We start from the raw sequence: 461,373 nt of genomic DNA on the forward strand, positions 1-461,373 counted from the left end.
CAACAGCTTTATCCAGGGCCAAGAGGCTCAGCGCGCGGTAGCCGCTGTCCTGGCCGGGTTGCAACCCATCGAACAGTTTGCTGAACCGTTGCTCAAGGCCGCGCTGGCGGGTCGCGGCTGGGACCAGGTGAACCCCAGAGCCTACGGGATCAAGCATGTTCGTCTGTTAAGTAACCTGACGCTGTTCTTTGCCCGTCAGCAAGTCAAGCTGGTAGACACGCTGATCAGGTTAACCTTGCCCGATATCCTGCACCCCGAGTCACTGGAACTCGATCTGGTGGCCAGCACCACCGATCACAGCTTGTTGCAAGCGGCGTTGCAGAACTTTGAAGTTTCAGAAACCCGCAGTGACGGCTTTGATCCGGGAAGTTGTATCTATGAAGTTGTTGCCCGAAAACAGGTTGAACACGCGACCCTGAAGCCGCAACACCTTGCACTTATATGCCGCGACTTGAATCTGGGCATGCAGTACCAGAGGCATTTGGCTGATGTGTTTGAACCGGTCGATGGCAACTTGGCACCGGAGAATATCAATTCCAGGGCTTCCAAATTAAATCGGTTGTTCAGCCGGAACATACGCTTCGAAGTCTTGTCGGCCCTGCACATGGCGTATATGAAGAGGGAGGTCATTACGGCGCATTACGCTTTTATGCTCAATCTGTTGTCGGCCCCCGGGAATCGGTTGGCGGGCATGCAGCCTGGCCATAGCACGTTGCAGATCATGGGCTTTGAAGTGCCGGGGGTGATGGTCTTTTGGCCCGAGCAACAACCCGTGCAGCAAGTACAGGCGTGCGTACTTTATCTGCCGAACAGTCCTGATCGGGCTTTTCACGCATTTGAATCTTTTGAAATGCTCAAGGCGACATTGCGCGAGTGGTTGAAGGGCCAGGTGTTTGCTCGTTACTTCTTTGAAATGGTGCCGCTGCGTCACCGCGCCGAGTTCATGCGGCGTACGGACGTGAAGCATGTGACCTGGGATTCGCTGCTGCTGCGCCGCCCGCCCATTATCAATGAACCGGCCCTGATGTCCGAGAGCGTGCATCTGCCCCAGACGGAAGACCCCTGTGTCGTGGCCTGGCGTTTGCAGCTGGCGAAAATCAAGGACGATGCCAGATTGCTGGTCGTGCCCACTGAAGACGAAGATTCCAAGACCCGCCTGGAACGCCAGGCGACCTTTTTGAATACCGGGCTCAGCCTGCTGACATTGGCGCTGGGTTTTGTGCCTGTTCTGGGTGAGATTTTGCTGGTGACCAGTGTGATTCAGCTGGGTGTCGATGTGTATGAAGGGATCAAGGCCTGGCAACGCAATGACCGCGTCGCGGCCCTGGAGCACTTGTTCGATATCGCACAAAACGTTGCCCTGGCGACCGGTTCTGCCGGGGCTGCATCCACATTGCGTCCTTTGTCCGTTGTGGATGCGCTGGTGCCTGTGCGCACGGTCACAGGCCAGATGCGTTTGTGGCGCCCGGATCTTGAGCCCTATGTGTTCAAGGACGTCTCGTTGACCGGAGTCGTCCCCGATGCGCAAGGGCTGTACAGCGTGGGCGACAGGCAATTTATCCAGCTTGAAGGTCGTGTGTTCCGGGTGATGCCGGTTGCCGGCGCGCGGCAGGGCTTTATCCAGCATCCCACGGACGCCGGGGCCTATACGCCCCGGCTCGAACATAACGGTTGCGGGGCATGGGTGCATGAGCTGGAGACCCCCATGCAATGGTCGCGTGCGCAGTTGTTCAGCCGCCTCGGTCCTGAGGTGAAAGGGGTGTCACAGGCAACGGCCGAGCTGATTTTGAAGGTGACCAATACCGGTGAGGGGCTGCTGCGCAAGCTGTACATGGATCACCTGCCGCCACCGGCCCTGTTGGCGGACAGCATCAAGCGCGTACGGTTAAGTGAAATGATCGAGAGTTTTATCGAGCAGATGAAACAGGGCATCAATCGCTCCGTAGACAATGCGTCGTTGCAACTGCAACTGCTGACCCGATTGCCGGGCTGGCCTGCGGATCGAGTATTGTGTCTGGTCGACAGGGAGGGGGTGGTGCTGGAGGAATATGGCCCTGATCGGGTGGAAACCCATCCGCGACTGCAAATTGCTGAAACCCAGGTCAGGAACGGCGATCTGTTGAAAGTGACCCTGGAATCCCTGTCATCCCGTCAAATCGACAGATTGCTGGGGCAGCCGGTCAGGGGGCTGGAGGCGCAGGTTCAAGCCCTTTCGCGCATGCTGGGTGAGCTTGCCCAGGTGAGCAAAACCGAGCTGCTCTTGCGGCTGTACAGCCTTGGCGAGGTTGTGCCAAGGCTGGCGCACAGGCTTAGAAGGCAGTTTCCCGGCTTGCCGGTGCCCGTGCTGGAGGAGTTGATCAGCCATTTGTCCCTTGAAGAAGTTGATGCCCTCGGCAGTGGCGAACGTCTGCAGCTGCATGTTCTGGAGGAGGCGCGCCGTTACGCCCAGGTTGTGCGCTTGAATCGTTCAATAGAGGGGCTCTACTTTGAAGCCCTGCGCAACGCCGACAGCAACTCGCTGGCCTTGTTGGCCCTGGCGGATTTTCCGGGCTGGCCCGCGTATTTGCGCCTTGTGATTCGTGACAAGCGTACCGGGGAAGTGCTGCACTCCGTGGGCAATGCCCCGGCCACGAAAACCCGGGAGTTTTTCAAGGGTGATGGCGAGTACGAAGTTCCTGGAACTGTTGAGAGAAGGGCTTATCGCAGTGCCGATCTGTTGAACTGTGTGGCTTATGCGCTGACGCCTTCGGAGCGCAACGCACTGGGCCTTCCCGTGGTCGATGCCGGGGCAGTGCTTGGTCGCAAGATTGCCGACGCGGCGGCACGCAATCGGCCGCGCAGTGCCCAGTTGCTGGGTATGCAACCCATTAAGCCCTGGTTCAGATCCCCGTTGCGCCTGGCTGATGGCCGTGTGGGATACACCCTGGGCGGGCGCTCGGGACGCCTGCTGGAAGAGCAAAGCCCCAGACAGCTCAAGGACCTAGCCAGAGAGCTGTTCCCGACCATGAGTGAGGCACAGGTGGGGCAGTTTTTGTACCGATTGAGGCTTGGTCCGCAATTGGCTGCCCAAGCCCTGACCCAGCTCAAAGCGCAGTTGCAGACACTGCGCAACGATCTTGACCATTGGGTGGGCAGCACGGTGTGGAGCCAGCCGACGGCGGGGCCGCGGGTGCAGGTATCGGCCCAGGTCAAGCGCGGGATCAGCCAGACCCTGATTCGCACCTGGCGCAGGCTGGGCGAGAGTGTGCATCTGGAAGGGCACAGCGGGTATGTCCTGGATCTCAATGCATGGCCGGTTGATTGCCTGCCGGATCTGTCGGCGGATTTCAGCCATGTCAGCTCACTGCGCTTGCACAACTCGCCAAACGGTCAATTCCCCGGCAGGTTTCTGGAGCAGTTCCCTCATCTGCGAATTGTGTCCCTGGTCAACAGCCAGCTTGCCGAACTGCCTGCGGCGCTTTCAAGGATGCCTGAACTGCTCGAACTGAATCTGCGTGGCAATCAGATTGTGTTGAACGAGAGCGCAGCCACCCTGCTGTCGGGGCTGACCAGGCTCAAATCCCTGGATCTGGTGGGCAACCCCCTGGGCAGGCGCATCTCTGTTCAGCGCATGGTGGATCTTGAACAACTCAAGTTGCGCTATACCGGCTTGCAAACCTGGCCTGAGGGCGTGCTGTCACTCAGGCGCCTGCAAACCCTTGATCTGCGTGACAACAGCATCAGTCGCATACCGCCAGAGGTGCTGACTGCCGGCAGGGCTGCGGTTAATCGAGTCACGTTCCTGCATGACAACCCGTTGAGTGCGGACTCTTTGCGCCGCCTGGAAAATTACCGGCGCGAGCACGGCATCACTTTTGGGATCAGGCCACGGCGTCAACATGTCGAACCCGCACGCGGGATTTTTCATTGGGCGCCAGAGCCTACGGTCGAACAACTGGGCGTCTGGAGTGATCTGAGAGGCATGGGTCGCTCGACTGATTTTTTCCGCGTTCTGGAGGACCTCAGTGCGTCATCCCAGTATTTGCGCGGGCGTGAAAATTTAACGATGCGCGTATGGGGCATGCTTGACGGGATGCACGGCAACAGTGAGTTGCGAGAACAGTTATTTGAAGTGTCGGCCAATCCGAATACCTGTGCCGATGGCATTCCGATGATCTTTGCGGACCTGGAACTTCGACACCAGATCATGACGGCTCAAGGCGCAGCCAATGCCGAAGAAAAACTCCTGCGACTGAGTTATGGACTGTTTCGCATCGAGTTGCTGGACACCCATGTGCAAGGGGTCATTGAATCGCGAATTGCCCAGGTCCATACCGATCAGCGAAATTACGTCCAGCAGTTGCAGCGCCTGGTTGATGCTGCGGGTACGGTTGACCTGGATCAGCCCTTGGCGGACATGACCGCGCAGGAGCAGCAAGGTATTGCTTATCGGCTGGCAACGCCGCAAGCCATGCAATTGGCGCAGAGGCTCAGCCCTGTTGACTTGCAGCTACGGCTCGAACGGGTCGAACCGTTGGAAGTACAGATGTTTTATCAGGTCAGGTTAGCCGAGGAGCTTGGTTTGCCCGCACGGCCCAGGAGCATGATCTTTGAACGGTTGGCCAACGTAACCCCGGAGGAACTTGAGGCTGCAAAATACTATGTGTTGAGTGAGGACACCTTCACCAAGCGGACTGCCTTTATTGAAAAACAGGCGTTCTGGGAAGCGTTTCTGGAGAAGAAGTACCCTGCGGTCTTTCAGTCCGCGGATTCTCCGTTGCATGAGCGCATGCAGTCGCTATATGTCGGGCGCGAGAGCATGTCCAGTCAGGACTATGTTGAGCAAACAGGGGAGGTAGGGGAAAGTCGTCGCCAAGCGAGAGAGGTCATCATCAGCCGATTGACCCGGGAAGAAATAGCAGAACATCCGTTTATGCAGGTTTAGCCTGCCGCGGCGCCTGAATAAACCTTGAAGATAGTCAGGCCTTGGGTGAACCCAAGGCCTGCCACGCACTTAACGACGACGGAACAGCGGCATCGGCTCGTCGCTCGACGACTGGTAGGTCACCGAAAAATCCTTCAAGCCTTCCAGTGCTTCGTACGGGTCTTTATCGGCGCGAATGGCGAACGCGTCGAAACCGCAGCGGTGCAGATAGAACAACTGGTCGCGCAGTACATCGCCAATGGCGCGCAATTCGCCTTTGTAACCATAACGGTCACGCAGCAAGCGGGCATTGGAGTAGCTGCGACCATCGGTGAAGGCCGGGAAGTTCAGGGCAATGACCTGAAAATGCACCACGTCTTCGCCCAGTTCCTCGGCTTCTTCATCGCTGTCCAGCCACACACCCAGACCGCCATCACGGGCCTTGAGTGCATGGCCGTGCTCGCGCCACATCACCAGCGGGACGATGAGATCGTCGCAGTTGGAGATTTCGTCAAAGGTGGTTTCCTTGGGCAGCAAGTGCCAGGTTTCATCGATGACCTGATTGTTCTTAATGATTCGCTGCATAGACGCGCTCCTTGAAAGGGTCAATGCCGATACGTTGATAGGTGTCGATGAAGCGCTCGTCTTCGGTACGTTTTTCAACATAGACGTCGATCAGCTTTTCAATCACATCCGGCATGGCGTCTTGTGCGAACGAAGGGCCGAGGATTTTGCCCAGACTTGCGTCACGGCTGGCGCTGCCACCCAGGGACACCTGATAGAACTCGGCGCCTTTCTTGTCGACACCCAGAATCCCGATGTGACCGACGTGGTGGTGACCACAGGCGTTCATGCAACCGGAGATGTTCAGGTCCAGCTCGCCGATGTCGAACAGGTAGTCCAGGTCTTCGAAACGACGCTGGATCGCTTCGGCGATCGGGATCGACTTGGCGTTGGCCAGGGAGCAGAAATCGCCGCCCGGGCAGCAGATCATGTCGGTCAGCAAGCCAATGTTTGGCGTGGCAAAGCCGTTTTCGCGCAACTCGCCCCACATGGTGAACAACTGGTTCTCTTCCACATCGGCAAGAATGATGTTCTGTTCGTGGGAGGTGCGCAGCTGGCCAAAGCTGAAGCGGTCGGCCATGTCGGCAATGGCGTCCCACTGTTTGTCGGTCACATCGCCCGGTGCGACGCCGGTAGGCTTCAACGACAGGGTGACAGCGACATAACCCGGCTTTTTATGGGCCAGGGTATTGCGGGTACGCCAACGGGCGAAGCCCGGGTGCTGCTTGTCGAGTTCGGCCAGCTCAGCGCCGAAGTCAGGCAGGGCTTTGTAGTCCGGGTCCACGAAGTGCTTGGCGATACGCTGCACTTCAGCTTCGGTCAGGGTATTCGAGCCACCGCGCAGGTGAACCATTTCGGCTTCAACGCGCTCTGCAAACACTTCAGGCGTCAGGGCCTTGACCAGAATCTTGATCCGCGCCTTGTACTTGTTGTCACGACGGCCATAGCGGTTGTAAACCCGCAGGATGGCTTCGAGGTAGCTCAGCAGGTCTTGCCACGGCAAGAACTCGTTGATGAATGCGCCGATGACCGGCGTACGGCCCAGGCCGCCACCCACGAGTACGCGAAAGCCCAGATCGCCGGCTTCGTTGAATACGGGCTCAAGACCAATGTCATGGACTTCGATTGCAGCACGGTCGGATGTCGAGCCGTTGATTGCAATTTTGAATTTGCGTGGCAGGTAGGCGAATTCCGGGTGGAAAGTCGTCCACTGACGCACGATTTCGCACCAAGGGCGCGAATCGATCAGTTCATCGGCAGCGACACCGGCGAACTGGTCGGTGGTGACGTTGCGCAGGCAGTTGCCGCTGGTCTGAATGGCGTGCATCTGCACGGTTGTCAGCTCTTCCAGAATGTCCGGAATGTCTTCCAGCGCGGGCCAGTTGAACTGCACGTTCTGGCGGGTACTGATGTGGGCATAGCCCTTGTCATAGTCGCGAGCGATTTTGGCCATCATTCGCGCCTGGCGCGAAGTCAGTTGACCATAAGGCACCGCAACTCGCAGCATCGGGGCAAAACGTTGAACATAAAGGCCATTTTGCAGGCGCAGGGGGCGGAACTCTTCTTCGCTCAGCTCACCTGCCAGATAGCGTCGGGTCTGATCCCGGAACTGCTTTACGCGGTCCTCGATGATCCGCTGATCGTACTCGTCATATACGTACATATAGGTCCTGTTCTCAGGCTGCTAACAGCTTATCTGCGCGCACGGCCGCGCACTCCCCACGGAGCGGGGCACGATACCAGTTTGTAGTTATGCGCAAAAGTGATGTTTAAGCATATGCAAAGAACCAAAACGACTATAAGAGGTTGATTCTCAATCCCTTACTTGTGGTCGGGGCATTGCTGGACTTAACTGAGCAGAAGTCTTCAAGCAATCACCCATAAAACCGAAAAGAGGCGATGCGATGAGTACTCCCGTGAAAGCGCGCAAAAACGACAGCAAGGTTGATGCGTGGGCTATTTTTTTTCTGATCATTCTGGTGGTTGCCACGGCGGTGTTTTGGGTGAGTCATCAGTAGCCGCCCTGTAGTCGCTGACGAGCCGTGCGAGGCTGCGATCGGCGTGATACGGCCCCCCGACGCAGCCGTCGTAAATCAGCTTCCACGGTTAATCAGGTAAACCGCGTGTATCGGCTTTGCGACCGCTTCGCGATCGATCGCAGCCTCGTTCCACTCGTCAGCGACTACACGCGGGATGGGTGGCGAAATCTGTAGTCGCTGACGAGCCGTGCGAGGCTGCGTCCGGCGTGATGCGGCCCCCCGCGCAGCCGTCGTAAATCAGCTTCCACGGTTAGTCAGGTAAACCGCGTGTATCGGCTTTGCGACCGCTTCGCGATCGATCGCAGCCTCGTTCCACTCGTCAGCGACTACACGCGGGATGGGTGATGAGATCCGGGTTCGTTATACCCCCGCCAGATGCAGCACCAGCTTGACGATCCCGAACAGGATCAAGGCAAACACCGCGGTAAATAACAGGCCCAACAGCAAAAAATGGGCGGGTTTGCCGTGGGTGAAATCCCGGGCCCGGTTTTTTCCGCTCTGTACGCCAAACGCAGCGGCCATCACGCTGTGCAGCATTTGCCAGAAGGTCGGTGGCTTGTTGTCCGCAGGATCGTCCATTTGCCTCTCCTCTGTTGTTCGCACCCGCTCGATACAGCGTAGCCAAGACCTGGGTCTGGGAACGGGTATTTCCCGGTGCGCTAACGGACTACCACCCGCCGCTTTGGAACTTTCGTAGTAGTGAGGCTCATTCAAACGAGTCTCTGGAAGTTCCCACTATGGACAATCTATACATACGCAATGGGCTGGGGCCGCACGCGGCTTTTATCAAACGCCAGCTGCCGGGCTGGATCAAACACAGCCATGTGGCCGATATCAAGCGTCTTGAACCGGGTTTGTGGAAGGGCCAGGTGTCTGCGGTCGAGCCACCGCCGTGGTTCACGAATGCACCGTCCTGGTTGCGCCAGGCGCTGATGGTCAGTCAGGCCCGCAGCCAACAGGCCTATGTCGAATTGGCCAAAACCCTCAAGGACCTGCAAGGCATCACCCAGTTTGCCGAGCCCAGGCTCAAGGAGGCGCTGCACAGTCACAGTGCCTCCAGCCAGGGCATGGATATCAACAGGAACCGGCTGTTTTATCTGCGACGCAATCAGCCGGTGCAACATCAAAGCCTGTTGCAAGCCGCGTTGATGAACTTTGAAGGCAATGAGGCGTTCTCCCTGGTGGTCAAAGGGCAGGTCAGTGCACTGGCCCCGGCAGGGGCTTTGCCCCTGGGCATGACGAATGCGGCGCAACCCCCGGACATCTATGCCACGGTCGCCGACGGGTTACTGCACGGTACCGGGCCTGTGGTCAGCCTGTTTGAGGAGACGCTGGACAACCTCAAGCCCGTGCCTGGCTTCAGCTACCGGGAAAAACTGGACATGTCCCCCCAGGTGTTCTCGCAGATTTGCCGGGCCCTGGATCTGGGGCAGCAGTATCAGGCGCATCTGGGCGCGGTGTTTGAGGCCCCTGGCCGGGCACCTTTGGTGCGGCGCCAGATGATCCGCGCACAAAAAGAGCTGCTGGCTGTGCGCTTGCATACCGCTTTGATGCAAAAGCAGGTGTCAGCAACGGCCTATGACATGTTGCGCGGCGTGCTCGAAGACGACCCGCAGCCCAGGCTAAATGGCAAGCCGGTGGTCTTCAGTCAATTGCAGTTGTATGGATTGACCGTGGCCGAGGTGTTGCTGATCGGCCCCTGGCGTTCAACCCTGCCGGTGACCGAGTGGCAGGACAGCGGCTTTGGGTTCCAGGTACCGGTGATGAAAAAACCCGATATGGAACCCCTGGTGGTCTATATCCCCGGTGATCCGGTGGCGCCACTCAAGCAATACCCGTCCCTGGAAGCCTTCCAGTATGAGCTGGGCCTGAACCTGCGCACACCGCAGTATCAGCGGTTGTTTGCCAACCTGATGCCCCAGGGCGAGGCCCAGGCATTTCTCTCGCGGCTCACCCACCAGCTGTACAAGAGCGCGCCTGACCCCAAGGGCATTGAGCCTGCGGTCTATGTGGATGAAGTCGACCTCAGGCTCGGCCAGGTCTACCTGGATACGCCCCCCGGCCAGTTGTTCAACGGGCTGTACAGCCTGCACCTGGAACGGTTGAAAGCCAATGCGCGCAAGCTCGCGGTGCCAACCGCCGATGCCGACAGCAAGCTGCTGCAAGAGCGTCTGGATTACTGGCTGGGCCTGGGGATGGATGCAGTGAATGTGGCCGCGTTTTTTATCCCCGGCGCAGGCGAGGTGATGATGGCGGTCATGGCGTTGCAAATGGGCGCGCAGATCTATCACGGCTTCGAAGCCTGGACGGTTGGCGATGTTGACGGTGCCTGGGCGAGCCTGCAGGCGGTGGCCATCAACGTGGCGCTGGCCGCGACCATGAGCGGCGGCGGTTATGCGTTCGGCAAGGTGGCAGACGGTAGTCTGGCGAAGTGGGCCGATCATCTCACGCAAATCGTCCTGCCCGGCGGTGAGGCCAGGCTGTGGAATCCCGACCTGGTGCCTTATCAATGTGATCCGCTGTTTCAGCCACACGTCAGGCCCAATGCGTTGGGCCAGTATCGGGTCGATGGCAAGACCTATGTGCAGATCGACCGGTGCTTCTATGAGCAGGTGTTCGACCCGGCGCTCAATGCCTGGCGAATCAAGCACCCGGCGGACAACGCGGCCTATCAACCGTTGCTCGAACATAACCATGGCGGTGCCTGGCGGCACCACCATGAGCGGCCCTTGCAGTGGTCGCGCGAAACTTTGCTGCGTCGGCTGGGGCACGAGACTGACAGGTTTGATGACCGGACCCTGGGCCAGATTGGCGATGTATGCGGCATCAGTGACGATGCGCTGCGCAAGATCCATGTCGATGGCCTGCCTGTCCCGGCCATGTTGATGGACACCCTGGAGCAGTTTGCCGGCGGGGCCGAAATGGGCGGCCCGGGCAAGCAGCACAATCCGGATGTCGACTGGTTGCGCCGTCGCTATCCCATGCTTTCCGAGCGGGTGGCCCAGGAACTGCTGGAACAGACCGGGTATCGCGAGTTGGCCCGTATGGGCGAGACCCGTCAGGTGCCACCGGCAATGGACGATCTGGCGCGCACCCTGGCCCAGCAAAGCCGTCTTAACCGGGCATTGGCGGGCCTGTACTTACCGGCTCAGGCGACACGGGACACGGCCCGGCTGGCCCTGTATTGCCGGGAGCATTTGCCGGCCATGCCACTAGAGGGGCAGGGCGGCGACCTGCAACGTGCACTGGGGGACTATGGGGTCGCGCACCGCAGTGAAATGGCCCGCTGCCTGAAACTGCACGTCCCAAGGTCCAGGCCCCGGCTGCAAACAATCAACGGCCAGACAGGCTATCCATTGTCGGGCCGGGCTCATGCGGGCGAGGTGGCCGAATCCCTGATCACCCGCATGCGCGATGTCTACCCGAACATGACCGACGAGGAGGTCATCAGCTACGTTGGCAACCGCTTGAGCGAAGGCCAGTCAGACCAGCAGATATTTCACTTCCTGATGACTCGGCAGCGCGAGCTGGATGGGTTGCGCCAGGTGCTGCGGCAATGGACGGACGCTGCCCGTGAACCGTTCCATCAGACCATGCGCCAACATGCCAGCGACCGGCTTGTGACCTGTTGGCGGGAGGGGCTGTACCGCAACGGTGAGCCCTCGTCTTATCTGAATCTGGAGTTTGATCTGGACTGGATCGGTGACTTGCCTGCACTGCCAGCCGATTTTTCCCATGTCAGGACGTTGAAGCTGGATGCTGACTTGCTCATGAGTGAAGCCGACATGGGCTTTGTGCGGCGCTTTACCGGCCAGCAGCGCCTTGAAGTGAGTGTCGAGCATGCCGAGTTGCTGGGGGTGGCCGAAGGTCTGGCGCTGTTGCCCCAGATCAAGGATCTGGCCCTGAGCGCCCGCTGGCAGGGTTTTTCTCGCACATTTATGGAGCAACTGCGGGTTGTGACGCACATAGAGCGTCTGTCATTGACGGGGGCGCTAGAGAGCCTGGACCTCAGTGGCTGGCCCCGGTTAAGGGCATTGCGGGTACAGGGCAACCTGGGGCAGTGGCCCGGCGGAGTGTTCGAGCTTGAGCATCTCGAAACCCTCGATTTGTCTGAAACCTCGATCAAAACATTGCCAGAGCAGTTATTGACGGGGTATTCGCGGCTGTGGCGAGGCATGCAACTGAACTGGTCGAATATCGAGCCCGTGTCTGTCATGCAGGCCTACGAGTACCTGCGCGACAACCCGGCGCATTTGCGCGATGTAGCACAGTGGATAACGGACTACTGCCGGGGCAGCATCAAGCAATTCGTACCCCATGATTTGCATTTTCGCGACACGGTCCTGGCTCAATACTCCGGCAGGGATCAGGCGTTGCCCGAGTTGCTGGTGCGCGTCAATGGGCTGCATGCAGAGCACCATGCCCTGGTTGCGGCGCTGGATGTGTGGGTCAACAAGCAACCCATGAGCGCGGATATGTTTTTTCGCAGGCAGGCGGCCGACAGGCTTCGGCATTGCTGGAGCCAGGGGGTTGCTTCGCGTCTGGAGGTGGAGGACGCCAGGCCCGGTCCTTCATGGCGACGCAGTTCAAAGGGCGGCTTTCTGGATATCTCGGGAGGCGGGGTGCATGACTTGCCACAACTGCCTGCCAACGGGTTTGGCCATGTGTACTTCCTGGACATGAGCAACCTGAGTGTGCCACTGGATGAGCTGGACCGGTTTCTGGGCCCATTCGCCCATGTCAAAATCCTGAACCTGAGCCGTAACAGCCTGACATCATTGCCAGCAGCCCTGGGGGGGCTCAGGCAGCTCACTGAGCTCAACCTGGCCTTTAACGAGTTGACCCTCAACCCGTCGATGCAGGGGCGCCTGAATCGCTTGACCGAGTTGCAAAAACTGAGCTTGCAGGGCAATCGCGTGACGGCTTTGGATGTCAGTGCAATGACTCGCCTGGAGTCACTTGACCTCAGCGATTCGGGAATCAAGGCGTGGCCATCCGGAGCGCTGCAACTGCCGCTGTTGCGCCAGTTGAATCTGAGCCGCAGTGCCATTGTCGACATTCCTCAAGCAGCATTGCAGGGGCACGATCAACTAATGCTCGGCACCTACCTGCGCGGCTGCCGGTTGACACCGGCAAGCTGTGCCGAGTTGCTGGCGTATATTCGCCGTAGCGGGCGCCAGGGGGCGGGGGACATCAGCCCCCTGTTGCTGGCCTCAGGCCAGACGGGTGGTACGCCTGAGTTTTTCCCCGATGACGTATCCGACAACCCGGACTTGCTGTTACCGGCTGCACCAGTGCTCGATCCCGATCAGCCGCTGGTCGAACCCGCCGCCTTGTTGCTCAGAATCCACCCTGACCTGGGGCTGGGTGATGCCATCGAACTCATCGAACAATGGCGCACCCAAGGGCTGGATGCGCTGGACATCAATGCCCGGTTGGTACAGTGGAACAACCAGTACGACGGGCTGATCCAGCGCCTCAACAGCTGGATTGATACACCCAGTCATCGAGAGGGCGGGCGTTGGGTCAGTGCGGTAGACCGCAGGCGTGCGGCCGACCGGGTTCTGGATGCCTGGCGCCATGTGCGGGGGGCGCCTGCCGCGGATGAATCGGGCAACAGCCAGAGCCTGGATTTCTCGGATCTGTGCCTGGGTGATATTGCGCCGTTGCACGCGTCCCTGGAGCATGTCACGACATTGAACCTCAGTGGCGTCAGGCTCAGCGCACAAGGCAGCGACGGGTTTATCAGTGAATTCACGGCCCTGAATACCTTGCGACTTAACAACAACAGGTTGACCCGATTGCCCGAAGTACTGGGTTCGCTGGACAACCTGACCCGCCTTGAGGCTTCGCACAACCTGCTCGAAGGCGGCGATCAACTGCAGCAGCAACTGCAATCGATGGCCCGCCTGCAATGGCTGGATCTGAGTTACAACCGACTAGAAAGCTTCGATCTTGACGGCCTGGGCGAACTGCAAACCCTCGATTTACGCGGCAACAACCTGACTCGCTGGCCTGCGCGCGTGCTCACCAGCCCGGCCTTGAGAAGCCTGGACCTGAGCAACAACCAGATCGACTCTATTCCGCCGGAGCTGTTTGAGGGGGATAACGATGTGCTGATGGCCAACACCGATCTGTCCGATAACCTGATGTCCAGTGCCAGCTTCAGCACGCTGAGGGACTATATGGAGTTGTCGGGCAACAGCCTTGGTTTTACTCGCGAGGAAATCGAACTGGCCCTGGAGGATACGGATACAGCGGCCAGTAGCTCCGATGAGTCGGATGAGGATCTGGTACATCCGGGCTCGGAGCCAGAGAATCAGCAAAAGGAGCGCTGGTTCGACGGTGTTGCCGATGTTTCGCCAAAACATGCCATCTGGGAAAACGTGCGGGCCCGGGATGGCAGCGAAGGTCTGTTCCACTTGCTGTCGCAGTTGAAGTACACCCGCGACTTCATTCAGGACAAGGCCGACCTTGCGCGGCGGGTCTGGGATGTCTTGCAGGCGGCCGATGCGGATCCGGCGCTGTGCAGTGACTTGTTTATCATCGCCCACTCTCCCATGACCTGCGGCGATGGGCGCATCCTGCTGTTCAGCGATCTGGAAGTAAAAGTCCATGAGTTCAATGCACTGCGCTCAGTGGTTGCCGGTGAAGAGGGAACCGTGCTGCTGCGCCTGGCGCGAAGCCTGTTCCGTCTGGGGCAAGTGGAAGACATCGCCGCAGCGGCCATCAGCCTGCATCCTGACCTGGATCCTGCCGAAGTTCGCCTGGCCTATCGCATCAGTTTGGCCAGGCGTCTGGACCTGCCCAGGCAGCCCAAGGACATGCTGTTCAGAAACGCGGCGCGGGTGAGCGCGCAGGATATCGAAAACGCATATGCCAAGGTGCTTGCCGCACAAGCCAGCCCGGCTTTTATGGAACGGCTGATTGCTCAGGAATATTGGGTCAACTACCTGCAGCGCAAGTACGTGGCCGACTTTTCGGCACTGGAACATCGTTTTGAACTGGAGGCTGAAGCCTTGCAGGATCTGCACCCGGAACTGGGTGAAGCCTACAGCCAGGAAATAGAAGCCATGGGGCAGAGGAAGAAAGTCGAGCGCCGGGCGTTACTGACACGCTTGTCACAGCGCGAGCGCGACGAGATCGAGCGGGTTTGATGCAACCCTGGCAGGAGCGGCTTGCGCCAGCTCCTGCCCGTTTTACTCAGTTGTCATAGCCCAGGTTGGGTGCCAGCCAGCGCTCGGTCACGCTCAGGTCCTGACCCTTGCGTGCCGTGTAGCTGGCGATCTGGTCCTTGTCGACCTTGCCCACGGCAAAGTACTGCGCTTGCGGGTGAGCGAAGTACCAGCCACTGACCGCTGCCGCCGGGAACATGGCGTAGTGTTCGGTGAGGAACACGCCGCTTTTGCCTGCGCGCATTTCTTCGGCTTCGGGGTCGAGCAACTGGAACAAGGTGCCTTTTTCGGTGTGATCCGGGCACGCGGGGTAGCCGGGGGCAGGGCGAATACCGCTGTATTGCTCCTTGATCAGCTCTTCATTACCCAGCTTTTCATCCTTGGCATAGCCCCAGTAGTTTGTCCGCACCTGCTGGTGCAGCCACTCGGCGCAGGCTTCGGCCAGACGGTCGGCCAGGGCCTTGACCATGATCGAGTTGTAATCGTCGCCCGCGTCCTGGTAAGCCTTGGCCACCTCTTCGGCGCCGATCCCGGCGGTGGTGATAAAGCCGCCCACGTAGTCGGTCACGCCGCTGTCTTTGGGTGCGACGAAGTCGGCCAGGGAGAAGTTCGGCTTGCCGTCGGTCTTGATGATCTGCTGGCGCAGGTGGTGGAGTTTGGCCAATGGCTGGCCATCGTCGCCGTACAGCTCCAGGTCGTCATCGTTGACCTGATTGGCCGGCCAGAAACCGAACACCGCACGGGCGCTGATCAGCTTTTCGTCGATCAGCTTGGCGAGCATTTCCTGGGCGTCGGCATACAGTGCCGTTGCCGCTTCGCCGACCACTTCGTCGGTCAGAATGCGCGGGAACTTGCCCGCCAGGTCCCAGGAGATGAAGAACGGCGTCCAGTCGATGTACTCGGCCAAGACCTTGAGGTCGATGTTGTCCAGCACCTTGGCACCGGTAAAGGTTGGCTTGACCGGCTGGTAGCCGGCCCAGTCGAACTGCGGTTTCTTGGCGATGGCGGCGGGGTAGCTCAAGCGCTCGGTGCGGGCACTGCGGTTGGCGGTGCGCTCGCGGACTTCAACGTACTCAAGGCGGGTTTTCTCAACGAATGCAGGCTTCAGCTCCTTGGACAGCAACTGCGTGGCCACGCCCACGGCGCGGGAGGCGTCGGTGACGTAGATCACGGCATCGTTCTGGTACTTGGGTTCGATCTTGACCGCAGTGTGTGCCTTGGACGTCGTGGCGCCGCCGATCATCAGGGGCAGATGGAAGTTCTGGCGCTGCATTTCACGGGCAACATGCACCATCTCGTCCAGTGACGGCGTAATCAGTCCGGAAAGACCGATGATGTCGCACTTCTGCTCCTTGGCCACCTGGAGGATTCTCTCCGCGGGCACCATCACGCCAAGGTCAACGATGTCGTAGCCGTTGCAACCCAGCACCACGCCGACGATGTTCTTGCCGATATCGTGTACGTCGCCTTTGACCGTGGCCATCAGGATCTTGCCTTTGGCTTCTGGTTTGTCGCCTTTTTCGAGTTCGATAAACGGGATCAGGTGAGCAACCGCCTGTTTCATCACGCGGGCAGATTTGACCACCTGCGGGAGAAACATTTTTCCTGCGCCAAACAAGTCGCCGACGATGTTCATGCCCGACATCAACGGGCCTTCGATCACTTCGATCGGGCGCTTGAAGGACAGGCGCGACTCTTCAGTGTCTTCAACGATATGGGTGGTGATGCCCTTGACCAGTGCGTGCTCCAGACGCTTGTTCACGTCCCAGCTGCGCCACTCTTCGGTTTCGGCTTCCTTGACGCTGCCATCGCCCTTGTACTTGTCGGCAATGGCCAGCAGGTTGTCGGTGGCATCGGGGGTGCGGTTGAGCACCACGTCTTCTACCGCGTCGCGCAGTTCGGTCGGGATCTGGTCGTAGATCTCCAGTTGGCCGGCGTTGACGATACCCATGGTCAGACCATTGCGGATCGCGTACAGCAAAAACACTGAGTGGATCGCTTCACGTACCGGGTTGTTGCCACGGAACGAGAACGACACGTTGGACACGCCGCCTGACGTCAGTGCATACGGCAGCTCGTCGCGGATATAGGCGCAAGCGTTGATGAAGTCCACCGCGTAGTTGTTGTGTTCTTCAATGCCGGTGGCCACGGCGAAGATATTCGGGTCGAAGATGATGTCTTCCGGCGGGAAGCCCACTTCATTGACCAAAATGTCGTAGGAGCGTTTGCAGATTTCCTTTTTACGGGCTTCGGTGTCGGCCTGGCCCGCTTCGTCGAAGGCCATCACCACCACGGCGGCGCCATAGCGCTTGCACAGTTTGGCGTGATGTTTGAACTGCTCGACGCCTTCTTTCATGCTGATCGAGTTGACGATGCCCTTGCCCTGGATGCACTTGAGGCCCGCCTCGATCACTTCCCACTTGGAAGAATCGATCATGATCGGTACGCGAGAGATATCCGGCTCGCCAGCGATCAGGTTGAGGAAGGTCACCATGGCCTTCTTCGAATCCAGCATGCCCTCGTCCATGTTGATGTCGATGATCTGCGCACCGGCCTCAACCTGTTGCAGCGCCACTTCCAGGGCTTCGGTGTAGTTGTCTTCGCGGATCAGGCGGGCGAAGCGGGCGGAACCTGTGATGTTGGTACGTTCACCGACGTTGACGAACAACGAGCTGCGGTCGATGGTGAACGGCTCCAGCCCGGAGAGGCGGCAGGCCTTTGGAATGTCCGGAATCTGGCGCGGGGCGTAACCGGCAACGGCATTGGCGATGGCCTGGATATGGCCCGGCGTGGTGCCGCAGCAACCGCCGACAATGTTCAGGAAGCCGCTTTGAGCGAACTCTTCAATGACCTTGGCTGTTTCGCTTGGCAGTTCGTCGTACTCGCCGAACTCGTTGGGCAGGCCCGCGTTCGGGTGAGCCGAGACGTAGGTGCTGGCCTTGTTCGACAGCTCTTCGAGATAAGGACGCAACTCGCTGGCGCCCAGGGCGCAGTTCAAACCGACCGAGATCGGTTTGGCATGGCTCACGGAGTTCCAGAACGCTTCGGTGGTCTGGCCTGACAGGGTACGGCCAGAGGCGTCGGTGATGGTGCCGGAAATCATGATCGGCAACTCGATGCCCAGCTCTTCGAACACGCCCTGTACGGCGAAAATCGCGGCTTTGGCATTGAGCGTGTCGAAAATGGTCTCGATCAGGATCAGGTCGCAGCCGCCTTCGATCAGGCCTCTGGTGGCCTCGGTGTAGTTCTCCACCAGTTCATCGAAGGTGACGTTGCGATAACCCGGATTGTTGACATCCGGCGACAGCGAGCAGGTACGGCTGGTAGGGCCGAGCACGCCTGCAACAAATCGTGGTTTGTCCGGGGTCTCCAGGGTCTTGGCGTCGGCCACCTTGCGCGCAAGGCGTGCGCCTTCTACGTTTAGTTCGTAGGCCAGCGCCTGCATGCCGTAGTCGGCCTGTGAAACCTGGGTGGCGTTGAACGTGTTGGTTTCGAGAATGTCGGCACCAGCGTCCAGATACGCCTTTTCAATGGCTCCGATCACATCGGGGCGGCTGAGGATCAAAAGGTCATTGTTGCCTTTGACGTCGCTCGGCCAGTCGGCGAAGCGTGTGCCACGATAGTCGTGTTCCTCTAGGCGGTAGCTTTGGATCATAGTGCCCATGCCGCCATCGAGAATCAGAATGCGCTCTTTGAGGGCTTGCTGAAGTGCTTGGAGACGAGCGCTGCGGTCAGACATAGGACTACCTGTTAGAGCCATGCAAAAGATGTGAAATCATAACAAACCTGCGTGGGATTTGAGCGCTCGCTGATTTACATGAATTTCATTCATGTTGCGACAGGGCGGCGACAGGTAGAATCGCGACATATTTTTGATATCAGGACACTGGCACATGTTTTTTCGCCTACTCGCCAGCGCCGTGACGCTGGTGGCGTGCAGTACAGCGTTGGCACAGGCCCCGTTGGTTAGTCCGGTCATTTCCTACACCAGGGATATTCAGCCGATCCTCACCGAAAAGTGCGTTGCCTGCCACGCTTGCAACGACGCAGCCTGCCAGTTGAACCTGGGAAGCGCGGAGGGTGCGACCCGCGGTGCCAGCAAGGTGCCGGTCTATAAAGGAGATCGTGTCGATGCCGTTGCCCCGACGCGGATTTTCTTCGATGCCGATGGCCCGCAGGAGTGGAGGCTTAAAGGGTTCTACCCGGTAGTCGACGCCCAGGGCGCGCAGGCGTCCTTGATGGCGCGCATGCTGGAGCTGGGCCACAGCACCCCGCTGACCCCAAATGCCAAATTGCCCGAGGAAATCGTCCTGGGCATCAACCGCGAAAACGTCTGTCCGGCGCCGGGGGAGTTCGACGCTTACGCCCAGCGCCATCCAAAAGAAGGCATGCCGCTGGCCGTGACCGGGTTGACGAACACGCAATACCACACCGTACAAACCTGGCTGGCCCAGGGCGCGAAGGTTGACCAGCACGCAATCAAGCCGACTGCGGTCGAAGCGGCACAGATCAGCGAATGGGAAGAGTTGCTCAACCGCCCGGGTTCAACCGAAGCCCTGGTGGCGCGCTGGTTGTACGAGCATCTGTTTCTGGCCCATACCTACTTCGACAACGGCGTGCCGGGGCATTTCTTCCAGTGGGTGCGTTCGCGGACCCCAAGCGGTCAGCCGGTTGACCTGATTGCTACGCGCCGCCCGAACGACGATCCGGGCACCAGTTTTTACTACCGGTTGATGCCCGTTCAGGGTGTGATCGTGCACAAAACCCACATCACTTACCCGATGGGGGCGCAGAAACTTGCACGGGTCAAACAGCTGTTCTACAGCGGTGACTGGCATGCCACCAGCTTGCCGGGCTACGGGCCTCGAGGCCGGGCCAATCCGTTCGAAGTCTTCGAAGCGATTCCGGCGGTGGCGCGTTACCAGTTCATGCTCGACAACGCCGAGTATTTCGTACGCACCTTTATTCGTGGGCCGGTGTGCCGTGGGCAGATTGCGACTGACGTGATTCGCGACAACTTCTGGACTGTGTTCCAGGAGCCTGCCCATGACCGCTATGTCACCGACGCCGCCTATCGTGGCGAAGCGACGCCGTTGCTGGCAATGCCCGGCCAGATCGACGACGTTGGCAGTGTTATTTCGTTGTGGCACCGCTATCGCAACAAGCGCAATGACTATGAGAAGTTGCGCCAGCAAGCCTATGCCGACATGCCGCCACCGAGCTGGTCGACCCTGTGGGCAGGCAACGACAACGCCTTGTTGACCGTTTTCCGTCACTTCGACAGCGCCAGTGTCAGCAAGGGCCTGATCGGCGAAATCCCGCAAACCCTGTGGCTGTTCGACTACCCGTTGCTGGAGCGCACCTACTACCAGTTGGCGGTTAACTTCGATGTGTTCGGCAACGTTTCCCATCAGGCCCAGACACGCTTGTACTTTGACTTGATCCGCAACGGCGCCGAGGTCAACTTCCTGCGCTTGATGCCGGCCGACGCCCGTTCGGGCATCTTGAGCAACTGGTATCAGAACAGCGGCAAGCTGAAGATGTGGATGGACTACCAGAAGATCGACACCGGCACGCCGAGCGGCATGAAGCTCGATCCGGCCGACCCCAAGCGTGACTTTGCGCTCAAGCTGATTGAGCGCGCCGGCACCCTGAATGCACGGCCCGACCCGATCAACCGTTGCAGCGGCGCGTACTGTTCACGCCCCGACATTCCGCAAGAGTTCAAATACGCCGAGCAGGCACTGAGCCGTCTGACCTCGCGCCCTGCGGCGGGGCTGTCGGTCATCAGTCAATTGCCAGAAGCCAGCATGTTGCGGATCGAGGGAAGTGACGGCAAGCGCGAGATGTACAGCATGCTGCGCAATCGCGCGCACACCAACGTGGCCTTCATGCTGGGCGAGGAATACCGGCTGGAGCCTGGGCTGGACACCCTGACCATCTACCCCGGGGTGCTCAGCAGCTACCCGAACTTCATGTTCAATATCCCTTCGGGGCAGGTTGAGGCCTTTGTTGAAGCGATGGAGCAATGCAAGGATCAAGAGACCTTTGACACCATTGTCGAGCGCTGGGGGATTCGCCGTAGCCATCCACAGTTCTGGCAGTACTTTCACGATATTGGCCAGTACATCAGCGAAACCGACCCGGTAGAGGCCGGTGTGCTGGATATGAACCGCTACGAAAACCTGTAATCAGCCACTAGAATTTGATACATGGGGTGTGGCTTTCCTGACAAAAACACTAGGACTTTGTCAGGCGCGCCGATTGGCGTAAACTGCATCCCATGTCTGCGAGGAGATTCCATGAGCGCCATAACGATTACCGACGCTGCCCACGATTACCTGGCTGATCTGCTGTCAAAGCAGAACACCCCGGGTATCGGCATCCGCGTCTTTATCACCCAACCCGGTACCCAGTACGCCGAAACCTGCATTGCTTACTGCAAGCCGGCTGAAGTCAAATCTGAAGATACCGCCATCGGCCTTAAAAGCTTCACGGCCTGGATCGATTCGTTCAGCGAACCCTTCCTTGACGATGCCGTGGTGGACTACGCCACCGATCGCATGGGTGGTCAGCTGACCATCAAGGCGCCAAACGCCAAAGTGCCGATGGTCAATGCCGACAGCCCGATCAACGAGCGCATCAACTACTACCTGCAAACCGAGATCAATCCCGGTTTGGCCAGCCACGGCGGTCAGGTCAGCCTGATTGAAGTGGTTGAAGACGGTATCGCGGTGCTCAAGTTCGGTGGCGGTTGCCAGGGCTGCGGCCAGGCGGACGTGACGTTGCGTGAAGGCATCGAGCGCACCCTGCTTGAGCGTGTGCCGGAGCTCAAGGGCGTACGTGACGTGACCGACCACTCGCAGAAAGAAAACGCCTACTACTAATAGGGCGTTCGCTGCGAAGCTGAAGAAAAAACGGTGCCCCGTGAGCACCGTTTTTTTATGGCTGCGCGATAGCCCTGCACGGTTCGGATTGTGCGGGCGCAGCAGAACCTAATGGGATCTACCTGACAGACCACGCCGTCCGTATCGCGAGCAAGCCCGCTCCCACAGGGGGGAGAGCGTTCAAGGCCGATACAAATGCGCATGCCCCGCACGGTACAGCGACGAGTCCCCAAAACGGTCACTGGCCAGCACCCGGCCCACCAGGATCAGCGCCGTACGCCTGAATCCCTTGGCCTGGACCTTGACCGCGATGTCTGCAAGCGTCCCTTGCACCCAGTCCTGGTCGGGCCAGCTGGCGCGATGAATCACTGCAATCGGGCAATCACTGCCGTAGTGCGGGATCAGTTCGGCAACGATGTTTTCAAGGTTCTTGACCCCCAGATGAATGGCCATGGTCGCCTTGTGCTGCGCCAGGCTGGCCAGTTCTTCTCCGGCTGGCATAACGGTTTTTTCGGCGTAACGGGTCAGAATCACGGTTTGCGAAATATCGGGCAACGTCAGTTCGGCCCCCAGAATGGCCGCACAGGCCGCGGTAGCAGTCACTCCCGGAATGATCTCAAAGTCAATGCCCAGCTCACGCAAGCAGCGGATCTGTTCGCCAATGGCCCCGTACAAGCTGGGGTCGCCGGAATGTACGCGGGCCACGTCCTGGCCTTTGGCGTCGGCGGCACTGATCAGGGTGATGATCTGCTCAAGGTGCAGTTGCGCACTGTTGATCACCTGCTCAGCCTGATGGCCTTGCAGCACGGCCTCGGGGACCAGCGAGCCTGCGTAAATGATCACCGGGCAACTGCGAATCAGGCGCTGGCCCTTGACGGTAATCAGCTCAGGATCGCCGGGTCCGGCGCCGATGAAATAAACAGTCATGGCAGTCTCTTGAAGGGGTTGAGATAGAGCTGTTCTTGAACAACGCTCATAGTGAGGCGGGGGATTATCGCGGGTTTTGCTCGAAACAGGCCAACGCAAAGGTTGCGCCGGGTGATTTTTGTCGCGTAATCAGCAAGGTGGCGGGTGCCCCCGCGAGTCGCTCGGCCAGGGCCAGCGCAGCACTTTCGGCAATCCCGAAACAACCGGTTTTCTCGAACACAAGGTTCGAGCGATGGCTCAGCTGGGGGGCGTACGGGGCAAGCTGTTGCGCACTGAAGACCTCAAGCTCCAGTTCCAGTCGAGCTGCCAGTTGCAGCAGCCCGGGTTCCTGGCGCTTGAGATCGAGACTGGCCAGGGCACGGACCGCATTCAGCGGGATCCCGGCCCGGGCCAGAGAGCGTTCGATCAGACTCAACAGCTCTGCAGCGGTGCAACCTTGGCGACAGCCCAGGCCAATCACCAGGATTGGCACTGTGCCGGTTGCCGTCATGCCGAGTACTGGCCTTCAGACTTGCGGCGAAACAGCCAGGCGCTGATCACGCCGAGGGCCAGCCAAAAGGCGAAGTTGGTCAGTTGCGAGGCAATCTTGAACTGCGACTCCAGCTCGGCCGGGGCCAGGCTTGAATGCACCAGTGGCTGGGGTGCGCCAAAAATATGCGGAACCACCAGAATCGCCACGCCCAGCACTTTCAGCGCCCAGTGCTTGCCAAATACCATCAGCGCGATTGCTACCGCGGTCGAAGCTGCGGTGCTGACCCACCAGATTTGACGCTGCAGCAAATCTGCCGCTGCAGTGCCCGGCAACTCGGGTGGCAGGCCCAGGGTCGGGGCCAGGCAGAACACCGCATAACCGGCAAGGCCCCAGAGCAGGCCCTGGGAAGTGCGCGTCGGGGCACGCAAGGTGTAAAGGCCGGCCAGCATCAAGGCAAAACCCACAGCAACCACCAGATTGCCGCCAGTGGTAGACAGCACGCGCTGCCAGCCATCTTCCGGCTCCCAGGCCTCGGCGTCGTGCTCATGGGCTGGCATGGCCATGTCGGCATGCTCGTGTACTTCTGTGGCGGCAGGTTTTTCGTAGGTTTCGGCCTGCAAAATCAGCGGCGACACCCACAGGCTTTGCAGCAGGGTCAGCAGCAGGGCGGCCAGCAAGCCGGTGAAGCCTGCGGTTTGGGCGATACGCTTAATCATGGCAGGCAGTCTCAATGGCACGGGAAGGCGGAGCTGTGACGGGTGTCATGGGCCGCATTGTGAACCGCATCGATATGGGAGAACCCGGCGAAGTAGACGAGAAAAGCCCCCAGTACCGCAGCACCGACAGCCGCCACAATGCGTTGGCTTTGGGTGGCAGTGGTCGCGGCGGAATGGGTACGGCTGGTGCTGATAGACATGGCGCTTGCCTCAGGTCGGACGACGGGCAGCAAAGCGCAAGAAAACCCCGCGAACGAAGCCCGCAGGGTTTAACAGCGCCCGCCCACCGCGGGTTTGTTATTCAAAATAACCAGGCCGGTCTCCGGGCTTGCGAGGGGCTCAAGGGTTGAGCCTGCAAACATCTCCTTCCCATGCACTCGGCACAGTGGATTTGATGTTTCTCTCGCTTACCGTTGCGGGGGCAGCGCCGGACTTGCCAGGACTAACGCCTGACGCACCGGTTTCCCGTTTCACCCTGTGAAGGGCACCTGATACAAGATGTGTAGGAAACCACAGCCCAGGAGAGTCGTCAATTTAAAGGGGGGGTGTAGTCGCTGCCGCAGGCTGCGATAAGGGCCGCAGGACCTTCAAAAAGCGGGGCCGCTACGCAGCCCTCGCAGCCTGCGGCAGCGACTACACGTCAGGCGGTCAGCAGGCTTTTGACTTTGTCGCGCAACTGATCAATGGAGAAAGGTTTGCCAATCACCGCCATGCCTTCTGCGACCTCAAGGGTTTCGGCATAGCCGCTGGCAAACAGGATGGGCATTTTTTCGCGCAATTGGCGGGCCTTGGCTGCCAGCTCCCGGCCGTCCATGCCCGGCAACCCGACGTCGGTCATCAGCAGGTCAATGGGCTGGGCCGCATTCTCCAGCAGTTCCATGGCCTGCTCGCTGCCGTCGGCTTCAAGCACGCTGAAGTCCAGTTCTTGGAGCACGTCTACGATCAGCATCCGAACAATGGCGTCGTCTTCGACCACCAGGATGGTGGAGGGTGTTGCGGACATAATCATGATCTCGATAAAAAATGTAAGCGTGGGTCTCGCTGCAGCAAGGATAGCCTTGCCCAGCATCTGAATGTGCCTCTTTGTACGAAAATGTTCTTTGTCGGGTAAGAAAATAGAACTATTGCTCGGTAATCCGGCAAACTCCAGTTTTTTAAGACTGCCCACAGGCCTGAAAATGAACTCACCTGTATCAATTGATGAGCGAAGCTTTCGCAAGCTTCTGAGTCGCAACGTTGGCTTGCCCCTGGCTGTCGGCGTGCTCAGTGCCGCGTTATTCGTGATCATGGTCAGCTATTTGTTATCAGTGATCAGGTGGGTGGAGCACAGCGACCGGGTTATCAGTAATACCAACGACGCCGTGCGGCTGACGGTGGATCTTGAAAGCGGCATGCGCGGGTTCCTGATTACGGGCGATGAGCATTTTCTGGACCCCTATGCCGTTGCCAAGCCGCAAATTGCGCTCCAGTTGAAGGGGTTGCAGGAGCTGGTCAGCGACAACCCGCAGCAGGTCGACCGGCTGAAACGCCTTGAGGCGTTGCAAAATGAGTGGAATGCCTACGCCCAGTCGATGGTCGATCTGCGCCGTCAGGACGGCGATTACCGTGCGGCCATACAGGCGGGGCGGGGCAAGCGCCTGGCGGATGAAATCCGCAAGGAATATGACGACTTCATTCAGATGGAACAGCAGCTACGGGTGGCTCGCAGCGAAGAGGTGAGTCGCACTACGATCATCAGTATTGGCCTGTATCTGATTTTCGTGCTGGGTTTGAGCGGCTTTTTGGCCTATATCGGTCGTCGCGATTTGCTTGAACTTTCAAAGAGTTACAACAATGCCTTCGAGTCGCAGATCAATACTGCCCAGCGCCTGGAACAACAGGCCTGGCTGCGCAACGGTCAGACCGAGCTGGCGGAGCAGGTGCTGGGGCGCCTGACGCTCAACATGTTGGGCCACAACATCCTGCAGTTCTGTGCCCAGTACCTGGGATCCGTAGTGGCGGCCGTCTATGTGCGTGAAGATCACGGCGACCTCAAGCGTGTGGCCAGTTACGGATTTTCCCGCGAGCAAGAGGCGCAGGGCCAACTGATTCGCAACGGCGAAGGGATTGTCGGGCAGGCAGTCAAGCAGGATCAGTTGATTCGCCTGGACAACGTACCCGCCGACTATTTCTCCAAGGTCAGCTCCGGGCTGGGCGAAGGCAGCCCTCGCAGTGTGCTGGTGGTGCCCACCAGTGATGATGATCGCGTCAACGGGGTCATCGAGCTGGGCTTCCTCAGGCCCCTGAGTGAGCGAGACATAGAGCTGTTCGAATTGATCGCCGACAACATCGGCATGTCGATTGAAGCGGCGCGCTATCGCCAGCGCCTGCAAGAGGTGCTGGCCGAAACCCAGCAGCTCAATGAGCAACTGCAGGTGCAGCAGGAGGAACTCAAGACCGCCAACGAGGAACTCGAAGAGCAGTCGCGCATTCTCAAAGAGTCCCAGACCAGCCTCGAAACCCAGCAGGCCGAGCTGGAGCAGACCAACGAAGAGTTGGCCGGCCAGCGGGATGCAATGGACCGCAAGAACACCGAACTCAACCAGGCCCAGGTGCAACTTGAAGAGCGGGCTGAAGAGCTGCAACGCTCCAGCAAGTACAAGTCCGAATTCCTGGCCAACATGTCCCACGAGCTGCGCACGCCGCTGAACAGCTCCTTGATTCTGGCCAAGCTGCTGTCCGAAAACCCGCAGCAGAACCTCAGCGCAGAACAGGTCAAGTTTGCCGAGTCTATTTACTCGGCGGGCAATGACCTGCTTAACCTGATCAACGACATCCTGGACATTTCCAAGGTAGAAGCCGGCAAGCTGGAAGTGCGCCCTGAGCACACCAGCGTGGCACGGGTGGTCGAAGGGTTGCGCAACATGTTCCAGCCGCTGGCGGGCGACAAGTCCCTGGGCTTTGAGGTCCAGTTGCAGCCCGGCACGCCGCCCATGATCTACACCGACAGCCAGCGTCTGGAGCAGATCCTCAAGAATTTGCTGTCCAACGCGGTCAAGTTCACGGAGCAAGGCCAGGTCAGCCTGACGGTATCCTGTCAGCCGGGCGAAGGGATTGCCTTTACCGTGAGCGATTCCGGTATCGGCATTTCCGAGGAGCAACAAGACTCCATTTTCGAAGCCTTCCGCCAGGCCGACGGCACCACCAACCGCCGCTACGGCGGCACAGGGCTGGGCCTTTCGATCTCCCGTGATCTGGCGACATTGCTGGGCGGTTCGATCGATGTCAGCAGCGAGCCGGGCAAGGGCAGTATCTTTACCCTGATCCTGCCACAGCAGTTTGTGGAGCACGGCGAAGAACCCGTGCAACTGCCTGTCGGCCCCGCGCCACGGGTTGCAGTGCGGGTACCTGAGCCCCGGCCGCTGCTTGCCGTTGAGTCTGCGGCGGTGATTGAGCGCTTCATGGATGACCGCGACCAGGCGCCATTTACCACGCGCTGTATTTTGGTGATTGAGGATGAACCCAACTTTGCACAGATCCTCTTCGATCTTGCACATGAATTGGGCTATCGCTGCCTGGTTGCCCATGGTGCGGACGAAGGTTTCAGTCTGGCGGTGCAGTTCATTCCCGATGCAATCCTGCTGGACATCCGCTTGCCGGACCACCCGGGGCTCACGGTGTTGCAGCGCCTGAAGGCTATGGCGTCGACGCGGCATATACCGGTTCACGTCATTTCCGCCGAAGACCGGGTTGAAGCCGCGATGCACATGGGGGCGGTGGGCTACGCCTTGAAACCGACGACCCGTGAAGAGCTGAGAAATGTGTTCGCCCGCCTGGAGGCCAAGCTGACGCAGAAGGTCAAGCGTGTGCTGCTGGTCGAGGATGATGACTTGCAGCGCGACAGCATTGCCCGCCTGATCGGCGACGATGACATCGAGATCACCGCGGTCGGCTATGCCCAGGAGGCGCTCGACCTGCTGCGCACCACTGTTTACGACTGCATGATCATCGACCTCAAGTTGCCCGACATGCTGGGCAATGACCTGCTCAAGCGCATGTCGACCGAAGATATCTGCTCGTTCCCGCCGGTGATCGTCTACACCGGGCGCAATCTGACCCGGGATGAAGAAGCCGAGCTGCGCAAGTATTCGCGCTCCATCATCATCAAGGGCGCCCGCTCACCCGAGCGGTTGCTCGATGAAGTGACATTATTTCTGCACAAAGTCGAATCTCAGTTGTCCCATGATCGGCAGACGATGCTCAAGACCGCTCGCAGCCGCGACAAGGTGTTCGAGGGCCGCAAGATTTTGCTGGTGGATGACGATGTACGGAACATCTTTGCTTTGACCAGTGCGCTGGAACAGAAGGGCGCCATTGTGGTCATCGGTCGCAATGGACGCGAAGCCATCGAGCGCCTGGACGAAGTGGAAGATATCGACCTGGTGTTGATGGACGTGATGATGCCCGAGATGGATGGCTACGAAGCAACCGTCGAAATCCGCAAAAACCCGCGCTGGCGCAAGCTGCCGATCATTGCGGTCACGGCCAAGGCAATGAAGGACGATCAGGAGCGCTGCCTGCAGGCAGGTTCCAATGACTACCTGGCCAAACCGATTGATCTGGATCGACTGTTTTCGTTGATCCGGGTCTGGCTACCGAAAATGGAACGACTCTAAGTGCAACGAAACACTGACATCGAGTTAAGGCTGCTGATCGAAGCGATCTATCTCAAATACAGTTATGACTTTCGCGATTACTCCGGCGCCTCGATCAAGCGCCGGGTCAATCATGCATTGCGTCAGTTTGACTGCAGCACCATTTCGGCCCTGCAGGAGCGCATCCTCCATGACCCGACGGCCTTTATGCAGTTGCTGCAGTTCCTGACCATTCCAGTGAGCGAGATGTTTCGCGATCCGGAGCATTTTCTGGCCATTCGCCAGGAGGTGGTGCCGATCCTCAAGACCTACCCGTCGCTCAAGATCTGGATTGCGGGGTGCAGCACCGGCGAGGAGGTGTATTCAATGGCCATCCTGTTGCGTGAAGAAGGCCTGCTGGATCGCACCATCATCTATGCGACCGACATCAATCCGCGCTCTCTGGAAAAGGCCAAGCAGGGAATTTTCTCCCTGGACAATATCCGGACCTATACCCACAACTACCAAAAGGCCGGTGGTCAGCGTTCGTTTGCCGATTACTACACCGCCGCCTATGACTACGCGATTTTTGACAAGACGCTGCGCGAGAACGTGACCTTCGCCGATCACAGCCTGGCGACGGATAGCGTGTTCTCAGAAACCAATTTAATTTCATGTCGTAACGTATTGATTTATTTCAATAAGAATCTTCAAAACAGAGCCTTTGGTCTGTTCGAGGAGTCGTTGTGTCACCGCGGATTTCTGATGCTTGGGAGCAAGGAGACCCTGGATTTCTCGGACTACAGCAAACAGTTTTCCCCCGTGCTCAAGCAAGAACGGATCTACCGCAAGCTATGAAAAACCATGACCGTTACCTGACCGATCCCAGACCTGTCGAGGCGGTGGTGATCGGTGCGTCTGCGGGCGGGGTTGAAGCGTTGCTGACTATTTTTTCCGAGCTCAAGCCTGGCTTCCGGCTGCCGATTATCGTGGTGCTGCACTTGCCCGAAGAGCGGCGCAGCCAGTTGGCCGAGGTGTTTGCCCGGCGCTTGCCATTGGCGGTCAGGGAGGTTCAGGACAAACAGCCGATTGTGCCGGGCACCCTGTACTTTGCTGGCCCCGGGTATCACGTTTCGATTGAGCAGGATCACAGTTTTTCCTTGAGCCAGGAGGAGCCGGTGCATTACTCGCGACCTGCCATTGACTACCTGTTCGAATCCGCGGCCGATGTGTATCAACAGCGTCTGGCTGCCATTTTACTGACGGGCGCCAATCGGGATGGTGCCCAGGGGCTGAGCGTGGTCCAGCAGTCGGGCGGCCTGACCATTGTCCAGGACCCTGACGAGGCACAGGTTGCGACCATGCCCCGTGCGGCACTGGACCTTTTTCAAACGGACTGCATCCTTCCTTTGCGCGGCATCGGCCGTCTGCTTGTCGAGCTGGAACATAGCCAATGCTACTAAACGAAATTCAAGCCAAGCTGCTGATCGTCGATGACCTGCCGGAAAACCTGCTGGCGCTCGAAGCACTGATCAAGCGCGAAGATCGCATCGTGTACAAGGCCTTGTCTGCGGATGAGGCGCTGTCGTTGCTGTTGCAGCATGAGTTTGCGATGGCCATTCTTGACGTGCAAATGCCCGGCATGAACGGTTTTGAGCTGGCCGAGTTGATGCGCGGCACGGCCAAGACCAAAAACATCCCCATCGTGTTTGTCAGTGCCGCAGGGCGCGAGATGAACTATGCCTTCAAGGGCTATGAAAGCGGTGCGGTGGACTTTCTGCACAAACCGCTGGATATCCACGCGGTCAAAAGCAAGGTCAATGTCTTCGTCGAGCTTTATCGCCAGAGCAAGGCCATGAAGCAGCAGGTCGAGGCCCTGGAGCAGAGCCGTCGCGAGCAGGAGACTTTGCTTGCGCAGTTGCAACTGACCCAGGTCGAGCTTGAGCGCGCGGTGCGCATGCGTGACGACTTTATGTCGATCGTCTCCCATGAAGTGCGCACGCCGCTCAACGGGCTGATCCTGGAAACCCAGTTGCGCAAGATGCACCTGGCCCGCGATAACGCGGCGGCGTTCACCCTGGAAAAGATGCACGCCATGGTCGATCGTGATGAGCGTCAGATCCAGAGCCTGATCCGCCTGATCGAAGACATGCTCGACGTGTCGCGTATCCGCACCGGCAAGCTGTCGATCAGGCCTGCCGAGTTTGATTTGGCCCGTACAGTCGGGCAATTGCTGGAGAATTTCGCGGCCCAGATCAGCGCTGCGCAATCGAGTGTCAGCTTCACTGCACAAAAGCCCGTAGTGGGGCAGTGGGACGAGTTCAGAATTGAGCAAGTGATTTCCAATCTGCTGACCAATGCCTTGCGTTACGGTGCTAAAAAGCCCATTGATGTGTCTGTGTATATGGACGGTGATCAAGCTGTCGTGGATGTGCGCGATCAGGGCATCGGCATCAGCCAGGAAAACCAGCAGCGGGTGTTCCAGCAATTTGAGCGGGTTTCAGCCAGTCAGGTGGCTGCCGGGCTTGGCCTGGGGTTGTTTATCTCGGAACAGATCGTCGCGGCACACAGCGGCACCATCAGCGTGCAGAGCGAACTGGGTGAGGGCGCCTTGTTCAGGGTTTGCCTGCCGCTTGCACAAAAGACTTAAACTCGGCGCAACCTATGACCGCGCTCGGGGTCATACTGGCAGCGACGGCATGAATTAAGGTTTCCCATGAGTGAAGATGCGCAAGATGTTGTTTTGATTGTCGAAGATGACCCCTCGATCCTGATGGTCCTCAGCGCCTACCTGTCCGGCGAAGGCTACCGGGTATTGCAGGCCGAAAACGGCGAACAGGCGTTCGAGATTCTGGCGAGCAAGCCCCATCTGGACCTTATGGTGACCGACTTCCGCCTGCCGGGCGGAATATCCGGGGTGCAGATTGCCGAGCCAGCGTTGAAGCTGCGGCCTGACCTGAAAGTTATTTTTATCAGCGGCTACCCTGCCGAGATCCGTGATACGGGCAGCCCGATCACCCTGACGGCGCCGATCCTGGCCAAGCCGTTCGACCTCGATACCCTGCAAGAGCAGATCCAGAAACTATTGGCCTGAATGCCCGCTCTCACAGGGGATATGAATCACAAACCCTGCTGCAACGACGGGTCATCAGGGTTCATCTGCTCAAGCTGCGCCAGCAGCACCTGCACATTCTGCAATTGCCCGGCTTCTTTCCAGTAGCCGATCAACAATACCCGCGCCTTGCGATTGGCCGGTTGGCGTTGCAGCAGCTCTTCGAGCTGACGTTGCGCGGCTTCAAGCTGGTCCAGGTCATGGAGGGCGGTCGCCAGCTTGTACCGGTAATCACTGTTGTCCGGTTCCAGCTCAACGGCCTTTGCCAGGCCCAGCAGGGCGTATTCCGTCTGGCCATGGTTTAGCAGCCAGATCCCCAGGGCATGTTGCAGGTACGCGGAATCGGGATGGGCTTCAAGCTGCCTGGCCAGCATCTGTCGCGCCTGCTCGTCCTTGCCGCGTTTTTCCAGCAGCTCGATCTGCGCGACGACTGCCTTGAGGTTGTCCGGGTCCAGGCGGGTGACTTGCTCCAGTGCGGCCTGGGCTTCGTCCAGTTGACCTTCGTGCAAATACAGACGGGCGAGTTGGCCCTGTGCCTGCGGGTCGTCGGGCCTGGTTTTGAGGTCGCGCTCGAATTCGTCGATCACTTGCTGCAACGGGCCGAAGTACAGCCCCTGTTCGTCCGGCGACAGGCCGAGCAGGGCATTGGCGGCGGCAAAGCGCACGCTCTGTTCGGTGTCATCCAGCAGCGGGCCCAGCAGCAACGTGCGCTGGGCGTTGGGCACCAGGCCGACAATACTCTGGATCGCGGCTATGCGTACCACGGGCGAGGGGTTATGCAAGTCAGCGTCTGCCAGTTTCAGTGCCAGCGGGCTTGGGTAATTGGGCAGCTCGGCATGCAGGCTGGCGCGCCGGGTATCTGACAAGTCCTTGCGGGCCAGTTGCTGATAGAGCACGCGGGCGGCGCCGGGCTTGCCGTTTTGGGCCATGTCCAGGGCGATGGAGAATCGTTGACTGACGGATTGCGTGGGAACGGCAGGATCAGGGCGCATCGAATACCAAAGACCGGCGGCGATGAGCGCTGACAGAAAGCTGATTGCGAGGTAGCGGCGAGGCTGGGTCATCCAATATCCAGAAGCATGCGTGCGTATGGGGTGCAAGAGTGGGTGAGTCGGGAGCTGGAGTCAAACGCAGCCTTCGACAGCTGCTACGGGCAAAAAAAAGCCCCGCGACCGAATGAGCGCGGGGCTAAAAATTGGTTGGTTGCGGCCAACCAAAGGAGCTCTTGAATCAGTGTGCGCTGGCGACGGTCTCGGCTTGCCAGCCACCACCCAGTGCTTTGTAAATCGCTACTACGCCGCGATACAGCTCAACCTCGGCCTGGGCCTGGCTGTCTTCTGCGGCCAGTCGCTCCCGTTGGGCGTCGAGCAGCACCAGAAAGTCCACCGTGCCTTCGCGATAGCGAATAGCAGCCAGATCCGCTGCGATCCGGCTGGATTCGCTTTGACGAATCAACGAGACCAGACGTTGCTGGCGCTTGCCGTAATCGCTGAATGCGTTTTCGGACTCTTCCAGCGCCAACAGCACCTGCTGCTCGTAACTGGCCAGTGCGCCATCAGCCTCTGCACCGGCACCGCGCAGACGCGCACGCACGCTGCCCAGGTCAAACGCCGGCCAGGTAATGCGCGGGCCCAGCGCCCAGGCATTGGCTGCAGCCGAGCCTATTTGCGAGCCGCGTCCGGCGGTAAAACCGAGAAAACCACTCAGGCTGACCCGAGGGAACAAATCGGCCTTGGCCACCCCGATCCGGGCAGTGGCGGCTGCCAGCTTGCGCTCGGCACTCAGGATGTCGGGCCGGCGCTGCAGCAAATCGCCGGGGTTTCCGATGTTCAGTGCCTTGGCAATGGCCGGCAACTGCGCCGGGCTCAAGTCAACGCTGAGCTGCTCAGGGCGCTGGCCCAGCAGAGTGGCGATGCGATTGCGCTCACGCACCTGCTCGGCCTGCAGTTGCGGCACGCTGGCCTCAACCGCGGCCAGGCGGGCGTCGGCACGCATGACGTCCAGTTGATCGCCAACACCTGCGTCACGCATGCTTTCGGTAATGGCCTTGGAGTCTTGCTGGTTCTTCAAGTTGGCCAGGGCAATCCGCTCACGCAGTTGGGCGCCGCGCAATTCACCGTAGGCATCCACCAGTTCGGCAATCATGGTCACTTGCAGCTGGTACAGATCCGCTGCAGCCACTTGCTCGTCGGCATCGCTGGCCTCCAGTTCACGCTGGATACGACCAAACAGGTCGACTTCCCAGGCCATGTCCAGGCCCAGGTCATAGCGTTCACTGTTGACCCGCTTTTCGGTCTGGCCCGGAATCTGGCCCTTGCCGAAATCGCTGCTGGCACGGCTGGTGATGGTCGGCATGATGTCATTGCTGACGTCATCGCGAATCGCCCGGGCTGCACGCAGGCGGGCAAAGGCCACGCGCAACTCGCGGTTGCCGGCCAGTGACTGAGTCACCAGCTGGTTGAGGGTCGGGTCGTCGAACTGCTGCCACCAGATCCCTTCAAAGTGCGCCCGGTCAAAGCCCTTCAGGTTATCGGCACTGATATGGGCAGGCTCTGTGGCCGGGGTCTTGTAGTCCGGGCCTACGGCGCAAGCGCTCAAGGCCAGCACCAACAGACTCGGCAGAAAAACTTTCACGCTCATTGTTGCGACTCCAGCTTGAGGTGCTTGGCCGCTTTGCGCGCTTCACTGCGCTCCACATAACGGCGGATCAAGACATAGAACACAGGCGTCAGCAGCAGGCCGAAGAAGGTCACCCCGAGCATCCCGGAGAACACCGCAACACCCATGGCGTGGCGCATTTCTGCACCTGCACCGCTGGACAGCACCAGAGGCACCACGCCCATGATGAAAGCGAAAGAGGTCATCAGGATCGGCCGCAGACGCAGGCGGCAGGCTTCAAGTACCGCATCCAGCGGGCTCATGCCTTCTTCCTGTTTGTCCTTGGCAAACTCCACAATCAAGATCGCGTTCTTGCACGCCAACCCCACCAGGACGATCAATCCGATCTGGGTGAAGATGTTGTTGTCACCCCCCGACAGAATCACACCGGTAATGGCTGACAGCAGGGTCATCGGCACAATCAGGATCACCGCCAGTGGCAGGCTCCAGCTTTCGTATTGGGCGGCCAGTACCAGGAACGCCAGCAGAACACAGAGCGGGAACACGAACAGCGCGGTATTGCCTGAAAGGATTTGCTGATACGTCAGCTCCGTCCACTCGAAGGTCATGCCGTTGGGCAGCTCTTCCTTCAGCAGTTTTTCCATCGCCGCTTCTGCCTGGCCCGAGCTGTAGCCCGGTGCTGCGCCGCCGTTGATTTCTGCGGTGACAAAGCCGTTGTAGTGCATCACGCGATCGGGCCCGGCGGTGTCGCTGACCTTGATAAAGGTCGCCAGCGGGATCATTTCGCCCTTGTTGTTACGCACTTTCAGCTGGCCGATCTGCTCGGGCTCCAGGCGGAACTGCTGTTCGGCTTGCACGTTGACCTGATAAGTACGACCGAAGCGGTTGAAATCGTTGGCATACAGCGAACCCAGATAGATTTGCAGGGTGTCGAAGATGTCGCTGATGGCCACGCCGTGGGTCTTGGCTTTTTCACGGTCGATGGCTGCATCGACTTGCGGTACGTTGACCTGATAGCTGGTGAACAACCCGGCCAGTTCCGGCACGCTGCGGCTCTTGGTGATCACGTTCTGCACTTCTTTGTACAGCTCGTCATAGCCCAGACCTGCGCGGTCCTCGACCTGCAGGCGGAAACCGCCAATGGTGCCCAGCCCCTGTACCGGAGGCGGCGGGAAGATGGCGATGTAGGCTTCCTGGATGTCGGCAAACTCTGCGTTCAACGTGGCGGCAATGGCAGCGGCAGACTGGCTCGGGTCTTTGCGTTGATCAAAGTCCTTGAGCGCAACAAACACGATGCCGCTGTTCGGGCTGTTGGTGAAGCCGTTGATCGACAGGCCAGGGAAGGCGATCGAGTTGGCAACGCCAGGCTGCTTGAGGGCCAGCTCCGACATGCGCTTGATCACTTCTTCACTGCGATCCAGGCTTGCAGCGTCCGGCAGTTGCGCGAAGGCCACCAGGTATTGCTTGTCTTGCGGCGGTACAAAGCCGGTTGGCGTGTGGGCAAAACCTGCCCAGGTCAGCGCCATCAGGCCTGCATACACCAGCATGGCGATACCGCTGCCACGAATGATCCGGCGCACCGTGCCCACATAGCCGTTACTGGCCTTGACGAAGAAGCGGTTGAACGGACCAAACAGCCAGCTGCCGAACAGGCGATCCAGTACGCGGGTAAAGCGGTCTTTGGGCGCGTGATGACCTTTGAGCAATACCGCGGCCAGTGCCGGGGACAGCGTCAGCGAGTTAAAGGCCGAGATGACTGTGGAAATGGCAATGGTCAGGGCGAACTGCTTATAGAACTGGCCGGTCAGGCCCGAGATAAATGCAGCCGGAATAAACACCGCGCACAGCACCAGGGCAGTGGCGATGATCGGCCCGGTCACTTCGCGCATGGCCCGCTTGGTAGCGTCCACGGGGTTGAGCCCCAGCTCGATATTTCGCTCGACGTTTTCCACCACCACAATCGCATCGTCCACCACGATCCCGATGGCCAGTACCAGACCGAACAGCGACAACGCGTTGAGCGAAAAGCCAAACATGTGCATCACTGCGAACGTACCGATCAGCGATACAGGCACAGCGACCAGCGGGATAATCGAGGCGCGCCAGGTTTGCAGAAACAGGATAACAACCAGTACAACCAGAATCAGTGCTTCAAACAGGGTATGGACCACCGCCTCAATCGAACCACGAACGAAGATCGTCGGGTCGTAGACAATGTCGAAGTCCATGCCTTCGGGGAAGCCCTTCTTCAGCTCGGCCATCTTGGCGCGAACGTCATTGGAGATCTGGATCGCATTGGAGCCGGGACGTTGGAAGATCGGGATCGCCACCGCCGGCTGGTTGTTCAGCAGCGAGCGCAGCGCGTACTGGCTGGAGCCCAGTTCGACCCTGGCAATGTCTTTGAGGCGAGTGATCTGGCCATCATCGCCTGCGCGGATGATGATGTTTTCGAACTCTTCTTCAGTGACCAGGCGGCCCTGGGTGTTGACCGACAGCTGGAAGCTGGACGCATTGGGGGCAGGCGGAGCACCCAGGGCACCGGCGGCGACCTGACGGTTCTGTTCGCGGATGGCCGTCACCACATCGGTGGCGGTCAGGTTGCGCGACGCGGTTTTGTTGGGGTCAAGCCATACGCGCAGCGAGTAGTCACCCATACCGAACATCTGCACATCGCCGATACCGTTGAGCCGCGCCAGTTCATCCTTGATGTTGAGGATGGCGTAGTTGGACAGGTACAGCATGTCGTAACGCTGGTCCGGTGAGGTCAAGTGCACAACCATGGTCAGGTCGGGCGATGCCTTGTCCACCGTAATACCGATGCGTGTCACTTCCTCGGGCAGCTTGGGCTGGGTGCGGGTCACCCGGTTTTGCACCTGCACCTGGGCGTTGTCCAGGTCAGTGCCCAGGGCAAAGGTGATGGTCAGGGTGATCTTGCCGTCAGCGGTGGACTGCGAAGACATGTACAACATGTTTTCAACACCGGTGATGGCCTGCTCCAGTGGCGCCGCGACGGTTTCGCCGATCACTTTGGGGTTGGCACCGGGGAAGTTGGCGCGCACGACAACGGTAGGCGGGACCACTTCCGGGTATTCACTGATCGGCAACTGGAACAGCGAAATGCCGCCCGCAATCAAAATCAGCAAGGAAAGTACAGCGGCGAAAATCGGCCGCTGAATGAAGAACTGGGAAAAATTCATCGGAGTTATCGTCCCTTAACCGCGAGGAGTCGCGACACTGGCCAACTTCGGCGCGCCAGGGGCGGGCTTGATTTGAGGCAGGTTGCTGGCTTCCAGGGCTTGTCGTTGTTGTGCCAGTGCGGCGAGGGTCTGCTCGTTGGCCATCGGGATCACTTCAGGGGCTACCGGCGAACCGGGGCGCACTTTCTGCAAGCCCTTGACGATGATCGTGTCGTCCTTGCTCAGGCCGCTGCGAACAATACGCAGGCCTTCGATTTTCGGACCCAGATCCACGGCGCGGTAGACCGACTTGTTGTCGGCACCCATCACCAGCACGAATTTTTTGCCCAGGTCGGTACCGACCGCTTCTTCATTGATCAGCACGGCGGAGTAGGTACCGCTGCCCACCAGCTTGAGCCGTGCATACAGCCCTGGCGTGAAGTTGCCGTCGGCGTTGTCGAACACCGCGCGACCACGGATGGTGCCCGTCTGCGGATTGACCTGGTTGTCGACGAAGTTCATCTGGCCCAGGTGCGGGTTGCCGTCTTCGTTGGACAGGCCGAGATAGACCGGGGTGCTCTGGCCGCGTTGACCCTGACGGGCAAGCTGGTTGTATTTGAGGAACACGCGCTCGTCGGCATCGAAGTAGGCGTACACCTTGTCGGTAGACACCACGCTGGTCAGTGGCGTGACATCAGCGGTGACGATGTTGCCCGCGGTGATTTCGGCACGGCTGACGCGGCCACTGATTGGGGAGGTTACGCGGGTAAAGCTCAGGTTGAGCTTTGCCAGGTCCAGTTGCGCCTGGATGGCAGCGACACCGGCACGTGCAGCCTGGGCTGCGGTGCTGCGTGAGTCGGCCAGTTCAGCGGAGATCGCATTGCTCTGGCGCAGGCGCTCACCGCGCTGGGCTTCGTTTTCGGTGCGGGTGGCGTTGGCGCGGGCTTGTTGCACTTCGGCTTCAAGGCGGCGGACTTCAGCCTGGAAGGGGCGAGGGTCAATCTGGAACAGCAGGTCGCCCTTTTTCACCAGGGCGCCCTCGTTAAAGGCGACCTGATCAATCTGGCCCGACACGCGTGGACGTATTTCGACTGTTTCCGGAGCTTCAAGGCGACCGGTGAACTCGTCCCATTCATTGACCGGCTGTTCAAGCACCTTGGCCACACTGACTTTTGCAGCGGGAGCAGGAGCAGTCGCGTCCGGGGTTTTGCCGCATGCACTCATCACCACGATGGCCAAAGCCGCGAGAGGGAAGCGCAAATGTTTAAGTGACTGTTCCATGAGGGGGAGTCCGCCAATCTATTGAGATGGGCGGATAATGCTGGCGCGCGTGCCGGGGAACGAATCGAACCCAGCGAAGATCAATATCATCCGGAATGATACAAAGCGTAACCAAGCCCTCTAGCCTGCGCTTTTTGTTAGGGGGCTATCAATTAAATTTTGCTTAATGTTGTTGCGAGGAGTTGCAGCTACCAATCTGTAGTCGCTGACGAGCCGTGCGAGGCTGCGTCCTGCTGCGCAGCAGTCGTAAAGTCGGCTTCCACGGTTAGTCAGGCATACCGCGTGTACCGGTTTTGCGACCGCTTCGCGCTCGAACGCAGCCTCGTTCTACTCGTCAGCGACTACAACGGGTAGGTTGCGAACTGTAGTCGCTGACGAGCCGTGTGAGGCTGCGTCTGGCTGCGCAGCAGTCGTAAGGTCGGCTTCCACGGTTAGTCAGGCATACCGCATGTACCGGTTTTGCGACCGCTTCGCGATCGATCGCAGCCTCGTTCTACTCGTCAGCGACTACAACGGGTAGGTTGCGAACTGTAGTCGCTGACGAGCCGTGCGAGGCTGCGTCCGGCGGCGTAGCCGTCGTAAGATCAGCTTCCACGGTTCATCAGGCAAACCGCGTGTCCCGGTTTTACGACCGCTTCGCGCTCGAACGTAGCCTCGCACGGTTCGTCAACGCCCACAAAAAGTCGGGCAGGGTCTAAATCCGGGACTAACGAAGCCAAACCCTAGAAATTGATCGAAGCACTCAGTCTTGCCGTCAGCGGCGCCCCCTGGAACACATAGTTGTCGCCCATGTATTCCCCTACATCCCGCCAGTAGCGCTTGTCGAACAGGTTATCGACCGTCAGGCGAAAGACGGTGTCGTAACCGTCGATACGGGTGCTGTAGCGGCTGCCGATATTGAAAATAGCGTAAGCATCAGCCTGGGTCTGACCCAATTGACTGGCGTATTTCTTGCCGCTGTATTGAACGCCGCCGAGCAGTGCCAGGCCATCGATCCAGGGCAGGGCGTAGTCACCATGAAGGCTGGCACGCAGGGTAGGGACGTTGATGGTTTGATGGCCCTCATAGTCCGGTGTGCCGCTGCCCGTGACCCGTGACCGGATCACCGCCACACTCGCACCCACCTGCAGGCGTTCGCTGGCCCAGCCGTTGGCTGCCAGCTCCAGCCCGGTGTTCTTTTGTTGCCCCTGTTGCACGAAGATGAATGAGCCGTCGCTCTGGGGCTCGGAGTACTGGTATGCCTGACGGATCTGAAACAGCGTGGCGCTCAGGCTGATGCGCTGCCAGTCATACTTGATCCCGGCTTCGATCTGCCGCGATACGGTGGGGGGGCAGGATTTGATATCGATTCGTTGCAAACCACGGCGCTTCCGCGCCCAGGGACAGGCCCTTGCTGTAGCGCGTATACAGCGTCATGTTTTGCACCGGTTTGTAGATCAGCGCGGCCTGGGGCAGGAACTCATAGCGTTGGGTGTGTCGGGTGGTGTCGCCATTGCTGTCGAAAGTCCTTTCGTCCAGACGCACTTCGCGCCCGCCGATCATGGTCTGCCACTGCTCGTTAAAGCTGATCAGGTCATTGAAAAACACTCCGTACTGGCGGCTGTCCAGACGGCGATAGCTGTCGTTGACGGGACCCTGGTAGCGCGCAAATTGCTCGGGTTCGGTATCAATGTTGCCGGTGCCGATCATCTCGTTGATCAGCTCGCGCTGATCGACCACGCGTCGAAAGGCACTGGTGCCCACTGTCAGCTCGTGGCCGATGCTGGCGGTATCAAACTTGCCGCTAAGTGCTGCCTGAACTTCATCGTTGCGCCGGGTATCGTCGGGGCTTCGGAAGTCGTAGATGTCGTAATTGCCTTCAGGGCTGAAGTAGTTGGGTACTGGCGCGCTGGAGCAACTGGCGGAGCCATAGCAGCCCCAGGCAAACGAACTGTAATCGTCAATCACCACCTTGCTGCGTGATGCGCTGAGGCTACCCTTCCAGTTGTCACTGAAGCGGTACTCAAAGTTGCCGTTGATATTGAGTGAATCAATGGTCACCGGCTTGGAGCCGCTCTGGTGTGCCAGCAGTTTTTTCGGTGAGGCGTGGTGTGGCAGCTCGGTGCCGCCGAGCAATTGATAGCCCGGAACCGAACGCTGCTCCTTGTTTTGATACTCCACGTCCAGTTGCAGCAGGGCATCGGGGCTGATGTTCCAGTCGAATGCCACGGATGCAAAATCACGCTGGCCATTGGCGTGTTCGACCCAGGAGTGAATATCTTCGTGGGCGACGTTGGCGCGCAGGCCGAACTGCTGTTCGCTACCGAACCAGCCACCCACGTCGGCGGCCAGATAACCGCTGCCACGGTCGTCGGTCGAGACAGTGACCGAACGCACATCGGCTGCGCGCTTGGTCACGTAATTGACCACACCGCCGGGCTCCGAAACCCCGCTTTGCAAGCCCGAAAGCCCTTTGAGCAACTCCACCTGCTGCTTGTTTTCCAGCCCGACATTTTGTTCGCCGGTGATGGTGCGGCCATTGATCTTGTAGCTGTTGGCCGAATTGAGCGAGAAACCGCGCACCACGAAATTTTCGTAATAGCCGACCGGGGCATAGCTCTCGCCCACTGAGGCATCATTTTTCAGCACATCACTGAGCAGGCGGGCTTGTTGATCTTCAATCAACGCATCGGTAAACACCGAGATCGCTGCGGGGGTATCGAGCAATGGCGCCGCCTCAAAACCACCCACCCAGGCGTTGTCTGCCTGGTAAGCCCCGTTATCCTCGGCGGTGACGGCAGTGGCAGGCAGTTCGGTTCGGGCTGCGTGTGCCGCAGGCATGGCGCTGCCCAGCAGCACGCCTAGGCTGAGCAAACCGAACCGGAACCGCGGATCGGCCCCAGTCTGGTTGAACGTGCGGTAAAGCCTTTTCATGCACAACTCCTGAACGATGGACAGGCGTGTCAGCGATGCCTGTCTAACAAACGCGCCATCATACAGATCCGCTGAGAAACGCACCTTTGTGATGCATTTGCCAGGCTCGTAGTGTGCAGCCAAGTCTTTATTGTTGACATAATTTGTGTTATAATTAGATAGACACTTATTGCTTGCGCGAGTTGAATGAGCGCCCCCTCGGCAAATTTTGCGTCTTCTACCATGAAAACATGTAATAAAGTGCAGTCACCCGCTGGTGCATTGGCAAGCTTTTTATTGTGTGGGTTTCTGCTCTTTCTGACAGTGTTTTTTGCCCCCCATGCTCAAGCATTGACGGCTGAAATCACTGCTGTTTTCAACCCCGATCCGGGCAACCCTCAGGTCAACCAGTTCAAAAACACCACGCCTAATTCCGGTATTTGCGCCAGCTACCCCAGCATATGTATTCCCAGAGGTTACTTCAGCATCGGTTTACGTAATCTCGAGGCACGTTCGCAGAGACCGATTCTGGCTAACCATGCCAATGTCAGAGACGGTGCGATGTTCAAGGTCCCGGCCGAACCGAGATCCGTTCAAGTGACCAACTCCCGTGGGCAGGTGGCGCAGGTGCAGTTTTCCATTTCGGCCCTGGGTGGAACCAACTGGACCCGTGACGTCAGGCTGATGACAGGCATACCGACAAACAGTGCAACTACCGCTCAGAGCCATCTTTGGGGCGGGTTCCAGTGGGGCTGGAGTTCGCCAGCGGCTTGCCCGCGGGGGCCTGCGATGGGACCTTCTTATACGGGCGCCAATTTCTTTTGGTTTACCCCTCAGCCCGTACCCTGTGGCGTTTCTCCGGCGTATGAGATCGACAGTCTGATAATGTCCAATATCAGCGTGTCGTACCTGATGACCTCTCCTGATCCCCTGCGAATGGAAACAGGCACTTATCGCGGCTCGATCACCTATTCGGTGGGGCCGGGCGGGGACTTCGATTTTGGCGACAATCTGCTCCCTACCGACAACAGTGTCACCCTCAATTTCACCCTGGACGTTCAACACACCCTCAGGTTTCAGTTTCCGGCCAACAGCAGTCGTATTGAACTGATCCCTGGCGGCGGCTGGCAGCAATGGTTGAACCAGGGGCGTCGGCCGCAAAGGCTCTGGGCTGATCAGGGTTTCAACATCTCGTCGTCCACCCCGTTCAGCATGGCACTGCAATGCGAATACCTGGTGGGCACCCTGTGCGGGATACGAAACCCAACGGGTCATACGGTGGCGGTTGAAACTCGGCTGACACTGCCAAATGGCTTGCGCGACGCCTCGGATCAACCGGTGAACCGCCAACTGCTAAGCACAACGCCTGCCGTCTATTCCCCCAGTTTCTACGTGGATAACGGTCAAGCGAAACTGCACTTTGAAGTGGCCCAGGATCAGATGCAAAGCATGCTCAATGATCATTCGGGCAGCACGTACAGAGGCACCATCACGGTTATCTCGGACAGTGAAATCAATTATTGATTCGCTGCGCCAGGCCCTGATCATCAAACCCGCCATCCGGCCCGTTCGTGGGGGTGTGACGTTTTTGTTGTGCAGGCCATTTAAGTAAACGCAATGTTTAGTCGCTTTATAGATAGACGCCCTTTAACCCGAGTCAAAGTCTGCCCATGCGCCTATCTGCCAAAAAAAAGCTCACAGTACCTATACTTGCAAGATGGCTACTTTGTAGTTGTCTTGCTCTTCTGACAGGGTTTTCAGCGCCTCAAACCCAGGCGTTGACAACCAATATCACGGCTGTTTTCAACCCTGATCCGGCCAATCCGCAAGTCAACCAGTTTAAAAACACCACGCCCAATTCTGGTATTTGCGCCACGTATCCCGGCACATGCATTCCACGGGGGTATTTCAGCATCGGTTTTGGTGGGTTCCAGGCGATATCGCAGACGCCGATTCTGGCCAACCACGCCAATGTTCGGGACGGTGCGATGTTCAAGGTCCCTGCCGAACCGAGGCCCGTGCAAGTGGTTAGCGCGTCGGGGCAGGTGGCCGAGGTGTTTTTTTCCATTTCGGCCCTGAGCGCAACCATCCGAACCCGTGACGCCAGGCTGATTGTCGGTATGCCAACAGCAGAACATAATTACGCTCACAGCTTGCTTTGGGGCGGGCGACCGTGGGGATGGAACTCACCAGTGGCATGCCCAAGGGGAGCGGGGATGTATGCGGGTACCACATTCTCCAATTTCTTCTGGTTTACCCCGCAGCCTGTGTCTTGCGGCTTTCCTCCTGCGTATGAGATTGACTGGCTGAAGTTTGACAATATCAGTGTGTCTTACCTGATGACTGCCCCGGATCCATTGAGAATGGAGACGGGTACTTATAGCGGCTCCATCACTTATACGGCCGGCCCGGGCGAGGACTTCGACTTTGGCGACAACCTTCTTCCCACCGATAATAGTGTCACCTTCAATTTCAGCCTCGAGGTTCAACATACCCTCAGGTTCCAGTTCCCGGCCAACAGTCTTCGGGTCGTGCTCAACCCCGCCGGCGGCTGGCAGCAATGGTTGAACCAGGGGCGTCGGCCGCAAAGGCTCTTTGCTGATCAGGGTTTCAGTCTCTCGTCGTCCACCCCGTTCAGCATGACGCTGCAATGTGAATACCTGATGGGCACTCAGTGCGGGATACGAAATCCTGCGGGCCATCTGGTGGCGGTGGAAACTCGATTGACACTGCCCAACGGCTTGCGCGATGCCTCGGATAGCCCAGTGGAACGCCAACAGTTGAGCACGACGCCTGCGGTGTACTCGCCCAGTTTTTACGTGGATAACGGCCAGGCAAAACTACACTTTGAAATCCCGCGGGATCCGATGCAAAGCATGCTGGATGCTCATTCGGGCAGTACGTACCGGGGCACGATTACCGTTGTTTCAGACAGCGAAATCGATTTTTAGTGAGGCAATCGTGGAGCAGGCGCAGAGGGGGCTCGCAATGGCATCAGCCCCCTTGCGAACTGACGCCAACCTTGATTTAGACGCGCTACATGGGTTATAGCTAAAAGGGTATCCAATCGCATTACAGGAAATTTCAACGCCCTTATGGATGGAATCACACGTATCAATCGCCGGTTCGGCTCACACTTCGCATCCCTGATTGCGAGTTGTGGGCCTCACGTCAAATGCTGCAATCATGCAGTCACAGGGTTTGTTTCCCGCCTTCTTGCACACACCGCATTACCTCTGCTCAGGCCCTGCTTTGCGGGCAGCTGCGCCAACTGGCGCCATTGTTACGTCCCTCCACCTGATTATTGCTGACCACTCGCCGTTCCGGTGCGCTCACGCCCCGCTTTCAATGGTGCGTCCTGCTGCCCGGCATTTGTATTTGAAACCACTTTTTGATTCGAAGCGTTTCAGCGAGCGAAGCCAAAAGTCTCGCCTTACAAGGAGCTGTGCTCATGATTTATTTTCAGGGTAAACGAATTTTCAGTGCCATCTTCGATATGGACGGCACCATGTTTGACACCGAGCGCTTGCGCTTTAAAACACTCAAACAGGCAGCCATCGAGATTCACGGCACGCCGCTCAGTGAAGAAACACTGATGGGGTCACTGGGCTTGAGCGCCAAAAAAGCCGAGGCGCTGGCCAAGGCCAATCACGGCCAAGACTTCCCGTATGCGCAAGTCCGCCAGCGTGCCGATGAGCTTGAACTGGCCCATGTGCGCAATCAGGGTGTGCCGATCAAGGACGGCCTGCTGGAAGTGCTGGAGCGTTTGCGCAAGTACGGTCTGACCATGGCCGTGGCCACGTCGAGTCGCCGGGCCATCGCCGAGGAATACCTGATCAATGCCAACGTGCTCAAGTATTTCGACGTCACGGTGTGTGGCGATGAAGTCAGTCAGGGCAAACCCCACCCCGAGATATTCCTCAAGGCGGCCAGTGCCCTGAATTGCCTGCCACAGCATTGCCTGATGCTGGAGGATTCGGAGAACGGCCTGCTGTCGGCGATACGTGCCGACGGGCAACCGATCCTGATCGAAGACATCAAGCCTCCGGCACCCGAGGTCAAGGCCGGAGCACTCATGGCGTACCAGACCATGCACGGTTTTCTGGGTGATCTGAATGAGTGCATGCCCGACCTGGGCACCCCGGCGCTGACCGAGAGCTTCCCGCCGACACTCAACCAGTTCAGTGCCGGGATTCATGGTTTTGGCGCGATGGGAGGTGGCTACCTGACGCAAATCTTCTCCCATTGGGATGGCTACACGCGCCCCTGCGAGATCATCGCCGCCACCCGCTCACGGATGCTGCGCGAGACCATCCAGGCGTTTGGCCGCTTCAGCGTGCGCTATACCGCCACGTCCTTCGACCAGACCATCGACAACCTCAACATGATCGACATGGACGACGCCGAAGCGGTGATCCGTATGTACGACGTGGCGGAAATTGTCGGGCTGAGCCTTCCGGAAACGGCGATCCGCAAGCAGGCGGGGGTGATTGCCAAGGGCCTTATCCGTCGCTACGAACGACGGGGCCGGGAGCTGACGATCCTGATCGTGCTGAACAAGGTCGGCGGAGCGGACTTTGTGCGCCGGCATGTGCAGGCGCAACTGGAGCTGCTGGTTTCCCCCCAGCTGTGCCAACAGATTCTGGACAACACCCATTTCGTCGAGACAGTGGTCAGTCGCATCGTCTCCAAACTGTCCAACGAAGCCCTGGTGCGCCAGTTGCGGATCAAGTCGAAGATATTCCAGAACAGCTTGAGTGACGAGGTCGATACCCCGAAGGCCGAAACCCGCACACCGGTGCCCGAATATGAGCGCCTGATCAGTCGCTTTCGACCTTTTGCCCAGTCCAGTAACGCCCTGAGCCAGTTGCACCTGATCCTGTTCAACAGCGAGCCGGACATGCCCCTGTATGCGCAGCGGTGCAGCAACCTGCTTGAGCGATTGCGCCAGGTGAAGACGGTGGACGACATCACCCAGACCCAGGTGATCAAGAACCTGCTGTGGAATGGTCCCCACGCGATCATTGCCTGGTACGCCAGCCTGCTCGGGTATTCCTGGTTGGGGCAGGGCATGGGCGATCCCCGTGTGAGTGCGTTGGCCCGGCGCTTGATCGGCGAGGCTGTCGGCCCGGCCCTGGTGGCCGAAAACCCCCATATGGCGGACGCCGTGGCCGGCTTTTCGGCTACCTTTCTGGAGCGTTGCAACACCTCCTTCAAGGATCCCTGCGCCCGTGTAGGGCGTGACCCGCTGCGTAAACTGCAACGCAACGAGCGGATTTTTCGCAGTATCGACCTGGCCAAAAAACACGGGATCGACAGCAGCGCCCTGGAACTGGGCACCGCGTTGGCGCTGCATTACGCGTTGCGTACAACCGACAGCAAGGATCAGGAATGCCAGCTGATGCGCACGCTGTACCGGGACGGCGGCAGCATTGAGGCGGTACTGACCTATGCGGGGAGCTACAACGGCCAGCCATATCCGGGGCTGGACCCGATAAAGGATGCTGCGCTGATCGAGTCTGTCTGCGCTCATTTTCATGGCCCTGTCTGTGCTGAATTCGTCATGTCAGTGGCTTGATTCGATCAAGCCGCAGGGCCTGCAATGGGCCAGTCTGTAAGGTCTGTTCAAGGAGCTGATCATGATCCGACTGACCCTGGCCCAGGCTTACGAGCTGGCCGAATCGATCTTGTTGCATAACGGTTTCAATCCGGCCCATGCCCGCGCGGTGAGTGAAACGGTGCTGGCCGGGGAGCGTGATGGTTGCGCCTCTCACGGCTTGTACCGGGTGCTGGGCTGTATCAATTCGCTGCGCGCGGGCAAGGTCTCGGCCGACGCCGTGCCGCGCGTGATCGATCAGGCGCCTTCGATTGTGCGGGTGGATGCGGGGGGCGGTTTTTCCCAGTTGGCCTTCCAGGCGGGTCTGCCGTTACTGCAGGACAAAACCCGGGCTAACGGTATTGCGGCGTTGGCGATCAATCGGTGTGTGCATTTTTCGGCACTGTGGGTAGAGATCGAACAATTGACGGCGGCCGGTCTGGTGGCATTGGCCTGCAACCCGAGCCATGCCTGGGTTGCGCCTGCCGGCGGCAGCCAGCCGGTCTTTGGCACCAACCCGATTGCGTTTGGCTGGCCACGGGCGGGCCGTGATCCTTTTGTCTTTGACTTTGCCACCAGTGCGATTGCCCGTGGCGACATCGAGTTGCATCGCCGGGCAGGCAAGTCGATACCTGAAGGCTGGGGCGTTGACGCTGAGGGGCGGCCGAGCACCGACGCCAATGTCGTGCTGGATACGGGCGCGATGCTGACGTTCGGCGGGCACAAGGGGTCTGCGCTGGCTGCGATGGTGGAATTGATTGCCGGGCCCTTGATCGGAGATTTGACCAGTGCCGAATCCTTGGCTTACGACGCGGGCAGCAAGTCGTCGCCATACCATGGCGAGTTGATTATCGCGTTCGATCCGCAGCGCTTTCTGGGGGCTGCAGCCGAGCAGCATCTGGCACGGGCAGAAGTGTTGTTTGAGAGTATCGAAGGGCAGGGCGCCCGTTTACCGTCGCAACGCCGTTACGATGCGCGGGCGCGAAGCCAGGTGGAAGGGGTGCAGATCCCGCAGGCGTTGTACAACGATCTGCGGGCATTGTTGAATTGAGGACATTGTGCGGGCGGTGAAACCCTCTCGATCGCAGCGACTACAGCACGGAGTTGGTGACGAATCTGTAGCCGCTGACGAGCCGTGCGAGGCTGCGATCGGCGGCGAAGCCGTCGTAAAATCGGTTCCCACGGTTAGTCAGGCATACCCCGTGCGCCGGTTTACGACCGCTACACCGCCGATCGCAGCCTCGTTCTACTCGACAGCGACTACGGAACGCCTCACCGGCTACAAGCCGACATCGGGCAACTGCGGACGGTTGGCCAGGGCCTTGGCCATGATCCGCTCGACAAATTCACGGTCTTCCCGGGGCAGGGCCAGGCGCGGTGGGCGGGTCAGGGCGCTGCCGCGACCGGCAATGGCCTCACACAACTTGATGCACTGCACCAGGTCGGCGCGGGCGTCCAGGTGCAAAATCGGCATCAACCACTCATAGATCGGCATGGCTTCAGCAAAACGCCCGGCCTTGGCCAGGCGGAAGATGGTTTCGCCTTCTTTGGGGAATACGTTGGACATCCCCGATACCCAACCCTCGGCACCCACGGCGATGCTTTCGAGCACCACGTCGTCCAGACCTGCAAACAGCACAAAACGGTCGCCGACTTCATTGCGAATGTCGATAAAGCGCCGGGTGTCGCCCGAGGAGTCCTTGAAGCACACCACGTTGTCGCAATCAGCGAGGGAAATCAGGATTTCAGGGGTGACGTCATTTTTGTAGATCGGCGGGTTGTTGTAGACCATAAGCGGAACGTCGGCGTTTTTGGCCACGTAACGATAATGTTCGGCCGTTTCAAAAGGCTTTGAGCCGTAGACCAGCGCGGGCATCAACATCACCCCGTCGACCCCGACCTTGCGCACGGCATTGGCCACCTTGGCGGCTTGCACGCTGGTGAACTCGGCCACGCCACAGATCACCGGTACACGACCGCGAGAGGCATCCACCGCGACCTCGGTCACGGCGATTTTTTCTTCGGCGGTCAGCGAGGTGTTTTCCCCCACCGATCCGCACAACACCAGGCCCGAGACGCCGTCGCGAATAACGTTGGAAATCACCTGGTGGGTCTTGTCCAGGTTGATGGTGAAGTCATCGTTGAATTGAGTGGTCACCGCAGGGAAGACGCCACTCCAGTTGATGCGCTTGCTCATTGTTTGTTGCCTCCGGTTACATTGATGGTATTTCGTATACGATTAAATTCAAAAAAAGGCCTTCGTATCAGCGCTGTGGGGGGGGTTACGCACCCGGCCAGGTGTCCGACAGGCGATAGCCCTGTGGCCACGGGTCGCTTGGGTCCAGCAGTAACTGATGGGTGCCGGTGATCCAGGCCCGGCCAGAGATGCACGGGTAGATCGCGGTGCGTCCGGCGACTTCGGTCATGGAGTCGATGCGGCAATGGAACTCGGAACCGATGATCGAGCGCCCGATAAAGCGATCACCCACCTTGAGCACGCCCTTGGCCTGCAATACCGCCATGCGCGCCGAGCAGCCGGTGCCGCAGGGCGAACGATCGATCTTGCCCGGACGGATCACCACTGCGTTGGCACCACTGGCAATCCCGTTCTGGTACTCCATGGGGGCTGCAATCTGGCAAAAGGAGATATGCGACCAGTCGGGGTTCAGCGGGTGGACAAAGCCCAGTTGCTCGTTGGCCGCACGGGTGATTTTCAAGCCGATTTCAACGATGTCTTTCGCTTCGTCCGGGCTGATCGAAAACCCCAGTTCCCGGGCATCGGCGAGTACGAAACTGTCGCCGCCATAGGCGGTGTCGACCTTGAGCGAGCCAAGGCCTTCAACTTCGATCCAGGCATCCAGACGGTCCGCGAATGACGGTACGTTCTTGATCTCGACCCGTTGCACCTTGCCGTCCCGGCAATCGGCCACGGCTTCGATCAGTCCGCCCGGGGCTTCGAGCACCAGTCGGGTTTGCGGTTCGGTCATCGGCAAAATGCCGCTGTCGAGCAACACCGTGGAGACGCATATCGAGTTGGAGCCCGACATCGGCGGCGTGTCGGCCGGCTCCATGATGATCCAGGCCATTTGTGCCCGTGGATCCTTGGCCGGAACCAGCAGGTTGACGTGGCGGAACACGCCGCCACGAGGTTCGTTGAGGACGAAGTTGCGCAGGGTTTCGTCCTGGGCAATCCACCGCGACTGTTCCCACACGGTGGCACCCGGCGGCGGGGCCACGCCACCTACAATCACGTCGCCAACCTCTCCCTCGGCGTGACAACTGACCACATGAACGATTTTCGATGACCGCATGGCTTGCTCCTGTTGTGTTGAGGTGGGCCTTGTCGCGAGCATGCCCGCGCCCACAGTGACTGGGGGTTATTTGACCGACTTGAGGAAGGCCGCCGTTTCCGCGTGCACCGGGTTGCCGATGACTTGATCGGGTGAGCCGATTTCGTGCACCAGGCCGTTGCGAAAGAACGCCACACGGTCGGATACATCCCGCGCAAAACGGATTTCATGGGTCACCAGGACCATGGTCATGCCGTCTTCGGCGAGCATGCGCATGGTGTCCAGCACTTCGCCGACCAGTTGCGGGTCGAGGGCCGAGGTGGCTTCGTCAAACAGCATGTAGTCCGGCGACATGGCCAGGGCACGGGCAATGGCCATGCGCTGTTGCTGACCGCCGGACAGCTTGCCGGGGAAGGCCTTGAGCTTGTCGCCAAGGCCCACATGGGTCAGTTGCTGCACCGCCAGGGCCTCGGCTTCGGCCTTGCTTTTGCCGAGCACCTTGCGCGGTGCAAGCATCACGTTTTCGAGCACGGTGAGGTGCGGGAAGGCGTTCCATTGCTGGAACACGATGCCGATTTTCTGCCGCAGGTGGTTGAGGTTAGTGGCGCGGTCATGGACTTCGATGCCGTCGACGCGGATGTGGCCCTTCTGGATCGGTTCCAGACCGTTGATGCACATCAGCAGGGTCGACTTGCCGGAGCCGGAACCGCCGATAATCGAAACCACTTCGCCCTTGTTCACGGTCAGGCTCACGCCCTTGACCACTTCAAGGTCGCCGAAGGATTTGTGTACGTTGACGATCTCAATCATTTTCTTGCCACCTTTTTTCCAGGCGAGCGCCAAGGCGGGCAACCACCAGGCTCATGACGTAATAGATAAGGCCTGCGATGCACAGCACCAGCATCGGTTCCTGGATGCGGGTGACGACGATTTGCGAGGCACGCAACAGTTCAACAATGCCGATCCACATCACCAGGGCGGTGTCTTTCATCACACTGAGCACCAGGTTGAGCCAGCCGGGAAAGGCCACCCGCATGGCGATGGGCAGCACGATATAGCGCAGGTCCTGCAAGTAGCTCAGGCCCAGGGAGCGGCTGGCCCGGCGTGTGGTAAATGGCACGGCGAGCACGCCGCTGCGCACGATCTCGGTAAAGTACGCGGCAGCGTAGACACCAAGCACGATGCAGCCGACGGTGAAGGCGCTGATGTTCAGGCCGACAATGCTCTTGAGCGAGTTGAACAGCACAAACTGGATCAGCAACGGTACGCTGCGAAACACGTCCAGCACCCAGGCCAGCGGCAGGCTGGCCCGCGGCAGCAAGGCGCGCATCAGGCCGAACAGCAGTCCTGCAACAGTGCCCAGCAAAATCGCCCAGGTGGTCAGTTGCAGGGTGACCCAGGCCCCGTCCAGCAAAAACAAAAAGTCGTTCCAGGTAAAACTGGTTGAAAACATGGGTCAGTCCTCAGTAACGAAACAGTCGCCAGGCCAACAGCCGGGCTACTGCAACGATTGCTTTGGCAATCAGGTAATACAGCACCGCGGCCATGGCGAAGTATTCGAAGGTGCGGAACGTTTTGACGTTGTAGTCCTGGGTCACGCCGGTGAGGTCATTGTTCAGGCCCACGATCACGCCCAGGGACGTCATCAGTACGGCCCAGACCATCTGGTTGGTCAGCGGGTAGAACACAATGCGCAGCAGCTGCGGGACGACGATCATGCGGTAGGTCTGGAATGCACTCATGCCCAGGGAGCGGGCAGCACGGACCTGGGTTTCGGGCACGGCTTTGAGGCCGCCACGGAAGTTTTCGGCCAGGTAGCCGGCGTTGTTGAACGTGATCCCGGCCAGCAGGGCCACCCATGAACTGACATGCAGGCCCATGGAGCCCAGGCCGAAGTACAAAATATAGATTTGAAACAGCGACGGGGTGTTGCGGGCAATGGATACCCAGGTATTGCCGATGCCGCGCAACCACGGGTTCCTGGTTTCGCGCATCACGGTCAGCGCCAGGGCGATCACCACGCCGAAGAACATCGACAGTGCAGCGGTCTCAAAGGTGACCAGGGCACCTGCGAGCATGTCCGGCAAGGCGCGCATTGCCGATCGCCATTGGAAGGTGTAGTCAAACATGGGCGTAGTTCTCCAGTGAGGCAGCGGTTTGCAGCCACAGCGGCAAGCGACCGCTGGCCGTGGCACTGCACGCCGCATCCACACACTCGGCGAGGCTGGCGAAGTGAACCTTGCGCCCCACAAGGCCGGGTGCGTAGTGGGCGTATTTGCCCGAATTGGTCATCAGGTTCCTGGCGGACGGCGGGATCACCGGCTCACCCAGCATGCACCAGCAGGTATCAGTGACCAGCGTGACGCCGAAGGCTTCGAGTACGGCGATATGCCCGGCTTCGCGTGCCTGCTCCAGTACGGCACGGCCACAGGTGATCGCCAGTACCACATCAGGGTGGCGATGCCGGCCCTGGCACAGGCGCGCCAAATGAGCGAACTCGGTCAGGGAAAAGTGCGGGTTGCCCAGGGAGACCACATCCACTCTGGAATCACGGGCACTGTTGAGTTCCTGCCAGCTGAGCAGCAGGTCCTGCACATTGATCGTGATCACCGCCAGTGCTTGATCCAGGACCTGTGCCGGATTCAACGCTTCAGGTGTTACCCCGGCAATATGAAACAAAGGCGCCGCGCTGGTGGTGGCAAAGGCCGCACCGAATGCCTTGAGATCGTCCCGGTCCGGGTGATGGTGTTCCAGCCCCGACACCAACGGGATACGGCTCCCGGCCAGGGCACCGATGTGATAACCGAGCAGGGGATAGAAAGAGTCGTCGAGGTCAGCCAGTTGCGGCACCTGAACGTGTAAACGGGCTTTGCGCTGACTCTCCAGATGGCAGCCAATCAACGGCGCACGGCCGGTGAGGGCAATGCAGATATCCAGATAATCGGGGTATTTGAGTGTGCGTGCGCCGAGCACGCTGTTGGCGTACACCACCGCGTTGGACTCGGCCCAGACGATCTGCTCGCCCTCCTTGGGCGCGCTGTCCAGCAGATAAGGCGCGCAGGTGAAACTCAGCTGCGCACCCATGGCCATATAGGCATCGCCCAGAGCACTGGCCGGTACGCCGAGTACAGGGTCGATACCCAGTTCACGCCAGCGGCGCTGGTCTACGGAAATCGAATTGAGGGTAGTGGGCACCCGGACCCGGGCGCCCCATTCAACCAGTTGTTGGGCAAAGCGCAGGCTGGCAGGCCCGGTATAGATGCAGCCGTCGATATGCGCCTGGGTGATGTCGATCAGTTGTGCGGCCCCTTGCAATTGCGCCATGCGCAAAACGATTTGCATCGCGACCTGGGCGGCCTTGCCGTAGCTGCCATCGAGCAGTGCCCGATCGTGCTCGGTCAGCTCGATTTCGGTGCCTGGGTCTGCAGTGGGTGTATCGCTGAACGATGTTGTTGCGGTGTAGTCAGGCGCTGTATCAAACAGGCTCAGGTGTGTGCCGTTGACACTGGCGAACGCCTTGCGCTGCAAGCCGGCAAAGGCTTCGCTGCCGATGCAGAGCACCGGCAGGGAGCGTTCGAACAGGGTCTGGGCGACCAGCACGCCAAGGGTCAGAATCTCATCGGCCTCAGCCAGCACCAGGGCTGCGGGGGCATGACCATTGCTGATCAGCTCCATCAGCACGCTGCTACCGGTGCAGGAGCCGCGCCCGCTGGGAATCGCCAGCACCCGGCCCGCCAGGCATTCGCCACTGAGCGGGTGGTGACGGTCGATCACCTCACCGCTGAACGGGTCGACGCCGCCCCAGAAACTCAGGCCGACATCGGCGTAGAGCAGTGGGCCGACCGCTGCGCCATCAACCAGGCTGCGACCGCAGAGCGAAGTAATCCCGGACATGCTGAATACCTCAGTAGTAAACGTGAGGTACGGTCAGATCAGCCGGTGGAATCTCGGTGCCGACCCACTTGACCCACAGATCCTTGTAGCGACCGGTGCGTACTTGCTGGTTGACGAACAGGTTCAGGTAATTGAGCAGGCCGTACTCGCTGCGCTTGGCGCCCAGGGACACGTAATCAACCACGTAAGGTGCGTTGCCGGCGACTTTCAGGTTTTTGTACTTGCCAGATTTAATGGTCGCCGCGGCCACGGTGTTGGTGACGACGGTGGCTTCGATATGGCCCTGGGCAACGGCCAGCAGGGTGTCGTTTTGCGACTGATAGGCACGGAACGATCCGCTGCCCCAGCTCTTCACGTCTTTTTCCAGGGCGATGGCTTCATAGGTGCCGCTGGTATTGCCCACGGCCTTGCCCTTGAGATCGTCGAAGTTGTTGATGCCGGTATCGTCGCGGGTCAGCACCACCATCTGGAAGGCGAAGTAAGGGATGCTCAGGCCAACGGTTTTTGCACGTTCCAGGGTGTCCGAGGTAGAGGCCACGATCACGTCGGCACGGCCGGAGACCAGCGCCGGGATACGGTCAGGGAAGGGGGTTTCAACGATTTCGGCATCGACTCCGAGCACTTTCGCCAGATCGTTGCAGTAGTCCACATCGAAGCCTACCGGCTTGTTGGATGCATCACGCGAGCCCATCGGTGGGAAGTCCAGGGTGACGGCGCAGCGCAGTTTGCCCGATCCAATGATGTCGTCGAGCTTGTCGGCCTGGGCCGTGGCGATAAAGGAACTACTTAGAACAGCGCTGAGGGCTACGGCAAGTACGGGGTTTTTCATGGAAGCCTCGGAGTCGTTGAAGTGCTGTTGAATATCGATGTGAGGATTTCGTATACGATATTTGTTTAGCAAATCGTGTGCCGATTTTTCCTACAGGCACGTAAATAGTGCGCAGGCGGTGATTTCGGGTTTGCGAGGCGCTGATGGCTTGAGCCGTTGGGGTGCTGTGGGGTGGGGCGGTGTTACAGAAGGGAGCATGGCTGCAGGCAATGCCCCGAAAGGAAACATTTGTGGGGGGCAGGCGGCCAGGGTTTGCGACTACCAAGCAGCCGAGCGCACCCCGTCAGGGTGTGCCCAGGTTGTTGACGTAAAAGCCGCTCAAGCGAAACTCGCTGGGGGACAGGGAGAACGCACGGCGGAACAGCTTGGAAAAATAATTGGGGTCGCCGATCCCCACGGACAATGACACTGCCTTGATCGACAGGTCGGTCATTTCAAGAAGGTGCGCCGCGCGTTTCATGCGTTCGTGCAATACATACTCTGCCGGGGACATGCCGGTCGTACGGGTGAACACCCGGGAGAAATGGGCGCGGCTCAAGCCAGCAAGGCGGGCGAGACTGGCTACGTCCAGTTCGTCCGTGGCGGTGGGGTGGGCGTGTTTGTCCGGCCCCGTTTTCAGGCAGACATGCACATGATTCTGGATAGTCGCGACCACACCTGAGCCACGGGTAGGCAGGGTGCAGTCCTGAACGCTCAAATCATCATGGAGCAGCATCAGGGCGTCATAGGCCAGGGCAGATGCCCGGCCTGCGGTGAGTTCCGGGGTGTGGACCAAGGTATCAATGGTGGTGGCCAGGGCTTCAATGGTCTGGTTGCTCAGTTGTAGCACCGGCCCGCGCTCTGCCAGCAGTGCCCGTTGCAGGCGCAGCGCCTCCTTGCCGTACATGGCAATCCAGAAGAACTCCCAGCTGTTGCCTTCCTCCAGCCAGTAGCAATGGTCGTGGGGCACCAGCAGCAACATGGTGTCCCCGGCATGGAGGCGGTGGTGGCGGCCTTCGAAGCGCAAATTGCCTTCGCCCGCGAGGGTGTGCTGCAAGATCACAAACGGGGTGTCCCCACGCCTGCGCCCGTCCCAGCAATAGGAGGTGTCCTGCGCCCGGTCGTAACCGGCGTTGGTGGGCATGGTGTGCAGTTGATGCCTGCCGCGGGGCAGTGAAATGACCGTGGTTGACGGCCCTCTTGCCATCATCTCGCTGAGCACAGATTTACCCGTCATCGCATAAAACTCGTCTATTCAGGGGGTGGGTCGCCTCCTACCATAGGAATCAAGCGGTTCCCAGGCAGCCTCTACAGGCATGGACTGCGGTGATGCTCTGATATTTTTTTACCTGTGTCCACTGCGAATAGAACAAGGATAAGCAGATGACTTTCAAGACCACGAAGATTGCCCTGATAGGTGCCGGCTCCACGGTATTCATGAAAAACGTGCTGGGCGATCTGTTGCACGTCGAGCTGTTGCGCAATGCGCATTTTGCGTTGATGGATATCGATCTGCATCGCCTGGAAACCTCGAAGATGGTGGCGGGCAAGATCGCCGAGACCCTGGGTGTGTCACCCGTGTTCGAGGTGACGACCGATCGCCGTCGAGCACTGGAAGGGGCCGATTATGTGGTCACGATGATTCAGGTCGCAGGCTACAAACCGGGTACCGTGACCGATTTCGAGATCCCCAGGCGCTTCGGCCTGCGCCAGACCATCGGCGACACCCTAGGCATCGGCGGCATCATGCGTGGCTTGCGTACCGCCCCGGTACTGGTGGACATCGCCAGGGACATGGGCGAACTCTGCCCCGGTGCCCTGATGCTGCAATACGTCAACCCGATGGCCATTAACTGCATGGCGCTCAATCGCTTCGTTCCCCAGGTGCGTACGGTGGGGCTGTGCCATTCCGTGCAGGGCACGGCAAAGGAGCTATCCCTGGACATCGGTGTACCGATCGAAGAAATCCGCTATCGCTGCGCCGGCATCAATCACATGTCGTTCTATACCTCGTTCGAGCGCCTGTTGGCCGATGGCAGCGTCGAAGATCTTTACCCGCGTATCCGCGCCGTGCTTGATGAAGGAAAGGTCCCGGACTGGAACCGGGTGCGCTATGAGGTGTTCAAGCACTTCGGCCATTTTGCGACCGAGTCTTCCGAGCATCTGGCCGAGTACGTGCCGTGGTTTATCAAGCGCCATCGCCCGGACCTGATCGAGCAGTTCAATATCCCGCTTGATGAATACCTGCGCCGCTGCGAGGAGCAGATCAGCGAGTGGGGCGTGCAGGAGCAGGCGCTGATCAACGGTGAAGGGCTCAAGGTGTGCCGCAGCCACGAATACGCTTCAAAAATCATCGAGGCCGAACTCACGGGTATTCCGACCGTGATCAACGGCAACGTGATGAACGCCGGATTGATCAGCAATCTGCCTGATAATGCCTGCGTAGAGGTGCCCTGTGTGGTTGACCACAACGGTATTCAACCTACCCGTGTAGGTCATCTGCCGGTAGGTCTTGCCGCGTTGATGCAAACCAATATCAATGTTCAGCTCCTGACCGTGGAAGCCCTGGCCAGCGGTCGTCGTGAGCATGTCAAACAAGCCGTGATGCTTGATCCCCACGCGGCGGCAGAACTGAGCCTCGACGAAATCGCGACCATGGTTGACGATTTGATCGAGGCCCACGAAGGCTGGTTGCCGCACTTGGGTTAAGCGCAGGAAACCTGCTGTCTTGGCCTGAAATTCTACCCGAAGTACCCGTCAAACGGCCTTGACGGGCGGCCAGTTCCTGCGCGATCAACAGATCCGCCGGGGCTGGCGCTCACGCTCGCGCAAGTGAGCACTCTCGGCACGTTTGTCCATAAAAACAATGAGTCCAGGGTGGACCTATGAACGTGACGCTCGGAACTGCAATTGGCGGGGTTCTGCCGTTTTTCAAATACGGCATGATCTTCTTTTTCTACTACTTCATCACGGGCGGTACGGCGCCTTTTCTTGCGGTGTGGCTGGGAGATGTCGGCACATTGGATGCTGGCGCCATCGGCTTGATGTTCGGCTCCCAGGCGGTCTTTGCAATGCTGTTCCAGCCGCTCTTTGGTGTGCTGAGTGATCGTCTGGATCATCGCAAGCACCTGCTGTGTGTGGTCATCGGCCTGCTGATTTTGCTGGCACCCTTCATGAACTGGGTCTTTGCGCCGCTGCTGCGTACCCACCTGATGCTGGCGGCACTGGTGGGCGGCGTGTACCTGGGGATTACCTTCGCCGCTGGCGGCGGGGCGTTGGAGGTGTACATCGAAAAAGCCTGCCGGGCCAACCGTATCCCCTATGGTCGGGTGCGAATGTTCGGTGCCATTGGTTTCGGTTTCTCGGCGGCGATTTCCGGGATGCTGATCAGCACCAGTCCCGAATCCATTTTCTGGCTGGGCTCGCTCTGTGCGGTGCTGATGGCCGTGCTCGTCTACCGGATCAAGCCGTGCCTGGGTGTTGTGCCGACAGGGGATGGCGCCGAGAAAACGCCACCGGTTTCCTATGCCGCCATCGGGAGCCTGTTGCTGGATCGGCGTTTCTGGTTTCTGGTGCTCTACGTCGTCGGAGTCGCATGCCTGTACGACATTTTCGACCAGCAGTTTGTGAACTACTTCCGTGGTTTCTTCGAATCGCCGCAGCAGGGCATGCAAGTGTTCGGGTTTGTCACCACGCTGACGGAGTGCATGGTTGCATTGGGCATGTTCCTGATCCCTGGCGTGCTGAACCGTATCGGTGGCAAAAATGCCCTGATCATTGCGGGGCTGGTGATGTGGCTGCGCATTACCGGTTCGGGGCTCGCAACCACGCCGTATGAAATGGTGGCGTTGAAGATGCTCCATGCCCTGGAAGTGCCACTGGTGTTTATCGGTATGTTCAAGTACATCGAGGATGTCTTCGGTACACGCTTGTCGGCAACGATTTACATGGTGGGGTTTGTGTTTGCCAAGGGGGTAGGGGCGACGTTCATTTCACCGCTGGCAGGGCACATGTACGAAGTCTTCGGCTTCCGGCATACCTATATCGTGCTGGGCAGCTCGGCCTTGTTGTTCACCATCATTTCAATGTTCAGCCTCGACAGTGGCAAACACAGGAAGCCTGTCCGGCTCGACTTGCGCAAGTCGCGCTCGGCGGTGGTCAAGCCTCAGGTCATGAGGCAGCCGGTGGTTGCAAAGTAAGGCTCAAGTCCTGCAGCCGGGTGCGCAGCCTGTTCTAGTGCTGTTCAAGCCCGCTCCCACAGAGGCTGAAAACGTTTAAGTGAACAACATTGGGGGGCTGCGGCCGGGGTCCAGATGATTTCTATGCCACCGCCAAAAATCCTCCACCAAATGGGAGCAGATGTACTTGGCGCTTTTTTACCTCGGAAAAAATTTCCCGCACGCGAGAACTCAGAGTTCTGGTGTGCGGGGAGAATTCATTCTTTGAAGCCGGGTAGACCATTGGCTGCTCGCCATTCCTTAATTGTCCGGGTAATCCCTTCGGCAGAATCATCAGCTCCTTCTTCTGGGTAGTAAATCAGGTCAGTACCGTCAGGATGCCCTGTGAGCTGTCTGAACTTGTCAAGAAACTCCCCCAATTTTTCATCGGATGCACCATTATCGTTTGCTTCAAATAGCTCATCCAAAAACTCGATGAACTGCGCTTCGGTATAATCAGAAATTGTCTTGTTCATGGGGGCACTTACCTGTGATTCTCAATATGGTTTTTTGGAGTATTGACTCGTAAGTTGTCCACGTCATAAACAGGCCCTCCGTCCGTGATGCGCTCGACATGGTGCAGTTCGAAAGTATTTCTCTTTCCGACGGTATCCCGTTCCCGAGCATTTGGTACGTAACCTTCACGCATACGATTGCGGTTACGCTTTACAAACTGCGCACTCAATTCTGGATCATTCGCAACTTCCTCCCAAAATGCCGCCCGGAATTTGTCGAAGCTAGAGAACTTGCGACCTCGGAGTCTATCGGCAATGCATGTTGGAATCGGTGCGCCTGGTCCGGTGTCCGCCCCAGCTAGCCAGATTCCTGATACGTCCTGCCCGCTGCCTGTCACCACACCAGGAACATGGCGCACACTTAATGACAGGTATATTGGCGCGATTTGCGGCTGACTCGGAAACCAGATAATCGCGTCCTGATAATCCGGTGGGTACTCGGGGTTAATCAGGATCTGGTCAGCTTTCTCGCCCGGTGGATACACCCACACGGCAGGCTTCAGCGTGACCCCTTTGAGCGCCGGTATCCCCAGCACGGCGTTGGGGTCTGCGGCCGGGGTCCAGATGATTTCTATGCCACCGCCGAAATCCGCCACCAGTTGCTCGCCACGTGGCTCAGCTTTGATCACCGGGACGTTCTGCCATTGCGATTGGCCCCCGGTGTAAAACCCGTACAGGTCGACCGAGCCGTCGGGCAGGTGTTTAACCGTTACCCGTGCCCGCGTATTGCCCTGGGTCAACTCGGCATATTGCGCGGACGAATAGAACGCACTGTCGGGCGAGGTCGTGTTCGGCATCAGCGCCGCCACAACGATTGACAGGTTGGCGGGCACCACCGCCGCAAGGGTTCCGCCCAGGCGACTGGCCAGGGCCGTAGCACTGGCGGAACCGCCAATCCACTCCAGGGCTGTGGCGCCTGCCGTCATCGCGCTGCCCGAGCCGAGCACCGCGTAAGTTCCGTACTGTTTCAGCGACTCCACCGGTATAAAACCTTGGTGGTTCGTGACGCCATCGGGCAGTGCGCAGGACTTCGCAAAAACGTAGCCCGCCTGCTTGCCCTCTACCTTTCTCTGGGCCGCTTCCCAGCGTTCATCGGCGTCCCGGTCGTTCTTTTCGTTCGCGGCCACCGCTCTGGCCCAAGCCGCCTGCGCCGCCTCGGCTTTTTCTTGGCTGTCGTCAAACGCTGGAATGGGTAGCGAGTCCGGAGTGTCTTTAAATCCGGGTTTGTTTTGGTACATGAACGCTCCATGTCATCAGAAAGAATCCTGGGGCAACGCCAGGCATTATTCCTTCAGGCAAAATAGGGTGAGTATTTGCGTTCCATCCTTGGGCCAACTAGGGGTGACAAAATCTCCGGTCTGATGGACGGCTCGTCAGTCGCAACGAATCCGAGTAAAAAATAGCGTTGATTGCGGGCTCAGTGGCTTTGCGGCAAATGCTCGAACAGGGTTTTGCACACCCCGGCGATATGTTCATCCAGCAGCCCGACGGCCCGCTCCACATCACCGGCGCGGCAAGCATCGAGTATCTCCCGGTGTTCGTGATCTGCGCGGTGCTTGCCTGCCGACAAACTCATCTGGATACGCAGGTAGCGTTCAAGTTTGTCGTTGACCGAGCGGATCAGGCTGATCATGAAGGGCCGCTGCGCCGGCTCGTAGAGGCAGGCGTGAAGTTCCCAGTTGAGCTCGGCCCAGCGACCCACGTCATCCTCGCCGACAAACTCCTTACAGATGCGTTCGGCGCGGGCGAAGGTGTCCGCGGTCATGTTGGGGATGGCCAGGCGCAGCAATTTGTCTTCGAGCAGCATGCGCACTTCAAACATCTGGGCCAGCTCGGCCTCGGAAATCCGCGTGACCATGGCCCCGCGATTACGCTGGAACATCACCAGGCCTTCAGCCTCCAGACGCTTGAGGGCTTCGCGTACAGGAATCTTGCTGACATTGAACTGGCGGGCGATTTCGTCCTGGCGAATCGGCTCATCCTCGGCAAAGTGCCCGGCGACGATGGCATCGCGCAGATGCAGGGTGATGATTTCCGAGGTGGACGGTGAGTTGCCCAGGTCGGGAGCATTGAATTTTGGGTGGGCCACGGTCGTCATCGTTCACTGGTAAAAAAGATATGGTATACGAAAGTCGAAAGGTATTCCTTGTGCCGATGGTCGGTTGGGCTTCTTTGATTAAGGTCTCAGCGGACAAACGCCAGCACGCTGGCTGGCGACCCGGAGCCCGCCTGCAGGCGAAGCACGCCGATAACCAGCGTAATGCCGGTTGGCGGTAACTGGTCAAGATTGTTCAGGCACTCCAGAATTATGCCGTTGCGCGCCAGTACTAGCCGGTTGCAGGCAAAGGATGTTTCCTGGCCGGGATCTACACCGTGGGTGTCGATCCCTATCCCGGCGATGGCGCGTTGCTCAAGCAAAAAACGGCTGGCATCGGCACCGACGCCAGGAAAGTGCAGGCCTTGCTCATCGCCATTGAAAAATCGCACGGGTTGCGACCAGCGCGATTGCCAGCCGGTATGAAACAGCACCACCGAGCCGGCTTCGATGAGGCCGTTGTCGACTTCCCACTGCTCAATGTCCTGAATACTGATGACATGGTCCGGGTTGTCACGGGCCGGGGCCTGAACATCAATGACCACGGCCGGGCGCACAAGGGCCTCGGGTCGATAGCCGTCGATGCCCATTGCCTGGGGAAAAAAACTGCTCGGGGCGTTCATGTGGGTTGCGCTGTGCTCGCCCATGCTGAAGCTGCGCAGGTAATAACCGTGTTCCTGCAGTGAGGCCTGGGGAGTAAAGGTGATGGGTGGATCATCGGGCCAGACGGGGATATGGGTAGTAATCAGGTGGCTGAGGTCGACAATTCGATCGAACTGGATGTTTGGCATGGCTGATTTGCTCCTCGGTGAGGTCATGCATGGTGCCAAAGATTATTTGATCAAACAAAGCGCAATTCAGATCTGATAGGGACTCCGTTTTTTGTGTCGAAAGGCATTACCCGTCGTGTTCAAACCTGAGTACGGCATCCAGCCCGCCGTCGGGTCGATTGTGCAGTTCCAGTGTTCCACCGTGGGCCGCCGCGACGGTCTGGGCGATGCTCAGCCCCAGGCCATAGCCACCGGTGCTGCTGTTGCGCGATGACTCAAGGCGATAGAACGGCTCCATAACCTGGGTCAGCTGTTCGAGCGCAATCCCCGGGCCGCTGTCCCTGACCGTGATGGTCAGGCTGGCGGGCTGCTCGTCGACGATCACGTGCACGTCGCGGGCATACCGCACGGCATTTTCCAGCAGGTTCTGGACGCAGCGTTTCAGGCTGCGGGCATAACCCGAGAGCGGTCGGGTAGCCCGGCCGGTGAGGGCGATGTGTTCACCCACATTCTGCAGGTCGGCCTGAAGGCTTTGCAGCAATGCGTTGATATCGATGCTCTGGCGGGGCTCGTTGATTTCACCGCTGCTGACGAAGTCCAGGGTGGTGGACACCAGCCCCTCCATATCGGTCAGGTCTTTGCGAAAACGCTCCTTGAGCGGCTCGTTGTCGAGCATCTCGGTGCGCAGTCGCAGGCGCGTGATGGGCGAGCGCAAGTCGTGGGACACCGCCGCCAGAAAACGCGTGCGCTCGGCCAGACTGGCCAGCAGGCGTTGTTGCATCAGGTTGAACGCCTGGGCTGCACGTTGCACTTCCACCGGCCCCTTGATGGGCAGCGGCTGGCGCCGGATGTCCTGGCCCAGCGCCTGGGCAGCCTGTGCCAGTTGATTGAGCGGGCGAACGGCCAGGCGCACCGCCAGCAAGACAATGATGGCCACTACGATGATCCGCACCAGATAGATGCGCAGAAAGTAATCGATCATCACATCCGCCGGCGCCAGGCTGGTCCAGCCCTGATCCTCGCGGGCTTGTACATGCAGCCAGCGGCCATCGGCCAGGCGCAGTTCAAGGGTAAATTGACCGGCGGCGGGGCTTGAACCGAACAGCGTATCGATCCCGGCCTTGTGCCCCTGATTGTCGAGCAGGGTCAGGTTGAGCAGGTTCAAGGGTGTTTGCGTTGCCGTCTTTTCATCGATCAGGCTGCGCAGCAACGACTCGGTTGCCCGATCCTGGGCCGTGAGCGGCGTACGTTCGGCACTGGGGGCATTACGCAGTTCAAGGTTGAAGGCGGGGGTGCTCAAGCTTTGCAGCAAAAGCCCGGTGCGCCGGGGATCGGTCATTGCCACGCGGACAATATCGGCCAGGCGACTGGCGATCAGGCGCGTGGGGATTTCCAGTACCTGGCTGTGGCGCACGTCATACCAGATGCTGCTGGTCAGCACTTGGGCTGCCAGCATGCCGCTGACCAGAATCACCACCAGCCGCCCATAGAGGGTGCGGGGCAACAGGGTCATGACTCGCTCGTCACGCAGGCCGAGGTGAGCATATAGCCCTCATTGCGCACGGTTTTGATCAGGCCGGGCGCCAATTGCTGGCGCAAACGGCTGACGCAGACATCAATGGATCGGTCGAAGGGCGTGCTGTCCTTGTCGAACACATGGTTGAGCAAAAAGTCCCGGCTCAACGGACGGTTGGGGTGCTGCAACAGCAAGCGCAGCACGCGGTAGTCGGAGTTTCCCAGGCTGATCACCAGACCGTCGGCGGACAGCACTTGCCGGGCGCGGGTGTCGAGCCGCCACTCATCAAAGCGCACATAAGTGGCCTCATCGACCCGGGCACGCTGCGGAAAACTCTGCGCCCGGCGCAACACCACTTTGATGCGCACCAGCAACTCCCGGGGGTCGAAGGGCTTGGGCAGATAGTCATCCGCGCCGATCTCCAGGCCCACGATACGGTCTATGAGGCTGGCGCGTGCGGTCAGCATGATCACCGGAATATTGGAGCTGCCGCGCAGCGTGCGGCACAGGCTCAGGCCGTCTTCGCCGGGCAGCATCAGATCGAGCACGATCAGGTCGATAACGCTCAATTCCAGGCGGCGGCGCATTTCCTTGCCATCGCAGGCGGTGGACGCCTGATAACCCGCGTCGCGCAGATAGTCGGCCAGCAACTGGCGGATGTCGGGGTCGTCATCGACGATTAACACATGATCTTGCTTGGACATGGGCAGTACAGACGCCTTGAGTCAGATGAACATTGAGCCGGGGAGGGGCGCACAAATAGCCGATTCCACAGCGCGCAGCCGGGCTAAATGTAATGGAATGTTGTGGGTGCTGTTTTCATGCACTGGCAATACAAAGTCAGGCGATCCGCTGCAATGACGCTCTTTAGAATGGCGAATCTAAATGCGAGTCATTGTAATTAAGGAAGACCCGATGCCATCGTCACCCGATGCAGCAGTAGTTCGCAATACCCCTTGTGCATTGAACGGTACGCTTGCCCCCGTGTTCAGCCTGCTGGCCCTCGGCGTATTGAGCCCGGCGAGCCAGGCGGCGCAGTCCTCGACAGAGGTGCTGACCCTGCCCGCATCGAACGTGGAGGGCACTTATGACTCGCCGTTCAAGGTCGATGAAGTGTCATCGCGCAAGGTCATGACGCCGCTGCTGGATGCCCCGCAGAGCATCACCATCGTGCCCCAGCAGGTGCTCAAGGAGCAGAACGCCCAGAGCTTGCAGGACATCTTGCGCAATGTGCCGGGCATCACCTTCATGTCCGGAGAGGGCAATCTCGGCTGGGGTGATCTGTTTTCCATCCGCGGGTTTTCTTCCGAGCAGAGCCTGACCGTCGATGGTGTGCGCGATGCGGGCATGTCCAGCCGCAACGACACCTTCAACCTGCAACAGGCCGAGGTGTTCAAGGGCACCGGCGCCATCGAGTCGGGTATTTCGGCAGTGGGCGGCAGCGTCAATCTGGTGAGCAAGGAAGCCCATATGGGGGATGCCAATCGGGTGTCTGCCGGTGTCGGGACCGATGGCTATCGACGCCTGACCGCTGATATCAACCATGAGTTGAATGACACCAGCGCGGTGCGCATCAACCTGATGAAGCACCAAAGCCAGGTGGCTGAACGCGATGAGGTCGACTACGACCGCTGGGGCGTTGCCACCTCGCTGGCCCTGGGGCTGTCGACGCCAACCCGGGGCTTTGTCGATTTTTTCTACCAGAAGGATGACAACACCCCGGACGGCGGCCTGCCGATCTTGCGCGGCACAGATGGCAAGCGCATGCCCGGGGTCAAACGCAGCAACTGGTACGGCGACTCCAGTCTGTACACCCAGCAAACCGAGACCACTTCGTTGACCGGGCGCCTGGAACACGACTTCGACAACGGGACGTTGCTGACCAACCAGGTGCGCTGGCAGCGCACCGACAACTTTTCGGTGCTGTCACCGGCGCGTTTTACCGCCGCAGGCGCCGACGGCGCGAAAACCTGTACCGCCAACCGTTGCGCAACCCTGGGTTATGTCGGCGTGGGGCCGGTGTCGACGGTCAACGGGGTCAATGTCTACACCGACTACACCAACACCGGCAGCACCGCCAACGGGATACTGCGGGGCAGTGATTTCGGCTTGTCCAAACGCTACACCATCCTCGATAACCAGACCGACCTGAGCTTTGAATTCGACACCGGCGCCATCAGCCACAAGGCCGTGGCCGGGCTCGATGTCTACCATGAAACCTACGGTGGCCTTGAGCGCAACGCCAAGGTGCCGGCGCCGAACATGACGTTCGACATGGCTGACCCACAGCATGACTTTGCGGCGGTCTACACCACCAAGGGCGTCGGCGAGCCGCGTTCGAGCATCGACAACGCCGGGCTGTTTTTTGGTGACACCCTGACCCTGAATCAGTGGTGGCAGGTCATGGGGTCCCTGCGCTATGACCACTGGAGTGCCGAAACGACCCAGCGTGGCCAGGACGATGTCCAGGACACCTCGGGTGCCTGGAGCGGTCGCGCCGGGGTGGTATTCAAACCACAACCCAACGGCACGATTTACGCGTCGTACAGTGAGTCGACCCAGCCTTCGGCGCTGGGGGCCTCGACCAACAACCAGATCTACGGTGCTGCCAGTACCCGTCGTTATACCCCGGCCAAGTCCAGGACTTACGAGCTTGGCACCAAGTGGGACCTGCTGGACAAAGGCATGAGCGTGACCGCGGCGGTGTTCCGCACCGAGCTGGTCAACTCCTGGGAATACGCCGAGGGTGAAGCATCGCCGGTGCGTGCCTTGCCTGCCAAGCGGGTCGATGGCGTGGAGCTGGGCCTGCAAGGCACCTTGACCGATCGCTGGACGGCCTACAGCGGTTTCTCGGCCCTCAAAAGCGAACAGACCAAGGGTGTCAACAAAGGCGCAGAGGCCAAGAACGTGCCCGACCTGACGGCCAACCTGTGGACCACCTACGCCTTTACTGATGACCTGAGCTTGAGCTATGGCGCCAACTACGTGGGTCGTCGTCGCTACACCGACAACAAATACGTGGGTGGCCTGAATAACAACAGCAGCTATGCCGACGGTCCTTCAGGGGTGCTTGCGATCTATACCCAGGACAAGGAAAAGGCCCCCGGCTACTGGGTGCACTACCTGGCAGCGCAGTACAGGTTCAATCGCCAGACCACGGTCAACCTCAATGTCGACAACCTGTTCAACACCTTCTACTTCAGCCGCGTCGGCGCCTCGCTGGATGGCTTCCAGCTGTATGGCGTGCCGGGAGCCGGACGCACGCTGACGGCGAGTATCGATTATGACTTCTGATTCCGGGTTGTTGCGGAGCGAGAGATGCTGATCGAGATCGCCGACCTGTTCAGCCCGCAGGAAGTGACCGAGATGCGCCGCGTGCTGCTCGATCAGCCGTGGGTCGATGGCAAGCAGACCGCCGGAGTGCGCTCGGCGCGGGGCAAGTTCAACCGCCAACTGGCCGAAGACAACGAGGTCGGCCTGCTGCTGGGCCAGCGCATTCTGCAGCGGCTGTCCGATAACGCGTTGTTCATGTCTGGCGCGTTGCCCAAGCGCATCTACCCGCCCTTGTTCAACCGCTACAGCGCAGGCGAGTCGTTCGGTTTTCATATCGACAACGCCATTCGCGGCATCAAGGGCGTTCGTGAGCGGGTGCGCACGGACGTGTCCGCGACCCTGTTTCTGGCCGATCCCCACAGTTATGACGGCGGCGAACTGGTGATCCGCGACACCTTTGGCGAGCGCAGCGTCAAGTTGCCCGCCGGGCATCTGGTGCTGTACCCGGGCAGCAGCGTGCACAAGGTCAACCCGGTGACCCGGGGCGAGCGTGTTGCGAGTTTTTTCTGGATCGAAAGCCTGGTGCGCGAAGACAGCCAGCGCAGCCTGTTGCTGGACATGGACGTGGCCATTCAACGCTTGACCACCCAACAGGCGGATGACGAATCACTGCTGCAACTGAGCGGCGTGTATCACAACCTCTTGCGGCGCTGGAGCGACGTTTGAGCCTTTTATTCAGCGGGAGATTTGCCGTGTCGAGAGTGTTTTTGCGTCAGGCCTTTGTACGCCTTGGGGCCATGCTTGTGCTGGTGGCGTTGGGGACTTCGTCCGCCAGTGCCAAAGAGGTCACTGATGCCTTGGGGCGGGTGGTCAAGGTGCCGGACCAGGTGCAGCGGGTGGTGCTGGGGGAAGGGCGGCTGATTTCGGCCTTCGCGCTGCTCGACCGCGATCAGCCGTTCAAACGTATCGTTGGCTGGCAGAACGACCTGCGCAAGCTTGACCCCAACACCTACGCGGCTTACGTGGCGAAGTTCCCCGAGGTCAAGGACATCCCGTTGATCGGCCAGGCCTCCGAGCAGAGTGTCAGTGCCGAGCAGATCCTGGCGCTCAAGCCGGATCTGGCGGTGTTCAGTATTTCCGGGCATGGCCCCACCGATCACAGCCCGGTGGCCGATGTGCTGGAAAAAGCCGGGATTGCGGTGTTGTTCGTCGATTTCCGGGTCAACCCGATGCAAGGCACCGAGGACAGCATGACAGCACTGGGCCAGGCGTTGGGGCGCGAAGCCCGGGCCAGTGCCTTTCTTGATTTCTACCGCCAGCACATCGAACGAATCACCCAGACCCTGGGCGCGATCGATGACAGCCAGCGCCCAAAGGTGTTTCTGGAACTGCTGGGCGGGGTCTGGGCCAATCCTGGGCATACCACCGGCAAGGGCGGCATGGGCGAGCTGATCCGCCTGGTGGGCGGGCGCAATATTGCCGAGGGCGTGGTGCCCGGGGCGCTGGGAGACATCAGTGTTGAATACGCGCTCAAGGCCGATCCCGATGTGTACATCCTCTCGGGCAATCAAAAGCCCGGTGTGATGCTGGGCGCGGGCATCGATGAACAGACGGCCCGGGCGTCCCTCAAGCACGTGCTTAAGCGTGCGGAGTTTGTCGAGCTGCGGGCGGTGCGCGAGGGTAATGTCCATGGCCTGTGGCACGACTTTTACAATTCTCCGTACAACATTCTCGCCATTGAGGCGATGGCCAGGTGGATTCACCCCGAAAGGTTTGCCGACCTTGATCCACAGCTGACGCTGGCTGAAATCAACCGACAGTTCCTCGATACGCCGCTGGCGGGCCAGTACTGGATCAGTGAGCAGAAATGACCTCAATCGCCAACCCGGCAGTGATTGCTGCCAGCCAGGGTTATCGGCGTCTGCTGGCGCGACGGTGTTGCCTGTTGCTGGTGATGGGCTGCGCGCTGGTGGGCGCCGTGCTGCTGGACATGTCCACCGGCTCGTCAGGCATGGGGCTGGGGGACTTGATCCAGGGGCTGCTGCACCCGCAAACCCTGGACGTGACTGACCGCGTGATCATCTGGAATGTGCGTCTGCCCTATGCGCTGATGGCCGTTATGGTCGGCGCAGCCCTGGCCCTGGCCGGTGCGGAAATGCAGGCGATCCTCAATAACCCGCTGGCCAGTCCGTTCACCCTGGGCGTGTCGTCGGCCGCTGCGCTGGGGGCTTCGCTGGTGATCGTGTTTCCAGTGAGCAGCGCCTTGTTGAGTCGCGACTCCCTGGTGGCCCTGTCGGCTTTTGTGTTTGCCTGCGGCTCGATGTTCCTGCTGCACGGCATGTCGCGGCTGCGCGGGGCAGGGGTCGAGACCCTGGTGCTGTTCGGTATTGCGCTGGTGTTCAGTTGCAACGCACTGGTTGCCCTGTTGCAGTTGCTGGCCACTGAAGACGTCCTGCAGCAACTGGTGTTCTGGAGCCTGGGCAGCGTGGCCCGGGCCAATTGGGACAAGCTGGGGATTCTGGCCCTGGTGGTGGCGCTGACTGCGCCGTTTTCCCTGCACGCGGCTTCACGCATGACGTTGCTGCGCATGGGCGAGGAGCGGGCGCAGAGCTTTGGCGTGGATGTGCGGCGGCTGCGGTTTTTCTCGTTGCTGCGCATCAGCCTGTTGGCCGCCACGGCGGTGGCGTTTGTCGGCACCATTGGTTTTATCGGCCTGGTGGGGCCGCATATTGCGCGGATCCTGATCGGTGAGGACCAGCGCTTTCTGTTCCCGGCCAGTGCGCTGGTGGGCGCGTTGTTGCTGTCGCTGTCCTCGGTGGTCAGCAAAATCATCATGCCGGGCGTCATCGTGCCGGTGGGCATCGTCACCGCGCTGGTGGGGGTGCCGATTTTTGTGGCGCTGGTCTACAAGCGGGGCAGGCAGTTATGAGTGAACAGGGGTTGTTGATCCGTCACGGGCACGTGAAGTACGGGCGCCGGGTGGTGATTGGCGATGTCTCGTTGCCAGAGCTGCGTCCCGGCACGCTGACCGCCCTGATCGGGCCCAACGGTGCCGGCAAATCAACCTTGTTGCGTGGGCTGGCGGGGCTTGAGCCCATGACCGGTTCTGTCAGTCTGCAAGGTCGGCCACTGGCGCCGATGTCCGTGGCCCAGCGCGCCCGTCTCATCACCTACATGCCCCAGCACTTGCCACCCGGACTGGGGTTGAGTGTGACCGAAAGCGTCATGGCGGCGTTGCGGGTGGGGGCAGGCGGCGGCGATTACCTGTTGCAAGCCTATGAGGCCTTGCAGCGCATCGGCATCCAGCACTTGGCCGATAACCTGCTCAACGCATTGTCCGGTGGTCAGCGGCAACTGGTCAGCCTGGCACAACTGATTGCCCGCAGGCCCCGTGTGATGCTGCTGGATGAGCCCACCAGTGCGCTGGACCTGAGCTATCAACTGCGGGTAATGGAATGCGTGCGGGCGATGGTGCGACAGCACGGGCTGATTGCCGTGATCGTCATGCACGACATCAGCCTGGCGGCCCGTTACGCAGACCGGATTGCGGTATTGCGCGAGGGCGCGCTGATCGGTTTCGGCCCCCCGGAGCAGGTGCTGACCCCGCAACTTTTCGCCGAGGTTTATGGGGTTAATGCTCGCGTTGAACGCTGTTCGCAGCAGACCATCCAGATTCTGGTGGATGGTGCGGTGGAGGTGATTCAGGTCGGGCATCAGGGGTAGGGGCTGAATTCAACGCAAATCAATCTGGTAAGGCCAATTCAATTATTATGAAAACTGGTCTTGCCAATTTTTTTGGCTGCGTGTAATTTTCGAGGCGTGATCATCCAAGCGGCACTCAAGCCTGCACACAATAAGAGGAGATCCAGATGCCCTGTCTTTTCCCCTCCGTTGCTGCAGCCCCCCCCTGTTTGTCACCCCTCTATCACCTCGCCTGTACCCGTAGCCCCCGGGCTAACGACGGAGAATAAAAAATGCTGACTGTGATCTGTAACGAGCCGCGCTCGCTCACCGCCATCGAAAGTCCGATTCCCGAGCGCAAGCCCGGCGAAACCCTGATCAGGGTCAAACGCGTGGGCGTGTGTGGCACTGACCTGCACATTTACACCGGCAACCAGCCGTTCCTTGAGTACCCTCGGGTCATGGGCCACGAGTTTTCCGGCATCGTCGAAACCAGTGAAGAGGGCAGCGGTCTGGTCGCTGGGGACGTGGTCTACGTGATGCCCTATATCTCGTGTGGCACGTGCATCGCCTGCCGTCAGGGCAAGACCAACTGCTGCACCCGGATTCAGGTGCTCGGCGTGCATTGCGACGGCGCCTTTACCCAATACCTGAGCGTGGCCCATCAATTCATTCACAAGGCCGAGGGCGTGTCGCTGGACCAGGCGGCAATGATCGAGTTCCTGTCCATCGGCGCCCATGCGGTGCGCCGCTCGAACATCCAGGCCGGGCAGCGCACGCTGATCGTCGGAACCGGACCGATCGGCATGGCGGCGGCGATCTTTGCAGGGCTGCGCGGGGCCATCGTCACCGTGCTCGATACCCGTGACGACCGCCTGGATTTTTGCCGTAAGCACCTCAATGTTCACGCCGCAGTGAAAATTGGCGAGGGTGACAAAGAGGCGCTTGCCGACCTCACCGAAGGCGATTTCTATGACGTGGTGTTCGACGCCACCGGCAACGCCCGGGCCATGGAGCGCGGCTTTGAATTTATCGCCCACGGCGGCACCTATGTGATGATTTCCGTGGTGCGTGACTCGATCACCTTCTCCGATCCCGAGTTCCACAAGCGCGAAGCCACCCTGATGGGCAGCCGCAATGCCACTGTCGAAGACTTCCGCTACGTCGAGCAATGCCTGCGCGATGGCCTGATCCCGGACCAGGCGCTCAATACCCACCGTATCCCGCTCAGCGAAGTCGTGAACCAATTCACTACGCTGCTGGATCCGCAGCAAGGCGTGGTCAAAGCCATTATCGAGTGCTGAGGGGGTGGTGATGAGCGATAGCCAATTTCCGCCGATCCTGCAGTTCGGTACCAGCCGGTTTCTTCAGGCTCACGTCGACTTGTTCGTGTCCCAAGCCCTGGAGCGTGGCGCAGCCCTGGGCCGCATCGCCGTGGTACAGAGCACCGACAGCCCTGCCAGCACTGCGCGCACCGCAGCACTGGCCAGCGGTACACCGTACCGGGTGCTGATCCAGGGCATCGAAAACGGTCAGGTGGTGGAGCAGAACCTGTGGGCCTCGGCCATCAGCCGCGCGGTGCATGCCACCGAGCAATGGCCGGTGCTGCGCAAGGGCTTTGTGGAGCAGGTCAAAGTCGTGGTGTCCAATACCGGGGACCGGGGTTATCAACTGGATTTGCGGGATACGCCGGCGTTGCTCGACGCGGATGCCCCGGCACCGGTCAGCTTCCCGGCCAAGCTGTTGGTGTTGTTGCATGACCGTTGGTTGAACAACCCGCAGTCCACCTTGTCGCTGTTCCCCTGTGAACTGGTTGCGCGTAACGGCGACGTGCTGCGCGATCTGCTGGTAACGCTGGCCCGCCGTTGGGCGCTGGGCGATGCATTCGAGGCCTACCTGATCCACACCTGCCGCTGGGCGAACTCCCTGGTCGACCGCATTGTTTCCCAGGCCCTTGAGCCGGTGGGCGCGGTGGCTGAGCCCTATGCCCTGTGGGCCATCGAGCGCCAGGAGGGGCTGACCCTGCCGTGCAGCCATGAGGCCATTGTCCTGACCGATGACCTGGACGATTTCGAGCGCCTCAAGCTGTTTACCCTGAACCTGGGCCACAGCTATCTGGCCGAGCGCTGGTTGAGCGATGGCCGACCGGCCACCGAGACGGTCTACCAGGCCATGCAGAGCCCAGCCTTGCGCGCCGACCTGGAAGCCCTGTGGGCCAGCGAGGTGTTGCCGGTGTTCGCTGCCCTCGGCCAGTTCGACGTGGCGCAGCGTTACGTCGACAGCGTGCGTGAACGCTTTGGCAACCCGTTCCTGCAACACCGTCTCGCTGATATTGCGGTTAACCATAAAGACAAGAAGACACGCCGTTTGCTGCCCCTGATCGAGCTGGCTGAACAGCTTGCTCCCGGTCTTGAGCAGCCGATGTTGCGGGCCGTCCTGCTCAGCCAGCACTGAGTGGCGCGCCATAACCGTTGAGGATCCACCATGAACCTTGCAAGCACATCCTTACTGGTACTGACTGGGGGCGATGACGTCGCGGTCGCACGCGGCGATATCGCCCAAGGCCAGGTATTGCATGCCGACGGCCTGGCCATCATCGCCCGGACCGACATTCCCTCGGGCCACAAGATCGCCCTGCGCGGTGTGGTTTGCGGGCAGCCGATTCGCAAATACGGTCAAATCATCGGGCAGGCCACCGTGGACGTGAAGCCCGGTGACTACGTCCATGTACACAACCTTGAAATGCCCTCGGGCAGTTCCACCAACACCCTGGCCAACGTCTACCAGCCCACTGTTTTCAACGACAACGACGTCAGTTTTGACGGCTATCTCCGTGCCGATGGCCGTGTGGGTACGCGCAATTACATCGGGGTCATTTCCAGCGTCAATTGTTCGGCCACCGTGTGCAAGCAGATTGCTGCGGCGTTCGATGCCGCCCACCTGCGCGATTACCCCAATGTCGACGGCGTGGTTGCAATCACCCACGGCAGCGGCTGTGGCATGGGGGCCAAGGGCGACGGGATCGAGATCCTCAAGCGCACCCTTCGCGGCTATGCAGACCATGTGAATTTTGCCGGTGTACTGGTGATCGGCCTGGGGTGTGAAGTCAACCAATTGGCCCCGCTGATGGAGCAACTGGCCGATCGGCCGGCAGCGCTCAAGGCCAGCCTGGTGATCCAGGAGGCGGGCGGCACCCGCGAAACGGTGCAGCGGGGGATCGAGCTGGTACAGGCAATGCTGGCGCCCGTAAACAGCCAGCAGCGCAGCCGTGTATCGGCCCGGCACCTCACCGTGGGCCTGCAGTGCGGCGGTTCGGACGGGTATTCGGGGATCACCGCCAACCCGGCCCTGGGGGCGGCGGTGGACCTGGTGGTGCGCCACGGGGGGACGGCGATTTTGTCGGAAACCCCCGAAATTTATGGTGCCGAGCACTTGCTGACCGCCCGTGCCGCTACACCGCAGATCGCAGAAAAATTGATGAGCCGGATTCATTGGTGGGAAGACTACGTGCGTCATCACGACGGAGACATGAACAACAACCCGTCACCGGGCAACAAGGCCGGTGGCATCACCACCATCCTTGAAAAGTCCCTGGGCGCAGTGGCCAAGGCGGGCGCCACCGGCCTGATGGGGGTTTACGAGTATGGCGAGACGATCGAACAGACAGGCCTGGTGTTCATGGACACCCCTGGCTACGACCCGGTGTCCGCCACCGGTCAGGTGGCGGGCGGGGCGAACCTGATCTGCTTCACAACCGGGCGCGGTTCGACCTACGGCTGCAAACCGACGCCGTCCCTGAAAATCGCCACCAATACCCGACTGTTCGAGCGCATGGCGCTGGACATGGATTTCAATGCCGGTGCGATCGTCGAGGGTGCAGAGTCAGTGGCCGAAGCCGGTGAGCGGCTCTTCCAGTTGATGCTCGCAACCGCGTCGGGTCGCCCCACCTGCAGCGAAGAAAACGGCATGGGCGACAACGAATTCCTGCCTTGGCAAATCGGTGCGGTGATGTGACATGAGCGACTCAACAGAAACGATCGACATTGTGACCTGCGGTGAGGCGATGGGCCTGTTCAGCGCCATGACCGACGGTAGCCTGCATGAGGCCGAACAGTATGTGCGTGCCGCCGCAGGCGCCGAGCTGAATGTGGCCACGGGCCTGGCACGCCTTGGTTTTCGGGTCGGCTATATCAGCCGCCTGGGGGATGACACCCTCGGCCACTGGCTGCGCGAGGTCATGGCGCGTGACGGTATTGACCACCGGCACACCGTGCAGGACAGCGAACACGCCACGGGCCTGATGTTCAAGTCGCGCCGTTCGGACGGCGGCGACCCCGACATCGAGTACTACCGCAAAGGTTCGGCGGCCAGTCACTTGAGCCTGGCCGATTATCCGGCCGGGTACTGCCGTGGCGCCAGGCATCTGCATATCACGGGCATCAGCCCGGCACTGGGCGACAGCGTGTGCGAGCTGATTGTGCACATGGCCCGTGACATGCGTGCCGCAGGCTGCAGCGTGTCATTCGACCCCAACCTGCGGCCACGGCTCTGGGCGTCCCAAGCCCACATGGTGGCTTGCCTGAATGATCTGGCCGGGCTGGCCGACTGGGTATTCCCCGGTCTTGCCGAAGGCCGCTTGCTCAGCGGCCTCGAACAGCCCGCCGACATTGCCCGGTACTTCCTGGACAGAGGCTGCTCCCTGGTGGTCATCAAGCTCGGTGCCGAGGGCGCCTATTACGCCAGCGCCACTGAAAACGGCTACAGCCCCGGCTACCCGGTGAGCAACGTCGTGGACACCGTGGGCGCGGGCGACGGTTTTGCCGTGGGCGTCATCAGCGCCTTGCTCGAAGGCTCAAGCGTTGCAGGAGCCGTGGCCAGGGGCAACCTGATCGGCGCCCGGGTACTGGGCTTCCCGGGGGACAGCGATGGATTACCGACACACGCAGAACTGGCGAGGTTTGCCGAACACACGTGATACGCAGAGTGAAGATGCCTGAGTGCATCCTGGATAACACCTACTCCAACAATAAGAAGAGGTACGTTCCATGAGTTATCAAGCGTTGTATGACTCGCCCGCGCTGGCGAGCGGCGTCAAGAAAGCAGCGATCCGGCTGTTGCCGTTTCTCGCCCTGATGTACGCCCTGGCGTTTATTGACCGCGCCAACGTCGGTTTTGCCAAGATCGCCTATCAAGCCGACACCGGTATCGGTGACGCCGCATTTGCCTTGGGTGCGGGGATATTTTTTATCGGTTATGCGCTGTTTGAAGTGCCCAGCAACCTGATCCTGCAGCGAGTGGGCGCACGGGTGTGGATGGCACGGATCATGGTCACCTGGGGGCTGGTCTCGGCGTCGATGATGTTCGCCACCAGCGAGACATCCTTCTACGTCATCCGCTTTTTGCTGGGGGTGTCCGAGGCGGGCTTCATGCCCGGGATCATCCTGTACCTGACGTACTGGTTTCCGGCCAAGCAACGTTCTCGCGCCATTGGCCTGTTCTACTTTGGCGTACCGGTGGCGATGCTGATCGGCAGCCCGTTGTCGGGGTTCATCCTCGATACCAGCAACCCCTTTGGCCTGACCAACTGGCAGTGGATGTTTGTGGTCGAAGGCCTGGCGGCCTCGGTGGTCGGGGTGATTGCGTTCTTTTATCTGGCGAGCCGTCCAAGCGAAGCCAAATGGCTGACCGCTGAAGAAAAACACGCCATGAACACCGTCATTGAAGGCGAAGAAAAGGCCAAGGGCTACGTCAGCCACGGCTCGATCTTTGGTGTACTCAAAGACAAGCGTGTACTGATGTTTATCGCCATTTACTTTTGCGTACAGATCGGTAATGCACCGCTGGCGTTCTACTTGCCGGCCAAACTGGCCTCGACCCTGGGTGGTCAGGTCAACACCTCGGTCGGCCTGCTGCTGATGATCCCCTGGCTCTGCACCATCGTCGCCATGCGTATCGCCACGGTGTATGCCGACAAACACAACAACCATCGCCTGGTCGCATCCTCCATGCTTGCCGTTGGCACGCTTGCCTTTGCATCGCTGTCGGTGATCAACACGCCAGTGCTGACCCTGTTGGCGTTCTGTATCGCCATACCGGGTCTGGTGGCCAGTCAGCCCGTGTTCTGGAGCCTACCGACCCGTCATTTGGGCGGCACCAGCGCGGCTACCGGGATCGCCTTCATCATCTCGATCGGCAACCTGGGCGGCTTTGTCTCGCCGCAGATCAAGGCCTACGCCGATACAGTGACCGGCAACAGCAGCACCGGCTTTCAGGTCGTGGCAGCGCTGTGCTTTGTCAGTGTGTTGTTGCTGCTGATGCTCAAACGCACACCGTCGACGGCGACCACTGCTTACGTGCCGCCTGCCGACCTGACGTCTAGTCGCCCGTAACCCCGCCTGTACCCTCAAGGCCGGCCTGCACCCGCAGCTCGGCCTTGACCACTTCCATCGCCGCCGTGGGCACCCGTCCTTTGCGGCTGATCAGCCCGAAGGGCATCAAGCGCGCCGCCACCGTGATCGGCAGCGGTGCCAGCACCCCCAGTTCGCTGTAGTACTCCACCAGTGACAGCGGCATCAAGGCGAGCATGTCGGTTTGCTGGAGCAGTGAGACCGTGAGCATGGTCGAGGCGGTTTCAAGTGGGCTGGCAGGAGCCTGCACCTGGGATTGGCGAAAAATCTGCTGATAGATTTCCCGCAGCGGCGCGGGTTGCGATTGCACGATCCAGGGGTAGCGGGCCAGGGTTTCCAGGGTGACGTCGCTGTTGTGCTGCTGCGGATGGCCGGTGCGAGCGACGATCTGAATCACCTCTTCATCGAACGCTTCGAAGTTCAGGTCTTCGGTTGGCCAGCCATCGGTGATTCGGGCGATGACCAGGTCCAGCTGATCAAGACTCAAGGCCTGGAGCAGCACGTCACTGGTGTCGATGACCACGGTGATGTTCAGCTTGGGATGGCGTTGGGTCAATTGTGCCAGGGTGCGTGGCAGCAGGCCGCCCACCAGTGACCCCATTGAACCGATGCGCAAGGTCCCGAGATTGCCCGATTGCAGGGCCGTCATTTCTTCGTGCAGGCCGCTCATGTCAGCGAATACCAGCTGCGCATAACGAATGGCCGCTTCCCCCAGCGTGTTCGCGACCAGGCCCTTGTGGGTGCGGATAAACAACGCTTCGCCCACCAGGCTCTCAAGCTCGTGCAGCGCCTTGGTCACTGCAGGCTGGGTCAGCGCCATGATGTTCGCGGTCTTGCGCAGCGAGCCTTCTTCAGACAGGACAAACAGCAGTTGCAGGTGGCGCATGCGCAGGCGACTGCGAAACTGTTCAAGCGGCTTGATCATGGGGCGATTACCTGGAGTGATCGGTGTAGTCGAAACATTCAATTTCGCAGAGGGGTCGTGCAGGACAGACTGCGGGTGCGGCACGAAAATAACATGAATAAGCCTGCATCCACCGCAGACGGCGGGGCAAGCTTCAACTTCAGGATAACCCCATGTCTACCCTTATTACCCAGGTCGCTGTCCGCGATATTCGCTTTCCTACTTCCAGAAGCATGGACGGCTCGGATGCGATGAATTCGACGTCGGACTACTCAGCCACCTATGTCACCTTGCACACCGATTCGGGCGACGGGCTGGAAGGGCACGGTCTGACATTCACCATCGGGCGCGGTAACGATTTGTGCGTTGCCGCGGTCAAGGAACTGGCCAAGCTGTTTGTCACCGGTCGTACCCTGGAAAGCATCACCGGCAACTTCGGGGCCTACTGGCATGAAATCGTTGCCGGCGACTGCCAGCTGCGCTGGGTCGGCCCGGAAAAAGGGGTGGTGCACCTGGCCACCGCGGCCATCATCAACGCGCTGTGGGACCTGTGGGCCAAGAAAGAGGGCAAGCCGGTCTGGAAACTGCTTGCCGACATGAGCCCCGAAGAGCTGGTGCGCTGCGTCGACTTCACCTTTATTACCGATGCCCTGACGCCACAGGAAGCCATAGCGATGTTGCGTCGTGCGGCACCGGGCAAGGCCGAGCGCGAACAGCAGATGCTGCGCGAAGGCTACCCCGGCTATACCACCGCTGCCGGCTGGCTGGGTTATTCCGAAGAAAAAATGCGCCGCCTGGCCCGTGAGGCGGTGGACGCAGGCTGGACCCATCTCAAGCAGAAGGTGGGTGCCGATATCGAGCAAGACATGCGCCGCGCCCAGATCCTGCGTGAGGAACTGGGTTGGGATCGCAAACTGATGATGGACGCCAACCAGACCTGGGACGTGGACGAGGCGGTCAGCAACATGCGGCGTCTGGCCGAGTTCGATCCCTGGTGGATTGAAGAACCCACCAGCCCGGACGACGTGCTCGGTCACGCGGCGATTCGCCAGCGCATCCACCCGATCGGCGTGGCCACCGGTGAGCATGCGCACAACCGGGTCATGTTCAAGCAGTTCTTCCAGGCCGGTGCCCTGGACTTCTGCCAGCTCGACCCGGCGCGCCTGGGTGGCCTGAACGAAGTGCTGGCAGTGGTGTTGATGGCCGCCAAGTTCGGTGTGCCCGTGTGTCCCCATGGCGGGGGTGTCGGCTTGTGCCAGTACTCGCAAAACATTGTGCTGTTCGATTACATCGCGGTCTCGGCTTCGCTGGAGAAACGCGTGCTGGAATACGTGGATCACCTGCACGAAAACTTCCTCGAACCGATCGTGATACGCCGCGGACGCTACATGCCGCCCCAACAGCCGGGATACAGCGTGACGATGAAACAATCGTCCCTGGAGCACTTTGAGTACCCCAATGGCCCGGAGTGGCAAGACCAGCATCAGGGCTGATCTGCCAGATGAAGTGTCCAGGGCTGCCACCGAGGTTTCTCCAGTCCACCTCGGCCTCTGTGGTAGCCTTTGGCATCATTTCTCGGACTCAGACTCGATGGTCTCCTCCTATCCTGCTCCAGAGCGCAAGCTCTACCAGAAAATCGCCGACCGGCTTCGTGAATACATCGTTCAGGGCGACTTCAAGGTCGGCTCGCGTTTGCCTCCTGAACGCGACTTGACGCAGTTGCTGGGGGTGTCACGGCCTTCGTTGAGGGAGGCGCTGATTGCCCTGGAAATAGAAGGCAGTATCGAAATCAAGATGGGCTCCGGGGTCTATGTTGCCGCGCGCGTGCCCGAGGGCGGCGCACGCACGGTGACCCTGGGTGAGAGCCCCACCGAACTGATGCAGGCGCGGGTACTGATCGAAGGCGAGGCCGTGGTGCTGGCCTGCATGCACGGGAAGAAAAGCGATTACCGCTACCTCAAGGACTGCATCGACGCCATGCGTGCGAGCATCAAGGCCAATCGGCCACCCCTGGATGACGACCGCAAGTTTCACCATCGCCTGGCGAAAATGACCGGCAATTCCGCGCTGGTGCGGATCATTACGTCGTTGTTCGACGAGCGCCACAGCCCGATTTCATCGCACCTTAGCGAACACTCCGAAAACCCCGGGACCTGGGATGCCGCCGTGATCGAGCACGAATTGATCCTGCACGCCCTCGAGAGCAAGGACGTGATCGCTGCGCAGACAGCCATCCGCCAGCATTTGCTGCGCTCAGAAGCCCGTTGGCTGGGGGCGCTGGAGGCGGAGTGATATCTGCTCCTCGTGCAGGGGGCGCCATAATGGAGCGTATTGCCCCGGGTGCACCGGCGTGAGGCATCAGTTGTCGCGTTCCACCCTTGCAAGGCTTGGTCGTGAGGGCGGTTTCGAGTTGGCCTGGTAGTTGCTATCAATTTGACATCATTTATGTCATTGAGAGTGTATTGAATGCCGCTATCCAGCAGTTCCATGACGCTGTCCTCTCGAGAGAAACACTGGCTACCCTGGTTCGGCAAAACCGGAAAAATCATGATGGGCTGGTCGTGCTGGCTTAATCGCGCGGCTTACCCTGTGATTGAACAGACATTCGAAGCCATCGCTGAGACCCGTGTGCAGTTGCTGCAAAACTGGACTCGCGAGCAATGGGAGCACCTGGCTGAACTGGCAGAAAGCCTGGCCGGTGGCTTCGCCCAACTCGATAGCACTTCGCTGACGGACAAGCTCGCTCAGGCAGAAGACTTTTCAGAATTATTTGTGCTTGATACCCGCGCCAATGTCCTGGCCTCGACCTGGAATCGGCGCGCGAGCACCAGTCTGGAACATGCACGGGCATTGGCAGAAGGCTTGAAGGCGCCGTTTCTGCAGGGGCCTTACTGCGACCCGCTGACCTTGCAGATCGGCCCGTCTTCTTCACGCTTTCACGATGAAGTGACATTGATGTTCTATCAGCCGATCAAGGTCGGCGCCACCGTGCTGGGGTGCCTGTGCGGTCGCGTACCCAACGATGTGCTGGGTGATCTGATCCAGCGCGAGGCCGGGCACATCTTTGCCGAGTCCGGTGACAACTACCTGTTCATGGCCCAGTCCCGTTTTGACCCGGCCATTGCGCCAGGGACCGCCTTGTCCCGATCGCGCTTCGAGGACGGTACATTCACCCATGGAGAAAACCTCAAAAGCGGGGTGCAAACGCCCTGGAGAACCGTCCAGATACAGCGCCATACCGAGCTGGAACTGCGCTTCACCGACCCTGCCACACAGCAACTGCACGCGGGCGTTCGCGAGACCATCCGTACGGGTTCCAACCTGTTCGTGACCTATCCCGGTTATTCGGACTACCGGCACATTCCGGTGGTGGGCAAGGGCGTCACGTTTCAGTTACCGGGTTCACCGGATCGCTGGGGAATGATGTGCGAGGCCGACCTGGAGGAAGTCTATCGTCGGCGCTCCCTCAGTTATGGTCTGATGAAGCCTTACCTTGCGACCATGGCAGGCCTGTTTGCCTGCAACTACGTGGTCCGGCATTACAGTGGCCTGGGCCAGGACATGATTGATGCCGCCGAAATTCTGAGCATGGTGTGTGCGGCAGTGCTGTTCAGCCGGTGGGGGCCAAAAAGACTGGCTGCCAGGCTGAACGTGATGACGGGCGTGATCATGACCATCGCCGAGGGTGAGGGCAACCTGCGCCAGCGACTGGACACCACGAAAATGGCCAATGACGAAACCGGGGACATGGGGCGCTGGATCAACAGCTTCATCGACCATCTGGACTCGGTGGTCGGCCAGGTGGTGAAAGCCAGCAGCACGGTCGGCAGCACCAACCGGATGATGCTGGGGCGTAGCCAGCAAGCCAGTGTAACGTCTGCCGAGGTCGGCGAAGCGGTTCATCGCATGATGATTATCGTCGAAGACCAATTGGGCGAGATCCAGCAGGCCTCGGCCAGTGCCGAGCACATGAAGCAGGCAATGGATGAAGTTGTCGCCCGTGCCCGCGAACAGTTTCTTGCCGTACAGGAAGGCACGCAGTCCATCAGGGATGTGGTTGAGCGTTCATCTTCGAGCGTGCAGTTGCTCGACAGCAAGATGACTCAGATTGGCAACATCACCGGTCTGATCAGCGCCATCACCCACCAGACCAATCTGCTGGCGCTCAATGCTGCCATTGAAGCTGCGCGTGCGGGGGAGCATGGGCGGGGATTTGCGGTGGTTGCCGATGAAGTGCGAAGCCTGGCCTCACGCACATCGCGCGCGGCTGAAGACATCAGGCACATGGTCGAAGGTTTGCAGAGCGAAACGCAAAGAGCGGTCAGCTTCATGGAGGAGGGCGTCAAGGACGTCGATAACAGCTTGCGCCTGGCCGAAGATGCGTCCTCGGAAAACGTACACCTGCACCAGGCGGTTGAAAGCATGTTTGCGATCATCCAGCAACTCAACATGCGCAGTCTCGACTATGGCAGGACGATCAAGCAGGTCGACCATAGTTCCACGCAAATGCGCCAGACTGTTGTGATGCTGCAAAACAGTGCTGAAACCGTGCGGCTCAATGCCAATAAACTGCAAAAACTGGTGGGGCAGTTTGAAGTGAGTCGAGTGCTGGTGAAGGCTTGATAATTGGGGGCGGAGGGTCAATCAGGCACACCGCGTGTACCGGTTTTGCGACCGCTGCGCGCTCGATCGCAGCCTCGTTCTACTCGTCAGCGACTACACGCGGAACACCCGGGATGGGTGCCGAAACCTGTAGTCGCTGACGAGCCGTGCGAGGCTGCGTCCGGAGGTTGTCCAAACCGTTTCGGAAAAACCCGTTGCGTAATTCCTGATAGCGACCCTGGCCGTATTTTTCCTTGACCTCATCAGCGCTTAAGATGCCGCCGATGCTGTCGCTCCAACCGCAGGTGTCCCGAGTAATGGCCGCGAGTACGCGGCCCATGTCGGAGTAGAGGCAATGCCCTGCAGTCAGTTTGGCGGTGTGTTGAGCCTTCAGACTATCGGGAAGGTTCAGGCGCTCGCTTTTTTCGTTGGCGTTGAACAGCATGACGCTGACGTTGGCGGCGCCATTAAGGTCGGTCAGACGCAGTAATTGACCGCGTTTGAGGACGAAGGAAGTGTGGCCGCCACCGGGCAGGAACTCGTAGGCAATAGCAGGATGGTCGCTCATGGAATACTCCTCAAGGTTGATAGGGAAACGCTTGGCATAACGGCGGAGGTAGCCGGTTGAGGCACGCTACGTTTGGCGTTCAGCGGCAAGTCGTAGGTGATGCGAGCCCCATAGGCGTTGGGGGCATGGGGATCGACGCGCACTTTGTCGAACACCATCAAGCGAGTGCCGAGGCTGAAGCCTTCGCTGAGGTCATGCGTCACCATGAACACGGTCAGGCGGGTTTCCCGCCACAATTCCAGCAGCAGCGCATGCATGTCCTTGCGAATACCTGGATCGAGTGCGCCGAATGGCTCATCAAGCAGCAGCACGCGAGGTTTCATGATGAGTGCTTGCGCGATGGCGAGCCGCTGTTGCATCCCGCCTGACAACTGGGACGGATACTTGTCCAGGGCATGGCCAAGCCCAACCTTTGAAAGCAACTGCGCAGCTTGCTCCCGTACCAGCCGTTTGCGCTGGCCGAAGAGGCGTCCCAATAGCGGTGCCTGGGGCAGCTCCAGGCCAAGCGCGACGTTGTCCAGAACGCTTAAGTGGGGGAAGACCGAGTAGCGTTGGAAGACAACGCCGCGGCTTGGATCTGGCTCGGCTGTCAAAGGCTTGCCATCCAGCAGGATCTCGCCTTTGCTGGCTTTCTCCTGGCCTAGAAGTAACCGTAGGAAAGTCGACTTACCGCATCCCGAAGTGCCAACCATGGTGCAAAACTCGCCTTCCGCAATACTGAGGTTCAACCCCTCGAGCACCACGTGGTCGTCATACTGCTGCCAGACGTTGTTGACTTGTATGAAGCTCATGCGCGGGCTCCCTCATACCAGGGGAATGCACGGCGGGTAAGTGTCTTGAGGCCCCAGTCCATCAGCCACGCCAGAAGGGTGATCCACACCACGTAGGGCAGGATGACGTCCATTGCCAAGTAACGACGCACCAGGAAAATCCGATACCCCAAGCCGTTTTCCGAGGCGATGGCTTCGGCCGCAATGAGGAACAGCCACGCCGAGCCCAGTACCAATCTCAGGGAAATGAGCAGGCGGGGCAGCAGTTGTGGGAGGACAACTCGCAAGATGAGCGTCCAGGTTGAAGCACCCAGGGTCTGGGCCTTGATCAGTAATTCAACGGGGATTTCCCGAGCTCGCTGTTCAAGATCACGTGCCAGGATTGGCGTGATGCCAATCACGATCAGCATGACCTTGGAGAGCTCTCCAAGACCAAAGACGACAAACAGGATGGGCAGGATCGCCAGCGGAGGAATCATCGACAGCACCACCAGCAGCGGCGATAACGTTGCGCCGAACATCGGCAGGGAGCCCGAGGCGATACCCAGGCACAGGCTCACCAGCGCGCTGACGCCCAGGCCAACGGCCAAGCGCTGCAGAGTAGATGCAGTGTCCTGCCACAGCAGGTATCCACCGCTACGTTTGTCTTCGGTAAACGCCATGCGTTTTACGGCATCTGTCATTTGCACCGCACTAGGCAGCAACTTGTCGTTGGGGTTTTCTGCCATGCGTTGCGCGGAACCAAGAAAGTAGGCACCGAGCAACAGTACAAACGGCAAAAGCACAAGCAGCAGCCGAGTAGGGCGATCAGGGTGACGGTTAATCAACTGCATGACGCGGCCTCCTGGTTACAGCTTGCCTTCAGCGGCCAGCTGTACGTAGCTGGGATCAAAGCGCAGTTTGATATTGCTCTTGTCCCCACGAACGACGTCCTGGGGGAAGCTCATTCCGACAGCGTTGCTGTCCTTGGCACCCTCGCCCAGCAGACCGTGTTCAAAGGAAAAGCTGGCGACCTTGGACATGGATTTAGGCAGCTCAGGACTGTTCACAAACTCAAGCGTTTGCTGTGGCGTGTAGAACAGTTGAGTCGTTGCCAGTTGCGCTTTAAAGCCTGCGAGGTTTGTGCCCGAGGCTTGAGCCATATGTTCAAGTGCAGCGTCGCTGGAAGCGCCTTGGCTATTCATCAGCCCCATAACCTCGAACCAGGCGCCGATCAGAACCTTGCCCAAGGCCGGGTTGTCCTTGAGCGTTTGGGTGTTGACCACCATCATGTCGAGGATCTCACCCGGGATCTTGCTGGAGTCGAAGACCTCGGTAACGCCTGGATTGGCCTTGATGTCCGCCAGCATGGGGTTCCACGTGGTGACGGCTTTGACGTCGGCGGTGTTGAAGGCCGCTGAGATGTCGGCGTCGGAGGTGTTGATTACCTTAAGGTTCTTCTCACGAAGATTGGCGGTCTCGAGTGCGCGGGCAAGCAGATAGTGGGAGACGGACAGTTCGACCAGATTGACGTCCATGCCCTTGAGGTCTGCAACGGTCTTACCGGTACCTTTGACGACGATGCCATCGTTGCCGTTGGAGAAATCGCTGACCAATAGCGCGGTACTGTCCACGCCGCCTGCAGCGGGGATGGTCAGGGCGTCCATATTAGTCATCGTACAGCCGTCGAACTGGCCGGCTGTGTACTGGTTGATCGACTCCACATAGTCGTTCAACTGAGTAACCTTCACGTGGATGCCGTACTTCTTGGCCCACTTGTCGACTACGCCCTGTGCTTGAGCGTATTCCCAAGGCATCCAGCCTGCATAGATCGTCCAGCACACGTTGAAGTCGGTCTTCGCAACTGCGTGGGAGGTTGTGCTCGTCATTAAGGCGATGCCTGCGGCAAAGCAGGCGTAGAGGAGAGGATTTCTCATGATGGGACTCCAGTTGAGGGTGGACGGGCAAGGAGCAGCGCGACACCTGTGCAAATAGGTGGTCTGTCTCCCGGGCTTTTATCCCGCCGTGTAACCTCAACCAGAGGTCGTCAGCTCTCGGTCCAGGCGTTCACCTTGCGGCGAACCGGAACCCTAGCCAACCATTGTCAAATTGTGGTGCGCTCAGCATTAGCTGCTCCCGCACAACTACGACTAAGCGAAACTCATGCCAACAGTTTGGCTAATCGTCAAACTCGGCTGGACCTGAATATTTGCGAGGGTTCACGACTGGAATCATTGAGCTTGGAGGGTTGCGTCACCGGCGTGGTTGCACTGTTTGAAGGCGCGTTGCTCCGCTGTGGGGCAGGTGATAAAAAAGGGGGGGCAGTCCAGGCATTCCAGAGCGGTTCCAGAGAGCTCTGTCAAAGACTCTCCGGATCCCCGAAAAACATCTGTATCCGTGACCGCAACCAGCGCTCCCCTGGGTCGTTGTCCTGGGCGCCGCGCCAGGCCATGTGCAGTTCAAAGCTTTGCACGTCCAGTGGCGGGTCTTCGGCCCGCACGCCGCCGGCTGCCGTGAGGGCTTCGGCGGTGTAGTCGGGGACGGTGGCGATGATGTCGGTGCCCGCCAGCAGGGTGCTCAGGCCATTGAACTGCGGAACGGCCAGGACCACGTGGCGCTTGCGGCCCATTTTTTCCAGTTCGGTATCGATAAATCCGCTCAAGTCTCCGGCGAATGACACCAGGGCATGGGGCCGCTCACAGAAGTCGTCCAGGCTCAGTGCACCGGGCATGGTGTCGGCCCGAAGCAGTTTGGGGCGGCTGCGTCGCAATACCTTGCGCTTGGCGTTGGCCGGCAGGTCGCTGGTGTAGCTGACACCCACTGATATTTCGCCAGAGGCCAGCAGGGGCGGCATCAGGATGTAGTTGACGCGCCGTACCACCAAGACGATGCCCGGTGCTTCTGCGCGCAAACGCTTGAGCAACAGGGGCAACAGGGCAAACTCGACATCGTCCGACAAGCCGATGCGAAACACCGAGGTGCTGGTTGCCGGGTTGAACTCTGAAGCTCTGCTCACTGCGGTGGAAATCGAGTCCAGGGCCGGCGACAGCAAGGCGAAGATCTCGATCGCCCGGGCGGTGGGCTCCATGCTGCGACCGGTACGCACGAACAGCGGGTCATCGAACAAGTTGCGCAGGCGTGAAAGGGCCGCGCTGATGGCCGGCTGGCCCAGAAAAAGTTTCTCGGCTGCGCGGGTCACACTGCGTTCATGCATCAAGGTTTCAAAGACGATCAGCAAATTCAGATCGACGCGACGCAAGTCGTTACGGTTCATGAGGCAGGCTTCGCAGGGGTTCAACAGGTAGTGAAGTAACGGATCTTACTGGCAAAATTGTTTTTTCGTCACTCCGTAGATTTTGTTCCTGGCTGATGGGCGGGTGTTTTTTTGGGGATTTACGGCGGTTTTGCTGGGCTTGCAGGGCTTGTATCCATTTTGAATCTGTCTGCGGATCAATGTCAGGCATGTCGACTATTAATGCTGTCTGTTAGTCTTGCGCACAAAGCCCGGATAAAGTCCCGTGGTATTAGCGATTAATTAGGCGAGGTTTGTAATGTCGCGCACGATCCGTTTTCACAAGTTTGGCCCGGCCGAGGTGCTCAAGTGCGAAGAGCACGACGTCGCCGCGCCTGCGCCTGGCGAAGTGCAGGTCCGTGTCCAGGCGATTGGCATCAGTTGGTATGACGTGCTGTGGCGGCAAAACCTGGCCCCTAGCCACGCCCGTTTGCCTGCGGGTATCGGTCATGAAATGGCGGGCATCGTCACCGCCGTCGGCGACGGTGTGGATGATCTGGCGATCGGTGACAAGGTTGCCAGCTTCCCGGGCCAGAGTGCCAACGACTATCCAACGTATGGCGAGCTGATTCTGATGCCGCGCTCAACGCTGACCCGTTACCCGGACGTGTTGTCTGCGGTTGAAGCCAGCGTGCATTACACACCGTTGTTGATTGCCTACTTTGCCTATGTGGACCTGGCGCAGGTCAAACCGGGGCAAACCGTGTTGATTACCGATGCCAGCCACTGTGCGGGGCCATCGTTTGTGCAGTTGGGCAAAGCCCTGGGCCTGAAGGTCATTGCCGCGACCAAGGATGCCGCAGAACGCGAGTGCCTGCTGAGCCTGGGCGCCGACAAGGTGATTGTCACCGAAGAGCAGGACCTGCTGATGCAGGTCAACAAGATCACGGACAACAAAGGCGTGGACGTGGTGCTCGATGGCCTTGGCGGCCCGCAAATGTCCGTGCTGGGCGACGTTCTGGCGCCCCGTGGCAGCCTGGTGCTGTACGGCCTGCAAGGCGGCAATCAAACGGGGTTCCCGGGCTGCGCGTGCTTTCAGAAGAACATCAAGTTTTTTGTGCATTGCATCGGCAACTTCACCGGCAAGCCGGAACTGGGCATTGCCCAGGACGAGGAGGCCATGAAGCGCGCCCTGCGGGACATCAACCAGTTGACCGCTGACGGGGTCCTGACTCCTCTGGAGATCAAGGTGTTCCCTTTTGAACACTTTGTTGAAGCCCATCGCTACATGGACGATTGCCCGTGCCGCGGACGAGTCGCACTGCAGCTCACGACTGACTGATGCCGCGCGGGTAACCGCGTACAAAAACGCCCCTGGACATCACGTCCCGAGGCGTTTTTTTTCGCCCGTAGAAACCTTTCTAGCCTTGTCTCCGGCAATGGCGTGGGCGAGATAACGCCCTCAAATCTATCCATTAGCATGGTAAATATTACGTTATGTATTCGTTCGAGCTGGGTTCTGTAGGGCCATTCCTGTGCGTACGTACGCCCGGTCTGTGATGGCCTGAAGAGTTGAGGTAAGTGTGGGCGCGTCAAATCGAGCTGCCGATAATGCGTGTCTCGATCTGGAGGAATAACCCATGGATAACTTTCATGAGCAAGCCATGAGCTCTGTCTATCAACAAGTGCTTCACCGACTCCTTGGTTTTTTCAGCCGCTCCGAGCGCATCGCGTTGCAACTGTTGATTCAACGTTTGTTAGTGGCGGCAGGGGGCGTGGAGCGCATTGGGCGTTACCGGGTAATGGTTGTTCATGAGGGGGGCAAGGAGTGCGCCTACACACTGGCTTTTTTGCGCGCCGCGCAGCTCAGTATTGCGGGGCGCTCGCCAGACACTTTCATGTTGCGCATTGCGGTACTGCGCCAGCCGAGGATGACGGTCAATGTGATGGAGCGCATTCAGGCCCAATGCAGCGAGTTGTTTATGTATGACGACAGCCGCGTGGAGTTGCTGTTGGTGGATGAACAGGGCGCTACCAGACTGCATAAGCAGGCTGCGTTTGAGAGCCAGCCCTCGGACATGAATCGAACACAGGTATTGATGTCGGGCCATCTGACCCAGGGCAATACCCGGGCGACATTTTTTTATGCCGACCTGTTGGGCCGGGCCAGGCTGTATCGGCGAGCCTGCGATTGGGGGGGCAGGGTGGATGCGTTGATCGACCGGCGCCCGCCCACCCACCTTGGGCAATACGTGACGTGGATTCAGCAGGTTGCACAGCTGCAGGGGCATGCCCCTTATGGCCAGCATCGCCAGGCTTTCGACAGCGCTGTCAAACTGTGCTGCAAGCTGGATGACGACTACAGGCAGTTATTGCGCCTGCCAGCGGCGCCCTGCAATGACTCCTGTGCTGGCGAAGTGCCCGGTGACATAAATGTGATCAATGTCTTTGATTGCCTGTGTCAGGAAATGGACGTTTTACACTCCCCGGTGCTGATGTTTGTGGAGGGGCCCTGGCGTGTAAAAACCCTGGATATCGAGGAGCCTCAAGCGGCTGTGGTTTTGGTGGCTGCCCATGTGCACGGCTTGCGGGGGGCTTACCGGCAGGGTGTGGATTACAGTGTTGGAGCAGATGCTTACTTGCGCCGCGCGTCGATAGAAAACAGGTGCAATGACCGATTCAAGGGCCAATTGATAAAGCAGTTGGAGGCGGTGTTCGATACGCCGGAGAAACTGGATCAGTTACATGGTGCCGCCACTCAGTACCTGAGCGAACTGCACGGTGTCAGTGAAGAGCAGTTGGGGTGCCTGATGTGTTCGCCCTTTGTGAATCAGGCCCGCGGCCTTGAACACTTCCTGCAAAATTACTACCCCGAGAAAAAGCATCTCATCCACGAATTTCGTCAGGTATTGAGGGACAAGAACACGCTGTCACAGGCTGATGTCACCTGGCTTGAATCCATAAGCGGGCTTCCCCTTACGTCTTTGCAGGCGCTGTATCACATGCAAGAAATCGACTTCAGGGACTGCGATTCCCTGATTTCCCTCTTGTGGGCCCATGACCCCGGCAATAAGCCCGGGCATACAGTCCCTGCGGATTAAGAGGCCGTTTCACTCCAGGTTCAACGGCTCGCCAGCCTCTCTGACGAGCCCCGTCTTGCACACCACTCATCCAATAGGATTTGCCAGAGTACTGGGCAAACTGATATCTGTACGCATATCCAGTACCTAAAGCCAGTGGTCCGTTGCGCCCGTGATTTCCAATCCCCTCGAAGATCCGTTTTATTACCTGAAGAACTTCCAGCATGTGCTCGACTGGATCGCCGCCCGTTATGACGATCTGTTAAGTGTCGAGGAGCAGCGGTTTATCGCAGGTTTTGCCTTGCTGCCCGGCCCCTCCCAGGCGTTGTGGGTACGCATGGTGATGCGCAAGGGGGCTCACTTCAGGGCCAGCAAGCTCAACTATCCGGAAATCGGCGAAGTTTCACTGGCAGCAGTACCCCTGGTGGCGGGGGGATGGCTGGACGATCAGGCGCCTCTGGCCCTGGTCGAGGTGTTTGACGTGTTGCAAAAGCCGGAAATCCTGGCGCGCTTCAGTGCACATATTGCCCGGCCCAAGGCCAGGAAATCAGAGTGGCTGGATGAGTTGTCTGCAGATTTCCCCCAGCAACAGAGCCTGGCCCAGTGGCATCCGGCCCTGGCCGACCCCCTTTACACCCTGAACCACAGGGCGCTGTGCGATCGTTTGCGGCTGATGTTTTTCGGCAATCTCAGCCAGGGCTGGCCAGATCTGGTATTGGCTGACCTGGGGCTGTTCACCTACGAAAAAGTCGATTTCAGCCATGAGTCACGGGCGCTGCGTTGCCGCGCCGATATTGAGGGCTATCTACACCTGTATGCCTGTCGCGAACGATTTGAAGTCAGTGGTGATGTGGACGAGGTGCTGCAACCGGTACTCGACTATCGAGTGGATAACCGCTGGCTGCAGCGACGGCGCGGGCGTTTGCTGTTTCAGATCGGTCAGCATCTGGAGCGCACGGAAGACTTGAACCGGGCGCTGCAGGTTTACCAGCAAAGCCAGCACCCCGAAGCGCGACAGCGCGGCATTCGCGTGCTTGAGCGTCAGGGGCTCTATGAGCAGGCGCTGAGCCTGGCAGACGTCGCACTGCAGGCCCCCCTGACCGACGCGGAACACCAACATCTGCTGCGCATTATCCCGCGCTTGCGGCGCAAGCTCGGGTTGGCGGCGCTTGCGGTTGTCAGGCCCAAAGCCCCCGACCGGCTTGATCTGACCCTGCCACGGGACGACGCCACGTGCGTTGAACTCAGTGTTGTTGCGCATCTGCAGACCCCTGAGGCTCCCGTGCATTACGTTGAAAACACCTTGATCAACGGGCTGTTCGGTTTGCTGTGCTGGCCGGCGATTTTTGCGCCCCTGCCGGGCGCGTTTTTTCACCCGTATCAGAGTGGCCCGGCGGATTTGCTGGAGGATGACTTCTACCAGCAGCGGGCTGACCTCTTTGAGGATTGCCTCGCGCAACTGGATGACGGGCGTTACCTGGCCACCATCCGTGCCGCCTACACGACCAAGTTCGGGATACAGACGTCCTTTATCGCCTGGAATTACCTGAGCCAGGCCCTGCTCGAAGACGCCTTGCGGTGCTTGCCCCCCGCGCATTTGAAGCTGTGGTTTCGGCGTCTGTTGCTGGATATCAAAGCCAACCGCACCGGCATGCCTGACTTGATCCAGTTTTTTGTGGCGCAAAATACCTACCGCATGATCGAGGTCAAAGGCCCCGGTGATCGCCTGCAGGATAACCAGCTGCGCTGGCTGGCCTTTTGCGAGGAGCACGGGATGCCGGTGACCGTGTGCTACGTGCAATGGCAGGAGCCCCAGGGGTGAGCTATCGCGTTGCAGTGCGTGCCCTGTGCGAGTTCACGGCCAAGGTCGGCGATCTGGACTTGCGCTTCACGCCCTCACCCACGGCGCAACAGGGGATTGCCGGCCACCGTACGGTGGCTTCGCGGCGCAGTGCGTTGTATCAGCCGGAGTTGAGTCTTGAGGGGCAGTACGGGGCGTTGACCGTACGTGGCCGGGCTGACGGCTATGACCCCGTGGCCAATGTGCTGGAAGAGGTGAAAACCCATCGCGGCGATTTTTCCGCCATAGCGGCCAATCACCGCCAACTGCACTGGGCACAAGCCCGCGTCTACGGCTGGTTGTTGTGCCAAAGCCTGCAGTTGGCGCAGGTCAATCTGGCGCTGGTGTACTTCGACATTGTCAGCGAAAAGGAAACACGTCTTCAGGAGTGTTGGTCAGCAACCGATCTGCAGCAATTTTTCGAGCAGCAGTGCGGGTTGTTCCTGGCCTGGGCCGAGCAGGAAATGGCCCATCGAGAGGCCCGGGACAAGGGTGCCCGCAACCTGGCCTTTCCCCATGAGCAGTTTCGCACCGGGCAACGGGCATTGGCCGAGGCGGTGTACAAGACCGCCAGTACCGGGCGCTGCCTGATGGCCCAGGCGCCGACCGGGATTGGCAAAACCATAGGCACCCTGTTTCCGCTGCTCAAGGCCATGCCTGGCCAGCAACTCGACAAACTGTTGTTTTTGACCGCCAAGACTCCGGGGCGCAAGCTGGCCCTCGATGCGGCGCAAGTGCTCTATCCAAAGGGGCAGAATGTACCGTTGCGGGTACTGGAACTGGTCGCACGGGACAAGGCCTGCGAATACCCCGAGAACGCCTGCAATGGCGATTCCTGCCCTCTGGCCAGGGGGTTTTATGATCGCTTGCCCGCTGCTCGCCTGGAGGCGGTCGCCCAGTCCACCCTCGACCAGCAGACCTTGCGAAGCGTCGCGCTGACCCACGAGGTATGCCCTTACTACTTGAGCCAGGAAATGGCCCGCTGGGCTGATGTGGTCGTTGCGGACTACAACTATTACTTCGATTTCAGTGCATTGCTTTATGGCCTGGCCCAGGCAAATCAGTGGCGGGTCGCGACGCTGGTAGACGAAGCCCACAATCTGGTGGAGCGCGCGCGGCAGATGTACAGCGCAAGTCTGGACCAGCAGACCTTGAACAGCGTGCGTCACTCGGCCCCGGCCGCCCTCGATAAACCCTTCAAGCGCCTGAACCGGGAATGGAATGCGCTGCACAAGGAACAGGCGGGGGCCTATCAGGTGTACCCCAAACTTCCGGAAAAATGGCTGGCCGCCTTGTCGGCCTGTATCACCGCCATCGGCGACTACCTGAACGATCATCCGCAAGGGTTGAGCGGCAACCTGCAGGGCTTTTACTTTGAAGCCCTGCAGTTCAATCGGGTGGCCGAACTGTTCGACGGGCACTTTCTGTTCGATGTCAGCCTGCATGCAGACGGCAAGCGGCGAGTGTCGCAGCTCAACCTGCGCAACATCGTGCCCGCAGGTTTTATCGGACCGCGCCTGGCGAGTGCACAGAGCAATGTGCTGTTTTCGGCGACCCTGAGCCCGCAGGCCTATTACGCCAACCTGCTGGGATTGGCGGCTGACACGGTGTGGATGGATGTCGAATCGCCGTTCCAGGCAGAGCAACTGAACGTGCATGTTGTCAGCCAGATATCGACCCGGTTTGTTCATCGCCAGGCTTCGCTGGAACCGATTGTGGAACTGATCGCCCGCCAGTTCGAGCAGCGCCCGGGCAACTACCTGGCGTTTTTCAGCAGCTTCGACTATCTGCAGCAGGTTGCCCAATTGCTCGCAGAGCGCCATCCCCACGTTACCCAGTGGTCCCAGGGGCGGCGCATGGATGAAGCGGCGCGCCAGGGGTTCCTCGATCAGTTCACCCTGTCGGGTCAGGGGGTGGGTTTTGCCGTGCTGGGTGGAGCCTTTGGCGAGGGTATCGATTTGCCCGGCGCCCGGTTGATCGGCGCTTTTGTTGCGACCCTGGGGCTGGCACAGTTCAATCCCGTCAATGAACAGATCAAGCAGCGGATGGCGGCGCTGTTTGGCGCCGGTTATGACTACACCTACCTGTACCCCGGCGTGCAGAAAGTGGTGCAGGCTGCCGGGCGGGTAATCCGTACCCAGAGCGATCAGGGCACGCTGTTTCTGATTGATGACCGTTTTGCCGAGCCCAAGGTGCAGCAGCTTTTGCCACGCTGGTGGCAATTGGGTTGATGGCCTGACGTTATGGCAAACTGCCGGGGTTGTGGCGCATGAAGCGCCTTACTTGACCCCGGAGTTCCCCCTTATGAGCATCAAACGTTTCGGTACCGGCGCTGTAGGCGCAGGCGGCCAGCCTTTGCCTTTCGCCCGCGCTGTAGAGGCTGATGGCTGGCTGCACGTGTCCGGCCAGGTTGCCATGGAAAACGGTGAAATCATTAACGGCGGGATTGTCGAGCAGACCCACAAAACCATGCAGAACCTGGTCGCCATCCTCGAAGAGGCCGGTTATGGCCTCGAAGATGTGGTCCGCGCGGGCGTATGGCTGCAGGACCCACGGGATTTCTGGAGTTTCAACAAGGTGTTCGCTTCGTACTTCAAAAGCGAACATGCACCGGCACGTGCCTGTGTGCAGGCCATGATGATGGTCGATTGCAAGGTCGAGATCGATTGCATCGCCTATAAAGCCAAGCGCTGAAACTTGAGGAGTTGAGTGTGTCGAATACGTCGAACAATCAGCCGATTCTCAAAGGCGCAGCCCGCCCCGGCGATCACCTGGTTCATGACGTGAGCCTGCCCGCACTGGTGATTCACCGTGACGCGCTGGAGCACAACATTCGCTGGATGCAGGACTTTGTCACCCGCAGCGGCGCGGTGTTGGCACCCCACGGCAAAACCAGCATGGCCCCGGCGCTGTTTCGTCGCCAGCTGGAGCAGGGCGCCTGGGGGTTGACCCTGGCCACTGCGGTACAAACCTGTGCGGCTTATGCCGGGGGTGTACGTCGAGTACTGATGGCCAACCAGTTGGTGGGCCGGGCCAATATGGCGTTGATTGCCGACTTGCAGGCCGACCCGGCATTCGAATTTCACTGCATGGTCGACCATCCGGACAACGTGGCGGCCCTGGGCGCTTACTTTGCCGAACGTGGGCAGCGCTTGAACGTGATGATTGAATACGGCGTGGCAGGCGGGCGTTGTGGTTGCCGCACCGAACAGCAAGTCATGGAACTGGCGGCGGCGATCAAGCTACAGCCATCGTTGGCCCTGACCGGCATCGAAGGCTATGAAGGGGTCATTCATGGAGAACAGGCCGTCAGCGGGATTCGCGAATTTGCGGCTTCACTGGTGCGTCTGGCCCTGCGACTGCACGCCGACGGTGCATTTGCCCTGGAACAACCGATCATTACCGCCTCGGGCTCGGCCTGGTATGACCTGATTGCTGAAGGCTTCGAGGCCGAGGCGGCTGGCGGGCGTTTTCTCAGTGTGCTGCGCCCGGGCAGTTACGTGGTTCACGACCACGGCATCTACAAAGACGCTCAGTGCTGCGTACTGGATCGACGTCAGGACTTGCACGAAGGCTTGCGCCCGGCGCTGGAAGTCTGGGCTCACGTGCAATCGCTGCCCGAACCGGGGTTTGCGGTGATTGCACTGGGCAAGCGCGACGTGGCGTTTGATGCGGGCTTGCCGCTGCCGTTAAAGCGTTATCGCGAAGGTGTGACACCGGCGGTGGGCGATGATGTCAGCGGGTGCAAGGTCACGGCGGTGATGGACCAGCATGCCTTTATGACCGTTGCCGAGGGGTCGCAGTTGCGCGTTGGCGACATCATCAGCTTTGGCACCTCCCATCCTTGCCTGACCTTTGACAAGTGGCGCACGGGTTGTGTGGTCGATGAGCAGTTCAATGTGCTTGAGCGCTTTGCCATAGAGTTTTAAGCCGTGGGAGCGGGCTTGCTCGCGATGGCATCGCCCCGGTCTTGCCGTCAGACCGCGTCGCCAGCATCGCAGGCAAGCCAGCTCCCAAACGATATATTCAGTCGCGGTAGAACACTTGCACAAGGTGGTAGCCGAACTTGCTTTTGATCGGGCCGTGTACCACCCGCAGCGGCTTCTTGAAGATGATCTGGTCGATAACGCCCACCATCTGCCCAGGCCGCACTTCACCCAGATCGCCGCCACGTTTGCCCGACGGACAGGTCGAGAATTTTTTAGCCAGCACATCGAAGGCTTCGCCCTTGGCGATGCGTTGCTTGAGCGATTCGGCTTCTTCGGCGGTCTTCACCAGGATATGGCGGGCTTGAGCTTTCATGGGATCTTTACCTTGGAACAGTAGGGCATAGTGCGCGGGCGCGGATTATGCCTGAGTTTTTGCTTCGGGGCTGTGGTAGCGCGGCAGGTACAGGCACACCCGGGTGCCGCAACCGCTCTGGCTGCTGATGCTGACATGCCCGCCAGACTGCTGGGCAAACCCGTAAATCATGGACAACCCCAGCCCCGTGCCCTGGCCCACGGGCTTGGTGGTGAAAAAGGGGTCAAAGGCCTTGGCAAGGGTTTGCGGGGTCATGCCCGTGCCGTCGTCACTCACCTCAAGCATCACGTAATCCCCTGAGCTGACCGCTTCCAGGGTGCTGAGATCGCTGGCGTCAAGATAGTGGTTGGCTGTTTTGATCACCAGGGTTCCACCTTCGGGCATCGCATCCCGGGCGTTGATCATCAGATTGAGCAGGGCGCTTTCAAGCTGGCCGGTGTCGGTGTTGATCGGCCATATGTTCGGCCCCAGTTCCAGGATCAGATCGATGTGCGCGCCAGTAGCGTTACTGAACAGCGCCTGCAGCGAACTCACCAGCTGATTGGGGTCCAGGGGCTTGCGGTCAAGAGACTGACGGCGCGAAAACGTCAGCAGGCGATTGGTCAGTGCGGCTGCCCGTTGTGCGGAAGACACAGCGGCATCGGCAAAACGCTCTACTTCGTCGATACGGCCAGCCGCGATATAGCGTTTCATTAAATCAAGGCTGGCAATAATCCCGGTCAGCATATTGTTGAAGTCGTGGGCGATACCGCCGGTCAACTGGCCCACGGCTTCCATTTTTTGCCCATGGCGCAGGGCCTCCTCGGCGCGAGCGCGTTCCTGTATCTCGCGCTGCAATTGCAGGTTAGCCTCGGCCAGCGCCCGGGTACGTTCGGCCACGCGTTCCTCAAGGGTCTCGTTAAGCTCCAGCAATGCCTGTTCGGTGGCACTGGCCTGCAAGCGTTGGTAGCGCCTTGAACTCTTGGTTGCCATGGTAAGTCCTGGAGTAAATCACTCAATAAGTCTATTGGATGCCGGATAGCGGCTCAATGCTATCGGCGTTGCTGCAAGCCGCGTCCCTGACACTGCGACTAAGGTCCAATGAGGCTCAGGCTAAGCCTTTCGTACAATTGCGCCCCTTTTTTTCGATTGAATGTGCCCACGTGATAGTCCGTGTGCCTTCGATCGCTTTCATCCTGCCTTGATTGGCTGCTGGAGCTTGTAGATGGTTGTTCCTTTAACAGTGTTGGCGCAGGGCCGGGTATCACGCTTGGGTGCGCTGGCAGTGTGTGCCGGTTTTGCCGCACAGTCACAAGCCGGCGGTTTCATCGAAGACAGCAGCGCCAAACTGGAAGCGCGCACGGTGTATTTCAATCGTGACTTTCGCGATGGCAGCAGCTCAAATCCCCAGGGCGCTTCCAAGCGTGATGAAACGGCTCAAGGTTTTATCCTCAACCTGCAATCGGGTTATACCGAAGGCACCGTCGGTTTTGGCCTCGATGTGCTGGGCATGCTGGGTCTGAAACTGGACTCCAGTCCTGCCGACAGCAACAGCGGCCTGCTACCTTCGACCGGCAATGATCCGCGTCGTTCCAAGGATCAATACGCCAAGTTCGGGCTGACGGCCAAGATGCGCGTGTCACAGACCGTACTCAAGTATGGTGCGCTGCTGCCTGACCTGCCGCTGCTCAAGTACAACGATGGCCGACTGCTGCCCACCCAGTTCAACGGTGCCATGCTGGTCTCCCAGGAAATCAGGGACCTCAAGTTCACGGCCTCGCGCCTTGATCGCTATACCGCCCGTGATTCCACCGATTCTCAGGACTTGCGCCTGAACTGCAAGAACAAGCGTTATGCCTGCAATGTCACCGCCGATCACTTCACTCTGTACGGGTTGGACTACAAGGTTAACGATCGCCTGACCGCGCAATATCACTACGCTGAGCTGCAAGACATCTACCGCCAGCAATTTGTCGGTGTGCTCGCCAGTCAGCCGGTGGGTGCGGGCGTACTCTCAGCCGATGTGCGCTTGCTCAAGAGTGATGACGCGGGTTCTGCCAAGGCCTCGACCATCGATAACCGCGCCCTGGGCGCCATGCTCGGTTACTCGGTGGGCGGGCATAAGGTCAGTGCAGGCTGGCAGCGCATGAACGGCGACACGTCGATGCCGTATCTGGATGGCAGCAACCCGTACCTGGTCAACTACTTGCAGGTCAACGATTTTGCCAATGCCCAGGAGCGCTCCTGGCAGTTGCGTTATGACTATGACTTCAAGGCCATCGGCATTGACGGTTTGTCGTTCCTGACGCGCTATGTGAATGGCGACCACATCAAAGTGGTTGGCAGCACCGAAGAAGGCAAGGAGTGGGAGCGTGACAGCGAGCTGAAATACATCGTGCAGAGCGGTACGTTCAAGGACGTCAGCCTGCGCTTGCGTAATGCGACCTACCGGACCAACTACGCCCAGTTCGCCCGTGACGTGGATGAAACCCGCCTGATCGTCAGCTATAACCTGTCGATCTGGTGACGCGTGGGTGTCATGGATCTTTGCAGGAGCGGGCAAGCCCCGCTCCCACAGGTAGTGCGGGGCTATCAATCAGACCAGCTGCGCGCGATACGGTAAATCCGGACCGGTTTTGCTGCAGGTGAGGGCGGCGGCGCGGCTGGCGAAGTCGAGCAGGGTGTCGAGTTGGGTGGCACTCAACTGCTGCAAACCCTCGATGGAGTCCAGCCCATGCTCGGTCAACCAGGCGATCACTGCCGCCTGAAAGGTATCGCCCGCGCCTACGGTGTCCGCAACGTCTACGCGGGTGGCCGCCGCCGTGCGCAGGCCATGCTCGCGGCTCCAGACACTGGCGCCCTGGCTGCCACGGGTCAAAAACACCAGTTGGCAGCGATGGCTCAACCATGACCGGGCTATCTCTTGCGGGTCTTGCCCCGGATACAGCAGTTCCAGGTCTTCATCACTGACTTTGATCACATCGGCATAGGGGATCAGTTCATTGATGCGCTGACGCCATACTTCAATATCCGGTTCAGGGTTGAGGCGCACATTCGGGTCGAGGCTGATCAGCCGCCGCCCGCTTTCGCGTTTGACCAGTGCCAGCAAGGTATCGGCAACCGGTTGCACCACCAATGAAAAAGACCCGACATGCAGCCCGCGTACTTCAGGGCCCAGCTGGGGCAAATGACGGGTGTGCAACTGCCGGTCGGCGCAGCCTTCGCCGCGAAAGCTGTAGGCAGGGGAGCCGTTGGCATCCAGCGCGACCATGGCCAGGGTGGTAGGGGCGTCCATCCTGATCAGGAACTGATCACTGACGCCTTCGTCCAGCAGGACTTGCTTCAAGCGCTGGCCCAGATAGTCCGTCGACAATCCGGCAAACAGTGCGGTGTCGATGCCCAGGCGACGCAGGCCCACGGCCACGTTGAACGGCGAACCCCCGGCAATGGCCTTGAACTCGACTTTGTTCGCTTGTGCGCAGCTTTGCGCTTGCGCGAAAAAATCAAACAGTGCTTCTCCGCATATCACATACATAACGTTTACTCGGTTAAGGCCGCGACCTGTTGTCGGTAGCGTAGATAGAAGTGTGCACAGGCCTGACGGGAGCCTGCGTGCTCGCGATTCAGGCTGCGCGGTCTGCCAGTTGCTCCAGCGTCCCGCTCACCCCGACCTCGCGCAAGCTGTTCAGGCACCACTCAAATGCAGCCACAAACTCGGCTGACTGCGCGATGGCGGTTCCAAAAATCTCCTCCACCCCCAACAGCCGCTGCACGATCAAGGCATCCTCGGCCACCAAAGCCTGACAGAACGCTGCTCGCGGATCGGCAATGTCATAGGTTTGCCCGTTCTCGTCTACGCCCTTGAGGTACATCGCCCAGGCCGCCACCACCAGCGCCGCACGCTTCAACTCGGCTCCCTCGCTGATCAGGCGATTGAGGGTTGGAAGGGAGAATTTGGGAAACTTCGACGAGCCGTCAGAGCACACGCGCTCCAGCTGGTCGGCCATGGCCTGGTTGGAAAAACGCTGGATCAGGGTGTCTTTGTAAACCGCAAGGTCGATGCCTGGCACCGGTGCCAGTTGCGGCGTCACGTCCAGGTCCATATAGGCGCGTACATAGGCCACGAACAAAGGGTCGTTCATGGTCTCGTGGACAAAGCGGTAGCCCTTGAGAAACCCCAGGTAGCTCAACGCCAGATGACTGCCATTGAGCAGTTTGATTTTCATCTCTTCATAGGGCGTGACGTCATCCGTGAGCTGCACACCCACGGTTTCCCATGCCGGGCGGCCATCGGCGAACGTGTCCTCCAGCACCCATTGGGTAAACGGTTCGCACACGACCGGCCAGGCATCTTCGATCCCCAACTGATCGTGCAGTTGCAGGCGATGGGCGTCGCTGGTCATGGGCGTGATGCGGTCCACCATTGCATTGGGAAAGCTGACATGGGCGGCGATCCAGTCGTGCAGATCCTTATTGCTCAGCGCTGCGTAGGCCAGCAGCGCCTTGCGTGCAACGGCGCCGTTGTGGGGCAGGTTATCGCAGGACATCACGGTAAATGCCCGGGTGCCGTTGGCCCTGCGTTGGGCGAGGGCGGCACAGAGCAGGCCAAATACCGTTCTTGGCGCCTCGGGATGGGCCAGGTCGTGCTGGATGGGCGCCAGCGCAGCCATGAACTCGCCGCTGCTGTCGTCAATGCAATAACCGCCTTCGGTGATGGTCAGTGACACGATGCGAATCGCCGGGCTGGCGAGTTTGTCGATCAGCGCCTGAATGCCGTCTTCAGCCAGCAGCATGTCACTGAGGGAGCCAATGATCCGGCTCTGGGTATCGTCGCCATCCCCCAGTTCGAAGAGGGTATAGAGGTAGTCCTGACTGGCCAGGGCGTCGCGCACCTTGCGGTCCTCGGCCCGCAGGCCAATGCCGCAGATGCTCCAGTCAAGATTGTGGCCCTGACGCATCAGTGCATCGGTGTAATACGCCTGATGGGCGCGATGAAAGCCGCCCACCCCGATATGTGCAATGCCCTGTTGTGCAGGGCTTGCAAGGTAGGCGGGCTTGGCCACTTTGTCGGTGAGCGTGTCGAGGTTCAGGCGATTGAGTTTCATGGTGCGCTCTCAAAAAAGATCGTCGGCGTCAGGCCGCTTGCCGCCGGGGTGTATCGAGCGCTTCAATAAAAGCAACTGCCAGTGCTTGACCCCGCGACTGCGCGGATTACAGCCCTCAATCACCGTCGTGACAAATCACTGGCAACACTCAAACCGATACTATTTTGCACTGCGCAGGCGTTCACTCTGTCCAGGCTGGTTTTGCTCGGTCAAACGCTGCACTGCCAGACGCCGGTAGTGTGATGGAGTCATGCCTTTGAGCTGCTGAAACCGGCGGTTGAAGTTGGAAATGTTGTTGAACCCGGATTCAAAGCACACGTCGGTGACGGGCTTTTCGCCATCGGCGAGCAATTCGCAGGACTTGCTGATACGCAAGCGATTGACGAACTCGATGAAGCAGCGCCCGGTGGCCTGCTTGAACACCCGGGAAAAGTAGGTGGGCTTCATGCCCATGTACTCGGCGACTTCTTCGAGGGAAAGTTCACGGGCGTAGTGGCTGAAGATGTAGTCCACAGCCCGATTGGTACGGTCGATGGTCTGCTCGTCGGCCGGTTGCCCGTTGGTTGCGCCGGACAACAGCTGATAGTCATCACACTCGGCCAACAGCTCCAGCAGGATCAGAAAGTGCCCCAGACGGGTAAGGCCCGTGGTGCTGGCGATGCTCTGCATCAGGTCCATGGACTTGCGGATTGTAGATGTGCAGCGAAACTCGATGCCGTAGTGGGCGCGTTCCAGCATCGGGGTCAGGGTTTTAAGCTCGGTAAAGATCGATGCTGCGTTTTCGAGCAGCTCATCGGTGAAGTTCACCAGCATGTCGCGGGTGGCCACCGCTTCCCCCGCAGCCATTTGGCTGATCCAGTTATGGGGCAGGTTGGGGCCGGTGAGGAACAATGATTCAGGGTGAAAGTTGCCAATATAGTCGCCGACAAACACCTTGCCGCTGCTGGCCACAATCAGGTGCAGCTCGTATTCCTTGTGAAAATGCCAGCGTACCAGGGGGCTGGGGAAACCATGCTGGCGATAAATGATCGACAGGCCATTGTGGTCGTCCATCAATTCATACGACGGGTCTTTAGGTCTGGCGAGTCGAGTCATGGGGCTGGCTGCTCAATGTTCTTGTTGAGCGGATGATGACGTCTTCTCATACTTCCTGCCAGCAACAGACCCTGGAGCAAGGATCAAACGCAATGAAGACACTGTTATTGATAGGCATGGGCGCCGGTGATCCGGAGCACATCACCGTGCAGGCAATCAATGGGTTAAACCGGGTCGACGTGTTCTTTGTTCTGGACAAGGGCCAGGCCACTGACGATCTGGTGCGCCTGCGTCTGGAAATATGCGAGCGCTACATTCGCGAGCCGCGTTACCGGGTGGTTCAGGTCAGCGACCCGAAACGCGACAGTGCAACGACTTCTTACACCCAAGGCGTTGAGCAGTGGCACGAGCAACGGGCGTTGCTGTTTGCGCGGCTGATTGACAACGAACTGGCCGACGGCGAATGCGGGGCGTTTTTGCTCTGGGGCGAGCCGGGTCTGTATGACAGCACCTTGCGCATCCTGGATCGGGTGCGGGCCAACGGTTGCACCGATTTTGACTACCAGGTGATTCCCGGCATCAGCAGCGTGCAGGCGCTGGCAGCCCGCCATCGCATTCCCCTGAATGAGATCGGCCAGCCAATTCGGATCACGACGGGCAGGCGGTTGACGGCTCAAGACCTGGACAACGTGGTGGTCATGCTGGATGCCCACTGCGCCTTCGAGGCGTTTGTCGATGAAAACGTCGATATCTATTGGGGGGCTTATTTAGGAACGGCGGACGAGATCCTGATTGCCGGAAAGCTGAGCGAGGTGTGCGAGCAGATCAAGGAAGCCCGTAGCGCGGCCAGGGCGCGCATGGGCTGGGTGATGGACACGTATTTGTTGCGCAGGCGGGCTGATTGAGCGTTTAGGGTGTTGATAGCAGATATATCCAATGCCTATACGTTTTTAGGAAAAGTCCTACACAGGTGTTCTGACGCAAGTCGTTACTGTTCGGTGCTTGCCTCCCGACCAACGCCAGGACTTCTCCATGAAGAAAAAACTTCGCGCCTTATTGTTTAATCGACAACTGCCAGGGCTTTCACTGTTGATGTTTCTGGCGTTGCTGATGTCCGGCGCGGCCACGGCCACTGTCCGCTATCCCTATTCAAATGGCACTTTTGCGGTCGACCCGGCGACCCTCGAAATCACGTTGCTGCGTGCGGGCAAGCCTGGGCGGGTGCTAAGCGGTCCCGGTTTCAGCCCGGACAGCCTGGTCAGTGAGCAGACTGCAGAAGGCTGGAACGTCACCGACGGGGAGCAGGGGTTCAGCATCCGCATCAATGTAGTCAAGGACGCGTTGCGCGTTTCGATCCAGGCACGCCAGCCAGTCAGCTTGCGTTGGCCACGCCTGCAAAGCGATATCCAGGGGTATGCCATTCCTTTTGGCGAGGGCAGTTACATTCCAGCCAATGACCCGAAATGGCTCGAGTGGCTGCTCAAGCGATACACCGGCGAGCCGCTGGTCGGTGCGTTGAGCATGCCGTTCTTCACTCAGTTGCATCAGGACCTGTCAGTCACCTGGAGGGTCGAAACCCCGTTCGATACCCAGTTTGACGTCAAGCAGGTCAATCAGGTCCCGATTCCACAGCTGGTGCATACCTTCAACCGGCTGGCGCCTGACGCGCCGTTTGTGGTCAGCATCGCGGCGGGCCCGGCCGACCCGCTGTACGGTGCCGGCTTGTACCGCCAATGGCTCAAGGATAGCGGCCAGTTCCGCGCATTGACCGATAAGATCAGGGAGGTGCCGCAAACGGCCCGGTTGGGCGGCGCTCCACATATTTATGTGTGGGACGCCGGGCCGTTGAAGGTAACGGACATCCTGAACTGGTCGAGATTTGTCACGGCCTTCAACAAAGCACGGGGCACACCGGGGCATTTGGCGGCCAGGCTGTGGGCGGGGTTCGATCAACCCACCCGGGCAATGTTTGATTTGGCTTTGTCGAGCACCTTGTCACGGACCTCCGAGATTTCAGCGTACAACCAGTTGACGCTGGTGCGGGCACTCAACCAGGGGCTTCGTCAGATCGTCACGGTGCCCCCGCAGGAACCTTTGGCTGGCGGGCATGATCCGGCCGCCGAAGTGCAGTGGGGAAAGGTGGTCAAAGCTCAATTGACCAGAGCCTTTGGAGACTATTTGGCCCCGCCTGAGCGCTGGGGCGGCGGATTGTCGCTGGATACGGTCAACGCCCTCGAAAAGGCTGGCCTGAAACACGCATGGCTGGGGGCCAAAGATTGGCTGGATGCCTTCTGGCACCCGCAGGCCGTGGCCAAGGCCAAGGCGGCTGGATATCTGGTCGCGGTGTATGACAACTATGCTGACGCCCATCCACTTTCAGAACCGCAAACCTGGGCGGCCGCACAAATGGGTGACGAAATGGCCGGTGCCGGGTTGCGCGACGTCAACGGCAAGGTTCACGAGGGGTTCAACGGTATCGGGGTGTTTGCCAATGCCGGCGCGGCGCAAGGCTATGCCCGCGAACGGATCAAGGCCGTGACAGATGCCGCCGGGCTCAACAGCTATTTTCTGGATGTGGACGCCGCAGGCACGACACCGGCCGACTACACACCTGGCCGTGAAATCAGCGAGCAGGAGCATGCCCGGGTGATCAGTCAACGCCTGGATTACCCTTCGAGAACACTGGGGCTGGTGACCGGCAGCGAAGGCGGAGTGTCCACGTTTGCTCCCAATATTGCCTACAGTCACGGCATTGCCACGCAACCCTTCGACTGGACTGATCCGGACATGAGCCGCAATGAGGCGTCGCCTTTCTTTGTGGGCCAATACTGGCCACCGGAAACGCCAACGCTTTTTTTCCAGACCGTGCCGCTCAAGCCGCAGCTGGCACTGTTGGTGCGTTCTTACCGCTATCGCTTGCCGCTGTACCAGCGGGTCTTGCACGACAGTCTGGTGAGTACCCATCACTGGGCGTACCCCTCGTTGAAGTTTTCCAACGAGCAACAGAACACCGCGCTTCTGCAACTGCTGTACATGACCCCGCCGATGTATCACCTCAACGCGGCAGTGCTTAAGCGCGACATGCCCTTTATCGGCGCCTACAACGCGGTGTTTGCTCCCCTGCACCAGCGCCTCTTTACCCAGGCATTGGTGGGCTTCGAGGTGCTGGCCGATGATCGCAGCCTGCAGCGCACCGTGTTCGAGGATGGCACCCGGATCACGGTGAACTTCAATCCCGATAAACCCCTGACCGAGGGCGCCATGACGTTCCCGCCTGTATCGGCAACCGTACAGATCCCGGGCATGGCGGCTTATGTCATCGATATGGCCGATCTCTTCAAAACAACGCGGCCACTTGAGCATTGATCAGAGCGGGCGATTCTTGGCCTCGATCCACTGCGACATGTATTGGGTACTTTTGTGCTGGTGATGACGCAGCATGGCGCCGGTGAAGTTGTTGCGCCGGTGCTGCTCAAGCTCCGCACGGCACGCCTGGATACGCTCGACCAGTGCCGGGCCGTGGACGCCTTGCAGGTAGCGCGCTTCAAGCAGCGCCTGGCCATTGCGCTGGGCCTGCTGCCAGGCTTCGGGATTTTGGTACAGCTCGACCGCTGCCGCCGCAATCCCGTGGGCACTGCGCTCGATGGCACCGGCCCACGGCAGGTCGCCGTGCATGCCTTCGGCGCCCACCGGGGTGGTCACGTTGGGGGTGCCGCAGAGCATGGCATCGGCAATCTTGCCTTTGATGCCTGCGCCAAAACGCAGGGGAGCCATGCAAATACGCGCATTGCTCATCACTTCAAGGGCATCTTCAGCCCAGTTGAGGACATGAAAACCCTGTGCCGGGTTATGCAGTGCGGTGGCCTTGGGCGGCGTGTAGGCGCCGTACACATGCAGTTGTGCAGTGGGCAGTTGCTGACGGATCAAGGGCCAGATATGGGTCTTCATCCACAGCACGGCATCCCAGTTCGGGGCGTGGCGAAAATTGCCGACGCTCAGAAAATGCTGACGCTGTTCATAGGGCACGAACGCCTCAGGCACGCTGTCGACCATCAGCGGGCACCAATGCAGCAGGGCCTTGGGCACGTGGAACTGCTCGACCAGCAGATCGATCTCGTATTCTGAAATCATCAGGTTCAGGTCACTGCGATAAATCGCGGCGATCTCCCGTTGTGCCAGGTCGGCGTCGGCCATCTGTTCAAAGGTTTCGCGCCGGGCCGGGGCGAACAGGCTGCTGAAATCGTCCTGCTCGGTGTCGTGCTTGAGACGTGCCTTGAGTTGCTGCTGACGGGCGTCGCGCAGGCTTTGCAGGTCGGAGGTTTCCAGTACGCGCAAGGCTTGCGGGCAATGCTTCTCGACGCGCCAGCCGAATTGCTCTTCCATCATGAAGCGGTCAAACAGCACGATATCCGGTGCCAGTTCGGTGATGAAGGCATCGAAGCTGCTGTTATTGAGCTCGATGGTGACTTCGTCAATACCCAGGGCAGCGAGGTCGGCCTTGTGTTCGCCAATCCCGGCCGGGCTGCTGAAGGTGATCTGCCAGCCTTGCTGCAGAAAACTTTCGATGATTTGCATCATGTGCCCGCCTGCCGCCGAAGAGCGCGGTTCGGGCCACACGTAACCAATGATCAGGACGCGGGTCGGGCAGGTGGCAGGCATGGGCAGATCCTTGAAGCAGGGCGGCTGAAAAAAGGCGGCAATTAGAACACAAGTGCGGCGTAAATCCTCTGTGGGCGCTGGCTTGCCTGGTCACAAAAAAACTGGCCGTATCAATGCAGTCGCCTCCCCGGACGCACCTGTGCATTGACCTGTTACAAAGCACTGCGTAGCCTTGCGTGTTCGAGGTTCTTCGCAGCGCGAAGCTAAGAAGGGAACGCGGTATGCCGCGGCTGCCCCCGCAACTGTAAACGGTCATTGATCTTGCAAAGCCACTGCCCAGCAGGCGGGAAGGCGCAAGGTAGGTATCAGCCGTAAGCCAGGAGACCTGCCTCGTGACAGATTCTTACTTCAACCGGGCGGGGTGATCCGGTGGCGAAGACTGACCGCGCACTGCCTGCGGTCGTCGTCCCGTATGCCCGCCGCTTTGCTATAGGGCATCCGATGAAAACACTGGCCAAAACCCCCGTCACCATCGTTACCGGCTTTCTCGGCTCGGGCAAAACCACGTTGCTGCGCCATATGCTCGACAACGCACAGGGCCGTCGCATTGCCGTGATCGTCAATGAATTCGGCGAGCTGGGTATCGACGGCGAAATTCTCAAGCAGTGCACCATCGGCTGCACTGAAGAAGAAGCCAACGGTCGCGTCTATGAATTGGCCAACGGCTGCCTGTGCTGCACCGTGCAGGAAGAGTTCTTCCCGGTCATGCGTGAACTGGTGGCTCGTCGTGGCGATATCGACCATATCCTGATCGAAACCTCCGGCCTGGCCCTGCCAAAACCGTTGGTGCAAGCTTTCCAGTGGCCAGAAATCCGCAGCGCCTGCACCGTGGATGCGGTGATTACCGTGGTCGACAGCCCGGCCGTGGCCGCTGGCACCTTTGCCGCGTTCCCGGACCAGGTTGATGCCCAGCGCAAGCTTGATCCGAACCTGGACCATGAGTCGCCGCTACACGAGCTGTTCGCTGACCAACTGGCCAGTGCCGACCTGGTGATCCTCAACAAGGCCGACCTGATCAGCCCTGAAGACCTGGCAAAAGTGCGCGCCGAAGTGGCTGAAGAGCTGCCGCCAGCGGTTAAGATCATCGAAGCCAGCAGCGGCCGCTTGCCGTTGGACGTGTTGCTGGGTCTGGGCGCAGGGTCTGAAGATCATATCGATGGCCGCCACAGCCACCATGACCATCACCACGACGGCGATGATGACCACGACGATCACGACCACGACGCTTTCGACTCGATTTCCATCGAGCTGCCAGAAGGCGAGGAGCGTGTGCTGATGGAAGCGCTGACCCAGTTGGTGGTCAAGCACGGCATTCTGCGGGTCAAGGGGTTTGCGGCGATCCCGGGCAAGCCGATGCGCCTGCTGATTCAGGGCGTGGGTACGCGCTTTGACAAGCACTTCGACCGCGCCTGGGGTCGTGACGAAGCGCGCACCACCAAGCTGGTGCTGATCGGTCAGGACCTTGATGCTGCACTGCTCGAATCCACCCTGCGTACAGCGTTGAGCGTATAAGCCATGCATTTGCTCAGGACCCAGCCCGGTGGCTTTGTATCGGATGACAATATTGCCGACTTGGGGCAGACCCCCGCCGAGCTGGTGATCCTGTGCAGTGGTGATTCAAGCCTGGCACTGCTTGCCGAAGCGGCACAGCAGTTGCCTGAAGATTATCCAAGCCTGCGTCTGGCCAATCCGATGCAGGTGCAAAACCATGGCTCGGTCGACTTGTATGTCGATCAGGTGCTGCAACACGCCAAGGTGATTTTGCTGTCGCTGCACGGCGGCATCGGCTATTGGCGCTACGGCATCGAGCGCCTGGTGCAGCTGGCGGAGCGTGGTGTCACCCTGATTCTGGTACCCGGCGACGACCGTCCCGACCCGGAACTCAGCGCGTTGAGCACCGTCCCGGCCGAGCAGGGCGAGCGTCTGTGGCACTTTTTGCGCCAGGGCGGGCGGCATAACGCCCAACAGCTCTATCGTTGCCTGGCCAGTCAATGGCTGGGCCGCGATTATGAATGGGATGAGCCGCAAACCCTGCCGCGCACCGCGATTTATCATCCGGTGCACGCCAATGCCCAACTCAAGGACTGGCAGGCCCAATGGCTCGTCGGGCAACCGGTCGCGGCGCTGTTGTTCTATCGTTCGCACTTGCAGGCCGCCAATACCGCGTTTGTCGATGTGTTTTGCCAGCGCCTTCAGGCCGCCGGGCTCAACCCTTTGCCGATTGCCGTGGCCAGCCTCAAGGAACCGGGCTGCCTGACCGTGGTACAGGACCTGCTGGACGACGTTGAGGCCGGGGTGATCCTCAACACCACCGGCTTTGCCCAGTCGAGCCCGGAAGCCCCGCATTTGCGCCCGTTTCGCCGCAATATTCCGGTGATCCAGGCCATTTGTGCCCAGGACAACGAGCCCGGCTGGCAAGCCAGCGAGCAAGGCCTCGGGCCACGGGACCTGGCGATGCATATCGCGTTGCCCGAACTGGATGGGCGAATCATCAGCCGTGCGATCAGCTTCAAGGATCTGGCATGGCGCAGCGAACGCAGCCAGTCGGATGTGGTGTGTTATCGTGCCCATCCCGAACGTATGGATTTTGTCGCAGAACTGGCGCGGCGATGGGTTGAGCTGAGCCGTGTGGCGAACCCGCAAAAACGGATTGCGCTGATTCTGGCCAACTATCCGACCCGCGATGGCCGGATCGGCAACGGTGTGGGGCTGGATACCCCGGCGGCCGCGTTGAATATTCTGCGTGCCTTGCAGGCCTGGGGGTATCCCGTGGACTGCGAGCTGCCCGAGACCGGTACCGCGTTGATCCAGGCTCTGCTGGGGGGCGTCAGCAATGATCTGGACAGCCTCGATCTGCGTCCCTGCCTGCAAAGCCTGGCGCTGGATGAGTACCTGGGGATGTTCAATAGGTTGCCCGAGATCAATCGCCAGGCGGTGATTGCACGTTGGGGCGAGCCGCAAAACGATCCGATGTTTCGCAGTGGGCGGTTGATGATTGCCGGTCTGCGCTTTGGCCTGACCTTTGTCGGGATCCAGCCGGCGCGGGGTTATCAGGTCGATGCCAGTGCGGTGTATCACGATCCGGATCTGGTTCCGCCACACGCCTACCTGGCGTTCTACTTCTGGCTGCGCAACACCTATGGTGCCCACGCCGTGGTGCATGTGGGCAAGCACGGCAATCTGGAATGGCTGCCGGGCAAGGGCGTCGGACTGTCCGAAAACTGCTGGCCGGACGCAATTCTGGGGCCGATGCCCAACGTATATCCCTTTATCGTCAATGACCCGGGCGAAGGCGCCCAGGCCAAGCGGCGCACCCAGGCGGTGATCATCGATCATCTGATGCCGCCGCTGACCCGTGCTGAAACCTACGGGCCGCTGCGCGATCTGGAGTTGCTGGCCGACGAATATTACGAAGCGCAGTTGCTCGACCCCCGACGCGCCCGTGAGTTGCAACGGGACATTCTCGCCCTGGTGCGTGAAACCCGTATCGACCGTGAGCTGCAACTGGACGAGAAGCTGGACAGCGATGCCGACGCTGCGATCTGGCTGCCACGGCTGGACACCTATCTGTGCGACCTCAAGGAGTCGCAAATCCGTGATGGCTTGCATATTTTTGGTGAGTCGCCTGCCGGACGCTTGCGGATCGACACCTTGCTGGCGTTGTTGCGCATCCCTCGCGGCGATGGTCGTGGCGCGCAATCGAGCATTCTGCGGGCGCTGGCCAAAGCCTTTGAGCTGGGCTTCGACCCGCTGGACTGCGCGTTGGCCGAGCCCTGGACGGCGCGCCAACCTGCGGTGCTGCAGGCCGTCACTGCTGAGCGCTGGCGCACGGCGGGGGACACCCGCGAGCGTCTGGAGTTATATGCGGCGCAACTGATCGAACAGGCTTTGGAGGGCACGCTGCAATTGCCCGACACCGCGCAATGGGCCGAGGTCAGGGGGATTTTCGACGCGCTGCTTGATGTCGTCGCGCCGCGTCTGGATGCCTGCGGCCCGGCCGAGATGCAGGGCCTGCTCGATGCCCTTGGAGGGCGTTTTGTGCCGGCGGGGCCCAGTGGCGCACCGAGTCGTGGACGCCTGGATGTGCTGCCCACTGGTCGCAACTTTTTTTCAGTGGATGTGCGCAACCTGCCAACCACCACCGCCTGGCGTATCGGCTTTCAGTCGGCCACCCTGATTCTTGAGCGTCATTTGCAGGATCACGGCGACCACCTGCGCCAACTGGGCTTGTCGGTGTGGGGCACGGCGACCATGCGAACGGGCGGCGATGATATCGCCCAGGCCATGGCGCTGATGGGTGTGCGCCCGGTATGGGCCACAGGCAGCCAGCGGGTGGATGACTTTGAAATCCTGCCGGTCAGCCTGCTGGACCGTCCACGGGTGGACGTGACCCTGCGGGTTTCGGGCTTCTTCCGGGATGCGTTTGCCAATCTGATTCGCCTGTTCGATGCCGCCGTGCAGGCCGTGGCGGCACTGGATGAGCCGGATGATCTGAACCCGCTGGCAGCCAAGGTGCGCAGTGAGCGTGAGCAGCTGGAGCGCGATGGACTCTCACCCGAACTGGCAGCGCGCCAGGCGGGCTGGCGAGTGTTTGGCGCCAAGCCCGGCGCCTATGGCGCCGGGGTGCAGAACGCAATTGACGGTCGTTTGTGGCAAAGCCGTGATGACCTGGCCCAGGTGTACCTCAACTGGGGCGGTTATGCCTATGGCGTGGCCGATGAAGGCACGGCGGCCCGCGGCCAGTTTGCCCAGCGTCTGGGGCAGATGCAGGCCGTGGTACAAAACCAGGACAATCGCGAACACGACCTGCTGGATTCCAATGATTACTACCAGTTCCAGGGCGGCATGCTGGCCGCTGTGGAGACGTTGCGCGGGGAGGCTGCAGCCAGCTATCACGGCGATCACAGCCAGCCGGACTTGCCGAAGATTCGCACCCTGAAGGAAGAGCTGAACCGGGTGATCCGTTCGCGGGCAGCCAATCCGAAATGGATCGACGGGGTCAAGCGCCACGGTTATAAAGGCGCGTTCGAAATGGCCGCGACCCTGGACAACCTGTTTGCGTTCGATGCCACCACGCATTTGATCGACGACCATCAATACGCCTTGCTGGCGGATGCCTACCTGCTGGACCCTGATACCCGCGAGTTTGTTCGCGAGCACAACCCGCACGCTTTGCGTGACATGACCGAGCGCTTGCTGGAGGCTCAGCAGCGCGGCCTCTGGAGTGAGCCCGGGGAATATCAGGCGGCGCTGGAAAATCTGCTGCTGGATATAGAAGAAGAGTGAAGGGCTTTTTGAAGTCGATCAACATTCTACGATTTGGAACCCGAAAACATGACTGACACCCCGCATTTCCCGTTATCGGCGGTGGTCGGCGCGGACTCGTTGAAGCTTGCGCTGTGCCTCACGGCCATCGACCCCAGGATTGGCGGCGTGCTGATCGAAGGTCCCCGTGGCATGGCCAAATCTACCCTGGCCCGTGGGCTGGCTGATCTGCTCGCCAGCGGCCAGTTCGTGACCCTGCCACTGGGTGCCACTGAAGAGCGTCTGGTCGGCACCCTCGATCTGGACGCCGCACTCGGGCAAGGCAAGGCGCAGTTTTCACCGGGTGTGTTGGCCAAGGCCGATGGCGGCGTGCTGTATGTCGACGAAGTGAATTTGCTTGCAGACCATTTGGTGGATGTACTGCTGGATGTGGCCGCAAGCGGTACCAATGTGGTCGAGCGCGATGGCATCTCCCATCGGCATGCTGCGCGTTTTGTCCTGATTGGCACCATGAACCCGGAAGAGGGGGAGTTGCGTCCTCAACTGCTTGACCGCTTTGGGCTGAACGTGGTCATGAGCGGTCTGCCGCAACCGGCCGAACGGGCACACATTATCCGTCGGCGCCTGGCCTTTGACGCTGATCCCCAGGGGTTTTGCGCACAGTGGGCAGAGGCGCAGACGGTCCTGCGCCAACGCTGCGAGCATGCACGGGGATTGCTGGCCAGCATCGCCCTGGACGATCAATCGCTCGCGGTGATTGCCGAGCGCTGTTTTGCAGCGGCGGTCGACGGTATGCGTGCCGATCTGGTGTGGCTGCGTGCTGCACGGGCCCATGCCGCCTGGCGTGGCGCCACGGCAATCAGCCTTGAAGACATCGATGCGGTGGCTGAGTTTGCCTTGCGTCATCGGCGGCGGGAGCAGACGGGCCAGGCACCGACACCGGAGCAGCCGCACTCACAGCCTCAATCCAGCACGCCTTCATCCGGTTCCGGCCAGGGCCAGTGGGGCGAGTTGCCAGCACAGACCCAGGCGATGGGTGCGCGCCGTGAAGTGCCGAGCTGGCCAAAAAAGCCTTAGGCATTCGTCCCCGATCCGATGTGGGGGCGGATGCCAGACCCCAGGCGGGTCACCTCGCTACGGGCAAACTGGGCGCAAGCCTCAGTGCCGGCAGCGGGATGGTCGATTGGGTGCAAACCTTGCTCCGTGGCCGTCCACGTCTGCGCGCAGATCTGCGCCATAAAACCCGCAAAAGCGCCGCCCGGGAACTGTGGTTGGTGGTGGTGGATGCATCGGCTTCAACCCGGCGGCATCAGGCCCTGAGTGATGCCAAGGGGCTGCTCGCCCAGTTGTTCGAGGATGCGTATCGCCAGCGTGCCCGGGTGGCCGTGATGACGGCCAGCGGCAATTCGCCTGAGTGGCAGGTCACGGGGGTAAAGGCTTCGGCGGCGCTCAATGAGTGGCTGGCACAGTTGGGCGCCGGTGGTGGTACACCGTTGCTTCAGGCCCTGCAGGAAGTCGCGAAGTGGCTTGATCGGCGGCGCAAGCAGTTGCCGCAGGAGCAGCAGCGATTTTTGCTAGTGACCGATGGCCGTTTGAAAGAGTGGTCGGCGTTGCCCGACATCAGCTGCCCGGGGCTGTTGATCGATATCGAACGGGGGCCGATTCGTCTCGGTCGCGCGCCTCAATTGGCGGCGGAGTTGAAGGCAGAATACGTGCACATTGATGGTTAGAGGCCAACTACCCCTGCGGGAGCAAGTTTGCTCCCGCAAGGAGGGGCAATCTGGCAGCCTTATGCAGGCATTACCCAGGGTTGCAGGGTGTAGCCTTCGCTGCTGATCTCGGCGCGGGCTTGAGCCAGCAGGCTTTCGAGTTGGGCGGCGTCTGCGCAGGCGCTGCGCGGGATCTGTTTGCGGCCGATACGGGTGTTGGTGCGGTCAATGACCGTCAGGCTCAACTCGCCGTGACCATCTTGTGCAGCCCAGGCGACGCATTGAAACGGTTCAAAGGCGTGGCCGGCAATCAAAAGTGCTTCGTTGAAACGGAGCGGGGCGTTCATAGGGTTTTCTCTCAAGTATGCCCATCAAATGATTAACCGTCGGCTGGGCTTACCGTTCGGTTGCTTACTTGTACTGATGACCTCAGACCGGCATCAGGTCACACACTTTTCCTACTTTTTTAAAAGTTTTTTTACCCGACTGATCCAAATCAATTTTTTGCGCTCGCAAACACCCTTTTGATTATCCAATTGAGTGCACACCGCTCAATTGGCTATTAGGGATATAAAGAAAAGATCCTGAAAGCTCCCACAGCCTTGCTAACGTTACGCTTGGATGGAACAAAGGACTGTTTTTATTGATTTTTTAATTTTTTGGCGCCAAGGAACAGTCATGCTCACGATGTCATCCCCCCGACGTCTGCTGGTCGTTGATCCCTGTGAAGATTGCCATGAAATACTCCCTGGTTTGCGAACCATAGGCTGGTCGGTTGACAGTTGCACGCTGGCAAGTGTTATTGACCGTTCGTGTGATGTTGGCCTGTTCCGGCTTCAGCCGTCCCACCTCGAGCGTCCTGAAGCGGTTAAAGACATGATCAGTCGCAGCGGCACCGAGTGGATTGCGGTGCTGACCCCCGACGTCCTTAAACTGAGGAATGTGGGGGACTTTGTCTGTGAATGGTTTTTTGACTTTCACACCTTGCCCTTCGATGTCTCGCGGGTTCAGGTCACGCTTGGCCGGGCCTTTGGCATGGCCTGCTTGCGGGGTCAGGCCTCACCGCTCACTTTGCCACAGGAGGATGAGCTGCTCGGAGACAGCCGATCCATGCGCGATCTGCGCAAAATCCTGAGCAAGTTTGCCCCCACCCAGTCCCCGATCTTGATTCGGGGTGAAAGCGGCACCGGCAAAGAGCTGGTCGCGCGCACCCTGCATCGGCAATCCCAGCGCAATGGCAAACCTTTTGTCGCGATCAACTGCGGATCCATTCCCGATCATTTGATCCAGTCGGAACTCTTCGGTCATGAGAAAGGCGCGTTCACGGGCGCTCATCAGCGCAAGATCGGACGGATAGAGGCGGCCAATGGCGGTACGCTTTTTCTGGATGAAATCGGCGATCTGCCGATGGAGCTGCAAGCCAATCTGTTGCGTTTCTTGCAGGAAAAACACATTGAGAGGGTCGGTGGCAGTCAGCCGATCCCGGTTGACGTGCGCGTCCTTGCGGCCACTCACGTCGATCTGGAGGCCGCCATTGTGAGGGGGCGCTTTCGGGAAGACTTGTACTACCGGTTGAATGTATTGCAGGTGATCACGGCGCCACTGCGTGAACGTCATGGCGATCTGGCCATGTTGGCGAGTCACTTTGCCCGTTACTACAGCCTGGAGACGGGCCGTCGGCCGCGCAGTTTCAGTGATGATGCATTGATTGCCATGGGCAATCACGGCTGGCCCGGCAATGTGCGCGAGCTTGCCAACCGTGTACGCCGTGGATTGGTTCTGGCTGAAGGTCGCCAGATCGAGGCCCATGACCTGGGGCTGGACTCCAGTCCGCTGTTTGTCGGTGAGATGAGCACACTTGAAGAGTACAAGGACCGCGCGGAACGCCAGGCCCTGTGCGAGGTGTTACACCGCCATAGCGATAACCTGAGTGTGGCCGCCAGGGTGTTGGGGGTGTCGCGACCTACGTTTTACCGGTTGTTGCATAAGCATAATATCCGCTGAAAAACAGAAGGCCCGCCGCGCTTGAACGCGGCGGGCCTTTTTGTGCGGCTTAGAAGTAGTACGGAAATTTCAGGCTGAAGGTGAAGTCCGGTGCATCGTCAGTCAGGCCAATCGACAGGTTTGGCACGATGGTCAGGTTGTTGGTGGCGGCAACCGTCATGCCGACGTTGAAGTAGCCTGCGTTGGCATCACTGGTGGTGACTGTTTGCCAGTCCCCGCCATCCTGCTTGAGTTTGCTCTTTTTCTGAATCAGGTCAGACACCGAGAACGACATACTCATCTTCTCGTTGAGGGCGAACGCCACACCCGCGCCAATCTGGAAGCTGTCACCCAGTTTGACCTTGCCAGGCTGCTTCAGATTTTGCGTTGAGCTGATGTCGTCAAAGGACTCTTCAAGGTTGTGGGTGTAGGAGAGGGTACCGAACAGTACGGCCGGGTCGAAGGTCTTGACCAGGGAGATGGCAGGGCTGATGGACCACACACCATTACCGGTCGGCAGGTCTTCAGGGGTGAATACGTTGGTGTTGTCAGGCGACTGAACCAGCTTGATCCCGAACGGATCCTTACCCGTAGGGGCCTTGACCCGCACGCTGAACACCGCATCCGGGGTGTTTACCGACTCATCGAGGAACTTGTAGGCGACACCGAAGTTGACGTCACCAATGGTCGGGTCACGCGTGACGGTTTGCTCGGAAGTCGCCTGGGCATCACCGCCGTTGGCACCGCCGGACTGGTAAGTCGATTCACGGTAGACCACCGGTACGTTGACGTCGAACTGCCAGCGGTTATCCAGGTTGTAGCGGCCGGTCAGATCCAGCGTCCAGTTGTCGGCCTTGATCCGGTCCAGGTTCAGGTTGCCCAGAAAGATCGAGTCCAGGGCCAGGAAGCCGTTTAGGATCAGCTGGCGGGTGTCATAACGGGAATAGGTAACGCCTGTTTCGAAACTGAACTTGCCACCGCCGAAGAAGCCGCTGGCTTCGTCGTAAAGGTTGACCACACTCTGGGCCGGTGCGGAGTCATCCTTCAAGGCGGTCCCGTAGGAACTGCCGCCTGCAGCAACGGCTGCGCCAGTGGTACTGGCGCCTGCAACTGTCTGGTTGCCTTTCATGTCGGCCGGGGATTTGGCCAGGCGACGTGGAGCAGGTGTTGCAGGCTGGTCTTCAACTTGACGAACACGTTGCTCAAGCACAGCCAGGGCTTTTTGCTGCTGATCGTAACGTTGGCGTAGCTCCAGTAATTCTTGTTTTAGTAGCTCTACGTCCGAACCAGGTGCTGCATACAGCAGTGCTGATGGGAAAATAGTGCTCATGCATACAACTGCGCGAAAGGTAAACGATCGGTGCATGAAATAAGCCGTCCAGATAAGCCAAGTCGTAGGGCCTGAGCGTAGTTCAATATCCCATATTGCGTAGTCCTTTTAGCTGACTAAGATTGCAATCGAGTGCACCGGGACTTGGCATGTTATTGCGCAACACCACATTCAGTTGGGTCATGTTATTAACCATGTTGCCGCCTCCCAACAGTGTTGTGCTCTGCAACACGCCCCCTTGGGCTATTTGTTGCAGTGAATTGCCTTGATTGTTGTTAGCCTGAATCGCTAGTTGGATGCCTCCGTTTACGGCAGACACCGTCAAGTTACCGGCGCCGCCTGTTTGGGTAATAGGGTTGTTGGCGGTCAGCAACACGCCTTGCTGATTAACCGCAGGTGCCTGATTGGCCTCGGTCACATTGATATCGACATTGTTGTAAGCGCTGTTGTAATCCCCCGCAGCCCGCACGCTCTGGGTGACGCCCTGGCCCGTGGTCAAGCCCACGCCACCGGTCACCGAGCCGGTACCGGGTGATCCGGTGGGGCCATTACCGGCAGAACTGTAAGTGGAGACATAGAACTTGGGCTCAATGGTGTTTTGCACATACATGGTGGTGCTGGCACCCACTACGCCGCCATTACTGCTGGTCCAGGTACTGTTCATTACAATGCCGAAACTGATGATTCGTCCGGGCATGACATAACGTCCACGCAACTCGGACATTTCATTGTCTTTCAATTCGACCGGTTTAAAGGTCGATGCGGCCTGGGCGGGCAGACTGGCCGCCAGGCAGGCGGCAATCAGCCAGATTGGAGTTTTCATGTGCTGCTCCAGGAGCGCGCAGCTCCGTAGTCATGCTTGGCGCACCTAAAAAAAGTCGCTTTGAATAAAACCAAAGTCCATGAGCTCTGCATCTTTTACCGGACTGAAACCGTCCAGCTGGTTTTTTGCTGTCAGCGGAGCAGGGGGCGACAGTAGGGCGTTGGTTTTGTCGTAACCGGGGCCGATGATGGCAAACACGATGCCATTCCAGCCTTTGATAAAATCTTCATGGGAATAACGTTTGTGGCCAAGTACAGGGTCGCCGATGTAAACCCAGTCTTTCTGGGTGCGTTGCAGGACGACAAAATGCTTGTAGCCACGGATCTCCAGCAGTACCACCACGGGGATGTTCACACTCTCCAGGCTTTGCGCAGGAATTCTGTAACCCCGGGCGCGCATGCCGATACTTTCAACGTAGCGCTTCATGTCGAGCATTGAAAAACCTTGAACGCGCACCAGGTCCTGATCTGCGTTCTTCAGCATCCCTTTGATGATCTGGTCTTCGTCGACGTCCAGCCAGTAGGCCTGGCGCAATACGGTGGCCAGTGCTGCCGCGCCGCAACTGAAGTCGGTCTTTTGTTCGACGATGTCCTTGAAGCGCCGCTCACGAATGCTCTGTACCTGTTTGAAAACCAGATTGCCGCCAGGCATGGCGGCGACGGACATTTGTGCGGCTTGGGTCATCCCGGTGATTCCGGTCAAGCCAAGCATGAGGGCGAGGGCGACAATACGCATGATTGATACGCCTTGTATGAAGAGAAAGGGTCTCGTAAACGAGACCCTCCTTTACCGTCGCTATTACATGCAGACTTTGCAACCTGCAGCGATGGACAGCGAGTTGCTTTGTTGGTTGCCCACACCGGCCGCGATGTTGGCACCACCATTACCCGACATGCCATTGAACGAATGGTCCATGGTGGCGTTGTTGATGACCGGGGTTTTGTTGTGGCTCCAGCTTGGGCCCCAGGTATTCACATTGCTCAGGTAAGACGCGCCAGCCTCGTTGATAACCGAGAGGTTATTGGAGGTTTGGGTAGCGGCTGCGCCTGCGGAAGCAATGCGGCCATTGGATACGGCGATGGCCAGGTTGTTTTTCTGTTGGTTGAAGTCGCCCGCAGCCACGTTTATACCCACGTTGCCTGAACTGCCATTGCCGGAGCTTTTGAGCATGGCGTTGTTTTGGGTGCCGTAGTTATGATCGTTGTTGTGACTGTTGGTCTGGGTTGCACTGGTCAGGGACGCAGCAGTACCAAAGACAAACGTTTCGTCAGCGGTTGCGATCGCAACGGCGTTGTCTTGTTGGTTGCCCGAGCCAGCGGCGGCGTTGACGCCCATGTTGCCTTCAGCACCTTTGACCGAGTCTTTGACGGTTGCGGTGTTTTTGATCGCTTTGTTGGTCACTTTGTTGTGATTGCTGTTTTGCACGTCAATCACAAGCGCTGCAGCCGCTGCATTAGGGTCCAGTGTGTAGGACGGTGGATTCGATGGAGGTGGTGGTGGGCCATCGTTGTGACCGGCTTGTGCAGCTACTGACAGGAGTGCGGCCATGGCGAAAGCCAGAGGTTTCAGAGCGCTTGAAGGTTTCATGGTGATTCTCCGTGCTTCATTAGTGTGTTAAGTGTTGGCACTTTCTAATTGCACTGCGTTGTTATCGGGTCAGTCAGCAACCCGTATATTCAGGGTGTTAGCCATGCGGTTCCCCACCCCTGCACTCTGGTTCAACTGCACCACCCCTCGGCTGCCGGTGAAGGCCTGATCGCTGGTAACGACCTGGCGACTGCCGTTGGCGGGGGGTGCGGTTCCCGAGTTTGGTACCAGCGCCACGTTCTGTTGTGACAGGGCGCTGTCGTCCATACCTTGCGGCTGGGCACTGATGCCGACTCGCACGGTATTGACCATCTGGTTGTTGGCTCCGGCGGACTGGTTGATACCGATCACACCGCTGCCATTACTGAAAGAGTTGCCGCCAATGACTGCCTTGGCATTAAGCGAAGGGTCGGCCGGGGTATTGATTTTCTGGGTAACGGACGTTGAGGCTTTGGCCTCGGTACCGATGGCAATGGCGCGGATGTTGACTTGTTGCTGCTGGTCGCCCGCCGCCTGGTTGATCGTGACGTTGCCGTGGTAATTGGCACCCGAGTTATTGATCTCGGCGTTGTTGTCAGAGGCCGCCAGCACACTTGAACTGGCAAGCAGGGCGGCAATCACCACAGGCAGGCTGTAGGCAGTCATGTTATTTCCCCTGGCTCAGTACAGAGAGCGGACGCATGCCCTGGCTGATGCTGTTGCCGATGGTGTCGGAAATGGTGCCACCGCTCCCACCGCCATGGCCGTTGGTCATGCCTGGCAGCCCGTTGCTGGTATTGAGCCCTGGCAGACTGTTGCCATTGGGCATCATGGTGTGCCTGATCGAGGTACCGGTGCTGACACCGGCAAAATCGCCATCATTGAGTTCGCGAGTACCGCCCATCACTTGCGCCAGAGGGCTGGCATTTGCGGTAACAGGGTCGGGATCGGGATGCATGGCGGGGGTGCCCACCGGCTGGGGTTGTACAGTACGTACAAGCACTATCTCGCCACTACCTGCGGCCTGTACTGCGCTGCACACGCCCATCAAGGCGCTCAGGCTGCAAGCCATCAGCAGGTAACGGTTACCACGATATAAGTGCCCCATGACTGTGCTCCCTTTTCGACGCTGGCCCTAGCCAGCGTGATAAGGAAAGAGCATGAGCTGTGCCGCTTTTGAATTAACGTTGTAAAACAATAGCTGGCAGCGTGATGGCAATTCCGGTTGGGCCGAAGTGTAACGAGCGTGAGATAACAAGGAGCCGGTCAGCGCCTTTATCTGTTGGGCAGGCGCTATTTTTAGAGGCCGACAGGGCCTGTTTCATGCGCGTTACACTATTCGTGTTTATGGCGCAGGCCAGTGTTTTAGCGGTGTTGCGGGGTGGCGCATGTAACAGCAGCGGACATATTAAAAGTGCTGAATCCATTAAGTTGCTCGTTAATGAATTGCACTTTTTATTGGGCTATAACTTACTGACTAATACTTATTGAATAAGTTTCCTGAGCGCTCATTAATTTATTGACCGCCTCACAGGCGTGTTGTTGTCGAGCCTGCCAATCGCCAGTGATGACTTGCAGGGGTTGGTGATGGTCTGTCAGCCATTGATGGCTGGCCCTGAAAAACGCCTGGCGTTCAACCAGTGAGGGTTGGCAACGTTGGCCGTCAGCGGTCCATTCCACATCGTCAGGGGACAACAGCAGATGCAGGTCGTAATCGCGCTTTAGCAATTCGGTTTCCAGCCAGTCCGGACAGTCGCCGAACAGCGTCTGGCTCCACAGGATGTTACTCAGCAAATGAGTATCCAGAATCAGCAGTTCGGGCAGTTTGGCACGTGCTTGGTCTTCCCATTCGAGCTGGCCGCGAGCGATCTGTGGAATATCCGCCAGGCAGGTGTCGCGAGGGTTTTGCTCGATAAAGTAGCGAACATATTCGCCCACCAGAATGCCGCCAAAACGCTCTTGGAGCAGCGCTGCCAGCCAACTTTTTCCGCTCGATTCAGGCCCTGCCAGTACGACCACCTTCATGTGCGTAGCGCCGGGTCGCGGCGCCAGTCACGCCAGCCTTGAATGGCAATGACGGTAAACAGCGCGTAAAGGCCGGCCGTGAGGTACAGATCCTGCCAGGCGAAAAAGCCGATATAGAGCACGTCGATCACACACCACAGCGCCCAGCATTGAAGGCGTTTTTGCGCCATCCACACTTGTGCGACCAGGCTGAAAGCGGTCAACGTGGCGTCAGGCCATGGGAAGCTGGAGTCCGTCCAATGGGCCATTGCAGCACCCAAAGCAACACTGCCTATGACGCCCATGGCGAGGCCGAAGAGCACGTGCAAGGCACTGAGTCGAGAAACAACGCGACCTTCATGTTGCGAGCCTGCACGGGTCCACTGCCACCAGCCATAGACTTGCAGCACGGCAAAAAACACCTGCAGGAGCATGCCTGAGTACAGTTTGATCTCGAAAAAAATCCAGCTGTACAGCAGCACCATCACCAGGCCAATGGGCCAGCACCAGGGGTTTTGTTTGACTGTTAACCAGACGGCGATGACGCCGAGTGCGGCGGCAAACAGTTCAAGCCCTGACATTGGGATTCCTTGGAAGAAAGTGAAGGGCGGGAATTGTACCTATTTGTGGGGGTTGTAGCTGCTAATAGGTGGGAGCGGGCTTGCTCGCGATGGCATCACTGGGTTCAACCTGACAGGCCGCAGCGTTTGCATCGCAGGCAAGCCAAGTCCCACAGGTATTGCGCCGACCCTGTGGCAGCGAGCAAAACGGCCTGTCGCGATCAACGCAAATGCAGCAGCACGTAATCATTCTTGTCGAATCGCCCACTCAGTGCCGGTGCAATGCTGCCCGGCTCGCTGCCCTGTAAAGCCTCATAGTCCTTTCTGTCCATCACGATCCAGGCCGGTGCGCGCAATGCTGTCAGCTCTGCAGGTGACTGGGTGAAAAGCGGCAGCAGATCCCGGTCCACGTTGACCATGAATTTGATCGCCTTGGCGTCTTTGCCCATGCCGTGCAGCACCACGGGTGCCGGGGCCTGATCGATCAGTTGCAGGGCTTTGAGGGTAAAGGTGCGCGTGTCATACAGAGTGCGCTCTGCCGGTTCAAAGACGGTGATATAGCTGCTCCACAGCGCCAGCACGGCACACGCCGCCAACCCTTGAGTACGCCACCGGGCTTTGAACAACAGGCCCAGGGCCAGAACCTGGAGAACCGCCAGGATGACGAAGGTAGCGGTCAAGGGCGGCAACTGCTCGCCAAAACGCTTGCCTGCAACGATCAGGCCGATGATCAGCAAGCCCGGCAGGAGCAAGAACAGCCCTTGAATAAAGCAACGTAAAACGCCAAACATCCGACCGCTCATGACTTGAAACGGATAAGCCGCAATGATCGCGGCCATAGGCAACATGGGCAGGAGGTAGCGGGCTTTTTTCGCTTGAGGAATCGACAGGCCGATCATGACCACCAGCGCGGCCGCCACACAGTATTTGACCAGTTGCAGCGACGGTCCCGACTGTTTTCGCCCGGCAATCAGGATTGCCACCAGCACCACCACGGCCAGCGGGTAAGCCAGGGCGTAGTTGCCCACGGAACTTGTGAAGTAATACAGCACGCTGCTTGCGCCTTCGGTGCCGTCCATGCGCCCGGTGACTTGCATGCGGATCACTTCGTGGACAAACGCCTCGCCACCACTGAGCCAGGCCAGCATCAGCAATGTGCCAATGCACGCGACCAACAACACCAGCGCTTGTAGCCCAACGCTGATCAGGCGTCGCCATTGGCCGCCAAGCAGGTAGTAACTGCACAGGATACCGGTGGGAATCACCAGGCCGATCGGGCCGCGAATGGCAAAGCCCAGCACCAGTAGAGCCAGTAGCCAGACATGTCGTCGTGGCGCCCCGAAGTTGTCGTGGGCGTAAGCCAGATAGAACGCGCTGAAACTGACGGCTGCCAGCATCTGGTCCAGGGAAACGGCCCGGGTTTCGGTCACGAAGGTCATGCTCAGCAACAACAGGGCCACGCTGACCAACGCCCAAAGTGTGGATCGCGGTGCAACCAGGCGATACATCAACGTCACCAGGGTTGCGCTGGCGATGGCTGTGGGCAGCCACGCCGTCAGGCTGGTCACTTTGCCAAAAGGCAGCGACAGCAACCAGGTGAACACGGTCGAGGTTGCGCTGTAGTCGGCGTAGGGCTGGCCATAGGTCGTCGGGAAAAAGCCGGGACCGTTGCGCAGCATTTCGTTGGCAAACATGACAAAGCGCGAATCAAAACCGATCGCCGCCTCTTGATGGTTGCCCAGAATAAACAGCACTAATGCGAGCGCGCCCAGTATCAGGGATTGCCTGCGTTGGGTGAGCAGGGCTGTGGGGGTGAAATCGGCAGGCATGTCGAGTCTCCTTGACTCCTCGGAGCACGCAAAAAAAACGCCGCCATTGTTACCAATGGCGGCGTGATCACATCATCAAATGGCTGTTGAACCGTGGGAAACCGGCAAGTTGCACGATTCACCCCGTCCCATCGGGAAGTACTGCAAGCCGGTCTTGGCCAGACGCTCGCCGTCGTACAGGTTGCGCCCGTCAAAAATCACCGGGGTGTTCAGGCGCTGCTTGATCAGCTCAAAATCCGGAGCCTTGAATTGTTGCCACTCGGTACACACGATCAGCGCGTCGGCGCCGCTGAGGGTGGACTCCGGCGTACCCATCAGGCTCAGGCGTTCTTCATTGGCGTAAAGACGCTGGGTTTCCTGCATGGCTTCGGGATCGAAGGCCCGTACATTGGCTCCGGCTGCCCACAAGGCTTCCATCAATACCCGGCTTGGCGCGTCGCGCATGTCGTCGGTGTTGGGTTTGAACGCAAGACCCCACAGGGCAAATGTCTTGCCTTTGAGATCGCCCTTGAAGAACGCATTGATGCGATCGAACAGCTTGTGCTTCTGGCGTTCGTTGATGGCTTCAACCGCTTGCAACAGATCGCTTGAGCAATTGACCTGCTGGGCACTGTGGATCAGCGCGCGCATGTCCTTGGGGAAGCACGAACCGCCGTAGCCGCAGCCCGGATAGATAAAGTGGTAGCCGATACGGGTATCGGCACCGATGCCCAGGCGCACGGCTTCGATGTCGGCGCCCAGGTGCTCGGCCAGTTCTGCAATCTGGTTGATGAAGCTGATCTTGGTCGCAAGCATGCAGTTGGCGGCGTACTTGGTCAGTTCAGCGCTGCGCAGGTCCATGAAAATGATGCGGTCATGGTTGCGGTTGAACGGCGCGTAGAGGTCACGCATGACCTCGCGGACTTCTTCGCGGGCGCAGCCAATGATGATGCGATCCGGGCGGCGGCAATCGGTGACGGCCGAGCCCTCCTTGAGGAACTCCGGGTTGGACACCACGTCAAATTGCAATGTGCGCCCGGACAGGCCCAGGGCCTTGTTGATATGGGCGGTCAGTGCGTCACCGGTGCCGACGGGTACGGTGGATTTTTCGACCAGGATCAGCGGTTCTTCACGGTGGCGGGCAACCGCATCACCGACTGAAAACACCTGGCCCAGGTCAGCCGAACCGTCTTCGCTCGGGGGAGTGCCCACGGCGATAAACAGTACCTGACCGTGCTCAACGGCGAGTTTTTCATCGCTGGTAAAGCGCAGGCGTTTGCTTTCAATATTTTCACGCACCAGGCTCGAAAGCCCGGGTTCGAAAATGCTGACGTGACCTTGCTGCAGCAGCTCGACCTTTTTCTGGTCAATGTCCATGCAGATCACGTCGTGGCCGACTTCAGCCAGGACCGTCGCCTGCACCAGGCCTACATAGCCACTACCAAATACACTGATTTTCATGCGCAGTTCCTGGTACGTCGAGAGTTGATCGTAAGCACCCCAAGGATGACCAGTGTCACACCCAGGGTTTTTGACAAAGTGAAGTGTTCATCGAAAATCGGCAGGCTTGCAGCGAGCAGGTACACCAAGGCGTAACTGACGCTCAACAGCGAATACGCGCGACCCAGCGGCAAGTCGCGCAGGGCCAGCAGCCAGCAGAGCATCGACAGCGCATACGCCATGATCGCGGCAAACACCACCGCCAACGCCGGGAGCGATACATCGCCCTGACTGATTGCATCCACCCATTGAGCCGGCTGCGGCAAGCGGGTCATGCTCCAGCGCATGCCCAATTGGGCAGTGCTGACCAGCAATACGCTGCCCGAGGCAAAGGCAAATCCACGGCGCAGGTTCATGCTTGTTGTCCCAGCAAAATGACACCGGCAATCACCAGCCCCACCCCCAGCCAATGACGCCGGTCGATGGATTCTTTAAACAGGTAGCGGGCCACCAGGGTGATCAGCACAAAGTTCAGGCTGAGCATCGGGTAAGCAATCCCGACCTCAAGCCGTTGCAACACCAGCAACCACACCAGCAAACCCAGGCCAAGGCACAGCAAGGCCAGCCACAGCCAGGGGGAGCGCAGTTTTTGCGTCACCCCGGATTCAATCCCGCGCCAGCCTTCGACCGCATACTTCTGGGCGATCTGGCCGGCGCAGGTCAACAGGCACGCCAGTAGCAGCAGTGCCAGGGTCATGGAGCGATCTGCGGGAAAATCAGAATGACCATGTTGCCTTCCTGATAGCGCTTGGCATCTTTGGGCAAGTGGTCCATTTCATGGCTTTCATCGCTGTCCTTGACCCGCATGACTACGCCCACCGGGCCTTGGCGACGGGCGTCAGCCATCCACTGGCCAATGTCGGCCAGGCCGATGCTCTTGCCTTTGGCATCGTCATAGGTCAGGCCGTATTTGACTTCGCCCTGGGTGTTGTAGAGCGTCACGTCCGGGCGACGAAGGCGCCATGCCAAGGCAGATGCCGCACCCAGGTCGTTGCTGAGCAAGGACTTGGCCTGGGACAACTCGTCCATGTGTTCAAGGACGAACTGGTCGGGCATTTTGTTGTGAATCACGCTGGTCGGCATGGCCGCAGGCAGCGCGAGAACCAGAACACCCATTGCAACGGCAGGGGCGGCCCACATTTTCAAAGGTTTGGACAGCGTGAGCAGGCCGGTAACGATCCAGGTCAGCAGCACGAGCACCAACAACGCCATGTGCTGCGGTTCATTGTCATAAAACGGCTTTTTGATCTGGAAATAGATCAGGGCCAGCAATGCCACGCCGCCCACCACCAGATTGAGCAGGCCGTTCAAGCGGATGGCACCGGTTTTGGCCTGCTCGACACGGGCAATCAGCGCGTGGCCCAGCAGCAGGGCCAGCGGCAACATGCACGGCATGATGTAAGTCGGCAGCTTGCCTTTGCTCAGGCTGAACAGGGCCAGCGGCAACAGCAGCCACATCAGCAGGAACACCACGCTGGCATGACGCTTGTTCTGCCAGGCATCCTTGAAGGTTGCAGGCAGCAGGGCTACCCAGGGCAGGCTGGAGACCACCATCAGCGGCAGATAGAACCACCATGGACGACCGTGCTGGGCATCTTCACCGGCAAAGCGGCGAATGTGCTCGTGCCAGAAGAAAAAATTCCAGTAATCGGGCTCCTGGGCGTGAACCGCAAGGATCCACGGCAGTGAAACCAAGGCTGCGACCAGCATGGCCACCAGGCCATATTTGATCAGTTCCAGAAAACGCTTTTGCCAGACCATGTAGGGCAGGGCGATCAGCACCGGCAGCAGCAGGGCCAAAAAGCCTTTGGTCATGAAGCCCATGCCACAGGCAAAGCCCAGCACGGCCCAGCTGATCAGACGATCACGGGTAGAGCTGCTGTCGACGGCAAACCACAAGGCCACCAGGCTCAGGTTGACCCAAAGCGTGAACTGCGGATCGAGGTTTGAATAACCCGCCTGGCCTGCGATCAAGCCAAACGTCATGTACACCAGGGCGCAGGCGAAGCTCTTGCGCGGGTCGTTCCACAGGCGGCGAGCCACGGCATAGGCCAGGAACACGCTCAGGCCGGTGGCGATGGCCGAGGCAATGCGCACGCCAAACAGGTTCTCGCCAAAAATGGCCTGGCCGATAGCGATCATCCAGTAGCCGGCAATCGGCTTCTCGAAGTAGCGCAAATCCATGAAGTGGGGAGTGATCCAGTTACCGTCGATCAGAATTTGCTGGCCGATTTGTGCGTAGCGCGTTTCATCGGGAATCCACAGGCCGTGGGTGCCCAGTGGTAACAGGTAAAACGCAATAAAGGCCAGGACCAGCAGGGGTATCGTCCAGCGCTGGGTCATGGCTTCTGTACTCCCAGCCAGCCTTCACGGCCTTCAAGCACGCCGCGGCTGAGTTGCCCGGCAGGCAGGCTGTCAATGTCGTTCGGAAGCAAGTCCCGCAGGGGCTGGAAATGAATATCGCGGGCACGAGCCTGCGCCAGCAATTGACGGAAGTCGTTTGCCATAAGAATCCCTTCTACTTCAGCATGGATGGTGTATGCATTCAGCTTTTGCGGGCTGAAGCGATCAAGAATGTATGAGTTGAAGTCGGCGGCACTCAGGTGCGGCCCGACCACTTCATCGAACGTCGGTAAATCCACAGGAATTTGCGGCGCGCCCAGTCTGCCGTCAGCCAATCGTGGCCGAAACAGACTGTGCCCGCGGCAATCACTGTTGTAGCGAAAACCAAAGGTTTCCTTGGCCTGGACTACGCGTTCATCGGCACGCCACCCTGCGGCTGCCGAACACTCGACGGCCTGTCCGGTGATGTCGCTCAGGGTCTCGACACCACGGCGGATCTGCTCGATCAGTTGTGCCTGGCTCCAGCGCGCGGTGTTGGCTTGCCAGCCGTGGTGATCCCAGGCGTGCAGGCCGACCTCATGGCCAGCGGCCAGGGTCTGGCGCATCAAGTGCCCCAGATCCTTGCCGATAGGTTTGCCTGGCCAGGCGGTGCCGGCCAGCAAAATATCCCAGCCATACAGGCTGGCAGCCTTGGAGCGCATCATTTTCCAGAAAAACTGGGGCTTGATCAGCCGCCATAAATGGCGGCCCATGTTGTCCGGCCCCACGCTGAAAAAAAACGTGGCCTTGATCTGGGCTTCATCGAGCAGTTCGAGTAACTGTGGAACCCCCTCACGGGTTCCACGGTACGTGTCGACATCGATACGCAGTCCAGCTTGCATCAGCGTTTTTCCGCGATTTCTACCATGGCTTCACGCAGGAAGAAGTCCAGGGTCTTGCCAATGGTTTCACTAAGTTCGGTGGTCGGCGTCCAGTCGATAAGACGACGGGCGTTTTCAACACTTGGCTTGCGATGGCTGACGTCCTGGTAGCCAGTGCCGTAGAAAGACTGGCTTTCAACGTCGCGGAAACCTGCAAACGGAGGGAAGTTGGCACGCAATGGGTGGGCTTCGAACTGACGCAGCAACTCTTCGCCCAGCTGACGAATGCTGGCTTCGTTGTCCGGGTTGCCGATGTTGATGATCTGGCCGTCGCACTTGCCATCTTTGTTGTCGATGATGCGGGCCAGGGCCTCGATACCGTCGGCAACGTCAGTGAAACAGCGTTTTTGTTCGCCGCCGTCCACCAGGCGGATCGGGGTACCTTCCACCAGGTGCAGGATCAGCTGGGTGATGGCGCGCGAGCTGCCAACACGTGCCGAGTCCAGACGGTCAAGGCGCGGGCCCATCCAGTTGAACGGACGGAACAGGGTGAACTTCAGGCCTTTGGTGCCGTAGGCCCAGATCACGCGGTCCAGCAACTGCTTGGAAACCGAGTAGATCCAGCGCTGCTTGTTGATCGGGCCAACAATCAGGTTGGAGGTGTCTTCGTCGAAGTTCTTGTCCTGGCACATGCCATACACTTCGGACGTGGACGGGAAGATCACGCGCTTGTTGTACTTGACGCAGTAGCGCACCAGCTTGAGGTTTTCCTCGAAGTCCAGTTCGAATACGCGCAACGGGTTGCGGGTGTATTCGATTGGCGTGGCGATGGCCACCAGCGGCAGGACCACGTCGCACTTCTTGATGTGGTATTCGATCCACTCGGTGTGGATGCTGATGTCGCCTTCCACGAAGTGGAAGTTAGGGTGGCTGCGCAGGCGGTCGATGGCGTCGGAGCCAATGTCCAGGCCATACACTTCATAACGATCGTCTTGCAGCAGACGCTCGGACAGGTGGTTACCGATAAAGCCGTTAACCCCCAGGATCAGGACGCGGGTGCGGCGTGCCGGGCGACCCGACTCAGCACCACGTAGGCGCGAACCTTCGACCAGGCCCAGTTCACGGGCCAGTTGCGGGCCGCTCAGGTACAGGCCGTTGTCGTTGCGCTGACCGGCAGTGATGACCAGCGAGTTCTGGCCGCAGGCAATGCGCAGCGGTTCGCAGCTGATGACCTGGCCAGGTGCATGGCCCTGGTTGCCGGCTACCACTTCGGCGCCCCAGACAATCAGTTTGTGCTCGCCCACGGCGCAGAAGGCGCCCGGGTAAGGCTGGGTAACGGCACGCACCAGGTTGAACAGTTCTTCAGCCGGGCGAGTCCATTGCAGCAAGCCGTCAGCCGGGGTGCGGCGACCAAAATAAGTGGCTTTGGATTCGTCTTGCGGAGTTTCGGTGAGCTTGCCCTGTGGCAGCAGCGGCAAGGCCTCGGCCAGCAGTTGGGCGGCGGTTTCACGCAGCTTGGCGTGCAGGCTCAGTGCGGTATCCGAACGCTCGATGCTGATGCGTTGCTGGGCCAGGATATCGCCTGCATCAGCACGCTTGACCATGCGGTGCAGGGTAACGCCGGTTTCGGTTTCGCCGTTGACCAGCACCCAGTTGGCCGGTGCGCGACCACGGTAGCGCGGCAGCAACGAGCCATGCAGGTTGAAAGCACCTTTGCTGACGCTGGCCAGCAGTTCTTCGCCCAGCAGGTGGCGATAGTAGAAGGAGAAGATGTAATCGGCGTTCAGCTTGCGGATGCGCTCGATCCACAGTGGGTGGTTGGCGTCTTCCGGCGCGTGAACCGGGATGCCTTTGCGGGCACACAGTTGGGCAACCGAGCCGTAAAAGTTATTTTCCTTGGGGTCGTCAGCATGGGTAAACACAGCAGCAATTTCGTAACCTGCATTGAGCAAGGCTTCAATGCCTGTGCAGCCAATATCGTGATAGGCGAAAACAACGGCTTTCAAACTCATGATTGGACCTGTGTCGAAGTAGAAGAAGTCGGGTTGCAAGTTGAAACTGAAGAAGTTGCCGGCTCGGCGCGAACGATTTTTTCAATGAAAAACCGTGGTCGAGCCCTAACATCGCTGTACATGCGGCCTAGGTATTCACCCAATAGGCCCATGCCGATAAATTGTCCGCCGGTGAATACAAACAGCACCGCGAACAGCACGAAAGTACCGTGGCCAGCCCAGGATGCGCCGAAGATCAGACGCAGCATGACCAGGGCGATGGCGAACAGGACGCCCAGTACCGCCATGCTGAAGCCGATAATGCTCAGCAGGCGCAAAGGTGTAGTGGTCATGCAGGTGATCAGGTCGAACATCAGGTTGATCAGGCGCATCGGACTGTACTTGGAGTCGCCGTGTTCGCGCTCGGCGTGCTCGACCAGCACTTCGGTGGTATGGCGGGCGAAGCTGTTGGCCAGAATGGGAATAAAGGTGCTGCGTTCGCAGCAAGCCAGCATCGCGTCGACGATGGAGCGGCGATAGGCGCGCAGCATGCAGCCGTAATCGCTCATGGCAACCCCGGTGGAGCGTTGCACGGCGAGGTTGATCACACGTGAAGGCCAGCGGCGCCAGGCGGAGTCCTGACGGTTGTTGCGCACAGTGCCGACCACGTCGTAACCCAGTGCTGCCTGCGCGACCAGGCGGGGGATTTCTTCCGGCGGGTTTTGCAGGTCGGCGTCGAGGGTGATCACCACATCGCCTTTGGAATGCTCAAAGCCGGCCATGATGGCGGCATGTTGCCCGTAGTTGCGGTTGAGGATAACGGCAACGACTGGGCTGCCTTCACGCTCGGCAGCGTCTTGCAGGATTTGCGCCGAATTGTCCCGACTGCCGTCATCGACCAGGACGATTTCGTAGGCCTGTGTCAACTGCGCGCAGGCTGCTTCAGTACGGCGCAACAGCTCGGGCAGGCTCTCTTCTTCGTTGTAGACCGGGATGACGATCGACACACACTGGATTGGGTAGGGTTTCAAAATATTCGTTCCAGTCAGTTTCAATGGCACAAGACGACATGTCTAAGTCGGCCTCACTCAGGCGCACTTCAAAAACTGGCGCCCACTACGAGTAAAGCTCAATACTGGTAAAGGTAAAGTTGTTGAACTACGTTATCTACATGATTTCGCTTACAAACTATCGGATCTTTTCTGTTCTAGGAAGTGCATACGTTAAACGCACAATTGTGAAAAACCTATGAAAGTTAGATCAACAGGGCATGTTTTGAATCACTAGACAGGTGCTATTCAGGAATGGCGTTACACGCTTGAAGCCTCCATTTTTAGCGCGTAGTTACGTTTTTTGCGTGCAGTGGTTTATATCAGCAATTGTACGAAATTGAACAGCGCCCACTTGCAGTAACGATTCTGCCCCTCGTTTAAACCCATAAACGTCTGAGCGCCAACCTGCAGGCGTGTGACGTGCGTCACACCGGTTGGCGCTCAATAATGGCCTTTTAGTTCAGGCCCAGTTTGCCCCGCAGGCTCGACAAGTCTTCGGCCAGTGTACTGACAGGCCCCACCAGCGCTTTGCGATCGTTGTCCTTGACCTTGTCGTAGGTTTCGAAACCACCGTCGGCGGTTTTGTACTTGGCCAGAATGGTGTTTACCGTAGCGAAGTTTTTATCGACTTTGGCGGCAAACGCTTTGTCGTTCTGCGCGATTTGTGCACGGAACAAGTCGACTATCTTTTTCGCGCCGTCCACGTTGCCCTGGAAGTCATACAGGTCGGTGTGGCTGTAGCGATCTTCCTCGCCGGAAATCTTGGTGGCGGCCACTTCTTCCATCAGGGCCGCTGCGCCGCCAACGACCTTCTCCGGCGGGAAGGTCAACCCCGCCACACGGCTTTGCAGGTCTTTTACGTCCTTGTTAAGGCCATCAGCCAATTGGTCGAGGCCCTGGGTGCTGTTTTCGGAGAACAGGCTGTACTCGATGCGATGGAAGCCTGTGAAATCAGGCGCTTTAACGCCTTTTTCGTGATCGTCTACCCGGGAATCGATCGAAGCGTCGAGGTCGCTGAATAACTCGGCAATCGGTTCAATGGACTCGTAATACACGCGGGTCGGTGCATAGAGTTTTTTGGCCGTGGCCAGGTCCCCCTTTTTGACCGCATCGGTGAATGCTTGTGTGTTGCTGGCCAGTTCATCCAGTTGCTCGGTGACGTAAATCTTGTAGTCCGAAACAGGTTGAACCAAATCCAGCGGCGCGGTTGCGGCCAGTGCCGAGAGCGGGGTATGGAGCAACCCCAGGGCCAGGAGCAGTGCGAGCGGCGTCATCTTCATGGGACTTTTTCCGATTGGTTGAGGTTCAGGTGCGGGCAGACGGTGTGGCGGCATCGAGCAGCGAGCGGCCAATGAAATCCTGATCGTCGCGCACGCCCGGCAGGGTAAAGAAATAGCCGCCGCCAACAGGCTTGAGGTATTCCTCCAGGGGCTCACCGTTCAGGCGGGTTTGCACGGCAATAAAGCCCTGCTCCAGGTCGCGCTGGTAGCAGATAAAGAGCAGGCCCATGTCGAGCTGGCCGTTCTTGTTGACGCCATTGGAATAGTTGAATGGCCGGCGCAGGATCAGGCTGTTGCGCGTTTGCGCGGTGCGCGGGTTGGCCAGGCGGATATGGGCGTCCATCCGGGTGACTTTGCCATGCGGGTCCTGGCTGTAATCAGGGACGTCGCTTTCGCGGGTGCCGTCCAGAGGGGCGCCACTGGCCTTGCTGCGACCAAAGATGCTTTCCTGTTCTTGCAGAGGGGTTCGGTCCCAGCGCTCGACGAAGTTGCGGATGATGCGCACCGCCTGATAGCTGCCGTTGACCGCCCATCGGGGTTCGTCGCTGCCGGGCTGGACCCAGACAATCCGGTTCATGGTCGTGTTGTCGTTGGAGTCGGGGTTGGCCGAACCGTCGCGAAAGCCTAGGAAGTTGCGCGCACTTTGAGCCGGTACACCGGGCCTGGCGGGCGCTTGGGGTGGAACGGTGCCTTCTTGCTTCCAGCGCACCAGAAGCAGGTCGGGGAGGTTTTTCACGATGTCACGCAGGGCGTGAATATTGGTGTCGGCCGTATTGGCGCAAAACTGCAGGCTCAAGTCGCCGTGGCACTGCCCGGGCTCCAATGCATCGTTGGGAAAACCTTGCATGCGGCTCAAGCGCTTGGGCTTGACCTGGCTCAGGCCGAAACGCTCATCAAACAGGGACTCGCCAACCGATACGGTGACGGTCAAGTTGTCCGGGGTCACAACGGGGCCAAGAATGCCGGAGTCCACAGGTGGCAGCTTGGGGTCGACCTGGGGTACGGCGCCGCCCTTCATCAGGAAGGCAATGCGCTCATTCAGGGTGCGGAACAGGCGCTCAAGATCTTGCCGGTCAGTGGCCAGCACATCGAAGGCGACCAGCATGCCAGCAGCCGGGCGGGGAGTGACGATGCCATTTTGATGCTGGCCCTGGAACCCGTGATGATCCAGGGTTCTGTCGCTGCTGGGGGCCTGAGTGACCTGTGCATCAGCCGCGTGGCCCGCAGCCAGGGCCGGACAGCTGAGGGCGCCACCGGCCAGGGCGGCACCGGCGACCCCCATGCCCATTAGGATGCGTCGGCGCTGCTGGTTAAAAGAGCTTGAGGTGTGTTCTGAATCGCTCATGTGCGTCTCGTCTGCAATGACAGGCCGCTAAGGCCAAGGGCGGGATTGATTCCATCGAGTGCGTCGGCCAGAACCTTGGCCTTTTTGCTGATCTGTTGGCGTTGTTCGGCACTGACTGTGTCGTAGCTGCGGTAGCCCCGGGGTGTGCTGAGGCCACTGAGCTGTGCTTCAAGCGAAGCGCTGGCAATGTCGATGCGGTGCTGCAGATCGGCATTTTTTTTGGTCAGTAGCGGACGCAGCAGGTCAACCACCTTGCGTGCAGCTTCAAGGTTGGCGGCAAAACCGTTGAGGTCGATGTGGCTGTAGCGTTCTTCCTCGCCGCTGTTGGCGCGGGTGTCCGCCAGAGTGTGGAGGGTGCGCGCAGCAATGCTGGCCAACTGTTCGGGCGGCAGTGATTGGGCCAATAACTGTTGCTTGAGTTGCACGGCATCGGTTTGCAGTTGTTGGGCTATCGGCGTGAGGCCCTGGGTGCTGCGCTGATCGAACAGGCCGTATTCCAGGCGATGGAAGCCGGTGAAACCCGGGTCTTGCTCGCGTTTTTCGAAATAGTCGGCGCGGGCATTGATGGCGTTATCCAGTTCTGCCAGCCGCTGGGCTGCCGGGGCCAGGCGCTGATAAGCCTCGCGGGCGGGTATGTACAAAGCTTGCGCCTGCTCGAGATCACCGGCCGCAATGGCCAGGGACAGCGCGTCGACGGCCTTGATCATCGCGCTGCCCTGGCGGCTCAGGTAAACCCGGAACTCCGACAGGGGGCCAATAAAGGCCACCATTGAAGGTTGCGCATTGGCGCTGGCCTCGGACGCGGCGGTGGGCGTCACGTGCAGTGAGCCGCGGGGATTGCTGAGCAGGCCGCAGGTGATGGCGTAATCCCCCGGAGCCAGGGTCGCGTTAATCGCCTGGCTGAGGCCTGGGGCAATATTCTCACGCTCCTCGACGACCAGTACGCCGTCGAGGATCTCCCATTCAACCGCCCGCTCTGAGGCGTTGACAATACGAAAGCTATTAAAGCCAGCCGGTACGGTCAGCGCATTGGGTTCGCAACTGTGGGGGTGAATGGTGACCGTGACTTCGTTGTTGTGAACGCTGCGCTTGGCTGCAGCCAGTTGCGAGGCGTAGTAGAACAATCCGCCAGCCGCGATCATCACGATCACCGAGCCGGCCACCGCCCAGCGCAGTGCGCGAGGCGGTGTACCGCTTGCAGGGGTAGGCATGCTTGACCTTATGGGTGTGTTGCGGAGGAGGTGTGTGCAGCGTTTGCAGGCGCAGGCGGGCGAAAGAACATCGCTAGCGTCACTGCCAGATAAATCACATAGGCGGCCAATACGCTGACGGTTGGCGCATCCTGATAGCCGAGCATGCCCGCCAGCACCGAGCCAAGGGGGCCATCCATCGGCAGGCGAGTGCTGATATCGAACACGACGCCCTGCAGGTAATTCCATAGCCCCGGCTTCATGTAGTGCTTGCACCGAGTTGGCCAGGATGCCCGCCGCAACCACCAGAATAAACAGGCCGGTCCAGCGGAAGAACAGGCCCAGGTTCAGACGCATGCTGCCGCTGTAAATGGCAAAACCGATACCGATGGCCAGGACCAGGCCAAGCAGGGCGCCCAGCGGTGCGGCAGGGCCTTCGCTTTGCTGGAATACGGCGAGCAGAAAAAACACGGTTTCAAGCCCTTCGCGGGCGACGGCAAAGAACACCATGGCGATTAGTGCGGTGACTTGATGTTTTGAGCCGGCCAGCGCCTGATCAAGTGACGTGTGCAGGGAGTGCTTGATGGAGCGCGCCACTTTGCGCATCCAGAACACCATCGAACTGAGAATGCCGACCGCAATCAGGCCTACGATGCCTTCGAACAACTCCTGTTGCTTCTGCGGGAATTCGGCACTCATGAGCTCCAGGCCACCACCCACCAGCAGCGACAGTGCCACTGCCAGGAAGACGCCGATCCACACGGCGGGCATCCACTGCCCGCGGCCTGTTTGCTTGAGATAACTGGCAATGATGCCGACGATAAGCGCGGCCTCAATCCCTTCGCGCAACATGATCAGAAATGGAACCAGCATGGGAAAAGCCCGCGTCACTAATTAGTTAGGGAGCTAATTTGTAACATGCTGATACGTATTACCAAACAAGAATCGATTGCATTTGCTGAACGTTGGCTGAACGGAAAGCTGCATCGGGGCAATGGACTCAATGCATTGCTTCAAACAAATCCGGTCGCCTGTATCGCGAGCAAGCCCGCTCCCACAAGGAGCGCAAAGCTGTGGGAGCGGGCTTGCTCGCGATGGTATCGATGCGGTGATTCAGCAGAGCTGGCTCATCAGCATCATCATGGCTTTTTCGCCTCGTCGACTTTTGGTTCTGATTGCACGATATGCGCTTTCATGGTTTCAAGTGCCGTCTCGGCGGTCATTGCTCTGAGTGTCAGAGCGGCTGTGACTTCTTGTGACTGGCTATGCGCCTGCTTCAAGCCTTCGCTTTCCTGGGTAGCCACCCGCAAGCGCTCCTGGAGCAGGGTGCATTCGTTTTGCAGCTGGCTCAGTTGGCCAGTCAATTGCCCGTTGAGGTTGCTCAACTTGTGCTGCTGGTCATTGGCCTGGTTCAGTTCTTTGTTCAGGGCGCGGCTCTCGCTCAATACACGCTCGTTGTCACGATGCAGTTGGGTGATTTCATCCTGACGTACCAGCGCGCTCTGTTGGGCCTGGCGCAGTTCCATTTGTACCTGCTGCAATTGTCCCTCATGGCGACGCTGATCCTGCTCCCGTTGTTCCTTGACGGCGCTGCGGTAGTGCTCAAGGGCATCGCGGGCGTGCAGGTGCTTTTCTTCCAGTGAGCGGATTTGTTCGTCACGGTCCGTGAGGCGCAGCTCAAAGTCACTGCACGCCTGATTCAGGGCGGCGTTGCGGGTTTGTTCGGTTTGCAGCATGGAGCGGATGGCTTCGAGGTTGGCGCTTTCCTGGCTCAGTGCCGTGCCTTGTATCTCAAGGCGTTGCTCAAGCTGTGCCTGAGCGTCTTGCGCCTCGCTCAGTTGCTCGCGCAACTCGATTTTCAGCTGTTCGTAATGAGCCTGGGCGCGGTCGATCGGCTCTTGCGCCTGCTCCTGCAGGCGCTGGGCGAGGCGGGCTACCAGCTCGGTCAGTTCGTCACCGATCTGTTCCTGAGGTGCGCCGCGACGTGAGTCGACCTCGTCCAGCTCTTTTAGATAGCGATGGATCGTGGTTTTCGATCCGGTATTACCCATCTCGATACGTACAGCATCAATGCTCGGGTGTTCGCCGCGGGCCAGGATCGCCGTGCGTGCAATTTGGACTACCGCTTTGTTTACGCCGCCACGGGCCATGGCTTTCTCCTACGATTTTGTACTGTGGTATGTATCATGTAATTACATACTATATTAACGATTAAATTTTGTCTTTATTTACGATTTAAGACGCGGGATATACTGGTATTATCCCGTGCTAGAGCCTTTAAACAGCGTTTTGGGCTCGTTTTCTGTACGCCAATCAAGAGAACTGCCCATGAGCGAGCTGGATCGCTACTTAAACGCCGCGACCCGCGACAACACCCGCCGTAGCTATCGGGCTGCCATCGAGCATTTCGAAGTGACCTGGGGCGGTTTCCTTCCGGCCACCAGCGACAGCGTGGCGCGCTATCTGGTGGCCCACGCCGGACAGCTGTCTATCAACACCTTGAAACTGCGTCTGTCGGCGATTGCGCAATGGCACAACAGTCAGGGGTTTGCCGATCCGACCAAGGCCCCGGTCGTGCGCAAGGTGTTCAAGGGCATCCGTGCATTGCATCCGGCACAGGAGAAGCAGGCCGAACCGCTGCAGTTGCAGCATCTGGAGCAGGTGGTCGACTGGCTCGAAGGCGAAGCGCAGGCAGCGCAAGCCAGCGCGGATCAGCCAGGGCTGTTGCGGGCCAGGCGTGATGCCGCCCTGATTCTGCTGGGGTTCTGGCGCGGGTTTCGCAGCGATGAGCTATGCCGTTTGCAGGTCGAGCACGTACAGGCGGTCCCGGGCGCTGGCATTACGCTGTATCTGCCCCGCAGCAAGAGTGACCGCGACAACCTGGGTAAAACGTTCCAGACCCCGGCACTACAGCGACTGTGTCCTGTGCGGGCCTATATCGAGTGGCTCAATACGGCAGCGCTGGTGCGTGGCCCGGTGTTCCGCGGGATCGACCGCTGGGGCAACCTGGGCGAGGAGGGGCTGCACGCCAACAGCGTGATCCCGCTTCTGCGCCAGGCGCTGGAGCGAGCCGGCATTGCTGCCGAGCAATACACCAGTCACTCGTTGCGTCGCGGTTTTGCAACATGGGCCCATCAAAGTGGTTGGGATTTGAAGTCGCTGATGAATTACGTCGGCTGGAAGGACGTCAAGTCAGCCATGCGCTATGTTGAAGCGAGCGCGTTTACCGGGATGAGCCTCACCGCTGAAAAGCCTGTTGGCAACTGATTGAGGTCAACTTGAAAGCCGGCCCGATGGCCCATAGTTGAATAGGGACTTGGGGTATTAGCTTTCTTCTATCTATAGCGTCACTTGATAGCTAAAACCAATCGGCAGCATCAGCTTTGCTAATGAGCCAGATGCGAAATGTGTTGTTAGGATTCACCTCATCAACTTTTCAACCCTGACGGAGAGTCAACGATGCCTATCATCAACAGCCAAGTAAAACCGTTCAAAGCAACTGCCTACAAAAACGGCAGCTTCGTGGAAGTGTCGGACGCTGACCTGAAAGGCAAGTGGTCTGTCGTGTTCTTCTACCCAGCCGACTTCACCTTCGTTTGCCCAACCGAACTGGAAGACCTGGCTGACAACTACGAAGAGTTCAAGAAACTCGGCGTGGAAATCTACAGCGTGTCGACTGACACCCACTTTGCCCATGCTGCCTGGCACAACACTTCGCCAGCCATCGGCAAAATCCAGTACACCATGATCGGCGATCCTACGCTGACCATCTCCCGCAACTTCGACGTGCTGATCGAAGAAGCTGGCCTGGCTGACCGCGGTACTTTCGTGATCAACCCGGAAGGTCAGATCAAGATCGTTGAGCTGAACGACGGCGGCGTTGGTCGTGATGCCTCCGAGCTGCTGCGCAAAATCAAGGCTGCTCAGTACGTCGCAGCTCACCCAGGTGAAGTTTGCCCGGCCAAATGGAAAGAAGGTGAGTCCACCTTGGCTCCATCCCTTGACCTGGTCGGCAAGATCTAAGTCTGTGAAGCACCCAAGGGCGGTGAACCGCACCTAAGTAGTCAGCAGCATCGCCCTCAAAACGCCCGGGCGACATTCGCTCGGGCGTTTTTTTTTACAGAATCAATATTCAAAGGAGATCGCCCGTATGTTGGACGCCAATCTAAAAGCACAGTTGAAGTCATACCTGGAGCGGGTCACACAGCCGATCGAGATTGTCGCTTCTCTCGACGACGGTGCGAAATCCCGTGAAATGCACGACCTGTTAAAAGAAATCGCCAGTCTTTCCAGCATGATCACCCTGCTGGACAACGGTAACGATGCGCGCAAGCCTTCGTTCTCGCTGAACCGCCCCGGCGGCGATATCAGCCTGCGTTTTGCAGGTATCCCGATGGGCCACGAATTTACTTCGCTGGTGCTGGCCTTGCTGCAAGTAGGCGGCCACCCATCGAAAGCCAGTAGCGACGTGATTGAACAGATTCGCTCCCTTAAAGGCGAGTTCAACTTCGAAACCTATTTCTCGCTGTCTTGCCAGAACTGCCCTGACGTTGTGCAGGCTCTGAACTTGATGGCAGTGCTCAACCCGAACATTCGCCACGTGGCGATCGACGGCGCCTTGTTCCAGGACGAAGTCACCGAACGTCAGGTGATGGCGGTGCCAAGCGTTTACCTGAACGGAGTGAACTTCGGTCAGGGTCGCATGGGCCTGGAAGAGATTCTCGGCAAACTGGACACCAGTGCCGTTGAGCGTCAGGCCGAAAAAATCAGCGCCAAAGAAGCCTTTGACGTGCTGGTGATCGGCGGTGGTCCGGCCGGTGCTGCTGCAGCGATCTATGCTGCGCGTAAAGGCATACGTACCGGTGTTGCGGCCGAGCGCTTTGGGGGGCAGGTGCTGGACACCATGGCCATCGAGAACTTTATCTCGGTTCAGGAAACTGAAGGACCAAAACTTGCCACTGCACTTGAGGAACACGTCAAGCAATACGACGTCGACATCATGAACCTGCAGCGTGCAGACAAATTGATCGCCGGCAAGGCGGGCGAGTTGCACGAAGTGAAATTTGCCAGCGGTGCATCGCTAAAAGCCAAGACCGTGATTCTGGCCACCGGTGCCCGCTGGCGTGAAATGAACGTGCCGGGTGAGCAGCAATACCGCAGTCGAGGTGTTGCTTACTGCCCGCACTGTGATGGCCCGTTGTTCAAGGGCAAGCGTGTTGCAGTCATCGGCGGCGGTAACTCGGGCGTCGAAGCAGCCATCGACCTGGCAGGCATCGTTGCTCATGTGACCCTGCTTGAGTTCGATACCACATTGCGCGCCGATGCGGTATTGCAGCGCAAGTTGCACAGCCTGCCCAACGTAAAGGTCATCACCAATGCCCAGACCACCGAGGTAACGGGTGACGGGCAGAAAGTGAACGGTCTGCTTTACAAGGATCGTCAGTCGGGTGAAGTGCATGCCGTGGAACTTGAAGGCATCTTTGTGCAAATTGGTTTGTTGCCTAACACCGATTGGCTCAAAGGTACTGTAGAGCTTTCGCCCCGTGGTGAGATCGTGGTCGATGCTCGTGGTGAAACGTCCATCCCCGGTATTTTCGCAGCCGGTGACGTGACCACCGTACCGTACAAGCAGATCGTGATCGCGGTAGGCGAGGGCGCCAAGGCTTCCCTGAGTGCGTTCGATCACTTGATCCGCTCTTCTGCGCCGCAATAAGCGGCCTGAAACAAAAAACCCATGAGCGATCATGGGTTTTTTTTTGAGTCCGATATTTACATCGGTTGTGGCTGGATGATCTCGACCCAGTAACCGTCCGGATCTTTAACGAATGCCAGGGATTTCATGCGGCCATCGTTCAGACGTTTCTGAAAGTCCACGCCCAAGTCTTCAAAGCGCTCACAGGCGGCGCGGATATCCGGCACCGAAATACAGATATGGCCGAAACCGCGCGGATCGGTGTTGCCATTGTGGTAGACGACGCTGTCGTCGGTTTCCGAGCCGTGGTTGTGGGTCAGTTCCAGGATGCCGGGAATGGACTTCATCCACAGCGTACGCGCAGCGTCGTCCGCGGGGATCTGTGCCTTGTCGACCAGCGCCAGAAAATACAGGCTGAATTCGGCTTCAGGAAAGTCACGCTTTTCAACCAGTGAAAAACCCAGTACGCGGGTATAAAAATCGAGGGACTTCTCGATGTTTTTGACGCGCAGCATGGTGTGGTTGAACACGAAGTTATGGGTAGCGCTATCTGGTTGGCCAGTGACGCCAGGGATGTTGTTCAGGTCTTGCAGGCTCATGAACCCTCCGAAAATGATGCATAGGTGATCGGTCGCTACGATGAGCGTGATGAGGGAATGATACGGAAAGTGAAGTCTTGCGCCAAACCTGTTTTAGGGGAAAAGGGCTGTCTGTACGAGGGGTTGGGGGTAGTGGGAGGCAAATTCCAGGCAAAAAGAAGCCCGCCGAAGCGGGCATGGGGCGCTAGTCCTTTAGCAGCCTCTATCCTGTGACCCGCCATGTGAAAAATTTGTGAAGCATCTTCCCCTCCCGTCCTTTTCGGTCCTGTGGGTCGCAAAATACGACTTTTCCTACACCGCAATTGACTCGGGCTGTTTTTTACTCGGGGCGTTCGGTAAAACACATGCGTGTACTTGAGCGGATCGCTGGCAGGAGCCCGCCAAGAAGCGACGTTGAAGTTTTAATGATGGACTAAAAATAACGTAACTCTGCGACGCACGATAATGTGAGTCCTTCATCATAAAGTTGAGCCCTTTATAATGAAGGAGGGGCTCAGAACGATTAACTCAGGTACAAAAAAGCCCTGCCGGGGCAGGGCGTGATTTGCAGGTGGGCTTTACGCACGAAGCCAGGTATCTACCGTTGCTGCACCATACTCTTCTTTCCAGGCTTTCAAGCCACGATGGTTGCCGCCTTTGGTTTCGATAAGTTCGCCGGTATGGGGGTTTTGGTACACCTTGAGCACTCGGGCCTTGCGCTGTTTAGGGGCTGATGCGCCCTTTGAAGCAGAAGGGTTTGGGTCAAGGATGGCGATGATGTCCCGAAGGTTTTTGCCATAGGTTTTCATCAAGCCTTGAAGCTTTTCTTCGAACTCGATTTCCTTTTTAAGTCCGGCATCATTTTTCAAGGCTTCCAATTGGGCCAGCTGTTCTTGTAGCGCTTTTTCAGCAGCGCGAAACTCAGCAAGTCTAGACAAAGTCATTACTCCATTCGTAGGTTCGGTGCGATGAAACCGAAGCGAATTAATGATGTTTGGAATGCACAAGATTTGCAGGACGAACCCTCGAGGATTTGATCCCGGGGAACGCATCCACTGATGCAGACAATTAAAAGTTCGTATTCGGACAAAAAAAATTGTAGTTGCTAATTCCTACGCTGCCAAGTGCTATAAGCGTGCTGTTTGAAAAAGTTTCAAACAGCACGCTTATTTATTAAGTGGGGGTTAAGCGTGCCTGTAAAGCCTCGATGAACTCGGCCGGCGGCATGGGGCGCGCAAACAGGTAGCCTTGTAAAAAATCAACGCCTTGAGCGGCCAGGTACTCGCTTTGTTCTTCTGTTTCAATGCCTTCTGCGACAATCCCCAAGTCCAGCTTCGCACTCAACTCAATGATGCTGTCAAGAATATGTCTGGACAGGGCATCTACCCCAATCAAGGCGACAAAGCTCTGGTCAATCTTCAAGTAATCAACGTTGAACTCGCGCAAATAACTCAGGCTTGAATGGCCGGTGCCAAAGTCATCAATGGCAATCATGACGCCCAGGGTGTGCAATTGACTGAACAGCTGATGGGTAGTGGGGGTGGGGACGATTAACTCGCGCTCGGTGAGTTCCAGGACAAGGTTGATGTGCCCCGGCGGGAAAGCATCCAGAAAGCGTCGGCAGTCTTCAACCAGCTCAAGGTTCTGGCAATGGTGGGCTGAAATGTTGAAGGCTATATGGAAACCGGGCTCCATGTGGCTGGAGTGGGGGGCAAGCAGCTGTGATGTTTGCTCCATCAGCGAGCGCGTCATCGGCACAATCAAGCCCGAGTGTTCTGCAAAAGGGATAAACAGGTCCGGACGAACCAGCCCCTCTTTAGGATGTTGCCAGCGCATCAATACTTCGGCACCGGCCCATTGTTTGGTATCACCCCGTACGACGGGTTGGAAGTAAGGAATGAACTCGGCCGCCTCCAGGCCACGGCACATTTCACTGGAGGGTGAAGACGAGCGTTTTTGAAGCCTGTTAACCGTCAAGGCTGAAACAGCGCCCAGAAAGATCAATAAACCCAAAAAACCAGGGTATTCAACAATCACATGTCGCCAGACTTCGCCCTTGTTAAAGCCGGCGATAACGCCATAGGGATACTCGGATGAAGGCACTGAAGTTTGCGCCACAGGCAAATGGGGAGGCGGTGTATTACGTACCTGGCCATAGCGATCGATCCAGGCGTTACCCACGACAATTAATAAATTGGTCTTATGATTGATCAGTCCCAGTACGTTGACCAGGTGAAAGCCGTACAGGCTGATCAATACCCCACGCTTGTCCTTGTTTTGGCGGTAAACCAGTACAGGATCATTGGGCGTAACCATGGTGCCGGGCATCAGCCATAGAACGCCGCCTGCATAGTTGGCAGGGTTCACCGCTTCCTTGTAATTGCCAAACAAGGACGTGCAGTAGATCTGGTTGTCCCACACCAGATTGACGGAGCGTACAAAAGGGCGGCGCGTCACCTGTTCGCGCAGGGCCAGTTCAACCTGAGGGCAATCCTGGCCCGCCAACGGCAATACGACATCGGCGGCAAGCATTGCATTTTCCAGCATCAAATCAAATTGACGTACTGCTTCCTGGGCGGTTTGAGTGGCCTCAAGTTTCAGTGAGCGGTTGGCCTGCCAAACTATAATCAAGACACCCAGCACAACAGGTAACAGTCCGCTGAGCACAGTCAACGCGTAACGGTCAGTCCATTTACGGCTCATTTTTGAGGTGAGTGGCATTCAAAATCCTGCTAACACAGAGGTGGGGCTTGGGTGCACGCGACAGAACAGTAAGAAAAGCGTAGCAGTGCATGCGGGCAATTTTACAATGGGTAGGACAAATAAGATTACGCCATGTAGAATCGGCTTACGCATACAAGAATAACGACTTCTGAAAGCAGAAGCCCTACCGCGTAAGAGATGGATCGAAATGAAGCGATTCGGGTTCCAGTTGATCTACGGTGATTTCCTTGCGCGCAGTGTGCGCGGGATCTCCTGCGCGCCGCCAGCCAGCCTCAGCATTCTTAGCATATAACCCCTGTTAATTCTAAAAATGACCATGATGAGGCGCCTAAAATGGCTGATCTATACGAAAACCCAATGGGCCTGATGGGCTTTGAGTTCATCGAATTCGCGTCCCCTGTACCCAATACCCTTGAACCTGTGTTTGAAATCATGGGTTTCACCAAGGTGGCGACCCACCGTTCCAAAGATGTGCACCTGTATCGCCAGGGCGATATCAACCTGATCCTCAACAACGAGCCCAATAGTGTCGCGTCCTACTTCGCGGCCGAGCACGGTCCGTCGGTATGCGGGATGGCCTTTCGGGTGCGCAATGCACAGCAAGCCTATACCCGTGCACTTGAATTGGGGGCTCAGCCAGTACATATCCCTACCGGCCCGATGGAACTGAACCTGCCTGCAATCAAAGGCATTGGTGGCGCTCCGCTGTACCTGATCGACCGCTATGGCGAAGGCAACTCGATTTACGACATCGACTTTGTGTTCATCGAAGGCGTAGACCGTCATCCGGTCGGCGCGGGCCTGAAGATCATCGATCACCTGACCCATAACGTGTACCGCGGCCGCATGGCTTATTGGGCCAACTTCTACGAGAAGCTGTTCAACTTCCGCGAAATCCGTTATTTCGACATCAAGGGCGAATACACCGGACTGACCTCCAAGGCCATGACCGCGCCAGATGGCATGATTCGCATCCCGTTGAACGAAGAGTCGTCCAAAGGTGCGGGTCAGATCGAAGAGTTCCTGATGCAGTTCAACGGTGAGGGCATTCAGCACGTTGCCTTCCTCAGTGATGACCTGATCAAGACCTGGGACGCACTGAAGAAAATTGGCATGCGCTTCATGACCGCACCGCCAGAGACCTACTACGAAATGCTTGAAGGCCGCCTGCCGAACCACGGTGAACCGGTTGAAGAGCTTCAATCGCGGGGCATCTTGCTGGACGGTTCTTCGGAGTCGGGTGACAAGCGCCTGCTGCTGCAGATCTTCTCTGAAACCCTGATGGGGCCGGTGTTCTTCGAGTTCATCCAGCGCAAGGGCGATGACGGCTTTGGCGAAGGCAACTTCAAGGCACTGTTTGAGTCCATCGAACGCGACCAGGTGCGTCGTGGTGTGCTGACTGCAGACTGATACGCCTCATGCCCGCTTCCACATGGCGCGTTCCTGTGGGAGCCGGGCTTGCCCGCGATAGCATCGCCTGCAAGCCTGCTGCCGCCATTCCCTCCCTAGAACAACCCCGCCGCAATATTGATCGTAAATCCAAGCACTGCTGTGTTGAACAAAAAGCCCAGTAATGAGTGAGCCAATACCGCTTTGCGCATTTCGCGGGTGGCGATGCTCACGTCGGCTGTCTGCACCGCAACGTTGAGGGTGAACGAGAAATACAGAAAATCCCAGTAGTCCGGGTCCAGCAATCCCTCCGGGAAGCGCAGTGCCGGCTCCGGCCCTTCGTTGTTATAGAACAGTCGCGCGTAATGCAGGCTGAAAATGACTCCGATCATCAACCACGAACCCACCACCGTCAGCCCGGTAAAACCGTAATGAATCAGGCGATCGGTGTCGCTGGCAATGGTGCCCGACAACTCAAGGGTGACGGCCGCCAGGCTGGCGATTGCAGCAATGCACACGGTAAAGAGCACCATGCTGGCATTTTCATCTTCGACTTCAGCCGTGCTTTTGACGTCACAGGCCCTGGAGTGGATCACCAGCCATAACGTAAAGGCCAGATACAGCCATACAGCGCTGTTCCAGCCCAGCAGGAATTTGGTGGTCACGGTAGCGGCAGGAGCAAAAATGCCAACGGCCAGCCCGACCAGAGTGGCGGCGGTCAAGCGGGGGTGAGTGCGTGCAAGGTGCGACATAAACTATCCCTGTTATTGAGTTTACAAGCACCTTAGCACGCACGGCCGGGGGTTAACCCTGGCGAGGTTTGCTTCTTGCCAGCTTCATCACCACCACGAAGAACACCGGTACAAACACCACGGCCAGAGTTGCGACGATCATGCCGCCGATCACCCCTGTGCCGATGGCCTGCTGACTCGCGGAACTGGCGCCGGTGGCGAGTGCCAATGGCACCACCCCAAGGATGAACGCCAGTGACGTCATCACAATCGGGCGCAGCCGCAAGCGGGCTGCTTGCACGGTAGCGTCCACCAGGTCATGCCCCTCGTCGTACAGGGTCTTGGCAAACTCGATGATCAAAATGGCGTTCTTTGCCGACAGCCCGATAATGGTGATCAGGCCCACTTTGAAGAACACGTCGTTGGGCATTCCGCGCAACGTGACCGCCAGCACCGCACCCAGCACGCCCAATGGCACGACCAGCAGAACAGCGGTCGGGATCGACCAGCTTTCGTACAGTGCAGCCAGGCACAGGAAAACGATCAGCAGCGACAAGGCCAGCAGGATCGGTGCTTGAGCCCCGGACACCTGTTCTTGCAACGATAACCCTGTCCACTCCAGGCCCAGGCCTGCCGGAAGCTGGCTGACCAGGCGCTCAATTTCAGCCATCGCCTCGCCGGTGCTGTGCCCTGGGGCCGATTCGCCGGAAATGCTGATCGCCGGGTAACCGTTATAGCGCGTCAGCTGGGACGGGCCCTGTATCCAGCGGGCTTCGACAAAGGCCGAAAGCGGCACCATCTTGCCCTGGTCGTTACGCACATTCATTTTCAGCAGGTCTTCGACCTGGCTGCGCTGATCACCTTCAGCCTGAACCACTACCCGTTGCATGCGGCCCTGATTCGGGAAGTCGTTGACATAGGCCGAGCCCACCGCCGTTGACAACACGGCGCCGATGTCGGCAAAGGAAATGCCCAGCGCATTGGCGCGTTTACGATCGACCTCAAGCTGCACCTGCGGGCTTTCTGCCAGTGCTTCTTCACGCACATTGGCCAGCACAGGGCTTTTGGCTGCCAGTTCCAGCAACTCGCTGCGGGCTTGCATCAGTCTGTCATAGCCAACACCGCCACGGTCTTGCAAGCGGAACTCAAAACCGCTGGAGGTCCCCAGGCCACTGACCGGAGGTGGAAGGATGGCAAAGGCCACCGCGTCCTTGAGCTCGCTGAAAGCGCCGTTCGCCCGGTCAGCGATTGCGGATGCAGAGTCCTGGGCGCCACGTACCGACCAGTCCTTGAGGGTGGTAAAGGCCAGCGCTGCGTTCTGGCCGCTACCCGAGAAGCTGAAACCCAGGATCATCGTGGTGTTACCCACCCCGGGCTCGCTGGCGTTGTGTGCCTCAATCTGCTCGGCCACCTTGATCGTGCGGCTCTGGCTGGCGCCTGGCGGCAGTTGAATGTCAGTGATGGTGTAGCCCTGGTCCTCGACAGGCAAGAAGGAGGAGGGCAGGCGTGCAAAGCACACCACCAGAATCACCAGCAAGGCACCGTAGACCAGCAGGTAGCGTGTGCTGCGCTTGATCAGATGCACCACCCAGTGTTCGTAACCTTGTGACAGGCGCTCGAACTTCCTGTTGAACCAGCCAAAGAAACCGCCCTTGGCGTGATGCTCTCCCTTGGCGATCGGCTTGAGCAAGGTTGCACACAGGGCCGGGGTCAGGGACAGGGCCAAAAATGCCGAGAACAGAATCGAAGTCGCCATCGACAGCGAGAACTGCTGGTAAATCACCCCGACAGATCCAGGCATGAACGCCATTGGAATAAACACGGCCACCAGCACCAGGGTGATGCCCACAATCGCGCCGCTGATCTGGGTCATCGCCTTGCGGGTCGCTTCTCGCGGCGAAAGCCCTTCGCTGACCATGATCCGCTCGACGTTCTCGACCACCACAATGGCATCGTCCACCAGAATCCCGATGGCCAGCACCATGCCGAACATGGTCAGCACGTTGATTGAAAAGCCCAGCGCCAGCATCGTGGCGAACGTTCCCATCAGTGCCACCGGCACCACCAGGGTCGGGATCAGTGTGTAGCGAATGTTCTGCAGGAACAGGTACATCACGGCAAATACCAGCACCATAGCCTCGACCAGGGTGTAGATAACCTTGGTGATCGAGACTTTGACAAACGGCGTGGTGTCATACGGGATGGTGTATTCCACACCGGCCGGGAAGTAGCGGCTCAGATCATCCATCTTGGCGCGAATCAGGTTGCCCGTATTCAGGGCGTTGGCCTCCGGTGCCAGTTTCACGCTGAAAGCGCTGGCTGACTTGCCGTTCAGCCGGGTGCCGTACTGGTACTCCTGGCTGCCGATTTCGACCCGGGCCACATCGCTGATGCGTACCGTGGAGCCGTCCGGGTTGGCACGCAGCACAATATCGCCAAACTCTTGCGGGGTTGATAGCTGGCCCTTGACCAGTACTGTTGCGGTGATTTCCTGGGTGGAGCGCCCCGGCAGATCGCCGATGCTGCCCGCGGAAACCTGTGCATTTTGACTGGCAATCGCCTGGTTGACGTCGGCCGGGGTCAGGTTGAAGCCGATCAGTTTTTGCGGATCGATCCAGATGCGCATGGCACGTTCGGCACCATACAGCTGGGCCTTGCCGACGCCGTCGATGCGCTTGACTTCGTTCATCACGTTGCGCGCAAGGTAATCGCTGAGGGCGACCTCATCCAGCGCGCTGGTGCTGTCGGCGGTCAGTGTCACCAGCATCAGGAAGCCCGAGGAGATTTTCTCGACCTGCAGGCCTTGCTGGATAACCGCCTGGGGCAGGCGCGACTCCACCGCTTTAAGACGGTTCTGTACATCGACCTGCGCCATCTCCGGATCGGTGCCGGGTTTGAATGTGGCGGTGATGCTGGCACTGCCCAGGCTGCTCTGGGATTCGAAATACAGCAAGCCATCGGTGCCGTTGAGCTCCTGCTCAATCAGGCTGACGACGCTTTCGTCCAGGGTTTGGGCCGAGGCGCCGGGGTAAATGGCGTAAACCTCGACTTGGGGCGGCGCCACGTCGGGATATTTGGCTACTGGCAACTGCGGGATGGCCAAAGCCCCCGCCAGCAGAATGAACAACGCAACGACCCAGGCAAAGACCGGGCGGTCGATAAAAAACTGCGGCATGCTCACCGATCCGTGGAGTGTGCGAGAGGGAGTGTGGGGTCATCGATTTGTACCTGCTCACCCGGGCGGGCGTGCTGCAGGCCTTCAGTGACGATGCGGTCACCGGCCTTCAGGCCGGAGGTCACGGCCCAGCGATCATTTTGCGCACTGCCCAGTTGAACCGCCTGCAGGTGCACGCGGTTATCGGCATCGACCAGCAGCACCTGGGCGATCCCTGCGCTGTCACGCATGATTGCCCGCTGCGGCACGCTGATGCCTTCCTTTTTGAACGCCTGCTCCAGTCGAACCCGCACAAAACTGCCTGGCAAAAGATCGTAGTCAGGGTTCGGGAACTCGCTGCGCAGAATGATTTGTCCGGTGCTCGGGTCAACCGTCACATCGGTGAACAGCAGTTTGCCCGGCAACGGATAAAGGCTGCCGTTGTCCCGAATCAATGTGGCCTTTGCCTGTTGCTTGCCGACTTGCTGCAGCTCCCCGGCGCGGAATGCTTCGCGCAGGTTGTCCAGATCGCGGGTGGACTGCGTCAGGTCGACATGAATCGGATTGAGTTGCTGGATACGGGCCAGCGGCGTGACTTCACCCTGGCCGACCAGAGCACCTTCAGTGACCAGTGCACGGCCAATGCGCCCCGAGATGGGTGCTGTAACGGTGGCATAACCCAGGTTCAGCCTGGCGCGCTGAAGCGCAGCCTGATTGGCGGCCACATCGGCATTGGCCTGCTGTGCCGCAGCGCGCGCATTGTCATGGTCCTGACGGCTGATCGCGTTGATTGCTATCAGCTCGCCATAGCGCTGGTCCTGCAGTTTTGCCTGCAAGGCAACAGCCTGGGACTTGCTCAAGGCGGCCTGCGCGCTGTCCAGGTCAGCCTTGAAAGGCGCCGGATCAATCAGAAACAGGACATCACCCTGTTTCACCTCGGTGCCTTCGGTGAACACGCGCTTGAGCACGACACCGGCAACCCGGGCACTGACTTGCGCCACGCGGGGAGCAACCACCCGGCCGCTCAGCTCGTTGCTGACGGACAAGGGCGCGGTGGCGATGACTTCGGTGCGTACCTTGGTCATGGGAGGTTTGGTCTCAGCGACCGGGCTTTTATCGCAGGCGCTGAGGGTCAGGGCCAGCGCCGTAAGGAATAGCGGGGCGAAGAGCTTTTTCAACGATCGTGCCTTCTTAAATAAGCGGGATGTTTCTGTAGGCATGCTAAGCGCAGCACGCAAGAGGCGTTGTGAAGCAATGTAGGGGGTATGTGAAAAAGTGTGAAGGTTCTGCTCCTATCCTTGTAAGGTTGTATATCCTTCGGGTTTTCCCCGGTTGTAAGCATTGATTATGCCCACTATTTTGCTGGTCGAAGACGACGCCGCGCTGTCGGAGCTGATTGCCAGCTACCTGGAGCGCAATGGCTATCAGGTCAGCGTGATTGCCCGCGGCGATCAAGTGTGTGACAGAGCAAGAAGCAACCCTCCGGATCTGGTCATTCTTGACCTGATGTTACCTGGGCTCGATGGTCTGCAAGTCTGTCGCTTGCTGCGAACCGAGTCTGCCAGTCTGCCGATCCTGATGTTGACAGCCCGCGACGATAGTCATGATCAGGTGCTGGGGCTAGAGATGGGTGCAGATGATTATGTGACAAAACCTTGCGAGCCCCGTGTATTGCTGGCCCGTGTGCGCACGCTTTTGCGTCGCAGCAGCCTGACCGAGCCTCAAATGGCCATTGACCGCATCACCATTGGCAATCTGTGCATCGACTTGTCAGAGCGCACCGTCAATTGGCGCGGACAGATCATCGAGTTGTCCAGTGGTGAGTACAACCTGCTGGTGGTGCTGGCGCGGCATGCCGGCGAAGTGCTGAGCCGTGATCAGATCCTGCAGCGTCTGCGGGGCATCGAGTTCAACGGCACGGACCGTTCGGTGGATGTGGCGATCTCCAAGTTGCGGCGCAAGTTCGATGACTGCGCCGGTGAAGCGCGCAAGATCAAGACCGTGTGGGGCAAGGGCTACCTGTTCAGCCGCTCGGAATGGGAATGCTGAACCCATGTTGAAGATTCTGATACGCCTGTACCTCGTGACCATCGTGACGTTCGCCCTGGCCAGTTACCTGGTGCCCGGGGTGATCGTGTCGCTGTTTCATGATCGCTTCATGAACTACAACGTCGATATGTCGCGGGGCATGCAGACCCTGCTGGTCAAACAGTTCCATCATCTGCCCCCAGAGCAATGGCCAGCCCTTGCCCGCGAACTTGACGCGCAGTTTGAGCCGATGAAGGTCAATCTGCTGCCCATTACGGATGCCAAGTTCAGCGCCCAGGAGCAACGCCAATTGCAGCAAGGCAAGGGTGTGTTGCGCATCGGCGATTGGGGCTGGCGCACGCTGGTGGTTTCTCCGCTGGACGAACAACTGGCGATTGAATGGGTGATGCCTCCGGACCCCTTCGACATGAGTGTGTTGTATTGGAGTATCAACGTCCTGATTGGCGCGGCATTGCTGGGCGGCCTGCTGTTGTGGCTGCGCCCGCACTGGCGTGATCTGGAGCGCCTCAAACTCACGGCGGAGCGTATCGGTCAGGGGCAACTGAGCGAGCGTACGCAGATATCCCAACGCTCGAACATTCATGGCCTGGCCACCGTATTCGATGCAATGGCCCAGGATGTCGAGCACCTGCTCAATCAGCAGCGCGACTTGTTGAACGCGGTGTCCCATGAATTGCGCACGCCCTTGACCCGCCTGGACTTTGGCCTGGCGCTGGTGCTGTGCGACGACTTGCCGGATGGCAGTCGCGAGCGCTTGCAAGTGTTGGTGGGGCATATCCGCGAACTGGATGAGCTGGTACTGGAACTGCTGTCTTTCAGCCGCCTGCAAAACCCGGCATTGGTTCCAGAGAGGGTGGAGGTGTCGCTCGATGAGTTTATCGACAGCATCCTTGGCAGCTTCGATGAAGAGCTGGAGGCCCCTGATATTGTGCTGGACGTGCTGTTGCAAGGCGCCCAGGAACGCTTCGCCCTTGATCCGCGCCTGACTGCGCGAGCCCTGCAAAACCTGCTGCGCAATGCCATGCGTTACTGCGACAGGCGAATTCAGGTGGGCGTGAATGTCTCCTCCCAGGGCTGTGAACTGTGGGTGGATGACGATGGCATCGGAATTCCCGAGCAAGAACGGGAAAGGATCTTTGAGCCGTTCTATCGCCTGGATCGCAGCCGGGACCGGGCTACCGGCGGCTTTGGCCTGGGACTGGCGATCAGTCGGCGTGCCCTGCAAGCCCAGGGCGGCACGCTGAGCGTGGAGCAATCGCCTATGGGCGGTGCTCGCTTCAAGCTCTGGTTACCGGCTTGAAGCGAGGTGTTGCGGCTTAGATGGAGCGGCGCTGGCGGCTCACGTGCTTCAAGCCTTCAATAATCAAGACGACCACCGCGAGCCAGATCGGACCATAGGTCAGCCATTGACCGTCTTCCAGGCTGTCGCCCAGCAACAGGGCCACGGCGACCAGCAGCACAGGCTCGACGTAACTGAGCAGGCCAAACAGGCTGAACGGCAGCAAGCGACTGGCCAGGATGTACGAGAACCCTGCGGCCGCACTGATGATGCCCATGAGCGGTACCAGCAGATAAAGCGCCTGGCGCTGTTCGCCAAGGTCGACATGGGGGCCGGCCAGCACAAACCAGAGGGCTGCCGGGACCATCAACAGCATGTCCAGCCACAGGCCGCCCAGGTTGTCGATGCCGATCTTTTTGCGCAATACGAAGTACATCGGGTAACCGATGGCCACGACCAGTGTCGTCCAGGAAAACCCGCCCGTGCGATACAACTCATTGGCCACGCCGATCACGGCCAGGGCCGTGGCTATTTTCTGCAGGTGGGACAAGTGCTCGCCGTAGACGATGCGCCCGGTGAGGATCATCGTCAGTGGCAACAGGAAGTAGCCCAGCGACACATCCAGGCCATGCCCGTTGAGCGGCCCCCACATGAACATCCACAGCTGCAGGCCAACCAGGAAGCTGGTCAGCAGTACACAAGGAATCAGTAGAGGTTTGTCGCGTAAACGATTGAAAATTATAGGAACCCATTTCCAATCGCCGGAGAGGCATATAAACAGGGTCATGAAGGGAAGCGAGATCAGTATTCGCCAGCCGAAGATTTCCTGGCCATCAAGGGGCCAAAGAACGGAAGTGAAGTAGTACAAGACGCCGAACAGGCAGGAAGCCAAAATCGATAGAACAATACCTTTAGACACAACAACCTCAATGGATCTACAACGTTACTCGTTTGAGTGGGCACGTAGCTTGAGGCTGTTGGTTGTCGGTGGCAAATGTCTTTTAAACCAATTACTTGGGAGTCATTCTTGTTGAGGCGGTTCAACTTGTAAAACACCAAGCAAATACTGGGCCAAAGTCGTTTTAAACGAGCGTTCGTGTTGTTGAAAAAACTGATTAACGGTAGCTTGCTATCAAGTGCTGTGGGGGCGGGCTTGCTCGCGAAAGCATCGCCCCGGTGGTTTTGGCAGGCCGAGTCGCCTGAGCAGAGAGCCAGCCCACCCCCTCGCATTCAACCCGTTTACATGGATCGGCGTTGACGCACCAGGTGCTTGAACCCTTCGAACATCAACACCCCCACGGCCAACCAGATCGGCAGATAGGTCATCCATTGGCCCGCAGTAATGCTTTCGCCCAGCAGCAATGCAACCAGCACCAGCAACACGGGCTCGACATAGCTGAGTAAACCGAAGAGGCTGAACGCCAGCATCCGGCTGGCCAGGATGTAACTGATCAGCGCCAGGGCACTGATGCCCCCCAGGATTGGAATGAGCGCGTACAGGGCAGGGCGATGGCTGGCCACCTCAAACCCTTGCTCACCACTTTGTACAAACCACCACGCCACAGGTATCAGCAGCAGCATATCAGCCCACAGGCCGCCGAGGTTGTCGGTGCCTGCACGCTTGCGCAGCACGAAGTACAAGGGGTAACCAATGGCCACCACCAGAGTGGTCCAGGAGAACCCGCCCACGCGGTACACCTCGTTGGCGACCCCGAGGGTTGCCAGTGCCGCGGCGATTTTCTGCAGATGGGACAGTTGTTCGCCATACACCAGGCGACCGGTCAGAAGCATGGTCAGCGGCAGCAGGAAATAACCCAGCGATACGTCAAGGCTGTGGCCATTGAGCGGCGCCCACAGAAACAGCCAGAGCTGAACGCCCACCAGTGCACTGGACGCGACGAGCACGGCGAAGAACTTCGGTTGCTGACGCAGCCGCGAGAAAATCACCGGCACCAGCCGCCAGTCACCGGAAAAGCACATGAACAGCGTCATGCAGGGCAGGGTCAGGAGCATCCGCCAGCCGAAGATTTCAGCTCCGCTCAAGGGCCAGAGCAGGGATGTGAAGTAATACATGACACCGAACAGGCTCGATGCCAGAACAGACAGAACAATACCTTTGGACACAACAGCCTCGTTGAAACACACATTTTGATTATTAGAAGTGCGTAGCTTGAGGCTCTGTGAGCTGTAGGGCAAATCCTTGATTATGAATGTCTGTGGGAGCGGGCTTGCTCGCGAAGCAGGCAACCCGGTTTCAGAGTCAAACCGCAGCGCTACCATCGCGGGCAAGCCCGGCTCCCACAGGCTGTGTTTGATTATGGGGTTTTAATGCCCCGGGTCATGCGCAGTGCCAGCAGGCTGCCGCCCACAATCACCGCGGCCAGGAAGTACAGGGCCGCGTCCGTGGAACCGGTGGCGTCTTTTACGAAGCCCACCAGGTACGGGCTAAGGAAACCGGCCATTTGCCCCATCGAGTTGATCAGTGCCAGGCCACCAGCGGCTGCACCCGCGCTGAGCATCGCAGTAGGTACTGGCCAGAACATCGGCAAGCCGGTCAGTGCGCCCATGGTCGCAACGGTCAGGCCCAGAATCGCAATGGCCGGGTGCGCGGCAAAATTCACCGCGATCACCAGACCCACCGCGCCCATCAGCATCGGTACCACCAGATGCCAGCGGCGCTCCTTGTGCAAGTCCGCCGAGCGGCCCACCAGCAGCATGAACACTGCCGCCAGCAGATAAGGAATCGCGCTGATCCAGCCGATCACCAGGGTATCGCTGAAGCCCAGGCTCTTGATGATCGACGGCAACCAGAAGTTGATGGCGTACACGCCGCTCTGGATGCAGAAGTAAATCAGGCCGAAAGCCCAGATGGCCGGGTTTTTGAACACTGCCGACAGCGAGTCGGTGGCCGATGAAGCGGGTTTGCTGGCGGCATCCAGGCGATGGTCCGCTTCCAGTACCGCTCGTTCATGGGCACCCAGCCATTTGGCGTTGGCAAAGCTGTCACTGAGCAAGAAAATGGCCAGGGCGCCCAGCACGACGGTGGGAATGCCTTGCAGCAGGAACATCCACTGCCATCCGGCAAGGCCGCCCTGGCCTGCAGCGAAGTGGCTGAGAATCCAGCCGGAGAATGGCCCGCCAATCAGGCCCGATACAGGGATGGCACACATGAACAGGGCCATGATCCGGCCCCGGCGAAAGCTGGGAAACCACTGCGAGAGGTACAGCACCACACCCGGAAAGAAGCCCGCTTCAGCGGCACCGGTCAGCAGGCGCAGGGTGTAGAACCCGGTAGGTGTGGTGACAAACATCAGGCAGGTCGACAGGGTCCCCCAACTGATCATCATCACGGCGATCCAGCGCCGGGGACCGAATCTGGTCAAGGCCAGGTTGCTGGGTACGCCGCACAGCACGTAGCCAATGAAGAAAATACCGGCACCCAGGCCATACACGGTTTCGCTGAACTTGAGTGCGTCGAGCATCTGCAGTTTGGCAAAGCCAACGTTTACCCGGTCCAGGTAATTGAACAGATAGCAGATAAAAATGAAGGGGATCAAACGCAGGGTGATGCGCTTGTAGATGGCGTTTTTATCGTCATCGCTGATCGGCGATGCGGGGGCGCTCTGTGACATCTTATGTCTCTCTTTATTATGTTTTTTCACGATCCAGGGGTAACGTTGACCGCAGCTTGAGTCTCGGTCACCACAACGCCGCTGTCTTTGTGCTGTCGCACAGCATTTTGCCGAGTCGCCTGTGCCCGTGAACAAATGTATCCAAGGATTGTCACCCTATGTTTGAACTGGACCATGATTTGGCGCAGGACATCGTGGATCGCGCGATGGCCATCTTGCCGTACAACGTAAACGTGATGGACAGCCAGGGCCTGATCCTGGGCAGTGGCGAGCCTGAGCGTATCAATACCCGGCACGAAGGGGCGCAATTGGTGCTGGCCAATGGACGGGTGGTGGAAATCGATGCCCAGGCCGCCAAATGCCTGAAAGGCGTGCAGCCGGGTATTAACTTGCCATTGTTGCTCGATCAACGACTGATCGGTGTGCTGGGCCTGACGGGCGAGCCCGAGTTGCTGCGTACCTACGCCGAGCTGGTCCGCATGACCGCCGAGATGCTGGTGGGCCAGCGTTACCAGCAGGCGGAACAACAATGGCGGCGCCAACGCTGTGACGATCTGGTGGCTTTGCTGCTCAGTGAGGGGGGCGACTCGCCGCGACTGATCGACGAGGCCCAGCAGTTGGGCCTCAAGCCCCAGCTGGCACGGATTCCGTATTTGTTTGAGCTGGGCAAGGGGCAGAGTGCAGAGGCCTTGAGTGTATGGCTGCAGTCACGCTACCCGGACAGCTGGTGCGTCAGCCCGGCCACGGGCTCGCTGCTGTGGTGCCGGCCGGCAACGACTGCGCTGGATGACATGCGGCTGCTGGAGAAGCTCGACGGCCAGGGCTGGAAGGTGTTGCGGATTGCCGCAGGCGGGCAGGCTGATGCACTCAAGGGGTTGCGCCGCTGTTATCGACGGGTGGGTGATCTGCTGGCCTATGGTCGCGATGTACTGCCGCAGACCCGCCTGCTGACGCTCAATCGCTACCGGTTGCCGGTGATGCTGTGGCGTCATCGCAATGACGATGCGCTGGAAGAATTGCTCGGGCCATTGCACAAAGTGGTGGCCAAAGACGCCAACGGCCAACTGATTGCCACGTTGCGCAGCTGGTGTGATCACGATGGCCAGAGTCAGGCATGTGCCGATGCCCTGGGGATTCATCGCAACAGCCTGCGCTATCGCATGGAGCGTATCGCCGAACTGAGCGGCGTGGACCCGCTGAGCCTCAATGGCATGCTGGCCCTGTACCTGGGAGTCCAGCTGCTGGCACAGACGTGATTGTGGGAGCGGGCTTGCTCGCGAGAGCGCCTGCAACACGGTTCCTTGTCCAAATGAACAACAAACCCCTTGAATGCTTGTGCGCCCGACTGGCGTGTTTTGGGCCGGTTGCTGGCAGCATGGAGGGTATAAGAACTGGAGATACGCCCCATGAAAATCGTGATTGCCCCCGACTCGTTCAAAGACAGCCTGAGCGCCGAAAAAGTCGCCGACGCGATTGCAGCCGGTCTGGCTGACGTATTGCCCCACGCGCATCTGGTCAAGTGCCCGATGGCCGATGGCGGCGAAGGCACAGTCGAGGCGATTGTCGCCGCAGGCAATGGCCAGTTGCGCAGCAATCATGTGCAAGGTCCGCTGGGCGCACCGGTCGAGGCCCATTGGGGCTGGCTGCCTGACAGCCACACGGCAATCATCGAGATGGCCGAAGCCAGCGGTTTGCAACTGCTCAAACCGGAACAGCGCAATGCCTGCATCACCAGCACCTTCGGCACCGGCGAACTGATCAAGGCCGCGCTGGATGCCGGCGCACGGCGGGTCATCCTGGCCATTGGGGGCAGTGCTACCAATGATGCCGGAGCCGGTGCATTGCAGGCTCTGGGCCTGGGCTTGTTCGACGCCCAGGGCAACAGTCTGCCGCGCGGCGGCCTGGCGCTGGCCCATGTGGCGCGTATCGAGCTGGCAGGCCTGGACCCGCGTCTGGCCGAGGTACGCTTTGAAATTGCCGCTGACGTCAACAACCCGCTGTGTGGCGAGCACGGTGCTTCGGCAATCTTCGGCCCGCAAAAGGGCGCATCTGCCGAACACGTGCAGTTGCTGGATCAGGCGCTGGGGCATTTTGCCGATCACTGTGCAAAGGTTTTGCCCAAGGATGTGCGTCAGGAACCAGGCTCGGGTGCAGCCGGTGGGCTGGGGTTTGCTGCCAAGGCGTTCCTCGGCGCGCAGTTTCGTGCAGGGGTTGAAGTGGTTGCCGAGCTGGTGGGGCTGGCCGAGGCTGTAAAGGGGGCAGACCTGGTGATTACCGGTGAAGGCCGTTTCGATGCCCAGACCCTGCGTGGCAAAACCCCCTTTGGCGTGGCGAGCATCGCCCGCGCTGAAGGTGTCCCGGTGGTGGTATTGGCAGGTACGTTGGGCGAGGGGTATCAGGCGTTGTACGAGCACGGCATCAACGCGGCATTTGCAATTGTCAGCGGCCCGATGACCCTGCAGGACGCCTGCACCCGGGCGGCGCCATTGCTCACCGACCGGGCTCGGGATATTGCGCGGTTGTTGAGTCTTGCCAAATTTTCATGACACATGAAGCGTGATGGAGCGACGGTGCGTCGATTCGGCTTGCCTGCGATTCGGATAACGCGCACTGCCTGTAAAACCAGGGCGATCTCATCGCGAGCAAGCCCGCTCCCACATTGAGGTTTCATTGCAAACTTTGGTGTAAGCTTTGCGGCTCTTCGCATTCGACCCTTAGCGAGCCCTATGCCGTCGCTCTTCAAACGCTCTTTGCTGCCTAAACTGCGCAGCTTTCCGTTATCTGCCGATGCTTTCAGTATCCTGCCAAGCGCAGCGGATTTTCGTCGCTGTCTGTTGGAGCAGATTGCAGGCGCACGCCACCGCATCACGCTGGTGGCCTTGTACCTGCAACAGGATGAGGCCGGGCAGGAAATCATGGACGCCTTGCATGCCGCCAAAGCGGCGCGTCCCGAACTCGAAATCGCGGTTGTCGTCGACTGGCTGCGTGCCCAGCGCGGGCTGATCGGTGCAGGCAAGCAGCCCGGCAATGCGGCCTGGTATCAGGCGCAAACCGCATCCCACGCCACCCATGTGCCGATTTATGGTGTGCCGGTCCAGACCCGCGAGCTGTTCGGCGTGCTGCACCTCAAGGGCTTCATCGTTGACGACTGTGTGATCTACAGCGGCGCCAGTCTGAATAACGTGTACCTGCACAAACTCGACAAGTACCGCTTTGACCGTTACCACGTGCTGCACAACAAGCCGTTGGCCGACACCATGCAGCGCTTTGTCCAGCAGGACCTGATCGAGACCAGGGCGGTCCATCGCCTGGACCTGCCAACACTGCCGACAACCCGCAGTTTGCGCAGCGCCATCGGTGATTTGCGCAGCCATCTGAAAAAAGCCAGCTACGACACCAGCGCCGGTACTGTCGGCCACTTTGGTCTCTCGGTCAGCCCGTTGCTGGGCGTGGGCAAGAACAACCCGCTGAGCCGGGTGATTTGTGAACTGATTGCCTGCAGTCAGCAGCAACTGACCATTTGTACGCCGTATTTCAACCTGCCGCTGCCTGTGACCCGTGAAATCAATCGGGCCCTGGAGCGTGGGGTGCGGATTGATATCGTGGTGGGAGACAAGACGGCCAACGACTTCTACATCCCGCCCAGCGAACCTTTCCGGGTTATCGCGGCGTTGCCGTATCTGTATGAGTTGAGCCTGCGCCGGTTTGCCAAGAGTCATCAGCGCATGATCGATAACGGTCTGTTGAATCTGCACTTGTGGCGCGAAGGTGACAACACCTACCACCTCAAGGGCATGTGGGTCGATGATCGCTATACCTTGTTGACCGGCAACAACCTCAATCCGCGTGCGTTTCGCCTGGACCTGGAAAACGGTTTGCTGATTGATGATCCGCGTCGCGAGTTGCTGGAGCCTCGCCGCAAGGAGCTGGACGCCATCTTTGCCCATACTCAGCGCATCGATAGCTTCAAGAGCCTGGAAACACTGGCGGATTACCCGCCAGCGGTGGCCAAGTTCTTGCGTCGCGTCAGTCGGGTACGGATCGAGCGCTTGCTTTACCGGATTCTCTAAATACTCGTGGGAGCGGGCTTGCTCCCACAAGATAGGGATCACGGGATATACACCACGCTGCCCCCCTCACGGCGATGCAACAGGCGATCACCGTTATCCGGCTGACTGGTAATGACCTGGTGGTCCACGCTCAGGTAGCCCAGGGGCAGGGGATCGCCACTGCGAAACTGGGCGAAGATCAGCGTGCGTTTCGGGTCGAAGTGCTGGCCGCTGGTTTTATCCAGCCAGGCCATCAGTGCGGCACTGTCGCCGTTGCGGGGGAAGTCCTGGCTCTGGTCGATGTAGAAGAATGGCTCGCCTTCATTCTGGACATACATCGGCAGTTTGTTGTCGACATCGATCATCACCATGCGCCATTGATCCCAGGGCGCCTGCTCGCTGGCCCGCGCCTTCACATCCTGGCCGAACTGGATAACCCCGCCACCGCCGTTGGACCAGGGGTATATCACCCCCAGTACCAACAGCACGGCCGCAGCGCTGACGCCGAAGCCGATCTTCCAGCCACGCCCGCTGCTTTTGCGTTGCGCCATGCGCCGTGTCACCCACCAGGCGGCCAATAGCTGCGCAAAGGGCACCAGCGGCAGCACGTAATAACTGCGCCGACTGCCACTGGCGGTGAAGAATACAAACAGCAAACCCAGCCCCCACACCAGCCAGCGTGTATTGGGCTCGATGTGACGCCACTGACGCACGGCCACCCACAACCCGATCATCCAGAACGGCGCCCAGGGCAGGGTGTAAGCCGGCAGGTAAATCAGGTAGGTATAAATAGGCCCCATGTGGTCGAAGGGGTTGAAGAAGCGCACCACGTTTTCACGCAGTACCAGCCCCAGTCCGCTTTCACCATAAGTTGGCGCGCCATACAGATGGGACAGGACAAAAGGCAGCATGTACACCGCCCCTGCAACGATCAGGGCCAGTAACAGGCGCAGGTTCAGATGACGCTTCCAGCGTTGCTCCCCCAGTAGATGAGGCAGCAGAACCAGCCCCGGCAGGATAAAGCCGATCAGTCCCTTGAGCAGGGAGGTCAGGGACAGCAGCAGAAAGAACACGCAATAGCGGCTGAAGCGGGTGTCCTGCGGGTCGCGCCAGTACCACCACACCGCGGCCAGAAGGCCGAATACGGTGAGAATGTCCGCTGTCGCCACTCGCGCCCAAAACACAAAGTAGAAGGTGGTGGCCAGCATCCATCCAGCAATCAATCCGGTGCCTTTGCGAAACAGTTGCTCGCCGATCAGGTACACCAGCCATACGCTGAACCAGGCTGCGACAACCGAAGACAGGCGTAGCGACCAATGCCCCAGGCCGCCCGTCAGCCCGGCGGTTGCCGTGATCAGCCAGTACGAGGGCAAGGGCTTGTCGTAGTAGGGCGATCCCTTGAGGTACGGGTCCAGATAATCACCGCTTTGCAGCATCTGCAGTGCAATGTTGGCCCAGCGGGTTTCCGGCCCCCACAGTTCCCTCGAGCCCAGGCCGAGCAACAGCAGCAGGGCAGATACGGTCAGTAGCACCAGCAACGCTTTCTGGTTGCTGTCCAGGCGCTTGAATACCGTCATTTAAGGCTGAACCCCGGGGAAGATAAATATCGACAGATCGCCGCGCTCGTAGCGTTTGCCGCCCACCGGCAGCAGCTCGACTTCGTGGGTTTCCAGTGCCGAATGAACTCGCATGACGACTCCGACAGAACCGCGCTGCTGGGCGTCCTTCATCCAGTGAGCGATGTTATCCATGTCAACCTGACGCGCAGCTGAATCGGCATACCCCAGGCCGTACTTGAGTTCGCCCACGGTGTTGTAAAGACTCACGTCAGGTCGCCCAAGGCGCCATGAAAGCGCCGACGCAGCGCCCAGGTCGTTGCTTAACAACGTGCTGGTCTGACTCAGTTCCTGCACATGTTCGGCGATAAACTGGTCGGGCATTTTACTGTTGACGATTTGTCCCGGCATGGCTGCGGGCAACAAGGCCACCAGCAAGCCCATGCCCAGCGCGGGTGCGGCCCACAGCTGCAAGGGGCGCAGGGCTTGCAAGGCATTGCTCAGCAGCCAGCCGAGCAACACGATGTAGCCCAGGGACAGGCTGAATATCTCGGTGTTGTCATAGACCGGGTGGCTGATTTGCAGATAAATCAGCCCCGCCAACCCGGCTACGGCCAGCAGCGTATTCAACACACCATTGATGCGTAGAGTCCGGCTACGCGCCTGGGCCAGCCAGGTCACCAGTGCATGGCCCATCAACAGTGCCAATGGCAAAAGGCACGGCATGATGTAAGTCGGCAATTTGCCCTTGCTCAAGCTGAAGATGGCCAGCGGCAGCAGCATCCACAGCAATAGAAAACCAATCGCTGGCTGGCGCTTTTGCTTCCATGCATCGAGCAGGGCTGCGGGCACCAGAGCGGCCCACGGCAGACTGGCGGCCAGCAGGATGGGCAGATAGAACCACCAGGGTTGAGTGTGTTGCGCATCGGCTGCGCTAAAGCGACGGATGTGTTCGTTCCAGAAAAAGAATTGCCAGAAGTCCGGCTCCTGATGATGTATCGCCAGCGCCCACGGAACACAGATAGCCACTGCGACCAGGATCGCCAGCGGACCGTAAATCAGCACTTCCTTTATGCGCCGCTGCCACAGGGCATACGGCACCGCGATCAGTACGGGTAATAACCAGGCCAGAAAGCCTTTGGTCATGAAGCCCATGCCACAGGCAATGCCAAGCACTGCCCATGAGCAAAGGCGCCCGCGGCGAGTCTTGCTGTCAAAGGCAAACCACACAGCGACCAGGCTCAGATTGACCCAGAAGGTGAACTGCGGGTCCAGGTTGGCATATCCGGCTTGCCCTGCGACCAGCCCAAAGCTCATGTACAGCAGGGCGCTGGCGAAACGCTTGCGAGGGTCATCCCAAAGGCGGCCAGCGATTAGCCACGCCAGCCAGACACTCAGCCCGGTGCTGAGCGCAGAGGCGATGCGCACGCCAAACAGGTTGTCACCAAACACGGCCTGGCCGATGGCAATCATCCAGTAGCCGGCAATGGGCTTTTCGAAATAGCGCAAACCCATGAAGTGCGGCGCGATCCAGTTGCCACTGTGGAGCATTTCCTGACTGATCTGGGCATAGCGGGTTTCGTCGGGTATCCACAGCCCATGGCTCATCAGTGGCAACAGATAAAACACCACAAAAGCCAGTATCAGACTGGGCAAGGCCAAGCGTTCCAGACCCTGGATCCGGAAGGTGTGAGGGACAACGGCAACCATGCTTTCCACCTGTAAGCCCGTTATAGACGTAAGTTATGGCCGGCACGTTAAACAGGAGCAGGTGGGCGAGAGGTGAAGTGGATGTGAAAAAAACGCATGTCGCCACTTGGCATGCAGGCCCCAGTTGCCGGACAGACGTGACGACGACTGCCCGTAATTGACCTAAAGCTGTCCTGAGTCGATTTGTCGCAGGTCTTGCTGTATCGCCCGGTTTTACTGGCTGCGGGAGGCAGAGCGCACCATAGAGGGGCGCCTGTACCGTGCGACAGGTCAGTGAGAGTGTTAAATTCTGCGCCCATGCAACACGTCTATCCCACAGCAATCGTACGCACTGAGCCTGGTCAGACCTGGCATCGGGCAGCGTACACACCTGCCTCGTCGCACGCAGGGTTGAGGCCTTTATCGTTTAAAGGGCCGCTTAAAGGAACCTTACATGAATGAATTACTGACTCGCCGCCGCGTAGTCACCGGTCTTGGCTTGCTCAGCCTGGGCTTGATCGCAGGTTGCGACAGTGGCAGCGGTTTGTCATACAAGTACGGAAAAGACCTGAGCAATGAAATCCTGGGGCGCAAGTTCAAGCTCAGGGATGCAGAGGGTACCGAGATGATGCTCGGCAGTTTTCGCGGGATGATGCCGATGATTTTCTTCGGCTTTACCCAGTGCCCGGCGGTATGCCCGACTGCGTTGGCCCGTGCGGCCCAGGCAAAGAAGATGATGGGGCCTGACGGTGACCGGCTGCAGGTGGTCTTTATTACCCTCGATCCGGAGCGGGACAAGCCGGCCATGTTGGATGCCTACGTGAAAGCCTTCGATTCGAGCTTTATTGCATTGTCCGGCACCCTGGAAGAAACGGCGGCCACGGCTAAAGAATTCAAAGTGTTCTACGAAAAAATCCCTACGGGTGATTCGTACACCATGTCCCATACGGCTACCAGTTTCGTCTTCGATTCCCGTGGTGTGTTGCGCCTTGGCTTGTCGCCGTCACTCTCGGCCAAGCAATGCACTGAAGACTTGCTGACCGTGATGTCCGTCTGTTAATCAACGCCTCCTTTGAAAGAGTCAACCCTATGAAGCCTTTGAACTACCTGTTGCTGTCGCTGCTGGGCCTGAGCCTGCAGGTTAACGCGCAAACTGTTGTTGATGATGCCTGGGTCCGGGCCACCGTTGCGGGGCAACCTTCGACCGGCGCTTTTATGCACATCACGGCCAGTAGCGACAGCAAGCTGGTTGAAGTCCAGTCACCCGTTGCCAAGACCGTGCAAATTCACGAGTCGAAGATGGAAAACGACGTGATGAGCATGCAGCCTGTTGCATCGGTGGCATTGCCAGCGGGCAAGAGCGTTGCCATCGTGCCTGAGGGTTATCACGTGATGCTGATCGACCTGGTCGGTCAGATTAAAGTCGGTGACCAGGTACCGTTGACCCTGATTGTCGAAGACAGCAAAGGGGTAAAAGAGTCGATTGAGGTCAAGGCCCAGGCTCGGGCATTGAACAGCATGCCGATGCATCACGATCATGGTTCGATGCACTAAACCGGGCAGAGTCCTTGTAGTCGCTGCCGAAGGAACGAGGCTGCGTCCGACGTGATGCGCCCCCCCGACGTAGCCGTCGTAAAATCTGCTTTCACGGCTTGTCAGGCATCCCGCGTGTACTGGCTTTACGACCGCTTCGCGATCGAACGTAGCCTCGTTCTACTCGTCAACTGCTACGACGCGTTGTTGACGGCGAAACCTGTAGCCGCTGCCGAAAGAGCGAGGCAGCGAGGCAGCGGCTACAGGGGGGGACGGGTTTAAATGTGCGTCAAACCGATCAGAAACGCCCCGTCAGCGGGTACTCAACCGCAAGACGTATCTGATCGGTGTCCAGTTCAGCCTGTGCCTTGTTGCCGCGATGAACGTTGTGTCGCAATGACATGATGGTGCCCTTGGCCGTTCCGCTCTGAATCACGTAACGCGCTTCCAGATCCCGCTCCCAGTGTTTCCCGCCTTTGCCATAGCCCAGATACGCATATCCGCCCCGAGGATCGACATGGCTGCCGTCGATCTGGCTGCCACGCACGTAAGCGGCGCTGAATACCAGTCCGGGCATGCCCCAAGGGGTCATTGCCAGGTCGTAACGTGCTTGCCACGACTGTTCATTGGGCGCGTTGAAGTCAGACAATTGCACCGCGTTGGTAAGGAAAATGGCGCCCCGCGTCACGTAATCGAACGGCGTATCGCCATGAACTTTCTGATATCCCAGGCTGAAACTATGGGGGCCTTGGGCATAGGTGCTGAGCAAACTCCAGGTGGTGTTGTCGATGTTGCCTGATAGCGCCTTACCTTCATCGGTGGTGCGGTACAGGTTCAGGTTCAGCGACAGGGAACGGTTTTCATCAATGGCGTGGCTGAAGACGGCCCCCAGGTAATGCTGGTTCCAGGTGTCCTCATAGCGGGAGCTGTAGAGACTGGCGCTAAGGTTTTTGCTTGGGGTGTAGACAACCCCTGCGAGGTCGAAGGCATTGCCTTTGGGCCCGTTCGAATAGTTCACCACAAAGCCCTGATCGTGGCTGCTGGCGTTGCGGTCAGTGCTTTCGGTGAAATGCCCGCCGACCATTTTCAGGTCATTGATCTCGTTGCTGGTGAGGAACACCCCCGTGGCGGTTTCCGGTAGCAGGCGACTGTCGGATGAGCTGAAAACCGGCGTCTTGACCCGCTGTTCACCATAGGAGAACACGGTATTGGACATGCGCAGTTTTATCGCTGCGCCGCCTCGGCCGTAGTTGTCCTTGGGGTAGCCGTCGTTATCCAGCCCGAGCAGGCGGGCCTTGCCTGCGCGTCCTCCGCCGCTGTCCAGCTTGAGCCCCATGTAGGCGTGGGCATCCACTCCAACGCCGATCAGGCCTTGGGTGAAGCCTGACTGCAGGGTGCCCATCAAGCCGTATGCCCACTCTTCGGCATAGCCATTGCGCTCCGAGCGCGGTTTATAGGCATTGCGTGCGCCGCTGTTGCTGGCGCCATGACGATATTCGCGGCTGTCGTAGACCGTACGGTTGAGCACGCTCCAGGTGCTGTCTTCGATAAAACCGTTGGCCTGTTCCTGTGCCGACTCGGCAAACGCCAACGGGCTGGCGAGAGCGATCAGGATCGCGGAGCGCGATCGCACGGCACTCATTTTGCCACCTGCTGTTTTTGCAGGGAGGCGTTCAGGCGGTCGAGTGCACGTTTGGGTAGCGTAGCGGGCAGTTGCGGGGGCTGAGCTGACGGTTCGCCTACCTGGATCAGCATCACCATGCCCATGGCCAGGTGCGGGATGCACTGAATGCCATAGAGCCCCGGCACGGTGAAGGTCTGCTCGATTTCCTGATTGAGCTTGCCTTTGAACGGTTGTGCCCCTTCAGGCAGCAGACCGGGCAGGGTGGCGGCATTGTGGCTGCTTTGTGTGGGGATGAACTTGACCGTGTCACCGGGGGCGATCTGCAAGTAATCCGGTTCATAGACCATGCCGGCCGTGGCGCTGCGGGTAAGCATTTTCACTTCGTGGGTCTGGGCCAGTACCGATGTACAGAGCAGGGCAGTGGTCAACAGCAGGGTAATGGAAGAAATACGCATGAGTTGCTCTCCATATAAAGGTTTAAAAGGGGCGCATTCGTAAAATCTGCGCACCGTCAAAAGGGTCAGTCAAATAGTGCGCCTGGACCCCGAAGGTGGCCTCAAGGCGTTGTGGGGTCAGGACTTCAAGGGGGCTGCCCAGCGCCATCAAACGACCTCGCTCAAGAATCGCCAGGCGATCACAGGTCAGCGCCTGGTTGAGATCGTGCAATGCGATCAGGGTCGTCACGGGCAAGGCCTTGACCATTTTCAAAATGGCCAGCTGGTGCTGGATATCAAGGTGATTGGTGGGCTCGTCCAGCAACAGGATCTGCGGGCGCTGGGCCAGAGCCCTGGCGATGTGTACACGCTGGCGCTCACCCCCTGAGAGGCTGCGCCAGGTTCGGCTGCGCAGGTGTGTTGCATCCATATCGATCAAGGCCTGCTCGACGATGGCCGTGTCGTTGCCAGACCACGGGCACAATGCTGACAGCCAGGGGGTGCGGCCAAGGGCGACAGCATCGAACACACTAATCCCATCATGGGTATCGGCATGCTGTTCAACCACCGCCAGTTGTTGCGCAATGGTGCGTTGGCTCATTTTTCTGAGCGGCTGCCCGTGGATAAAGGCTTCGCCACGGCTGGGCACACGCAGATTGGCCAGCAGCTTGAGCAGCGTGGATTTGCCCGAGCCATTAGGCCCGATAATGCCCAGGGTCTCGCCAGGGAGCGCACTCAGGTTGATGCCTTGCAGCAGTTGAGCAGCACCGACGCAGTAATTCAGGTCGCTGCAACTCAATACTGGAATTGCCTCATTCATCGGGCATTTCTCCTGCTGATCAGAATCAGCGCAAAAACCGGCGCACCGATCAGCGCGGTAACGACGCCTACAGGGATCACCTGGCCCTTGATCAGGGTGCGGGAAAGAATGTCGGAGGCGATCAGAAACAATGCCCCGCCCATTGCGCTCAAGGGGACCAGGCGCCCATGGCCGGTGCCTGACAGCAAGCGCACGGCATGGGGGATGACCAGCCCGACAAAACCGATGGAGCCAACAATGGACACCATCACCGCAGTCACCAGGGCTGCACAGCTGATCAGCAACAGTTGCACCCGGCGCACAGGAATTCCCAGTGACGCCGCAGAGTCCGTACCAAACGTGAACGCATCCAGTGCCCGTCTGTGCCACATGCACACCGCCAGCCCGAGCACTGCCACTGGCACTGCCAGCCATACCGAGGACCAGCGCACGCCACTGAGGTTGCCCAACAGCCAGAACATGATCCCGCGGGCCTGTTCAGAGCTGGCCGATTTGGTGATCAAGAACGCGGTGATCGCGTTGAACAACTGCGAGCCGGCTATTCCCGCCAGAATGATCTGGGCACTGGTACTGGCTGGTCCGCTGACGCGAGCCAGCAGAATGACCAGAGCAAAAGCGGTGATGGCTCCGGCAAAGGCTCCTGCAGACAGGGAGATGGCGCCCGCACCCAGGCCCAATACCGCCACCAGCACGGCACCGGTTGAAGCACCGGCAGAAATGCCAAGCAAGTAGGGGTCGGCCAAGGGATTGCGCAGCAAAGACTGCAACACCACCCCGCACGTCGCCAGCCCGGCACCACAGGCTGCAGCCACCAAGGCACGGGTCAGGCGATAGTTCCAGACAATGCCTTCGTCTATCGGATCAAGCACATACCCGGCGCCCCACAGCTTGTTGGCCAGCACCTGGAGCACCACGCCCGGGGCGATCGGCGTTTCGCCGATGGTAACCCCGCCAAGCACTGCCAACAGCAAGGCCACGAAGGCCAGCAGTGTGAGCATCAGCCTTGCACTCATTTGGGCAGGTCGTAGGCATTGATGGCTGTCGCGAGTGTTTCGAGCCCGTCGAACATGCGCAGGCTGGCCTGCATGGCATGGGCATCAAGGATGATGATGCGGTTGTTTTTGACGGCATCCATGTTGCGGGTCACAGGGTCGGTGCGCAGGAATTCGAGTTTTTTCTCAACGTCATCGGCCGGGAAACGACGTCGATCCATGCGTGCGATGATCAGGAACGTCGGGTTGGCCTTGGCCAGGGTTTCCCAGCCGACGGTTGGCCATTCTTCATCGGATTCCACAACATTACGTATGCCCAGGGTATTGAGCATAAAGTCGGGGATGCCCTTGCGACCTGCAACGTAGGGGTCGATATCCAGGTCGGCACTGGAGAACCAGAACAGCGCGCTGGTGTGGCTCAGGTCCTTGCCCTTGAGCGAGTCGGTGGATTTTTCAAGGTCGGCCTTGAGCTCGGCATTGAGCTGTTCGCCGCGCTTCTGCACGTCGAAGACTTTAGCCAGCTGGGTGATGCTCCTGTAGACGCTGTCAATGCTGAATGCCTGCAGGCGCGTGCCGTCGGCACCGAGCAGATTGTCCTTGCCCTCACAGTCCGAAGGCATCAGGTAAGTGGGGATTTTCAGCTCATGAAACTGTTCGCGAGTCCCCACCACGCCCTGCGGGCCCACCATCCATTCCAGTTGCACCGCCACCAGTTCCGGGCGTTTTCCAATCACCGACTCAAAGCTTGGGTCGTTGTCGGCAAGCCGCTCGACCTTGTCGTTCTGCGCCTTGTACCGGGCGGGTACATCGTTGAACCACAGCGAGGTGCCCGCCAGTTTGTCGCCCAGGCCCAATGCATAGAACATCTCGGTACCGGCCTGGCCGATGGTCACGGCACGCAGGGGTGCGTGCTGAAAGGTCAGCGAGCTGCCGCAGTTTTCGATTGTCAGGGGGTATTGGGTAGGGGCCGCATGGGCCAGTGCTGGCAAGGCAAGGGTGGCAAGAAGGGTAACAGCGCGGTGCAACAGCATGATGCAATCTCCATTTGATCGTACACAAAACGCAGGTGTACAGCCGGGAACACATCACCGAGCACTGTTGGCGCAACAGCACGAGAGCAAGGATGCCTTCCCCGGACACCCCGCCGGTTGGTTTTTTGACTTTGCCGGCAGGTCTCCTGACTGATGGGTCATCGCCTGGCTCCAGCCTTCCCGGGAGGTATCCCAGTGGCAAACACGGAGCAGGCTCGTCATCTACAGTTGCGGGGGCAGTTCCGTTTGGTGCGACAGAGGCACTTCGGATTCCCTTTTAACCCCCCCGTGGGGGGGACCGGCGGCGGGATGATAGTCGATCTTGTTTGCAAGAGGGAGTGGGTGTCAGATTCAGAAATACTTGAGCCAGGCAATATCTCTGCGGCGGGCTTTCAAGGCAGCAAACCAGCGCACAGGCCAATACAGCGATGTGGCCAGCAGTACTGCCGTCAGCCATACCGCAGCGATACTGTCAAAACCGAAGTAGTTGCCCTGGTTCTGGCCAAACAGGGCGACACTCGCCACATACAGCACTTTGAGCACGTACAGGTGCAACAGGTAGAAGAACATCGGTGCAGCGCCGAAAACCGCCAGGGTGGCGATCCACTTGCGTTGCCCGGCCCGCTCAAACCCCAGTAGCAGCAACAGGCCAGCCCCCAGGGTCAAGGCGAGAAACAGCAGCGAAGGCGGGTATTTGGTGATGTTGAAAAAGCTCATCAGGCCCTGCGTGAACCCGTCATGACTCACCCACGGCACTTCTCCATAGCCATTCAGTAAACGCAGTACGACAAAACCCAGCAGCGCCACCGTACCTGCAAGCAACAGATAGCGCTGACGTACGTCAGCCGGGGCAGAGCGGGCAAACCAGGGACCCATGCAGTAACCCAGCGCGATCACACCGATCCAGGGCAGCACAGGGTAAGACGTGCGCAGGCGCAAGTTGTCCGAGAACTCGATCCAGCCACGATCATGCAAAATCGCCCAAGGGATATGCATCATCGAATCCACGGGGAAATGCAGGGTATCGAGCAGGTTATGCCCGGCGACAATGACCAGGCCCAGTACCAGCAACAGTGGACGGGGCAGCCAGACCAGCGCTGCAAGGGCAATCATGCTCACGCCAATGGCCCAGATCACCTGCATATAGATGACCGAGGGCGGGAACTGGAAGGTCCAGGCGAAATTGACCAGAGTGAACTCCAGCACCACCAGAAACAGCCCGCGCTTGAACAGAAACGACGAGACATCGCGCTTGCCCTGATACTTTTCGCCGTACAAAAACGCCGACAGACCCGTCAGCAAGACAAATACCGGGGCACACAGGTGGGCTAGGGTCCGGCTAAAAAACAGGGCAGGGTCGGTGATGTCGACGTTCATGGGATCGGACACCTGGCGGTGCAGAAAGAACGTCTCGCGCACATGGTCCAGCAGCATCAGGAGAATAACCAGGCCACGCAGGGCGTCGATGGACAGCAGGCGCTTGTTGGGAGGTGGAGCGAGGGTTGCGGTAGTCATTGAGGGATCACAGGCAAGGAGTGCATACAAGGTATTGATACCTTATAACATTTCCGTTTGCGCTGTCATCCCCATGAGAAAGATTCGCAAGAATTGGGTGTTTGTTAACGCCGAATTTTTACCCAGGCCATCAACAGCGCCGAGGACAAAACGCCTGCGGTCATAAAGATATAAGCCGCTCCGGGATTTCCAGTGAGGCCGATCAGGTAGCCAACGATCCACGAGCCGACAAAGGCACCCAATGCTCCACACGCATTGATCAAGCCGATGGCGCCGCCGAACACGTTTGCCGGAATGACCTCCGGAATCAGCGCGAAAAAGGGCCCGTAGGGTGCGTACAGCGCGGCACCGGCAATTGTCAGCAGTGCAAACGACACCCAAAAGTGCGAAGAACCGATCAGGTACGAACAGAAGAAGGCCAGTGCACCCAGTGCCAGCAGTGGCCAGACGAAACGTTTTCGTTGCTGGGTTTTGTCTGAGGCCCAGGACACCGCCAGCATCGCGGCAACGGCAGCGACATAGGGCACTGCACTCAGCCAGCCGACGGTGACGATATCCGCAGCAGCGGCCTGTTTGATGATGCTTGGCAGCCACATGATGAAACCGTATACGCCAATGCTCCACAGCGCGTGAACACAGCACAGCTGGATCACCACAGGGCTGGTGAACGCCTGCCGGTAATTACGGACTTGCTTCATGCCTCTCTGTTCGTCCGCGAGGGTCGCGGCCAGTTGGGTTTTTTCCTGGGCAGTGAGCCAGTCGACCTGCTCGGGCTTGTCCCGCGCCATGCGCCACCAGACAAATGCCCACAGCACTGCAGGCGCGCCTTCAATCACAAACATTTCGCGCCAGCCCCAGGCCTGAATCAAATACCCGGATACCACCGACATCCACAACACCGTGACCGGATTGCCCAGTACCAGAAAAGTATTGGCCCGCGAACGCTCCTTGCGGGTAAACCAGTTGCTGATGAAAATCAGCATCGCCGGCATGACTGCCGCCTCAACAATCCCCAGGGAAACGCGAATAAACATCAGCATGGGGATATTGGTCACCAGGCCCGTGGCCATGGCGCAAAAGCCCCACAAAATCAGGCTCCAGAACACCAGTTTGCGCACACTGTATTTCTGCGCGTAGATGGCGCCAGGCACCTGGAAAAAAAAGTACCCCAGGAAAAACAGGGCACCTATCAGCGAGGACATGCCCTTGGTGATACCCAGGTCCTGCTCGATCCCCGCCGCACTGGCAAAGCCATAGTTGGCCCGGTCCAGATACGCGAGGCTGTAGGTAATGAAAATCAGCGGGATCAGATACAGCCAGCGTTTGGACGCAAAGCCTTTGGTCGTTACCTGGGTACTGGCTCTATTGGTCAAGGGCAGTGCAGGTTCTTTAAGAATGCTCATGGGTGTTCCTTGTTATTGTTTTTTGCGGGTGCGGGTCAAACAACGCTGGTCAAGCCTCCATCCACAAACAGCGTCTGACCGTTGATGAAATCCGAAGCCGGGGAGGCGAGAAACACGGCCGCTCCGCACAGCTCTTCAACACGCCCCCAGCGGCCCGCCGGGGTGCGTTTGCACAGCCACTCGGAAAACTCCTGGTTGTCGACCAGGGCGCGATTCATCTCGGTGGCGAAGTAGCCCGGTGCCAGGCCATTGGCCTGAATACCATGACGTGCCCATTCTGCGCACATGCCTTTGGTGAGCATCTTTACTGCGCCTTTTGAGGCTGCGTACGGCGCGATGGTCGGACGCGCGAGTTCGCTTTGCACCGAGCAGATATTGATGATCTTGCCGCGCCCGCGAGCAATCATGTGCCGGGCAACCGCCTGGGACACATGGAACACACCGTCCAGATTGACCCGCATCAGGTCGTTCCAGTCGCTTTCGGCAAAGTCCTCCAGCGGCGCACGGCGCTGAATGCCGGCGTTGTTGACGAGAATGTCGATGGCGCCGGTGTCGGTCTCGAAAGCATTGATCGCGGCAAACAGTTGCTCACGGTTGGTGACGTCAAACGCTGCGAATTCTGCCTTCAGGCCCTCCTCGCGCAGTTGGCTGGAAATTGCGCGGGCTTTTTCGATATTACGATCGTTGATCACCACAATTGCCCCGGCAGCGCCAAGGCCACGTGCCAGCTCCAGGCCGATTCCTTTGCCTGATCCTGTGATCAGGGCACGACGACCCTCAAGCTGGAAGCTGCTGATATTGAATGACATGCTGTTCTCCACAAACGGCCGCTTATTGTTGTTACCGGCCCTGTGGTTACTTCACCTCACGCCAGTGGAGGAGTCCAATCGTCATTGATGATCTCGTAATCAATTATTTTGATCAGCGCTGAGGCTGCTCAATCCACCTGCGGGCATCCATCAACGTTGCCGTCGATCAGTGAGCAGGAACGTAATCACTGCGCGGCGTGTCCATGAAGTCTGTATTGCCATACCGGCGATGGCTGGTAACAACGATGAGGTGAATATGCGCAGCTTGATTTCTGCATCACTATTGGCTGGTTTTTTGTGTGCACTGCCTTACGCAGCCCAGGCTGGCGATGACAAACCTGCGGACTGCAAGCCCGGACAGATACTCGCCGAGTCCATGGACCTGAGCAGTTGCTATGGCAACGGCGACAAGGCTCCGGACCAATACACACGGGAAGAAGTCGCGATCAAGGACTGGAAAGCCAAAGGGCTTCCACAGCCTGGTGAGCATGAGCAGTGGGTACAGATAAGCGGGCACTATGTGTTGGTCAACCGCGTGAATGCGGTCATCAAGGAGATCCGCACCAAGAACGCCAAGGTGCTCGGCAAGTAACGCCCACAGCGTGCAACCGGGTTCAAAGCCGCCTCAGGCAGAGGCGGCATCACGTGTCATCTTTCACCCGCTTCGCGTCCGTGGGCGGCAGTAGCCAGTAGCCCGGTATCGACGCGTACAAAAATGGAATCGCCGACCGCCGTCAGCACATCGCCTGCATAGACTTCACACAGAATCCGCGTCTTGCGCCCCACATCACCTTCAACCCTGGCCCGCAGGGTCAGTGGCACGCCCATGGGGGTGGGTTTGATGAACTTGATTCCCAGGTTGCCCGTAACGCAGTTGATGCGCGGCTTGCTGGCCACATCGCGGTTCTCCTGGCGGTAGTGATAAGCCATTGCCGTCCAGTTGGAGTGACAATCAACCAGCATTGCGATCATGCCGCCGTACACCAGCTCGGGCCAGCCGCAATACTTGGGGTCAGGCAAGTGTTCGGCGATGACATGCACGCCGTCCTCGTGCCAGTAGCTCTTGATATGCAAACCCTGGGAATTACTGCTGCCGCAGCCGTAGCACACGCCATCTGGCGCGGCGGTATCCTGCAAGGAGGGAGTTAGCTGACTCATGCCGTGATCATCCTTAATGGTGTGCCCTTTACGTTAACGTAAAGATAGACATTTTTCCTCGCGGATCATGCAAGCGATGTTCGTTTTCATGAAATGTAGATCGCCAACCGTTGAATGGGTGAACTCTACTACTTGGCCACAACACGGCTTGCATCAGGGCGCTTTCGGGACGGCTGGACAGAGGCCTGTTGACACCGGGAGCGGCAGGACTGCGCCAGCATTCAGAGGGTCTAGGCCTTGGTTGCGGCCCTGGGTTAGGATCATCGAAAGCAACAATGGACTCCCTCGATGACAGGATGCGATCTGGATGCAAACCCCCTTTTCTCGAATCAGCGAGCGCTTGCACAATCGACGGTTTTGCGTAGCCGGCAATACCCACGGGCTTTCGGGTGCAGGTACGGTATTTCATTACCTGGTCGATGAGCATGGCATTTCAGGCACTTATCAGGGCGGTCGGATCCGTACGGGCAATCAAGTCGGGCGCGTGACAGGTCCCGACAGCATTGAGCTGCTTTTCCAGTGCCTGACCACCGAAGGTGAGCTTCTTTCTGGCTGGTCCCGCGGCACGGTAGGTGTTGATTCGTCAGGGCGTACGACTCTGGATTTTGTATGGGGCTGGCTGTCGGGCGCCACCGGCGGTGGCGAGTCAAGTTACGTAGAGCTTGGCGGGCACCTTGGGCTGCTGCCTGTATAAGTTGCCTACCTCCCCAAAAAAAACGAGCTCATGCACACCGCCGCAATGGCAGGTCACTGCGTCGGGTGGCCTTTGCGCGCGCGTAGCAGAGGCCTGGATGAACGAAAGACATTGATCATTAAGGGTTCCTGAAGCATCAAAATTATTTGTGTTTATGAAAAATTTATATTGATTTTTTTAAGGGTGATACGGCTTTAGCATAAATCCACCTTGAAAAAGCCGTTGAGCAGCTCGCGTGCTGTTCGACTTCATAAGCCAATAAAAACTGCAGCCGGAGTCTTGATGAGCCTTTCTCCTTTCCACCTCGCAATCCCTGTTTATGACTTGGTCGCTACACGCACCTTTTACGGTGAAGTGTTCGGGCTCTCCGAGGGGCGATCCAGCACCCAATGGGTTGACTTTGACTTCTACGGTCACCAGTTGGTGATCCATGAACACCCCAAGACCGCCTCTCAGGAAAGCGTGCACAGCAACCCGGTAGACGGCCACAACGTACCGGTGCCGCACTTCGGCATCATTCTTGAGTGGGCACAGTGGGAAGCCCTGGCCGAGCGACTGAAATCCTTCGGTACCGAATTTGTGATTGAACCCTACATCCGATTCAAGGGGCAGGTCGGTGAGCAAGCCACCATGTTCCTGTTTGATCCGTGTGGTAATGCCCTCGAGTTCAAAGCGTTCAAGGACATGAGTCAGCTCTTCGCAAAATAATAAAAAACCTGGCGCAATACCGTTGCGCCAGGAAATCTCAAGTGAGCATGAAGCTCATGAATCTAGCTACTGCCTGATGCAGTCCTTTCATACAAATAAAAGGCTAGACATGAAACGTATCCCATTAGTTTGGCAAATTATTGCTGGGCTGTTGCTCGGCGTGCTCGTGGGTTGGTACTTCAATACCCACCCACAGAATCAAGTATGGGTAAGTACCGAGATCCTTAAACCCCTTGGAGACATCTTCATCAAGATGATGAAGATGGTGGTTGTTCCCATTGTCTTTTGTTGCATGATCCTCGGCATCGCAGGGGGAGGTGATAACAAATCCTTTGGCCGTATGGGCGCAAAGTCCCTGATTTACTTCTTTGCGATCACCAGCCTGGCCATTGTCATGGGGCTGATCTTTGCCAATGTGTTCGAGCCCGGTAAAGGCACCGAGATAGCAGGCATTGCGCACAGCGGCACTTCTACGGTCACCATGGAGCCTTCAAAAGGCGCGCTGATCATTCTGCAAAATATCGTGCCCGATAACGTCATCGTTGCAATGTCGGAAGCGAAGTTGCTGTCAGTGCTGTTTTTTGCCGTACTGCTCGGGATGGCGTTGAACGCATTACCCAAAACCAGGAGTGCGCCGGTCATTGCGGTTATTCAGGGTTTGTCTGATGCAATGTTCAAGGTCGTCTCGTTTGTCATGGCGTATGCGCCGATTGGCGTGTTCGGGATGATCGGGGCGACAGTCGCGACCTTTGGCTTTGCTTCACTGTTGCCATTGCTCAAGTTGATTGGTGTCGTGTACCTCGCACTGATTACCTTTGCCCTGGTGTTCCTGGGAGGTATTTGTTATCTGATCGGCGAAAACGTGTTCAAGCTGATCAAGTACTTCAGGGATGAGCTGATCCTGGCTTTTTCCAGTGCTGCCTCGGCAGCCGTGATGCCACAGTTGATCAGCAAGCTCGAAGCCTATGGCGTTCCACGGCGAATTGTCAGCTTCGTGGTACCGGTCGGTTACGCCTTCAATTTGGATGGCGCGTCCATTTTCCTGGGAGTGGCGACGATCTTTATCGCTCAGCTTTATGGCATTGAACTGTCGCTGACCCAGCAAATTCTGTTGGTGGTGACGATGGTCTTGACGTCAAAGGGCGCAGCAGGAGTGCCTGGGTTCGCGATCATTATTCTCTCGGCCACCCTGGCATCGGCCGGACTGCCGTTGGAAGGGGTCGCATTGATCGCCGGTATTTTCAGGATCATCGACAGCGGAACAACGACCTTGAATGTTCTCGGGAATGCCATTGCTCCCCTGGTGATTGCCAAGTGGGAGAGGGCTCCACTCGTACGTCAGGCTAGCGCGAGCGTTGGGCAAAGCGCGTGATCTGAGATGTATAAGAGCCTTCCACGTTGAGAGCGTCGAAGGCTCTTTTTTATGTCGATTGAGCACAGGGCTGGGAGCTGAGCTGTATGCGCACAGATGCGAACGTATAAAGTTGACGGACAAGGGTTGTGAGCCGACGAAAAATAATCAGCTTTAAATAATGGATCGACCGCGTAAAATCAGTCCCCTGTACGAGGGCAGGAGCCCGCCTGCCAGGAAAACGCAAACGACGCCCAGCGCGTCATTTGATTCCTGCAGGTCGCTCAGGATGACAGGCCGTACGGGTGGGCCAAACTGCTCAATTCGCAATCGATTGCGTGTATTACTTCCACCCAGTCTTACCCGTGTAGATAACATTCGTCCGAGGTGCCAACGTGTCCAGACTTTCCCATCAGCAACTGCGGGTCGAATTTCGCAAGTTACTCGCTTCTACATCCTGCTTTCACACCGCCTCCGTGTTCGATCCCATGTCTGCCAGAATTGCCGCCGACCTGGGTTTTGAAGCCGGTATCCTGGGCGGTTCGGTTGCTTCGCTGCAAGTATTGGCAGCCCCAGATTTTGCCCTGATCACATTGAGTGAATTTACCGAGCAGGCGACCCGGATCGGGCGTGTGGCACAGTTGCCGATCATTGCCGATGCCGATCATGGTTACGGCAACGCACTCAACGTGATGCGTACCGTGGCGGAGCTGGAGCGTTCCGGTGTGGCTGCATTGACCATCGAAGATACCCTCCTGCCTGCGCAGTTCGGCCGCAAATCGACCGATCTGATCTCGATTGAAGAGGGCAGTGGCAAGATCAAGGCTGCCATTGAGTCTCGCGTAGACCCTGAGCTGGTGATCATTGCCCGAACCAACGCCGGGACGCTATCCGTCGAGCATGTGAAATCCCGTATCAAGGCTTACACCGAGGCTGGTGCAGATGGTATTTGCCTGGTTGGCGTGAAGGATTTTGCTCACCTTGAGCAGATTGCCGAAGGCGTCGAGCTTCCGCTGATGCTGGTGACTTACGGAAACCCCGAACTGTCCGACAGCCAGCGTTTAGCTGCGCTGGGCGTGCGGATCGTTGTAGCCGGGCATGCGGCTTATTTTGCTTCGATCAAAGCCACTTACGACTGTTTGCGCGAACAGCGCAATGTCACCTGCAGCACCTCTGATCTGAGTGCTACAGAGTTGACCCACACTTACACGCGACCAGAGCGTTATCAGGTGTGGGCCAAAGAGTTCATGAACGTAGACGAGTAGTTAAATAAAGTGATCATGTTCAGCGACTGATTACCGTGACAGGCATCAGGTTTTTTTCAGAACCTGCTCGGTAATCAGCTGGACAAGTGACTTCACAGGCTCGGTGAGGCTGCGGCGCGCGCGATGCACGAGCCCGATATCACGATGAAATGTCCGTTGCTTCAGGTCTATGGCCCGAACCTCTGCCGGCCATCCTTGATGGGTTGCCGTTTCTGGAACCAGCGCAACACCCACCCCATTGGCAACCAGCTTGATGATCGCATCCAGCTCATCGAGTTCGCATACTTCTCGCAAAACCACATGGGTTTGGCGCAAGAATCGGTCAACCTGCCGACCGCCGAAAGACGATCGGTCGTAACGTATGAATGGCTGGGTCGAGACCAGTTCAGACCAGTCATCCCCGGGCATGTCGGCCGGTACGATGAGCCGATAGGGTTCGCGCGCCAGCGTTGTCCATCGCAAGTCACTTTGAAGTGAGAAAGGCGGGCGGATGATCACGGCCATGTCGATCTCGCCAGCATCCACCTGATTGACCAGCTCCATTGAAAGGCCCGGAATCACTCGAGTCCTGCACTCCAGGAATTGTTGGTGAAACTGCGCCAGCGCTTCCGGTAAAAACGAGCGTTGCACAGAGGCAATGGCTCCAATCGTCACCAGAATGCTTGCAGGCAGCCCCACGGTTGTTGTGCCCAGATTCTTGAACTGGCGTACCAGCTCCTGTCCCTGCAACAGCACTTGATGCCCCATCCGGTTGAGTTGGGCCGAGCGGCCTTGTCGGTCAAACAGCTCGACGCCGAGTTCAGCCTCAAGACGTTGCATTTGCGCACTGACAGCTGCCTGGGTCAGCCCTATCTTGCTGCCCGCAGCCGCAAAGGTGCCTTCTCTCGCCACGGCGATGAGGGTTTTCAATTCTTTAATCATGGACAAATAATAATTATGTTTACGCGGTAAATATATTCATTTCTGTTGTTGGTTGTCGTCGGTGACGGTGAAGCCAACTCACCGGTTTCAGGGCGGATACGTCGTCTATGAGCACGTTGCCCATCGCTGGCTGGAGGGGCGTGTGCGCACCGTTTAAAAGCATGCGACCCGCGATGCTTTTTTGATAGCATGCGCCGCACTATGAAGAAACCAGTCCAAGACATGCGCCAGCACATCATTGATGTCGCCCGATCGCTTATGACCCACAAGGGTTACACGGCGGTTGGCCTGACCGAGTTGCTTGGCGCCGCCGGCGTGCCTAAAGGCTCGTTTTATCACTACTTCCGCTCCAAGGATGAATTTGGCCAGGCACTGCTCGAAGAGTACTTTGAAGAGTACCTCTCGCGGGTTGATGTGCAGATGGCCAAAGAGGGCAGCGGGGCAGAGCGACTGCTGAATTACCTGCGGTATTGGGCCAAGACACAGGCTTTTGATCACGCCGACCAAAAATGCCTGGTGGTCAAGCTGGGGGCAGAAGTGTGTGATCTCTCCGAAAACATGCGTGCCGTCCTTGAAAAAGGCACTGCGCGGATCATCGAGCGGATGACTCGCTGCGTTGAGCAAGGCAAATCCGATGGTTCCATCACCGCGCCCACTGAAGCCTCTGTACTGGCAGAAGCGCTTTATCAGATGTGGCTGGGTGCCTCTTTGCTGGTCAAGGTCAACAGAACCCACGCACCGTTTGATGTGGCGTTTGAAATGAGCCGTCGGCTGTTGGCCTGAAAAGCAGTCAGCGCAAAGCCAGCCTCATCATTGGGCAAGGGAAGGGGTGAGCATCGCCACGGCGGTGGCGCCGATGCCCTCAAGGTCTTCACGACTGGCTCCATCATGGGCCTGCAACGACATGCCTTCGAGCAATGTATTCAACGCACTGGCGAGAATGCGGGTATTGGTCTGCGGCTTGAGCTGACCGTCCTCAACCCCGCGATCCAGTCGTTGCTGCAGGTAGTCCCGACCTTCCTGGCGCAGGGCTTTGAGTGCCGCCGAAACCTCTGCGGCATCCTCTGAAACGTTGACCGCCGCGAGAACCACCATGCAGCCACACGGAGCCATGGGTTCTGTCAGGATGGCGGCTGATGCCTGGAAAAAGTCGCTGATGCTGCGCACCAGGTCCGGCTCACTGCCCATTTTCTCCCAGGTGGCATCCCAGAAGGTCGCTTCGTAGTAGTCGACGGCTTCCAGAAACAACTTGGCCTTATTCCCAAACGCCGCGTACAGGCTGGGTGGGTTGATACCCATCGCGGTACACAGCTCTGCCACCGATGCAGGTTCATACCCGCGCCTCCAGAACACCGTCAGGGCCCGAAGCAGCGCCTGGTCGCGGTCGAACGTGCGAGGGCGCCCCTTGGTGCGCGGAGCGGAAGATGAGATGGCGTTGGTCATGGGGCGGACTACCTTAATGCCTGTCGCCAGAAAATCGCGTCTGGAGACGATGTTTAGGGGCCGATGATACACAAAATGACCCGAGCCCGTTGTGCGGTGCCAGCTGGCGGCAGTTTGAGGCAGGCCAGATACGACAGACCGTTGATCGTGAGTCATCCTGATCTTGGATCATTTGTAGACGACCGGTCTATTTATATCTTAGGATACCTGCACCATTCACCCGGCTCGAACGCTGTATCGAGCTGGGACGCGCTGATGGATCTATTCCAGGCAGCGCTTAAAGATCCCTGACCAGGGCAAAGCGACTTTTTATTATCTAAATAGACAACTGGTCTATTAATTCAGGTTGACCATGACAGACAACAGTAACCGTACCGACTTGTTCACCCCCGTCACCATGGGTGACATTGAACTGGCTAATCGCATCGTAATGGCCCCTGTCACCCGCAGTCGCTATGGCGAAGACGGTATCCCCAACGAGATGCACGCGGAGTACTACGCGCAGCGTGCCACTGCCGGTTTAATCGTTGCCGAAGCCACCAATATCTCTCCTCAAGGCCGTGGTTATGCCGCTACGCCCGGCATCTGGAGCGATGAACAGGTTACAGGCTGGAAGAAAGTTACCGATGCCGTGCACGCTGCGGGCGGCAAGATCGTCAGCCAGCTCTGGCATGTGGGTCGTTTCTCCAGCGTAGAGTTGCAGCCAGACGGCGTTGCGCCGGTTGCACCTTCTGCGATCCAGGCTGAAGGTCAAACCTATACCGCGAATGGTTTTGTTCCGGTGTCGATGCCTCGAGCACTCGAAACCGATGAAATTCCGGGGATCATCGAACAGTACAAACGCGCTGCCGAAAATGCCAAGCGCGCCGGTTTTGATGGGGTGGAAGTTCACTCTGCCAATAGCTATCTTCTGGATCAATTTCTGCGCGACTCGACCAACCACCGAACCGACCACTACGGCGGCTCGATCGAAAACCGTGCACGCCTGACCCTGGAAGTGACAGACGCGATCGTCAAGATCTGGGGCAATGACCGCGTCGGTATCCGCTTGTCTCCGGTTACACCCGACGCCGGTAACACCCCCCCGGACAGCAACGTGATGGCACTGCACGGCTACCTGATCCAGCAGTTGAATGCCTTCAATCTCGCCTACCTGCATTTTGTTGAAGGGGCGACTGCAACTTCCCGTGAAGTGCCAGAAGGCGTGGACATGGACGCCCTGAGCGCACAGTTCAATGGCTTCTTTATCGGTAACAACAACTACGACCTGGAGATGGCAATCGAGCGTCGCGCCCAAGGCAAGATCGATGCAGTTGCATTTGGTCGGCTGTTCATTTCCAACCCTGATCTGGTTGAGCGCTTGCGTCGTGACAGCCAACTGACCATTGCACCACGGGAGTCCTATTACGGTGGTGGCGCCAAGGGCTACACCGACTGGCCTGTCGGCAGCTACTGATCACGGCTGTATCAACGCGATATCCAAATCGATCGACACCGTGATCAACAATGCTGGCGACGTCACGTGACGTCCTTGGCCTCCACACTCAATGCTTCGCCGATGGCATAGAAATGGCCTCCCGCGATGTAGTGCAGGCTGCGAAGGTCCGGATGGGCGGTTTCAAAGTGCCAGTGCCCATCGCTGAAGACTCGGGTGTCTGCCCAGGCACCCACCACCTCGCCGATAAACAAGTCATAACTCGCCTGGTTGTGAGGCTCGTGTATCAACTTGCACGCAAGCCACGCCGAACAGCCCGCAACGAAGGGCAGGTCATGGCCGGGCATGCTGAATAACTGGACATCGCTCCTCGCCAGTTTGTCCGGCGTATCGGACAGACTCATGCTGCCAACATCACTGGTCAGTTTGAGCTGGGCCACGGTTGGAACCTGGATCACGAAAACGCCACTGCCCTCTACCAACTCACGAGTCCGGGTCATCTTGTCCAGCACTACAGTCACTTTTGGCGGTGAAAAATCCAGCGCGCAGGCCCACGCGGCGGCCATGACATCCTTTACCCCGTCGTGCTGAGCAGATACCAGTACGGTAGGGCCGTGATTGATCAGCCTGTAGGCCTTTTCAAGGGGTACAGCGGCAATGTAGTCGTCCATCGTTACTCCAGAAAAAAGGCCCCGAATCCATGAATGGACCGGGGCCGTTCAGGTTTAAACCGAAGCCGTTCTGCTCAGGTGAAGCTGAAGGCTTTCATGGTCGCCTACGATGAGCGACCCGATGGCAGGGGTCAATTCGGTCTTCGAACCGGGCGCTATATTTAACCTTTGCCACTTATTACGCCCGCTGGTTTTTACCCGCGTCTACGCGCCTCGGGAATGCGTCTGCACGGATCAGGGGGCCACGTGGGTGTGGTAAATCTTGCTGACTACGGTCCACTTGGCTTCAACTTTCAGCAGGTTGAAAAAGTCGGTGAAACAGAAGCCGGAGATGTCATTGGTATCGATGCGTGCACTGGCAGCCGTACCGACGATATCGATGTTGACGATTGCGCTCTGGGCTTCTGGGGAAGGGCGGAATGCGTTGTCGATGATGTCGAACAACCCTTGAATCGGGCCGCCGGTGAGTTTGCTCTCGGCGTCTACGCCAAAGATCGTGGCCTGCTCGCTGAAGGCAGGTTTCATGATGCTGCTGTTGGCGTGTTTGCCACCTTCGTTGTACTGGCTCAGTACGGCGACGATTGCGTTGTATTCCTGCACGTAAGTCGGATTGCTCATGATGGGGTCCTGTTTGTGGGTTCGCTCAACCATTAATGTAGTGATCACTACTTAAATGTGTTTATTCTATAGCGAGCACTACAATTTGTGCCAATGATTTCGTGGGCGGTCGTCGGGTGTGATGTAAATGGCAAGGCTTCGCCTCAAACGGGTTACCGTTCAGGCAATACATCAGCGAGCAGGCGAAGCACCGCAGAGCACGGGAAGGCGCCAAGGACGGGCATAAAGGGGGGGCACGAGCAGCTTCGTGCCAAGGGCAATGCGCGTGTGGTTGCGTGGTCGTGTTTTAACGCCGGTGGTAAACCGGCACGCAGCGTTACAAGGACATGCGCTCGACAAGGGGGCAGGGAACCTTGTGAGTGAAGGGCTCATCCTTGTTTTCGATCAGGTGCAAGGCGGCACGACGGCCCATTTCGTAATAGGGAAGTTGCACGGTGCTCAGGGGCGGGTAAAACAACTCCGCGACTCCGATCATGTTGTCGAAGCCAAGCACTGCAACGTCCGCCGGAATTCTCAAACCCTGGCCAAGCAGGAACTGATAGGCAATCAGGGCGATCCGGTCGTTACCACACACCAGCAGGTCGAAGGTCGGCTTTGCCGGTGACTCGCCCAATTGTCCCTTGAGCGCTTCAATGGTTTCGAGGTACTCGTCATCCGCAGACAAATCATATTGCAGCACACTGTCCAACGGGATGCCTGCCTCTGTGAATGCACGTGACAAGCCCTGCTGGCGCAACTTCCAGGCAATGCTGTGGCGGGGCAGATTAATGCACAGCGGGCGCCGATAACCCCGTTGAAGTGCCTGGCTCACCGCCTGGTACTGACCCTCTTCGTCATCAGAGACATAACACGCCACACCCGGGCTGGAGCTAATGCAGTTGCTCAGCACCAGCGGGTAGCTGCGCAGCGCCTCAGGTATCTCCAGCTCGCGCAGTTCCATGGAACTGAACACGATTCCGTCTGGACGATGTGACAGCATGAGATCGATGGATCGCGAATCCGGTGGGCTTTCGAACACGTTGATGATCAGGACGTTCCAGCCGTTTTCCCGTGCAGTGTGCTCAAGCGACAGCAGCATGTTCACGGCGAAAGGGGTCGTCGCGGTGTCCAGGGCGAAAACCCCGATCAGTTTGCTGCTGAAATGCCCGCCGCGAATATTGCGTGCGGAGAGATTGGGCACATAGCCCAGAGTCTCGATGGCTTGGCGGACAGTCGCCAGGGTTTCGGCATTGAGTTTTTCGGGAGTGTTGATCGCTCGAGACACGGTCATCAGGGAAACCCCCGCCAACCGTGCAACATCTTTAACCGAGGCCATTTACGAATGCCATTGAGTTTTCTCCATGCATGAAAGTCATGTCCGGCAAGAGCATGACATCATGGCAATGGTGACGTAAATGACCGAGTCTTTATCCCGCGTCGGCTCGACCGTTTCAGGTCAGAAAAAATAATACTTGAAGCGCACCCGGGCACCATAACGATCGCTGTCGTCATTTGCCCGACTCCCATCGTTATCGGGAAGGTTGAGCATTGACCAATAGGCACCCAGATCAATATTGAAGTTGTCCATGTCCATGACATGGGTGATGCGATAGGACGTGTGGATCGTGTGAATGTCATACCGGCCAGGAACAGTTGCCACACCGTCTTTGGCAACCAGATCATTCATGTTGAACGCTTGAATATCATTTTTGGCAAAAATGTAGCCGAGTTCAAAGTTGCGCCACAATATATTGCTCCCGGCACTGAAGTCTTTTTCATCCTTGGCGTTCATGTAGGCCGTGCTGATATTAAAGACAATGCCGTTGGAGGGATCCTCCTTTAATGAGTTCCAGGTAAAGGTCGCACCATATCCGGTGCGTTGTGACTGGTCTTGAATATCTCCCGAGGCATCGCGAAAGCCATACGCATTGCTGACGATGTTGGTTTCCATCGCCAGCGCGATGGAGGCTTTGTCGAAACGTAACGCGGCGACGGGCCGGACGTAGGCTGCATTTTTTTCATTTTCCAGCACATTGCCGTGATAGCCATTGTCGGCAAACAGGGTGGTGCCGTCCTTTACCAGGGTATTGAGTTCGAGGTACAGCGGCCCTGCCTCCTTGCTCAGCAGTACCGCGCCGCCACCGCTGCTGCGCCCACGTCCTTCTTTCATCATATAGATGTAGCCGAAGCCATCGCTGTACAGGTCGTTGGAGGTATTGCCCGAATACTGGATGAACGTGTCCTGGTTAAGCGGGAACATGTCGTAGGCTTCAAAACGGCCAACTTTGATTTTCCAGTTTTTCTCCTGACCAAAAAAGAACGCCGCATCATCAGCACTCAAGTTCCCGGACACATTAACCAGTGGCTGAACGCTAAAGCCGGCGAACTGATCATTTTTGCCTTTGCGGTAGCCATCGAGTCCTAAAAGAATTCGCCCGTTGATATCCCATTTTTCCGAGTCACCGACACGCCAGTCTTTATTGTCATCGGTTTTGAACGACGTCAACTGACCCGCACTACTGGCGGCATCAAGGTTGAACTCTACATCGCCGTAAACTTTCAAATCGCCGTGTTCCGTAGTCCAGGTCATATCCGCCATGCCCGACGAAGAAAACATGCCCAGTAAACAAACAACTAAACTCTTTTTCATGGCCGTGCCCAATCAAGTTATGGACGCACTTTCCCTTGCCCAAGGAATGGGTGGGCGTGCGATTTTTTGTTTTTGTGTGCTGCGCGAGCAAGCCCAGCGACGTTCAATGCTCAACGTTCTGCTTTTTAGTGCGCAAAGGCACCGCCGCTACACGACTGCTGTCGTGGCCGGTGGTGAAGGCGCGTGATCCGGGACGGTGGAGCAGGGGGTTCGAGAAGACTCCGAGCGCAAGGTCAAGCACGAGATCAGGAGGCAAACGCCCACGACTCCCGCCATCAGTACGTACACGCTGGAAAATCCAATATGGTCATAGCCATACCCGGCGACGGGGGCCAGGAACATGGCGGTCAACGACTGGGCAGCCTGGAAGCCCACGAGATAGATGGTCGAAGACAAGCGCGAATCGAAATTACCGGCAATGTACTTGAATGCGGAGACGAGCAAGATCGGCACTTCGAGGGCATGCAACATTTTGCAACTGGCTATCACCCACACATCCACGGCCACTCCGGACCCCAAAATGCGCACGAACATGATGGTGCCTGTGAGGATCAAGCCATTCTTGGCTCCGATCCGCGATACCAGCCAGGGCGCGAACAGCATGCACAGCGCTTCAACGAAGACCTGTGAGGAATTCAGATAGCCGTAGGCGCGTATCCCGTCTTCCGGGTTCGGATAAAAGGAGGAAAAGTACACGGGGAACTGTTGGTCATAGACCGCGTAAATCCCGCAAACCCCGGTCATGAACAGGCCGAATGCCCAGAAGCGGGGCAGGGTCATGAGCACCCAGAAATCCTTCACCCGCAACGGGTTGGCAAACGCCTTGGCAGTCCGGGATGTTGAGTCGCAATACTTGCCCAGGTCCATGCGAAACAGAATCAGCAGAAAGATGATGCCGGAAGCCGTGCTCATGTAGAACATGATGTTTTTATAACCCCTATCGAAAAACGCACATTACGTAATGGTTTGGTGTGAGGGGTTGACCTAATGCAGAGGTTTATCGTGACCATCAGATCTGCACATTGTGTATAGTTCGAGTGATTTTCTTAAAAAGGGGTGGCAAATGACGGTAGTGGTTGTGAGAAGCAAATTCCTAGATTTGGGCGACTCCATGCTCAAAGAGGGCGAGGAGGGCGATGATCTTAAGGGGGTCGTAACCGTCACTGGGGCGGGCGTATTCGATAAAAATGAACGCCTACTTCCGCTAATTTCGCTGTTTCTCAGTGAGAAGGTGGATGCCAAGTCCTTCGCTTTAAAGACAGCTCTCACCTATGGGAGGAATCTGAGCTACTGCCAAGATTTCCTGGATAGCCGGCAAGAACTCAGGTCATGGCAGCTTGACGATAAATTTCTGCATGTTGGACGTCCAGTTCTCCTGAAATACGTCTCAGAAATGCACGACGATGAGTTGGGTACGAAGACTATTCGCAATCGGGATGCATCGATTTTATCGTTTATTTCAAAGTTTCTGTGTATCGCACGTGATGACCGTCCAGCCTTTCGAATAGATAACCCGTATGAGGCTGGTCTGATCTCGCCTGCCCCAAAATCGAAAATAGTAAAATCTTGCTCATTGCCTGAGCTCAAAGTATTGATTGAGTCGACACCACATGAGCGTGAGCGGTGCTTACTTCAATTCATTTTTGATAGTGGAGTGCGTCGTTCTGAAGTCTCACGGGTTACAAGATTCTCAATTGATGAAGCAATTAGATTGGGGCAGGCCATCTCCCCGCTTGAACCGAGATCATTAGGCGTTCCTTCTAATTACTACTTGCTCCATATCAATGGAAGCAAGGGTGGTGGCGACCAAATCAAAGAGCGTTTGAGCATGGTCAGTCCAGCAACACTGGAACGTGTCAAGCGCTATCATGCTTCCGCCATCTACAAGCGTCACAGCCGAATATTCCCTAAAGACAAGGCACCTGCCTTCTTAAATGCTCATGGGAAACCTTACACCGCAAATTCAATCAGCGCTTTACTCGCTCGTGTTTCGAAACGTGCAATACGGCAACTCAAACTCGAGAAATCAATCTCGCCGCACAAGCTTCGTCATGGTTATGCATATGCACTGCTAAATAGCAAAGATATCGGGGACGACTATTTGGAGCGCTTGGGTATGTTAAAGGTATCTATGGGGCATGCATCATTTAAATCGACAGAAATGTACACCCAAATTCCTCCGAGTCTTCTGAATGCGGTTTGTGGTACGAACCTTGAGGCCGCCTCCAAAGCGGTGGATATGGAGAAGCTGTTTTCTGAGACTAAACTGTCAATCGATGCAAGGGCTAAGAAATGAACCAAGCGAAGAAAAAGGCTCGAACTAAAGCGTTGATTGATGCTTGGGTACATAACGTTATGAGTAGTCGAGCGAAACTACTCGCAGTCCCCCTAAATATTCGTAAAAATATGGCTGTCACTATTAAGTCAATATCTGAAGGTGCCGGCATAGGTACGACAACGGCGCTGGCCTATATTCATCTGACTCGACCATTGATCGACGCAATGATAGCAGAAGATATTATTGTGGTGGGGCATAGCGGTATTGCCTGCGAATGGCGCAGAAGGCTTTTGAATTGGTATGAGAGCCTTTCTGATGATGCTAAATTAAATATTCCAATTGTTGGAGGTACTATAAAAAAAGGTGATTATCTGACTCAGATTGCAGAGTTGGATGGTTATGTTAGCGCAGTTATTAAGTACCCCCTTGCTAGGCAAACCTTCAACGAGATTTTGGATGATCTCCGCAAGCGAGGTGTAATTGATAATAACTATATGACAGTAAAAGAACGAGCTGCCACCGATGCCCTTAAAATTAAAGTAAAGACTGATCGGGCAAATGCTGACTTCGAATCATTGCGGAATATTACACTTTCAACGGCTGAAGATCTTGTGAGTTCAAGTCCAGAAAAGCCATTTTACAGTCTTTTACATCTGTTCAGTTCTGCGTCGATGGGGTCGAAAAGTTACTCTGGTCAAGATAATTATTTCGTGGGATGGACGTACGCCTGCAAGTGCTTAGTTAGTTATGGCTTTTCCGGTGATGAGCCGCTTGAGCAGGTTCTTGGGGAGTACTTGCTATTACAGGTTCGTGCATATTTAGAAGATCTAATCCTTAAGGGCGATCTTTCTACCGGTCACGGAACTTCTATAATGAGTTCCATTAGGATCTCTTTAAAAACGGCGGTTCAACTTCCCGGGCTCTCATTTTCATCCTTTTATGCAGCGGAGGGATTCAAGGTTAGGCGGCACACGGAAACTTATCGGCCATATTCTTCCTTTGAACGAAATCGCATATCTAAGGCGATTGCCTCAGACATTGAGCGGATTCGTACGCTCCTGAAACCCTATGAAATAACAGGTGTTGGAATTGACCCTCTTGGCCAAAATGGCGAACTATTGCCTGGTTCAAGAACTATGGAAAACGCGCGCTGGATTTTTGAGAACAAATTGGGTTGTGTTCCTATCGGATTTCAATCTAAAACTTCTGAGAACCCTTACGAATCGGCATTCATAAAGATCATTTCACAATTAAGACTTCCTTTGGAGACGGTCTTTGAGAGTTGGGGCGTACTTTATCGACGGGACTCTAACGTGCTCGGCCCTTATGTTGCGCGACTTGCACAAGTCACCGGAATGAATGTTGAGTCGATCATGAGTCTTGGAGTCGAAGATTTTGTCTTGAAAAGCGAAGTTGGAGGCAGGCCATATCTTCGTTATTGGAAAGAGCGCTCCGACGGCGAAAAAATCTATTTTATGGACTTGTTTCACGCGGATATTACTTGGTTGTCTATCTCGCAAGCAAAAGAAGTTAAAAGTATATTTGAAGATGTAAAGCTTATTACAGAGCCTTTTAGGTCAGGAGCTTCAGCTAAAGTAAAAAATAAACTCTTCATATTTCGCTCTTCAAGCAGTAGGATGTTTGACGAAGTTAAGTCTTTGGAGACGGCGAACGCCAACACTACTGCTCTTATGCTTGAGAACATTGTAAAGCGACATGAATTGAAGAGTGATAGTGGCGAGCCGCTGAAAATGCTGGTTACACGGTTTAGGCCGAGCTTGGTAAGTGAATTAATTGAGAATGGAGTGCCGCTGCCACAAATCCAACTAATGCTAGGTCATAAACATATGGCAACGACCCTGGGCTACCTAGATAAGCTTGATTTTAACAAGGTCGCGCGCGACAAGTTGGATCTTGCGTTGCAATCTATTCATTCTAATGCTCTCTCCGCAGATAAAGTTCAAGTGCATTCTATGCCAGAAGAGACAGTCTCAGATTCTAATATTATTTTTAAGACGCCTCTTGCTGCCTGCCGAGACGTAATGAATCCGCCAGATTATTTGAAGAAACTCAAGTCATACAATCCTCAAAAACCGTGCCAGCTATATAATAAATGCATTTCTTGCAATAATGTAATAATTGCAGAAGTTAATTTGCCAGATCTATACGCTATGCAGCGTGATTATTTGTTGATGCTGGAATTGGTTCCTGCAATGGAGGTACCATATTTTACAACTATTCGTGAGAATCTATCCATGTTGTCCAGGATTCTCGATCCTCAGCACTCAAATTTTAGTGTCGAACAGTTAGAGAGTGCTCGACGTTTGTCAGAGTTCATTGAAACCAGTGTATTGGTTGATGGGGTCATACTATGAATCTTGTCAATCTATCGATGCTTGAATCTTTCCAGTTTTGGAAGCTGGAAGTGATTAGTTACTTGCAGGCAATGGCAAGTATGAATCTTGGGTCGTCGGGGGAGCTATCTGAGCATGACTCATTTGTCAACTTGTTAGGTGCAGGCTTTAACCATCAACACTTGCTGGAAATGCCTGTATCATTACGATCGAAATTTGGAGATGCCCTTTGGGATTTTAATTTGGACTATCCAAACGTTGCTCGTGATTTGCGCGGAGTTGCCCAGTATATAAACTTTAACCAGTTCAGCAATATTCCGCCGTTAATTATGATGGAGTTTAAGGCTGGTTTTTTGAATTACTTCTGGATTCCACAAGAGCTTGGTATTAGTGCCGGGAAATCGCGGTTAAAAATCTCCTCGGTTATTCAGGTTTTTAAACGGGGGCTATCGTTCGTGGATGCTCTATATGAAGAGTGCTCTGCTAAATATGGGCGAGTTTTCGTAAATGATAATTTTCTTGGCTTGAAGGATATTGAGGCCGAGCATTATACCAAAGCGTCAGAGAAATTTGACAACACCTACGATGGAACTATCGATACCTTTTTTACTGTGGTTCGCTCACCTTTTCTAGCAGAGCGTGTTTTTGGAGGGAAGGTTCCATTTGTTGATATAGCAAATCTTCCTTGGAAAAAGCTTGGTAGTAGGAAATATGAAGCCCAAGAGAGACCTCGTCTTGTTTTACCGAATCTTGTTTTCGAGAAGGCTTCTTTGGTGGCCTCTTTAAATATTGTAGACTTTCTAGATACGCTTTCCGAGAAAGTGATAGATGAACAATCACTCCGTCGCAGAAACGAAAAAGGGCATGGTCTTGCTCAGGTATATGGACTTTCTCGGCGCACTTTCGATTTATATGTGATCAATCGGCTACGTCTTGCTGGTTACAGTACGGTGGACATCGCCAGTAACCTGTATGAGGTATTGCCAGAGTTTTGGTCTAGGCGAATCCCTGATCAGTTTGTGGAGCGAGGTGCTGCTAACAAAATGTCAGACGTAGATTTAGATAAAGAGTTTCTTGAGTATATTATGTATATGCATGAAAGCGCATGTTATATTATTGCTCAGTATACAGGTATGCGTCCCTCCGAATTGTCAGAAGTTAAAGCTGAAAGTTGTATTCGAGATTTGAACGGTCATTATGTTATTGGTAGTCATGTTCTTAAGCATCAGGATCTGATCTCTAAGTTGTTTGATGATTGGTGGATTGCTATTCCAATCGTTCGGGATGCCATCAGCGTAGTAAAAATATTAGCGAGAATTACGCGAAATAGTTACGTTTTCTCAAGCATGAAAGCAGTACCTCCAGGTGGAGTATCACTCGCACACGGATCTGTTGGTTTGTCGAATATGATGGCTCGATTTTTTGGCCGCTTTCTCGGTGGTGAGCAACTAGAAGCTCTGTTGCAGTATTATACGCCGTACACTTTGCGACATACCTTGGCTTATCAGTTGTTCAGGGCTGATGTTGGTCTTCCTTTTATTTCCCATCAACTTAAACACTTCAAAAGTAATATTGGTGACATTGATCCTAACAAATCTTTTAGCTCGGTAACTTTAGGCTACGGTGAGATAGGTCTTAAACTTGCAGCAGGTAAATCTAAAACGTCGCCCATGGCTCAAGCCTTACACCGCGAGGCTGCTCTAGAATCAATCAAAGCTCAATTTGATCCCGATGGTAGTTATGCGGGAATACAGGCTAAAAAACATGTGGAGGGCATTCAAAAGTTTTTCCAAGGGCACATGGAAGCCGGGTACTCAAAAGATGAAATTTTTGAACAAATGGCTGAGCAAGGCTTCGGAATAATTAATGTGGGTGCGGGGTTCTGCTATGGTAATGAAACTGAAGAATTTGATGAAACAGTACCTTGCCTTGGATCTCTGCGTTGCAATCCCGTGCGTTGTCAAAATGCGATCGTTACCAAAGTTCATATTGGACGATGGCATGAAGTTCGTAAACAAAACAAAAAATCACTAAGTAATCCTTCATCTATGTACAACAGAGCGCAGATTCTTGCGGCTATAGATGAGGCTGAAAGTGTTCTCATGCATCTTGGCGAGGATATCGACTAATGAGCGGTAAGGCATTTGATCAAAGGAATAAGCAGGATTTCGAGAAAATTACGCAAATCCTACTCATTGGTGTGAAGTCTATTCGGTCGAACTCCTCATTACGGGCGACTATTGCAGAGTTAGCACGATTGACTGGTGTTCATAGGAATACAATCAGCCAGAGGGTTTGGCCTCAGGAGCAGTTAAATGACATCAAAGATCAACGTCGCCGGGTGGCTGCTGCCCGTCAGTTAAAGATCGCGATTCGTGAAGATCCGGTCAGCATCTTAAATGATAAGCTTGAGAAAAGCCGACTTGAGGTCATCTATTGGTTTAGACAAGCCAAAGATGCTGAGGATCGCTTTTTCAGCAAAGAGCAAGAAAGCAAGAAATTTATGGAATCTTCGGGTTTTTATATTGAGTGCTGTAGTGCGCAGGAAGTCACTATTGCTGAGCTAAACAGAGAAATTCAACAGCTCAAAGGGGTAATTGAGCTTCTGGAAGCTGAAGCTCAAGTGCAGCCGGAGTAATGGTGCTCCAAACCCTGCTATAAGATGTGTTCTGAGAAGTGACTTTACAGATTGGACGTATAGAGCTTGTCTCGCCTATGGTGAGATAGGCCTATTCATTAGTATAAACGGCCACCTTTTTATGTCTTCCAATGCCCATACACTGTAGACCGAGATAGCCCGAGCCTCACCATAACCTCTTTTCGGGTTAATCCTGCAGCCTTGAGCTCTTTGATGGACTGAGCATTCTTGGAGCCCTCCGGCTTCCCACGAGAGCGCTGCAAAAGCGTATCGTTAACTATGTGCGTTGCAAGATGATCCAAACCGCCTTCTGATCGAAAAATCTCCAACTCGACACGGGCTCGTTCCAAAGCCGCTTCGGGGGACTCTCCTTTGCCCAACGAGATACTGATGGCTAGAAGGGCCACGGGGTCAAGTTTTAGGGGGGTGGATAGCTCGATCAATTTATCAATGGTGATGTTGATTTTTCCGCGTTCGAGCGCGCTGATGTTCGAGCGCGCGGTGACAGGCGCCAAGTCTTCATATGCCAGCCCGCGCACCGACCGGACTACACGGATCGTTGCGGCAATCTCTTTCTTGAGTGACATGATCGTCCCTAAATAGTGAAGATAGGGCCACACTCGAAGTGTTTAGATAAACGTCGATTGATGTTATTATTCTGGAAATGGCCGATTGAAAGCTTGTTGAGTTGCCGTTGCATCTGCGTCCAGGCGTCCTGAGGAGCTTCGCATTGAACTAATTGAGCTCGAAGGATCGTAAACGTATTCGATGTATTGACGCGATCAAATCCAGCAAACGCGAGACTTTCTGTCGGTCATGTAAACAGCGAGCTGATTGTTAAATGGGCATGGAAGCAAAATTCAAGCGGGTTGCCTCATTCGCGCACCACAAACGAGTATCAAAAATGTTTATCTCAGATGAGTCTTACTCATTTCGCTTTCCTGGGCTTTTTGGAAGCGGGCAAATGGCTTGGCGAATGCTTGAACAGCAATCGATGGATCCTTGGTATCAAGTCGTACGCAGGATCTACGAAGGTTCGGGTCACCGCATTGAGAAATTGATATCGACTAGCGCCTCTGTCTTGGTCGAAATTCTCACGGATAGCAAAACCAGTTCGGTTGAGGTCGTACAGGTCATAACACCGCCTTGGATGAACTCCACTTCTGTGGATCGTATGGAGACCTTGATCGAGTTGATCGCTGGATACGACCATACCGGCGAGTATGTGTTGCTTCATAAAGTAGAGTGCGGAGTGGTTTACAGCACGTCGACTGATGGTAGGAACGATAGAAGTCTGCTCACTGAAGTGACAATCATCTACGAAGACCTCAATCGTAACGCACCGACGGTTCCTGAATGCCCCCTAGGGCAGATACCTAATATTCCGGAATAGTTCGAGGCGAAGAATATCCTATGAAGCTAAGAATTTTTTCAGATCTGCACATCGAATTTCCCCCATTCGAACTCGCTTCAACCGACGCAAACGTAGTGATTCTCGCCGGCGACATCGGCATCAAAACACGGGGGAGTGAAATGGGCAAACGACACATTCCACTGCCCTGTGATCTACGCATGCGGCAATCACGAGTTTTACGGTGGCCACATTGATCACACGCTTCGGAAGATGAAAGAGGCGGCAGCACCACATGTCCACGTCCTCGAAAACGAAGTCATGATCTTGAATCAAGCTAGGTTTTTGGTCACAACAGCATGGACAGATTACTCGGCGACTGGAGAGGTTAATGCCGCGAAGCGAGTCGCTTGGGTATGGATGAACGACTTCACCGTCATCAGAACAGATGAGAGATACCGGCGCCTTCGTCCCGATGACTTGATCGCTAGATCAGAAGTAGCTTATGCGTGGCTCACGCAGGAACTGGACAAACCATTTGATGGCAAAACTGTTGTAGTTAGCCACCATGCCCCGGTGCTGGATCACGTTGGAGATGATTTTGCCGCGCACTTGATCGCTGCCTAAAACCGGTTTCGATGCGGATTTTCTGATCGAGATTTGATGAGCCGTCTCTCAGTGATAACTCAGAGAACCGAATTTCACTGCGAACGAATTCGAGAAATTTACATGGTTACATTAGAAGAAATTTCCCAGCTGCTTTACGGCGCAGGCGAGGAGATGCCTGGCTGGCAAGGCACTGAAGATGAGCTGATTGCGTTGTCCGCAAAAATCTTCCCAGGGAAAGCATTTTGCGTAGTGCGGCAATGGATTTTGATCGACCTGACAGTTAACTCTGATGAGAAAGAAAAGCTCACTGGGCTCGGTCTATTTCCCGCGACACTTTTCGCTCATGAAATCGTCTTAGACAGTAAAGGTCGTTTCCAGCCAACCATGTGGGTACGTAGTAACTTCGGAAAATCCTTCACTGAAGGCTGCATGTTTGAAACCAAGAGTACAGTCTACCTCCTTTGTGGGGTGGGCCTTAGAAAAGAGGCCAGTATAGGTGCCGCTTTCTCTATGAAAGCCGGTTAAGTAATGACGGCCGCAAATACAGCTTGAGTCATTTTGGAGCTTTGGCCGGATGCCAGAAATCATCGAAGTCGAATTTCATAGTAAGTATCTCAGTGACTTTCAACTGAGTCGTCTTGTACAGGCAAGTCTTCGAAAATACACCGTAGCCATTACAGCTTTTATCAGCGATGCGGTGATCATAGAAGACAGGTGCCTAGGCGTATTCTTCGATCATCTCCAGGACGACGAGGAGTATCGAATAGCCAATGGCGGAATCATTTGCACGACGAAAATTCAAAGGGCATGGAAAGAAGGGCGTTTCTGGCTTTTGGAAACGGGGGAGGGAAATTACATCGTTGGTAGCTTCAAGCGTGGGGGCGGGCGACTTAGCTTTCTTAAATTGCTTCGGTCGTGTGATCGTCTCGAATCAGAAGATTGAATGCTTGATCTCTGGCGTAGGGGAGGTATGACTGCATGGCAGTTGATGAGCGCTGGATGGCTATTACGGTTTTGATCAGCAGCGCTCCGAGTTAGATGTGCGGAGCGCTTCAAATTGCCGCTATCCGGTGAAACTCATTCTTCCATCGGATGGGTTCATGGCTCGCCTTGGTTTAATAGCCAAAGTCGTTCAGCAGTTTCTGCAAAAAATCACGCCTCCGTTGGACAATGCTCAAAATTAGGTAGTCACGGTTGGTATCTCTCGTCGACAGATGCCCAGCGTCCACAAGGCCATGGATGTAGCCTTCAGCTCTGCCTCTAGCTTCGAGCAACGTCTCTGTGGAAGTGCTTCTGTAAATGTCTTCTGCGATGAGCTGCCACCGCTTCATTTGATGCCGACCAACTGGGTCGTCCGAAAATTTTGGTGCATTGATCAGTGTGTTGAAATCGTTGGGTACGGTGGCTGTGCTCAAGATGGGTTCTCAGAACAGTGATGACTGAGCCGAGGCTATCATGCGCACACTCTATCGCCTGCTGTTAGCTGGTTTTTTTAGGCGCAGGCACGAAGGGCCGAATTTTAATGCTGTTACACGCTATCTGTGGCGTCTTTGAGCATTGTGGAGAATACAGGCAGTACTATTTAGCGAGTAAATTCTCAGCTAGGAGTTCGGCATGGGATACCTCAGCCTAGAGGACATCTACCCCGATGACGTAGAAAAATATGGTCATTTGCGGGTGGGAATAACCGACCTCTACGTAAAAGACAATTACGCCGTTTATGGTGTGGTTACGCGTGGCGAATACCGTGAGCTGACCAGCAGGTTACTGCGTGACGAAACGGTGCAAATGATCATCAGCGCTAAGCTCGCAGCGTTGCCCATAGACTACGATCCGTGGATTAGGCGGATCGAGCGCAATCGCGCCTTACACGCTCGGTATGGAGAAAAATTCGATCCCTGGGGGGACGACTGACAGCCCAGCGTCAAATCACAAATGCAGCGCCTTATCTTACGCAGCCGACCTGGTAGTCACGCTCCTCGCAAATTCATCGATAATGTAACTAGTGGAATAAGAACGGCTCCAAAGACAGGCATCGCTACTGATTCGTTGAAAAGGAAAGAGCGTTGAAGATATTCCTAGATTGCGAATTCACCCAGCTCAATCGGTACTCGAAGCTGATATCTCTAGCGCTGGTGTCGGAGTCAGGCGACGAATTCTATGTTGAACTGACGGATACTTATTCGGACGAGGAGTGCAGTGATTTTGTCATCCAAAACGTTTTACCGCAGCTCGATCCTCTGCGATATGGTCAGTCGCTTGTCGAAGCTCGATCCTCGCTTCGAAGGTTTCTAAGCTGCTTCGACGAGGAACTTGAGGTGTGTTCAGATGCACCACATTGGGATTGGGAGTTCTTCCGTTATCTCGTTTGTGCAGATCATCAACCTTTGCCAGCCCAGGTTGTGCGTCAACCGACCAACCTTACAAGCTTTTTCAATCAGGTAAATGCGGAAGCCCTAGTACAGGTAGAGCTATCTGATACGCCACACCACGCGTTGCTAGACGCGCGGATGCTTGCAGAGCTTTTCAAGATCTTGGCCCCCCGGCTTATTTTGTCACTATAGAGGTGCATTCCTGAGGCAGATCACAAGCTCGATGACGTGGGCTACACGCTTGATGACATACCTCAGGTAGGCATAGAACGTCATAGCATTGTCTAACTCTTCAGTTTCGCGAAGCCCCCCCCACACATTAGACTCTGACTTTCCATATGGGACAAAAAAGAGCTCATATACGCTTTATCGAATATTCAATTAAGCGTATATTTGTTTCTCCGTATATGGCGAGATCAACAATGAACATTGCGATCAAAATGCTTTGCGTCGGTATTGCCAACTCTGCCCTTTCTCAGTTTGCCGAGGCATAGCTTAGGCACCCTGATTAGCGCGTCGAGGCCTTCAGTGCAGGCTTTGAGCCAACTCATATTGATCGGCGGCTGTTGGAGTAGATGCAACCGGCCTGCGCAGCAAGTCTATAAATGAGTTTCGCACTGAACGATTTGACTACGTCATCGCTCTTTGTGACAAATCCGCAAGCGAGTGCCTTTCTATGCCCGGCGTCAGTGAGGTTATCGCTTGGGATTTCCCTGATCCGGTGATCAGCAATGACCCCGCAGCATTTCGCCATACGCTCCATGACATCCATGAGCGCATCAAGCTCTTCGTTTTGGTTAAGACCAAACACCAGGAGGATTTATGACAGAACCCATGAACCCAACAACGCTATTCAAGTGCTTGGCAGACGACACTCGAACCAAAATTACGTTGCTCGTTGTTAATGAAGGGGAGCTGTGTGTCTGCGAACTTACGGCAGCACTCGATTTGAGTCAGCCCAAAATTTCTCGCCACTTGGCGTTGCTTCGCTCATCCGGTCTGCTGATGGATCGTCGTCAAGGCCAGTGGGTGTATTACCGATTACACCCAGGCTTACCTGACTGGGTAACTACCGTTTTGAAAGAGGTTGTCGATGCCAATCAGCAGTGGTTGGAAACCGAGGCAAAACGCCTATGCGGTATGAACGGCCGTCCTATCAATCAGGCCGTGTGTAGCTAATTCACGTCCAACCCGGGTTACTGAAATGCTGATTGCCGTATTGATCTTCATAGCCACCATCGTGCTTGTCATCTGGCAACCTAGGGGGCTTGGTGTAGGGTGGAGCGCCATGATGGGTGCTGGCGTGGCTCTGCTTACGGATGTCGTTACCATTGGGGATATTCCCGTGGTTTGGAGCATCGTCTGGAACGCCACCGGGACATTCATAGCGGTCATCATCATTAGCCTGCTGCTTGATGAGGCAGGATTTTTTAAGTGGGCTGCGTTGCATGTCGCGCGATGGGGGGCTGGCAGCACCCGTAAGCTCTTCGCATTGTTCATCTTGTTAGGCGCGGCGGTATCGGCGTTATTCGCCAATGACGGTGCGGCACTCATACTCACGCCCATCGTGATTGCGATGCTGCTGGCGTTGCGCTTTTCTCCCGCTGCAACGCTAGCATTTGTGATGGCCGCAGGTTTTATTGCCGATACGGCGAGTTTGCCATTCGTGGTTTCCAACCTAGTCAACATCGTTTCTGCCGACTACTTCGGTATTGGCTTCAATGAATATGCCTCGATCATGGTGCCTGTAAACATTGTCAGCGTGGCGGCAACATTAACCATGCTGTTGTGGTTCTTTCGCAAAGATCTGCCCACAACCTACGACCTCAATCAACTGGACAGTCCAAGTGAAGCAATCCACGACCGTGCCACGTTCGTAGCCGGTTGGTGGGTGTTAGCGCTGCTCTTGATTGGCTTCTTCGTCATCGAGCCGTTGGGGGTGCCGATAAGCGCCATTGCGGCGGTATGCGCATTCATCCTCTATGTCATCGCAGCTCGTGGCCATGCCATCAACACAGGCAAGGTACTCAAAGAGGCTCCGTGGCAAGTAGTGATTTTTTCTTTGGGTATGTATCTGGTCGTCTACGGCCTGAAGAACGCTGGTCTGACTGAACATATCGCGCAGATCCTGAACGTATTCGCAGGTTATGGCATCTGGGGCGCGTCCTTGGGTACAGGGCTGCTAACAGCATTCCTGTCGTCGATAATGAATAACATGCCCACCGTTCTGATAGGTGCATTGTCGATTCATGCCGCCGAGGTCGATGGCGTCGTCCAGCAAGCAATGGTCTACGCCAATATCATCGGCGCCGATCTGGGCCCGAAGATCACTCCTATTGGTAGCCTTGCAACGCTGTTGTGGCTGCACGTACTGGCCAAGAAGGGCATCAAAATCAGCTGGGGGTACTACTTCAAAATAGGGATAGTGCTGACCTTACCTATCCTCGTCGTCACCCTGTGCGCCCTGGCATTGCGCCTCAGTTTCTGAATCAAGGAATTATTTGATGAAAGTCTTGTTTATGTGCACCCACAACAGCTGCCGAAGCATTCTGTCTGAGGCGCTGTTCAACCACCTAGCACCTGAAGGCGTAGAAGCGGTTAGCTCGGGTAGCTTTCCCAGTGGTCGAGTGAATCAAAGAGCTTTGCAAACGCTGGAGGCGGTCGGTATCTCCACGGTGGGATTGAGTAGCAAGGCTTCGGATGCTTTTGAAGGCTCCCCTCCAGATATCGTTATTACCGTTTGTGATCGGGCTGCGGGAGAGGCGTGCCCAATCTTTTTCGGGCCAGCTTTGAAGGCGCATTGGGGCTTGGCCGACCCGTCCGAAGCCAAAGGCACAGAGTCCGAGATTACGGCGGCGTTTGACGTCACTCTCGACAAAATTCGTGAGCGTGTTGTCACGTTCCTTGCGCTGCCGCTGCAAACCATGAGCGCTGACGAGCTCAAGGCTGAACTGAACCGTATCGGTACGCTTTAAAGATCAACAGAGGCGGTGCCAGCTTGGCACCGTTGCAGGAGTTTATATGCAAGAGACATTGCCGAACGTACACGACGACCTGATCGACATCCCTTCGCTAGAGCAACTGGAACCGCGCACGCCGTCATTCCATAAACCTCGAATTTTGCTTCTCTATGGATCAACACGTGAGCGCTCTTTTAGTAGGTTGGTAACTCAGGAAGCAGCCCGATTGCTGGAGGGGTTTGGCGCTGAAACCAAAATCTTCGACCCATCGGGTTTGCCATTGCCAGACGATGCTCCGGAGACTCACCCAAAGGTCGCAGAGCTGCGCGAGCTGATGCAGTGGTCTGAAGGACAAGTATGGTGTTCCCCAGAGCGTCATGGCTCCATGAGTGCAGTTTTCAAGGCACAGATTGACTGGGTTCCGCTGGCAATGGGCGCCGTACGTCCTACGCAGGGGAAGACTCTTGCCGTGATGCAGGTGTGTGGAGGTTCGCAATCTTTCAACGTGGTCAATCAGTTACGGGTACTGGGTCGGTGGATGCGTATGTTCACTATCCCCAACCAATCTTCGGTGGCCAAGGCGTTCACCGAGTTTGATGAGGCAGGCCGGATGAAGCCGTCCTCGTACTACGACCGTCTAGTGGACGTAATGGAAGAGCTTATGAAGTTCACCCTACTTCTGAGGGATCGCCAGGACTATCTTGTTGATAGATATTCCGAGCGCAAAGAGTCCGCAGAAGAGCTGTCCGAGCGTGTCAATCAGCGCTCTATTTAGTGTCATTACGTGGGAATTGCATGAGTCAGATCACGATCTGTTAGAACCGGAGTGTGGCACCTCTCGCAACACCTTGGCGTTGATCCTCAACAATGGCTGCAGGGGCTGAACCGACGCAAATGAAGCTGAAAGAATGAGCATGGAGTAATAGCGGTGAATCCAAATATGAAATTTGATGTCGTAGTAATTGGCGGCGGCCAATCCGCACTCGCAACCGCCTATTTTCTGAAGCGTTCAGGTATGTCATACGTGCTACTTGATGCAGACCCGGCGCCAGGAGGCGCATGGCAGCATGGGTGGGATTCACTCCGACTATTTTCTCCGTCTTCATGGAGTTCGATTGCAGGCTGGCCTATGCCTGCTGTGTCGGAAGAAACGCCTAGCCGTGACGATGTTGTCGATTATCTGACTCAGTATGAAAAGCGATACAACTTTCCCATCATTCGTTCTACGTGGGTATCCCGTGTTGAGAGAATTGAAGACGGTTTGCGCGTTGTTTCGGGGGATAGATATTGGGATGCCAGAGCGGTCATCAGTGCAACAGGCACTTGGAACCGTCCATTCATTCCAAGTTATTTAGGGCAGGAGTTGTTTTTAGAACAGCAGCTTCATTCCGCTCATTATGTAGGCCCGAATAGGTTTGAGGGAAAGACCGTCCTTGTCGTGGGCGGGGGGAACTCGGGAGCCCAGATTTACGCCGAGGTTTCCAAAGTAGCCCAGGCAACCTGGGTGACTCAAGAAGTCCCAAGGTTTCTGCCTGATGAGGTTGACGGCCGCGTCCTGTTCGAACGAGCTACGGCTCGATTGAAAGCCCAGCAGGAGGGCTCAGAACCTAAAGAACTCATAGGTGGGCTAGGTGATATCGTTATGGTTCCATCGGTAAAAGAGGCTCGTGAACGCGGTGTGCTGAACGCGGTACGACCGTTCACTCATTTTACTCCGACAGGTGTCGTATGGCCGTCAGGACATGAGACGACGGTGGATGTCGTTATCTGGTGCACCGGGTTTTTTCCAGCGCTAGACCACCTTACCAACCTAGGCCTTGTAGGCCAGGACGGCAAAGTAGCAGTGGACGAAAACCGAAGTGTTGATTTACCCAATTTATGGCTGGTGGGTTACGGCGATTGGACGGGGCTCGCTTCTGCAACATTAATCGGCGTGACCCGTACTGCACGAGATGTGGTCAAACAAGTGCATAGCTATCTCGCGGGCGTAGCCTGATGGTTCGTAGTAGATCAAGCGCACCTACTATGACGCGACTTTAAGCTTGGGAATCAATGCCCACTATCAGTACTTCTGCGCAGAAGATGCTCAATGAGCGTTGATTGGGTCAGCCTCATACCTTGGACTTTACGACCTTAAGCCCTAAGTGGCGCCTCCTTATAAACACGGGTTTCTGTTGCGGTCACGCCACTTTTCTATATTTTCAGCCGAAACGGTTGCTTTGAAGCAAGAGGGCGGACAGGGCTGTACAGTCCCACTTATGTCGGTACTGGCTTGCCTACCATGCAGGCGACGTGTCCTATCGATTGATGCCTCATTCATGTCTACGCGGTTTTTATCAACTAGAGTTCCCTGAAATTATCAACTGGCACGAGAGGGAACTTCATGACTGCGCTGGATGTTTTTTGGGTCGGATTGGGGGGCGGGCTGGGGTCTTTGCTGCGCTGGTGGATCGGACTGCGGGTGGGGCAGATCTATAAGGGATCATTCCCGCTGGGCACGTTTTTGATCAACGTCAGTGGCGCCTTTGTGATCGGCTACTTGAGCATTCTGTTTACCGTTGACTGGCGTGACCGCTACGGCGACTTCCTGAGTGCTGCCGTGCTCACTGGTATTCTTGGCGGCTACACAACGTTCAGTAGCATGCAGCTGGATGCTTCCAAACTGATCAAGGCGAAGGATCGTGCATGGGCGGCAGGTTATCTGATCATCTCGGTACTGGTCGGTCTGGCCGCCGCCGCATTCGGCGCCTGGCTGGCGCGCTGACACAGGAGCAAACACCATGTTGAACATGATTATTCTGATTTTCGTCGGCGGCGCGTTTGGCGCCATGTGCCGCGAATTTGTCATGCTGTCAGTGCCGCGCTTGGCCGACGGCTTTCCCATGGATATTTTTGTCGTCAATATCGTCGCCGCCTTCCTGCTGGGGGTGGCCACGTCGCTGTTCAAGAGCAACCGGATCAATCAATACGTACACGTCATGGTAGGCACCGGGATCATGGGCGGCCTGTCGACGTTCTCAAGCTTTGTCTTTGGCGCCGTGGAGATGATGAAAGATCCCGCCAGTGTGTTCGTGTCCATCAGTTATCTAGTGCTCAGTCTAGTCATCGGATTTGCTGCAGTGGAGTTGGGCCTCGTAGCCGGGGCCAAGGTCTCGCCAATACCAGCAGCGGACTCTTCGCACTAAACGTTCCTGATACATAAATAGCCCTTGAGTATTGAGGGCTTTTTATTTCGTATATTTGTAGCCCTCCGGGCTTCATGCTGGGTTGGCTAAAATCTAACCAACCAGAATCTTAGATGGCCACTTTCTTAATCATCATTAGTACCTCCAAAAAACGGGTGTGATAAGTACCAGTACAGTGAGTATCTCTAATCGGCCCAGTAGCATGCCGATGGTGAGCAACCATTTTGCTGCGTCGGGTAATGATGAGAAGTTACCAGCAGGCCCGATGATGGTGCCAATTCCAGGGCCCACGTTACACACCGCAGTAGCCGCGCCACTCAATGCCGTTGTCCAGTCCAGGCCGATCAAGGCAAGTCCTAAGGCGATAATTGCAATGGTGATGCTGAAGAAAAATGAGAAAGTCAAAAGCGAGCGTAGTATTTCCTCGTCAATTGGATGGCCATTGTACTTCTTCTGAATCACGGATCTTGGATGGATTAGTTGCTTTAAGCTACCTATCAGTAAAGTCGCAGCAACCTGAAAACGGAAGATTTTGAGGCCCCCAGCTGTGGAGCCCGAACATCCTCCAACAAAGGTCAAATAGAAGAACAAAAGAACTGCAAAGCTCCCCCAGAGCGTGTAATCGCCAACAGCAACTCCGGTAGTAGTGACCACAGAGGTCACGTTGACTGCGACGATACGAAACGCATCCCACCATCCGTAATCGCTGTGATAACAGAGCCATGTCCCTACGGCCAGCCAGGTCACAATCAAGAATCCAATAAATCCACGTACTTGGTGATCTTTAATCAGCGCACGCCGGTTGCCGCGCAATGTCGCAACATACAAGGTAAACGGTAGGCTACCCAGAATCATGATGACCACAGCTACCCAGTGGATCGCTGGCTGCGTCCAATGCCCCAGTGAAGAGTCCGAAGTCGAGAATCCTCCAGTTGAGATCAATGACATGGCGTGGTTGACCGCTTCAAACGGCGTCATTCCAGCGACCCAAAGAGCTAGCGCTCCGAGCCCCGTGAGTCCCAAGTAGAGAAAGAGGATGTATTTGGCGGCCACATGGGAGCGAGGCGTTACTTTTTCCGACCAGTCTGAGGACTCTGTCTGGAAGAGACGCATGCCACCCACCCGCAACAGCGGTAGGATCGCTACAGCCATGCCTATGAAGCCTATACCTCCGAGCCAATGTAGCATTGAGCGCCAGATCAATAATCCCGGTGAAGCGGTATCCAAGCCAGTGAGTACCGTTGACCCTGTAGTTGTGATGCCCGACATTGTTTCAAAGAATGCATCGGTGTAACTGATGTCGCTGATAAACACCATTGGCAGCGATGCGAAGATACACACTACAACCCAACTGCCAGTAGTTAGCAGGTACATATCCCTGGGACGAAGCTGGGCGGTATCTGGGCGTCCTCGTGCGATCAACAGAAGGCCGCAGACAGATGTGATTAAGCTAGACCACAGGAAAGCTGAAAGATCGCCACCATCCCGCTCATAGACCGCCAGTGTGATCATTGGGATAATCATGCTTATAGCTAGCGTGATTAGAAAAATGCCTAAGATGAATCCGATAAGCCGTAGTCCTGCGAGAGACATATAAAATAGCCTGATGAATTAGCGCAGTGCAGTATTGGATGCTCCATCTTTAGGGGTTGTAAAATTTTCGTAAAATCTTTAATAAATTAGGGCAGCAGCCCACACCAGCATCTTGCGGACGTTGGCGGTAACCGTCCGGGCAATACACCTCCCTGATGCCATCGCTTAAGGCGATGGTTTCCACCTAAATTAAGCGGACACCCATGTCACAAGAACGCCGTTCCTATTCTAAATCCTTCAAGGCCTAAGTCATTGCCGAGTGTGCGCAGCCTGACACCTCGATTGTCAATGTTGCCTTGACCTACAACCTCAATGCCAACCTCGTCCATAAATGGATTCGGGTGCGTACGCAAAAAAATGTGGCGCTTAAAAGTGCCTTTATTCCGGTAAAGACGCCGCCATCGGCAGCGGTGCATCAAGTCCTTCCCTGCACGATCCTGATCGAAGTGCCTCATTCAAAAGGCGTAGTCGCTGTGAGCTGGCCGGCAGAAAATGCAGCGGCGTGTTCCGCTCTCCTACGAGAGCTGCTGCGATGATCAGCATCGACTCCATCTGGCTCGCCACCGAGCCCGTGGACATGGGGGCCGGCACTGAAACCGCAGTCGCCATTCAGGCATTAATCAAAAGCCCCGTTGAGCACTTCGTAAATGAGCCCGGTTGCTAGTGCGACGAGTATCAAGTCGGTGCCCGCCTGCTGCCATTCGTATCCATCATAATGCGGCAGCCTGCCGATCAATCGACCATCTAGCTTTTTCGCGATACCTGGTGGAAGAGGCTTGCCGCGAGCGAGGTTTTTCTGAATGCCGGGTGGCAAAGCAGGGCCTGGACTCCAGTAGTCCCGATATCCGCCAACAATCCCAAGAATGCTTCCCCGATTGATACTTGGGCCGTGATTCCAATCGCCGCCCCCTGAGTTTTTGCCTTTGCTTCCCTGGCCGGCCTGATTGCCATGGACTTGGCTGTTTTGCTGGTTTCCCTTGCCGTTTCCCTGCCCCTTTCCATTACTAGGATCGGCCAATGCTTTTGCTGAGCCGCAGACCAGCGCAAGACATGTTAACGCGGCAACCAATGAGCGTGATCTGTGCATGAGTCGTTCCTTCAGGGGGGGGCGGGATATATCTGAACTTTAGACGCTATTCACGATGCGGGTTGCAAGGCCTGGAAGCCATGGCGGATTACCGCATAGAAATACTACTAACTAAAAGAAGGCCGTGCTGCGCATCAAGGATGGATTTCTGAAGCTGAAGGATGCTTCCAAGGAATCAGGAGGATCGGGCATCAGCGTGACTAATAGCGCTGGCAAGGTAAGCGTCTGGCATGGGTTCAAGACAATTTGAATCTGGCTTAAGAAGTTGTCCAGATGCTTTTGCCGGACGCTTAGTGCGCCAGTTAAAGCTGGCGGAGGATAGTCGATGAAAGTTCGATACTGGTAAGAAATGGCGAATCAACCAGACCCCGAGTCATGCATGTTGCACCGTGAGGTGCAAGGTGAAGCGTTGACAGGGGAAACCGATGGGCCAGCCATTGAGTCGCGTAATCAGGAATTCGGGATGCCGATGCTGTTAAGCGAAGCAGAAGGCAAGGCGCAGTGATATCGCCGTTACTGGCGAATATCTATCTTCACTACGTGCTGGATTCATGGGCAAGGCAGTGGCGCGAGCGCCACGCCCGTGGCGATGTAATCATTGTGCGTTACGCGGATGACAGCGTGGTGGGTTTCAGGACGCAATGGCGGGCTCAGCAGTTTCTGGTTCAGTTGCAGGAGCGCTTGGCCAGGTTCGGTTTATCCCTCAACGCCTCGAAGACACGGCTAATTGAATTTGGTCGTTTTGCTGCGAAAAATCGTAGAAAGCGAGGTTTAGGTAAACCGGAGACGTTTGATTTTCTGGGCTTCACACACTGCTGTAGTACCAACAGAAGTGGTGGGTTTCAAATACTGCGGCTGACGGTCAAGAAGCGAATGCGTGCGACGCTGCTGGCTGTTCGGGATGAGCTGAAGCGCCGACGTCACGAGCCTGTTCGAGTCGTGGGTCAGTGGCTTAACCGAGTTGTCACTGGGTACTTCAACTACCACGCGGTGCCGGGAAACCTGATACGTCTTGGTGGTTTTCGTCTGGCGGTATGCCGTCTATGGCGGCAAGCCCTCAAACGTCGCAGCCAGCGTCATCGGCTTCAATGGTCACGCTACGGACGCCTTGCCGACCTCTACATACCTAGACCTAGAAATGCACATCCTTACCCTGAGGATCGCTTCGCGTCACGTACCCAAGGCAGGAGCCGTATGCGGTAGTTCTGCACGTACGGATCTGGGCGGGGGCGGCAGGTAACTGCCGTCCCTACCGCGACCCGTTAGCGAGGCTTAATGCGTTCAAAAGCCACCTTTGAGCGACCTAGATCAAAAGTCGGCTGGAAAACAATAAAATGCATCTGGTTGGCTAATATCTGCACTTCTCAGAAGTGTAGTTCCCAACTGAGAGGTCGAGAGCTTACAAGAGGAAGCGTAGACGAGGGATGTATCCAAGAGGTGTTAGTCATCGCAAATCTCCCAATGCGAGACAACAGGTCGTAATCGACACTAGTTACAATGTATAATTTCGGCTCGCATCCACTTTGAGCTACAGGAACACTAGCATGACTGTACTCCAAACGATCTACTGGCAGCCTACGCCGCCTTAGCGCTACGCCCCCTCGCAACACCCTGCTTCCGCTAGCCTCGCTCGCGGGTGCGCACTGCTGTACGCCTGGTTCTACACCTTAAGCACACAGCAAAAAATCCTCAAAATTTGAATTTGCATCGGTTCGCTCGCCATCCCTTTGGCGTGCGCGATGCTTTGCCTTGGATATTTATATGCTGCAAAAACTTAGACAAACGTGGTTTTCCAATGTCCGTGGAGATGTGCTCGCGGGGATCGTGGTCGCACTTGCACTGATTCCCGAAGCAATCGCCTTTTCCATCATCGCCGGCGTTGACCCAAAGGTTGGGCTTTACGCCTCTTTCTGTATCTGTGCTGTTATCGCCTTTGTCGGTGGTCGTCCCGGCATGATCTCGGCGGCTACCGGCGCCATGGCACTGCTCATGGTTACTCTGGTTAAAGAGCACGGACTTCAGTATCTGCTTGCAGCCACGTTGCTCTGTGGGGTACTTCAAATTCTCGCGGGTTACCTCAAGCTAGGTTCACTGATGCGCTTTGTCTCTCGCTCTGTGGTCACGGGTTTTGTGAACGCCTTGGCGATTCTGATTTTTATGGCGCAGTTGCCGGAACTTACGAATGTCACTTGGCACGTCTATGCCATGACCGCAGCAGGCCTCGGGATCATCTACCTGTTCCCATACGTACCGAAGATCGGCAAGCTGATTCCGTCACCGTTGGTGTGCATCCTGACGCTGACTGCCGTCGCCATTTACCTCGGTTTGGATATCCGCACCGTCGGTGACATGGGCCAACTGCCGGATACGTTGCCGATTTTCCTTTGGCCCGAAGTGCCGCTGAACTTTGAAACCCTGCGCATCATTTTCCCGTACTCGGCTGCCTTGGCCGTAGTGGGTCTACTCGAGTCAATGATGACCGCGACCATCGTCGACGACCTTACCGATACCACCAGCAACAAAAACCGCGAGTGCAAAGGCCAGGGTGTGGCCAACATCGCTGCCGGCATGCTTGGCGGCATGGCAGGTTGCGCCATGATCGGCCAGTCGATCATCAACGTGAAATCTGGTGGTCGTACCCGTCTCTCAACATTGTGCGCCGGCGTTTTCCTGCTGCTGATGGTAGTGTTTCTTGGCGAATGGCTCTCCAAAATCCCTATGACGGCACTCGTAGCTGTGATGATTATGGTGTCCATCGGCACGTTTAGCTGGGATTCCTTGCGCAATCTGAAAAAGCATCCGCTGTCGACCAACCTCGTGATGGTGGCGACCGTTGTGGTCGTCGTGGCCACTCACAACCTAGCCTATGGCGTACTGGTAGGTGTGTTGCTGGCTTCGCTGTTCTTTGCCAATAAGGTTGGGCACTACCTGGATATCAAGAGCACTCTGGAAGAGACGGAATCGCATCGGACTTACCACGTTGTGGGCCAGGTGTTCTTTAGCTCTGCGGACAAGTTCGCTGAAGTCTTTGACTTCAAGGAAGCTCTCAACAAAGTCAGCATTGATCTCACACAGGCGCATTTCTGGGATATCACTGCCGTCGCAGCGCTGGATAAGGTCGTGATCAAGTTCCGTCGTGAAGGCGCTGAGGTTGAAGTGCTCGGTCTCAATGAAGCCAGCGCAACAATCGTTGACCGCTTCGGTGTGCATGACAAACCCGGTGCCATCGACAAGCTCATGAGCCACTAAGGAGAACGACAATGACCCACGTAATGGCATGCATTGATAACTCACAATCCTCATTGGCGGTCTGCGATTACGCAGCATGGGCCTCGCAACGACTCAGCGCTCCCCTGACCTTGCTTCATGTGCTGGATAAGGAGAAATATCCTGCATCCGCAGACCTCAGCGGCAATATCGGTCTCGGTAGCAGAGAACATCTAATGGAAGAGTTGGCCACGCTGGATGCGCAGCGTGCAAAACTGGCCTTGGAGCATGGGCAGCACATGCTTGAAAAAGCTCGCGAGCGGACAGTTATCTCTGGCGCCATGTCACCTGATCTGAAGCAGCGCCATGGCCATCTCGTCGAGAGCCTGAGCGATCTCCAAGACGATATTCGATTACTGGTGATTGGAAGAGTCGGTGAGGGCAGCACGCGCAGTGCCCAAAGTCTTGGCACCCAGATTGAAGCGGTAGTCCGAACTATCCACCGCCCCATCCTGATTACAACCAGCCATTTCAGGAAACCTGAAACGGTCATGGTGGCATTTGACGGCAGCGCTACAGGCCACAAGACCGTACAGATGATTGCTTCAAGCCCGCTGTGCGAAGGCCTGCCAATTCATATCGTCATGGTTGGTAAGGACTCTGAAGAAAATCAGAACGAGCTGGAGAAAGCACGAGCCACATTTACCTCTTCTGGCTCGTTGGTGCATGCCGAGATCCGCCCAGGCGAAGTGGAGTCGGTACTTCATGCGTATCAGGCAGAGCAAGGCATTGACCTCTTGGTCATGGGGGCGTACGGGCACTCTCGCATCAGGCAGTTTCTGGTAGGCAGCACGACCACGACGATGCTGCGAACATCCACTTTACCCGTATTGCTGCTTCGCTGAGCCAATTCCACTGGCCACAGTATTTCCAGAACTGCGGAAATGCCGTGGCCACCCTGGATGATAACTACTGATCTTGCCGTAACGAGACCACATGCAACTCATAACTGAAATTGTTCACCCCGAGCTGAAATCCAAACAGGGCAGAGTATTCCGTCGACATGCAGCACGCGGCATCGTGATGCGGGATGATCAGATCCTGTTGCTGTTCACCGAGCGCTATAACGACTTCAGCTTTCCTGGAGGCGGTCTTGATGGTGACGAGGACATTGTCACAGGCCTGAGGCGTGAGCTTGAGGAAGAGACTGGTGCCCGTGAAATACAGGTACTCCAGCACTACGGTTATATCGAGGAGTACCGGCCCTACTGGAAGCCACAGTACGATCTGATGCACATGACCTCGCATTTTTATCAATGCGAAGTCGCGCCCCAGCTAGCGCCCGTGAGAATGGAAAGCCACGAAATCGCTAATGGTATGCGGCCTGTCTGGATCAACCTGCATGAAGCCATAACGCATAATGAAGCCGTGATGCAGCGTCAGGAGTCATCGATGGGGCAGTCAATTCAGCGCGAAACGTTCATGCTGAAAAAAGTCGCGTCCGAGTTGATGCCGCCAATCAGCCTTTGAGGGGCTATCTCAGCAGCTTGTGGCGTAAAGCACGATGACCTCACTTCGCGAGACGATGTTCCAGCCACAGGATTTTTGTCTGGGAGAAACTCCGTGGCCGGCTCGCTTACGCTTATTTAGAGACCGTGGCGGCGACAATGGCGGGCCCAGCGCTGCGTCGCAAAATCAGGACTCCACCGATTGCAGCCAAGGTCGAACCGATCAACACACCGACTTTTACTTCGTCGATCAGGTGAGCTGATCCAGCAAACGCCAGGTTTCCGATGAACAGGCTCATGGTAAAGCCGATGCCACACAAGAGCGCAACGCCGTAAAGCTGTGCCCAATTGCTGCCTTCCGGCAGTTTGGCCAAGCCCATACGAATGGCCAGAGCAGCCAATAGGAAAATGCCAATCTGCTTGCCCACCAACAAGCCTAGCGCAACACCCAGCGGAACCGGATCGACTAGGTTTTCCATCGAAATACCGGCTAATGAAACACCCGCGTTGGCGAAGCCGAAAATCGGCACCACAGCGAATGCTACCCACATGTGCAGCTTCTCTTCTAGGAAGAGCAGTGGAGACCTGGCTTCCTCTTCTGGCTTGCCCATTGGGACACACAGTGCAACGGCAACACCCGCAAGAGTGGCATGCACCCCCGACTGCAGCACGAAGAACCACAGCACACCACCGACCAGCATATATGGGAATAATCGTCTGACGCCCAATCGATTCATTGCGATCAGAATGACCAGGGTTGCGAGCGATGCCAGCAACATCGGCATGGAAAGACCAGTGGTGTAGAAAAAGGCGATGATAACCACAGCACCCAGGTCGTCAATGATCGCCAAGGCAGCGAGGAAGACCTTCAGCGACGTAGGGACTCGCTTCCCCAGCAACGACAAGACGCCCAAGGCGAATGCGATGTCGGTAGCGGCTGGAATAGCCCACCCCTTCAACGTCTCAGAATTACCCCAGTTGATTGCGATGTAAATAAGCGCAGGCACAACCATGCCACCGACGGCACCAAATCCAGGCAAGGCGCGCTGTCCCCAAGTGGAGAGCCCTCCTGCCAGAACCTCTCTCTTGATCTCGAGTCCGACCATCAGGAAGAAGATCGCCATCAAGCCATCATTGACCCAATGCTCGACAGACATGCCCAACCAGACACTGTGCAAGGCTGCAAAATAACTTTGCGAGAGAGGCGAGTTGGCCACGATTAGTGCCGCGAGTGCTGCGCCCATCAGCACAAGACCGCCAGCGGACTCCGACGACAGGAAGCGAGCCAGAATCGCGGCTGCTCTAGGGGTTTCGGCTTTAGCTTGATGATTAGTCATCAACGTCCTTTGGATCACTTAAAAGGTAATATATTAACACTTGGCCCATACATGCGCGGCGGGGTTAAACAGCCTGAAACAGTTAATGCTGAAGGGCATAGTCAGCGAGCATTCCTCAACGCAAGCCTCTGAAATAGGGCTTACGTCCAAGCACCAATGCCGTCACTGACTCGATCCACCGTCTCCTTTTCGAATAACCCGATGAGTCGTCCCACTGCTTGATACCATCCAGCACATTTATATGAAGATTTAATGTCTGGAAGGCCTTTGCGTGAACGTTATCCATCGCTGGTTAAGTCAACCCCGTGCACGTCTCATCGCCTTGATCGGACTGGTTCTGATCATGCCTTTGTGCCTGCGTGCAGCTCTGGGTTGGTCGAATCCACTTGGCTATCTTTCAGATCTGGGAATTGCGAGCCTGCTCATCGTACTCTTGCATCGCTGTCCTTGGTGGTTAGCGCTACCGGTATTGCTGGCATGGGGGCTTATGACTCTGGCGACTGCCGAACTGGTCAGCGCGGTCGGTAGGCTTCCCAACTCATCAGACCTGCACTACCTGATCGACCCTCAGTTTTTGGAAAACTCTACCGGGGGTGGTTTCGCCCAGCCTTGGCTGGCCGCTACTCTGTTTCTTGGGCTGGTGATTTGGCTGGTCACGCAGTACCTAGGACGCTACGCTACGTCTCCGAGCTTGCCACGAAACGCGTGGGCAGCACCGCTACTGCTGTTGATCACCCATTGGGGTGCTCAGCACCTGTACCCCTCAGAAGAAGACCAGTGGCGCTTGTTCAACCTGCCACATCAGTTGATGGCCGCGAGCGTTGGCGATGTTCAGGCAAGCGCAGAAGAGTGGCTGGAGCGTGATGTTGTCGATCTCCCTCCGCAAATGGCGGGGCTTACTCAACTCGATCTGGACGGACAGAAATTGCTCGCGGCACCAGGGCGGGCGCGGAATGTGTTGATCATCGCGCTGGAAGGTATTCCTGGTGCCTACGTTGGCGTCAACCGCCAAGCCCTGCACAGCAGCTATCAAGAAAATCTCATGCCCAACCTCAGTCGCTGGGCAGAACGCGGAATGAATACGCCGGATTATGTACTGCATAGCCATCAAACCATTCGCGGCCTTTACGCTATGCTTTGCGGCGATTACGACAAACTGGACAACGGAACGCCCAAGGGGGTTGAGATGTTGACCCAGAACGAACGGAACAAGGCGTGCCTCCCAGCCCAACTGCACAAGAACGGATTCGCCACGCACTACCTTCAGGGTGCAGGCCTTAGATTCATGGCCAAAGACAAGATCATGCCGCACATTGGCTTCGATGCTACCCACGGCTTGGAATGGTTCACCAATAGCAACTATCTAGATTTTCCTTGGGGCAAAGACGACAAGGCGTTCTTCGAAGGGGCACTCGACTACGTCGGCCAGCTGAAAAAGCAGAAAAAACCATGGATGCTGACCCTGCTGACCGTTGGCACCCACCAACCCTATTCGGCCCCTCAGGACTATCTTGAGCGCTACGACACACCCAAGCAGGCTGCCGTCGGATATCTGGATGATGCCCTAGGGCAATTCCTCAACGGCCTGGAACGCCAAGGCATCTTGAAAAACACCTTGGTGGTGATCACCTCGGACGAATCTCACGGAATTGATGGAGTGCGCCTAGCTTCCTCTTGGGGTTTCAACCTGATTTTAGCGCCCGAGCAGGATCAGTTGCCCAAGGTAAAGTCTGGGGTCTACGGGCATGTCGATCTGAGTGCCTCAATACTCGACTATTTCGCCTTAACTGTCCCCTCAGCCTTGAGCGGTCGCTCGCTGTTTCGTGACTATGAAACAGGCCGCGAGATCATGTCGTTCACCAACGACAAGCTGCGTTATCACGATGGCCAAGGCACCTTGATCGAGTGTGACTTTCAACAGCGTTGCAGGAATTACAATAGCGCAGGGTTCATTGCCGACCACGCTACCCTTGCTGGACAGTACGGGGGCAAACGAACACGAGAAATCACATCAAAAGCCTCGGCGCTGGATCATTCGCTGATCCGGACACCGTTGAACCAGCACTACCAGTTCGGCAGTCCCACCATCATCCCGCTTCAGGCACAGATCAAGGATGACTGGGCTGACAACCTGATCGGTGCTCAGTATCTGGAAATGCCCAAGGGCTCACAAACACGCGTGCGCCTGACCGTGCGCTCTTTAGATCCACAGCAGAACGCCTACATCCTGCTGAAAGCCAAGGAGTTGGAGCAGGATGTGCCACTGGGGCTGCCAGCAGAAATGGTCGTCACTGCCGATCAGCCGCTGGAGATGGACTTCAGTTTCGATAATACGCAGCCGCGTAAAGCGTTCTCGTTCCACCTGCTTGGCTATGGGCTAGGTGCCGTTGAAGTGAGTGACTTCAGCGTTATTACCGAGCTGCTAGAAGCACCGGAGGCGCTGGAAGAGTCCCAGGTTGATAACGTAGCTAAATCAAGTTAGGGCGCTATGCATATCTGGGATTAAGTTGAAAGCATTAATATTCCGGGTTTAACAAGGCAACACAGGAATATTGCAAAAACTGCATGCCATATAGTGAATAAACAGAGTTTTCTTAAAAGCAGCAGTAGTATTTATGCCTCCCCGTTTTTGCTTCGCGCAGTGCTCGGCTGCATGCAATATTAGATAAAAATCTAGAAGATTAAACTTCTCATCAAAACATTTTGTCACATTAATTGCTGCTGATAGTTTGATCTACATCAGTAATTGCCAACCGGTTGATTGCGTTACATCTATAGTTCCTGTCAGCTAGAAGGAACTATAGGATGTAAGACCGAAAATAATGTTTTCAGCCTTATATTCCCACGCTCGCTCATGATCACCTCAGCCCGTCTCACTTGAGCTGTGTGCACAGGAGATACTCATTGATGAAGCAGGTGGTCGACGCATCAACGGGGCAAACACCAATCCCTCCGCATTCCTTGGCCTGGCACTCCCTACCTGCAGAGCAGGTGACAAACCTGCTTGAGGTCAATGAGCATGTCGGGCTGGAGGCCGCCGAAGTTCAAGCCCGGCTTGACCGCACTGGTTTCAATCGTTTGCCAGAAGCCGCACGGCGACCCGCGTGGCTGCGATTCATGCTGCAATTTCACAACATTCTGATTTATGTGCTTCTAGGATCCGCTGCGATTACCGCGATGCTGCAGCATCTGTGGGATACGGTGGTGATTCTGGCGGTGGTCATTGCAAACGCAATCATTGGCTACGTCCAGGAAGGCAAAGCGGAAAAAGCCATGGACGCTATCCGGCAGATGCTGGCACCGCACGCCGCCGTGATTCGCGCAGGCCAACGCTTAAGTATTGTGGGCGAGGAGCTAGTACCGGGCGATATCGTATTGCTGGAGGCGGGAGACAAAGTCCCTGCTGATTTACGCCTGCTGCACGCGAACAGACTACAGATTCAAGAAGCCATTCTTACAGGTGAATCCGTACCAGTAGAGAAACATACCCAGCCAGTGGGCCTCGAATCAGCCTTGGGTGATCGTACTTGCATGGCGTTCAGCGGCACACTCGTGACTTGCGGGCAAGCAACAGGGGTTGTCGTTGCTACCGCAGCAGCTGCTGAAATCGGACGCATCAGCACTCTACTTGCAGGTGTAGAAACGCTGACCACGCCGCTGGTGCAGCAAATGAACGTGTTTGCCCGTTGGCTGACGATCTTGATCTTGTTAGTCGGGGGCCTTTTGCTCGTGTTTGGCCATTATGTTGGGCACTACGAGTTCACCGAGATCTTCATGGTAGTGGTTGGTATGTCGGTAGCGGCGATACCTGAAGGGCTGCCCGCCGTCCTTACCATTACGCTAGCTGTCGGCGTTCGGGCAATGGCTAGCCGCAACGCCATCGTGCGTCGCTTGCCTGCCATCGAGACGCTCGGCTCGGTATCCGTCATCTGTACTGACAAGACCGGGACACTCACCCGCAACGAAATGATGGTGGCATCGGTCGTGACGAACGATCTCATCTTCACGGTTGATGGTGCAGGTTATCAGCCAGCGGGAAGCATCAATCTTGCCGATCAGTTAATCGACATATCGTCTCACCCCGCGCTCTCAGAATTGGGGCGAGCAGCAGGTCTTTGCAACGATGCCTCGCTGCGCCTGCATGAGGATGTATGGACGGTGGAGGGTGATCCGATGGAGGGGGCCTTGCTGGCGTTTTCCGGAAAAGCTGGAATCGATAGCGATGAAGATCATCGTACCTGGCCACGAACCGATGCCATTCCGTTTGACGCGAAACACCGCTTCATGGCGACCCTGCATCACAATCATGATCGACATGCCTCTATCTATGTGAAGGGCGCGCCAGAGCAAATACTGGCCATGAGTACGCAGCAGCTCGTAAACGCCGGCGGGACTGAACCGCTCAATGCGCACTACTGGCACGAACAGGCAAACGCCATTGCTACAAAGGGGCAGCGTGTATTGGCGTTTGCCGCTAGATCAGTTCAGCCAGAGCACACCGTGTTGGAGTTTGGGGACGTGCAAGGGAAGCTAACCTTGTTGGGTATGGTCGGGCTAATTGATCCGCCGAGACCCGAGACGATAGAGGCCGTTCAACAATGCCAGGCGGCGGGCATTGTCGTAAAAATGATCACTGGCGATCATGGCGGCACCGCCGCCGCAATCGGTCGGCAGATTGGCTTGCAAAATCCCGACAATGTGCTGACCGGTATAGACCTGGACTCTATGAACGATGCCGCCCTCAAGGAGGCGGTAAAGGAAGTCAATATCTTTGCTCGTACCAGCCCTGAACATAAGCTCAGGTTGGTCATGCTGCTGCAGTCGAATGGCATGACAGTGGCAATGACGGGCGATGGCGTTAATGACGCACCAGCGCTAAAGCGTGCCGATGCTGGCATCGCTATGGGGGGGAAAGGTAGTGACGCCGCCAAGGAAGCTGCCGACCTGGTGCTGGCTGATGACAACTTCGCGTCCATCGTTGCTGCAGTGCGCGAGGGGCGTACAGTCTACGACAATATTAAGAAAGTCCTGAGCTGGACGCTTCCCACAAGCGCGGGTGAAGCCATGACCATCATCGTGGCCCTGCTCCTCGGCCTTACACTGCCGGTCACGGCGATACAGATTCTGTGGATTAATCTTATTACCGCAGTAACGCTCGGCATTGCATTGGCGTTCGAGCCTACCGAAGAAAACACAATGCGCAGACCGCCCCGTTCCCGCAAGGAGCCACTCATAAGCGGTGCGTTGGTTTGGCATATGGTGCTTGTTTCTATTCTGTTCCTCTGTGGTGTTTACGGCATTTTTTCGTATGCGCTCGACCGTGGCTACTCCGTGGAGTTGGCCCGAACCATCGCGGTGAATACGCTAGTCGTGATGGAGATTTTCCATCTGTTCTTTATTCGTAATCTCTACAGCACATCGCTCACCTGGAAGGGCATTCGTGGCACCAAGGTCGTGTGGATGACCGTCGCAGTGGTTACCTTGGCCCAGTTCGCCATCACCTACGCGCCACCTCTGCAAAAGGTGTTTGCCACAGAAGCGATCCCCTTCCTTGATGGCCTACTTATCATCGGGGTCGGTGTTGCGCTCTTTGCGATCATCGAGATTGAAAAACAGATTCGAATCCGCCTGTCCGAGTAGAACTGATTGCAAGCTGGCAATCCCCTAACGACAAGCATCTTCATGCCACTGAAAGAGGATTTAGAAAATGCATAAAATACTTGTAGCTGTCGATGGCTCCGAGCACTCGGAGCGCGCAGTGCGTTACCTTATTGGGCTAATCCAAGATGGCGGATTACTGGGCGGTAGGGTTGAGGTACATCTGGTGAATGTACAGCCACTGTTACCAACTCGAATTGCACACGACATGAGAGCGGATGAGATTGATCGTTACTACGGTGATAAAAGTGCTGAGAGCTCACAAAAAGCTGGGGTGCTTCTGAAGCAGGAAGGGGTTGCATTTACACTTCACACCTTACAAGGCGATGCAGCAAGCCAAATCGTGGCGTGCTCACACTCTTTAGGATGTAACAACATCATCCTAGGCTCACATGGCAACGGCTTTCTTGCAGGGATTTTTCTGGGCTCTGTCGCGGCAAAGGTGATTCAACTCTCAGATATACCAATCACCTTAGTCAAATAGGAAATCGTCAAATGCATGATAGCGCGACCCCATAAGTGGGTTATCAAAGGCCGATATTCTGGAATGACTTTGATTGAGTTGAGTCATGCGCAGCATAGCCATCCACTTTTCTATGCGTGTGGTTCCCTCGACATTTGATGTCCCGAGCGACTGAGAGGCAAATCACTTGCCCCTCAGTTCTGACTCCCGGCTGATGCTTTCAATTTGGAGTGAAACCTACTTGGGAATATACGCAGCTACCGACTTGCGAATCTCTTCCCGCGCCTCATCCGCGCTCCCCCAACGCCCCATCTTCACCCACTTACCCGGCTCCAATGCTTTGTAGTTTTCAAAGAAGTGCTGGGTCTGTGCGAGGAGTAGCGCAGGGAGGTCTGAGCACTCCTTTACGTCGTTGTACATCGAACTGAGTTTTTCATGAGGCACAGCGATCACCTTGGCATCCGCTCCGGCTTCGTCAGTCATGTACATCACACCCACCGGGCGACTGCGGATTACAACTCCAGGTGAGACGGGATAAGGGCAAACCACCAGGACGTCAAGAGGATCTCCGTCATCGCTCAACGTATTTGGAATGAACCCGTAGTTGGCCGGATAGAACATCGGTGTGCTTAGGAAGCGGTCAACGAAGATCTGTCTGCTCTGCTTGTCGACCTCGTACTTGATCGGCGAGTGGTTTGCAGGGATCTCAATAACTGTGAAGAAGTCATCGGGGATCGCGTTACCAGCAGGAATGTCCGCGTAGCTCATGTTCATACCTCCGATGTTGTAGAAGTGGTTGCGTCGGACGGATCTCTCCCAAGTGGGCTCATTTCTTTTGGCAAATCGACTATCCATTCGCCTAACATCATTCCCTGATAGCGACGGTTTTGTTGAGTAAAGAAAACGACCATAAAGCCTTTCATGTCTATCTCCTCAGCGAGTACCAATCACTTGGTATGAAAGAAGCCCTGCAGCGGTCATCGCCAACGAACCAACCAGGTGCAACGAAATTGAGCCAAGCGCCCAGAGCAGTTTTCCCTCCTGAATCAAGGTGACTGTTTCGGCTGAAAATGTAGAAAAAGTGGTAAGACCACCACAAAATCCGGTGATGATCAGGAGGCGCCATTCAGGGCCGAGCGAAGGCGATGCAGCCAAGAAGGCGATGGTCAGCCCTATGAGATAACCCCCGACCATGTTCGCGACTACAGTCCCGGGAGGAATCGTAGGAAATAGAGCGTTCAGCTTTATACCCAAAAGCCAGCGTAACCAAGCACCAACTGAGGCGCCGATGGCAATGACGATCAATGATTTCAGCATGGCGAGCACTCCTTACCAAACCTGGAGGGCCAAGCATGCAGAGGGACAGCGCTGTAAGATGGGCGAAGCACGAATAGTAAGATCATATCCTGTCCTAAATTAGGGACAGGGAGGCACACCTACGCACCCTGTCCAGGGTTCACGTAGGCATCATCAGCACAAGGCGGTTACAGGAGGAATGCCATCTCCTGATAAGATCCTATAGCATCCGCGCTACTGACATCAATAACCTCCTCTACAGATCAAGATACCTTTGGCTGATGCTTGCTTTCAAAGTACACCGCTGAGCCACCATCCAAGCATTCCACTGCCCAAGACGACTACCCATGGGGGAACCCTCCAAAACATTAGGGCGACAAGGGCTATCAGCGCCAAACCGAAGTCTTGAGGTTTCAAAATTGCACTCGTCCAGACTGGGTTATATAAGGCCGCCAAGAGTAGCCCTACTACTCCCGCATTAATTCCTGCAAGGGCCGATTGGGTGCGAAAACTATGTCGTAGTTGCTCCCAGAATGGCAGCACGCCGATTACGAGTAGGAATGAAGGTGCGAAGATAGCGACCAGGCATACCGTAGCTCCGATCCAACCAGAGGGTTGGGCGTTCATGGACGCTCCGAGAAATGCTGCGAAGGTAAAGAGCGGGCCCGGTACGGCCTGTGCTAAGCCATACCCAGCAATGAATGTGTCGTTGGTTACCCATCCGTTGAATACGGTCGCAGACTGAAGTAACGGTAGTACAACATGCCCCCCTCCAAAAACTAATGACCCTGCTCGGAAAAAGGCATTCGTCATAGCTAGTGCTTCAGAGGGCCAAACCTGGATCAAAAATGGTAGGCCTACCAATAAGCCAAAGAACACCACCAACGATACCAGACCTACTTTTCGGCTAACTGATATTGGAAGGGACTCAGCAGTATGCTGTTGAGCAGGCTTGAAAAGCATCAGACCGATGACAGCACTGCAGATAATCACGGCGATCTGCCCCCAGGCATTTGGCCAGATGAGTGCTGCGCAAGCTGCAAACACAGCGATGGTTACCCTGGGCACATCAGTACAAATATTGCGCGCCATTCCCCAGACGGCTTGAGCAACAACAGCAACCGCGACGATCTTAAGTCCGTGCAAAAGACCGCTTGGGAATGCATTTCCCCACGCGGACATCCCTTGCGCAAACAAAACGAGGATTATTGCCGATGGCAGTGTAAACCCAGCCCACGCGGCAACTGCTCCAGAGAAACCAGCACGCGATAGCCCCAAACCTATGCCTACCTGGCTACTGGCAGGCCCTGGCAGAAACTGGCACAGGGCGACCAAATCGATATAACTGCGCTCACTGAGCCATTGGCGCCGAACAACAAACTCTTCGCGGAAGTAACCTAGGTGTGCAATTGGCCCTCCGAAGGAGATGAATCCCAAGCGCAAGAACACCAGAAAAACCGTCCACGGGGTATGGGCTGTAATCATCTTGGTACTACTTTCAGCTGACAAGATTCATGCTCCCAAAAATAGCTGCTGTACTGACCAATTAACACTGTGGCTACGCTCTACAATCCGGCGTTTTTCAAGGTACTTGTCGCGTCAACCATCCAACTATGCCGCTCTTTTCTCGGCCTGCTGCTCCCGATCCGGGTTCAGCATCACCGTCCCTATTGGCTCCCAGTTACGCGTCTGACCTGACCAGCGTTCCGGGCTTTTCTTCCGAGCTCGTTCGTACAGGTCATGCCGCCGAGCCAGGATCTGATGATCCAACCCACGATGGCGCTCTGACGGCGTGACGAAGCGGATCCGGCTATGCCGATGCTCGTTGTTATACCAGCGCATAAAATCCCTCACCCAGACCCGTGCGGCATCCAGGCTGGCGAAGCCTGCCTGCGGCCATTGCGGGCAATATTTCAGCGTTCTAAACAGTGACTCCGAGTACGGATTGTCATTGCTCACTCGCGGCCGACCACGGGACGGCGTAATGCCCAGGTCGTACATCTTGCTCAACAGCGTCAGCGATTTCATCGGTGCTCCATTGTCCGAGTGCAGCACCAGCGGCTCGTATAAACACTGCTCGCCGATCACGCTGCGCTGCAGCAGCGCAGCGGCTTTTTCGCCGCTTTCTTCTTCGTAAACTTCCCAGCCCACGGCCTTGCGGCTGTAAATATCCTCGATCAAATACAGGTAGTAATACTTGCCCCGTATCGGCGACGGCAAGTACGTGATGTCCCACGACCACACCTGGTTGGGCGCTTGCGCAGCGTGCGTTGTCGGTGCTGCGTAGCGCCGGGGACGCTGGCTACGGCCTCGATGCTGTTGCTGGCCCGCCGCTCGCAAGATGCGATAAAACGTGGCCTCCGACGCCAGATAACGTGCTTCGTCAGCCAGACGCGGAACGATCTGGCTCGGAGGCAGATGGGCGTATGCCGGGCTGTTGCACAGCGTCACGATGGCTTGCCGCTCGATCTCGCTCAAGGCATTACGCGGCGTAGGCCGCACGGTGGTCGTGCGGGCATCGGCTTGAAGCACCTGCGTTTCGGTCCACCGTTGCAAGGTTCTGAGCGACAGCCCTACCTCTCGGCATGCCAGGACTTTTCGGGCTCCGGCCACCACTGCTTCGACCAGCCAAGCTACGAGCAACTGCCGTTCCGGCAAAGAGGTCAGTTGTCCTCGCTGTCGATCCCCCAGTAATCGTTGAGCTTTTTTCGCAGCACCAACAGCGCGGCGGTTTCGGCCAGCGCCTTGTCTTTGCGGCGCAGTTCACGCTCAAGTTCCTGGATGCGTTTCTTGTCTTTACGCGCTTGTTCGCGGTCGTCTTTTTGCTGGGACTTTTCAGACTTTTGGCCGCTGATAAATGACTGTCGCCAGGTGGCGATCTGTTCGGGATAAAGTCCTTTGCGGCGGCAATATTCTCCCAGGTCGATTTCGGCCAAACCGGCGGCTTCAAGGACAATGGCGAACTTGGTTTCGGCTGACCAGTTCTGGGATGACGGCTTGGTTTCGGACACTACATTCCCTTCGGATCTGAACTGTTTGCGCCAGTTGGACAAAGACATTTCGCTGACCCCTTCGCGCCGGGAAACCTCGGCCATCGTCAGGCTCAGCGGGGGAAGCAGCATCTTGAGCAATGCGGCTCTACGTTCAGATGAATAATACGGCACGACCAGTCTCTTTCCGCCCCCGATATGCTTTTTCAGGAAAAATCGGAGAGGCGACAACTATCCTGACACCGGGGGAATCCAATATGCCTGTTTTAGGAGGCGCTTACATCGATTTACACACACACCGACGACTTTGGGCAGGGGCAGGGCGATGGTTACCTTAGTCAGCAGGTCAATCCGCAAGAAGCCGTTGAAGTAGCCCGAGGCGTGACTGGACATTCAGTGGATTTAAAAGGCCTGCTTGGGCTGGGCCCGGTGTCCGATCTACATACCCATGTCCCGACGGGCATGATTTTCAGTATCTCGCTAGTGAGATACTCGGCGTGAGCGGAGTAAGTCGCGATTCGCCCTTGCTCAACCGACCTATAAAGCACAGCCGCGTCTGCAGCTGCTGGGTAAATCTCAGAATACTCAGCACATCATCCTGAATAACCCCTAGTTTCATAGACACATCCATGCCACAAAGATGTTGACCTCAATACTTCGCTTTTGACAGGGAACGAATAAAATTAGAGTGTGAGCCCAGACTCCACAGTGCGCGTCTTCGTGATCGTTACTCATGGATCTTATACCTAAACGATTGGCGGAAAACTCCAAAGTTGGTGTATTGTTATGGGACTAACTACGTAGAGATTAAACATGTCCAAACTTGCTGAATTTCGCCAACTCGAAAAACACCTTGCCGAACAACTCGAGGCTCTCGAAACACTGAAAGGCGATGCTGGCCTCAAAAAGGAAATAGAGTTTGAGTCGAAGCTGCGCGCTCTGCTTGCTGAATACGGTTACAGCCTGTCTAACATCATCAACTTGTTGGATCCTCAGACTGGCCGCAGCACTCCAGTAGTGAAATCCAAAGCTGGCACTCGTAAACCACGTCAGGTGAAGGTCTACAAAAATCCGTACACTGGCGAGGTCATCGAAACCAAAGGTGGGAATCACAAAGGTCTGAAGGAGTGGAAGGCAGAACACGGCTCAGATACCGTTGAGTCCTGGCTGACCAAGTGATTTTGGTTTGAGTACAAAAGGGCCCTTCGAGGGCCCTTTTTTGTATGTTATTTGAGATAGGTGGTTGATCTTCTCGGCGGAGAATTCAAGCATCTCCAGAGGCTCTTGAGTAACTCCTATCTGACGCTGAAATCTGTGCGTTTCTGGCCATAGAAGCTTAGTGTTAGCCAACTCCCCCAGATTACGACCCATCCTGACCGCCCCTGCTGAGTATCAAAACAATAACCTGATAAACAAGGACGGTTTTCCCCGTCGTATTAGCGACATCGACTTTAAAAACAGCCCCCCCCCCAGTTCATAGTTCCGTGCGTGGATGAGTGGTTGTATTGCTTAAGCTGAGAGCTAGAGAATATCCCTAGGCACGACCGGAGCCACAAGCGTTTAATCGCACCGACGGGGCTAGTTGGCAAAGAGACCGACAACACCTTTGCCGATACTAGTCAGTTCGACAGGATCACCCAGCGCATCAATGGTGACCAGAATGGAGTGGCCGATCGGCAAGCGTTGTATGCCCAAGCGCTCAAGGTGTTGGCGTGATGGCGGATACGGTGCTGGGTGCTGCTGATCATCCTTGCCCTGATGGTGGGCAGCGCGTGAACTGCATGGCCGTGGCAGGCCACGCCTACGATGAGCAATTGGTCGCCAAGGAAGCTGCCCACCAAACCAAGTTCACCCTTCTGGCCAATGCCAGCCCCACGCGGGTTCTGGCAGAGCAGGGCAAGTTCCTTACGCTGGAGCAATCGCTGGCAGCCAGTGACCGATCCTATTGCCGAACTCTGACCGATGCAAAAACCAAACAATCACGCCTGGGTGATCGCTTGCTACTGCCGACCTGCGGCTTTAAGTCCAACTTGACGGAGCTACGAATGGTTCGTGACGCAGTGCAACCTACCACCGGTGCCGGCGGCATGGCTTATGGTGCCCTTAGAAACCAACTTGTTTCAGCGCATGCCCAACGAATTATCGGAGTCTACGGCGACGGCGATTAGGGACTAATCGCGTTGCAAGCCTGCAAAGGCTACGCGAGAGAAGTCTCTGGTAAGAAGTTAAAAGAGCTGAGGTTTTAGAAATTTTTTTCCCAAAGCTTGCTAGGATAGCTTGGCTAAAATCTCGTTTTACCATAGGAACAGCGGGGATATTGATAATTACACGTTTTATGACGTGAATCTCAAAAGGGGAATCTTATGGTTGGAAAGCCTACGGATGATAGTCCAAATGTAGTGGTCTAATGAAACCGGACACCCTTTTAGGCGAGAATACTCGCCAGATCGAGGTGTCAGATGACCAAACAACGCCGTACCTTTTCCGCTGAATTCAAACGCGAGGCTGCCGACCTCGTGCTCAAGCAAAACTACAGCTTCATCGAAGCCAGTCGTTCACTGAGTGTTGGTGAGTCGGCGCTGCGCCGCTGGGTCGACCAGCTTCAGCAAGAGCGCACCGGCGTCACGCCCCAGAGCAAGGCCCTGACACCAGAGCAGCAAAAAATCCAGGAGTTGGAAGCTCGGATTGCTCGCCTCGAGCGCGAGAAATCAATATTAAAAAAGGCTACCGCGCTCTTGATGTCGGAAGATCTCGAGCGTACGCGCTGATCAATCAGCTAAGCGTCCATGAGCCTGTTGACTGCTTGTGCGAGGCGTTTGAGGTCGCTCGTTCGGGGTACTACGCGCATCGTCTAAGGCGGCGAACACCAGATGTTGAGCGGCTCAGGCTGCGTAGCCGAGTGAGCGAGTTGTTCACCCAGGGCCGAAGTGCTCCCGGCAGTCGAAGCATCACGTTGATGATGCAAGAAGAAGGTGAGCAAATTGGACGGTTTAAGGTACGCAGGCTGATGCGTGAGCTGGAGTTGGTCAGCAAGCAGCCAGGATCACACGCCTATAAAAAGGCGACAGTCGATCGGCCGGATATCCCAAATATATTGAACCGAGAATTTGATGTCGAAGCGCCCAACCAGGTCTGGTGCGGCGACATCACCTACATCTGGGCACAGGGGAAATGGCACTACCTTGCGGTTGTCATGGATCTTTACGCTCGCCGAGTGGTGGGCTGGGCGTTATCAGAAAAGCCGGATGCAGACTTGGTGATCAAGGCGTTGGATGTGGCTTACGAGCAGCGTGGCAAGCCGCAAGGCCTGCTATTTCACTCAGACCAGGGATCCCAATATGGCAGCCGCAACTTTCGCCAGCGGCTGTGGCGTTATCGCATGCGTCAGAGTATGAGCCGCCGAGGAAACTGCTGGGATAATGCGCCGATGGAGCGGGTTTTTCGCAGCTTGAAAACAGAGTGGATACCAACCACTGGCTACATGACCGGCCACCAGGCTCAGAGAGATATTAGCCAGTACCTGATGCATCACTACAACTGGATCCGACCTCATCAATTTAACGATGGATTGGCCCCAGCGAAAACGGAAGAAAAACTCAAAACCGTGTCCGGGATGAGTTGACCACTACAAAACACACCTTCTCAACCCAGTGAAGGCATTCCTGCTCCTACTGGAGCGGCCAATCTTATCGATACTGACTATGTCATTGGTCAAGACAACATCAAGGGAGAGTTTTCGTTCTCACTCGATATCCACGGTAAAGTTTTCATCATTTCAGCAGCCACCATTTTACTATTCGTGATTTTGACGTTGGCATTGCAGAATGAAGTAGAACCCCTTTTTAGCTCCATTCGAAACTGGCTAACCAGCCATCTAGCCTGGCTCTTCATGAGCATTGCGAACGTTTTTGTCTTGCTATGCATTGCACTTATTTTCTCTCCGCTGGGCAAGGTTCGTTTGGGCGGCAGAGATGCCAAACCAGACCATAGTTACGTCGGTTGGTTTTCAATGCTTTTTGCTGCGGGGATGGGCATTGGGTTGATGTTTTATGGGGTAGCCGAACCCATGTCGCATTACGCTGCTTCCATGGGAGGTGTGACAGTCGATGCGAGCGGTTTACGCACGGATTGGGCGCCCCTAGGAGGTGCCGAAGGTGATATGAAGGCATCTGCTGACTTGGCGATGGCGGCTACCATCTTTCACTGGGGACTCCATCCTTGGGCTATATACGCGATTGTGGCGCTGTCTTTAGCATTGTTTTCTTATAACAAAGGCTTGCCGCTTTCAATACGCTCAATTTTTTATCCACTATTGGGTGAGCGTGTCTGGGGATGGCCGGGACATATCATCGATATACTAGCGGTATTTGCCACGCTATTTGGTTTGGCGACCTCTTTAGGGATTGGCGCAGAACAGGCTGCTGCAGGTATTGAATATCTCTTCGGAATTAAATCGACGAATCTGAGCAAGGTTGTACTGATCGTTGGGATCACCATAATCGCTCTTTGGTCAGTCCTTTCCGGCTTGGACAAGGGCGTCAAAATGCTTTCCCAGATCAATATGGGGCTTGCGCTGCTCTTGTTGGTGTTCGTAATCATTGTGGGGCCGACCCTGGCTATTTTCACTGGATTCTTTAAAAATCTGGTGACTTATGTTGAATATTTGCCTGCGCTCTCAAACCCATTTGGACGTACTGATATCGAGTTCACTCAAGGCTGGACTGCCTTCTACTGGGCTTGGTGGATCAGTTGGTCACCATTTGTAGGCATGTTTATCGCTCGCGTCAGTCGTGGTCGAACTGTCAGAGAGTTTCTGATCTCTGTTCTACTTGTGCCTTCAGTAGTTTCTGTATTATGGATGACTACGTTTGGCGGTACGGCAATTGACCAAGTGACCACTCAAAGCCTTATGGGAGTCAAGGACGCGGTCTTAGAGCTGAAGTTGTTCGCCATGCTGGGAGAGCTCCCCCTCAAGGAGATCAGCTCATTCCTAGGTATTATTCTGGTCATAGTGTTCTTTATTACTTCCTCTGACTCCGGCTCATTGGTGATCGATACCATCACAGCTGGAGGCAAGGTTGACGCGCCTGTTCCTCAACGGGTGTTCTGGGCGGTAATCGAAGGCGTGATTGCGATTGCTCTGCTATTGGGGGGCGGTCTGGTGGCACTGCAGGCAATGGCAGTATCCACGGGGTTGCCTTTCGCAATAGTTCTAATGATAGGGTGTATCTCTCTAGTGAAAGGACTAATGTCTGAGCCTCGCTAGTCAGTATGAGCTAGGCTATAGGTAAGATTGACCTCAAGCTTCAAGGTGTAACATATCTATCTGCTTGCACCTTGAAGCTATTAACTTGGTTCAATTCCATAACTCACCGACAGGTGTGAGTGGCGAGTAGTGAGTTGCTATCTGCGCCTGCAACAACTCGGCAGTCGCGAGAGCATCGGTTAATGCATGATGTGCGTGATAAGCCGGCAGGTTCAACCTAGAGCGACTGTCTGCCAGCCGTATGGACTGTTGCTTGCGTCCAATCAGTCGGCCGAACCAGCTAATTTTTTGCCTATGGAAGTGTGCCTCTAACTGCATCGTATCGATGACTGGAAACTTAAGGCCTTCACCTAAATACCTACGCACTGCCTGATCCAAGAAGGCGCGCTCAATATTCCGGTAATGGACGACAATCACTCTGCCCGCCATGGCTTCAAGCAAAGGATCAAGCACCTGCGCAAACACGGGGGCATCTAAAATTTCGGCATGGGTTATGTGATGAAAGGTCACTGACTTTTCATTCAGTTCGGACGATGGTTTTATCACCCAGTAAAGTGAATTCCCGCAACAAATACGATTCAGCGTGAACGGCATAACACCAATACTCACCATGCTGTGGGACTGTGAGTCAAGGCCGGTAGTCTCTACGTCCATGGCCAGCAGTTGAACGCTCTCAATGGGTGCCAGCGCTGAAACCGCGCCAGCTTGATAGAACTTTCGTAATAGAGGATTAACCGAAATCTTCGCCAATGTCTCGAACTCGGCAGACCAGTCCAGCACTCTATTTTTAGGCTGCTTTTTTAGGTTTTTCATCGCTAAAAGCGGCCCTTTGAAGGATATCGGAATCGCAAGAAATTTTGGCCATTGCTCAACACCTGAAACGCTTCTTTGAGGTTATGTCGTTCACTGCTAGAAAAGCGCTCGGGCTCAATGTAGTTATTGAGTGATGCCCCCTGTTCAAGTGCGTCCGCCTGGTGTCGAATACGCACCATCGACAGGAACTCTAGTGCGTACCGAAGTTGCTTTAATGCTTCTGGAGGAATGACTTTACTGCGGGCTATAGCATCCATGCGATCAAATGAGTTCTGAGCGGTACTGCCACATGCTAGCGCATGAATCCGGATAAGGTCGGTCAGCGGTGCCGTGCCACGCCCTTTAAGGTTGATGATCCTTTTTTGCTGTCCGTCAGTCTCAACGACAAAAGTACGGAAGAATCCTAATGGCGGCGTTCGATTAAGGGCAATACGAGCCATTGCGCTTAGAAATACAGGGTGTGTACTGGCTTTTCGAGCGCACAGGTCTTTAAGCTCTTGTACCAACTCAAGCTTGCCAAAAACCCCATCCAGATCGAAAAAAATACAGCTATTAAGCAACGTAGTTGGATTAGGTTTTTCGATCCACTGATCGAAGTAACTTCGCCATACCTTCAAAGGCTGTCGCCACTGCTCGTTGGTCGCCATGACCCCGCCCTTGCAGTAGCTGTAACCGCACGCGGCCAGTCCATCGCTAACAAACGTTGCCAGGGCTCGGAAGTAAGAGTCGTGTTGGATCGGATCGAAGCTGTCGTCGAGTACTAACGCGTTGTCCTGGTCGGTCACTAACAACTGCTCATCACGCGCCATTGATCCCAAAACCATAAAGCAGTAAAGCACTGGAGGCGGGCCTAACTTTTTCTCGGCCAGCTCAAGCAAACGCTGGGTAAAGGCACGGCCAATACCTGAAATCGCGCTTCCGATCATGTGCGCAGTAGCCCCGTCACGCACCATGCGGATATAGGTTCCTCGCAGGTCACGCAAAAGTGATCTCAGACCTTCAACTGAGGTCTGGTTAGAGATTCTGTTAACCAAGTACAAACTGCTATGCGATTCGTACCTGATGATATCCGACAGGTTTATAAGGCCAATTGGATTACCATCGTGCACAACCGGCAAGTGATGAATATTGCGGCGCAACATCACAAGCATGGCTTCAAACACTGAATCATCGGAGCCAATTACAACCGGATCGACTGTCATAATGTCGCTGGCACGAGTTTCGTCAGCGTTTAGGCCCACTGCAACAAATCGCGTGCGAAGGTCTCTATCTGTGACGATCCCTTCTATTTCAGCCGTCTTTAAACCTGCTGGAGACATGACTAGAACGCAGGATACACTTTGCTCAGTCATGATTTTTGCAGCGCCGCCGACAGAGATATCTGACGTGACCCACACCAAGGGACGTGAGATAAGGGCGCGACATTTGAGCTGAATAAGCTCACTAGCACGCCCCTGAGCTTCAACAGCAGTTTTGAGTCTCGAGTTTCCCTCTGCTTCAACGAAGTCAGCGAAAGCATCATGTTGCGCACAAAGGTCAGCGAAAACGTCGGCAGGGATGTAATAGATCAGGCTATCTTCCAACGCTCGGGCGGGAAAGCGTACCTTGTTGCTACGTAACAGACCTGCCTGACCGAATAGGTCACCTTCGACGAGACGGTCATAGAGCTCACCATTACGCCGGTAAATCTCCACCGCACCACTACGAACATAATGCAGATCCTGAATGGTCGCACCAGCTTCAAGAATGTCACTGCCGGCTTTGAAATAACTCACTTCAATTCGCCGAGCGATGGCGTCTACCGACTCCTTTGGCAGGGCATCAAAAGGAGCGAAACGATAGAGGTGGTCGCTAATCTCCTGTAACTCAATCTGCATGAAACCTCGTGATGCTGGAAAAATAAAAGTCGCGAGCGCCATAGTTGGCGAATGGGAATAGTCTTTCTGTATCGGCCACCACATCACATCCGGTGACTAGGATCAAGCTTCGTGGCTGACTTACGTTATGCGTTGTAACCACTTTGAGTAACTGCGTACGGTAATTTTTGCGATACCCAGAGGATCAATATTAATCGCCCCGGGTTTCTGAGGTATTCAGCAATCACTATTCGCCTAGAGATGCCCCTCCTGAAATGCGGCAACCAGCCAAAAGCGGACTGATCGAGCCTTGCCTCATCTTGTGTCCTTTTGAGGCTTCGATATCTCTAGGAGAGCCCGGGCGGATTCAGGGGCTGAAATCCTACACGGGTCTCGACAGGGTCTTTGATCGCCTTTAGGGGGAGCTCAGAATCTCAGGTGACACCTTTGAAATCCATGTCTTTTACCAGCACTTATATGCAGGAGATGCAAAATGAGCATTGATTGGATCAACTTCACGCCTTGGACTTCATTAGCTGGAGGCGCCTTGATAGGGCTGGCTGCTAGCTTGTTTGTTCTCGCGAATGGACGCATCGCCGGCATCAGTGGACTGCTTGGAAGCGTGCTGCGATTCGATAGTGAGGGTTGGAGTGAGAAGGCGTTATTTCTTCTTGGTCTACTGATTTCTCCGTTGTTGTGGGGAGCGTTTACCGTAATGCCAGAGATCGAGATTAAGGCAGGGTGGCCGACGCTGATCATTGCGGGCTTGCTTGTCGGAGTGGGTACTCGTTACGGATCTGGTTGTACAAGCGGCCATGGCGTTTGCGGGATCTCTCGACTCTCAGCACGATCCATCACGGCAACGATGTGCTTTATGTTTGCTGGCTTTGCAACGGTGTACGTCATCCGTCATGTGGTGGGAGCATGAAAATGATCAAGTTGACCGCCTTTTTTGCAGGACTGATCTTCGGCCTTGGTCTTCTCCTGGCAGGCATGGCGAATCCCGCCAAAGTATTAGCTTTTCTTGATTTGGCCGGGGCCTGGGATCCATCACTCGCACTGGTGATGGGTGGGGCCATCGCGGTGGCGATTATTCCCTTGAATTGGGCGCGCAAAAACAAACAATCCTTGTTGGGTGCCCCGATGCAGTTTCCAATGAAAAGGGAGTTGGATTCCCGCTTGATTGGCGGCAGCCTGTTGTTCGGTATAGGTTGGGGTCTTGCGGGGATCTGCCCTGGGCCAGCGTTAACAATTCTGCTTACAGGGCACGGCCAAATCATCATATTCGTATTGGCCATGTTGGCCGGAATGTACTTGTTTAACCTATTAGAACGTAGCGCACGACCCGATTAGGCTGAAACCGTGGACACGATACTGGGAGCACAGTCAGACTCTCAAACCTGCTGACCAGATCGATAACACGTATTTCCGGCCAATGAATATTTGATGTCCGGGCTGAACGATTCACAAGTCTTCATTTTCGCTGAGCGATTCTTGCTGGCCTGGAACCGAATAAAACTTTCGCTGATGGCGTTTAGCTTTTGATTGAACGATCCGGACTATGCTGCAAATTCCAATACCCAACTCGACCCTCGCGCAGAATCTGACAGCCAAAGCTGACCGATTGAAAAACCAAACAAGCACGCCTTCGTGACCGCTTTGCTGCTGATCTGCGGCTGTCAGTCCCACTCGATGTCACCGCCACAACCGGTTGTGACTGACCACAACTGCGGCGTGGTTTATTGCGCCCATAGAGCCCAACTTGACCGAGCTCATGCTAGACGAATCGTCGGCGACCATGGGCTGATCGCCCTGAAAACCTACCCAGGAAGTATCGGCAAGTAAAAAAAGGAGTGATGGAATCAACATGTTTTGGAGGTGCTGTCTTTAGATTCTGAACCAGTTAGTTGATCGAACCAAACAAAGCGCTATAAGGAGCTTGCCCCTTTAGCCTCAGTCTGTAGTTCGGGTTTTTGTACTATAATTACTCTAGGCGAAAGGGTTGGAGGTTGCAGCAAGTCTATTGTGCTGCTCTGTTTTTAAGGTCTAGTCAGATACTTTGATTAGCTGATGCTCAGGTGTCTAGGTATGTTGAATGATGTCACTAATCTGAATAGTTATCTTAATGGCTATTGGTCAGTAATGGAGGTTCAGATTGTACCAGCATCGTGCTACCAAAACGAAAGCGGGCTTAGCAGCCATCGCGTTTCTATTGATCACGCTCGTGCCTATGTGGGGCACGCTCCATGCTTGGCTTGATCAAGAGAACGTTTTGGTAGAAAAAGCTGCGGGTAGTGATGCTATGAATCTTGCCGTTGCATTCGATGTGCACGTTCAAAGCGTGGTTCGTTTTGTAGATACTTTAACTCAAGATTTGCGTGAGCATGCTGTTAAAGATCGTAATGATTTTGGGCGCATAGTTAAAGAGGAACTTGTACTTTATGGGAACATGGTTGCTCAAGTTGCGCTGATTTCTCCGGAGGGGATGCTAGTTTATTCGTCGCTAGCCCCAGCCTTTGGCGCGGTAGATTTGAGTGGTCGCGATCATTTTCGCGCCCATCGTGATAACCCTTCAAAAGATAAGTTATTTATTAGTAAGCCCGTGTTTGGCAGGGTTTCTGGTATTTGGTCTATACAGTTCACTCGACCAATAATTGAGGGTGATAAGTTCTCAGGGGTCGTGGTAGTGTCAATCCCTATGTCTTTCTTTTCGGATTTTTATAAAAAAATTAATGTTGGGACTAATGGTTTGATTGCTCTTGTAGGTATGGATCGTGTTCCTCGTGCAGTGGCATCAAAGGATAGTGGCGCTATTGATTTTGGCGAGCTATTGCTTTTGAAAAGTGCGCCATATTTTGTTAAGGAAGCGTTGCCTGAAGGGCTGTATAGAGGAATTAGTGCATTCGATGGGTCTGAGAGCTTGACCGCATACCGTCGTTTAGAAGACGCCGGCTTGGTTGTTCTTGTTCAGCTTTCACCTGAAGATTATTTGATGTCATCTGGTAAGCGTCATAGAGTGCTAATTTTCTGTGCAAGTGCTGTCACGATATTGCTACTGTCTTTTGCTTTGTTGATATATTCCACCGTGTGGCAGCATTTGAAGGATGCAAAAGCCCTCAAGCAGGCTCACAAAACTCTTCGGGAACTTGTAAATGTTGATATTTTAACTGGCGCACTGAGCAGGAGCCATTTTTTAGAAGTCCTTGAGAAGGAGTTCAGGGATTCAGAATCCTGCGGTACGAAGTTAAGCTTGATATTGATTGATATTGATTATTTCAAGCAAGTAAATGATACGTATGGGCATCCGATTGGAGATATTGTTCTGAAACAGGTGGTTGCTGTGTGTTGCACCGAACTTCGAGCACATGATAGTTTTGGGCGGCTAGGGGGGGAGGAGTTTGGTGTGATCCTCCCATGTACGGATGGGGCAAGCGCCGTCGGTGTTGCAGAGAAGTTGCGGCTGGCGATTGAAAGTTCAAAGATTTCAACAAGTAAAAGTCTAGTTCGGGTGACTGTTAGCATGGGTGTAGCATTCGCGCTGCCCTCGGGAGATACCCCAAGTAAGTTAGTTGTTAGAGCGGATGATGCGCTTTACTGTGCAAAACAAACTGGTCGTAATAGGGTCTGTTCTGCTCGTGGTAATGATGACGCTTCGCAAGTTACGACACTGTCGACAAATGACTCTTAGTGTTTGGCGGCAAGGTTAAGCGGATTGAATAAAGTAAGCGTGGCTTTTATTTTTCAAGGAAAGTTACAGCCTGCGCGAAGCGGCTATTTATTGGAGCTGTTTTACACCTTGGTCGTGTTGACGCGATGGAGGACTCATAGAGTTTGGTGGCAGCTTGTTCGTTGTTGCCAATGGGCCGCATTCCGAGCGCAGACGGATTACCAGGTGCAAAATACCCTATGGAAATACTTATTAAGCTTTTCATATTAGCTGCCGATACCCTTGACACAGGGCAAGGGATCTATCTAAATGAGAAACAATCAACCGGTCACGCAGCGCGAGATTGCCTTGGGAGCGCAACAAAAACTTATTTCTACAACTGATGCACGAGGTGTCATTACGTATTGCAATGATGCTTTTGTCGAGATCAGCGGTTTCAATAAGTCAGATCTAATAGGCGCGCCCCAAAATATCGTCCGACATCCCGATGTCCCCTCTGCCATATTTGCTCATATGTGGGGCGCTCTCAAACAAGGCCAGCCTTGGATGGGTATCGTAAAGAACCGAACTAGCAGTGGCGACCATTACTGGGTGAATGCTTATGTCACTCCAATTTTCGAGGGTAGCCAGGTAATTGGTTATGAATCGGTCAGGGTTAAGCCTACGACCGATCAAGTTCGACGCGCAGAGAACCTTTACAATCGCCTAAACCTAGGCAAGTCGGCTATCCCCAGCAGTGACAAATGGAAACCTATCCTCATGGACTGGCTACCACTTTTGGCTATGGGGCTAGTGGGCTCCTTAGGGGGAGTATTTTTCAGTACTTCTCTGGCATTAACCTTGGCGGTATTAATATCTGTTCTCTTCGGGCTGATTGTTTCGCGTCAGAAAAATCAAGGGGCGCTGCATCTGTTGAAAATGGCTGACCCCACAACCTCGGATCAGTTAATTGCACAGATGTATAGCGATGAGCGCGGCCCACAGGCGCGGCTTGAAACCGCATTTGTGAGCCAGGCATCGAGGCTCAAGACTTGCCTTACTCGTTTGCAAGACACCGCAGAGCAGCTCACTGGTCTGGCTGAAAGGTCGGATAACCTTGCCTCAGATAGCTCGCGCGGACTTGAACGTCAGCGAGTCGAGACTGAGCAAGTGTCAGCTGCAGTTAGTCAGATGGCTGCGACCACGCAGGAGGTCGCAACCCACGTTCAGAGAACCGCTAGCGCTACTCAAGAAGCCAATGAGCTAACAGGACGGGGCCGTGATGTAGCTCGAGATACACGTGAGGCCATCCAACGCCTCTCGATCGTTGTCGGAGAGACTGGCCAAGCGGTTGCACAGTTAGCTAAAGACAGCAATGAAATCGGAACGGTTGTCGATGTCATTAAAGGTATTGCCGATCAAACCAACTTGCTTGCTTTGAATGCCGCGATCGAAGCTGCACGTGCTGGAGATATGGGCCGAGGTTTTGCTGTGGTTGCAGACGAGGTGCGTCAGTTGGCACAACGCACCACTCAGTCAACTATTCAAATTCATAGCCTGATCTCCAAGCTGCAAACCTCGTCAAATAGTGCTGTTAAAACCATGGAGAATGGACATCGCCAAGCTGAAGAAGGAGTCGCCTGGGTACTAGAAGCTGACAAGGCATTGGTCGGTATTAGTGATGCGGTAGCTCACATTACTGATATGACCACCCAGATCGCCGCAGCGACTGAAGAGCAAACTGCCGTTGCAGAGGAGATTAGTCGCAACATTACGACCATCGCAAATCTTGCAGATCAAACATCTGAACAAGCAAGACGCTCGGCAGAGCTCAGCAAAGAATTAACTCAAACAGCGACGACCCAGTACTCATTGGTCGAACGATTCAACCGTTAACAAACGAACCTTCTCGACAAAAGCCCGCTCTGCGCGGGCTCTCAATTGCGCTCTTAGCCTGGCTCTGATCTCAAGGTTTTGCGAGAGCAAATCCAAGGTTTAGAGGGGCTTGTTGATAGCGGTGCCAATCAGCTAACCCTCTCCCATGCTGAGCGCAAAGTGTCCCGGTTTCTGTCAGAAGCATTCGCCCAGTTACCGACGTGACTCGTGCTTACGCGTGGTAAATACCGCGAGCTGACTGGCAGGTTACTGCGCAAGGAAGCATGCAAGTGACCGATAACTGTCTTTGGCCAGCGACAGCTCTGGGTCGAGGCTGACTGTCAGTGGGCAACCGCTATACTGATTTGACTACTGAGAGGGCGGGTATTGATGAAGAGGACAATTCTGGGAATGACTGAGGCTGGCGAGCCGTTGATCTTAGCCGAGAGCTTTTTCCAGCTTTTGAAGCGGGAGCGAATCCGACGAAAGATCTACACAACGCGCGAAGACGCCCGAAGTGATGTTTTCGATTACATCGAAATGTTTTTATAACCCTAAACGCAGGCATAGCAGTGCTATGCAGCTGTCTCCAGTAGAGTATGAGAAACGTTATTTCCTGAGCTTGGAGAGTGTCTAGGAAACTAGGGGCGATTCACTGTTTTCTACGATCAACTCATTTTTTATATCTCGATTTGCCTAGTCCTTATGAAGATCGCTGAGATGCCAGCGCTGGGTTCGAGAATGACTGCTTTAGCGCATAGCTGTGAGCTTGGGGAATTTGGGGCGAATGTCACTGCAGCTATATCCGCAAATTCTGTTTCCAGGACGTCGAACTTTTTAATCGGCGTATTTTACCTTGCATTTACCGTTTGCTCGGTAAAACTCCAGCGAGGCGTCAATGACTTCGGTATCGTAAGGGGGATAATGTCCGCGATTTTTGGGATGATACTCCTAAGTTTAGCCGTTATTTACATCCAGGAACCTGCAGTGTATGCAGTGGTCTGCGGCTACTTAGGAGAAAAGTGGCTAACTATGTTTTGAATAGTTGACTAGCGCTAGCGTTACGTCGTTGTAGATCAGCGATTAAGATGCCTCATAATCTAACTGTGCCATGGCTTATTGTTTCTTTGCGTCAACAGCCATGGCACGATTATCGAGGGTTCAGAATAGCGGGTGTGGCCCGAATTCTTCATCAATTCTTTCACCCCATCCTGAGTTTTCAGGTTTGTTAGCGGCCCCTCCTACTATTCTAATAGCGTATGCGCGGCACACTTCCAAAAGCGAGGGTGGGATGTATTCCAGTATCCCTTTGTATTCTTTGTCGTCCCCGTCACGGTATAGGTACAGATCAGCGCACCAAAGATCGTAGACCCAGTCACTGATTTCCTCGTCGCTTTGCGGAAGGGCAACCAATTCTTTGACGAATTTGTTCAGGTGCTGACGCTCCCTCTTGGAAAATCCTCGCGTGCTTAGGCTAAAAAACTTTAAAGACTTTATAGCTGGTCTGACTCTCCAGGTGAGCGAGTCAAGTGACTCTGGGTCTCGCATCAGCGGCACTAGCTGATATGGGTTGAGCAGCTCACCGGTATCCGTTGCCACGGAATGCAATATACGGTCAAGGTTGAAGCTTCTACGCTCACTGCGCATGTGGCAAAAGGCATCAATGGTTTTATCAGTTTCCTTGCAGGGATCAGATATATCCCTTTCTGTGATATTACCTGCGCCATCCTGGTACTTAATGCGTATGCGCACTGTTGCTCCTGAAATTCTGTACTGGGCTGTAAAATGTCACTGTTCATCTATTGTCTGGCGGGGAGCGAGTCTCGGAGGCGCGGCTCTTATCTATCCCCCACACTGCTTTAGCTACTTCTTCAATTTTCGCGACAAATTTATCGACGTTGAGCCCTGCGATGAAAGCTAGCGCGAAGAAGCCAATTTCACTCGCGTCAAATTTAGAGCTGGATTCCAATACCAGCAAGCCCGCTTTGAGGAAAAGATAACTAACGGCACCAGCAATCACGCTCGTAATGGGACGGATGAAGTACCACGCATACCAGTCCGTATCCCACCTTTTGTGGACGTATTTGTTCAAGTACACAGCCCTGAGGCAGTAAAGGCAGCCCCCCACGCAACCAATTGCACCACACATCAATGGAGTCCGTAGCACCTCATAAGGTTGTGCAAGCCAACCTAGCGCCATTGCTCCTATCGAGTAGGTCGCGATGAACAGCAACAGCACAAGATAGCCTACGATCAAAAGCAGTACTTAATAGTCCTACAATTGGTCGGAGCACGTTCCGATAGTAACTGTGCAATCAGTTTCACCGATGATAAACATGACAACTGGCAAGCCATCGCTGGCCATGGTCAGGGCTAAGGATGCTAGTAGATTCATGTCGTCGGAGCTCGGGCGTGACGAGTGCTTGGGCGGATGCGAATGCCAGTCACCGATGTAGTCGACGATCCCGGCTGTTCTCCGACGCGTATCAAGAAGCACTTCTTCCTGGCCCTCGTACCCTCGAATGAAGGAGGCGGGTGTAGAGACACTATCTGGAGGAGCAGGCATTCCTTTGACTATATTGATAGTTTTCAACTGATGGTCAGTGTATCCAAGCAATATTCCACCTGTTTCATTAGGTAGCGCCTGGCTTCTCAGGCTGCGGAGTTGTTCAATAAATCCTTTATCCCACCGGACTGCCCAGCCGTCTGACCGTGCTTCCTCTGATTCTGAAATGGCTATTTCATGCGCTGCGACGCCGCCGGTTTCATCGTTTACATCCCATACACACGCTCGCGCGCCTGATTTGGCTTGGCTCAGCCTTACCTGGCGGCTGAGGAGTGATGCGTGGAGGCGAATCAGTTCGACGGAAAGCCTGAGGGAAATATCTCTGCACCCGTTCCCGACCCATTCACCTTTGCTGTGTCCATCAAGATGAAGTTCTCCCCACAGCGACTCAAGGATTGCACGGTAGTATTGGGCTTCAATGCTCGATATCCGAACGCCCCTGTCGCGGTCTTCGAGAAGTAATACTGAGCTTCTACCTGAAGGCGTGAGGAATACGCTTGCAGTACGGGGTGTTCCATCACGCTCACCTAATTCCCTCGGTACATGCAACGTCGTCGTGGCGTCCACTACGAAGCTTGCGTTGCTTAGTGCCGCCGAGACATTCACATCTTCGTCGACAACGCTCGCGTCAATCGCCATATGCGGTGGTTGTTCGGGGAATATTTGATCCAGAATGCTTTTAACGGCTCTGACTTTCGGGGAACCGATAGCAGAATCCGAAATGATGTGCCGTGCTAGGTTGTGAGGCATAGCTTGGTCAGGATCTATCAAAGTCCACTGACCCCAAGACTCTCTCGTCCACGTTTCCACCATGGAGCTGCCGAGGGCACCTACCCCAGCGATCAATCCTTCGAAATCCGAGTCTGCAGATTCCAGGCACGACAATGAACGGATGAGTGGCTTGTCGAGCTTATATCGAAGCTGGGTTGGCAAAATTGAAATAGCTTTCCATCGCTTCTCTAGCGTTTGGCCTATGAGCTCAACGGGGCTCCAGCTTCCTCGGTATTCATCATAAAAAAGCAACCCGCAGGCTTCACCCAGATGGAGCAGGGAATTGGTAACCCAATAGGCGAGATCGTCAACCTTGTCCACTGTCCCGTTCCTGAGTCTCGGAACCGATAGCAAAATAAGAACGCATTTTGGACGCTGTTCATTGGATGAAAGATCAGTGACCGAAATCAACTGCTTGATTGCTTTGGTAAGCTCGTCAAAAAAGGAACCGCCACGAATCGCCACCCATTGGTCAAGGTCTCCCAGGGTCGCTGGGAAGCGCTCGACGCGCGAGCTTTCAATAGGCGGCAAATTAACGCGAAGAGTAGGGACACCCTTCATTCCACATGCCGTTGCTGCATTCGCATCTACATAGTAGCCAAGGTAAGTGGTGACCCCAGTGCTACCGGACTCGGCTTCAACAAGAACCAAGCGGCGAGCAGGGTTTAATGATTCCTGGGCGTGTTTGGCGGGCAAAATAATTTGGAACGATGTGTTGAAAAATAATTGCTCCAAAGGCTGATCGCCGAGATGAAGCGAATTTTCGGCTGATTCCCGCAACCACCAGAGCACCCTCGCAAGAAACTTTTGAGGAGTCCAAGAGCGCTGAATCTCTGACCATGTGCTGTTGTACAAGCATAAGGAAAGTGGCTCGCCGCTACGGGTGTAATTTTGATGGCCTAGAACAGGGAACTCACTTCTTAAAGCCCTTACCCCAACAGGTGGGTCTTCCTCCGCGTTCACAGTGAGTGCTAACCACTCCTTACGCAAAATACCGTTTGGGTTGTGGGCCCCAACCGACCCGTCTCCGGCCTTCACCACAATTATCTCGGTCAGGCCTGTGCCGTCTGATAGCGACCGGACTTCCTTGATCTGGAAGTATTCATGCTTTTCGCATGCTCGATAGATCTCGACCGACAAGGGAAGTGTCAGTGCCTGTGCTCCATCTTCGAGTGGGCTGCCCCACTCGATGAGACTGAGGCTCACTTCTTGGCTCCTGCCCGAGGAGCCGCCGCTGCCACAGCACTGCTCGCTGCCGCAATCCCTACAGCTGCTCTCACCAAACCCGATGATGTGACCTCAAACCGGATTGTTTCTGGTTTGGCCTTGTCGCCGACACATAGAAAAATCCCGTTGACATCATCCAGAATGGACTCGTACTCCCGCTTAGCCCGAATGCAAGGTGGGTCGTTTTTGTCATCGACCACCTTTTTGCTGCTGGCGACAATGATCGCGCCCTGACGAGCTTGACCCAACGCAGATCTTGCACCCCCGGATACCTCTGCATCTTCCCCATAAGTCGACCAGCTGTGGTGCGAAAGTGCGTGCCACGAACAGTGGTGCGGAGCCTGGAGCAGATCGTATTCCAGCACTTCAGGAGTTTCTTTGTAACGTTCCCAGATTCGCTCCCATATAGAGGTATGGGCATCGCCACCAGTCAGAAAGCGAGTTTTATTTCGGCTGAATGACGACGGAGCCAACTCGATACTCAAAATCACACTTGAGTGATTTTTCGAAAGAGTCCCTTCTGTCTCGTCATCCTGCTTGGGCATAGGTGCCAAGAGTTTTGCGCTGAAGAAGTCACCGTAGGTATGCCCGCCAATGGTCGAGAACGTCTCCCCTGTCTTCACTAGGATGGGTTGGATGTTGTCGGTTTTACCCCCTTCATCCTCACCAAAAACTCGAATCCCATTACCAACCACTGCGTAGCCAAGCTCCTTCCAGCGAAGGACTCGGCGCCTTGCTTCAACGTGAAAGGCCTGGGCGTCGTCACACAGTGTTAGGCCGAGCGAGTTACGTCGCCGAAAAATCATAGGAGAAGACCACATCTCACGAATCACGATTCGCTTTTCAGCTTGCGGCTTTTTATCATCTGGGTAGTCCTCAATCGGCCCAAGCCAAAAATGCTTGCGCACGCCGAGGCAGTGATCTTCGTCAGGATGGCTGAGAAGGAACGCATCCACGTAGGGGCGTTGGTCAGCATCTGTGAGCAACTGCTTCCTCAGCTCCCCCGCAACATCCGGCGTCTCATCCTCAGGATCATCTGCCGCTTGGCGAATCCGGACGTCAATGATGATAGTAGTGGCATCGGCGTTAGCCAGTCGCACCATGGTCATGTCGCCGTTACCCACCGGGAAAAACGCAATTTGTCCAGCCATGGTGCACACCCCCAAAAGAAGACGCGAATCGTCGTGATGGCAATACGGTACTCATAAAAATTAGATGAGTCTAGTTTTTATGAGTGTTATAATCGCGCCATTCATTGCACTAGGCTCAACAGATGACTGACCACCCACCAAAAAAGGCAGGCCGCTGGGGCCAGATGCGCCGTTTGGAGTTCATTGACTTCAGGCTTTTGTGGGAAGGACGAGTAAATCGGGCTGATCTGCTCGATTTCTTCGGAATTTCTGCTCCGCAGGCTTCTTTAGACTTCGCTAGCTACTTGGAGCAGGCGCCAGGAAATGCAGTCTATGACAAGACTGTAAAGGCCTATGTGGCCACGGATACGTTCACCCCGAAATTTGCTCCTGACGACGGTTTGCGCTATTTGGACGAGCTTCTCGCACGGGAGATGGGCGTGATTGATGAAGCAGAAAGCTTCATCGGTTGGGCGCCTCCGATGGATTCGGTGCCCAACCCAATCCGTCTAGTCGATAAGCCGGCGCTTATAAAAATTCTTCGAGCTATTCAGCGGCAGGAAGCGCTTGAGATTAATTACCAATCGATGAGTGGGCCAGATCCAACCATCAGGATTGTCGCGCCACATGCTTTAGGGTTCGATGGCTACAGATGGCATGTGCGGGCCTATTGTTTTAGACGTAACCAACACATAGATTTTGTTCTCGCAAGAATACTTTCGTTGGTTCCGAAAGACCTGCCGTCTACACCACCTTACGATAAGTTATGGCATACCTATGTACAGGTGGTAATTGGAGCTAACCCTGAGTTGGACGAAGGGCGTCGTCGTGCCATTGAGTTGGATTACGGTATGCAGGATGGCCACTGTACGTTGACCACCCGTCAATCTCAGCTTTGGTATCTTCTACAAAAGCTTGGTCTCAGGAGCCACAATCCTGATCCTAAAGCACAGCAACTTGTACTTCTCAATCAGCAAGAGTGCCAACAATGGTTAGGTTAGTAATCTAGCCCGTGCACGGTGATTCAGACCGATATTTGCAAATCTACTGATGGATTAAACATGGTTGCGATATTTGAGTTGGTGAAAGATCCATACGAGCGAAAGGCTAGAGTGATACCAGGTCTTCTGGTTTCACTGCCGCTGCTTGTGCCCTTACTGTGCGTTTATGGCGCTAAGCATCCGATACTTACCAGTGTCATTGGACTGTTGGGCGGTTGTGGTGCGATCTACGCGTTGGCGAGCGTTGCTCGTGGCCGAGGAAAAAAGCTAGAAGAAAAGCTGCTAAAAAAATGGGGCGGAATGCCTACGACTTTAGCTTTGCGGCACAGTGATAAATTCCTGGATAGCGTCAGTAAGCAAAGATATCACCAACAGATATCGTCAAAGCTGGGAATTGATTTGCCCAGTGCACAGGATGAAAAATCGGATCCTGCTGAAGCTGATGATATTTATATTGGCGCGACCAAACGCCTCAGGGAATTGACTCGTGGCGATAAAAATCTCCTGATGAAAGAAAACATCGCATATGGCTTTCACCGCAATATGGTCGCGATGAAGGCTGTAGGAATTCTGTCTTGCCTCTGCGGATTAGGGTATGGCGGACTGATTGCGGGAGTAATTCGGATCAAACCGCCTCATTTTGAGCCGATTCATTTGGCAGATCCAGGGCTTGCTGCAGGGCTCACAATTCTAATTTCTGGGTCACTTTTGATGGCTTGGTTATTTTATTTCGACAAGGACGCTGTAAGGCGGATGGGGTTTGTCTACGCGGAGCGCCTGTTCGAGTGCCTTGCGTCGTTACCCAATCCTAGAACGAGAAAAAAAGCCAGTCAAATCCCAGATTAAGCTACAGACGAGTACGGTTCATCTTAGAAATAGTGTTCAACAATAATTATGCAGGGAGGCAAAATGCCTACGATAAAAAGCTTGTCCGTTGGTAATGGCGATATGTTCTACATCCTTCATGGTGGTGATAACTTCACTATGATTGATTGTAATTTGAATGCTGAAAATTCTGATGAAATTATCGCCGAGCTCAAGGAAGTATCAAAGACCAAGAGTATGCGACGCTTCATCTGCACTCATCCGGATGAGGATCACTTCAAAGGCATCGAGAAGCTCGATAAAAAACTTCCCATAGCAAATTTTTATTGCGTAAAAAATAAGGCTAAAAAAACGGAACTGACTGATTCCTTTCTCCATTATTGTGCCTTAAGAGATGGAGGCAAGGCTTTCTTCCTTGAGAAAGGGTCAAAGCGGAAGTGGCTCAATCAAGGTGATGAAGAACGTGGAACTTCCGGCCTACAGATCCTTTGGCCGAACACCTCTAATCCCGATTTCAAGGAAGCGCTGCGTAAATGTGATGCCGGCGAAAACTCAAATAATGTCTCATGCGTATTGAGATATTCAGTCAGTGGCGGGGCAAGTTTCCTTTGGTTAGGTGATCTCGAAACTGACTTTATGGAAAGTATCGTCGATGACATCGAGTTAACAAAAACAACCGTCGTATTTGCCTCTCATCATGGTAGAGCCTCCGGAAAAATTCCTGACTCCTGGCTTGAAAAGCTTGATCCTCAAATTATAGTAATTGGTGAAGCTCCATCGCGGCACCTTCACTACTACACCGGCTATAACGTTATTACCCAAAACAAAGCAGGCCATATTACGATGGATTGCGTAGATAAGATGGTTGATATCTATGTAACGAACGAAGATTATGAGCGCGATTATCTTGAGGATCAGTGGAAGCGAGCTTATCCAGGATATATTGGCTCCTTAGAGGTCGAGACTGAGTACACGCTCTGATTTATTTGGCTACTGGTGGTATTCGCTGAATTTGGCTGCACTCTTTGGTTCCAGCTGCAAGGCGACTGGAGCCTAGTTATTCGGGCTAAGCGTATCGGATGGCCCCTGTTTTTGGAGGATCCCGGGCGGGGCTGCCGGAGGGAGTTTGCTTTCCTGAGGGGCCTCGTGCGCGCAGCTAATCAAGCCTGCCGTCATAGGAATTTGTGGATTGGAGTGTATGTGTATTCAATTGCAATCCGTGCTTCTCAAGGTCTAGCTAAATGGACGCGGTGATGGCACTGAGCTATGTTCGTGCGTAAGATTAAGCGCGAAACCGCGCAATGACTCAGGCAAGGACTCGGCGCGATGATTTATCAATGCAATGGATGCAACAGGACTACCTTCGATACAGCATGTCCATGGTGCATGGGATCTCAGGTTTCGCCGTCATCAGAGCTCACTCTACGGCACCTTACCCCTCTGGATCCTTCGTTCTACCCCGATTTCCAATACAGATCCAAAGGCCTGATTCAAGACTTCTTCGGGAAGAAGAAGGAGCAAGCCCAGCTCAACGATCTTCTGAGCAATGTATTGAGAAAATACGCAGAGCTGAAACAGCCATACTTTACGAACTTCATCCACACGACTCGGGAACGCGCAGGTAACAGTGATGACGCGAGTGTACCCGGGCCACGATTGGATGGTGTATACAGCGAGAGGGAACTTTTTAGGGAAGTCTTGATTCGCAAAGGCTTTGACGAGCTTGAAGGACTTCCGTCTCTTTTAGACAAGCTGCTGCAAACCACCGCGTTCAACTCAGTCTATCTGGGTTTCTCCAGAGAGCTGACACGCCACATTCGAACTGACCTTGCAGACACCTTGCGCTCTTGGATTGAAGAGGCAGGAACGACGTTCAGGTCTGATTTGGCTCTGTTCTATTACTACCTGTGGGAAAATGACGTTGCGTTCCCCAATGTGCAATTCAATCCCCAAGCGGCTTTGACGTTTGGTGTGCCACTCCTCCCGCTACAGGTTTTTTGGAATGGCCTAAGCCTCTGCGAAGAGATTTATTTCGATATTCTCGTCGAGCGGCTGGGATCTCAATTGGAGCATTTCAATCCGAACCAGTTCATCACCATGTACCTGGTAGATGCCATGGACGGATTTCAGTTCGAGGCCTTTTTGGTTGAGATCTTCCAGACCATTGGCTATGACGTTAAAGAGACCAAGAAGACTGCTGATCAGGGCGCTGACCTTTTCGTTACTAGGTTCGGTAAAAACATGGTCATTCAAGCTAAGAATTACTCTGGCTCTGTAGGCAATGCGGCTGTGCAGCAGGTCATTTCTGCTAAAGCCTTCTACGGGTGTGACGATGCTATGGTAGTTACCAACTCCTACTACACGAAGTCAGCGAAGGAGTTGGCAAGCGCAGCCGGTGTACGGTTGGTCGACCGAGATGGGCTTCAGAGTTATCTGGATGACTACAATCAAAAACTTATCGAGGTCTTCCAGGCTGAGGAAGAAAGTGCTTAGGCTAGGCGTATCCGTGATTGCAGATGAGCAGTAGATCCCATGTTCTAAGTCCTTATGTTTACCTAGAGCGACCAGTCACGAACGCATTTTCGTGACTGATTAGCGGAGTGAGATCACGCCACCCGGGGCGATTCAAGATGGTATTTACGTAGAAACGCAATTGTCCTGAATCTTAGAGTTTGGAAGGTGACTTCACCGAACGCTTACAAAGCAATGAGCGCTGAATCATTCGTGTCTTATCTGGCTGGTGAGTCAGAGGCTTTGCTCAAGCAGGCGGGTAGGACGTAGATTGTAGTGGTCAACTGATGCCGGACACGACGTTAAGTTTTTTATCGACCTTAACTGGCGTTAGCCAGCCATTGAATTGATGAGGCAGTATCCAGTTGTAGCGATGTATCAAGTAATAGCGGATGTCCCGTTGAGACTGCTGAACCGACATATTACCCATTGGAGGTATCCACTCGGTTTTCAAGCTTCGAAATACACGCTCCATTGGTGAGTTGCCATAACAATTTCCCCGGCGACTCATGCTCTGGCTGATGCGGTACCCGCACTGGCGCTGGCGAAAGTGGCGACTTCCATATTGCTACCCCAGATCCGAATGGAACAGCAGCCCTTGAGGCTTCCCGTGTTGCTCGTAATCCATATCCATATCCAGAGCCTTGGTCACAAAATTAGCATTCGGGCTTCCTGACAACGCCCAGCTCACTATCCGGCGAGCATAAAGATTCATAACCTCTGAAATGGATGGGATCTTCGTAGGGCTGTTGGGGCCGGAGATCTGACTTTCTCCTAAGGCCATACCGAGTGTGCCTAAAGGCCGGGGGGGGTATGGAGTTTTCTTGAGAGAATGGGATGAACGTTTTTGTAGATAAACGCTTGCTCTCTTAATGTGCATTTTGTAAAATGCACATATCGTAAATATGGCCTTAAAGCTTTGATAAATGCCGTAATGTGCATTACCTAAAGGGGTATAAATTTATTGGGGTTGATGCTGAACATGACCCCTACCACACCGGTGGCAGAAGCCCAGCCCAGCGATCCCCACAGCCTGGCCTTGCCGAACTCGAAGCCCATGTGGCGCGATAACCGCTCCGTGTAGGACTCCATCAGTCCAGCCCCTGCGAGCATGGCAAAGCCCAGAAATGCGGCACCCACCACGACGCCCAGTACCAGGTTCGTGGCCAACAGCCAGGAGTAGACATAGATACAAAAAGGCGCAGTGCAGCAGAGCAGGATACCAATCCACACCAGCAGTTTTTTCGACATGCCCAGTCGATCCTGAAGCACGCCATAGAAAGGCAGGATAAGCATGGCCGCAATGGTGTTGGCCGCAAAGACCATGCCCGTTTCGGCGCCATTCAGACCTATCGCTTTGTGAATCCAGATAGAGAACAGCGAGAAGCTGGATGAGAATGCGAAGAAGAAAAAATAAAGCAAACCACTGACTTGCATGTACTCGATTTTTCTAGAAGCGCGCATTGAGGCACCCTCTTGTTTTTATTTTTGATAACGTTAACATCGAAGATATTACGCGCTTGGCGGTTGCTCGCTGTCAAGCGTAATTCCAGGGGAGGGCCTCAGGGATTGATTCTGATGGCGCGAGGTTTACCCCAACCCGGATGCGCCAGCGACAGGGACGGACCAGAGAGCTGGCCACTCAATACCCATTCAAACAAGGATAATCATGCACGCTGTCTTGCTGGATAAAGCGCATCACGCCATCAAAGAAAAACTGCCCGAACGCGGCAACGATCATCGCCTCGGTTTTCATCTGTCGCCCCCTGTGGGGTGGATGAATGACCCGAACGGGCTGGTGTATTTTCGGGGTGAATACCATGTGTTCTACCAGCATCACCCGTACTCACCACAGTGGGGGCCCATGCACTGGGGACACGCCAAAAGCCGTGACCTGGTGCATTGGGAACACTTGCCCATTGCACTGGCGCCCAGTGAGTCCTATGACCGGGACGGGTGTTTTTCAGGCTCGGCAGCGGTGGTCGACGATACGCTTTACCTGATCTACACCGGGCATGTCTGGCTGGGTGAGCCACGGGATGACAATCAGATCGAGCAGGTGCAATGCCTTGCCAGCAGCACCGATGGCATCACCTTCATCAAGCACGGGGTGATCATCGACACACCACCGGCTCCTGAGATCAAGCATTTTCGCGACCCCAAGGTCTGGAAGCGCGGGGAAGAATGGTGGATGGCCCTGGGAGCCCGCAAAGGGGATGACCCGCAGCTGTTAATCTATCGCTCTGCGGACCTGTACCACTGGGAATACCTGAGCTGTGCCCTGCAAGGCGTGCGCGAGTCAGACGGCTACATGTGGGAATGCCCGGACCTGTTCGAACTCGATGGCAGCGACGTTTTCCTCTATTCGCCCCAAGGCCTCAAGCCCAGTGGCTACGACAACTGGAATACATTCCAGAACAGCTACCGAGTGGGCCAACTGGACGTCAGCGGCCACTTCAACACGAGCGCAGCCCTGCACGAGCTCGATCACGGCCATGACTTTTATGCTGCCCAAACCCTGCTGGCACCGGACGGGCGACGCCTGCTTTGGGCGTGGATGGACATGTGGGACTGCCCGATGCCAAGTCAGGCGCAACACTGGTGCGGCGCGCTGTCCTTGCCCCGTGAGCTGAGTCGTGAAGGCGATCGCCTGCGCATGCGTCCCGCCCGTGAGCTGACTGCGTTACGCAAGTCCCGACACGGGCTGCAGATTCCGGTGGTGGAGTCTGCCAGTCGCCCCCTCGATGTGCGTGGTGCACTGCTTGAAATTGAACTCGAACTGGATCTGGCTGGCAGCACCGCCGAACACTTTGGTCTCGCGCTTCGCTGCAGCGAAGATCAACACGAGCGGACGTTGTTGTACTTTGATGCCATGGCCCGTCGCCTGGTTCTCGACCGGCAACATTCGGGTGCGGGCGTGAGCGGTGTTCGCAGTGTTCCGATAAGCCCGGAACAGACCCGCATAGCACTGCGGATTTTTCTCGATCGCTCATCGATCGAGGTGTTCGTCGACGACGGTGCCTACACCATGACCAGCCGGATTTATCCACGGCCCGACAGCCTCGGGATAAGCGCTTTTGCCGTCAACGGAACAGGGGTGTTTGGCGATCTCGAGGCCTGGGAGCTGACCGACCTTAAAATCTGACCTCATCCGGGATGAGCCCTTTGGCACTGCCCGCCAACGGGCTCACAGGTGCTTGCTACGTCGGCAACGCTCTGAGCAGTAACGCACCTCATCCCAACAGCGAGCCCACTTCTTTCGCCATGTGAAGGGCAGGCCACAGGTCACGCAGGTTTTGACGGGCAACTCGCTCTTTTTCAAAGTGACTCGCCTTTATCCAGTGTGGCGAGCAACAACTGGCCTCGCTGCCACAGCGCCTGCTGTTTGGATTCAGGCATCCGGTCAAGGTTTTTATAAATCATGCCCATGCGCTGATTGCCCCGCAAAAGCTCACCGTGACGCATCAGGAAGTGCCAATAGAGCGCGTTGAAAGGGCAGGCGTCATCGGTGGTGCTTTCGCTCACTTTGTAAGCGCAGCCTCGGCAATAGTCGGACATGCGCTTGATGTACTGGCCGCTGGCACAGTAAGGCTTGGACCCCAGATAGCCGCCATCGGCGTGCATGACCATGCCCAGCGTGTTGGGCAACTCCACCCAGTCGAAGGCATCCATGTAGATGGCCAGGTACCACTCGCATATTTGACTTGGCAGGATGCCGGCGAGGAGGGCGAAATTGCCGGTCACCATTAGCCGCTGAATATGGTGGGCGTAGGCATGTTCGAGGCTTTGGCCGATGGCTTGGCTCATGCAGTTCATTTTCGTGTCGCCTGTCCAGTAGAACTCTGGAAGCGACCGGGTGTTGCCGAATACATTGCCATCGGCATAGTCGGGCATCTTCAGCCAGTAAACCCCACGCACGTATTCCCGCCAGCCGATGAGTTGGCGAATAAAGCCTTCGGCGGCATTGAGTGCAATGCTGCCCGACCAGTACGCGGACTCCACATCGCTGCACAGCTGGCGAACATCCAGCAAGCCAATATTGAGCGCAGCACTGATGCGGGCATGAAACAGAAATGGCTCGTCGCTGGCCATGGCGTCCTGATAATCGCCGAAGGCTGCCAGGCCCCAGTCCAGGAAGTAGCTCCACAAGGCCTGAGCCTGGGCGTGAGTGACCGGGTAGTCGAATGTATCGAGGGTGCCATAGTGGGTGGTGAAGTTTTTTGCCACCAGCTCCAGTACATCCCGGGTAATGGCATCGGGTGAGAAGCGGGCGGGCGAGGGCGGCTTGATGCCTTTGGGCAGCGCCTTGCGGTTTTCTGCATCAAAGTTCCAGGCGCCCCCGACCGGGCTGCCATCGCCGTTGAGTAACAACCCGCTCTTGCGCCGCATCTCTCGATAGAAATACTCCATGCGCAGCTGCTTTTTGGCATTCGCCCAGGCGGAAAACTCAGGGCGCGAGCAGAGAAAGCGAGCATCGCCATGCCACTGGATCCCCGCGCCACACGCCTTGAGTGAATGCTCCAGACGCCAGTCACCGCACTCCGTCATATGGATTTCATCAGGCTGCAGGAGTGCTTCCCAGCGCCGTAATTCACCTGGCACAGATCCGCTGTTGTCCGGGTCATCGAGCTTGACGTACTGCACCCGGATTCCACGCTGTTGCAGCGCCTCGGCGAAATGGCGCATGGCACTGAACACCAGAACGATTTTTTGCGGATGATGGGGGACATGGCTGGCTTCCTCCATCACCTCGACCAGCAGCACGGTGTCGTTTTCGGTATCCAGACCCTGCAATGAACGAAGGTCAAAAGACAATTGGTCGCCCAAGACGAGGCACAGTCGGCGGGTAGCATTCATCGAGCAGATTTCCGTTGAGTAGACACGTGTGAAGGCCTGGGGACTTCAAGGCGAAAGGAAGTCAGGATGACTTGTACAGTATAAAATTATTGTACAAGTATTTCGTGTCTGGCAGGCAGGAAAACGCCTGCGATCTTTTCCGATAAGCGCCCATTCCCGGGGCTTGCGTGCTGGGTATCGAATACGGTTTTTTTCAAATGTATGTGTGTTGCGGCCGTGTTATAACGCGTGCATCCGTATAAAAACCCTAAGAAAAAACTATGCCCTCGATCTTGTATTCCGTTGATGTCAATTCTTGGTACCTGTTGGTCTCCATGCTGCTGGGTTTATGCGTGGCGGCTTTCGCGGGGAAGATGACCTGGGGTCAAAAAGTCAGGCGTGACGCTGCGTTTGATGATGAATTGAAAGTCGTACTGGGTGGGACGCTGTCCATGTTTGGTTTGCTCATGGGCTTCATTCTTTCGTTTGCAATCAGTGGTCTGAACACCCGGATGACGGCTGAAGAAAATGAAGCCATTGCCATTGGCAATGCCTTCCAGCGTACAACGTTGCTGAGCGAGTCCCAGCAAGAGCAAGCCGAAAAAATGTTGATGGACTACCTGGCTATCCGCATTTCATTCTTTGCCACGGAGGATGACGACCAGCGCGCAGCCATCCGGTTGGACTCCATTAAAATGCAATCGCACATGTGGGCTTTGATCAGCAAGATTGCCAAGGAAAAACCCAGTTCGGTGATTGTCACGGCCCTTAACGCCACGAATGAGTTGTATGTGTCGCAACAAAAGACGATGGCCAGCTGGCGGCCTCAAATACCCGGTGTGGCGTGGGCACTATTGATCCTGTTTGCCGTCTGTTCCAACTTTTTGATTGGCTACAACGTCAAGGGCAGCCGGGGTGGAAACACCCTGGTCTGTGTGATGCCGATATTTACAGCTTTGGCGTTATTCATGATTGCGGAAATTGACGTTCCCGGCAAAGGCATCATTCAGGTGGTTCCAGATAACTTGAGGGCTCTTATAGTGACTCTGGAACACGGTGGACTGACTTTATAACCAGCTAAAGCTGCTTGCTTTAGAGGCACTTGATAATAAGTGCTCAAGCGTGGCGCCCCCTTGCCTGTCTTGTGTTCTGGCATGGAGGTGCCTACGGAATCCGGGGTAATGCACCATGAATAACGATCACAAACCCGCCAGGCCGATCTTTGACCTGGACATGCTCAGAACGATGGTGATGGTCGCCGATTGCGGCAGTTTCACCACCGCTGCGACCAGACTGCACTCCACTCAATCCACCGTCAGCCAGAAGGTGCGCCGACTGGAAGAACTTGTGGGGCACCAGTTGCTTGATCGAAGCAGCCGGGAAATACGTCCCACTGATGCCGGCATCATCCTGTTGGGGTATGCGCGCCATCTTCTGGCCGTGAGCAATCAGCTGGGCGAGGCGCTTTCGAGCGGAATGAGCGTCACCATACGGCTCGGTGTTCCTGATGATTTCGCCGCAAGCAAAACCATGCCCGTGCTGGCCGCCTTCAATCGCAAGCACCCGAAGGTGAAGCTGGAAATCATCAGTGGATTGAGTTCAGACCTGCTTCGCAGCTATGACCGCGGCGAGCTGGACCTGATCCTGATAAAACAGCGACGCCACAGCCGTGAGGCCAACGCTTGCCGATCAGAAACCATGGAGTGGATTGATAGCGCGACACGTCCGTGTTTCGACCAGGACCCTATACCCCTGGTGACATTTCCGTCACGGGGACTCTATCGGGATGACATGATCAGCGCGCTCGAAGCCCTTGGCCGTACGTGGCGTATCTGCTTCACGGGCACCAGCCTTGCCAGTATTCAGGAGGCAGTGGCCAATGGGTTTGGTGTCAGCCTGCTTCCAACCCGGGCAGTCACTCCTGATCACAAGGTGCTGGGTGTCGAGGACGGGTTGAGCCCGATTACCGCATTCGAGATAGCCGTATTCCATCGCCCGAGCATCGACCCGGTGATCAAAGAACTGGCTGATGTGCTCATCCAGATAGTGGATGAAGAGGTGCATTGATCAAGCGTGCCGGGTGAGCGAGGCATCTGGCGCCAGGGCGATGTCTCTCAGTACGCCTATGCCACTCTTTAATGTACGCAGATGACCTGCTGTTGGCAGTAGCGGTCGAAGCCACTTTATTAAAAATCCAAATACTTGGGATTCCTTTTATTAACTTTCAATAGGACGTAGTGCCGGTCTAGGATCCGTTGCAAGGACGTGGATGAATCAAGGCCCGCCGGGCCATCCCGTTCTACCTGGGTTATCCAAAACTACAACAACGAGTGCTGCGTATAGACGGGTGGCAGCTACAGGCTGCGGGCGCTCTCGATGCCTGTTCTGGACAGAACGCCAAGGCACTGTCGAGGCACACCCCCCCTAGTTCGCTCAGCGCATCAGGGTCCCATATGAATAGCAATCCCAAGATACTGCGTGCCTCCCTCATCTTCATTGCGTGTACGGCGTTTATCGTGTGTGGTGTTCAACCCATTTTCATGGGGTTGCTGACAGATCAGTTGAATCTGTCGCTGGATCAACAGGGCTGGGTGGTTTCAATAGAAATGGTCGGGATGACATTGGGCACCATTATTTGTCCACCGCTGATGAAGCGCTTCAGTGCAAGAAACCTGTGCCTCTACACAGGCATGCTTTGCGTGGCGCTCAGTGTCGCCACGGCATGGGCATCAACGAATAATCTGTTGCTGGTGGTGCGACTGCTTGCCGGGACCTGCGCGGGATTGATCTACGCGTATGCCGTATCAACCCTGGGTCGCCTTCCCAATCAGGACCGCTCATTCGGGTTGATGCTGCTTTTGCAAACGCCTGAATATTCGTTTTTCTCCGCAGCATTGCCCATTCTCGCGGTACAAAGCGGAATCGTGACCGCGCTGTGCACTTTCGGCCTGTGGTACGTCCTGATCTGTGTTGCCAGCCTTGCGCTGCCGCGCAAGGTGGCTGACACCAACGGGACGCTACAAAGAGTCGCTGCCCAGGATGGTTCGTCACGGGAAGGGCGCAGTGCGCTGGTCGGAATGCTGTTCATGCAAATCGCCATTTACTGCGTGTGGGGCTTCATCGATCAGCTGGCACGAGATCAGGGTATTTCCAGTGTCGATATTGGCTGGGCATTTGGTCTTTCGGCTATCGCCGGTTTGCCGGGCGCAGCGCTTCCAAGCCTGCTGGGTGGCCGTGTCAATCGCCGCTTCATGATTGGCCTGGGCTTGCTGTCCGTGTTTGTGTCGATTGCCATGCTCACCTCGTACACGCGCACACCCACTCAACTGTTCGCCGCTCTTTTCTTGCTGCAATTCGGCTGGGTACTCGCGCTGTGTTACTACATGGCATTGATTACCACCAACGATCCCACCGGCAAGCTGACGCCTCTGGTCAGTATTACGCTGATGGGGGCTGCAGCCGTGACGCCTGCGGCCATTGCGCTGCTGGTGCAGGGCTCCAACCACCAACTGATCTTTGTGCTCGGCACAGGTGCACTGCTGGTGGCCTTCGCGGTGACTTGCCTGGGCGGGCATGCTAAGGGCATCTGGCGCGAAAGAAGTGCGTGCCATGACTGATCGCGCTTCGGCTTTCATCGCAGCCTGCGCGCCGCGTGCAGGCAAGGTGTCACTGACCGCACTGGTGCTGCTGGTGCTGCTTGGCTTGAATTTGCGGCCCTTCTTGACTTCGGTTGGGCCCGTGCTCGATTTGGTGCGTGGCGACATTGGCCTGGATTTTCGCGCCGCCGCAATGCTGACCACCTTACCCTTCGTGTTGATGGGGCTGATGGCCTTTATTGGTATAGGTCTGGCCCGGCGCTTTGGGGAAAGGCAGGCGCTGACCGGCGCATTATTGCTGCTGATGCTCGGGTGTGCGTCACGGGCGGTGGTCAAGGACGGCGCGCAGTTGATCGCCTGCGCGGGTATCGCCGGCACCGGCGTGGCGGTGATCCAGGCCTTGGTGCCGGGGATCGCCAAGCGCTGGTTTCCTCAACAGATAGCAATGGCGATGGGGCTTTACTCGGCGGCACTGGTCGGCGGCGGGGCGCTGGGTTCGCTGGCAAGCACGTGGCTCACTGCCTATGGCGGCTGGAGGTTGGGGCTTTCCGTGTGGGCGTTGCCGGCACTTGTCGTGCTCCTGCTCTGGCTGCTTTGCGCGCCGCGCACACCACCGCTGGTTGCAAGCGGACCTGCTCCGGTTTTGAGCAGCTTCTTCAGGAACCGGCGGGCCTGGCAGCTGGCTGCCTACTTTGGACTCACCAACAGCGGCTATTCGAGTCTGGTGGCATGGTTGCCGTCCTTCTACCAGCAGCAGAACATGGGCCTGCAGGCTTCGGGCAACCTGCTCGCCTGGTTGGCGATATTCCAGGCGACGGCGGCATTCGCCATGCCGATGCTGGCACGGCGCAGTGCTGACCGACGCGGGCCCTTATTGCTTACGATAGCGCTGCAGACCGTGGGTTTCGCCGGTTTCGCCCTGGCTCCCAACGCCGCGCCGTGGGTGTGGGTTGCACTGGCCGGGTTTGGCCTCGGTGGTTTTTTCTCGCTCAGCCTGATTGTCGCGCTCGACCATTTGCCCGGCGCCCAAGCGGCTGGCACCTTGGCAGCCTTTGTCCAGGGAGTTGGTTTCTTGCTCGCATCAACCGCTCCCTGGTTGATCGGCTGGCTGCTTGACTGCGGTGGCAGCTTCATTACGGGGTGGTGGTTACACATTGGGGTTCTCGCCGTGATGGCGATGCTGACGCTCAACTTCTCTCCAGCGAGCTACCGCCCCAGCATGGGAGAGAGGTGAGCCAGGCTCAGCCAGGCATGCCGCGCGTCCGGGTTTTGCGGGCGCTACGTGATCGAACGCCGCCTCGTTCCAGTCGTCATTGCTCCCACTGCTCCAGCAATATGGCGACGAATTTTTCCGCTGCCGGCGACAGTGACGCGCCTCGCCGGTAAACCAGCCCCAACGATCGGTTCACAACCGGATCTACCAGCGGGACGCTCACCAGCGTTGGGTGATCCACTGCCGGCATTGCCAGGCTGGGCATGGCCGACACTCCCAGACCCGCTTCCACCAGGCCAAGCGACGTTGACAGGTGCTGCACCTCATAGAACCACTGCGGACGCCAGCTCAAGCCCGACAGGGCGTGGTCAAGCAGCATCCGGTTGCCGCTCAGGCGGCCGACTCCGATAAGACGGTAATTGCTGAGTTCTGCCCAGGATACCGAGCTGCGCTCTGCCAGCTCATGATCGCGTCGGCAAGCCAGAACAAAAGGCTCGTTCACCAACGGCACGAACTCAATGTCCGGGTGCTGGCCGCTCATCATATTGATGCCAAAGTCGGCTTCACCGCGCAGAACAGCCTCCAGTCCTTCGTTCGCACTCAGATCCAGAAGCCGGATTCGGATTTGTGGATAGCGCTCGTTATAAAGACGTATTACCGACGGGAGAAAGTAAAAGGCCGCTGTCGGGATGCAGGCCAGCGTGACACGGCCGCTCTGGCGCTCTGCCAGCTCCCGGATGTTGAGAATCGAATCGTCGAAGTCATCCAGCAGGCGTCGAGCCTTGGGCAGAAAGTCCCGCCCAACGCTTGTGAGACTGACTCGTCGAGTCGTACGGTCAAGAAGCGCTGTCCCTAATCCGTCTTCGAGCTTTTTCATCCTGCGGCTTAACGCCGGCTGAGAAAGATGCAACGCATCCGCAGCCTCGTGAAAGCTGCCAAGTTCTGCGATTTTCACGAAAGATCGTATGTCATTCAGCTCATAATTCATCATTTTGATCCAGGCCGAAGAGAAAGGTGCGTTCAAATCATCCTAAATTTATCATTCGTCAAACGCAATAATCCGGCTGATATTTGCATTGGAAACAATTTTCGAAGCCTGCGACTCTTGCATCCAAGACATCAATCACCCGGATTGATCAACAAGAGTCCGTCCCATGCAAAGAATTCCCTGTGTGCTGATGCGCGGTGGTACCTCCAAGGGCCCGGTATTTCTCGCCTGGGATCTACCGGCTGCAATCGAAGAACGTGACGAGTTGCTGCTCAACCTGATGGGCTCTGGCCACGAACTTGAGATTGACGGTATCGGTGGCGGCAGCCCGCAAACCAGCAAAGTGGCGATCGTAAGCCCGTCGCTTCACGCTGACGCTGACGTCGATTATCTGTTCGTTCAGGTCATGGTCTCCCAGCGTCGGGTCGATACCGCGCCCAATTGCGGCAATATGCTGTGCGCCGTCGGCCCGTTTGCCATCGAGCAGGGGCTGGTGAAAGCGTCCGCCGATGTGACGCGGGTGCGTATTCGCAACCTGAACACCGGGACATTTGTAAACGCCGAGGTACAGACCCCCGGCGGCAAGGTCAGCTATGAAGGCGACACTGCCATCGACGGCGTACCGGGCACCGCCGCGCCTGTGCAACTGACGTTCCTGGACGCTGCTGGCAGCAAGACCGGCAAACTGTTCCCCACCGGGCACACACAGGATGTGATCGACGGTTTTGCGGTGACCTGCATCGACATGGCGATGCCGATGATGATCGTCGAGGCCAGCCAGTTGGGTAAACAGGGCGATGAAAGTCCCGCTGAACTGGATGCCGACGTTGAGTTTCTGCGCCGACTGGAATCCCTGCGCCTGAAAGCCGGTTTTGCAATGGGCCTGGGCGATGTCAGTGACAAAGTGATTCCCAAGCCGGTGCTCGTGTCACCGGCCAGGTCTGGCGGTACGATTCAGGTGCGCTACTTCATGCCTCACACCTGTCATCGTGCACTGGCAATCACCGGAGCCATTGGCCTGGCGACCGCCTGTGTCACGGAGGGCAGCGTGGTCTCGCAACTGCTGGGCAACGTTGATGAGCCCCGTTTGAAACATGTGCGGATTGAACATCCAAGCGGCGGGATAGACGTTGTATTGTCTTACACCGGCGCTCGGGAAGAGACCATTCGCGCCTCGGTCGTGCGCACATCGCGCAGGCTGTTCTCCGGTTTTGTTTACGCTACAGCTTCCCAACGACTCGCCGGATAATTTCCCCCAGGTCATTGCCGCTTTTGCATCAGCACACCGCCAGACATCGTTGGTTCATGTCGTCCGGCGGGAATGGGGTCGTGCGCCTTTGCGCCGGCCGCACTCATTATAAAAACAAGAGAATTGACCTATGCTCGCATTTCTTGGTTTGGCCATGGTGGTCGTCTTCACCTTCCTGATAATGACCAAACGGCTGTCACCCATAGTGGCGCTTGTTGTCGTGCCGATCGTATTTGCCGTCATTGGCGGTTTTGGCGGCACCACCGGCAAAATGATGCTCGATGGCCTGAAAATGGTGGCGCCTTCAGCTGCGCTCCTGTTGTTTGCCATCCTGTTCTTCGGCTTGATGATTGATGCAGGCTTGTTCGACCCGCTGATCCGCAAAATCCTCAAGCGCGTCAATGGCGACCCGATGAAAATCGCGGTCGGCACTGCACTGCTGTCATTGCTGGTCGCACTCGACGGCGACGGTACAACCACCTACATGATCACCTGCGCTGCGATGTTGCCGTTGTACAAGCGCATTGGCATGAACCCGATGGTTCTGGCAACCATCGCCATGTTGTCCTTGAGCATCATGAGCGGCATGTCTCCTTGGGGCGGACCTGCTACCAGGGCCATCGCGGCCCTGGGCCTGGACGCCGGCGAATACTTCGTGCCGATGCTGCCGACGATGATCGGAGGCGCCATGTGGGTGGTCTTCACGGCCTTCTTGCTGGGTCGTGGCGAGCGCAAGCGCATTGGCAATATCCAATTGCAAAGCGGCGGGGGTAATTGCTACATCAAGGCCATCCTTGAAGACACACCCTACAAGCGCCCCAGGCTGGCCTACATCAACCTGCTGCTGGTGATCGCGGTGATGGTTGCGCTGGTGATGGGGATCATGCACTCGGCGATCCTGTTTCTGATCGGTTTTGTCCTGGCATTGATGATCAACTACCCGCAACTGGATATTCAGAAAGAACGCATCCTGGCCCACTCCGGTAATGCGATGACCGTGGTGTTGCTGGTGTTTGCCGCTGGCATCTTTGCCGGGATCTTCTCGGGCACCAAGATGGTCGATGCTCTGGCTCAAACGCTGGTGGACTGGATTCCGCCGTCCTGGGGGCATCTGTTCCCGCTGGTGGTGGCGATCACCAGCATGCCGCTGACGTTCGTCCTTTCCAACGATGCTTACTACTTCGGGGTGGTGCCGATCCTGGCCAATGCGGCGGCGGCCTATGGCATAGACCCCCTTGAAATCGCACGGGCATCGGTCCTCGGCCAGCCCGTGCACCTCATGAGCCCGCTCGTGGCTTCGACGTTACTGCTGGTGGGCATGGTTGACCGTGATATCGGCGACTTCCAGAAAGCCACCGTCAAATGGGCGGTGTTCACCTCCCTTGTGATTACGACACTGGCCTTGCTGACCGGGGCGATAAGCCTCTTCTCCTGATCCACCCAGGCCTCCTGCTTTTTATCGACGCGCCTCGACGGTGAGGCGTGCGCAGTCCTGCACCCCAAATAACAACAATGAGAAGTTTGCCATGACCTGTTTACATACCCGGTGGACGTTGCTTTCTGTTCTGGGACTGCTACCCCTGGCGAGCGCCAGCGCAGACGGATTTGTCGATGACAGCAAGCTCAAGCTGCAATTGCGCAACGTGTACTTCAACGAAAACTTTCGCGACGAGCATGGCTTGAGTGCGAAATCAGCAAGAACGGCGAAGAGCGAACGAACCGAGTGGGCCCAGGGATTGCTGCTCGATTACCAATCGGGATTTACCTCCGGAACCCTAGGCTTGGGTATTGATGCGCTGGGCCTGCTGGGGGTCAAGCTCGACTCGGGTCGCGGTCGCAGCGGCACAGGACTGCTGCCTGTGCATGACGATGGTCGGGCGGCCGACGAGTTTTCAAGCGCCGGGATAACGGCCAAAGCCAGGCTCGCCAGAACCACCCTGAAGTACGGAACCCTGCTCCCCAAAACACCGGTGCTGATCTACAACGATGCGCGTCTTTTGCCCCAGACCTACGAGGGCGGCCAGATCATCAGCAGTGATATCGAGAACCTGACCCTGACAGGGGGGTATCTGGAACGTTTCAAGTTGCGGGACTCCACTGACAGCATTGCACTGGTGCCCGACGGTTACGGTGGCGATAAATCGGGGGATTTCAGCTACGCCGGTGCTGAATACAAAGCAGGCAAAACCATCCGCCTCAGCTATTTCTACGGGGAGCTTGAGAACTTCTACAGGCAAAATTTTGCCGGAATCCAGCACGATCTGCCCATCGGCGCAGGGGTACTCACCAGTGACCTGCGCTACTTCAACAGTGTCGATACGGGGTCGGCCCATGGGGGCAGGATCGATAACGATATGCTCAGCGGCCAACTGAGCTACGCAATCGCGGGCCATTCCTTTGGCGGCGGCTACCAGACACTCAGTGGCGATGCCGGGCTGCCCTATATCAGCGGCGCAACCGTGTACTCCTTCAGTAACGCGGGTATCGGCAAATTTATTGAGGAAGACGAGAAGACCTGGATGCTGAACTATGGCTACAACTTCGCCGCCGTGGGTGTACCAGGGCTGACATTCGCCACCCGCTACCTGAGCGGTAACGACGGCAAGTCCAGCAGTACAGTCAAGGAATGGGAGCGCGATGCCGAACTGGCCTATGTGGTGCAGCAAGGTTCACTCAAGGGGTTGGGGGTCAAGCTGCGCAACTACGTCTATCGTTCGGACTTCTCGCGAGGACGTGACAGTAACCGGGTCTACCTGACTTACGATATCGCGCTCTGGTAGTGCCTGTTATATGTCAGTTATGTCGCTATCAATGGTGGGATATAACCCAAAGTGAGGTTGTTATTCCATCAAACCAGTTCAAATGAGATTTATAGTACGTTCTAATCTATTCATATAACTTTGAAATGATTGGAGTTTTTGTCCTTGAAAACATCGGCGCTCTTACCTTTCGGCCTCGCTCTGCTCGCGACCTGTGCAACGGCTTTTGCGGGCCCCACCCTGGATCGCGTAACCCAAAAAGGGGAGATGACGGGCGTGCTGATGGAGAGCTATCCGCCATTCTCCTTTCTCAACGATCAGAACCAGCTGGACGGCTTTGACGTTGACGTCGCCAAGGCCGTGGCGCAGCGCCTGGGGGTCAAGCTCAAGCTGGAAACACCGTCCTGGGATGTCATCGCCGCAGGCCGCTGGAGCGGGCGTTACGACATCTGCGTGTGCTCGATGACCCCGAGCAAGGCCCGGGCTGAAGTGTTCGACTTTCCGGTCGAGTATTACCAGTCGCCGGCAGTGATCGTGGTGAACGCCAAGGATAACCACATCGTTGAAGGCAAGGACTTGTCCGGGAAAAAAGTGGGCGTGATCAGCGCGTCCACCTATGAAGCGTATCTGAACAAGGACCTGGTGATTGAAGGCGCCGAAGACAAGCCGTTGAGCTACCCGTTCGAGAATGTCCAGATTGCCCCGTACGACAATGAAACCGTGGCGTTCCAGGACCTGGCCTTGGGCAGCGGGGTGCGTCTGGATGCGATGGTCACCAATCTGATCACGGCCCGTGAGCGGATTGCCGAGGATCCGCGCTTCAAGATCGCTGGTCCCGCGCTGTACGCAGAACCCAACGTGGTAGCGATTGAAAAGGGCGATCCGCAGTGGAGTGCCAAGGTGACTGAGGCCATTGCCGGGCTGAAGGCCGACGGAACCCTGAGCAAGATTTCACAGAAGTGGATCGGTTCCGATATCAGCCAATGACAGCCCACAATCCACACCCCGCCAAGACACATTCACTCGCCAAGACCGAACCCCGTCGCTTGAGCCAGCTGTTTGGCTTTCGCACCCGGCTCTATCTGACGTGGGCGGTGCTGTTCGCTTTGTGCGTCATGTTCTTCATGAGCTTCGACCTGAAGCTGTCGATCATCCTGGATAAGTTGCCGAACCTGATGGGCCTGCACCTGGGCCCCAACGGCTTTCTGCAAGGCGCGGCGCTGACGTTGTTCCTGTGCTTTTGTTCGATCTGGTTGTCCTTGCTGCTCGGTTTTGTGACGGCGCTTGCGCGCCTTTCACGCAGCGCCGTGGCCTTTGGGATCGCGAGCTTCTACGCGTCATTTTTTCGCGGGACGCCGCTGCTGATCCAGATCCTGCTGATCTACCTGGGCCTGCCCCAGATCGGCATTGTTCCGGGGGCAATCAGCGCGGGCATCATTGCGTTGTCGCTCAATTACGGTGCCTACCTCAGCGAGATTTTTCGCGCCGGGATCATGGCCGTGTCCCCCGGGCAACGCCAGGCAGCGATGGCGCTGGGGCTGTCGCCGACGGCGACATTCCTGCACATCATCCTGCCGCAAGCCATGCGCACGATTTTGCCGCCGACCACCAGCCAGTTCATTTCAATGCTCAAGGACTCCTCGCTGATTTCGGTGATGGGCGTGTGGGAAGTGATGTTCCTGGCGCAGTCCTACGGGCGTTCGTCGTATCGTTACATCGAAATGCTCACCACCGCCGCCGTTATCTATTGGTTGATGTCGATCGGGCTCGAACTGGTGCAGAACCGCCTCGAGCGCCACTACGGCAAAGGGTTCACACAGCAGCGCTGAGCCTGCTTATTTACGAACCCGTGGGTGTCAGTCATCAACAGGTTCAGCCCAATTTCACACATTCAGAGACAAGACATGAAGGAACGATCAATGGTTATTCTTGATGGTGGCATGGGCCGGGAGTTGCAACGTTGTGGCGCACCTTTCAGGCAGCCTGAGTGGTCGGCACTTGCATTGAGCGAAGCCCCGGAAGTCGTGGTGGCCGTTCATGCCGCGTTCATAGAAGCCGGCGCTCAAGTCATTACCAGCAACAGTTATGCAGTGGTTCCCTTCCATATAGGTGAGGAGCGCTTTGCCAGTGAGGGGCTGGAACTCGCCTCGATTGCAGGCCGACTGGCACGCAAAGCGGCTGACGCCAGTGCCCGACCGGTCAAGGTCGCGGGTTCTCTGCCGCCGTTGTTCGGCTCCTACAGGCCTGATCTGTTCCAGCCTGAGCGGGTGACAGAAGTGCTCACGCCTCTGCTTCAAGGCTTGGGCGCGCATGTGGACCTGTGGTTGGCAGAGACCCAGAGCTCACTGGCCGAAGTGCAGGCGATCCACGCTCATCTGCCGTCAGACGGCAAGCCATTCTGGGTATCCTTCACCCTTCAGGATGAAGAGACTGACGGTGTGCCTCGCCTGCGTTCAGGCGAACCCGTGGCCGACGCCATCGAAGCGGTTGCAGGAATGGGAGTTGCCGCGGTGTTGTTCAACTGCAGCCAGCCGGAAGTGATCGGTGCTGCCGTGGATGTGGCGCGAGCCATTACCGAGCGTTTGGGTGCCGACATCGCCATTGGTGTCTACGCCAATGCCTTCCCGCCGCAACCGAAGGAAGCGACGGCGAATGACGGCCTGGACGAGCTGCGCGAAGACCTCGATCCCCTTGGCTACCTGGAGTGGGCCAAGGATTGGCAACACAGAGGGGCAAGCATGATCGGCGGATGCTGTGGTATCGGCCCGCAGCATATTGCCGAGCTCAAACGTAGCCTGAAGTAACCTGGCAACACGCCAGTGTTGAGTGAAAACCTGCACGGGCCCTGCACTCGATTCGCCTGGTGGCGCCAAGCGTTGCCGGCGAACGGGACGGGCAGACTGAAACGTACATCAATCGTTGCCTGAACATGAATCGTCCGCTGTTTGTTGCTTTGGATGGGCCCAAGGGGACCGGCAAAACCACACTGCTGGAAGCCGTCACGAAAGTACTGAGGGCAGACAGCAAAAAGGTGATCCGGCTGTGCGAGAAAAAAAGCGATCCCTACCGGGGTGAAACAATGGCCCTCGTTAACAGGCTCGCCAGAGATCCGTGCCGGGATCTGGAATTGGCCGTGTGTGAGCGCCTCGCTGACAGCCGAGCCTGGATGACCCGGCACGTGCTGACCAAACAGCCGCCAGACTGCATCATCCTGATCGATCGCTGGTACCCGTCTGATGCGGCGTTTCGCCGGATAGTCCCGTTTGCAGAAATCCTGCAGTTGAACATGGATCGAAACGTGCGAGTGCCAGACCTGCATGTCGGGGTCGTCACCGCCCCTGAAATGTCATGGGCGAGGGCGGCGGCACGGTCCCGCGGGCTGGGGAGTACGGTGATGCACGCGCTGCAAGAGCATGTCGCGAGCACGAAAGCATTCGAGCAGGCGGTGGCAGATCAGGGCTGGGTGTTATGCCGTAACGAAGGATCGATCGAAGACGCTACGATGCAGGTGGTTGCCGGGATCTATAGCGTCCTTTGACCCTCGAAGGCCTATTTGGCCTGTGGCCAAAACCGCACGCCACCGCCCGGCGCCTCGGTCCAGGCCTGTAGCGAACGCGTCGGCAAGTCGAAATAGTCCCGGGTACGGGCATACCCATGCCCGCCCATCCGCCCGATCGCATCAAGCCCCAACTGGTCGATGTACAGGGTGTGCGGGTCAATCAGTTCGTCCCGTACATGGGCCATCAGGACTTCGCCAAAGATGATTTCCCGCGATTGCCCGATGGACAGCGCCATCATCCGGCGACACTCCAGCGCCACCGGGGCTTCGCCTATACGCGGGCATTTGACGGTGGTCCCGGCAATCGCCGTGAGGCCGGCGGCGGTCAGTTCGTCGAAACCGGGGGCGAAGGGCACGGCGCAGACATTCATCGCTTCCACCAATGCATCGCTGACAATGTTGACGGTGAATTCCTGGTTGAGCTGGATATTGCGCGTGGTGTCCTTGGGGCTGAGGTCACCGTAGTTCTCCACGCCCAGCGCCAGAATCGGCGGGTCGGCAGACAACGCGTTGAAGAAGCTGAAAGGGGCTGCATTGATACGTCCTTCGCCATCAACGGTTGTCACCAGCGCAATCGGTCGTGGCACCACGCTGCCAATCAGGATCTTGTATTTGTCGCGGGCACTCAGGGTGCTGAAGTCGAAGCTTTGCATAGGCACAAATCTCTAGAGAAGAGGATCGATCGCGCTGAGCGGGGCATGTGCGCTGTAGTTGTCGGCGTACGGGATGGACGGTTTGAACAGGGTGTTCCAGTCCGGCTGGCCAAAGGCCCGAGGGCTGTGGCTGCGCATCAGTGTTTCGAATTGTCGTTGGGCCTGGCGTTGCAGGGCAGGGTAGTCGACCCCTTGAACCTGACCGTCATGCATCACGCAGCGCCCGTCGATGTAACTGGCAATGCAGTCATCACCGCGACCGGCCAGCACCAGGTTTTTCAGCGGGTCGAACAGCGGCCCGAGGTGCAGGCCACGCAGGCTGAACACGGTGATATCGGCCTTTGCCCCCGGGGCCAGACGGCCGATGTCGTCACGCCCCAAAGCCTTGGCGCCCCCCAGCGTGGCGGCGTTATAAAGGTCCAGCGTGCTGGTCAACGATGCACCGCCTTCCATCAGGCGGGCAATGTTGAGTCCCTGGCGCATGTTCTCCAGCAAATCCGCCGGCCAGGTGTCGGTGCCCAGGGCTAAGTTGATCCCCTTGGCCCGGTAACGGCCAAACGAGTTCAACGCCTCGCCATCCCGGGCAAACACCACCGGGCAATGCACCAGGCTGGTACCGCCGTCCACCAGCCGTTGCAGGTCGTCATCACCCTCGGTGTAAATGCCGTGGGGCAGCAGACTGCGCGGGGTCAACAGCCCCAGTTGCTCCAGCCAGGCCAACGGCGAAACTCCGCGCAGTTGTTTGACCATCTCGACTTCGCCGAGCCCCTGGCAGCAGTGCAGCCGCATGGGCGCGTTCAGCTCCCGGCTCAGGTCGGCGGTCCGTTGCAGCAGCGCGGGCGTGCAGGTTTGAATGCGATCAGGCAGCAGCGCCCCGCGAATCAAACCGTCCTGTGCCCCGTCGAAATCCTCGAAAAAGCGCACGGCCCCATCGAGCCCGGCCAGGCCTCGGGCTTCATCCCAGTGATGGGCCAGGGTTCCATCGGCACGCCAGTAACTCATGCCGCTCATGTAGCAGGGCCCAAGGTACGTGCGCAGGCCCAGCTCAGCGGCCACACCCGCCACCGCAGCCATTTCATCGTAGGTCTCGGCCCACTGGCGGTAATACATCGAGGTGATCGGCATGGCCGTGGTGATGCCGTTGCGAATCAACTGAGTAAAGGCGTAGCGGTACTTGAAAACCTCTTCGTCCGGGCTGTAACTCTCCCGCGGACCGCTCGCCAGATAGTCCTCGGACCACATCCGGCCCATACCGCACTCATCGCCGTTGTCCAGGGTCAGCACGGTAGAGTCCAGGTCCCCGAGGGCATCCAGGTCGATGAAGCCCGGGCCGATCAACGCATTGCCATAGTCGATCCACTGATCCACGGGACCTGCATAACCGCGCCCGACAAACACGATGCGCGCACCTTCGAACACCACTTCGCCGTCGCGCCACAGTACGTGCTGCGTGCCGTCAAAGCCGACCACGCAGCTGCTTTTGAGGCCGACCGTTGCAAGTGGCCCGCGCTTCACAGACGGCTGTCCAGCAATCGACCGCCCGAGGCGATCAACTCGCCGCCGCGATAGACCTGGCGTACCGGACGCGCCACCACCGCTTCACCGAGGGTTTGCACCGGCATCAACAGGAAGTCGGCCCGTTGCCCGATCTCCAGCCCGTAATCGACACAGCCCAGCGCTTGCGCTCCATTGACTGTGGCGGCGGCAAAGGCCGCTGCCAGTTCCTCGTCCTTGTTCATGTCAAAGCGGAACGCCAGGAGCATCGCCCGTTCCAACATGTCGCCGTTGCCCATGGGCGACCAGGCGTCACGAATGCCGTCCGAACCCAGGCACACGTTGACGCCGGCTTCGCGCAACGCGAGGAACGGCGGCACCGCGCAATCGGCCGGGGCCGAGCTCATCAGCGAAATGCCCAGTATGGCCAGACGATCGGCCACCGGCCGGACCTGGCTCCAGGGCAACATGCCCAGGCAATAGGCGTGGCTGATCATCACCCGGCCCTGACGCCCGTAGCGCTCGGTGTAATCGGCGATCAGCGCGATCTGCCACAGGCCCAGTTCACCTTTGTCATGCAGATGAATGTCGACCCCACGGTCGAATTCGCTGGCCAGCTTGAACACGAAGTCGAGCTGGGCGAGGGGGTCGTTATCGATACCGCAAGGGTCGAGCCCACCGACGTTTTCCACGCCCAGCGCCATGGCTTCGCGCATCAGTTCGGCGGTGCCGGGGCGGCTGATCAGGCCGGTTTGCGGGAACACCACGAGTTGCAGGTCGATCAGGTCGCGGTAGCGTTCGCGCAGTTGTTGCATGGCTTCTACATGACGCAGGCCGAAATCCGGGTCGATGTCGACGTGGCAGCGCATGGTCAGCGACCCACGGGCAATGCAGTTTTCCAGGAGCGCACCGGCGCGTTCGGCGATGGGGCTCTGGACTTCGCGCAGTACGCGGCGTTCGTTGGTGATGTAATCCTTGAGCGTCGGCCCGGCGCTGTTTGAGTGCCAGGGCTGGCCCCATAGGGTTTTGTCGAGATGAACGTGGCTTTCGACCAGGGCCGGGGTGAGGAGCTGGTGTTGGCCGTCAATATCGGTGGCGGTCAGCGCTGTGCTGGAGGCTGGACGCCGCTGCTTGAACAGGCCGTTCTCCAGAAGCAGGTCTTGGGCAGCAAGGCCGTAGGGCCGCACGTTGCGCAGCCAGCGGGGTTGGTTCATGGCAAACCTCTTGGATTTCTAGGGTGTTTGACGGGGCCTCTTCGCGGTCTTGCTTGCGAAGGCGGCCCCCTGGTTCTGGATCAGCCCTTGAGCTTGGACCAGATCCGGTCTTGCAGCTCCCGCGCCTTGTTGCTGCATTCCTTTTCAGGGCGCAGGCGCGAGGCGAACTCTTCGGGCATGTTGATGGCATCCATCACTCGCCATTTGGCGTCGATCAGGTTTTCGCTCTGAATGCCGTTGTCATAGGCGATGGCATTGGACACGGCAGCGGCGTTTTCCGGCTTCATCATCCAGTCGATGAAGATTTTGGCGTTGCCGGGGTGTGGCGCGCTTTTTGGCACGGCGAAGTTATCCTGGAACATCGCCAGGCCTTCACGGGGGTACACGTACCTGATGCTGCTCTTCTGCAACGTGGCGCGGGCGGTGGAGCCGTTCCAGTTTTGCATCATGATCACTTCACCGGAGGCCATGCGGTCCACGGTGTTGTCCGAGCTGTACATCTTCAGGAACGGTTTCTGTTTTTGCAGCAATTCCAGGATGCGCTTGGCGTCCTGGGGGGTTTCGGTGCATTCGTCGACGCCCAGGTAATGGCTGGCTGCATTGATCACGCTGCTGGAGGTGTCGAGGGCGGCGAGTTGGCCCTGGAGTTCCTTGCGCGGTTCGAAAAATTCTTTCCATGAGTCGTCCAGTTTGCCGCCGGGGACTCGCGCGCTGTCATAGGAAAACCCCGTGGTGCCCCACAAGTAAGGCGCCGAAAATTTGCGGCCAGGGTCGAAGCTCGGGTCGCGGAACGCCGGTTTGACGTACTGGAAGTTGGGCAGGGTCGGGGTGTCGATTTCCAGCAGCAAGTCCTGGTTGATCAGGGTACGCATGATCGATTGCGACGGCACGATCACGTCATACGCCGCGCCACCGGCCTGCAACTTGGCCAGCAGGGTTTCGTTGCTGTCGTAGCCGTCCATGGTGACCTTGATGCCGGTCTCCTTTTCGAATTTGGCCAGCAGGTCGACCGGGTAGTAATCGGTCCAGTTGTAGAAAAACAACTCCTTGGGCTCATCGGCCTGTGCGGCAAAAACGGTGAAGCAACTGAGGGCCAGGCCGGCGACGCCGTAACCAAGACGTTTCAATTTCATGCTCTTCTTATTCATGACAGCAGGCTCCAGACTCATTGTTGTTTGCCGCGTTGTCCCAGCCAGAAGGCCAGCACCACCAGCACGATGGAAATCACCAGCATCAGGGTCGAGATTGCGTTGATCTCCGGCGTCACGCCGGCCTTGATCGCCGAGAAGATGTACACCGGCAAGGTCGTCGAACCAGGCCCTGCCACGAAGAACGTCATGATGAAATCGTCGAGGCTGACCACGAATGCCAGTACCGACCCGGACAACACCGCCGGCCACAGCAGCGGCAAGGTCACCCGGCGAAACACCTGCCACGGGTTGGCGTACAAGTCGTTGGCCGCTTCCAGCAGGCTTTTGTCCAGGTCATTCAAGCGAGCGCGAATCGGCAGGTAGGCAAATGGGATGCAGAAGCCGATGTGCGCCACGATCACGGTCAGCAAACCGAGCTTGATCCCTAGCGCCATGAACAGCAGCAACGTGGCGACCGCGGTAACGATCTCCGGCAGGATGAGCGGCAGGTTGATCCCGCCCTCGACCACTTTCTGCCCGTAGAACGGCCGATACGTCGCCAGCGCGGCGAGCAGCGCAATGGCTGTGGCGCAGACCGTGGCAATGCTCGCAACGATGATCGAGTTCAGTGCCGCGGTCTGAATTGACGGGTTGGCCAGAATTCGTCCGTACCAGGCGAACGAAAACTCGGTCCAGACCGTTGCGGAGCGGTTGGCATTGAAGCTGTACGCGATCAGCACAAAGATCGGCACGTACAGGTACGCAAGGATCAACAGACTGACTTCGCGGGTCAGCGGCAGTTTTTTCAGGTGCAGGGCGATCATGCGGTGGCTCCCCGACGTAGAGTTTTGGCGGTGCTGCGGGTATAGAGGGCGTAGAGCATCAGCGACAGCAGCAGGATCCCCAGCAACAGGAACGACAGTGAACTGCCCAGCGGCCAGTTTCGGGCGGTGCCGAACTGTTGCTGGATCAGGTTGCCAATCATCAACGTCTTGCCACCACCGAGAATCGCCGGGGTGATGAATGCACCGAGGCTCGGCACAAACACCAGCAGTGCACCGGCAATCACGCCGGGCATCGACAGCGGCAGAATGATCCGCTTGAGCGCGTGCCAGCGGTTGGCTCCGAGGTCGTAGGCCGCTTCTACCAGGCGCCAGTCGAGTTTTTCCAGCGTCGAGTAGATCGGCAGAATCATGAACGGCAGAAAGCTGTAGACCAGCCCGACGCTGACGGCGAAGTCGTTGTAGAGGAGGGTGATGCCGCCAGCCTGGGGGAACAGGGCATTGAGGCTCTGGGCGACCCACCCGTGCTCGCGCAGAATGATCAGCCACGCGTAGTTGCGGATCAGCAGGTTGGTCCAGAACGGAATGGTGATCAGCAAGACCATGAGGTTGCGCCGACGCGGGGTCAGGCTGGACATCCACAGCGCCACCGGGAAGCCGAACAGAAAACACAACAACGTGGTGCCGCCGGCCTGGAACACCGAGCGCAGCAGCGCCTGGGCGTACACCCAGTTGAGCTCCTTTTCACCGTCGAAACCTTCCTGGAAAAACAGCTGCACGTAGCTTTGCAATTGCCAGTTGGCCTGCCAGTCGACGCCGCCGTACACGTTGCGTGGCAGCAGGCTGATGTAGCCCATGATGCCGAGCGGAATGGCGATCAGTGCCAGTAACGTCAGAACCACCGGGCTGAGCAACAGCGCACGGTTGAGAGCGGGGGAAGTGCTGCTGACGCTCATCTCAAGCCTCCATCAACAGGCAGGCATGGGGTGGCAGGTTGACCGCAACGCGATCACCGACCACACGCCCGCGGTTCAGGCCTTCGTTGTTTTCGCGCAGCATGACCTTGATGTCGTTGTTCAACCGGCACTGATAGAGCGTCGCGGTGCCGACATACAGGACGGCTTCGATCACGCCGCGCAAATGATGGGGCTGCTGCGGATCGACCAGTTGCGAGCGCTCCGGGCGGAACGCCAGTTGCACTCTTGCGCCATCAAAGCCTTGGGCCGGGCAGGGGATTTCCACCGGCATGCCGGTTGGCACAAATAGGTTTTCGTTCTGCTGGCCACGTTTCAGATGGCCCGGCAGGAAATTGATATCGCCGATGAACTGGGCGACGAACTGGTGCTGCGGCCGCTCGTAGATGTCATTGGGCGTACCGATCTGCAGGATCTTGCCAGCGGACATCACGGCAATCCGGTCAGACAGGGTCAGAGCTTCTTCCTGATCGTGGGTCACGAAGATAAAAGTGATCCCGGCTTCCTTCTGCACGCGCTTGAGTTCGACCTGCATCTCCTTGCGCAGCTTGAGGTCCAGCGCCGACAACGGTTCGTCCAGCAGCAGTACTTTGGGTTTGGGGGCCAGGGCCCGGGCAAGGGCGACCCGCTGCTGCTGCCCGCCGGACAACTCGGCAGGTTTGCGCTTGGCCAGGTGCTGCATTTGCACCAGCGCGAGCATCTCATCGACACGCTTGGGAATGAGTTTATGATCAAGGCCCTGCATCTCAAGGCCGAAGGCTATATTCTGCGCGACACTCATGTGGGGAAACAGCGCGTAGCTCTGGAAGACCGTGTTGACCCGGCGCTTGAACGGCGGCAAGTCATTGACCGGTTCGCCCGCGAGACGGATCTCCCCTTCGCTCACATGCTCGAAACCGGCGATGGTGCGCAGCAAGGTGGTTTTGCCACAGCCCGAAGGTCCCAACAGGGTAAAGAACTCATTGTCGGCAATGTCGACTGAAACGTTGTCGAGGGCTGGAGCCAGCCCCGGATCGTCGGAATACCGTTTGGAGACGTTACGCACTTCAATTGCGACTGGATGACCCATAATGGTGCATTCCTCTAATTATTGTATGCAATGTCTGGATGCAATCTAGTGATAACCGGATTAATCTGCCCGTGCAACCCCCTTTTTTTAAGGCTGCTCATCGCCTGGGGCCGGTTGTTTTGCGCTAAAGGAGTGTTGAGATGACCGAGAAGAAACTCGAAACCACGGTCGACCGCGTCTATCAAGGGGTTTACGAGGCAATCAGCAAGCGCTCGTTGCGACCGGGGATGAAGCTGGGCGAGGCCTCCCTGGCCGAACTTTTTAACGTGAGCCGAACGTCGGTTCGTGCAGCGCTCAAGCAATTGGAGGCCGATGGACTGGTCACCACAGAGCCCAATAAAGGTGCATCCGTATCTCTACCGAGTGACGAAGAGATCCGTTCGCTGTTCGAAACCCGGCGCCTGGTCGAGATCGGTATCGTCAGCGAACTCTGTCGCCGGCGCGACACAGCCGTGACCCGCGACTTGCGCGATCACCTGTTGCTGGAGGATGAGGCGCACCGAAATGGCGACCACGAACGGTTGATACATTTGCTCGGCGAGTTCCACATCAAGCTTGCCCGTAGCCTGAACAACCCGGTGTTGCTGGACTGGTTCCAGAAGCTGATTTCCCGCGCCTCGCTGTATGCCGCCGCGCTCGATGATGACAGCCACGAAGCCTGTCGCGACGATGAGCATTTGCGCCTGATCGAGTTCATCGAGGCTGGCAACCAGGGCGCCGCGATTGAGCTGACGTGCATTCATTTAAATGGCATCGAGAAGGCGATTCTCGACGTCGCGGCCACTCTGAAAACGGACTACCACCCGCTCAAACACCTGATATCACTCTAAGGGAAAACGTGCTCCCCCTTCACCGAACCCAATCCTTGGGCCACGTCGCCAAGGATTTTCAGTGTGCCCGCCGTTTTTCGATCAGCGTTTTTAATCCGATCTATAGTCTCTGTTCCTGAAAATGCTTACGGAACGCTCGCTATGAGGCCTAAATCTGCAACGGCTTGTTCGCGCTTTACACCCAGTCATCGTGTTGAGCTTGAAGCCCATGACCTGTGCACCTGTAGCTCGCCGGATATACAGGATTTTCACGCCAGGATGATGCTCGATCTGTCTCGACGTGACGTCTATAGCGGGATCAAGCCCAAAGGCTCACCGCTGTCAGAAGTGCGCACCTCAAGTACTTCAGGACAGGGCACGAACGCTGAGTCCGGCGTGAGCACTGTATTGCTCAAGAATCTTCGTTTATTCAACGGAAGCGTTGTGCTTGACGATAACGTCTGCATCCTGATCAAGGCTGGCGTGATCGACTCCCTGCTACCCGCCAATACGGATGTCGAAGGGGCAGTGGTTATCGATTGCGGGCGAAGGGTGGTGATGCCGGGACTGATTGATGCCCATTGGCACACTACGTTGGCGGGCATCACGCAACTTGACGCGATGAGTGCAGACCCGGGCTATATCCATTTAGTCGCCGCCCGCGAAGCAGAAAGCACCTTGATGCGCGGCTTTACGACGGTGCGCGATCCTGGTGGACCTTCGTTTGCCTTGAAGCGTGCAATTGATGAGGGCGTTATCCCGGGGCCACGTATTTATCCATCCGGCGCCATGATTTCACAGACTTCGGGCCACGGTGATTTCAGGATGCGATCCGAGATTCCCCGCAGCTCTCTCAGGTCACTGAGCGTTACCGAACAACTGGGGGCTGCCGCCATCGCCGATGGCGATGCCGAAGTGCTCAGGCGGGCAAGAGAGCAGCTCATGCTCGGGGCCTCACAGTTAAAGTTGATGGCCGGTGGCGGCGTGGCTTCTGCTTATGATCATCTCGATAGCACCCAGTTTCTGGAGTCAGAATTAAGAATGGCGGTTGAAGCGGCTGCCGATTGGGGCACCTATGTGATGGTGCATGCGTACACGCCCAGAAGTATTCAGCGTGCCATTAGAGCCGGTGTGAAATCGATCGAACACGGCCAACTGGCTGATGAAGAAACCGTGCGCATGATGGCAGACAACGATATCTGGTGGAGCCTTCAGCCGTTTCTGCAGGATGAAGATGCCAATGTTTATCCTGATCCTGTGCGCCGAGAGCGTCAGCGCGTGGTGGCCGAGGGCACCGCGAAAGCCTATGAGTTTGCCCAGCGCTTCAATATCAAAACGGCCTGGGGGACTGATATTTTATTCAATCCGTTAAAGACACCGACTCAGGGAAGACAACTGGCGAAGTTGACCCGGTTTTACGCCGCGCACGACGTTGCGAACATGGCGACAAAGATCAATGGAGAGCTTTTGGGGCTGTCGGGAGCGCGCAATCCTTATCCCGGCAAAGTTGGCCGGATAGAGGCCGGTGCATTGGCAGATCTGCTGGTTGTCGAAGGCGACCCCACGGTAAGCCTGGCATTTCTGGAGGACCCGCAGATCAATATCAGCATGATCATGAAAGGCGGGAAAATCTATAAACAGAACTTCTAGTCCTCAGCAGGACCATGCACAAAGTCACTGAAAAGCATGGGCATATTTAATTTCCGAATACCTGGCGCCCTGACCATACTGGTTTCTCATGGTTTCTCATGGATTCTCTGGAGGGCGTGACATGGGTTCCCGGACGATTAAATACGGCCTGTTGACGGTCGCACTGTTGATGACTGGAGTAGTGATGGCAAGCGACAAGACACTCCTCGACGCCGTGAGAAACGGTGAGCTGGGCAGGGTGCAGCAACTGATCACTGAAGGTGCGAAGCTCGATGACCGTTCGCTCGATGGCAGCAGTGCGCTGCTGCTTGCAACGCGTGAGAACCAGATAGAGATCGCCAGGGCACTGATCGAAGCCGGTGCCAACGTTAACCAGAAGAACCTGATCCAGGACAGCCCTTATCTGTTGGCCGGGGCGAGCGGGCGAAATGAAATTCTCCAGCTTGCCCTGGCCCATGGTGCCGACCTGAAAAGCACCAACCGCTATGGCGGCACCGCCTTGATCCCGGCGTGCGAGCGCGGCCATGTTGAAACCGTGCGCCTGCTGATCGCGGCAGGCGTTGACATGAACCATGTCAATCGCCTGGGCTGGACCTGTTTGATGGAAGCCATCGTGCTTTCTGATGGCGGACCGGCACATCAACAGATTGTCAGCCAGTTGATCGAGGCCGGCGCAGACCTGAACCAGCCTGACGACAAGGGCGTGAGCCCGTTGCAACACGCGCAGGAACGCGGTCAGACCGCTATCGCGCAGTTGCTGCGTGATGCCGGGGCACACTGATTCGCGTTACTTGAGTGGCGGTTCTCGTGTTGCACGTATTCAAAAAACGGTGGTCGTACATAGTCAAGACAGTGCAACCAGCATAAACCCGAGGCAGATCACGTTGCCAAAGGCCAAACCGCAGCAATGAGGGCTAAGACATGAAAGTTCTGATGGTTCTAACGTCCCACGATCAACTCGGGGATACGGGCTTGAAAACAGGATTCTGGCTTGAAGAGTTCGCAGCGCCTTACTACGTCTTCAAGGATGCGGGGGCCGAGGTGGTTCTGGCGTCGCCAGCCGGTGGTCAGCCACCCCTGGACCCAAAGAGTGAGTTGCCGGATTTTCAGACGGACATGACCCACCGCTTCAACGCGGATCCTGATGCCCGGCGGGCTTTGGCGAACACCGTCAAGCTGGATACCGTCAGCAGTAAAGATTTTGACGCCGTGTTCTACCCTGGCGGTCATGGACCGCTGTGGGATCTGGCCGAGTCGAAGACGTCCATCGAGCTCATCCAGTCCTTCGAGCGATCTGGCAAGCCCATTGGTTTTGTCTGTCACGCGCCCGGGGCCCTGCGTCATGTCAAGGCCGCTGACGGCGCACCGCTGGTTAAAGGGCGCCGAGTCACCGGATTCACCAATGGCGAGGAAGCTGCAGTAGAGCTGACCGATGTCGTGCCCTTTCTGATCGAAGATGAATTCCAGAGCCTGGGCGGATTTTATGAAAAAGGGCCGGACTGGGCTCCCTTCGTCATCGAAGATGGCAAGCTGGTCACTGGCCAGAACCCCGCCAGTTCCGAAGGCGTTGCCAAAGCACTTGTCGCCCAATTGAAGTAACCGCGGCCGGCGCCCGGGCAGGCTGAAACGTTCGTACGCCCCGGGTGCCCCCTCATCAGAGAGAGTCTTCATGATCACACTTCACCACCTCAACGCGTCCCGATCGCTGCGTATTCTTTGGCTGCTTGAAGAAATGGGAGAGCCTTACACCCTGATTCGCTATCAGCGCGATACAGCCACTCGTCTCGCCCCGGCCTCATTGAAAAACATTCACCCGCTGGGCAAGTCACCGGTGATTGAGCTCGACGGGCATGTGCTGGTTGAATCCGGCGCCATCGTCGAATACCTGATCCGCCGGTTTGCGCCCCGGCTGGAACCTGCGTTCAGCTCACCGGATTATCTTCAGTACCTGCAATGGATTCACTTTGCGGAAAGCTCGGCGATGGTGCCGGTGCTACTCAAGCTGTTTACCCAGTTTGAGATCAATGCCGGGACTCAGCTCAAGTTCCTGGACGGTTATACCCGGACTGAGTTTGATAAGGTCCTGGGGTTTCTGGACAGTGCGCTTGCCAACAGAACCTTCATTGTGGGGGACACATTGTCAGGGGCTGACTTCATGCTGGCTTTTGTTGCCATCACGGTGGTCGAGCAGATGCAGTGCGGGGCGCAGTACCCTCATCTGCAGGCTTACCTGCAACGACTGGCGGAACTGGACAGCTGGAAGCGAGCTTTGAAGCTTGAGAATGAGCTCGACGAATAGTTGAATTGCGGCGGGGCATGTGGGAGCTGGCTTGCCTGCGATGCAGACGACGCGGTCTGCCAGGCTCGTCGCGGTGATGCCATCGCGAGCAAGCCCGCTCCCACAGAGGCTGGAATCGAACTTATCTGTAGCGTTCTAGCCAGTGAGCGTAGGGCGCGGGGAGTGTCCACGAGGCCTTTTCAACCCCCAGTTCCTTGGCTGCAAAGTACGGCCAGTGCGGATCCGCCAAGTGCGCCCGGCCCACGGACACCAGGTCCAGCTGGCGAGATTCGATAGCGGCGTTTGCCAGCTGCGGGGTACCAAAGCCCCATGCAGAAGTCACTGGCAGGCCCGACTCACGACGCACCCGTTCGGCGATCGGGCCCAGGAAGGCAGGGCCCCACGGGATATTGGTTTGCGGGATGGTGAAACCTACACTGACGCTCAGCAGGTCAAGCCCACCGTCCTTGAAACGTCGCGCCAACTCGATCGATTCACTCAGGGTTTGCTCATCGCGCCCGTCGTACTCGATGACCCCGAAGCGCGCAGTAAGCGGAAGATTCTCCGGCCATACCTCGCGCACAGCGGCCAGCGTCTCAAGCAGGAATCGGCTGCGGTTTTCAAAGCTGCCACCGTACTCATCGGTGCGCTGGTTGGAGTGCTCGGAGAAGAAACTCTGACCCAGGTAGCCGTGCGCAAAGTGCAGCTCAATCCATTCAAAACCGGCATCACGGGCACGACGTGCCGCATCCACGAAGTCCTGGCGCACGCGGGCAATGTCTTCAAGGGACATTTGCTTGGGGACTTTAGGCAGATTGGCGCCGAACGCGACAGGCGAGGGCGCAATAGTCTGCCAACCCTGAGGATTGCCTTCAGGGATGTGATCATCGCCTTCCCAGGGCCGGTTGGCGCTGGCCTTGCGCCCGGCATGCGCGATCTGAATACCGGGCACAGAACCGGCATCCTTGATCGCCTTTACCACAGGCACAAAAGCCTGGGCATGGGCATCGCTCCAGATGCCTGCGCATCCGGGGGTGATACGTCCTTCCGGGGAAACGGCCGTCGCCTCGACCACAACCAGGCCAGCGCCGCCCCTTGCCAGACCGGCCAGGTGGACCAAATGCCAGTCATTGACCATGCCGTTCTCTGCCATGTACTGGCACATCGGCGGAATGGCAATTCGGTTTCTCAAGGTGATGTCTTTTAAGGTGTACGGTTCGAACAGGGCAGACATGTGCAGGCTCCGGCAGATTGATTCGCTTGTTCGATAGTAATCGAAATATGGCATTCATTAAAAGCCTTCGTTATCATCGACACATGCGTACCTTCAAACATCCCGTTCCATCTGACTTCATTCTCGAGCGTTTGCTTTACGCCCTGAGCGACCCCGTCCGTTTCGAGATTGTCCGCTACCTTGCGGGCGTTGCTGAAGCCTCGTGCGGCGAGCTGGACGGCGGTCGGCCCAAGTCCAGCATGTCCCATCACTTCCGGGTCTTGCGCGACGCAGGGCTTGTTCATACGCGAAATGTCGGCACCACGCACATGAACTCACTGCGCGCGCAGGAGCTCAATCAGCGCTTCCCGGGCTTGCTGGATTGCATCCTGTCCCAGGCCTGATTGCCCTGCGGCGCAGCTACGGCCAAGGGTTTTCCTCGGGGGCGCTCCTTTAAAGTGTGCCCATGTCGCCGGGCGCGAACACCCCATCGACCGGGGTGATACCGTTGATCAAAGGCGCGCCGAAATCGGCCTGGCTGATTTCGAAGCGATCTCCCGGCTGTGTGCGAATGCCGTCGGCGAACGACAAGGTCGCCGTGCCGAAAAAGTGAATATGCACATCACCTGGACGCAGGAACTGGCTGTACTTGAAGTGATGATATTCAAGGTTTTCCAGGCTGTGGCACATGTTGGCTTCGCCACTCAAAAACTCGTTTTCCCATAGCACCTCGCCGTCGCGCAGGATTCGGCTGCGGCCCGACAGATGCTGAGGCAATGCACCGACCCGCAGTTCCGGACCAAACGAGCAGCTGCGCAATTTGGAATGAGCCAGGTACAGGTAGTTTTTGCGTTCCATCACGTGATCGGAGAATTCATTACCTACCGCGAACCCCAGTCGATAGGGTTTTGCGTCGTGGCCGATGACATACAGGCCGCCGATTTCCGGCTCCTCGCCCGCGTCTTCGGCAAACGGTGGCAGTGGGAAGGCAGCTCCCGGCCGTACGACGATGCTGCCATCGCCCTTGTAGAACCATTCCGGTTGCACGCCCGCCTGACCGGCGGCGGGCTTTCCGCCTTCCACTCCCCATTTGAAAATGCGCATGGTGTCGGTCAAGGCTGCTTCGTCACCGGCCTGCTGATGCATTTTATCTCGCGCAGATGCGCTGCCCAGGTGGGTCAGGCCCGTACCGCTGATCAGCATATGGGCCGGGTCCGGATGATCCAGAGGGGGGAGGATGCGCAACTCGGCCAACAACGCCGGGTAGTCATGGGCAATGCCCAGGCCTCGCTGGTCGACCTGCTGTGCCAGGCTCACACCCGCCTCGATGGCCGCGAGGGCCAAATCACGCACGCTGTTGGCCCCCAGCACTTCACGTACCAGGTCACCGTCTACCAGGCCGACGCGGCGCTCGCCGGTGTTGAGTTCAAATTGTACTAAACGCATAACGGAAGTCCCTTGATTAAAGATGAGTCGCCGCGCGGGCGCTGGCGGCAAATTCGCTCGGCTGGAGCACGTGTTTGCGTTCGAGGGTGCGATACACCACGAACGTCAGGAATAGCCCGAACAGCATCACCCCTGACAGGAAGTACAAGCCCGAGGCCAGGTTGCCGGTGTATTCCTTGAGCGCGCCGATCACAAACGGTCCGATGTAGCCACCCAGGTTGCCCACCGAGTTGATCAGGGCAATGCCGGCGGCGGCACTGGCACCGGCGAAGAAGCGTCCCGGCAATGTCCAGAAGATGGCGGTACAGGAAAACAACGAGAACGCCACCAGGCTCAAGGCCGCCAGTTGCAGCATCGGGACCGTCAGCCAGGCGCTGAAGAACAGTCCGATGGCGCCCAGCACATAGAGCACTGCCAGGTGGCCATAGCGATCATTGAGGCGGTCGGAACTGCGAGGAATGATGAGCAAGCCGATAATTCCGAAGACATAGGGCACCGAAGACACGAACCCGGTGCTCAAGTCACTGCCGCCAAACTGTTTAATCAACGTTGGCAGCCAAAGCCCCAGCCCGTAAATGCTCAGGGTGACGGGCAGATAGAACAGCGCAAGCAGCAACACGCGCTTGTCTTTCAACGCGTGCAACGGGTTGCCATGACGGGTCTGGCCGTAGGCCTGCAAGTCCTTTTCCAGCTCGCCTTGCAGCCAGTCCTTTTCACCCTGATCCATCCACTTGACCTGTTGCGGGCCGTCCGGCAAGTAACGCAGTACGGGCCAGGTCAACAGAATGGCGGGCATGCCGATCACAATGAACAGCCATTGCCAACCCTGCAGACCCAGGATGCCATCCATGCCCAGCAAGCCGCCGGACACGGGCCCGGTGATCATCATGGCGATAGGTTGCGACAGGATAAACAGCCCCAGGATCTTGCCGCGATGGCGGACCGGGAACCATTGGGTGATGTAGTACAGCACGCCAGGAAAGAATCCCGCTTCGGCGACCCCCAGCAGGAAACGCATGACATAGAAGCTGTGCGGTCCCTGCACAAAGGCCATGCCAATGGTAATGGCGCCCCAGGTGAGCATGATCCGGGCAAACCAGCGCCGAGCGCCGAAACGCTCGAGCATCAGGTTGCTGGGGATTTCCATCAGGAAATAGCCGATGAAAAACAGGCCCGCGCCCAAGCCATAGGCTGCATCGCCAATGCCGATATCAGCGCCCATGTGCAGCTTGGCAAAGCCCACCGCCGAGCGATCGACGTAAGCAATCAGGTACAGCAGGATCAGAAACGGAATGAGTTTAAGCGTAATGCGGCGAATAAGCCGGAGTTCCTGGCTCATGAGACGGTCTCCCATTGTTTTTGTTATGGAACCTCTGGAGTGGCCTCAAGCGGGTTTTCGCCAGGATCAGCTCTCAGTGAAAACGACTATATAGTATTACTATTTAGCCAACAACTCTTCCACATTGGCTTTTTTAAGGCTAATTTAGCGGCACGAAAAAAAATTAGTCATACAATAAGAGACCGCCAACATGTCCGACAAATATCCTCCCTTGCGTTCCGCCCAATGGTTTGGCAGCGCTGATAAAAACGGCTTCATGTACCGCAGCTGGATGAAGAACCAGGGCATTGCCGATCATCAGTTCCAGGGCAAGCCGATCATCGGTATCTGCAATACCTGGTCGGAACTGACACCTTGCAATGCTCACTTTCGGACCATCGCCGAGCACGTCAAACGTGGTGTCATCGAGGCGGGCGGCTTCCCGGTCGAGTTCCCGGTGTTTTCCAACGGCGAATCCAATCTGCGACCTACCGCCATGTTGACGCGCAATCTGGCGAGCATGGATGTGGAAGAAGCCATTCGCGGTAATCCGATCGATGGGGTGGTGCTGTTGACCGGTTGCGACAAAACGACCCCGGCGCTGTTGATGGGCGCGGCCAGCTGCGATGTCCCGGCCATTGTGGTCACCGGTGGCCCGATGCTGAACGGCAAGCACAAGGGCAAGGATATCGGCGCCGGCACCATCGTCTGGCAGATGCACGAGTCCTATAAAGCCGGCACCATCAGCCTCGACGAATTCCTCTCGGCCGAGGCCGGCATGTCGCGCTCGGCGGGCACCTGCAACACCATGGGCACGGCCTCGACCATGGCCTGCATGGCAGAAGCGCTGGGGACCTCGCTGCCCCATAACGCAGCCATCCCGGCGGTGGATTCACGCCGCTACGTACTGGCCCATATGTCGGGCATGCGCGCCGTCGAGATGGTCCGCGAGGATTTGCGCCTGTCCAAGGTTTTGACCCGGGAAGCCTTTGAAAATGCGATCAGGGTCAATGCCGCCATTGGCGGTTCGACCAACGCCGTGATTCACCTCAAGGCCATCGCCGGGCGGATTGGCGTGGACCTGGAACTGGATGACTGGACCCGCATAGGCCAGGGCACTCCGACCCTGGTGGACTTGCAGCCGTCGGGCCGCTTCCTGATGGAAGAGTTCTACTATGCCGGAGGCCTGCCGGCCGTGCTGCGGCGCCTGGGTGAGAACGGCCTGATCCCGAATCCGCAAGCGTTGACCGTCAACGGCAAGAGTCTGTGGGAGAACGTTAAAAACTCACCGATCTATGGCGACGACGAAGTTATCCGGGCAATCGATAACCCGCTGGTCGCCGACGGCGGTATCTGCGTATTGCGCGGCAACCTGGCGCCTCTGGGCGCGGTACTCAAGCCATCCGCTGCGACACCGGCCCTGATGAAGCATCGCGGACAGGCCGTGGTATTCGAGAACTTCGACATGTACAAGGCCCGCATCAATGACCCTGAACTGGCGGTCACTGCCGACTCGATTCTGGTGATGAAGAACTGTGGGCCAAAGGGTTATCCGGGCATGGCCGAAGTGGGCAACATGGGCCTGCCCGCCAAGCTGCTGGCTCAGGGCGTAACCGATATGGTGCGCATTTCCGATGCCCGCATGAGCGGAACGGCTTACGGCACGGTGGTGCTGCACGTGGCTCCGGAAGCCGCAGCCGGTGGACCACTGGCGGCCGTGCAGGAAGGTGACTGGATTGAACTGGATTGCGCCAGTGGACGCCTGCACCTGGATATCTCCGATGCCGAACTGACCGCTCGCCTGGCTGATATCGAGCCGCCAAAAAACCTGTTGATTGGCGGCTATCGCCAGTTATACATCGACCATGTCATGCAGGCCGACCAAGGCTGCGATTTCGATTTCCTGGTGGGCTGCCGAGGATCGGAAGTACCCCGTCATTCCCACTAAGTGGCGACACCGGCAAAGCGAACCCGCCATGACAATCAGAGCGGGCGCGAATCAACCCGCGCCTGCTATGATCCGCGCTTTGAATCGAAAGGATCGCCCCGCGCCCCATGGATTATCGTCAGCCCTCCGACCGCAAAAGCATGCATACGCGCATCGTTCAGGAACTCGGCCTGCAGATTGTCTCCGGGCGCTTCAAATCCGACGACAAACTGCCTGCCGAAGCATTGCTCTGCTCAGAATATGCGGTCAGCCGTCCGGTCTTGCGCGAAGCCACCCGGGTCCTGGTCGCCAAAGGCCTGGTGTACTCCAGGCCGCGCGTGGGTACCGTGGTCAAACCACGCCGCGAGTGGCACATGCTCGATCCTGATGTGTTGCACTGGTTGCTGCAGGCCTCGCCCCAAAATGAATTTTTTGGCTTGCTGACCACCGTGCGCAGCATTATCGAGCCCGCCGTGGCAGCGCTCGCAGCCCAGCATGCAACTGCAGAAGATGTGGCATCGATTCAAGAAGCCTACCAACGCATGGAAAGTGCCTCCAGCCCTGAAGAGCTACTGCAACCCGACCTGGACTTTCACAGCCGGATTGCCGACGCAACTCACAACGATTTGCTGGCCAACTTGTGCAACATGCTGTCATTGGCCTTGCGCGAAGCCATGAAGCACTCCAACCGTCGACCCAACCTGCACGAACTTGCCCTGCCACGGCACAAGGCAATTTTGACCGCGATCGAAAGCCGCGACGCTTTGGGCGCGCGCCAGGCCACGCTGGTACAGCTCGAAGACGCGCGCATGGCGCTGGATGTGGTGTTGAGCCAAGGGTAGGGCGGTTGATACTGGCAAGCCCGATTCGACCTGTTGCGGCGCCCAACCAAGGGCCAGGCGCCATGTGACTCAGCCAGTATGGTGGCTCTTGGCAAGGTTATAGACGGATGCGTCGATACCTTCGAAGCGCGCTTTTAACTGCAGGGCCAGATACAGCGAATAATGCCGTGACTGATGCAGGTTGCCACCATGAAACCAGAGGTTTTGCTGCTGTGTCGGCTTCCACATGTTGCGCAGTTCACCCTCGTAAGGGCCCGGATCATTCGTGGTGCCGGAACCCAAGCCCCAGCAGCGGCCGACCTTGTCAGCGACTTCCTGGGAAATCAGCTTCGCCGCCCAACCGTTCATTGAGCCATAGCCCGTGGCATAAACGATCAGATCTGCCGGTAGCCGGGTGCCATCGTTGAGGATGACGGCGTCTGCTTCGATACGCTCGACACCCAGGCCGGGTGCGCTCTTGAGCTTGATCGTGCCATTGGCGATCAACTCGCAGGCGCCGACGTCGATGTAGTAACCAGAACCACGGCGAACATACTTCATGAAAAGGCCAGACTCGTCGTCACCGAAATCGAGCATGAAACCGACTTTGGCCAAGCGCTCGTAGAAGTCTTTGTCACGTTCCTTGATCGCATCGAAGATGGGTTTATGAAAGCCCGGCATGACCTTGTAGGGGATCGAAGCGAACAGCAGATCAGCCTTGTCCGTGGTCAAACCCGTTTCCAGGGCGTCTTCGGAGTAGAGCCCGCCGAAGACGAGATCCATCAGACTGTCGGAACGCACGATGTGGGTGCTGGAGCGTTGCACCATGGTCACCTGTGCACCGTTCTCCACCAGGTCGGCGCAGATATCGTGTGCCGAGTTGTTGGCCCCTATGACCACCGCGTGCTTGCCGCGCCAGGCGTCTGCGCCGGGGTGTCGGCTGGAATGATGCTGCTGGCCACGGAACGTTTCGGCACCCGGGTATTGCGGGACATTGGGCACGCCAGACATGCCGGTGGCAAGGATCAACTGGGCAGGCTGTAAAGTCATGCGCTCGCCGTCGCGCAGCACTTGAACCGTCCAGGTACCGCTTTGCTCGTCAAAGCTTGCGCTCTCGCATTCTGTGCGCGGCCAATAATTGAGTTCCATGACTTTGGTGTACATTTCCAGCCAGTCGCCAATCTGGTCTTTGGGGGTGAAGACGGGCCAGTGGTCGGGGAAGGGCAGGTAAGGCATGTGGTCGTACCAGACAGGGTCGTGCAGGCACAGCGACTTGTAGCGACTGCGCCACTGATCACCCGGGCGCTCGGCTTTGTCGACGATCAAAGTAGGCACACCCATGCGCTTGAGCCGCGCTGCGAGTCCCAACCCGCCCTGACCGCCGCCCACGATCAGGCAGTAAGGTTGGGTGGTGATGCCTAACGAGGCCTCTTCATCACGACGGCGTTCCAGCCAGTTGCGTTTGTCAGGATGGTCGTGGTCATGATTGGCCCCCTTTGGACGGCGGCGCCCGCTCGGTTCTTCAAAACCCTTGAGCTCGCGCATGGTGGTCAGCAGCGTCCAGCACAGGCCCTCTTTCAGACGAACATAGCCTTTGCCCCGTCCCGCATCGGTTTCCAGGCTGATCCAGCCTTCGAGTACTCCGTTACTGAGCGTCGCCTCACCTTCCAGTTTCAATTGTTGAGGACGCGTCTGCTCCAGGCGTGTTTCGAGCATGTCGCGGATGGCCGGCTTGCCTTCCAGGGTCACCAGGTTCCAGCTGAACAGTAGCAGGTCACGCCAGTGACACTCTTCGCCAAACAGCTCCAGAGCGCCGTCCACATCACGCCGGGCGAGCCGTTCACCGAGGTTTCCGACCCAGGCCGCGAGCTGAGCAGTCGGCGTGTGCAGCGGTTTTTCAACAGCAATGTTCATTGGGCTTCTCCGATCTTGTTGTTTTTGTACAACCTGCTCCAGAGCAAGGCTCGGGCCACCTTCGCAAAAGCCCCATTGCAGAGCTCTTGCTGCGGTATTGCTGAAGTGTTGATTCGCAGATCTGTCACGAATTCGTGAAGGGTGGATGACAAAGTGTCACTCGGTGCATAAAGCGCTCATTGCGTTCTTTTCATATAAGCTGCGAACAGACCCGTGCTCCAACCGTAAGGGAGAACAAGAATAATGAAGCCGGCCTTGATCAACGACCATGCACAACTAGTGCTTCAAGCCGTGCAGGGTACTCACACCCACCAAGCCCCTGTTAATGACCTGGCCATCACCCGATCCTGGCGTCGGTGCCTGGATCAGTATCAGCTCGATCCCGCCAGTCGCCGGGCCCCTCATGTGGTTGAACAGCCGCGCTTGCAGGATCATCGCGCCCCCCTGGAACACATCATTGCTGTAGCGCACTGGCAGATGAACCACTTGCACCAACAGCTCGGACGCGATGGCCACGTGGTGCTGCTCACCGATGCTCGCGGTGTGGCAATCGACAGTGTGTGCAACGAGTCCGAACGAGCCGATTTCCAGCGCGCCGGACTGTGGCTCGGCTCGGTCTGGAGTGAAGATTGCGAAGGCACCAACGGTGTGGGCACCTGCCTGGTCGAGCAACAACAGGTCACCATCCGTCGTGATGAGCATTTTCGTAGCAAGCACGTTGGTCTGAGCTGTTCGGCGAGCCCTGTATTTGATGCGAATGGAGAGTTGCTGGCCGTGCTCAACCTCTCTTCTGTTCGGGATAATCACAGCCAGCAGCACTACTTCAGAGCCATGGCGTTGACCCAACTGTCAGCCAATCTGATCGAGAGCTGTTATTTCCTGGGGCATGACCCTCAACGCTATTTGCTGCGCTTCCATCCCGAGGCGGGCTTCGTCGGGCTGCTGGGTGAAGGCCTGCTCAGCTTCGATGAAAGTGCGACTATCTGTTCAGTCAATCATTGCGCGCTGGATCTTCTGGGCCTGAGCCGGGACCAGGTGGTCGGGCAATCTCTGGCGATGTTGCTGCAAACACCTGTCGATCAGGTGATCAGTCAGGCCAGTTCACAACCGAGTGTTTGTTGGCCTTTGCGACTGATGGACGGGCGCCTGGTTTACGTACAGTTGCGAGAGCCTGTTCGCCCTGCGCCTTCAGTCACGCCTGCCCCTCAAACAATCAATGACGTGCATGTATGCCTAGAAGACCCGCGCCTGCAACGCGGCATTGCTCGCGCACTGCGTGTTATAGAGCATGATGTGCCGGTTTTTTTACAGGGTGAAACCGGAACTGGCAAAGAGGCTTTTGCTGCGGCGCTGCATCGAGCCAGCTCCAGAAGGAACCAGCCGTTTGTGGCGATCAACTGCGCGGCCATCCCCGAGACGCTGATCGAGAGCGAGCTGTTTGGCTATCGCGGCGGCAGCTTCACCGGGGCACGCAAGGACGGGATGATCGGCAAGCTGGAGCAGGCCCATGGCGGCATTCTTTTTCTCGATGAAATCGCCGATATGCCACTGGCGTTACAGACTCGCCTGCTGCGGGTGCTTGAAGAGCGTCAGGTGGTGCCGCTCGGTGGTGCGACGGCACGTGCGCTCGATGTCCGTCTTGTCAGTGCCAGCCACCAGGATCTGCAAGCCTGTGTGGCGCAAGGGCGCTTTCGCGAAGATCTTTTCTACCGGGTTGCCGGGTTTACCGTGCAACTTCCGCCGCTGCGCGAGCGTTCAGACAAGGGCAGTTTGCTCGACCTTCTGCTGCGTGAAGAGGCAAAAGGCGCAAGGGTTCGCCTGGAAGCAGGTGTCAGAGAGCGTTTGCTGACTCAGCCCTGGCCGGGCAACGTACGGCAACTGCGTACGTATCTGCGCACACTGGTCGCGTTGTCGTCTGAGGGGCGCATTACTTTGGAGGACCTGGAGGAGTTACTGCCAACAACGCCCGCCACGGCCGCGCCGGGCGAAAACCCACTGGAAGTCTGCGAACGCCAGACGCTGCTGGCGTTGATCGAGGCAGAACATTGGCACATCGCCCATGTTGCCGCCCGCCTGGGGATTAGCCGCAATACGCTCTATCGCAAACTGCGCCAGCACGGTATTTCACGACCCGGTTGAGTGCAGAGCGAGATCGTCGAGTGTCCTCGCCCTGGCAGTATTTGACCGAGGTTTACAGGGCGGGAAAGGATCGTCCTGGTTCAAACCTGCGACTTCACAAAGCTTCACATTTGCACGGCGGGAAAGCGGGGGGATATCGGTTAGCATCGCGGCGCAGCCTTGGGGCGCAAGCGTGGTAACAACAACGGATTCAAATGGCTGACAAGCGTTTGAAAGCCGGGATCCCGGTAAAAAAGGTCTCTTTATTGTGTCTAATGGCAATTCAAACCGTTGGTTAGTCCTCATGTCGGTCATTCTGGCTTTCATGCCGATTGTCCTGGATTACACCATTCTTCATGTCGCAGTTCCGTCACTGACCCTTGCGTTGCAAGCAACGGGTACCGAGATTCTGTGGATCATCGACATCTACCCGTTGTTGATGGCCAGCCTGCTGATTCCCATGGGTACGCTGGCGGACAGGGTCGGCCATCGCCGAATGCTGCTGGCTGGACTGGGTATCTTCTGCGCCGGTTCCGTATTGGCCGCCTTTTCTCCGAACGTTGGATCGTTGATCGGGGCCCGGGCGTTCATGGCATTCGGCGGCGCCATGGTCATGCCCAGTGTCCTCGCGATTATTCGACAAACGTTTGAAGATCAGAGCGATCAAGCAGTGGCGCTGGGTATCTGGGGCGCTGTTGCTTCCACCGGAGCCGCCATCGGGCCCTTGGTGGGTGGCGCACTGCTTGAGCATTTCTGGTGGGGGTCGGTCTTCCTGATCAATGTGCCCGTGATGCTGCTGGTCATACCCTTAGTGATCGCCTACATTCCGCGACGAAGTGTGGTCGGCGATGGAAACTGGACCATCGGACAGTCCGTGATTCTGATCCTGGGTGTCATGGCAAGTGTTTACGCCCTCAAGTCGGGCTTCAAAACCAACAGCTCTCTATTCGTTACCGGTGCCTGTTTTGTATTCGGAGCGCTGATGCTTGTCTGGTTTGTACGCAAGCAACTTAATACCTCGACGCCGATGCTTGATCTGAGCCTTTTTTCCATTCCGGCGGTCAGCACCGGTATCGTCATGGCTCTCGTCACCATGGGTGCGCTTGCCGGGTTCGAATTGCTGCTGGCTCAAGAACTGCAGTTCGTCATGGGGCGTACCCCCCTGGAGGCCGGTATTTTCATGATGCCGCTCATGATTGCGGCTGCAATCGGAGGGCCTCTTGCAGGCGTCATCCTTCGGGCGATTGGCCTGAGGTGGGTTGCGAGTTGCTCGTTGCTGGTGTCTGCGGCCAGTCTTGTGGGGTTGGCCCAAATACACCTGGGCAGCGGCGGGGTGGCCGTTATTGTGATGCTGGTGGCTCTGGGGCTTTCCCTCAGCATTGGTTTAACCGCCTCGTCAGTGGCGATCATGAACAGCATTCCAATGGAGAAAGCGGGCTCTGCGGGGGCCCTTGAAGCCACGAGTTACGACCTTGGCACCGGACTGGGCATTACCGTTTTCGGTATTCTTCTCGTATCCACTTATGAAAAATCCATACAGCTGCCTGAGGGCATTCCATCTGCCATTGCCGAGACAGCCGTGCGGTCTATTGGTGAAACGATGATTGCGGCAAAAGCACTTGGAGGCATTCAAGGTCAGCAGCTTGCTGCAGCGGGGCAAAAGGCTTTCAGCGCCTCTCACAGTGTGGTTTTGCTGACGGCGGCTGCACTCGTCGGCGCATTGAGCCTGTTGGTCTGGTTTGTGTTGAAGCACCACAAAAGCCAATAGGGTCATTCCCGTGCAGGCAGTTGAAAAACTCGCCTGCACGTGAACAAAAGCTTCCCTGTTTACGCTTACTCCAGCACCTCTGCTATGGTGTAAAAGCCTTTAGTCGCTCATTTGGGCGATTTCCGTAAGCACGCTTTACGGCACCGTGATCACGGTCAGGTTCGCGAGTTAACGGGAAACGAATCAATGGACACTCCGCCTGTAGACCGTCCGCCCACCGAGCCCCTGTCCCGGGCAGAGAAACTTGTCGAGTTTCGCCGGCAGAAAACCCTGCTCAAAACCGGCGCCCTTCAAGACGCAATCTTCAACAGTGCCTACTTTTCCAGTATCGCTACCGATGAAAAAGGCGTCATCCAGATCTTCAATGTCGGCGCCGAACGCATGCTCGGTTATCAGTCCGAAGACGTGGTCAACCGGATCACTCCGGCAGATATCTCCGACCCTGCGGAATTGATTGCCCGCGCAGCCGCCTTGAGCCTTGAGCTCAATACACCGATCACTCCTGGCTTCGAAGCGCTGGTATTCAAGGCCTCTCGCGGGATTGAGGACATTTATGAGCTGACCTATATCCGCAAGGATGGCAGCCGCCTCTCTGCAATGGTGTCGGTCACCTCATTGCGCGACAGCGCAGAAACCATCATCGGTTACTTGCTGATCGGCACCGACAACACGGCGCGCAAACAAGAAGAAGCGACCCAGACCTTGCTGGATCAGCGTTTACGCGACCAGCAGTTTTATACGCGCTCGTTGATCGAGTCGAACATCGACGCCCTGATGATGACAGATCCGCAGGGCATCATTTCCGATGTCAATAAACAGATGATGGCGCTCACGGGGCGTACCCGGGACGAGTTGATTGGTGCGCCGTGCAAAAACTTTTTCACCGATCCGGCACGCGCCGACGCTGCCATCAAGCGGGTGCTCAGTGAAAACAAGGTCAGCGACTATGAACTGACGGTGCGCGCTTATAACGGTACTGAAACCGTTGTGTCCTATAACGCGGCGACCTTTCACGACCGCGACCGCAAGTTGCAAGGCGTGTTCGCTGCTGCCCGAGATGTGACTGAGCGCAAGCGCTTCGAGCGAACCCTGGAAGAGAAGAACATCGAGCTCGAACACGCCAGCCACATGAAGTCCGAATTTCTCGCCACCATGTCCCATGAACTGCGCACGCCGCTGAACGCCGTCATCGGTTTTTCGGAGGCGCTCAAGGACGGCATGGTCGGTGACATGAGCGAGACCCAGCGCGAGTACATCACCGACATTTTCAACAGTGGCCAACACTTGCTGTCGCTGATCAATGACATCCTCGACCTGTCCAAAGTCGAAGCCGGGATGATGGCGCTGGAGCTGGAGCCCGTCGAACTGCAGAGTTTGCTGAGCAACAGTTTATTGATCGTACGCGAGAAAGCCGCACTGCAACGCATCCAGTTGAAACTCGACACCGATGCCGAGCTTGGCAGCTTTGAGCTCGACCTGCGCAAGACCAAGCAGATCGTCTACAACCTGCTGGCCAATGCCGTGAAATTCAGCGCGCCAGGGGGCGTAGTGACGTTGGCGGTACGCCAGGTTACCCGTGAACACGTGGGGAAACTGGCGGGTGATTGGCCCGTGCATGGCTTCGAGGTTCAGGACAGCGATTACGATGTGTTCCTGGAGTTGAGCGTGAGTGACACCGGCATCGGTATCGCCCAGGGCAATATGGACAAGTTGTTCAAGGCCTTTAGTCAAATCGACAGCAGTCTGGCGCGTAAATTCGAGGGCACCGGCCTGGGTCTGGCCATGGTCAAACAGTTGACCGAGCTGCATGGCGGCAGTGTCGCGGTGACCAGCAGGGAAGGGGCCGGAGCACGATTCGTGGTCTGGCTGCCGATCCGTCGTTTAACCCCTGTGGAGGCGCCATGGCCGAGATCCTGATCGTCGAAGACAATGCCGCCAACATGCGGCTGGCCCGGTTGCTGCTGACCAGTGCCGGCCACAGCGTGATTTGTGCGGCAGATGCGGAAACCGGGCTGAAGCTGGCGCGAGAGCTGCAGCCTGCGCTGATTCTGATGGACATCCAGTTACCGGGAATGGATGGCCTCAAAGCCACCTCGTTGCTCAAGAGCGATGCACTGACCGCGGCCATCCCGGTGATCGCGCTCACTGCCATGGCCATGAAGGAAGACGAAGAAAAAACACGGCTGGCGGGGTGTAATGCCTACATCATCAAACCTCTGCGCTACAAGGAGCTTTACCGGGTCATCGACACGTTGCTGCAAGGCAATCGGCCTCAGCAGCCCACTCATTGAGCACTTCCTATGCCCAACCCTGCCGCTACCCTATTGATTGTCGATGATGAACCCCATGTCCGAAAACTGCTGAAGATCCTGCTGGAGAATCAGGGGTATCAAACCCTGGCCGCCAGTTCGGGAGAAGAGGCCCTTGTCATGGTCGAGGAACAGCCACCCGACTTGATCCTGCTCGACATCATGATGCCGGGCATGGACGGTTTCGACGTTGCCCGCCAGCTCAAGACGAACAAGGCCACGTCGAATATCCCGATCATCATGCTGTCCGCCCTTGGAGAGCACAGTGCGCGTATTTGCGGTCTGGAAGCAGGCGCCGAAGACTTCCTCAGCAAACCCGTGGAAAGTGCAGAGTTGTGGCTGCGGGTGCGCAACCTTTTGAGGCTCAAGGCGTTCGGCGATTATTTGAAAAGCCACAGCCTGATGCTGGAAGAGCAACTGCAACAACGCACCATCGACCTTGAGCGCTTTCGCTCGGCGATGGACGCTTCGGGCGATGCCATATTTCTGATCAATCGCAGCACCATGCGCTTGATCGAGTTCAACCGACGGGCCTGCCAGGTACTGGGCTTTACCGCGCAAGAGCTGCTGGGTAAAACACCCGCCGACCTCAGCGATGACTCCATCGAACACCTGGAAATGTTGTATGACCAGATCATCGCGGGCAAGGGCCCAAGCGAAGCCACGGAAACACAAATCCGCTGCAAGGACGGCAGTTTCCTTCCGGTAGAAGTCCACCGCCAGGCATACAAGACAGGCGATGACTGGATCATCGTCGGCATTGCCCATGACATCACTGAGCGCAAGGCCGCCGATCAACGCATGTTGAAAATGGCCCATTACGACACGTTGACCGGGCTGCCCAATCGCAAACTGTTTTTTACCACCCTGCAAATGGGGCTGACCCAAGCGTCGCTCAGCCATTGGCAGCTGGCAGTGGTGACGGTTGATCTGGATGACTTCAGTCGCGTCAACGAAACCTGGGGCCACCAACTGGGTGATCGCGTGTTGGCGCAGGTGGGGCAGCGACTGACCAACTGCCTTAATGTGAGCGACACAGTGGGGCGCATGGATGGTGACGAGTTTGCGCTGATCCTGATGATTCGCGAGGGTCAGGCAGATCCCCTGCAAACCGTGGAGCGCATGCGCGAAACCCTGCGCGAGCCTTTTCAGTTGGGTGATCAGTCCACGGCGATGACCGCCAGCATTGGTATTGCACTGTACCCGGCCGACGGGAACGACGCGCATGGGTTGATCCGGCACGCGAACACCGCCATGCACCGTGCGAAGAAGCTCGGCAGGGATAATTATCGTTACTACACGGCGCAAATGAATGAGGAGGCCTCAACGCGCCAGGCGATTGAAACCGCCCTGCGTGAAGCGGTGAGACAGCAGACATTTGAGCTGTTTTATCAACCCAAGATCAGTGTGGTCGACGGCAGCGTCTGTGGGCTCGAGGCCTTGTTGCGCTGGCAACAACCGGGGCAGGGCAATATCTCGCCAGCGGTATTCGTGCCGATACTGGAAAACCTGGGGCTGATTTCCCAGGTCGGCAATTGGGTGATCACCCGTGTGTGCAAGCAAATCGCCGATTGGCAACGGGCAGGTGAGGAGGGCATTCAGGTGGCGGTCAACGTCTCCTGCCAGCAGATCATAGACAGTGATTTCATTGCGAGCATTCAGCAGACGCTGGTCGACCATCAGATAGACCCCCACTGGCTTGAGATCGAACTGACGGAAAGCTCGCTCATGGAGAACACTTCGCACACCATCGCCAGCTTGCAGACTTTGCAACAACTGGGAGTCAAAGTTTCCATAGACGATTTCGGTACGGGATATTCAAGCCTCGCGTACCTGCGACGATTCCCGATCGACAAACTGAAGATCGACATCGCCTTCATCCGCGAAGTGACCACCAACCCCCAAGACGCAGCCATTGCCCGGACCATTATCGAGTTGGCCCATAGCCTCAACCTGCAAGTGATTGCCGAAGGTGTGGAGACCCCTGAGCAACTGGATTTTCTGAAGAAAAACGGCTGCGATCAGGTGCAAGGCTATCTTTTCAGCAAGCCACTGCCGGTTCTTGAGCTAGAAGCTTACTTGCGCGCGCGCGGGTGTTTTACTTAGATCACTGCAGGCAGTGCAATCCAAAAATGCGCCTCCCAGCGGGGCGCATCCATGATTCATACCTGTAATTCAGATTCAACATTTCAGAATACTTGGAATTGCGCAGATAGCCCTGCTCCTGGACTTTTCCTGGATAGAACAATTGCGTATCTCGGTTTCGCGATGAACCCGCAGAGTTATCTAGTCAGGAATTTAGCCAAGCCGCCGGTAAGAATTTGGCATATTTCTGATATGACTTTAAGAAATGTCCTACGGCGCGCCTGAAACTCTTGCAATAAGATGTTCGGCTGACTAAAAGGAGCGGTATATATGGCTAATCATGGTTACATGACGATCACCGGCAAGGCTCAAGGACTTATTTCAGCAGGTTGTTCAACCCAGGAATCTATTGGCAATAAATGTCAGACCGGTTATGCCGACGAAATTATGGTGTTGTCTTACACCCACAACATGATCAACATTGGAAATATCGATAAGCCAACACACAGCCCAATTCTTATCACCAAAAATGTTGACAAATCATCTCCACTGTTAGCTCAAGCACTCTCATCCAGAGAGGAAATAAACTGCACAATCAGTTTTTATCGAGTGTCCTCTTTTGGCCTGCAGGAAAAATTCTATTCTGTTTCGATCACAGGCGGAATTATAGCCAACCTGACACTTGAAATGCCCCACGCTATTTTGGAGCACGACGCCGAGCCACAAGAACATGTAGCAATCCGTTACCGAGACATCACGTGGATCCACCACGTTGCTGGTACCAGTGGATATAGCACGTGGGGAAATAACGAATGAAACCAACACCCGAAAGTTGCATGCCTGGTAGCTGTGACTATTGGATGGTCAGTGCCGCAGCTGGAAAACTTGGAAGCCAAGCCAGTACATTAGGCGTAAGACACATTAAAGACGGCACGCTGCGTTTACAATTCAACCGCGAAGTCGCTTATTATGCCAAAAGCATTGTTGATGATGTTTCACAGGGTAAAAAAAGCCCTGAGCAGGGTCTACTGGAACTCAAAAACGAACAGAGTAGCCTGCTGAGCCAGTCATTTGAGATTGCTCAAAAAGGCGTGGGAGCTATTGCCGGGGCATTTCAAATCGCAACAGGAGCAGGCATCTGCTACGGTTCAGCCGGTACGTTGTGCCTATTAGTAGGTGTCCCCTTGATCGCACATGGCGCTAATAACCTCTATGAGAACGGACGTAACCTTATAAAAAACCGTTCTGACACCCGAGGTCCTATCAGGAAAGTTTATCAGGAGGGTGCCGAGCTACTCGGTGGCGGCGCATTTGAAGGAAATATGGCTTATGGCACTGTTGATTTAGGACTTTCTGCATATGGCGTCGTGAGAATGGCATTAAAGCCAGATGCTTGGCGCCTGTTTAGATATATCAACACTGATTATATAAGGGCGTATAAGACAATGGGCAGTAGCGCACTTGCATTTGAAGGGGTTAGTGATAGCGTTACAGGCAGATCAATGTACATGGAGTACAAGGCTAATGATAAATAGCACTGTAACGTCAGTCGTGTATCTAGTGCTCTCTTTGGCGGTACTCACTTCCTTATATTTTCTATCGAGATTTTATTCTGGCGAACGGTTCAAATGGAGATGGTTTTTTATATGCTTATCTCTGACTATCTTCTTCGGGTCATTTCATATGAGTACCGTTAAATATGGATATGATCTTATTTTTCCTGCACTAAAACCTATCCTTCAAAATAATGATGCAGTTGGATGGATCGCATTTGTAAGTATTTTCCTGCACACATGCTGTGTTCCCACTCAATACGAGCCTAAGCGCTGGTTTTCACGAAAGAAAACTCACATCTGATCAGTCCCGCTCAGAGTAACCGTTCCACGTCAGCTGGGCTTGCCGTAACGCCTATTAGATTTCAGACCCACATTCCACAATGATTGGAATTCAACGTGGATTATCGAACAGGAGAGACTGAGTATATTGGCTCCTCCCGGCGCTTCGAAGCGCTCCACTTCAGAGGCCTCCATGAGTATTCTTTTTTCGCCCTTCACGCTTTGCGGTCTTACGTTGAAAAATCGCGTCGTCATGGCTCCGATGACTCGCGCGCGTGCGCTAAATGACATTCCCGATGACTTGACAGTGCTTTACTACCGCCAGCGAGCTGGCGCCGGCCTTATCGTCAGTGAAGGTGTTCCTGTTTCTATTCAGGGACGGGGCTATCTCTTCAACCCCGGTCTTTACAATCAGGAACAGGTTGAGGGATGGAAGCGCGTAACCCGGGCAGTCCATGAAGAAGGCGGTAAAATTTTCGCCCAACTCTGGCACGTGGGCCGTGTGTCCCATACGACGTTACAGCCAGACGGCGGGGCGCCTGTTTCATCGAGCCATAAACACGCGGCCAACTCCCTGGCCTATGCCTACAACGAGGAATATGAGCCAGGTCCGATCCAGGCCAGTGTTCCGCGAGCGCTGTCTACAGAGGAAATCCCGGGCATCACGAATGACTTTGTCCAGGCTGCTCGCAAAGCGATGGAAGCCGGTTTCGATGGCGTCGAAATTCATGGCGCTAACGGGTATTTGTTCGAACAGTTCATCAACCCAACGGTCAACGATCGCACAGACCATTACGGCGGTTCGATTCAGAACAGAATCCGTTTGCTGCTGGAAACCATCGATGCGGTTGCCCAGGAGGTAGGCCGCGCCAAAGTAGGTGTGCGTATTTCTCCATTTGGCCGTCTCTTCGACATGGCTCCGTTCGACGATGAGGCCCAAACCTGGGTTGAAGTCGCCCGCGAGGTTCAACAGCGGGATATCGCCTACGTCCATTTGAGCGATCAGTTGACCATTGGTGCGGAGGGCATGCCTGACGGATTTGCGAGGAGTTTTCGTGAAACATTCCGGGGTACGTTGATCGCTGCTGGCGGCTTTGATCGCGAGTCTGCAGAACGTGCCCTTGAATCCGGGGAGCTGGATTTAATCGCTTTCGGTCGCCCGTTCATTGCAAACCCCGACCTGGTGGAGCGAATGAAGAACGGCTGGCCCCTCGCAACACCTGATCGATCAACGTTCTACGGCAACAGCGGTAAAAAAGGCTATGTCGATTACCCAGTGTATGAATCTGTCGAATAGTCACGATTCATGATGCATGCGGGACAACAGTTCTCGGGTTTCATCCGGGAAGTGTTGCCCCGCATCTGGCAGGGTGTCTCCATCGGATACACCTAGTCGGGCCTGAAAATGATTGGATCCCGCTGGGCCAGTGCCAACAGTTCATCAACGATCATTCTGATCTTCGGTTGAATGTACCGTGTTCGTGGCCAGATCACATGGATGGGCATCTCGGCGCCAGCGTAACGTTCAAGAACAGGAACCAGTGCACCCTGTTCGATTGAGTCCTGAACCAGCCAGGTGGGGAGTTGGGCGAGTCCTCCGCCTGCGAGGGTCATCTTCAGCATCATCTCACCGTCCCCTATCTCATGTTTGACGCGCACCTCTTGCTCAAATGTCTGGCCATTTTCATCAATCAACATCCAGGTTTTCCGGGTGCCGTTACGCCAGCCTACGATGCAGTCATGTTGCAGAAGGTCGTTTCGATTTTGAGGTGCTGCGTGTCTGGCCAGGTAGTCTGGCGTTGCACAGATCAACAAGCATTGGCTGCCCAGTTTTCGAGCCACTATGTCCCCATCGTCTTTCAAGGTTCCGATTCTCACCACGAGATCGATGCCATCGTTGACGATATCCACCAGCCGCTCACTGAAGCTGACCGACAGATCGAGCTTTTGGTATCGAACAGACATATCGATCAGGGTAGGCAGGATGTGACGTCGGCCAAAGGTCGCAGGCAGATCAACCCGCAGGCGACCGATGGGTTCTTGCTGTCCTGTAGTCAGCAGGCCCTGGGTTTCAGCCAGTTCGTCCATCACCCGCAAGCAGCTCGCCAGGTAGGTTTCTCCTTCTTGAGTGAGCGTCAAACGGCGGGTTGTACGATGCAACAGCTTGACCCCCAGTCGCGCTTCCAGGCGGCTCACGCTTTTTCCCACTGCGGAGCTGGTCACGCCAAGTTCAAGCCCGGCGGCTGTAAAACTGAGTAGCTGTGCGGCGGCTACGAACTCCCGAATACCGTCAAAGGTGTTGTCCGTCATTATGGAGTCCAGTTCTGTAATACATGGGATTTAACCCGTTTTATCGTCCGATCATACACAGATAATGCCTTTGCTAACGCAGTCAGCTGCCTGCCGGCCAGACGACTTCCAGGCGGGTGTGGGTAATGCGCCATTCGCCGTCGATACGTGTGTACTCATCCGCGTAGATACCAAGCAGCAACAACGGGTTAGGGTCAGGTTTTGAGGCCGTTTCGAAGTCGATCAAGTAGCAGCGGCCTTGTGCGGTATCCGGCCCCGTGAGCTGGACCCAGTGGTTGGTGATCGCATGCATGAAGGGATAATTTTCTCGATGATCTCGATCGTACAATTTGAACGCGTCATTGAGACCTGACTGTATAGCCTCGATACCCTCCATCTTGCCGACAGTGACCTCCACTACCGCATCTGCGGAGAAGACCTGGTCGAGTGCGGCAATGTTATTGCCGTCGAGCAAGTGCGCGTAGAGCGTTCTAAGGCTGCGGATTTGTTCGCGGTCTAACAGTTCTTTGAGATAGATGTCCATGATCAGAAGCCTCTGTCGTTAATGAATGGTTTGCGCCTGCCGGGTCATCCAAACCGGCAAACAGTATTGCTGCCACTCTAGACAGAGTTCGAATGGAAGATAATCCAGGTTCTATTCCAATCATTTAATCCCTTAAGGATGAAATGATTGATTATGTGCCGGCCTTTGGTAAATTCGGCCAGCAAACAGCATGCATCGCACGTAGCATCCTCTTCTGGGCTTCAGATTCGGAAATCTTCATGGCAAAAAAACCAGCAGCACCCGCTACCGAGCGATCGATCACAGCACCCAAGAAGGGGGCCAGCCTTACCTTGATCGATGTTGCCAAGGTTGCCGGCGTTTCGCCCATGACTGTTTCAAGGGCACTGCATCGACCGGAATTGGTCACCGAACAGACGCGAGACAAAGTGCGTGAAGCCGTGCGACAGACCGGGTACGTCTCGAACATGCTGGCGGGTGGGCTGGCGAGCAATAAAAGCCGACTGGTGGCGATTTTCCTGCCGACCATTGCCAACTCGATTTTTGCCGACACCGTGCAGGCACTGATGGATCGCTTGACTCAAGCGGGCTACCAGACCTTGCTGGGTTTGACGGGCTACTCTGCCGAAGAAGAAGAAAGGCTGCTCGAAGCGGTGCTCGGGCGGCGCCCGGATGGCATTGTCCTGACCGGCACACTCCATACCGAGTCCAGCCGTTTGCGGCTGGCGCAGGCGGGCATCCCGCTGGTTGAGGCGTGGGACCTGAGTGAAGATCCTCTGGACATGCTCGTCGGTTTCTCCCACGAAAAGGTGGGGGAGGAGACCGCACGCCATTTGGTCAAGAAGGGCTATAAGCGTTTCTCCGTGGTCACAATCAGTGACCCCCGTGGCCTGCGCCGTTGCAACAGTCTGATTGGCGAACTGAAACGCCTGGGTATTGAACAAGTGCCTATGGAAGTCTTGGCGCCACCCGCCACACTTGAAGTCGGCAGGGAAGGGCTGCGACGCCTGCTTGGGCGCCCAGTGCAGCCGGATATCGTGGTGTGCAGCTCGGATACTGTTGCGCAAGGGGTGCTGGCTGAAGCCGCCAGTCGCGGGATGCAGGTGCCTGCTGATCTTGCGGTCATGGGCTTCGGGGATTTGAGCAGTGCGGCTCAGGTTTACCCGGCATTGTCGACCGTCAGCGTCGATGGCAAGAAGATTGGCCTGCAGGTGGCGCAAGCGCTGCTGGAGCGCTTTGAACACCCACTGGGCAGCCATGACCCCGTGCGAATCGATACCGGTTTCACCCTCATCGATCGCGCCAGCACCTGAACCCGGAATGTGCATATTTTGATTAAGGTCACTGTTGAATGATTGCGCAATCAGTGTAATATCCGCCCAAGGCCCTACTGGACAGGGCCTTTTTCCAGTCTACGGATGATTGCGCAATCATTGCTCAATCACCACGCTATCAGGAGCTGTAAGGGCAACGCAGATTCAACGCTGTACTCACAATAAGGAAAATAATAGTGATCAACCCTACGCAATCGGTAGCGAAGACAAATGTCCGCTATCTCATCCTGGTGATGATCTTCATCGTCACCGTGTTCAACTATGTTGACCGGGCCACGCTGTCTATCGCGGCCCCAAGCATGCGCGCAGACCTCGGTTTTGATGCCATGACCATGGGTATCGCCTTTTCGGCCTTCGGCTGGGCGTATACCTCGATGCAACTGCCTGGCGGCATCATCCTCGACCGGTTCGGCTCACGCCTTGTCCTGGGGCTGAGCCTGATCATCTGGTCGCTGTTCACCTTCCTGCAAGGCTACGTTGACCTGTTCAGTTCGGCGTTTCTCGCGCTGTTTGTATTGCGCTTCATGATGGGCGTGGCGGAAGCGCCGGCGTTTCCGGCAAACAACCGTCTGACCGTGATGTGGTTCCCGCGCAATGAGCGGGGCCTGGCGACGGCGGTGTTCCAGTCTGCGCAGTATTTTGCCCTGGCCGTGTTCACGCCATTGATGGTCTGGCTGGTCAGCACCTGGGGTTGGCAGCACGTGTTCTGGGTGACGGGGGGCGCCGGTATCCTGATTGGCTTCCTGTGGTTCCGCATGGTTCAGGAGCCGCGTAAAGACAAGCGCGCCAACCAGGCTGAAATCGACTACATCGAAGCCGGGGGTGGCTTGCCAACCATCGGTGACGTGAAAACACCGTTCAGCTGGAAGCGCATGAAGGCCATCGGTGGCAACCGAATGATGGCGGGGATCTACCTGGGGCAGTTTTGCCTGACATCGATTACCTGGTTCTTCCTGACCTGGTTCCCCACTTACCTGATCGAAGCCAAAGGCATGACCATGCTCAAGGTCGGCCTGGTCGCGGCCATTCCACCGATCGCCGGCTGCCTGGGCGGCATGATTGGCGGTGTGTGGTCGGACTGGATGTTGCGCAAAGGCTTCAGCCTCACCGCCGCACGAAAGACGCCGATCATCTGTGGCCTGTTGCTCTCCAGCAGCATCATGGTCGCCAACTACACCCAATCGATCACATTGGTCATCCTCGTGATGTCGGTTGCCTTCTTTGCCAAGGGCGTGGGCAACCTGGGCTGGTGCATCGTTGGAGACGTCTCTCCGGCGAAGGCGATGGGGGTCAGCGGCGCGATGTTCAACTTCTGCGGCAACCTGGCCAGCATCGTCACGCCCATTGCCATCGGGGTAATGATCAACCAGCTGGGCTCTTTCGATGTGGCGCTGATGTATGTCGCGGCCATGGGGTTGCTGGGCGCGTTTTCCTATCTGTTTATCGTCGGGCCCCTCAAGCGCCTGCAACTGGATGACTGTCAGGAATCGCCAGCCACTGCTGTTGATGACACGCCAGTAACGTCTTCCTCACACCTTCGTACCTGATCTCTTTTCACCCTCAAGGAGAGCGCCATGCTCGCACAACCACATCCAGTCAAATCCTCCGACGATGATCGCATTGCCTGGGTTCGGGTATCTTCGGTCATTCTGCCGCTGGCCAACCCCATCAGTGATGCCAAGGTGCTGACCGGTCGGCAAAAGCCGATGACAGAGATCGCCATCCTGTTTGCTGAAATCGAAACGGTCGATGGTCACAGCGGCCTTGGCTTCAGTTACTCCAAACGGGCAGGGGGGCCAGGCCAGTTTGCCCACGCCAAGGAAATCGCACCGGCCCTGATTGGCGAGAACCCGAGTGACATTTCCAAACTGTGGACCAAGCTGTGCTGGGCGGGCGCGTCGGTCGGGCGCAGCGGCATGTCGACCCAGGCCATTGGTGCCTTCGACGTGGCGCTCTGGGATTTGAAAGCCAAGCGCGCCAATCTGTCACTGGCCCGATTGCTTGGCGCCCAACGTGATTCGGTGCGTTGCTACAACACCTCGGGTGGTTTTCTTCATACTCCGCTTGAACAATTGATGAAGAACACCGACCTGTCCCGTGAGAAAGGCATCGGCGGGATCAAGCTAAAAGTCGGGCAGCCGGACTGTGCGCTCGACATCAAGCGCGTCAGTACGGTCCGCAAGCACCTGGGTGAGCATTTCCCCCTGATGGTTGATGCCAACCAGCAATGGGATCGGCCGACGGCCCAGCGCATGTGCCGTCAGTTTGAAGAGTACAACCTGATCTGGATCGAAGAACCGCTGGACTGCTATGACGCCGAAGGTCATGCCGCGTTGGCACAACAATTCGATACGCCGATCGCCACCGGTGAAATGCTCACCAGCGTTGCCGAGCATGCCGAATTCATCAAACTGCGCGGTGCGGACTTCTTGATGCCCGATGCACCACGGGTAGGCGGTATTACGCCGTACCTGAAGGTTGCTTCAATGGCCGAGCAGGCGGGACTCATGTTGGCACCGCACTTCGCCATGGAGTTGCATGTACACCTGGCGGCGGCCTATCCGACCGAGCCTTGGGTGGAACATTTTGAATGGCTGGAGCCGCTGTTCAACGAACGCCTGGAAACCCGCGACGGCCGGATGATGGTACCGACCCGCCCGGGCCTGGGGCTGACGCTGAGCGAGCAGGTGAAACCGTGGACCGCTCAAACCTGCGAGGTCGGCGCACGGCCCTGATTGACGCAAACCCGGGTGGCGTTTGCCACTTAACGTAAGCGCCAGTGCTGCGATCAACCGCAGCACTGGCGATTTACCTCGCGCCCAAAGGCGCTACTCACCCCAACCTTCGCGCACTGCCCGGCGTATGGCTTCGAGCAACATGGCAAACGCGGGGTTGTCGTTATTTTCTCGCCAAATCAGGTGCAATTCACTTTGCACCCCTTCGCCCAGATCGATATCGCGAAAAATCACGTTCTTGAACACCACACTGCTTGCACAGCGCGGCACCAGGGCCAAGCCCATCCCGGCATTGACCAGCGCCAGAATGGTGAGCGATGAACCGAGCCATTGCACGTACTCCGGTGCCACGCGAGCTGATCGCAGCATGCCGGTCAGCAGTTCGTTGAACGGTGGATACGCTGCGTGGGAATACATCAGGAAGGGCTGGGCATCCAAGTCTTTGACTGAGATATCGCTGGCCTGGGCTAACGGGTGATGCCGGGGCAGCGCCAGCACAAAGGGTTCGCGAACAAGGCACTCGGTGGCGTAACCGGGCTCCAGCAGCGGTGCCCGGGCGATGCCCAGATCGACTCGGCGTGCGCGCAACGCTTCATGCTGTTGGTAGGTGTTCATCTCTGAGAGGTCAATTTTGACCTGGGGTTGCTTGAGCCTAGCTTCGGCAATGACCTTTGGCAAAAACTCATACACCGCGCTGCCTACAAAACTGATGTTGACCGAACCGATATCACCCTCTGCGAAGCGTCGGGCGTTGGTCGCCGCTTGCTGGGCACGCTCCAGCAGGTTTTGTGCTTCGATGAAAAAAGCCCGGCCCGCTGCGGTCAGGGCCACGCTGCGGGTGGTGCGGGTAAACAGTTCCACGCCCAGGTGGTGCTCCAGCAATTGAATCTGCCGACTGAGGGGCGGCTGGGTCATGTTCAACCGTTCAGCAGCGCGCCGAAAGTTGAGTTCTGTGGCCACCGTGGTGAAGCAGCGCAGCTGGGTCAGTTCGAACATTGATCTAATCCTGGTATCAATCGAATGCCAAGTTAGATTAGACGGGAACAATGTGCGCGTCCATCATCGGGCTGTCCCTAAAAAAACAATGATTGGGAGTTGCCCCTTTGAATACCCTTCACCCGATGCCTGACGCCACGGTACTTGCCCGGGCCGCGTCCAAGGTAAAGCGTCATGTTCTGCCCTTGTTTGTGGTGATGTTCATCGTCAACTACATCGATCGGGTCAATATTGGCTTTGTTCGCAGTCATTTGGAAACCGATCTGGGCATTGGCGCCGCCGCTTATGGTCTGGGAGCCGGGTTGTTCTTCATTGGTTACGCGATCTTCGAAGTGCCGTCCAATATGCTGCTGCAGCGCTACGGTGCAAGAGCCTGGTTGACCCGCATCATGTTCACGTGGGGCGCTGCGGCAATGGCGATGGCTTTTGTGCGCGGTGAAACCAGTTTCTATGTGCTGCGCTTTATTCTGGGCGCGGCAGAGGCGGGCTTCTTCCCGGGGATCATCTACTACTTCACTCAGTGGTTGCCGTCGACTGAGCGGGGTAAGGCGATGGCGATCTTCCTCAGCGGCTCGGCGATTGCCTCGGTGATCTCCGGCCCGGTGTCCGGTGCCCTGTTACACGTAAGTGGTTTTAGCCTGCACGGCTGGCAATGGATGTTCCTGATAGAAGGTTTTGCCTCGATTGTTCTCTGCGCGTTCGTCTGGTTCTGGCTGCAATCCCATCCTCGTGATGCGAAATGGTTGAGCGAAGAAGAGAAGGGCGCATTGATCAACGCGATTGCTCTGGAGCAACAAGCCCGTGAGGCGGTGCTGACAGTCAAGCCTTCGATGTTAAGGCTGCTGGCCGACAAGCAGATCGCCTTGTTTTGCTTCATCTACTTCTCCATTGCCCTGACCATTTATGGGGCGACATTCTGGCTGCCCAGCATGATCAAAAAGATGGGCAGTTTTGATGATTTCCAGGTTGGGCTGTTCAACTCGATTCCGTGGTTGATTTCCATTGTTGCCATGTATGGCTTTGCCGGAATGGCCAGCAAATGGAAACACCAGCAGGCTTGGGTCGCGCTGACGCTGGTGATTGCCTCGCTCGGTATGTTCATGTCGACTACCGGCGGCCCTGTGTTCGCCTTTATCTCCATCTGTTTCGCCGCGATTGGTTTCAAGGCAGCTTCAGCGCTGTTCTGGCCGATTCCTCAGGGCTATCTGGACGCACGTATTGCGGCGGCTGTCATCGCGTTGATCAACTCCATCGGTAATCTTGGCGGGTTCGTTGCTCCTACCGCGTTCGGCTTTCTGGAGCAAACCACGGGCTCTATCGAGGGTGGTCTGTACGGGCTTGCAGCCACATCGCTCCTGGCGGCGGTGGTGATATTTTTTGTTCGCACGACGCCGGCTGGCCAAGCTCAATCCACTGCTACTCACAACACTTTGAAAATCGACCCTGCGGGAGCCGCTTCTTGAAAATCACACGAGTTACCGTCACCCCCATCGCCTTCCGTGATCCACCGTTGCTCAATGCCAGCGGTATTCACGAACCCTATGCCCTGCGCTCCATCATCGAAATAGAGAGCGACACTGGCTATATCGGCCTCGGTGAAAGCTATGGCGACGCCCCTGCGCTGGCGATCCAGCAGCAGTTGCAGGCGCAATTGATAGGCCTTGACCCGTTCAACCTGAATCAGTTGCGGGCAATCGTCCGGGCTACCGTGGCAGCCCACGCACCGCAGAGTATTGCTGGCGCGGAGCTGGCGCCCGGCTCTCACGCGAGCAAGGCCGTCAGCAATGCTTACTCGGCGTTCGAAGTCGCGTTTCTGGACCTGCAAGCGCGCTCCTTGAATGTACCCCTGGTGGATTTGCTGGGTGGCGCAGTGCGCGATGAAATCCCGTTCAGCGCCTACCTGTTTTTCAAGTACGCGCAGCATGTGGATTCGCCTTACCAACCTGACGCTTGGGGCGAGGCGCTGAACGAGGAACAGATCGTCGCCCAGGCACGAAGAATGATTGAGGCTTACGGCTTCAAGAGCATCAAGCTCAAGGCCGGGACTCTACCCCCTGAGCACGAAGTGTCATGCATCAAAGCCCTGAAGAAAGCCTTCCCGGGCTACCCGTTACGCATTGACCCCAATGGTAACTGGTCTCTGGAAACCTCAATCCGGATGGCGCAGTTGTTGGGTGACGACCTGCAATATTACGAAGATCCAACCCCTGGTCTGGAGGGTATGTCCGAGCTGCACAGACTCACTGGTTTGCCGTTGGCAACGAACATGGTCGTCACCGACTTTGACGAGTTCCGGCGCAGCGTTGCCCTCGACAGCGTGCAAATTGTTTTGGCCGATCATCATTACTGGGGCGGCCTGCGGGATACTCAGCACCTGGCCAAGATGTGCCAGACATTTGGTGTTGGCGTATCCATGCATTCCAACTCACACCTGGGTATCAGCCTGATGGCCATGGCCCATGTTGCCGCGTCAGTGCCCAACCTGGACTATGCCTGCGACACTCACTATCCGTGGCAAGAGCCTGATGAAGAGGTGGTCAAAGGCGGAAAGATACCCATCGTTGATGGTTGCGTGAGAATCACTCGCGCGCCGGGACTGGGGCTTGAGCTGGATTATGAGCAATTGGCAAAGTTGAATGATCTGTACCTCACTTGCGGCATTCGACAGCGCGATGATGTGAAACAAATGCAGCGGTACAAGCCTGACTGGCAAGCGCTAAAACCTCGGTTCTGAGGACTTCGCGTGATGGGCTGCCCACTGTGTTCAGCGGGCAGTCGTAGAGGTGCTGAGAGATCAGGTTTTCGATCGGGTTGTTGCTGCTTCTGGGCGCTCTGTTTGCCGGAGTCAAGACTGTCGCCCTGGCTCCGGTGCAGCTACCTGCTAGCTACGGGGAGCAGCAGGTTTTCCGTCCACCTGGCGCCAGACATTCAGCGGGTTTTGTTGCTTGAGCGCTTCAGGGAGCAAGACGTCCGGGAAGCTCTGATAGCACACCGGGCGCAGGAAACGCTCAATTGCCGTCGATCCTACCGACGTCGTGCGGCTGTCCGAGGTGGCCGGGAAGGTTCCGCCATGCACCATGGAATCGCAAACCTCTACGCCAGTCGGGAAGCCATTGATGAGAATGCGCCCTGCTTTTTTCTCCATTGCCTTGACCAGTCCCTGAGCAATCGACAGGTCTTCGTCTTCCAAATGAAGCGTCGCTGTCAGTTGACCCTCAATGGATTGTGCAAAAGCCAGCATCTCTTCGACGTTCTGGCAGCGAATGACAATAGCGGTCGGGCCGAACACCTCCTCCAACAGCCCAGCATTGGCCGATATCTTCGTAAACGTAGTCTGGTAAAGATGCCCTTGCGCCTGAGTCATTCCTGAATGAGCTTGTCCCGATGCAACCGCTTCTACACCTGCTTCGCCCGAAACCCTGTTGACCCCCTGTTCATAGGCAGAGTGAATGCCGGGAGTGAGCATGGTCTGAGCTGCTTTCTCAGAAAGGTACGCCCCGGCCCGGGCCAGGAAAGCGTCCATGTCGGGACCTTCCACGGCCAGGACCACACCGGGATTTGTGCAAAACTGGCCTGCCCCCATGACCAGGGCGTCCACGAAGGCAGTAGCCATGGAATCAGCGCGTTTGGCCAATGCGCCTGGCAGCAGGAAGACCGGGTTGATGCTGCTCATTTCCGCGTAGACCGGGATCGGCTCAGGCCGTGCTGCAGCAGCGCGCATTAATGCCAGGCCGCCAGCTCGAGAACCGGTGAAACCTACCGCCTTGATGGCCGGGTGCGAGACCAGTTGCTGGCCGACATCACTGCCGTCACCTACCAATAGGGAGAATGTCCCTTCCGGCAGTTCAAGTCGTCTCGATGCCTCCTGAATCACCCGGCCTACCAATTCCGAGGTGCCGAGGTGAGCACGGTGGGCTTTCACCACCACGGGGCAGCCGGCAGCCAGTGCAGAAGCGGTATCTCCACCCGCCACGGAGAACGCCAGAGGAAAATTGCTGGCACCAAAGACAGCAACCGGGCCCAACGGGATTCTGCACATGCGCAAGTCAGGGCGTGGCAAGGGCTTGCGTTCAGGCAGCGGCGAATCGAACGTAGCGGTTTGCCACCGGCCTTGACGGAGCACCGTGGCGAACAGCCGCAGTTGACCTGCCGTGCGGCCACGCTCACCCTCCAGGCGCGCAACTGGCAGGCCTGTCTCGAGGTGCGCTCGTTCAATGAGGATTGAACCCAGTTCAATGATCCCGTCAGCGATCGCTTCAAGAAACTGAGCGCGGGTCTCGGGATCGGTAGCGCGCAATGGATCGAACGCTTGCTTTGCAAGTTCGCAGGCTTGATCGACAAGTGCCGTGGTTGCGCAAGTGAAGACCGGAGTGCGGATGGCCTGTTGGTCACAAGGATTAATGGCCAGAAGCTCACGCCCTTTGCCACGAATCACCTGGTAGCCAATTAATTGTTCGCCGGTGAGTTGCATACATGTACTCCGCTAATCTGATTATTTGTCCGTAGAAATGGGCTGCTTCAACAGCAGTGCGTAGGCCATTGCTGCCACAGATGCCACGACGGCACTGATCAGAAATGCAGAAGCAAATGAGCCCGTCTGCTGGATGCTGAACCCTGTGACAATTGGAGCGACCGAGCCAGCCAGGTATCCGCCGAAGTTCTGGATGGAGCCAAAGGAGGCAACACGCCGGCTGTCCACCACGGTATTGACGATCATCCAGGCAGTAGAACTGGCCATGTTCACGCTAAAGAGCGCGAAGCAAAGCAAGATCACACTCAAGACAATTCCGCTGCCAAACGAAAGCGGCACCGTGAAGGCTGCTGCCGAGAGCAGCGCGCACACCACGACGATCTTGCGACTACCCAGAATCGTGGCGCCGTTCTTCACCAGGCGGTCGCAGATACGGCCCGCCACAATGGTGCCCAGAGCACCGAACACGTAAGCCAGAGAAACGACCCATGCTGTCTGATAAAGAGTGAGGCCATGCTCACGTTCGAAGTAGCCAGGCAGCCAGGTCAGATGCAGCCACAGCATGTAAATCACGCCCATGAAACCCAGCACTGCCCCCCAGGTGGTCTTGTGACGGAAAAGCTCGGTCCAGGCGCGAAGTTGTTCCTTGATGGTTGGCCTGACCGTAGGCGCTGACTGTGGTTGTAAGGCCAGCAGGCGCTCCCGCTCCTCGGCAGGCAGCTCAGCCAGGTAGCGTTCCTTGCTTTTGTAGAAAGCGAACCAGCAGGCGGCCAACACAATCCCGAACACACCTGTGACGATAAACATGCCTCGCCAACCCCAGGTGACCATCAGCAGCGTCAACAGTGGCGGCGCGATGCACGGACCGATACACGTCGACGACAGCACGATGCCCGTAGGTGTGCCGCGCTTCTCGGCTTCGAACCACTCAGACAGTGCTTTGGCCGCCGAAGGGAACATCGGTGCCTCACCAATACCCAGCAAAATCCTCAGCCCGATAAAAGACGAAAAACTGTTGATCAGGCCAGATGCGGTCTGGGCCACCGACCAACCAAGGAGCGCCGCGCCCAGGGAAATCTTGCTACCAAGGCGGTCGATGATCACTCCCAAAGGCAACTGGGCAAGCGCGTAGGCCAGAGAAAACGCCGACAACAGGATACCCATCTGTGTCGGCGAGATCCCCATGTCCCGCTGGATCGAAGTGTTAGCAATCGACAACGCACTGCGGTCGACGTAGTTGATGATGCCAATCACCAGGAGCAGGCTCACGGTGATGACCTGGTACTTCTTGTAAGGGGTGGAGCTAACGACCGTGTCAGGCTTGCGGCCAAGCTCTGCTTGCGCATATTTATTATTCATGGGCGTTCACTTTTCTTATTGTTTATTTGAAAGCAGGTCGTTGGTTACATCGAGGCTTCAAGAATCCACCGATAATCGTCAGCAGAAGCCTCACGCGGGTTTGTGCGATGACTGTGGTCAGCCAGGGCGCCCTGGATGATGTTCGAAAACATGTCCTCGGTAACGCCAAGCTCACGCAGACCGGTCGGCAGCCCCAGCGCACGGGTCATGTTGCGAATCGCCTCTTCGATTGCGTTCTCATCAGCCAGGCCAATGGCTTGAGCGATTCGAGCCATCTTGTGCTCGGCCACAACCGTCTGGGCCTGGCGGTTGAATGCGATGACGGCGGGAAGAAAAATCGCATTGAGCGTGCCGTGGTGCAGGCGTGGATCAATGCCGCCCAGGGAGTGACTGAGGCTGTGAACGCAACCCAAGCCCTTCTGGAAGGCCAGGGCGCCCTGCAGTGAGGCACTCATCATGTTGATACGGCCTTCCAGGTTCTTCGGATCCCGGGTTGCGGTTTCGATGAAGCGCCAGGCACGCCACAGGCCATCCAGAGCAATACCGTCAGCAGGCGGATTGAACGCAGGGGCCATGAAGGTTTCCAGGCAGTGGGCAATTGCATCCATACCGGTGGCGGCGGTCAGTGCGTGTGGCAGGCCCAGAGTCAACTCCGGGTCGCAGATCGCAGATTTGGGTACGACATAGGGAGAGATCACTCCGACCTTGCGACCGTCATCCAGAATCAGGATGGCGCCACGGCCAACCTCGCTACCAGTACCGGCAGTGGTCGGGACCGCGATAACGGGAGCGGTCGCTGAAGTGATACGGGCCAGGCCACCTTCAATGACGGCAAAGCTCTTCAGCGAGCCTTCGTGGGTAGCGCAGACGGCCACACCTTTGGCCAGGTCGATGGCGGAACCACCCCCGATGGCGATGATTCCGTCGCATCTGAACTCTTTGAATATGGCCACGGCTTCGCGAACGGCTCTTTCGTTCGGGTTGGAAGGCGTGCCGTCATAGATTGGCAGTTTGACGCTAGCATCGGTGAATGTGCCGAGGGCAACATTGATGATGCCGGCAGCCCGGACCCCAAGGTCAGTGACGATCAAAGGCCTGGTTATACCAACACGTTGGCACTCGGCGGGCAAAAGCGAAATGGCTCCTGCGTCGAACTGAATTTGGGTGATGTAATTGATCAGGGACATGGGTCTCCTTGAGCCTTCAGTATTGTTATTATCGGCTTGAATTAGGCCAGTCTGCCGCTTCAGGCGCGACAGGGTGCCGCGCCAGTATATGAATCAATTTCTGACCTCGGTATTGAGAACAATCCATACAGGTATAGCTTGGAGTAATATCAGATGACCCCGTCGCTCAACTCGATCATGTCCAGACTCCATGCCAGACACCTGCGCTTACTTATCGAATTGGACGAGCATGGCTCTCTCCTCGGGGCCGCGAATAGCGTTGGCCTCACTCAACCGGGCGCGAGCAAAGCGCTGCAAGAGATCGAGACGACCTTTGGCACGGCGCTGTTCACACGAACCAACCGGGGGCTGGAGCCTACGGCGGCTGGCTACTGTGCGATCCGATATGCTCGGGTGGTTCAAACAGATATCTCAAACCTTCGGCACGACCTTGATGCGATCTTGAGAGGTGTAGGAGGGCGACTCGCAGTAGGCGCAATCATGGGCGCTGTCCCCCTGTTGATGGGGGCGATTTCGCAGCTCATTGCCATCCAGCCCGAGATGTCGTTCGAGATCATTGAAGACACCAGTCAATCTCTGCTGGCGCAAATCGAGAGCGGCCGACTGGACATGGCGCTGTGTAGAACGTGTGTGAGCAACTCGCCGCATCTGTTCTCGAGTTCGCTTGTTCAGGATGAGACGCTGGCCGTCATCGGCAATATCGATCATCCGCTCAAGGAAGCGCAGACGCTTAGCCTTGAGCAGCTGGCTTCAAGCCGATGGATTGTGTACAGGGCGAACATGCCGATGCGGGTGCAACTGGAGCGTGAGTTTCACGATGCAGGCATTCGCTTCCCGCTCCACCTGGTCGAGACCACTTCAATCCTGGCGACTTTGTCGCTCCTGCAAAACCAGTCCGATTTTGTGGCCCTGGTTTCAATAGATGTGGCGAACCAATGTGCGCAACACCACCGAATACGGATCTTGCCCCACTCGATAAAGTCGGTCAGCGATCCCTACGAACTGGTCACCCGCAGGGGCGGTCAGGCTACACCAGCCATGAAACAGTTAACGGAGTTACTGCTTGGCCCAGCAGAAACTGTTGATCCGGACGTTTGATGCCGCGATGACAAGATGTGATTGCCCACCAAAGCAAAAGGGCCCGCAGAGCAGCAATAATGTTCACTCAAGAGCAACGCGGCTCAAATGTGGGAGCGGGCTTGCTCGCGAGGGTCTTCAGTGCGCAGCATTTACTTGGTAAATACGCGTCACCGTTAACAACCATCGCGAGCAAGCCCGTTCCAACAGAGGCAGAAATCACTTAAGTGAACAACATTGCCGTGAACGCTATGCCGGTTTTCAGCGAGCAGTCAGCGCGGAGTAACTGTTCATCAGGTTCCGGTAGTTGGGAATACGCTGAGACAGCAGGTTGCCCAGGCCTTCAATGTCGTTGCGCCAATCGCGTTGCAGCTCACACGCTACGGAGAACCAGTTCATCATCTGGGCGCCAGCCTGGCTCATGCGGTTCCAGGACGCTTGTTGTACGGTGGTGTTGAACGTCCCCGAAGAGTCAGTTACCACGAACACGTCAAACCCTTCAGCCAGTGCCGACAACGTTGGGAACGCTACGCAGACATCTGTCACCACGCCGGCGATGATCAATTGCTTGCGACCCGTTGCCTTGATCGCCTTGACGAAGTCCTCGTTGTCCCAGGCGTTGATCTGGCCTGGTCGAACGATGTACGGCGCGTCCGGGAACATTTCCTTGAGTTCGGGAACCAGCGGGCCGTTGGGGCCTTGTTCAAAACTGGTAGTGAGGATGGTAGGCAGCTCGAAGAATTTCGCGACGTCAGCCAGGGCCAGCACGTTGTTCTTGAACTCGTTGGGTGTGAAGTCCTGCACCAGAGAAATCAAGCCTGTCTGGTGGTCGACCAGTAGAACTACGGCGTCGTCTTTGTTCAGGCGGTTGTAAGTTGCGTTAGTCATGGTGGAATCCTTTTCGAAGTGGCGGGTGGCTGTCGTTCAGCGATGAGCTCAGATTAATGTTCTGATCAGCGACGAAAAAGCACCTGAAAAACGATTGACTGTCCACCTGAACGAGACAATGCATCTGCAGCATTTTGGGTGATCGAGCAGGGTGCCTGGACAGGTAATAACCGGTGGTGCGCAGTTGAAGGCTGAACACCTGAACGGGTTATGCAAATACCCTGCGAATGCCGGGTGGAAACATCAGCTCGGGTCGCCGTGAGGAACGGACAGATAGGCAGCTGTTGCAGGCGGAACAGTGGATCAACAATCTGTCCGGCAGGCGACACTATGGCGCTTCACGAAAAGTCATAACTCATTGATTTTATAAAGATATTTAAATGGCACGGTTTCTGCTCCAGTCCTTGTGCAGGTGCCGCGGCGGCCTCTGCCATCACGAGGACGGGCAATGAACAACACTCTGAAAGTGGTCGCGGTATCCGGGAGCGTGCAGCGCCCAACTCGCACCCTGGTGCTGCTCAAGGCCCTGGTCGCCGGTCTTGAGCAACAGTTGCCGATCGCGCTGCACTTGATCGAGTTGTCCGAGATCGGCCCGCAGTTTGCCGGGGTGCTGCGCCGCGAAGACTTGCCCGCAAGGGTAGAGGCCCATCTGCAAGCCATTGAAACGGCCGACCTGCTGATTGCTGCCAGTCCGGTGTACCGCGCCTCATACAATGGACTGTTCAAGCACCTGTTCGATTTCGTCCATCACCAGGCGTTGAACAACGTGCCGGTGTTGCTGGCCGCCACCGGTGGCTCGGACCGCCACGCTCTGGTCATCGAACACCAGTTGCGCCCGCTGTTTGGTTTCTTTCAGGCCCTGAGTTTGCCCATCGGGGTGTATGCCACAGAAGCCGACTTTACCGATTACCAGATCACCAGCCCGCAGGTGCTCGAGCGCATCGAGCGCGCTGTCGAGTCCGCGGTCCGGAACCTCACTTCGACTGTGCAACCGGACGCCAGCGCGGCCTGAAGTTACCGGTAGACCTCACTTCAACGTATCACTGGAGTACACGCAATGAGCCAGGACAACATCAAGTTTGCCTACTGGGTTCCCAACGTCAGCGGGGGACTTGTAATCAGCAAGATCGAACAACGCACCAGCTGGGACATCGATTACAACCGCAAGCTGGCGCAAATCGCCGAAAAGGCCGGTTTCGAGTACGCCTTGTCACAGATCCGCTTTACCGCCGGTTATGGCGCCGAAAACCAGCATGAGTCGGTGACCATCAGCCACGCATTGTTGGCCGCCACCGAGAAGCTCAAAGTGATTGCTGCCATCCTGCCTGGGCCCTGGAGTCCGGTACTGGCTGCCAAACAGCTGGCCACCATCGACCAGTTCACCAACGGTCGGGTTGCGGTCAATATCGTGTCGGGCTGGTTCAAGGGCGAGTTTCGGGCCATTGGCGAGCCGTGGCTGGACCACGATGAGCGCTATCGTCGCTCGGAAGAATTCATCCAGGCGCTCAAGGGCATCTGGACCCAGGACAACTTCAGTTTTCATGGCGACTTCTACCGTTTCCATGACTTCACGCTCAAACCCAAGCCACTGCAGCAACCGCACCCGGAAATCTTCCAGGGTGGCAGCTCACGCGCCGCGCGGGAGATGGCTTCGCGGGTTTCCGATTGGTACTTCACCAACGGCAACAGCGTCGAAGGCATCAAGGCCCAGATCGACGACATTCGGGCCAAGGCTGCGCTCAATGGCCATTCGGTGAAAGTCGGGGTGAACGCTTTTGTCATCGCCAGAGAAACCGAAGCTGAGGCTCAAGCGGTACTGGAGGAGATCATCGCGAAGGCCGATCCAGAGGCCGTCAACGGTTTCGGCAGCGAGGTGAAGAACGCCGGTGCCTCCAGTCCTGAAGGAGAAGGGAACTGGGCCAAGTCCACTTTCGAAGACCTGGTGCAGTACAACGACGGCTTCAAGACCAACCTGATCGGTACTGCGCAGCAGATTGCTGAACGCATCGTAGCCCTCAAGGCCGTGGGCGTGGACCTGATCCTCAGTGGCTTCCTGCACTTTCATGAAGAAGTGGAGTACTTCGGCAGAAAGGTGTTGCCGTTGGTGCGTGAGCTGGAGCGCGAGGCGGTCACGGCCAAGGCTGCGGCACTCGCTTAAAAGACGGGATGGGCGTCTCGCGACTGAGTCCCTGATCCGATGTGCATCCGGTCTCAGGACCCAGCTGGAAAACCCCTCAAGATGATTGGCGGGGGACGTGTCGGGGGTCGCGAAGCCATTGCTGCAATTCCGTTTCGGCTTGCTCCATGGCATTGCGGTTAAGCAATTTTCGCATCAATGCGATGCTGACCGCACGAGCTCTGAGATTGTATGTATAGCTACCCAGATGGCCATCGGTTGGTTGATAGGCACCGAGCTTTTCGTACAACTGCTGCAATCGATTTTGTACGCTGCGCAATGAAAGGCAGCGTCGACTGGCTATGGCACGGTCTGTAAGTCCCAGTGCGATGTCTTGCAGCACTTCATACTCGGTGTCCGTCAGGCCAAGTACCTGGTCTTGGGACTTCTGCTGCACGCCGCGTATCTCACGATCTATGACGCATTGTTGCTCAATGAAAAGACTGCGCAGCGCCAGGCGCAAGCGCTCCTCCGAGGCGGTCTTGAGCACATAGCCGTAAGCAGCGCCCTCTGGAACGATTCGCGAGATGCCTCGCACATAGGCTTCATCAGCATAATTAGACCAGAACAGAATCGATGTATCGGGCCGGTCTCGCCAGATCGTCTTGGCAGCCTCCACCCCGGTGCGTCTGGGCATCTGCAAATCCATGACTACCGCCGTGATCCCATACTCATGGGCCAGTCGCTCTCCTGCCAGCCCGTCCTCGGCTTCCAGCAACCGGGTGCACTCAGGAAGCGCCAGTTCTATAACTTCCTTGAGAAATGCGCGATGAACGGGGTCATCTTCAATCAACAAGACATCCATCAAACGGTTTGCTCCGGTTCAATGTGAGGGACGGGCAGGGGCAGACTTATACAGACGTGTGTTCCCTTGCCTTGCGGACCGGTCTCGATCTGCAGTTGGGCGTCGAGCAAGCGAGCGCGGATTTTCATGTTCTGTATTCCGCCGCAGTTCAGCAGATTATCCCGGTCAAGTCCGAGGCCATCATCGACGATGGAAAGCTGCAGGCGGTTCGCGGCCCGGCTGATCTCGATGTCAATGGAGTCCGGATAAGCATGTTTGATAGCGTTGTTAACCGCCTCCTGGATGATGCGGAACAGGGCAATTTTCTGCGGCTCTGCAAGCTTGTTTGCTAACCCACCTGTGGTGTCACGCAGGCGAGTGGCAATGCTCAGGCCACTGTTGCGCACACTGCGCAACAACAAATCCTCTACGCCTTCTTCCAGGCCGAAAAGCTGGAGCACTGTGGGTTTGACCGCATCAATGATAAGGCGCAGCTCCTGCATGCTCTCTTGCAACGCGTCACTGACGGGTTTCAGGTCATTCCCCGACAGCGTATCCACGGTCATCAGGCGGGCGATCCGGCGGTGCAGGCGCGTCATGTCGGCCAGCGTCTGGTCGTGTAAATCCATGCCAATGCGCTGCCGTTCGTTTTCCAGCTCCTCGGTCAAGCGCAGGGCACCCAGGCGCAACCCCTCTTCTCGGGCGCGAATCTGGGTTTCGGCGATCGCCAGTCTTTTTGCTTGATCGGTCTGGCGTAGTGCGTAGAGGTAGGACGCCAGCAGATCGGCGACATGCTGGGTATGGTGCACGTCTTCCAGGGTGTAGTAATCGGCTGCATGTTTGGAACAGCTCAATGCACCGATAATTTCACCTCGCGCCCGCAACGGCACGTGAAGTCTGCTGCGCAGCCCCGCATCGAAAATGGGCGTGTTGAACGCGCCGACAAACTGATAGCGGGGGTCAGTCGTAGCGTCTTGACTGAGGATGTAAGGTTCCTCTCCCAACAGCAGGGCACGGATCGGACTTTCCACGATCGGCAGCGGGTGATTGGCAAAGTTGCTCCATGCGGTGTGTAACCCCGTTTCATAAGCATGCAGATGGTTTTCTCCATCCAGCAACAGCAAGCTGATGTCCAGGTGATCATGGGGCAGGATGATGCGAATTTCCTCGGAAATTGCGTCGATCATCGACTGGAAGTCCAACTGACCCGCGAGGGCCCTGGAGATGCCGAGAAAGTGATGGAGGACATCCTCGGCATGGATGCTGGGTCGTTTCACGGTCATGCACCTTTTATTTTTGTAGCCCTACCATACCCGCTATCACTGAACGCGGGCATCCCTCTGCGCGGGCGATCAGGTGACCTGATTGAAAAATTGCGAATGCTCGCAGGCAGATTGCGTGATCCCGCATATTTGGTGCGGTGTCGCGCCGCATATCTGCATTGATGTGCGCAGACGCTGGCTGTGAGACGGCGCAGACTGAAATCGAACTTGTGTAAAACGGTGAGCATCCATCCATTGGACCGCCCGAACCCCAAAAATAATAACAAAGGTCAATCCATGAAAATTCGTCCGTTGCGATGCCTGTTTCTATCAAGCGCGCTGTTGCTTTCTCCCTTCATGCAAGTGCAGGCCGATACGGCCGACAAGACCATCGCCTTGTCCAATAACTACGCGGGTAATTCCTGGCGTCAGAATATGCTTGGCAGCTGGAAGCAGACCACCGACGACGCTGTGAAAAAAGGCGTTATCGCTTCCGCAGACGCCTTCACAACCGGTGAAAATCAGGCTACCGAGCAAGCGGCACAAATCCAGAACCTCATCCTTCAGGGTTACAGCGCCATCGTCATCAACGCAGCGTCGCCGACCGCTCTAAATGGCGCCGTCAAGCAGGCCTGCGATGCGGGCATTATCGTCGTGTCCTTCGATGGCATCGTCACCGAACCCTGTGCCTATCGCATCTCCATGGACTTTAAACAAAGCGGTCTTGACCAGATGGATTACCTGGCCAAACGCTTCCCAAATGGCGCAAACATACTGGAGATTCGCGGGCTGGCAGGCGTCTCGGTGGATGAGCAGATCCATTCCGGGATCGTTGCGGGCGCGCAAAAGTATCCCAACCTGAAAATCGTTGGCTCGGTCAACGGCAACTGGTCACAGACTGCCGCGCAGAAAGCGGTGGCGGGCATTTTACCTAGCCTGCCACCTATAGATGCCCTGGTGACTCAAGGGGATGACGGTTACGGCGCGGCCCAGGCGTTCATGTCCGCTGGACGGCCGACGCCGACGATTATCTTCGGTAATCGCGAGGAAGAGCTGTCGTGGTGGAAGAAACAGAAAGACGCCAACGGCTACCAAAGCTTTTCGATTTCCAGCGCTCCGAGCATCTCCAGCCTGGCGTTCTGGGTAGCCCAGCAATTGCTGGATGGCAAGAAAATGCCCCATGACTTGCTGTCGCCAGCAGTCAGCGTGACTCAGGACTCACTGGAGCCTGCACTCAAGGGCCTTGAGAAGGGCGGGATTGTCAGTCAGGTCTACAGCGTCGAGGACGTCGCCACGCTGACAAGCCCATCCGCTCATTGACCAGCATTGCCGCGCCTGAGTGCGCGGCAATGCCGAGGAGAATGTCATGTCTGACTTTCAACGAGCGCTGGTAACCTTCCAAGGTATCGGCAAATCGTTTGGCGCTGTTCGCGCCCTGTGTGAGGTCAACCTGAGTGTTCAGGGCGGAGAGTGCCTGGGGTTGATCGGCCATAACGGCGCGGGTAAATCCACCCTGATGCAAGTCTTGGCCGGCACTCTTTCTGCCGACTGCGGTGCGCTGCTGGTCGGCGATCAGGAAGTACGCTCCAGCTATGGCGTGCAGGTGGCACGCCAGCACGGGATCCGCTGTGTGTTTCAGGAACTGTCTTTATGCCCAAACCTCAGCGTGGCCGAAAATACCCGGCTGATGTCACCGGCTATTCGTGGCTGGGGCTGGCGACGTAAAGCCAGGGCGCTGATCGAAGCCAGTCTTGATCAGATTTTTCCGGGCCATGATATTCGTGGCGACGACATCGTTGCCGAGTTGCCGATCGGCAAACGCCAGATGGTTGAAATTGCCCGTGCATTCGTGCGTGTCGATGAACGCCTGGACTTGGTGATTCTCGATGAACCCACGTCCTCTCTGGATTCGCGGGTTGCCGAACAACTCCTGCAGTTTGTCCGGCGCTTTGTCGGCGCTGGCGGCAGCATCGTGCTGATTAGCCACATTCTTGGGGAGATGCTGGACACCTGTGACCGCATTACCGTAATGCGTGACGGGCGAGTGGTAGAGATTCGCCCCGCGACGAATTTTACCCACGCGTCCCTGGTGGAGTGCATGGGGAGCGCCGCAAAGGCGGCTTGCGAACAGCACGTTTTTGTCTCGCGACGGGCCCATGGTTCTCCCGTGGTGGCTCAACGTCCGGCCCGTCAAGCCAATGCAATGACAGTCAATGCGCATCCTGGCGAAATCGTCGGTCTTACCGGGTTGGCAGGACATGGCCAAAGCCAGTTACTCATTCAAATACTGCGTCACCGTATTGCCAGGGGGCAGGGCGCCGCGCTAGTGGCCGGGGATCGACAAAATGACGGTGTGTTTGCGATGTGGTCTATCGCCGAGAACATCACGATCAGTTCGTTGGCCCATCTGAAGCGCGGTGCCCTGATCGATCCCGACGCAGAGCATGCCATGGCTGAAGAATGGCAAAAACGCATGGGAATCCGCACCCCGGATATGGGAAACCCCATCCTTTCACTGTCGGGCGGTAATCAACAAAAAGCACTGTTCGCCCGCGCATTGGCATCGCGCAGCGATCTGATCCTGATGGATGATCCCATGCGTGGCGTTGATGTCGGCACCAAGCGTGAGGTGTACTCGATCATCGCTCAGGAGGCGGCCCAAGGGCGCACCTTCATCTGGTACACCACAGAGCTGGAAGAGCTCGATTACTGTGACCACATCTATGTGTTTCGTGATGGCCAGGCAGTCCTTGACCTGCCACGCAGCCAACTAAGCGAGGAGCAGATTCTTCGCTGCTCCTTTGTGGAGCAAACGGCATGAATGCATCTACCTCGCTACCGCTGAAAGGCGCTGCGGTCAAATCGCCCGGGTTGAACTATGCACGCCTGCTGCGCAGTGCGTTGCCCGGGGTTTCACTCGCGGCGCTGCTGATCACAATTTTCATCATGCAGCCCAGGGCCATGAGTTACATGGGCATGAACCTGATGCTTAACCTGGCGGTGCCGATCGCCTTGGCGACCATCGCCCAGATGCTGATCATCACTGTCAACGATCTTGACCTGTCGCTGGGCAGTTTTATCAGCTTCGTCGCCTGCGTGGCGGCAACGTTGCTGGACCAGCACCCCGTACTTGGCTGCCTGGCGTTGCTCGGATGCATTGCGGTGTACGCGTTGCTGGGCGCGCTGATTCATATACGTAACTTGCCTTCCATCGTCGTAACTCTCGGCATGTCGTTCGTGTGGATGGGCGCTGCTGTGCTGTTGTTGCCTGCGCCGGGAGGCAGTGCGCCTGAATGGCTGCAGAGCCTGGTTCGTATCAAGACACCTTTGCTGCCTTTCGCGATCATTGTCTGTGTGGTGCTGGCGATTGCCGTACATGTGTTTTTGATGCGTTCGACGCTGGGTGTTGTGTTGCGGGGGGCGGGGGGAAATCCGCTGGCCATTGCGAAGGCAGGGTGGTCGCTGCTGCGCATCAAGATAACCATGTATGCGCTGGCCGGTACGTTCGGGGTCTTCGCCGGCCTGTTTTTAGTCGGCCTGACCACCTCTGCAGACGCAAGCATCGCGCTGCGTTACACCTTGTTGTCCATCGCGGGCGTGATCCTCGGTGGCGGTGAGTTTGTCGGCGGCCGCGTCTCGCCCACCGGCGCAGTGCTGGGAGCCCTGACACTGGTGCTGGCAGGCTCGCTGCTGTCCTTTATGCGCATTTCGCCAGACTGGCAGATGGGTGCCCAGGGCGCGATTCTGATTCTCGTCCTCGCCTTGCGTACGTCCGTCAACCGTCTTGAGGCTCGCCCACTATGAAGCGTGTTCCGTTACTCACCACTGTCATGGGCAAGCCCTGGGTATGGTCGTTCCTCGCCGCCTTGCTGATTTGGATCGCGACCATTGCCTTCACCGGGGGCCAGGGTGCAGGTTCGCTGTTGTCAGGCTCACTGAGCTTCTCGGCGTTCTTCGTGATAGTCGGCATCGGCCAGATGTTTGTGATTACCACGGGCCCGGGCAACATAGATTTGTCGATTCCGGCCAATATCGCACTCAGCGGGGCCATTGGCATGAAGTTGATGGACGGCCAGCCAGGTCTGATCTGGTTGGGCGTTCTAGGTGTACTGGGGGCCGGTATGTTGATCGGTTGTGCCAACTACGCCTTGATCCGGGTGCTTCGCATACCGCCGATTATTGCCACGCTGTCAGCCAGTTTCCTGTTGCAGTCAATGGCGATTGCCTACGGTCGAAGCATTCGGATCCAGCCACCGGAAATGTTCTACCAGTTCTGCACCGGAAACGTCTTGGGCGTGCCGTACCTGGCGATCAGCGTCGTGTTGCTGGCAGTCGTCATGGGCTACGTGCTGACACGCAGCATCTACGGCCGCTGGACGATCGCCATTGGCCAGAACGCCCGTGCTGCGGAGCTTGCCGGTGGCCATGTCAACCTGATCCGCTTCGCGACCTACGTACTCTGTGCGGTCTTTGCCAGCCTCTGCGGCCTTCTGCTGGCCGGTTTTTCCGGAGGGGCTTCGTTGAGCATGGGCGAGGAGTACCTGCTGGCCTCGATTGCAGTCGTGGTGATCGGCGGGACCTCAGTGGCGGGTGGATTTTCCAACGTGCCCGGCATCTGGGGAGCGGCGCTGTTTCTTTATCTGCTGGTAAGCATGCTCAACACCTTTGGCGCCAGTGCCGGGGTGCGCTTGATCCTTACCGGCCTGATCATCATTGCGGTCATCACCGCCGTCAGTGGCCGCAAGTCGGCACGCACTGCCTGAATAGAGGGTATTTCCATGTTTGAACCTCACTATGAATACATCGATGAACGCTTCCGCGCATTGACACTGCCCAACACTCAACTCGAGCAGCTCTATAACCAATGCCGCTGGGCCGAGGGGCCGGTCTGGTTTAACGACGGTGGTTACCTCTTGTGGAGTGACATTCCCAACCAGCGTATTTTGCGCTGGACGCCAGAGCAGGGCGTGTCGGTGTTTCGTCAAGACTCCAACTTCGCCAACGGCAATACCCGAGATCTTCAGGGCCGACTGGTCACCTGTGAACACGGCCCACGCCGCGTGACCCGCACTGAGCCGGACGGGTCGATCACGGTGATCGCGGATCGTTACCAGGGCAAACGCCTGAACTCACCGAACGACGTGGTGGTTCACCGTGACGGCGCCATCTGGTTTACTGACCCGACCTACGGAATCCTCACTGATTACGAAGGCTTCAAGGCTGAGCAGGAACAGCAGGGCCAGAATGTCTATCGGGTCGATCCGGTGACGGGTGAAGTCCAATGCGTGGCGGATGATTTCGTTCAGCCCAATGGCCTGGCGTTTTCGGCCGATGGCAAGACTCTGTACATTGCCGACTCGGCGCGCACACATGACCTTGCAGCCCCACATCACATTCGAGCGCTGGAGGTGATAGACCACTGTCGTTTGGGTCGTTCGCGGGTGTTCGCCGAGATCGAACCCGGGATCCCCGACGGCTTGCGCGTCGATGTACAAGGGAACGTGTGGACGAGCGCGGGTGACGGGATTCAATGCTTTGCTCCTGACGGCACATTACTGGGCAAGATCCTGCTGCCGGAGAAAGTCGCCAACCTCACGTTCGGCGGCCCACGTCGCAACCGCTTGTTTATCACCGCCAATACGTCGCTCTACATGATCCATGTGGCGGTGGCGGGCGCACAGATGCCGTGAAGGTGATCGCTCCCAAACACGACACAAACTGAGTTGCATCGGTATGAAAAAACCGCCCGGAGGGGGGCGGTTTTCTTCGACATTCAACTGATGAGGCCGTTTCTAGATTCTCAGGTGACGTATGAGATTAATTTGACGACTCCCAGTTCGAATCTGAAAAGCCAATCAATGACGGGTTGTGCCAAATTGCAATAGCTGTAGCTACAGTTAAATTGCTGTATTGCTGGCGTCAAGTGATAGTGGGTTTGTACGAATAAGGGAGTGACAAGCAAAGCAATAGCAACACCAGCCACTGCATAAGCCCTTATCTTCATCCAGCTTCCACCCGCCAACCCAAATACTTCACCTATGAACACCAAGACGCTTAAGATCAGACTAAAAATAGTCGTGGCCAACACAATAGGCACAACGACAGTATTCTTTATTCTTCGCAAATCGTAGTGGGCAGTATCAAATTTCCTTACAAAGCCTTCATATATCCAGTTGTCTTTGGGCAGCCCCCATGGCTGCTGCTTGACTTGCGCATCAACTGCATCATTGAAGTACAGAGCCATAAGGTCTTTGCCTCTGACCTTGTCCCCTGTCACGAAAAGGGGATCTTCAACCAAATAAAACATATTGACACTGAATAGCCTCGACTCAATTGTTCGAATGTTATCGCCGGAATATTCAGGGATGAGTACGTTCTTATAGTCATTGTCGCGCCACGCAAGACGTTGCACATAATAGGTGGAAATAGCGCGCTTGGCGGCGGCGGGGTACTTATCAACTAAAGAAGTGCCAATATGAGATACCACAGCGTTCTGGACGTTCCCCAAAACAAATCCAGATATTATGGCAGTAGCGATTATTGAATACAGGGTCTTTTCCAAATTAAACCTTAATTTAGACGCTACATAGGCGGCAATCACAGCGCCAAGAATCGAAAAGGTTACAAAGCCACCCAAGTCTGATTTCTTGGACACTGACTGGCTCCAGTCATACATCCTTAGACTGAGCAACTCCTCGACGCCAGAGACAGCAGAGTGATCGCTAAGTGTGTGGATCAAGTGCAAATTAATAAACATACCGAAAAGTGCAGCAGCTGAAATTATAATTTTTGGCAGGGTTTTGATCATGCAATCCCAATCCTTAGTGATCGACTTAAATAGCGTGCTTATGGACTGAGAGATTCTAGCAAGAATTGGCAGGTTTAGATAAGTTTCAGTAAGGAGAGATGCAGCGGTGGCTGTTGAACAGTGAACGGGCGTACGGGACAATAGATGAGGAAGCTGTTCATCGATTTATATTCACAAGACTTCCGACGTGTCGCACTACGGCTTCCGCTTTGGAGGTTAGATAAATCCAAAATAGGCTGCAGGCTTACCGCGAGAAATTTGCTTCGCTGGGCTCGTATCTACTATGCACTGTACGAAAAGTAGTGTCTTAAACACCGCCGCCAGCAAGCCAACGTGACAATCGCCGAGAAAGTGTTCTTTAGACTGCGAGAGCTATGTGCATCGAGGCAGCGGCGCCATCGAACGCTTCCGCCCCTAGCTGGCATGAGGAAAGCGACCATCGCGCACATGCCGCTCTATGGCGTCAGCTCTCGGCTGAGCTCAGCAGGACTTCATGGGAATTCCCGAGACCCATCGTGGATGAGCGTGAGGATGAACCTGCAACTTATGAGGCTGCTGCACCTACCGAGCGGATTGATACCGAGACCAAGGAGGGCATGGACTCCTACCTGACGAAAGCCCAATACGTTACGCGGCTTGAGATCAAAAACTTTGGGCCCATCGACCAGCTGGATCTCAACCTAGAAGCACCCGGCGCGTCGAGCGCGCCCTGTTACAGTTGCCGCCGCAGGTCATGCGGCGGAATTTAAGGTGTTCAGCCAAAGATATTCAGTTAATGACCTCACAAGGTTTTGTCGATGTGATGTACTTCGCACAAGCCTTATTCACCTTGCCACGAAGTGTCTCCCTCGCGGCGTTCTTTGCTGCCGTGCACGCGGCGTGGTCTGTTCCGGGAGCCGACCCAGTGGCGCTAGCTCCGCGGTCACTGGAAGGACAGTCGCCTGTAGCTTGCGACGATACGATCGCTGTCCCGATACTCTTGCCGCGAGCCTTGGCTGTATCGGTTTCGGCAGCGTGGCTTGTAGAGATTAATCCAGCCATGATTATTGCGGTAGCCAAGACGCTTGAGATTTTCAACATATACGATCCCTCATGTTGTGTGAGTGCAATGAGTCTAACTTTTCATAGGTGTCACTGTGTTGCCTGGTATGGGGGCTACTCACATAGCGCAAACTATTACATAACTGAGTTACTGGCGATTTAGTGAGTTGCCTCCAAAATACTGTCTGGCGTCGCTGAAGCCCTCCAGGACTAGCTTGTAAAAGTTGATACAACTTCACCTCGTGTTGTTAGCAGTACCGCCATGTTTCTAAACACATACAGGATCAGATCGTCGTTGATCGAGATGTCAGGAGAGATGGTGATAGTGCAATTCATTTCCCCTGTTTCGGGTGGAATGTAGTCAGCGAAACTTGCGCAAAAAGGATTGTCTCCAAATGCAAACGAACTAGGTGGGTCCGGATAGAGTGAGCGTCCCACGAGCACGAAATAGGGTGTGCTAGTAATCGGGTTCATCTTGCGGGCCGGCATGTCGATTAGTGCGCCGTTGACGAAATATTTCGCCACAGAACTGCTGATGTTCGCTATGTAAACTTGTCCTGTCATTGGAGCCCCCACTAACTTGTCCAAATCACGGTTTCGGCCACCAGCCATTCGGCACCTGGATGTCCAGCGACGGTGCGAATACGATCGGTACCTGAGTGCCGTCCACGTTGGCGAAGAGTGTCACGTCGAAACGCAGTAGGGCATTTGCGGTGCATGGCTGCATGATCTCAAACCACCGGGCACAGTCATCTGCTAGTTTTCTGGCCAACACCTCCAACGTGATGGAGCCTTCAGATAACCCATCAGCCGCTTCGGTCGTGAGTTGAAGATCGTTGGCTAAAAGGATCGGCAGGTCGCTCCATAGCCCGGTTTTCCCCTCGGGGGCTGCCGCAACCTGGTAGCTGTGCGTGATGGTGATTTTCAGCAGACGATCCTTGGCAGCGGCTCTGGTGGCCTCGGCAAGCGGCGTCAGCGCGCTGACGATCGCTCCCACCAGCGACGGACCTGAGTCGAATGTAGCGCTTGGCATCGTGATGATTGGAACCACCGGCGAGGCGAATGAAACGTGTGGAGTTTGGTAGACCAGAGCTCGGTTGGTCTGGGCACCACCAGCACCGGCAAGATTCGCGTTGCGCACGATCCACCACTTCGACAGTGCGGTTTGCCGCGTTGCAATGTCGAGGTCCTCCCATACTAATTCGAGGGAGCCTGGAGCCGTATCGGATAGCTCCGTGTATGGGTAGCTCGTGACGAACCAGCAAGTTGTACCATCGGGCGCGTCATTTCCTGCAGGCGAAACTGCGCCATGAGCCTGGCCATTAATGGTCGGCCACATGATGGACGCACCGTCGCATTGATCGCCAACCCACGTCCCGCTGGCGAACAATTGCAAGGATTTCTGTTCGTCGAACGCGTGAATGAAATTAAGCACATAGTCCGTGCTTGACTGTGCCAGCGGTGTTTCGTCGCTGATTGCGGAGTGAGGTCCCTTGCCTGATAGACCTCGCAAAGCCGCCCATGAACAAGTGACGACTGAGATTTGATCGAGCAGTGCACTGATTACCTGTCGTGGTGTTGGCTTGCCTGGCTGCGTACCAATGCCCACTTGTTGCAGGGCGACTACGGCGGGCCTCAAAACCGGCCAGGCTGCCATGAATGATGCCAGCGCTTCGTACACCGCTTCTATTGTGCCGAGCTCCGATGCAGACGAAAAAAGCTGCTGGTTACTGAGCGGCTGGTTGTAGGTCAACTTCATCCATAATTCGTCCTGCGCCTCCTTTTCAGCCAACACCAGGCTCGTGGAGTAGTTCCATTGCAGCACTGCAGCGCCCGAGTGAAGGACGGTGACTGGTTTCGTCTGCTCGGCACGTTGTGTCAGTAGGACTGGAGAGGCGGGAAACTTGCGAACTGGTACTGGCGCATCGATTATCCCCAGCGGCAAGGCCAATGGGTCTTGCGTTAAATCGAGAACGAAGCGTAGCCACTCGGATGGGGTATACCCATAGGCTGACTCCGCTTCCTCGATTAGATGCTCGACAAAGCGCGCAGAGTACGTGAGGTCCAGATGCAGGTTGGCATCTTCACCAGCATGCGCCGCAGTCAACAGGAAGTTGAGAAGACTGGGTTGCGACGCAGTACTTGTCACGATCGGTAGCTTGGCGCTGGTAATGCTGCAGGCGGATGCAGGTGTGGCGGCGGGCTCGCCGGCTGTTAGGCTGCCAAAGAAGCGCGGGGGCACAGATCCGACCCCCGCAGTATTTACCACCGTCACGTCAGCCGGCATCTGTACGACAGCAGAAACCGAGTAGGCAGTGGAAAGGGCGGTCAACACGCTTTGTTCGTATTGATCCTGGGCAGCGCTGAGGTCACCGCTCGGTAATAACGGGAATACCGGTCCGACTCCCTTTGCCAAGGCCTTGGCCAGTGTTGCTTTGTACCCCATAAGTGTCTGGTAGTCGCTACCGTCAAGAGCGGCTATTACGATGCAGTTGGCCGGGGCGAGAATTTCATCGACGGCGGATAAGAAGCTCTGCGCCCATGCGTCAATATCGACACCGCTGAACGTCTGTCGGGTGTAAGTGGGCGTTAGAGTATCGAGATCATAGACCGGCACCTGCGCGGGGCCATCCATAAGCTTGTTATTGAGTGGTAGCAGTGTGAAGTAGCTCGCCTGGTTTTGCCGAAAATCTACGTCTATACCGTGAGTTTTACTCCAGCGCATGCACCACAGCGATGCGCCGCCATTGCCGGTCGCCGAGCTCTGCGAGTCAGTGCGCACTGCGAGCCTAGCCATACCGTTGGCGCCGTCGAATCCTATGAAACAGGCCTCGAACTGTTTGGCGAACCAGTCGAGACCGACGTCCTCGACAGGCGTTCCACCATCAGCCGTTGCGCGCTTTTGCGCACGAACGGTCCCTCCAGCCGGAGGGTCAAGATCGGCAGCGACGGGCATTGCCACCATTACTGCGCCAGGCATGCCGGTGCGTGCCATCTCGTCCACCAGATCGGCGGGCCGCTCGAAAGTGAGCGTGACCGTCACAGCAAACAGGTCGTCGCTGCGGTTTGCGAGGTCGGTCTTGTCGAATGGCAGTTGCAATACCAGGGGCACAGACTCTGCGGCGCCTCCGGCAAGTGCGGTATTGAGTTCCTCGATTACCCTATTTGCGAACATAGCGAGCGCGTTCTTGATGACATCCCCATCACCGATCTTCCCGCCGTTCGAGGGCAGGACCGTTTGCGTAATGGTCACTGTCGTATGCGGGTCCGCCAGTTGGGCGGCCACGGTTGCATAGCGGCCCAACGCGGTACTGATCTGCTGCTTGGCACGGTCTTCAGCGGTTGCCACGGCGCCGGGGCTCAACCCATACACGCGCACGTGAGCCAATGCTGGATCGGTGCGGATCACAAGCGCCGAGTCGAAATGTACCGATAACTCCAGCTGGTCTTTTTCAAATCGATAGGCGCAGCGCACGCCTGGCCATTCCATCGGAGCAATTAGCGCATCGTTGTAACGCACCGGGAAACTGATTGTGAATGTGTCGGCTGCACTATTAAGTGCGTTACCGAACACATCGTTGACCCGCAACGTCAGTGCTGGCTCTCCGCCGACGGCCGCGTAGGGGAGCGCCGTGTCTCCGACTTTTGCGCCCTTGGCTACGAAGCGATAGGCAGGCACTACCTGCCGGTAAGTCTGGCTGCTGGCGTCGAAGCCCGCGGGTCTCGTGTTTCCGTATGCATCGGGGTCGGCGCTGTCAGTCGAGGGGCTCAGTGCGACACTCCACAACGAGGTGTCAAATGGCACCGCACTGCCGGCAGCTGCGCCATCGACTCGAAATTGCATCAAATGGTAGAGCGCGGCGATCCAGTCGGCGTCATACAGCGTGCCGGACTCGCGTGTGAGCATCGTATTCGCGAACGACCAGCCGGCCTCGAAGCCTATGCAGCCAGGCGGATAGGATGGCTGGTACTGCAGGAGCGGATTGCCTGCTGCGTCAGCGATGCCGATGTAGAGCGTACCGTCCACGCTGGCTTGCGGCGTGAACGCGAATGCATTGTGCCAAGGTTGGAACGTGTTTGACTCTGGGAAACTCACGAGCAGTGTGAGGGTGGCTGTGTCACCGTTCGGAATCCCATCAATCGGAGCCGGCTGCCCCTTGGGCGTGAAGATACGTACGGGAAGTGGCTGGCCGGTTGCATCGGCGTACCGCATAAAATAGCCGCCAGATTGGGTAACACTGACTTCCCAAATCATCTGAAGCAGGGCTTCTATGCGTTTTAAGTTTTCCGATGTGTCGGGGTGATCAGGATCAGGGAATAACGTGGAAACCGGGCCCAACGTGTCGTCGCTCACGCGCAGCATACTCTCCCGCATCTGCAGGTTGGCCAGGGAAGGTTCGCTGCTGGTCGACAGGTTGGTTTTTGCGAGCAGTACAGGCTGTGTGGCCAACGAAAGCACGCCAGACTGAAAGCCCGTGGTGTCGGCGTTATACAGCACAGAGACGGTCGCCCCCACCAGCGAGTTTGCGCTGAGCAGCGCGTGGATGCGTTCACGGGTCTCGTTGTCTGAACCGCCGACACGGTAAATATCGGTGTAGTAGGGGTTTACCGGGCCGCCGCCAGAGTCAACGCTCCCGGCTTCAGCACGGTTAACCACGGAGATTGGCACCTGAATCATCAGGGCCGGTATAATTTTTTGGGTTCCGGCCGAGTCGCGGGTTTGCGGACGACCGGTCTGGACCGTAAGTGTGAGCGGCGCACCGGCATACTGCCGAAGCAGGGCAGGAGGGAGCGGCACCAAGAAGCGCGCTTCCTCCTGGCACTGCCACGGAAGGCGCTCCCGAATGGCGTACCAGATTGCTTCGCTGCGCACCGCTGGAATCGGCGCAATACTGATATCAGGCGATGCGGCGAGGAGTTTGCTGCGGCGATGCCAGATCGGCCGTGGCACCGGGGGTACGGCCTCCACCGGCAGGGTGGAGGTGACACTGCTGTCACCATTGGCGAACTTAACCGGAACCTTAAAAACCGGGCCCTGCGAGGCTGGTGCGAGTGAGAGGGTCGCCGTGAGGGAGGCGGGCTGCGCGCCGTTTGTCGTGGTAACGGTGAACTGTTGCCCGTTGAGTGCATAGCCTGCGCCGATGTCAAGCGTCGCCAGGTCAACCTTTGTAAAATCGGCCGGGGTGGTAGCGGGGTCAGGGATACGCATCCCGTTCATCAGGTAGCGTGAGCTCAGTCCACCTAATGTTCGTACCAACGCGTCGTCTGGTAGTGCGCTTGGGGAACCGCCAGACCGTTCGCTATCCGCGAGGCTGCTCGCCATTTGACGGCAGATCAACAGAAAGTAGTCTCCGAAGATGTAGTGTGTCAGCGACGGACCCTTCGGCGAATCTGCATTCGCGGTACCAAAGCGAAGCGCGCCACGGCTGTCCGGGTTATCGGTAAGCATGCTGAGCGAAAGCTGTGCGAAGTATGCTTCGACGACCTGGCGGTAATCCGCGTAGGTACGAGCATGATCAGCGAACACGACGGGCGTATCGTTCCCGGCCCAGGTCATTTGTAGGCAATCGAACATGGGGAACAGCGCCCAATCCCCTACAGCCGTGCCTAGATCGACTGGGTTAAGCGTGAAATTCACCTCAGTGCACAGGCAGTGCTCCAGTTTCGTGTCCCAATCTGCGGGCGTCAGACCACGACCCTGGCCAAGGTTTGACACCACATCGATCCAACTGCCTTTGTTGTTTGACCAGGTGCGCAGAAGCCAGGTCGCCAGCGTGGTCAGCAGTGTATCGAGTGCAGTTGTAGTATTCGGCGCGTCGGACCCAGGTGCGCTGATGATCAGCGTGGCAATGCCAACTGCACTGCCAGCGTCTCCGGCGTAGACCACCGATGGTTGAAGCAGGAATGATAGCGCCACTTCGGCAGGTCCGGCAGTGGCGGTGGGACTCCATGCTGGCTGGCCAGCCGAAGCGGCGTCGCTGACCAGGCGGGCGCGATGTTCAAGCAAGCTGCGCTCGTGGTGTTCGATTCCGCGATGTGCCCAGTCGTTCATGCCATGGAAGGCCGGGTTGAGCGGGCCATTTAGACTTGCGGTGGCTTTGCCGCCAGAGATTTCGAAGCTAGTTGATATCGTGGTGTGGAAGCCCACCGAGATGGTAATAAAGAAGATTTTGATGCGTGCTTCGGCATCCACGCGCGCGGTTATGTTGATGATCGTGCCGTATTCGGTTTCGAACGCGATGCCGGCCACGACTGACAATCTCACAAGTACCGATAGCTTGACGACGGCGAGGTCGACCTCGCCCTGCAATTGACCGACGATGCCGACTGTCGCGGCAAACCAATAATAATCGGGAGTTCTTGAGACAGAGCTGCCTGCGGCATCCCGCCACGCGAGAATACCCTGGAATGTACCCTGCGCAGTCAGCGACAGCGAAGCCGAAAAAGGCCCCGCGTTTATTGATCGTCCAACCCCGAACCACATCGCGAGGCCGAATGTCACGATAGGGTTGTAGGCTACAACGTCCTTGACCGCCGCCGAACCGATTGCCTTGAGAGCCATTGTTGCGCTTGTCGGGTTGTCGCCGCTTCGAAGTTTTCCGAAGTAGAAACCGCAGCCACCGGTGAAGATGTAAACCTGCAAGCCGATTGACTCCGAACCAAGCGGCCAGCCAACGCTGACCTTGAAGTCTCCGTTCGTGTATATCCAAATTTTGAACGAGGGCAGGGTGAGCGCCACAGCGCCGAGGTTGATTTGACGGTACTTGGTGGGCATCGTCAGTGCGCCATAATAGACGCCTAGATGCGGACCGAGTTTCTGGTACAAGATCTCGAAAAGCAGCCCCTCAAACTGATCGAGCGAGCATGTAATCTCCAACCCATAGAGTACGGGATCATTGAAGACAGCCCGGATTTCCCAGCCGCGCACGAGCAGGTGCGCAGCAACGAACCAGTCACGCGACGGGTCGTAATACTTACCGAATCCTTCGAGCAGTTTGCGGGGGTCGTTGGTGATGAACACCGATTCAAGTTCGTTGAACATCTCTTTGATTGGATCATCCTTCGTCAAGTCCGCGGTCGGCCCAAATCGCTGTCCGAGGCCGAGATATTTCACCTGGAAGTTGCTGGTGCCCTGTGAGGGAATTGGAAACGGATAACTAACTACAGACGTCTTCTTGTCTTCATCTTCCTGCAGGCCGGCCAACACTCTGCCAGGAAACCCGCGGTGTAATTGGCCAGCCTCAAGGCGTTGCAGCTTTTTGAACGACTCCTGTTCGGAGAACTGAACCCGGGCGCTCACGTCAAGACCACCTTTCGACTTGTCGTAACCAACGATCAGGTCGTAGACCGTGAAGTTGGGCTCAACGGTGATAGGGCCATAGTTGCCACCAAGTTTAATGCCGTAATCGCCCTTTTCGAAGAGCTTCACAACCAGTTGTACCGCCGTTTCTTCGCCGATTGAAACCGTCAGATAAGGAGCGATCTCTACAGCAAAGATCTTGCTCCAGGGCAGCGAAGAGCTCAGATGTGCGATCTGCTTCAAGGCATCGATGCCCAACATCTTTGCAATTCGCTCAATGAGCGTGCGCAGGCTGATAGGCTGCTGCGTCGATTGCGGCCCCAACACGAATTGTGTGGGGCCGTCGCCGACTGCAAAGCCGAACTGCAGGCCATAACCTGCCGCATTGGCACCAGCAGCCGCAACATCGAATGATGAAGGCAACTGGAGGGTGGCTTGTACATCTAGCGTGAATCGCGTCATGGGCAGGGCTCGTGTCAGCCGTTTGATTTCGATTTCGGTGATTCGTTGGTTGCACCGAATACCGCGCCTTGGATGGACAATACGCCGGGAATCAGATCAATCCCCTCACCGTCCGGCCAGATTGCCGACATGGCCAGGGTGAACAATTTGTTCTGATCTTTGGATGCTGTACCCGGCACCTTTATATGGAACTGTTCAACCGCAACGTCTAGCGTTGCAAGCTTTCCGATTATCTTGTCGAGCGGTGCTGGCAGTTGATCGGCACTTGGAATATTCACTCCGAACTGCTTGTTAAACCAGGCCGTGAAGTCGTTGAGCGTACCGAGGTCGACGGGCTCCGGTAGCGTGAAGTCGATGCCTTCAGTCTTCATCTTGGAGATGTCGTCTGTTGACACCGGCACCATCGTCCCGTGGAGATCAAAGTTGAGGCCAAAGACTAGTTTCGTAGCGGGTGGATCATCCTTTACCAGGGCGACCGGGCGGTTTGCTGGCGGTTTGCTTGCGGGCGCTTTTGTTTGTGGTGATTTTGCTGACGGCTTGCTCATGCTTGTTTCTCCTTGCCTTAACGCTACGGTGGGTGATGTAACCGATGGGCAACGCCTGGGCGTCGCTGGTGAGAACCTGCGCGTCGACGGCTCCTTCCAGGATCTCTGTTAGCGGATAGGCCGTGCTGCCGTTCGCGATGTAAAGCACGCCGGATACCGGGTCCTTCTGCACAGTGATGGCAACCGCCCACAGCCCGGCGAGAGGCGAGTCAACCGGCACCTTGATCGGTAGGCTCCAGCCGTAGAAGTCGTTGAGTGCCCTCATCAGGGCACGGATACTGCGTGCGGCGAGTATGGGATCGTCGAGTTTCATGACGTCTGCGTGGCTGCAAGACTCCAACCCAGATTGCCGCCGCCAGGATTTCTGGCGTCCGCAAACAGGATGAAATCGGTGAGAACCTTCGGCGGAAGCGTGATACCAAACACACTCAGTGCCACGTTGTTGAACATCAGCACATAAGCGGGCCCTTCATTTGTTTTCACCAGCCCAAGGTTGGCCGCTGAGAATGTGGTTTTCAGTAGGCCCTGCAGATTGAATCCGAATGCGCCTGCGGTGACCTGCGGAAGCAGTACAAACAGCGCAGCGCCATCGTCGTCGGGCGTGTAGGTGCTAGGTCCCCAGGCGACGATGAGGGACGCGTCGAGCGTGGCGTGCGCATCCGCCAACGCTCCAAGGGAGCCCAGCGGCAGTGAAAATTGCAGTGCGTATTGCGGCTTCGAAGCGATATACGCCACCTGGGTCTTGATCGTATTGACGCCACCGGCGACGGATGAACCCGCATTGGGTATGGCCACTACTGGCACACTCGTCTCGACTCCAGTCAGCATCGGCACCTGAACAGGCAGCGCTCCGAGCGCACTAATGTCGAGTCCGGCCTCGTTATGCAGGATGGCCTGGAGCTTAAGCGGCAGCATGCGCGCCAGTGCACCCGTGCGTAGTCCGTTGCGATCGTCAGCGGCCATGAGCTCGGATAGGTCAGGCGCGATTTGAGGTGGGCCGATACGCGCGCCTTCCGCATTGAGGCTGCAGGTGATTTTGAACGCGAGGTTGCTCAGCTCAACACCAGCGTTTCCCGCACCGTACGAGTACAGGTCGAGCCCCTCCACACCGGGAAAGGGATTTGCTGCGAAGGTGAGCGTACCGCTTAAGGCAAAACGCGAGGCAATCACGGTGTCGGTATTCACGGACGTGTCCCGAGATGTGTCGTGCGTTGAGACCGGTACAAGCGTTGCGCCGTTGATCAGTAGGCTATCGATCACGCGGATGTGTGAGCCGTCAGGATTGAACTCGAATCTGCCATGCTCCCCGTCGTTGAACGTGACTGTGCCGACGTCGCCACGCTTCTGATAACGGCCCGCCACTACCACTGTGTTCGGTACCATCCCTCGGTTGGGAGTTGATCCCCCAAGCTTTACCTCACGGCCGAACAGCCTTTGGATTGTCATGCCGACCCGGCAGTGGAACTGGGTGACGATCGACTTGTTGATCGCGACTGCAAGTTCCTGAACAACGAATGCGTAGTCTGTTTGGTTATCCCCAGAGGGCGATGATTGGGTGTCTTTCGTGTGGTGGTAGATTACGCCGAACAAGGAGCTTTCGAGTATCTCTGGTTCGTGGTCCGCGCCGTCGCCAATTCGGTTGGTTTGTACGCCGAAGTGGTGGGCGGTTAACTGTCCATCGATGCCGGCCAACAGCATCTGCAGATCTTCCGGCATACCGTTGCCGTTAATCGGTGCGTTGAATGCAAGCATACCGGTCCAGGAAGGGTCCATAGCCCGGATGCGGAAGTCGGAGAACGGATCGTCGGTATCGCGACGCGCACTTTGCGCAATGTTCAGGGCCTCTTGCAGCTTGAGCTGTGCGTACCTCACGCTTGCGGGGTTGCCGATAAAATAGTCGGTATCTGCCCAACCTTCTGGTGCACTGATCAGATCGGCGAGGCTCTGCGTGGTTGCATACTTGAATACCAGAACAGTGTCTCGGCCGGTGGTTGCGCCTGGCGCGCGCGCAATTTCGAAGTTAAAGCCGGCGACCTCGATCAAGCGACTGATGTACGGGAATCGCTCCCAATCGTTGACGACAAGAAACAGTTGTTCGCGCATTAGCGTGCTTGCCAGATGCGCGTCCACCACACCGGTTGCCTGATCTGCGTCGAACGACAGCGTCTGCTCGCCGTAGCGTGCAAGTACCAGCGAACGCCATGTGCCGATCTCTGGAATTGCAGTGCCCTTGAGCTCCGACAAGAACGCGGCCGTGTTGGTTTGAACCAACATTCCCTGCGGTGTTGCGGTGCGGGCACCTGGCAATTGCGTGCCCTGTTCGCTGATGAAAAGGGGAGAGGCAGGTGCGCTGCCACGAATCAGAGAGCCACGGAGGCAGGCAATCACCTGTTTTTCGTAGCTGGTCAAGCATGCGCCATCTTGAACGTCGCAATCGGCCAGCGCGAAAACGCCACCGTAGAACACCATCGGAAATGCTTCAGAGCTATTATCGTCGGCCGTTGGTGACTCAAGCGTCGAGACCAGAGATGACACGGCCGATGGGTAGTACATATCTATGGCCACCGCTCCGCGGCCAAAACTCACCGAAGCGCCCGGTTGCGCATAATAACCGCGCGTTGCTGGTGTCGACCCCGGGCGAATGCGTACCCAGGATGTCGAATAAGGTCCTTCGAGAACCGGTCTGGTCTCGTCCCCCAAGGTCAACGGTTGCCGGCTGAGGTGGGTTGTGCCAAACGATCTCGAACACCCCGGCATCGAAGGAAGGAACTCGATGACATCACCACTTGCAACACGCAGATACTCGGTACCGAGCATGCCGCACGATAGCTTTGCCATGCCGCGCGGCACTGTCAGCAGGAACGGCCCCAATGGCGCGAGATAGGCCGCAGGTGAGTTGCCACTGCCGGGCCGTGCCGCTGGATAGAGCCCTGCCCGCGCCCCGGTCTTCGGAGCAATCGGGACCATCGTAACGAGTTCGCCCGTTACGGTTCGGGCGACTGTCGACACCAGCTCGTCAAGTGGTTGCGACTGAAACAGGAAGCGAGTTCGCGCACCATCAAGCGGGGCGAGCGGGTCCATCTCACAGTCGAAGGCGAGCAACGGCCAGTCGCTTTGGGGCAGGGGGGGCAAGACAGGATAGCGCAGTTGCTTGAATCCTTGCGTCTGCGGATCCACGTAAAAATAGCGCAACTCTCCCCCCGGAAAACCATCGGCTTGTGGGTCATCCGCGAACACCCCGAATAAATCGTATGCATCCCAAAGTGATGTATAACTCAACAGTCCAGGAGAGGCCGGGTCAAACGATAGGGATACCGTGAAGTTGTCTGGTACCAGTGGCGTACCCTGATCGCCATGACGACGCAGTCCAATACCGCTGCCGGCGAAACTGGCTTTTCCAACGTCCGGGAGCAGCTTCAATGGCGTACCGCTCGGCAGGAACAATTCGACATGACCGAACGGAAGAACGCCGTTGGAGCTTCCGACTTTTCCGCTGTCTGGTGACATCTGCAGCAGAGGTACCTTAACGTAGGCCCATTGCTGTGGCGGGGTTTGGATCAGCCACGCCACGCCTCGTACGGTGTGGTAAGGCTCATTGATCCCGAGCGCCACCACGATAGAGGACGGGTTAAGCGGCTCTGATTGTGACGCGGAATAAAACAGGAAGTACCCCGACTGCTGCCAAGCCTGCAACAGCGTTAACTCGGAAGGAGCAAGGTCAGGACCGCCCGGCAACAGCAGGAAGCCCATCCGGACAGCAGATGGACATACTGTCGAATACAGCGCGAAGCCGTCGACGTACGCAATTTTCGTGAAGATCAGGTCAGTTTTCCGTTCCATCGGATACACGATCTCCGTCGAGCTGATACCGCATCAAACCCTGTGTGCTAAAGCGAAGCGGTTGCCTGAAACGGCATCGCTTTCGATCTGCATGAGCAAATGGCGTCTTCAATCACCCTGCCGTGGGCAGTGCACCGCGATTAGGTGATCGCGGCGCACGGTTATCTGGGCCGTCAGTGTTGAGCGGCTTGAGCGCTCAAACTGGTGGTGATCGAGGTGATTTTGAGCACGACTCCACGCGCCGTAAGCAGGATCGCTTGGTTCTGCGTGAGATACAGAATCAGGTCGTCATCGAGGCTCGTATCGACTGGGATATTGACCGTGGTATTACCGGTTCGGCTGGCCCATGGGAAAACTAGCACGTTGTCGCCGTAAGAGAATACGGCCGTGTTATCCGTCGAGGGATACTTCGAGCGCTTCACGCTCAGTGCCGATGGAGTGTATAGCGGCGGGTTGGTGCCAGTTGACCAGCCTGCGATGGGGCCTGCGTCGTTGTTGGCGATTAGCAGTTTTGAGATAGTTTCGTTGTAGCTGTTGAAAACAGTGACCTTGCCTACCATGAGATGCTCCTTGCGTTAATAAGCGGGCCTGATTGGCAGTCCGCTTGCCAAAAAACTGATTGAAATCAACCGCAACTTGGACACTAAAGAGCTCAAGGTTGGCGAAGCACACTAATTTGGTATTCCTCGTGAGAGGCCTGCGTGCCGTCTGTGACCAAGTATGCCCAGTGTAATGAGGAACCCTAGGCTAGCAATTCAGTGATGGCAAATTAAAATCAAAAAAACTTCAGTGGTATGGCTCTCGAGTGGAGATGCCTAAAGCATGTCCTCGAACTGGGTTCGAATGCGGCGCTTTGAACGATTAAATCTAGACCAACATGCGTCCTTGGCAGATAGCCAATGTTATTAGTAATAACGCATATGTCACTCGCTGAAATATAAACAGACGAACAAAGCTGTTGCCGTCATCAGCAATGCGTTTTTCCTACGAGTCGATAATCGACATGTTGGATTTTTTCCCAGTCATTCCCCTCATTGAACGCCCCAAATACATTCGAGATATTTTCGCCGCATTGTACGCAGTCCGATTACGAGAGTCGGCGATTCCCAATGCAGGGACTAACTCGGCTCCCACTTGACTTGCTTTCTGATACATTTTTGACGTCTTCAACTTATGCGATAAGGAATATCGCTCGTTACCTTATTAGTAACTCGCTATGAATATAAAATCCCGATTGAGAGTCGGATGCATCCTGTCCAATCGATTGACTCGGCATCTCCCGGGGCAAGGGTAAGGGTAAGGGTTCGAAGCAGAGGGGCGGTGATCTTGTTCATCCCTTCAAAGGAAGACTTGTCGGCGGCTTCCACGAGCCTGGAAAGCAGGAGGCGTTGTTCCTGTGAACGTCGGAACTGATTGCGCAACTGCAATCGTTCCGGGAACGGATTCTCCTCGGCGCCCGGGCGAACCAGCGTGCGAACGATCCGAAGTTGCGTATCTGTCAGGCTGCGGTAACGAGTGCGGTCGGGAGAAACCCAGCTCCCGGCTTTTAGCATAGGTGTAGAAAGCCTGGATCGCATGCAGGTGCTCTGAGGCAGTGTTGTATGCACGATGTCTGAGCTTGAGCTTGAGCTAGACGTAGATGAATGGCACTAGCTTGGGCAATGGCGCCGCTAGACTGACGAGAAACGACACTGAATCAGCTTCATTGGCAGCCACCTCATTCAATGACTCGCCATGAACACAAAGTACATGGCCCGTTGAGAGAGTGGACGCCAATAGCGGGTTTGTCTAATCAGTGCTTTACGAGCCTCATGAACATTTCTAACATGGCATCTGATTTAACATAATATACATTATGCGTAATTATGACTGGGGGTATCAGGGTCAGCGCTGGTCAGATTTCAAGCTTGAAAATACGCCACAGGGCCAATCCAGTCCCATCGATCATTTCAACCATCTCTCGAGCTTTGTCATGCAGGTTGCCTGGATCAATGCATGGCCATTGGTTTGCTGCATAATCCCCAGCTTTGCACTGCACGAGTCTGCGCACAAACCCCAATGGAATGGACACATGATACGAGCATTTGAACATCGCGATATGGAACGGGTTCTGGACATCTGGCTAAGCGCATCCATCAAGGCCCATGACTTTATCGACGCTTCCTACTGGCAATCGCATTTAGAGGCGATGCGTGACGTTTACATCCCGGCTTCTGAGACCTATGTGATTGAAGACCAATCCCGGGTTCTGGGGTTTTGTTGTCTGCTGGGCAATCAACTGGCAGCGCTGTTTGTCGATCCCGACCAGCAAGGCAAAGGCCTGGGCAAGCAATTGCTCGGGCATGTAAAAAGCCTGCGCGATGAGCTGACACTGGCTGTTTACAAGGAGAATTCGCCCAGTTTCGCCTTTTATCAGTCCCAGGGCTTTGGGGTGGTCAAGGAGCAGATTGACGAGCAAACAGGGCGTAGTGAGTACCTGATGGCGTACAAAGCCTGAACCGAGAACCTTGAAATGGGCTCTGCGGTCTGTTTTCCCGCCGTTTTATTCGCTCCGGAGACCGTTTCAAGCCCGGTAAACATGGCTGCCACATAAGAGGCCAGTCCATGTATTTTCCGCCTGCCAAGCCCTGGCACCACTACCCCAAACATAACCAAATAGAATAACTAAACTAAAGAACTATTTAGTATAGTTATAAATAACCCCTGTTTATGCCTCTTTCCCTCACCTCCGTCCAGCTCAAGGCGCCTCCAGAAACCCGGCGCTTGTACTGATTGCACAGGCCAGGAGCAACTATGCTTTGGCTTTGCCACTGCCCGCTGAGCGTGAGGGATGCAAAATGACTCGCCCCACTGAGCCTGATCCGATCTATGCGCTCGATACCCCAGAGCGAACCCGCCCCAGCAATTACCCGCAGCCCTTCGCTTCCCTGATGCTGGGCCGTTCCAAGCGACCCTTGGGAGATCTGTTCAATCTGAAAAATTTTGGCGTGAATCTCATCCACCTTCCCCCGGGGAGCCTTTCGGCGCTTCATCATTCGCACTCGCAGCAGGATGAATTTATCTATGTGCTGGGAGGTCATCCCACCCTGCTTCGAGGGGATGACACGCTGCAACTGGCCCCGGGGATGGTCGCAGGCTTTCCCGCCAAAGGCCTTGCCCACCATCTGGAGAACAGGACGGACGCCGTCTGCGTCATTCTTGAAGTCGGCGACCGCAGCCCAGGCGATTGCGTGACCTACCCCTCTGACGATCTGCAGGCCATTACGCAGGCTGATGGCAAATGGCATTTCGCCCATAAAGATGGCACCCCCTACCCGTGAGGGCACTGACAATTTGTCGCAGGGCCGTGTTTTTGTTAAAGTTAGGAAACTAACTGTTTAGTACATAACTATTTCGACTTTTCCTCGCTCTGTTGACTCGCCCTGCATGGGCCACGACGACGTGAAGAAACTCCGAACGCGCCTGCTCCTGCCCTGCAAGTCGCTACAGTTAAACGCTATACCCTCCTCCCAACCGTTCATGCATCAATAGGGTCATGAAAAATGATTAATTCCCAACCTTCGGCAGCTGTAAGCCGTTGGCCCATCTGGGTCGCCGCTCTCGGTGTGCTTGTTTTCGGATTGCTCTATGTAGCCGGCGGCGGTTACCTCGCCACGCTGGGTGGCAGCCTGTACTTCCTGCTCGCAGGCCTGGGGATGGTTGCCTCGTCCATTCTCCTGTTCAAAAAGCGCCTTGCAGGTGCCTGGCTGTTCGCCGCCGTCATGGTTGCCAGTGTGATCTGGGCAGTGGTCGACGCCGGACTGGTGTTCTGGCCGCTGGTTTCACGCCTGTTCGCCCTCGCGGTACTGAGCCTGGTCGTGGCGCTGGTTTACCCGACTCTGCGCAAGGCCAACGGACTCAACGGCAACGCCGGCTACGCGCTCGGCGCAGTGCTGGCTGTGGCCATCGTTGCCGGTGCCTGGGGGATGTTTCAGCCACACGCTTCGGTCGCACCAACCGGCAACGGTCCCGGCCTGACCAAGGTTGATCCGGACAAGGCCCAGAAAGACTGGGCACATTACGGTAACGACGAGGGCGGCAGCCGCTTCGCGGCACTGGACCAGATCAACCGCAGCAACGTGTCCAAACTGGTTCCGGCCTGGACTTACCAGACCGGCGACGTGGCCATCAGCAACGGTAACGGTGCGGAAGATCAAATGACCCCGCTGCAAGTGGGCGACAAGGTTTTCATCTGCACACCGCACAACAACCTCATTGCCCTGGACGCCGACACGGGTAAAGAGCTGTGGAAAAACAACATCAATGCACAGGCAGCCGTCTGGCAGCGTTGCCGTGGCCTGGCCTATTTTGACGCCACTGGCGCCGTCACCCAGCCTACCGATGGCAGCACTCCGGCAGCGGCCGTCAGCGTTGCCCCCGGTGCTGCGTGCCAGCGTCGGCTGTTGACCAATACCATCGATGCACGCCTGATTGCTGTGGACGCGGATACCGGCCAGTTCTGCCCGGACTTCGGCACCAATGGCCAGGTTGATCTCAAAAACGGGCTGGGCAATGTGCCTGACTCCTACTACCAGCTGTCGTCAGCGCCGTTGATGGCTGGCACCACAGTGGTGGTGGGCGGCCGTGTTGCCGATAACGTGCAAACCGACATGCCAGGCGGCGTTATCCGCGGTTTCGACGTGATCACGGGCGCCATGCGCTGGGCTTTTGATCCGGGCAATCCAGAAGACAAACACGCCCCGGCCGACGGCAAGACCTACGTTCGCAGCACACCTAACAGCTGGGCACCGATGTCCTACGACCCGCTGATGAACACCGTGTTTTTGCCGATGGGCAGTTCGTCCACCGATATCTACGGCGTGGAACGTACCGCTCTGAATCACAAGTACGGCGCATCCGTATTGGCGCTTAACGCGACTACCGGTGAAGAAAAATGGGTATACCAGACCGTCCACAATGACCTGTGGGACTTCGATCTGCCGATGCAGCCAAGCTTGATCGACTTTGCCAAGCCAGATGGCAGCAAGGTGCCTGCCCTGGTGATCGGTACCAAGGCCGGTCAGATTTTTGTGCTGGATCGTCACACGGGTCAGCCGCTGACCAAAGTCGAAGAAGTTGCGGTCAAGCCGTCGAACATCCCTGATGAGCCCTACTCGCTGACTCAACCTAAGTCCGTGGGCATGCCTCAGATCGGCGCGCAGACACTGACTGAATCTGACATGTGGGGTGCCACCCCCTTCGACCAGATGCTGTGCCGTATCTCGTTCAAGAAAATGCGTTACGAAGGCCTGTACACCGCGCCAGGCACTGACGTGTCGCTGAGCTTCCCGGGGTCACTGGGTGGCATGAACTGGGGCAGCCTGTCGACTGACCCGGTACACGGCTTTATCTTCGTCAACGATATGCGTCTGGGCTTGTGGGTTCAGATGGTGCCGCAACAAAAAGACGCCAAGGCTTCTTCCGGCGGTGAAGCACTGAACACCGGGATGGGCGCAGTACCGCTCAAGGGCACGCCTTATGCCGTGAACAAGAACCGATTCCTGTCGGTGGCAGGCATTCCGTGCCAGGCACCGCCTTTCGGGACGCTGACGGCCATCGACATGAAGACCCAGAAAATCGCCTGGCAAGTGCCGGTCGGCACCGTTCAGGACACCGGCCCGCTGGGGATCAAAATGGGTCTGCAACTGCCAATCGGCATGCCGACGCTGGGCGGTACGCTGTCCACTCAAGGTGGCCTGGTGTTTATCGCCGGGACCCAGGACTACTACTTGCGCGCCTTTAACTCGGCCAACGGTGAAGAAGCCTGGAAAGCCCGCCTGCCAGTCGGCAGCCAGGGCGGCCCGATGACATTTGTATCGCCTAAAACAGGCAAGCAATACATCGTCATCACCGCCGGTGGTGCACGCCAGTCGCCTGATCGTGGCGATTACGTGATCGCTTACGCGCTGCCTGACAGCCAGTAAACACTACCCTTGTGGGATGCAGTACCTCGGTCTGACTGACCGAGGTATTGCCATCGCGGGCAAGCCCGGCTCCCACAGGTGCCATGTTTAAGCCAAAACCTCTGCAGGCTTGCTCAGCAACACCCGCGTCACTCGACGCTCTTCTACCTCGACCACAGTCATGGTCCAGCCTTCCCACTCCAGCTTGTCGCCAATCATCGGCAGGCGATCCAGCAAACTCATGACCATCCCGGCTATTGTCTGATAGTCATCCGTAGCCTTGGCCGCAAAGCCGATGTGCTGACGGATCTGGCTCAGGTTCAATGCACCACTGACCAGGTAACCATCCTCGCGGGCAACGATATTGGGCCCTTCGATCTCGCTGGCATCCGGCAGTTCGCCGGCAATGGACTCCAGAATGTCGGTCATGGTCAACAGGCCGATAAAGTCACCGAACTCGTTGATGACGAACGCAATGTGCGTCGACTCTTTGCGCATCTGCTCCAGAGCATTGAGTATCGTGAAACTGTCCAGCAGGTTGATGGCCTTGCGGGCCATGGCTTCCAGATCAGGTTCGTGACCTGCCAACAGCTCTTTGAGCAATTCCTTTTTATGAATAAAGCCCAGCGGCTCGTCAACCCGGCCTTCGCGGATCAGCGGCAGTCGAGAGTACGACGAGTGCATCAGCGTCGTACGAATGGTGTCTGCTGAATCCGCGAGGTCGATATGATCGATCTCGGCCCGAGGCGTCATCACGGTACGAATCGGGCGCTCTGCCAGTTGCAGTACGCCACTGATCATCACGCGTTCGCGTCGGTGGAAAACTTCCTTGTCTTCGCCGCCTTCAAGCATGTCAGCAATGTCTTCGCCCACTTCATCTGCATTCAAGGTACGACCGCCCAGCAAACGCAAGACTGCATGAGCCGTACGCTCGCGCATCGGGCGCAGACCCTGCACGCTTTTCTTGCGACGCGCACGGGCAATCTGGTTCAGCACTTCGATCAGGATCGAGAAGCCGATGGCTGCATACAGGTAGCCCTTGGGAATGTGGAAGCCCAGGCCTTCGGCGGTCAGGCTGAAGCCGATCATCATCAGGAAGCCCAGACACAGCATGATCACTGTCGGATGACTGTTGACGAATTTGGTCAGGGGTTTGCTGGCAATGATCATCAAGCCGATCGAGAACACCACCGCGATCATCATCACCGACAGGTGTTCAACCATGCCCACAGCAGTCACTACGGCATCCAGGGAGAACACGGCATCGAGCACCACAATCTGCGCCACGATCGGCCAGAACATGGCGTAGCCCATGTTTGATGTACGTTCGGCCACATGCCCTTCCAGTCGTTCATGCAATTCCATCGTCGCCTTGAACAACAGGAACAGACCACCGAACAGCATGATCAGGTCGCGACCCGAGAACGATTTGTCGAATACTTCAAACAACGGCGCCGTCAGCGTGACGATCCACGAGATGCTGGCCAGCAGGCCCAGGCGCATCACCAGTGCAAGGGTAAGACCGATCACCCGGGCACGGTCGCGCTGCTCCGGCGGCAACTTGTCCGCCAGGATGGCGATAAACACCAGGTTATCAATGCCCAGTACCAGTTCCAGCACAATCAACGTCAACAGGCCGAGCCAGGCCGTGGGATCTGCAATCCATTCCATAGGTATCAGTCAATCTCACGAAGGTTCAGGGTTAACGACGAGCGCGCACGGGCAAGCGTAGCAGCGGATGTGCTATCGCAAAACGGAGGGCTGGAGAAAGGTAAAGCGCGCTCGACAGAGGTGATCAAGCGAAGAAGGGGCGCAGGCTCAGAGCTGCGACTGGGTGGTTCCTGTAGGGCGTTCATACAAACCTGTATTGAATTGGGGAGGCAATCCTACAGCGATTTATAAATATTCCTGCGAGAAGACTTATTACAAAATTTAACAAGTCTCCCCCCTCTTCCATTATCACTCGGCCTGTCGGGCAAACCATTGCAGCACTTCGGAACACGCCGGATGGGAGTTCGCCGACGGCTGCAGGCACAGCGAATAGTTGCCACCGGTCTTTAACGGCTCGCCGAACGGGACAATCAACACCCCGCGCTGAATGGACTCTGCCGCCAGGGTCATGTCGGTCACCGCCACACCCAGGCCCCGCGCTGCGGCATCCAGTGCCAGCTCGTCGAGATTGAACGGAATATGCCTGTAGGCCTGCAGCGATTTGCCTCCGTTCGCTGCCAGCCAGTCAATCCAGGCTTGCTGGTCGGCCGAGCGATGCAACAGCGCAAAGTGCACAAGCTGCTCCATCGACGTCAGCGGGCCCAGGCCCGGCGCACACACTGGCACCAGTGCTTCGTCAAAGAGCGCCATACAGGCCGGATCGTTCGAAGGCCGTGCCAGATAAAGGATATAGGCGTCACTGTCACTGGCCGGTTCGACAATTTCGGTCGCGACCGTCTCAATCGACAAGGCGATATCCGGATGCTGCAGGTAAAAGTCGCTCAGCTTTGGCAGTAACCAGCGAACGGCCAGCGAAACATGCATGCGAATTCGAAAGGGCCGTTTTTGCGGCGAAATCCGGTCTTCGAGCACTTTCAATTGCTCAAGAATACTGCGGGCACTGGCCAGTACCTGCTCCCCTTCCCCTGTCATGCGAACGTTGCGGCTGGTTCGGGCAAACAGTGCAACACCGAAATGCGCTTCAAGTTGCTGAATCTTGCGGCTGACAGCACTTTGAGTCAGGCACAGGGTTTGCGCGGCCTGAGTGAAGCTGCCCGAGTCTGCAACCTCGACCAGCGCCTGCAATCCCTGGAGCGAGGGTACGTGACGGATTTTATCCATGCGTTTTCAGAATCAATCAATGAATTTATAACGTTGGATATATCACCTGTCACCGCCTAAATTCAAGCTATAGAGAGCGCTACCCGCTAGCAGTCATGCGATTAGTGCATGCATTAACGCCAGGGTGCGGTCAGAACAACAGTCAAACGAGGTGAACCGTGAAAAATGAATGTGGCTGGATTGCGCTCGCAGGGAGCTCCCCTTGCCGTGATCACCTCAAAGGCTCAGAGAAAGCCGACTGGCTCATTATCGGTGCCGGCATCACCGGCCTGAGTGCGGCCCATTCACTGGCTGAACTGCACCCAGAGGCACGCATTGTGATTGTCGACAGGCAACGGGCGGCCCAGGGCGCTTCGGCGCGTAACTCCGGATATGCCGTGGCCCACGAAAATCCGGGCGACGATGAGCTGATCGGCAAAAGCGGGTTTGCAGGGTTTGCAGTGGACTCATCCATTGGCCAGGCAGCGGGTGAAGAAGTGCGCATGCGCATTGCACGCCACGGCATCGAGTGCGAGTACCGGGACTCGGGTTACTACTTCGCCGTCAATGACCCGCGCAAGCTGAACCATGTCGAAGCCAAACTCAACACCCTGAGCGCTGTGGGCGCGTCTGCGCAGTTTCTGGAAGGCGCGCAACTGGCACAAAAGCTCGGCACCCGGCATTACCAGGCCGCGATCTGGTGCGGCAATGGCAATGCCTTGCTGCAGCCCGCCAAGTACGTGAAAGGCCTGCTGGATTCATTGCCGGCCAATGTCACCCTGTTTGAAAACACCGAGATCACCGGTCTTGAGCGCCTCAGTGGCGGGCGGATTCGAGCCGCAGGCACGCAGGGCAGCATCGAGGCTACCCGGGTGCTGGTGTGCCTGAATGCATTTATCCCCCGAGCCGGAATCGACAACAGCGCGACCTTCCCGATGGAACTGAGCGCCAGCCTGACCCGCCCGCTGACGGACACGGAATACCAGGCCATCGGCAGTGTTGAGCCTTGGGGTGTGCTCTCGACCCGTCCGTTGGGCGCCACGGTACGACTGACCCCGGATCGCCGGGTGATGATCCGCAACACGGCGGAATACCGGACCCGGGATTTATCCGACAGTGATCTGATTCAGCGTCGCAAGCACCACGTACTGGGCCTGCAGCGTCGCTTCCCCGGACTCGGCGAGCAAGACATTCACTACACCTGGACCGGCCACCTGAGCGCTACACGCAGCGGCCAGCCTTACTTTGCCAAGGTCGAAGAAGGGGTTTATGCCGTGGCCGGATGCAATGGCTCCGGCGTTGCCCGCGGCACTCTGTGGGGGCGCCTGCTCGCCGAAATGGCATCTGGCGCCAGCTCTGCGCTGCTGCAGTCGGTCATGGACAGAGCCCAGCCAGGCTGGCTTCCACCCCGCCCGTTCTTCGATATCGGTGCAGTGCTGCGAATGCGCATGGAAGCGGTCAGGGCCAAAACAGAAATCTGAAACTTTCACACCACAAAAGAATAAGAGCTCCTTGAAAAGGTGATTGAACATGCACATCAACTCGGTTTCCCTTGCGGTCATGCTTGCAGCGTTTTCCACAGCCAGCCTGGCGGACGAGAGCGTCAATATTTCCAACTGGAACGGCTATATCGCCGACGACACCCTGACCACCTTCACCAAGGAAACAGGGATCAAGGCAACGTACGACATTCACGACAGCAACGAAGTCCTGGAATCCAAATTGATGACCGGCAATACCGGTTATGACGTGGTCAGCCCTTCGAACCATTTCCTGTCTCGCCTGATCAAGGCCGGTGCTATCCAGAAACTGGACCGCAGCCAGTTGCCCAACTGGAAAAACCTTGATCCGGTCTTGATGAAAAAGCTTGAAGTCAACGACCCCGGCAACCAGTACGGCTACCCCTACATGTGGGGAACGGCGGGGATTGGCTACAACGTCGAGAAGATCAAGGCCATTTTCGGCACGACCGATGTCACCCAGTCCTGGAGCCTGTTTTTTGATGAAAACAACATCAAAAAACTCAGCCAGTGCGGGGTCGCGATCATCGACAACCCGACGCAAGTGCTGCCCATCACCCTCAACTACCTGGGCCTGCCACACCACAGCCACGAGCCGGACGATTACAAGAAAGCCGAGCAGGCGCTGTTGAAAATCCGGCCCTATGTTCAGTACTTCCACGCGTCCAAATACATCAGCGATCTGGCAAACGGCAATATCTGTGCGGTGATCGGCTTCAACGGTGACGTGGTGCAGGCAGCGGCCAGCGCCAAGGAAGCCAGGAACGGAATCAATATTGCGTACTCGATTCCAAAGGAAGGCTCCACATTGTGGCTCGACATGGTGGTCATGCCCAAAAGCGCGCCCCATGAGAAGAATGCCTACACCTACATGAACTACCTGCTGGCCCCGCAAGTGATTGCCAATATCAGCAACCAGATCCACTACGCCAACCCTAATCAGGCGGCGGATGCGTACTTGTCCCCAGACGTGAAACAGGACCCGGCGATCTACCCGTCCAAGGAAGTGATCGACACCCTGTTCACCGTAGAAGACCTGCCGGCCAAGGTTGCCCGCTTGACCACCCGCCTGTGGACCAAGCTTAAAACCAACACTTGACGAACCTGTGGGAGCGGGCTTGCTCGCGATGCATCAAATCCCAGCACCCGCATGCCGCAAGGCTTGTGCTACAACAAAAACCGGTCTGTCACATTGCGCCGCTCATTGTCATCTCGCACGTCATAGCTGACGGTGGTGGCAATGTTGGCGTGGTGGGCCAGTTTTTGCGCAATGGATACGTCGTACTCTTCAATCACGCGGGTAATGAACGAACGGCGAAAGTCGTGGGGCATGATGTCTACCCCCACCTGCTTGCCCCGCTGCTTGGCAATGTAGTAAATCGCATGCTTGGTAATGCGCTCGCGGGTGATGTGATTGCCGCGGCGGATGCGATTGAACAGAAACGTGTCATCGCTCACGCCATCCGGCAGTTGGGCCCGACGAAACGCCAGCCACGCCTCAAGCTTTTCAAAGGCCCAGACCGGAGCGAACTTGATCAGTTCCTTGTTGCCTTTGCCCAATACCTGCAAGCTGCGCTGCTCCACATCGACCTGACAAAGGTCCATGTTCACCGACTCCGACTTGCGCATCCCCGAGCCGTACAGAATCGCAATGATCGCAGCATCCCTGAGCCCTTGCGGACGCGGATCTGCCGCACAGACATCCATCAGTTCGCGGATCAGGTTGCGTCGCAGGTTGCGCCCCTTGACCAGGCGCGAGCCGCCGCCCGCCTTCACTGCGCGAATCTTCAACAAATGATCCTGGGTAATCAGGCTCTGCTGCCAGGCCTGATTCATGACGCCGCGAATGGCATTGACGTACAGCGATGAGGTATTGGGCGCGTAGCCGTCCTCGCGCAATGCAGCCACCAGTGCGGTGATATGCCCGGGTTGCAAGTGATGCCAGGGGAATTCGTCAATCGCCACGTCTTCAGCGCCCAGCCGATCTGCCGCCTCCTGCAAGACATAGCGCATGGTTTGCCGGCTGGAGGGAGCAAGACGCTGAAGATAAAGCGCCACAGGTGTTTGAACCTGATTTAACTCAATGGCTGATACCAGGGTTACTGCAGGGTCAATAGTCGACACAACCAATCTCGATACGGGTTGAAACACGTCTCAATATAACCCATAGCCATGATAATTCAGCGCACTTATAGCGTTTTGATCAGTTGTCAAATCCCCGCGCCAGCATCAGGGCCACACCCAAGAGCATCACTGCCGTAGCCCTTTGCAACAACACCTGCCGCGACGGGCTTTGCAGCACACGGCGAATCCGCTGACCAAAGTAGCAATACAAGCAGCCGCTGGCGAACTGCAACAGCAAAAACGCCAGCCCCAGCACGATCAGGTCCTGGGCCCGAGTGGCACTGCCCTGCCCGGCAAACTGCGGGAACACTGCGCTGAACATGACGATGGTTTTCGGGTTCGAGAAACCGGTGAGCAAGCCCTTGCCAAATCGGCCCTTGAAGCCGCTGTCCAGGGTTGCCGTGCGATCCAGCGCCAGCCCGTTGCTGTTCCATTGCCGCCAGGCCAGATACAGCAAGTACGCCACTCCGATGTATTGAAGTGCACGGCTGATCAGTGGATTGCCTTTGATCAATTCGGCAAACCCGACGGCAAAAATCAGGATCGACACCAGATACGCCGCACTGGCGCCCAGCTGCACCGGCATTGATCGCTTCAAGCCTTCCTGCATGCCGAAACCCATCAGCAACAGGGTCATGGGGCCAGGACTAAAGGTCATGGTGGCGCAGAACACCAGAAAATAAGAAAAGGAAACCAGTGTGAGTTGTGTGGCCATTTCGATCGTTACATCCCGCAATCAACGCTCGAACCTGTGCGAGCGACACCGCAGTCTAGGCAGGACGTAGCCGAATGGGCAGATCAACCACCGGCAAACTTTACCGACCTTTACTGGTAACATCACCGGCAAAGTATGAGGTCCTGCATGCACTTACCCAGCGTTTCGTTCCAGCCCGGCATTCCCAAGGTCCAGCAGATTGTTGATGCGCTGGGCCAGGCCATCGATCAGGGTCAGTTCAGCCCCGGCAGTAAACTGCCTTCAGCGCGGCTGATGACCCAACACTGGGGTGTCAGCAAGTTCACCCTGATTGAGGCGCTGGATCGCTTGCGTGGCCAAGGCCGGATTACCTCCAGTCAGGGGCTGGGCTATTTCGTGGCGTCGAAAGCACCTGTGGCCAGACGCGCCATTGGCCTTGACCTGTTGCCACAGGATTTGAGCAGCGTCCTGCGCCGCTCCCTGACCGGCGCCAGCGGTGCCCTGCGCCCGGGAAGCGGGCATCTGCCTGAAAGCTGGCTGGAGTCCAGTGCCCTGCGCACCAGCGTGCGCCAGCTCAGCCGCTCGCCAACCTTGCGCCTGACCGGCTATGGCGATCCGGCGGGGTATCTGCCATTGCGCCAGGCTTTGCAGCAGAAGCTGTTGGGCCAAGGCCTGGATGTGGGTATCGAACAGATCATCACGACCGCCAATACCGTGCTGGCACTGGACATGCTGCTGCGCCTGCGCGTGCGGCCCGGCGATACGGTGCTGCTGGACATGCCCTGCTATTTCAATTTTCACGCCAATCTGGCCTTGCACGGCGTGCGCGTAGTGACGCTGGAACGCACCGTCCAAGGGCTTGACCTGCAAGCCCTGGAAAATCTGTTCATCCAGCACCGGCCCACGCTTTACCTGACCACGGGGCTGCTGCACAACCCGACCGGCCACTCCTTTACGCCGAGCCAGGCTTACGGCCTGCTGGAACTTGCCAAGCGCCATGACTGCTCAATTATCGAAGACGACCTCTATGGCGACTTGCACCCCGAACCGCCTCCGCGGCTGGCAGCTCTGGCAGGCGTAGAGCAAGTGACCTACCTGAGCGGCTTTTCGAAAACCCTCAGTGCCAACTTGCGGGTGAGCTTTGTGGTGGCCACCCCCCAAATGGCCGCCGAGTTGACCCACATGAAGCTGATGTGCGGCGGGATCACTTCGGAAATGCTCGAACAGGTGGTGTGCTCGATGCTCAATGACGGCACTTATCACAAGCACCGCAAGCGCGTGGTGCAAGGCCTGCTGGTCAGCGGTGCACGCGTGGCTGCATGGCTGCGGGGGCTGGGCTTCACATTGAGCGTGCCCTATGCGGGCGGCATGTTTATCTGGGTCACGCTGCCTGCCGGACTGGATGCAGAAACACTTGCGCAGCAGGCGCTTGCCCGTGACCTGGTCCTCGCCCCCGGCATACTGTTCGGCTTCGACCCCCGGTTGCGCCGCTGCATGCGCTTCAACGTCGCCCATACCGATACGCCCGCTGTCATGGCCGGCTTTGAGGCTTTACTGGCTAGCGCAACCTGAGCGGATCGACCAAACCGGCTGCGATGGCCATGCCCACCAGATCCGGCAAATGTCGGGCCTGCATACGCTTCATCACCCGGGAGCGATACAGGTCGATGGTCTTGACGCTTACCGCCAGTTGCTCGGCAATTTCACGGGTGGTGTAGCCCTTGACCAAGGGCAGGAGTACATCCCGCTCACGGGGCGTCAGACTGTCCAGTCGCGCTTCCAGCTGCGTCTGCTCCAGGGTTGCCGTTTGCTGTGCGTTGCCGCCGCTGAGGGCCTGCTGCACGCTATCGAGCAGCAACTGCTGGTTATAGGGCTTTTCGATGAAATCATGGGCGCCCGCCTTGAAAGCACGTACCACGATCGGCACATCGGCGTGGCCACTGACAAAAATCACCGGCATCTTGATCCCGCGCTCCTGAAGCGCTTGTTGCACGTTAAGGCCCCCCATTGCCGGCATGCGGACATCCAGCACCACACAGGCGCTGAGCGATGGATCGCACGCTTGCAGAAACGCTTGCCCACTGGTGAACGCCAGCGCATTCAGTCCCACGGACTCCAGTAGCCAGACGGTCGAGTCAAGCATGCCCTGATCGTCATCCACCACGTACACCACAGACCGGGTTTGGGTTGTCATGTTGCCTCTCTTGTTGGTTTGAGTGATGCCATCAACGGCAAGCTGCAGCACATCAATAAGCCGTCGGGTTGTGGCCGGGCGTCGAGTTCACCGCCGAAGCCTTCAATGATGCTGCGACTCATCGACAGCCCCAGCCCCAGCCCATCTACCTTGCTGGTGTAAAACGGCGTAAACAGTTGCTCAAGCTGCCCGGCACTGACACCCGGCCCCTGATCCTGCACGCTGATCTGCAGTACCCCGCCCGCGACGGTCTGCGCCTGCAGGGTAATGCGCGAAGCCTGGCCGGGATGCTGCTCGCTGTTGGCGTCTATGGCATTGCGCAACAGGTTGAGCAGCACTTGCTCCAGAAGCACACGATCGACGTATACCCGCCCGAGGTTGTCCGGTAATTGCTGCTCGATGTCCACATTGCGTTCCCGGGCCTCCCAGGCACATAGACTCACGGCCTGACGCGCCACCTCGCTGACATCCAGCGCTTGCAGGTTACGTCGCCCCTTGCGCAGAAAACTGCGCAGACGCTTGATCACTTCAGAGGCATGGTTGGCATGCAGATTGATCCGCTCCAGCCCCTGGGCCACACGCGCTACAGCCTCAGGATTGCTGCCCAGGGTCTGCAGGTAACGCTGGCTGGCGTTGGCGTAATTGACCACGGCCGCCAGGGGTTGGTTGATTTCATGGGCGATGCCTGACGCCAGCTCACCGAGGGTGATCAACCGTGTCGTGTGGGCCATCTCGTCCTGATGATGACGCTGCTGGGCTTCGCGCAACTCACGCTCGCGCATATCCCGGGCAACCAGAGAGAAAAACCGTTCGCCTGCGGTCGATCGATGGGCCAGCAGCAATAGCGACACAGGCACCGAAGGCTCGCCATTCAAAGGCTGCAGACGGGTTTCAGTACTCCATAGACCCTGCTGCTCGGCACTGCTCCAGCCACTGGACTCCAGCATCGCCAGGGTGTGAGCCGTCAGAAACGCGGCCAATGAAGGCATGCCTTGTGCGGGCAACAGGCCGAGGATGCGCCGGGCCGCCGGATTGAGATAAGACACTCCGCCCGCGGGGTCGATAAACAACACAGGGTCAGGGTTGGCCTCCACCACATCGGCCAGACGCCGCTTGTTCTCTTCAGCCTGGATACGGGCAGTGATATCCCGCGACACACTGACCACTTCAACCACCGCCCCGGTATACGTTTCACGGATTGCCCGGCTTGCGGTTTCAAACCACAGGTAATGCCCCCCGTGATGGCGAATGCGATAAGTCATGGTGTGATAGCCATCGAGTTGCAGGGCATCCCGGGCCTGGCGCAGCGCCAGCTTGAGATCGTGAGCATGGAACAGGCGCTGGGCCCGGGTGCCGCGCAGTGTCTCGGGCCAGTAGCCGAGCAGGGTCCAGGACGCCGGGGAGGCATCCAGGAAGCGCCCGTCCGGGGTGTGACGCGAGATCAGATCAGTGGTGTTTTCGGTAATCAGCCGGTAAAGGCGCCTGGCCTTGGCCGCTTCACGCCCCGCCAGCAATTCTGTACTCGCCTCGCGACCTCGGGCCACGACACACTGGCTATCGGGATCGGGAATCAGTGTCCAGAGCCATACCTGTTGATCCCATTGTGCTTCTACCTGCTCTATGGCCCTGTCCTGTTGCAGGCAGGCCCGAACCAGTTCGGGCAGATTGCCAGGCAACAGGTTACTCACGCTGCTCAGCAACGCGCCCTTCAGCAGGCCGGTCAACGCCCGGTTCGCCGTCAGCGGCAAGCCGTCTGCGTCAAGCACTACAGTGGGTTGGGGATCATGGGGTAGCAGGGTTGGCGGCATTCGGCATCCTGACGGTTGGGCAGCGGCTAGCCATATAGTACAACTACTATAGTGCTTAGGTATTACTTCCATATCAAACCCAGAGTGGGCTATAAGTCAGACCGGACATAAAACTGACCCGCTCGCCATTGGCAGAGCAGGCAGCCATAGAGCTAACAATCAGCCACCGGAATGACCCTCATGTCGATTTTTGAGCACGGCCTTGAGCCGACTGCCGTAAACCATATTGCCCTGACCCCCCTGAGCTTCATCGAACGCACCGCCAACGTCTACCCCGACTACCCTGCCGTCATTCACGGCTCCATTCGCCGCACGTGGGCGCAGACGTACAGCCGGTGTCGCCGACTGGCCTGCGCACTTGCCGGGCGCGGGATTGGCCAGGGCGATACGGTGGCGGTGATGTTGCCCAACATTCCGGCCATGCTCGAGGCGCATTTTGCGGTGCCCATGATCGGCGCAGTGCTCAACGCCCTGAACGTACGCCTGGACGCTGAAGCCATTGCCTTCATGCTGGCCCACGGCGAAGCCAAGGTGTTGATTGCCGACCGCGAGTTCCATGACGTGGTCCATGCCGCTGTCGCCATGCTCGACCATCCGCCGCTGATCATCGATGTCGATGACCCTGAATATGGCGAAGGCCAGCCTGTCAGCACACTGGACTATGAAGCACTGCTGGCTGAAGGCGACCCCGAGTATGACTGGCAGTGGCCCGCAGACGAGTGGCAGGCCATTGCGCTCAACTATACGTCAGGCACCACCGGCAACCCGAAGGGCGTGGTGTATCACCATCGCGGGGCCTACCTCAACTCCCTGGGCAACCAGATGGTCTGGGCCATCGGCAACCATCCCGTGTACCTGTGGACCTTGCCGATGTTCCACTGCAACGGCTGGTGCTACCCGTGGATCATTACGGCATTGGCAGGTGTGCATGTGTTTCTGCGCCGGGTTGATCCGCAAAAAATCCTCACTCTGATTCGCGAGCATCAGGTCACTCACTTGTGCGGTGCGCCGATTGTGCTGAATGCACTGGTCAATATGCCCGAGTCAGCCAAGGCCGCCATCGACCACCCGGTACATGCAATGGTTGCAGGGGCGGCGCCACCGGCCAAAGTCATTGGCGCCGTGGAAGAAATGGGCATCAAGGTGACCCATGTTTACGGCCTGACCGAAGTGTATGGCCCCGTCACCATTTGTGCCTGGCATGACAAGTGGGACGAGCAGCCATTGGCCGAACGAGCACAGATAAAGTCCCGTCAGGGCGTGCGCTACCCCACGCTGGAAGGGCTGATGGTGGCCGACCCCAAGACCCTGATCCCCACGCCCCGTGACGGCGAAACCATGGGCGAGATCTTCATGCGCGGCAACACGGTGATGAAGGGATACCTGAAGAACCCCAGCGCCACGGCCGAAGCCTTCGAGGGTGGCTGGTTCCATACCGGCGACCTGGCGGTATGTCATGCGGACGGTTATGTCGAAATTCGTGACCGCCTCAAGGACATCATCATTTCCGGTGGCGAGAACATCTCAACCATCGAGGTCGAAGGCGTGCTGTATCGCCATCCCGCCGTGATGGAGGCCGCCGTGGTTGCACGCCCGGATGAAAAATGGGGTGAGACCCCCTGCGCCTTTATCACCCTGAAGGCTGATTACCAGCAGGTACGCGAGATAGAAATCATCGCCTTTTGCCGCGATCACCTGGCCGGTTTCAAGGTGCCACGTACGGTGGTGTTTACCCTGTTGCCCAAGACCTCTACGGGGAAAATCCAGAAATACGTACTGCGCGACATGGCCAAAGCGCTGTAATCGCGCCACCTGAATCAACGGTGGGAGCGGGCTTGATCGCTCCCGCAGGGAATCTTTTGCCAGAATAAGAGACTTCACATGCCTGATTTCAATGCCCCGCTTCGCGACATGCGCTTTGTCCTGCACGAACTGTTCGAGGCCCCTGCGCTTTGGGCCCGACTGCCCGCACTGGCCGACCATGTGGATGCCGATACCAGCGATGCGATTCTCGAAGAAGCCGCCAAAGTCACCGGCCAGTTGATTGCTCCACTCAACCGCAGTGGCGATGAGCAAGGCGCCCAGTGGAACGCAGGCCAGGTGACGACCCCCAAGGGCTTCAAGTCGGCCTATGACACCTACATCGAAGGCGGCTGGGTCGGCTTGTCGGGCAACCCTGAATTCGGCGGGCTTGGCATGCCGAAGATGCTGGCCGTGCAATTCGAAGAAATGCTCTACGGCGCCAACGCAAGCTTTGCCCTGTACTCGGCATTGACCAGCGGCGCCTGCCTGGCCATTGATGCCCACGCCAGTGAAGCCCTCAAACGCATCTTCCTGCCCCCGATGTATGAAGGTCGCTGGGCCGGTTCAATGTGTTTGACCGAGGCCCATTCCGGTACCGACCTCGGCATTATCCGTACCCGTGCCGAACCACTGCCGGACGGCAGTTTCAGCATCAGCGGCAGCAAGATATTCATCACCGGCGGCGACCAGGACCTGACCGAAAACATCATTCACCTGGTGCTGGCCAAACTGCCGGACGCGCCTGCCGGTCCACGGGGCATTTCGCTGTTCCTGGTGCCCAAGGTACTGATCAATGACGATGGCTCCCTGGGTCAAGGCAATGCCGTGAGCTGTGGCTCCATCGAACACAAAATGGGGATCAAGGCATCCGCCACCTGCGTGATCAATTTTGACGGTGCACAGGGCTGGTTGATTGGCGACGCCAACAAAGGTCTGGCAGCCATGTTCACCATGATGAATTACGAACGGCTGTCGATCGGCATTCAAGGCATTGGTTGCGCCGAAGCCTCCTATCAGAATGCCCGTGCCTATGCCTGCGAGCGCCTGCAAGGCCGAGCGCCGACCGGAGCCGTGGCACCTGAAAAAATCGCCGACCCGATCATTGTTCATCCGGATGTGCGACGCATGCTGCTGAGCATGAAGGCCATGACCGAAGGCGGTCGGGCTTTCGCCAGCTACGTGGGTCAACAACTGGACCTCGCCAAGTTCTCACCTGAGCTCCGGGAACAACAGGACGCCAGCACGCTGGTGGCCTTGCTCACGCCGGTGGCCAAAGCCTTTTTCACCGATACCGGGTTCGACAGTTGCGTGCTGGGGCAGCAAGTGTTTGGTGGCCACGGCTACATCCGTGAATGGGGTCAGGAGCAGTTGGTCCGTGATGTGCGCATCGCCCAGATTTATGAAGGCACCAACGGGATCCAGGCCCTGGACTTACTGGGTCGTAAAGTGATCGCCAACGGCGGTGCAAGCCTGCGCATGTTTACCGCGCAGATCCGCGACTTTGCCCAAAGTCCCGGCAAACCTTACGCCAGCGAGTTGCTCGACGCGGTACAGCGTCTTGAAAAGATCAGTGACTGGTTGCAGGCTCGGGCCAAGGTCAACCCCAACGAAACCGGCGCCGCCTGCGTCGAGTACCTGAACCTGTTCGGGTATGTGGCGTACGCCTGGCTCTGGGCGCGCATGGCCGATGTGGCGCAGCGTTCGATGGATGCCGATCCGGCGTTCTATAGCGCCAAGCTGGCCACTGCGCAGTTCTACTTCAGCCGCCTGCTGCCGCGCACGTTGAGCCTTGAGCACACCATCCGGGCAGGCAGCGAATCCTTGTATGAGCTGGATGCCGCTCACTTTTAAACCCGTGAAATAAAACGGCGGCCTCTAAGGGCCGCCGCAGGGGAACGCACTATTGCCCCTGAGCTTTATTTACGGTCGTGCAATTTTCAAGAAGCTCAAGCATCTTATCCTCGCCAAGATTACGGACGGAACACGTAAAGCAATATAAAACTCACGACGATAACTACCATCATTACAAACAAAGCTGAAAGCTTGACTTTAAGCTGTCGCGGCAAGGTTTCTAACTCTGCAGCATCGAGTGTGCCACGCCTTACAAAAAAAACCCCACAGGCCACTATCACCGACAGCGCCACTATAAAAACCAGCTTTGCAAAGTGTCCGCCAGCATTGAGTTTTGTTCGGGCTTTTATTGCCGAACTGTTTTTAAAGTGCATGACAATAAAGTTTGTCTGTGTACTCGCCACCCTCAGACATAGACCGATCCACAGGGGTATGGCGGCCATTGCAAGGAGGGCAATGCCAAGGCGCAGAGGCTTCATGGACGCCCAGTCGATGCGAAAAACAATACATAATAGCATTAGTTCCCAAGCAAAATAACCTCCCACACGTTGAAGCATTATAAGTCGCGTTTTTAATTGTTTAGGGAATTGATCGATATCTGCAGGGCATACGTCGCCATCAGGTATGTACAAGCCTGGCACTTGAAGTACGCCAACAATTTCACGCAAGACGAATAATCGCCCCCAAGGCCCACCATTTAGAATCGGTGCTCGAATCATGATATATGGGCTATTTTTAAAACATGCCAACATCACATCCATCTTGGTATAGGCGATATAGAGCGCAATACCAAGATAAATAAACGCGCCCCCAAAACCGATTAAGCTGCCACACAGGAAAATAGTGTCAGCGATGCTCAGGCTCATTGTGAGACCTCATAAATTAGTTCACCTGCTTTTTCACCCGCCCATCCAAGGGATGCCCCTGCGGTCAAAGAGCCCACACCTACTACTATCAGCCCACATACGAACGTACCTGCCCCAACAGTCGGAACGCCTAATCCGAGACAAATAGCCCCCACTGTTGAGCTGGTCAAAATTGAACCCGCAATTGCGCCACCCGCTACTCCACCAAGGAAACTTCCACCCTCAGTGAGTTCCACCTTTTTGCAAGCCTGCACGTCACCCGTTGCACACACTTCCTGCACCTTCATATAAGAAGCCCCGCCGCCAAGGGCAGTCCCCAACCAGCCGCCGTACTTGACGTATTTGGCGGCCTTGGCCACTCCGTCCATATGCGTGGCGTAACCCGGGATCTGACCCGGTGCACCGGCCTTGGTCCAGCGGTGAACCAGGCTGCGGCTGGAAATGCCAAGGGCACTTTTCAGGTTCGGATGATCAGGAAAGCCAATACCCTTTTTGGTCAACCCATTAAGGTGACTGTCCAGTAGTCTCAACAAGCGTTTGCGCTCGGCAAAAAACTCAGGTGAGCGCAAATGTCCGTCACGTAAAAAACTGCGTTGATGCAACGCCTCGATGTCGCGCAACACACTTTTGACGTTGTCCAGGTTCGAGGCAAACACCGCCATCCCGGTGCCAATTGAGGTGGAGCCAAGGGTTAGAAACGATTCAATTTCGTCTCGGTGACGAGCCATGAAATCGGCCTCATCGGGAGTCAGGGTCTGAAGGACCGTGTTCACCTTGTCCGCAGCCGCCATCAACTGTGCTTCTTCGAGGGTACATTGCAGGTTGTTCGGATCACTCAGTACGATCATTTGGCCCGCTTTAACCTGATCCAGACCAGGGTTCAGGGCCTTGAATCTGGCGATAACGGCGGGATTGCCCGAGGTGAATAACCGGGCCTGCAATGCGGCTGCCGTCGTGCTTTTCGGCACGATGTAAAACCCCGGTTCCTGCGGTCGCGCTATGGGCTCAGGCCAGCGTTCCCGGGGGAAAAACTTCAAGTCGTGAGCAGGCAATGACGAGGGCACGTCGGCGGTCAGGCTTTGAGCCTTTTGCTGCGTTTTGAGATCTTGAACATGAACATACCGCAGTAATCGCTGCGGGTCGGGCCGGTATACGGGCTGGGTGAGCCTCATAAGCGACATGCGCCTCACCGTGTGGGGGATTACGTCTTTACGCGCCAATGCAAGCGACTGGTTCAGTAGGTCGCGCTGCTCTTGCAAAATGGCCTGTATACCTTGCTCAGGGGTTTTATGGCCCTGGGTGACATCATCGACAATACGTTTGGCGCAGTAGGCAACTTCCCGGTTGAACTGCATACACGTCATACCGTCGCCAAGATGGCGAGCACTGACCGTCATGGCTTGCCCGATCAGCCCGCTGGCGGCGCTGTTGACATCCCAGAGGTCATAACGATCGGGATTCATCCTTCCTGGCCCCAAGCGCTGTAGCCGCTGGTGCCTGCCAGATGATGGGTCCAGGTAATCTCGCGGTAGCGAATCGCCAATTGCTCTTGTGGCTCGGCGTCGCCCTGTAAAACGACATGGGGCACCTCGGACGTCAGGTCAACGATGACTGCGCCATTGATCGAAACCGAATAGAACTTTTCCTGCAGGCCAAAGGAAGACACGCGGTAAAAACTGATCGTGCAGTTTATTTCTTCTCTGCTTGAGAGCGCCTGAGCGAGTAACGGGGAGGATTTATCAATGGCTTTGGTGATGACAATCGGGCTGTGCGTGGGCTTGTTGATGGTGCCAATATTGGCGAGGTTATGGCGGTAAGCCAGCACCATGATTTCGTCGGTATGGCTTGACTGGTATTTGTTGCCGATGGATTCCGGGGTTGAGCAGCCTGCTGAAATCAGTCCTTGAGCCACACCCTTGATACTCATATAACCTGGGTTCGCCATGGGTACATCTCCTTTTTGTAAGCCCGACATTCTATTGGGCAGGAGATCGACAGGCTGTAGGACGCTTCCGAGATTTTGAAAAGTGCGGGTAAAAATCAGACCCAATAAAAGCGGCGGCCCCGTTCAGGGGCCGCCGCAGGGTGCTGCACCATTGCCCCTGAGCCTTAAGTGCTCAGTTCGTCCAGCAGCAACACTTCACGATGGGCCAGCAGATCACCCACCGCATGGGCCATCGCCTGATAGTGCGGGGTGGTTTTGTGGTGCTCAATAGCCTCCATGTCCGCCCAGCCTTCAATGAATACAAAGCACTCAGGATCGGTTCGATCCACGTGCAGGTCATAGAAACGACAGCCAGGCTCGGCTCGGGAGCCTTCGACACAGGCGCGCAGGGCCTGTTCTACCGTTCTGCCATGACCAGGTTTGGCGCGCAATGTGGCCACAATTTTGATGATTTGAGACATGTGTACTTCCTGCAACGTGCGATGACTTAAGCGCTCAAGATTTGCGCGATTTTATCCTTGATAAGGAGGCGCTGCTCCTTGAGCTTGCGCAGCACATCATCCGCAACCCCTATTGCATCGTTGGCTTCAGCCTCAACCACTTCGGCATCTTTTTCGCCGTACTGCACAAACAGCTGATTCAGATGAGGGTTTTCGCTGCGAAACTTGCTGATGGCCTCTTTGGTAAGCCCCAAGTCCTGTAACAAGTCGTGCTTGACTGGCATAGATACACCTCATGGACATCTTGGTTACGGGGTCAGGCTCTGAGGGAGAACCTGATCGAAAGTATTCAGTTCGCGATGAACCACCTAAGCAATAGCACGCAAAAGGCCCGTCAGAAAGCCGGGAGAGCACTTTAGTCCCCCTTCTACCCCGCCGTCTCAGGCACTTTACACAGCAAAACCTGCCTTGCATGCCCTGCAGCCCTTGCCAGTCAACCCCCACAATCAAAGTGCCAATTTAATGACTTGATTCACATAAGCGGTATTTTTTTGACTTTTTAACGCTGCAAATCATGGGTTTGATAATTTTCCGGTGATAAGCTGCTGACTTTCCGACACAACCTGAGCTGTAGTACTACGCTTGTGACAGACAAAGCAGGCAGCACGCCCATAACAATAAACGGCCAGAATTACTGGGTAACATGTTGATAGTCATATAATTGGCGCCATAAAAGGTTAACCCCAAAAGGCGCAAGTGATTGTTTTGCATGAATGACAGTACCAGACGCCTCAATAAATGCTTTTCCCTGGGGGGACTTTACGCTTGGTTCATATCAGTTTGGCCATCAGCGGATTGCTGGATCAACAGATTGTGTTGCGCGCAGGCGGCTTGTATTGGGTCACGGTCGATCACTCGACTGACGCAAAACTGCTGGCAAGGCAATTTCTTGAAGCATTACCCGAAAGCGTGCCAGCCACGCTGATTGCAGGTGCCGGTTCGGTCCAGCCGATCATCAGCGATATGGCACCCGATCGCGGTCCCGGCAAGCTCAAACTGTTCGAAATCGCCCAGAGAGTCATAGAGCCTGGACTGGCCACGCTGACCCGCGATCTTGGCCGTGCCGGCATACTCCCTTCAAGCCAGATCCTGCTGGTGCTGCCCTCGAACACTTGGGCCGAATCGACTACGGCCATCCAGTTGCAACGCTGGATCGAGCGCATACGCGGGTGGCTGCTTGAGCGCAACGCAACGCTATTGGTGATTACCCACGGCGAAGCTGCGCTGCTGCATGCCCAATTGCTGCAACTTAACCAGCCCCTGTCCGGTTTAAGTCGCCTGTACCGCTTCAACGGCGATCTGCGCTACCAATTGCACTTCTGGCACAACGAACTGGGTGTCACTGCTGGCCAGGAATTCAAACTCACCGATAAAGGCAATGCCCTGACGCTGATTCCCCAAGCGGTGGTCGATACCCAGCCACGGGTGGCCGACGATCAGCACGTGTACCTCGCCGAGCGCACCGTACTGGAAGGTGCGCCGTCGATGTCTAAACACTGGTACCTGTTCGAAGGCCGTGAGGCGTTGCTTGAAGCCGCCGAGTCTGCCCGTGCGGCCACCGTTATCGTGGGCATCGACAATAGTTACCAGCTACTCGAACTGGCCCAGCAGCTGCACGACTTACGGGAACATTGCGGCCCCGAACTGAAAATCGTCGTACGTGAAATGGAGCCGTCGGTGCGCTATCGCGACGAGCGCCTGCTGCTGGCGTGTGGCGCCAACATGATCGTTCCCGACGGCACACTGCTTTCCAGGTTCCTGAGCATGATCGAAAGCATTCAGGGCCAACGCTGGCAATACACCCAGAGCATCGACTTCAAGACGCTGCTTGAGCGTCAGCGCCCGCCTCAGATTCGCGGGCTGGTCAGCCCCAATGACTTTTATGAGGCCGTATCGCAGATCTACAGGGACAGCTCAGGTGAAGTGACCCATCAGCTGATGAAGTTCGAGCCTGTACCGGGACTGGGCGAGGAACTGTTTTTGAACCAGATGTGCCTTCGTCGTTTTGGCGACTTCGCCTGCCTGCTGGACGGTGAGCTGTACCTGTTTCTGTTTGCCTGCCGTGCAGATGGACTGGAGCCGGCACTGGGCAACATCTGTCGTCTGCCCTGGCGTGACATGTTCACCCAGCGCCGCATGTTGAGCGGGCCTTCCGACCTGCCTGCACAGACCTTCACAAAGGCCCGGGCGGTACCGGCGCATTTGCATATCCCCGTCGAGGCACCGGCCATCATGCCGACACCGGGCGTCAGTGAGCGTGCACCGCTAAATCCTCAACGATTCACGCTTCCTCTCAGTGAGCCACAGTCATGACGTTCCTTGAGCTGATCGATGTCATTGCATTGACCTGTGTGGTCACCATACTGCTGACGCTGTTCTGGCAGCGCATCCGGATGTTCCTGAAAAAGCATTTCGAGCAGTACCTGTCACCTCGCTATATGAAATCGTGCGGCGTCAGACGTCGCATGCCTGCCAGCCCTGCTCAGAGAACGCCTGATGAGTCTGTTTAAGTCTGACGCACCGGCGCAAAAAATTGCCGGACCCTGGCGCGGCCTGGGAGCCTGGAACCTGTATTTCCTGGCCAAGTTCCTGCTGGCCTGGACAGGGCACCTGAATCTCCAGATATTGCCCAACCTGATTTTTGCGGTGGTGTTGCTGATCCCGATCGCCAACCCTGTGCTGCGCCGTGCGCGCACCCTGATTGCGATCCCGGTGGCCGTGGCGCTGCTGTATCAGGACACCTGGTTCCCGCCCTTCTCCCGGTTGCTGGCACAGCCCGGGGTACTGGATTTCTCCTTTGACTACGTGGTCGAGTTGCTGGGGCGATTCATCGACTGGCAAGTGTGCGCCATGTTGCTGCTGTTGATCGTGGGCTACCTGTTCCTCAATCAGTGGCTGCGCCTGACGACCTTCACCCTGCTGGGTTTTGCCTGGCTGGGCATGGGTAACCTGCAATGGCTGCTGCCCCCTTCGGTCGCGCCACAAATGGCCGGCACTCAAGCCGTTACCGGTGGACAAACCAGCAGCGTGGGCGAGCCGGACGATGCGACGCTCAATGGTTATCTGGACAAGTTTTACCTCACTGAATCGACCCGCAAAGTCGACTTCAAGGAGCCTGCCGTCAAGCCGCCGCCTTTTGACCTGTTGGTGATCAATATTTGCTCCATGGCCTGGGATGACCTTGAAGCCGTGGGCTTGCGCGATAACACGCTGTTCAGTCAGATGGACGTGATTTTCGACAACTTCAACTCGGCCACCGCCTACAGTGGCCCTGCAGCTATCCGTTTGATGCGCGCCAGTTGCGGCCAGACCTCCCATGCACAGCTCTACAAGCAACCGGCAGATCAATGCCTGTTGTTCGATGACTTGCGCAAGCTGGGTTTCTCCAACGAGCTGATGCTCAACCACACGGGCGCATTCGACGGCTTCCTCCAGGAAGTCCGCGAGCAGGGCCAGTTGCCTCCTCCGGCACTGGGCGTAGTCCCTGCAGGCCTGCCAAGGACGTACGTAGGTTTTGATGGCTCACCTATCTGGCGCGACCGCGATGTATTGGGCAAGTGGTGGCAACACCGCATGGCCGAGGACACGCCCAACATGGCGCTGTTCTACAACACCACCAGCCTGCATGACGGCAACCGGCAAGTGCAGTCTGATGGCGGTACCCAGCCAGCTGACTACAGCAGCCGCGCACAGGTCCTGCTCGACGACCTCAATGCGTTCCTCAAGGAACTGCAAAAAAGTGGACGCCGCGTGGTGGTGGCCATCGTTCCCGAACATGGTGCCGCGCTGCATGGTGACCGCATGCAGATTGCCGGGATGCGCGAAATCCCGAGCGACTCGATCACCCACGTACCGGTTGGCATCAAGCTGATCAACATGGGCGACAACGGCCAATCCTCGCCCGTCCATATCAGCGAGCCAAGCAGCTACCTGGCGGTCGCCGAAATCATAGCGCGCCTGTATGCCGACCCTGCACTGAGCAATGGCCAGACCGTGGACTGGTCCAGACTGCTGACCGATCTTCCACAAACCCCGAAAGTATCTGAAAACTCAGGGACCGTCGTGCTTGATTACAACGGCAAGCCCTATGTGCGAATCAAGGAGAACGGCGGATGGCTGCCTTACCCACAGCGGTTCAAATAAGCGCCGATATCCTTTCGCGCAAAGAGCGTGCCGATGATATCGCCCGGCTCAAGTCGATGATGGAATTGCACGCCCTGGAATACATCGACGTGTCGGCGCATATGGAGCTGTTGCAGGCTTTTGAGCGCTGGCCGTTGCTGGCTTATCTGGAGGCGCAGCACACGCCGCCCCTTGATCTGGATAAAGACACGGAGCACACCCCATGATTGCCATGAGTTTGCGTGGCGTGCGCGGTGGCGTGGGTACCAGCTCAACCCTGGCGGCGCTGGGCCATGCGCTGCATGAGCTGGGACAGAGGGTACTGCTGGTGGACATGTGCCCGGAGAACTCCCTCGGCCTGCATTTCAACATGGACCTGGCACCCCGCGAGGGCTGGGCCCGGGCGACTCTGGATCAGCAACCCTGGCATGAGCATGCATGGTGTGTAGAGCCCGGCCTGTGCGTGCTGCCCTACGGGCAACTGCAACCGGTCGAATTCATCCAGCTCGACGGCCTGCTGCTTGAGCAGCCACAACTCTGGAGCCAGCGCCAGGCCGCGCTGGCCGACGCCTTTGACTGGATACTGTTCGATCTGCCGCAGCGCTTGCCAGGCCACATGGCCAACCCGCACTGCAGTATTTCAATCATGGTGCTCAACGCCGACGCCGCCTGCCACGTATTGTTGCAACCGCAACTGGCGCAAACGCCACTGTTTCTGGTCAACCGTTTCGATGCCGCCAGCCAGCTGCAGCGGGATCTGCTGCTGATCTGGCAGCACCGCTATGCCCAGGCACTGGTGCCTGTGAACCTGCACGCAGACGAAGCCATGGGTGAAGCCCTGGCCAGAAGCGAGCCCGCAGGCCGCTATGCACCCACCAGCCTGATTGCACTGGATGTCATCAGCCTGGCCAGTTGGTGCCTGCTTCGCGGCAGGAGGGCTGAATGATTGCGCACTGGTTCCCCTACACACGCTTGCGGCGTGAGCAGAACTGCACCCGGTTCACGGCCTTTATTCTGGCGCTGATCCAGGCCCTGGGCTGGATCTTTCTGCGCCTTGAGTCGCGCAACTGGAAAGCCTTGCGTGATCAGCACAGACGCCTGTATCCGCACCTGGCCCAGAAGCGATCCACCATTGGCGACCCGTTGCGTTATGTCGTGCAAACCGTGTGGCTGCTGCTGGTGCGTACGCCGAACCTGAACCAGATCGGGCGCCAGCGTTTCCGTCAGCGCCTGGGCTCCTGGGTGTCGTTGGTGCTCAATATTGTCCAGCGTCCGTGGAACCTGCTGTCCAATTCCTTTGCCCATTTACCCACGGCGATCAGCCCGCAGGTCAGTAAAGGCTCCCACTGGTGGAACACCATGCAGTGGCCTCTGCGCAAGGTGCTCTACATCGGCATTGGCATCATCGCACTGGCCTTGATTGTGCTGTGTATCACCGAGCCTTTCGGTTATCTGGCGCAACTGGTGTTCGTGATCCTGTTGTGGGTACTGGCAATGCTGGTGCGCCGCATGCCGGGACGCTTTCCGACCTTGTTGCTGATCGTATTGTCGATCATCGTTTCGTGCCGCTACCTGTGGTGGCGGTACACCTCGACCCTGAACTGGAACGACAATCTGGATCTGATCTGCGGCCTGATTCTGCTGATCGCCGAGACCTACTCCTGGCTGATCCTGTTGCTGGGCTATGTGCAGACCTCATGGCCGCTCAATCGCCAACCGGCGCAATTGCCCGCAGACATGGAGCAATGGCCGGTCGTCGACCTGTTGATTCCGACGTACAACGAAGAGCTGTCCGTAACCCGTGGCACGGTGTACGCCGCGCTTGGCATCGACTGGCCGAAAGACAAGCTGCGCATTCACCTGCTTGATGACGGCAACCGTCCAAGCTTCAAGGCATTCGCCGAAGAGGTGGGCATCAACTACATCGCCCGGACCGACAACCGCCACGCCAAGGCCGGTAACCTCAATCATGCACTGACCTTGATCGACGGCGATCTGGTGGCGATTTTTGACTGCGACCACATGCCTGCCCGCTCCTTCCTGCAGTTGACGGTTGGCTGGTTCCTGCGTGACCCGACCCTGGCGCTGGTACAGACCCCGCACCACTTCCTGTCACCTGATCCGTTCGAGCGCAACCTGGGTACCTTCCGTAACCGCCCCAACGAAGGCGAGCTGTTTTACGGTTTGATCCAGGACGGTAACGACATGTGGAACGCTGCGTTTTTCTGCGGCTCCTGCGCCATCGTGCGCCGTACTGCGATTGACTCCATTGGCGGGTTCGCGGTCGAAACCGTGACCGAAGATGCCCACACCGCCCTGCGCCTGCACCGCAACGGCTGGACCTCGGCCTATCTGCGCATCCCGCAGGCAGCAGGCCTGGCAACCGAGAGCCTGTCGGCGCATATCGGTCAGCGCATCCGCTGGGCACGGGGCATGGTGCAGATTTTCCGCACCGACAACCCGCTGCTGGGCAAGGGCCTGACCATCTTCCAGCGCATCTGCTACACCAACGCCATGATGCACTTCCTGGTGGGGTTGCCACGGCTGGTGTTCCTCACTGCGCCCCTGGCCTTCCTGTTGCTGCACGCCTACATCATCTACGCCCCGGCGGTGATGATCCTGCTGTACGTGTTGCCGCACATGATCCACGCCAGCCTCACCAACTCACGGATGCAAGGCGCCTACCGCCAGACATTCTGGGGCGAGGTGTACGAGACCGTGCTGGCCTGGTACATCGCACGACCCACCACCGTGGCATTGTTCAGCCCGTCGCGGGGCAAGTTCAACGTGACCGCCAAGGGCGGCATGATGGAAGAAAACCAGTTCGACTGGCAGACCGCCAAACCGTATCTGGTGCTGTCGGTGCTCAACGTGGTCGGCCTGGGGTTTGCCGTCTGGCGCCTCTTTACCGGGCCAAAGGATGAGATCTTCACCATCCTCGTCAGTGTGCTGTGGGTGATTTACAACCTGCTGATCATTGGTGCTGCGGTTGCCGTTGCGGCCGAGGTGCGCCAGGTGCGCACCACGCACCGTGTACTTGCCCGTTTGCCAGGGGCCATCAGATTGTCCGACGGGCACAGCTACCCTTGTGAACTGGTGGACTACTCGGATGGTGGCGTCGGCCTGCAAGTGAGCCAGGCCCTGCAACTGCCCGTCGGCACACAGGTATCGCTGATCCTTCAGCGGGGCAACCGCGAGTTTGTGTTCACCGGTACTCTGACCCGCTCCAGCGACCGGTTTATCGGCTTGAGCTTTGCCCAGTTGCCGCCCGAACAAAAGATCGAGTTCGTGCAGTGCACCTTTGGCCGCGCCGATGCCTGGCTTGACCACAACAGCGGGTTTGAGGCTGACAAGCCGATCCAGAGTCTCAAGGAGATTCTGGCCCTGGGCGTCAAAGGCTATTACCGCCTTTATGAATACCTGCCCAAGTGGATACGCGTCATCGCGAAACCGTTTTTGCTCATTTTTCAGTGGCTGGGCAGCTTTTTGCCGCGCATGCCCGAAGCACCTACCCCCCTTATCTCCCGGCCAGTGAGCAGATCATGAGTCGTCTATCTAAAAAAGCTATCTTCGCCAGCCTCGCGCTGATGACCTTCGCCTCGCAGCTTATGTCGGCCCCCTTGCCTTTACCTGGCAATTCACCTGTGCCCGCTCCACTGCCCAAGCCGGCGGTCGCCCAGACGGATCAGGTACTGCCAAGCTGGCCAGTCACCTACTCATTCGAACAGTTGGGGCGAGCCACAGACTCCCTGCTGCTAGGGATCAACAGCTCAGACGTGGTGGAGTTCAGCCTGCGTCGCGACCGGATTGCCAGCGATGCCAGCCTGCAGCTGGACTACACGCCCTCACCTGCATTGATCCCGACGCTTTCACATATCCGGGTGTACCTCAACGATGTGCTGATGGGCGTTCTGCCGATTGAGAAAGACCAGCTGGGGCGCAAAACCACGCAGAAAATAGCCCTTGATCCACGGCTGATTTCGGACTTCAACCGCCTGCGGCTGGAGTTTGTCGGTCATTACACCGATATCTGTGAAGACCCGGCCAACAACACGTTGTGGGTCAATATCAGCCGCGGTAGCGCTATTACCTTGCAAGAACAGGCCCTGAGCCTGCAAAACGACCTGGCGTTCTTCCCGCTGCCGTTCTTTGATCCACGCAACAACAGCAAGCTGGAACTGCCATTTGTGTTCGCCGCCAACCCGACGCTGGGTGAACAGAAAGCGGCCACGATCCTGGCCTCTTACTTTGGCAGTCAGTCCAACTGGCGTGGCGCAAGTTTCCCGGTGTCGTTCGATACGCTGCCAGGGGTACAGAACAAGGATGCAGTGCAACCGACCGTAGTCTTCGCCACGAACGATCACCGTCCGGCCTTCATGAGCGACCTGGAAAAATTCCCGGCCGTGACGGCGCCTGTGGTCGAAATGATCGATCACCCGGATGCGCCCTACAGCAAAGTCCTGCTGATCATGGGCCGCAACGAAGAAGACCTGACCACTGCTGCCAAGGCTCTGGCCCTGGGCGGTAATTTGCTGCGCGGTTCGCGCGTTACCATCGACAAGGTTCAGGAGCTGCACCCGCGCAAACCCTACGATGCTCCGGCCTGGATGCGGACCGACCGGCCAGTGCGTTTTGCCGAGCTGATTACCTACCCGCAACAATTGCAGGTCAGCGGGTTGCAGCCGCGTCCCATCACCCTGGATGTAAACCTGCCACCCGATCTTTTCGTGTGGCGTAACCAGGGTATCCCGCTGCGCACTCAATACCGCTACACCGCACCGTCGGCCAATGATGATTCACGCCTCAATATCAGCCTCAACGACCAGTTCATCACCAGCCTGCCGTTGCTGCGCAAAGACACCAGCAACCTGGAAGAGCTGCGCTTGGCGGTGCTGTCCAATGACACCGCAAACGTCAATGAAAAGCTGATCGTACCCTCGCTGAAAATTGGCGACCGCAACCGCCTGCGTTTCGATTTCAACTTTGCCAGCACCGTGGGCAGTTCCCAGCGTGATCGCTGCCAGACCATCCTGCCGGCCAACACCCAGGCCATCATCGATGAAGATTCCACCATCGACATGTCCGGCTATCACCACTACATCAGCATGCCGGACCTCAAGGCATTTGTGCGCAGCGGCTTCCCGTTCAGCCGCATGGCCGACATGTCCGAATCCATCGTGGTGGTTCCAAGCAACGCTTCACCGACACAGATCAGCACCCTGCTTGAAACGGTATCCGGCATTTCTGCCCGCTCCGGCTACCCGGCCTTTGGTGTGCGCCTGAGCGATGACTGGGCGTCGGCGTCCAAGGAGGATGTCGACTTGCTGTTACTGGGCGAGATGGCCCCGGAGTTGCGCGACAACCCGGACATGAGCGTGCTGTTGCAACGTCAGCACGACATGCTGGTGCAGCCTTATGGTACTACTGGCATTGATGCCAACAACCGCCGCGGGCCGTCAACCGACGGTCGCAACACACCGGCCAACAAAACCGAAGTGACGGCCCAGGCACCGATTGCGGCCATGTTGGGCATGCAGTCACCTACCCACAATCAGCGCAGCATCGTCGCATTGCTGGGCAATGAGGATGCCGACTACAACCTGCTGCGCGAGGCCTTGGGCGACAGCGGCAAGCTGGACGCGGTGGCAGGCTCTGTGGCACTGGTTCGCAGCAGCGGCGTCTACAGTCAACTGGTCGGTGATCAATACTTTGTCGGCAACCTGCCGTGGTACCTGCTGTTGTGGTACCAGCTGTCAGAGCACCCGGTATTGCTGGCCATACTGGCCGTGATCAGCGTTCTGCTCAGCGCCTTCCTGCTGTGGCGTGCCCTGAGCTGGGCGGCTAACCGTCGTCTGCACAAGGATGACTAAGGCCATGAAACGACTGGCGGCACTCGCCCTGACTTCGACCTTGGGTTGTCTTCCCCTGGTGGCGAGTGCGGCATCCTGTGACTGGCCCGCCTGGGACAGTTACAAGAAAACCATGATGAGCAGCGACGGGCGCATCATCGATGCCTCGTCGACGCAGTTGATCACGACGTCGGAAGGCCAGAGTTACGGGCTGTTTTTTGCCTTGCTGGCCAACGACAGGAAAAGCTTCGCCTCGATTCTCGAATGGACCCGCAATAACCTGGCAGATGGCAGCCTTGAAGGTCATCTGCCTGCCTGGCAATGGGGGCGCGACAAAAGCGGCCAGTGGCACATCCTGGACAGCAACAATGCCAGCGATGCCGATCTGTGGATCGCCTACAGCCTGCTTGAAGCCGGACGCCTGTGGCAGTGGCCCGAGTACGTCGCGCTGGGGCAGAACATCCTCTGGCGCAGTGCGGCCCAAAGCCTGCGCAAATTACCCCGCCTGGGCCTGATGCTGTTGCCCGGCGATGTGGGGTTCGACAGCCCCAAAGGCTGGCGCCTGAACCCCAGCTATCTGCCACCGCAACTGTTGGCACGCTTTGCCCGGATTTCACCGATATGGGCTGATCTGGCGAGCAATCAGCAGCGCATGTTGATAGAGACTTCACCCAAAGGTTTTGCCCCCGACTGGCTGTTATGGAAAGCCGGTGGTGGCTGGGCTCCCGACACCAAGGACGGCTCCCAGGGCGACTACGATGCCATTCGCGTCTACCTGTGGGTCGGCATGCTGGCTCCGGACGCAGCCAACCGTCAGGTCCTGCAACAGCACTTTGCGCCGATGGCCAACCTGACTCAAACCCTGGGCTATCCACCGGAAAGCGTGAATGCAGTGACCGGTAAATACACCGGAACGGGCCCGGTGGGTTTTTCCGCCGCCATGCTGCCGTTACTGGCAAGTCTGGACTCCCCTGCACTGGCCGTACAACAGGCACGGATCCAGCAACAACCGCCTGCGGCGGATGCTTATTACAACCAGTCGCTGCTGCTGTTTGGCCAGGGCTGGGATGAAGAACGCTATCGCTTTGACAAGGATGGGCAGCTTTTACCTTCGTGGATCAAGACATGCCAAAAATAACAACGTGGGCGTTCCTGCTCGGTGGATTGTCCACTGCAGCCATTGCACAACCGACCACGGTGCAGGAACAGCAACAGTGGCTACTGGAGCAGGTACGTATCGGTGAAGCCATGTACCGGGAAGATCTGGTACGCGCCTCACTGGCACGGCTGCAATTGATCGCCCCCAACGACCCGCAGGCGCTGGTCGCGTCTATACGCCAGGCATTGCTGGACAAGAATCCGGATCTGGCCCGCCAGCGTCTGGCGCAATTGCAAAGCGTTGCCCCCGACTCAGCGGCGCTGCGCCAGGCCCAGAGCCTGATGAAGCTGCAAGACCCGCAAAGCCTCAAAGACCTGCAGCAGGCGCGCCTGTTTGCAGCCGCTGGCCGACCTGAAGAGGCCGCTGCAATTTTCGAGCGACTGTTTGGCAATGCACCACCCGATTTCGCCACGGCGCTGGAGTACCTGCGTATCCGCAGCAATATCCCGGGCCAGCATCCTCAAGTCATCGATCAACTGCGGGCTCTGGATAAGCAATACCCGGGCAACGCCGGGCTGCGCCAAACCCTGGCCGACTTGCTGTTTCGGGAAAAAAGGGCGCCAGAAGCCCTGGTGGTCCTGCAAGAACTGTCCAGCGACCCGATTGCCAGTAACGCCGCCGCAGAGCGTGAGTACACCTACCTCGGCACATTACCCATCGATCGCACTACGGCCCAGGCCTGGCAGGGGTTTATCGCCCGCTACCCCAACTCTCCACTGATCGGTGAGGCCAACAAGAACCTGCAACAACAGCAGCGTTTGCTTGGCGACCCGGCGTGGAACGCAGGGGCTCAAGGCAAGCAGATGATTGATCAGTCGCGCAATCCGGTGGCCGCTGAAGGGCAATTGCGCAGCGCCCTCAAACAATATCCGGACGATCCGACCCTCTACGGTGCCCTGGGCATGGCGCTGTTTCGTCAGGGCCGCTATGCCGAAGCCAACACCAGCTTCTCCACGGCGCGAACCAAGGAACAAGACACCTCCAACATCAGCAAGTGGCAGGACCTGATGGACGCCAGCCGCTACCGCATGTTGCTCAGCCAAGGTGACAAGGCCCTTGAGCAAAAGAACCTGCCAGCGGCACGTAACGCATTTTCTCAGGCCCGCAAGACCAAGCCCGCCGATGCCGACCCACTCATTGGCCTGGCCAGCGTTGCACAGGCCGAGCATGACGATATCCAGGCGGAAGCCTTGCTGTTGCAGGCCCGTCGCCTGGAACCGGGTAATGGCAGCGCCGTCAGGGGGCTGGTTCGCTTGTACAGCGCCCAGGACCCGCAAAAGGCCAAGGCATTTCTCAATGGCCTGCCCGCCTCCAGCCAGAAGGAATTCTCCGGGCTGCGCCAGAGCATGGAGCTGGACGAACTGAACCAGCAGGCCGATGCGGCTACCGAGCGCAAGGACTGGCCGCAAGTGGCCGCATTGCTGAGCAAGATCCGCAACCTGAGCCCTGATGAACCCTGGGTGACTTACCGCCTGGCCAACGCCCAGCGCGAGATCAACCAGCCTGGCGCAGCCGATGACAGCTTCAAGCAATTGATGAACCGCCAGGGGCGAAACCCGGAAGCCATCTACGCCTACGCGCTTTATTTGTCGAACACCGATCGCGATGCCAGCGCCCTGAGCGCGCTGGAGAAATTGCCCAAGGCGCAATGGACCGACTCCATGCGTGAGCTGGACTCACGCCTGCAGCGCAACGTACTGGTTGCCCGCGCCGAACGCCTGCGCGCAGAAGGTCATGAACCGCAAGCCATTGCCCTGTTGATGCAAACCAGCGACAGCGACGACCTGATGACCGTCGCTGGCTGGGCCCAGGAGCGCGGCGACTTCGAGCAAGCGCAAAGCCTGTATGGCCAGGTGCTGAAGAAGGATCCCGCCAATACCGGGGCACGACTGGGGCAAATCGAAACCCTGATTGCCAACCGGCAACTGCCTGCAGCCCGGCAACAACTGGCACAGTTCAATCCGGCCCCCGGCACCGTATTGACCTCTTCCGAACAACGACGGGTGGCCAATGCCTGGGTCGCCGTGGGCGAGCCTGACAAAGCCCGGGCCATCTACGCGCAGCTACTCAAGTCACCCCAGGCCGATCCGCTGGTGTACCGCGATGCGGCGCGGCTGATGTCGGTCAAGGAGCCGCAACAGGCACTGGATTACTACGCCAAGAGTATGGCTGCCGCGGGCCTGATTACTCCTGAGCAGGCCAACCCTCGCGACAACCGCGCAATGACCATGGCCAGTCGCGAGAAGGACGATGATCAGTGGCTGGCCCGTAGCCTGCGCAGCGACGTGGATGAGCTGTACCAGCGGCAAAATCCTACGGTCCACCTGTACACCGATTACGGGTGGCGCTCGGACAACGCCTCTGCCGGTACATCAGATACGGATACCCGCACCACCATCCTGCAACTGGACCTGCCAGTGGCGGATGGCACCGGCTTTTTACGTGCAGAACAGCTGAATATGGATGCGGGTAAATTCAGTGCCGATCCCGACGGGTTGGTTCGCGAAAATTACGGTACCTGCGCCGTGAAATACAACGTCAAGGGCACTACCAGCCCCGACTTGTCAGGTTGCGAAGACAGTTCCCAGTCGGTCAACGGCACCATGATGGCCGCTGGCTGGAAGAACGAAGTCTGGAATGTCGACATCGGTCGCACGCCGGACAACTTCAAAGTGCCCAACTGGCTGGGCGGCGTGGCCTACAGCAGCAAGTTCGAGTCCGTGGGCTGGACCCTGACCGGCTCGCGTCGCCCCTTGAGCAACTCGATCCTGTCCTATGCCGGTGCCACAGACCCCATTACAGGGATTACCTGGGGCGGTGTCACCTCCAACGGCCTGACCTTGAGCCTGAGCCACGACGAGGGTGGCGTGGACGGCGTATGGGCCAGCTTCGGCCAGCACTGGTTGCGCGGCAAGAACGTAGAAGACAACCACAAGAGCACGGCCATGGCCGGTTACTACTATCGTTTGGTCGAACGCGCCGACGAACGTATGCGCACCGGTCTGACGCTGATGTACTGGGGGTATGACAAGGACTTGAGTGAGTACACCCTGGGCCAGGGCGGCTACTACAGCCCGCAGAAGTACTATTCGATTGGCGTGCCGCTGAACTATGCGTTCCGTACCGCCAACTGGTCGGTGGCCCTGGAAAGCTCGGTGAGCTGGTCGTATGCCAAGACTGACGCCAATGACCTTTACCCACTCAGCGGGCTGAACGACAAGCTGATCCAGGGACTGGACGAGCGAGGCTTCCAGCTGGCCGACGGCCTGGGCCAGACGTCGGGCGGCAGCAGTACGGGTATCGGCTACCGCCTGCAAGGACTGGTGGAGCGCAGGCTGTCGGACCATCTGGTACTGGGAGGCGGTTTGCTCTATCAACACAGTGACAGCTACGCACCCAGCCGGGCGATGCTCTACCTGCGTTATACCTTCGACGTCTGGCAGGGCAACTTGCCATTGCCGGTACAGCCGTTGATTCCGTATGCCGACTTCCGTTAACAACATCGCGTAACGCTAAACCCGTAGTCGCTGCCGAGGCACGAGAGCTGCGAGCTTTGAATCGATAAAGGCTCGCAGCTCTCGTGCCTCGGCAGCGACTACCCGCGCTTGCCAGGGGATTTAGCGTTTAACCGGTGTACGCATGGTCACAAACTCTTCGGCGGCCGTCGGGTGTACCCCGATGGTTTCGTCAAAGTGCTGTTTGGTCGCCCCCGCCTTCAAGGCAATCGCCAGTCCCTGCACGATCTCTCCCGCTTCCGGGCCAACCATGTGGCAACCCAGCACCTTGTCGGTGTCGGCATCGACCACCAGCTTCATCAGCGTACGTTCCTGGCATTCGGTCAGGGTCAGTTTCATGGGCCGGAAGCTGCTCTCGAAAATCTGCACCTTGTGCCCGGCTTCAACCGCCTGCTCTTCGCTCAAGCCCACTGTGCCGATGTTGGGCAGGCTGAACACCGCTGTCGGGATCATTTGGTAATCCACCGGGCGATATTGCTCAGGTTTGAACAGGCGGCGTGCCACGGCCATGCCTTCAGCGAGTGCCACCGGGGTCAGCTGCACGCGACCGATCACATCACCGATAGCCAGAATCGACGGTTCGCCACTCTGGTACAGATCGTCCACTTCAACGAAGCCGCGCTTGTCGAGTTTGACCCCGGTGTTCTCCAGGCCCAGATTATCGAGCATCGGACGACGGCCCGTGGCGTAGAACACACAATCGGCGACCAGCTCACGACCGTCTTTGAGCGTGGCCTTGAGGCTGCCGTCAGGCTGCTTGTCGATACGCTCGATATCGGCGTTGAACTGAACATCCATCCCGCGCTTGGTCAGCTCTTCGTGCAAATGCTTGCGCACCGCACCGTCAAAACCGCGCAGGAACATTTCACCGCGATACAGCAAGGAGGTTTTGGCCCCCAGGCCGTGGAAAATCCCCGCGAACTCAACGGCGATATACCCCCCACCCACGACCAGTACACGCTTGGGCAACTTTTTGAGAAAGAACGCTTCGTTGGAGCTGATCGCGTGCTCATGGCCCGGGATCTCGGGGATCTGCGGCCAGCCACCGGTGGCGATCAGAATATGTTTGGCGGTGTGGCGCTGACCATTGACTTCAACTTCGTTCGGCCCGGTCAGTTTGGCGTGACCTTCCATCAAGGTGACGCCGCTGTTCACCAGCAAGTTACGGTAAATGCCGTTCAGGCGATGGATTTCTCGGTCCTTGTTGGCAATCAGGGTCGCCCAATCAAAGTTCGCCTCTCCCAGGCTCCAGCCAAAACCTGAAGCCTGTTCAAAATCTTCAGCAAAATGCGCACCGTAAACCAGCAGCTTTTTAGGTACGCACCCCACGTTGACGCATGTCCCGCCCAAATAGCGGCTTTCGGCTACGGCTACTTTCGCGCCGAAACCTGCAGCAAAACGGGCCGCGCGTACACCGCCAGAACCCGCACCAATCACAAACAGATCAAATTCGTAGGCCATTTCTATCTCCCAGGCAGGCCATCAGCATAATCACTTCGGCGCGATTGACCAGCGCCGCAGCTTGCCGAAGGCAAAAAAACGAAAAAGCCACCCGAGGGTGGCTTTCTCTTGAAGCTCTCTACAACTCGGCGCTAATTAGTAAGCCTTGCCGGTTTTGTAGAAGTTTTCGAAGCAGAAGTTGGTTGCTTCGATGTAGCCTTCAGCGCCGCCGCAGTCAAAGCGTTGGCCTTTGAATTTGTACGCGATCACGCAACCGTTTTGCGCCTGTTTCATCAGGGCGTCGGTGATCTGGATTTCACCGCCTTTGCCTGGCTCGGTCTGTTTGATCAGATCGAAGATGTCCGGGGTCAGGATGTAACGACCGATGATCGCCAGGTTCGACGGTGCATCTTCAGGTGCCGGTTTTTCAACCATGTTGCGCACGCGGTACAGGTCATCACCAATCAGGTCGCCAGCGATCACGCCGTACTTGTTGGTCTCTGCAGGATCAACTTCCTGGATGGCGATGATGGTGCAGCGGTACTGGTTGTACAGCTTGACCATCTGCGTCAGGACGCCGTCGCCTTCCAGGTTGACGCACAAGTCGTCCGCCAGTACTACGGCAAAGGGTTCGTCGCCGATCAGTGGGCGACCGGTCAGAATCGCATGACCCAGGCCTTTCATTTCGGTTTGACGAGTGTAAGAGAACGAACACTCGCTCAGCAGACGACGGATACCCACCAGGTACTTTTCTTTGTCAGTGCCCTTGATCTGGTTTTCCAGCTCGTAGCTGATGTCAAAGTGGTCTTCCAGAGCGCGCTTGCCACGGCCCGTTACGATGGAAATTTCAGTCAAGCCAGCGTCCAGTGCTTCTTCAACCCCGTACTGGATCAGTGGCTTGTTCACCACCGGCAGCATTTCTTTAGGCATGGCCTTTGTCGCTGGCAAAAAGCGAGTGCCGTAACCGGCTGCTGGGAACAAGCATTTCTTGATCATATGAGTCCTTTAAAGGGCTGTACGTTCCAATTTTGGCGCAGTCTAATCAGGCGGCATCGACGTTACAATGCCTCTCGATAGCAAACTGATGCCAACCTAGATAAATATTTTGAGCGTTAGTTCCTTTGCCTTTGATTTTGAGTGTTGGTCGGTCGTGTTTAGCAACACCCGTGTTGCGCTTGCGCTATCATCAGGCCATTAATCCAGGCAATCAGGCAGTTCTTCGATGTCCGCAACAATCAGCGTCAATGGTTATGAAATCAAGCCCAACGAAAAGGGCGAGTGGTGCGTGTTTAATGCATCCGGTGAAAACGTTGCAGGTCCATTTGACTCGCAACAGGTTGCCTCTGAAGTTGCCTCGGTTTTCCAGGACCAGCCTGCCCCACCTGCTCGCCGACGCAACAAATCAAACTAATCCTACTGACGTGATAACACTACCTCGATGAAAAACATTCTGACATTACTCGTACTGGTTATATTGGGCGGTTGTGCCACAGCGTCCAATACCTACCTGGCCGACGGCAAGCAAGGGTTGAGCATAGACTGCTCTGGCGAAGCCATGTCGTGGGCCAAGTGCTACGAGAAAGCGGAAGCCTCTTGTGCCGGCACCGGCTATACCATCATTGGCACTGATGGCTCGCCTGCAGTCAAAGAGCGCGACAAGACACTGGGCGTCGACGTCGGTAATTTCAACAGCCGAAATATCGTGGTGGCTTGCAAATAGCTTGCCGACAAGGCTCGGCTGATGCCGCTAAAGCCCGTGGCTTTAGCGGCATTCAGGGATTACTTGACGCCTTGACCGATCAACACCCCATTAATGGTTTGGCCATAAGCATTGACGCCGTCATTGGCGTGAAACTTGACCCGGGTTTTTTCCACTGATCCTTCAACCAACCGCGGATCCTGCGGCCGTTCGTGGGTGTTTACATACGCCGCCACATCCCAGGCTTGTTGGTCACTCAAGCTGTTGGCCTTGCCCAGCGGCATATTGTGTTTGATGAACGAGGCAGCGGTATTGATCCGGTGCATGCCCGCCCCCCAGTTGTATGAATCTTTGCCCCACAGCGGCGGCATTACGTAGTCCCCTCCCGATTTCTGCCCTTGTCCGCTGTCACCGTGGCAAATGGCACATTGATCCTTGTACACCGCCGCACCGCGCGTCAGGTTGTAACCCCCTTCAGGCTCGGGTACGTCCGGGTATCCGCGGCCTGGCAACTCAACTCCCGTAGGAGCCTTGGTCGAAAGCCAGTAGGCATAGGTCGACAGCGCAGTGATCTCTCTACTGTCGGCCGCTGGAGGCGTGCCACCGTTCATGCTGAATTGAAAACACCCCTGCAAGCGCTCGGCAAAGGTGTTGACCTTGTCGTTCTTCTTTCGGTACGCCGGGTACATGGGGTAAGCGCCCCAGAGTGGTGCCGAATTGGCCATGCGGCCCTGGTCCAGGTGGCAATTGGTGCAGTTAAGCCCGTTGCCCACAAATTGCGGTGCCTGGCGTTTGGTGTCGACAAACAGGGCGTAGCCGTCCAGGACCATTTTGCCGTAGGCGTTGTCCGGCAATTCACTTTGCAGTGGCGGTTGAAAATAGACCGTAGCCTGATCGGCTGTGGCGGGTGTCTGAATCTGGGACTGGTCTTCCATCGCAATGGTCGCGGCATAAGCCCCGGAGCTCAGGAAGATCGAAATGGCACACACTGGCGTCAGCATTTTCATGGGGAAACCTCCTTGTGACCCACATTGGCGAAATACTCGGACACCGCCTTGATTTCATCCTCGGTCATGGCCTTGGCGATATGGCCCATCAAGTCATTGGGATCATTGTGCCGGGTGCCCTCTCGCCACGCATTCAACTGCGCCGTCAGGTACATCGCAGGTTGATTGGCCAATGGCGGGAAAGCACTCCCCACCCCCACCCCGCCAGGCCCATGACAACTGACACACTCAGGGATCTGCCGATCCCAGGCGCCGCGCAGGGCCAGTTTTTCGCCCAGGGACGTGAGCATGCTGCTGCGATTGATGGCAGGCACTTCAGGTGCTGGCATGGCCGCGATGGCAGTGGTGACAGCGGTTATTTCCTGGTCGGTCAGCGCCTTGGCCAGCGGTTGCATCACGGGACTGACCCGTTTGCCGCTTTGAAAATCGTGCAACTGCTTGCTCAGGTAGTCGGCAGAAATACCGGCTAGTCGCGGAAAACCGGCTGGCGCAAGCCCCATGCCATCTGCCCCGTGGCATGCCACGCAGGCGGTAGCGCCCGGCTGGGCTCCACCTTGCAGGTAGATGTTTGGGGGCGGCTGCGCCGCCTGAGCGTGGGTGAAGACGAGCAACATCAGGCTGCCAAGAAGCGTTGGTTTAAGTGGAATCATGGCCACTCCATTATTGTTATAAGCTTAGGCCTACAAAATATAAGCACGTAGAGCCTAGGAGACTTCCCTGCCCCTCACAACATTGAGTTGAGCCTGATCCGAACGCGAGGCGAAAAAAAACCTGACACCGCGCAAGGCAGTTGTCAGGTTCGGGGGGCTGTGGAGCGCTGACTGAAACGCCCGCTCACTCGCCTGAAATACAGTGTGTAGCGGCCTTGCGGATGTCGCCCGGTCGAACCGGCACATTCGACATGCTTTCGTAGACCTTGATGCTGCTACCACCGGAGCGTTCTTCGATATCAATGACCGCAGTAGGATTAGACGTCAGCTTTTGCGGGACGATGATTCGAAATCCTTCCTTGTGCGGTTCTATCTGTGGTGCCCTGCGCGTGTTGGACAGTTGCTGCACCAGGCATTGAGCGTAAGCATCAGGCTTCTTGCCAGAAATCACACTCATGGTGGGAAGAGTCTGCTCAATATCCGTGACGGATGCACAACCACCCAAAGCCAGCACCACCGCTAGTACGCCCCACTTCATATACATTCTCCGTTAAAGACCCTACGACAGCAGAAATTCAGGATTTCTCCCTGGGCATAGTGAATAAATACTCAATAGTGGCGGATTATCCACGTTTTACGTCAAACTCACCTGCATCACGGCATAATACTCGGCTTTAGCCCCCTGACTGGACTAAAGCACATGCTATCGTGCTGATTTTTAAGCAGATTCCCATTCTGGAGCCCAAATGAAATTTATTCACCAGCGTGAGCACCTCAACGAGGATGACATTGTAGTCATCGAGTGCTCCCAACCTTGCAACATCCGCCTGATGAGCGATGCGCACTTTCGCAGCTTCAAGAACGGTGGGCGCCACTCCTACCACGGCGGCGCGTTCAAAGATTTTCCGGCCAGAATCACTGCACCGAGCACCGGTTTCTGGAACATCACCATTGACACCGTCACCAGCCGGGCAATCAGCGTAACCCGCAAGCCGAGCTTCCAGCCGACCATTAAAATCGTGCGTCGCTCCAGCTCCAAACTTCGCTAAACCAAGGCAGGAATTACCGTGCAAACCACCAAGTACGTCATCAAGTACAAACTCAATGGCGAACGCCGCTTCGAGTTTGCCCAGCTTCAGACTGGCTCGGAAACTGAAGCCCGCGAAGCACTTGAGAAGATCCACAGCGATGCCGACGATGTCATCACCGATATCAAGGCAAGCAAGGCGCTCTAAAGTCCATGGACTTGTTTGCCGAGCAGGACCTGCAACAGCCCGCCCGTGTCGAGCGCATCAGCGACCAGGCGTTTGTGCTTCGCGGGTTTGCCCTGCCCGCAATCAAAGAGCTGCTGACGGCCATCGATTCAGTCTTGCTCCAATCACCCTTGCGCCAGATGCAGACACCTGGCGGTTTTACCATGTCCGCCCGTTTGAGCAGTTGCGGTGATTTGGGATGGACGACTGATCGCGATGGTTACCGCTACAGCCCTGTCGACCCCCTGAACGCCTGTCCTTGGCCGGACATGCCGGGTGTCTTCCTGGCACTGGCCGAGGCTGCAGCCAACACTGCAGGTTTCGAGGGCTTCGTACCCGATGCCTGCCTTATCAACGCCTATGCCCCGGGCGCCAGGATGTCGCTGCATCAGGACAAGAACGAGCGCTCGTTCAGTGCGCCCATCGTGTCGATTTCCTTGGGGCTGCCAGCAATTTTTCAGTTCGGCGGGTTTGAGCGAAGCGACCCGAGCCAGCGTATTTCTCTGTTCCACGGCGACATCATGGTGTGGGGAGGTGTCGATCGATTGCGCTTTCACGGCGTGATGCCCATCAAACCCGGACACCATTCGTTATTGGGTGAACAGCGGATCAATATCACCCTGCGCCAGGCTGGCTAAGCCGCTTTTCAGACCCCGCAGTCCTCCCCTTGCCGCAGGACCTTATAAAGCGCTGTATATATTTTTATATAGCGGATATCTTTCCAGCGCCCAAAACAATTTGATAACCATGGGCTGCCCCCCCGTCTCTAATGGAGTTTTGTCATGAATGTTCGTGCCCGCCCCTTTATTCCCACAGCGCTGGCAGCATTGATCGGGTGCCTTGCATTCACCTCTGTCCAGGCGGATGAGGTGCAGGTTGCAGTGGCCGCCAATTTCACGGCGCCGATCCAGGCCATTGCCAGGGATTTTGAGAAAGACACCGGGCACACATTGATTGCAGCTTACGGCGCCACCGGACAGTTCTATACCCAGATCAAAAATGGTGCGCCATTCGAGGTGTTTTTAGCAGCCGATGACACCACGCCAGAGAAGCTTGAAAAAGAAGGCGATATCGTCCCCGGCTCGCGCTTTACCTATGCGATTGGCACCCTGGCACTGTGGTCGGCCAAAGAGGGTTACATTGATGGCACTGACAAAGCATTGTTGGCCAATCAGTTCAAACACTTGTCCATCGCCAACCCGAAGGCTGCGCCCTACGGGCTGGCGGCCACTCAGGTACTGGCCAAGTTAGGGCTGACGGATAAAGTCAAAACCAAGATCGTTGAAGGCCAGAACATCACCCAGGCTTATCAGTTTGTTTCCACGGGTAATGCCGAACTGGGTTTTGTCGCCTTGTCGCAGATCTACAAAGACGGCAAAGTCAGCAGCGGCTCTGCCTGGATAGTCCCCGAGGTGATGCATGACCCGATCCGGCAGGATGCGGTTATCCTCAAAAAAGGCGAGAACAACCCTGCCGCCAAGGCCCTGGCTGACTACCTGAAAAGTCCCAAAGCCACTGCCATCATCCAATCCTACGGTTACCATCTCTAAATGCCGCTCACGAGTGCTGACTTTGCTGCGATCTGGCTGACCCTGCAACTGGCGTCATTGACCACTGTTATCTTGCTGATTGTCGGCACTCCCATCGCACTGTGGCTGGCGCATACCCGGTCACGGTTGCGTGGCCCCATCGGGGCGATCGTGGCACTGCCTCTGGTGTTGCCGCCCACCGTCATTGGCTTTTACCTGCTGCTGACGATGGGGCCCCACGGCTACATCGGGCAATTCACCCAATTCCTGGGGCTCGGCACCCTGACCTTCAGTTTTGCCGGACTGGTGATTGGCTCGGTGATTTACTCCATGCCTTTTGTCGTACAGCCTTTGCAGAACGCATTCACGGCCATTGGCCCAAGGCCGCTTGAAGTGGCTGCCACCCTGCGGGCAAATCGGTGGGATACCTTTTTCACCGTTATCTTGCCCTTGGCCAGGCCCGGCTTTATCACCGCCGCGATTTTGGGCTTTGCCCATACCGTCGGTGAGTTTGGTGTGGTGCTGATGATTGGCGGCAACATCCCGGAAAAAACCCGGGTGGTCTCGGTGCAGATCTACGACCACGTCGAGGCGCTGGAATACGCACAGGCACACTGGCTGGCGGGCGCAATGGTGGTGTTTTCTTTCCTGGTGCTACTGGCGCTGTATTCAAGCCGCAAATCTCAAACCGGCTGGAGCTGAAAATGTCCTCGATCAACCTTCGGCTGCAGCACAGTTATCCCGGTTTTGCCCTGGACCTGGCCCTGCAACTGCCAGGCAAGGGTGTGACCGCGCTCTATGGTCATTCCGGCTCGGGCAAAACCACCTGCCTGCGCTGTATTGCCGGGCTTGAGCGTGCCAGCAACGCCTATGTGCAGATCAACGATGAAGTCTGGCAAGACAGCCAGACAGGTTTCTTTGCCCCGGTGCACAAGCGGGCGCTGGGATATATCTTTCAAGAAGCAAGCCTGTTTCCCCATCTCTCTGTGCAGGCTAACCTGGAGTTCGGGCTGCGCCGCATTGCACTCAAGGAACAACGGGTTGATATGGCTCACGCCACACAGTTGCTGGGAATCAGCCACCTGCTGGAGCGCGCACCGAACAATCTGTCAGGAGGTGAACGTCAACGGGTGGGCATCGCCCGGGCGCTGCTGACAAGTCCAAGGCTGCTGCTGATGGACGAGCCCCTGGCCGCGCTGGACAGCCAGCGCAAGGGTGAAATCATGCCCTATCTGGAGCGTTTGCACGCCGAACTGGATATCCCGGTGCTGTACGTCAGCCACTCCCAGGATGAAGTTGCGCGCCTGGCGGACCACATTGTGCTGCTCAGTGAGGGCAAGGTACTTGCCAGCGGCCCGATTGGCGAAACCCTGGCCAGGCTGGATCTGCCCCTCGCACGGGGGGATGACGCCGGAGTAGTGATTGAAGGCAAGGTCCGTGATTACAACCACCCCTATCAACTGCTGACCCTGCAATTGCCCGGCAGCACCGAGCAGTTGAGAGTCGCCCATGCCTCAATGGCCATCGGCCAGACGTTACGCGTCAAGGTCCAGGCACGGGACATCAGCCTGAGCCTGAGCCCTGGCGAGCACAGCAGCATCCTCAATAGCCTGCGTGTGACTGTCGTGGGCGAAACCCCAGCTGACAATCAGGCCCATGTCCTGGTACGCCTTGATGCCGGCGGTACAGCCTTGCTGGCACGGATAACCCGTTACTCGCGGGACCAGCTCGGGCTGAGTGTCGGGCAGTCGCTTTGGGCACAGATCAAATCGGTAGCTGTACTGGCCTAGATCATTTGCCGGCGGCGATTCATGAGGCAGCGAATGGTCGCAATCATAAGGCCAAGCATCAGGCCCATCATCACTCCCAGTACCACTATCAGTGCCTTTTTGGGCTTGATCGGATCAAGCGGAGCCTGGGCCTTGCGATCAACACTCACCAGACCCAGGTTGCTCATGTCAGTGTGCAGATTCTCAAGGCGGTAGACTTCGGCCCGTAAAGGTTCGATATCCTTGAGAAACACATCTTCATTTGAGCGTTTACCGAGCAACTCGACCTCGCGATTAACCTCAAGCAGTTGCATATCTTTACGAACCTGCGAAACGCGCAAGTCCGTAAAATCGTCCGTTGTTCGCTTGAGTAACACGGCACGCTCTGCCTCCAGGGCATCGGAGCCCATGAAGTACTGCGGAATACCCTGGGACGTGATTTCAGTACGTACCAGCCTGGAAGACGCCCCCTGTGCTGCATCAGCCATTGCCGCGGGCGTGGTCGGATGTTTGATGCCCAGTGTCTTTGCGATGGAAATCGCTTCATTCAGCTGATTGATGCGCGCATCTCGCTGAATTTTGAGCTGCATGCGCAAGGCGCTCAATTCATCACCCAAGGTTGCCCGCTTCAGTTTGTCCGACTCGACTAACGCAGCGATTTTTCCTTCTTTTTGAACGTGATAGCTTGAACGGGCAGAATTGATTTTTGTTTCCAGCTCCCCAAGCCGATTACTAATAATAATCTTGAGATCAGCACTGATTTGCTGTCGCTGAATATTAATTGCGTACTCAACAAAGCCGTTAAGAATCTCAACGCCATTGAGAGTTTCCGGGTAAATAAGCTCCATTTTTATAAACGAACTCAATTCGCTTGCCTTGTTCGGATCAGGCCGACTCACCGTCATTGCGTCACGGCTGAATGCTTCAAAACTCTGCTCAAGGGTGCTCCCTTGCTTTTCCAGCGGTTTGAAAAAGTCCTGATGGGATTTGAAGTAATTCAGCCGGTTTTCATAGGACTCGAGCGCCGCGCCAACTTTAAGCAAGGCGTCTGCAGCTGGCAGTGTGTAGATCCCGGAACGGTTGAGGGCATCGAGTTCATTAACGGCTGCAGGACGCAACACACTACTGGTTCGATAGACGTGTTGCGTTAATGAAACATAGCCAAAGGCTAGAGCCCCAACTATTGCCATGGTTAAACCAATTAACTTTTTTTGCTGCCAAAACGAGTGAAGCAAATCAAAGAAATCTATCTCGGCGTTAATGTTTTTAAGTTGCAGATCCTGACGGAGGTTCAAGTAAATCCACCTTGTTTCTTAGCGTTGTCAACTGGCTGCCGGGTGTGCACGCACACAGAAAAAGTCCGTGCTTTACAGGTTATCTCAAGGAGAAATTCGCACTCATTGCAAATGAGTGCTTATAGAACGACAAAAATGACAGACCACAAAGCAATATCCGAGATTCATGTTAAATTTAAGATTGTTCTTAATCTTTTATAAGAATGATCTTACATATTTTATAAAAATCAGTTGGATTGTCTTACGATGCCTTCGCAAAATACCCATTTCACGAAGGCATACCCGCGTGGTCTGTGTAATTATTGCCACCACAAAAAAGCACGCTTACGTGTGGGGTAATAATCAGGATGGATATTTTTCAGGCAATGCGCGTGTTCGTGCGCGTCGTCGAAACGGGCAGCTTCACCGCTGCGGCGCAGGTATTGGGATATTCCACTGCGCAAACCTCGCGCTTGCTGTCTGAACTGGAGTCTTCGCTGCAAGCCCGGCTGTTGCAGCGCAGCACACGACGCCTGGCACTGACCGAGGTAGGGGCACGCTACCTGGAGCGCTGCCGAATGATCCTGGGGGAAATCGAAGACGCCAATGCCGAAGCGGCTGGGGCGCACCTGATACCCCGCGGGCATTTACGGGTGCAATCCACCACAGGGCTTGGCATCCAGTTGCTGGCACCTCTGGTGGCCCGCTACACAGAGCTCTATCCGCAGGTCAATGTCGACCTGACGCTTTCTCAACGCCAGCCGGACTTGCTCGAAGAAGGCCATGACGTTGTGATTACGCTGTCTGCCAACTTGCCGGACTCGGAGCTGATCGGCCAACCCCTGGGCAGTATCTTCAGTGTCATCAGTGCAGCGCACTCCTACCTGAAGGGACGGGAAGTTCCGAAAACCCCGGACGATCTGCACGAGCACCGCTGCCTGCACCTGGTTGACCCCCTGTTTACCGACAGCTGGACCTTTCGCGATGCTGAGGGCGAGCAAGTCATCCGCCCCGGCAACATCTTTCAGGTGAACGTCGCCGAGGCAATGGCCCAAGCGGCCGAGGCCGGGCTTGGCGTGTGCCTGCTGCCCGACTACGTGGCCGTCAGTTCTTATCAGCGCGGTTCTTTGGTACGCCTGCTGCCGCAGTATCGGCTGCACGAAAAAAGCATCTACGCGCTCTACCCTTCCCGGCGGTTTCTGGATGCCAAGGTCAAAACCTGGGTCGAGTTTCTCAAGCAGGAAATACCGAAAGTGCTTGAAGGGCACCAGGCCATCGTCGATGACCCGGAGCATTGGGCTTAAATCGATTGAAGCGCTGTACGCAGTTGCTCACGCAGGGAAATGGCGGTGCGATCAAACTCCAGCGGCGTGACCGAAACCCCGCCCTGCGTCACGACCTGGGTCTCGGTGTCAACCGCTTCAGGGTGCTGATGGCGAGTGATACTGAGCCAGTAATACCTGGCCTCACGAAAATCGGTTCGCTCTATCGCGTCCACCCCATCCATGCGGCCGGCACCCTGGCGAGTGATTTGTATCGGCCCGGCTTCATCCGCCGGAACGTCCGGGAAATTGATGTTCAGGCACGCCGATTGCTCCCAGCCCTTGCCCAGCAACTGCCGGATCACACCAGGGGCCAAGGCGCGAGCGGTGTCCCAGCGTACAAAACTGCGACGGGTGAAGTACTGGCTCAAGGCTATGGACGGAACACCCATCAGCAAACCGGTCATCGCGGCCCCAACGGTGCCGGAAAACAGCGTTTCAACCCCCAGATTGGCGCCTTTGTTGATACCTGAGAGCAACAGCTTCGGTGGTTTGTCCATCAACTGCTGCAAGGCCATTGCGACACAGTCCGCAGGTGTCCCGGATACCGAAAAGCGCCGTTCACCGCGCTTTGTCACGCGCAACGGGTGATGAATGCTGATGGCCGTGGAAATACCGCTTTGGTCATGATCCGGTGCGACCACCCAGACTTCGTCCGCCAACTCGCGGGCCACTTCCTCCAGCACTGCAAGGCCCGGAGCGTCGATGCCGTCGTCGTTGGTGATCAGGATTCGTTCGAGTCGAGCGTCTGGCATGGGTAAATTCCTTTTGTGGGTTGGCGGCAAGCCCGGGCAACGCGATCGACTCCCGACTTGCCGCCTGCAGCTTAGATCCCCTGCAAGGCCAGATCCATTGCAAAGTAAGTCAGGATCATGTCAGCACCGGCGCGCTTGATCGAACCCAGGCTTTCGCGCACCACACGTGCTTCGTCGATGGCACCCGCCTGAGCGCCGAACTTGATCATCGCGTACTCACCGCTGACCTGATACGCCGCCAAAGGAAGATGCGAGGCCTGGCGGATATCGCGAATGATGTCGAGGTAAGCACCGGCAGGCTTGACCATCAGCACGTCTGCGCCCTCTTGCTCGTCCAGCAGGGACTCGCGAATCGCTTCACGGCGGTTCATCGGGTTCATCTGGTACGACTTGCGATCGCCGGTAAGGGCGCTGCCGCCCGCCTCACGGAACGGGCCGTAGAGTGCCGAGGCGAACTTGGTGGAGTACGCCATGATCGAGGTATCGATAAAACCGGCACCATCCAGAGCGCTGCGGATAGCCTGCACCTGACCGTCCATTGCGGCCGATGGCGAGATAAAGTCCGCGCCGGCAGCGGCAGCCGCTACAGCTTGTTTACCGAGGTTGATCAGGGTCGCGTCATTGTCGACACCGTGGTCGTGCATCACGCCGCAATGACCATGGGAGGTGTACTCGCAGAAGCAGGTGTCACTCATGACGATCATGTCCGGCGCAGCATCCTTGCTGATGCGCACCATGCGCGACACCAGCCCGTCTTCACGCATTGCATCGCTGCCGGTGGCATCCAGATGGTGAGACACACCGAACAGCATCACCGACTTGATGCCCGCACGGGCATAACGCTCGATTTCACCGGCCAGTTTCGACTCAGGAATACGCATTACGCCAGGCATGCTGGTGATGGGCACGAAGTCGTCGATCTCTTCTTCGACGAAAATCGGCAGCACCAGGTCGTTCAGGCTGAATTCGGTTTCCTGGAACATGTCGCGAAGGGTCTGGGAGCGGCGCAGGCGGCGCGGACGAACGGCGGGGAACTGGTTAGGCATCATGGTTCCTGATGGGCAGATTCAAAAAACAGACGAGCCTTGGCTCAATGGCGGAACAAATACAGGATTGATCCCGCAATTGCAAAACATCCGCCCTACGTGCGGCCGGTTGTCGCGGGGTGTGTTTACTGGGGAACGGAGCCTAATTACAGCGGTGCTTCAGGTAAAACCCATTGCCTGCATCGCGAGCAAGCCCGCTCCCACAGTTGCCCTGTCAGATAACAACACGGACCTGTGGGAACCGGGCTTGCCCGCGATGGCATCACCGCCGGTTGAACATTTCGGAAAAAAGCGTAGTATCGCCCCCATGATTCTTGAACAACTCAAAGCCCTGGGTAATGACACTCGCATGCAAATGATGGAGTGGCTCAAAGACCCGCTCCGCAATTTCCCGCCTCAGGATCACGGTGATCCCGCGATTGGCGTGTGCGTGACCCATTTGCAGCACAAGGCCGGGCTGTCCCCTTCTACGGCGTCAGCGCACCTGGCCATTTTGCAACGTGCAGGTTTTGTCCTGACTACGCGCATTGGCAAGTGGACGTACTATCGACGCAATGAACAGGCGATCGATGACTTTGCAGCTAGGCTGAAAATCGAGTTGTAATTTTTACCTATACATTTCGTTATTTCGCGCAATGTAAAAACATGAGGAAATCCCATGAGCACTAAAACCATCTTCGTCCAACCTGGCGGCGGTTATCACAATGTAGTCGTTGGCAGCAGCGAAGTCAGTGCGCCGGCCCGTGGTGAAATCACTGTAGGTTTACGCGCCAACTCATTGAACTATCACGATTTTGCAGTAGTAAGCGGTATGTGGGGACCCAGCGAAAAGCGCATTCCCATGGCCGATGGTGCAGGTGAAGTGATTGCGGTGGGCGCCGATGTCAGCGAGTTCAAGGTCGGCGATTCGGTGGTCAGCACCTTTTTCCCGGAATGGATCGCCGGCACCCCGCTGGTTGAAGGTTTCGTTACCGTACCCGGCGATGGCATCGACGGTTATGCCCGCGAGCAAGTGACCGCCAAAGCTACATCGTTCACCCTGGCACCCACCGGCTGGAGCCACGCCGAGGCGTCGACCCTGACCACCGCAGGCCTGACTGCGTGGCGCGCGTTGATGGCCGATGACTCCCTCAAGCCGGGTGACACGGTGCTGATTCAAGGCACGGGTGGCGTTTCGATTTTCGCCCTGCAATTCGCCAAAATGGCCGGTGCCACGGTGATCGCCACCTCCTCCAGCGACGAGAAACTGGAGCGCCTGAAAGCCATGGGCGCAGACCATGTCATCAACTACCGCAAAGACCCGCTCTGGGGCGAGACAGCCCTGGCCCTGACCGGTGGCCGCGGTGTCGACCACATCATTGAAGTTGGCGGCCCTGCGACCCTTGAGCAGTCGATGATCGCCATTCGGGTTGGCGGGCATATCTCGATCATTGGCATCCTCAGCGGTGTCAGCGGCGCGATGAACTTTGTACCGATGCTGATCAAGCAAGTTCGCCTGCAAGGGGTACTCGTCGGCAGCCGCAGCCAGCAGCAAGACATGGTTCGTGCGATCAATGCCAACGGCATGCACCCGGTGATTGATCGTCACTTCCCTCTGACCGACATGGTCGAGGCGTTCAAGTACCAGGAAACCAACCAGCATTTCGGCAAGATCATTCTGGATATTTAACCGCCCCTTGACCGGTGGCGCATTGACAGTGCGCCATCGGCTTCTCTAGATTCAGGCTTTTGCCCAAAGAGCCTAGCCCGATGAGCCTTGAATCCGTACGCGCCTTTTTTCACGCCAACGCCCCCGACCTGCACATCATCGAATTGACCACGAGCACGGCGACGGTCGCACTGGCTGCCGAAGCCCATGGCGTTGAGCCCGGTCAAATTGCTAAAACCCTGGCCTTTCGAGTCGGCGAACGCAATGTTTTGCTGGTGGCACGGGGTGATGCACGCATCGACAACAAGAAAATGAAAGACGCCCTGGGCAGCAAAGCCAAAATGCTGGACGCCGAAACGGTCGTCGCACTCACCAGCCACCCTGTGGGGGGCGTCTGCCCTTTCGGGCTGGCGACTGAATTGCCCGTTTACTGCGACATTTCCCTGCAAAGCTTCACTGAAGTCATGCCCGCGGCCGGGGCCACTCACACTGCCGTAAAGATTTGCCCGTCGCGCATGGCCGACCTGGTCAACGCGCAGTGGGTTGACGTCTGCCAGCCTCTCCCTGCCGCTTAAAACACAGGTGAAATGCTCTAGCGCGGGCCTTTCAGCGGTGTTAATTGTTCGACAATGTAGAAAATACAGTTGCGATCGATTATCATCCGCTACTCGCGCAGCACCCTCTAACGCCATTTCAAAAACATTAAAACGTCGCAGGGTGCTGTTTTAAGGGAATAACCTGAGGCGCTCATGCACCGCTTTACTTTCAGCAAATCATTGATTTGCGCAACATTGGGGATCGTCAGCCTGCCGGCTTTCGCGGCATTGCAACCAGAGTCAGAGGCTGCCCTGGCGGGCGAAACGCAAAGAACCTGCCATTTCAACAAAGACACCAGCACCGATTGCACCACGACCTACCGTTACACCATCCTCACCAACAATGGCCGAGAGATGCTGTCACGTATCGACTTCAGTTTCCCTGAAACGGATCAACTGGAAATCATCAACGCTCAATCCACACAACCCGGGGCCAAGCCGGTGGCCCTGGCTCAATCCCAAATCGACACGCGCATGGCGCCTAACCCGGACAAAGGTTTCCTGCGGGCCAGCCAGACCTCGATTGCTTTCCCGAACCTGCGCATTGGTACCGAGCTCTCCTACACCGTACGCGAGCATACGGTGGGCAAGCCGCTGATGGACCACTTCCATTACCTCATGACGTTTGGCCCGTCCCCTGCCCGCTCGGATGGCTTTAAAAGCACGTTTACCGCCGAGCAGCCGATTGTGTGGCGCAGCGAGATGATGGAAGACTTCACGTTCACCCCGTCTGCCGACAACAAGACCCTCGTGATCGAGCAGAAAAAACCCCGCTTCGTGAATTACATCAATGAGGCCGGCAACGCCTACATCCGCCAGATGCCCCGGGTTGAAATCGGCAGTTCCAGCCAGGTACAGGATCACTTTGGCAACCTCGCCAAACGCTACAACGAAATCGTGACTGCCGGGCTGCCTGCGAGCGCCGCCAAGACCGTTTCAGGGCTCAAGGGGCTACCGCCCGCCCAACAAGTATCCGGGCTGATGCAATACATCCATGATCAATACCGCTACATGGGCGACTGGCGCGCCACTGATCGCGGTTACGTGCCGTTCACCCTGGGCGAGATCGAAGACCGTGGCTACGGCGACTGCAAGGACCTTTCGGTACTGCTGACCGCCATGTTGAAAGCCAGCGGCATCACCGCCCAAACAGCCTGGGTCAGCCGGGGCAGCAACCCGCTGGGCCTGTTGTTGCCTGGTACCAGTTCAGCCAATCACGCCATCGTGCGGGCTGAAGTCAATGGCCAGGTCTGGTGGCTTGATCCGACCAACCCCGTGTTCTTGCCGGGCCGCAGCATGCCTGACATCCAGAATCGCTGGGCGCTGGTCATCGATGCCGATGGCAAGGTGCGCCAGGATTACATCCCTGAAGAGCAACCGAGCCTGAGCATGGACGTGAAGAAGTTTGAGCACTTCAATCGCGATGGCCAGGCTCGCACCACCGCTGAAGTCGAAATGGGGCAGATGACGCTGATGCAACTCAGCTACGCCGACACTGATTCGGGGGTCAGTGCTACCGACCTGAACCTGTGCAACCACTTTGGCAAAGAGATCACTGACTGCAAGATCAGTCGGGATAAAACCGGCTTTGTGGTGCCCGAGCGTTACACGGTACACGCCACCCTGACCAACCTTCGTGCACTGGAGAACCTGTCCGGGCAGCAGATCTACAAGCCGGCATTCATGAGTGAGCGCTGGGACAGCTTGATGAACTATCGCCGCACCGGGCAACTGGCTGACCTGTACATGGCCGATCCAGAGAAACTGACCTACGACATCACCCTTTCGGGCGCCAAGGTCGGCAAGGAAATCAAGTCCTGCAAGGTGAACTCACCGTGGTTTGATATGGAACTGAGCAGCAAACGCAGCAAGGATAAATACCGCTACCAGTACTCCATCACGCAAAAACACAGCTGGTTGAGTCATGACGAAATCATGAGCGCGCCGTTCGAAGCCATGCTCCAGCAGGCCCGTGCCTGCAACGAAAACATGCAACAAGTGGTGCAACTCAGTACCAGAGGCTGATACCTGCCAGCCTGGTCCTTCAAGCAGCCTGGCCCCATTGCGGGGCCAGGCTTTTTTTTGCGGGTGTTACGCGATGGCGGTGTCTACCAGCACTTGAGCTTCCTCAACCAGGCGGTTCAGGTGCTCGTCGCCGATAAAGCTCTCGGCGTAGATTTTGTAGATGTCTTCAGTGCCCGAAGGACGTGCAGCGAACCAGCCGTTTTCGGTCATGACCTTGAGCCCGCCGATTGCCTGATTGTTGCCCGGGGCATGGCTGAGAATCCGGGTAATGTCTTCACCGGCAAGGCGCGTGGATTTGACTTGATCAGGTGACAATTTGCCCAGCAGCGCTTTTTGCTGCGGGGTTGCCTTGGCATCGACCCGGGTCGAGAACGGAAGACCGAGGTCTTCGGTCATTTTCTGGTACAGCTGGGACGGATCGCGACCTGTACGAGCCGTCATCTCTGCGGCCAATAGCGACGGAATCAGGCCATCCTTGTCAGTGGACCAGACGCTGCCGTCCAGGCGCAAGAACGAGGCACCGGCACTTTCTTCGCCGCCAAAGCCCAGCGAGCCTTCGAACAGGCCATCGGCAAACCACTTGAAGCCCACCGGCACTTCATACAAGCGGCGATCCAGGCGTGCAGCTACGCGGTCAATCAGGCCACTGCTGACCACGGTCTTGCCCACCGCAGCATCAGCGCGCCATTGCGGGCGATTCTGGAACAGGTAGTCGATGGACACCGCCAGATAGTTGTTCGGCGCCAACAGGCCGCCTGATGGCGTGACAATGCCGTGGCGGTCGTGATCAGGGTCACAGGCGAAGGCCACGTCGAAACGCTCTTTAAGCCCGATCAGACCTTGCATGGCATAGCTGGAGGACGGGTCCATGCGGATCCGGCCATCCCAGTCCACGCACATGAAGCGGAAAGTCGGATCGACCGTGGTGTTCACCACTTCCAGATTCAAGCCGTAGTGTTCGCCGATCGCGGACCAGTAATGCACACCTGCGCCACCCAGGGGATCAACGCCCAGGCGCAAGTTGGCGCCGCGAAGGATGTCCATGTCGATCACGTTTTTCAGATCGGCAACATAGGTGTTCAGGTAGTCATGGCGATGCGTCGTGCTGGCTTTGAGCGCCTGCTCGTAACTGATGCGCTTGACCCCGGCCAATCTGGCCGCGAGCAGTTCGTTGGCCTTGGCTTCAATCCATTTGGTGACATCGGTATCGGCCGGGCCACCGTTAGGCGGGTTGTACTTGAAACCACCGCTTTCTGGCGGGTTGTGCGACGGGGTAATCACTACGCCATCTGCCAGGCCGGTGGTGCGGCCACGGTTGTAGCAGATAATTGCGTGAGAAATGGCCGGAGTCGGCGTGTACTCATCGTCAGCGGCGATCATGGTTTCGACGCCATTGGCCGCAAACACTTCCAGGGCACTGGCGCCCGCTGGAGTCGACAGCGCGTGAGTGTCGATACCGACAAACAACGGACCATTGATGCCCTTCATCTGACGGTAGAGGCATATGGCCTGGCTAATGGCCAATACATGCCACTCATTGAAGCTCAGCTCGAACGAACTGCCACGGTGTCCGGATGTACCAAAGGCGACACGCTGGGTGGCGATCGATGCATCGGGTTGACCGGTGTAATAAGCGGTCACCAGTCGCGGTATGTCGACCAGCAATTGAGCTGGGGCCGGTTTGCCCGCAAGAGGACTGAGTGTCATGCAAAACCTCGGGAAATTAATGATTCGGAGGAAAAAAGGCAGTTTACTGGCAGTTCGACATTGGCGCGAAGTAATCTATCCACACCAAGGGGTCTGTTTTGCACTTTAATGCACTATTGGTTGTCTGAGCTTGATCCAGACACCTTGTTTAACTCTTCTGGATGTACATTTCAGCTCTGAATTAAGGAAAGCACCATGAAACCACTGGTGATCAGCGCAGCCGTATTACTCTCCCTGAGTACGCTGTGCAGTGTGGCCAACGCAGCCAAACTGGAAGACGTCGCCCCCTACCCTAAAGCCGAACCGGGTTTTAGCCGCCAGGTCATTAATCTGCCAAAACAGAAAAATGAAGACGACTACAAGGTTCAGATCATTGCGGGCAAGACATTACAGGTCGACTGCAACCAGCAGCGCCTGGGCGGCAAGCTGGAAGAAAAAACCCTCAAGGGCTGGGGCTATCCGATGTATCGCCTGAACAAGGTCACCGGCCCCATGAGCACGATGATGGCCTGCCCCGAAGGCAAGGCACATCCCGAGTTTGTTCCGGTGGTCGGTGATGGCTTCATGCTGCGCTACAACAGCAAACTGCCTATCGTGGTCTACGTCCCCAAGGACATCGAAGTGCGTTACCGGATCTGGTCTGCGTCCAAGCAGATCAAGCAGGCCGTGAGCGAATAAGTGTCATTGCGGGAGCGGGCTTGCCCACTCCCGCCTTGATTGAAGGTTATTGCAACCCTACCCGATACAGCACGCCATCATCCTCGTCGGTCAGTACATACACATAGCCGTCCGGACCTTGGCGAACATCGCGGATACGTGCCTTCAGATCTCCCAGCAACCGCTCTTCATGCACCACCTTGCCATCTCTCAGCTGCAGCCGGATCAGGTCTTTGTCTGCAAGTGCGCCAATAAACAGGTTGTGCTGCCAGGGCTTGAAGCGGTCTGAATCGTAGAAGGCCATACCGCTAATGCCGGGGGATTTCTCCCAGACATGATGGGGCCCCACAGTACCTTCGACGGTTTTGCCCTGTGCTTCGGAGATAGGTTTCGACGAGTAGTCAATCCCGTGGGTAGCCAGCGGCCAGCCATAGTTTTTACCACGCTCGATCAGGTTGATTTCGTCTCCCCCTTTTGGGCCGTGCTCGTGAGTCCACAGGGTGCCGGTCCAGGGATTGAGGGCGGCGCCTTGCTGGTTACGATGGCCGTACGACCAGATTTCTGCCCTCACGTCCTTGTTGCCGACAAAAGGGTTGTCGTTGGGAACGCGCCCGTCAGGAAAAATACGCGCAATTTTGCCCTGCAGTTTGTCCAGGTCCTGGGATGTCGGACGCTGGTTGTTTTCCCCGAGGGCGATAAACAGATAGCCGTCCCGGTCGAACACCAGGCGCGAGCCAAAGTGATTACCGGTAGAGAGTTTTGGCTCCTGGCGGAAGATCACTTCAAAGTTGCTCAAGCGGGTCAAATCCTCCGATAAGCGCCCGCGGCCGACGGTGGTTCCTGCTTTACCGTCTTCACCGCCTTCTGCGTAAGACAAATACACCAGGCGATCTTCTGCAAAACTGGGCGACAGCACCACATCGAGCAAGCCGCCCTGCCCTTTGGCCCACACCTGCGGGACACCGGATACCGGTGCAGACAGCTTTCCATCAGGGCTCACAACGCGAAGATTTCCCGGCCGCTCGGTGACCAGCATGCCCTGTTTATCGGGCAGAAACGCCAATCCCCAAGGATGATCAAGCCCCTCGACGACCGGGGTTGCGGTGACAGTTCCAGACTCGGAAGTAAACGTCTTCTGCGCATCGGCATGGGCCGTGAACGCAATATTGAGTAGCGAAGCGGCGCACACAGTGGCCAGCAAGGTTTTTCTCAACATTAGCTATTCCTTGTTCTATTGAGGTTTGTCTCTGGGCTGTAACGACGGCACGGTGGGCTTGACGGTCGCTGGCGGTGTCTGGCTACGTGGATAACCATTACCGATCTTGCCGTTCTCGATTGAAGGGGTTCGCAGCGTGGGAGCTGTAGAGGGACCTGTTGCGCCTGGCACGGAAGCCCCCGTGCCTTGCCGGCTGTTTGGATTGATGCGGCGGATGACGTTGTTGGCAGGCGGCGTGTTGGCTGGCAAGGTGTTTTGCGCCATTAGCCCAGCATGGCCCGCAAGTGTTGGGCGGGCCCCAGGGTTCGAAAACGTTTGTGCCTGTGCCTGGAAGGCAAGTACGCCGCCCATCAATAGAAACAACAGACTGGATCTGACACCGTTCATCACGTCCTCCGCTTTTTGCACGACCGTGTAGCTTTGAGGGTCAAGCACGTCACAGGTTCGGTTTCAAAGATAACAAAACGTGTCAGGCATCGGTTTCAGGGCCAATCTCGATCACCGTTGACTCCCTCGCCTGCGCCAGGAGGGCTTCGCGGCACACTTGATAGCAATCCTCGATATGGCCATTGCCGACCAGTTTCATCACGCCAAAACTGATGGTTGCCGCCACCGCCTGCCCTACAAACGGGACAAAGCGAATCACTGACTTGGTTGCCACTTTTGCGCCCATCTTGCGCACCAGAGACATGACCAGCGTTCGGCTGATGAATTTGCCGATCACCTCACTGCCAATCCCGGTGACCGCTACCACAATCAGGCGCTTGGACCGTGAGTCCATCTGCTCGATCTGGTGGGGGGTCAAGCCGAACTTGCTGTTGATAGCCGGCAGCATTTCTACCAGCAATGCGACATCGGTACCGATATCGAGCCCGGGTATCGGGATTGCAGCCGCACCTGCAGAAACTGCCGAGCGCTTGGTGACCATGGACCGGCACTCGTCACGTATACGATCGAGCTCGGCTAATGACCTGATTAACATAGGATCCCCCGACAGATAAAAATAAAACCAGCGTAGTCTACTACGCCCTTCTGACCAGCAAGGCAGGCCTGTCTTCATGTAGAGGGGTAACAGCGAAGGAAATTCACAAAGGCGGGGATGTTTTTAGCCACTGACGGGGCCAGCGTACAGAGAAGTAGCCTGTACTCTTGCGAAGTACAGGCCAGGCGCGGGTTACACGTCTTTTTTGACTTTGTCCCACTCAGCCTTGAGCTTGGAGACGAAGGATTCTTTTGGGGTTTCCTTGCAGGCAGTCACGACCAGAGGTGTGATTTTTGCGATACCGTCCACGTCCAGCACCGCATCTTCAACTTTGCCCTTCTTGTTGATGGCTTCACCCAGGCCGACAGCGGTCGGCTGGAAGCTTTCATCCACTGCCAGGAAATCCGCGCACGTCCATTTTGCGACGGGCTGTTTGGTTTCAGCCTGAGCCAGTGTTGACAGTGCAGCCAGACCCACAGCGCCCATTAACAGAATGTGCTTCTTCATATGCAAATATCCCTATTGTCAAAGATTCAATAACATGTGTTGTGCCGCAAAAAACATAGTATCGAATGATGTTTCTGTCAAAAATAACAGCAAAATCATCCTCTTTAAAACATCACTTTACCCCTTGAGCTCAAGTTAACCGAACAAACAAGAGGCACACTAACGCGAGCAGCGGCCAGTCTATAAATCCGCCATTCATGTACCGAACCGTTAAAACAGCCCCGATATAATCGACGCTGTTTTAACGTGCATTATTGAGAAAGAATGACCTTCATTGCCTTCTCTTTTGCCGCGTTCCCGAACACCTCATACGCCTGGAGAATGTCAGACAGCGCAAAGCGGTGAGTAATCAACTTCCCGGCATCGATTTTCCCGGACTGCACGGTTTTCATCAGCATGGGGGTGGTATTGGTATTAACCAGCCCGGTCGAGATGGTGACGTTCTGGATCCATAGCTTTTCCAGGTGCAGTTCAACGCTTTTTCCATGGACACCCACGTTGGCAATGCTACCCCCCGGTGCGATAACCGATTGGCAGGTATCGAAGGAGGCAGGAATACCCACTGCTTCGATCGCGACATCCACACCGACCCCGTGGGTCAGCTCGAAAATGCGTTCAACTGCGTTTTGGGTCGTGATATCGATCACATCCGTCGCGCCAAAGCGCTGTGCGACTTCAAGTCGATTGGTGTCGCCATCCACCATGATCAACTGGGCCGGAGAATAGAACTGCGCCGTCAGCAGCGCCGCCATGCCCACCGGTCCTGCACCGACGATGACCACGCTGTCACCCGGCTTGACCTTGCCGGCAAGCACGCCAATTTCGAACCCGGTTGGCAAGATGTCACTCAGCATCACCAACGCCTCCTCATCCGCACCTGCCGGCACCGGATAGAGGCTGTTGTCGGCATGGGGGATGCGCACATATTCGGCCTGCGTCCCGTCAATGGTGTGCCCCAGGATCCAGCCACCATCGGCGCAATGGGAGTACATCTGACGCCGACAGTTTGCACAGCTGCCACAGGAGGTGATGCAGGAAATCAGCACATGATCACCGGGCTTGAAGTTGCGAATGGCAGAGCCGACCGCTTCGACCACTCCCACCCCTTCATGACCCAGGACTGTCCCCTGGGTAACTTCAGGCACATCGCCCTTGAGAATGTGCAGGTCTGTGCCGCAGATGGTGGTGTGCAGGATTCGAACAATGGCGTCGGTCGGTTTGTCGATGACTGGTTGGGGGATATCGGCCCAGGCTTTTTTGCCAGGCCCCAGATAAGTGAGCGCTTTCATGATGGCCATCCTTTACCTGATCAAAAAATAATCAGCACTGCCACTCAGGTGCACCCCGAGTGGCAGCCCCTAAAATCATTGATGCAGTTAAGCAGCCTTTTTCGACAGCGCCCTTGCCGCAGGTCATAAAAAGCCTTTTTGGACTAACGGTGCGGATGAACCGTGAAAGACACCAGCCTCACCACAATCGGCCGCACCACCAGAATGCACAGGAACGCGACAGGCATTGCCAGTTGATAGGCATGCAGCACATTGCTTAGATAATCGTGCTCAATACCGGCGTTTGCCGCCGTAATCACCAACGACATCAGGAAGGCCATGATCGTCGACATGTAAAACGCGAAAACGTAGGGCGTAGCCCGTACAGAGAGTTTCAGACGTTTCGAAATCGGGGTTTCAGCAGTTACTTTTGATGTCATATGGGACCTTATCCAGCTTCATTTTCAGGAGTCATGCACCTTAACAAGATCAAAAACCGGCAACTAGACGCCTATCGACAGTTACTTTATAAATAAAAACTTACGAATAGCCTTTATGAGCCCCCCCACAGTGAATCTGCTAGCGGCAATTACCAGCTTTATCAAAGTGGTCGAAACCGGCTCCATCGCAGGCGCAGCCAAAAATCTTGGTCTTAGTGCAGCGGCCGTCAGCCAGACCATCAATCGGCTGGAAGAACATCTCGGCACACGCCTGCTGCAACGCACCACACGCAGCATGGCGCTCACCGAACAGGGAGCGACTTACTATGAAAGGGTGCGACATATCGCGTCCGACCTTGAGTCAGCGCACAGGGCCATCAGCACTGGAGAAACTGAACTTCAAGGGCGGCTTTGCATTGCGTCGACATCCGCATTCGGACGGCATGTGCTGGCCCCTCTGGTTGCGGGCTTTGCTAACCGTTACCCGCGTTTGACCCTGGAGCTGTGTACCACCGATGGCAAGATCAATCATATCCAGGACGGCATTGATCTGAGCCTGCGGATCAAGCCGCAACTGGAAGAAGGCATCGTTGCGCGCAAAATCGCTTCCGTTCCTTTCATCATCTGCGCCTCCCCGGCCTATCTGGCCCGAGCCGGTGCCCCCCGTACCCCCGAGGAACTCCAGCAGCATGCCTGCCTGGCCTTCCGCTACCCGCTGGACGGGCGCTTCCTGCGCTGGGGGTTTATCCGCGAAGGCCAGCACTACTACGCAGCGCTCAACGTCACCGCGATCAGTGATGATATCGATGCGCTGACTCAAATGGCGATTCACGGCGCAGGGATTGCGCGCCTTGCCGAGTTCCTGGCGGCCCCCTTTATCGAGTCAGGTCGACTGGTGACACTGCTTGAAAGTAGCCATGAATCAACCGAGTCCTGCGCAGAACCCCTGGATATTTATGCGTGTGTCCAGGATCGCGCCGCCATGACGCCAAAAGTCAAAGCGTTCCTGGACTATTTGACGGCACACATTGAACAACGCTGGACTAAAGACAGTTTTATTACTGTATGAATTTATTGTACGCACCAAAATAGCGCAGTATCTCTTTGGATTAACATGATAATTTAATACATCCAAAAAAACCTATAACAGTTAACTCTTTCACACATTCGTGTTCAGCAGATGAAAATACCAAAGTAAGGGGGCATTCTATTTTTTAATGTACTGTTAGACTTAGTTAAAAATGCCATTCAAGGAAGAAGCATATGAGCGCCACAACTAAACGAGGGTGGAAGTGGGCTTACCGCAAGCTGCGTGATCTGCACTGCACGCGCCCTTCTGCCTTTTACAGGGCCACCCTGTACGTTCTCCGCGGGAACACGGGTACATTTGTTTGTGAAGTGACACACAAAAAAATCCGCATTAGCCGCTAACGGCTTTCAGTCTCGTTGCGCGGCTCGCCTGCACATAAATCGCAGGCATTTTATATGCCTGTTGAAACCCAGAGGTCTCGCAAGCGCAATGGGGAAGCTCCCATCCTGTTGTTACGCGAGCAAGCCAGTACAATTGCCTGCATCCATTCCCCCCCTTGCCTGACGGAGGGGGGTTGAAGTCACCTGTTGGCTGTCCGGTTGATGAGCCATGCCTGAACGCAAGGCTCATCGAGCCCGTGCCCAAGAAGTCCAGATAATGCCAAAGAAGAAGCAACCCGCAGAGACCCCGGCCGTAACCGCAGCAGACATAGAACGCTCAATTCAGGCCCTGAACAAAATGGCTGAGCGCCTGTGGGGAGAGGATCGGGTAGCCGAGGCCAAAGCCCTGATCGATGCACTGGATGCTTTGAACCGTGCGCTGGACAGGATCAGGATTGGCGAAAGTCGCCGGGCGGTCACTCTTCACTGAGCACACCCGCAAGCCGTTCAGATAGCGCAGGCGCTGGCACCGTGTTTTTCAAGATAACGCTGCTGATCTTCATCTGCCTTTTGAAACTCGCCCAGAGCAAGAATCACCGTGGCCACCGGTTTTCCCAGCCGCCCGCTGGCATCCAGTTGCTGTATGGCGACCAGTGCTGACCGGGCTTGTTGATCGGAGTTGGAAAACAAGGCCGAACGGTACTTCACCCCGACATCCGCTCCCTGACGATCGAACGAAGTCGGATCATGCAATGTCCAGAACTGTTCGATCAGGCCACTGTAAGCAATCACCCCCGGATCGAAGTCAACTTGCACCACTTCAATCCACGCTGCCCCATCTATGGGCGAACGGGCAAAACCGACCCGGCTGTCGATCACGCCCGGCAATAAACGAAACGCGGCTTCAGCCCCCCAAAAACAGCCCGCACCGAAAGTAGCCTGCTCAACATTCACGTCTTCTTGAACATCAGTCATGGGCTGACCTCCTCTTTTTGCGGCAGCAGATGCGAGTGCAACTGCGCGATATGTTCAGGCCCGATACCACAGCACCCTCCAACAATACTGGCGCCTGCCGCCACCCACGACCTGGACCAGTGCAGGTATGACTCAGGCCCCAGATCACTGCGAATCTCCAGCAAGGTACTGTTTGCTTTTGCCTGCGTACTGACAGGAGGAAATGCATTGGCGTAAACCCCAAGCTCAACGGCTTGATCCACGCTGCCAATGACTTCCCGTGCGCTGGCGAGTGCCGCAGCCATCACTTCTGGCTGGCTGCAATTGAACAGCACTGCCGTCGCCCCCAGCTCGAGCGCTGCACGCACGGCATCGGCGACCGTCTCCGATGAGCGCAGTCGCGGTGGCTCGTCGGCCTCATCCAGGAGGGTAAACGCGACCCAGAGTGGCTTGGTCTCTGCGCCGAGCGCCTCCACGACAGCCCGTACTTCAGCGATGGAGCTTTGGGTTTCCGCCAACCAGACATCGACATGAGCCCGCAGACCGGCGATCAGCTCGCGATGAATAGCGACCGAACGTTGATGATCAAACAAATCCGGTCGATACGACCCCAGGGCTGGCGGTAAAGAACCGGCCACCGTGACCGGCTCGCTACTGCCGGATGCCGCCTCACGGGCCAGGCCTGCAGCCCGCTCGGCCAGGGCGCGTCCGTCCCTGGCAAAGCGCTCATCCCCGATATGAAAAGGCACCACCGCGTAGCTGTTGGTGGTGATGATTCGTGCACCGGCCTCAATGAACGCTTGATGGGCCTGGAGCACGAACTCGGGGGCCTCGATCAGCGCGAGCGCTGACCATTCAGGCTGGCGAAACGGCGCCCCGATCCGCTGCAGCTCACGCCCCATGCCGCCATCGAGTAAACGCAAGGATGGGTGGCTCATTGGATCGCACTCACTTTCGGCGCCGATGGGGCGAGCCACTGGTCGACGATGGCACCGTTGGCCTGGACCCACGCCTTGGCGGCGACGTCTGCAGGCAGTTTTTCCTTTTCGATCTTCAGAATCAGGTCATTGAGTTGCGCAGGCTCGATCGCCACATTGCGCAGGAACTCGGCAATTTCAGGTGCGCGTTTCTGCAAGGATGAGGACGCCAGAACGTGAACCCTGGCATCCGGGAAGGCGCAGGTGATCTGACTCTTGTTCAGCCAGTCCGGATCAACGGTCGGGCTGATGAATTTCCAGCAGCCATCGGCCTTGTACAGCGGGTCATCTTTTTTGTTGTCCTGGGCATAGCCGTCAAACGCGGGTTCATCCAGACGACGCAGGTCAAACGCCGAAAAGATCCAGTCCGGTGTATAGGCATAGAACACCACGCCACGCTGCGCCTTGTAAGCCGACGCCAACTTGGCGTAGGTCACCGATGCCTCCGTGGACACCGACTCGAATTTGTCGGCGAACCCGTAATCCTTGGCCTTGATCTGGCCGATGTAAGTCGACTCCCATCCGGCAGGCCCCACCAGCAACTCGGCCTTGCCGCCGCCCAGAGGCTCGAAGAGCTTGGCCACTTCCGGTTTTTTCAGGTCATAGACGGATTTGACCCCGTACTTGTCCTGCACATAGCCGGGAATATAAAAGCCCTGCACGGCCGCGTAGGGTTGAGTGTTCGGTACCAGGGACCGGGTGCCGCCTGTGACGTATTTCGCCCAGGCTGCCGACTGGTTGGGCAGCCAGATATCCGTCAGCACGTCCACCGAGCCATCGCCTTTGGACGCGGCACTGAACAGCACCGGGACATCCCCTGCCAGGTACGAAACATCGCCATCAAGACGGGTTTTGATCACTTCCCCCAGGATGTACTGAATGGCGATAGCGCCCGTCCAGTTTTGCTCGCCAATGACTATTTTGTCCTTGGCCTGGGCTGTGGCGGGAAGAATCAGGGAGGCCAACAGTGCAGCAGCGCCCCAGTTGCGCAATACGTGTGTCTTCACATTAAGTCTCACTGTTCAGGTGTGCAGATGATCTTGCTTGCGCAAGCTCGATTGAATGATTCGATCAGGGATCAGCGCGCACAGAACGATCGCCACGCCCGCCAGCACGCCCTCGCCACCCTTGATATTGCGCAACGCCGTCATGACGTCATAGCCCAGGCCGCCAGCGCCGATCAGTGCCGCCACGACGACCATCGACAAACTCATGACTATGGTTTGATTGACCCCAAGCAACAGCGACCGTCGAGCCAGAGGCAGTTGCACCTTGGTCAGGGTTTGCCAGGGACTGGCCCCGTGGGCGACCGCAGCCTCGACGGCATCCTTGGGAACTTGCTGAATCCCCAGGGAGGTCAGGCGAATCATCGGCGCCAGCGCAAAAATCACCGTTGCGATTACCGCCGGCGTCTTGCCAACCGAAAAGAACGCCACGGCAGGGATCAAATACACAAACGTTGGCAGGGTTTGCATCACATCCAGCAAGGGCGTGATCACCTTGCGTATCAGCGGTCGCTTGGCAAGCAGAATGCCGGTGGGTACACCAATGACCAGGGCAATCAACACGGAAGACCCCACCAGCGCCAGAGTGGCGATGGTTCGCTCCCAAAAGCCGAACAGGCCGATGTACAGCAACGCAGCCCCACTGGTCAGTGCCAACGCCAAGCCCGCCGAGCGCCACGCCAGAAACACCAGCGCCAGCGCCGAAACCGGCCACGGCAACCAGCCCAGCAGGCTTTCGATGCCTTCGATGACGGTCCTGACCGCAACGATCACACCCACGAATGCGCTCTCGAACGTCACCTGGGACCAGCCAATGAAGTCATCGATGCTCTGCGCTGTCAGCAACAGCGCCTGGCGATTGCTCGGGAACTGCAGCAGCACATTAGTCGTGTCTGGCGTGATGACACGCCAGATCACCAATGCCTGACTGGCCAGCAATACCACCAAAGGCAGCGCCCAACCCGATGCGTTGCTGCGCACGGGATGGCGGCTCAACGAGAACGCTGCATAGCGACTGACGCCAAACAGCGCCACGGCCGCCAGAATCGCCAGCCACGAACCACTGGCAATGTTTTGCCCCACCAAAGCCAAGGCGGCGAGCTCTGCAACGAACGTAAGCCAGAAGGCACCGCCCTTGCCCTGTGCGGCCAGGGCAGCGGGGCCCAGCAATACGGATTGCCAGCCACTCAACCCAGGGTTGGACGTTTGCTCGCGGGGAGCACCTTCAGCAGCCGGGACTGGAACGTTTTCAACGCTTCGCAGCACTGACGGGGTTGGGGTGCAGTCCCGGAAAAAATCCGCCACTTCAGCGTCAACCGGATGCTCCAGCAACTCCTGGGGTGTGCCCAGCTGCACCAGGCGACCGCGGCGCAGCACGGCAATCCGGTCGGCAAGACGTATGGCTTCCGCCGGGTCGTGGGTGACCAGCAATGTGCTGATACCGCGTTCACGCACCAGGGCCAGAAAATGAGTTTGCAGATCCCGGCGGATGGTCGGATCAAGTGCGCTGAATGGCTCGTCCATCAGCAAGATGTCGGGGTCAGTCACCAATGCCCGTGCCAGCCCGACCCGTTGCTGCATGCCACCGGAAAGCTCATGGGGATAATGATCGCCCCACCCTTGCAGCCCAACCGCCTGCAACTGCAGCGTGGCCGCCGCATAGCGAATCGACTCGGGTTCGCCGCGCAACTCAAGGGGCAACGCGACATTGTCCAGCACCGTGCGATGGGGCAGCAGGCCAAAATGCTGAAACACCATCCCGATGCGCTGGCCCCTCAACTCGCGCAAAGCCTCGGGACTCAAGCCGCTGATGGCCTGGCCTTCGATCAGGACTTCGCCACTCGAGGGCTCGATCAGGCGATTGATGTGGCGCAGCAGCGTTGATTTGCCACTGCCGGATGTTCCCATCAGGCACAGCACCTCACCACGACGCACCTTCAGGCTCACATCGCTGACGGCAGGCAACGTCGAGGCATTCTTGCGCTGATAGGTTTTGGTGACGTTTCGCAATTCGAGGACGACGCCACCCTCCCTTTCGGGATGGCTGGCGGGATGGGCGAGCCATTGAGAAGGCTCGATCCGGGCTGCTGATGAAGCGGTTTGAGTCAGTATCACAGTAGCTCCGAGCAAGCACTCCCTGGAGGCGGCGTGTTGCTCGCTCTAGAGTGGGAATAAGGGCTGCGCCCCAGGCCATGCTCCGAATACGGTAAGCCTGATGCAAAAAAAAGCGCCGCAGTTGAGGGCGGCGCCTTGCAGAGGCATAAAGCTAAACGATCTTAAAAACTAGAAATAAATACTATTTTGGAATTAGCTTAGGCCAATATCAGCCCCTCTCCCATCATCAAGATGCGAAGCCTCTAAAAATTCTCAAGGCTGACTTTTATCCCCGCACGCCCCGCCAACTCGATAATCCCGGGTACCCGATCAGCATCAACAATGAAACCGTCGTAATTGTCCCCTCCCGAGTCCAGGTGAAGATAACGTTTACCCAACCGGGCCAACCACTGGTCAAGGTTGCCAAGAACCTCGGGCATGGATGAGGCGCCTTCATGGACATAGACGTAGGGTTCTTTCAAGCCACTGGCGCTTACCAGAAAGGGCGCTTGATACTCGAACACGTCATAACCCTTCCAGTCCACGCTAAGCAGAACGAGGGCTTCAAGTTTTTGTCCTTTGACGTCATTCAACAGCCCCTCTGTGAGGGCGCCGGGTGCGTCATCTCCCATCGCGTATCGACGCATCACACGCCGCACAAGCCTGGCCCCTTCCTTTTGTGGAACGAGGGCTACCAGCTCATTGGCAAAAGCCTCAAGTGCTTTTTTCCGGGCAGGATCGCGCCCCTCCGGTCGAAGTTCTTTCATGATTATTGAAGCGCTGAGGTTGGTTTCTTCGGGTGGAGGCATGGTGAAGCCTCCACCAAACAGCCGATCTAAAAAGCCCATGTCACTCCCTGTTTCACGTTGAGGATAACTCTTCCGTTCAAGTCCGGGCCCCAGATCCCGTCTTAGCTTACGGGCGCTACGTGATGAATGTCGATCAACTGCCTTGCTGCGAGCTTCCCGCCCTTTTCAGTCCAAGGCCCAATGGCCAGTTGACATTTGCGCGGCAAACTTCTAAAAAAGGGGTCATTGATTGAAGGCGATCCCTCTGATGTTGCTAATCACCGACCTTATGCTGCGCGATATCGGTTTACATGCCGATGCGTCGGGTCGTGCCTGCATCGCCTCCAAATCCAAGAAACAGTCGCTCATTTGACCGGGGCGCGCTGTCCCGTCAGATGGGCTGACAGGACATGAGCGCTACGGACTTCCTCCCTTGCTTTCTTCCCTTCTGCACTTCTGGCGGTGACTCAATCGGTCAACCCTCAGGAGTCAGTACATGTCATCGTTTCAAGGGATCTGGGTTCCACTCGTTACACCTTTCCATAACGGTGCGATCGACTTTGTCGCACTTCGGCGGCTGGTCAGCCATCTGCTGGAAACTCGCATCGACGGTATTGTGGTCTGCGGCACCACGGGCGAAGCAGCGGCGCTGAGCAAACGTGAGCAGTTGGATGTGCTGGATGCGGTGCTGGAACAGGTGCCAGGACCGCAGGTGGTCATGGGGCTGGCCGGTAATAATCTGACCGAACTGCTGCACTTTCAGAGTGAGATCCTCAAGCGCCCGGTGGCAGGCTTGCTGGTTCCGCCGCCGTACTACATCCGCCCGTCCCAAGCCGGGCTCGAAGGGTTTTTCAACACCGTAGCCGATGCCTCAAGCGTTCCGATCATTCTCTATGACATCCCGTATCGCACCGGCGTGAGCTTCGAACAAGCGACCTTGCTCAACATTATCGAGCATGAGCGGATTGTCGCTATCAAGGATTGCGGCGGCAATCTGGCCAACACACTGGCGCTGCTGGCCAGTCAAAAAGTGGATGTGTTGTGCGGCGAAGACAACCAGATATTCAGTGCATTGTGCCTCGGGGCATCCGGCGCAATTGCCGCCTCGGCACACATTCATCCCGAGCTGTTCGTGGCGCTGTATCAGCAAATTCGCGACAACCAGCTGGCCGAGGGTCGTGCAACGTTCCTGCGATTGGTACCGTTGATTCACAGCCTGTTCATCGAACCCAATCCTGCTCCGGTGAAAGCCGCCCTGGCGCTTGCAGGCCTGATCCATGACGAATTGCGAGCGCCGATGCAACGCAGCAGTGAAGCCATGAAGCTGCGTTTGCAGGGCGTAGTGAACGGGCTGAAAAACATCGACTGTTGATTGCCAACGACCCAGACCCAGTTATGGCCGCCCGGCACATGGGCGGTCTTCAGAGGTTCATTTGATTTATCCCACTGAGCTCCACCAAAACCTGAAGAGGGGTACTTGTCAGGTGTCCTGCCCTTTTACCTGGCATATCCCATTGGCTCTGGCCTTGCCTGTATACGAAACACTCGCCGAGCCGTCTGGATTGATCATCAATGAGATCGTGATACCGCTGCCCTTGGCCTCGAAATAGGTTTCACTGAACTTCTTCAGCCTGGCCTCTTTGCCGTTGATATAAATGGGGCCGCCACGATCCGCATGGACCTCAATGCCTCCAGGACAGGTTGCGTTAACCAAAGGAATCCCGGCCTGCGCAACGGCGGCAACAGATGCCAGAACAACCCCCAACAGTATGTGTTTCATTCAAGTAACTCCCTGACAGACCAAGCGCCCAAACCAAAGCGATACCTTACTTGAATAAAACACGCCACTGCACACGGTGTCTTCAATGTCCGTACACGCGCAATTGAGCTGCGATTTGTCTTCTACACTCTTTTTTGGCCATTTTTGGGTCAAGCCTGTGAAGGCGCACTATGAAAAGGGGGTAATAAAGATGGTTCGCAGAGTTTTGGCGGTTATGGCATTGGTGCTGCTGGCAGGATGCGCCACTAACAGGGCAGAAGTGAGCGTGAATGTCTTGCCACCTGGCAATACACAGACCCCTGCCCCCAGCAATGGCAAGAAGGTATACATCAGCGCCGTGGACAGTCGCGTTTTTCAGATCAAGCCTTCCAGCTTCGACATACCTTCACTGAAATATGACGAGGTCGACGACACGTCGATTACTGCGCGGGCGATTGCGCGCAAACGCAATAACTACAACATGGCCATTGGCGACGTGCTACTGCCTGAAGGGCATACGGTTTCAGAACTGGTGGGCGATGCTGTTGCCAGCGCTTACCGGCAGGCAGGCTATGAAGTGGTCGGCACTCGCGCAGCCCCGGATGTCAGTGAAGTGAAGGTCAACATCATTGAGTTCTGGTCATGGTATACGGCTGAAGGCGTGCTCGATAAGGTGCTGCGCAACAAGTCGTTGTTGCAGATAAAAACCGCAGGCGCACCTGAGCTGTCCCTGAAAACCCTGGTCAGAGAGAAGGTGAAAGTGGCCACGGATAACGACTGGAAGCACATTACCGAAGCCGGCCTTGAAGCCATAACCCAGGAGACCCTCAAGCAGCTTTGAGCGATGTATCGAGCACAACACGTCAGAGGCCGTCCACTTCGCTTGAAATGGACGGCCTCCAGTCTGATGGATACAGGGATGACCGCAGCATGGGTGCGGCTCCTCCCGGCGCGCGAACTGCCCGTGCTTTGAGCCGTCGGGCAGCCTGAATAGATGTGATCAATGAACCAAAACCTTGAGTCATTGGCCTAGATTGGCAGGGAGTAGATTAACTCGAAGCTCAATGCTGAAGCCCATTGATCACTGCCCATTACCAAGGGCGGGTCCCAACAAGCAATCCGGGACTCCTGCTCGCTACACGTTCTCAAAGTAAACTCCTGAAATACGCTCTACGAACACGCTCTTTTTACCAAGGGCCTTCGCTCGCGTCCAAGACCCCTTCTTCATATCCCCTATGCCCTTACAGCCCCTTGCGCGCTTCCGTTCTCCTGACGGGAAAGCCGTTAAACTCCCCGCGCCGCAATATTGAGAAAAGCTTGAGGGTTGAAGCTACGTAAAATATAGGCAAGCACTGCCTGAATACTTATAAAAGACTTATATTTATCTTTATGAACACGATCAACTGGACTCGGAAAGCTGTTCAGCAGCTCCTGAAACTGCACTCCCGGCATCAGGTTCAAATTCGTGATGCGGTGTCCGGACTCAAGGACATGCCCGACGTGGTAAATATCAAGTCACTGACTGACCACGACTTCGGATACCGCCTGCGGGTGGGCAACTACCGAGTCCTGTTCGACTGGGACGGCACGATTAAAGTGGTCAGCATTCAAGAGGTAAAGAAACGCGATGAACGCACCTACTGACATACAAATCATCAACGGACCTGACGGCAAGCCCGCGTTCGTCGTCATCCCTTACGCGCAATACGTTGCGCAGCACCCTGACAGCGATGTCATCCCACATGACGTTGTCAGCCGCATCGTGGAGGGTGCCACCCCTATTCGCGCATGGCGTGAATACCTGGACCTGACCCAGGAGGAAGTGGCCAAGCGTTTGGGAATTTCCCAACCAGCTTACGCCCAGCAAGAAACCGTCTCGAAACCACGTAAGGCGACCCGCGAGAAAATCGCGGCGGCTTTTGGGATCAATGCGGATCAGTTGGAGTTGTAAGCTCGCGATCTGGCGCAGATGCCAATGATCAAGAACAATAAACCGCCTCAATGGTCGGTTTTTTGATGCTGCGCTCCTTCAGGGCAAGGTACACAAAGTGCTAAAGCAGGGCTGCGTTTACAAGAGTCGATTGCCCTGCACCAGAATGCCGTTGATCTGGAAAAACGCAAAAACCATATTTACAGGGCCATTGCCGAAGGCGCCCGCCCCTAGAAAAGCTGGGGATACGATACTGCCCGCCATATAACTGTCGTCACACCTATGCGACAATATGCTTAATGTCCGGCATGAATCCCGCCTTTATTGCTCAGCAACTTGGCCATAGCGTCCAAATGTTGCTCTCTACTTATGCGCGCTGGCTGAACTCTAGCGGTGATTGGGATGAGATGGAAAAGCTCTTGAATGGCCCAGGATTGGCCCAAGCGACAAAAGCACACCGCGTAACCCCTTGATAGGTAACCCCTTTGATCTCCACAGCAAATATCACGATGCAGTTCGGCGCAAAGCCGCTATTCGAGAACGTTTCAGTAAAATTTGGTGCAGGTAACCGTTATGGCCTGATCGGCGCCAACGGTTGCGGCAAGTCCACCTTCATGAAAATCCTCGGTGATGATCTTGAGCCGTCTGGCGGCCAGGTCATGCTGGAGCCGAACGTGCGTCTGGGTAAATTGCGCCAGGACCAGTTCGCTTACGAAGAATTCACCGTCATCGATACCGTGATCATGGGTCACGAAGAGCTGTGGAAGGTCAAGGCCGAACGCGACCGCATCTACTCGCTGCCTGAAATGACTGAAGATGACGGCATGGCCGTTGCCGAACTCGAAACCGAGTTCGCAGAAATGGACGGCTATACCGCCGAATCCCGTGCTGGCGAGTTGCTGCTGGGCCTGGGTATTGGCATCGAACAGCACAACGGTCCGATGAGCGAAGTATCGCCGGGCTGGAAGCTGCGTGTTCTGCTGGCTCAGGCGCTGTTCTCGGACCCTGAAGTCCTGCTGCTCGACGAACCGACCAACCACCTGGATATCAACACCATCCGCTGGCTGGAAAACATTCTGACCCAGCGCAACAGCCTGATGATCATCATCTCTCACGACAGGCACTTCCTGAACAGTGTCTGCACCCACATGGCTGACCTGGACTACGGCGAACTGCGTCTGTTCCCGGGCAACTATGACGAGTACATGACCGTCGCTACCCAGTCGCGCGAGCAACTGCTGTCTGAAAACGCCAAGAAAAAGGCCCAGATCAACGAACTGCAAGCGTTCGTCAGCCGCTTCTCGGCCAACGCCTCGAAATCCAAGCAGGCCAGCTCCCGCGCCAAGGCGATCGACAAGATCACCCTGGCCGAGGTCAAGCCTTCGAGCCGTGTCAGCCCGTTCATTCGCTTTGAACAGAACAAAAAGCTGCACCGTCAGGCAGTCATTGTCGAGCAAATGGCCAAAGGCTTTGATGGCAAGATCCTGTTCAAGGACTTCAGCTTCACCGTTGAAGCCGGCGAGCGCGTCGCGATCATTGGTCCTAACGGTATCGGTAAAACCACCCTGCTGCGCACCCTGGTCAACGAACTGACCCCGGATGCCGGTACTGTGAAGTGGACGGATGCCGCTGAGCTGGGCTACTACGCCCAGGACCATGCCCACGACTTCGAAGACGACATGACCCTGTTCGACTGGATGGGCCAGTGGACTCAAGGCGAGCAAATGGTACGTGGCACCTTGGGCCGCATGCTGTTCTCCAACGATGACATCCTCAAGTCGGTCAAGGTGATTTCCGGTGGTGAGCAAGGTCGCATGCTGTTCGGCAAGCTGATCCTGCAAAAAGCCAACGTGCTGATCATGGACGAACCGACCAACCACTTGGACATGGAATCCATCGAGGCGCTGAACCTGGCACTCGAGAACTACCCGGGCACCCTGGTATTCGTCAGCCATGACCGTGAGTTCGTATCCTCCCTGGCCACTCGTATCATCGAGTTGAGCCCAAGCGGCGTGATCGACTTCAGCGGTACATACGATGACTACCTGCGTAGCCAGGGCGTTGTGTTCTGATTTGAGACACCGCGAACGGCCCCCGGCCCTGGTTGTGTAACAGCGCAACCTGAGCAGGCCCCAGGACCAATGCCCCGACTCGTCGGGGCATTGGCGTTTCTGGCACCTGAAAATACCGCACCTGGTGGACCCTGTGACACGCCAGGCCTGCCCCCCGCACTATCAACCCACGCAAAGCTCCACTTGGCCATCGCTCAAGCGTGCGGGCCACACACGCAAGCGCTGTTGCGGCGACTCCAGGCAATGGCCGTCCTCCAGTCGGTAATGCTGTTTGTAGATCGGCGACGCCACCACCAGCTCACCCTTGATCGTGCCAATCAGACCGCGGCCGATGACATTAGCCCCGGATTGCGGGTCATGGTTGTCAATGGCGTAGAGGGATTTGCCCTCGTGTTGAGGCAGGTAAAAAAGCGCCACCTGCGCCCCTTCAAACCAGACCACCACCCCGGAGTTGGTCACCAGGTCTTGCTCATTGCACACCGTTTTCCAGGTGGCCAGGTTTTGCCGGGTATTGGACTGGCTCATCACGCAATCTCCTCGATAACAGGAATAAGGTTAAGTTCGGCAGCCATGATCGGACGACGCTGGCCGCGCTCCTGGACAAAATGGATATCGGGGTCTGCACGCTTGTCGTTGACGAAGGTGCGAAAGCGCTTGAGCTTTTCAGGGTCTTTGAGGGTGTTGGCCCATTCGCATTCATAGCGATCGACCACCAGCTGCATCTGGGACTCAAGTTCGGCACCCAGGCCCAGACTGTCGTCGAGGATCACGGCTTTGAGGTAGTCCAGGCCACCCTCCAGGCTTTCGCGCCACACCGAAGTGCGTTGCAGCTTGTCAGCCGTGCGGATGTAGAACATCAGGAAGCGGTCGATGTAGCGAATCAGCGTGTCGTCATCCAGATCGGTGGCGAACAGTTCGGCGTGACGAGGACGCATGCCGCCGTTACCGGCGATATACAGGTTCCAGCCTTTTTCGGTAGCGATCACGCCAACATCTTTGCTTTGCGCTTCGGCGCACTCGCGGGTGCATCCGGAGACGGCGAACTTGAGCTTGTGCGGCGAGCGCAGTCCCTTGTAGCGATCTTCGATCAACAGGGCCATTTTCACGCTGTCTTGTACACCGTAGCGGCACCAGGTACTGCCGACACAGGATTTAACCGTGCGGGTCGATTTACCGTAGGCGTGTCCTGTTTCAAAACCGGCCTCGATCAGCTCACTCCAGATGTCCGGCAACTCATGCAACTGGGCGCCAAACAGATCGATACGCTGGCCACCGGTGATTTTGGTGTACAGGTCGTACTTCTTCGCCACCTCGCCAATTGCGATCAGCTTGTCGGCCGTGATCTCGCCACCGGGGATGCGCGGTACTACGGAGTAAGTGCCGTTTTTCTGCATATTGGCCATGAACGTGTCATTGGTGTCCTGCAGCGGCACCAGCGAGGCATCCATGATCGGCTGGTTCCAGCACGACGCGAGTATCGACCCCACGGCCGGCTTGCAGACATCGCAACCGGTGTGGCCACGGCCATGGCTGGCCAGCAACTCTTCAAAGGTGGTCACGCCTTCTACGCGAACCAGAGCGTAAAGTTCCTGACGGGTATAGGCGAAGTGTTCGCACAGGCTCTTGTCGACAGCCACACCCCGGGCAATCAGCTCGTGCTCGAATACTTGCTTGAGTAAACCGGCGCAACCACCGCAGCCAGTACAGGCCTTGGTCTGCGCCTTGAGCATGCCGAGGTCGCCGCAGCCGCCGTCAATGGCCGAACAGATGGCGCCTTTGGTGACGTTGTGGCAAGAACAGACCGTCGCCGATTCCGGCAGTGAACCCGGCCCCAGGGTGGGTGCACCGGTGGACGACGGCAAGATCAGGCTGGCAGGTTCCGCTGGCAAGGCAATGCTGTTTTGCATGTATTGCAGCAAGGTGTCGTAGTAGCTGTTGTCGCCGACCAGTACGGCACCGATCACATGCTTGCCCGTGGCGTCGACCACCAGGCGCCGATAACTGGCCGTGGCCTCGTCGATAAACTGATAGCTGCGCGAACCCGGCATATGGCCGTGGGCGTCGCCAATGGAACCGACGTCTACGCCCAGCAGTTTGAGTTTGGTCGACATGTCCGCGCCGATAAACGGCTCAGCGGCCTGATCACACAACACGGCCGCCACCCCCCGGGCCATCTGGTAACCCGGCGCAACCAGGCCGAACACACTGCCGTTCCAGGAAGCGCACTCGCCGATGGCATAGATGTTCGGATCGCTGCTCAAGCATTCGTCGTTGATCACCACACCGCCGCGCGGGCCTATCTCCAAAGCTGCCTGACGGGCCAGGCCATCCTGGGCGCGGATACCGGCCGAGAAGACAATCAGGTCGGTTTCAAGGAACTCGTCATTGGCGAAGTTCATGCGATAGCGATACTGCTCGCCAGCGCTGATCGACTGGGTGGCGCGCGACAGGTGGACGCCGACCCCCAGCCGTTCGATTTGCGTCTTGAGTGCCAGGCCACCGAAGTCATCCAGTTGCACCGGCATCAGGCGCGGTGCGAATTCGACAACATGGGCTTCCAGGCCCAGGCTTTTGAGCGCGTTGGCCGCCTCAAGGCCCAGCAAACCACCGCCCACCACCACGCCACGTCGGGCATTGATTGCCGCAGCCCGTATGGCGTCGAGGTCTTCAAGGGTTCGATACACCAGGCGTGAATCCCCCTCCGCCCCTTCAATCGGCGGCACAAAGGGATAAGACCCGGTGGCCAGCACCAATTTGTCGTACGGCACGCTGCCTTGCGCAGTGATCACCTCACACCGGGCGCGATCGATTTCCAGTACGGGGACACCCAAGTGCAACGTGACACCGGGCGTCTGGTAGAGCGACGCCTCTGACAGTGCCAGCGACTCGGCATCGCGACCGGTGAAGTATTCAGAAAGGTGCACCCGGTCATAGGCCCGCATGGGCTCCTCGCTGAACACATGCAGTCGGTAGTGATCCAGCGCGCCACGCGCGATCAACTGCTCGACACAATGATGTCCGACCATGCCATTGCCCACTACGACCAGGGTTTTCACGTTGTTCAACACGGCAACATTGGAGTTCATATAAAGCACCCGCCAAAGCCCATCACAGTTATTAAAAAGCAAAAAAAAACGCCTGAAACCTTACGGTTCCAGGCGTCTTTGCCTGTTCTTATGCGGGGTTAAATCGGGCTGCTTCGCCTGACCCACCGCTGTTGCCCATGACCTGTGCGGCCTGTCGATCGTCGTTGACCGAGGGGGCTGTCCACTCTAATGCCTCGCCGGTGGACCTGAATCAGGACTTGCAGTCTTTGTGCCAGACCGGGATGGGCCTTGTAACAACACAGTTTTAAGGCACAACAATCACTGAGCAGCGACAGTTTTGCCTCTAACTGGTGCGCTCCAGCGTTCGAGCGCGATGGAAACGTGCAATTTTTCATGGCGATGAACGGGCGCCAATCGAGCCAGCACATGCGCCATGAGTACGATGTTTATTGCATTATCTTCGCTGCGGGCCGGGCGTTACGCTCCTCACGCCGATCAAACTTGGCGTTCTGCTCTTTCGATCTGCGGTCAGTGAAGGCACAATGCGCATCCTTTTTTGGCTGGCCATGCCGCAGGCGCCTCGAAATGATCAAAACACCGTACTACCTGATTGATAAACAAAAGCTGCTGGCGAACATGCAGAAGATCGCCTACGTACGCGAGCAGTCCGGGGCCAAGGCCCTGCTGGCACTCAAGTGCTTCGCCACCTGGTCGGTGTTCGACCTGATGCAGCAGTACATGGACGGCACCACGTCGTCGTCGCTGTATGAACTCAAGCTCGGTCGACAGAAGTTCGCCGGCGAGACCCACGCCTACAGCGTGGCCTGGGCCGACGACGAAATCGAAGAGATGCTCGAGAACAGCGACAAGATCATCTTCAACTCCATCGGCCAGTTGCAGCGCTATGCCCAGGCCTCTGCCGGCAAAGTGCGCGGTCTGCGGGTCAACCCGCAGGTGAGCAGCTCCGACTACCTGTTGGCCGACCCCGCTCGTCCGTTCAGCCGCCTGGGCGAATGGGACCCGGTGAAGATCGAGCAGGTCATCGACCAGATCTCGGGCTTCATGTTCCACAACAACTGCGAGAACGGTGACTTCGGCCTGTTCGACAAGATGCTGTGCACCATCGAAGAACGCTTCGGCGATCTGCTGCACAAGGTTGAATGGGTCAGCCTGGGTGGCGGTATCCACTTCACCGGTGACGACTATGCACTGGATGCTTTCTGCGCGCGCCTCAAGGCCTTCTCGCAAAAGTACGGCGTGCAGGTCTATCTGGAACCTGGTGAAGCTGCCATCACCCAGAGCGCCTCGCTGGAAGTGACCGTGCTCGACACACTCTACAACGGCAAGCACCTGGCGGTCGTAGACAGCTCCATCGAAGCCCACATGCTCGATCTGCTGATCTATCGCCTGAACGCCAAGCTGGCCCCAAGCGAGGGTGAACACACCTATATGGTGTGCGGCAAGTCATGCCTGGCCGGAGACATTTTCGGCGAGTATCCATTTGATCGTCCGCTGGCCATCGGCGATCGGCTGTCGTTTATCGACGCAGCGGGTTACACCATGGTCAAGAAAAATTGGTTCAACGGTCTGAAAATGCCGTCCATCGTAGTGAAACAACTCGACGGTACAGTCGAAGTGGTTCGCGAGTTTGATTTCAACGACTACCTGTCCAGCCTCTCGTAATCTGGCAGAAGGGAGATTTAAACAAATTGAAGAAAAACGTTCTTATCATTGGTGCAGGAGGTGTCGCCAAGGTGGTGGCCCACAAGTGCGCGCAGCACAACGATGAACTTGGTCGTATCGCTATCGCGTCGCGCAACATCTCCAAATGCCAGGCCATCATCGACAGCGTCATCGCCAAGGGTAGCCTCAAGCAGCCCGCCGACATCAAAGCCTTCTCGCTGAACGCTCTGGATGTCGAAGCGACCAAGGCGCTGATTCTGGAAACCGAATCGCAGATCGTCATCAACGTCGGCTCTGCCTTCCTCAACATGTCGGTGCTGCGTGCCTGCATCGATACCGGCGTGGCCTATCTCGACACCGCCATTCACGAAGAGCCGGGCAAGGTCTGCGAAACGCCGCCCTGGTATGGCAACTACGAGTGGAACCACATCGAGGAGTGCAAAGCGAAAAACATCACCGCCATCCTCGGCGTAGGCTTCGACCCGGGTGTGGTCAACGCTTATGCAGCTCTGGCGCAGCAACAGTATTTCGACCGCATTGATTCGATCGATATTCTCGACGTCAATGCCGGTTCCCACGGCAAGTATTTCGCCACCAACTTCGACCCGGAAATCAACTTCCGCGAGTTCACCGGGCAGGTCTGGAGCTGGCAGAACAGCCAGTGGACCAGCAATAGCATGTTCGAAGTCAAGCGTACCGACGATCTGCCGGTCGTGGGCGAGCAGAACCTGTACCTGACCGGTCATGACGAGGTTCATTCCCTGTCGAAGAACCTCGACGTGCCAAACGTGCGTTTCTGGATGAGTTTCGGCGAGCACTACATCAATGTGTTCACGGTGCTCAAGAACCTGGGCCTTCTCTCCGAACAGCCGGTCAAGACCGCTGAAGGCCTGGAAGTCGTGCCACTCAAACTGGTCAAGGCCGTGCTGCCTGATCCGAGCTCGCTTGCTCCCGGCTACACGGGCAAGACCTGCATCGGTGATCTGGTCAAGGGCACCAAGGATGGTCAGCCGCGCGAGGTGTTCATCTACAACGTCGCCGACCACGAGGACGCCTTTGCCGAGACTGACAGCCAGGGCATTTCCTATACCGCCGGTGTACCTCCGGTAGCAGCAGCCTTGCTGGTCGCTCGCGGCGAGTGGGACGTAAAACGCATGGTCAACGTCGAAGAACTGCCAGCAGAGCCGTTCCTCAAGGCGCTGGACGTGATGGGCCTGCCGACTCGTATCAAGGATGAGAACGGCGATCGTCCCTGGAACTGAAGCCTGATTGACAGGTAATGTGTGTTTCACGCTTTAGCCAATGCCCCGACGTGTCGGGGCATTGGCTTTTTGCTTCCTGATAATATAGTTAGCCTGCTTTCATTTCTTCTGAAGCCGAGCCATGATGCGGGTCTATGACCGTCAGCCGGATTCACCGTCTATGCCTGCGCAACAACCCCACGTCGAGAGTTCCCTGTCGGTCACGCTGCAAATCCTTTCGATCGTGTTCTACACCTTCATCGCGTTTATTTGCATCGGCTTGCCGATAGCCGTATTGCCCGGCTATGTCCACGACCAACTGGGTTTCAGTGCCGTAATCGCAGGCCTGACCATTGCTTCGCAATACCTGGCAACCTTGCTCAGCCGTCCTTTCGCCGGACGCCTGGTGGACAGCCTCGGCACCAAGCCCGCCATCGTGTACGGCCTGATCGGGATTGCCATCAGCGGCGTACTCACCTCCCTGGCCGTCGCACTGCAAGGCTGGCCACTGCTTAGCCTGTGCATTTTGATCGCCGGACGGATTTTCCTGGGCATTGCCCAAGGCTTGATCGGCGTCGGCACGATCAGTTGGGGGATCGCTCAGGTCGGGTCGCAACACACCGCCCGGGCGATTGGCTGGAACGGCATTGCGTCCTATGGTGCCATCGCCATCGGTGCCCCGCTGGGTGTCGTGATGATCGACCAGCTGGGGTTTTTCAGCCTGGGGGTGACGCTGTTACTGCTGGCACTGTTCGCCCTGCTGCTTATTCGTAAAAAACCTTCGATTCCGGTGATCAGCGGCGTGCGCCTGCCCTTTTGGTCGGTGTTCGGCCTGATCGCGCCGTATGGTATCAGCCTGACCCTGGCCTCCATTGGCTATGGCACCCTGACCACCTTCATTACCTTGTTTTACATCGACCGCGGCTGGGTCGGAGCCGCTTATTGCCTGTCGGTGTTCGGCGTGTGCTTTATCCTTGCGCGCCTGATTTTCACCAACAGCATCAGCCGCTTTGGCGGCTACACCGTGGCGATCGTCTGCATGACGATCGAAACGGTCGGTCTGACATTATTGTGGCTGGCACCCTCCGAGGCATATGCCCTGACAGGCGCTGGCCTGACCGGTTTTGGCCTGTCGCTGGTGTACCCGGCGCTGGGTGTGGAGGCGGTCAAGCGGGTGCCGGTCTCCAGCCGGGGCGCGGGGTTGAGTGCCTATGCGGTGTTTTTCGATCTGGCCCTCGCCATCGCGGGCCCGATCATGGGCGCCATCGCATTGAACATGGGGTACCCGTGGATTTTCTTCAGCGCCGCAGTCATGTGCTGCGTGGGTTTGCTGCTGAGCGTGACCCTGTCGCGTCGCGCAAACGGCTAGATCCTAGATCAGTGGTCGGCAGTGCGAAACCCCGTGCGCTGGCGGACTTGCAGGGTCTTGCTGAAAAACCGTCCCGCCTCATAAATCAGATCACGGTGCACATCCTCGCGGTCGACCCCCTGCGCGTCGGTGCATAGACCGGGCATTGCGCCCATTTGCTCGTCGGTGCAAGGCGCCATGAACACGAAATGCCCGGCACCAGGAATCACCTTGAACTCAGGCTCCACTGGCAGCTTGCGCGCAAGGGCGTCGGCATTTTTGTCCGGGAACACCAGCTTGTCGTTGTCGCCGCTGTACAGCAGCACCGGTACATGCACATCGGCCAGGGTTTGCCGGCCAAACATCAGGCTCAAGGGGGCCATCAGCAGCAGTGCATGAACCCGAGGATCGGCAACGGGAACAAGGTCATCACGATCGGCGATCAGCTCGCCTTTTGTCGTACAGGCATCACGGTCCTCAGGTCGCTCCTGGCAATAGCGGCGCAAGCGATCCAGATCAGGCTGGGCTCCGGAAAGAATCAACGCCGTTTCGCCGCCTGCCGAATAACCGATGACCCCCACCTGATCGTCATGCACGTACGGTGACAGCTCGCGATCCGCCAGCGTGGCAGTGATGGCGGCCGATATCTGCATCGGCCGTCCGTAGAGGTTGCTCAGGGTACCCAGGCGACTGTGGTCTTTGTAGTTGTCTCCCGGGTGCAACACCGCCACCACCACAAACCCCTTGCGCGCCAATGACGTGGCCAGATCGTGCAGGGCCAGCGGGGTTCCGGTGTTGCCATAGGACAACATCAACAGCGGGTAATGGCCCATGGCAATTTTGGCTTCTTCAGTCGCATCGACTTCATAACCGCCCATTCTGGTCAGCCCCCGGGCTTCATTGGACGGATAAAAGGCGATAGCGCGCATGGGCTGATCGTCCAGAGGGTCGAGAAAACTCAAGCGATGAAAGCCCACGCCCCATTGCATGGCAGGTTCGGCCTGCACCAGGACGGGGCAACATGCCAGGAGTAAAACCAGTGCCGCATTGAGACGTATCATGGAGGCTCACCTTTAATGGCGCGTAGCTTGAAACCGGACATGCAGGACGTCTATCCACACGCTCTGCATAACCCAAGCCAAACGCAAAAAACTCCGTACTCCGGTCTTTGAAGACATCCAGAGTACAGAGTTTAGTCGGTGAAACCGTCCAGATTACTTACGCTGCGCTGAACAGATCCTGGTTAATGTGCGCCTGGGCATCGTTCATGGCCTTGGTGCGAACTTCGTCGCCATAGGCCAGGCCGTGAGCGCGAACAAACTCGACATCGGTGATGCCCATGAAGCCCAGCATCACTTTCAAATAGTCTTCATGGGCAACGCCCGTGGCCTGCCCAACATGCAGACCGCCCGAGGTCGACACCACGATCACCTTTTTATTGCCGCACAGGCCTTCCGGGCCAGCTTCGGTGTAACGGAAGGTCTGACCGGCAACGGCAATGCGGTCGATCCAGGCCTTGAGCTGGGTAGGAATGGTGAAGTTGTACATCGGCGCCGCAATCACTACCGCGTCAGCGGCCAGGAACTGCGCAAGGGTATCGGCACTCAATTGGGCTTCATGTTTCTGTGCCGCATCACGTAGCTCAGCCGGTGTGCCCGCCGCCACCAGGGTTGCGGCCGAGAAATGTTCAATGGCCTCTGCAGCCAGATCGCGATAGCTCACCTCAACGGCCGGGTCGGCAGCCTGCCAGGCCTTGACCACTTCACGGCTCAACTGACGCGAAGCCGAGTTGTCGCCCAGAATGCTCGAATCGATATGCAACAGTTTCATGTGTGATCTCCAAATGAGGACCGCTACTGGGCGATCTGATGAAGTAGATGCTACCGATGAAAGTAATCGACGATAAGTTAGCCATCGTGCGATAGTTCGTCCCATCCATAGGACAGTGAGCCCGTCATGCAAGACCTCAATGACTTGTATTACTTCGCCAAGGTGGTCGAAGCCGGTGGCTTTGCCGCTGCGGGTCGATTGCTGGGGATTCCGAAGTCGCGCCTGTCGCGCCGGGTGGCCGAGCTTGAAGAGCGCCTTGGCGCCCGCCTGCTGCAGCGTACTACCCGCCAACTCAAGCTCACGGCCGTGGGTGAGCGCTACCTGCGTCACTGCCAGGCCATGTTGCTTGAGGCCGAAATGGCCGACGAGGCAGTGGCCAGCATGTCCAGCGAGCCGCGAGGCCGCCTGCGCGTATCGTGCCCTGTGGGCCTGGCTCACGAGTTCATGCCCGGCGTGATCAGTTCGTTTCTGCAGGCCTACCCGCTTGTGCAGCTGGAAGTCAGCCTGCTCAACCGTCGCGTCGATCTGGTCACTGAAGGCATTGATGTCGCCTTGCGCGTGCGTGAAGAAGGCGATGAAGACCCGTTACTGGTCACGCGGCGTTTGCGCCAGGCCCGCACCGTGATGGTGGCCAGCCCCGGATTTGCCCGCCAGTGGCCGGTCAATACCCCGGAAGACTTGAAAAACGTGCCGCTGCTGGGTGCCCTTGAACCTGATCGCATGGTTCATCTGCGCATGCTCGACGAACAGGGCAAGGCCAGCAACCTGGTACTGGAAGCGCGCCTGGGCATTGATGATTTTGTCGTGCGCAAAGCCTGCACCCTGGCCGGCCTGGGCTTTACCGTACTGCCCATGATGTATTGCGAACAGGAACTGCTGGACGGGCAGCTGGTTCAAATCCTGCCCTCATGGACCCTGCCAGGGGGCTGGCTGCATGCGGTTTACCCCCACAGACGCGGGGTGATGCCTGCCGTCAGGGCCTGGATCGACCATTTGGTCGAATCATTCGAAAGGTGTGGAGACAAACTGCTATGAGCCAGATGACCCAGCATGACGTAGCCCAATTCTGTCGCAGCCTGCCGGGCGTCAAGGAAGTGGTGCAATGGGGAGGCGTTCAGGTGTTTTATGTCGACCAGAGGAAGATGTTCGCCCTGCTCAACCTCAACCGCGACGGGCTCTCGTTCAAGGTCGAGAAAGAATTGTTTCTGGGCTATGTCGATCGTCCGGGCATACACCCGTCGCCGTATCTGGCGCGGGCGTTCTGGATCAACATGCAAGCGCCCTACCCGATGGGCGCTGCAGAACTGCAAGACCTGTTGCGACGATCCCATCAACTGGTGGTCGCCAAGCTGGCAAAAAAACGTCAGATCGGCTTATTGCTTTAATCGCTACAGGTTCGCAAAGGTCATTTTCACGAACAGAATGTCAATCCAGATCACCTGGTGCAAAGCCACGATCAGCCAGAAAAACACCTGGTAAGACACCTTGCGGGTTTTGTGGCGAAACACCTGTTGCGCCACCAAGGCTCCCGGCCATCCGCCCAGTAGCTCAACCCCGTGCAGCACATTTTCCGGGGTGCGCCACTGGCCAGTCCTGGCCTGCTGCTTGTCGTACCAATACAGGCCAAACGCAAGAACGCTGGCAACTGCATAGGCCAGCAAGGGCAACCGGCGGCCCCCGGTGAGCAGTACATTCACCGAACCGCCCAGTGGCAATGCACAGAGCAGCGCCAATATCGCCAGCTTGAGTTTCAAGCCGCGAATCGGCGCCCCCTGGCGCTCACGCATACCGGCATGCTCGCGCCGGTCCTTGACCTTGGTTTTCACGCCGAAGCCGCAGACCAGTCGATCCAGCCGAACTGCCAGGTGGCCAGAATCAGCAAGCCAAACCCGATGCGATACCAGGCGAACACGGCATAACTGTGGTTCGAAATGAACTTCAGCAATGCCCGTACCGCGATCATGGCGAAGATAAACGAGGTCACAAAACCAATCGCGAACACTGGCAAGTCGTCAGGCTGGAACAGATGACGGTACTTGTAGCCCGAGTACACCGCCGCACCGACCATGGTTGGCATGGCCAGGAAGAATGAAAACTCGGTCGCCGCCTTGCGGGACAAGCCAAACAGCAGGCCGCCGATAATGGTCGAGCCCGAGCGCGAAGTGCCTGGAATCATCGCCAGACATTGCGCAAAGCCGATTTTCACCGCGTCTTTCCAGGTCATGTCGTCCACTGTTTCGGCACGAATCACGTGTTGGCGACGCTCAGCCCACAACATGATGACACCACCCACCACCAGTGCCGTGGCAACGGTAATCGGGTTGAACAGGTACTCGTGAATCACATCGGCAAAAATCACTCCCAGCACCACAGCAGGCATCACCGCGATGATCAGGTTAGTGGTAAAACGGCGCGCCTCTGGTTTAGTGGGCAAACCGATGACAACGTCGATGATCTTGCGACGAAATTCCCAGACAACAGCCAAAATGGCGCCCAGCTGGATGATGATGTTGAACGCCATCGCCCGCTCGCCGCCGAAGTTCAGCAAGTCGGCCACGATAATCTGGTGACCGGTGCTTGAGATCGGCAAAAACTCCGTCAAGCCCTCAACGACGCCAAGTATCAACGCCTGAGCGGCAGTCCAAAGATCCATTATTCCCCCATAAAGCCCTGCCTCATGCAGAGCTGATTAGTCTTGATTAAGTGTTTGCCACCGCTGCCCTGAAGTGGGTTACAGGTGCGACATGTTCCCCAGAACGGTGTGAAAAAACTGTCAGAAATCAATAAAGATGAAGCTTTGCCAATTTCGGCCGAGATCCTATCAGACACGTTCTACTTTCGCTGCTATGACATGACTTCGGTTTCGTCTGACAGGCAAGTCTGAAAAAAGTTGTTCTGCGAAACACCACAAGAAGAAAAACAGGAGTGAACATTTATGAATACCCTGCGCGGGTTGTCCATCAGCCGTCGTTTATGGCTGATTCTGATCGTTGCAATGGCGATGCTGCTGGCGTTGGGCTTATTGATGCTAAAGCAGATACATGACGATTTGTATGAAGGCAAAGCCCAGAAGACCCAACATGTGGTGCAGGCCGCCAGTGGCGTGCTCAGCTACTACCACGGCCTGGAGACGGCCGGCAGCTTGAGCCGTGAAGCGGCACAGCAGCAGGCTCTGAGCGTGATCAGCACACTGCGCTACGACAATGACGACTATTTCTGGATCAACGACCTGCGCCCGTACATGGTCATGCACCCCACCAACCCCAAGCTCGATGGCAAGGACCTGTCCGCCATCAAAGACCCGGACGGGTTCGGGATTTTTAACGAAATGGCACACCTGGCCAAAACCAGGGGCGCGGGCATGGTTGACTACCGCTGGCCAAAACCCGGCGCGCAAGATCCGGTGCAAAAAACCTCCTATGTGCAATTGTTCGAGCCTTGGGGCTGGGTCATCGGCTCTGGCGTCTACATCGACGACATGCAGGCCGAATTCCGCGCCCAGGCCTGGAAAGCCAGTTGGGCAGGCCTGGGCATAGCGCTGGTCATGGCGCTGCTGGTCACCCTCATTGCCCGCAGCATTGTGCGACCGCTGCAAGAGGCGGTGCAGGCCATGGCCAATATTGCCAGCGGTGAAAGCGACCTGACCCGTAGCCTCGATACCCACGGCCGGGATGAAGTCACCCTTCTGGCACAGCATTTCAATGCTTTTACCGCCAAGCTGCGCAATGTGATCAGCCATCTGCAGTCCACCGCCACGGCACTTGAGCAGTCTTCCACTGAGCTGGGCAATGACGCGACCGACGCCCAGCAGCGCAGCCAGCAGCAGGCCCTGCAAATGGATCAGGTCGCCACGGCAATCAACGAAGTGACGTACGCCGTGCAAGAGGTGGCCAAGAACGCCGAGCATGCTGCCGGCGAAATGCGCGGCGCCCAGTCCCAAGCCGAGCTTGGCCAGCAAAACATCGACAGCAGCCTGCAACAGATCGACCAACTGTCCGGCACCATCAATCAGGCAGTCGACGTCATCCGGACCCTGGCCACGCAAAGCAGCGAAATCGGCAGCGTGCTTGAGGTGATCCGCTCGATTGCCGAACAAACCAACCTGCTGGCGCTCAACGCCGCCATCGAAGCGGCCCGCGCAGGCGAGCAAGGGCGTGGCTTTGCCGTTGTGGCCGACGAGGTCCGGCTGCTGGCCCAGCGCACGCAAAAATCCACGGCCGAAATCCAGACCATGATCGAAGGCTTGCAGAAGCACTCCGAAGCCGCGGTCAATGTCATCGGCACGAGCAGCCGGGCCTCTCAACTGACCATCGAACAAGCCACCCAGGCCGGGCAAAGCCTGACCAGCATTGGCCAGGCACTGAACAATCTCAACGATCTCAATGCATCCATTGCCAGCGCCACGTTGCAACAGGCCCACGTGGTGGAAGACATCAACCAGAACGTGACCCAGGCCGCCCAACTGTCCCAGGGCACTGCCCAGGCGGCAGAACAGTCGAGCGCCGCCAGTGCCCACCTCAAGGAATTGAGCGTGCAGCTCAATGGGTTATTGCGTCAGTTCAGGGTCTAGAAGCAGGTGCAAGGTTTCAGCTTGCCGCTGAAACCTTGACATCTCTCCATCTTTTGAGTTTCCATGAAACCGGTTTCAGCGCTTTGCCGCGAAACCGCCTGCGATAACTCAAATAAAAGGTTTCAGGCCGTGAACAGTTTTTCAGCAGCCCAGCGCACCCGCGTGACCATGCTCGATGTTGCCCAGCGGGCCGGAGTGTCCAAGGCCAGCGTGTCGCGCTTTATTGGCGAAGACCGCGCCTTGCTGTCCGAAGCCATCGCCGAGCGTATCGAGCGGGCAATCAATGATCTGGGCTATCGGCCCAATCAAATGGCCCGTGGCCTGAAACGCGGTCGCACCCGACTGATCGGGATGCTGGTGGCCGATATTCGCAACCCCTATTCCATTGCAGTCATGCACGGCGTCGAAACCGCCTGCCGCCTGCATGGCTACAACCTTGTCGTCTGTAACACAGACCGTAATGACGAGCAGGAGCGCCAGCACCTGGCAGCTCTGCGTGCCTACAATATCGAAGGCCTGATCCTTAATACCCTTGGCCATGACCCTGACGCGCTGCAAGCGTTGCATCAAGAAATGCCCATCGTGCTGATCGACCGCAAAGTGGAGCAGTTGCACACCGACCTGGTGGGCCTCGATAACCCCGAGGCGGTGCGCATGGCGCTGGAGCATCTTGATCAGCAGGGTTATCGCGATGTGCTGATGGTCAGCGAGCCGGTTGACGGTACCAGTTCCCGGATCGAGCGTATCAGCAGTTTTACCGGGCAACTGGCCGCACGCCCTGCCCTTCGCGGTGCCGTGATCAAGACCGGCCCGGGCCTTCGCGCCGACATCCAGACCTTCCTGCAAACAACCGGCCACGGCCCCAAGGCGATCTTTTGCGCCAACGGCCTCGCCGCACTGGCGTGCACCCAGGTGTTGCGCGAGTTGAACTGCCGGTTGTTCGAAGACGTAGGGTTGATTGCCCTCGATGACCTGGAATGGTTCCCGTTGGTGGGCAGCGGCATCACCGCACTGGCCCAGCCCACGCAACAGATCGGTGCCAGTGCCTTTGACTGCCTGCTTAAGCGCCTGAGCGGTGACACGTCACCGCCACGGGCGCTGGATTTTCCTGCGCAATTGATTATTCGCGGCTCAACACACCCCCTGACGGCCTGACACTTCAGCGGCTGGTTACCCATGAACCGGTGACCAGCCGTTTAACGCACAATAAAATGAAACCGGTTTCAGAGATTAATAACAATGACGACATTTCCCGTTTCCATCAGCCTGTCGAGCTACGGCGCCGATCTGGTTCGCCAGCGCGGACAACACAGTTTCATTGAGTTGCTGGCCAATGCTGGCGTGTCCCGCATCGAGCTGCGCGAAGAACTGTTGACCACAGAAGACCCGATCGCCTTTAGCCAGTCCGTACAACAACTGGGGCTGGAGTGCGTATTCTCCTCGCCATTGGAACTGTGGGAAGCCGGGCAATCACGTCCCAATACCCAACTGCTCGCCACCCTGAAGCGGGCCCACGCGTTCGGCGCCCAATGGCTGAAGGTGTCGCTGGGCTATTTCACTGAACACTGTGACATGCAGAACCTCGCAGCCTGCCTGAACCAGCAACCGGTGCGTCTGCTGGTGGAAAACGACCAGACCTCCTACGGCGGGCGCATTGAACCCATGCAGCGCTTTTTCGATCAGGTTGAGCAGCAGCAAGCGCCCATCAGCATGACGTTCGATATCGGCAACTGGCAGTGGCAGGACCAGTCGGCCAGCACCGCTGCCCGCCTGCTGGGCCGCTACGTCACTTACCTGCACTGCAAAGGCGTGGTCCGTCGCCCGGACGGCAAGTTGGTCGCAACGCCACCGACTGCCATCGACTTGCAACAGTGGCAACACCTGATGACCCACATGCCCCACGGCCTGACCCGTGCCATCGAATACCCGCTGCAGGGCGCGGATCTCGACGGTCTGACCCAGGCCCATGTTGCCGTGCTGGCCCGCTTGAGCCAGAAGCAACAGGAGCTGAGCCATGTCTAAGGTTGATGTGTTGTCGTTTGGCGAAACCATGGCCATGCTGGTCGCCGAGCACACCGGTGATCTGGCGCAAGTCGGGCAGTTCCACAAGCGCATCGCCGGGGCTGACAGCAACGTAGCCATCGGCCTTGCCCGGCTGGGTTTCAATGTCACCTGGCTGAGCCGCGTAGGCGCCGACTCCCTGGGGCGTTTTGTACTCGACACGCTGCAAGCCGAAGGCCTGGACTGCCAGCATGTTGAAATCGATCCGCTGAACCCCACCGGCTTTCAGCTCAAGTCTCGCGTCGATGATGGCAGCGACCCACAGGTCGAATACTTCCGTCGCGGCTCGGCCGCCAGTCACCTGAACAGTTCTGCGCTCAATGCGCAGTTGCTCAGTGCCAGGCATTTGCACGCCACCGGCATCCCCCCTGCGCTCTCGCCGAGCTGCAATGCGTTGTCCTTCGATTTGATGAAGTCGATGCGCGCCGCAGGCAGCAGCGTGTCGTTCGACCCCAATCTGCGACCTTCGCTGTGGGCCAGCGAGCAACAGATGATCCGCGACATCAACGCCCTCGCCGCCTGTGCCGACTGGGTACTGCCGGGCCTGAGCGAAGGCCGGATACTGACCGGCTACGACGACCCGGCTGATATTGCCGCGTTCTACCTCGACCAGGGCGCGGAAGCAGTGATCATCAAACTGGGTGCCAAAGGTGCGTTCTATCGCACGGCCCAGGATGAACAATTTATCCCGGCCGTACCCGTGGCCAACGTCATCGACACCGTCGGTGCCGGTGATGGCTTTGCCGTCGGGGTGGTCAGTGCCTTGCTGGAAAACCTCGGATTTGCCCAGGCCGTACAACGGGGCAACTGGATCGGCAGCCGTGCCGTACAGAGCCGTGGCGACATGGAGGGTTTGCCGACCCGTGCCGAACTGAACACCTACAGCGCGCTGCCCGCGTCCCTTTAAACACCGTCATTGGCTTCATTTGTAACCTGCTGCGAAAAAACAAAAACAAGCTCAGGAGCACCTCACATGCAATCGCTAAAACTCGCCGCCCGTCGCTGGTGGTACATCATGCCGATCGTGTTTATCACCTACAGCCTGGCGTACCTTGACCGAGCCAACTACGGCTTCGCCGCTGCCTCCGGGATGGCCGAAGACCTCAATATCACCCCAGGCCTGTCGTCATTGCTGGGCGCGCTGTTCTTCCTGGGGTATTTCTTCTTCCAGGTACCCGGTGCCATCTACGCCCAGAGAAACAGCGTCAAAAAGCTGATTTTTGTCAGCCTGATCCTTTGGGGCAGCCTCGCCACACTGACCGGCGTGGTCTCCAACGCCTACTGGCTGATCGCTATCCGCTTTATGCTCGGGGTGGTTGAAGCCGCCGTGATGCCGGCGATGCTTGTGTACCTGTGTCATTGGTTCACCCGTGCCGAACGCTCACGCGCCAACACCTTCCTGATCCTGGGTAACCCGGTGACCATGCTCTGGATGTCGGTGGTCTCTGGCTATCTGGTACAGCATTACAGCTGGCGCTGGATGTTTATCGTTGAAGGCCTGCCTGCAGTGTTCTGGGCGTTTATCTGGTGGCGCCTGGCCGATGACCGTCCAAGCGAAGCCAAATGGCTGAGCAACCAGGAGAAAGTGGACCTGCAAAGCGCGCTGGATGCCGAGCAAGTCGGCATGAAGCCGGTGAAAAACTACGCAGCTGCGTTCCGTACACCGGCCGTTATCCTGCTGGCCTTGCAGTTCTTTTGCTGGAGTATCGGCGTGTACGGCTTTGTGCTGTGGTTGCCGTCGATCCTCAAGCAGGGCGCGCAGATGGACATGATCGAAGCGGGCTGGCTTTCTGCCCTGCCGTATCTGGCAGCGGTCATCGCCATGCTGGTGGTGTCCTGGGGATCGGACAAACTGCAAAAGCGCAAACGCTTTGTCTGGCCGCCGCTGCTGATCGCGTCTATCGCGTTCTACGGATCCTACATGCTGGGCGCCGAACACTTCTGGTGGTCCTACGCATTGCTGGTGATCGCCGGTGGTTGCATGTACGCACCCTATGGCCCGTTTTTCGCCATCATCCCGGAAATCCTGCCCTCCAACGTGGCCGGTGGCGCTATGGCCCTGATTAACAGCATGGGCGCGCTGGGCTCATTTGCAGGCTCGTACCTGGTTGGCTATCTGAACAGCTCCACCGGCTCCACCGGCGCATCCTTCTTGTTGATGAGCGGTGCCCTGATGATTTCGGTGCTCCTGACACTGATGCTCAAACCCGCTGCCAAAGACCCTGCTGCGCCGCACCACAGTACTTCGCAACGCCTGGCCCACTCTTGAATTCAACGTTGGTGATTCCCTTGAAAAAGAATGTCGTGCTCTACAAAGAACTGTCCCAGGCGCTGATGCAGCGCCTTGAAGCCCACGCCAATGTCACGCTGATCGAGCGCCTGGACGCCGACGGCATGAACACATTGCGTGCCGCCCTGCCCCAGGCCCAGGGAATACTGGGGGCAAGCCTGAAGCTGGACGCGCAGTTGCTGGATCTGGCGCCAGATCTTGAAGTGGTGTCCAGCGTCTCGGTGGGTGTCGACAATTACGACATCGATTACCTGACCGAACGTAAAATCCAGCTCACCAATACACCTGACGTGCTCACCGAGACCACCGCAGACACCGGCTTCGCCCTGGTACTGGCCAGCGCCCGCCGCGTGGTGGAACTAGCCAATATGGTGCGTAATGGCCAATGGCAAAAAAACGTCGGCCCCGAGCATTTCGGCACCGACGTGCATGGCAAGACCCTGGGCATTATCGGCATGGGCCGCATTGGTGAAGCCCTGGCCCAACGCGGCCACTTTGGCTTCGGAATGCCGGTGATTTACCACAGCAATTCGCCCAAGCCCGCTGTTGAAGCGCGCTTCAACGCGCAATACCGCAGCCTGGATGAGTTATTGCAGCAAGCCGACTTTATCTGCCTGACCCTGCCCCTGACCGCTCAGACCGAAGGCCTGATCGGTGCCGGGCAATTTGCCCTGATGCGTCCCGAGAGCATCTTTATCAATATCTCGCGGGGCAAGGTGGTGGACGAAGCGGCGCTGATTCATGCCTTGCAAAACGGCCAGATACGGGCTGCCGGGCTTGACGTATTCGAGCGCGAACCGCTGGAGCTGACCTCGCCCTTGCTGAAACTGGATAACGTGGTGGCCACCCCGCATATCGGCTCGGCCACGTTCGAGACCCGCGAAGCAATGGCGCGCTGTGCGGTCGATAATCTGCTGGCGGCATTGGCCGGTGACCGCCCGGCCAACCTGGTTAACCCGCAAGCACTGCGCTAATCACTTGCCGCTTTTGATATTGGTCCAGATACGGGTGCGTACCCGGTCGATATTCAGCGGCATGGCCTCCAGCGCAAACAACGTGTCCATCATTGCAGGGGTTGGATAGACCTTGGTGTCAGCCTTGATTTCAGGGCTGACCAAGGCATCTGCCTGCTCGTTGCCATTGGCGTAATGCACATGGTTGGTGATACCGGCCATCACGTCCGGGCGCAGCAGGTAGTTCATAAAGCTATAGGCAGCTTTTTCGTCCGGTGCGTCGCTGGGCATGGCAACCATGTCAAACCAGATGGCGGCACCTTCCTTGGGAATCCTGTAGCCGATTTCGACGCCGTTATTGGCTTCTTTGGCCCGGGTTTCGGCCTGCAGAATGTCTCCCGAAAAGCCGACTGCCACGCAGATATTGCCGTTGGCCAAGTCACTGGTGTACTTCGATGAATGGAAGTAGCTGATATAGGGCCGGACTTTGAGCAGCAACTCTTCAGCCTTCTTGTAGTCGGCCGGGTTCTTGCTGTGATGGGGCAAGCCCAGGTAGTTGAGCGCCGCGGGCAGGATTTCCGGGCCATTGTCGAGAATCGCTACGCCACAGGATTTGAGCTTTTCCATGTTTTCGGGCTTGAAGATCAAGTCCCAGGAATCCACCGGCGCATCGTCACCCAACACGGCCTTGACCTTGGCGATGTTGTAGCCAATCCCGGTACTGCCCCACAGATAGGGAAACCCGTGCTCGTTGCCCGGATCATTGACCTGCAGCGCCTTGAGCAGCACCGGGTTGAGGTTCTTCCAGTTCGGCAACTGGCTCTTGTCGAGTTTCTTCAGGGCCTTGCCCTGGATCTGCCGCGCCATGAAGTGGTTGGAGGGAAACACCACGTCATAACCCGATGAGCCCGTCATCAACTTGCCATCCAGCGTCTCATTGCTGTCGAACACGTCATAGCTGAACGCAATACCGGTATCGCGCTGGAAGTTCTTCATCGTGTCGGGAGCAATGTAGTCCGACCAGTTATAGACCTTCACAGTTTCGGCGGCCTGACACAGCGTACCGGCCAGCATCAGGGGCAACAGGGTCATACGGATCATGATTCGATTCCTTGCATATTTTGGGCAGCTGTTTTTATTGGCAGGTTTCGGCGATCAAAGGATCAATACATAGGTCTTGCGCACGGTTTCCTGGATGTCCCAGATTCCGGTGCTGTTGGCAGGCAACATCAGTGCATCGCCCGCTTCGATTGTCAGGGGTTCACCGTTATCCGGGGTGAAGGTGCAGCGGCCCTGGATAAAGTGACAGAACTCTTGCGCCACGATCTGGCGACGCCAGCGGCCCGGGGTGCATTCCCAGATGCCGGTTTCGACACCGTCGCTACGTTCGACACAGGTGACTGACGTCACCGCCACCGGCGTACCAAGCGGTACGGCGACGGGGAAAGACTCGTGCAAGGCCACGTGGGCGGTATTTTTGAATTGAGTGATGCTCATGGGATGCTTCCTGTTAAGCGCAAGTGTGGGTTAATGCATGAAACCTTCCATAAAGCCGGCCATGCGGCTGGCAAATTGCCGACGCCAGGGCGGGCTGTCCGGATTGGCCAGGGTTTTGTCTTCGTACACAAAGCTGCGAATGATCGCGTTGTAGCCCAGCCAGCGGCACGGCTCGGGCTCCCAGGCCTTGAGTGCGCCGAGTCCGCCTTCGGTCAACACCCACGGTTGCCTGACCTCAAGAGTGTCGCGCTGCAAAATCAGGTCTGCCAGGGTGCGCCCGCCCAAATGACTGGCGCCTACCCCCTCTCCGCCGTACCCACCGGCCAACGCAATGCCCTGCTGGCGATCACAGAGCATGTGCGGCTGAAACCGTCGCGACATCCCCAGATTGCCGCCCCAGGCGTGAGTGATCTCCACGTCTTTAAGCTGCGGGAACAGTTCGCCAAACAGATAGCGACGCAGTTGGACTTCGTCCTTGCTCAGATCAAAGTTCTCGCGCAAGCGCCCGCCAAACTGATAGCCACCCCGGGCCCCGAACACCAGGCGGTTGTCCGCAGTGCGCTGGCCGTAGGTGACCTGACGGCTACTTTCGCTGAAGGCCTGGCCCCGGGACAGGCCGATGCCGTCCCAAGTGGCTTGCGACAAGGGTTCGGTAGCCACCAGCAGACTCTGCACAGGCAATTGATAACGCCCAAGAGGGGCCAGGGTGTTGGCGTAGCCTTCCACGGCTGGCACCACCCACCGGCTGCGGACCTGGGCCCTGGCAGTGCGGGCAAAACCTGCGCGCCATTCGGTTACCGGGCTTTGTTCATAAATCTTCACCCCCATGCGCTCAACGGCACGGGCCAGGCCGCGTACCAGTTTGGCAGGGTGAATGGTTGCAATATGGGGTGTGAAAATCCCGCCATAGGGTTTGGCGACGCGGATCTGCTGTTCCAGTTCGGCGGGGCTTAACCAACGGTAGTCGGACTCGTCCAGGCCTTCGGCATAAAGACTCGCCAGATAGCTGCGCAAGCTGGCTTCCTGCTCCGGATAGCGGGCCGCGCAATACAGCCCGCCCCCTTTGCGGTAATCACAGTCGATCCCTTCACGATCAATGACGCTCTTTACTTCATCGGGAATGCCGTGCAGCAAATCGAAGGATTGGCGCCGCTGCTCCACAGACAGGCCTGCGAGCAAGCGGTCTTCACCCAGCAAGTTGCCCATCAACCAGCCACCGTTGCGTCCGGAAGCGCCAAAGCCTGCTGTTTGCGCCTCAACGATGGCGATACTCAGTTCAGGCGCATGGCGTTTGAGGTAGTACGCCGTCCAGAGTCCGGTGTAACCGGCGCCGATAATGACCACATCGACATCCAGGTCGTGCTCAAGGGACGGGCGAGGTACGAGTTCCTCCCCAAGCTGGTCCATCCACAAACTGATTGAGCGCCATGCTGGCATTACCGACTCCACACCGATCCAAGAATGGCTCGATCCTAGTCGTTGGCCTCTGGCGCGTCTTGCGTGCGTGCCCGCAAAGAAATTTGTTTGGCGTAGGCCTTGGGCGATTGCCCGGTGTGCTGGCGAAAACAGCTGTAAAACGCTGATATCGAGTTGAACCCCGCCGAAAAAGCCAGCTCATCGACTTTGACAGGGGTTGCGGCCACATCCATCGCCGCCAGTACATGGCGCAGCCGTGCCTGGTTCACATAGCGATAAAAGCTGAGCCCCAGCACCTGATTGAGCAGATAGGACATCTGATTGCGGGTGTAGCCGCACGCTTTGGCCACTTGTTGCAGGTCCAGGTCGGGATCGAGCCAGGGTTGCTGGCGTTCGAAATAGGTTTGCAGGTCCTGGGCCATGAAGCTCAATTGCCGGGCCGAAAGCCCAAGGCGGCTGACCGCAGGCCGCAACGATCCCGGACGTGTGCAATGAGCGGCGGCCTCGTGAACCAGAGAGGCGTACTCATTGACCCTCCAGATCAGCCCGTCACGCACGGTAATGGCTTCGCTGGCCCGGAAGGACACCAGGCCCTGGCTGCCGCGCAGGGTCATGCGGTACTGGATAAAGGCGGTATTGCCATCCAGGCGGATACGATCGCTGTGTTCGAGTGCTTCATCCGGTTCTCTGGGCATGGACGACTGCACATACTCGCGCAGTTCATCGAGGGCCATGACCCGGTTCTGGAAAAAATCGTTGTAGGTCACCTCGGGATGATAAAGCGCCATGACTCCATCAAGGTCCCGATGCTTCCAGCACAGGTGATAACGCATCACGGTTTCGCCAGTGGCGCGGGTGTGCTCGGGGCCGTCGTCTAAGGCTGACATAGAGTGCTCGAAGGCAAAAAACAGAGAGTGCCGAGTTTGTGCGCCGGCTTCAATGGCCTTCGGCAGGAGATAAAAAGCCTAAGTGCATGATTCATATCAAAACCTGAGCACTCAATCGGCTAACGGGCAAAATAAGGCTTATCGCTATCAGTGTTGGATGCTAGCTTTGAGCTCGCAATACGTGCAAACACACGCGGCCAGAATCGTGCCGCAGCCACAACTTGAGCTAAAGGAATTGCTCTATGTACTCGCAGGGAAACATCAATAAAGTCACCTTCCCGAACGCCTGCCAACTGATGCGCTGGCATTTTCATCCGATGGGCTTCGAGGCGACCATGGACGCGCCGAGCAGCATGATCGCCCGACTGTTTGACCGCGCCAGTGGCGAGACCGTGATTGCGATTGCCGGCATCCCCTGCGCCACGGTCATGAGCCTGGGCCAGTTGGGGCACATCATCCAGGTCGTGGAGGACGAACTCGAAAGCTTCGTACCGCCACAGGCCTGGCAGGCGCAGGCCTGATCAGCGCCTGCGCCCGCATCGCGAGCAAGCCCGCTCCCACATTGACTCTGCCATCAAGGGCATCACCAGACCTGTGGGCGCTGGCTCAGTCCCCCAATGCAGTGCCTTCACGGCGAGGATCGGCACCGGCGGCCCAGCCTTGCTTATCGCGAACGATAACCTGGGTGCCACTGGTCATCTCGATGACGGACACATCGTGCCCTCGATCCTTCAACTGCTGCACCAGTGCCGGGCTGACAAGGCTGGCCTCGACTTCTGTGCCCACGTTGCGGCTACCAAAGTTGGGAAGATTGATCGCCTGCTGAGGATCGAGTTTCCAGTCCACCAGGCCAATCACCGCCTTGTTCACATACTCGATGATCTGGGAGCCACCCGGAGAACCAATGGTGGCAACCAGCTCGCCACTTTTTCGATCGAATACCAGTGTCGGGGCCATTGAAGAACGAGGTCGCTTGCCCGGCTCGATACGGTTGGCCACCGGCTTGCCGTTTTCCTCAGGGACAAAGGAGAAATCAGTCAGTTGGTTGTTCAAGATAAAGCCGTTGGTCATCACATGTGAGCCAAATGCAGCTTCAACCGAGGTGGTCATCGATATGGCGCCGCCCTGATCGTCAACGGCTGCAATTTGCGAGGTGGAAATACGCAGTGGTGATCGATCCGGTGCCAACGCGAGGTTCATCCCTGCGGGAGTCCCCGCCTGGGCGCGCCCCATGCTTCGCTCGCCAACAAGAGATGCCCTGGCCTGCAAATACGCTTTATCGGTCAGCCCTTTCACATTGACCGGCACGTAGTCGCTATCTGCCAGATACAGCGCCCGGTCGGCGTAAGCAAGACGCTCGGCCTCCGAGATCAGGTGCACGGCGCTAACCGCAGGTTCCAGGCCTGCCCGGGTCTTGCTCGGAACGGGTTGCAGGGTGGCCAGATCCAGCGCTGGCGATTTTTTTTGCAGGGCTTCGAGAATCCCCAGGGTCTGCAGCACGGCAACGCCACCTGAAGACGGCGGCGGCATGCCGCAGACTTGCCACTGTTTATAGTCACCGCACACTGGCTGACGCTCTATGGCCCGGTAACTGCTGATGTCGGACAGGGACAGGGTGCCGGGGTTGGTGTGGGACCTGACCTGATTCACCATCCCCTGCGCCACGGCGCCCTGGTAGAAGGCGTCTGCCCCGCGTGTAGCGATGGCATCCAGGGTCTGGGCCAGCTCAGGGTTTTTAAGCAGTGTGCCGACCGGCAATGGCTGCCCCTGGTCCGTCAGGAAGTACTTGGCCATTTGCGGTGAAGCGGCGATGAAGGGGTCGGCGGTGATTTGGGTATGCAGGCGTTTGGAGACAGGAAACCCTTCGCGCGCCAGTTCAATGGCAGGCTGGAACAGGTCACGCCAAGGCAGTTTGCCATGTTGCTGATGGGCCATTTCCAGCGCTCTGAGCACCCCCGGCACGCCCACCGAACGCCCGCCGATCTGGGCCTGCCTAAAAGGGATCGGCTGGCCGTCTTTACCCATGAACATATGGCTGGTGGCACCTGCCGGGGCCGTTTCCCGGCCATCAAAGGCCTGAACCCGCTTGCCGTCCCAGTACACGATGAACGCACCGCCGCCGATGCCGCTTGCCTGAGGCTCTACCAGTGCGAGCACGGCTTGCATGGCGATGGCCGCATCAATTGCCGATCCACCCTTGCGCAGCATCTGCTGCCCTGCAGCGGTTGCCAATGGATTGGCTGCCGCGGCCATGTGCCGGGTTGCATGCACGGGGGCCATGCCAGCCCGAAAGCCCGAGGAAATCTCGGGTGCAGGGGGCAATTCGGAGGCTTTATCAGGTGGCTGGTATCCGCTGCTGCAGCCCCCGATCAAGAGGGCAAGGGCCGATAAACCAATAACACGGGCGTGGTTGTTTTTGGCAAGCAGGGTATTGATCAAAAGAAGTTCCTTCACTTTTTTGTTTTACGGACATCACTCATTAAACAGGCCTGTCGCGAATTGGTGACCCGCGCAGTGTATCTATACGTACTGAAACGTAGTGGCCACTTTTGCCTGAAACGTTGCAACAATCACTGACAGGCATTCTTGACCGTCGAGCCATCCGGAGCAATTTTCCCGGCCTGGAGGATAAAAACCATGTCCTTGATTCGTCATTATCTCCCTGTAAATCCACACCTTCATTGAGCCCTGGCACTACTGATCAGGCAGCGGATTCGCTACTATGCACGCACATGCGAAACACGCAGCCCTACCCCCTTGGAGCACCGAATGCCCAGCCAAAAGGACACCGCAGCCCCAAGCACCGCACCGGTGATTCCTGACCAGCGCCGCGAGCTGATCCTGCGACAATTGCGCAAGCACCAGATACTGAGTGTCCATCAGTTGATGGAGATGTTCGACTGCTCGCACATGACCGTACGCCGCGATATCGCCTTGCTGGAGCAAGAGGGGCGCGCCTATTCGGTAACGGGTGGTGTACGGATTGCCAGCCAGCTGCACAGCGAGCCCAGTCATCAGCTCAAGGCAGTGGTCGAGTTGCCGCAAAAGCAGGCCATGGCCAGGCTCGCGTCCCGACTTCTGCATGCCGACATGACGGTGTACCTGGATGCCGGTACCAGCACGCTGGAAATTGTGCCCTATGTGAAGGCACTGACGGGCATGACCGTAGTGACCAACGATTTTGGCGTGGTTCAAGCCTTGCTGGACGCCCCCCAGGTGACGGTCATTCATACCGGCGGGCAGCTTGATCACTCCAACCATTCCTGTGTCGGCAACCTGGCCGTCGCGACCTTGCGCCAGATAGTCACGGACGTCGCCTTTATTTCCACCAGCTCCTGGGATTTGCGTCGCGGCATTACCACCCCTTCGGCGTTGAAGGTGGAGGTCAAGCAGGTGGCGATGCATTCAGCCTCGCAAGTGGTGCTGATCGCCAGCAGCTCCAAGTACGGCACGTTCAGCATGTACAAGATCGCGGGGCTTGAGCAGTTCGACATCATCATCAGCGATGATGCCCTTGCGGCCGCGGCAGCCGACGGGATTCGCAAGCAGGGTATCGAACTCTTGTTACCGGGCGATCAAAAGCCGGCCTGACAAACAGCGCCGGTACTGGCCGCAATTGTGGGCGCGGGCTTGCTCGAGATGGTCTTCAGAGGGGCGCATTGACTCAGTCAATACGCGTCATCGTTAACGATCATCGCAAGCAAGCCCGCTCCCACAAAGGCAGAAATCACTTGAGTGAACACCTGATCAGCGTGCCCTCCACTCCCGCAACCACTGCAGCCCCGCCGAAGTGTCTCCCTTGGGGCGGTACTCGCAGCCGACCCAGCCGTCATAGCCCAACTCGTCCATCAGGTCGAACAGGAACGGGTAATTGAGCTCCCCCAAATCGGGCTCATGACGATCAGGCACACCTGCAATCTGAATGTGACCGATCCCGTCAAAGTCGCGACGAAGCTTGGTGGCCAGGTCCCCTTCCACTATCTGGCAGTGATAGCAGTCGAACTGAACCTTGAGATTGGCCGCGCCCACCTCCTTGCAAATGGCGTGGGCCTGATCCTGGCGGTTGAGGAAAAACCCGGGCATGTCTCGCGTATTGATCGGCTCCAGCAACACGGTGATGCCCGCCTGGCTCGCTTGAGCCGTCGCGTACGAGAGGTTTTCCAGGTACACGCCATGGTGGCGTGCACGCTCGGCTGACGAAGGCAGCAACCCCGCCATCACATGGATACGGCTGTTGCCCAGGACTGCGGCGTACTCCAGCGCGCGGTCGAAGCCCGAGCGAAACTCATGTTCGCGGCCCGGCAAGGTTGCAATGCCCCGCTCTCCCGCCGCCCAGTCTCCGGGCGGCGCGTTGAACAGGGCCTGGACCAGGCCGTTGTCGCTCAGGCGCTGCTTGAGCTCCTGGGCGCTGTAGTCGTAAGGAAACAGATACTCCACCGCTTCAAAACCATCAGCCGCCGCCGCGGCGAAACGATCCAGAAAAGCGTGCTCCGGGTACAGCATGCTGAGGTTGGCAGCAAAACGAGGCATGTTAACTCCTTGGGAAATGGGTCAGACAAATGGCCAGATCACCAGCGTGATCAAGAAGCCGAGCGTGCCCAGCAACGTCGTGATCACGGTCCAGGTGCGCAAACCGTCCGCGACGTTGAGCCCGGCCAGTTTCGTGAAAATCCAGTAGCCCGCGTCGTTGATGTGCGACATGGCCAACCCGCCACCGCCCATGGCCAGGCACAGCAGCGCCATGTGGTTGGGCGTCAGGTCAAGGGTGACGATCAGCGGGCTGATGATACCTGCGGTAGTCACCAGCGCCACAGTGGTCGAACCTTGTACCGCACGCAGCAACATGGTCAGCAGGAACCCCAGGGCCAGCACGGGCAACCCTGTGGTACGCAACATGTCGGAGACCACCGCGCCGATCCCGGTGTCGACCAGCACCTTGCCGAATACACCCCCTGCACCGGCAATCAGGATGACCATGGCCACGCCGGGCAGGGCCGAACCGATGACATCAGAAACCTGGGTGCGGCTCCAGCCACGGCGCGAGCCGAGCAGCCAGGCACACAGCAAGGTGTCCAGCAACAGCGCCACCAGCGGTGCGCCGAGCACGGTCATGATCCCGCGCAAGGTCGATTCCGGGGGCAGCAACGAGTTAGCCAGAGTGCCCAGCAGGATCAGCACGATGGGAAACAGGATCAGGCCTGAAATCAGTGCAAAGCCGGGCGGCGGTGCCGGCGGCAGCCTGGAGACGATACTGCTGGTGGATTCCTCCAGCCCCATGTGGGTCTCGGCGACAGCCGCTTTTACCGTGTCGGTTGACTGGCCATTGGTCCATGCCGCCAAGTCTTCGTTGGTCACATGCGGGCCATAGACTTCAGCGCGAATGTCATCGCTCATCGGGTAGAAGCGGCGCGTCATGCGCCCGGCCACCCGGTAGCCGACGTAGCACAGGAAGGCCGTGATCGGCAGACCGAACATCAGCACACGACCGAGGTCAGCCCCCAGCTGGCTTGCCGCCGCGACAGCGCCCGGATGGGGTGGCAAAAAAGCATGCACGGTGAGCAGCGCCGCGCACATCGGCAACGCAAACACCAACAGCGGTTTACGAGCTCTGCGCGCCACTCCGTAAGCCAGCGGCATCAGAATGATCACCCCGACCTCGAAGAACACCGGTACACCAATGATAAAACCGGCAACCGTCAGCGCCAACGGCGTGCGACGGTTGCCGAAGCGCTCCATCAACGTCTTGGCCAGTGCCTCGGCACCGCCGGAAAGCTCGATGATCCGTCCGATCATTGCGCCCAGCGCGATGATGATCGCAATGTGACCAAGGGTCTTGCCCATGCCGCCTTCGATGGTTGCCACCAGATCCGCCGGTTTCACCCCGGCCACCAATGCCACCAGAATGCTGACCAGCATCAGGGCCACGAAAGGTTGAAACTTGTACTTGAGCACCAGGAACAGCAACAGCGCGATCCCGGCTCCGGCAGTCAACATCAGAATGAACGGGCTCATGACTGCCGCGCTCCAGGTTGAACGAAGGGTGGGCGAATGCCACTTAAAACATGAGTGATACGGTGATCGTATGCCATGAGGTCAGTCCTGTTGTTATTGTTTTCAGGCAAGCCGCTCCCCACAGGAGTAGCACTGCTGCTCCCGGGCATAGCCTGCATTAGCGGTGTATCGGCCCTACCAGTGAACGTTGAACGCTTCTCGCAATTCATCCAGGGCGAGTTGATCCAGCGGCTGCGGACGCGGGTCGCTCATCAGCCACAGTCGTGCCGTTTCCTCGAGCTCCTCCAGGGCATAACTGGCCTTGGATACGGAGCTCTCCCAGACCACCGGGCCGAGCCGTTCGAGCATCACGCCCCGCACGCTGTTGGCGAGTTGCGCGACTTGCTCGGCCACCTTTGGGGAGCCCGGCCGTTGATAACCGATCAATGGGATGTGCCCGACCTTCATCACCTGGTAAGGCGTCAACGGCGGCAGAATGTCATCCGGTTGCCATACCCCGGCCAGGGTCAATGCCACCAGATGGGTGGAATGGGTATGCACCACACCACCGACGCCTGGATTGCGGTCATAGACCTGACGATGCAGGGCCAGGGTTTTAGACGGCTTGTCACCGGACACCCACTCTCCCGCGAGGTTAACCTTGGCGATGGCCGCTGGATCAAGACGACCCAGGCAGGCATCGGTGGGGGTAATCAGCCACCCATCGTCAAGACGGGCGCTGATATTGCCAGCGCTGCCCACGGTGTAGCCGCGCTGATACAGGCTGCGACCCACGTCGCAAATTTCCTCGCGCAATGCGGCTTCGCGACTCATTGCGCACCTCCGGCCAGTTGCTTCAAAGCCTTGTCGAAAAATTCCCGGCAACCAAAATTGCCTGACTTGAGCGCAAGCGCCAAAGGCTCATCGGTGCTGCTGACCGTGGCAGGCACGCCCGGATCGATCTGCGCCCCGATCTGCAACAGTTGCACCCCCAACGCCTGCACCACCGCGCCCGAGGTTTCACCGCCTGCGATCACGAAGCGACGCACGCCAGTACTCAGCAGACCTTTGGCAATGTCGCCAAAGGCGCGCTCTACCAGGCTGCCAGCCTGCTCGACACCCAGTTGCTGTTGCACCGACTTGACCTCGTCCGGCGAGCTGGTGGCATAGATCAATACGGTCTGCCCGTGTTCCCTGGCGAAAGCCAGCGCCTGGGCAACAACCGGCTCTCCGGCTGCCAGGGCCAACGGGTCAATGCGCAAGGCCGGTCGGCCAGACTCAAGCCACGCAGCAACTTGCCCATTGGTCGCGACAGAGGCACTCCCCGCCAGGACCACTTCCCCTCCCGACACCGTGGGCAAGGACGACGCATCCAGCTGCCTCAGCTTGCCTGCGCGACGGAAGTTTTCCGGCAGCCCCAGCGCCAGACCCGAACCACCGGTCAGCAGAGGCAGGTCGGCACAGGCCGTGCCCAGGGTGTAAAGGTCCTCATCGCTCAATGCATCGGCGATGGCCATGCCAATACCTTGCGCCCGCAATTCGGCGATTTTCCCGCGTACGTGTTCAGCGCCCAGTGCAATGCTGTCGTAGCGCAGCAACCCGACCTTCAGGGTGGTCTGGGATTGCAGGACACGTACCAGATTGGCATCGGTCATGGGCGTCAGCGGATGGTGCTGCATCCCCGACTCACTGAGCAGTTGATCCTGCACAAACAAGTGGCCACGAAAGATGGTTCGCCCGTTCTCCGGGAATGCCGGACAGGCCAGGGTGAAATCACTGCCCAGCGCCTCGAGCAATGCTTCGCTGACCTGGCCGATGTTCCCGGCGGCTGTGGAGTCGAACGTGGAGCAATACTTGAAGAAAATCTGCTCGCAACCTTGCTCTCGCAACCAGTTCAACGCCGCCAGGGATTCTGCGACAGCGTCTTGGGTCGGCATGGTGCGGGATTTCAGTGCGATCACAATGGCGTCGGCGTCGAGCCCGGCGGCGACTTCGCTACCGGGAATGCCAATGCTTTGCACCGTGCGCATGCCACCGCGTACCAGCATATTGGCCAGATCCGTGGCGCCAGTGAAGTCATCGGCGATGCACCCCAGCAACGGGCGGGCGATGGAAGTAGTCATGACGCGGCCCTCAAACGGATTCAGGTTTGGCTTTCGGAAGCTCAATGCCCGGGAAGATCTTGATCACGGCCGAGTCATCCTCGCGGCCAAAACCCGCGCTGGAAGCTTGCATGAACATCTGATGTGCCGTAGCCGATAACGGCAGCGGAAACTTGCTGGCCCGCGCTGTATCGAGAACCAGGCCCAGATCCTTGACGAAAATATCGACGGCGGACAAAGGCGTGTAGTCCGCCTTGAGAATGTGCGGTACGCGGTTTTCGAACATCCACGAATTACCGGCGCTGTGGGTGATCACTTCATACAGCGCATCGGCATCCACCCCTTCGCGCAACCCCAGGGCCATCGCCTCTGCGGAAGCGGCGATGTGCACGCCGGCCAGCAATTGATTGATGATTTTGACCTTGGAACCCAGGCCATGAACATCACCCAGGCGATAGACCTTACCGGCCATGCCCGCCAGGATCCCATCGGCCCTGGCGTAGGCCGGAGCCGGGCCGGACGTCATCATGGTCATCTCGCCCGCCGCAGCCTTGGCGGCGCCACCGGAGATCGGCGCATCCAGATACAGCAAGCCTTTCTCATCCAGGCGTTGCCCCAGTTCCACAGCGTAGGTCGGCGCGACAGTGGCACAGCCAATCACCAGACTCCCCGGGCGCAATGCAGCCACGGCGCCACCTTCACCGAACAACACGGTTTCGGTCTGCTCGGCATTCACCACAACGGTGATGATCACATCACACTCACCGGCCATGTGAGCCGGTGAAGTGCAGGCCACACCGCCTTCGCTGGCAAATTGCGTGGTGACGGCTTCGCGCACGTCACAGGCATGCACGTTGAAGCCGCTGCGCAACAGCGAACGGGCAATGCCCAGTCCCATCGCGCCCAGACCGATTACGCCGACATTCTTGTTATTCATGGGGTACTCCAGAGAAAAGCTGCGGGCACGGCCTGACCGTAAAGGCGCAGGGCATTGTCCACGTGTGCAGAGAGGGGAAAGACTGGATCGATGGTGATGGCGGTGCCAGCCACAGAAGAAGTGGCGACAAGGCGGCTGGGCGTAGTCTCGAACATCGTCGCAATCCTGTTTTATGTTGTTTTCAGGTTGTCATGCGGATTGAGCAGATAATCCACCAATGATCAGATTATGTGAAGTTATTTTTTCATCTAACATTTTTTAACATTGCCGAATAACACAGCCCCATACCAGGCACACTCAGTCACTTGATGTTTTCGGATGGCATCGCACACAAGACAACGGTCGAAGGACCCGGAACTGCGGACACGCAAAATCGTGGGCTCGATGTTGCTGAGCCCTACTCATTCGAGTGCAGTCATTCGAATGCGGTCATTCGGGTGCGGTGATGCCATCCAGGGCGGATGGCAGATGGACGGCCTTGCCGTTTCGACGTTTGCTGAAGATTACGCCCGCAAATCCTCAAAAAACGCCTTGCCTTGAGGCACACGATCAGAGGCCTTGGGGACATTCGGTCCCTGGGCATCCTGATTTTCCAGATACCAATAGCAGTGCTTGACCGCCCGGGTGATGCCTACATAGGCCAGCCGCAGGATTTCGTCTTTCTGGGCGCTGTCATAAGGCTCAGGGTCTGCGTCCTTGCCCAGGCCAGCCATGCGATACACCTGATTCTTGTAGGGCGAAGACGTCAGGTGCTGACAGTCACCCAGCAAGAAAACGGCATCCGCCTGCAATCCCTTGGAGCTGTGATAGGTCAGTTGCTTAAGCCTGCGATCCTCAGGCGCCAATCTAGAATCAACATTAACAACAGACTGAATATCTTTTTCTATCAATAGTTTATCGCTACTTTTTCGATACAACATCAAGATGCGGTCACCGGCGTTGTAATGCTCGATCAGGCGCGCAGCCAACCCCTGATCGTCGCGATGCAGCACATTGACCGGAACTGGCGTCTTGGGCTCGCCACTGGCCTTGGCCTTTTTGCCGGCAATGGAGGGCGCCGCGCGCACAATATGCTCGGCCGCATCGATGATGTGCTGATGACTGCGAAAGTTGTCGCTGAGCATCACCCGCGTGGTCGCGGGCGACGGGAATTCCTTGTTGAACTCCATGAAGTATTTGGGCGAGCTGCCTCGCCAGCCGTAGATCGATTGCCAGTCATCCCCGACACACAGCAGCGATGAGCGCTGGGCCCCGCGCCCCACATGCATCGCCGGTCCACGACTGCGGATTTCGCGCAAGCTGGCGCGCAACCAGGACACGATCTGCGGTGAGACGTCCTGAAACTCATCGATCATCAGATGGGACAGCGGGCGCAGTTGCTCATGGCTCAGCAGCTTGAAATTCTGAGGGGTATTTTCGCCAAACAGGGAGAACATGCGGTTGTAAGTCATGACCGGGGGCGTCTGGGCCAGCAGATGATCCTCCAGCGCCCGCCAGTACAGGCTCAAGGCCTCAAAGAAGAAACGGTCCGGGTCTTCCTTGGCAAAGCGCATATCGCCCACCGCCGCCGCCACGTCGAGCCCCAGGTTCTCGATAAAGCTTGCCGCCGCGACAAAACTGTCGAGCAGCGGCGCTGAACCCAACTCACCCTTGAGCTTGTAATCAAAGCCCGGGCCTGCACTGGCATCACCCGCCATTGAACTGATAACACGCTTGGCAGAGTCATAGCTATCTAGCCAAATCAATGGCTTACCGCAGAAAGCTCGAAACAGAGTGCGCTTTACTGCCCACTCGGCACGCACACTGAGCCGGGCACCTGGACGGCAAATCTGCGGATTCTCCCGAGGATCGAAGCCCAGCACTACCCAGGCATCCAGCTCGGCAATGTAACCGTGGCAATGGAACTGCGAGCCATTGATCTCGACGGTTTCGCGATTGGGCTCGATACCTTTGATCGGCCACGCACCGGCGGCAAACCACAAGTCTTCCAGGGTGTCGCAGAGTTCTTCATCGCGCTTGGCGGCCAGCTCGGTCACGGCCATGCGCTTTTGCACTTCAGGATGGTCGCGCTCCAGCTCCTTGAGCTGCAAGGCATGCATGCGCAGAGGTGCCAGGGTCTGGCGAAAGCGCTCATCGCGGGTGTACAGCCCGTGGTAGCAGGCATTGAGCTGCTGACGCTGGGCATCGTTGATGCGCAGGTCAAACGGGTTGCTGTCGGCATCTTCATCGCTGAGCAGGCTACGGGTGTTCAGGGTCTCGAAGGCCTGCAAGCGGGAGTAGCCGGGCAAGCTGCGCACCATGGGCAAAATCCGCGAGTGAAAGGTGCGCACTACATCCCGGGCTTCCTTGAGCGACAGGGTGCGGCCCCACAAGGCAAAAATCTCTTGCAGCTTCTTGATGAAATCCTTGCGCGATTCGCGGGTAAAGGTCACGACGGTCATCGAATCGAGCTCAAAACCCAGGTAGTGGGTCAGCAGCAGGATCCGCAACACCAGCGACGTCGACTTCCCTGCCCCGGCACCCGCGACCACGGAGGTGGATGGTGTATCGCTGAAGATCATCTTCCACTGTGCGGCACTGGGCTGAGCGTGCTCGGGCAGGATGGCGGCAACATCCGCCTTGATCTGCTTTTTCAGTTCTGGCCCCAGCGGCAGCCGCCAGTCATCGAACAGGTTGTCATCGATACCGGGCGCCCGCAGCTCCTGCGGGCGCGTGTCACTGATAAACAGCACCTGACGGCCCTCTTCCAGGCCTTCGGCATGACCCTCTGAAAAGCCGTAATCGACCCCGGCACTGTGCCCGCTGCGAAACCCGTCCGCCTGGCCTTGCAACCAGGACGCAGCATGTTGTGCCCGCAAACGGTTCAAACCACTGCCAAATAATCGCGCAGCCAGGCGCTTGAACAATGGCAATTGGGTAATGGGGGCAAGTTCTTCAGGCAGTTCGGGGGTGTGTTGCGGCACGCTGACTCCAGGGTGTGAGGCTGTCCGGGCGGATGAGCTATGGTCGCCCCATTGCGCACAGAGATCTAGCTAATTGCTTGAGCATCAGCCGTTTAGGGCAGGCAGTGAAGGTAAAGCCTATTTAGAGACAACACTAGACATCTATTTATTAGATTGGTTACACGCATTTTTTAAGCTTTTTATCGATATGTTCCTGACAGAGAATCACACCATTATCAACCGGGTAGCCGTTCACACCCACGGGCAACCTGAACAGGAGACGTATCATGCTTGAACTCAGACCCTTCACTACCCTGGGCGGTGCCAACCACGGCTGGCTGGACGCCCATCACCACTTTTCATTCGCCGAATACTACGATCCACAGCGTATGAACTGGGGCAACCTGCGGGTGTGGAACGACGACGTTATCGCCCCTGGCACCGGTTTCCCGAAGCACCCTCACCGCGACATGGAAATCATCACCTATGTCCGTGAAGGTGCAATCACCCACGAGGACAACCTGGGCAACAAGGGCCGCACTGAAGCGGGCGATGTCCAGGTCATGAGTGCGGGCACCGGCATTGCTCACAGCGAATACAACATGGAGTCGACACCGACCAGGATCTTCCAGATCTGGATCATCCCGAACAAGGAAGGCGAGGCACCGTCCTGGGGCGCCCGGCCCTTCCCCAAGGGCCAGCGCGAAGGCTTTGTGACACTGGCCAGCGGCAAGGATGGGGACCACGAAAGCCTGGGTATTCGCGCTGATGCACGCCTGGTCGCCGCCAACCTCAAGGCCGGAGAAACAGCCGAGTATCGGCTGGACAGTGGCCGCCGCGCCTATCTGGTACCTGCCACCGGGGTGATCGAAGTCAACGGCCTGCGTGCCAGCGCCCGTGACGGAGTGGCAGTGGTCGATGAGTCGGTACTGCGCGTGACAGCCATTGAAGACAGCGAAATCGTGCTGGTGGATGTGGCCTGATCCGTCTTTGACCTCACTAAACCCGGAACACCCGGTATGCCTGATAAATCATGAATTCCGTTTTTACGACTGCTTCGTCGCAGTGGCGCACCAAACCGAACGCAGCCTCGCACGGCTCGTCAGCGACTACGCACGGGATGGGTAGCGAAACCTGTAGTCGCTGACGAGCCGTGCGAGGCTGCGATCGAGGAGGCACTCCTCGCAAAACCCGGCAATCGCGTGCCACCTGAAGAATCGCGAACCATGGTTTTACGGCTGCTCCGCAGCCGATCGCAGCCTCGTTCTACTCCTCAGCGGCTACAGATTTTCCACCTGCCGCTACCTTCAGGAAGTCACGAATGCCTTGGCATTTGCCTTGCGCCGCTGAATCAAGTAACCCAGCACCGCCAAGGGTGCAGTTGCCAGCATCACTTCAACGGTGATTTGCAGTGGCTGACTGATAAACGCCGAAACCAGCAGGCTGCCCAGAAAACACAGGCCAAGCTGCATGGTGTTTTGCAATGCAGCCGCTTTGCCGGAATTTTCCGAAAACGGCATCAAGGCATTGGCAACCACAATGGGATAACTCGCACCGTTAACCAGTGCCATCAAACAAAACGGAATCAGCAAGGTGGTCAGCGTTGGCTCGGTTTGCGTGGCCACCAGATACAGCCCCACCATGCTCGCGCAGTAAGCGACCAGCAACCAGGGCAACAGCGTACGGCCACTGACCCGCAGCAGTGCACTGCGACAGCTGTAGCCACCGACCAGAAACGCCAGGGTGGGCAGCGCGTAACTCAAGCCTATATCGCTCGGGCTGTAGCCCATGTCGCCCAGGATAAAAGGTGATGCCGTCAACCAGGCAAAGAAGCTGGCCGAGCAAGCGGCGAAGATCATCACGTTGCCACTAAACGGTGCCGAGCGCAGAAGCTGCCAATAGCTCACGCCTGACGCTACCGTCCGGGGTGTTGTGCGCGCTTTTTCCTTGAGCATCAGCGTGGGAATGATCAGCAGTACCGCCAGGCCCAGCAACACTGCGAAGATCGCTTGCCAGCCCAAGTGACTCAAGACCACGGCGCCCAGCAAAGGGGCCAACGCCGGTGAGAGCCCCATCAGCGGCATGATCCCGGCAAATACACGGCTGGCCTTGTCGGCCGGGTAGCGATCAATCACCAGTGCTTGCCAGGTAACGGCCGCCGCACAGATACCGATGGCCTGGATGAACCGCAAGCTCAAGAGCAACACGCTGTTCTCAACCCAGAACATGCCCCCACACCCCAGCGCAAACAGCGACAGCCCCGCCAGCAGCACCGGCTTGCGACCCAGGCGATCCGACAACGGCCCCCAGAGCAACTGTCCCACTGCAAAACCGGCCAAAAAGATACTCAGACTCGCGCCCACAGCGCCGGCAGACAACCCTAATTCACTGCGCAAAGCGCCGAATGCAGGCAGGTACATATCCATCGCCAGGTAGCCGAGCATGCTGAGCCCGGCCAGATAACAGGTAAAACCAAAAGAATTCTTCATGTGCACCCAAAAACTTGCCATCAAACAATTTGTTGACTGCCGCCCATTATCCAGCCGAGGATCAGCTTGTGAAGCGATAATAATTGCCAACTGGCATCGAATTCTTTGAAGGCAAACCCATGTGGTCCGAATACTCGTTGGATGTCATTGATGCGGTAGCCCGCCACGGCAGTTTCAGTGGTGCGGCCCAGGAGCTGCACCGCGTCCCCTCAGCCGTCAGCTACACCGTTCGCCAGTTGGAACAGTGGCTGGCCGTTCCGTTGTTTGTTCGTCGCCACAGGGATGTGGAGCTGACGCCCGCCGGGCAGATGTTTGTCAAAGAAGCCCGCGACGTGATGAAAAAAATGCTGGGCACCCGTCGCCTGTGCCAGCAGGTTGCCAATGGCTGGAGCGGTCAATTGCGGGTGGCCGTGGACTCCATCATCAAGCATCCGCGCTGCCGGCAAATGGTGATCGATTTCTATCGGCACTTTCCCGACGTGGAGCTGATTGTCCAGTACGAGGTGTACAACGGTGTGTGGGACGCGCTGGTGGACGGTCGCACCGACATTGTTATCGGCGCCACGCGAGCAGTGCCGGTGGCGGGCAGCTTTGCTTTTCGCGACATGGGCTTTCTGCACTGGCTGTGCGTGGTCAGCCCACAGCACCCCCTGGCTTCGGTTGTGGGGTTGCTGGGCGATGATCACCTGCGCCCCTTCCCTTCACTGTGCATGGATGACACCTCCCGCAGCCTGCCCAAACGGGACACCTGGACGCTGGACAACCAGCGCAGAATGATGGTGCCCGACTGGGCAACGGGGCTGGCCTGCCTCAGCGACGGGCTCTGCGTCGGCATGGTCCCTGCCCACCTGGCCCAGCCCTTGATTGAACAGGGCAAGCTGGTGGCGCTGCACTTGCAACGGCCCTTCCCGGCCAGCCCTTCATGCATTGCCTGGTCGCAAAAAAATCACTCCCCGGCCATGAGCTGGTTACTGGAGTATTTGGGCGACACGCCAACCCTGAGTCAGGAGTGGCTCAATGAACATCAAACAGAATCGGATACAGCGACACCACCAGTAGAGTTGCCATCGTCAGATTGAACGCCAACAACCATTTTGGCTTGGTCAGAACACTGCGTAACGCGCTGCCACAGCCTGCCCAGACACACACGCTGGGCAAGTTGATGACGGCAAAGACCAGGGCGATGATGAACACATTGGCGATGTACCCCTGGGACGGCGTGTAGGTAGTGATTGCACCGACGGCCATCACCCAGGCCTTGGGATTGACCCACTGGAACGCCGCTGCACCCCAGAACCCCAAAGGCTTGCCCTGGGCAGAATCCGAATCCGAAACCGGCCCTGACGTGGCGACTTTCCAGGCCAGGTACAGCAGGTAGGCCGCGCCCAGGTAACGCAACACGGTATAGGCCACAGGCACGGCCTTGAACACACCGCCCAGCCCCAGCCCTACCGCCAGTACCAGAAACATGAAGCCGAAGCTGATGCCCAGCGCGTGGGGAATGGTGCGCCTGAACCCGAAGTTGACGCCCGATGCCAGCAGCATGGTGTTGTTGGGCCCGGGCGTGATGGATGAGACAAACGCAAACAGTGCGAAGGCAGTAATCAGTTCAAGGGAGAACGGCATGAGGGTATCCGGCAGTCAGAGGAGCGGTTGACTCACCCTATCGGATTACAGTGCTGGCATTGCGCTACAGCTGGGCTCTATTTTTACCACACACATTTGAATGTGTACTTTCGTTTTGACGACGGGATTTTCACACCACTTTCACATCGTCGGGCCTAGATTGGATCCACTCCTTAGTGAATCCCATTTGGCCCGCTTCCCCCAGCGGGCCTTTTTTTGCCTGTCTTTCAATGACCTCTCAGTCTTCCAAGGCCTTGACCTGCTTTGCCGGTTTGGCCGACTTGCCCGCAGCAGCGCCCTTGACTGGAGTCTCGACCGCAACCGGCGCCTGGGTTTCCTTTTCAGTCGAAGGCAAGGCATCGATGGTTTTGAACAGCTCGCCAAGATCAACGTCGCCGACTGTCTCGACTTTCTTTTCGCCATCCTTGCCGATCAGGATCACTTTGGCCTTGTCAATGATCATCCCCGGCTTGAGTCCGCGAATCATCGACATCGTGCTCTGGGGCTCAAGGTCCTTGCCATCACGTTTGCCAGTGATCCCGACAATTGTATAAAGCACCATGTTGCGTTCGTTGAAAGCCTGTTTGGTGGCCGGGTCTTCGAGTGCTTTCTTGAGGGCTACCAGGGTTGGATCAGCCTCGGCACGGGCAACAATCACCAATGGACGAGCTTTGCCGCGATCCTGTTCAAGGGGACTTGGAACTTCAACAGCTTGCACCGTGCCACTCACCAGCACACTGGCAAGGATCAATAAACGGATAAACATCCAGATCTCCTTTTATTATCGGACCGGCTTCGCGAGCGTGTTGCCAATGCCTTGAAACCCGTGGCGTTGAGCCTGTAACTCAAAGCTTAGGCCAAGGGCTCAGTCACGCAACCGGGTCCCGGACTTTGCCTTTCATGTTTATTTTTTGCAACTGCATCCAAACCCCTCGCCTACGGGTAGTACCTGTAACAGCCACTACGCTGTTAACCCATCAGGAGATAGGTACATGAACGTAAAACGCTTGATCAGCCATGCCAGCGTTACACTTGCCGCCGTGATGTTTGTCGGGGTGCCCGTCGCCTATGCCCAGGCTGATTTGCCCGAAAACATTAGGGTTCCCGACGGACACAAGATGGCGATGACGACAGTTGGCGTAGGCGAAATCACTTACGAGTGCAAAGAAAAAACCAATGCGCCCGGTCAGATGGAATGGTTTTTTGTCGGTCCAAAAGCCCAACTCAACGACACAAATGGTAAACAAGTCGGCACCTATTTTGGCCCGCCAGCCACCTGGCAAGCCCTGGACGGTTCCAAAGTGACGGGCACCCAGCTCGCGGTAGCTCCCGCCGGCGCAGGCAATCTGCCGTACCAACTGGTCAAGGCCAATCCGGCTGAAGGCAAAGGCGCCATGAGCGGCGTGAGCTATATCCAGCGTGTCGCCCTCAAAGGCGGCGTGGCTCCCAGCAGCGAATGCACGGCCGTCAACAAGGGCCAGCGCCAGGTGGTTCCTTATCAGGCTGACTACATTTTCTGGGCCAGCCGTTAAGATCCGTGGCTTGTAGCGTTTCTCGTCTACGCTGCTCCGATGGAGCCTGGGGTAATGCCCCGGGGATGTCCCACCTTTAACGGCTGAATACAGTGACGCTACCTGAGCCATTGTTTGACTATGAAGCCTGCCTGTTCGCCTGCGCCCGCGGTGAACGGCAGGCGCTGGTTGCCCTGTATGCCCAGGAAAGCGCACGACTGCTCGGTGTTGCCAGGCGCATTGCCCGCGACAACGCTCTGGCCGAGGACATCGTGCATGACGCCTTTATCAAGATCTGGACGCGCGCTCCCAGTTTTGACCCTCAGCGCGGGTCGGCACGGGGCTGGATTTTCAGCGTGACACGGCATCTGGCTCTGAACTTCATGCGCGACAATCGCCTTGAGCTTCAAGTCAGCGAAGACAGCGAACTGGCACTACAGCCCCTGGCCGACCTCGATGGCAGTCAGGCGCAGGATGCCCTTGAATGGCGAACGGGCTCCGAGCGGATTTACGGCTGCCTCGAACAACTCGAACCCGCCAGGCGTACGTGCATCGTGCATGCCTACGTCGACGGTTATACCCACGCCGAAATTGCCGAAAAACTGGCCACGCCCCTGGGCACGGTCAAAGCCTGGATCAAACGCAGCTTGAGCGCCTTGCGCGAGTGCATGGGATGACTTTCAAACCTGAAGACAACGACCCGGCCGACCTTGATGCTTTGGCGGGCGAATACGTGCTGGGAACCCTGGACGCGCAACAGCGGCGCTCAGTCGAGCAGCGCCTGGCCCATGAAGCCGACCTGCAAGCAGCGGTGCAGCGCTGGGAAGCGCGCCTGTTGCCACTCAACGACCTAGTGCCCGCACAGACGCCATCCAGGCAGCTGTGGCCTCGAATCGAACGCAGTCTCAACGCGTTGAATGTCCCTGTACCCCGGACTCAGGCCAGCACATCCTGGTGGAACCTGCTGCCATTGTGGCGCGGCCTGTCAGCTGCGGGCCTGGCGGCAACCCTGGTGCTGGGCACGGTGTTATTGACCGCAACCCCGACAGCTTCACCGCCTGCTTACATGGTGGTACTGGTCGCACCGCAAAATCAGGCACCAGGCTGGGTGATCCAGGCCAGTAACCGCCAACACATCCAGCTTATCCCCTTGGGCATCGCACAGGTGCCCAGCGACAAGGCGCTGGAGTTCTGGACCAAGGGCGATGGCTGGGATGGCCCTGTGTCCCTGGGGCTGGTCAAGCCTGGACAAACCTTGTCATTGCCACTGGATCGCTTGCCACCGCTGGAGCCCAATCAACTCTTTGAGCTGACCCTTGAAGGTCCCAACGGCTCGACGACTGGAAAGCCTACTGGCCCGATTCAATTTATCGGCCGTGCCGTCAAAGTGATTTGACGGCCTTGCTTCTCGCCCGGTAATGACGTGCCACGGCCACGGCAACCATCAGCGCAATGACCCCTAGCGCAATCGGCAAACGATACGGCTTGAGGTCGCCCAGCATCCCTTCCAGAAACTCCCCGGCCCAATACCCGGCGCTGGCAAACAGCGTTGCCCATATGGCAGCGCCCAACGCGTTGATGCAGGTGAATTTCAAAGGCGAAACCTTGCAGGCCCCAATCACCATCGGCCCGACCAGCCGCATGCCATATAAAAACCGCACCGAAAAAATCGATACCGCTGGATGCTGATTGATCATTTGAGTGACCCGGTCGATGACAGCCTGCTGCTTGTGCAGGCGCGGCAGCAGGCGAGCGCCGAAATACCGACCGATCCAGAACAGCAACTGATCACCCAGCATCCCCGCCAGACTGGCGTAACCAATCACCGGCAAGAGCTTGAGCACATGCTGGTGCGCGGCCATACCGCCCAGCAGCAGGATGGTTTCACCCTCCAGCAGACACCCGATGAAAATGGCCAGATAACCATAGGTTGCCAGCAAGTAATTGAAGTCGATGTGTTCGAACATGGGTGCTTTATAGCTCCATTGAAGGTCTGGGTGTTACGGCGTCCCTGCGACTCAATCTATCACGCAGCCACTCAGTGCCGATGTCGATGGTGAATATCCGGAAAATGCGGATGGCTATGACTGATCACGTGATGTTGATGGGCATGACTATGGGGGGCGTTCCCGGTGACTTCTTCATCATGTTCATGCTGATGATGTTCGTCGTGGGCATGCCGATGGGTGTGCTCCAACGGCTGATGCAAATGGACATGCTCATGGCGCTCGGTCAGGTGCAGCCAGACGCCAAACATCATGAACGCCGCCGCGACCCAGAACAGCACCGACACCGACTCACCCAGGACCAGGATGGAGATCGCCGCGCCCAGGAAAGGTGCTGTCGAGAAATACGCTCCGGTCCGCGCAGCCCCCAGGCCACGCAATGCCAGTACAAAAAGCACCAAACTGACACCGTAGCCCAAAAAGCCGATCAGCAATGTCGGGCTTAGCACCGCAAGTGGCGCAATCTTTGCGCCCATCATCAGCGCGATCGCGCAGTTCACCAGCCCTGCGAACAACCCTTTGGCCCCTGCAATAAATAGCGCGTCTGAAGCAGACACCTTGCGCGTCAGATTGTTGTCAATCGCCCAGCACAAACAGGCAAACGCGACGGCCAGCGGCCCGAGCAAGGAGAGCGACACACTTGACGCCATGCCTGAAGGCCAGGACAACACAACACCCCCGGCGATAATCGCCAGCATGCCCAGCACAATCCGCCGATCGGCGTTTTCCTTGAACACCACCCACGCCAACAGTGCCGTCAGCACGGGTTCAAGATTCAACATCAGCGACGCGGTGGCGCCACTGGTCAGGGTCAGACCGAACATCAAGGCCACAGGCCCCAAAATCCCGCCAAACACAATCGCCCCGCCCAGCCAGGGCCACTCGCCTGCACTCAAGCCAGACGCCTTCCAGCCTCGATCGCGAATACAGCGCACCAGCAGCAGCCCCACCCCGCTGCCCAGATACAGCAAACCCGCCAGCATCACCGGTGGAACCTCGGCCCCCAGTACCTTGGCCAAAGGCGTACTGGCCCCAAACAGCGCCGCTGCAGCCAATGCGTAAACCACACTCGTATTCATCACATCCACTTCTTTAATCGTCGTGCATGCAGCCTAGACCAGCCCCCAAGAAACGACCGTCTTAGCGGCACAAACCTTGGGGCGTTCGGTATATCTATGATTTTCCGAAGGTTTTACTCAGCCGTAAGGCAAAAAAATGTACCTGAATGAACGCTATCGAACTTGCCTCATCGGCGCAGGCTCTATATATTCGTCCACCTGTCACGCAGGCTCTTGAGTACTTTGACTTCTAAAGCACCTTCCTTCCTGACCCGCTTCACAGCGCTACCGCCCGAATGGCGAAACTGGTAGACGCATGGGACTTAAAATCCCCCGCTCGTAAGGGCGTCCCGGTTCGATTCCGGGTTCGGGCACCAAACAAATCAAGGGCTTGCATGAGATTCTTCGTGCAGGCCCTTTGTTTTTTGTTCCGCAATTCTAAAAGCTGTTCCGCAATCCTCCTCTTTTACCCACCCCTAGCGTTCTGCCAACGTACGAAAATCCATCCCCCGCTCGCCTGCTAGACTCTTCCTTAATAGAGGATCGCTTATGCCAAACTCAGATCTGATTTCCGTACTGCTTTACAAGCTCAACGAAAATCAACTTGCCTTGGAAGCTGCCATCATGGAGCTAGCGATATGGGCTGAGCAGTAAGGCTCATCTGAGGTGGGAGGAAATATCCGTGGCGCGCTAGAGGTCATTACCCTGAACGAAGAGTTCATCAATATTTCACTAAAAACGCTCATGCCACCTGAATGAAAAAGCGTAACTGATGCAGAGATGCATTTACCTAGAGTAAATCACTTGAAAGTAGTTCTAGTGAAGCTTGATGGAGTCATCACCAACCGCTAAAAGCTGATAATCGATTACTGCCTGGATAGCGACTCAGCCAATATTTGCAAGCGATCAATTTCCTCTTGTGGGCATCCTGAAGCTTTAGCCTCACGATAAAGACGCAGGGCTTCTAAGGCCTCTAAGATCAACGGCTCACCAGCCTGCGTCATTCCCAGAATTGTCCTCTTCATCAGTACCCACCCTCTCAGTACTCACATCAGTCTATGCTGCCCACTGACATTCAGTCTCGACCCATAACTGTAGCAGACCAAAGGCAGCTATCGGCCAAAAGCAGTCATTCATCCAGGTACCGTTTTCGGCCAAAAGCTGACGTCACCCAAGCCGCTTCCGCTAACGTATGACGGTCAGCCTGGGTGTGCAAGGTGACATCGGCAGACGCTTACCGAGGTACTTCAGCATCATGTAGATGTCCTCATTTTCGGTGGCGAGGACCAGCAACCCCAGCGAATCGAAGCCGTGAATCGCCCCTAGTTTCGTAGACACGCCGAGTGACCGCTTCTGGCCGATAGCAGCCGCTCATGAAGGGCTGCTATCGGCCATAAGCTGCCTTTCACCCGTCCACAGAAAAACGCTTAACGTATCCTGCTGAAAGAGAACAATGAAAAGGGATACTTCTTGGCTTTACGCCTTGAACTTGTGTCGGGCCGCGTATAGGCAAACCATCTCCATCGCAATGGTTGCCCCGGCTAATGCAGTCACTTCAGCATGGTCGTAAGGTGGTGATACCTCCACCACATCCATGCCGATTAAGTTGATCCCGCATAAGCCCCGCAGGATTTCCAGAGCCTGGTGGGTGGTCAATCCACCGCATACAGGGGTGCCAGTGCCGGGGGCAAAGGCCGGGTCCAGGCAATCAATATCGAAAGTCAGGTAGACCGGTCTATCCCCTACTCTGGCGCGGATCATTTCAGCAATGATTTCTGGCGTATTTCGATGCACCTCACGCGCGTCGATCACCTGGAATCCCATGACGTCATCATTGGTGGTGCGCAAGCCGATTTGCACCGAGCGCGACGGGTCGACCAGGCCTTCGCGGGCAGCGTGGTAGAACATAGTCCCGTGACTGATTCCCTGCTGGCTATCATCGGCATCAGGCCAAGTGTCACTGTGGGCATCAAAATGCACCAGGGAGATTGGCCCGTGCTTTTTGGCGTGTGCCTTGAGCAATGGGTAGGTGATGAAATGATCTCCGCCCAGGGTCAACATGGTGCAACCCGCCTTCAGGATGCTTTCGGCATGGGCCTCAATAGCGGCCGGGGTCTTTTGTGGCTGACTGTGGTCGAAGTCGCAATCGCCGTAATCGATCACGGCCAAGTGATCAAAGGGATCAAACGTCCATGGATAGTGGCGCTCCCAGGCGCTCTGCACCGATGCGGCACGAATCGCCCGGGGGCCGAACCGGGTACCGGGGCGGTTAGTGGTCGCGGTATCGAACGGTACGCCGCTGACTACCAGATCTACACCGGTGAGGTCACGACTGTAGCGGCGGCGCATAAAGCTGGTCACACCGGCATAGGTCGCTTCCGAATGCGTGCCGTAGAGACTCTCACGAGTGATCGCCTGATCGTTACCTTTAAAGATTTCCATGTTGGTTTCCTCAGGTTTTAGTTCGGAAGGTGTTCCACACCCGCGTGCGTTCACGTTGCGCCCGCAAAGGCAGAAGCTTGTCGGTAAACAAATGCTCACGTACCTGCTGGGAAGGATAGATATCCGGATCGCCGGTAATCGCGGGATTAACCAGTGCCGTCGCCGCCTGATTGGCATTGGCGTACGTCAGGTTATTGGTTAGTTCCGCGATGGACTCGGGCTGCAGCATGAAGTCGATAAAGGCCATGGCTGCCTCGGGATGCGGTGCGTCGGCCGGGACTGCCATTGTGTCAAACCAAAGTAAGGTGCCTTCACGCGGAATGCGGTAAATCACCTCGAATGCCTGCTTTGTTTCTCGCGCCCTTGCCGCGGCAGTTCCTGCGTCGCCGTTGTAGACCAGGGTCAGACACACTTCGCCCTTGGCCAAATCATCGATTTGGCGGCTGCTGTTTACATAGCGCAGGTTGGGTTGCAATTTGCCGAGCAGTGATTGGGCCTCCATCAGGTCCGCCGGATCATTGCTGTAGGGCGAATGCCCCAGGTAATTGAGGACGATGCTGAGCACTTCTTGCGGCGAGTCCAGCACCGCAATCCCGCAGTCTTTCAGTTTGCTCGCGTATTCTGGCTTGAACAGCAAGTCGAGACTGTTGAGCGGCGCATCAGGAATGCGCTTTTGCACAGCCTGCTTATTTATGCCCAAGCCTATCGTGCCCCATGAGTACGGCACCCCGTACCGATTACCCGGATCGACTGCAGCCAGCTTGGCAAGCAACGCAGGATCCAGGTTGGCGTAATGCGGCAGTTGCCCTGGGTCAATGGCCCGCAAAGCC

383 protein-coding genes, 1 tRNA gene, 10 pseudogenes and 5 riboswitches (2 of these 399 only partly in view) are annotated in these 461,373 nt (G+C 57.2%); of the genes and pseudogenes, 201 read left to right on the forward strand and 193 right to left on the reverse strand.

Annotated features, from left to right (window positions below):
* Positions 1–4,924, forward strand: partial view of an NEL-type E3 ubiquitin ligase domain-containing protein gene (locus tag VSQ83_RS10765; protein WP_326426604.1) — the 3' portion only. 158 nt of this gene lie to the left of the window's left edge; 4,924 of the gene's 5,082 nt are visible here — the last part of the coding sequence; its start codon lies beyond the left edge, outside the window; its stop codon occupies positions 4,922–4,924.
* Positions 4,925–4,993: 69 nt separating this feature from the next.
* On the opposite strand, the gene VSQ83_RS10770 is transcribed toward VSQ83_RS10765, so the two are convergent.
* The 3 genes from VSQ83_RS10770 to VSQ83_RS10780 form a co-directional block, all read right to left on the reverse strand.
* Positions 4,994–5,488 carry a DUF934 domain-containing protein gene (locus VSQ83_RS10770; RefSeq protein ID WP_219263078.1) on the reverse strand — a complete coding sequence of 165 codons (495 nt, stop codon included), beginning with the start codon at positions 5,486–5,488 and terminating at the stop codon, positions 4,994–4,996.
* Positions 5,472–7,130, reverse strand: a complete 1,659-nt coding sequence (locus VSQ83_RS10775; RefSeq protein WP_326426606.1) for a nitrite/sulfite reductase — start codon at positions 7,128–7,130, stop codon at positions 5,472–5,474. Before VSQ83_RS10775 ends, VSQ83_RS10770 begins: the two co-directional genes overlap by 17 nt.
* Positions 7,131–7,866: 736 nt before the next feature.
* Complete coding sequence (locus VSQ83_RS10780; RefSeq protein ID WP_219263068.1) at positions 7,867–8,085, reverse strand: DUF2970 domain-containing protein; 219 nt, start codon at positions 8,083–8,085, stop codon at positions 7,867–7,869.
* 158 nt (positions 8,086–8,243) lie between these two features.
* Between VSQ83_RS10780 and VSQ83_RS10785 the strand changes: the two genes are divergently transcribed.
* Positions 8,244–14,663 (forward strand): NEL-type E3 ubiquitin ligase domain-containing protein, encoded by a 6,420-nt coding sequence (locus VSQ83_RS10785; RefSeq protein ID WP_326426609.1) that lies wholly within the window; start codon positions 8,244–8,246, stop codon positions 14,661–14,663.
* A gap of 46 nt (positions 14,664–14,709) precedes the next feature.
* Here VSQ83_RS10785 and metH read toward each other — a convergent pair whose 3' ends face one another.
* Positions 14,710–18,420: a methionine synthase gene (metH, locus tag VSQ83_RS10790; RefSeq protein ID WP_326426611.1), complete on the reverse strand. Its 3,711-nt coding sequence runs from the start codon at positions 18,418–18,420 to the stop codon at positions 14,710–14,712.
* 154 nt (positions 18,421–18,574) lie between these two features.
* Here metH and VSQ83_RS10795 point away from each other — a divergent pair, with 154 nt between their 5' ends.
* Together VSQ83_RS10795 and nfuA are read left to right on the forward strand one after the other, a co-directional pair.
* Positions 18,575–20,872 carry a fatty acid cis/trans isomerase gene (locus VSQ83_RS10795; protein WP_219263065.1) on the forward strand — a complete coding sequence of 766 codons (2,298 nt, stop codon included), beginning with the start codon at positions 18,575–18,577 and terminating at the stop codon, positions 20,870–20,872.
* A gap of 111 nt (positions 20,873–20,983) precedes the next feature.
* Positions 20,984–21,568, forward strand: a complete 585-nt coding sequence (gene nfuA, locus VSQ83_RS10800) for a Fe-S biogenesis protein NfuA (RefSeq protein ID WP_019827280.1) — start codon at positions 20,984–20,986, stop codon at positions 21,566–21,568.
* Between the two features lie 180 nt (positions 21,569–21,748).
* On the opposite strand, the gene cobM is transcribed toward nfuA, so the two are convergent.
* The 5 genes from cobM to VSQ83_RS10825 form a co-directional block, all read right to left on the reverse strand.
* Positions 21,749–22,495, reverse strand: coding sequence for a precorrin-4 C(11)-methyltransferase (gene cobM, locus VSQ83_RS10805; protein ID WP_219263063.1), 747 nt, complete (start codon positions 22,493–22,495; stop codon positions 21,749–21,751).
* A 64-nt stretch (positions 22,496–22,559) separates the two neighbouring features.
* Positions 22,560–22,985: a cobalamin biosynthesis protein gene (locus VSQ83_RS10810; protein ID WP_326426614.1), complete on the reverse strand. Its 426-nt coding sequence runs from the start codon at positions 22,983–22,985 to the stop codon at positions 22,560–22,562.
* Complete coding sequence (locus VSQ83_RS10815) at positions 22,982–23,683, reverse strand: CbtA family protein (RefSeq protein WP_133076871.1); 702 nt, start codon at positions 23,681–23,683, stop codon at positions 22,982–22,984. The genes VSQ83_RS10810 and VSQ83_RS10815 overlap by 4 nt, the downstream gene beginning before the upstream one ends.
* A gap of 11 nt (positions 23,684–23,694) precedes the next feature.
* Entirely contained in the window at positions 23,695–23,883 is a 189-nt protein-coding gene (locus tag VSQ83_RS10820) for a CbtB domain-containing protein (protein ID WP_019827274.1), read from the reverse strand.
* Between the two features lie 96 nt (positions 23,884–23,979).
* Positions 23,980–24,190: riboswitch (cobalamin riboswitch) on the reverse strand.
* 133 nt (positions 24,191–24,323) lie between these two features.
* Positions 24,324–24,686, reverse strand: coding sequence for a response regulator (locus VSQ83_RS10825; RefSeq protein WP_133076870.1), 363 nt, complete (start codon positions 24,684–24,686; stop codon positions 24,324–24,326).
* Between the two features lie 175 nt (positions 24,687–24,861).
* Between VSQ83_RS10825 and VSQ83_RS10830 the strand changes: the two genes are divergently transcribed.
* From VSQ83_RS10830 to VSQ83_RS10850, 5 genes are all read left to right on the forward strand, one after another.
* A complete protein-coding gene (locus VSQ83_RS10830; RefSeq protein WP_326426616.1) occupies positions 24,862–28,338 on the forward strand; it encodes a response regulator in 3,477 nt (1,158 codons plus the stop codon).
* Positions 28,339–29,154 carry a CheR family methyltransferase gene (locus tag VSQ83_RS10835; RefSeq protein WP_133076868.1) on the forward strand — a complete coding sequence of 272 codons (816 nt, stop codon included), beginning with the start codon at positions 28,339–28,341 and terminating at the stop codon, positions 29,152–29,154. It begins immediately after the preceding gene.
* Positions 29,151–29,759 carry a chemotaxis protein CheB gene (locus VSQ83_RS10840; protein ID WP_326426618.1) on the forward strand — a complete coding sequence of 203 codons (609 nt, stop codon included), beginning with the start codon at positions 29,151–29,153 and terminating at the stop codon, positions 29,757–29,759. Before VSQ83_RS10835 ends, VSQ83_RS10840 begins: the two co-directional genes overlap by 4 nt.
* On the forward strand, positions 29,750–30,946 hold the full coding sequence (locus VSQ83_RS10845) for a hybrid sensor histidine kinase/response regulator (RefSeq protein WP_219263057.1): 1,197 nt from the start codon (positions 29,750–29,752) through the stop codon (positions 30,944–30,946). The genes VSQ83_RS10840 and VSQ83_RS10845 overlap by 10 nt, the downstream gene beginning before the upstream one ends.
* 66 nt (positions 30,947–31,012) lie before the next feature.
* Positions 31,013–31,390 carry a response regulator gene (locus VSQ83_RS10850; RefSeq protein WP_003445176.1) on the forward strand — a complete coding sequence of 126 codons (378 nt, stop codon included), beginning with the start codon at positions 31,013–31,015 and terminating at the stop codon, positions 31,388–31,390.
* 26 nt (positions 31,391–31,416) lie between these two features.
* On the opposite strand, the gene VSQ83_RS10855 is transcribed toward VSQ83_RS10850, so the two are convergent.
* The 5 genes and pseudogenes from VSQ83_RS10855 to VSQ83_RS10875 all read right to left on the reverse strand — a co-directional run bounded on the left by VSQ83_RS10855 (position 31,417) and on the right by VSQ83_RS10875 (position 41,397).
* A complete protein-coding gene (locus VSQ83_RS10855; RefSeq protein WP_219263055.1) occupies positions 31,417–32,472 on the reverse strand; it encodes a tetratricopeptide repeat protein in 1,056 nt (351 codons plus the stop codon).
* Positions 32,473–32,638: 166 nt separating this feature from the next.
* Positions 32,639–34,048 (reverse strand): TolC family protein, encoded by a 1,410-nt coding sequence (locus tag VSQ83_RS10860; RefSeq protein WP_326426621.1) that lies wholly within the window; start codon positions 34,046–34,048, stop codon positions 32,639–32,641.
* Positions 34,045–37,224: an efflux RND transporter permease subunit gene (locus VSQ83_RS10865; RefSeq protein ID WP_219263053.1), complete on the reverse strand. Its 3,180-nt coding sequence runs from the start codon at positions 37,222–37,224 to the stop codon at positions 34,045–34,047. The genes VSQ83_RS10860 and VSQ83_RS10865 overlap by 4 nt, the downstream gene beginning before the upstream one ends.
* Positions 37,225–37,239: 15 nt before the next feature.
* Positions 37,240–38,484, reverse strand: coding sequence for a multidrug efflux RND transporter periplasmic adaptor subunit MexE (gene mexE / locus VSQ83_RS10870; protein WP_326426623.1), 1,245 nt, complete (start codon positions 38,482–38,484; stop codon positions 37,240–37,242).
* Between the two features lie 722 nt (positions 38,485–39,206).
* Positions 39,207–41,397 (reverse strand): annotated as a pseudogene (locus VSQ83_RS10875) (TonB-dependent siderophore receptor).
* 186 nt (positions 41,398–41,583) lie between these two features.
* Between VSQ83_RS10875 and VSQ83_RS10880 the strand changes: the two are divergent.
* The 4 genes from VSQ83_RS10880 to VSQ83_RS10895 all read left to right on the forward strand — a co-directional run bounded on the left by VSQ83_RS10880 (position 41,584) and on the right by VSQ83_RS10895 (position 48,023).
* Positions 41,584–42,900 (forward strand): hypothetical protein, encoded by a 1,317-nt coding sequence (locus tag VSQ83_RS10880; protein ID WP_326426625.1) that lies wholly within the window; start codon positions 41,584–41,586, stop codon positions 42,898–42,900.
* Between the two features lie 254 nt (positions 42,901–43,154).
* Complete coding sequence (locus VSQ83_RS10885; protein ID WP_326426627.1) at positions 43,155–44,327, forward strand: hypothetical protein; 1,173 nt, start codon at positions 43,155–43,157, stop codon at positions 44,325–44,327.
* A 500-nt stretch (positions 44,328–44,827) separates the two neighbouring features.
* A complete protein-coding gene (gene mtlD / locus VSQ83_RS10890; protein ID WP_326426629.1) occupies positions 44,828–46,954 on the forward strand; it encodes a bifunctional mannitol-1-phosphate dehydrogenase/phosphatase in 2,127 nt (708 codons plus the stop codon).
* Between the two features lie 61 nt (positions 46,955–47,015).
* Complete coding sequence (locus VSQ83_RS10895; RefSeq protein ID WP_326426631.1) at positions 47,016–48,023, forward strand: Ldh family oxidoreductase; 1,008 nt, start codon at positions 47,016–47,018, stop codon at positions 48,021–48,023.
* 228 nt (positions 48,024–48,251) lie between these two features.
* Here VSQ83_RS10895 and VSQ83_RS10900 read toward each other — a convergent pair whose 3' ends face one another.
* From VSQ83_RS10900 to VSQ83_RS10935, 8 genes are all read right to left on the reverse strand, one after another.
* The gene (locus VSQ83_RS10900; protein ID WP_326426633.1) at positions 48,252–49,169 is read right to left on the reverse strand and encodes a dihydrodipicolinate synthase family protein; all 918 of its coding nucleotides are present in this window, start codon (positions 49,167–49,169) and stop codon (positions 48,252–48,254) included.
* Positions 49,170–49,254: 85 nt separating this feature from the next.
* On the reverse strand, positions 49,255–50,283 hold the full coding sequence (locus tag VSQ83_RS10905) for a trans-3-hydroxy-L-proline dehydratase (protein ID WP_326426635.1): 1,029 nt from the start codon (positions 50,281–50,283) through the stop codon (positions 49,255–49,257).
* Positions 50,284–50,349: 66 nt separating this feature from the next.
* Complete coding sequence (locus VSQ83_RS10910; protein ID WP_133076855.1) at positions 50,350–51,072, reverse strand: amino acid ABC transporter ATP-binding protein; 723 nt, start codon at positions 51,070–51,072, stop codon at positions 50,350–50,352.
* The gene (locus VSQ83_RS10915; protein WP_133076854.1) at positions 51,065–51,715 is read right to left on the reverse strand and encodes an amino acid ABC transporter permease; all 651 of its coding nucleotides are present in this window, start codon (positions 51,713–51,715) and stop codon (positions 51,065–51,067) included. Before VSQ83_RS10915 ends, VSQ83_RS10910 begins: the two co-directional genes overlap by 8 nt.
* Positions 51,716–51,725: 10 nt before the next feature.
* Positions 51,726–52,391 (reverse strand): amino acid ABC transporter permease, encoded by a 666-nt coding sequence (locus VSQ83_RS10920; protein WP_326426637.1) that lies wholly within the window; start codon positions 52,389–52,391, stop codon positions 51,726–51,728.
* Positions 52,384–54,156: a cis-3-hydroxy-L-proline dehydratase gene (gene lhpI, locus VSQ83_RS10925; protein ID WP_326426639.1), complete on the reverse strand. Its 1,773-nt coding sequence runs from the start codon at positions 54,154–54,156 to the stop codon at positions 52,384–52,386. The genes VSQ83_RS10920 and lhpI overlap by 8 nt, the downstream gene beginning before the upstream one ends.
* A gap of 10 nt (positions 54,157–54,166) precedes the next feature.
* A complete protein-coding gene (locus VSQ83_RS10930) occupies positions 54,167–54,985 on the reverse strand; it encodes an ABC transporter substrate-binding protein (protein ID WP_133076851.1) in 819 nt (272 codons plus the stop codon).
* Positions 54,986–55,268: 283 nt separating this feature from the next.
* Positions 55,269–56,201 carry an AraC family transcriptional regulator gene (locus VSQ83_RS10935; RefSeq protein ID WP_326426642.1) on the reverse strand — a complete coding sequence of 311 codons (933 nt, stop codon included), beginning with the start codon at positions 56,199–56,201 and terminating at the stop codon, positions 55,269–55,271.
* A 146-nt stretch (positions 56,202–56,347) separates the two neighbouring features.
* Between VSQ83_RS10935 and VSQ83_RS10940 the strand changes: the two genes are divergently transcribed.
* Positions 56,348–57,673: an alpha-glucosidase/alpha-galactosidase gene (locus VSQ83_RS10940; protein WP_326426644.1), complete on the forward strand. Its 1,326-nt coding sequence runs from the start codon at positions 56,348–56,350 to the stop codon at positions 57,671–57,673.
* 176 nt (positions 57,674–57,849) lie between these two features.
* Complete coding sequence (locus VSQ83_RS10945; RefSeq protein ID WP_326426645.1) at positions 57,850–59,163, forward strand: oligosaccharide MFS transporter; 1,314 nt, start codon at positions 57,850–57,852, stop codon at positions 59,161–59,163.
* Positions 59,164–59,399: 236 nt separating this feature from the next.
* Here VSQ83_RS10945 and VSQ83_RS10950 read toward each other — a convergent pair whose 3' ends face one another.
* The 6 genes from VSQ83_RS10950 to VSQ83_RS10975 form a co-directional block, all read right to left on the reverse strand.
* Positions 59,400–59,657: a bacteriocin immunity protein gene (locus VSQ83_RS10950; protein ID WP_326426647.1), complete on the reverse strand. Its 258-nt coding sequence runs from the start codon at positions 59,655–59,657 to the stop codon at positions 59,400–59,402.
* Positions 59,658–59,665: 8 nt separating this feature from the next.
* The gene (locus VSQ83_RS10955; protein ID WP_326426649.1) at positions 59,666–60,934 is read right to left on the reverse strand and encodes an S-type pyocin domain-containing protein; all 1,269 of its coding nucleotides are present in this window, start codon (positions 60,932–60,934) and stop codon (positions 59,666–59,668) included.
* 179 nt (positions 60,935–61,113) lie between these two features.
* Positions 61,114–61,785 carry a GntR family transcriptional regulator gene (locus VSQ83_RS10960; RefSeq protein WP_326426652.1) on the reverse strand — a complete coding sequence of 224 codons (672 nt, stop codon included), beginning with the start codon at positions 61,783–61,785 and terminating at the stop codon, positions 61,114–61,116.
* 95 nt (positions 61,786–61,880) lie between these two features.
* Positions 61,881–62,582: a cyclase family protein gene (locus VSQ83_RS10965; RefSeq protein ID WP_326426654.1), complete on the reverse strand. Its 702-nt coding sequence runs from the start codon at positions 62,580–62,582 to the stop codon at positions 61,881–61,883.
* 106 nt (positions 62,583–62,688) lie between these two features.
* Positions 62,689–64,074 carry an ATP-binding protein gene (locus tag VSQ83_RS10970; protein WP_326426656.1) on the reverse strand — a complete coding sequence of 462 codons (1,386 nt, stop codon included), beginning with the start codon at positions 64,072–64,074 and terminating at the stop codon, positions 62,689–62,691.
* The gene (locus tag VSQ83_RS10975; protein WP_133076845.1) at positions 64,071–64,781 is read right to left on the reverse strand and encodes a response regulator; all 711 of its coding nucleotides are present in this window, start codon (positions 64,779–64,781) and stop codon (positions 64,071–64,073) included. The genes VSQ83_RS10970 and VSQ83_RS10975 overlap by 4 nt, the downstream gene beginning before the upstream one ends.
* Before the next feature lie 211 nt (positions 64,782–64,992).
* Here VSQ83_RS10975 and VSQ83_RS10980 point away from each other — a divergent pair, with 211 nt between their 5' ends.
* The 10 genes from VSQ83_RS10980 to VSQ83_RS11025 all read left to right on the forward strand — a co-directional run bounded on the left by VSQ83_RS10980 (position 64,993) and on the right by VSQ83_RS11025 (position 77,420).
* Positions 64,993–67,371, forward strand: coding sequence for a TonB-dependent receptor (locus VSQ83_RS10980; RefSeq protein ID WP_326426659.1), 2,379 nt, complete (start codon positions 64,993–64,995; stop codon positions 67,369–67,371).
* A 24-nt stretch (positions 67,372–67,395) separates the two neighbouring features.
* The gene (locus VSQ83_RS10985; protein ID WP_326426663.1) at positions 67,396–68,076 is read left to right on the forward strand and encodes a Fe2+-dependent dioxygenase; all 681 of its coding nucleotides are present in this window, start codon (positions 67,396–67,398) and stop codon (positions 68,074–68,076) included.
* 71 nt (positions 68,077–68,147) lie between these two features.
* Complete coding sequence (locus VSQ83_RS10990; protein ID WP_442800248.1) at positions 68,148–69,221, forward strand: ABC transporter substrate-binding protein; 1,074 nt, start codon at positions 68,148–68,150, stop codon at positions 69,219–69,221.
* The gene (locus VSQ83_RS10995) at positions 69,218–70,279 is read left to right on the forward strand and encodes a FecCD family ABC transporter permease (RefSeq protein WP_326426665.1); all 1,062 of its coding nucleotides are present in this window, start codon (positions 69,218–69,220) and stop codon (positions 70,277–70,279) included. The genes VSQ83_RS10990 and VSQ83_RS10995 overlap by 4 nt, the downstream gene beginning before the upstream one ends.
* On the forward strand, positions 70,276–71,073 hold the full coding sequence (locus VSQ83_RS11000; RefSeq protein WP_326426668.1) for an ABC transporter ATP-binding protein: 798 nt from the start codon (positions 70,276–70,278) through the stop codon (positions 71,071–71,073). Before VSQ83_RS10995 ends, VSQ83_RS11000 begins: the two co-directional genes overlap by 4 nt.
* Positions 71,074–71,324: 251 nt before the next feature.
* Positions 71,325–72,335 carry a zinc-binding alcohol dehydrogenase family protein gene (locus VSQ83_RS11005; protein ID WP_219263031.1) on the forward strand — a complete coding sequence of 337 codons (1,011 nt, stop codon included), beginning with the start codon at positions 71,325–71,327 and terminating at the stop codon, positions 72,333–72,335.
* A 10-nt stretch (positions 72,336–72,345) separates the two neighbouring features.
* Entirely contained in the window at positions 72,346–73,485 is a 1,140-nt protein-coding gene (locus VSQ83_RS11010; protein ID WP_326426671.1) for a mannitol dehydrogenase family protein, read from the forward strand.
* A 30-nt stretch (positions 73,486–73,515) separates the two neighbouring features.
* The gene (locus tag VSQ83_RS11015; protein ID WP_326426673.1) at positions 73,516–75,045 is read left to right on the forward strand and encodes a UxaA family hydrolase; all 1,530 of its coding nucleotides are present in this window, start codon (positions 73,516–73,518) and stop codon (positions 75,043–75,045) included.
* A gap of 1 nt (position 75,046) precedes the next feature.
* Positions 75,047–76,006: a sugar kinase gene (locus VSQ83_RS11020; protein WP_326426676.1), complete on the forward strand. Its 960-nt coding sequence runs from the start codon at positions 75,047–75,049 to the stop codon at positions 76,004–76,006.
* A 70-nt stretch (positions 76,007–76,076) separates the two neighbouring features.
* Entirely contained in the window at positions 76,077–77,420 is a 1,344-nt protein-coding gene (locus tag VSQ83_RS11025; RefSeq protein ID WP_326426678.1) for an MFS transporter, read from the forward strand.
* Here the strand turns inward: VSQ83_RS11025 and VSQ83_RS11030 are convergent.
* The gene (locus VSQ83_RS11030) at positions 77,407–78,363 is read right to left on the reverse strand and encodes a LysR family transcriptional regulator (protein ID WP_219263022.1); all 957 of its coding nucleotides are present in this window, start codon (positions 78,361–78,363) and stop codon (positions 77,407–77,409) included. The two genes, VSQ83_RS11025 and VSQ83_RS11030, sit on opposite strands and share 14 nt — an antisense overlap.
* A gap of 152 nt (positions 78,364–78,515) precedes the next feature.
* Here VSQ83_RS11030 and VSQ83_RS11035 point away from each other — a divergent pair, with 152 nt between their 5' ends.
* The 3 genes from VSQ83_RS11035 (at position 78,516) to VSQ83_RS11045 (ending at position 82,965) form a co-directional block, all read left to right on the forward strand.
* Positions 78,516–79,835: an L-fuconate dehydratase gene (locus VSQ83_RS11035; RefSeq protein WP_133076834.1), complete on the forward strand. Its 1,320-nt coding sequence runs from the start codon at positions 78,516–78,518 to the stop codon at positions 79,833–79,835.
* A gap of 97 nt (positions 79,836–79,932) precedes the next feature.
* Positions 79,933–80,634 (forward strand): FadR/GntR family transcriptional regulator, encoded by a 702-nt coding sequence (locus VSQ83_RS11040; RefSeq protein ID WP_326426683.1) that lies wholly within the window; start codon positions 79,933–79,935, stop codon positions 80,632–80,634.
* A gap of 174 nt (positions 80,635–80,808) precedes the next feature.
* Positions 80,809–82,965 (forward strand): methyl-accepting chemotaxis protein, encoded by a 2,157-nt coding sequence (locus VSQ83_RS11045; RefSeq protein ID WP_326426686.1) that lies wholly within the window; start codon positions 80,809–80,811, stop codon positions 82,963–82,965.
* A gap of 163 nt (positions 82,966–83,128) precedes the next feature.
* Here the strand turns inward: VSQ83_RS11045 and VSQ83_RS11050 are convergent.
* The 5 genes and pseudogenes from VSQ83_RS11050 to VSQ83_RS11070 all read right to left on the reverse strand — a co-directional run.
* Positions 83,129–83,512, reverse strand: a pseudogene (locus VSQ83_RS11050) (DUF1989 domain-containing protein); the annotation flags it as partial.
* Positions 83,509–84,303 carry an ABC transporter ATP-binding protein gene (locus tag VSQ83_RS11055; RefSeq protein ID WP_326426688.1) on the reverse strand — a complete coding sequence of 265 codons (795 nt, stop codon included), beginning with the start codon at positions 84,301–84,303 and terminating at the stop codon, positions 83,509–83,511. The pseudogene VSQ83_RS11050 and the gene VSQ83_RS11055, both read right to left, overlap by 4 nt.
* Positions 84,300–85,115 (reverse strand): ABC transporter permease, encoded by an 816-nt coding sequence (locus tag VSQ83_RS11060; RefSeq protein ID WP_326426690.1) that lies wholly within the window; start codon positions 85,113–85,115, stop codon positions 84,300–84,302. The genes VSQ83_RS11055 and VSQ83_RS11060 overlap by 4 nt, the downstream gene beginning before the upstream one ends.
* A gap of 15 nt (positions 85,116–85,130) precedes the next feature.
* Complete coding sequence (locus VSQ83_RS11065) at positions 85,131–86,150, reverse strand: putative urea ABC transporter substrate-binding protein (RefSeq protein WP_442800249.1); 1,020 nt, start codon at positions 86,148–86,150, stop codon at positions 85,131–85,133.
* 113 nt (positions 86,151–86,263) lie between these two features.
* A riboswitch (guanidine-I (ykkC/yxkD leader) is annotated at positions 86,264–86,366 on the reverse strand.
* A 254-nt stretch (positions 86,367–86,620) separates the two neighbouring features.
* Positions 86,621–87,535 (reverse strand): LysR family transcriptional regulator, encoded by a 915-nt coding sequence (locus VSQ83_RS11070; RefSeq protein ID WP_257622947.1) that lies wholly within the window; start codon positions 87,533–87,535, stop codon positions 86,621–86,623.
* A 277-nt stretch (positions 87,536–87,812) separates the two neighbouring features.
* Between VSQ83_RS11070 and VSQ83_RS11075 the strand changes: the two genes are divergently transcribed.
* The 6 genes from VSQ83_RS11075 to VSQ83_RS11100 all read left to right on the forward strand — a co-directional run bounded on the left by VSQ83_RS11075 (position 87,813) and on the right by VSQ83_RS11100 (position 96,342).
* A complete protein-coding gene (locus VSQ83_RS11075; RefSeq protein ID WP_219262261.1) occupies positions 87,813–88,835 on the forward strand; it encodes a zinc-dependent alcohol dehydrogenase family protein in 1,023 nt (340 codons plus the stop codon).
* A gap of 298 nt (positions 88,836–89,133) precedes the next feature.
* Positions 89,134–90,594, forward strand: a complete 1,461-nt coding sequence (locus tag VSQ83_RS11080; protein ID WP_219262260.1) for a hypothetical protein — start codon at positions 89,134–89,136, stop codon at positions 90,592–90,594.
* A gap of 151 nt (positions 90,595–90,745) precedes the next feature.
* Positions 90,746–92,395 (forward strand): VRR-NUC domain-containing protein, encoded by a 1,650-nt coding sequence (locus VSQ83_RS11085; protein WP_326426696.1) that lies wholly within the window; start codon positions 90,746–90,748, stop codon positions 92,393–92,395.
* Positions 92,392–94,644, forward strand: a complete 2,253-nt coding sequence (locus VSQ83_RS11090; protein ID WP_326426698.1) for an ATP-dependent DNA helicase — start codon at positions 92,392–92,394, stop codon at positions 94,642–94,644. The genes VSQ83_RS11085 and VSQ83_RS11090 overlap by 4 nt, the downstream gene beginning before the upstream one ends.
* Positions 94,645–94,717: 73 nt before the next feature.
* On the forward strand, positions 94,718–95,107 hold the full coding sequence (locus VSQ83_RS11095) for a RidA family protein (protein ID WP_133076790.1): 390 nt from the start codon (positions 94,718–94,720) through the stop codon (positions 95,105–95,107).
* 17 nt (positions 95,108–95,124) lie between these two features.
* Positions 95,125–96,342 (forward strand): amino acid deaminase, encoded by a 1,218-nt coding sequence (locus tag VSQ83_RS11100; RefSeq protein ID WP_326426701.1) that lies wholly within the window; start codon positions 95,125–95,127, stop codon positions 96,340–96,342.
* 97 nt (positions 96,343–96,439) lie between these two features.
* On the opposite strand, the gene VSQ83_RS11105 is transcribed toward VSQ83_RS11100, so the two are convergent.
* Positions 96,440–96,736, reverse strand: a complete 297-nt coding sequence (locus VSQ83_RS11105; protein ID WP_257622952.1) for a peptidylprolyl isomerase — start codon at positions 96,734–96,736, stop codon at positions 96,440–96,442.
* Between the two features lie 51 nt (positions 96,737–96,787).
* A pseudogene (locus VSQ83_RS11110) lies at positions 96,788–97,639 on the reverse strand (sensor histidine kinase); the annotation flags it as partial.
* 280 nt (positions 97,640–97,919) lie between these two features.
* Here VSQ83_RS11110 and VSQ83_RS11115 point away from each other — a divergent pair.
* Complete coding sequence (locus VSQ83_RS11115) at positions 97,920–99,221, forward strand: OprD family porin (protein WP_326426704.1); 1,302 nt, start codon at positions 97,920–97,922, stop codon at positions 99,219–99,221.
* Positions 99,222–99,290: 69 nt separating this feature from the next.
* Here VSQ83_RS11115 and VSQ83_RS11120 read toward each other — a convergent pair whose 3' ends face one another.
* From VSQ83_RS11120 to VSQ83_RS11130, 3 genes are all read right to left on the reverse strand, one after another.
* Complete coding sequence (locus VSQ83_RS11120; RefSeq protein ID WP_326426706.1) at positions 99,291–100,229, reverse strand: carbohydrate kinase family protein; 939 nt, start codon at positions 100,227–100,229, stop codon at positions 99,291–99,293.
* Between the two features lie 88 nt (positions 100,230–100,317).
* A complete protein-coding gene (locus VSQ83_RS11125) occupies positions 100,318–101,799 on the reverse strand; it encodes a mannitol dehydrogenase family protein (RefSeq protein WP_326426708.1) in 1,482 nt (493 codons plus the stop codon).
* A gap of 159 nt (positions 101,800–101,958) precedes the next feature.
* A complete protein-coding gene (locus tag VSQ83_RS11130; RefSeq protein ID WP_219262253.1) occupies positions 101,959–102,894 on the reverse strand; it encodes an AraC family transcriptional regulator in 936 nt (311 codons plus the stop codon).
* 92 nt (positions 102,895–102,986) lie between these two features.
* Between VSQ83_RS11130 and cobF the strand changes: the two genes are divergently transcribed.
* The gene (cobF, locus tag VSQ83_RS11135) at positions 102,987–103,739 is read left to right on the forward strand and encodes a precorrin-6A synthase (deacetylating) (RefSeq protein WP_219262252.1); all 753 of its coding nucleotides are present in this window, start codon (positions 102,987–102,989) and stop codon (positions 103,737–103,739) included.
* A gap of 127 nt (positions 103,740–103,866) precedes the next feature.
* Positions 103,867–106,200 (forward strand): glycoside hydrolase, encoded by a 2,334-nt coding sequence (locus tag VSQ83_RS11140; RefSeq protein WP_326426712.1) that lies wholly within the window; start codon positions 103,867–103,869, stop codon positions 106,198–106,200.
* On the opposite strand, the gene VSQ83_RS11145 is transcribed toward VSQ83_RS11140, so the two are convergent.
* On the reverse strand, positions 106,201–107,493 hold the full coding sequence (locus VSQ83_RS11145) for a glycosyltransferase (RefSeq protein WP_326426714.1): 1,293 nt from the start codon (positions 107,491–107,493) through the stop codon (positions 106,201–106,203).
* Between the two features lie 166 nt (positions 107,494–107,659).
* Positions 107,660–107,840: riboswitch (cobalamin riboswitch) on the forward strand.
* Between the two features lie 94 nt (positions 107,841–107,934).
* On the opposite strand from VSQ83_RS11145, the gene cobW reads away from it, so the two are divergent.
* The 4 genes from cobW to VSQ83_RS11165 all read left to right on the forward strand — a co-directional run bounded on the left by cobW (position 107,935) and on the right by VSQ83_RS11165 (position 114,488).
* Positions 107,935–109,005, forward strand: a complete 1,071-nt coding sequence (gene cobW / locus VSQ83_RS11150) for a cobalamin biosynthesis protein CobW (protein ID WP_019827174.1) — start codon at positions 107,935–107,937, stop codon at positions 109,003–109,005.
* Between the two features lie 3 nt (positions 109,006–109,008).
* A complete protein-coding gene (gene cobN / locus VSQ83_RS11155) occupies positions 109,009–112,779 on the forward strand; it encodes a cobaltochelatase subunit CobN (protein WP_326426717.1) in 3,771 nt (1,256 codons plus the stop codon).
* Between the two features lie 48 nt (positions 112,780–112,827).
* Positions 112,828–113,835 carry an ATP-binding protein gene (locus tag VSQ83_RS11160; RefSeq protein WP_326426719.1) on the forward strand — a complete coding sequence of 336 codons (1,008 nt, stop codon included), beginning with the start codon at positions 112,828–112,830 and terminating at the stop codon, positions 113,833–113,835.
* 98 nt (positions 113,836–113,933) lie between these two features.
* Positions 113,934–114,488 carry a vWA domain-containing protein gene (locus tag VSQ83_RS11165; RefSeq protein ID WP_326426721.1) on the forward strand — a complete coding sequence of 185 codons (555 nt, stop codon included), beginning with the start codon at positions 113,934–113,936 and terminating at the stop codon, positions 114,486–114,488.
* 59 nt (positions 114,489–114,547) lie between these two features.
* Here the strand turns inward: VSQ83_RS11165 and VSQ83_RS11170 are convergent, their stop codons facing one another.
* Positions 114,548–114,814, reverse strand: a complete 267-nt coding sequence (locus VSQ83_RS11170) for a hypothetical protein (protein WP_095000290.1) — start codon at positions 114,812–114,814, stop codon at positions 114,548–114,550.
* Positions 114,815–115,145: 331 nt separating this feature from the next.
* Between VSQ83_RS11170 and VSQ83_RS11175 the strand changes: the two genes are divergently transcribed.
* Entirely contained in the window at positions 115,146–116,471 is a 1,326-nt protein-coding gene (locus VSQ83_RS11175; RefSeq protein WP_219262244.1) for a sigma-54 dependent transcriptional regulator, read from the forward strand.
* 49 nt (positions 116,472–116,520) lie between these two features.
* On the opposite strand, the gene VSQ83_RS11180 is transcribed toward VSQ83_RS11175, so the two are convergent.
* The 22 genes and pseudogenes from VSQ83_RS11180 to VSQ83_RS11285 form a co-directional block, all read right to left on the reverse strand.
* A complete protein-coding gene (locus VSQ83_RS11180) occupies positions 116,521–117,816 on the reverse strand; it encodes a transporter (RefSeq protein ID WP_133079589.1) in 1,296 nt (431 codons plus the stop codon).
* A gap of 46 nt (positions 117,817–117,862) precedes the next feature.
* Entirely contained in the window at positions 117,863–118,603 is a 741-nt protein-coding gene (locus VSQ83_RS11185) for a hypothetical protein (RefSeq protein ID WP_219262243.1), read from the reverse strand.
* A gap of 45 nt (positions 118,604–118,648) precedes the next feature.
* Positions 118,649–119,338 (reverse strand): C39 family peptidase, encoded by a 690-nt coding sequence (locus VSQ83_RS11190; protein ID WP_326426723.1) that lies wholly within the window; start codon positions 119,336–119,338, stop codon positions 118,649–118,651.
* 63 nt (positions 119,339–119,401) lie between these two features.
* Entirely contained in the window at positions 119,402–120,190 is a 789-nt protein-coding gene (locus tag VSQ83_RS11195) for a heme utilization protein (RefSeq protein WP_219262242.1), read from the reverse strand.
* Between the two features lie 69 nt (positions 120,191–120,259).
* Positions 120,260–120,835, reverse strand: a complete 576-nt coding sequence (locus VSQ83_RS11200) for an adhesin (RefSeq protein WP_219262241.1) — start codon at positions 120,833–120,835, stop codon at positions 120,260–120,262.
* A gap of 1 nt (position 120,836) precedes the next feature.
* Positions 120,837–121,277, reverse strand: a complete 441-nt coding sequence (locus tag VSQ83_RS11205; RefSeq protein ID WP_219262240.1) for a hypothetical protein — start codon at positions 121,275–121,277, stop codon at positions 120,837–120,839.
* 73 nt (positions 121,278–121,350) lie between these two features.
* On the reverse strand, positions 121,351–121,596 hold the full coding sequence (locus tag VSQ83_RS11210) for a hypothetical protein (RefSeq protein ID WP_219262239.1): 246 nt from the start codon (positions 121,594–121,596) through the stop codon (positions 121,351–121,353).
* A 43-nt stretch (positions 121,597–121,639) separates the two neighbouring features.
* A complete protein-coding gene (locus VSQ83_RS11215; protein ID WP_326426725.1) occupies positions 121,640–122,194 on the reverse strand; it encodes an AAA family ATPase in 555 nt (184 codons plus the stop codon).
* Complete coding sequence (gene pnuC, locus VSQ83_RS11220; RefSeq protein WP_219262237.1) at positions 122,191–122,754, reverse strand: nicotinamide riboside transporter PnuC; 564 nt, start codon at positions 122,752–122,754, stop codon at positions 122,191–122,193. The genes VSQ83_RS11215 and pnuC overlap by 4 nt, the downstream gene beginning before the upstream one ends.
* 200 nt (positions 122,755–122,954) lie before the next feature.
* Positions 122,955–124,562 (reverse strand): ArnT family glycosyltransferase, encoded by a 1,608-nt coding sequence (locus tag VSQ83_RS11225; RefSeq protein WP_326426728.1) that lies wholly within the window; start codon positions 124,560–124,562, stop codon positions 122,955–122,957.
* A gap of 75 nt (positions 124,563–124,637) precedes the next feature.
* The gene (locus tag VSQ83_RS11230; protein WP_219262235.1) at positions 124,638–126,002 is read right to left on the reverse strand and encodes a UDP-glucose dehydrogenase family protein; all 1,365 of its coding nucleotides are present in this window, start codon (positions 126,000–126,002) and stop codon (positions 124,638–124,640) included.
* On the reverse strand, positions 125,999–126,397 hold the full coding sequence (gene arnF / locus VSQ83_RS11235; RefSeq protein ID WP_133079224.1) for a 4-amino-4-deoxy-L-arabinose-phosphoundecaprenol flippase subunit ArnF: 399 nt from the start codon (positions 126,395–126,397) through the stop codon (positions 125,999–126,001). Before arnF ends, VSQ83_RS11230 begins: the two co-directional genes overlap by 4 nt.
* Positions 126,394–126,738 carry a 4-amino-4-deoxy-L-arabinose-phosphoundecaprenol flippase subunit ArnE gene (arnE, locus tag VSQ83_RS11240; protein WP_326426732.1) on the reverse strand — a complete coding sequence of 115 codons (345 nt, stop codon included), beginning with the start codon at positions 126,736–126,738 and terminating at the stop codon, positions 126,394–126,396. Before arnE ends, arnF begins: the two co-directional genes overlap by 4 nt.
* Positions 126,735–128,384, reverse strand: a complete 1,650-nt coding sequence (gene arnT / locus VSQ83_RS11245; RefSeq protein ID WP_326426735.1) for a lipid IV(A) 4-amino-4-deoxy-L-arabinosyltransferase — start codon at positions 128,382–128,384, stop codon at positions 126,735–126,737. Before arnT (VSQ83_RS11245) ends, arnE begins: the two co-directional genes overlap by 4 nt.
* A complete protein-coding gene (gene arnD, locus VSQ83_RS11250) occupies positions 128,381–129,265 on the reverse strand; it encodes a 4-deoxy-4-formamido-L-arabinose-phosphoundecaprenol deformylase (protein ID WP_219262231.1) in 885 nt (294 codons plus the stop codon). Before arnD ends, arnT (VSQ83_RS11245) begins: the two co-directional genes overlap by 4 nt.
* Positions 129,265–131,256, reverse strand: a complete 1,992-nt coding sequence (gene arnA / locus VSQ83_RS11255; RefSeq protein WP_326426739.1) for a bifunctional UDP-4-amino-4-deoxy-L-arabinose formyltransferase/UDP-glucuronic acid oxidase ArnA — start codon at positions 131,254–131,256, stop codon at positions 129,265–129,267. Before arnA ends, arnD begins: the two co-directional genes overlap by 1 nt.
* Complete coding sequence (arnC, locus tag VSQ83_RS11260; protein WP_133079219.1) at positions 131,253–132,266, reverse strand: undecaprenyl-phosphate 4-deoxy-4-formamido-L-arabinose transferase; 1,014 nt, start codon at positions 132,264–132,266, stop codon at positions 131,253–131,255. Before arnC ends, arnA begins: the two co-directional genes overlap by 4 nt.
* A gap of 476 nt (positions 132,267–132,742) precedes the next feature.
* Positions 132,743–133,567: an iron uptake system protein EfeO gene (efeO, locus tag VSQ83_RS11265; protein ID WP_326426742.1), complete on the reverse strand. Its 825-nt coding sequence runs from the start codon at positions 133,565–133,567 to the stop codon at positions 132,743–132,745.
* 25 nt (positions 133,568–133,592) lie between these two features.
* Positions 133,593–134,912 (reverse strand): iron uptake transporter deferrochelatase/peroxidase subunit, encoded by a 1,320-nt coding sequence (gene efeB / locus VSQ83_RS11270; protein WP_326426745.1) that lies wholly within the window; start codon positions 134,910–134,912, stop codon positions 133,593–133,595.
* A complete protein-coding gene (efeO, locus tag VSQ83_RS11275) occupies positions 134,909–136,123 on the reverse strand; it encodes an iron uptake system protein EfeO (protein WP_326426748.1) in 1,215 nt (404 codons plus the stop codon). Before efeO (VSQ83_RS11275) ends, efeB begins: the two co-directional genes overlap by 4 nt.
* Before the next feature lie 8 nt (positions 136,124–136,131).
* A pseudogene (gene efeU, locus VSQ83_RS11280) lies at positions 136,132–136,975 on the reverse strand (iron uptake transporter permease EfeU).
* A 266-nt stretch (positions 136,976–137,241) separates the two neighbouring features.
* Complete coding sequence (locus tag VSQ83_RS11285; protein ID WP_219262225.1) at positions 137,242–138,252, reverse strand: DNA-binding protein; 1,011 nt, start codon at positions 138,250–138,252, stop codon at positions 137,242–137,244.
* Between the two features lie 178 nt (positions 138,253–138,430).
* Here VSQ83_RS11285 and VSQ83_RS11290 point away from each other — a divergent pair, with 178 nt between their 5' ends.
* The 3 genes from VSQ83_RS11290 to ahpF all read left to right on the forward strand — a co-directional run bounded on the left by VSQ83_RS11290 (position 138,431) and on the right by ahpF (position 141,815).
* The gene (locus VSQ83_RS11290; protein ID WP_326426752.1) at positions 138,431–139,369 is read left to right on the forward strand and encodes a site-specific integrase; all 939 of its coding nucleotides are present in this window, start codon (positions 138,431–138,433) and stop codon (positions 139,367–139,369) included.
* A 192-nt stretch (positions 139,370–139,561) separates the two neighbouring features.
* A complete protein-coding gene (ahpC, locus tag VSQ83_RS11295) occupies positions 139,562–140,125 on the forward strand; it encodes an alkyl hydroperoxide reductase subunit C (RefSeq protein ID WP_016780891.1) in 564 nt (187 codons plus the stop codon).
* Between the two features lie 127 nt (positions 140,126–140,252).
* Positions 140,253–141,815 carry an alkyl hydroperoxide reductase subunit F gene (gene ahpF, locus VSQ83_RS11300; protein WP_219262224.1) on the forward strand — a complete coding sequence of 521 codons (1,563 nt, stop codon included), beginning with the start codon at positions 140,253–140,255 and terminating at the stop codon, positions 141,813–141,815.
* Positions 141,816–141,871: 56 nt separating this feature from the next.
* Here the strand turns inward: ahpF and gloA are convergent, their stop codons facing one another.
* The 3 genes from gloA to VSQ83_RS11315 form a co-directional block, all read right to left on the reverse strand.
* Positions 141,872–142,393, reverse strand: coding sequence for a lactoylglutathione lyase (gloA, locus tag VSQ83_RS11305; RefSeq protein ID WP_219262223.1), 522 nt, complete (start codon positions 142,391–142,393; stop codon positions 141,872–141,874).
* Between the two features lie 557 nt (positions 142,394–142,950).
* Positions 142,951–143,310 (reverse strand): histone-like nucleoid-structuring protein, MvaT/MvaU family, encoded by a 360-nt coding sequence (locus VSQ83_RS11310; protein WP_219262353.1) that lies wholly within the window; start codon positions 143,308–143,310, stop codon positions 142,951–142,953.
* A gap of 235 nt (positions 143,311–143,545) precedes the next feature.
* Complete coding sequence (locus VSQ83_RS11315; protein WP_219262222.1) at positions 143,546–145,093, reverse strand: EAL domain-containing protein; 1,548 nt, start codon at positions 145,091–145,093, stop codon at positions 143,546–143,548.
* A gap of 336 nt (positions 145,094–145,429) precedes the next feature.
* On the opposite strand from VSQ83_RS11315, the gene hppD reads away from it, so the two are divergent.
* Positions 145,430–146,506: a 4-hydroxyphenylpyruvate dioxygenase gene (hppD, locus tag VSQ83_RS11320; RefSeq protein WP_133079207.1), complete on the forward strand. Its 1,077-nt coding sequence runs from the start codon at positions 145,430–145,432 to the stop codon at positions 146,504–146,506.
* Between the two features lie 95 nt (positions 146,507–146,601).
* Here the strand turns inward: hppD and VSQ83_RS11325 are convergent, their stop codons facing one another.
* Genes VSQ83_RS11325 through VSQ83_RS11335 form a run of 3 tightly spaced genes read right to left on the reverse strand, consistent with a single transcriptional unit; the run spans position 146,602 to position 151,548 of the window.
* The gene (locus tag VSQ83_RS11325; RefSeq protein ID WP_133079206.1) at positions 146,602–147,237 is read right to left on the reverse strand and encodes a DUF1345 domain-containing protein; all 636 of its coding nucleotides are present in this window, start codon (positions 147,235–147,237) and stop codon (positions 146,602–146,604) included.
* 52 nt (positions 147,238–147,289) lie between these two features.
* Positions 147,290–150,391: a multidrug efflux RND transporter permease subunit gene (locus VSQ83_RS11330; RefSeq protein WP_133079205.1), complete on the reverse strand. Its 3,102-nt coding sequence runs from the start codon at positions 150,389–150,391 to the stop codon at positions 147,290–147,292.
* Positions 150,392–150,393: 2 nt separating this feature from the next.
* Positions 150,394–151,548: an efflux RND transporter periplasmic adaptor subunit gene (locus tag VSQ83_RS11335; protein WP_133079204.1), complete on the reverse strand. Its 1,155-nt coding sequence runs from the start codon at positions 151,546–151,548 to the stop codon at positions 150,394–150,396.
* A gap of 169 nt (positions 151,549–151,717) precedes the next feature.
* On the opposite strand from VSQ83_RS11335, the gene VSQ83_RS11340 reads away from it, so the two are divergent.
* Both VSQ83_RS11340 and VSQ83_RS11345 read left to right on the forward strand, forming a co-directional pair.
* A complete protein-coding gene (locus tag VSQ83_RS11340; RefSeq protein ID WP_219262218.1) occupies positions 151,718–152,419 on the forward strand; it encodes a response regulator transcription factor in 702 nt (233 codons plus the stop codon).
* Positions 152,420–152,423: 4 nt separating this feature from the next.
* Positions 152,424–153,719, forward strand: a complete 1,296-nt coding sequence (locus tag VSQ83_RS11345) for an ATP-binding protein (RefSeq protein WP_133079202.1) — start codon at positions 152,424–152,426, stop codon at positions 153,717–153,719.
* Positions 153,720–153,735: 16 nt separating this feature from the next.
* On the opposite strand, the gene rarD (VSQ83_RS11350) is transcribed toward VSQ83_RS11345, so the two are convergent.
* The 3 genes from rarD (VSQ83_RS11350) to VSQ83_RS11360 form a co-directional block, all read right to left on the reverse strand.
* Positions 153,736–154,617: an EamA family transporter RarD gene (gene rarD, locus VSQ83_RS11350; protein WP_133079201.1), complete on the reverse strand. Its 882-nt coding sequence runs from the start codon at positions 154,615–154,617 to the stop codon at positions 153,736–153,738.
* Positions 154,618–154,937: 320 nt separating this feature from the next.
* Positions 154,938–155,822: an EamA family transporter RarD gene (gene rarD, locus VSQ83_RS11355; protein WP_133079200.1), complete on the reverse strand. Its 885-nt coding sequence runs from the start codon at positions 155,820–155,822 to the stop codon at positions 154,938–154,940.
* Between the two features lie 191 nt (positions 155,823–156,013).
* Positions 156,014–157,330, reverse strand: coding sequence for an MFS transporter (locus tag VSQ83_RS11360; protein WP_326426758.1), 1,317 nt, complete (start codon positions 157,328–157,330; stop codon positions 156,014–156,016).
* Between the two features lie 158 nt (positions 157,331–157,488).
* On the opposite strand from VSQ83_RS11360, the gene VSQ83_RS11365 reads away from it, so the two are divergent.
* The 3 genes from VSQ83_RS11365 (at position 157,489) to pssA (ending at position 161,400) form a co-directional block, all read left to right on the forward strand.
* Positions 157,489–158,586 carry a sugar diacid recognition domain-containing protein gene (locus VSQ83_RS11365; protein ID WP_133079198.1) on the forward strand — a complete coding sequence of 366 codons (1,098 nt, stop codon included), beginning with the start codon at positions 157,489–157,491 and terminating at the stop codon, positions 158,584–158,586.
* A gap of 150 nt (positions 158,587–158,736) precedes the next feature.
* Positions 158,737–159,876 (forward strand): glycerate kinase, encoded by a 1,140-nt coding sequence (locus VSQ83_RS11370; RefSeq protein WP_326426760.1) that lies wholly within the window; start codon positions 158,737–158,739, stop codon positions 159,874–159,876.
* A gap of 180 nt (positions 159,877–160,056) precedes the next feature.
* Positions 160,057–161,400 carry a CDP-diacylglycerol--serine O-phosphatidyltransferase gene (gene pssA / locus VSQ83_RS11375; RefSeq protein ID WP_133079196.1) on the forward strand — a complete coding sequence of 448 codons (1,344 nt, stop codon included), beginning with the start codon at positions 160,057–160,059 and terminating at the stop codon, positions 161,398–161,400.
* Between the two features lie 38 nt (positions 161,401–161,438).
* Here pssA and VSQ83_RS11380 read toward each other — a convergent pair whose 3' ends face one another.
* A complete protein-coding gene (locus tag VSQ83_RS11380) occupies positions 161,439–162,956 on the reverse strand; it encodes an ArnT family glycosyltransferase (protein ID WP_219262215.1) in 1,518 nt (505 codons plus the stop codon).
* On the reverse strand, positions 162,957–164,645 hold the full coding sequence (arnT, locus tag VSQ83_RS11385; RefSeq protein WP_133079194.1) for a lipid IV(A) 4-amino-4-deoxy-L-arabinosyltransferase: 1,689 nt from the start codon (positions 164,643–164,645) through the stop codon (positions 162,957–162,959).
* A 433-nt stretch (positions 164,646–165,078) separates the two neighbouring features.
* Between arnT (VSQ83_RS11385) and VSQ83_RS11390 the strand changes: the two genes are divergently transcribed.
* Both VSQ83_RS11390 and VSQ83_RS11395 read left to right on the forward strand, forming a co-directional pair.
* On the forward strand, positions 165,079–165,684 hold the full coding sequence (locus VSQ83_RS11390) for an SCO family protein (protein WP_326426763.1): 606 nt from the start codon (positions 165,079–165,081) through the stop codon (positions 165,682–165,684).
* 29 nt (positions 165,685–165,713) lie between these two features.
* The gene (locus VSQ83_RS11395; protein WP_133079193.1) at positions 165,714–166,178 is read left to right on the forward strand and encodes a copper chaperone PCu(A)C; all 465 of its coding nucleotides are present in this window, start codon (positions 165,714–165,716) and stop codon (positions 166,176–166,178) included.
* 277 nt (positions 166,179–166,455) lie between these two features.
* Here VSQ83_RS11395 and VSQ83_RS11400 read toward each other — a convergent pair whose 3' ends face one another.
* From VSQ83_RS11400 to VSQ83_RS11435, 8 genes are all read right to left on the reverse strand, one after another.
* Positions 166,456–167,799 (reverse strand): OprD family porin, encoded by a 1,344-nt coding sequence (locus tag VSQ83_RS11400; RefSeq protein ID WP_326426764.1) that lies wholly within the window; start codon positions 167,797–167,799, stop codon positions 166,456–166,458.
* On the reverse strand, positions 167,796–168,236 hold the full coding sequence (locus tag VSQ83_RS11405) for a pseudoazurin (RefSeq protein ID WP_133079191.1): 441 nt from the start codon (positions 168,234–168,236) through the stop codon (positions 167,796–167,798). The genes VSQ83_RS11400 and VSQ83_RS11405 overlap by 4 nt, the downstream gene beginning before the upstream one ends.
* 22 nt (positions 168,237–168,258) lie before the next feature.
* Complete coding sequence (locus VSQ83_RS11410) at positions 168,259–169,035, reverse strand: ATP-binding cassette domain-containing protein (RefSeq protein WP_133079190.1); 777 nt, start codon at positions 169,033–169,035, stop codon at positions 168,259–168,261.
* The gene (locus VSQ83_RS11415) at positions 169,032–170,036 is read right to left on the reverse strand and encodes a FecCD family ABC transporter permease (protein WP_326427705.1); all 1,005 of its coding nucleotides are present in this window, start codon (positions 170,034–170,036) and stop codon (positions 169,032–169,034) included. Before VSQ83_RS11415 ends, VSQ83_RS11410 begins: the two co-directional genes overlap by 4 nt.
* Before the next feature lie 8 nt (positions 170,037–170,044).
* The gene (locus VSQ83_RS11420; RefSeq protein WP_133079188.1) at positions 170,045–171,058 is read right to left on the reverse strand and encodes an ABC transporter substrate-binding protein; all 1,014 of its coding nucleotides are present in this window, start codon (positions 171,056–171,058) and stop codon (positions 170,045–170,047) included.
* A gap of 119 nt (positions 171,059–171,177) precedes the next feature.
* A riboswitch (cobalamin riboswitch) is annotated at positions 171,178–171,376 on the reverse strand.
* Positions 171,377–171,409: 33 nt separating this feature from the next.
* A complete protein-coding gene (locus VSQ83_RS11425; RefSeq protein WP_326426766.1) occupies positions 171,410–172,573 on the reverse strand; it encodes a DUF1624 domain-containing protein in 1,164 nt (387 codons plus the stop codon).
* Between the two features lie 104 nt (positions 172,574–172,677).
* Positions 172,678–173,976: an MFS transporter gene (locus VSQ83_RS11430; protein WP_133079186.1), complete on the reverse strand. Its 1,299-nt coding sequence runs from the start codon at positions 173,974–173,976 to the stop codon at positions 172,678–172,680.
* A 35-nt stretch (positions 173,977–174,011) separates the two neighbouring features.
* Entirely contained in the window at positions 174,012–174,785 is a 774-nt protein-coding gene (locus VSQ83_RS11435; protein ID WP_133079185.1) for an SDR family NAD(P)-dependent oxidoreductase, read from the reverse strand.
* A 256-nt stretch (positions 174,786–175,041) separates the two neighbouring features.
* On the opposite strand from VSQ83_RS11435, the gene VSQ83_RS11440 reads away from it, so the two are divergent.
* Positions 175,042–175,377 (forward strand): RcnB family protein, encoded by a 336-nt coding sequence (locus VSQ83_RS11440; RefSeq protein ID WP_326426768.1) that lies wholly within the window; start codon positions 175,042–175,044, stop codon positions 175,375–175,377.
* A gap of 56 nt (positions 175,378–175,433) precedes the next feature.
* Here the strand turns inward: VSQ83_RS11440 and VSQ83_RS11445 are convergent, their stop codons facing one another.
* Positions 175,434–175,943, reverse strand: coding sequence for a PaaI family thioesterase (locus VSQ83_RS11445; protein ID WP_326426770.1), 510 nt, complete (start codon positions 175,941–175,943; stop codon positions 175,434–175,436).
* 307 nt (positions 175,944–176,250) lie between these two features.
* Here VSQ83_RS11445 and VSQ83_RS11450 point away from each other — a divergent pair, with 307 nt between their 5' ends.
* The 4 genes from VSQ83_RS11450 (at position 176,251) to VSQ83_RS11465 (ending at position 179,961) form a co-directional block, all read left to right on the forward strand.
* A complete protein-coding gene (locus tag VSQ83_RS11450) occupies positions 176,251–176,637 on the forward strand; it encodes a hypothetical protein (protein WP_326426772.1) in 387 nt (128 codons plus the stop codon).
* Between the two features lie 282 nt (positions 176,638–176,919).
* Entirely contained in the window at positions 176,920–177,345 is a 426-nt protein-coding gene (locus VSQ83_RS11455) for a VOC family protein (protein WP_133079181.1), read from the forward strand.
* A gap of 109 nt (positions 177,346–177,454) precedes the next feature.
* On the forward strand, positions 177,455–178,717 hold the full coding sequence (locus VSQ83_RS11460; RefSeq protein ID WP_326427706.1) for a cation:dicarboxylate symporter family transporter: 1,263 nt from the start codon (positions 177,455–177,457) through the stop codon (positions 178,715–178,717).
* Positions 178,718–179,091: 374 nt separating this feature from the next.
* Complete coding sequence (locus VSQ83_RS11465; protein WP_133079179.1) at positions 179,092–179,961, forward strand: isocitrate lyase/PEP mutase family protein; 870 nt, start codon at positions 179,092–179,094, stop codon at positions 179,959–179,961.
* 45 nt (positions 179,962–180,006) lie between these two features.
* Here the strand turns inward: VSQ83_RS11465 and VSQ83_RS11470 are convergent, their stop codons facing one another.
* Positions 180,007–180,882, reverse strand: coding sequence for a LysR family transcriptional regulator (locus VSQ83_RS11470; RefSeq protein ID WP_326426774.1), 876 nt, complete (start codon positions 180,880–180,882; stop codon positions 180,007–180,009).
* Positions 180,883–181,083: 201 nt separating this feature from the next.
* Between VSQ83_RS11470 and VSQ83_RS11475 the strand changes: the two genes are divergently transcribed.
* Complete coding sequence (locus VSQ83_RS11475; RefSeq protein WP_326397880.1) at positions 181,084–181,665, forward strand: TetR/AcrR family transcriptional regulator; 582 nt, start codon at positions 181,084–181,086, stop codon at positions 181,663–181,665.
* 27 nt (positions 181,666–181,692) lie between these two features.
* Here VSQ83_RS11475 and VSQ83_RS11480 read toward each other — a convergent pair whose 3' ends face one another.
* Positions 181,693–182,325 carry a TetR/AcrR family transcriptional regulator gene (locus tag VSQ83_RS11480; RefSeq protein WP_326426776.1) on the reverse strand — a complete coding sequence of 211 codons (633 nt, stop codon included), beginning with the start codon at positions 182,323–182,325 and terminating at the stop codon, positions 181,693–181,695.
* A 352-nt stretch (positions 182,326–182,677) separates the two neighbouring features.
* On the opposite strand from VSQ83_RS11480, the gene VSQ83_RS11485 reads away from it, so the two are divergent.
* Positions 182,678–183,781, forward strand: a complete 1,104-nt coding sequence (locus VSQ83_RS11485; protein WP_133079176.1) for an alkene reductase — start codon at positions 182,678–182,680, stop codon at positions 183,779–183,781.
* A 62-nt stretch (positions 183,782–183,843) separates the two neighbouring features.
* Here VSQ83_RS11485 and VSQ83_RS11490 read toward each other — a convergent pair whose 3' ends face one another.
* The 4 genes from VSQ83_RS11490 to VSQ83_RS11505 form a co-directional block, all read right to left on the reverse strand.
* On the reverse strand, positions 183,844–184,431 hold the full coding sequence (locus VSQ83_RS11490; RefSeq protein ID WP_133079175.1) for a flavin reductase family protein: 588 nt from the start codon (positions 184,429–184,431) through the stop codon (positions 183,844–183,846).
* 234 nt (positions 184,432–184,665) lie between these two features.
* Complete coding sequence (locus VSQ83_RS11495) at positions 184,666–185,049, reverse strand: nuclear transport factor 2 family protein (protein ID WP_133079174.1); 384 nt, start codon at positions 185,047–185,049, stop codon at positions 184,666–184,668.
* Between the two features lie 316 nt (positions 185,050–185,365).
* Positions 185,366–186,364, reverse strand: a complete 999-nt coding sequence (locus VSQ83_RS11500; RefSeq protein ID WP_326426778.1) for a LacI family DNA-binding transcriptional regulator — start codon at positions 186,362–186,364, stop codon at positions 185,366–185,368.
* 120 nt (positions 186,365–186,484) lie between these two features.
* Entirely contained in the window at positions 186,485–187,618 is a 1,134-nt protein-coding gene (locus tag VSQ83_RS11505; RefSeq protein ID WP_219262205.1) for a carbohydrate porin, read from the reverse strand.
* A 7-nt stretch (positions 187,619–187,625) separates the two neighbouring features.
* Here VSQ83_RS11505 and VSQ83_RS11510 point away from each other — a divergent pair, with 7 nt between their 5' ends.
* The gene (locus VSQ83_RS11510) at positions 187,626–187,865 is read left to right on the forward strand and encodes a hypothetical protein (protein ID WP_219262204.1); all 240 of its coding nucleotides are present in this window, start codon (positions 187,626–187,628) and stop codon (positions 187,863–187,865) included.
* On the opposite strand, the gene VSQ83_RS11515 is transcribed toward VSQ83_RS11510, so the two are convergent.
* Positions 187,826–188,599, reverse strand: coding sequence for an oligosaccharide MFS transporter (locus VSQ83_RS11515; protein WP_326426780.1), 774 nt, complete (start codon positions 188,597–188,599; stop codon positions 187,826–187,828). The genes VSQ83_RS11510 and VSQ83_RS11515 overlap by 40 nt on opposite strands.
* 142 nt (positions 188,600–188,741) lie before the next feature.
* On the opposite strand from VSQ83_RS11515, the gene VSQ83_RS11520 reads away from it, so the two are divergent.
* The 4 genes from VSQ83_RS11520 to VSQ83_RS11535 are packed head-to-tail and all read left to right on the forward strand — an operon-like array spanning position 188,742 to position 194,948.
* Positions 188,742–189,974 (forward strand): tyrosine-type recombinase/integrase, encoded by a 1,233-nt coding sequence (locus VSQ83_RS11520; protein ID WP_326426782.1) that lies wholly within the window; start codon positions 188,742–188,744, stop codon positions 189,972–189,974.
* Positions 189,971–192,331 carry a site-specific integrase gene (locus tag VSQ83_RS11525; RefSeq protein WP_326426784.1) on the forward strand — a complete coding sequence of 787 codons (2,361 nt, stop codon included), beginning with the start codon at positions 189,971–189,973 and terminating at the stop codon, positions 192,329–192,331. Before VSQ83_RS11520 ends, VSQ83_RS11525 begins: the two co-directional genes overlap by 4 nt.
* Entirely contained in the window at positions 192,328–194,439 is a 2,112-nt protein-coding gene (locus VSQ83_RS11530; protein WP_326426786.1) for a tyrosine-type recombinase/integrase, read from the forward strand. Before VSQ83_RS11525 ends, VSQ83_RS11530 begins: the two co-directional genes overlap by 4 nt.
* On the forward strand, positions 194,439–194,948 hold the full coding sequence (locus tag VSQ83_RS11535; protein WP_326426788.1) for a hypothetical protein: 510 nt from the start codon (positions 194,439–194,441) through the stop codon (positions 194,946–194,948). Before VSQ83_RS11530 ends, VSQ83_RS11535 begins: the two co-directional genes overlap by 1 nt.
* 119 nt (positions 194,949–195,067) lie before the next feature.
* Here VSQ83_RS11535 and VSQ83_RS11540 read toward each other — a convergent pair whose 3' ends face one another.
* The gene (locus VSQ83_RS11540) at positions 195,068–195,535 is read right to left on the reverse strand and encodes a helix-turn-helix domain-containing protein (protein ID WP_326426790.1); all 468 of its coding nucleotides are present in this window, start codon (positions 195,533–195,535) and stop codon (positions 195,068–195,070) included.
* A 254-nt stretch (positions 195,536–195,789) separates the two neighbouring features.
* On the opposite strand from VSQ83_RS11540, the gene VSQ83_RS11545 reads away from it, so the two are divergent.
* From VSQ83_RS11545 to crcB (VSQ83_RS11615), 14 genes and pseudogenes are all read left to right on the forward strand, one after another.
* Positions 195,790–196,341: a hypothetical protein gene (locus VSQ83_RS11545; protein WP_326426792.1), complete on the forward strand. Its 552-nt coding sequence runs from the start codon at positions 195,790–195,792 to the stop codon at positions 196,339–196,341.
* Between the two features lie 135 nt (positions 196,342–196,476).
* Positions 196,477–196,926, forward strand: a complete 450-nt coding sequence (locus VSQ83_RS11550) for a hypothetical protein (RefSeq protein ID WP_442800228.1) — start codon at positions 196,477–196,479, stop codon at positions 196,924–196,926.
* Positions 196,927–197,028: 102 nt separating this feature from the next.
* Positions 197,029–197,433 (forward strand): DUF6957 family protein, encoded by a 405-nt coding sequence (locus VSQ83_RS11555; RefSeq protein ID WP_326426796.1) that lies wholly within the window; start codon positions 197,029–197,031, stop codon positions 197,431–197,433.
* Between the two features lie 49 nt (positions 197,434–197,482).
* Complete coding sequence (locus VSQ83_RS11560; protein WP_326426798.1) at positions 197,483–197,851, forward strand: hypothetical protein; 369 nt, start codon at positions 197,483–197,485, stop codon at positions 197,849–197,851.
* 671 nt (positions 197,852–198,522) lie between these two features.
* Entirely contained in the window at positions 198,523–198,822 is a 300-nt protein-coding gene (locus VSQ83_RS11565; protein ID WP_326426800.1) for a hypothetical protein, read from the forward strand.
* Positions 198,823–198,974: 152 nt separating this feature from the next.
* Positions 198,975–199,472, forward strand: a complete 498-nt coding sequence (locus tag VSQ83_RS11570) for an exonuclease domain-containing protein (RefSeq protein ID WP_326426802.1) — start codon at positions 198,975–198,977, stop codon at positions 199,470–199,472.
* Between the two features lie 230 nt (positions 199,473–199,702).
* Positions 199,703–200,106, forward strand: a pseudogene (locus VSQ83_RS11575) (arsenate reductase/protein-tyrosine-phosphatase family protein).
* Positions 200,103–200,459: a metalloregulator ArsR/SmtB family transcription factor gene (locus VSQ83_RS11580; protein WP_133075661.1), complete on the forward strand. Its 357-nt coding sequence runs from the start codon at positions 200,103–200,105 to the stop codon at positions 200,457–200,459. Before VSQ83_RS11575 ends, VSQ83_RS11580 begins: the two are co-directional and overlap by 4 nt.
* A gap of 25 nt (positions 200,460–200,484) precedes the next feature.
* Positions 200,485–201,768, forward strand: coding sequence for an arsenic transporter (locus tag VSQ83_RS11585; RefSeq protein WP_326426804.1), 1,284 nt, complete (start codon positions 200,485–200,487; stop codon positions 201,766–201,768).
* Positions 201,769–201,784: 16 nt separating this feature from the next.
* The gene (locus VSQ83_RS11590) at positions 201,785–202,255 is read left to right on the forward strand and encodes an arsenate reductase ArsC (RefSeq protein WP_326426806.1); all 471 of its coding nucleotides are present in this window, start codon (positions 201,785–201,787) and stop codon (positions 202,253–202,255) included.
* 46 nt (positions 202,256–202,301) lie between these two features.
* Positions 202,302–203,015 carry an arsenical resistance protein ArsH gene (gene arsH / locus VSQ83_RS11595; RefSeq protein WP_326426808.1) on the forward strand — a complete coding sequence of 238 codons (714 nt, stop codon included), beginning with the start codon at positions 202,302–202,304 and terminating at the stop codon, positions 203,013–203,015.
* A gap of 165 nt (positions 203,016–203,180) precedes the next feature.
* A complete protein-coding gene (locus VSQ83_RS11600; protein ID WP_240882138.1) occupies positions 203,181–204,236 on the forward strand; it encodes an ArsO family NAD(P)H-dependent flavin-containing monooxygenase in 1,056 nt (351 codons plus the stop codon).
* A 387-nt stretch (positions 204,237–204,623) separates the two neighbouring features.
* Positions 204,624–205,004 (forward strand): fluoride efflux transporter CrcB, encoded by a 381-nt coding sequence (crcB, locus tag VSQ83_RS11610; protein WP_095023946.1) that lies wholly within the window; start codon positions 204,624–204,626, stop codon positions 205,002–205,004.
* Positions 205,005–205,020: 16 nt separating this feature from the next.
* Entirely contained in the window at positions 205,021–205,425 is a 405-nt protein-coding gene (gene crcB, locus VSQ83_RS11615) for a fluoride efflux transporter CrcB (RefSeq protein WP_095023947.1), read from the forward strand.
* A gap of 135 nt (positions 205,426–205,560) precedes the next feature.
* Here the strand turns inward: crcB (VSQ83_RS11615) and VSQ83_RS11620 are convergent, their stop codons facing one another.
* Positions 205,561–207,018 (reverse strand): TrkH family potassium uptake protein, encoded by a 1,458-nt coding sequence (locus VSQ83_RS11620; protein WP_326426811.1) that lies wholly within the window; start codon positions 207,016–207,018, stop codon positions 205,561–205,563.
* A 616-nt stretch (positions 207,019–207,634) separates the two neighbouring features.
* The gene (locus VSQ83_RS11625; protein ID WP_326426813.1) at positions 207,635–208,105 is read right to left on the reverse strand and encodes an anti-virulence regulator CigR family protein; all 471 of its coding nucleotides are present in this window, start codon (positions 208,103–208,105) and stop codon (positions 207,635–207,637) included.
* Positions 208,106–208,454: 349 nt separating this feature from the next.
* Between VSQ83_RS11625 and VSQ83_RS11630 the strand changes: the two genes are divergently transcribed.
* From VSQ83_RS11630 to VSQ83_RS11650, 5 genes are all read left to right on the forward strand, one after another.
* Positions 208,455–208,610 (forward strand): hypothetical protein, encoded by a 156-nt coding sequence (locus tag VSQ83_RS11630; RefSeq protein WP_326426815.1) that lies wholly within the window; start codon positions 208,455–208,457, stop codon positions 208,608–208,610.
* Between the two features lie 35 nt (positions 208,611–208,645).
* The gene (locus tag VSQ83_RS11635; RefSeq protein ID WP_326427708.1) at positions 208,646–209,308 is read left to right on the forward strand and encodes a reverse transcriptase domain-containing protein; all 663 of its coding nucleotides are present in this window, start codon (positions 208,646–208,648) and stop codon (positions 209,306–209,308) included.
* Between the two features lie 558 nt (positions 209,309–209,866).
* Positions 209,867–211,354, forward strand: a complete 1,488-nt coding sequence (locus VSQ83_RS11640; RefSeq protein ID WP_326426817.1) for a SulP family inorganic anion transporter — start codon at positions 209,867–209,869, stop codon at positions 211,352–211,354.
* Positions 211,355–211,365: 11 nt separating this feature from the next.
* Entirely contained in the window at positions 211,366–212,217 is an 852-nt protein-coding gene (locus VSQ83_RS11645) for a universal stress protein (RefSeq protein WP_326426819.1), read from the forward strand.
* Positions 212,218–212,308: 91 nt separating this feature from the next.
* Positions 212,309–212,842, forward strand: a complete 534-nt coding sequence (locus VSQ83_RS11650) for an NUDIX hydrolase (RefSeq protein ID WP_095019792.1) — start codon at positions 212,309–212,311, stop codon at positions 212,840–212,842.
* 112 nt (positions 212,843–212,954) lie between these two features.
* On the opposite strand, the gene nhaA is transcribed toward VSQ83_RS11650, so the two are convergent.
* Positions 212,955–214,157 carry a Na+/H+ antiporter NhaA gene (gene nhaA, locus VSQ83_RS11655; protein ID WP_095019791.1) on the reverse strand — a complete coding sequence of 401 codons (1,203 nt, stop codon included), beginning with the start codon at positions 214,155–214,157 and terminating at the stop codon, positions 212,955–212,957.
* A gap of 271 nt (positions 214,158–214,428) precedes the next feature.
* On the opposite strand from nhaA, the gene VSQ83_RS11660 reads away from it, so the two are divergent.
* The 3 genes from VSQ83_RS11660 (at position 214,429) to VSQ83_RS11670 (ending at position 220,299) form a co-directional block, all read left to right on the forward strand.
* Positions 214,429–216,639, forward strand: a complete 2,211-nt coding sequence (locus tag VSQ83_RS11660) for an LTA synthase family protein (RefSeq protein WP_326426822.1) — start codon at positions 214,429–214,431, stop codon at positions 216,637–216,639.
* Between the two features lie 425 nt (positions 216,640–217,064).
* Entirely contained in the window at positions 217,065–219,797 is a 2,733-nt protein-coding gene (locus tag VSQ83_RS11665; RefSeq protein ID WP_326426824.1) for a cation-transporting P-type ATPase, read from the forward strand.
* A 67-nt stretch (positions 219,798–219,864) separates the two neighbouring features.
* Positions 219,865–220,299 (forward strand): universal stress protein, encoded by a 435-nt coding sequence (locus tag VSQ83_RS11670; protein WP_326426826.1) that lies wholly within the window; start codon positions 219,865–219,867, stop codon positions 220,297–220,299.
* Positions 220,300–220,515: 216 nt separating this feature from the next.
* Here the strand turns inward: VSQ83_RS11670 and ppa are convergent, their stop codons facing one another.
* The 5 genes from ppa to VSQ83_RS11695 all read right to left on the reverse strand — a co-directional run bounded on the left by ppa (position 220,516) and on the right by VSQ83_RS11695 (position 224,738).
* On the reverse strand, positions 220,516–221,046 hold the full coding sequence (ppa, locus tag VSQ83_RS11675) for an inorganic diphosphatase (RefSeq protein ID WP_326426828.1): 531 nt from the start codon (positions 221,044–221,046) through the stop codon (positions 220,516–220,518).
* 2 nt (positions 221,047–221,048) lie between these two features.
* A complete protein-coding gene (locus VSQ83_RS26760) occupies positions 221,049–221,201 on the reverse strand; it encodes a hypothetical protein (protein WP_442800258.1) in 153 nt (50 codons plus the stop codon).
* 10 nt (positions 221,202–221,211) lie between these two features.
* Positions 221,212–221,595, reverse strand: a complete 384-nt coding sequence (crcB, locus tag VSQ83_RS11685; protein WP_326426830.1) for a fluoride efflux transporter CrcB — start codon at positions 221,593–221,595, stop codon at positions 221,212–221,214.
* Positions 221,596–221,732: 137 nt separating this feature from the next.
* Positions 221,733–221,793: riboswitch (Fluoride riboswitch) on the reverse strand.
* Between the two features lie 72 nt (positions 221,794–221,865).
* Positions 221,866–223,059 carry a chromate efflux transporter gene (gene chrA, locus VSQ83_RS11690; protein ID WP_326427709.1) on the reverse strand — a complete coding sequence of 398 codons (1,194 nt, stop codon included), beginning with the start codon at positions 223,057–223,059 and terminating at the stop codon, positions 221,866–221,868.
* Between the two features lie 126 nt (positions 223,060–223,185).
* Positions 223,186–224,738 (reverse strand): IS3 family transposase gene (locus VSQ83_RS11695; protein ID WP_326397640.1). Its coding sequence is split into 2 segments (ribosomal slippage): positions 223,186–224,276 and positions 224,276–224,738, totalling 1,554 coding nucleotides; the frame shifts between segments, so codons are not numbered across the junction.
* Between the two features lie 639 nt (positions 224,739–225,377).
* Here VSQ83_RS11695 and VSQ83_RS11700 point away from each other — a divergent pair.
* The 4 genes from VSQ83_RS11700 to VSQ83_RS11720 all read left to right on the forward strand — a co-directional run bounded on the left by VSQ83_RS11700 (position 225,378) and on the right by VSQ83_RS11720 (position 229,830).
* On the forward strand, positions 225,378–225,743 hold the full coding sequence (locus VSQ83_RS11700; protein WP_095019784.1) for a histone-like nucleoid-structuring protein, MvaT/MvaU family: 366 nt from the start codon (positions 225,378–225,380) through the stop codon (positions 225,741–225,743).
* 536 nt (positions 225,744–226,279) lie between these two features.
* Positions 226,280–226,732 (forward strand): lysis protein, encoded by a 453-nt coding sequence (locus VSQ83_RS11710; RefSeq protein ID WP_301462148.1) that lies wholly within the window; start codon positions 226,280–226,282, stop codon positions 226,730–226,732.
* A 291-nt stretch (positions 226,733–227,023) separates the two neighbouring features.
* A protein-coding gene (locus VSQ83_RS11715; RefSeq protein ID WP_326425205.1) for an IS3 family transposase occupies positions 227,024–228,186 on the forward strand; the annotation gives its coding sequence in 2 pieces (ribosomal slippage) (positions 227,024–227,279 and positions 227,279–228,186; 1,164 coding nt in all).
* Between the two features lie 36 nt (positions 228,187–228,222).
* Positions 228,223–229,830 carry a BCCT family transporter gene (locus VSQ83_RS11720; RefSeq protein WP_326427710.1) on the forward strand — a complete coding sequence of 536 codons (1,608 nt, stop codon included), beginning with the start codon at positions 228,223–228,225 and terminating at the stop codon, positions 229,828–229,830.
* A gap of 90 nt (positions 229,831–229,920) precedes the next feature.
* Here the strand turns inward: VSQ83_RS11720 and VSQ83_RS11725 are convergent, their stop codons facing one another.
* Positions 229,921–230,643, reverse strand: coding sequence for a 3'-5' exonuclease (locus VSQ83_RS11725; RefSeq protein ID WP_301462151.1), 723 nt, complete (start codon positions 230,641–230,643; stop codon positions 229,921–229,923).
* Between the two features lie 2 nt (positions 230,644–230,645).
* Positions 230,646–232,520, reverse strand: coding sequence for a DUF294 nucleotidyltransferase-like domain-containing protein (locus VSQ83_RS11730; protein WP_301462152.1), 1,875 nt, complete (start codon positions 232,518–232,520; stop codon positions 230,646–230,648).
* Between the two features lie 472 nt (positions 232,521–232,992).
* On the opposite strand from VSQ83_RS11730, the gene VSQ83_RS11735 reads away from it, so the two are divergent.
* The 5 genes and pseudogenes from VSQ83_RS11735 to VSQ83_RS11760 all read left to right on the forward strand — a co-directional run.
* Positions 232,993–233,427, forward strand: a complete 435-nt coding sequence (locus VSQ83_RS11735; protein WP_019822702.1) for a YeeE/YedE family protein — start codon at positions 232,993–232,995, stop codon at positions 233,425–233,427.
* A gap of 2 nt (positions 233,428–233,429) precedes the next feature.
* The gene (locus VSQ83_RS11740; RefSeq protein ID WP_037031739.1) at positions 233,430–233,852 is read left to right on the forward strand and encodes a DUF6691 family protein; all 423 of its coding nucleotides are present in this window, start codon (positions 233,430–233,432) and stop codon (positions 233,850–233,852) included.
* An 802-nt stretch (positions 233,853–234,654) separates the two neighbouring features.
* Complete coding sequence (locus tag VSQ83_RS11750) at positions 234,655–236,187, forward strand: sensor domain-containing diguanylate cyclase (protein WP_326426837.1); 1,533 nt, start codon at positions 234,655–234,657, stop codon at positions 236,185–236,187.
* Positions 236,188–236,475: 288 nt separating this feature from the next.
* The gene (locus VSQ83_RS11755) at positions 236,476–238,041 is read left to right on the forward strand and encodes a methyl-accepting chemotaxis protein (protein WP_326426839.1); all 1,566 of its coding nucleotides are present in this window, start codon (positions 236,476–236,478) and stop codon (positions 238,039–238,041) included.
* A gap of 417 nt (positions 238,042–238,458) precedes the next feature.
* Positions 238,459–238,657: pseudogene (locus tag VSQ83_RS11760) on the forward strand (IS3 family transposase); the annotation flags it as partial.
* Positions 238,658–239,181: 524 nt separating this feature from the next.
* On the opposite strand, the gene VSQ83_RS11765 reads toward VSQ83_RS11760, so the two are convergent.
* The 4 genes from VSQ83_RS11765 to VSQ83_RS11780 all read right to left on the reverse strand — a co-directional run bounded on the left by VSQ83_RS11765 (position 239,182) and on the right by VSQ83_RS11780 (position 243,735).
* Positions 239,182–239,772, reverse strand: coding sequence for a hypothetical protein (locus VSQ83_RS11765; protein WP_326426841.1), 591 nt, complete (start codon positions 239,770–239,772; stop codon positions 239,182–239,184).
* Between the two features lie 43 nt (positions 239,773–239,815).
* Positions 239,816–240,112 carry a hypothetical protein gene (locus VSQ83_RS11770; protein WP_326426843.1) on the reverse strand — a complete coding sequence of 99 codons (297 nt, stop codon included), beginning with the start codon at positions 240,110–240,112 and terminating at the stop codon, positions 239,816–239,818.
* A 183-nt stretch (positions 240,113–240,295) separates the two neighbouring features.
* Entirely contained in the window at positions 240,296–242,563 is a 2,268-nt protein-coding gene (locus tag VSQ83_RS11775) for a Mov34/MPN/PAD-1 family protein (protein WP_326426845.1), read from the reverse strand.
* Positions 242,560–243,735 (reverse strand): metallohydrolase, encoded by a 1,176-nt coding sequence (locus VSQ83_RS11780; protein ID WP_326426847.1) that lies wholly within the window; start codon positions 243,733–243,735, stop codon positions 242,560–242,562. Before VSQ83_RS11780 ends, VSQ83_RS11775 begins: the two co-directional genes overlap by 4 nt.
* 122 nt (positions 243,736–243,857) lie before the next feature.
* On the opposite strand from VSQ83_RS11780, the gene VSQ83_RS11785 reads away from it, so the two are divergent.
* From VSQ83_RS11785 to VSQ83_RS11800, 4 genes are all read left to right on the forward strand, one after another.
* A complete protein-coding gene (locus VSQ83_RS11785; RefSeq protein WP_326426849.1) occupies positions 243,858–244,715 on the forward strand; it encodes a helix-turn-helix transcriptional regulator in 858 nt (285 codons plus the stop codon).
* Between the two features lie 60 nt (positions 244,716–244,775).
* Positions 244,776–245,561, forward strand: a complete 786-nt coding sequence (locus VSQ83_RS11790; protein ID WP_326426850.1) for a hypothetical protein — start codon at positions 244,776–244,778, stop codon at positions 245,559–245,561.
* Positions 245,562–245,624: 63 nt separating this feature from the next.
* On the forward strand, positions 245,625–246,521 hold the full coding sequence (locus VSQ83_RS11795) for a ComEC/Rec2 family competence protein (RefSeq protein ID WP_326426851.1): 897 nt from the start codon (positions 245,625–245,627) through the stop codon (positions 246,519–246,521).
* Positions 246,522–246,866: 345 nt separating this feature from the next.
* Positions 246,867–248,033, forward strand: a complete 1,167-nt coding sequence (locus VSQ83_RS11800) for a restriction endonuclease (protein ID WP_326426853.1) — start codon at positions 246,867–246,869, stop codon at positions 248,031–248,033.
* 298 nt (positions 248,034–248,331) lie between these two features.
* Here the strand turns inward: VSQ83_RS11800 and VSQ83_RS11805 are convergent.
* Both VSQ83_RS11805 and VSQ83_RS11810 read right to left on the reverse strand, forming a co-directional pair.
* Positions 248,332–248,778, reverse strand: a pseudogene (locus VSQ83_RS11805) (DDE-type integrase/transposase/recombinase); the annotation flags it as partial.
* A gap of 218 nt (positions 248,779–248,996) precedes the next feature.
* Positions 248,997–249,515 carry an MFS transporter gene (locus tag VSQ83_RS11810; protein WP_326426855.1) on the reverse strand — a complete coding sequence of 173 codons (519 nt, stop codon included), beginning with the start codon at positions 249,513–249,515 and terminating at the stop codon, positions 248,997–248,999.
* Positions 249,516–249,720: 205 nt separating this feature from the next.
* Here VSQ83_RS11810 and VSQ83_RS11815 point away from each other — a divergent pair, with 205 nt between their 5' ends.
* On the forward strand, positions 249,721–251,196 hold the full coding sequence (locus VSQ83_RS11815; RefSeq protein ID WP_326426857.1) for a glycoside hydrolase family 32 protein: 1,476 nt from the start codon (positions 249,721–249,723) through the stop codon (positions 251,194–251,196).
* 42 nt (positions 251,197–251,238) lie between these two features.
* Here VSQ83_RS11815 and VSQ83_RS11820 read toward each other — a convergent pair whose 3' ends face one another.
* Entirely contained in the window at positions 251,239–251,373 is a 135-nt protein-coding gene (locus VSQ83_RS11820) for a DUF2256 domain-containing protein (protein WP_019827081.1), read from the reverse strand.
* A complete protein-coding gene (locus VSQ83_RS11825; protein WP_133079169.1) occupies positions 251,370–252,908 on the reverse strand; it encodes a cryptochrome/photolyase family protein in 1,539 nt (512 codons plus the stop codon). Before VSQ83_RS11825 ends, VSQ83_RS11820 begins: the two co-directional genes overlap by 4 nt.
* Before the next feature lie 260 nt (positions 252,909–253,168).
* On the opposite strand from VSQ83_RS11825, the gene VSQ83_RS11830 reads away from it, so the two are divergent.
* From VSQ83_RS11830 to VSQ83_RS11845, 4 genes are all read left to right on the forward strand, one after another.
* On the forward strand, positions 253,169–253,960 hold the full coding sequence (locus VSQ83_RS11830; protein ID WP_133079168.1) for a bestrophin-like domain: 792 nt from the start codon (positions 253,169–253,171) through the stop codon (positions 253,958–253,960).
* Positions 253,961–254,075: 115 nt separating this feature from the next.
* Positions 254,076–254,954, forward strand: a complete 879-nt coding sequence (locus VSQ83_RS11835; protein WP_133079167.1) for a LysR substrate-binding domain-containing protein — start codon at positions 254,076–254,078, stop codon at positions 254,952–254,954.
* 386 nt (positions 254,955–255,340) lie between these two features.
* Positions 255,341–256,504 (forward strand): MFS transporter, encoded by a 1,164-nt coding sequence (locus tag VSQ83_RS11840; protein ID WP_133079166.1) that lies wholly within the window; start codon positions 255,341–255,343, stop codon positions 256,502–256,504.
* Complete coding sequence (locus VSQ83_RS11845) at positions 256,497–257,717, forward strand: cyanate transporter (protein WP_133079165.1); 1,221 nt, start codon at positions 256,497–256,499, stop codon at positions 257,715–257,717. The genes VSQ83_RS11840 and VSQ83_RS11845 overlap by 8 nt, the downstream gene beginning before the upstream one ends.
* A gap of 76 nt (positions 257,718–257,793) precedes the next feature.
* Here the strand turns inward: VSQ83_RS11845 and VSQ83_RS11850 are convergent, their stop codons facing one another.
* The gene (locus tag VSQ83_RS11850; protein ID WP_133079164.1) at positions 257,794–258,684 is read right to left on the reverse strand and encodes a LysR family transcriptional regulator; all 891 of its coding nucleotides are present in this window, start codon (positions 258,682–258,684) and stop codon (positions 257,794–257,796) included.
* 166 nt (positions 258,685–258,850) lie between these two features.
* Here VSQ83_RS11850 and VSQ83_RS11855 point away from each other — a divergent pair, with 166 nt between their 5' ends.
* From VSQ83_RS11855 to VSQ83_RS11885, 7 genes are all read left to right on the forward strand, one after another.
* Entirely contained in the window at positions 258,851–259,933 is a 1,083-nt protein-coding gene (locus tag VSQ83_RS11855; RefSeq protein WP_133079163.1) for a 4-oxalomesaconate tautomerase, read from the forward strand.
* Positions 259,934–260,063: 130 nt separating this feature from the next.
* Positions 260,064–261,368 (forward strand): CitMHS family transporter, encoded by a 1,305-nt coding sequence (locus VSQ83_RS11860; RefSeq protein ID WP_133079162.1) that lies wholly within the window; start codon positions 260,064–260,066, stop codon positions 261,366–261,368.
* A gap of 91 nt (positions 261,369–261,459) precedes the next feature.
* On the forward strand, positions 261,460–262,713 hold the full coding sequence (locus VSQ83_RS11865) for an OprD family porin (RefSeq protein ID WP_133079161.1): 1,254 nt from the start codon (positions 261,460–261,462) through the stop codon (positions 262,711–262,713).
* 144 nt (positions 262,714–262,857) lie between these two features.
* Entirely contained in the window at positions 262,858–263,679 is an 822-nt protein-coding gene (locus tag VSQ83_RS11870) for an ABC transporter substrate-binding protein (protein WP_442800250.1), read from the forward strand.
* Positions 263,676–264,521: an amino acid ABC transporter permease gene (locus tag VSQ83_RS11875; RefSeq protein WP_326426861.1), complete on the forward strand. Its 846-nt coding sequence runs from the start codon at positions 263,676–263,678 to the stop codon at positions 264,519–264,521. Before VSQ83_RS11870 ends, VSQ83_RS11875 begins: the two co-directional genes overlap by 4 nt.
* Before the next feature lie 90 nt (positions 264,522–264,611).
* Positions 264,612–265,496 (forward strand): homocysteine S-methyltransferase family protein, encoded by an 885-nt coding sequence (locus VSQ83_RS11880; RefSeq protein ID WP_219261937.1) that lies wholly within the window; start codon positions 264,612–264,614, stop codon positions 265,494–265,496.
* Positions 265,497–265,621: 125 nt separating this feature from the next.
* Positions 265,622–266,230, forward strand: coding sequence for a dTMP kinase (locus VSQ83_RS11885; RefSeq protein ID WP_326426862.1), 609 nt, complete (start codon positions 265,622–265,624; stop codon positions 266,228–266,230).
* A gap of 11 nt (positions 266,231–266,241) precedes the next feature.
* On the opposite strand, the gene VSQ83_RS11890 is transcribed toward VSQ83_RS11885, so the two are convergent.
* The 7 genes from VSQ83_RS11890 to VSQ83_RS11920 all read right to left on the reverse strand — a co-directional run bounded on the left by VSQ83_RS11890 (position 266,242) and on the right by VSQ83_RS11920 (position 273,567).
* On the reverse strand, positions 266,242–266,904 hold the full coding sequence (locus tag VSQ83_RS11890) for a flavin reductase family protein (protein WP_219261935.1): 663 nt from the start codon (positions 266,902–266,904) through the stop codon (positions 266,242–266,244).
* A 12-nt stretch (positions 266,905–266,916) separates the two neighbouring features.
* On the reverse strand, positions 266,917–268,419 hold the full coding sequence (locus VSQ83_RS11895; RefSeq protein ID WP_326426863.1) for an amidohydrolase family protein: 1,503 nt from the start codon (positions 268,417–268,419) through the stop codon (positions 266,917–266,919).
* Complete coding sequence (locus tag VSQ83_RS11900) at positions 268,416–269,612, reverse strand: amidohydrolase family protein (protein ID WP_326426864.1); 1,197 nt, start codon at positions 269,610–269,612, stop codon at positions 268,416–268,418. The genes VSQ83_RS11895 and VSQ83_RS11900 overlap by 4 nt, the downstream gene beginning before the upstream one ends.
* An 80-nt stretch (positions 269,613–269,692) precedes the next feature.
* Complete coding sequence (locus tag VSQ83_RS11905; RefSeq protein WP_326427711.1) at positions 269,693–270,745, reverse strand: extracellular solute-binding protein; 1,053 nt, start codon at positions 270,743–270,745, stop codon at positions 269,693–269,695.
* 32 nt (positions 270,746–270,777) lie between these two features.
* Complete coding sequence (locus tag VSQ83_RS11910; RefSeq protein ID WP_133079744.1) at positions 270,778–271,566, reverse strand: ABC transporter permease; 789 nt, start codon at positions 271,564–271,566, stop codon at positions 270,778–270,780.
* Entirely contained in the window at positions 271,563–272,480 is a 918-nt protein-coding gene (locus tag VSQ83_RS11915) for an ABC transporter permease (protein ID WP_133079745.1), read from the reverse strand. Before VSQ83_RS11915 ends, VSQ83_RS11910 begins: the two co-directional genes overlap by 4 nt.
* A gap of 1 nt (position 272,481) precedes the next feature.
* Positions 272,482–273,567: an ABC transporter ATP-binding protein gene (locus VSQ83_RS11920; protein ID WP_219261934.1), complete on the reverse strand. Its 1,086-nt coding sequence runs from the start codon at positions 273,565–273,567 to the stop codon at positions 272,482–272,484.
* A 140-nt stretch (positions 273,568–273,707) separates the two neighbouring features.
* On the opposite strand from VSQ83_RS11920, the gene VSQ83_RS11925 reads away from it, so the two are divergent.
* From VSQ83_RS11925 to VSQ83_RS11945, 5 genes are all read left to right on the forward strand, one after another.
* Positions 273,708–274,397 carry a GntR family transcriptional regulator gene (locus VSQ83_RS11925; protein WP_219261933.1) on the forward strand — a complete coding sequence of 230 codons (690 nt, stop codon included), beginning with the start codon at positions 273,708–273,710 and terminating at the stop codon, positions 274,395–274,397.
* Between the two features lie 258 nt (positions 274,398–274,655).
* Positions 274,656–276,026 (forward strand): metal-dependent hydrolase family protein, encoded by a 1,371-nt coding sequence (locus VSQ83_RS11930; protein ID WP_326426866.1) that lies wholly within the window; start codon positions 274,656–274,658, stop codon positions 276,024–276,026.
* A gap of 121 nt (positions 276,027–276,147) precedes the next feature.
* Positions 276,148–276,807 (forward strand): ankyrin repeat domain-containing protein, encoded by a 660-nt coding sequence (locus VSQ83_RS11935; RefSeq protein ID WP_219261931.1) that lies wholly within the window; start codon positions 276,148–276,150, stop codon positions 276,805–276,807.
* Between the two features lie 140 nt (positions 276,808–276,947).
* On the forward strand, positions 276,948–277,625 hold the full coding sequence (locus VSQ83_RS11940; RefSeq protein WP_219261930.1) for a type 1 glutamine amidotransferase domain-containing protein: 678 nt from the start codon (positions 276,948–276,950) through the stop codon (positions 277,623–277,625).
* Positions 277,626–277,695: 70 nt separating this feature from the next.
* Positions 277,696–278,325 (forward strand): glutathione S-transferase family protein, encoded by a 630-nt coding sequence (locus tag VSQ83_RS11945; protein WP_326426868.1) that lies wholly within the window; start codon positions 277,696–277,698, stop codon positions 278,323–278,325.
* Between the two features lie 121 nt (positions 278,326–278,446).
* Here the strand turns inward: VSQ83_RS11945 and VSQ83_RS11950 are convergent, their stop codons facing one another.
* Positions 278,447–279,538: an NADH:flavin oxidoreductase/NADH oxidase gene (locus VSQ83_RS11950; RefSeq protein WP_219261928.1), complete on the reverse strand. Its 1,092-nt coding sequence runs from the start codon at positions 279,536–279,538 to the stop codon at positions 278,447–278,449.
* A gap of 83 nt (positions 279,539–279,621) precedes the next feature.
* Between VSQ83_RS11950 and VSQ83_RS11955 the strand changes: the two genes are divergently transcribed.
* Positions 279,622–279,921, forward strand: coding sequence for an ArsR/SmtB family transcription factor (locus VSQ83_RS11955; RefSeq protein WP_133079460.1), 300 nt, complete (start codon positions 279,622–279,624; stop codon positions 279,919–279,921).
* A gap of 49 nt (positions 279,922–279,970) precedes the next feature.
* Here the strand turns inward: VSQ83_RS11955 and araD1 are convergent, their stop codons facing one another.
* Both araD1 and VSQ83_RS11965 read right to left on the reverse strand, forming a co-directional pair.
* Positions 279,971–280,963, reverse strand: a complete 993-nt coding sequence (gene araD1 / locus VSQ83_RS11960; RefSeq protein ID WP_326426871.1) for an AraD1 family protein — start codon at positions 280,961–280,963, stop codon at positions 279,971–279,973.
* A 16-nt stretch (positions 280,964–280,979) separates the two neighbouring features.
* The gene (locus tag VSQ83_RS11965) at positions 280,980–282,302 is read right to left on the reverse strand and encodes an MFS transporter (protein ID WP_133079462.1); all 1,323 of its coding nucleotides are present in this window, start codon (positions 282,300–282,302) and stop codon (positions 280,980–280,982) included.
* Positions 282,303–282,492: 190 nt separating this feature from the next.
* Between VSQ83_RS11965 and VSQ83_RS11970 the strand changes: the two genes are divergently transcribed.
* Both VSQ83_RS11970 and VSQ83_RS11975 read left to right on the forward strand, forming a co-directional pair.
* Positions 282,493–284,229 carry an IlvD/Edd family dehydratase gene (locus tag VSQ83_RS11970; RefSeq protein ID WP_219261925.1) on the forward strand — a complete coding sequence of 579 codons (1,737 nt, stop codon included), beginning with the start codon at positions 282,493–282,495 and terminating at the stop codon, positions 284,227–284,229.
* A gap of 107 nt (positions 284,230–284,336) precedes the next feature.
* Positions 284,337–285,050 (forward strand): FadR/GntR family transcriptional regulator, encoded by a 714-nt coding sequence (locus tag VSQ83_RS11975; protein WP_219261924.1) that lies wholly within the window; start codon positions 284,337–284,339, stop codon positions 285,048–285,050.
* Positions 285,051–285,119: 69 nt separating this feature from the next.
* On the opposite strand, the gene VSQ83_RS11980 is transcribed toward VSQ83_RS11975, so the two are convergent.
* Positions 285,120–286,943 (reverse strand): NAD(P)/FAD-dependent oxidoreductase, encoded by a 1,824-nt coding sequence (locus tag VSQ83_RS11980; RefSeq protein ID WP_326426873.1) that lies wholly within the window; start codon positions 286,941–286,943, stop codon positions 285,120–285,122.
* Positions 286,944–287,186: 243 nt separating this feature from the next.
* Between VSQ83_RS11980 and VSQ83_RS11985 the strand changes: the two genes are divergently transcribed.
* From VSQ83_RS11985 to VSQ83_RS12020, 8 genes are all read left to right on the forward strand, one after another.
* Entirely contained in the window at positions 287,187–289,082 is a 1,896-nt protein-coding gene (locus VSQ83_RS11985; RefSeq protein ID WP_326426875.1) for a sigma-54-dependent Fis family transcriptional regulator, read from the forward strand.
* Positions 289,083–289,329: 247 nt separating this feature from the next.
* On the forward strand, positions 289,330–290,829 hold the full coding sequence (locus VSQ83_RS11990) for an MFS transporter (protein ID WP_326426877.1): 1,500 nt from the start codon (positions 289,330–289,332) through the stop codon (positions 290,827–290,829).
* A gap of 186 nt (positions 290,830–291,015) precedes the next feature.
* Positions 291,016–292,746 carry a PAS domain-containing sensor histidine kinase gene (locus VSQ83_RS11995; protein ID WP_326426878.1) on the forward strand — a complete coding sequence of 577 codons (1,731 nt, stop codon included), beginning with the start codon at positions 291,016–291,018 and terminating at the stop codon, positions 292,744–292,746.
* Positions 292,731–293,120 (forward strand): response regulator, encoded by a 390-nt coding sequence (locus tag VSQ83_RS12000; RefSeq protein WP_235573437.1) that lies wholly within the window; start codon positions 292,731–292,733, stop codon positions 293,118–293,120. The genes VSQ83_RS11995 and VSQ83_RS12000 overlap by 16 nt, the downstream gene beginning before the upstream one ends.
* A gap of 9 nt (positions 293,121–293,129) precedes the next feature.
* Complete coding sequence (locus VSQ83_RS12005) at positions 293,130–295,244, forward strand: EAL domain-containing response regulator (protein WP_326426879.1); 2,115 nt, start codon at positions 293,130–293,132, stop codon at positions 295,242–295,244.
* A gap of 309 nt (positions 295,245–295,553) precedes the next feature.
* Entirely contained in the window at positions 295,554–296,039 is a 486-nt protein-coding gene (locus tag VSQ83_RS12010; protein WP_019822546.1) for an Hcp family type VI secretion system effector, read from the forward strand.
* Entirely contained in the window at positions 296,036–296,758 is a 723-nt protein-coding gene (locus VSQ83_RS12015; RefSeq protein WP_257622881.1) for a DUF4225 domain-containing protein, read from the forward strand. Before VSQ83_RS12010 ends, VSQ83_RS12015 begins: the two co-directional genes overlap by 4 nt.
* 493 nt (positions 296,759–297,251) lie before the next feature.
* On the forward strand, positions 297,252–298,355 hold the full coding sequence (locus tag VSQ83_RS12020; protein WP_133079472.1) for an alkene reductase: 1,104 nt from the start codon (positions 297,252–297,254) through the stop codon (positions 298,353–298,355).
* Positions 298,356–298,447: 92 nt separating this feature from the next.
* On the opposite strand, the gene VSQ83_RS12025 is transcribed toward VSQ83_RS12020, so the two are convergent.
* Both VSQ83_RS12025 and VSQ83_RS12030 read right to left on the reverse strand, forming a co-directional pair.
* Positions 298,448–299,368, reverse strand: a complete 921-nt coding sequence (locus VSQ83_RS12025; RefSeq protein ID WP_133079473.1) for a LysR family transcriptional regulator — start codon at positions 299,366–299,368, stop codon at positions 298,448–298,450.
* An 82-nt stretch (positions 299,369–299,450) separates the two neighbouring features.
* A complete protein-coding gene (locus tag VSQ83_RS12030; protein WP_133079474.1) occupies positions 299,451–299,891 on the reverse strand; it encodes a nuclear transport factor 2 family protein in 441 nt (146 codons plus the stop codon).
* Between the two features lie 239 nt (positions 299,892–300,130).
* Between VSQ83_RS12030 and VSQ83_RS12035 the strand changes: the two genes are divergently transcribed.
* The 3 genes from VSQ83_RS12035 (at position 300,131) to VSQ83_RS12045 (ending at position 303,939) form a co-directional block, all read left to right on the forward strand.
* On the forward strand, positions 300,131–301,183 hold the full coding sequence (locus tag VSQ83_RS12035; RefSeq protein ID WP_037031773.1) for a LacI family DNA-binding transcriptional regulator: 1,053 nt from the start codon (positions 300,131–300,133) through the stop codon (positions 301,181–301,183).
* Between the two features lie 254 nt (positions 301,184–301,437).
* The gene (locus VSQ83_RS12040) at positions 301,438–302,751 is read left to right on the forward strand and encodes an MFS transporter (RefSeq protein WP_133079492.1); all 1,314 of its coding nucleotides are present in this window, start codon (positions 301,438–301,440) and stop codon (positions 302,749–302,751) included.
* A 27-nt stretch (positions 302,752–302,778) separates the two neighbouring features.
* Complete coding sequence (locus VSQ83_RS12045; RefSeq protein WP_133079475.1) at positions 302,779–303,939, forward strand: L-talarate/galactarate dehydratase; 1,161 nt, start codon at positions 302,779–302,781, stop codon at positions 303,937–303,939.
* A gap of 93 nt (positions 303,940–304,032) precedes the next feature.
* Here VSQ83_RS12045 and VSQ83_RS12050 read toward each other — a convergent pair whose 3' ends face one another.
* A complete protein-coding gene (locus VSQ83_RS12050; protein WP_019822571.1) occupies positions 304,033–304,935 on the reverse strand; it encodes a LysR family transcriptional regulator in 903 nt (300 codons plus the stop codon).
* A gap of 107 nt (positions 304,936–305,042) precedes the next feature.
* Between VSQ83_RS12050 and VSQ83_RS12055 the strand changes: the two genes are divergently transcribed.
* Together VSQ83_RS12055 and VSQ83_RS12060 are read left to right on the forward strand one after the other, a co-directional pair.
* Positions 305,043–306,398: an MFS transporter gene (locus VSQ83_RS12055; RefSeq protein WP_019822572.1), complete on the forward strand. Its 1,356-nt coding sequence runs from the start codon at positions 305,043–305,045 to the stop codon at positions 306,396–306,398.
* Entirely contained in the window at positions 306,395–307,669 is a 1,275-nt protein-coding gene (locus VSQ83_RS12060; RefSeq protein WP_326426880.1) for a glucarate dehydratase family protein, read from the forward strand. The genes VSQ83_RS12055 and VSQ83_RS12060 overlap by 4 nt, the downstream gene beginning before the upstream one ends.
* Before the next feature lie 147 nt (positions 307,670–307,816).
* Here the strand turns inward: VSQ83_RS12060 and VSQ83_RS12065 are convergent, their stop codons facing one another.
* The 3 genes from VSQ83_RS12065 to VSQ83_RS12075 are packed head-to-tail and all read right to left on the reverse strand — an operon-like array spanning position 307,817 to position 311,952.
* On the reverse strand, positions 307,817–309,406 hold the full coding sequence (locus VSQ83_RS12065) for an aldehyde dehydrogenase (NADP(+)) (protein WP_326426881.1): 1,590 nt from the start codon (positions 309,404–309,406) through the stop codon (positions 307,817–307,819).
* Positions 309,407–309,427: 21 nt separating this feature from the next.
* Positions 309,428–310,765, reverse strand: coding sequence for an MFS transporter (locus VSQ83_RS12070; protein WP_326426882.1), 1,338 nt, complete (start codon positions 310,763–310,765; stop codon positions 309,428–309,430).
* A gap of 44 nt (positions 310,766–310,809) precedes the next feature.
* The gene (locus VSQ83_RS12075; RefSeq protein ID WP_133079480.1) at positions 310,810–311,952 is read right to left on the reverse strand and encodes an iron-containing alcohol dehydrogenase; all 1,143 of its coding nucleotides are present in this window, start codon (positions 311,950–311,952) and stop codon (positions 310,810–310,812) included.
* A gap of 153 nt (positions 311,953–312,105) precedes the next feature.
* Between VSQ83_RS12075 and VSQ83_RS12080 the strand changes: the two genes are divergently transcribed.
* Positions 312,106–313,050, forward strand: a complete 945-nt coding sequence (locus VSQ83_RS12080) for a LysR family transcriptional regulator (protein ID WP_133079481.1) — start codon at positions 312,106–312,108, stop codon at positions 313,048–313,050.
* A gap of 240 nt (positions 313,051–313,290) precedes the next feature.
* Here VSQ83_RS12080 and ycaC read toward each other — a convergent pair whose 3' ends face one another.
* Complete coding sequence (ycaC, locus tag VSQ83_RS12085; RefSeq protein WP_326426883.1) at positions 313,291–313,917, reverse strand: isochorismate family cysteine hydrolase YcaC; 627 nt, start codon at positions 313,915–313,917, stop codon at positions 313,291–313,293.
* A 448-nt stretch (positions 313,918–314,365) separates the two neighbouring features.
* On the opposite strand from ycaC, the gene msuE reads away from it, so the two are divergent.
* Together msuE and sfnG are read left to right on the forward strand one after the other, a co-directional pair.
* Positions 314,366–314,929, forward strand: a complete 564-nt coding sequence (gene msuE / locus VSQ83_RS12090; RefSeq protein ID WP_326426884.1) for an FMN reductase — start codon at positions 314,366–314,368, stop codon at positions 314,927–314,929.
* 45 nt (positions 314,930–314,974) lie between these two features.
* Positions 314,975–316,075, forward strand: a complete 1,101-nt coding sequence (gene sfnG / locus VSQ83_RS12095; protein WP_326426885.1) for a dimethylsulfone monooxygenase SfnG — start codon at positions 314,975–314,977, stop codon at positions 316,073–316,075.
* Positions 316,076–316,151: 76 nt separating this feature from the next.
* On the opposite strand, the gene VSQ83_RS12100 is transcribed toward sfnG, so the two are convergent.
* Positions 316,152–316,898: a response regulator transcription factor gene (locus tag VSQ83_RS12100; RefSeq protein ID WP_133079484.1), complete on the reverse strand. Its 747-nt coding sequence runs from the start codon at positions 316,896–316,898 to the stop codon at positions 316,152–316,154.
* Positions 316,898–318,160: a GAF domain-containing sensor histidine kinase gene (locus VSQ83_RS12105; protein ID WP_133079485.1), complete on the reverse strand. Its 1,263-nt coding sequence runs from the start codon at positions 318,158–318,160 to the stop codon at positions 316,898–316,900. Before VSQ83_RS12105 ends, VSQ83_RS12100 begins: the two co-directional genes overlap by 1 nt.
* Before the next feature lie 276 nt (positions 318,161–318,436).
* Between VSQ83_RS12105 and VSQ83_RS12110 the strand changes: the two genes are divergently transcribed.
* From VSQ83_RS12110 to VSQ83_RS12130, 5 genes are read left to right on the forward strand one after another with little or no spacing between them, the layout of a single operon-like run.
* Positions 318,437–319,459 carry an ABC transporter substrate-binding protein gene (locus VSQ83_RS12110; RefSeq protein ID WP_133079486.1) on the forward strand — a complete coding sequence of 341 codons (1,023 nt, stop codon included), beginning with the start codon at positions 318,437–318,439 and terminating at the stop codon, positions 319,457–319,459.
* Between the two features lie 46 nt (positions 319,460–319,505).
* Positions 319,506–320,960 carry a sugar ABC transporter ATP-binding protein gene (locus VSQ83_RS12115; protein WP_133079487.1) on the forward strand — a complete coding sequence of 485 codons (1,455 nt, stop codon included), beginning with the start codon at positions 319,506–319,508 and terminating at the stop codon, positions 320,958–320,960.
* Positions 320,957–321,943 (forward strand): ABC transporter permease, encoded by a 987-nt coding sequence (locus tag VSQ83_RS12120; protein WP_326397890.1) that lies wholly within the window; start codon positions 320,957–320,959, stop codon positions 321,941–321,943. The genes VSQ83_RS12115 and VSQ83_RS12120 overlap by 4 nt, the downstream gene beginning before the upstream one ends.
* On the forward strand, positions 321,940–322,902 hold the full coding sequence (locus VSQ83_RS12125; RefSeq protein WP_326426886.1) for an ABC transporter permease: 963 nt from the start codon (positions 321,940–321,942) through the stop codon (positions 322,900–322,902). The genes VSQ83_RS12120 and VSQ83_RS12125 overlap by 4 nt, the downstream gene beginning before the upstream one ends.
* A gap of 15 nt (positions 322,903–322,917) precedes the next feature.
* Entirely contained in the window at positions 322,918–323,829 is a 912-nt protein-coding gene (locus tag VSQ83_RS12130) for an SMP-30/gluconolactonase/LRE family protein (protein WP_133079489.1), read from the forward strand.
* A gap of 110 nt (positions 323,830–323,939) precedes the next feature.
* Here VSQ83_RS12130 and VSQ83_RS12135 read toward each other — a convergent pair whose 3' ends face one another.
* The 7 genes from VSQ83_RS12135 to VSQ83_RS12165 form a co-directional block, all read right to left on the reverse strand.
* Positions 323,940–324,947 carry a hypothetical protein gene (locus VSQ83_RS12135; RefSeq protein WP_326426887.1) on the reverse strand — a complete coding sequence of 336 codons (1,008 nt, stop codon included), beginning with the start codon at positions 324,945–324,947 and terminating at the stop codon, positions 323,940–323,942.
* 1,251 nt (positions 324,948–326,198) lie between these two features.
* Complete coding sequence (locus VSQ83_RS12140; RefSeq protein ID WP_219261907.1) at positions 326,199–326,552, reverse strand: hypothetical protein; 354 nt, start codon at positions 326,550–326,552, stop codon at positions 326,199–326,201.
* Between the two features lie 25 nt (positions 326,553–326,577).
* Complete coding sequence (locus VSQ83_RS12145; RefSeq protein WP_326426888.1) at positions 326,578–333,750, reverse strand: hypothetical protein; 7,173 nt, start codon at positions 333,748–333,750, stop codon at positions 326,578–326,580.
* A 14-nt stretch (positions 333,751–333,764) separates the two neighbouring features.
* Positions 333,765–334,295 (reverse strand): hypothetical protein, encoded by a 531-nt coding sequence (locus VSQ83_RS12150; RefSeq protein WP_219261905.1) that lies wholly within the window; start codon positions 334,293–334,295, stop codon positions 333,765–333,767.
* Positions 334,207–334,608: a hypothetical protein gene (locus VSQ83_RS12155; protein ID WP_219261904.1), complete on the reverse strand. Its 402-nt coding sequence runs from the start codon at positions 334,606–334,608 to the stop codon at positions 334,207–334,209. Before VSQ83_RS12155 ends, VSQ83_RS12150 begins: the two co-directional genes overlap by 89 nt.
* Positions 334,605–338,135, reverse strand: coding sequence for a hypothetical protein (locus tag VSQ83_RS12160; protein ID WP_326426889.1), 3,531 nt, complete (start codon positions 338,133–338,135; stop codon positions 334,605–334,607). The genes VSQ83_RS12155 and VSQ83_RS12160 overlap by 4 nt, the downstream gene beginning before the upstream one ends.
* Before the next feature lie 173 nt (positions 338,136–338,308).
* Positions 338,309–338,695: a hypothetical protein gene (locus VSQ83_RS12165; protein ID WP_219261902.1), complete on the reverse strand. Its 387-nt coding sequence runs from the start codon at positions 338,693–338,695 to the stop codon at positions 338,309–338,311.
* A gap of 1,511 nt (positions 338,696–340,206) precedes the next feature.
* On the opposite strand from VSQ83_RS12165, the gene VSQ83_RS12170 reads away from it, so the two are divergent.
* From VSQ83_RS12170 to VSQ83_RS12180, 3 genes are all read left to right on the forward strand, one after another.
* On the forward strand, positions 340,207–340,632 hold the full coding sequence (locus VSQ83_RS12170; protein ID WP_326426890.1) for an N-acetyltransferase: 426 nt from the start codon (positions 340,207–340,209) through the stop codon (positions 340,630–340,632).
* A 340-nt stretch (positions 340,633–340,972) separates the two neighbouring features.
* Positions 340,973–341,455 carry a cupin domain-containing protein gene (locus VSQ83_RS12175; RefSeq protein WP_326426891.1) on the forward strand — a complete coding sequence of 161 codons (483 nt, stop codon included), beginning with the start codon at positions 340,973–340,975 and terminating at the stop codon, positions 341,453–341,455.
* A 222-nt stretch (positions 341,456–341,677) separates the two neighbouring features.
* Entirely contained in the window at positions 341,678–344,098 is a 2,421-nt protein-coding gene (locus VSQ83_RS12180; RefSeq protein WP_326426892.1) for a glucose/quinate/shikimate family membrane-bound PQQ-dependent dehydrogenase, read from the forward strand.
* An 87-nt stretch (positions 344,099–344,185) separates the two neighbouring features.
* Here the strand turns inward: VSQ83_RS12180 and VSQ83_RS12185 are convergent, their stop codons facing one another.
* Both VSQ83_RS12185 and VSQ83_RS12190 read right to left on the reverse strand, forming a co-directional pair.
* Positions 344,186–345,748 (reverse strand): TerC family protein, encoded by a 1,563-nt coding sequence (locus VSQ83_RS12185; protein WP_133078094.1) that lies wholly within the window; start codon positions 345,746–345,748, stop codon positions 344,186–344,188.
* Positions 345,749–346,036: 288 nt separating this feature from the next.
* Positions 346,037–346,909: a LysR substrate-binding domain-containing protein gene (locus tag VSQ83_RS12190; RefSeq protein ID WP_133078093.1), complete on the reverse strand. Its 873-nt coding sequence runs from the start codon at positions 346,907–346,909 to the stop codon at positions 346,037–346,039.
* 158 nt (positions 346,910–347,067) lie between these two features.
* Here VSQ83_RS12190 and VSQ83_RS12195 point away from each other — a divergent pair, with 158 nt between their 5' ends.
* Positions 347,068–348,369, forward strand: coding sequence for an NAD(P)/FAD-dependent oxidoreductase (locus tag VSQ83_RS12195; protein ID WP_326426893.1), 1,302 nt, complete (start codon positions 347,068–347,070; stop codon positions 348,367–348,369).
* Between the two features lie 49 nt (positions 348,370–348,418).
* Positions 348,419–349,507 carry a polyamine ABC transporter substrate-binding protein gene (locus tag VSQ83_RS12200; RefSeq protein WP_133078091.1) on the forward strand — a complete coding sequence of 363 codons (1,089 nt, stop codon included), beginning with the start codon at positions 348,419–348,421 and terminating at the stop codon, positions 349,505–349,507.
* Between the two features lie 68 nt (positions 349,508–349,575).
* On the opposite strand, the gene VSQ83_RS12205 is transcribed toward VSQ83_RS12200, so the two are convergent.
* Positions 349,576–350,523, reverse strand: a complete 948-nt coding sequence (locus VSQ83_RS12205; RefSeq protein WP_326427712.1) for a site-specific integrase — start codon at positions 350,521–350,523, stop codon at positions 349,576–349,578.
* 88 nt (positions 350,524–350,611) lie between these two features.
* Positions 350,612–351,247, reverse strand: coding sequence for a LysE family translocator (locus tag VSQ83_RS12210; protein ID WP_219261881.1), 636 nt, complete (start codon positions 351,245–351,247; stop codon positions 350,612–350,614).
* A gap of 147 nt (positions 351,248–351,394) precedes the next feature.
* Here VSQ83_RS12210 and VSQ83_RS12215 point away from each other — a divergent pair, with 147 nt between their 5' ends.
* Positions 351,395–352,798 (forward strand): aminotransferase-like domain-containing protein, encoded by a 1,404-nt coding sequence (locus VSQ83_RS12215; RefSeq protein ID WP_326426894.1) that lies wholly within the window; start codon positions 351,395–351,397, stop codon positions 352,796–352,798.
* On the opposite strand, the gene VSQ83_RS12220 is transcribed toward VSQ83_RS12215, so the two are convergent.
* Entirely contained in the window at positions 352,785–353,420 is a 636-nt protein-coding gene (locus VSQ83_RS12220) for a response regulator transcription factor (RefSeq protein ID WP_326426895.1), read from the reverse strand. The two genes, VSQ83_RS12215 and VSQ83_RS12220, sit on opposite strands and share 14 nt — an antisense overlap.
* Complete coding sequence (locus VSQ83_RS12225) at positions 353,417–355,228, reverse strand: PAS domain-containing sensor histidine kinase (protein WP_133078087.1); 1,812 nt, start codon at positions 355,226–355,228, stop codon at positions 353,417–353,419. The genes VSQ83_RS12220 and VSQ83_RS12225 overlap by 4 nt, the downstream gene beginning before the upstream one ends.
* 180 nt (positions 355,229–355,408) lie before the next feature.
* On the opposite strand from VSQ83_RS12225, the gene VSQ83_RS12230 reads away from it, so the two are divergent.
* Positions 355,409–357,031 carry an acyl-CoA synthetase gene (locus VSQ83_RS12230; protein ID WP_133078086.1) on the forward strand — a complete coding sequence of 541 codons (1,623 nt, stop codon included), beginning with the start codon at positions 355,409–355,411 and terminating at the stop codon, positions 357,029–357,031.
* Between the two features lie 78 nt (positions 357,032–357,109).
* Positions 357,110–358,882 carry an acyl-CoA dehydrogenase C-terminal domain-containing protein gene (locus VSQ83_RS12235; RefSeq protein WP_326426896.1) on the forward strand — a complete coding sequence of 591 codons (1,773 nt, stop codon included), beginning with the start codon at positions 357,110–357,112 and terminating at the stop codon, positions 358,880–358,882.
* A 119-nt stretch (positions 358,883–359,001) separates the two neighbouring features.
* Here the strand turns inward: VSQ83_RS12235 and VSQ83_RS12240 are convergent, their stop codons facing one another.
* From VSQ83_RS12240 to VSQ83_RS12260, 5 genes are all read right to left on the reverse strand, one after another.
* Positions 359,002–359,748 carry a hypothetical protein gene (locus VSQ83_RS12240; RefSeq protein WP_326426897.1) on the reverse strand — a complete coding sequence of 249 codons (747 nt, stop codon included), beginning with the start codon at positions 359,746–359,748 and terminating at the stop codon, positions 359,002–359,004.
* Positions 359,745–361,103 carry a hypothetical protein gene (locus VSQ83_RS12245; protein ID WP_326426898.1) on the reverse strand — a complete coding sequence of 453 codons (1,359 nt, stop codon included), beginning with the start codon at positions 361,101–361,103 and terminating at the stop codon, positions 359,745–359,747. Before VSQ83_RS12245 ends, VSQ83_RS12240 begins: the two co-directional genes overlap by 4 nt.
* A gap of 104 nt (positions 361,104–361,207) precedes the next feature.
* Complete coding sequence (locus VSQ83_RS12250; RefSeq protein WP_219261874.1) at positions 361,208–361,693, reverse strand: Hcp family type VI secretion system effector; 486 nt, start codon at positions 361,691–361,693, stop codon at positions 361,208–361,210.
* Positions 361,694–361,857: 164 nt separating this feature from the next.
* The gene (locus VSQ83_RS12255; RefSeq protein WP_326426899.1) at positions 361,858–362,154 is read right to left on the reverse strand and encodes a putative quinol monooxygenase; all 297 of its coding nucleotides are present in this window, start codon (positions 362,152–362,154) and stop codon (positions 361,858–361,860) included.
* Positions 362,155–362,180: 26 nt separating this feature from the next.
* Complete coding sequence (locus tag VSQ83_RS12260) at positions 362,181–362,417, reverse strand: YdcH family protein (protein WP_019822745.1); 237 nt, start codon at positions 362,415–362,417, stop codon at positions 362,181–362,183.
* 541 nt (positions 362,418–362,958) lie between these two features.
* On the opposite strand from VSQ83_RS12260, the gene bcsE reads away from it, so the two are divergent.
* The 9 genes from bcsE to bcsC are packed head-to-tail and all read left to right on the forward strand — an operon-like array spanning position 362,959 to position 376,820.
* Positions 362,959–364,506, forward strand: a complete 1,548-nt coding sequence (bcsE, locus tag VSQ83_RS12265) for a cellulose biosynthesis protein BcsE (RefSeq protein WP_326426900.1) — start codon at positions 362,959–362,961, stop codon at positions 364,504–364,506.
* Positions 364,503–364,703: a cellulose biosynthesis protein BcsF gene (bcsF, locus tag VSQ83_RS12270; protein WP_133078081.1), complete on the forward strand. Its 201-nt coding sequence runs from the start codon at positions 364,503–364,505 to the stop codon at positions 364,701–364,703. Before bcsE ends, bcsF begins: the two co-directional genes overlap by 4 nt.
* Entirely contained in the window at positions 364,690–366,336 is a 1,647-nt protein-coding gene (gene bcsG, locus VSQ83_RS12275; RefSeq protein WP_219261871.1) for a cellulose biosynthesis protein BcsG, read from the forward strand. The genes bcsF and bcsG overlap by 14 nt, the downstream gene beginning before the upstream one ends.
* Positions 366,306–366,542: a cellulose biosynthesis protein BcsR gene (gene bcsR, locus VSQ83_RS12280; RefSeq protein ID WP_133078079.1), complete on the forward strand. Its 237-nt coding sequence runs from the start codon at positions 366,306–366,308 to the stop codon at positions 366,540–366,542. The genes bcsG and bcsR overlap by 31 nt, the downstream gene beginning before the upstream one ends.
* Positions 366,539–367,261, forward strand: a complete 723-nt coding sequence (gene bcsQ / locus VSQ83_RS12285; protein ID WP_219261870.1) for a cellulose biosynthesis protein BcsQ — start codon at positions 366,539–366,541, stop codon at positions 367,259–367,261. Before bcsR ends, bcsQ begins: the two co-directional genes overlap by 4 nt.
* Entirely contained in the window at positions 367,258–369,861 is a 2,604-nt protein-coding gene (gene bcsA / locus VSQ83_RS12290; protein ID WP_326426901.1) for a UDP-forming cellulose synthase catalytic subunit, read from the forward strand. The genes bcsQ and bcsA overlap by 4 nt, the downstream gene beginning before the upstream one ends.
* On the forward strand, positions 369,858–372,185 hold the full coding sequence (gene bcsB / locus VSQ83_RS12295; RefSeq protein ID WP_133078076.1) for a cellulose biosynthesis cyclic di-GMP-binding regulatory protein BcsB: 2,328 nt from the start codon (positions 369,858–369,860) through the stop codon (positions 372,183–372,185). Before bcsA ends, bcsB begins: the two co-directional genes overlap by 4 nt.
* 4 nt (positions 372,186–372,189) lie before the next feature.
* Positions 372,190–373,302 carry a cellulose synthase complex periplasmic endoglucanase BcsZ gene (gene bcsZ, locus VSQ83_RS12300; protein WP_326426902.1) on the forward strand — a complete coding sequence of 371 codons (1,113 nt, stop codon included), beginning with the start codon at positions 372,190–372,192 and terminating at the stop codon, positions 373,300–373,302.
* A complete protein-coding gene (gene bcsC, locus VSQ83_RS12305; RefSeq protein ID WP_326426903.1) occupies positions 373,290–376,820 on the forward strand; it encodes a cellulose synthase complex outer membrane protein BcsC in 3,531 nt (1,176 codons plus the stop codon). Before bcsZ ends, bcsC begins: the two co-directional genes overlap by 13 nt.
* Positions 376,821–376,940: 120 nt before the next feature.
* Here the strand turns inward: bcsC and gorA are convergent, their stop codons facing one another.
* Entirely contained in the window at positions 376,941–378,299 is a 1,359-nt protein-coding gene (gorA, locus tag VSQ83_RS12310) for a glutathione-disulfide reductase (protein ID WP_326426904.1), read from the reverse strand.
* A 135-nt stretch (positions 378,300–378,434) separates the two neighbouring features.
* Positions 378,435–379,274: a UTP--glucose-1-phosphate uridylyltransferase GalU gene (gene galU / locus VSQ83_RS12315; protein WP_095029362.1), complete on the reverse strand. Its 840-nt coding sequence runs from the start codon at positions 379,272–379,274 to the stop codon at positions 378,435–378,437.
* Between the two features lie 226 nt (positions 379,275–379,500).
* Here galU and VSQ83_RS12320 point away from each other — a divergent pair, with 226 nt between their 5' ends.
* Entirely contained in the window at positions 379,501–379,689 is a 189-nt protein-coding gene (locus VSQ83_RS12320) for a hypothetical protein (RefSeq protein WP_133078072.1), read from the forward strand.
* A 27-nt stretch (positions 379,690–379,716) separates the two neighbouring features.
* Positions 379,717–379,998, forward strand: coding sequence for a hypothetical protein (locus tag VSQ83_RS12325; RefSeq protein WP_326426905.1), 282 nt, complete (start codon positions 379,717–379,719; stop codon positions 379,996–379,998).
* A gap of 59 nt (positions 379,999–380,057) precedes the next feature.
* On the opposite strand, the gene VSQ83_RS12330 is transcribed toward VSQ83_RS12325, so the two are convergent.
* From VSQ83_RS12330 to VSQ83_RS12340, 3 genes are all read right to left on the reverse strand, one after another.
* Positions 380,058–380,984, reverse strand: a complete 927-nt coding sequence (locus tag VSQ83_RS12330) for a c-type cytochrome (RefSeq protein WP_133078070.1) — start codon at positions 380,982–380,984, stop codon at positions 380,058–380,060.
* Positions 380,981–381,634, reverse strand: a complete 654-nt coding sequence (locus VSQ83_RS12335; RefSeq protein ID WP_326426906.1) for a c-type cytochrome — start codon at positions 381,632–381,634, stop codon at positions 380,981–380,983. The genes VSQ83_RS12330 and VSQ83_RS12335 overlap by 4 nt, the downstream gene beginning before the upstream one ends.
* A 184-nt stretch (positions 381,635–381,818) precedes the next feature.
* Entirely contained in the window at positions 381,819–382,172 is a 354-nt protein-coding gene (locus VSQ83_RS12340) for a hypothetical protein (protein ID WP_133078068.1), read from the reverse strand.
* A 208-nt stretch (positions 382,173–382,380) separates the two neighbouring features.
* Here VSQ83_RS12340 and VSQ83_RS12345 point away from each other — a divergent pair, with 208 nt between their 5' ends.
* The 6 genes from VSQ83_RS12345 to modC all read left to right on the forward strand — a co-directional run bounded on the left by VSQ83_RS12345 (position 382,381) and on the right by modC (position 386,206).
* Entirely contained in the window at positions 382,381–382,683 is a 303-nt protein-coding gene (locus tag VSQ83_RS12345) for a DUF1883 domain-containing protein (RefSeq protein WP_003445729.1), read from the forward strand.
* A gap of 18 nt (positions 382,684–382,701) precedes the next feature.
* A complete protein-coding gene (locus tag VSQ83_RS12350) occupies positions 382,702–382,869 on the forward strand; it encodes a hypothetical protein (protein WP_219261862.1) in 168 nt (55 codons plus the stop codon).
* 5 nt (positions 382,870–382,874) lie between these two features.
* Positions 382,875–383,525 carry a DNA oxidative demethylase AlkB gene (alkB, locus tag VSQ83_RS12355; protein WP_133078067.1) on the forward strand — a complete coding sequence of 217 codons (651 nt, stop codon included), beginning with the start codon at positions 382,875–382,877 and terminating at the stop codon, positions 383,523–383,525.
* Between the two features lie 144 nt (positions 383,526–383,669).
* Complete coding sequence (gene modA, locus VSQ83_RS12360) at positions 383,670–384,437, forward strand: molybdate ABC transporter substrate-binding protein (protein ID WP_326426907.1); 768 nt, start codon at positions 383,670–383,672, stop codon at positions 384,435–384,437.
* Positions 384,438–385,118 carry a molybdate ABC transporter permease subunit gene (modB, locus tag VSQ83_RS12365; RefSeq protein WP_019822781.1) on the forward strand — a complete coding sequence of 227 codons (681 nt, stop codon included), beginning with the start codon at positions 384,438–384,440 and terminating at the stop codon, positions 385,116–385,118. It begins immediately after the preceding gene.
* A 2-nt stretch (positions 385,119–385,120) separates the two neighbouring features.
* A complete protein-coding gene (gene modC, locus VSQ83_RS12370; RefSeq protein ID WP_326426908.1) occupies positions 385,121–386,206 on the forward strand; it encodes a molybdenum ABC transporter ATP-binding protein in 1,086 nt (361 codons plus the stop codon).
* On the opposite strand, the gene VSQ83_RS12375 is transcribed toward modC, so the two are convergent.
* Positions 386,203–387,480: a GNVR domain-containing protein gene (locus VSQ83_RS12375; RefSeq protein WP_326426909.1), complete on the reverse strand. Its 1,278-nt coding sequence runs from the start codon at positions 387,478–387,480 to the stop codon at positions 386,203–386,205. The genes modC and VSQ83_RS12375 overlap by 4 nt on opposite strands.
* A 347-nt stretch (positions 387,481–387,827) precedes the next feature.
* Between VSQ83_RS12375 and VSQ83_RS12380 the strand changes: the two genes are divergently transcribed.
* Positions 387,828–388,763, forward strand: coding sequence for a LysR family transcriptional regulator (locus tag VSQ83_RS12380; protein WP_326426910.1), 936 nt, complete (start codon positions 387,828–387,830; stop codon positions 388,761–388,763).
* On the opposite strand, the gene surE is transcribed toward VSQ83_RS12380, so the two are convergent.
* Positions 388,760–389,536: a 5'/3'-nucleotidase SurE gene (surE, locus tag VSQ83_RS12385; RefSeq protein WP_133078063.1), complete on the reverse strand. Its 777-nt coding sequence runs from the start codon at positions 389,534–389,536 to the stop codon at positions 388,760–388,762. The genes VSQ83_RS12380 and surE overlap by 4 nt on opposite strands.
* A gap of 71 nt (positions 389,537–389,607) precedes the next feature.
* Positions 389,608–390,582, reverse strand: a complete 975-nt coding sequence (gene hemB, locus VSQ83_RS12390; protein ID WP_133078062.1) for a porphobilinogen synthase — start codon at positions 390,580–390,582, stop codon at positions 389,608–389,610.
* A gap of 307 nt (positions 390,583–390,889) precedes the next feature.
* Between hemB and VSQ83_RS12395 the strand changes: the two genes are divergently transcribed.
* The 4 genes from VSQ83_RS12395 to VSQ83_RS12410 all read left to right on the forward strand — a co-directional run bounded on the left by VSQ83_RS12395 (position 390,890) and on the right by VSQ83_RS12410 (position 394,851).
* Positions 390,890–391,186 (forward strand): ArsR/SmtB family transcription factor, encoded by a 297-nt coding sequence (locus VSQ83_RS12395; protein ID WP_133078106.1) that lies wholly within the window; start codon positions 390,890–390,892, stop codon positions 391,184–391,186.
* Between the two features lie 54 nt (positions 391,187–391,240).
* The gene (locus tag VSQ83_RS12400; protein ID WP_219261858.1) at positions 391,241–392,251 is read left to right on the forward strand and encodes a zinc-dependent alcohol dehydrogenase family protein; all 1,011 of its coding nucleotides are present in this window, start codon (positions 391,241–391,243) and stop codon (positions 392,249–392,251) included.
* A gap of 80 nt (positions 392,252–392,331) precedes the next feature.
* Positions 392,332–392,805: a YbaK/EbsC family protein gene (locus VSQ83_RS12405; protein ID WP_219261857.1), complete on the forward strand. Its 474-nt coding sequence runs from the start codon at positions 392,332–392,334 to the stop codon at positions 392,803–392,805.
* 174 nt (positions 392,806–392,979) lie between these two features.
* Positions 392,980–394,851 carry a DUF3857 domain-containing transglutaminase family protein gene (locus VSQ83_RS12410; RefSeq protein WP_326426911.1) on the forward strand — a complete coding sequence of 624 codons (1,872 nt, stop codon included), beginning with the start codon at positions 392,980–392,982 and terminating at the stop codon, positions 394,849–394,851.
* Positions 394,852–394,917: 66 nt separating this feature from the next.
* Here the strand turns inward: VSQ83_RS12410 and pgm are convergent, their stop codons facing one another.
* A complete protein-coding gene (pgm, locus tag VSQ83_RS12415; RefSeq protein ID WP_219261855.1) occupies positions 394,918–396,558 on the reverse strand; it encodes a phosphoglucomutase (alpha-D-glucose-1,6-bisphosphate-dependent) in 1,641 nt (546 codons plus the stop codon).
* Between the two features lie 195 nt (positions 396,559–396,753).
* On the opposite strand from pgm, the gene eco reads away from it, so the two are divergent.
* Positions 396,754–397,236, forward strand: a complete 483-nt coding sequence (eco, locus tag VSQ83_RS12420) for a serine protease inhibitor ecotin (protein ID WP_133078057.1) — start codon at positions 396,754–396,756, stop codon at positions 397,234–397,236.
* A 46-nt stretch (positions 397,237–397,282) separates the two neighbouring features.
* Here the strand turns inward: eco and VSQ83_RS12425 are convergent, their stop codons facing one another.
* The 6 genes from VSQ83_RS12425 to VSQ83_RS12450 all read right to left on the reverse strand — a co-directional run bounded on the left by VSQ83_RS12425 (position 397,283) and on the right by VSQ83_RS12450 (position 401,628).
* A complete protein-coding gene (locus tag VSQ83_RS12425; RefSeq protein ID WP_326426912.1) occupies positions 397,283–398,431 on the reverse strand; it encodes a PQQ-dependent sugar dehydrogenase in 1,149 nt (382 codons plus the stop codon).
* A gap of 15 nt (positions 398,432–398,446) precedes the next feature.
* Positions 398,447–398,818: a hypothetical protein gene (locus VSQ83_RS12430; protein ID WP_257622879.1), complete on the reverse strand. Its 372-nt coding sequence runs from the start codon at positions 398,816–398,818 to the stop codon at positions 398,447–398,449.
* Positions 398,819–398,900: 82 nt separating this feature from the next.
* Positions 398,901–399,359: a hypothetical protein gene (locus tag VSQ83_RS12435; protein WP_257622878.1), complete on the reverse strand. Its 459-nt coding sequence runs from the start codon at positions 399,357–399,359 to the stop codon at positions 398,901–398,903.
* Between the two features lie 246 nt (positions 399,360–399,605).
* Positions 399,606–399,920: an acid-activated periplasmic chaperone HdeA gene (gene hdeA, locus VSQ83_RS12440; protein ID WP_133078054.1), complete on the reverse strand. Its 315-nt coding sequence runs from the start codon at positions 399,918–399,920 to the stop codon at positions 399,606–399,608.
* Between the two features lie 251 nt (positions 399,921–400,171).
* Positions 400,172–401,209, reverse strand: coding sequence for a zinc-dependent alcohol dehydrogenase family protein (locus VSQ83_RS12445; protein WP_219261853.1), 1,038 nt, complete (start codon positions 401,207–401,209; stop codon positions 400,172–400,174).
* A 143-nt stretch (positions 401,210–401,352) separates the two neighbouring features.
* Complete coding sequence (locus VSQ83_RS12450) at positions 401,353–401,628, reverse strand: DUF2798 domain-containing protein (RefSeq protein ID WP_133078052.1); 276 nt, start codon at positions 401,626–401,628, stop codon at positions 401,353–401,355.
* Between the two features lie 130 nt (positions 401,629–401,758).
* Between VSQ83_RS12450 and VSQ83_RS12455 the strand changes: the two genes are divergently transcribed.
* Positions 401,759–402,697 carry a LysR family transcriptional regulator gene (locus VSQ83_RS12455; RefSeq protein WP_219261949.1) on the forward strand — a complete coding sequence of 313 codons (939 nt, stop codon included), beginning with the start codon at positions 401,759–401,761 and terminating at the stop codon, positions 402,695–402,697.
* Positions 402,698–403,315: 618 nt separating this feature from the next.
* Complete coding sequence (locus tag VSQ83_RS12460; RefSeq protein ID WP_133078050.1) at positions 403,316–403,528, forward strand: hypothetical protein; 213 nt, start codon at positions 403,316–403,318, stop codon at positions 403,526–403,528.
* A 17-nt stretch (positions 403,529–403,545) separates the two neighbouring features.
* On the opposite strand, the gene msrA is transcribed toward VSQ83_RS12460, so the two are convergent.
* The 5 genes from msrA to VSQ83_RS12485 form a co-directional block, all read right to left on the reverse strand.
* Entirely contained in the window at positions 403,546–404,013 is a 468-nt protein-coding gene (gene msrA / locus VSQ83_RS12465; RefSeq protein ID WP_219261852.1) for a peptide-methionine (S)-S-oxide reductase MsrA, read from the reverse strand.
* Positions 404,010–404,930, reverse strand: coding sequence for a homocysteine S-methyltransferase family protein (locus VSQ83_RS12470; protein WP_326426913.1), 921 nt, complete (start codon positions 404,928–404,930; stop codon positions 404,010–404,012). The genes msrA and VSQ83_RS12470 overlap by 4 nt, the downstream gene beginning before the upstream one ends.
* Positions 404,927–405,976 (reverse strand): ABC transporter substrate-binding protein, encoded by a 1,050-nt coding sequence (locus VSQ83_RS12475; protein ID WP_326426914.1) that lies wholly within the window; start codon positions 405,974–405,976, stop codon positions 404,927–404,929. The genes VSQ83_RS12470 and VSQ83_RS12475 overlap by 4 nt, the downstream gene beginning before the upstream one ends.
* 15 nt (positions 405,977–405,991) lie before the next feature.
* Positions 405,992–408,052, reverse strand: a complete 2,061-nt coding sequence (locus VSQ83_RS12480; RefSeq protein WP_326427713.1) for an ATP-binding cassette domain-containing protein — start codon at positions 408,050–408,052, stop codon at positions 405,992–405,994.
* Positions 408,053–408,330: 278 nt separating this feature from the next.
* Entirely contained in the window at positions 408,331–408,915 is a 585-nt protein-coding gene (locus VSQ83_RS12485) for a DUF6630 family protein (protein ID WP_326426915.1), read from the reverse strand.
* 436 nt (positions 408,916–409,351) lie between these two features.
* On the opposite strand from VSQ83_RS12485, the gene dapA reads away from it, so the two are divergent.
* Positions 409,352–410,227, forward strand: coding sequence for a 4-hydroxy-tetrahydrodipicolinate synthase (gene dapA, locus VSQ83_RS12490; RefSeq protein WP_326426916.1), 876 nt, complete (start codon positions 409,352–409,354; stop codon positions 410,225–410,227).
* A gap of 108 nt (positions 410,228–410,335) precedes the next feature.
* Here dapA and VSQ83_RS12495 read toward each other — a convergent pair whose 3' ends face one another.
* On the reverse strand, positions 410,336–410,635 hold the full coding sequence (locus VSQ83_RS12495; protein ID WP_133078044.1) for a hypothetical protein: 300 nt from the start codon (positions 410,633–410,635) through the stop codon (positions 410,336–410,338).
* Positions 410,636–410,825: 190 nt separating this feature from the next.
* Here VSQ83_RS12495 and VSQ83_RS12500 point away from each other — a divergent pair, with 190 nt between their 5' ends.
* The 5 genes and pseudogenes from VSQ83_RS12500 to VSQ83_RS12520 all read left to right on the forward strand — a co-directional run bounded on the left by VSQ83_RS12500 (position 410,826) and on the right by VSQ83_RS12520 (position 414,616).
* Positions 410,826–411,455 (forward strand): flagellar biosynthesis protein, encoded by a 630-nt coding sequence (locus VSQ83_RS12500; RefSeq protein WP_326426917.1) that lies wholly within the window; start codon positions 410,826–410,828, stop codon positions 411,453–411,455.
* Between the two features lie 548 nt (positions 411,456–412,003).
* The gene (locus tag VSQ83_RS12505) at positions 412,004–412,258 is read left to right on the forward strand and encodes a type II toxin-antitoxin system RelE family toxin (protein WP_326426918.1); all 255 of its coding nucleotides are present in this window, start codon (positions 412,004–412,006) and stop codon (positions 412,256–412,258) included.
* Complete coding sequence (locus tag VSQ83_RS12510; protein WP_219261846.1) at positions 412,242–412,565, forward strand: helix-turn-helix domain-containing protein; 324 nt, start codon at positions 412,242–412,244, stop codon at positions 412,563–412,565. Before VSQ83_RS12505 ends, VSQ83_RS12510 begins: the two co-directional genes overlap by 17 nt.
* Before the next feature lie 203 nt (positions 412,566–412,768).
* Positions 412,769–413,017 (forward strand): annotated as a pseudogene (locus VSQ83_RS12515) (site-specific integrase); the annotation flags it as partial.
* A gap of 12 nt (positions 413,018–413,029) precedes the next feature.
* Complete coding sequence (locus tag VSQ83_RS12520; protein WP_133078041.1) at positions 413,030–414,616, forward strand: ABC-F family ATPase; 1,587 nt, start codon at positions 413,030–413,032, stop codon at positions 414,614–414,616.
* A gap of 162 nt (positions 414,617–414,778) precedes the next feature.
* Here VSQ83_RS12520 and nirD read toward each other — a convergent pair whose 3' ends face one another.
* Both nirD and nirB read right to left on the reverse strand, forming a co-directional pair.
* Positions 414,779–415,141, reverse strand: coding sequence for a nitrite reductase small subunit NirD (gene nirD, locus VSQ83_RS12525; RefSeq protein WP_133078040.1), 363 nt, complete (start codon positions 415,139–415,141; stop codon positions 414,779–414,781).
* Positions 415,141–417,702: a nitrite reductase large subunit NirB gene (gene nirB, locus VSQ83_RS12530; RefSeq protein ID WP_326426919.1), complete on the reverse strand. Its 2,562-nt coding sequence runs from the start codon at positions 417,700–417,702 to the stop codon at positions 415,141–415,143. The genes nirD and nirB overlap by 1 nt, the downstream gene beginning before the upstream one ends.
* 546 nt (positions 417,703–418,248) lie before the next feature.
* Here nirB and VSQ83_RS12535 point away from each other — a divergent pair.
* From VSQ83_RS12535 to VSQ83_RS12545, 3 genes are all read left to right on the forward strand, one after another.
* On the forward strand, positions 418,249–419,346 hold the full coding sequence (locus VSQ83_RS12535) for a carboxynorspermidine decarboxylase (protein WP_133078038.1): 1,098 nt from the start codon (positions 418,249–418,251) through the stop codon (positions 419,344–419,346).
* A gap of 26 nt (positions 419,347–419,372) precedes the next feature.
* The gene (locus VSQ83_RS12540; protein ID WP_133078037.1) at positions 419,373–420,608 is read left to right on the forward strand and encodes a saccharopine dehydrogenase family protein; all 1,236 of its coding nucleotides are present in this window, start codon (positions 419,373–419,375) and stop codon (positions 420,606–420,608) included.
* Between the two features lie 160 nt (positions 420,609–420,768).
* A complete protein-coding gene (locus VSQ83_RS12545) occupies positions 420,769–421,956 on the forward strand; it encodes an MFS transporter (protein WP_326427714.1) in 1,188 nt (395 codons plus the stop codon).
* Between the two features lie 8 nt (positions 421,957–421,964).
* On the opposite strand, the gene VSQ83_RS12550 is transcribed toward VSQ83_RS12545, so the two are convergent.
* Both VSQ83_RS12550 and VSQ83_RS12555 read right to left on the reverse strand, forming a co-directional pair.
* Positions 421,965–422,996 carry an alpha/beta hydrolase family protein gene (locus VSQ83_RS12550; RefSeq protein WP_326426920.1) on the reverse strand — a complete coding sequence of 344 codons (1,032 nt, stop codon included), beginning with the start codon at positions 422,994–422,996 and terminating at the stop codon, positions 421,965–421,967.
* Positions 422,997–423,153: 157 nt separating this feature from the next.
* Positions 423,154–423,765: an FMN-dependent NADH-azoreductase gene (locus tag VSQ83_RS12555; RefSeq protein ID WP_326426921.1), complete on the reverse strand. Its 612-nt coding sequence runs from the start codon at positions 423,763–423,765 to the stop codon at positions 423,154–423,156.
* A 126-nt stretch (positions 423,766–423,891) separates the two neighbouring features.
* Between VSQ83_RS12555 and VSQ83_RS12560 the strand changes: the two genes are divergently transcribed.
* Both VSQ83_RS12560 and VSQ83_RS12565 read left to right on the forward strand, forming a co-directional pair.
* Positions 423,892–424,800, forward strand: a complete 909-nt coding sequence (locus tag VSQ83_RS12560) for a LysR substrate-binding domain-containing protein (protein ID WP_133078034.1) — start codon at positions 423,892–423,894, stop codon at positions 424,798–424,800.
* 5 nt (positions 424,801–424,805) lie between these two features.
* On the forward strand, positions 424,806–425,150 hold the full coding sequence (locus VSQ83_RS12565; protein ID WP_133078101.1) for an MmcQ/YjbR family DNA-binding protein: 345 nt from the start codon (positions 424,806–424,808) through the stop codon (positions 425,148–425,150).
* 3 nt (positions 425,151–425,153) lie between these two features.
* Here the strand turns inward: VSQ83_RS12565 and VSQ83_RS12570 are convergent, their stop codons facing one another.
* Both VSQ83_RS12570 and VSQ83_RS12575 read right to left on the reverse strand, forming a co-directional pair.
* Positions 425,154–425,552 carry a DUF1294 domain-containing protein gene (locus VSQ83_RS12570; protein ID WP_326427715.1) on the reverse strand — a complete coding sequence of 133 codons (399 nt, stop codon included), beginning with the start codon at positions 425,550–425,552 and terminating at the stop codon, positions 425,154–425,156.
* Between the two features lie 35 nt (positions 425,553–425,587).
* Positions 425,588–426,418: an undecaprenyl-diphosphate phosphatase gene (locus tag VSQ83_RS12575; RefSeq protein WP_133078033.1), complete on the reverse strand. Its 831-nt coding sequence runs from the start codon at positions 426,416–426,418 to the stop codon at positions 425,588–425,590.
* Between the two features lie 372 nt (positions 426,419–426,790).
* Between VSQ83_RS12575 and VSQ83_RS26765 the strand changes: the two are divergent.
* The 7 genes and pseudogenes from VSQ83_RS26765 to VSQ83_RS12605 all read left to right on the forward strand — a co-directional run.
* Positions 426,791–427,477, forward strand: a pseudogene (locus tag VSQ83_RS26765) (cache domain-containing protein); the annotation flags it as partial.
* Between the two features lie 123 nt (positions 427,478–427,600).
* Entirely contained in the window at positions 427,601–428,335 is a 735-nt protein-coding gene (locus VSQ83_RS26770) for a methyl-accepting chemotaxis protein (RefSeq protein WP_442800251.1), read from the forward strand.
* A gap of 129 nt (positions 428,336–428,464) precedes the next feature.
* Positions 428,465–429,490, forward strand: a complete 1,026-nt coding sequence (locus tag VSQ83_RS12585; protein ID WP_133078031.1) for a LacI family DNA-binding transcriptional regulator — start codon at positions 428,465–428,467, stop codon at positions 429,488–429,490.
* 84 nt (positions 429,491–429,574) lie between these two features.
* Positions 429,575–430,357, forward strand: coding sequence for a sugar phosphate isomerase/epimerase family protein (locus tag VSQ83_RS12590; RefSeq protein ID WP_219261841.1), 783 nt, complete (start codon positions 429,575–429,577; stop codon positions 430,355–430,357).
* Positions 430,350–431,303, forward strand: a complete 954-nt coding sequence (locus VSQ83_RS12595; RefSeq protein WP_133078029.1) for a sugar kinase — start codon at positions 430,350–430,352, stop codon at positions 431,301–431,303. The genes VSQ83_RS12590 and VSQ83_RS12595 overlap by 8 nt, the downstream gene beginning before the upstream one ends.
* 66 nt (positions 431,304–431,369) lie before the next feature.
* On the forward strand, positions 431,370–432,665 hold the full coding sequence (locus tag VSQ83_RS12600; RefSeq protein WP_219261840.1) for an MFS transporter: 1,296 nt from the start codon (positions 431,370–431,372) through the stop codon (positions 432,663–432,665).
* Positions 432,666–432,685: 20 nt separating this feature from the next.
* Entirely contained in the window at positions 432,686–433,660 is a 975-nt protein-coding gene (locus VSQ83_RS12605) for an NAD(P)-dependent oxidoreductase (protein ID WP_133078027.1), read from the forward strand.
* On the opposite strand, the gene VSQ83_RS12610 is transcribed toward VSQ83_RS12605, so the two are convergent.
* Genes VSQ83_RS12610 through VSQ83_RS12625 form a run of 4 tightly spaced genes read right to left on the reverse strand, consistent with a single transcriptional unit; the run spans position 433,661 to position 437,439 of the window.
* Positions 433,661–434,740: a polyamine ABC transporter substrate-binding protein gene (locus tag VSQ83_RS12610; RefSeq protein ID WP_133078026.1), complete on the reverse strand. Its 1,080-nt coding sequence runs from the start codon at positions 434,738–434,740 to the stop codon at positions 433,661–433,663. It lies immediately after the preceding gene.
* Between the two features lie 54 nt (positions 434,741–434,794).
* The gene (locus VSQ83_RS12615) at positions 434,795–435,136 is read right to left on the reverse strand and encodes a cupin domain-containing protein (RefSeq protein ID WP_133078025.1); all 342 of its coding nucleotides are present in this window, start codon (positions 435,134–435,136) and stop codon (positions 434,795–434,797) included.
* 30 nt (positions 435,137–435,166) lie between these two features.
* Positions 435,167–436,573, reverse strand: a complete 1,407-nt coding sequence (locus VSQ83_RS12620; protein ID WP_326397869.1) for an NAD(P)/FAD-dependent oxidoreductase — start codon at positions 436,571–436,573, stop codon at positions 435,167–435,169.
* 35 nt (positions 436,574–436,608) lie between these two features.
* On the reverse strand, positions 436,609–437,439 hold the full coding sequence (locus VSQ83_RS12625; RefSeq protein ID WP_133078023.1) for a helix-turn-helix domain-containing protein: 831 nt from the start codon (positions 437,437–437,439) through the stop codon (positions 436,609–436,611).
* 242 nt (positions 437,440–437,681) lie between these two features.
* Here VSQ83_RS12625 and VSQ83_RS12630 point away from each other — a divergent pair, with 242 nt between their 5' ends.
* Positions 437,682–437,960, forward strand: coding sequence for a DUF1652 domain-containing protein (locus tag VSQ83_RS12630; RefSeq protein WP_219261837.1), 279 nt, complete (start codon positions 437,682–437,684; stop codon positions 437,958–437,960).
* An 85-nt stretch (positions 437,961–438,045) separates the two neighbouring features.
* Here the strand turns inward: VSQ83_RS12630 and ggt are convergent, their stop codons facing one another.
* Positions 438,046–439,878, reverse strand: coding sequence for a gamma-glutamyltransferase (gene ggt / locus VSQ83_RS12635; RefSeq protein ID WP_326426923.1), 1,833 nt, complete (start codon positions 439,876–439,878; stop codon positions 438,046–438,048).
* Positions 439,879–440,208: 330 nt separating this feature from the next.
* On the opposite strand from ggt, the gene VSQ83_RS12640 reads away from it, so the two are divergent.
* On the forward strand, positions 440,209–441,030 hold the full coding sequence (locus VSQ83_RS12640; RefSeq protein ID WP_133078020.1) for a DeoR/GlpR family DNA-binding transcription regulator: 822 nt from the start codon (positions 440,209–440,211) through the stop codon (positions 441,028–441,030).
* Positions 441,031–441,186: 156 nt separating this feature from the next.
* On the opposite strand, the gene otnI is transcribed toward VSQ83_RS12640, so the two are convergent.
* The 6 genes from otnI to VSQ83_RS12670 all read right to left on the reverse strand — a co-directional run bounded on the left by otnI (position 441,187) and on the right by VSQ83_RS12670 (position 449,432).
* Complete coding sequence (otnI, locus tag VSQ83_RS12645) at positions 441,187–441,969, reverse strand: 2-oxo-tetronate isomerase (RefSeq protein WP_326426924.1); 783 nt, start codon at positions 441,967–441,969, stop codon at positions 441,187–441,189.
* 21 nt (positions 441,970–441,990) lie between these two features.
* Positions 441,991–443,451: a GntT/GntP/DsdX family permease gene (locus VSQ83_RS12650; protein ID WP_219261834.1), complete on the reverse strand. Its 1,461-nt coding sequence runs from the start codon at positions 443,449–443,451 to the stop codon at positions 441,991–441,993.
* A 174-nt stretch (positions 443,452–443,625) separates the two neighbouring features.
* Positions 443,626–444,264: a 3-oxo-tetronate 4-phosphate decarboxylase gene (gene otnC / locus VSQ83_RS12655; RefSeq protein ID WP_219261833.1), complete on the reverse strand. Its 639-nt coding sequence runs from the start codon at positions 444,262–444,264 to the stop codon at positions 443,626–443,628.
* Positions 444,261–445,553, reverse strand: coding sequence for a 3-oxo-tetronate kinase (gene otnK / locus VSQ83_RS12660; RefSeq protein WP_326426925.1), 1,293 nt, complete (start codon positions 445,551–445,553; stop codon positions 444,261–444,263). The genes otnC and otnK overlap by 4 nt, the downstream gene beginning before the upstream one ends.
* A 10-nt stretch (positions 445,554–445,563) precedes the next feature.
* Positions 445,564–446,481, reverse strand: a complete 918-nt coding sequence (gene ltnD / locus VSQ83_RS12665) for an L-threonate dehydrogenase (protein ID WP_326399070.1) — start codon at positions 446,479–446,481, stop codon at positions 445,564–445,566.
* A gap of 491 nt (positions 446,482–446,972) precedes the next feature.
* Positions 446,973–449,432, reverse strand: coding sequence for a UvrD-helicase domain-containing protein (locus VSQ83_RS12670; RefSeq protein WP_326426926.1), 2,460 nt, complete (start codon positions 449,430–449,432; stop codon positions 446,973–446,975).
* Positions 449,433–449,698: 266 nt separating this feature from the next.
* On the opposite strand from VSQ83_RS12670, the gene VSQ83_RS12675 reads away from it, so the two are divergent.
* Entirely contained in the window at positions 449,699–450,394 is a 696-nt protein-coding gene (locus tag VSQ83_RS12675; RefSeq protein WP_133078013.1) for a pirin family protein, read from the forward strand.
* A 324-nt stretch (positions 450,395–450,718) separates the two neighbouring features.
* On the opposite strand, the gene punC is transcribed toward VSQ83_RS12675, so the two are convergent.
* Positions 450,719–451,900, reverse strand: a complete 1,182-nt coding sequence (punC, locus tag VSQ83_RS12680) for a purine nucleoside transporter PunC (RefSeq protein ID WP_219261830.1) — start codon at positions 451,898–451,900, stop codon at positions 450,719–450,721.
* A gap of 119 nt (positions 451,901–452,019) precedes the next feature.
* Between punC and punR the strand changes: the two genes are divergently transcribed.
* On the forward strand, positions 452,020–452,979 hold the full coding sequence (gene punR, locus VSQ83_RS12685; RefSeq protein ID WP_219261829.1) for a DNA-binding transcriptional activator PunR: 960 nt from the start codon (positions 452,020–452,022) through the stop codon (positions 452,977–452,979).
* Here the strand turns inward: punR and VSQ83_RS12690 are convergent.
* Entirely contained in the window at positions 452,915–453,526 is a 612-nt protein-coding gene (locus VSQ83_RS12690) for a LysE family translocator (RefSeq protein ID WP_133078010.1), read from the reverse strand. The genes punR and VSQ83_RS12690 overlap by 65 nt on opposite strands.
* A gap of 238 nt (positions 453,527–453,764) precedes the next feature.
* Entirely contained in the window at positions 453,765–454,292 is a 528-nt protein-coding gene (locus tag VSQ83_RS12695) for a DUF4174 domain-containing protein (RefSeq protein WP_219261828.1), read from the reverse strand.
* A 226-nt stretch (positions 454,293–454,518) separates the two neighbouring features.
* On the opposite strand from VSQ83_RS12695, the gene VSQ83_RS12700 reads away from it, so the two are divergent.
* The 3 genes from VSQ83_RS12700 to VSQ83_RS12710 all read left to right on the forward strand — a co-directional run bounded on the left by VSQ83_RS12700 (position 454,519) and on the right by VSQ83_RS12710 (position 456,433).
* The gene (locus tag VSQ83_RS12700; protein ID WP_326426927.1) at positions 454,519–455,058 is read left to right on the forward strand and encodes a DUF3455 domain-containing protein; all 540 of its coding nucleotides are present in this window, start codon (positions 454,519–454,521) and stop codon (positions 455,056–455,058) included.
* A 92-nt stretch (positions 455,059–455,150) separates the two neighbouring features.
* Complete coding sequence (locus VSQ83_RS12705; RefSeq protein WP_219261826.1) at positions 455,151–455,714, forward strand: sigma-70 family RNA polymerase sigma factor; 564 nt, start codon at positions 455,151–455,153, stop codon at positions 455,712–455,714.
* Positions 455,711–456,433: an anti-sigma factor gene (locus VSQ83_RS12710; RefSeq protein WP_326426928.1), complete on the forward strand. Its 723-nt coding sequence runs from the start codon at positions 455,711–455,713 to the stop codon at positions 456,431–456,433. Before VSQ83_RS12705 ends, VSQ83_RS12710 begins: the two co-directional genes overlap by 4 nt.
* Here VSQ83_RS12710 and VSQ83_RS12715 read toward each other — a convergent pair.
* Together VSQ83_RS12715 and VSQ83_RS12720 are read right to left on the reverse strand one after the other, a co-directional pair.
* Positions 456,420–457,004 carry a DedA family protein gene (locus VSQ83_RS12715; RefSeq protein WP_219261824.1) on the reverse strand — a complete coding sequence of 195 codons (585 nt, stop codon included), beginning with the start codon at positions 457,002–457,004 and terminating at the stop codon, positions 456,420–456,422. The genes VSQ83_RS12710 and VSQ83_RS12715 overlap by 14 nt on opposite strands.
* A gap of 71 nt (positions 457,005–457,075) precedes the next feature.
* A complete protein-coding gene (locus tag VSQ83_RS12720) occupies positions 457,076–458,122 on the reverse strand; it encodes a DMT family transporter (protein ID WP_219261823.1) in 1,047 nt (348 codons plus the stop codon).
* Between the two features lie 269 nt (positions 458,123–458,391).
* Here VSQ83_RS12720 and VSQ83_RS12725 point away from each other — a divergent pair.
* Positions 458,392–458,478: transfer RNA gene (locus VSQ83_RS12725), tRNA-Leu, on the forward strand.
* A gap of 172 nt (positions 458,479–458,650) precedes the next feature.
* A pseudogene (locus VSQ83_RS12730) lies at positions 458,651–458,860 on the forward strand (hypothetical protein).
* A 717-nt stretch (positions 458,861–459,577) separates the two neighbouring features.
* On the opposite strand, the gene speB reads toward VSQ83_RS12730, so the two are convergent.
* Both speB and VSQ83_RS12745 read right to left on the reverse strand, forming a co-directional pair.
* Positions 459,578–460,543, reverse strand: coding sequence for an agmatinase (speB, locus tag VSQ83_RS12740; RefSeq protein ID WP_326426929.1), 966 nt, complete (start codon positions 460,541–460,543; stop codon positions 459,578–459,580).
* 10 nt (positions 460,544–460,553) lie between these two features.
* Positions 460,554–461,373 carry the 3' portion of a polyamine ABC transporter substrate-binding protein gene (locus VSQ83_RS12745; protein WP_326426930.1) on the reverse strand. The gene runs 260 nt beyond the window's last position, so only the last 820 of its 1,080 coding nucleotides appear in the window; the start codon falls outside the window, past its right edge — the gene reads right to left on this strand; the stop codon is at positions 460,554–460,556.

Origin of the sequence: Pseudomonas sp. DSV-1, assembly GCF_035830915.1 — a bacterium.
Classification (GTDB): domain Bacteria; phylum Pseudomonadota; class Gammaproteobacteria; order Pseudomonadales; family Pseudomonadaceae; genus Aquipseudomonas.

Bases quoted from the DNA above. Each gene is read 5' to 3' on its own strand.
- VSQ83_RS10770 (WP_219263078.1), bottom strand. From the start codon at position 5,488: ATGCAGCGAATCATTAAGAACAATCAGGTCATCGATGAAACCTGGCAC.
- VSQ83_RS10775 (WP_326426606.1), bottom strand. From the start codon at position 7,130: ATGTACGTATATGACGAGTACGATCAGCGGATCATCGAGGACCGCGTA.
- VSQ83_RS10780 (WP_219263068.1), bottom strand. From the start codon at position 8,085: ATGGACGATCCTGCGGACAACAAGCCACCGACCTTCTGGCAAATGCTG.
- VSQ83_RS10785 (WP_326426609.1), top strand. From the start codon at position 8,244: ATGGACAATCTATACATACGCAATGGGCTGGGGCCGCACGCGGCTTTT.
- metH (WP_326426611.1), bottom strand. From the start codon at position 18,420: ATGTCTGACCGCAGCGCTCGTCTCCAAGCACTTCAGCAAGCCCTCAAA.
- VSQ83_RS10795 (WP_219263065.1), top strand. From the start codon at position 18,575: ATGTTTTTTCGCCTACTCGCCAGCGCCGTGACGCTGGTGGCGTGCAGT.
- nfuA (WP_019827280.1), top strand. From the start codon at position 20,984: ATGAGCGCCATAACGATTACCGACGCTGCCCACGATTACCTGGCTGAT.
- cobM (WP_219263063.1), bottom strand. From the start codon at position 22,495: ATGACTGTTTATTTCATCGGCGCCGGACCCGGCGATCCTGAGCTGATT.
- VSQ83_RS10810 (WP_326426614.1), bottom strand. From the start codon at position 22,985: ATGACGGCAACCGGCACAGTGCCAATCCTGGTGATTGGCCTGGGCTGT.
- VSQ83_RS10815 (WP_133076871.1), bottom strand. From the start codon at position 23,683: ATGATTAAGCGTATCGCCCAAACCGCAGGCTTCACCGGCTTGCTGGCC.
- VSQ83_RS10820 (WP_019827274.1), bottom strand. From the start codon at position 23,883: ATGTCTATCAGCACCAGCCGTACCCATTCCGCCGCGACCACTGCCACC.
- VSQ83_RS10825 (WP_133076870.1), bottom strand. From the start codon at position 24,686: ATGTCCGCAACACCCTCCACCATCCTGGTGGTCGAAGACGACGCCATT.
- VSQ83_RS10830 (WP_326426616.1), top strand. From the start codon at position 24,862: ATGAACTCACCTGTATCAATTGATGAGCGAAGCTTTCGCAAGCTTCTG.
- VSQ83_RS10840 (WP_326426618.1), top strand. From the start codon at position 29,151: ATGAAAAACCATGACCGTTACCTGACCGATCCCAGACCTGTCGAGGCG.
- VSQ83_RS10845 (WP_219263057.1), top strand. From the start codon at position 29,750: ATGCTACTAAACGAAATTCAAGCCAAGCTGCTGATCGTCGATGACCTG.
- VSQ83_RS10850 (WP_003445176.1), top strand. From the start codon at position 31,013: ATGAGTGAAGATGCGCAAGATGTTGTTTTGATTGTCGAAGATGACCCC.
- VSQ83_RS10855 (WP_219263055.1), bottom strand. From the start codon at position 32,472: ATGACCCAGCCTCGCCGCTACCTCGCAATCAGCTTTCTGTCAGCGCTC.
- VSQ83_RS10860 (WP_326426621.1), bottom strand. From the start codon at position 34,048: ATGAGCGTGAAAGTTTTTCTGCCGAGTCTGTTGGTGCTGGCCTTGAGC.
- VSQ83_RS10865 (WP_219263053.1), bottom strand. From the start codon at position 37,224: ATGAATTTTTCCCAGTTCTTCATTCAGCGGCCGATTTTCGCCGCTGTA.
- mexE (WP_326426623.1), bottom strand. From the start codon at position 38,484: ATGGAACAGTCACTTAAACATTTGCGCTTCCCTCTCGCGGCTTTGGCC.
- VSQ83_RS10880 (WP_326426625.1), top strand. From the start codon at position 41,584: ATGAGCGCCCCCTCGGCAAATTTTGCGTCTTCTACCATGAAAACATGT.
- mtlD (WP_326426629.1), top strand. From the start codon at position 44,828: ATGATTTATTTTCAGGGTAAACGAATTTTCAGTGCCATCTTCGATATG.
- VSQ83_RS10895 (WP_326426631.1), top strand. From the start codon at position 47,016: ATGATCCGACTGACCCTGGCCCAGGCTTACGAGCTGGCCGAATCGATC.
- VSQ83_RS10900 (WP_326426633.1), bottom strand. From the start codon at position 49,169: ATGAGCAAGCGCATCAACTGGAGTGGCGTCTTCCCTGCGGTGACCACT.
- VSQ83_RS10905 (WP_326426635.1), bottom strand. From the start codon at position 50,283: ATGCGGTCATCGAAAATCGTTCATGTGGTCAGTTGTCACGCCGAGGGA.
- VSQ83_RS10910 (WP_133076855.1), bottom strand. From the start codon at position 51,072: ATGATTGAGATCGTCAACGTACACAAATCCTTCGGCGACCTTGAAGTG.
- VSQ83_RS10915 (WP_133076854.1), bottom strand. From the start codon at position 51,715: ATGTTTTCAACCAGTTTTACCTGGAACGACTTTTTGTTTTTGCTGGAC.
- VSQ83_RS10920 (WP_326426637.1), bottom strand. From the start codon at position 52,391: ATGTTTGACTACACCTTCCAATGGCGATCGGCAATGCGCGCCTTGCCG.
- lhpI (WP_326426639.1), bottom strand. From the start codon at position 54,156: ATGTCCGGGATTACTTCGCTCTGCGGTCGCAGCCTGGTTGATGGCGCA.
- VSQ83_RS10930 (WP_133076851.1), bottom strand. From the start codon at position 54,985: ATGAAAAACCCCGTACTTGCCGTAGCCCTCAGCGCTGTTCTAAGTAGT.
- VSQ83_RS10935 (WP_326426642.1), bottom strand. From the start codon at position 56,201: ATGACGGGTAAATCTGTGCTCAGCGAGATGATGGCAAGAGGGCCGTCA.
- VSQ83_RS10940 (WP_326426644.1), top strand. From the start codon at position 56,348: ATGACTTTCAAGACCACGAAGATTGCCCTGATAGGTGCCGGCTCCACG.
- VSQ83_RS10945 (WP_326426645.1), top strand. From the start codon at position 57,850: ATGAACGTGACGCTCGGAACTGCAATTGGCGGGGTTCTGCCGTTTTTC.
- VSQ83_RS10950 (WP_326426647.1), bottom strand. From the start codon at position 59,657: ATGAACAAGACAATTTCTGATTATACCGAAGCGCAGTTCATCGAGTTT.
- VSQ83_RS10955 (WP_326426649.1), bottom strand. From the start codon at position 60,934: ATGTACCAAAACAAACCCGGATTTAAAGACACTCCGGACTCGCTACCC.
- VSQ83_RS10965 (WP_326426654.1), bottom strand. From the start codon at position 62,582: ATGCCAAACATCCAGTTCGATCGAATTGTCGACCTCAGCCACCTGATT.
- VSQ83_RS10970 (WP_326426656.1), bottom strand. From the start codon at position 64,074: ATGACCCTGTTGCCCCGCACCCTCTATGGGCGGCTGGTGGTGATTCTG.
- VSQ83_RS10975 (WP_133076845.1), bottom strand. From the start codon at position 64,781: ATGTCCAAGCAAGATCATGTGTTAATCGTCGATGACGACCCCGACATC.
- VSQ83_RS10980 (WP_326426659.1), top strand. From the start codon at position 64,993: ATGCCATCGTCACCCGATGCAGCAGTAGTTCGCAATACCCCTTGTGCA.
- VSQ83_RS10985 (WP_326426663.1), top strand. From the start codon at position 67,396: ATGCTGATCGAGATCGCCGACCTGTTCAGCCCGCAGGAAGTGACCGAG.
- VSQ83_RS10990 (WP_442800248.1), top strand. From the start codon at position 68,148: ATGCTTGTGCTGGTGGCGTTGGGGACTTCGTCCGCCAGTGCCAAAGAG.
- VSQ83_RS10995 (WP_326426665.1), top strand. From the start codon at position 69,218: ATGACCTCAATCGCCAACCCGGCAGTGATTGCTGCCAGCCAGGGTTAT.
- VSQ83_RS11000 (WP_326426668.1), top strand. From the start codon at position 70,276: ATGAGTGAACAGGGGTTGTTGATCCGTCACGGGCACGTGAAGTACGGG.
- VSQ83_RS11005 (WP_219263031.1), top strand. From the start codon at position 71,325: ATGCTGACTGTGATCTGTAACGAGCCGCGCTCGCTCACCGCCATCGAA.
- VSQ83_RS11010 (WP_326426671.1), top strand. From the start codon at position 72,346: ATGAGCGATAGCCAATTTCCGCCGATCCTGCAGTTCGGTACCAGCCGG.
- VSQ83_RS11015 (WP_326426673.1), top strand. From the start codon at position 73,516: ATGAACCTTGCAAGCACATCCTTACTGGTACTGACTGGGGGCGATGAC.
- VSQ83_RS11020 (WP_326426676.1), top strand. From the start codon at position 75,047: ATGAGCGACTCAACAGAAACGATCGACATTGTGACCTGCGGTGAGGCG.
- VSQ83_RS11025 (WP_326426678.1), top strand. From the start codon at position 76,077: ATGAGTTATCAAGCGTTGTATGACTCGCCCGCGCTGGCGAGCGGCGTC.
- VSQ83_RS11030 (WP_219263022.1), bottom strand. From the start codon at position 78,363: ATGATCAAGCCGCTTGAACAGTTTCGCAGTCGCCTGCGCATGCGCCAC.
- VSQ83_RS11035 (WP_133076834.1), top strand. From the start codon at position 78,516: ATGTCTACCCTTATTACCCAGGTCGCTGTCCGCGATATTCGCTTTCCT.
- VSQ83_RS11040 (WP_326426683.1), top strand. From the start codon at position 79,933: ATGGTCTCCTCCTATCCTGCTCCAGAGCGCAAGCTCTACCAGAAAATC.
- VSQ83_RS11045 (WP_326426686.1), top strand. From the start codon at position 80,809: ATGCCGCTATCCAGCAGTTCCATGACGCTGTCCTCTCGAGAGAAACAC.
- VSQ83_RS11055 (WP_326426688.1), bottom strand. From the start codon at position 84,303: ATGAGCTTCATACAAGTCAACAACGTCTGGCAGCAGTATGACGACCAC.
- VSQ83_RS11060 (WP_326426690.1), bottom strand. From the start codon at position 85,115: ATGCAGTTGATTAACCGTCACCCTGATCGCCCTACTCGGCTGCTGCTT.
- VSQ83_RS11065 (WP_442800249.1), bottom strand. From the start codon at position 86,150: ATGACGAGCACAACCTCCCACGCAGTTGCGAAGACCGACTTCAACGTG.
- VSQ83_RS11070 (WP_257622947.1), bottom strand. From the start codon at position 87,535: ATGAACCGTAACGACTTGCGTCGCGTCGATCTGAATTTGCTGATCGTC.
- VSQ83_RS11075 (WP_219262261.1), top strand. From the start codon at position 87,813: ATGTCGCGCACGATCCGTTTTCACAAGTTTGGCCCGGCCGAGGTGCTC.
- VSQ83_RS11080 (WP_219262260.1), top strand. From the start codon at position 89,134: ATGGATAACTTTCATGAGCAAGCCATGAGCTCTGTCTATCAACAAGTG.
- VSQ83_RS11095 (WP_133076790.1), top strand. From the start codon at position 94,718: ATGAGCATCAAACGTTTCGGTACCGGCGCTGTAGGCGCAGGCGGCCAG.
- VSQ83_RS11115 (WP_326426704.1), top strand. From the start codon at position 97,920: ATGGTTGTTCCTTTAACAGTGTTGGCGCAGGGCCGGGTATCACGCTTG.
- VSQ83_RS11120 (WP_326426706.1), bottom strand. From the start codon at position 100,229: ATGTATGTGATATGCGGAGAAGCACTGTTTGATTTTTTCGCGCAAGCG.
- VSQ83_RS11125 (WP_326426708.1), bottom strand. From the start codon at position 101,799: ATGAAACTCAATCGCCTGAACCTCGACACGCTCACCGACAAAGTGGCC.
- VSQ83_RS11130 (WP_219262253.1), bottom strand. From the start codon at position 102,894: ATGACTCGACTCGCCAGACCTAAAGACCCGTCGTATGAATTGATGGAC.
- cobF (WP_219262252.1), top strand. From the start codon at position 102,987: ATGAAGACACTGTTATTGATAGGCATGGGCGCCGGTGATCCGGAGCAC.
- VSQ83_RS11140 (WP_326426712.1), top strand. From the start codon at position 103,867: ATGAAGAAAAAACTTCGCGCCTTATTGTTTAATCGACAACTGCCAGGG.
- VSQ83_RS11145 (WP_326426714.1), bottom strand. From the start codon at position 107,493: ATGCCTGCCACCTGCCCGACCCGCGTCCTGATCATTGGTTACGTGTGG.
- cobW (WP_019827174.1), top strand. From the start codon at position 107,935: ATGAAAACACTGGCCAAAACCCCCGTCACCATCGTTACCGGCTTTCTC.
- cobN (WP_326426717.1), top strand. From the start codon at position 109,009: ATGCATTTGCTCAGGACCCAGCCCGGTGGCTTTGTATCGGATGACAAT.
- VSQ83_RS11160 (WP_326426719.1), top strand. From the start codon at position 112,828: ATGACTGACACCCCGCATTTCCCGTTATCGGCGGTGGTCGGCGCGGAC.
- VSQ83_RS11165 (WP_326426721.1), top strand. From the start codon at position 113,934: ATGGTCGATTGGGTGCAAACCTTGCTCCGTGGCCGTCCACGTCTGCGC.
- VSQ83_RS11170 (WP_095000290.1), bottom strand. From the start codon at position 114,814: ATGAACGCCCCGCTCCGTTTCAACGAAGCACTTTTGATTGCCGGCCAC.
- VSQ83_RS11175 (WP_219262244.1), top strand. From the start codon at position 115,146: ATGCTCACGATGTCATCCCCCCGACGTCTGCTGGTCGTTGATCCCTGT.
- VSQ83_RS11180 (WP_133079589.1), bottom strand. From the start codon at position 117,816: ATGCACCGATCGTTTACCTTTCGCGCAGTTGTATGCATGAGCACTATT.
- VSQ83_RS11185 (WP_219262243.1), bottom strand. From the start codon at position 118,603: ATGAAAACTCCAATCTGGCTGATTGCCGCCTGCCTGGCGGCCAGTCTG.
- VSQ83_RS11190 (WP_326426723.1), bottom strand. From the start codon at position 119,338: ATGCGTATTGTCGCCCTCGCCCTCATGCTTGGCTTGACCGGAATCACC.
- VSQ83_RS11195 (WP_219262242.1), bottom strand. From the start codon at position 120,190: ATGAAACCTTCAAGCGCTCTGAAACCTCTGGCTTTCGCCATGGCCGCA.
- VSQ83_RS11200 (WP_219262241.1), bottom strand. From the start codon at position 120,835: ATGACTGCCTACAGCCTGCCTGTGGTGATTGCCGCCCTGCTTGCCAGT.
- VSQ83_RS11205 (WP_219262240.1), bottom strand. From the start codon at position 121,277: ATGGGGCACTTATATCGTGGTAACCGTTACCTGCTGATGGCTTGCAGC.
- VSQ83_RS11210 (WP_219262239.1), bottom strand. From the start codon at position 121,596: ATGGATTCAGCACTTTTAATATGTCCGCTGCTGTTACATGCGCCACCC.
- VSQ83_RS11215 (WP_326426725.1), bottom strand. From the start codon at position 122,194: ATGAAGGTGGTCGTACTGGCAGGGCCTGAATCGAGCGGAAAAAGTTGG.
- pnuC (WP_219262237.1), bottom strand. From the start codon at position 122,754: ATGTCAGGGCTTGAACTGTTTGCCGCCGCACTCGGCGTCATCGCCGTC.
- VSQ83_RS11225 (WP_326426728.1), bottom strand. From the start codon at position 124,562: ATGCCTGCCGATTTCACCCCCACAGCCCTGCTCACCCAACGCAGGCAA.
- VSQ83_RS11230 (WP_219262235.1), bottom strand. From the start codon at position 126,002: ATGAAAATCAGTGTATTTGGTAGTGGCTATGTAGGCCTGGTGCAGGCG.
- arnF (WP_133079224.1), bottom strand. From the start codon at position 126,397: ATGAACCTGCGCCGTGGATTTGCCTTTGCCTCGGGCAGCGTATTGCTG.
- arnE (WP_326426732.1), bottom strand. From the start codon at position 126,738: ATGACCCTGGCACTGCTGCTACTGGCGTGCCTGTTGACCTGCGCCGGC.
- arnT (WP_326426735.1), bottom strand. From the start codon at position 128,384: ATGACCCAGCGCTGGACGATACCCCTGCTGGTCCTGGCCTTTATTGCG.
- arnD (WP_219262231.1), bottom strand. From the start codon at position 129,265: ATGCAAGCTGGACTGCGTATCGATGTCGACACGTACCGTGGAACCCGT.
- arnA (WP_326426739.1), bottom strand. From the start codon at position 131,256: ATGAGTTTGAAAGCCGTTGTTTTCGCCTATCACGATATTGGCTGCACA.
- efeO (WP_326426742.1), bottom strand. From the start codon at position 133,567: ATGAAGATGACGCCGCTCGCACTGCTCCTGGCCCTGGGGTTGCTCCAT.
- efeB (WP_326426745.1), bottom strand. From the start codon at position 134,912: ATGAGCGATTCAGAACACACCTCAAGCTCTTTTAACCAGCAGCGCCGA.
- efeO (WP_326426748.1), bottom strand. From the start codon at position 136,123: ATGCCTACCCCTGCAAGCGGTACACCGCCTCGCGCACTGCGCTGGGCG.
- VSQ83_RS11285 (WP_219262225.1), bottom strand. From the start codon at position 138,252: ATGGCCCGTGGCGGCGTAAACAAAGCGGTAGTCCAAATTGCACGCACG.
- VSQ83_RS11290 (WP_326426752.1), top strand. From the start codon at position 138,431: ATGAGCGAGCTGGATCGCTACTTAAACGCCGCGACCCGCGACAACACC.
- ahpC (WP_016780891.1), top strand. From the start codon at position 139,562: ATGCCTATCATCAACAGCCAAGTAAAACCGTTCAAAGCAACTGCCTAC.
- ahpF (WP_219262224.1), top strand. From the start codon at position 140,253: ATGTTGGACGCCAATCTAAAAGCACAGTTGAAGTCATACCTGGAGCGG.
- gloA (WP_219262223.1), bottom strand. From the start codon at position 142,393: ATGAGCCTGCAAGACCTGAACAACATCCCTGGCGTCACTGGCCAACCA.
- VSQ83_RS11315 (WP_219262222.1), bottom strand. From the start codon at position 145,093: ATGCCACTCACCTCAAAAATGAGCCGTAAATGGACTGACCGTTACGCG.
- hppD (WP_133079207.1), top strand. From the start codon at position 145,430: ATGGCTGATCTATACGAAAACCCAATGGGCCTGATGGGCTTTGAGTTC.
- VSQ83_RS11325 (WP_133079206.1), bottom strand. From the start codon at position 147,237: ATGTCGCACCTTGCACGCACTCACCCCCGCTTGACCGCCGCCACTCTG.
- VSQ83_RS11330 (WP_133079205.1), bottom strand. From the start codon at position 150,391: ATGCCGCAGTTTTTTATCGACCGCCCGGTCTTTGCCTGGGTCGTTGCG.
- VSQ83_RS11340 (WP_219262218.1), top strand. From the start codon at position 151,718: ATGCCCACTATTTTGCTGGTCGAAGACGACGCCGCGCTGTCGGAGCTG.
- VSQ83_RS11345 (WP_133079202.1), top strand. From the start codon at position 152,424: ATGTTGAAGATTCTGATACGCCTGTACCTCGTGACCATCGTGACGTTC.
- VSQ83_RS11360 (WP_326426758.1), bottom strand. From the start codon at position 157,330: ATGTCACAGAGCGCCCCCGCATCGCCGATCAGCGATGACGATAAAAAC.
- VSQ83_RS11365 (WP_133079198.1), top strand. From the start codon at position 157,489: ATGTTTGAACTGGACCATGATTTGGCGCAGGACATCGTGGATCGCGCG.
- VSQ83_RS11370 (WP_326426760.1), top strand. From the start codon at position 158,737: ATGAAAATCGTGATTGCCCCCGACTCGTTCAAAGACAGCCTGAGCGCC.
- pssA (WP_133079196.1), top strand. From the start codon at position 160,057: ATGCCGTCGCTCTTCAAACGCTCTTTGCTGCCTAAACTGCGCAGCTTT.
- VSQ83_RS11380 (WP_219262215.1), bottom strand. From the start codon at position 162,956: ATGACGGTATTCAAGCGCCTGGACAGCAACCAGAAAGCGTTGCTGGTG.
- arnT (WP_133079194.1), bottom strand. From the start codon at position 164,645: ATGGTTGCCGTTGTCCCTCACACCTTCCGGATCCAGGGTCTGGAACGC.
- VSQ83_RS11390 (WP_326426763.1), top strand. From the start codon at position 165,079: ATGAATGAATTACTGACTCGCCGCCGCGTAGTCACCGGTCTTGGCTTG.
- VSQ83_RS11395 (WP_133079193.1), top strand. From the start codon at position 165,714: ATGAAGCCTTTGAACTACCTGTTGCTGTCGCTGCTGGGCCTGAGCCTG.
- VSQ83_RS11400 (WP_326426764.1), bottom strand. From the start codon at position 167,799: ATGAGTGCCGTGCGATCGCGCTCCGCGATCCTGATCGCTCTCGCCAGC.
- VSQ83_RS11405 (WP_133079191.1), bottom strand. From the start codon at position 168,236: ATGCGTATTTCTTCCATTACCCTGCTGTTGACCACTGCCCTGCTCTGT.
- VSQ83_RS11410 (WP_133079190.1), bottom strand. From the start codon at position 169,035: ATGAATGAGGCAATTCCAGTATTGAGTTGCAGCGACCTGAATTACTGC.
- VSQ83_RS11420 (WP_133079188.1), bottom strand. From the start codon at position 171,058: ATGCTGTTGCACCGCGCTGTTACCCTTCTTGCCACCCTTGCCTTGCCA.
- VSQ83_RS11425 (WP_326426766.1), bottom strand. From the start codon at position 172,573: ATGACTACCGCAACCCTCGCTCCACCTCCCAACAAGCGCCTGCTGTCC.
- VSQ83_RS11430 (WP_133079186.1), bottom strand. From the start codon at position 173,976: ATGAGCATTCTTAAAGAACCTGCACTGCCCTTGACCAATAGAGCCAGT.
- VSQ83_RS11435 (WP_133079185.1), bottom strand. From the start codon at position 174,785: ATGTCATTCAATATCAGCAGCTTCCAGCTTGAGGGTCGTCGTGCCCTG.
- VSQ83_RS11440 (WP_326426768.1), top strand. From the start codon at position 175,042: ATGCGCAGCTTGATTTCTGCATCACTATTGGCTGGTTTTTTGTGTGCA.
- VSQ83_RS11445 (WP_326426770.1), bottom strand. From the start codon at position 175,943: ATGAGTCAGCTAACTCCCTCCTTGCAGGATACCGCCGCGCCAGATGGC.
- VSQ83_RS11450 (WP_326426772.1), top strand. From the start codon at position 176,251: ATGCAAACCCCCTTTTCTCGAATCAGCGAGCGCTTGCACAATCGACGG.
- VSQ83_RS11455 (WP_133079181.1), top strand. From the start codon at position 176,920: ATGAGCCTTTCTCCTTTCCACCTCGCAATCCCTGTTTATGACTTGGTC.
- VSQ83_RS11460 (WP_326427706.1), top strand. From the start codon at position 177,455: ATGAAACGTATCCCATTAGTTTGGCAAATTATTGCTGGGCTGTTGCTC.
- VSQ83_RS11470 (WP_326426774.1), bottom strand. From the start codon at position 180,882: ATGATTAAAGAATTGAAAACCCTCATCGCCGTGGCGAGAGAAGGCACC.
- VSQ83_RS11475 (WP_326397880.1), top strand. From the start codon at position 181,084: ATGAAGAAACCAGTCCAAGACATGCGCCAGCACATCATTGATGTCGCC.
- VSQ83_RS11480 (WP_326426776.1), bottom strand. From the start codon at position 182,325: ATGACCAACGCCATCTCATCTTCCGCTCCGCGCACCAAGGGGCGCCCT.
- VSQ83_RS11485 (WP_133079176.1), top strand. From the start codon at position 182,678: ATGACAGACAACAGTAACCGTACCGACTTGTTCACCCCCGTCACCATG.
- VSQ83_RS11490 (WP_133079175.1), bottom strand. From the start codon at position 184,431: ATGGACGACTACATTGCCGCTGTACCCCTTGAAAAGGCCTACAGGCTG.
- VSQ83_RS11495 (WP_133079174.1), bottom strand. From the start codon at position 185,049: ATGAGCAATCCGACTTACGTGCAGGAATACAACGCAATCGTCGCCGTA.
- VSQ83_RS11500 (WP_326426778.1), bottom strand. From the start codon at position 186,364: ATGGCCTCGGTTAAAGATGTTGCACGGTTGGCGGGGGTTTCCCTGATG.
- VSQ83_RS11505 (WP_219262205.1), bottom strand. From the start codon at position 187,618: ATGACCTGGACTACGGAACACGGCGATTTGAAAGTTTACGGCGATGTA.
- VSQ83_RS11510 (WP_219262204.1), top strand. From the start codon at position 187,626: ATGCCCGACGAAGAAAACATGCCCAGTAAACAAACAACTAAACTCTTT.
- VSQ83_RS11515 (WP_326426780.1), bottom strand. From the start codon at position 188,599: ATGTTCTACATGAGCACGGCTTCCGGCATCATCTTTCTGCTGATTCTG.
- VSQ83_RS11520 (WP_326426782.1), top strand. From the start codon at position 188,742: ATGACGGTAGTGGTTGTGAGAAGCAAATTCCTAGATTTGGGCGACTCC.
- VSQ83_RS11525 (WP_326426784.1), top strand. From the start codon at position 189,971: ATGAACCAAGCGAAGAAAAAGGCTCGAACTAAAGCGTTGATTGATGCT.
- VSQ83_RS11530 (WP_326426786.1), top strand. From the start codon at position 192,328: ATGAATCTTGTCAATCTATCGATGCTTGAATCTTTCCAGTTTTGGAAG.
- VSQ83_RS11535 (WP_326426788.1), top strand. From the start codon at position 194,439: ATGAGCGGTAAGGCATTTGATCAAAGGAATAAGCAGGATTTCGAGAAA.
- VSQ83_RS11540 (WP_326426790.1), bottom strand. From the start codon at position 195,535: ATGTCACTCAAGAAAGAGATTGCCGCAACGATCCGTGTAGTCCGGTCG.
- VSQ83_RS11545 (WP_326426792.1), top strand. From the start codon at position 195,790: ATGGGCATGGAAGCAAAATTCAAGCGGGTTGCCTCATTCGCGCACCAC.
- VSQ83_RS11555 (WP_326426796.1), top strand. From the start codon at position 197,029: ATGGTTACATTAGAAGAAATTTCCCAGCTGCTTTACGGCGCAGGCGAG.
- VSQ83_RS11560 (WP_326426798.1), top strand. From the start codon at position 197,483: ATGCCAGAAATCATCGAAGTCGAATTTCATAGTAAGTATCTCAGTGAC.
- VSQ83_RS11565 (WP_326426800.1), top strand. From the start codon at position 198,523: ATGGGATACCTCAGCCTAGAGGACATCTACCCCGATGACGTAGAAAAA.
- VSQ83_RS11580 (WP_133075661.1), top strand. From the start codon at position 200,103: ATGACAGAACCCATGAACCCAACAACGCTATTCAAGTGCTTGGCAGAC.
- VSQ83_RS11585 (WP_326426804.1), top strand. From the start codon at position 200,485: ATGCTGATTGCCGTATTGATCTTCATAGCCACCATCGTGCTTGTCATC.
- VSQ83_RS11590 (WP_326426806.1), top strand. From the start codon at position 201,785: ATGAAAGTCTTGTTTATGTGCACCCACAACAGCTGCCGAAGCATTCTG.
- arsH (WP_326426808.1), top strand. From the start codon at position 202,302: ATGCAAGAGACATTGCCGAACGTACACGACGACCTGATCGACATCCCT.
- VSQ83_RS11600 (WP_240882138.1), top strand. From the start codon at position 203,181: ATGAAATTTGATGTCGTAGTAATTGGCGGCGGCCAATCCGCACTCGCA.
- crcB (WP_095023946.1), top strand. From the start codon at position 204,624: ATGACTGCGCTGGATGTTTTTTGGGTCGGATTGGGGGGCGGGCTGGGG.
- crcB (WP_095023947.1), top strand. From the start codon at position 205,021: ATGTTGAACATGATTATTCTGATTTTCGTCGGCGGCGCGTTTGGCGCC.
- VSQ83_RS11620 (WP_326426811.1), bottom strand. From the start codon at position 207,018: ATGTCTCTCGCAGGACTACGGCTTATCGGATTCATCTTAGGCATTTTT.
- VSQ83_RS11625 (WP_326426813.1), bottom strand. From the start codon at position 208,105: ATGCACAGATCACGCTCATTGGTTGCCGCGTTAACATGTCTTGCGCTG.
- VSQ83_RS11630 (WP_326426815.1), top strand. From the start codon at position 208,455: ATGGCGAATCAACCAGACCCCGAGTCATGCATGTTGCACCGTGAGGTG.
- VSQ83_RS11640 (WP_326426817.1), top strand. From the start codon at position 209,867: ATGCTGCAAAAACTTAGACAAACGTGGTTTTCCAATGTCCGTGGAGAT.
- VSQ83_RS11645 (WP_326426819.1), top strand. From the start codon at position 211,366: ATGACCCACGTAATGGCATGCATTGATAACTCACAATCCTCATTGGCG.
- VSQ83_RS11650 (WP_095019792.1), top strand. From the start codon at position 212,309: ATGCAACTCATAACTGAAATTGTTCACCCCGAGCTGAAATCCAAACAG.
- nhaA (WP_095019791.1), bottom strand. From the start codon at position 214,157: ATGACTAATCATCAAGCTAAAGCCGAAACCCCTAGAGCAGCCGCGATT.
- VSQ83_RS11665 (WP_326426824.1), top strand. From the start codon at position 217,065: ATGAAGCAGGTGGTCGACGCATCAACGGGGCAAACACCAATCCCTCCG.
- VSQ83_RS11670 (WP_326426826.1), top strand. From the start codon at position 219,865: ATGCATAAAATACTTGTAGCTGTCGATGGCTCCGAGCACTCGGAGCGC.
- ppa (WP_326426828.1), bottom strand. From the start codon at position 221,046: ATGAGCTACGCGGACATTCCTGCTGGTAACGCGATCCCCGATGACTTC.
- VSQ83_RS26760 (WP_442800258.1), bottom strand. From the start codon at position 221,201: ATGAAAGGCTTTATGGTCGTTTTCTTTACTCAACAAAACCGTCGCTAT.
- crcB (WP_326426830.1), bottom strand. From the start codon at position 221,595: ATGCTGAAATCATTGATCGTCATTGCCATCGGCGCCTCAGTTGGTGCT.
- chrA (WP_326427709.1), bottom strand. From the start codon at position 223,059: ATGATTACAGCCCATACCCCGTGGACGGTTTTTCTGGTGTTCTTGCGC.
- VSQ83_RS11700 (WP_095019784.1), top strand. From the start codon at position 225,378: ATGTCCAAACTTGCTGAATTTCGCCAACTCGAAAAACACCTTGCCGAA.
- VSQ83_RS11710 (WP_301462148.1), top strand. From the start codon at position 226,280: ATGGCGGATACGGTGCTGGGTGCTGCTGATCATCCTTGCCCTGATGGT.
- VSQ83_RS11725 (WP_301462151.1), bottom strand. From the start codon at position 230,643: ATGAAAAACCTAAAAAAGCAGCCTAAAAATAGAGTGCTGGACTGGTCT.
- VSQ83_RS11730 (WP_301462152.1), bottom strand. From the start codon at position 232,520: ATGCAGATTGAGTTACAGGAGATTAGCGACCACCTCTATCGTTTCGCT.
- VSQ83_RS11735 (WP_019822702.1), top strand. From the start codon at position 232,993: ATGAGCATTGATTGGATCAACTTCACGCCTTGGACTTCATTAGCTGGA.
- VSQ83_RS11740 (WP_037031739.1), top strand. From the start codon at position 233,430: ATGATCAAGTTGACCGCCTTTTTTGCAGGACTGATCTTCGGCCTTGGT.
- VSQ83_RS11755 (WP_326426839.1), top strand. From the start codon at position 236,476: ATGAGAAACAATCAACCGGTCACGCAGCGCGAGATTGCCTTGGGAGCG.
- VSQ83_RS11780 (WP_326426847.1), bottom strand. From the start codon at position 243,735: ATGGCTGGACAAATTGCGTTTTTCCCGGTGGGTAACGGCGACATGACC.
- VSQ83_RS11785 (WP_326426849.1), top strand. From the start codon at position 243,858: ATGACTGACCACCCACCAAAAAAGGCAGGCCGCTGGGGCCAGATGCGC.
- VSQ83_RS11790 (WP_326426850.1), top strand. From the start codon at position 244,776: ATGGTTGCGATATTTGAGTTGGTGAAAGATCCATACGAGCGAAAGGCT.
- VSQ83_RS11795 (WP_326426851.1), top strand. From the start codon at position 245,625: ATGCCTACGATAAAAAGCTTGTCCGTTGGTAATGGCGATATGTTCTAC.
- VSQ83_RS11800 (WP_326426853.1), top strand. From the start codon at position 246,867: ATGATTTATCAATGCAATGGATGCAACAGGACTACCTTCGATACAGCA.
- VSQ83_RS11810 (WP_326426855.1), bottom strand. From the start codon at position 249,515: ATGCGCGCTTCTAGAAAAATCGAGTACATGCAAGTCAGTGGTTTGCTT.
- VSQ83_RS11815 (WP_326426857.1), top strand. From the start codon at position 249,721: ATGCACGCTGTCTTGCTGGATAAAGCGCATCACGCCATCAAAGAAAAA.
- VSQ83_RS11825 (WP_133079169.1), bottom strand. From the start codon at position 252,908: ATGAATGCTACCCGCCGACTGTGCCTCGTCTTGGGCGACCAATTGTCT.
- VSQ83_RS11830 (WP_133079168.1), top strand. From the start codon at position 253,169: ATGCCCTCGATCTTGTATTCCGTTGATGTCAATTCTTGGTACCTGTTG.
- VSQ83_RS11835 (WP_133079167.1), top strand. From the start codon at position 254,076: ATGAATAACGATCACAAACCCGCCAGGCCGATCTTTGACCTGGACATG.
- VSQ83_RS11840 (WP_133079166.1), top strand. From the start codon at position 255,341: ATGAATAGCAATCCCAAGATACTGCGTGCCTCCCTCATCTTCATTGCG.
- VSQ83_RS11845 (WP_133079165.1), top strand. From the start codon at position 256,497: ATGACTGATCGCGCTTCGGCTTTCATCGCAGCCTGCGCGCCGCGTGCA.
- VSQ83_RS11850 (WP_133079164.1), bottom strand. From the start codon at position 258,684: ATGAATTATGAGCTGAATGACATACGATCTTTCGTGAAAATCGCAGAA.
- VSQ83_RS11855 (WP_133079163.1), top strand. From the start codon at position 258,851: ATGCAAAGAATTCCCTGTGTGCTGATGCGCGGTGGTACCTCCAAGGGC.
- VSQ83_RS11860 (WP_133079162.1), top strand. From the start codon at position 260,064: ATGCTCGCATTTCTTGGTTTGGCCATGGTGGTCGTCTTCACCTTCCTG.
- VSQ83_RS11865 (WP_133079161.1), top strand. From the start codon at position 261,460: ATGACCTGTTTACATACCCGGTGGACGTTGCTTTCTGTTCTGGGACTG.
- VSQ83_RS11875 (WP_326426861.1), top strand. From the start codon at position 263,676: ATGACAGCCCACAATCCACACCCCGCCAAGACACATTCACTCGCCAAG.
- VSQ83_RS11880 (WP_219261937.1), top strand. From the start codon at position 264,612: ATGGTTATTCTTGATGGTGGCATGGGCCGGGAGTTGCAACGTTGTGGC.
- VSQ83_RS11885 (WP_326426862.1), top strand. From the start codon at position 265,622: ATGAATCGTCCGCTGTTTGTTGCTTTGGATGGGCCCAAGGGGACCGGC.
- VSQ83_RS11890 (WP_219261935.1), bottom strand. From the start codon at position 266,904: ATGCAAAGCTTCGACTTCAGCACCCTGAGTGCCCGCGACAAATACAAG.
- VSQ83_RS11900 (WP_326426864.1), bottom strand. From the start codon at position 269,612: ATGAACCAACCCCGCTGGCTGCGCAACGTGCGGCCCTACGGCCTTGCT.
- VSQ83_RS11905 (WP_326427711.1), bottom strand. From the start codon at position 270,745: ATGAAATTGAAACGTCTTGGTTACGGCGTCGCCGGCCTGGCCCTCAGT.
- VSQ83_RS11910 (WP_133079744.1), bottom strand. From the start codon at position 271,566: ATGATCGCCCTGCACCTGAAAAAACTGCCGCTGACCCGCGAAGTCAGT.
- VSQ83_RS11915 (WP_133079745.1), bottom strand. From the start codon at position 272,480: ATGAGCGTCAGCAGCACTTCCCCCGCTCTCAACCGTGCGCTGTTGCTC.
- VSQ83_RS11920 (WP_219261934.1), bottom strand. From the start codon at position 273,567: ATGGGTCATCCAGTCGCAATTGAAGTGCGTAACGTCTCCAAACGGTAT.
- VSQ83_RS11925 (WP_219261933.1), top strand. From the start codon at position 273,708: ATGACCGAGAAGAAACTCGAAACCACGGTCGACCGCGTCTATCAAGGG.
- VSQ83_RS11930 (WP_326426866.1), top strand. From the start codon at position 274,656: ATGATGCTCGATCTGTCTCGACGTGACGTCTATAGCGGGATCAAGCCC.
- VSQ83_RS11935 (WP_219261931.1), top strand. From the start codon at position 276,148: ATGGGTTCCCGGACGATTAAATACGGCCTGTTGACGGTCGCACTGTTG.
- VSQ83_RS11940 (WP_219261930.1), top strand. From the start codon at position 276,948: ATGAAAGTTCTGATGGTTCTAACGTCCCACGATCAACTCGGGGATACG.
- VSQ83_RS11945 (WP_326426868.1), top strand. From the start codon at position 277,696: ATGATCACACTTCACCACCTCAACGCGTCCCGATCGCTGCGTATTCTT.
- VSQ83_RS11950 (WP_219261928.1), bottom strand. From the start codon at position 279,538: ATGTCTGCCCTGTTCGAACCGTACACCTTAAAAGACATCACCTTGAGA.
- VSQ83_RS11955 (WP_133079460.1), top strand. From the start codon at position 279,622: ATGCGTACCTTCAAACATCCCGTTCCATCTGACTTCATTCTCGAGCGT.
- araD1 (WP_326426871.1), bottom strand. From the start codon at position 280,963: ATGCGTTTAGTACAATTTGAACTCAACACCGGCGAGCGCCGCGTCGGC.
- VSQ83_RS11965 (WP_133079462.1), bottom strand. From the start codon at position 282,302: ATGAGCCAGGAACTCCGGCTTATTCGCCGCATTACGCTTAAACTCATT.
- VSQ83_RS11970 (WP_219261925.1), top strand. From the start codon at position 282,493: ATGTCCGACAAATATCCTCCCTTGCGTTCCGCCCAATGGTTTGGCAGC.
- VSQ83_RS11975 (WP_219261924.1), top strand. From the start codon at position 284,337: ATGGATTATCGTCAGCCCTCCGACCGCAAAAGCATGCATACGCGCATC.
- VSQ83_RS11980 (WP_326426873.1), bottom strand. From the start codon at position 286,943: ATGAACATTGCTGTTGAAAAACCGCTGCACACGCCGACTGCTCAGCTC.
- VSQ83_RS11985 (WP_326426875.1), top strand. From the start codon at position 287,187: ATGAAGCCGGCCTTGATCAACGACCATGCACAACTAGTGCTTCAAGCC.
- VSQ83_RS11995 (WP_326426878.1), top strand. From the start codon at position 291,016: ATGGACACTCCGCCTGTAGACCGTCCGCCCACCGAGCCCCTGTCCCGG.
- VSQ83_RS12000 (WP_235573437.1), top strand. From the start codon at position 292,731: ATGGCCGAGATCCTGATCGTCGAAGACAATGCCGCCAACATGCGGCTG.
- VSQ83_RS12005 (WP_326426879.1), top strand. From the start codon at position 293,130: ATGCCCAACCCTGCCGCTACCCTATTGATTGTCGATGATGAACCCCAT.
- VSQ83_RS12010 (WP_019822546.1), top strand. From the start codon at position 295,554: ATGGCTAATCATGGTTACATGACGATCACCGGCAAGGCTCAAGGACTT.
- VSQ83_RS12015 (WP_257622881.1), top strand. From the start codon at position 296,036: ATGAAACCAACACCCGAAAGTTGCATGCCTGGTAGCTGTGACTATTGG.
- VSQ83_RS12020 (WP_133079472.1), top strand. From the start codon at position 297,252: ATGAGTATTCTTTTTTCGCCCTTCACGCTTTGCGGTCTTACGTTGAAA.
- VSQ83_RS12025 (WP_133079473.1), bottom strand. From the start codon at position 299,368: ATGACGGACAACACCTTTGACGGTATTCGGGAGTTCGTAGCCGCCGCA.
- VSQ83_RS12030 (WP_133079474.1), bottom strand. From the start codon at position 299,891: ATGGACATCTATCTCAAAGAACTGTTAGACCGCGAACAAATCCGCAGC.
- VSQ83_RS12035 (WP_037031773.1), top strand. From the start codon at position 300,131: ATGGCAAAAAAACCAGCAGCACCCGCTACCGAGCGATCGATCACAGCA.
- VSQ83_RS12040 (WP_133079492.1), top strand. From the start codon at position 301,438: ATGATCTTCATCGTCACCGTGTTCAACTATGTTGACCGGGCCACGCTG.
- VSQ83_RS12045 (WP_133079475.1), top strand. From the start codon at position 302,779: ATGCTCGCACAACCACATCCAGTCAAATCCTCCGACGATGATCGCATT.
- VSQ83_RS12050 (WP_019822571.1), bottom strand. From the start codon at position 304,935: ATGTTCGAACTGACCCAGCTGCGCTGCTTCACCACGGTGGCCACAGAA.
- VSQ83_RS12065 (WP_326426881.1), bottom strand. From the start codon at position 309,406: ATGCAACTCACCGGCGAACAATTAATTGGCTACCAGGTGATTCGTGGC.
- VSQ83_RS12070 (WP_326426882.1), bottom strand. From the start codon at position 310,765: ATGAATAATAAATATGCGCAAGCAGAGCTTGGCCGCAAGCCTGACACG.
- VSQ83_RS12075 (WP_133079480.1), bottom strand. From the start codon at position 311,952: ATGTCCCTGATCAATTACATCACCCAAATTCAGTTCGACGCAGGAGCC.
- VSQ83_RS12080 (WP_133079481.1), top strand. From the start codon at position 312,106: ATGACCCCGTCGCTCAACTCGATCATGTCCAGACTCCATGCCAGACAC.
- ycaC (WP_326426883.1), bottom strand. From the start codon at position 313,917: ATGACTAACGCAACTTACAACCGCCTGAACAAAGACGACGCCGTAGTT.
- msuE (WP_326426884.1), top strand. From the start codon at position 314,366: ATGAACAACACTCTGAAAGTGGTCGCGGTATCCGGGAGCGTGCAGCGC.
- sfnG (WP_326426885.1), top strand. From the start codon at position 314,975: ATGAGCCAGGACAACATCAAGTTTGCCTACTGGGTTCCCAACGTCAGC.
- VSQ83_RS12100 (WP_133079484.1), bottom strand. From the start codon at position 316,898: ATGGATGTCTTGTTGATTGAAGATGACCCCGTTCATCGCGCATTTCTC.
- VSQ83_RS12105 (WP_133079485.1), bottom strand. From the start codon at position 318,160: ATGACCGTGAAACGACCCAGCATCCATGCCGAGGATGTCCTCCATCAC.
- VSQ83_RS12110 (WP_133079486.1), top strand. From the start codon at position 318,437: ATGAAAATTCGTCCGTTGCGATGCCTGTTTCTATCAAGCGCGCTGTTG.
- VSQ83_RS12115 (WP_133079487.1), top strand. From the start codon at position 319,506: ATGTCTGACTTTCAACGAGCGCTGGTAACCTTCCAAGGTATCGGCAAA.
- VSQ83_RS12120 (WP_326397890.1), top strand. From the start codon at position 320,957: ATGAATGCATCTACCTCGCTACCGCTGAAAGGCGCTGCGGTCAAATCG.
- VSQ83_RS12125 (WP_326426886.1), top strand. From the start codon at position 321,940: ATGAAGCGTGTTCCGTTACTCACCACTGTCATGGGCAAGCCCTGGGTA.
- VSQ83_RS12130 (WP_133079489.1), top strand. From the start codon at position 322,918: ATGTTTGAACCTCACTATGAATACATCGATGAACGCTTCCGCGCATTG.
- VSQ83_RS12135 (WP_326426887.1), bottom strand. From the start codon at position 324,947: ATGATCAAAACCCTGCCAAAAATTATAATTTCAGCTGCTGCACTTTTC.
- VSQ83_RS12140 (WP_219261907.1), bottom strand. From the start codon at position 326,552: ATGACAGGACAAGTTTACATAGCGAACATCAGCAGTTCTGTGGCGAAA.
- VSQ83_RS12145 (WP_326426888.1), bottom strand. From the start codon at position 333,750: ATGACGCGATTCACGCTAGATGTACAAGCCACCCTCCAGTTGCCTTCA.
- VSQ83_RS12150 (WP_219261905.1), bottom strand. From the start codon at position 334,295: ATGAGCAAGCCGTCAGCAAAATCACCACAAACAAAAGCGCCCGCAAGC.
- VSQ83_RS12155 (WP_219261904.1), bottom strand. From the start codon at position 334,608: ATGAAACTCGACGATCCCATACTCGCCGCACGCAGTATCCGTGCCCTG.
- VSQ83_RS12160 (WP_326426889.1), bottom strand. From the start codon at position 338,135: ATGGAACGGAAAACTGACCTGATCTTCACGAAAATTGCGTACGTCGAC.
- VSQ83_RS12165 (WP_219261902.1), bottom strand. From the start codon at position 338,695: ATGGTAGGCAAGGTCACTGTTTTCAACAGCTACAACGAAACTATCTCA.
- VSQ83_RS12170 (WP_326426890.1), top strand. From the start codon at position 340,207: ATGATACGAGCATTTGAACATCGCGATATGGAACGGGTTCTGGACATC.
- VSQ83_RS12175 (WP_326426891.1), top strand. From the start codon at position 340,973: ATGACTCGCCCCACTGAGCCTGATCCGATCTATGCGCTCGATACCCCA.
- VSQ83_RS12180 (WP_326426892.1), top strand. From the start codon at position 341,678: ATGATTAATTCCCAACCTTCGGCAGCTGTAAGCCGTTGGCCCATCTGG.
- VSQ83_RS12185 (WP_133078094.1), bottom strand. From the start codon at position 345,748: ATGGAATGGATTGCAGATCCCACGGCCTGGCTCGGCCTGTTGACGTTG.
- VSQ83_RS12190 (WP_133078093.1), bottom strand. From the start codon at position 346,909: ATGGATAAAATCCGTCACGTACCCTCGCTCCAGGGATTGCAGGCGCTG.
- VSQ83_RS12200 (WP_133078091.1), top strand. From the start codon at position 348,419: ATGCACATCAACTCGGTTTCCCTTGCGGTCATGCTTGCAGCGTTTTCC.
- VSQ83_RS12210 (WP_219261881.1), bottom strand. From the start codon at position 351,247: ATGGCCACACAACTCACACTGGTTTCCTTTTCTTATTTTCTGGTGTTC.
- VSQ83_RS12215 (WP_326426894.1), top strand. From the start codon at position 351,395: ATGCACTTACCCAGCGTTTCGTTCCAGCCCGGCATTCCCAAGGTCCAG.
- VSQ83_RS12220 (WP_326426895.1), bottom strand. From the start codon at position 353,420: ATGACAACCCAAACCCGGTCTGTGGTGTACGTGGTGGATGACGATCAG.
- VSQ83_RS12225 (WP_133078087.1), bottom strand. From the start codon at position 355,228: ATGCCGCCAACCCTGCTACCCCATGATCCCCAACCCACTGTAGTGCTT.
- VSQ83_RS12230 (WP_133078086.1), top strand. From the start codon at position 355,409: ATGTCGATTTTTGAGCACGGCCTTGAGCCGACTGCCGTAAACCATATT.
- VSQ83_RS12235 (WP_326426896.1), top strand. From the start codon at position 357,110: ATGCCTGATTTCAATGCCCCGCTTCGCGACATGCGCTTTGTCCTGCAC.
- VSQ83_RS12240 (WP_326426897.1), bottom strand. From the start codon at position 359,748: ATGAGCCTGAGCATCGCTGACACTATTTTCCTGTGTGGCAGCTTAATC.
- VSQ83_RS12245 (WP_326426898.1), bottom strand. From the start codon at position 361,103: ATGCAGTTCAACCGGGAAGTTGCCTACTGCGCCAAACGTATTGTCGAT.
- VSQ83_RS12250 (WP_219261874.1), bottom strand. From the start codon at position 361,693: ATGGCGAACCCAGGTTATATGAGTATCAAGGGTGTGGCTCAAGGACTG.
- VSQ83_RS12255 (WP_326426899.1), bottom strand. From the start codon at position 362,154: ATGTCTCAAATCATCAAAATTGTGGCCACATTGCGCGCCAAACCTGGT.
- VSQ83_RS12260 (WP_019822745.1), bottom strand. From the start codon at position 362,417: ATGCCAGTCAAGCACGACTTGTTACAGGACTTGGGGCTTACCAAAGAG.
- bcsF (WP_133078081.1), top strand. From the start codon at position 364,503: ATGACGTTCCTTGAGCTGATCGATGTCATTGCATTGACCTGTGTGGTC.
- bcsG (WP_219261871.1), top strand. From the start codon at position 364,690: ATGAGTCTGTTTAAGTCTGACGCACCGGCGCAAAAAATTGCCGGACCC.
- bcsR (WP_133078079.1), top strand. From the start codon at position 366,306: ATGGCTGCCTTACCCACAGCGGTTCAAATAAGCGCCGATATCCTTTCG.
- bcsQ (WP_219261870.1), top strand. From the start codon at position 366,539: ATGATTGCCATGAGTTTGCGTGGCGTGCGCGGTGGCGTGGGTACCAGC.
- bcsA (WP_326426901.1), top strand. From the start codon at position 367,258: ATGATTGCGCACTGGTTCCCCTACACACGCTTGCGGCGTGAGCAGAAC.
- bcsB (WP_133078076.1), top strand. From the start codon at position 369,858: ATGAGTCGTCTATCTAAAAAAGCTATCTTCGCCAGCCTCGCGCTGATG.
- bcsZ (WP_326426902.1), top strand. From the start codon at position 372,190: ATGAAACGACTGGCGGCACTCGCCCTGACTTCGACCTTGGGTTGTCTT.
- bcsC (WP_326426903.1), top strand. From the start codon at position 373,290: ATGCCAAAAATAACAACGTGGGCGTTCCTGCTCGGTGGATTGTCCACT.
- gorA (WP_326426904.1), bottom strand. From the start codon at position 378,299: ATGGCCTACGAATTTGATCTGTTTGTGATTGGTGCGGGTTCTGGCGGT.
- galU (WP_095029362.1), bottom strand. From the start codon at position 379,274: ATGATCAAGAAATGCTTGTTCCCAGCAGCCGGTTACGGCACTCGCTTT.
- VSQ83_RS12320 (WP_133078072.1), top strand. From the start codon at position 379,501: ATGTCCGCAACAATCAGCGTCAATGGTTATGAAATCAAGCCCAACGAA.
- VSQ83_RS12325 (WP_326426905.1), top strand. From the start codon at position 379,717: ATGAAAAACATTCTGACATTACTCGTACTGGTTATATTGGGCGGTTGT.
- VSQ83_RS12330 (WP_133078070.1), bottom strand. From the start codon at position 380,984: ATGAAAATGCTGACGCCAGTGTGTGCCATTTCGATCTTCCTGAGCTCC.
- VSQ83_RS12335 (WP_326426906.1), bottom strand. From the start codon at position 381,634: ATGATTCCACTTAAACCAACGCTTCTTGGCAGCCTGATGTTGCTCGTC.
- VSQ83_RS12340 (WP_133078068.1), bottom strand. From the start codon at position 382,172: ATGAAGTGGGGCGTACTAGCGGTGGTGCTGGCTTTGGGTGGTTGTGCA.
- VSQ83_RS12345 (WP_003445729.1), top strand. From the start codon at position 382,381: ATGAAATTTATTCACCAGCGTGAGCACCTCAACGAGGATGACATTGTA.
- alkB (WP_133078067.1), top strand. From the start codon at position 382,875: ATGGACTTGTTTGCCGAGCAGGACCTGCAACAGCCCGCCCGTGTCGAG.
- modA (WP_326426907.1), top strand. From the start codon at position 383,670: ATGAATGTTCGTGCCCGCCCCTTTATTCCCACAGCGCTGGCAGCATTG.
- modB (WP_019822781.1), top strand. From the start codon at position 384,438: ATGCCGCTCACGAGTGCTGACTTTGCTGCGATCTGGCTGACCCTGCAA.
- modC (WP_326426908.1), top strand. From the start codon at position 385,121: ATGTCCTCGATCAACCTTCGGCTGCAGCACAGTTATCCCGGTTTTGCC.
- VSQ83_RS12380 (WP_326426910.1), top strand. From the start codon at position 387,828: ATGGATATTTTTCAGGCAATGCGCGTGTTCGTGCGCGTCGTCGAAACG.
- surE (WP_133078063.1), bottom strand. From the start codon at position 389,536: ATGCCAGACGCTCGACTCGAACGAATCCTGATCACCAACGACGACGGC.
- hemB (WP_133078062.1), bottom strand. From the start codon at position 390,582: ATGCCTAACCAGTTCCCCGCCGTTCGTCCGCGCCGCCTGCGCCGCTCC.
- VSQ83_RS12395 (WP_133078106.1), top strand. From the start codon at position 390,890: ATGATTCTTGAACAACTCAAAGCCCTGGGTAATGACACTCGCATGCAA.
- VSQ83_RS12400 (WP_219261858.1), top strand. From the start codon at position 391,241: ATGAGCACTAAAACCATCTTCGTCCAACCTGGCGGCGGTTATCACAAT.
- VSQ83_RS12405 (WP_219261857.1), top strand. From the start codon at position 392,332: ATGAGCCTTGAATCCGTACGCGCCTTTTTTCACGCCAACGCCCCCGAC.
- VSQ83_RS12410 (WP_326426911.1), top strand. From the start codon at position 392,980: ATGCACCGCTTTACTTTCAGCAAATCATTGATTTGCGCAACATTGGGG.
- pgm (WP_219261855.1), bottom strand. From the start codon at position 396,558: ATGACACTCAGTCCTCTTGCGGGCAAACCGGCCCCAGCTCAATTGCTG.
- eco (WP_133078057.1), top strand. From the start codon at position 396,754: ATGAAACCACTGGTGATCAGCGCAGCCGTATTACTCTCCCTGAGTACG.
- VSQ83_RS12425 (WP_326426912.1), bottom strand. From the start codon at position 398,431: ATGTTGAGAAAAACCTTGCTGGCCACTGTGTGCGCCGCTTCGCTACTC.
- VSQ83_RS12430 (WP_257622879.1), bottom strand. From the start codon at position 398,818: ATGAACGGTGTCAGATCCAGTCTGTTGTTTCTATTGATGGGCGGCGTA.
- VSQ83_RS12435 (WP_257622878.1), bottom strand. From the start codon at position 399,359: ATGGTCACCAAGCGCTCGGCAGTTTCTGCAGGTGCGGCTGCAATCCCG.
- hdeA (WP_133078054.1), bottom strand. From the start codon at position 399,920: ATGAAGAAGCACATTCTGTTAATGGGCGCTGTGGGTCTGGCTGCACTG.
- VSQ83_RS12445 (WP_219261853.1), bottom strand. From the start codon at position 401,209: ATGAAAGCGCTCACTTATCTGGGGCCTGGCAAAAAAGCCTGGGCCGAT.
- VSQ83_RS12450 (WP_133078052.1), bottom strand. From the start codon at position 401,628: ATGACATCAAAAGTAACTGCTGAAACCCCGATTTCGAAACGTCTGAAA.
- VSQ83_RS12460 (WP_133078050.1), top strand. From the start codon at position 403,316: ATGCCAAAGAAGAAGCAACCCGCAGAGACCCCGGCCGTAACCGCAGCA.
- msrA (WP_219261852.1), bottom strand. From the start codon at position 404,013: ATGACTGATGTTCAAGAAGACGTGAATGTTGAGCAGGCTACTTTCGGT.
- VSQ83_RS12470 (WP_326426913.1), bottom strand. From the start codon at position 404,930: ATGAGCCACCCATCCTTGCGTTTACTCGATGGCGGCATGGGGCGTGAG.
- VSQ83_RS12485 (WP_326426915.1), bottom strand. From the start codon at position 408,915: ATGGGCTTTTTAGATCGGCTGTTTGGTGGAGGCTTCACCATGCCTCCA.
- dapA (WP_326426916.1), top strand. From the start codon at position 409,352: ATGTCATCGTTTCAAGGGATCTGGGTTCCACTCGTTACACCTTTCCAT.
- VSQ83_RS12495 (WP_133078044.1), bottom strand. From the start codon at position 410,635: ATGAAACACATACTGTTGGGGGTTGTTCTGGCATCTGTTGCCGCCGTT.
- VSQ83_RS12500 (WP_326426917.1), top strand. From the start codon at position 410,826: ATGGTTCGCAGAGTTTTGGCGGTTATGGCATTGGTGCTGCTGGCAGGA.
- VSQ83_RS12505 (WP_326426918.1), top strand. From the start codon at position 412,004: ATGAACACGATCAACTGGACTCGGAAAGCTGTTCAGCAGCTCCTGAAA.
- VSQ83_RS12510 (WP_219261846.1), top strand. From the start codon at position 412,242: ATGAACGCACCTACTGACATACAAATCATCAACGGACCTGACGGCAAG.
- nirD (WP_133078040.1), bottom strand. From the start codon at position 415,141: ATGAGCCAGTCCAATACCCGGCAAAACCTGGCCACCTGGAAAACGGTG.
- nirB (WP_326426919.1), bottom strand. From the start codon at position 417,702: ATGAACTCCAATGTTGCCGTGTTGAACAACGTGAAAACCCTGGTCGTA.
- VSQ83_RS12535 (WP_133078038.1), top strand. From the start codon at position 418,249: ATGATCAAAACACCGTACTACCTGATTGATAAACAAAAGCTGCTGGCG.
- VSQ83_RS12545 (WP_326427714.1), top strand. From the start codon at position 420,769: ATGCCTGCGCAACAACCCCACGTCGAGAGTTCCCTGTCGGTCACGCTG.
- VSQ83_RS12550 (WP_326426920.1), bottom strand. From the start codon at position 422,996: ATGATACGTCTCAATGCGGCACTGGTTTTACTCCTGGCATGTTGCCCC.
- VSQ83_RS12555 (WP_326426921.1), bottom strand. From the start codon at position 423,765: ATGAAACTGTTGCATATCGATTCGAGCATTCTGGGCGACAACTCGGCT.
- VSQ83_RS12560 (WP_133078034.1), top strand. From the start codon at position 423,892: ATGCAAGACCTCAATGACTTGTATTACTTCGCCAAGGTGGTCGAAGCC.
- VSQ83_RS12565 (WP_133078101.1), top strand. From the start codon at position 424,806: ATGACCCAGCATGACGTAGCCCAATTCTGTCGCAGCCTGCCGGGCGTC.
- VSQ83_RS12570 (WP_326427715.1), bottom strand. From the start codon at position 425,552: ATGCGTGAGCGCCAGGGGGCGCCGATTCGCGGCTTGAAACTCAAGCTG.
- VSQ83_RS12575 (WP_133078033.1), bottom strand. From the start codon at position 426,418: ATGGATCTTTGGACTGCCGCTCAGGCGTTGATACTTGGCGTCGTTGAG.
- VSQ83_RS26770 (WP_442800251.1), top strand. From the start codon at position 427,601: ATGGATCAGGTCGCCACGGCAATCAACGAAGTGACGTACGCCGTGCAA.
- VSQ83_RS12590 (WP_219261841.1), top strand. From the start codon at position 429,575: ATGACGACATTTCCCGTTTCCATCAGCCTGTCGAGCTACGGCGCCGAT.
- VSQ83_RS12595 (WP_133078029.1), top strand. From the start codon at position 430,350: ATGTCTAAGGTTGATGTGTTGTCGTTTGGCGAAACCATGGCCATGCTG.
- VSQ83_RS12600 (WP_219261840.1), top strand. From the start codon at position 431,370: ATGCAATCGCTAAAACTCGCCGCCCGTCGCTGGTGGTACATCATGCCG.
- VSQ83_RS12610 (WP_133078026.1), bottom strand. From the start codon at position 434,740: ATGATCCGTATGACCCTGTTGCCCCTGATGCTGGCCGGTACGCTGTGT.
- VSQ83_RS12615 (WP_133078025.1), bottom strand. From the start codon at position 435,136: ATGAGCATCACTCAATTCAAAAATACCGCCCACGTGGCCTTGCACGAG.
- VSQ83_RS12620 (WP_326397869.1), bottom strand. From the start codon at position 436,573: ATGCCAGCATGGCGCTCAATCAGTTTGTGGATGGACCAGCTTGGGGAG.
- VSQ83_RS12625 (WP_133078023.1), bottom strand. From the start codon at position 437,439: ATGTCAGCCTTAGACGACGGCCCCGAGCACACCCGCGCCACTGGCGAA.
- VSQ83_RS12630 (WP_219261837.1), top strand. From the start codon at position 437,682: ATGTACTCGCAGGGAAACATCAATAAAGTCACCTTCCCGAACGCCTGC.
- VSQ83_RS12640 (WP_133078020.1), top strand. From the start codon at position 440,209: ATGCCCAGCCAAAAGGACACCGCAGCCCCAAGCACCGCACCGGTGATT.
- otnI (WP_326426924.1), bottom strand. From the start codon at position 441,969: ATGCCTCGTTTTGCTGCCAACCTCAGCATGCTGTACCCGGAGCACGCT.
- VSQ83_RS12650 (WP_219261834.1), bottom strand. From the start codon at position 443,451: ATGAGCCCGTTCATTCTGATGTTGACTGCCGGAGCCGGGATCGCGCTG.
- otnC (WP_219261833.1), bottom strand. From the start codon at position 444,264: ATGAGTCGCGAAGCCGCATTGCGCGAGGAAATTTGCGACGTGGGTCGC.
- otnK (WP_326426925.1), bottom strand. From the start codon at position 445,553: ATGACTACTTCCATCGCCCGCCCGTTGCTGGGGTGCATCGCCGATGAC.
- VSQ83_RS12675 (WP_133078013.1), top strand. From the start codon at position 449,699: ATGCTTGAACTCAGACCCTTCACTACCCTGGGCGGTGCCAACCACGGC.
- punC (WP_219261830.1), bottom strand. From the start codon at position 451,900: ATGAAGAATTCTTTTGGTTTTACCTGTTATCTGGCCGGGCTCAGCATG.
- punR (WP_219261829.1), top strand. From the start codon at position 452,020: ATGTGGTCCGAATACTCGTTGGATGTCATTGATGCGGTAGCCCGCCAC.
- VSQ83_RS12690 (WP_133078010.1), bottom strand. From the start codon at position 453,526: ATGCCGTTCTCCCTTGAACTGATTACTGCCTTCGCACTGTTTGCGTTT.
- VSQ83_RS12695 (WP_219261828.1), bottom strand. From the start codon at position 454,292: ATGTTTATCCGTTTATTGATCCTTGCCAGTGTGCTGGTGAGTGGCACG.
- VSQ83_RS12700 (WP_326426927.1), top strand. From the start codon at position 454,519: ATGAACGTAAAACGCTTGATCAGCCATGCCAGCGTTACACTTGCCGCC.
- VSQ83_RS12710 (WP_326426928.1), top strand. From the start codon at position 455,711: ATGACTTTCAAACCTGAAGACAACGACCCGGCCGACCTTGATGCTTTG.
- VSQ83_RS12715 (WP_219261824.1), bottom strand. From the start codon at position 457,004: ATGTTCGAACACATCGACTTCAATTACTTGCTGGCAACCTATGGTTAT.
- VSQ83_RS12720 (WP_219261823.1), bottom strand. From the start codon at position 458,122: ATGAATACGAGTGTGGTTTACGCATTGGCTGCAGCGGCGCTGTTTGGG.
- speB (WP_326426929.1), bottom strand. From the start codon at position 460,543: ATGGAAATCTTTAAAGGTAACGATCAGGCGATCACTCGTGAGAGTCTC.